Source organism: Bacillus sp. S2(2019) (assembly GCF_005144805.1).
Classification (GTDB): Bacteria; Bacillota; Bacilli; order Bacillales; family Bacillaceae; genus Bacillus; species Bacillus altitudinis.
Genome location: NZ_SWFL01000001.1, coordinates 1 through 461,373, shown reverse-complemented (window position 1 = coordinate 461,373; position 461,373 = coordinate 1). Strand labels below are relative to the sequence as shown.

The window sequence follows — 461,373 nt, the reverse complement described above, 5'->3', positions numbered from 1 at the left end:
GCAGCTGAATACATTTTATAAGCAAAATCAGTTACCAATAAAAGACGTCACCCAAACGCCATTAAACCCTCATCAATTTGTTATTATGAAGGGAAATGAGGGTGGTTCTGCTTTGGGGATGCTTGATCAAAAAGCAGAGCATGTGAAACGGCTTATTTATGACCAAGAACATATTTGGGGAATTCGCCCAAAAAATGTCCAGCAAACGATGGCGCTTGAGTTACTTTTACGCCGCGATATTCCGCTTGTGACACTTATCGGAAAAGCGGGAACAGGAAAGACACTGCTTGCACTTGCTGCTGGATTAATGCAGACAGAGGACCTCGGCATGTTTAAAAAGCTCATCGTGGCCCGCTCTATTGTTCCTGTCGGTAAGGACTTAGGGTATTTGCCAGGCGAAAAAGAAGAGAAGCTCAGACCGTGGATGCAGCCGATCTATGACAACCTAGAATTTTTATTTAACACAAAAAAACCTGGTGAACTCGATGCGATACTAGCGGGCATCGGTTCAATTCAAGTGGAAGCTTTAACGTATATTCGCGGGAGAAGTATCCCTGATCAATTTATCATTATCGATGAGGCGCAAAACTTAACAAAACACGAAGTAAAAACATTATTAACGCGGGTTGGTGAGGGAAGTAAAATTGTGCTGATGGGAGACCCAGAGCAGATTGATCACCCTTATTTAGACAGCTTAAATAATGGGCTCACATATGTCATTGAGCGTTTCAAAGGGCAGCAAATATCTGGACATGTCAAGCTTGTCAAAGGAGAAAGGTCTGGACTTGCACAGCTTGCAGCTGATTTATTATAGTCCAGACCCGCCATCTTATGTAATGATTAACTCTTTGACGCCTTTAATCGGCTGAGTGATGTTGGACTGATCCTCGAAATAAACGTGGATTGGTCCTTCTTCTGTTATAGGTTTTCCATTTTGGCTGAAATGGGCAATGCTATCCATCGCCTTAGAGAGCGGAACAGCAATTGTTTCTGTTTCTGTGACAAATTCACACGTCTCCGCTTGTTCGAGCGGTTCTGCATTTTTTATCATGTCGCCAAGTTTCATCCCGAAGCTGCCTGTGACAAGTCTTTCTTTTTCGTACTTTTTCTCTGTTTTTAATGTGGGTGGAAGTGTTTGACCTTCTCTTATGACCCGCTCTTGATCAAGCTCCTGATCTAGCTGCTGCTCTTCGTTTGCTGCACTTTTCTCAAAAAATGAATCCATTAAAAATTTACGGTCATCAAAAATCCATACACTCGGATCAATGGTGATCTTGTATTGTACGTTCCCCTTGATTTGAATAATGCTCATGTTCAAGACAACCCCTTTCCAACATAAATTATAGAAGTTTTCGCCCGCTTTGTCACTTTCATAAACATGCACCTCCTTGTACAAACTACGATTAGACGAAAAATAGGGAGGATTTTGGGCATGGCATGTCGTGACAATGAAGAGCTTCAGCGATTTGTAGAAGAGGCAAAAAAGGTGGCCAAAAATGGAAAGGTAGCATCCTATATTCCGGCACTCGGTAAAGCGGATCAATCGGATTTATCTGTCGCTGTTTATCATGTGAGTAATACGTGCCACTCAGCAGGAAATGTTGATAAACGATTCACCCTGCAAAGTATTTCAAAAGTATTAGCACTGGCGCTTGTGCTCTCAGAAGAAGGACCGAAAAAAGTGTTTCAATATGTTGGACAAGAACCGACTGGCGACCCGTTTAATTCGATGATTAAACTAGAGACAGCAAGCCCAAATAAGCCGCTTAACCCAATGATTAATGCAGGAGCGCTTGCCGTTACAAGTTTAATCAGAGGGGCAACGCCGCAAGATCAGCTGAACCGGCTGCTTGGTTTTATTAGAGAGCTTGCCAATGACACCACCATTACATATTGCAAAGAAACCGCTGCATCCGAATTTGAAACATCAATGATTAACCGCGCAATGTGCTATTATATGAAGCAATATCATATCATTAAAGGGAATGTAGAAGAGGTGATGGATGTCTATACGAAGCAGTGCGCCGTCATGATGAACAGCCTGGATTTGGCGAAGATCGCGTGTGTTTTTTCATTAGATGGCAGGCATCCAGAGACAGGAAAGCAAATCCTTTCGAAAGATGTCGCTAGAATTTGTAAAACGTTTATGGTCACATGCGGTATGTACAATGCGAGCGGGGAATTTGCGATCAATATCGGAATCCCTGCTAAAAGTGGTGTTTCAGGCGGAATTATGGGGGCGGCGCCATACGACTTTGGGATAGGTATATTCGGGCCTGCTTTGGATGAAAAAGGGAATAGTATTGCGGGTATTAAGCTGCTTGAGCTCATGAGTGAAAAATATGAGATGAGTATCTTTTAATAACGAATGGCTTCTTTTTATTTTTACAGAGCGAACTGTACAAATCTGCTTGCAATTTTGGGCGTTTCGCTTTATGATAAATAGAAGAATTAGGTACTCGCCTGGGGAACGGAGGGATACTTTTGGCGTCAGAAATTTTAGTCGATCATCGGCAAAAAGCACTGGCTTTATTAAAATTGGATGCAGATAAAATTTTAAAATTGATCCAAGTGCAAATGGACAACTTAACGATGCCGCAATGTCCTCTTTATGAAGAGGTTTTAGATACTCAAATGTTCGGATTATCGAGAGAAATTGATTTCGCTGTCCGGCTTGGATTAGTTGATCAACATGAAGGCAAAAAACTACTCGATAAACTTGAGAGAGAACTATCCGCACTTCATGATGCGTTCACAAAAAAATAATGATTGAAAACTCAAACTTCCACAACATAAGTTTGAGTTTTTTTGTCCGCCTTTTTATTTTGATTGATGCCAAACGGACTTGATTGTCTCATGAAAGACGAACAATATAAAGAGGTAAAACGGGATCAAACGGAGAAAATGTAGTAGAATAAGAACAGCTAAGAGAAGAGAATATCAAGCAGTAGAAATAGACGTTAGGAAGAGGATTATATGTTAAAGAGAATGCTAAAATCGTATGACTACTCATTATTGTTCGCCATTATATTAATTAGCGCATTCGGCTTGGTGATGGTGTATAGCTCAAGTATGATTACATCTGTGATCAGATATGATGCTGCGCCAGATAATTTTTTCAAGAAACAGCTTTTATTTATGATTGTCGGGGCGGTCATCTTGATTTTTACAGCCCTCATTCCGTATCAGCTGCTCTTAAATAAAAGATTCCAAATTGTGATGCTTTTGCTATCTGTGTTTTCTCTCATTTATGTGTACTTTGGCGGTCACATTGCAGGGAATGCTAGAAGTTGGATCAAATTTGGGCCTTTTAGTCTTCAGCCAGCGGAATTCGTGAAGATCGTTGTCATCATTTATCTTGCTGCTGTCTATGCAAAGAAGCAGCATTATATTGACCATATTTTAAGAGGGGTTACACCTCCAATTGTGGTTGTCTCCATCCTATGCGGATTTATTATTTTGCAGCCAGACTATGGGACAGCTTTTATCATTGGTATGATTGCCCTTGCGATGATTTTATGCTCAGGGTTTAGCGGTAAAACGCTGGCCAAGCTGCTCGCTTTATTTAGTGCGGTGATGGTTGTTGTGACACCGTTTATTATTCTTTTTTGGGATAAAATTTTCACGCAGAATCGTCTTGGACGTTTTGAGAGTTTCCAAGATCCATTTAAAGACGCAGGCGCTTCTGGGCATCAATTGATTAATTCATATTATGCGATTGGATCAGGCGGCTTTTTTGGGCTTGGTCTTGGAGAGAGTGTACAAAAGTATGGATACCTTCCAGAACCGCATACAGATTTTATCATGGCAATTATCTCGGAAGAGCTTGGTTTTTTCGGTGTATTTTTTGTCCTTGCTCTCCTTGGCTTTATTGTCGTGAAAGGTTTTTACATTGCGAGAAAGTGTGAAGATCCGTTTGGAAGTTTGCTTGCAATAGGAATTTCTTCAATGATTGCCATCCAAACGTGTATTAATTTGGGCGGTGTTTCAGGGCTCATTCCGATCACTGGGGTCACACTTCCGTTTATCAGCTACGGGGGATCCTCTATCATTTTATTAAGTGGATGTATGGGAATATTGCTGAATATCAGCATGTTCACTGAATATAAAGAGCGTTATAAAAAGAAAAAATCAATCAGCAAACCATCGATTCAAAAAAATGGATTGCAGAAAACTTTGAATCTTTAGAAAACAAAAGTGTACAGTTTTCATTTCTTCCTTTATTATAGAGTACATATAAAATTTTAAGGGATATGGAGGAGTGAGAATGTCACAGAGAACAATTCAAAAGGTTCTAGTTGCAAACAGAGGGGAAATCGCTATCAGAGTCTTTAGGGCCTGTACGGAGCTCAACTTACGTACAGTGGCCATTTACTCCAAAGAAGACTCGGGCTCTTATCATCGCTATAAAGCCGATGAAGCATATCTAGTTGGAGAAGGGAAAAAGCCGATTGATGCCTACCTTGATATCGAGGGGATCATCGAAATTGCAAAACGAAATGACGTGGATGCGATTCATCCAGGATACGGATTTTTATCTGAAAACATTCATTTTGCAAGACGATGCGAAGAGGAAGGCATCCAATTCATCGGCCCAACTTCTCAACATTTAGATATGTTTGGAGATAAAGTAAAAGCGAGAGATGAAGCGAAAAAAGCTGGAATTCCAGTCATTCCAGGAAGTGACGGGCCAGTTGATTCGGTCAAAGAAGTCGAAAAATTCGGTGAAGAATACGGTTACCCGTTTATTATTAAAGCTTCACTTGGAGGCGGCGGCCGAGGTATGCGGATTGTCAGATCAAAAGAGGAGCTGAACGAAGCCTATGACCGTGCAAAGTCAGAGGCGAAAGCGGCCTTTGGAAATGACGAAGTATACGTTGAAAAGCTGATTGAAAATCCGAAACATATTGAAGTGCAGGTGATTGGAGACAATCACGGCAATATCATTCATTTATATGAGCGTGACTGCTCTGTTCAAAGGCGTCATCAAAAAGTCATTGAGGTTGCACCAAGTGTGTCCCTGTCAGATCAATTGCGTGAAAACATCTGTGAAGCGGCTGTTCAGCTGGCCCAGAATGTATCATATATCAATGCAGGGACTGTAGAATTCCTAGTGGCAAATGGGGAGTTTTATTTTATTGAAGTCAATCCTAGGGTCCAAGTGGAACACACGATCACAGAAATGATCACAGGTGTCGATATCGTCCAAACCCAAATTCTTGTCGCAAAAGGACACGACCTCCACAGCAAAGAAGTCGGGATACCAAAACAAGAAGATATCTTTACACATGGATTTGCCATTCAATCAAGGGTCACAACAGAAGATCCTTTGAATGACTTCATGCCAGATACAGGAAAAATCATGGCTTACCGTTCAGGCGGTGGTTTTGGAGTACGTCTTGATACAGGAAACAGCTTCCAAGGTGCGGTGATTACACCTTATTACGATTCACTGTTGGTCAAGCTGTCTACTTGGGCACTTACATTCGATCAAGCTGCGGCTAAAATGGTCCGAAATTTACAAGAATTCAGGATTCGTGGCATTAAAACAAATATCCCGTTTCTTGAAAACGTTGCAAAGCACGAGAAGTTTCTAAGAGGGGAATATGATACATCGTTTATTGATTCAACACCAGAGCTATTTAACTTCCCTAAGCAAAAAGACCGCGGAACGAAAATGCTTACTTATATTGGTAACGTTACCATTAATGGGTTCCCTGGTATTTCGGAAAATAAGAAGCCTCATTTTGATAAACCAAATGTGCCGAAACTTGCTGTCCATGAAACGATTCCTTCTGGAACAAAACAATTGTTAGACAAGCATGGACCTGAGGGGCTCGCCAATTGGGTGAAAGAGCAAAGCAGTGTACTTTTAACGGATACAACTTTTAGAGACGCACATCAATCCCTGCTTGCAACACGCTTTAGAACACACGACTTAAAGAAAGTTGCGCAGCCAACAGCAGGTTTATGGCCAGAGTTATTCAGTATGGAAATGTGGGGCGGCGCTACATTTGATGTGGCATATCGTTTCTTGAAAGAAGATCCTTGGGAAAGATTGAAAGAGCTTCGTCAAGAAGTGCCAAACACTTTGTTCCAAATGCTATTAAGATCATCAAACGCTGTCGGATATACAAACTATGCGGATAATGTGATTAAAGCATTTGTAAAGGAATCGGCAGAGGCAGGCATTGACGTCTTCCGTATTTTTGACAGCCTAAACTGGGTCAAAGGCATGACGCTTGCCATTGATTCTGTTCGTGAATCAGGCAAAGTGGCAGAGGCAGCGATTTGTTATACAGGTGATATTCTTGATCCATCACGTCCGAAATATGATTTGAAATATTATGTCTCTCTTGCGAAGGAGCTTGAATCCGCAGGCGCTCATATTTTAGGCATTAAAGATATGGCGGGATTATTAAAACCGCAGGCGGCTTATGAACTTGTATCTGCTCTAAAAGACGAGCTCACGATTCCAATCCATCTTCATACACACGATACGAGTGGAAATGGACTCTTCACCTATGCAAGAGCGATTGATGCAGGTGTTGATATTGTTGATGTTGCAGTCAGCTCTATGGCGGGGCTCACATCACAACCAAGTGCGAGCTCATTATATTATGCTTTAGACGGACATGAAAGAAAGCCCGAAATGAATGTTCAAGCGGTTGAACGTCTTTCTCAATATTGGGATTCCGTCAGAAAATATTACCATGAGTTTGAAAGCGGAATGAATTCACCGCATACAGAAATTTATGAGCATGAAATGCCTGGTGGCCAGTATAGTAACCTGCAACAGCAGGCGAAAGGGGTCGGCCTTGGCGACCGCTGGAATGAAGTAAAAGAAATGTACAGACGTGTAAATGACATGTTTGGTGACATTGTGAAAGTGACACCGTCTTCTAAAGTGGTCGGAGATATGGCACTTTATATGGTGCAAAACGATCTGACAGAAGAGGATGTTTATGAAAAAGGAGCAACACTGGATTTCCCAGATTCGGTTGTTGAATTGTTTAAAGGCTATTTAGGACAGCCTCATGGCGGATTCCCAGAAAAATTGCAAAAGCTGATTTTAAAAGGGGAGGAGCCGCTTACTGTCAGACCAGGTGAGAAACTGAAACCAGTGGACTTTGAAGAAATCAAAAAGCAGTTCAAAGAATCGCATGACTTGACGTTAACAGAACAAGATGCCATTGCATATGCTTTATACCCGAAAGTCTTTTCTGAATTTGTTCAAACAGCAGAAAGCTATGGAGACATCTCTGTTCTTGACACACCAACCTTCTTCTACGGCATGAGACTTGGTGAAGAAATTGAGGTAGAAATTGAAAAAGGGAAAACCCTCATTGTCAAACTCGTGTCAATTGGAGAACCGAATCCGGACGCTACAAGAGTGCTTTACTTTGAGCTGAATGGACAACCGCGTGAAGTGGTCATTAAGGATGAAAGCATCAAATCCTCCGTTCAAGAAAAAATGAAGGCAGATCGCTCAAATCCAAATCACATTGCGGCATCGATGCCAGGCACTGTGATCAAAGTGCTTGTTGAAAAAGGACAGAAAATTTCTCAAGGTGAGCATTTGATGATCAATGAAGCGATGAAAATGGAAACGACGGTACAAGCACCGTTCTCAGCAGTCGTGGATGAAATTCATGTCACGAATGGAGAAGGGATTCAAACTGGAGATCTGTTGATTGTCTTAAAGCCTGAATAATGAGTGAGACACATCCACTGCGATGTGTCTCAGCGTGTAGACAAACCCTTGCATTCTTTGTCAGTCCTGCGTGCTGGTGCTCACGAATGTCAAATTCGCTCCGCTCCAGTACTCGTTCTTTTCCTAGACTTCAAGGGCTTTCTATCACGCTGAAAAGAAAACAAAGGGCTAAAATAAAGAGCATTTTAGCCCTTTGTCAACAATCCAAGACACATCCACTGTGATGTGTCTTTTTTTTTGAGCGCATTAAAATGTGCAGCCGCCCGCTAGAGTGATTACACTATAGAATGAGGTGAAGAAAGAGTGGAAATTGTCGTGATTTGGTTTCGCCGAGATATGCGATTGGATGATCATATCGCCTTATCAAAAGCGATCACATATGCAAAAAAACATCAGTACCGATTATTTGCTTTTTATCATCTAGATCCGTTTTTTACAGAAATGGAACTGGATTTGAACAACGAACATTTCTTTCAAAACTTGGCCAATTTCGTCAAGGAAGCGAGAGAATCTCACATGTATGTTCATCTCATTCATGATGATATTTTGTCCGCTTTTCAAAAGCTCATGAATGCTTATGACATCAATGCGGTCTTTTTTAATGAGGACGAAGTAGGAAATGGTCGAACACGTGATGAGCAAGTGACCCGTTTCTTAGAAGAAAAGGGCATTCATGTGTCAAAGTGGCAAGATACGCATCTGCATGGGGCGAGAGATATTTTAAAAGCGGATGGGTCTCATTATCAAGTGTTTACTCCATACTATCAAGCGTGGCGGAAGCAGGAGAAGCAGTCTGTGATAAAAGTTGACAAATCATTTCTGAGCAGTGAGCACACGATTTGTGATGAGTCACTTTCTGAAAAGGGAGATGAGAAACTAAGGGACATCATCAAGAAATGTACAAGGAAATTCGATCAGATTGGGTCAGACAAAGCGAGAAGCACGCTAGGCGGCTTTATTCAAGAAAGATTGACGCGTTATCACGAGAAACGAGATATTCCGTCTGTTTTTGGGACGAGCAAGCTGTCTCGGTTCTTAAAAACCGGGACCATTTCTATTCGCACAATCTTTCATGCGGTCAATGAGGAAGAACTTTTTGAAGATGAGGGCAAGGAAACATTTATCAAAGAGCTGGCATGGCGTGATTTTTATCATATGATCTTTGCGCATTATCCAGAGATGAAAGAAAAAGAAATCAATGCCTCCTTTCAACATATAAAATGGAATGATGATGAGACACTTTTTGAAGCTTGGTGTAAAGGACAAACAGGCTTCCCGCTCGTTGACGCTGGGATGAGACAGTTAAATGAAGAAGGCTGGATGCATAACCGTTTGAGAATGGTGACGGCTTCATTCCTGACAAAAGATTATCTCATCGATTGGAGAATGGGCGAAGCGTATTTTGCGAGAAAACTTGTCGACTATGATGAGGCTTCGAATATTGGAGGATTTCAGTGGGCAGCCTCTGTCGGAACGGATGCTGTTCCTTACTTCCGTATTTTTAACCCAACGACCCAGTCGAAACGATTTGACCCAAGCGGAGAATATATTAGAAGGTATGTACCAGAACTAAAGCATGTGAATGAAAAATGGATTCATGAACCGAGTAAAATGCCGATAGATGAGCAAATGAAATCGGGATGCATGCTGGGGGATACATATCCTCTGCCTACAGTCGATCATCAAGAAAGACGAAAAAAGGCCATTTCGCTATTCGAAGAAGCGAAACAAACATAAAAGAAATCCCCCTTTTCGGATGAAAGGGGGATTGTATGTTTATCTGAAAGGCTCTCTATTTTCATATTTAAACCGGGCAATGAGTAAGCAGAAGTAGCATAGTACCCCAAACAAACAAGAAATAAAGAATGAATGAGCAAGCGCATAACCGAGTGCGAGATGAGAATAAACAGACATGACACCAGAGATCGCTTGAAGTGTAATCAGAATGGCTGAAATGATCCATCCATAATACAGCTGCTTTTGTTCTTTATAATGTTTAAGGGCATGGAACATCGCAACAAATATCCAAACGAATAAAAGAAGGGCTGCTGCTCGGTGAGACATTTGAACCCATTGATTAAAATACGCTGGAAGTGCGCCGTCTTTTGAACAAAATGGGAAGACAGAGCATGCAAGACTTGATTTTGTATGTCTCACATAGGCGCCCGTATACACCACAATATACGTATATGTGATCAACCCATAAATATGGAACTGCATTCTTTTGCCGATATGAAGCGGCTTCACAAGCTTTGTTTCAGATCTGGTGGCTTCAAACACAAGCAGTGCCAGCAGTAAAACGGAAGCAAAAGAAATCAGTGAAATACCGAAGTGCAGTGCCATGACAAGTGCGTTAGAACCAAACACAACGGCGAGTGCCCCTAACAGCGCTTGAAGCAGTAAGAATATAATGGACATGATGACCAAAAATTTGGTTTCACGGAATACTGGACTGATTTTTTTCCAGCATAAGACCGCCAGTGCCAGTACAAGAATGGTGGAAACTCCTGTTGACATGCGGTGGCTCCATTCGATAATGGAAGCAGGGTTCATTTCTGGAAAGAAACGACCGTGGCAAAGGGGCCACTGTCTGCCGCAGCCAAGACCGGAGCCAGTTTTCGTCACAAGCGCACCGCCAATCAGAACGATCAGCATCACAAATGTTGTGACAACGCTCAATAACCTTAAAGCAAATTTCATCAAATGATTTCACCTTCTCTAAATAACTTCTGATCTAAATGAAAACCTCACATGCTCTCAAGTTTAAGCCAAATGCGTGTTCTGTTGCAATTCATAATGACCAAAGTTCACAAAAAAATGATATGTTAGTTCACAAAGTTTACAGATTTAGAGTGCTTGATCTTTCTTTGACAGTCTGATAGAAATAGAGGAGAGAATATTTCATTTTGCACCGCCTTCTGAAACGCACATCCTAATAAATTCACGAAAAGTTCACAAATAACTTCAAGTTTGTCGTTTATTATTTAATAGGATGTTTTTTTACAGCTCTTTATCTTGTATGATAGAGTTGTAACGATTTTACGTTTTATTCGTTCGTTTGAAGGTTTGGGCAAGGGAGGTTATACACATTGGCAAATTCCAAAACAGCCGCGGAAGCAGCTATTCATGGACAAATAGAAGAAACAACCGCTTTAAAAGATTTTCTTGCTCTTATTAAAATGGGCATCGTCAATTCCAATTTCATTACAACTTTTACTGGAATGTGGCTTGCTTTTTATTTTACAGATATGAGTTTTCTTGGGAATCTTGATATTGTGCTGTTAACAATGATTGGTTCTTCTCTTATTATTGCCGGTTCATGCGCCATTAATAATGCGTTTGACCGTGATATTGATATACTAATGGAAAGAACAAAAACAAGACCGACGGTGACAGGTAAAGTTCAGCCGGGTCAAGCGTATGCATTTGGTATTCTGCTTGTTGTACTTGGACTGATTATGCTTCTGATGACAACTGTTACATCAGCAGTGATTGGATTTATCGGTGTCTTTACTTATGCAGTTCTATACACGATGTGGTCTAAACGTCATTACACCATTAATACAGTCATTGGGAGTGTATCTGGTGCGGTTCCGCCATTAATTGGCTGGACAGCTGTTACAGGCACCATCGACACAACGGCTTGGGTCCTGTTTATGATTATGTTCATCTGGCAAATTCCGCATTTCTTATCACTTGCGATTAAGAAAACGGAAGATTACCGCAAAGCAGGTATTCCAATGCTGCCAGTTGTTTACGGCTTTGAAGTCACAAAACGCCAAATCATCATTTGGACAGCATGTCTTCTCCCGCTTCCATTTTTCTTAGGTGGATTAGGATGGCCGATTGTCGCACTTGGCACATTGCTGAACATTGGATGGCTCGTCATTGGTCTTATGGGCTTTAAAATGAAAGATATCATGAAGTGGTCAACACTCATGTTCGTTTATTCATTAAACTACTTAACGATCTTTTTCGTTGCGATGATTATTATTACACTATTCTAGAGTGAAATACACTTTGATCACATCAAAACAATGGCTATATCTTATAACACAACATTTTCTTACAACTATGAAAGCCGCCTGATATTCAGTTCTATTTAGGCGGCTTTCTGTTTATACATAGATGGTATTTTGAGTAAAAACATCATTTTTTTATGAAAAGAGGAAATGTAAGTGCTTTTATAAGAGGCGGGGGTTATGGATGGGTGAAAGGTGATTTTATAAATAAGAGGTAAAAGCGAAAGGCAAAGGAGATCAAGCAAAAGGGGTTGGGACAAATTATGATAAGAAAATGGCGTGTTTATTCACTGTTTCTCTTACTGACGCTCGTTTTGGCGGGCTGCGGTGAACCATACTTATCAACACTCAAGCCAGTTGGGGAAGTAGCAGATAAACAGTTTTTCCTAACGGTACTGAGTACACTTATTATGGTTCTTGTCGTTATTGTTGTATCGATCATTTTCTTTTACGTCATCATTAAATTCAAACGTTCTAAAGTGGGAGAAGATACGATTCCTAAACAGGTAGAAGGGAACCGTAACCTCGAAATTACGTGGACAGCGATTCCGATACTTCTACTCATTATTCTCGTTGTACCTGTTGTGGCATACACGCTTGAGCTAGGGGATACAAGCGCTATGGATAAGAAAAAACGAGATCCTGAAAAAACACTTGTTGTGAATGTAAGAGCCAGCTTATATTGGTGGGAATTTGAATACCCTGATTATGGGATTGTGACAAGTCAGGAATTGATTGTTCCAACTGATCAAAAGGTTTATTTTAAGCTGAAAGCATCTGATGTGAAACACTCATTCTGGATTCCATCAGCTGGGGGTAAAATTGATACAAATACAGACAACGAGAACAAGTTTTATTTAACATTTGACTCAAAACGAACGAAAGATGCTGGAGAATATTTCTATGGGAAATGTGCAGAGCTTTGTGGTCCATCACATGCTTTAATGGACTTTAAAGTTAAAACGCTTTCTCAAGATGAGTTTTTAGGCTGGACGAAAAAGATGACAGATTATAAAAAGCCTGCATCTACGTCAGATCTAGCCCTTGAGGGTGAAAAACTCTTTAAAGAGAAAAACTGTTTAAGTTGTCACGCGGTAGAGCCTGGAGATGAACGACCAGAGGCGGCAAGGACTGCACCAAACCTTGCAACCTTCGGAGAGCGGACAAAAGTAGCTGGAATTAAAGACATGAACAAAGAAAATGTCAAAGCATGGCTGAAAGATCCAGAGAGCTTTAAACCAGGTAATAAGATGACAGGGACGTACCCTAAACTAAATGATTCAGAAGCAGATGCACTCTACGAGTATTTAAAAGGTCTTAAAATACAGTAAATGCCTTGAGCAGCTTGAAGTTGCGCACATTCAAAAGGGTATACGATCTATGTGAAGTTTTTGTTAAGAGCTCCCGAATAAGTCTCTACATCCAAGAATAAGTCATCTGTCAGATATAGTCTGTTTTTAGAACGTGAAGATAGACATTGATATGAAAAGGGGCAAATGGGAGATAAGAGGGGGATTTCATGGTGAGTACAATAGCTAAAAAGCGGGGGTTTGGCGCTGTCTTATGGGATTACTTAACGACGGTTGACCACAAAAAAATTGCCATACTATATTTAGTGGCAGGGGGATTTTTCTTTTTAATTGGTGGCCTGGAAGCGATGATTATCCGTATTCAGCTAGCCATCCCTGAAAATGATTTTGTGAGTGCAGGGTTTTACAATGAAGTCATGACGATGCATGGAACAACGATGATTTTCCTTGCAGCAATGCCGCTTTTATTTGCATTAATGAACGCGGTTGTACCCATTCAAATTGGTGCACGTGACGTAGCGTTTCCATTTGTGAATTCACTTGGTTTTTGGTTGTTCTTTTTCGGAGGAATTTTCTTAAACCTTGGATGGTTTATGGGCGGAGCACCTGATGCAGGCTGGACTGCCTATGCGTCGCTCACGCTGAATTCAGAAGGGCACGGCATGGATTTCTATATTTTAGGGTTGCAGATAGCGGGTATTGGTACGCTAATTGCCGGAATCAACTTTCTTGCAACGATTATTAATATGAGAGCGCCAGGTATGACGTATATGAGAATGCCGCTCTTTACCTGGACGACGTTTGTGGCATCTGCACTAATTTTATTCGCATTCCCGCCGCTGACAGCAGGACTTGCGATGCTGATGCTTGATCGAATGTTTGATACGAGCTTTTTTAATCCAGAGCTCGGCGGAAATACAATCATCTGGGAGCATTTGTTCTGGATTTTTGGACACCCAGAAGTGTATATCTTGATTTTGCCGGCATTTGGGATTTTCTCTGAGATCATTCCGGTGTTTGCAAGAAAAAGATTGTTTGGTTATTCGTCCATGGTGTTTGCGACTGTATTAATTGGTTTCCTTGGATTCATGGTGTGGGCGCATCACATGTTCACAACAGGACTTGGTCCAATTGCCAATGCGATCTTTGCCGTAGCCACTATGGCGATTGCGGTGCCAACTGGAATTAAAGTGTTTAACTGGTTGCTCACCATATGGGGCGGTAATGTGAAGTTTACAACGCCGATGCTATATTCAGTTGCGTTCATTCCGTCATTCTTACTTGGCGGTGTAACCGGCGTCATGCTTGCAGCAGCAGCAGCGGATTATCAGTTCCATGACACGTACTTTGTTGTGGCGCATTTCCACTATGTCATTATCGGTGGTGTGGTCTTCGGTATTTTAGCTGGTGTGCATTATTGGTGGCCGAAGATGTTTGGGAAAATACTGAATGAGAAGCTTGGGAAAATTGGCTTTGTGCTGTTTTTCGTCGGTTTCCATTTAACGTTCTTTATCCAGCATTTTCTCGGTCTTTGGGGCATGCCGCGCCGAGTCTTTACATTCTTGCCAGGTCAGGGTCTAGACCTTGGGAACTTGGTCAGTACGATTGGGGCACTGTTCATGTTTGTAGCAGTTGTGATCATGCTGATTAATATCATCTGGACGACAGCAAAAGGAGAGCGTGTATCGGGCGATCCTTGGGGAGATGGAAGAACGCTTGAATGGGCAGTATCTTCACCTCCGCCAGAATATAACTTTAAGCAGCTGCCTCTTGTACGGGGACTTGATCCATTATGGATTGAGAAAATGGATGGTAAAAAAGGAATGACAGCATCTGAACCGCTCGATGATATTCACATGCCGAATAATTCCATCTTGCCTATCATTATCTCATTCGGTCTATTTGTGTCAGCGTTTGGTTTTATGTATCGTCAAGAACACAGCTGGGGTCTACCGGTGATCTTCATTGGTCTTGGGATCACGTTTGCGACCATGCTCGTTCGCTCTCTTAAAGATGATCATGGATACCATATTCACAAAGAAGATTTGACGGATGACGATGACAAAGGGGTGAAAGCATAATGGAACCACAAAAAATGACAGCGGAAACCTTTCCGGCTTCTCCTGAGAAAGCCACGTTAGAAGGAAAGAATAAGTTCGTCGGGTTCTGGTTGTTTCTTGGGGGAGAAACGGTCCTGTTTGCATCTTTGTTTGCCACTTATTTGGCGCTGAAAAATTCAAATGCAGGCGGCGCAACAACAACTGAAATGTTTGACCTCACACTTGTCTTTATTGCCACAATGCTTCTGTTAACGAGCAGTTTAACGAGTGTGTATGCTATGTATCATATGAAAAACTTTGCCTTTAAAAAAATGCAGCTTTGGCTAGGTGTAACCGTTCTTTTAGGTGCTGGATTTTTAGGGGTAGAAATTTATGAGTTTTATCATTATGTGCATGCGTATGAATTTACCATTACGAGCTCTGCACTTGGCTCTTCCTTCTATACGCTTGTTGGAACACACGGGGCTCACGTCGCATTTGGACTTTGCTGGATCACCGCTCTGATGATTCGGAATATGAGACGCGGACTCGATTTATACAATGCACCAAAATATTATGTGGCGAGCCTTTATTGGCACTTCATTGATGTTGTGTGGGTCTTCATCTTTACCGTTGTATATTTAATGGGAATGGTGGGATAAGAATGGGAAATAAAAACACAAATCAGTCCAAAGTCGATCTTGTCTATCGGAAAAAGAAAAATGCCGAAGAAATGAAGCATCAGCTCATTTCTTTCGGCTTGATGATTGGTTTAACGTTTGTTGCCTTTTTAACAATCGCCTCTGAAGATGTCGGAAATTGGTTCGCTGTCCCTTTTATTTTACTGCTTGCAGTGATTCAGGTAGCTTTTCAGCTTTATTATTTTATGCACATGAACCAAAAAGGGCATGAAACACCCGCGTTGTTTCTTTACTCAGGTGTGTTTGTCGCGTTTATTACCGTTTTAGCCTTTTTGACCATTATTTGGTGGTAAGCTCGCTTTGCCCTTGAAGGAGGCGCAGCAATGGAAAACTTAGAGATATTTGGATTTCGTGCATTATGGAGTCCTTACTATTTGACATGTATTGTAGTAGCAGCCGCTTTTTATCTGCTTCTCGTGACGAAGGGCAAGCACCGTGCGACGGTGAAAGAGAAAACGCTATTTCTCACGGGGCTTGTGTTGCTTTATGCAGTGAAGGGGAGCCCGATTGATTTAATGGGGCATATTATGTTCAGTGCGCATATGGCGCAAATGGCAGTGCTCTATTTGGTCATCCCGCCGCTTCTTATTACAGGTTTACCTGCGGCGATTTGGGAGCGGATCATTCAAACACGGGGCATTCAGCCGATTTTCCGCTTGTTTTCTAAGCCGTTGATTGCCTTGCTCGGATTTAACGGGTTGTTTTCGCTGTATCATATTCCGCTTGTGTTCGATTTTGTCAAAACAGATCCGTTTTATCACGCATTGATGACGGTTGTCATTTTTATCGCTGCCTTTTTCATGTGGTGGCCGCTTGTCCATAAAGTGCAAAGTCAGCCGCAGATTACGGGCATTTTAAAGCTTGGATATATTATGGCAGATGGGATTTTAATGACACCTGCCTGCGCACTCATTATGTTTAGTGAAGCGCCTATCTATGCCACTTATTCAGATGCCGGCGCATGGATACAAGCACTGCACCTATGCGTACCGAGTGATATGCTTGCTGGTCTTGCGCTTACAGGACCTGACATGTTTCATACATTGCCGCTGCTAGAAGATCAGCAGCTAGGTGCTATTTTGATGAAAATCATTCAAGAGATTGTATACGGATCGATTCTTGCTGTTGTCTTCTTTGACTGGGCGAGAAAAGAAAGAGCGAAAGATGCCGTACCAGATGCGCTCATTCCGAAATATGAATAAATGAAAAGCACAGCCGCAGGGGCTGTGCTTTTTATGCTTCAGCAGTTATCGCTTCTAGTTTTTCTTTTAATTGGTTCAGCGTTTTTTTGCTGGATTGAATAAGAGATTTAGGGAAATCTTCGCCTTCTCCATATTCAACACCATGCGGATAATAGTGTTTTCCAAGTAAAGGTGTCAGCAGCTGGATGTGGGCTTTTTTGGAGCCGACATCTCCCTCAGTGGCGTAGCCAGAGATCCGTAAGTAAAACGTCCCCTCAACCATGTTATACTTCCTGTCGTACGTCACACGCTCATAATCCCATTGATCGGCTCGTACAAATCCTTCACTTTCCATAATGAAATCCAATTTATTTAAGTCAGCTGATACCTTTTCAATCCCCGTACCTTCAAACTTCACCCAAAACCCCTCCTTATAAAAATTCCCTTTACTGACAATCATAGTATGAAAGCGTTAAACTTTCAACTGTGAAAGGTATGTTCTTTTATAAGCTGGTTACAGTAATAAAGAAAATAACGGATGGAGGAATCAACGTGAAAACGAAAAAAATCAAAGATATCATGACGAAAAAAGTAGTGACGTTGCAAAAGGACGACAATGCGTATGAAGCGGCAGTCAAAATGAAAGATGCTGACATTGGTGCCATCCCAGTAGTCGATGGGGATCAGCTTGTTGGTATTGTCACAGACCGCGACCTTGTACTTAGAGGTATTGCTGAGAAAAAGCCGAACTCACAAGAGGTTGGTGCCATCATGACGAAGGAAGTTTTGACAGCTGAAGAAGATGCAACCCTAGAAGAAATTGTCCGGTTGATGTCAGAACATCAGCTCCGCCGTATCCCGGTTGTCAAAAACGGGGCACTAACAGGAATCGTAGCCCTTGGGGATTTATCAGTTGAAGATTTATCAAACGATCGTGCAGGTGATGCTCTGACGGAAATCTCTCAACAAGACCAGGATCATGGCCAAGGATTTCTTCATTAGGAGGGGCATATTTTAAATTCGTGTTAAATAGGCTGTATTGTCGTTGATAAATGGAGCAAGTTTTGTTTAAATGACAGTAGAAGGTACTTTTTGTACCTTGCCAATTTAACGGAGGTGTTTATTTGAAAACTGTGCTGAAAACACTCTTCATCCTCCTGATTATATCTGGAACGTACGTTCTGTTTATTCAATATGGATCTTCACCAGAAAAAGAAAACAGCAATGAGCCGAAGGTGTCTAATGAAGAAACATCTAGCGATAAGCCGATCAACATTCCGAAAAAAGGGCTCATGTCCTTTATGGGGAAGTCTTCAAACGAAGTGCTTAAACAGCTAGGGGAACCAGATCGCATTGATCCTTCCGCATATGATTATGACTGGTGGATATACAATCAATCGAAGAAACACTATATTCAAGTAGGGGTAAAGGACAGTAAAGTGGTGACCTTGTTTGCGACAGGGGATGGGCTGAATGTTGAGCCGTTTAAAATCGGTCAAGCCACAAGTGAAGTATTTAAAAAAACACAAATCGCTCCTTACATTCATGTAGAGGACGAGGGAAATTCATATCGCTTTGAATTCTCAGAAGATGATATGAATACCAGGCCGACGGTGAAAGTGGGAGATGATGTGTATGTCCAGCTCTACATGGATAAGTTTGAAAGCACTCTTTCGAGTATTAGAGCCTTTAACGCAGATACATTTGTCAAACAAAAGCCGTATGAAGTCGTTTATCGAGGTCAATTAATTGAACCTGAGGCGATATCAGGCGAAAAGTGGAAGGATATTGAAGCGTCGAGTCAAAAACAAATTTTTGATATGACCAATATTATCCGCCATAAGTACAAACTACCGACCTTAAAGTGGGACGATGAAACCTCTGAAGTGGCATTCATGCATAGTGAGGACATGAAAGATCATCATTATTTCTCCCATGAATCTAAAAAGTACGGCACGCTGAAAGATCGGTTAGAAAGAGGCGAGGTCGCATTTCAGCTTGCGGGGGAAAACATTGCGTATAATTATGTTGATGGCCCTGCAGCTGTAGAAGGCTGGCTGAATAGCGAAGGTCACCGGAAGGCATTGTTAAATCAAGACTACACGCACCTTGGCGTTGGTGTGAAAGAAAAGTACTATACACAAAACTTCATTAAGAAAACGTCTTAATCCTCTAAACAGCTGCGCACAGATGGCGGCTGTTTTTTTTATGAAAAGGGCTCACCAAAATAGACCCAGATGTATATAGTATAGTAGGCATTTGTATGGGGGGTGAGGATATGACAAATAAGCAAAAGCAAACATCCATTGATGAATTTAAACAGTTCGTCAGACGCCATCCGAAATTAATCCAAGAAGTGCAGACGCAAGAAAAAAGCTGGCAAAGTTTATACGAGAATTGGGTCATGTTTGGTGAGGAAGATGATATGTGGTCTCCTTACCGGCAAACACAAAAGGAAGAAGCAAAAGAAGAAAAAGCCGCTAAGCAAAGTGAACCGGGAAAAGCAGATTTTATGTCTAAAATGGTTTCTGCAGTGAAAAAAATGGACGCTGATCAAATGAATGAACAAATTAATAAAATGAGCCAGTCTATTTCCTCTTTACAAAGCTTACTCGGTCAATTTTCATCAAATGGCTCAAAGAAGGGTTCATCTGGAGGCAGCCAGCACCCATTCTCCTTCAGGAAAGATTAATTGAAAGGGGATGCTTTTGGTGCGGAGAGAAGTACAAGAGTTTGTCATGGCCGAAGAGGATCGAATCAAATTCATCAGGCAGCGCCCACTCTGGTATAGACAGTTAACGCGGCATCCTGAAAATGTCACTTCGTTTGAATTAGATAAAATGAACTTTTACGAAAAAACCATTCCTCATCGTGTGAGCCAGTTGAGCAATAGTGTCCAAATGGCTGAAATGATGATTCAGATGTTCCAAGCAATGCGCAATCAAAATGGAGCCGGGTGAGGCTTTTTTTGAGTTGATTAAGATGTCTATTTCATGAGCATCCTATGAAAGTAGACGAAAGGAGAATCAGAACATGAAATGGATGCTGTCAATATGCGCATTGCTTTTTCTTCTCACCGGATGTCAAAGTCAACATGATCAAGAGCAAGTAACTAGGCAAGAACCAGCAATACCAGTCATGCAGCAGACGCAAAGTGAAATGAAGCAGCAAGGCTTTTTAAAATACAAAGTGCAGGGATCTGTTGTGTATATAGAAAGTACACTTCAAGATTTTCACCTTGAACCTTCACCACTGAAAAAGGATAAGAAGGCGGGGTATTTTACTGTGTATGTAGACGGGAAACGGGCAGGCAATGAGTATACTGCGGCGTTTGTGGTCAAGCACCTTTCAAAAGGAAAGCATAAAATGACCGTTGTGCTAAATTCTCGTCACCCTGAATATAAGCAGAAAAGAGAGACGTGGGATGTATTTGTCACGTAAAAGCATTTTCTGATCCATAGGTTTCGTGGTAAACTATGAATTGGAGGTGCAACATTTATGTATGCGACAATCGAATTCGTGGAGCTCCAAGAGGAAGCAAATCAATTGGCTGCCATGATTCTTCAGTCGGAGGAGGCTGAACATTACCGCAACTGCTTTAAGCGTCTCCAGCAAGACGAAGAAGCCCAACAAATTATTGCCCATTTTACAAAAGTAAAAGAGCAATATGAAGATGTGCAGCGGTTCGGCAAATACCATCCGGACTATAGAACGATCTCAAAAGAAATGCGTGAGGTCAAAAGAAAGCTAGATCTTCACGATACAGTGGTTGATTTCAAAAAAGCAGAAACAGCGATTCAATCCATCTTAGATGAGATTAGTATTGAAATCGGGCAAGCTGTATCAGCATATATTAAAGTTCCAACAGGAAACCCATATTTTGATGGTCTATCATCATGCGGCGGTGGCTGTGGATCAGGAGGCAGCTGTGGCTGTAAAGTATCTTGACGAGACTTGAACGTCTCGTCTTTTACATAATGAACGGAAAGAATTGAAAAGCGGCAGGTGAAAAGATGGATACCAAACGTCAAGGGATGGTCGTTTGGCTGCATTCGTTAAAGCAGTCAAAAGCGCTAAGGAAATTTGGGAATGTTCACTATATTTCAAGGAAAATGAAATATGCAGTGATTTATTGTGATATGAATGATCTTGAGCGCCACATGGCAAAGCTCAGTTCATTGCCATTTGTAAAACGTGTTGAGCCTTCCTATAAACCTTTTATTAAATTAGAGTACGAATCGAAATTGGACAAAGCAAAAGAGTATGATTATAAGGTGGGCTTTTAAAGACACAAAAAAACCCCCGCGGCATCACCCGCGGGGTCCTTCTATTCTTAATGATTCATTAAGGAGAAGGCAAAGGGAGAGGAGAAACCGGAGGAAGAACTTATGGGGAAACGTAAGTCTTCTCCGCGGTTGGCAACAGCACCACATCAGATGCTGTTAACAGTAGTATGACCCTCTCTTTTGTGATCTATACATAGAAAATGAATGGAATTCAGTGCATTGTCCCATGTGGAGTGGATATGGTAAGATAATGTTGAATTTTTTGTCATCAAACAATATTCAATAGATGCAAGCAGAAAAAGTGGTGGAAAAATGAGAGTGATTTCTGGAACAAAAAAAGGCCGCACGCTGAAAGCCGTACCCGGCCAATCAACAAGACCAACAACAGATAAAGTAAAAGAATCCATTTTTAATATGATTGGACCGTATTTTGATGGGGGATGGGCCCTTGATTTATTTGCTGGAAGTGGTGGTTTAGGAATTGAAGCGCTTTCTAGAGGATTCGATCATTGTATATTTGTGGATCGAGATATGAAGGCGATTCAGACGATTAAAGGCAACTTGAATCAATTGTCGCTGATGGATCAAAGTGAAGTGTTTCGAAATGATGCAAACCGTGCACTCGCCGCTGTAGTGAAGCGAGAAGAATCTTTTCAAGCCATCTTCCTTGATCCGCCGTATAAAGATCAAAAGTTGAAAGCACTTCTTGATACGATTGATGAGCATTCCTTATTAGCAGATGATGGCGTCATTGTGTGTGAGCATGATAAAGATGTGACACTGCCAGAGGAAGCAGGACAGCTGCATATCTCAAGGCAGGAAATGTACGGAATGACTGGCATTACGATCTATAGAAAGCGGGGAAATTAAAGCATGGGGAATATAGCCGTTTGTCCGGGTAGCTTCGATCCAGTCACATTGGGCCATTTGGATATTATCAAAAGAGGGGCGAAGATTTTTGATGAAGTATATGTGTGCGTCCTCAATAATTCGTCAAAAAAGCCGTTGTTTACTGTTGAAGAGCGATGTGAACTCATTCGTCAAGCAACAAAGGAGCTACCAAATATCAAAGTGGAATCCTTTCATGGACTGCTCGTTGATTATGCGAAACAAAAAGAGGCGAAAGTCATTTTACGCGGACTTAGAGCGGTGACGGACTTTGAATACGAGATGCAAGGGACATCAATGAACAAAGTGTTGAATGATGACATTGAAACGTTCTTTATGATGACGAATAATCAATACTCCTTCTTAAGTTCAAGCATTGTTAAAGAAGTAGCGAAATATCATGGATCAGTCAAAGAGCTTGTACCGCAAGAGGTCGAAGCTGCGCTGAAAGAGAAATTTAATGGATGAGTGCATTGTGCACTCATCCATTTTTTAATTTCTGATAATAGAGTGCAATATACACGATCAGACTGAACAAGGTGATGAGAGGACCAGCAGATACAAGCTGATTCCATAACACGCTGCTAAACATCACGACTTGCTCGCTTGTTTCAAATGCCCCTGCTGGAAGCGCCATGTCTGCTTTAGAGACATAAAGGGGTTTGAATAACAAAAAGGCAAAGACGGCTGCGTAAATACCGTGAAGCAAACGGGCGAAGAAAAACGGTTTAAAGCGTATATCGGTTGCTGCCAAAATCCCAGCTACCTGAGCTTGAACGGAGAATCCGCTAAATCCTAAAATAAAGCTGACCACAATTGTTTTAGCGAGCAGGGAAACCTCTTGTGACCCTGTGAGCTGACTTCCTAATGTGATTTCAAATAGACCCGCAATCATGGCTAGATCTAATTCCGGCGGAAGGTGCAGCGTTTTCAGTATAGAGCCGATCCCGATAGAGAGAAGATCTGTTACATGAACGACAGCGAGCATTTTACTAAAGACAGAAAATAAAATGATAAAGCCGCCAATCATAAAGAGCGTTTGAACAGATGACATGACAGCGTCACTTAATATTTGGCCAAGTGGTCTTTTTTCTGCGAGTCTTGCCGTATGAAGAGCGCTGAATGCTTCTCGAATTGGAGGCAATAAAAATCCTTTTCGGCTTCTGAGGTGCGCATCATGACGTGCTTTATATCCGCGCATCGTCACCCCAACCGCGAGATTTCCTAAATAATGTGCACAGGCTAACACAATGCCTAAAGCTGGGTGATGAAAAAATCCTACAGCCACTGCTCCAAAAATGAACAAAGGGTTTGAAGAATTGGTAAATGACACAAGGCGTTCTGCTTCAATTCTTGTCAGCTGTCCTTCCTGCCGAAGTCTTGTCGTCAATTTAGCGCCAGAAGGAAAACCAGAGGCCATTCCCATCGCTAATACAAAACCGCCGACACCAGGCACCCGAAAGATAGGCCGCATAAATGGCTCTAATAATACGCCGACAAATCTGACAATCCCGAAACTGATTAATAGCTCGGACAAAATAAAAAAAGGTAGCAGCGATGGAAAAACCACTTCCCACCACATTGCAAGTCCATTTTTCGATGCTTGCAAAGAGGCTTGTGGATGTGTTATCACAGTGGCTGTTAAAAAGATAAAAAAAGCAGCGATGAACAGAGTGTTCCATTTTTTCATGGAGATGTCGCCCCTTGCCGTTATAATCTATTGGCGAGCTCGTGATTAAAGAAAAAGAGATGCTAGCCGAGCCTGTCTTCTATTACTATACGATGAGAAGGGGCATGTTTAGACCTATAGATTCGTATATATGCATAGAAAGAGGAGGGTGGATTCATGAAACGACCGATTATCGGGCTTGCGCTGGGCTCCGGGGGTGCCAGAGGGATGGCGCATATCGGGGTTTTATCTAGTCTTGAGAAACAAGGAATTCAGGTGGATATGATCGCAGGAAGCAGTATTGGTGCTCTTGTGGGGAGCTTTTATGCGGCAGGACAAGACGTAGAAAAAATGAAAAAACTTGCACTTGTCTTCAGAAGAAAGTATTATGCTGACTATACACTGCCAAAAATCGGTCTGTTAAAAGGAAATCGAATTTTGCAGCTGATTCACACGTTTACATATGGGAAGAATATTGAAGAAATGCGCGTGCCTCTTGCGATTGTCGCCTGTGACCTTCAGACAGGGGAGAAGGTTGTGTTCAAAGAAGGGTCTGTCTCACAAGCAGTCAGGGCAAGCATTAGCATTCCGGGTGTGTTTGTTCCGCATGAAATAGGCGGCAGGCAATTGGTGGATGGAGCGGTAGTGGACCGCATTCCTGTCTCTGTTCTCAAAGAAATGGGGGCAGATCTCATTATCGCCTCTGATGTATCAAGGGTGAAAAAAACAGAAAAGGCAACGAGATTATCGGATGTCATTATGCAAAGTTTGGACATCCTTCAAAATGAATTGGTTCGTCACCAAACCATTCATGCAGATCTCATGATTCGGCCGAAGCTCGAGACCTTTAGCTCTAGTGCGTTTACACAGGTTCAAGAAATGATTGAAGCAGGTGAACTCGCCGCCGACCAACTAAAAGGAAAACTGAAAGATGTCATTGATAAATGGGAGTGTTAATCGAATGAAAAAATTAAATATTCGCTGGCTCAGCTTTTTTGCTGTTGTTCTAGTCTTATTTGGCTTAACTTTTGTGAAACTGCCCTATTACGTCACAAAGCCAGGTGATGCCACAGAAATTGCGCCACACATTCAAGTAGACGGAGGATATGGCGAGAAGGGCAGCTTTTCTCTTATGACCATTAAAGTAGGTCCAGCCAATCCATATACGTATTTGCTTGCAAAAATGAACAAGTATGACGAAATCGTTCCAGAAGAAAATATTAAAGCGGACGGAGAGTCTGATGAGGATTATATGAAACGGCAGCTGCAGCTCATGAAAAGTTCTCAAGAAAATGCGATGATTGCCGCTTATACAAAAGCGGGAAAAAAAGTAGATTATACGTTTAATGGGGTATATGCGAGCTATGTGATGAAAGGAATGCCTGCATATGGGAAGATTGAAGTTGGTGATAAGATCAAAAGTGTCGACGGCCATACATACGAGTCAGCAGATAAAATGGTTTCGTATATCAGCAGTAAAAAAGCAGGCACGACTGTCCGTTTTGTACTTGAACGTAATGGCAAAGAAATCACGCAGAACGTGACGTTAAAACCATTTAAAGAAGAGCCAAAACGAGTGGGAATTGGCGTATCACTATTTACAGACCGTCATGTGAAAGTGTCTCCTTCTGTGAAAGTGGATATTGAAAACATCGGCGGTCCATCGGCTGGTTTAATGATGTCACTTGAAATTTACAATCAGCTGACAAAAGAAGATGAAACACATGGCTATGCGATCGCAGGAACTGGAACGATTGATGCAGATGGTACAGTCGGACCGATTGGCGGAATTGATCAAAAGGTTGTTGCAGCAGACAAAGCAGGGAAAGACATCTTCTTTGCACCGAATGATAAAGGTGACCCAAACTCTGACTACAAAAATGCAGTCAAAACAGCAAAAGATATTAAAAGTGATATGAAAATCGTTCCTGTGGATACCATGCAGGACGCACTAAACTATTTAAACAAATTAAAAGAGAAAGCATCATAAAAAAGAGCAGCCTGCAAATCAGGCTGCTTTTTTCTATCAAGATGAAAAGAGTCCGCTCTCTTCATCATATCGAATCGGTGATGTTTTAAACTCTGCTTTCGTTAATTCTGTTTGCATGGGTTCACAGATGGGAAGGCTGAACACCCTTGAAGCGCGAATATCAAGATCAAGGGCGGGATGTGAAAAGGAAGACAGTTTACTCACAAGTGGTACATCCAACTCTTTTTTTACAAGAGACAGGTACTGTTGTCCTTTCCTTGTCATTCCAAGTAAACGAATATAGGGCGCTTTTTTCTCTTCAAGCAGCTCGTGCATCGTCTTTTTCTTCACGTTCATTAATAGATGCGTATTCATCCGCTGTAACCTTGTCCACGTATATCGTTTTGTTTTGACAAGTGATAGATACTCCTCGTAGGAAGACGCATGTGTCATGGCTTTTTGCATGCGGTGTTCAATGCCTTCTTCAATTTCATAGATGCCCTCTAGTTCACTCGTATCCATTGTATGAAAGACATGTTTCAGAAAGCGAAAATAGGCTTCTTGCGTATGTAAAAGACCATATGAAGAATGATAGTCGTGTAATTGCTTTAAAGTAGCGTCCGGGAGGTAGGGCGTGACTGCTTGAAATGAGCTCTGTTCTTTTAAAGCTTTTCGGATACTTGTGGCGCTTGCGATTTTTTGGTTGTCAGGTAGTTCTTCATCATGATAATCAGATGCAATTCTTTGAGACGTAAAAGGCTGCATGTGAGGAGCTCTCTCTAAGATGGCTTTAACATAATGAAAGCCTAAAATGTTATTTGGTTTGGACAAATCCAGTAAGTGTTCAGAATGAATGACTTCTTGAAACGCACCTGCTGCTGCTGCGGGATAACTAAGACCTTCTTTCACCTTTTCTTTTGTGAAAAGGTCAATCTCTGCCTTTTTTTCATACCAAGCGTGTGCTGTGCGCTCAAATGCGTTGATCTCTCCATCCTCACTGCCGAAAAAAAGAGAATGGCATTTTAATGCATCAAGGATGGACACAGCGCCATTGGCGAAGGTTTCTGCCTTTTGTACGGCATATATGTATGGAAGCTCACACACAATGTCTACGCCGTTTTGCAGTGCCATTTTTGTGCGTGCCCATTTTGAGACGATGGCAGGCTCCCCGCGCTGGAGGAAAGAACCGCTCATGACGGCAATGGCAACATCTGAGGAGGTTTGTTTTTTCGCCTGATTCACATGATAGGCATGCCCATAATGAAATGGATTGTACTCGACAACGACTCCCACTGCTTTCAATAGATGTTCCGCCTTTCTTGCTATGGTTAAATGGTCTGTGCTACAGTAGCATAAGGGAAAAATGAAGACCATTTTTTTCAGTTTAGGCATTCCGAGAACTGATGTCAAACAGCCCTTTGACGTCATGAAGGACTGTAAAGAAAAAATATTGACAAATAGCATGATGAAAGCTATAATCATGTTTGTTGCTCTTAGAGGTGATACAATTGAAATGGACAGTTTATCAGTTACATCAAAAAGCTAAAAACAGCTTCGATTTTCATGAGACGGTTGACTTAAATGAACTTACTAGCCTTCATTCAGATATACGTCGTATTTCACCAGTAGAGGTGAAAGGGACTGGAGTGATCGAATCAAAGCAAGTCGCATTTGATTTAACCATCACAGGTGAAATGACATTGCCTTGTTCAAGAACGCTTGTTGATGTAAATTATCCATTTGCGATTTCAACAAAAGAACTATTTGTACTTCATAAGACAGACGATATAGAAGATGAAGACGTATCTGTTGTAGAAGACGATATCATCGACTTAACGCCTATAGTCAAGGAAGAAATTCTTCTTGAAGTGCCCATGCAAATCTTTTGCGACCAAGCTGATGTAAAAGGTGCTGCACCACAGGAAGGGAATGACTGGGCGGTCATTTCGGAAGATGCACATCAAAACCGAATTGATCCTCGTCTGGAAGGCTTGAAGAAGCTCTTAGAAGAAAATAATGAATCTTAACTCTTTAAGGAGGTGGGAATAATGGCTGTACCTTTTAGAAGAACTTCTAAAATGAAAAAAAGATTGCGTCGTACGCATTTCAAACTACAAGTACCTGGTATGGTAGCTTGCCCAGAATGCGGTGAAATGAAAATTTCTCATCGTGTCTGCAAATCTTGCGGAACATACAAAGGCAAAGACGTAAAAAGCAACTAATGCTTGATAAAAAAACGTGAGGGAATCTTCCCTTGCGTTTTTTTATTGATCTATTTTTTAGGTTTCTCTCCTGCAAATAGTCTATCTACTCTAGTAAGCGCATATGATGTGGTATTCAGATTCAGGGGGGATGATGAGTTGACGATTACACGGCAGGACGCATGGACACAAGATGAAGATTTACTTTTAGCAGAAGTTGTCTTAAGGCATATCCGAGATGGAGGTACCCAGCTTTCAGCATTTGAAGAGGTTGGAAAAGCATTGTCAAGAACAGCAGCAGCATGTGGATTCAGGTGGAATTCTTACGTCAGAAAGCAGTACCAGGCAGGCATTGAGCTTGCCAAAAAACAGCGAAAAGAACTGCGTAAAAAAATTGGTATCCATTCTTCGGGTTTACCGCAGCATGCGTTCACCATAGAAGAGAAGGCATCTTCTGATCAGACTGAACTGACGCTTCGAGAAGTAATTCGGTTTCTAGAGCAGCTTGAGAAAGAACCATCTGGTCCAGCTTATTTACGGGAGGAGCTTAAAGATGCACAGCATCAATTAAAATCACTCACCGAAGAAAATGAACAGCTGAAACGTCAATTAAAAATGACAGAAGAAGATTACCGGGCACTTATTGGTATTGTTGAAAGAGTCAAACAGAATATCAGCTTAAAAGATTACGCAAAATAAGAAAACGCCCCTCACAGATGGAAAGAGGGGCGTTTTCTTATTGATTAAAATGATTAAGCGGACTCACCTGTGTTCTTTTGAATATGTGCAGGCTCCCAAATGAGTGGGTTTTCTCCTTTATCGCGTTCCATATCATATTTCACCGCTTCAAAGCCCATTTTATCCCAAAAACCGGCAGATTTGACGCGTGGATTCGTTCGAATTGGAAGGCCAAAAGATTTTGCGAAATCAACAAGTGCTTCGCCGTATCCTTTACGCTGATATCCTGGCAGCACTTCTAGCTTCCACAGCTCTAGATAATCATGATTATGGTCAAAATACGTCGTCGTCGAGCCATCTACTTGATAGAGGCTCATACGTGCCACAAGCTTATCTCCAAAGTAAATCCCATAAAATGGAGAGTTGCTGTCATTTTCAATCATATTACTTTCTAGGTCTTCAAGCATGGAAAGTTCTTGTATGCCATATTCCTTGAATTGTTTAAATTCCTCTAATGTTTTGTAGTTAATCAGAAGACGTTTTACTTGTGTCATGTGATCTTCCCCCTTACACACATAATGTCGACAGTGATGTCATTGAAGGCGTTTTCATCCCATCCGCCTAAAAAAGTTTTTACACTTATTATTATAGTTTTTTAATTAAAAAAATTCAATCATAGCGCGTTATCTGCTTTTTGCATCGTAGCACGAAACTGGTAAAATAGTTGATAACATGAAGTAAACAGAAAAAGGGAAGTGCGGCAATTGAAAATTGGAATCATTGGCGGTGGTGCGATTGGTCTGCTTTGTGCCAGTTATTTATCAGAGCATCATGACATCACCGTCTTTACAAGAAGAAAACAGCAGGCAGAAGAAATTCGAGCATTAGGCATTGAACGAATGGTAAGAGGGGAAACCATTCAATCAGCTGTTGGGGCCGATACGGGAGTCAAAGGAATATTTGATTTGCTGATTGTGACAGTGAAGTATCATCACCTGCAAGATGTTCTAAGTGAATTATCAGGACTGCCTCGTCAGCGGATCTTATTTTTGCAGAACGGAATGGCCCACTTATTCGATTTAAAGAACTGGAAAGCGGCACATCAGTTATATATTGGTGTAGTAGAGCATGGCGCAATGAAGGTGTCTGATCGCGCAGTAAACCATACAGGAATTGGTGTCATCAAGTGGGGAGCATTTCTGCATGAGGAAAAAGGACCTATGAGTAGTGAACTGTTAACGGGCGATTTTCAAATGGTTTATACAGATGAATGGAAGAAAGTACTGGAGGAAAAACTGCTCGTCAATGTGTGTATTAATCCGTTGACGGCTTTATTACATGTGAATAATGGGGAATTGGTATCGAACCCGTCATATGAACATATGATGACATGTGCATTTGAAGAAGCGGTTTCCATTCTAGGATTGCTTGAGAAAGATCGTCTATGGGCTCATGTGCAATCAATTTGTCATCAAACGGCTGCCAATCAATCGTCGATGCTGCAAGATATCGTCAAAGGCCGCCAAACTGAAAGAAAAGCAATCATTGGCTACCTTTTAAAAAAAGCTCAAGGTCAAGGGATGACGCCGCCATTCCTCACTTTCTTGAATAGAAGCTTGGAAGTATTGGAAAAAAAGCAAACAAAATCTTTTGAGTGAGCTCATTTACATGCTATACTTTTTTCGGGAAACTAACTATTTATTGAAGAAAGGAAGTTCTAAACATGCAATTGACTGAACTTTCCATCCGAAGTCAGAATTTATTCATACGTGATTATATAGAAGAAAAAAAAGAGATGACTGCTTTTTTTGATTATGATATACATTCTGAGCACACATGGAAAAAGAGATACGACGATCTCATGGAAAGGAGCTTCCCGCGCGAGGCTTTAGCGGATTATATGAGCGCATATCATGCGAAATTTGATTCGGCTGCGATGCGTGAGAATATTGAGAAGATCCGTGATGAACGGAGCGTCATGGTGGTTGGAGGACAGCAGGCAGGCTTACTGGCAGGTCCGCTTTATACCATACATAAAATCATTTCCATTATTCAGTTTGCCAAAGAAAAAGAATCAGAGCTTGGCGTTCCTGTTATTCCGGTCTTTTGGGTAGCGGGTGAAGATCACGACGTAAACGAAATTAACTTTGTGTACACGTCTGGCGAAAAAGGCCCAGTCAAACAAAAGCTTCCATTACATCATGTGAAAAAAACAGCTGCGAAAAGAACACCTCTCCACCAAGAGAAAACAGAGAGATGGCTTCGTGATGTATTTTCAACCTATGAGGAATCTGCTTACACCAATGACTTGTTTGATCAGCTTCTTCGATGTTTACGCAAATCAGAAACGTTTACTGATTTCTTTGAGTGGATTGTTTGCGATCTATTTGAAGAAGATGGACTGCTGTTATTGAATTCAGGAGACTTCGGCGTGAAGCCACTTGAACGTACGTTATTCAAGCAAATTGTGGAGTCAAGTGATGCGATCGTAGCTCGCTTAAATAACACGCAGGCTGCCATGGAACAAGCAGGGTATCAGCCGATTATTGAAGCTAGTGACCAACAAGCCAACTTGTTTTACGAATATGATGATGAGCGTTTCCTCATTGAAAAAGAGAATGGCCAATTTTCTATATCAGAAGTGGGGCTTACTTGGACAAAAGATGAGCTATTACAGGAAGTCGAGGAGCACCCAGAGCGGTTTAGCAATAATGTGGTGACACGTCCATTGATGCAGGAAACCCTTCTTCCAACGCTTGCTTTTATGGCTGGACACGGTGAAGTGAACTATTGGGGTGAGCTGAAAGGCATCTTCGAGTACTTCGATGTCAAAATGGCACCCGTTCTTCCGAGACTGCACGTCACCATTCTTGAACGTCACATTGATAAGAAGCTGCCGATAAGAGAATTGTCGGTTGAAGAAGTGCTGACAAAAGGCGTGAAAGAAAAGAAGGATGCGCACTTTCAGCAAAGTCTTCCAGACAGCTTCGTTCAATCAGTTCAACATGCCAAACGTGAATTAGCGAATGTTCACGAGGCCATGAGACAAGAAGCGCTAGAGATCGAACCAAGCTTTGAACAGCTATTAGATAAAAATGCCAAATTTATAGAAGACCAGCTTCAATTTGTTTATCAAAAGGTTGCAAAGCGTGTGGAAGAGAAGGAAGGATACATCCTTCGAGATTTTGAACGAATTGAAAATAGTTTAAAACCACTCGAAGCACCACAAGAAAGAATTTGGAATATCATGTACTTTTTAAACAAATATGGTCCAGAATTCTTCAAAACGTTCAAAAATCTGCCATTTTCATTTCAAAACAAGCAACAAATTGTCAAACTTTGAAATAAAGTTTTAATGAACCCTGACTAGTTCAGGGTTTTTTTTTATGTAGAAACAGTGTAAAATAAGTTTTGTGGAGAGAAGTGGTGGATAGTGGAGAGTATGGGTGAGAAAGTGGGGCTCTGATATCATGTTCATGGGTGAATACCAACATACGATTGATACAAAAGGGCGCATGATCATCCCTGCTAAATTTAGAGACGGTCTCGGAGAACAGTTTGTGCTGACGAGAGGGCTTGATCAATGTTTATTTGGCTACCCTATGAGTGAGTGGAAACTAATTGAAGAGAAACTCAAAGCACTGCCGCTAACGAAAAAAGATGCACGTGCGTTTACCCGGTTCTTCTTCTCCGGCGCAGTTGAATGTGATCTGGACAAGCAGGGGCGCATTAACATCGCATCCAACCTACTCCAATATGCAAAACTCGAAAAAGAATGTGTGGTCATCGGCGTTTCAAATCGAATTGAGTTGTGGAGTAAGTCGATCTGGGAACAATATACAGAAGAGCAAGAAGATTCTTTTGCTGAAATTGCTGAAAACATGATTGGATTTGATATATAATAATCCCTTGTGCAGCAAGCTTTCTACACATTCATTTCTATTTGAAAAAGGTGGGACCATATCATCATGTTTCAACATGAGACAGTATTATTAAAAGAAACAGTTGACGGTTTAAACGTCAAAGAAGACGGTACATATGTGGACTGCACGCTAGGCGGCGCAGGTCATAGCTCATATTTACTATCTCAATTATCAGAAAAAGGTACATTGATTGGGTTTGACCAAGACGATGCTGCACTGGATCATGCACGAGAGAAGCTCGCACATGTTAAAGCGAACATTCTTTTCATAAAAAGCAACTTCCGATATTTAAAAGAACGTCTGAATGAACAAGGAATTACAAGCGTAGACGGTGTGATTTTTGATCTTGGGGTTTCATCACCTCAGCTTGACACACCAGAGAGAGGCTTTAGTTATCACCATGATGCACCTCTTGACATGCGAATGGATCAAACCGCTGCTTTGTCGGCAAAACAAGTGGTGAATGAATGGCCATTTGAAGATCTAGTTCGGATTTTCTACAAATATGGGGAAGAAAAATTCAGCAAGCAAATCGCACGCAAAATTGAAGAAGCCAGAAAAAAAGCGCCAATTGAAACAACAGGTGAGCTTGTCGACATTATTAAAGAAGGAATTCCCGCACCTGCAAGACGAAAAGGCGGACATCCAGCGAAAAGAGTATTTCAAGCGATCCGAATTGCCGTAAATGACGAATTGAAAGTATTTGAAGAAGCACTAGAACAAGCAATAGAGTTACTCAATCCGAAGGGGAGAATTTCTGTCATTACATTCCATTCACTTGAAGATCGGATTTGTAAAAGTACATTTAAAGAAATGTCTTCTCTTCCAGAACTTCCGCACGGACTACCAGTGATTCCAGAAGGACTTGAACCAAAACTGAAGCTGATCACGAGAAAACCAATCGTTGCATCAGAACAAGAGCTGGAACATAACAACCGTGCCCGTTCAGCGAAGCTCCGAATTGCAGAAAAAAAGTAAACGACACCATAGATGATGATAAAAAGGAGGTTTCTTATGAGTAATTTGGCTTACCAAAGAGAAGTAAAGCAACATCAAACCGAGCAACAAGGTCAATCGGTTGTGATTAGAAGAAGAGGTTCTATTACACTTGGTGAAAAAATCTTACTTGTCATGTTTGTCATGGCTCTCATGTGCAGCTCGATCCTCATCATTTCGAAAGCCTTTGCTGTTTATCACGCAAATATCGAAGTGCAGAAGCTAGAACAGCAAGTGTCATTAGAATCGAAAAAGATCACCGAACTGCAAAAGGAAAAAGATTTACTAAGTGAACCAGAGAGAATCATTGAAGCCGCTAAAAAAGCGGGCTTAAGCATATCGAAAGATGTTAAGAAGGTCGATTAACATGGCGATGCCTAAAAAGAATAAAATGATGAACAGAGGCGCGGCAATTGCGAGTATTTGCTTCGCCCTGTTTTTCTTTATCATCCTTGCACGTTTTATTTATATTCAGATTACGGGAACCGTTGATGGACAAGTGTTAGCTGCAAAAGCCAATGAACAATATCAATCGAAAAAAACACTTGAAGCCAAAAGAGGGTCCATTTTAGACAGAAACGGAAATGTGATTGCGGAAGATACATCTGTGTATAAGCTGATTGCGATCATGAGCAAGAAAATGACGGTCGATCCAAAGCATCCGATGCATGTCGTTGACAAAGAAAAGACAGCAAAAGAGCTGTCAAAGGTCATTGATATGAGTGAGAGTGAAATTTTAAAGCGTCTGAATACAAAAGATGCATTCCAAGTCGAGTTTGGTAAAGCCGGAAAGGATATTAGTTTTTCAACTAAGGAAAAAATTGAAAAGCTAAAACTTCCTGGGATCGCCTTTGAAAAAGATACAAAGAGGTATTATCCAAACGGCATGTTTGCTTCGAACTTAATCGGTTATGCTAGATTAGATGAAGCAACGAAGGACATGTCAGGCGCAATGGGTCTAGAAAAGGCTCTGAATAAATATTTAAAAGAAAAAGATGGCTATGTAACGTATAACAGCGACAGAAGCGGATGGGCACTTCCGAATAGTAAAGAAGACATCGTTGCCCCGAAAGACGGGAAAAACGTCACACTGACCATCGACCAAAAAATTCAAGCATTTCTTGAAGAAAGTATGACGCAGGTCGCTAAAAAATATAAGCCGAAGAAAATCATTGCGACAGTCGTTGATCCGAAAACTGGAAGAGTTCTTGCAATGGGACAGCGGCCAAGCTTTAATTTAAATGAACTCGACATTACGAATTATAACAACGATGTCATTTCTTACGCATTTGAACCAGGTTCAACGATGAAAATTTTTACACTCGCTGCTGCTATCCAAGAAGGAGTGTACCAAGGCAGTGACAAGTATCAGTCTGGTACTTATAAAGTAGGCGGCGGTCTTGTTAGAGACCATAACAACGGAAATGGCTGGGGAAAAATTGATTTTCATGAAGGTGTTCTACGTTCATCAAACGTAGCTTTTGCGAAATTGGCAAAAGAAAAATTAGGTTTCACACGCTACGAACAATACTTACAAAAATTCCATTTCTATGACAAAACAGGCATAGACTTGCCGAACGAAGCGTCTAGTAAAATTAATTTCAGATACGAATATGACAAAGCATCGACTGCGTATGGTCAGGCGTCCGCGATTACCCCAATTCAGCAAATTGAAGCGGCGACAGCCATTGCCAACGGTGGAACGATGATGAAGCCATATGTAATTGATCATATTACAGACCCGAACACAAACAAAACAATTTTACAGCACGAACCAACCGTGGCAGGAAAACCAATTTCTTCTGATACAGCGAAGCAAGTCCGTGACATTTTAGGTGAGGTCGTTTCCTCAAAAATTGGCACAGGACAGCCATATCAAATCAAAGGTTTTGATGTCGCTGGGAAAACAGGTACAGGACAAATTGGCGGTGCTGGCGGCTACCTTCAAGGGAGAAACGATTACGTCTTTTCATTCATGGGAATGGCACCAAAAGATGATCCGAAGCTACTCGTTTATGTCGCTGTCCAACAGCCTCAGCTATCTGAAACACAAACAGGCTCTGCCCCTGTTTCAGAAATCTTTAACCCTGTGATGAAAAATAGTTTGCTCTATTTAAATATCGCACCAACAAAAACAGACGATAAAAAATCTGGCAAACAGAAAATAAAACAAGAAACAATGCCGTCATTCCTAGATTTAGAAGTGAAACAGGCAGAAACAGAAGCAAAAAACAAAAAGTTATCACCTGTTGTCATTGGTGACGGTCTATCCATTAAACGCCAATGGCCAAATGCGGGCTCTGAATTCTCTGAAAGCCAGAAAGTCTTTTTGAAAACAGCAGGGAAAACCATTAAAATGCCTGATATGACAGGCTGGTCCAGAAGGGAAGTTCTTCAATATGCGTCTATTTCAGGTGTGCATATTGAAACAAATGGACAAGGATATGCTGTCAAACAAAGCGTGAAAAGTGGAGCGGAGATTTCAGATAAAGTCGTCACAGTGACCTTCAAAAGTCCAAATTAACTTGAAAACCTAGCAAATCATTTGCTAGGTTTTTTTCTTTTGCTTGAGCGATGGACGAGATCGTTCTATAAAAAGACGAGCCTGCATATGATGAAAACAAGCCATATGTAAGGAGTGAACCGGGCGTGCGAGTGTCAAGTGTAACAGTGAGAAAACGATTGCTTTTCGTGCTGCTGTTTGGGGTGATCATTTTTTTCATCATAGATACTAGATTAGGATATGTGCAGTTTATTATGGGCGAGAAGCTGACAAGTTTAGCGAAAGATTCATGGAGCCGTAACCTCCCATTTGAACCAGAACGAGGAGATATTTTGGATCGAAATGGAGTGGAGCTTGCGACGAACAAAAGTGCTCCCTCTATTTTAGTCGTGCCGCGGCAGGTGAAAGACCCAGCAGAAACAAGCAAGAAATTAGCAGCAGTACTGAATATGTCTGAGGAGAAAGCGTACAAGCATGTCACCAAGAAAACGTCTATAGAACGAATTTCCCCAGAGGGGAGAAAAGTATCTCATGAAAAAGCAAAAGAAGTCAGAGAGCTTGATTTAGATGGAGTCTATGTAGCAGAGGACAGCATCAGACATTACCCGTTTGGAAGTTTCTTATCTCATGTATTAGGTTTTGCTGGAATTGATAATCAAGGCTTACTTGGGCTAGAAGCGTACTATGATGATGACCTAAAAGGTGAAAAAGGCTCTGTGAAATTTTATTCTGATGCAAAAGGGCAGAAAATGCCAGATGAAGCAGATGATTATACACCGCCTAAAGATGGGCTTGATATGAAATTAACCGTTGATTCAAAAGTACAAACCATCATCGAACGAGAGCTAGACAATGCTCAGGCAAAATATAACCCAGATGGTATGATTGCCATTGCCATGAATCCGAAAAATGGTGAGGTTCTGGGAATGTCGAGCAGACCTGACTTTGATCCGGCTGACTATCAATCAGTTGATTCAAAAGTATTTAACCGAAACTTACCGGTGTGGAGCACATATGAGCCAGGATCGACGTTTAAAATCATTACACTGGCAGCTGCCCTGGAAGAAAATAAAGTAAATTTAAAACGTGATCATTTTTTTGACAGCGGATCTGTGACAGTGGATGGCGCAAGGCTCAGATGCTGGAAAAAGGGAGGACATGGATCACAGTCGTTTCTAGAAGTGGTACAAAACTCTTGTAACCCAGGATTTGTCGAGCTAGGCGACCGTCTTGGAAAAGATAAACTATTTTCTTATATTAAAAATTTCGGCTTTGGTCAAAAGACAGGAATCGACCTTCAAGGAGAAGGTAGAGGAATTTTGTTCCCGCTTGATCGTGTTGGTCCTGTAGAACAGGCAACAACAGCATTTGGTCAAGGTGTATCTGTTACGCCGATTCAACAAGTAGCTGCAGTGGCAGCCGCAGTAAATGGAGGAACGCTTTACACGCCGTATATTGCAAAAGAATGGATCGATCCAATTACAAAAGAGGTAGTGAAAAAGCAATCACCAATTGCCAAGAAGAAAGTCATTTCAGCGGAGACGTCTAAAGAAATCAGGTATGCCCTTGAAAGTGTAGTCGCTCAAGGAACTGGTCGGAATGCATTCGTTGAAGGATATCGGGTGGGCGGAAAAACAGGAACAGCACAGAAAGTAAAAGACGGAAAGTACATGGAAAATAACCACATTGTGTCATTTATCGGGTTTGCACCTGCGGATGATCCAAGCATTGTTGTATATGTAGCAGTAGATAACCCAAAAGGCACGATTCAATTTGGTGGGACAGTAGCAGCACCTATTGTGGGCCATATTATGCGAGACAGTCTGCCTGAAATGGGCGTGAAAAAAAGAAAAGGACAAATTGAAAAGAAGTATCAATGGCTGGACACAAAAACCATTGAGGTACCGAATCTTGTAGGAGGATCTGTTTCTGACCTTGAATCACTCCTGATTAATCTAAAGATTGATGCTTCAGGAACTGGCAGTAAAGTGGTGAAGCAATCGCCTGCTGCCGGCACAAAGGTCAAAGAAGGTTCCACGATCCGATTATACTTAAATGATGAATAATAAAGAATGAACAGAGGGTAGCCGCACTCATTCGGCTGCCTCTTTTTGTTGAAAGAGAAGGGTCGCTTTAAAAAAAGAGCATAAAGTGTGCTTTTTCCAAGAGAAACTTAAGGAATACGCTGGATGTATCCTTTTTTTTACGATAAAATATAGACTGTGTGTTTTTTTCACAAGACATGCACGTGAACGAATTTGAGAGGTTTGATATGAAATGAAATTACAAGAACTCCTTACATACTTTAAAAGTGAAAACAATGAACTGATAAACGAAAATCCGGAGATTACTTCCATTGAAATGGATTCAAGAGAAGTGAAAAAAGGGAGTCTTTTTGTCTGTATAAAAGGCTATACAGTAGATGGACATGATTACGCTGAAAAAGCAGTGAAAAGCGGGGCTGCAGCGATTGTAGCAGAACACCCACTTCACATAACAGATGTACCAGTCATTATTGTAAAACACTCTCAAAGAGCACTTGCAAGAATAGCAGATGCTTTTTACGAACAGCCAACTCATCAACTCAATCTAATTGGTATTACAGGAACGAACGGGAAAACGTCCACAACACACATGATTGAGCAAATCATGAGAAAAGCCGATAAAAAAACAGGTTTAATCGGTACGATGTATATGAAGGTAAACGATGAAATTCTCGAAGTGAAAAACACAACACCTGAGAGTGTCACCCTTCAGAAGACCTTTAAGCAGATGCTTGATCAAGACGTAGATACGGCCATTATGGAAGTATCATCACATGCTTTGCATCTTGGGCGTGTTCATGGATGTGATTATGATATTGCCGTCTTTACAAATCTTACCCAAGATCATTTGGACTACCACAACACAATGGAAGAATATAAACATGCAAAAAGCTTGCTCTTTTCCCAGCTCGGAAGTGCCTTTCAGCACGATAAGCCGAAGCATGCCATTTTAAATGCAGATGATGAAGCGTCTAGTTATTTTGAAAAAGTCACAGCTGCTGAAATTATGACGTATGGCTTAGAGCAAGAAGCAGATGTAATGGCAAAGAACATTCAAATCAAACCAAAGGGAACACAATTTGATTTGATTACCCCAATCGGCACAAAAAACGTGACGGTTGCCCTTATTGGAAAATTCAATGTGTATAACATTCTAGCAGCTGTATCAGTAGGAATTGTATCAGGCTTAACGTTTGAAACGATCGTTAGTGCCATTGAAGAACTTGAGGGAGTCAAAGGAAGATTCGAACTTGTGAATTTTGATCAAGACTTCCCAGTCATCGTTGATTATGCACACACACCTGACAGTTTAGAAAATGTACTGACTACGTGCAGAGAATTAACAGAAGGTAGAATTTTCTGTGTAGTTGGCTGCGGGGGCGACCGTGATAAAACCAAGCGCCCTCAGATGGCCCAAATCGCTGTGAAATATGCAGATGAGCCTGTTTTTACATCAGATAATCCAAGAAGTGAAGATCCATCAGCCATTTTGAAAGACATGGAAAATGGCGTGCCAAACGCCTATTATCACAGCTTTGTGAACCGGAAACAGGCCATCTTTTTTGCCATTGCCAATGCAAAAAAGGGCGATACAGTCTTAATAGCTGGAAAAGGGCATGAGACGTACCAAATCATTGGTGATCAAGTCTATGACTTTGATGATGCCAAGGTGGCAGCGGACGCTATTTTAGATCTAAACAAATCTTAAAAATGATGAAAAGAGTGTAATGAAATGAAGCATTTTGTACAAAAACAACATACGAAAGACACGAATGAATATCATAATAATGAATGCTATTTTCTAATGGAAAACGGCTTTGGAAATTCGGAAGGAGTAAAGAACAATGCTTGAACAGGTGATATTGTTTACAATCATAATGGGATTTTTAATCAGTGTTCTTTTATCCCCGATTTTTATTCCGTTTTTAAGAAGACTTAAATTTGGTCAAAGTATTAGAGAAGAAGGACCTCAGTCTCACCAAAAGAAATCTGGTACCCCAACAATGGGTGGAATTATGATTATCTTTTCTATTACAATTACAACGATCGTGATGATTAACAAATTCTCTGAGATTAGTCCAGAAATGTTTTTATTGTTATTTGTCACCCTTGGCTACGGATTATTAGGATTTTTAGATGATTATATTAAAGTAGCGATGAAGCGAAATCTTGGCTTAACATCGAAACAAAAACTGATCGGGCAAATTGTGATTGCTGTGATTTTCTATGCAGTCTTCCATTATTATGAGTTTGCAACGACTATTCGCATTCCAGGAACAGATGTCAGCTTTGACTTAGGATGGGCATACTTTATCCTCGTCGTTTTCATGCTTGTCGGTGGTTCTAATGCGGTAAACCTTACGGATGGACTTGATGGTTTATTATCTGGAACAGCTGCTATTGCATTCGGAGCTTTTGCTATATTGGCTTGGAATCAATCTCAGTATGATGTTGCGATCTTTTCGGTAGCAGTAGCAGGCGCTGTCCTTGGGTTCCTTGTCTTTAATGCGCATCCTGCAAAAGTATTTATGGGTGATACGGGATCGCTTGCTTTAGGCGGTGCCATAGTGGCCATTGCCATTTTAACGAAACTTGAGATTTTACTCGTCATTATTGGAGGAGTATTTGTTGTTGAAACGTTATCCGTTATCCTTCAAGTCATCTCCTTCAAAACAACTGGAAAAAGAATCTTTAAGATGAGCCCGCTTCACCACCACTATGAGTTAGTTGGCTGGTCTGAGTGGAGAGTAGTTGTCACCTTCTGGACAGCTGGTTTATTGCTTGCTGTTTTAGGAATTTACATCGAGGTGTGGTTATAATTGAATAGGATGCAAATGTTAAAAGACGAACATGTACTAGTACTAGGCCTTGCAAAAAGCGGATATGCGGCAGCCTCAATTCTTCACGAGCACGGAATAAACGTGACGGTCAATGACCAAAAAGCTTTTGAAGAAAACGAGCCTGCTCAGTTACTTTCTGAAAAGGGGATTGATGTCATTTGTGGCAGTCATCCTCTTCGTGTGTTCGACGATAAAGAAATTACGATTTTAATTAAGAACCCTGGAATTCCTTATGAGAATGTGATGGTCCAAGAGGCGCTTCGCCGAAAAATTCCAGTTTGGACTGAAATAGAATTGGCGTATCATTTGACCTCATCTCCTTTTATTGGGATTACCGGATCAAATGGAAAAACGACCACGACTACTTTGATTTATGAAATGTTGAAAAAAGACAGCCAAAAAACATTGGTAGCAGGTAATATCGGAACGGTCGCAAGTGAAGTTGCCGCGCGTGCAGCGGGCGATGAATGGATCGTAACTGAGCTCTCTTCATTTCAGTTAATGGGAACCGTTGAATTCAGACCTAAAATCAGCTTAATATTAAATATTTTTGACGCACATTTAGACTATCATCACACGCGTGAAGAATACGAAAAAGCAAAACAGAAAGTGTATGCACATCAACTGGAAGATGACATAGCTGTGGTTAACCTAGATGATCCATCTGTTGTCAAACTAGCAGAAGATTCGAAAGCGCAAAAAGTGTTTTTCTCAGTTAAAGAGCCGGTAGCACATGGAGCGTTTATTAAAGATGGTGCCATCTACTATATGAATGAACATGTCATTGACCTAAAGGATGTTGTTCTTCCTGGTGAGCATAACCAAGAAAATATTCTAGCAGCTATTTGTGTTGTAAAAAATGCAGGCTGCTCAAACGAAGCGATTGCACAAGTTCTTACTACATTTAGTGGAGTGAAGCATCGTTTGCAATTTGTGGAGACGATTCAAAATAGAAAATTTTATAATGACAGTAAAGCGACCAATATACTGGCAACAAGTAAAGCTTTGTCTGCCTTCAAGCAGCCGACCATTTTACTAGCAGGTGGACTGGATCGTGGCAATGAATTTGATGAATTAAAACCTTTTATGAAGAATGTAAAAGGAATGATTACATTTGGTGAGACTGCGCCTAAGTTTGTGAAGCTTGGTGAAGAGCTGGGAATACATCACGTAAAACATGTCGATAATGTTGAACAAGCAGTACCTGCGGCGTTTAGCATATCTGAAGAAGAAGACGTGATTTTATTGTCTCCGGCTTGTGCAAGTTGGGATCAGCATAAAACATTTGAAGAACGTGGAGACATGTTTGTAAACGCCGTGCATATGCTTAAATAAGGGCTTGTCTCTCATATGACTGACAGCCCAAATGAAATTATGCTTGGGGTGTCGGTCTCTTGACGAATAAGAAAACTTCTCCGGATTTTTTGCTTGTTGTCATTACGTTACTTTTATTGACGATTGGTTTAATTATGGTGTACAGCGCAAGTGCTGTGTGGGCATCGTATAAATTTGATGATTCGTTTTATTTTGCAAAAAGACAGCTTTTGTTTGCCGGAATCGGAGTTATCGCAATGTTTTTCATTATGCGGGTCGATTATTGGACGTGGCGGACTTGGTCAAAGATACTGATTGCAGTGTGTTTTCTCCTCCTCGTGCTTGTCTTGATTCCTGGTATCGGTATGGAGAGAAATGGTTCAAGAAGCTGGATTGGTGTCGGTGCGTTTAGTATTCAGCCCTCTGAATTTATGAAGCTTGCGATGATTGCGTTTCTTGCAAAATTCTTATCTGAAAAACAAAAGAATATCACATCCTTTCGTAAAGGTTTCGCCCCAGCACTAGGCATTGTGTTTTCTGCATTTGCCATCATTATGCTGCAGCCGGACCTAGGTACAGGAACGGTTATGGTTGGAACCTGTATTATTATGATATTTGTTTCAGGTGCGAGAATCGCTCACTTTATCTTTCTCGGTCTTTTAGGGCTTAGCGGATTTGCCGCACTTGTCTTATCAGCACCCTATCGAATAAAACGAATTACATCTTATTTAAATCCTTGGGAGGATCCACTTGGCAGCGGGTTTCAAATTATTCAATCCTTATACGCTGTCGGTCCAGGCGGTCTGTTTGGAATGGGGCTAGGTCAGAGTAGACAAAAATTCTTCTATTTGCCTGAGCCTCAAACAGACTTTATCTTTGCTATATTGTCTGAAGAACTTGGATTTATAGGTGGATCACTCATTTTGCTGCTCTTTAGTGTTCTATTGTGGAGAGGCATTAGAATAGCCCTCGGGGCACCAGATTTATATGGAAGTTTCTTGGCAGTGGGTATCATCTCAATGGTTGCCATTCAAGTAATGATTAATATCGCAGTTGTCACTGGTCTCATCCCTGTGACGGGCATCACACTGCCATTCTTAAGTTATGGCGGTTCATCACTGACATTAATGCTGATGGCAATTGGCGTACTTTTGAATGTAAGCAGGTATGCTAGATATTAATGTGCTGATAGTTCATGAAACCATATAGACTTTTATTTTGCAAAAGTATGAAAAAATGATTTGAAGAGTGAAAATGGCAGTTTCTGTTTCGAAAACATGATGATTGACTCTTCTTTACAGGTTTTGACGGAGCCCTGTTGTTTAAAACAGGGTTTATACTTTGTTCAGAGCAGAAAAAAATTGAGGGGAAATGGTATAATGCGTATAGTTATTAGTGGAGGCGGAACAGGCGGGCATATTTATCCTGCTCTAGCTTTTATTAAAGAAGTGAAAAGACTGCATCCTGATGTGGAATTTTTATATATTGGCACTGAGAATGGGCTTGAAAAGAAAATTGTAGAAAGAGAAAATATCCCTTTTAAATCAATTGAAATTTCAGGTTTTAAAAGAAAGCTTTCCTTTGATAATGTAAAAACAGTGATGAGGTTTCTAAAGGGCGTCCAAAAAAGTAAATCTTATTTAAAAGAATTTAAGCCGGATGCTGTTATTGGAACAGGTGGTTATGTGTGTGGTCCAGTTGTTTATGCTGCGTCTAAGCTAAAAATCCCAACGATCATTCACGAACAAAATAGCCTACCAGGCATCACAAATAAGTTTCTGGCACGGTATGTGAATAAAGTAGCCATCTGTTTTGAAGAAGCAAAGGAACACTTTCCTTCAGAAAAGGTTGTTTTTACGGGAAACCCAAGGGCCTCTGAAGTCGTCTCTATTAAAGAGGGAAAATCTCTTAAAGAGTTCGGACTGGATGAGAAGAAAAAAACGGTTCTCATTTTTGGCGGGAGCAGAGGTGCAGCTCCAATCAATCGAGCAGTGATTGACATGCAAGATGAATTAAAGGCAAAGAACTATCAGCTTTTATATATTACAGGTGAGGTTCATTATGAAAAAGTGCTGAACGAATTAAAAGAAAAAGGTGAAGCACCGAATATGATCACAAAGCCTTTCTTGCATCAAATGCCGGAGTATTTAAAATCAATTGATGTCATTGTTGCAAGAGCGGGAGCCACAACGATTGCTGAAGTGACGGCACTTGGAATTCCGACCATCTTCATTCCAAGTCCATACGTGACCGCAAATCATCAAGAAATTAACGCTAGATCACTTGAAAAACATGATGCTGCGATCGTTTTAAGAGAATCAGAGCTTTCTGGAGATCGCTTGCTTCATGCAATTGATGAAATTGCTGGTAATGACGAGAAACTACATCAAATGAGCCGTTTAACAAAAGAACTCGGAGTACCAGATGCGGCCACACGTTTATATAATGTGTTAAAAGAAATTACGACTTCATGATGAATGATATGAGGTAAGGCGGAGGGTAATATGGAGAACTTGAAGAATAAATTATTAAAAGCGCAAGTTGGTAAAGTACTTGAAAATGAACCGCTTGCAAATCATACGACAATGAAAATAGGCGGACCGGCCGATCTATTAGTCATCCCTAAAGATGTCGATGCTGTCAAAACAATTATGGATCAGGTGAAAAAACATGATACTCAATGGACGGTCATTGGGAGAGGGTCCAATTTACTTGTTCTTGATAAAGGAATTCGCGGGGTCGTTTTAAAGCTGGGTGCTGGGCTTGATCACTTAACTGTCAAGGATGAAGAAATTACAGTTGGCGGAGGCTATTCAGTTGTAAGACTCGCGACGTCTCTTAGTAAGCAGGGGTTGTCAGGATTGGAATTCGCAGCTGGTATTCCAGGATCTATTGGTGGCGCTGTTTATATGAACGCAGGAGCACATGGGTCTGACATCAGCAAGATTCTTGTGAAAGCGAGAGTCTTATTTGAAGATGGAACGATCGAGTGGTTAACTAATGAGCAAATGAACTTTAGCTATCGAACTTCTGTGCTTCAAAAGGAACGCCCTGGAATTGTTCTCGAAGCAGTGTTCAAGCTTAAACAGGACGAACGTGAGAAAATCACAAAGAAAATGCAGCAAAATAAAGATTACCGCAAGGAAACACAACCGTATAATAAACCATGCGCCGGCAGTATTTTCCGAAATCCACTACCTGAATATGCAGGACAGCTTGTAGAAAAGGCGAATTTAAAAGGATATCAGATTGGCGGCGCTAGAATTTCTGATATGCACGGAAACTTTATTGTCAATGCTGGTGGGGCGAAGGCTCAAGATGTGCTCGACTTAATTCAGTACATTCAAAAGAAAATCAAAGATGACTACAATGTAGAGATGCATACAGAAGTAGAAATTATTGGTGAAGCAAATTAAAGGCTACTACTTATGAATGATGGTATCACAGGAAAACAAACGGCATTTTTTCATGCCGTTTGTTTTCTAATCAATATGAGATAAAGAATGATCCAAAGGTGCGGACAAGCAGCTTTGAATGAGGTGAAGAGTATATATGCGGCCTGATCATGAAAATGAAAAGATCGTCAATATAGAAGAGCGAATCCCTAAAATTAAAGAACAAAGGAAGCAGAAAGCGAATCGGAGATTAATCTCTTTTATTTTGCTGTTTTTTATCATGGTTTTAATTATTGTCTATTTGCAAACACCAATCAGTAAAATTTCTTCTTTAACCATTACCGGTAATGAACATGTACCAACAAAACAGCTCGTTAAACTTTCGCAAATTAAAGAAGGCGAGACAGAGTTTTGGAATTTAAATAAAGATATGACAGCAGACCATATAAAGCAAAATAAATTGATTAAAAGTGTCAATATCAAAAAACATTTCCCTAATAAAGTCAGTATTGCTGTCAAAGAGTATGCAAATATTGCGTATCTGCAAAAGGGACATTTTTATTATGAGCTTCTTGAAAACGGGACGGCTTTGCCAGATGAAGTAACGCCAAGTCACGCAGGACCTATTTTTGTCGATTGGGACAATAAAGAGAAATTGAAGCAAACAGTGAGAGCTCTGAATCAACTGCCGGCTTCTATTCAGGAACTAATCTCAGAAGTATATTACGTACCGACTAGCTCCAATCAGTGGCTCGTTAAATTTTATATGAATGATGGAAACACCGTTATTGCATCAATTAAAACATTCGCAGATAAAATGACGACGTACCCTGCCATTGTCAAAGAGCTTTCGTCCTCTGAGAAAGGTACGATTCATATGGAAGTAGCTACGTATTTTGAAGCTTTTAAATCTAAGAAAAAGGAAGATGAACGTTGAGAGGCAAAACCGTCATATTCTCAATTGTAATGCTTGTTCTTGGATTTCTGATTTCTTTTTCATACCAATATACGAAGCAGCATCAAGCAGATGTCAATCGAACCGAACAATGGAAAAAAGAATATTCTTTGAAAAGTCAGCTAACAAAACAAGAAAAGGCGAATCAAAAACTTGAAAAAGAACTTTATCGTCTTCAATCAAAAGTCCAAGAAACAGAGTTTGGTTTGAAAAATGAAAAAGAGCAGTATTTCAATGTTTTGGAAGATGTTGAGAAATACAGAATGTTTACAGGAGAAATAGGTGTAAAAGGGAAAGGGGTAAAAGTATCTCTTGAAGATGCATCTTATATCCCGAGTGGACAAAATGTCAATAATTACATTGTGCATGAGAGCCACATTTTCCATGTGATAAACGAACTATTTATATCAGGGGCATCTGCTGTAGCTATAAACGGACAAAGAATCACACACCAATCATACATACATTGTAACGGTCCAGTCGTCACGGTTGATGGTGTTCAACATCCAGCACCATTTGTCATTTCTGCTATTGGAGATCCAGCTGTTTTAATTCCTGCATTAAACATTGCAGGCGGGGTGGTTGATCAGCTGACAAGTGATCATATTTCCATGACGATTGAAAAGAAGGATATTCGTATGAATCCTCTTCTAAGAAACAAAGATTAAATGTGAAAAGGTGAGTGGTGTTGAGGAAAAAGAAGCCATTACTTAGTTTGACAGTCCTGATGGTCATATTTGGCATCATGGTCTCCATCCAGTTTAACTCTCTACAAAAGCCTAAAGTTCGCGATACTCGAGACGTTTGGGAATTAAGAGAGGATTTATCTGCATCTAAAAGTAAGGAACTGGATTTGTTGAAAGAAATTGATAAATATGATGAAATGCTAAAAAAGTATGGCAACCAAGAAGATCAATCCAAAGAATCACAATTAACAAAAACGTTGAAGGATTTGAAAGAAAAGGCTGGTTTTACAGAGGTAACGGGTGAAGGAGTCGAAATAGAAATTACTCAGCTTTTTTCTAAGGAACTTACCGGAGAAGAAGTCAAAAATATACCACCTGATCTTCTGAAAAAATTAATCAACGAAGCCAATATGTTTGGGGCAAAACATATTTCCATTAATGAACACCGGGTGATTAACACCAGTGTTATTCGAGATATTAATGGTACGACGAAAATGGATGGTTACAGCATAGATGGTGATACAGTCACGATTAAGATGGTCAGCGAGCAGGCCGATAAATTATACAGCCGTTTAAATGTATCAGATATTGGTGATTTGTTTGCTCAGGAAAATTTCAGTTTGAGTATTAGACCGCCGAAGAAAAAAATTCATTTAAAAGCATTTGACGGTACAATTCAATTAAATGAATTGAAGCCTCTTGACGATGTAAAGGAGGGAAAATCTTAATGTGGCTTCCTGTACTTGGTTTAATCATAGGAGTTGCGATCGGTTTCTTAACGAATTTTACGATACCGAATGAGTATTCTAACTATCTTTCCCTCGCTGTACTTGCTGCGCTTGATACATTGATTGGTGGAATCAGAGCACATCTGCAAGGGGCATACGATGAACTAGTGTTTGTATCAGGTTTCTTCTTTAATATTATACTCGCAATAAGTTTAGCTTTTCTGGGCGTCCATCTTGGTGTAGACTTGTATTTAGTCGGAATGTTTGCATTCGGTGTTAGATTGTTTCAAAATATCGCCGTTATTCGAAGAATTCTACTAACAAAATGGACAATTTCTAGAGAAAAAAAGAAAAAAAGTGAGTCATAAAAAAGGATATACATATGATGTAACGAATATTTTCAGTAATCCTAATAAAAAATGTTGATTTTTTAAGTTTTGTTACACACTTGTAAAAACACATTCATTGTATTGTTGTTCAGCAAATAATAGAATAGAAAGTATTGATATGTGAGGAGGTGCCATAGAATGAACAACAATGAAATTTACGTCAGCCTTGACATCGGTACATCCAATATAAAAGTCATCGTCGGAGAAATGGCGGATGATTCGCTTAACATTATAGGTGTTGGAAATGTCCCTTCAGAGGGGTTAAAAAAAGGATCGATTGTTGATATAGATGAAACAGTTCATTCTATTAGACAAGCATTTGAACAGGCTGAGAGAATGGTAGGTTTTCCTTTACAAAAGGCGATAGTCGGAATTAACGGAAACCACATTCATATTCAAAATACGAGCGGCGTGGTCGCAGTGTCTAGTGAAAATAAAGAAATACATGCTGAAGATGTGAGACGTGTCTTGGATGCTGCACAGGTAGTATCTATTCCGCAAGAACATCTCGTAGTAGACGTCATTCCGAGACAATTTATCGTCGACGGAAGAGATGAGATCACAGATCCGAAAAAAATGCTAGGTGTACGGCTAGAAGTGGATGGATCGTTAATCACAGGTTCTAAAACGATTCTACATAACTGGCTCCGATGTGTAGAGCGGGCTGGTATTGAAATTATGGATATTTGCTTGCAGCCACTCGCATCGGGTTCAGCAGCGTTATCGAAAGATGAAAAAAATCTAGGGGTAGCTCTTGTCGATATTGGCGGCGGCTCTACTACGATATCCGTATTTGAAAACGGGCATCTCTATTCTACTCACAGTATCCCATTGGGCGGAGAGAACATTACAAAAGATTTGTCTATAGGACTTAGAACTTCCACTGAAGAAGCTGAACGAATCAAAAAGCAATTTGGGCATGCATTCTATGATGAGGCATCGTCTGAGGAGACATTTGAAGTTTCCGTCATCGGTACGGACCAAAAACAGACGTATACACAACTTGAAGCAGCCAATATCATCGAAGCGCGATTGGAAGAGATTCTGCTTTTTGTGGCAGAGGAATTACGCAATATGGGTGTCCATGATTTGCCTGGCGGATTCGTTCTAACAGGTGGACAGGCAGCTATACCAGGTATCCTTTCTCTGGCACAAACGGTCTTACAAAACAATGTAAGAATCGCAAGTCCTAATTATATTGGGGTCAGGGAACCTCAATATATGACAGGAGTGGGCCTGATCCATTTTGCTTATCGCAATGCAAAGATTCAGGGCAGACAGGTTGGATTCCAAATGCCGGATGAAGCATTTCATGAAGTAGGCGCGTCCATGGAGCCGGTTTCTTCTACACCACAAGTAAAAGAAGCTCAGCCAAGAACGAAAGTGAAACAAAAAGCGCAACAAGAGACAAATAAAAAACCGGGCAAAATGAAAAAACTATTTAATATGTTCTGGGAATAGAACTAGATTTTCGACGGATTAGGAGGATTCAGCATGTTGGAGTTTGAAACAAATATAGACGGCCTAGCATCAATTAAAGTAATCGGTGTAGGTGGCGGCGGAAATAACGCTGTCAACCGAATGATTGAAAATGACGTACAGGGTGTCGATTTTATTGCAGTGAATACAGATGCACAGGCTTTAAACTTATCAAAAGCAGAAACAAAAATGCAAATCGGTGCTAAGCTGACAAGAGGGCTTGGAGCAGGTGCGAATCCTGAAGTCGGTAAAAAAGCTGCTGAAGAAAGCAAAGAACAAATTGAAGAAGTCCTAAAAGGCGCTGACATGGTCTTTGTGACAGCAGGTATGGGCGGTGGAACTGGTACGGGTGCTGCACCTGTCATTGCGAAAATCGCAAAAGATTCTGGAGCCTTGACAGTTGGAGTTGTGACTCGTCCTTTCACATTTGAAGGAAGAAAGCGTCAGCTTCAAGCAGTTGAAGGGATTGCTTCTATGAAAGAAGCAGTTGATACGTTAATCGTGATTCCAAACGATCGCCTGCTTGAAATTGTCGATAAAAACACGCCAATGCTTGAAGCATTCCGTGCAGCAGATAACGTGTTAAGACAAGGTGTTCAAGGGATCTCAGATCTCATTGCAACACCAGGTTTAATTAACCTTGACTTTGCTGACGTGAAAACGATCATGTCTAACAAAGGTTCAGCTCTTATGGGAATTGGTGTCGCAACAGGCGAAAACCGTGCTGCTGAAGCAGCGAAAAAAGCCATTTCTTCACCACTTCTTGAAACAGCGATTGATGGAGCACAAGGTGTTATCATGAATATTACTGGTGGTACGAACCTTAGTCTTTATGAGGTACAAGAAGCAGCGGATATTGTTGCATCAGCCTCTGATGAAGATGTCAACATGATCTTTGGATCTGTCATTAATGATAACTTGAAGGATGAAATTGTGGTCACAGTCATCGCAACCGGTTTTATTGAGCAAGAGCCGGAAGTGACAAAACCTCAAAGAAATCCATTAGGACAAGGATTAAAGCAAAATCAATCCATTCCACAAAAGCGTGAAGTAAAACGTGAGGAACATCAGCAAACATCATCACAACCAAGACAAAATACACAGTCAAGTGATGATACATTGGATATCCCAACGTTCTTACGTAACCGCAACAAACGATAAGCAAGCACGATTCATCCCCTTCCTTTGGAAGGGGTTTTTTTATGTCTGCATGGTGAGAAGATCCTGAGCCTGATTGATATAAAAGTCTTGTTTCCGACGTGTTATTTGGAACTATCGTATGTGTTTTGGTTTGAGCCTTTTAAGTCAAAAGAATCATTTTTAATTCCCTTTACAAAAAACGACAAAATGTTGAACTTTATTTGACTACATTAATGAGAACACCATGAAACTTGTCATGATCAAAAAGAAGGGGGAGGGCCAGGATACACACTGTTTGACCATTTGAGGAGGAGGGATTTTATTGAAAGTGAAGTTTCGCAAAACCGCCGTCTATCGTTTCATGAGTCTTTTGGTGATAGGTACTTTAACGATGACAAGCTTTGGGATGGTTCAAGCAAAATCGACTTCTACCTCATATCAGGAGGAAGCCGTTTCCTCTAAGACAACAAAAGCCAAGATTTCTTCGAGATTAAAGAAGCAGTTTCAAAAGGAAGATAAGGTGACCTTCTTAGTCAAAATGAAGGAACAAACGAATGTACAAAAAGTAGCAAAAGAAGCTGTATCAAAAGCAAAAAAACAAAAATTAACTGCGGCTAAAACGCAGTACACAAAAAGATCAGCCGTTGTATCTGAGCTGAGAGCAACATCTGATGAAACGCAGCAAGCGCTCCTAGCGTATTTACAAAAGGAAAAAAAGAATAAGCAAGTGAAAGATATTCATTCCTACTATATTGTGAATGGTCTAGCTGTGACGGCAACAAAAGAAGTGATGGAAAAGGTTGCTTCTTTTCCAGAAGTAGCTCAAGTGCTGCCGAATGAAACTCGTCAACTTCATCGTCCTGTTGATTTGAAGCATGCTAAGCCAAACAAACAAATCAAAGCAGTAGATGGAATCGAATGGAATATTGCTCAGGTGCATGCACCAGAAGCGTGGGATTTAGGCTATGACGGGACCGGAACCGTTGTGGCAAGTATTGATACAGGTGTCGAATGGGATCATCCTGCGCTAAAAGAAAAATACCGCGGGTTTGATCCTGCTCGTCCGAACGAACCATCTCATGAACTGAATTGGTATGATGCCACGACAGGCTCTGAAGTCCCTTATGATGACTTGGAGCACGGGACCCATGTGACAGGCACAATGGTTGGTTCTGAGCCAGATGGAAAAAATCAAATTGGGGTCGCACCGGGAGCAGAATGGATTGCAGTGAAAGCTTTTTCAGAAGATGGCGGTACAGATGCTGATCTGTTAGATGCCGGTGAGTGGATTTTAGCCCCGAAAGATCAAAACGGAAATCCTCACCCAGAAAAGGCACCCGATGTTGTGAATAATTCGTGGGGCGGTGGGCCGGGTCTTGATGATTGGTATAAAGATGTAGTGAATGCTTGGAGAGCAGCAGACATCTTTCCAGAATTTTCAGCCGGTAATACCGATTTATTCAATCCAGGTGGTGCGGGTTCGATTGCAAATCCTGCTAACTATCAAGAAGCCTTTGCTACAGGCGCAACAGATCATGACAACAAGTTAGGGTCTTTCTCCCTTCAGGGTCCTTCTCCATATGGCGTAATGAAACCAGATATTGCGGCTCCGGGAGTAAACATTCGTTCTTCGATCCCGGGAAAAGGATATGAGGATGGGTGGAATGGTACATCGATGGCAGGTCCGCATGTCTCAGCTGTTGTTCTTCTTCTTCGCCAAGTGCAATCAGACCTTTCTGTTGATGAAATTCAGCAAATTCTCATTGAGACAGCGAAACCACTGACAGATCAGCAATTTCCTGAATCCCCTAACAACGGTTATGGGGCAGGGTTAGTTGATGCAAGAGAGGCGATTACTGCTTTAACCAATGGAATCGGTACGATTGAAGGTCAGGTGACAAAAGAAGGAGAAGATACAGAACCACCTGTTTTTTCACATAAAGGTCCGAATGAAATTTTTGCTGCAACGCCAACCCCATTAACCATCACTGCAGAAGATGGGATAGCAGTGACAAATGTTTCTTTGACTTACCGAGTAGATCAAGGTGAGTGGGAGACGTTGCAAGCCAACCGCACGGATGGAAATCATTTAAAAGGAACCTATACGGTGCAGCTCCCTGAACTTGAGGGGGAAAACGTGACATACCGATGGATTGTGAAAGATTTTGGAGAAAATGAAGCGGCATCAGATTCTTATACACTTCCAATTAAAACATCCATCACCACTGGCTACTCACAAGATTTTGAAGCATGGCCAAGTGGATGGTTCAGTGGTGGAACAAAAGATCCGTGGCAGTGGGGAAAACCGTCCACAGGTCCAAAACAAGCATTTAGCGGGGAACATGTCTACGCCACCAATTTAGACAGTCCTTATGAAAATAAAACGGACGCCAATTTGTCTATGCCGCTCATTGCTGTACCAGATTCAGGTTCTTCCTACCTGCAATATCAATACTGGCATGATCTCGAAGCCAATTATGATTATGTGCATGTCTATGTACAGCCAGAGGGTGAAGACGCCGTTCAAGTGACAGCTTATACGGGGAAAACAAATGCGTGGACAGCAGGCGAAGTTGATTTATCTGCTTATAAAGGTCAAAAAGTGAGAGTCCTGTTTCAGATAAGAACAGATGGCAGTGTCACTAAAGATGGCTTTTATTTAGATGATGTGAAAATCACAGATGAGGCTTTGTCTCAACAAGCCAAGAACCAGCTAGGTGTAATCAAAAAAGAAAAATCCACAAGCCAGAATAAGAAATCAGTTGATCCAAAAAAGGCAAAGCCTGCTAAAGTAAAAAATAAACATGTACACATTCAAAAGCAAAACAGTCATGATGCTCCGTCTATTCAAGCTCTTCCAATGAGAGCGCAAATCAGTGTTCTAGAAAGCGGAAAATCAACTTCCACCGATGAAGCGACAGGGAAATATCAGCTGTCTCAAGGAGCAGGAGAATGGACAGTGAAAGCGGAAGCTTACGGCTTTGAATCACGGTCCCAAAAAGTCAAAGTGGCATCAAAAGAAACAGCAGAAGCGAATTTCTCCTTACAGCCGCTAGAGAAACGAACGATCTCCGGCACGGTCGTCAATGAAACAACTGGTGAAAAGGTGAAGAATGCAACTGTTTATCTTGTGGAGGACGCAAAAATTGAGCCGGTGAAAACAGATGAATCCGGTGAATTTTCTCTAGAGGCATTAAGCGGTGTCTATACAGTCAAAATTTTTGCGAAGGGGTTTAAAGGCCATACGTTTACAGCGGATGTGACGGAAAAGCCACTTGAAAAGTCAGTGAAACTTGAGCCTTTTATCGGTTTTCCGGGGGAGATTGGCTACGATGATGGAACGGCTGAGAATGCACGGGCTTTCTACGATCCTGGCAATGGCTGGGCTGTGAAGTTTTCATTAGAAAAAGGAAAGAAACAAGCACAAGTCACAGGTGGTCTTTTCCGGTTTTGGACATCAGAATGGCCAGCTCCTGGAGGCGATGAATTTGCTGTTGAAGTATATGATGCTTCTGGGAAGGGTGGCGCACCAGGTGAGAAAATCGCAGGACCTTTAAAAGCAAATGCGCTGCGTAATGGTGAATGGACAAAAGTAGATTTAGAAGATCAAGCCATTACAGTGGATGGCGATTTCTATCTTGTTTATATTCAAACGAAAAAGAATACCGAATCTCCGGGACTTGCCACAGATGAAGATGGCCCTAATGCTGAAAGAAGCTGGCAGCTGACGAGCGGTGCTTTCTCTCCTTCTCCGAAAGAAGAGGGGAATTATATGATTCGTGCGCTCGTAAACTATGAAGCAGATGTACCAGAAATCACTTCTCCAAAGAAAGGAACCATAACAAATCAAGGTGAATTGACGATTGAAGGCACAGCTTCTCCGGGTCTCGATGTTGCCATTTATCAGAATGATGAAGAGGTGGCCAACGTCAAATTAGATGAGTCGGGTACTTTCAAAGAAAATGTATCTGTTCCAAGTGGAGAGCATGTCTTCACGGCGGCGACTGTAACGGATAAAGGCTCAACAAAACATTCCAATCCAGTCAAGGTGATCATCGATCAAACAGCACCGACATTGACCATTGATACACCGAAAAATGGCGACAAGTCTAATAGAGAATCACTCACGGTGGAAGGGAAAGTAGCGGATGATTATCTAGATCAAGTCACAGTCAATGGAAAAAAAGCGACTGTAAAGGATGGGGCATATTCTGCAAGGGTGCTGCTTGAGAACGGGAAAAATACAATCAAAGTGACAGCAAAAGATGCGGCTGGAAACAAAACGACTAAAAAGGTCGACATCGATGTACAATATGATGCACCTGTCATTTCTGAATTAACGCCAAAAGACAATATGAATCTATCATCAGGTGAATCGGTTAAGATTTCATTTAAAAGCAGGGAAAAGCTAGATGCCACCTTTGTTCTTCATATGCCGCTGACAAATGCTAGATCAAAACTTCAAAACACAACCGAACTGCCGATTCGTGAAGTAGCACCGGGAACGTATGAAGGGTACTGGACGGCGACATCTATTGCGAAAGCAAAAGGTGCAGTGATTGAAGTCATTGTCAAAGATGATTATGGAAATGTCACAAGACAGAAGGCAGAAGGAACACTCACCATCAATGAGAAAGAATGACAGCGAAAAAGACACGACTCTTCGGAGCGTGTCTTTTTTTGTGCAATTGATAGAGGAGACACTTGTCCAACAAATCATTCCGATGTTCTTTCTGTTTCATACGTCGACAAAAACGATAACAATCCACCAAAAGTTCTCTATCATCCCCTACAAGAATTGACAGACTTCCATCCGATGACTGTTTTATACTGGTACAAACAAGTGCAAGTACTGCTTTTGATTCTTTGTTTCAGATGAAAGGAGCAGAAGGTGGTCATTTATTTAGATGTCATTTGGCTGTTAAACTTTTGTTTTGATCTATTGCTGCTCTTACTCACGGCATTTATTCTCAAACGACAAGTGAAAAAAAGGCGATATATGTTAGGAGCTCTCATTGGATCGAGCATTGTTCTCTTGCTCTTTACGCCATTTGCAATGATTGTGTCGCACCCTTTAGGCAAACTGCTTTTTTCTGTCTTGATCGTGCTTGGAACCTTTGGCTTTCAAAGATTTCGTTCCTTTTTTCAAAATCTGTTTGCTTTTTACTTTGTCACATTTTTGATGGGAGGGGGCATGATCGGGGTTCATTCGTTTTTGCAGACAAATACAGTTATTCAAGATGGACTGCTTATTTCACAAAATGATGGATTTGGTGATCCCATTAGCTGGCTTTTTGTTCTCACTGGCTTTCCGGCCATTTGGCTGTTTTCAAAGAAACGATTAGGAGAGGTTGGTGCGAAAAAAAGACAATATGACGAACAAGTACTTGTGGAGATCCACATTCAAGGAGAAACGATCCGCTTAAATGGTCTGGTCGATTCTGGAAATCAGCTGTATGATCCATTGACGAAAACACCTGTCATGATCGTCCAGCTCGATCAGCTCACATCTATTTTCGGAGAGCCATTTATAGAAAAAATGAAACAGTTTCATCCTGTTGAAGTGATGCAAAAGCTTGATGATTTTCCGCTGCTTGATCGTTTAAGACTCGTTCCATATCGCGCAGTCGGTCATGATCACGGGTTTCTACTATGCTTTAAACCAGATACGGTCGTCCTGTATACAAAAACGCATATGATCCAGCCAGCGAAGTGTTTTGTTGGGATGAGTCTAAGTGGATTATCAGCAGATCAGGAATTTCAATCCATCATTCATCCAGAGATGTTAGACGGAAAAATGATACAAGGGGTGTCGTAGTTTTTTTGTGATGTCTTTTATCTTACGAAGTCAACTGGACATTTAGAAGGGAGAAGAAGATGAAAAAATTAAAATTTAAACTCACTTACTACTGGTATAAACTCCTCATGAAGCTAGGGCTAAAGAGTGATGAAATTTATTATATTGGTGGAAGTGAGGCACTGCCTCCGCCATTATCAAAGGATGAAGAACAAGAATTGCTCGTTAAATTACCTAAAGGTGATCAAACAGCAAGAGCCATTTTGATCGAAAGAAATTTGCGATTGGTCGTTTATATCGCAAGAAAATTTGAAAACACAGGCATTAACATTGAGGATTTGATTAGTATCGGAACGATAGGCCTCATCAAGGCAGTAAATACGTTCAATCCAGAAAAAAAGATCAAACTGGCCACATATGCGTCTAGATGTATTGAAAATGAAATTTTGATGTATTTGCGCCGAAATAATAAAATCCGTTCAGAAGTATCCTTTGATGAACCGCTTAACATCGACTGGGACGGTAATGAACTGCTTTTATCAGATGTACTTGGGACAGATGATGATATTATCACCCGAGATATTGAAGCAAATGTCGATAAAAAATTACTGAAAAAGGCGCTAGAACAATTAAACGATCGTGAAAAACAAATTATGGAACTGAGATTCGGTTTAGTTGGCGGTGAAGAAAAAACCCAAAAAGATGTTGCCGACATGCTTGGTATTTCTCAGTCCTATATTTCAAGGCTCGAAAAAAGAATTATTAAACGATTGCAAAAAGAATTTAATAAGATGGTCTAAAAAAAATTTTTTGAAAGCTTTATCCCTGTACTGTCAAAGGGATCACCATTTTTTCACATCTTTCTCGTCGTAGACCGTGCATATTTTTCCATCCCACGGAGATACTGAACTTTGTACAACAGCTCCTGTAGGGAGGGAAAAAAGTGTCCAGAAATAAAGTGGAAATCTGCGGAGTCGACACCTCCAAACTGCCTGTTCTGAAAAACGACGAGATGAGAAAATTATTCAGACAGCTGCAAGATGAAGGTGATGATACAGCAAGAGAAAAGCTAGTTAATGGCAATTTGCGGTTGGTTTTAAGTGTGATTCAGCGTTTTAACAACAGAGGCGAGTATGTTGATGATCTCTTCCAAGTAGGCTGTATCGGATTAATGAAATCAATTGATAATTTTGATTTAAGCCACAATGTCAGATTTTCAACTTATGCGGTCCCTATGATCATAGGAGAAATCCGTCGATACTTGCGCGATAACAACCCTATCCGGGTGTCTCGTTCACTAAGAGATATTGCCTATAAGGCGCTTCAAGTCCGTGAGAGACTAATTAGTGAGACAAGCAAGGAACCAACGGCAGAAGACATTGCCAAAGTGTTAGAAGTCCCTCATGAGGAAATTGTTTTTGCCCTAGATGCCATTCAAGATCCTGTTTCTTTGTTTGAACCGATTTATAATGACGGAGGAGATCCGATTTATGTGATGGATCAAATTAGTGATGAACGGAACAAAGATACACAATGGGTAGAAGAATTGGCCTTAAAAGAGGGAATGCGCAGATTGAATGATCGAGAAAAAATGATTCTTCGTAAACGCTTTTTCCAAGGCAAAACACAAATGGAAGTGGCAGAAGAAATCGGCATTTCTCAAGCACAAGTATCAAGGCTTGAAAAAGCAGCAATCAAACAAATGAATAAAAATATTTTTTAAAGCCGCCGCTGATGTGCGGCTTTTTTCATTCTTTTTAGAGAACCCATCTCTAGTATTGACTCTGTTATTTTTTTCATTTAATCTGTTTTTAACAAATGTTATTTGAAATATCATTTGTGAGGGAATAGAGAAGCGGAAAGAAGGGTTATTATGACATTCCATGATGAAAGAAGGCTGCTCATTAAGGTTGCGCATATGTACTATGAAGAAGGCGCCACTCAATCTAAAATTGCAGAAGCTGTTGGGGTTAGCCGTTCGCTCATATCGAAATATTTGGCAAAAGCACGTGAAGCAGGAATCGTGGAAATCATTATTCATGATGAAGTAAATCAACAATATGGTTCGTTAGAAAGAAAAATAGAGCGAAAATACGGGCTGCGAGAAGTCGTGTGTGTGGAATCTCTCAGTCAAGAAACAACAAAAAGTCGGATAGGAGCTGCGGCTGCGGGCTTTTTATTAAAAGTCATGAAGGATGGACAAGTCATCGGTTTTTCATCAGGGACAACCTTGCATGAAATGGCGAAAGCGCTTACGTCTGTTCAGCATTTTCCGTCTGTAACATTTGTTCCGCTAGTCGGAGGCGTCGGAAATGAAGATGTTGATATTCATGCCAACTATATTATTGGAAGATGCTCAGAAGCACTCAAATCCAAATGTGAGTTTTTACATGTGCCTGTCATGCTTGATACGAAAGAAGCGAAAGATGTACTCATTAGACAGCCGTCGATCAAAAAAGTCATTGAATTAGGAGAATCATCAAATATCGCAGTCGTAGGAATAGGCGGGGTTCCGCAACATTCAACGATGGTGAAATCCTATATGACAAGTGGTGAGGAAGATATCCTGCAAGCGAAAGATGTCGCGGGTGACATTTGTTATAACTTTATTGATCATAAAGGTGAAGTGTATCCGCATCCGTGGAACGACCGGGTGATGGGGATCAGTCCTCAAAAATTGAAAGAGATCCCGCTTGTGATTGGTGTCGCTGGAGGAGAAGAAAAAATTGAAGCGATCAGGGCAGCGTTAGAAGGTGGATTAATTCATGTGTTAATTACAGATGAACAAACCGGAGATGCCCTATTAAAGTAACTACCTAAGCCGATTAGGTAGTTTTTTTGAGTCTTTAGACTCAAAAAGATTGAAAATTTTATCGATTTTATCTTGACACAAAGTTGACACATCATATAAACTAAGTTCATAACAAATGATAAATAAAATAACAAATGTTACAAGAAACAGATTTTTGTTAATTTTTATAACATTTGTTAAAAGTTTCAGATTATTTTTCTAGCAATCTATTGTGAAGCAAGAAAACCTGAAAGGATGATTTAGATGTCAATTTATCAACAATTGTTAGCACGAGAACGCAGCGGAGATCCAATCAAAGTTGGGATTATCGGGGCAGGCCAAATGGGCTTTGGACTCATTTCACAAATTTCTAAAATTCCAGGTATGATTGTCGCAGGTGTTTGTGATATTCATCTTAGTGCAGCTGAGAAAGCAGCGAATTTTTACAAGCAGCATGCAAAACCACATCAAATGGTCGTCACAAATGATTACAGAGAAGTGATTCAATCAGATTCTGTGGAAGTCGTTGTGGATGCAACAGGTGTTCCAGAGGTCGGAGCAAACATTTCTTTGGAAGCGCTTAATTCAAAAAAACATCTCGTTCTTTTAAATGTAGAAGTCGATATTACGATCGGTTTGGTCATGCATAAATTATTCACGAATGCAGGACTTGTTTACTCTGGATCAGCTGGAGATGAACCAGCAGCAACGCTAGAACTATATGAATTTGCAAAAACAATGGGGCTTGAAGTATTGGTTGCTGGAAAAGGTAAGAACAACCCATTCTTCCCAGAAGCAAACCCAGATACGTGTAAAGCTGAAGCAGATAGTAAACATATGAGTGCCCACATGCTGGCAGCATTCCAAGACGGAACAAAAACGATGGCAGAAATGAACCTATTAAGTAATGCAACAGGACTTTTGCCTGATAAAGTCGGCATGCACGGAGTAGAAGCGAATTTAGAAAATGTAGCAGATAAATTAAATCAAAAACAGCAAGGCGGCGTACTGGATAACTTCGGAGTCGTTGAATATGTAAACGGACTGGCACCAGGTGTCTTTGTCATCGTCAAGAGTGATCTTGAGCCAGTAGATGAAGAACTTCGCTACTTAAAAGTTGGAAAAGGTCCTCACTACACACTGTATCGTCCTTTCCACTTAGCAAGTCTTGAAACACCAGTGACGATCGCAAAAGCAGTCTTACAACACGATTCTTCAATCCATCCAATTGGTGTACCAGTATCAGAAACTGTCGCTGTGGCGAAAAGAGATATTAAAGCAGGAGAAACACTTGATGGTATTGGCGGATACTCCGTAAGAGGTGTACTTGAAACACATCAAGACATGAAAGCGAACGGCCACATCCCAATTGGCTTAATCAGCGGAAAAGTGGTAGCGAAAAAAGATATCAAATTGGGGCAATTCTTATCTCATGATGATGTAGAACTTGATGCAAACACAACGGTCTGGAAGCTGCGTTCATTACAAGATCACTTATTTCAATCATAAGGACGTGAGGCTATGGAAAAATTAGCAATCGTACTTTGTATCATTCTAATTGTGCAGTATGGTTTATCGTTTATTCAAATCAAGTACTACCGCAAAAGCATGGATTCACTGATTGACGACTATAAAGGGAAACAAGGCTATCACTTGTTTTCAGGAATGGAGCGGCGCAAATTTGGTCCTGGAGCCATTGCGCTCATCATTGTCGATGAATCATACATCATTCAAAAGTGTCATGTGCTGGGTGGCGTCTCGATTTTGTCTAAATTTAAGGAACTGCCTTCCTATGAAGGAAAACATGTGGGGGCTGTGCTTGATGAGCATCACATGATGAAACAAACATTGAAAAAGCGCAAAAGGGGACCAGCTGTCATGCAAGCACTTTCCATGGCAGCGGAGCAGGCGCTTGTCTCGATTTCTAAAAAAAATATAACAAATGTGAACTAAGAAAGGGGAGATGAAACATGGAATGGATTCAATGGTTTGGAGAGCACTTTATCGGGATGTTTGAAGCCGGCGGAAAGCAGTTCATGGGTCTTGTTACAGGTATCGTTCCAACGCTTGTTGTGTTACTTACTTTCACTTATGCTGTCATGAAGTTTATTGGAGAAGAGCGAGTGAATAGAGCGATTCAGTTTGCAGCGAAATATACCATTTTGCGCTATACGTTAATGCCGATCTTATCCGTTCTTATTTTGACAAACCCAATGGCTTATACGTTTGGCCGCTTCTTACCTGAAAAACAAAAACCAGCATTCTATGATTCAGCTGTTTCATTTGTTCATCCGGTAACATCACTGTTCCCGTATGCCAACGCAGGAGAGCTGTTTGTCTACTTAGGAATTGCGAACGGGATTAAAGAAGCTGGATACTCTATGTCAGAGCTGGCTGTTCGTTACTTCTTAGTCGGGATCGTTGTCATTTTACTTCGCGGAATCATTACGGAATGGATCACAAAGTACTTAGCAGGAAAAATGAAAGCGAATTCACAATAGGGGAGGGTTAGACATGACAAACCACAAAGTATTTGTTGCAAAAGGTGCTGGCGGATGGGGAAAAGGATTAGAGCTTGAACCAACCGGTAAAAGAAGAAAGGTCGTTTCCATTACAGGAGGAGGCATTCACCCAGTTGCACGTAAAATTGCAGAAATGACAGGGACAGAAGCATGTGATGGCTTTAAAAATTCTATACCAGAAGATGAAATGATGTGTGTTGTCATTGACTGCGGAGGAACAGCGCGAATTGGGCTTTATCCAATGAAACGCATTCCAACTGTCGATGTGCTGGCATCCTCTCCTTCTGGACCGCTTGCAAAACACATTACAGAGGATATCTTCGTATCAGGTGTCACAGAAAAAGATATTTCCTTTGCGGAAGCATCTGATAGTGAAGGAAATGTAGAAGGTCAAGAAAGCAGCGGCCCAATTGACAAAGAGAATTTCAAAGAAACCTATTCAAAATTGAAAGAGGAAAATATCGAACGTCAAGAAAAAGGGAATTTCCTCATGAGATTCTCAAGAGGAATCGGAAAAGTAACCGGCACATTCTATCAAGCTGGTCGTGATTCTGTTGATATGCTCCTTAAAAACATTATTCCATTCATGGCCTTTGTCAGTATGTTAATTGGAATTATCAATTATACAAAAATCGGTGATCTTATTGCCCATTTCCTTTCACCTTTGGCAGGATCTTTATGGGGGCTCTTACTACTCGTTGTTGTCTGTACCTTACCGTTCCTATCGCCTGTCTTAGGACCTGGGGCAGTCATCGCACAAGTCATCGGTGTACTGATTGGTAGTCAAATTGCACTAGGGAACATTCCGCCTCAATTTGCTCTTCCAGCACTGTTTGCGATCAACGGTCAAGTAGGGTGTGACTTTATCCCGGTTGGGCTATCACTTGGTGAAGCGAAGCCGGAAACGGTACAATATGGGGTACCAGCTGTTTTGTATAGCCGTCTCATTACAGGCGTTCTATCTGTTGTGATCGCATACGTTGCCAGCTTCGGTATGTATTAAACGTATTAAAGGAGGAATCGAGATACATGGTAACACAATCTGTCGTAAAAGAAATTGGGATCTTAGTCCCGCAGTTTAAAGAAGATAAGCTGATTGTTTTATTTGGACCAGCAGCGCCGCAGGAATTAAGAGATATGTCTGTCATTCATGAGTTTGAACACTTAGAAGAAGAGCCGCTGAAATTAGGCGGAACGATTCAAGTGGGCGACCAAACGTATACCATTACTGCTTTAGGCAATAAAGCAAATGACAACTTTAAGGAACTCGGCCATATTTCGATCTACTTCCAAGAGCCGTTTGATGATGTATTACCGGGAGCTGTCTTTGCATCCCCGCATACGTTTCCTGATATTAAAGAAGGCGTACGAATTGAAATTTCGTAACCATGGAAAAAGCTGTTCCTTATAGGGAGCAGCTTTTTTGCGTTAGGTTTACTGATTGAAACATTTGCGATATGCTGTAGACGTTATTATTTGTATATTCAGAATTTTTATTCAGGAGGAAAAGATGTGTCGCTTGACTTGAAGGATGTTTCTTTAAAACGAAATGGAAAATGGCTGCTTCGTTCTATTGACTGGCAGGTGAAAAACCAGGAACACTGGGTGCTTTATGGTTTAAATGGTGCTGGGAAAACGGCTTTATTAAATATGCTTTGCTCATATTATTTTCCAACGTCAGGTGAGATGACGGTGTTAGGCCATGTGTTTGGCAAGGAAGCGCTTGGTGAAAAACTAAGGAAGAAAATTGGTCTCATCTCTGCTGGTCTTGAAAAGAAGCTGCACAGAGATGACAATGCATTTGAAATTGTTTTGAGCGGGGCATTTGCTTCCATCGGACTTTATGAAACACCGACAGATGAGATAAGAGAGAAGGCGATTGATTTATTAAAAACATTTGGCTCATTTCAATATGCCAATCGCACGTATGAAACCCTGTCGCAAGGGGAGAAACAAAAAGTGCTCATCGCAAGAGCTTTAATGAATGATCCGAAGCTTCTAATCTTAGATGAACCTGTGACGGGTCTTGATTTTTTAGCAAGAGAACAAGTGCTGGAGACGATCTCATTGATTGCATCAAAACCAGATGCGCCCACATTGCTCTATACGACCCACCATGCAGAAGAGATTCTCCCGATTTTTCAGCACACTTTATTATTAAAAGAAGGTACTGTTTTTCATAAAGGGGAGACAAAGCAGATGATGACAAGTGACTTGCTTTCTTCCTTTTTTGAATGTCCAGTTGAAGTCATGTGGCAAAACGGCCGCCCTCACTTAAGTAAATTGTAGATAAGAGAAACTATTGGTCTGCTTCCCTGCTTTTCCATCATACATATTATAGTAGAAAACGAAAGGCGGGGAAGGACAGATGATCAGTATTTCTGAATTCCAAATCAAAGATGTCGTCGATGTGTCGAGCGGAAAAAAATTAGGTACTATTGGAGACATCGATATCAATGTCACGAGCGGTAAAATACAAGCGATTATCATAGGCGGTACAGGTAAAATGATGGGATTTTTCGGAAAAGAAGAGGAAATGATTGTCCCGTGGCGAAATATAGTAAAAATTGGCGAAGATGTGATACTTGTCCGTTTGTCTTCTTAAAATTCGTATAACTCCTCAATGAATCATTCAATGATCCTTAACATAAGCTCTCCATTCTCAGCAATCAATGTCTTTTTCGGGTAAAAAGATTACGTTTTCATATCAATTTGAAAAAAAACCTGTAGAAAGGGCACATTTGAGTGTAATATTTAATGAATCCCACTAACTGTCTTAGCAGGTCTTGTGGTAAAATAGGAGCGATATAAAGAGAGATGAATGAAAGGTGGGAGGCAGCTTTGATAGACAAATATGACCCCTTTCAGCAGAAATCACCTTATGCAATGCTGATTCATGATTGGACGAACATGACATGTTCTGGAAAAGAGATATTGGCCGGTTTTACGACAAAAAATGGCGGCTTTAGCCTTTCTCCATATCAATCAATGAACACTGGACTCCATGTAGGAGATGATGCTTCTAGTGTCCAAATGAATCGTCAAGTCATTGCAGATGCTACTGCTGTGCCGCTCTCTAATTGGGTGTTTGCTGACCAAACACACGAGGATCGCATCATGAAAGTCACAAAGGAACAAAAGGGAAGAGGAAGTCTTCAGTATGATGAGGCGCTCTCTAGAACAGATGGTTTATACACCTCTGAACCAAACATCATGCTCGCTCTTTGTTTCGCTGACTGTGTTCCGCTTTATTTTCTAGCGCCGCAATCTGGGCTGATTGGAACGGCTCATGCCGGCTGGAAAGGAACCGTCAAACAAATTGGCGCCAACATGGTTCATGCATGGGTTCGCCAAGAAGGCGCTGATGCCGATCATATACAAGTCGTCATTGGACCATCCATTGGCAGCTGCTGCTACATAGTAGATGATGTTGTCATAGATCAAGTGAAACAGCTTCCTTTTTCAACAGAGGATGTGTATTCCGAGATGTCACAAGGACAATACAAAATTGACTTAAAAACATTAAACAAAAACGTATTACTTCATGCAGGATTAAAAGAAGAAAACATACATGTCAGTTCGATGTGCACAAGTTGCAATGAGCAGCATTTCTTCTCACATCGGCGTGATCAAGGGAAAACAGGACGTATGATGTCTTTTGTCGGGTTTAAGGAGGCATAACTGCAATTGAATGTACGAGAGAATCTCAGACAAATAAATGAACAAATCAACGAAGCATGTAAAAGAGCAGGTAGACATCCAGACGATGTATCGGTTGTCGCTGTCACAAAATATGTCTCGATTGAACGAGCATTAGAAGCAAAGGATGCCGGAATTTTGCACTTTGGTGAAAATCGTGACCAAGGGTTACTTGAAAAACAGGCAGCTATAACCGATGAAAACATTAGCTGGCACTTCATCGGCAGTTTACAGACGCGAAAAGTGAAATCTGTCATTCAGACCATTGACTACTTACATTCGCTAGACAGAATGTCCCTTGCGAATGAAATTGAAAAAAGAGCGGATCACACGGTTCGCTGTTTTGTACAGGTGAACACATCACTTGAGGAGTCAAAACACGGCTTACAAAGCGAAGACGTGATTCCATTTGTCAAACAGCTCGCTGATTTCAAACATATTGAAATTGCTGGACTCATGACGATGGCTCCATTTACAGATGATCATACTGTGATACGAAACTGTTTTAAAACATTAAAAAGCCTTCAACAAGAGGTAAAACAACTGAACCAAGTAAATGCACCTTGTCAGCATTTATCGATGGGCATGTCAAACGATTTTGAAATCGCAATTGAAGAAGGTGCGACATTTGTTCGGATTGGCTCTTCACTTGTTGGAAATGAAACAGGAGGTGCGTGACATGAGCATAAAAAATAAGTTTAAAAGCTTCTTCACACTCGATGATGAAGAGTATGAGTACGAATATATTGATGAAGAAAGAGAACCAGCACAAGAAGAAAAAAACACAAAAGATAAAGCGGCATTTCAAGAGCGTCCTCAGGCAGGAAAACAAAATGTCGTCAGCTTGCAAAGCGTGCAAAAATCCTCTAAAGTGGTGTTAAGTGAGCCGCGTGTTTATGCAGAGGCTCAAGAGATTGCAGATCATATTAAAAATCGTCGTGCAGTCGTCGTCAATTTGCAGCGCATTCAGCACGATCAAGCAAAGCGAATCATCGACTTCTTAAGCGGAACGGTTTATGCAATCGGTGGAGACATTCAGCGTATTGGCTCGAATATATTCCTCTGCACTCCTGATAATGTGGATGTATCTGGCACAATATCAGAGCTATTGACAGAGGAAGAACCTCAGAGGTGGTAAATCATAGTTATTCTAAATTTCATTTTTAATATTTTGGGTACGGTATTAACGATTTACTCATTCGCGATCATTATTTACATCTTTATGTCATGGGTGCCATCTGCAAGAGAAACATCGATTGGCCGCTTCTTGACAAACATTTGCGAACCGTATTTAGAACCATTCCGTAAAATTATTCCGCCAATTGGCATGATTGACATCTCGCCGATTGTGGCATTGCTTGTGATTCGTTTCGCATCATCGTATGGACTAACTGGTCTTTATAATATGATTGTACGATTCATGTAAACAGGCTGCCGGGCTTGGCATCTGCCAGGCTCTTTTACATAAAAGGGGAACAAAATGAGCGATATTTATCAACATTTTAGAAAAGACGAACAGCCATTTGTCGACCAAGTATTAGGCTGGAAAAACATCGCACTCGATCAATATCGAATGAAATTAACAGACTTTCTTGATCCGCGTGAGCAGTTCATTACCCAGTCCGTGATTCAGCATTCTGATGAACTGGGTCTCATGTTTTTTGGCGGGTATGAGGAAGCAGAACGGAAAAGGGCTTTGATCTATCCTGACTATTTAGCACCGACCATACAGGATTTTGAACTGACTTATTTTCAGGTGAACTATGCGAAAAAGTTTATTTCTATAGAACACCCCAACCTTCTCGGTTCGCTCATTGGGACAGGCCTGAAGCGTCAAAAATTCGGTGATTTGTTGTTTTCAGAGGACAACGTGCAATTTATTTGTACAAGCGATGTCGCCGATTTTGTCCTGGCTCAGCTGACGCATGTCGGCAGAGCGTCTGTTTCATTAGAGGAAATTAGCAAGGCAGATATACAGCCAGTCATCAGCAAAACCGATATCAAAGAAGATACGATTTCTTCACTGCGGCTTGACGCTGTATGTGCTGCTGTCAGCCGTCAGTCTCGGCAAAAAGCACAGCTTTTGGTCAAAAATGGTCTTGTCAAAGTCAACTGGAAAGTCACTGAAGACCCTTCCTTTACAATTGGTGAAGGTGATCAGCTCTCTGTCAGGGGATTTGGCCGCTTTAGCTTAAAAACAATTGATGGGAAGACAAAAAAAGATAAATTCAAAGTAACATTTGAGCTTCTGACATAACGAATTTGAATCTGGAGGTGGCAAGATTGCCATTAACACCTAATGATATTCATAATAAAACATTCACAAAAAGTTTTCGCGGCTATGACGAAGATGAAGTAAATGAGTTTTTAAGCCAAGTACGTAAAGATTACGAGATCGTACTTCGCAAAAAGAACGAGCTTGAAGACAAAGTCAACGAGCTTGATGAAAGACTAGGCCATTTTGCAACAATTGAAGAAACATTAAACAAATCCATTCTTGTGGCGCAAGAAGCAGCAGAAGACGTGAAGCGTCATTCTGATAAAGAAGCGAAATTGATCATTCGTGAAGCTGAGAAAAATGCAGACCGTATTATCAACGAAGCGTTATCAAAATCAAGAAAGATTGCAATGGAAATCGAAGAGCTCAAGAAACAGTCGAAAGTCTTTAGAACTCGTTTCCAAATGCTCATCGAAGCTCAGCTTGATCTTCTGAAAAATGATGATTGGGATCATTTGCTGGAATATGAAGTTGACGCTGTCTTTGACGAAAAAGAATAAGTGCATCACCTTGACATGACGTGCTCATGTTGCATATAATACCATCATAAATTAACAAGAGATAAACGTTTGAAAGGGACACTCGCAGTTGTCACATGCGTAATAAAGCGAATCAGGGACGGTGGAAGCCTGACATTACGGGACGCTGCAATGAGATCACCCCTTTAGTTCCTTTTCTGAAATGAATGAGTAAGAAAAGGCGTCAGATCACGTTACGATTTTAGAGTGGATAAGCGGCAATTTCAAAGCGCTTGTCTAAAAGGGTGGTACCGCGAGACAAGCCTTCTCGTCCCTTATGGGATGAGAGGGCTTTTTTTATTGTTTTTTAATACGAATTTGCATGTGGAGGAATAGGTATGAACTACAAAGACACCTTATTAATGCCAAAAACAGAATTCCCGATGAGAGGGAACTTGCCGAACAAAGAGCCTGAAATCCAAGAGGAATGGGCAGAAAAAGACATCTATCAAATGGTTTTAGAGCGGACAAAAGGACGCCCAACCTTTATTTTGCATGATGGACCTCCATATGCGAATGGTGACATTCATATGGGGCACGCACTCAATAAAATCCTCAAAGATTTTATTGTCCGTTTTAAATCAATGAATGGATTCCATGCACCGTACGTACCGGGCTGGGATACACATGGCTTACCGATTGAAACAGCCCTTACGAAAAATAAAAAAGTCAAACGCAAAGAAATGTCGACAGCAGAATTCCGTAAACTATGTGAGGAGTATGCTTGGAAACAAATCGAAGGTCAGCGCAATCAGTTTAAGCGTTTGGGCGTAAGAGCAGACTGGGACAATCCATATGTGACATTGAAGCCCGAATACGAAGCGCAGCAAATTCTTGTCTTTGGTGAAATGGCGAAAAGAGGCTATATTTACAAAGGTCTTAAGCCTGTTAACTGGTCTCCATCAAGTGAATCAGCACTTGCTGAAGCAGAAATTGAATACAAGGACAAACGTTCACCATCGATTTACGTATCATTTAAAGTGAAAGATGGCAAAGGCGTACTTGAAAACGGCGAGCAGTTCATCATCTGGACAACAACACCGTGGACACTTCCTGCAAACCTTGGCATTTGTGTACATCCAAACCTAGAGTACAGTGTGCTTCAAGTGGGTGCTGAGCGATATGTCATCGCATCTGAACTAGTTGAACAAGTGGCAAAAACACTTGGCTTTGAAGAGTACGAAGTTGTGAAAACGTTAAAAGGTAAAGAATTAGATAAGGTCGTTGCAGCACATCCAATTTACGATAGAGATTCTCTTGTGATGCTTGGCGATCACGTCACAACAGATGCAGGAACAGGCTGTGTTCACACAGCGCCAGGTCACGGGGAAGATGACTTTATCGTAAGTATGAAGTACGGTCTTGATGTGTTATGTCCAGTAGATGAAAAAGGTGTGATGACAGAAGAAGCACCTGGTTTTGAAGGACTATTCTACGAGGATGCCAATAAAGCCATCACAGAACAGCTTGAAGCAAAAGGCGCATTGAAAAAGCTCGACTTTATAACGCACTCCTATCCGCATGACTGGAGAACGAAAAAACCAACAATTTATCGTGCAACTGCTCAGTGGTTTGCTTCCATTAAAGATTTCAGAGAAGCACTATTAGATAATATTAAAGAAACGAAATGGGTTCCAGCTTGGGGCGAAACGCGCCTGTTCAATATGGTGCGTGACAGAGGTGACTGGTGCATTTCAAGACAGCGTGTATGGGGCGTTCCAATCCCGGTCTTCTATGCTGAAAATGGTGAGCCAATCATCACAGATGAAACGATTCAGCACGTTTCTCAATTATTTAGAGAACATGGCTCGAATATTTGGTTTGAAAAAGAAGCAAAAGAATTATTGCCTGAAGGCTTTACACATCCAGGCAGCCCGAATGGTGAATTTACAAAAGAGCAAGATATCATGGATGTATGGTTTGATTCTGGTTCTTCTCACCAAGCGGTATTAGAAGAACGAGATGACCTTGTTCGTCCGGCAGACCTTTACCTTGAAGGTTCTGATCAATATCGCGGCTGGTTTAACTCATCTTTATCTACAGCAGTTGCTGTCACTGGAAAAGCGCCATATAAAGGTGTTCTCAGCCATGGCTTTACGCTTGATAAAGAAGGACGCAAGATGAGTAAATCATTAGGCAATACGATCGATCCGACGAAAGTGGCGAAGCAGCTTGGTGCGGAGATTCTTAGACTTTGGGTATCTTCTGTCAACTATCAAGCCGATCATCCAGTGTCTGACGACATTTTAAAACAAGTCGCAGAAGTTTATCGTAAAATCCGTAACACGTTCCGCTTCTTGCATGGTAACCTGTTTGACTTTGATCCAGCAGTCAATGCAGTACCAGTCGAAGAGCTTCGCGAAGTGGACCAATATATCTTAATCAAATTAAACAAATTAATTGATAAAGTGAAAAAAGCTTATGATGATTACGAATTTGCGGTTGTCTATCATGCCATCCACAACTTCTGTACGATTGAGCTTAGCTCTTTCTATCTCGATTTTGCAAAAGATGTGGTATACATTGAGCATGCGGATCATCCAGACCGCCGCAGCATGCAAACGGTCTTCTACGAAACATTAATGGCGTTAGTGAAGCTGACAGCACCAATTCTTCCGCATACAGCAGATGAACTATGGAGCCACTTAAGCTTTGTTGAAGAGCCAAGTGTTCAGTTAACAGATATGCCAGAAGGTGTAGCTGTTCCTCAAGCAGAAGCGACAGAAGTGAAGTTTGACCGCTTTATGGAAGTACGTGACGATGTGCTAAAAGCGCTGGAAATTGCGCGTAATGAGAAAGTCATCGGACGTTCACTTGAAGCAAGTGTGACCCTTTATGCAACAGAGGAAGTGAAAAACCTTCTTGCATCCATTAAAGAAGATGTGAAGCAGCTCTTCATCATTTCTGAATTAACAGTAGAAGATGAGAAACATGCAGACGCATCAGCGCCTGAATACACATCAGGACGTATTGTTGTTCAAAAAGCAGAAGGCGAACTGTGCGAACGCTCCCGCATTATTTCAAAAGATGTTGGCGCAAATCCAAAATACCCAACATTGTCGCTCAAAAATGCTGAAATTGTGGAGAAATATTACCAGAATTAACAGCACAATATCACCAACTAGCGCCCCGCATATAGCGGGGCGTTTTTGATATAGAGAAAATGACAGCGTTTAGAACGAAAGGAAAAATCTTATGGCTTTAAAGTGAACAGGCGGGGCAACAATATGATTATCACGACAGGGCAGGAGTTGAAACAGCGACATGAATGGCGATCTAGAGACGATTTACATGGAACTCCTTCAAATGAGAGAAGAACTGCAATCGAAACTGTTTGAATATGCATCATTGCGTTCACCCGCTGAACATGTCACGTTCGATCAAGCAAAAACGACTACGCTTCTTTATCACATCAAAGAAGAACTGCAAGATGTTTCGCTCGCGATTGCAAAAATTGAACAAGGAACTTATGGCATATGTGAGGCGACTGGGCATACAATGCCCATTGAACAAATGAGTATTCTTCCGACTGCTCGTACGACTGACGACTTTTTATATCATAAGCAATACGAGAAAAAAGCATTCACCCCTTATCCTTATGAATCAAATGATTCTCATTTTGAAGCCTTCCACATGTAGGGAGGTTTTTGTCTGTCAACTAAAGTTTCTTTACTCCATCCTGTTTTCTTGATAAAATGCTTAAAGACCAAAGTATGAAGATGGAGGAACGTGTGTGTTCTATTACATAATCGCATTCGTGATAATTTGTTTAGATCAATTAACAAAATGGCTCATTGTCAAACATATGATGCTCGGTGATTCTATTCCTGTGATTGATGGCTTCTTTTACATCACATCCCACCGAAATTCAGGAGCCGCATGGGGGATTCTCCAAGGACAAATGTGGTTTTTCTATGTGATCACACTCGTTGTTATTGCAGGAATTGTTTATTATTTGCAAAAACATGGACAAAAGGACAAGCTACTTGGCGTAGCGCTTGCCTTAATGCTTGGCGGAGCGATTGGAAACTTTATTGACCGTATTTTCCGTCAAGAAGTGGTTGATTTTGCTCATTTCGTATTTGGGGATTATCATTATCCAATCTTTAATATCGCAGATTCCTCTCTATGTGTGGGGGTCATTCTGCTCTTTATTCAAATGCTTTTAGATGGAAAGAAAAATAAGGAGTCAACTACATGAATCAAGTAAACATTGCCGTTTCAGAAGAACAAACGAGTGAACGGCTTGATAAATTTTTAAGCACAACTGAACCAGAATGGTCAAGAACCCAAGTCCAGCAGTGGGTGAAAGATGGGCTCATCGAAGTAAATGGAAAACAAGTGAAGGCCAATTATAAAGTACAAGCTGGAGATCAAATCAAAGTAGAGATTCCAGATCCAGAAGCACTAGATGTAGAAGCGGAATCAATGGATCTTGATATTTATTATGAGGATGAAGATGTACTAGTGGTCAATAAACCAAGAGGAATGGTCGTTCATCCAGCACCAGGACATGTGACAGGTACTCTTGTCAATGGCCTCATGGCTCATTGCAATGATTTGTCAGGCATTAATGGTGTGATGAGACCAGGAATTGTCCACCGGATTGATAAAGATACGTCAGGGCTTTTAATGGTCGCAAAAAATGATATGGCGCATGAATCACTCGTCAATCAGCTGGTGGCGAAAACGGTCACTAGAAAATACACAGCCGTTGTTCATGGCATCATTCAGCATGATACTGGAACGATTGATGCACCAATTGGTCGAGACAAAAAAGATCGCCAAAGCATGACGGTCACAAAAGAAAATGCAAAGCAGGCAGTCACACATTTTGATGTGATGGAGCGCTTTAAAGACTTTACCGTTGTAGAATGCCGCCTTGAAACAGGAAGAACCCACCAAATTCGTGTTCATATGAAATACATTGGCTATCCGCTTGCCGGAGATCCAAAATATGGCCCGAGAAAAACTGTTGATTTCAATGGACAACTGCTGCATGCAGGCGTGTTAGGATTTGATCACCCTAGAACAGGAGAATATATGGAGTTTACAGCTCCAATTCCAGCTGATATGCGGGGCTTTATCGATTCATTAAGAAATAACGATTGACAGGCCGTTCTTTTTTTGAAATAATAAACGAAGAAATTGAGATTCTTTAAGACAGTCCAGAGAGGCTGAGAAGGATAACGGATCAATTTGTGCACGAGTATGCACAAATGAGCGCCCCTCTCTGCCCTTTGCAGAAGGGGCTTTTTATTTGTCAAAAAGAGGTGTAAAAGATGGAACAAAAAGCAGTCATTCTTGATGAACAAGCGATAAGACGAGCGCTTACCCGTATTGCACATGAAATGATTGAGCGCAACAAAGGGATGAAGGATGTCATCCTAGCCGGGATCAAGACAAGAGGTATTCATCTTGCAAAGCGCCTTGCAGAGCGCATCGAGCAAATTGAAGGAAACCCAGTGACTGTGGGTGAACTTGATATTACGCTATACCGTGATGACCTGACAAAAAAGACAGAGAACCAAGACCCGCTTGTTAAGGGTGCAGACATCCCAGCTGACATTAATGACAAAACACTCATTGTCGTTGATGATGTGCTGTTCACAGGTAGAACGGTGAGAGCAGCTATGGATGCGCTTGTGGATGTAGGAAGACCATCTTCCATTCAGCTAGCTGTTCTAGTCGACCGGGGACACCGGGAGCTGCCGATTCGGGCAGATTATATCGGGAAAAACATCCCGACATCAAAAGCAGAGACAGTCATGGTTCAGCTCAATGAAGTAGATCAAAACGACCTTGTCGCTATATATGAAAAATAACCTTTTTAAATGCATTCCAGAGAGTTTGCAAAGAGGGCAATAACAGGGACACCGAGCACACGACTAAAGTGACGTGTACGGTTTTTCTAGGCCTCTTTGCGCATACTCGCAAAGAGGCTTTTTTAATGAAAAAGGACACATCTAGGAGGAAAATCATGAGTCAGCAAAAAGCCAATTTAGGCATTCGAGATATCCCAAAACCGTTCACATGGCTGTCACTCAGCCTGCAGCACTTGTTTGCCATGTTTGGTGCAACCATTCTTGTACCAAAGATCATTGATATGAGCCCAGCCGTTGCGCTCATCTCAAGCGGGGTTGGAACCATTGTGTACTTAATCATCACAAGAGGGCAGATTCCGGCGTATCTTGGATCATCCTTTGCCTTTATCGCCCCTATCTTGAATGTAAAAGCCACCGGCGGTCCTGGAGCCGCAATGGTAGGTGCCTTTATGGCTGGTGTGGCATATGCACTCATCGCATTATTTATCAAATGGCTCGGCACAGGCTGGCTAATGAAGCTTCTGCCGCCTGTCGTTGTAGGACCCGTCATTATGGTCATCGGGCTCGGACTCGCTGGAACAGCTGTTAACATGGCGATGTACGTGGATCCGAATGCAAAGGAGCTTGTTTACAGCCTGAAGCACTTAATGGTTGCAGGCTTCACGCTCGCTGTCACCATTATTAGTATGATCTTCCTAAGAGGATTCCTTAGCTTGATTCCAGTCTTAATCGGCATTATCAGCGGCTACCTCTTTGCCTTAACACAAGGCATTGTGAACTTCCAGCCGGTCATTGCTGCAAAATGGTTTGCTGTACCAGACTTTGTTGTACCATTTGTCGACTATACACCTGCTGTGACTTTAAGCATTCTCACAGTGATGGTGCCGGTTGCCTTTGTGACCATGTCTGAGCACATCGGCCATCAAGTCGTGTTAAGCAAGGTGGTCGGGCAGGATTTTATTAAAAAACCAGGTCTTCACCGCTCCATTTTAGGAGACAGTGCAGCGACGATCTTTGCATCACTCATTGGCGGACCTCCAACAACGACTTATGGAGAAAACATTGGCGTCCTTGCCATCACAAGAGTGTTCAGTATCTTCGTCATCGGCGGAGCAGCGGTGTTTGCGATCTGCTTCGGCTTTGTTGGGAAAATTTCAGCATTAATCAGTACAGTACCGTCCGCGGTTATGGGAGGCGTTTCGTTCCTGCTCTTTGGAATCATAGCTTCAAGCGGACTGCGAATCCTGATTGATCATAAAGTGAATTTTGAAGAAAAGCGCAATCTCATTATCGCATCAGTCATCTTAGTCATTGGTATTGGCGGGGCATTCATTGAGGTGAAACAAATCAATCTGACGCTGTCAGGAATGGCACTCGCTGCTATTACTGGCGTCCTGCTAAACCTGATTCTGCCGCATCAAAAGGCAGAAGATGATGAGTCAAATGAATCGAATACCGAAAACCTTTTAAAAGAAGTCCAGTGAGGCTAACAAGGGTTCTAAACGGAGCAGAACGTGCGAAAGCACCCCTGCTTCTTTTGGAGAACCCTAAGCTGCCGAGGCTTAGGGTTTTTTTGAACCTGAAAGTGATGAAAAACTAGAGGGGGCAGAAAAAATGAATGATTTATCGACAATGAGTAGCTTGTCAAAGGAAGAAATTTTACAGCTGATTGAAGAAGCATGTGCATTGAAAAAAGGGAAACAGGAACATGGTTTAGCAGGTGAATTTGTAGCGAACCTCTTCTTTGAACCAAGTACAAGAACGCGTTTTAGCTTTGAGGTGGCAGAGAAAAAACTTGGAATGAATGTGCTGAACCTAGACGCAGCAAGTACCTCTGTTCAAAAGGGAGAGACCCTTTACGATACAGTGAAAACACTTGAATCCATCGGAGTCAAGGCATGTGTCATCAGAGACAGTACAGACGAATATTACAAAGAGCTGATTGGGAAGGTCGGGATTCCAATCATTAATGCGGGAGATGGCTGCGGTCAGCACCCTACCCAATCATTGCTGGATTTGATGACGATCTTCGAAGAGTTTGGCGGTTTTGAAGGCTTAACCATCTCGATTCATGGTGATATCAAACATAGCAGGGTGGCAAGGTCCAATGCTGAAGTCCTCGCAAGACTAGGAGCGACAGTGCTCTTTTCAGGACCAGCTTCCTTCCAAGATGAACAAAATCCTCATGGAACGTATGTCGAAGTGGACGAAGCCATGAAGCGGTCTGACGTGGTGATGCTGCTGAGAATTCAGCATGAAAGGCACTCAGAAAAGATGGGCAATGAGGGTTACTTATCGACTTATGGATTAACAGTAGACAGGGCAAGCAAAATGAAAGAAAGAGCGATTATTATGCATCCAGCACCAGTAAATAGAGGTGTTGAAATAGATGATTCATTAGTAGAGTCAAAACAGTCAAGGATTTTCAAACAAATGGAAAATGGTGTGTATATCCGAATGGCTGTGTTAAAAAGGGCTTTTCAAAATAGCAGACTACATCAAAAAGGGAGAGATTCTGTCTATGTCATATCTCATTAAAAACGGTTTTATCTTATCAAGCACAGGGGAAAGAGTGCAGCAGGATATTAGGGTAGAAGGAAAAGTGATTCAAGCAATGGGTCACTTAAAAAGAGAAGACGGAGAAGAAGTCATTGATGCAGCAGGGCTATTTGTATCACCAGGTTTGATTGATCTGCATGTGCATTTAAGAGAGCCAGGCGGCGAGAAAAAAGAAACCATTGAAACAGGTTCTAAGGCAGCAGCAAGAGGCGGGTATACGACCATTGCAGCAATGCCGAATACACGACCAGTTCCAGATACAAAAGAACAAATGGAATGGCTGATGAATCGAATCAAAGAGACCTCCTCTGTAAGAGTACTGCCATACGCTTCCATCACGACGAGACAAATTGGCGAAGAGATGACAGACTTTGCAGCGTTAAAAGAAGCGGGCGCATTTGCCTTTACGGATGACGGTGTTGGTATTCAAACCGCAGGCATGATGTACGAAGCAATGAAAAAAGCAGCAAGCCTTGATCAAGCCATAGTGGCGCACTGTGAAGATAACTCACTCATTTATGGAGGATGCGTTCATGAAGGAGACTTTTCAAAAGCAAATGGGTTAAACGGGATACCGTCAATTTGTGAATCGGTGCATATTGCAAGAGATGTCCTCTTAGCAGAAGCAGCGAATTGTCATTATCATGTATGTCATATCAGTACAAAGGAATCCGTCCGAGTGGTACGCGATGCAAAAAAAGCAGGCATTCGTGTGACGGCTGAGGTCTCTCCACATCACCTGCTCTTATGTGATACAGACATCCCAGGTCTTGACACAAACTATAAAATGAATCCGCCGCTCAGAGGAGCAGAAGATCGCGAGGCACTGATCGAGGGGCTTTTAGATGGCACGATTGATTTTATCGCCACAGACCATGCACCGCATACAGAAGAAGAAAAGAACGAAACGATGCAGAGGGCACCTTTTGGGATTGTTGGACTTGAAACAGCGTTCCCGCTTCTGTACACACGTTTTGTGAAAACAGGGGAATGGACATTAAAAGAACTTGTTGATTATATGACCATCAAACCAGCAGAAGCCTTTGCTCTTCCATACGGAAAGCTGGAAGAAGGTCAAATCGCTGATATCACACTGATTGATTTAAACAAAGAAATGGCAATTGACAAAAAAAGCTTCTTATCTAAAGGACAAAATACACCGTTTGACAAATTGACTGTATCAGGATGGCCGGTCATGACACTTGCATCTGGGAAAGTCGTTTATGAAGAGGGGAGACTAGTAAAATGAAGAGACGCTTAGTGCTAGAAAACGGAACAGTATTCGAAGGAACAGGCTTTGGCAGCTTAGAACCGTCAGTCGGAGAAGTCGTCTTTAACACAGGGATGACAGGCTATCAAGAGATTTTGTCTGACCCGTCGTACTGCGGACAAATTGTCACACTCACTTACCCGCTGATCGGCAACTACGGCATTAACCGTGATGATTTTGAATCGATCACACCGTTTGTGAAAGGGCTGATCGTGAAAGAGCTTTGTGAAAAGCCTTCAAACTGGCGCTCTTCATACTCACTTGATGAGTATTTAAAAATGAAAAATATTCCGGGTCTCAGCGGCATTGATACACGCAAGCTCACGCGCATGATTCGAAGTGCAGGTACATTAAGAGGAGCATTTGCAGGACCGGATGAACAAGTAGAAGACGTTGTAAGCCGCCTTCAAACGATGCAGCTGCCAACAGATCAAGTAAGCCAAGTATCTGTGAAAAATGCGTATCCAAGCCCAGGAAGAGGCAAAAGAATTGTGCTTGTCGATTTCGGCATGAAGCACGGCATTTTGCGCGAGCTCAATAAGCGAGATTGTGATGTCATTGTGGTGCCATACAATATCACGGCAGATGAAGTATTACAGTTAAAACCAGATGGCATCATGCTTTCAAACGGACCTGGAGACCCAGTCGATGTACCAGAAGCAGTTGAAATGATTCAGCAGCTGATTGGAAAGGTACCACTCTTTGGTATCTGCCTAGGACACCAGTTATTCGCGCTTGCGTGCGGCGCAAGTACAGAAAAAATGAAATTTGGGCATAGAGGATCCAACCATCCAGTCAAAGAACTAGCAACTGGCAAGGTAACCTTGACGTCTCAAAACCATGGCTACACGGTTAGCGCCATTAATGAAGACGTGCTTGAAGTCACACATATTGCGCTAAATGACAACACCATTGAAGGATTAAAACATAAAGAAGCACCAGCATTCACTGTCCAGTATCACCCAGAAGCATCACCGGGTCCAGAAGATGCGAACTACTTATTTGACGAGTTCATGGACATGATTCATACAACTGAGAAAGAAGGGGAAGAAGTATGCCAAAACGCGTAGATATCAAAAAGATTTTAGTGATCGGTTCAGGTCCAATCATCATCGGTCAGGCAGCGGAGTTTGACTATGCAGGCACACAGGCTTGCTTAGCGCTAAAAGAAGAGGGCTATGAAGTCGTTCTTGTGAACTCTAACCCTGCGACGATCATGACGGATACAGAAATGGCCGATAAGGTATACATCGAACCACTGACACCAGAATTTTTAACACGAATCATTCGAAAAGAACGTCCTGATGCGATTCTGCCAACACTTGGCGGACAAACTGGATTGAACCTTGCTGTTGAATTATCAGATCTTGGTGTACTCGCTGAATGCGGTGTTGAAGTACTAGGCACAAAGCTGTCAGCTATTCAAAAAGCAGAGGACAGAGATTTATTCCGTAATCTAATGAATGAATTAAATGAACCTGTACCAGAAAGTGAAATCATCCATAACCTTGAAGAAGCGATGGCATTCACAGATCAAATCGGTTTCCCGGTCATTGTTAGACCAGCCTATACACTAGGCGGAACAGGCGGCGGAATTTGTACAAATGAACAAGAATTAAAAGAAATCGTCGAGAATGGACTGAAGTTAAGTCCGGTGACACAATGTTTGCTTGAAAAAAGTATCGCAGGTTTTAAAGAAATTGAATATGAGGTTATGCGTGACAGCGGAGATCATGCCATTGTGGTTTGTAACATGGAAAACTTTGATCCTGTCGGCATCCACACAGGTGACAGTATCGTTGTGGCACCAAGTCAAACGCTAAGTGATCGTGAATATCAGCTGCTTCGTAATGTGTCACTCAAGCTGATTCGTGCACTTGGCATTGAAGGCGGATGTAACGTACAGCTGGCGATTGATCCAGACAGCTTCCAATACTATATTATCGAAGTAAACCCGCGCGTGAGCCGTTCTTCTGCTCTTGCGTCTAAAGCAACTGGATATCCAATTGCAAAACTTGCAGCGAAAATCGCAGTCGGCCTAACACTTGATGAAATGATGAACCCAGTCACAGGTAAAACATATGCAGCGTTCGAACCAGCACTCGACTATATCGTTTCAAAAATCCCGCGCTGGCCGTTTGATAAGTTTGAATCTGCCAACAGACGACTTGGAACACAAATGAAAGCAACGGGTGAAGTCATGGCGATTGGCCGCACATTAGAAGAGTCTCTTTTAAAGGCTGTTCGTTCACTTGAAGCGGATGTGCATCACATTGAATTAAAAGACGAAGCGGACATTACAAACGAAGTGCTTGAAAAGCGGATTATCAAAGCAGGAGATGAGCGTCTGTTTTATATCGCTGAGGCGCTAAGAAGAGGCTATACCGTCGAACAGATTCATGAATTCTCGAAAATTGATTATTTCTTCCTTCATAAGCTGGAAGGCATTATCGCATTTGAAAAGACACTAAAAGAAAACAAAGGCAATGTAGACGTTTTAAAAGAAGCGAAAGAAAAAGGTTTCTCAGATATTTATATTAGCCGCGAATGGAATATGAATGAGGCAGATGTCTATAACCTAAGAACAGAAGCAGGCATCGTTCCTGTGTATAAGATGGTGGACACATGTGCGGCAGAATTTGAATCAGAAACACCATATTTCTACAGCACATATGAAGATGAAAATGAATCCGAACGAACAGATAAGAAAAGTGTCATCGTGCTAGGCTCAGGTCCAATCAGAATCGGACAAGGGGTTGAATTCGATTATGCGACCGTTCATTCAGTGTGGGCAATCAAACAAGCAGGCTATGAAGCCATTATTATTAACAACAACCCTGAAACCGTCTCAACAGACTTTAGTATTTCAGATAAGCTCTACTTTGAACCACTCACTGTAGAAGATGTGATGCACATCATCGACCTTGAACAACCAGAAGGTGTCGTCGTTCAGTTTGGCGGACAAACAGCGATTAACTTAGCAGATGAATTATCAAATAGAGGGGTTAAGATACTTGGAACATCGCTTGAAGACCTTGACCGTGCGGAAAACCGTGACAAGTTTGAACAAACATTAGAAACTCTCGGCGTGCCGCAGCCAAAAGGTAAGACAGCAACGTCTGTGCCAGAGGCAGTAGCGATTGCGAATCAAATCGGTTACCCCGTGCTTGTCCGTCCTTCCTATGTATTAGGCGGCCGTGCAATGGAAATTGTGTATCAAGAAGCTGAGCTCCTTCACTACATGGAGAATGCGGTGAAAGTCAATCCGCAGCACCCAGTGCTCATTGACAAGTATTTGACAGGAAAAGAAATTGAAGTAGATGCTGTGTCTGACGGAGAAACGGTTGTCATACCAGGCATTATGGAACACATTGAAAGAGCCGGAGTTCACTCTGGAGACTCCATTGCGGTCTACCCGCCGCAAACTTTGTCTGAGGACATCAAAGCGAAAATCGCAGAATACACGATTAAACTCGCAAAAGGCCTTAACATCATTGGGCTTTTGAACATTCAATTTGTGCTATCAAAAGGTGAAGTGTATGTACTTGAAGTGAATCCGCGTTCAAGCCGGACTGTCCCATTCTTAAGTAAAATTACAGGCATTCCAATGGCGAACTTAGCTACAAAGGTTATTTTAGGAGAAAAACTGAAAAACTATGGCTACCAAGAAGGGCTTCATGTTGAGCAAGAAGGCGTATATGTGAAAGTTCCAGTCTTCTCTTTTGCAAAACTAAGAAGAGTAGATATTACACTAGGGCCTGAAATGAAATCAACAGGTGAAGTCATGGGGAAAGATGTCACAATCGAAAAAGCCCTCTACAAAGGATTGATTGCATCAGGCATTCAAATTCCAAAAGACGGAACGGTTCTCCTGACAGTGGCTGATAAAGATAAAGAAGAAGGACTTGAAATTGCAAGAAGATTCCATTCCATCGGCTATCATATTTTAGCAACAGAAGGAACAGCGAATTACTTAAAACAAGCCTCCATTCCATCAAGTGTTGTCGGCAAAATAGGAGAAGAAGGAAAGAATCTGCTGGATGTCATTCGAAATGGTGAAGCCCAATTTGTCATCAACACCTTAACAAAAGGAAAACAGCCGGCAAGAGACGGCTTTAGAATTAGACGTGAATCTGTTGAAAATGGTGTCGCTTGCTTAACGTCACTAGATACAGCGGAAGCGATTTTAAGAGTGCTAGAGAGCATGACATTTAGAGCAGATGAAATGCCAGAAGTGAAAACGAATGCTGAGGTGACAGTAACGATATGAAAAAAGCATACTTGACGGTCGTCTCAAACCGAGAGATCGCTGATCATATTTACGAAATGACATTAAAGGGTGATCTTGTTGAATCCTTTCAAACAGCTGGACAGTTTCTTCATATAAAGGTCAGTGAATCCATGACACCGCTGCTGAGAAGACCGATCAGTATTGCCAACATTCATGCCGAAAAGCAAGAAGCAACCATCATTTACCGCGCAGAGGGAGAGGGCACAAAGCTCCTTTCCCAAAAGCGGGCGGGAGAGGCAGTCGATGTGTTAGGTCCGCTTGGAAACGGCTATGACCCTTCAGTAGTTCAGGCCGGACAGACCGCATTATTAGTCGGTGGAGGAATCGGTGTGCCTCCGTTATATGAACTGTCTAAGCGGTTAACGGAAAAAGGCGTCATCGTAAAACATGTTCTCGGTTTTCAATCGAAAAAGGATGTATTTTATGAGGAGAAGTTTCAAGCACTCGGAGATACGTTTATCGCAACCGTTGATGGGACATATGGTTCGAAAGGTTTCGTGACAAATGTCATTGAAGAGAATGAGCTGGACTTTGATGTCTTGCTTTCCTGTGGACCGACACCTATGTTAAAAGCACTAAAAGACTCTTATCCCGATAAGCCTGTCTATATTTCAATGGAAGAACGAATGGGCTGCGGAATCGGTGCATGCTTTGCTTGTGTCTGTCATACCGATCAGCACGAGAAACCGTATGTTAAAGTTTGTCTGGATGGACCTGTTTTTAAAGCGGAGGAGGTGGCGCTATCATGCTAAACATCGAATTACCCGGCTTATCTTTAAAAAATCCAATCATTCCTGCATCAGGCTGTTTTGGATTTGGAAAAGAATTCGCATCATTATATGACCTTTCCTTGCTGGGCGGCATCATGATTAAAGCCACGACCCTTGAACCGAGATTTGGCAACCCGACACCGAGGGTAGCTGAGACAGGAGCCGGTATGCTGAATGCGATTGGTCTCCAAAATCCAGGTCTAAAAGGCGTGCTTGAACATGAATTACCTTGGCTTGAGCAGTTCGATACCCCTATTATTGCCAATGTTGCTGGATCACAAGTTGATGATTATGTTGAAGTAGCAAAGCAAATTAGTCAAGCAAGCAATGTTCACGCCCTTGAACTGAATATCTCGTGTCCGAATGTGAAAACAGGCGGAATTGCCTTTGGGACCGATCCAGAAATGGCAGCTACATTGACAAAAGCCGTTAAGGAAGTTTCCTCCGTTCCTGTTTATGTGAAACTGTCACCTAATGTAGCCAATATCGTTGAGATTGCTAAAGCGATTGAATCGGCTGGAGCGGATGGACTCACCATGATCAATACCTTGATTGGGATGCGTTTAGATTTAAAAACAGGCAAACCCATTCTTGCCAATAAAACAGGCGGATTATCAGGTCCTGCTGTAAAACCTGTTGCCATCCGAATGGTGCATGAGGTCAGTCAGGCCGTTTCTATTCCGATTATTGGGATGGGCGGGGTGCAAAGCGCTGAAGATGTACTTGAATTTTTACTAGCTGGCGCAAGTGCGGTAGCTGTTGGGACAGCCAATTTTGTGAACCCATTTATTTGCCCGGAAATCATTGATGAACTGCCGAATGTGTTAGCGGCTTATGGGTATTCATCTGTAGAGGAATGCATCGGAAGGAGCTGGAAACATGAAGCACTTGCCCATCATCGCGCTTGATTTTCCATCAGGACAGGAGGCGCACGCCTTTATAGATCGTTTTGAAGGCGCTCCATTATTCGTAAAGGTCGGCATGGAGCTGTTTTACCAAGAAGGTCCTGCCATTATTGACGCACTGAAAGAAAAAAATTGCCGTATTTTCCTTGATCTGAAGCTTCATGACATTCCAACAACTGTGCAAAAAGCGATGAACAGGCTTGCTGCACTTGGTGTTGATTTGGTGAATGTGCATGCAGCCGGCGGGAAGAGAATGATGCAGGCGGCCGTAGAGGGGCTTGAAAGCGGAACCCCTGCCGGGCAAAATCGCCCGGCTATTATTGCAGTGACCCAGCTGACAAGCACGTCAGAAGATATGATGAAAAAAGAATTACTAATTGACCGCCCATTGCAAGAGGCGGTGCTTCATTATGGACAATTGGCATATGAAAGTGGACTTGATGGTGTGGTGTGCTCTGTTCATGAATCAAAACAGCTTCATGAACAAATCTCTCCTTCCTTTCTCACTGTGACGCCAGGAATTCGCTTACCAAATGATCAAACGGATGACCAAAAGCGTGTGGCGACACCTGCCTTTGCCAAAGAACAGGGTGTTTCGCAGATTGTTGTGGGAAGATCGATCACAAAAGCCACAAACCCAGTGGAAGCTTATCAACAAATTTTGAAAGAGTGGGAGTGACTGCCGGATGAAAACGAAAATCGCGAAGCATTTATTACAAATCAAAGCTGTCTCTTTAAAACCAGACGAACCATTTACATGGGCGAGCGGTATCAAATCACCGATTTACTGTGACAATCGCCTCACCTTGTCTTATCCTGAGGTCAGAGGGGACATTGCGGAAGGTTTAAAAGACTTGATTCTCACTCATTTTGAAGGAGCGGAAGTTGTCGCAGGTACAGCTACAGCTGGCATTCCTCATGCGGCATTAGCAGCTGATCGTCTGAATGTACCGATGTGTTATGTAAGAAGTAAACCAAAAGCACACGGAAAAGGAAATCAAATTGAAGGAGCCGTATCACCTGGACAAAAGGTGGTTGTCGTAGAAGACCTCATCTCAACTGGAGGCAGCGTTCTTGAAGTTGTGGCTGCTCTAGAAGAAGAAGGCTGTGACGTACTCGGAGTTGTTGCGATCTTCACTTATGGACTGCCAAAAGCAGCTGCGGCTTTTCAAGAGAAAAACATTCCCTATGTCACGCTGACAGACTATGACACACTGACAGAAGTGGCACTTGAGCTAAAAGCAATTGAGCCTTCTGCTATGAATAAACTAAAACGTTGGAGACAGGATCCTTCGTCTGAATCTTGGATGGAAGAAACGGTCTAAAAAGCTTGTCTTGTTTTAAAAAAGCTGTGCTGCGCTGCACAGTTTTTTATTTGGTTAAAAATAGTAAAAAAGACTCAAATTTAAATAAAAACTAATCCTATCAATAAAGTCGGGTTGACTTTTGTTTGAATTGTGTTAATATTTAATACAAATTAAAACTCTTATCCAGAGAGGTGGAGGGACTGGCCCGATGAAGCCCGGCAACCTGCGATTTGCAAGGTGCTACTTCCTGCAAAATGATTCTATTTTGAAAGATAAGGAAATCGTGAGCTTCCTCATCTTTCTTTCGGACTGAAAGAAAGTTTTTTTATTTTAACGGTGAGGAGGAAGAGGAGATGGAACTGAAACAAAACCAGGATGAGGACTTAGTGAAGCATATGCAAGAGCTGATTGGGGATATGAAATTCGGTTCAATTACGTTGATCGTTCAGGACGGTCAAGTGATTCAAGTGGAAAAAAATGAAAAAATCAGATTAAAGTAGTGCGGAGAATAGCAATAGAAGCAGTACTCCGGAAGGGGAGAAACAATGTTAACTTATGAAAATTGGCAAGAGCCGTCCATTACATTTCAAGAGGACGATTTGTATAAAGGGGCCCTATCTGTGCTGAAATGGGCGTACGGCCACTATGGTGATCAGCTCGTTTATGCATGCAGTTTTGGCATTGAGGGCATTGTCCTGATCGATCTTATTGCGAAAGTAAAAAAAGATGCAAGAATTGTCTTTTTAGATACAGGTCTGCATTTCAAGGAAACATACGACACCATTGATGCAGTTAGGGAAAGATATCCCGGGTTAGACATCGTGCTGAAAACACCTGAGCTGACGGTGGAAGAGCAGAATGAGCAGCATGGTGATAAATTATGGGAAACGAATCCTCAAAGCTGCTGCCATATGAGAAAGGTCATTCCATTGCAAGAGGCACTATCTGGCTATCCGGCATGGCTGTCTGGTTTAAGAAGAGAGCAGTCGCCTAAACGAGCAGGTACGAACTTCTTAAATAAGGATGAAAAATTCCAATCAGTCAAAGTATGTCCGCTCATTCACTGGACGTGGAAGGACATATGGAGATATGCGTCTAGAGAGGATCTTACTTATAATCCGCTGCATGACCAAGGATATCCAAGCATCGGGTGTGCACCTTGTACACAGCCGGCATTTACTGCTGATGATTTGCGTTCTGGAAGATGGTCAGGGACAGCAAAGACTGAGTGCGGATTACATGAGTAAGGGAGCATAATGTATGGAAATCGCCGCAATTTTATTTAGCTTATTCTTTGCTTTAAATATTGGCGCAAGCGGAGCAGCCGCTTCGATGGGCATCGCATATGGTTCAGGTGCGATCAAAAAGCCAATATACGCGCTCAGCGTTTGTGCAGTTGGAATATTAGCAGGTTCAGTGATTGGCGGCGGCGAGGTCGTCAAAACGATCAGCTCCGGGATTATGCCTGAATCTGTCATCACACTTGAAATTGTGTGTATCATCATTGGCTCGGCCGCATTATCACTTTTCATAGCGAACCTCTTGGCCATTCCTTTATCCACAAGTGAGGTCACAGTAGGAGCTGTGGTCGGTGTGGCAGCCGCATATAAAGTGCTGTATGTGAAATCGATCTTAGTCATTGTCTCTTTTTGGGTGATTATTCCGATTGTTGCCTTTGTTTTTACCTTTGCTGTTGTCAAAATCATCAGATTGTTCCCTAAACGGACATTATCCAAAAAAGGTACATTGATCTTATCTGTTGTTTTGATTATCAGTGGGTTTTTAGAAGCGTTTTCAGCCGGCATGAACAATGTCGCCAATGCGGTCGGCCCGCTTGTCGCATCAGGTGTTTTATCAGTCGGGCAAGGAACCCTTTACGGCGGAATCTTTGTGGCCATTGGGGCGCTGCTTCTAGGAAGAAGGGTACTAGAAACAAACGGAAAGAAAATTACACGCTATCAAACGGGTGAAGGCATTCTATTATCGAGCACCGGTGCAGGACTTGTCATCGTCAGCTCTATATTCGGACTCCCTGTTCCCCTTACTCAAATTACCTCCTCGTCCATTATTGGGCTTGGTATGGCAAAGGGTGGACCGAACATTTTTCATAAACATGTTGTGAAAAAAATGCTGAAGGTATGGGTTGTGTCACCTTTCTTATCACTTAGTCTATCTTATTTGTTGGTAAGCCTTTTCTTAAAAGGAGACTATTACTCTATCTTTATCATGATGAGTGTACTGCTTGCTTCACTAGGTGCACTGAGTCTTATGAAGGCAGTTAAAAATGAGAGCAGCTCGATTCATGAACAGGGCGGCGGGATTTAAATATAAATCCGACTATTAACATCTAATAAATATGAACATTGAGAGGAAGATGAACAAATGAGTTTAACACCACATGGTGGCGTATTAATTAATCGAGTAAATGAAGAATTTGATCTAAGCACAGCTGCGAAAGAAATTGAGCTGGATGCCATCTCTTTTGCAGACCTTGAACTCATCGCAATTGGCGGGTATAGTCCAATTGAAGGGTTTTTAACGAAAGCTGATTATGAAGCAGTTGTCAGCAGTATGCGACTAGCAAGTGGTGTCGTTTGGTCTCTTCCGATTACTTTGCCTGTCACAAAGGAAAAAGCAGCGGAGATCAATCGAGGTGACATTGTTCGTCTATCGTATAATGGAACAGTATACGGGGTCATTGAGGTAGAAGATCAATACACACCTGATAAGGAAAAAGAAGCAGTGAATGTGTATAAAACAGATGACCGCAATCACCCAGGCGTGAAAAAATTATTTGAACGCGGTGATACGTATATTGGTGGTAAAATTACACTGACGAAACGCAGTGAAAAACCTTTCCCGCAATTTACGTATGAGCCAGAAGAAACAAGAAAACATTTTAAAGAAAACGGCTGGAAAACCATTGTTGGTTTCCAAACGAGAAACCCAGTCCATCGTGCGCATGAATACATTCAAAAGACAGCACTGGAAACAGTGGATGGTCTATTTCTAAATCCACTTGTTGGTGAAACAAAATCTGATGATATTCCAGCAGATGTAAGAATGAAAAGCTATCAAGTGTTACTGAACGGTTATTACCCGAAAGACCGCGTCTTTTTAGGTGTTTTTCCTGCTGCCATGCGTTATGCTGGACCAAAGGAAGCGATTTTTCATGCGCTTGTGCGTAAAAATTATGGCTGTACACATTTTATTGTCGGCAGAGATCATGCAGGTGTTGGTGATTATTACGGCACATACGAAGCGCAGGAGCTATTTGAACAATTTACAAGCGAAGAAATTGGGATCACACCATTAAAATTTGAGCACAGCTTTTACTGCAATACATGTGAAGCCATGGCAACACCAAAAACATGCCCACATGATAAAAGCGAACATGTCATTCTTTCAGGTACAAAGGTTAGAACGATGCTGAGAAATGGTGAATTACCACCGAGCACGTTCAGCCGAAAAGAAGTCATTGAAACATTAATCGAAGGATTAAAAACGACGGTATCTTAAAGGAGGGTATGACATGAGCAACGAACATATCGTGTGGCATGATTCATCTATTACTAAAAAAGAATATCAACAGAAAAACAACCATACAAGCGGGATCATTTGGCTGACAGGACTAAGCGGTTCAGGTAAATCGACGATCGCCAACGCAGCGGCTCGAGAGCTGTTTGAACAGGGGTACCAAGTGACAGTTCTTGACGGCGATAACGTACGCCATGGACTCAATAAAGACTTAGGCTTTTCAGATGACGACAGAAAAGAGAACATTCGGCGCATCGGTGAAGTAGCGAAATTATTTGTTGAGCAAGGAACGATTGTTATTACTGCTTTTATTTCACCATTTCAAGAAGACCGCCAAATCGTAAGACAGTTAGTCGAAGACGGAGAATTTCACGAAGTGTTTGTGAAATGTGATCTGAACGTGTGTGAAGAGCGTGATCCAAAGGGATTATATAAAAAAGCACGAAATGGCGAAATTCCATTTTTCACGGGAATCGATTCACCATACGAAGAGCCAGCTGCGCCTGAGCTCGTCCTAGATACAGGTGAATTATCACGCGAGGAGTCAAAACAGCGCCTTGTTGATTATGTAAAGGATAAAACGAAATAATCGCCTGATGGCAGGGGGAGAAAGCAAGATGGGGAAAGTATACATTGTTGGTGCCGGACCGGGTGACCCAGACTTAATTACGCTAAAGGCCCATAAGGCAATACAGCAGGCAGATGTCATTTTATATGATCGTCTTGTCAATCAAGAGATTCTTGCCCATGCCAAACCGGAGGCGGAGTTGATCTATTGCGGCAAACTGCCGAATCATCATACGATGAGACAGGAAGCGATTAATGAAGCGCTTGTTGCTTATGCGAAGGAAGGGAACATAGTCGTTCGTCTAAAAGGCGGAGATCCCTTTGTATTTGGCCGTGGCGGTGAAGAAATCGAATGCTTAGCTGAGCATGGTATTCCATATGAAGTTGTCCCGGGGATTACTTCTGGCATTGCAGCCGCTGCTTATGCAGGCATTCCAGTCACGCACCGAGAATTCAGCTCGAATGTTGCGTTTGTGACAGGGCATTATCAAAAGGATGAACATTTTGAAGAAAAGTGGGAAGCGCTGGCGACGGGGATTGATACCCTTGTCATTTACATGGGCGTCAAAAACGTGGAAAGAGTTCAGCGGCTGCTTTTGAAAAATGGGCGGAATCCTGAAACCCCAGCTGCGTTTATTCACTGGGGAACGACCACGAGGCAAAAGACGACTTGCTGCACGGTGGCGACACTATCTGAAACGGTTAAAAAAGAAGGGATCGAGCACCCAAGTTTAATCGTGGTAGGAGATGTCGTTCACTTTCATCAAAAGTTGAACTGGTTTGAACCAGCACTGATTGAGAAATGAGAACAAAGGTGAAAAGACACGTGTAGACATCGTGTCTTTTCGTCTGAATAAAACTAAGGTCGCAAGGAGGAGTCAAATGAAACAAGCTGTCCTTTATGTTGGGCATGGAAGTAGGGTAAAAGAAGCACAGGATAAAGCCATTTCTTTTATGAAAAGCTGTATGCCGTTAGTGGAAGCAGATATCCAAGAAATTTGTTTTTTAGAGTTGACGGACCCTTCAATCGAAGAAGGGTTTGAGACTTGTGTACAAAAAGGAGCAACCCACATTGCGATCGTCCCGCTCCTCCTGTTAACTGCCATGCATGCCAAATCAGATATTCCAGATGAAATTGTGAAAGTACAAAAACGTTTCCCACAAGTGAAGGTGACATATGGAAGACCTATAGGCGTGAACCAAGAAGTCACGAAAGCGGTTATCGCAAGGATTGAAGAAGCAGGATACAAGGGAGAGCACGCAAAAATTCTCTTAATTGGCCGCGGAAGCTCTGATCCAGATGTAAAGCGGGATGTGTTTGGCATTGCAGATGATGTCCGTAGCATGTTGCCTTGTGCAGAGGTTTTTCCGTGTTTTATTACAGCGTGTGAACCGAATTATCGTGACGTCTTAGCACAGTTAACAGTAGATGACGATACGCCTGTCTATCTCGTGCCTTATCTTTTATTTACCGGCATTTTAATGAAAGAGATTGAGAGTGAAGCGAATCAGGCGAGAGAGCGGCTGCGAGATGTCCGTGTCTGCCGATATATTGGGTTTCATCCCCATGTAAAAGCAGCTTATATTGAACGTGTGCAGGAAACCATCTTAAACAAAGAGGATGCGTTTCGTTTTCAAGGAAAAAGCCATGCTTCCAGTTCATCTTGATCTAACCAATAAACACGTGCTAATTGCCGGCGGTGGAAGGATTGCGGCTAGAAGGACGAGTGCGCTATGCATGGAGCCATGCAGCATAACCATTGTGAGCCCTGACATTTGTGATGAAATGGAGGATCTCATTGAGACATATGAGCTGACTTGGAAGAAAAAGAAAGTTGAGGCGGAAGATGTAAAGGATGCATTTTTAATTGTCGCTGCTACAGACGATCCTTCAGTAAACGAGTGGATGACGCAATCAGCGCTTCCTCATCAGCTCGTCAACTGTGTGAGCCAGTCAGAGCTTGGCAATGTGATTGTGCCAAAAGTTGTGAGGGCAGGAAAAGTGACAATCTCTGTATCTACGAGTGGTGCAAGCCCAGCCCGCACTAAACAGCTGGCTGAGGCCATTGAGACCTTGCTTGAACAAGAGGATGTAGATGCACTCGATGAGCTCTATATAGAAAGAAAAAAACGACAAAGAAAAAGCCGATAAAATCTCATCCAAAGATTTAATCGGCTCTTTTTTATTTTCTCAGCTTTAGGACAACATCCTCGTCAGGCGTCACAAATAATGTTTGCTGCTGATCATACGTGACAAAGCCCGGTTTTGCTCCGTTTGGTTTTTTCACATGCCGGATTTTCGTATAATCGACAGGGACGGAGCTTGATTCTTTTGCCTTCGAGAAGTAGGCAGCAATTTGTGCCGCTTCAAGTAAGGTTTGTTCATCAGGCGCTTTGTGACGAATGACGACATGTGATCCAGGAATATCCTTTGTGTGTAGCCAAATGTCATCACGAGCTGCCGCCTTTGTGGTCAAATATTCGTTTTGCTTGTTGTTTTTTCCAATGAGAATCGGAACACCTTGAGAGGATTCATATGCTTCAAGCTGAATGGCCGATGGTTTTTTCTTTTTGGCATTGCGTTTTTGTTTGGGACGCAAATATTTTCCTTCCACCAGTTCTTCTCTTATTTCCTCTAAATCTTTTGGTGAGGCAGAGGACAGCTGCTGGATCAGCTCGTCAAAATAAACAATTTCTTCATGCGTTCGCTTGATTTGTTCATTTACGGCCTCTACTGCATTTTTTGCCTTTTGGTATTTTGTAAAATACGCTTGCGCATTTTCAGAAGGGGTTTTGTTTGTTTTGAGCGGGATCGTGATCTCTCCGCCATCTTCATCATAATAATTGATAACTGTCGCTTCTTTATCCCCTTTTTTAATCGCATATATATTGGCAGTAAGCAATTCACCATAAAGCTGGTACTTGTGCGCATTTTGAGATTCTTCAAGTGTTCTTGTTAGTTTTTTCAGCTTGTTTTCATTTTTCTTTTTTTCATTCGCAACAAAACGTTCAAGATCAGCCGCCTGCTGTTTGACTCTGTCTCTTTCAGCTTTTCCGAAATAAAAGCGGTCAAGTAGCTCACTAAGAGAATCAAACGTCTTCATGTCACCATCGACGTGCTGAAGTTCTAATAAATAAAAATACTCTTTCCCATCTTTTCTCGTGAGCTGAGGGGTAAAAGAATGCGCCTGAATGAGCTGGAACATCTCGAGCAATGTACTTGGAATCGTTTCCTGATTGGCAAGACCGGCCCTGTGGACAGCTTCCTTAGCAAACAGCGGAGAAACCCCGGAGAATGTATCGACAATTTGATTGGCGATTTTCCCTTCTTGAAAACGTAAATGCTTTAAAATATCTTCCTTTGTCACGTCAAAAGGATTCAGCTTTTGCTGTGCCGGCGGCAGAAGATATTGATGTCCGGGCAGCACCGTTCGATAGCTGTTCACAGATGGAGAAAGATGTTTCAGTCCGTCAATGATCTGCTCCGTTTCGTCCTCCACGAGAATTAAGTTGCTGTGCCTGCCCATAATTTCAATATACAGCTTACGGGTTTGTTCATCGCCAATTTCATTTCGGCTTCGCACGTGCAGCACGATCACCCGATCTAACCCAATTTGTTCAAAACGTTCAATGAACCCACCCTCAAGATGTTTTCTGAGAAGCATACAAAACATTGGCGGTTCGCTCGGATTATCATCATGGTGCTCAGTGAGCTGTACTCTTGCATAGCTCGGGTGAGCGGATAAAAGCAGCTTATGATTCTTCCCCTTTGACCGGATATGAAAAATCAGCTCATGCTTGTATGGCTGATGTATTTTCGAAATTCTTCCGCCAGTTAATGTTTCTTGCAATTCATTAGTCATACCGTATGTAAAAATGCCGTCAAATGACATGTTGGATACACCCTCTTCTTTCACACAAATCTACTGAAAGAACCTTACGTTTTCTCGTTCTTTAGGCAGTCTTATTATTATAGCATGATTTAGGACGAGTCTGAATAAACTGGCTTATAGAACACTGCATAAGAGAGAGAACAAAAGAGGAGTGGACGAGGTCAAATGAATTGGCATGAACTGAACCAAACCGATTTATTAAAAACAATGAATACATCGATAGGTGACGGACTGTCAGAAAAAGATGTGCAAAAGCGGCTTGAAAAGCATGGGCCAAATGAATTGCAGGAAGGGAAAAAGGCGTCGGCATTCGTTATTTTTTTAGCGCAATTTAAAGACTTTATGGTGTTAATCCTGCTTGCGGCAACGATTATTTCTGCCTTTTTAGGTGAATACATTGATGCTGTGGCGATTGTGGCGATTGTGCTGATAAATGGTGTGCTTGGCTTTTATCAGGAACGCCGTGCGGAAAAGTCCCTCCAAGCACTAAAGGAATTATCAACGCCGCATGTCTATGCAAGGAGAAACAATGAATGGGTCAAGATCCCGTCGAAGCACCTCGTGCCGGGAGATATTGTGAAGTTTTCAAGTGGGGATCGAATTGGGGCAGATATCAGATTACTAGAAACAAAGAGTTTGGAAATCGAAGAATCTGCCCTCACTGGAGAGTCCATCCCAGCGGTCAAACATGCGAGTCCGCTCTCGCGAGATCATGTCTCACTTGGAGATTTGACGAACATGGCCTTTATGGGGACGCTTGTCACAAGAGGAAGCGGTGTAGGGGTTGTCATTGGTACAGGGATGAATACGGCGATGGGACAAATTGCCGGTATGCTGGATTCAGCAGGTAATATGGAAACACCGCTGCAAAGACGCCTTGAGCAGCTGGGAAAAATTTTAATTGTGGCTGCATTATTTTTAACTGTGCTTGTGGTTGTTCTTGGTGTGGTGCAAGGTCATGATTTGTATCATATGTTCTTAGCGGGTGTATCTCTCGCTGTTGCTGCGATTCCAGAAGGGCTGCCGGCGATCGTCACTGTCGCACTTTCCCTAGGTGTGCAGCGGATGATTAAACAAAAATCCATTGTCAGAAAGCTGCCGGCTGTGGAAACACTTGGCTGCGCCTCGATTATTTGCTCAGATAAAACAGGCACAATGACACAAAATAAAATGACAGTGACACATGTATGGGCAGAGGGGAAAACGTGGAATATTTCTGGCACTGGGTACGAGCCGTCAGGTGATTTTACCTTAAATGGAGAACTTGTCCATGTAGACAAACATCCAAGCCTGCAAAAGGTGCTATTATACGGAGCACTTTGTAATACATCGACCATTGTTGAAAAAGACGGTGAGATGAGACTTGATGGCGATCCGACAGAAGGAGCACTTCTAACCGCTGCGCGTAAAGCGGGTTTTACAGAGCAATTCATCGAAGCGGGATTTCGTGTGGTGGAGGAATTCCCTTTTGACTCTGAAAGAAAAATGATGTCAGTCGTCGTGGAAACGAATCAGAAGGAGCGGTATGTCATTGCCAAAGGGGCGCCAGATGTGCTGATGAACCGTTCAAGTCATATGATGCACGGCGGACGCACCGCATCATTTTCAAAGGCCCACCGGCAAGAAACAGAAGCTGCCATTCAAGGTTTAGCAAGACAAGCGCTTAGAACCATTGCGATTGCATATAAAAAAGTAAGCCTGACAGAAAAAATCACATCTGTTCAGCAGGCAGAAACTGGCCTCACATTTATCGGTCTAGAGGGCATGATTGATCCACCTCGTCCTGAAGTGAGACGAGCGATTAAAGAATGCCGGGATGCTGGCATTAAAACAGTGATGATTACAGGCGATCACGTAGAAACGGCTAAAGCGATCGCTAAAGATTTAAGTCTCTTACCGAAGCAAGGAAAGGTGCTTGATGGAAAAGCTCTGGATCAGCTAAGCGACAAAGAGCTGGAGCAAACAGCAGAAGATGTGTACGTCTTTGCCCGTGTATCACCTGAGCATAAACTGAGAATTGTGAAGGCCTATCAAAAAAATGGCCATATTGTCGCGATGACAGGTGATGGGGTGAATGATGCGCCAGCGATTAAACAGGCGGATATCGGTATATCCATGGGGATTACCGGAACAGACGTTGCCAAAGAAGCTTCTTCTCTTATTTTGCTTGATGACAACTTTGCGACCATTAAATCCGCTATTAAAGAGGGCCGGAATATTTATGAAAACATTCGCAAATTTGTCCGCTATTTGCTGGCATCGAATGTGGGAGAGATTTTGGTCATGCTGTTTGCGATGCTTCTTGCGCTTCCATTGCCTCTCGTTCCAATTCAAATTTTGTGGGTAAACCTTGTCACAGACGGCTTGCCGGCTATGGCACTTGGATTGGATAAACCAGAAGGCGATGTCATGAAGAGAAAGCCGCGCAACATGAAAGAGGGGATTTTTGCAAGAGGGCTTGGCTGGAAGGTCATATCAAGAGGGTTTCTGATCGGGATTGCCACTTTGTTAGCCTTTATGTTTGTGTATCACCGTGATCCGAACAATCTTCAATATGCGCAGACGGTTGCATTCAGCACACTCGTTTTGGCGCAGCTCATTCATGTGTTTGACTGCCGCAGTGAACGGTCTATTTTTGAACGCAATCCATTCGGGAATATGTACTTGATCGGCGCCGTTGTGTCTTCCCTTCTGCTGATGCTTGTGGTCATTTATTATCCGCCGCTTCAGCCGATTTTCAAAACGGTGGCAGTCGCACCAGTTGATTGGCTTCTGATCATCGGTATGTCTGCATTGCCAACTTTTTTACTGGCGGGGTCACTTTTGACAAGAAAAAAATAATTGGTTATGGTATAATTTTGAGGTAATAGTGTCTGCTATTACCTTTTTCATTTTATTAATATGAAAGAATTGGGTGTTTTCACATGATACGCAGTATGACGGGATTCGGCCAAGCGAGTAAAACGGATGGTGAACTGACAGTGTCAGTTGAGCTAAAATCGGTCAATCACCGTTTTAAAGAGGTTCATGCCCGTTTGCCGAGGCCGCTTTTATATTTCGAAGATACATTAAAAAAAATCATTCTTCGTCACGTGCAGCGCGGTCGAATTGAGCTGTTTGTTACGATTGAAGGCGGTAAACTTGCAAGCCGGTCTTTACAAATTGACTGGCCGCTGCTTGATGAATATATGAAAGCCGCAAAAGACCTTGAGGACCGCTATCATATTTCAGGTATTCAGCATGCACATGACTTACTGAAGCTGGAACAGGCTGTTCAGGTGGAAGAGTCAGTCAGCCGTAATGAGCAGCTGGAGCATTTGCTGATAGACACTTGTGAAGAAGCTGTCAAGGAGCTTTGCTTTATGAGAGAGCAGGAGGGAACATCACTTCAAAAAGACTGTGAACTCAGGCTGTCTGAACTCGAGGCATTTACAGAAGAAATCAAAGTGTTTGCACCAGAGGTTGTGAGTCAGTACAAAGAACGATTGAATCAAAGATTGCAAGAATGGATCGGAGAGGCGCTTGAAGAGAGCAGGCTGATCACAGAGGCGGCCATCTTTGCGGATCGCTGTGACATTACAGAAGAGATTACCAGGCTGAAAAGTCATTTTCAGCAGTTCCAGCAAATTTTGACGCAAGGTGGCGCTGCCGGACGAAAGCTTGACTTTCTTGTACAGGAGCTCAACCGTGAAGTGAACACGATTGGATCAAAAGCAAACCATCACCATTTAACAAAGCTCGTGGTTGAAATGAAAAGCGCTATTGAAAAAATAAAAGAACAAGTGCAAAATATAGAATAGTCATTGTGTATGCTGTTTACAGTGCGTCTCTTTCGGCGAGACTAGAGACGTTTATATTACAGGGGGACGAAAGAAGATGACCATAAAGTTGATCAATATCGGATTTGGAAACATCATTTCAGCGAATCGGATGATTTCGATCGTCAGTCCGGAATCAGCACCGATTAAACGAATGATACAAGACGCAAGAGATCGAGGCATGCTCATTGATGCGACATACGGAAGAAGAACCCGTGCTGTTGTCATTATGGACAGTGACCATGTCATCTTATCTGCCGTTCAGCCTGAGACTGTCGCGCAAAGACTTTCTGTAAAAGAAGAAATCATAGATGAAGGGCAGGGGTAATACGCCATTATGAAAGAAAGAGGACTTTTAATCGTTCTCTCTGGACCTTCGGGAGTTGGAAAAGGAACGGTCAGACAAGCCATTTTCTCCCAGGAAGATACGAAATTTGAATACTCTATTTCTGTGACAACCCGCAAACCGCGTGAAGGTGAGAGAAATGGTGTTGATTATTTCTTTAAAACCAGGGAAGAATTTGAACATATGATTGAAAACAAAAAGCTGTTAGAATGGGCAGAGTATGTTGGGAATTACTACGGCACGCCTGTTGACTATGTAGAACAAACATTGAGCGAAGGAAAAGATGTTTTCCTTGAAATCGAAGTGCAGGGTGCACTTCAAGTAAGAGAAGCATTCCCGGAAGGTCTCTTTATTTTCCTTGCACCGCCAAGTCTTTCAGAACTTCAAAACCGCATTATTACACGCGGGACAGAATCTGAGGATCTCATCCGTAACCGAATGGCTGCTGCAAAAGAAGAAATTGAAATGATGGATGCTTATGACTATGTCGTTGAAAACGACGATGTCGAGCTTGCATGTGAAAGAATTAAAGCGATCGTCCTTGCAGAGCACCTGCGAAGAGACAGAGTCGCACCAAGATATAAAAAAATGCTGGGGGTAGAATAAACCATGTTAGATCCTTCAATTGACTCATTGATGAACAAACTTGACTCAAAATATACACTTGTCACAGTGTCTGCACGCCGTGCACGTGAAATGCAAATCCATCAAGATCAACAAATCGAAAACACAAAATCCTATAAATTTGTAGGGAAAGCTCTTGAAGAAATCGATGCTGGTCTTTTGACATTTGAAAAAGAAGAGCAAGAATAACATCGCTTCTGCTATGCAGATACGATACGTTCAAAAAAGTCAAAACTATGATTGGTTTTGACTTTTTTGAATTGTAGACGAATTTGTGAAAAAGGCCGTTAAGGGGGACAAACAAATGTTACAGTCGAAAAATATTTTACTCGGCGTCAGCGGAGGAATCGCCGTATATAAAGCAGCTGCACTCACTAGTAAACTCGTACAGGCAGGCGCAAACGTAAGAGTGATTATGACAGAATCTGCCCGTGAGTTTGTGTCTCCGCTCACCTTCCAAGCCCTATCTCGGCATGAGGTGTATGTGGATACATTTAAAGAAAATAATCCAAAAGTCATTGCGCATATTGATGTAGCTGACTGGGCCGATCTCATTCTTGTTGCCCCTGCAACAGCACATACCATTGGTAAAATGGCCGCAGGACTTGCTGATGATATGCTCACAACCACCTTGCTTGCTTCAACAGCTCCTGTATGGGTTGCACCGGCTATGAATGTGCACATGTATGACCATCCAGCTGTCAAACGGAACATCCGCACTTTATATGAAGACGGCTACCGGTTTATAGAGCCAAGTGAAGGCTATTTAGCATGTGGCTACATTGGAAAAGGACGCTTAGAGGAGCCTGAAAAAATTGTTGAACACATCCGTGCGTTTTTTGATGAGCCAGCCAGTTTGCCGCTTTCAGGTAAAAAAGTCGTGGTCACAGCTGGCCCTACACGAGAAGTGATCGACCCTGTTCGTTTCCTTTCAAATCGATCTTCTGGGAAAATGGGCTATGCCATTGCAGAAGCTGCCGAGCAAATGGGGGCTGATGTCACGCTCATTTCAGGACCTGTTTCGTTAACTGCGCCTGAGCATGTGAATGTGGTGCGAGTGGAATCGGCTGAGGAGATGTATCAAGCAGCGTTAGATGTATACGAGACAGCAGATATAGTGATTAAATCAGCAGCCGTTGCCGATTATACGCCTGTCACGACGTATTCTCATAAAATGAAAAAACAAGACGGTGAACTAGCGGTTGAATTTAAGCGGACGAAAGATATTTTAAAAGAGCTTGGGAAAAGAAAAGAACATCAGGTGCTAGTCGGCTTTGCAGCTGAGACGCAGGATGTAGAATATTATGCGAAAAAGAAAATCGAATCCAAGCATTTAGATATGATTGTCGCGAACAATGTTGCAGCAGAGGGCGCAGGCTTTGGCACAGATACGAATGTCGCAGCATTGATCAAAGCAGACGGAACAAAAAAAGAGCTGCCAATGATGAGTAAAAAAGACCTTGCCTTTGAAATCTTACAGGAGGCAAAACAGCTGCTGCCAAAAGAGCGTGATCGAGCATGATTGCTGAAGTGATCGTCGATGTCACAACGAAAGCCATTGACAGGCCATTTGACTATCGTGTGCCAGACCGCTTTAAAGGCCTTGTCAAGGCTGGTATGAGGGTAGTGGTTCCTTTTGGCCCAAGGAAGATTCAAGGGTTTGTGACAAAAATCAAAGAAGAAACAGACGTACAGTCAGGAAACATCAAGGACATTGTCGATTTATTTGATTTATCTCCTGTTCTGACAGATGAGCTATTGGAGCTTTCCCACTGGCTGACGGAAAAAACATTGTCCTATCATATTACGGCGCTTCAATCGATGCTCCCAGCAGCGATGAAAGCCAAATATGAAAAAGAAATTCAGGTGTTATCAGCTGAGGAACTTCCGCAGTCATTGAAAGAGCTTTTCGGTCAGCAAGAGAGCATCCTTTACGCTGACATTCCGCCTGAACAGCTGAAGCCTATTCAAAAGCATGTCCAAAAAGGCCATCTAGAAGTCAGATATCACGTCTCACAAAAATCCGGAAAGAAAAAGGTGCGGACACTTCAGATAGCAGTTACGAAAGAAAAACTTGAAGAAAAACAGAAGCAGTTAAAGAAAAATGCGGTGAAACAGAAGGCGCTGCTTACCTTTTTATTTCAAGCGAATGAAACGACGTTTTTAGCAAAAGATTTGCAGCAACAAACAGGTGCTAGTTCTCAAACGATAAAAGCCTTGATTCAAGAAGGTCTGTTAACAGAAAGCTATGAAGAGATTTATCGAGATCCTTATCGGGATAGGGAGTTTACACCGTCTACTCCTCTTGATCTCACAGCAGAGCAAGCAGAAGCGGCAAAACCCATTCATCAAGCAGTGAGCGATGACAAACATGAAACGTTTTTACTGCACGGAGTCACAGGAAGCGGTAAAACCGAAATTTATTTACAGACGATTGATCATGTCCTCCAAAAGGGAAAAGAAGCGATCGTCCTAGTTCCTGAAATTTCATTAACGCCTCAAATGGTCCAGCGTTTTAAAGAGCGCTTCGGGTCCAATGTGGCTGTTCTTCATAGCGGCTTATCGACTGGGGAAAAATACGATGAATGGCGGAAAATCCACCGCAAGGAAGTCAAGCTTGTCGTTGGCGCAAGATCGGCTGTTTTCGCCCCGTTTGAAAATCTAGGAATGATCATTATAGATGAAGAACACGAATCGTCATATAAACAAGAAGAAATGCCTCGGTATCATGCGAAAGATGTGGCCATTGAACGAGCAGGGCGGCACCAATGTCCGGTTGTATTGGGCAGTGCAACGCCTTCACTTGAGTCATATGCGCGTGCGAAAAAGGGTGTGTATACACTGCTGACGCTCAAACGGCGCGTCAATCAGCAGCAGCTGCCGCACGTTTCGTTAATTGATATGAGAGAAGAATTAAGAAACGGCAACCGCTCCATGTTCTCAGAAGAATTAATGCTCAGGTTAAAAGAAGTACTTGAAAGGAAAGAGCAGGCGGTTTTATTTCTCAATAAAAGAGGCTATTCATCCTTTGTGATGTGCCGTGATTGCGGATATGTGGAACAATGTCCACATTGTGAGATTTCTCTTACTTATCACCGCTTTCAAAAACGGCTGAAGTGCCATTACTGCGGTCACGAAGCTCCTGTACCTGCAGAATGCCCAGAATGTCATAGTGAGCATATTCGCTATTTTGGTACAGGCACGCAGCGTGTGGAAGAAGAGCTGACGAAGGTATTGCCAGAAGCAAGGGTCATCCGAATGGATGTAGATACAACCTCTCGGAAAGGCGCGCACGAAAAGCTTCTCACGTCCTTTGGTAATAAAGAAGCGGACATTCTGCTTGGGACGCAAATGATTGCAAAAGGATTAGACTTCCCAGATGTTACACTTGTCGGTGTCCTTAGTGCGGATACGTCTCTTCACATCCCTGATTTTCGTTCAAGTGAAAAAACGTTTCAGCTTCTCACGCAAGTAAGCGGACGGGCGGGACGTCATGAAAAAGCGGGGTCAGTCATTATTCAATCATATACACCTTCGCATTATAGTATTGAATTAACCAAACAGCATGATTATGAAGCCTTTTATGAGCAGGAGATGCTGCACCGTCGTCATCAGTCCTATCCGCCATTTTATTTTTTGGCGATGGTGACTGTATCACATGAAGAAGTGACAAAGGCAGCGCATGTCACAGACAAAATTGTTCAGTTCCTGAAAATGAATTGTGCACCGAATACAAGAATTCTCGGTCCTGCTGCTTCTCCGATCGCTAAGATCAAAGATAGATATCGATATCAATGCGTGATAAAATACAAAAGGGAAAATGAACTGGCAAGTTTATTACGAAAAATACAAGATCATTATCAAAAAGAAATGGAACAAAAACAGTTGATGATATCAATCGATATGAATCCATATATGATGATGTAAAACGGAGGTCTTTTCGTGGCAATCAAACCGATAGTCTTACATCCTGCAGACGTGCTTGAACAACAAACAGAGCTTGTTGATACATTCGATAAAAAACTGAAAAAACTGCTGGATGATATGTATGATACAATGCTTGAACTAGATGGAGTCGGCCTAGCCGCACCACAAATCGGCATCTCAAAAAGAATCGCCGTGGTCGATATCGGAGAAGATTCTGGGAGGATTGACTTGGTAAATCCTGAGATTCTTGATGTGGAAGGGAGCCAGACAGACATTGAAGGCTGCCTGAGCTTTCCATCTTTGTACGGAACGGTTGAAAGACCAAATTATGTGAAGGTGAAAGCCTTTGATAAGAAAGGCAAACCATTTACAATAGAAGCAGAAGGATTTTTAGCAAGAGCTTTATTGCATGAAATTGATCACTTAGACGGCGTATTATTCACGTCGAAGATCATTCAAACGTATACAGAAAAAGAACTTGCGGAAATGGAAGGGTGAAGAAAATGGCACGTATTGTATTTATGGGAACCCCTGATTTCTCAGTACCTGTGCTGCAAACACTTATCACAGAAGGATATGAAGTTGTCGGGGTCGTCACACAGCCAGATCGCCCGAAAGGCAGAAAACGAGTGCTGACACCGCCTCCTGTAAAAGTAGAAGCCTTAAAACACGGCATTCCAGTTTTACAGCCTGAAAAGGTACGTCTTGATGAAGAAATTGATAAAGTGCTGGCGTTAAAGCCAGATTTAATCGTAACAGCAGCATTCGGACAAATCTTGCCAAAAAGATTACTTGATGAACCTGAATTTGGCTGTATCAACGTTCATGCCTCACTGCTGCCAGAACTAAGAGGCGGTGCACCGATCCATTATGCGATCCTGCAAGGCAAAAAGAAAACAGGCGTGACGATCATGTATATGGTAGAAAAGCTTGATGCAGGTGACATGATTAGCAAAGTAGAAGTAGAAATTGATGAATTAGACAACGTCGGAACACTGCATGATAAATTAAGTGTGGCTGGTGCGGCCTTATTAAAAGACACAGTTCCAAATGTGTTAAGCAGGTCTATCTCGCCAATTCCGCAAAATGAAGAGGCAGCAACGTATGCACCAAATATTAAGCGGGAGCAGGAAAGATTAGACTGGACCAAGCCAGGAGAAGAGCTTTACAACCAAGTTCGCGGCTTAAATCCATGGCCAGTTGCCTATACTGAATGGAACGGTGCTAACTTAAAAGTATGGGAAGCGAAAAAAGTTCCGCTTCAAGCACCAGAAGAACCTGGGAAAGTGATTGAGCTTCAAAAAGAAGGACCAGTCGTTGGAACAGGAAATCAGCAAGGCCTTTTATTAACGAGTGTACAGCCCGCTGGAAAGAAAAAAATGAGCGGTGAAGACTTCTTAAGAGGCGCAAATATCGAAATTGGACAGAAATTAGGGTTAATCAATGAAGAAAAGTAATGTGAGAGAAGTAGCGCTGGACGCTTTAATCAAACTCGAACAAAATCAAGCCTACAGTAACTTGCTTTTGCAGTCAGTGATGAAAGAGAAAGAACTCTCCGATCAAGACAAACCGCTATTAACAGAACTTGTATACGGTACACTGCAAAACAAGCTAGCACTTGATTATATGCTCACACCCTTTGTGAAAAAACCGCAAAAAGTGGCTCCATGGGTGATGCAGCTTTTGCGGATGTCTCTTTATCAGATGGTTTATCTTGAAAAAATTCCAGATCGTGCAGCCATCCATGAAGCAGTGGAGCTAACGAAAAAGCGCGGACATAAAGGCATTTCTTCACTAGTCAACGGCGTTCTTCGTTCTGTGCAAAGAGAAGGCGTGCCAGCATTTGATGCGATTAAAGATCCGGTAAAAAGGCTTTCGATAGAGACAAGCCATCCATTGTGGCTCGTACAAGAATGGGTGGAGGCGTACGGTTTTGAAGCAACAGAAAGCATGTGCCGTATTCATTTAGTCCCGCCAAAGCAGACATTGCGTGTCAATCGAATGAAAAAAGACCGCACTGCACTGCAGCAAGAACTCATGGATGCAGGAATTGAAACAGAGCTCGGCGACTTATCTGAGGATGCACTCAAGCTCATGAAAGGATCTATCGTATCCACTCCTTTCTTTCAAGAGGGCTTTGTCACGATCCAAGATGAAAGCTCCATGCTTGTCGCAAGAGCGCTGGACCCTCAGCCGGGAGAAATGGTGCTTGATGCCTGTGCCGCTCCTGGTGGTAAATCAACACATATCGCAGAGCGAATGAACGATGAGGGGAACATTGTGTCTCTTGATTTACATGAGCACAAAGTAAAACTGATTAAACAGGCAGCAAAGCGTCTGAACTTAACGCATATTGAGGCAAAAGCGCTTGATGCAAGAAAAGCATCCGACCATTATGATGATGCTTCGTTTGACCGTATTCTTATTGATGCACCATGTTCAGGTTTTGGCGTCATCAGACGAAAACCAGATATGAAATATACAAAGTCCTCGGAAGACTCAGCAAGACTTGCGACAATTCAGCAATCGATCTTGCATGAAACAGCCCAGCTGCTAAAGCCAGGCGGTACCCTTGTATACAGTACATGTACAATGGATCCAACAGAAAATCAACAAGTGATTCATGCGTTTTTACAAGAACACCAAGACTTCGAACCCGATCTATCTCTTAATGAACGGCTGCCTGAGCAGGTTGCTCCGTTTGTTCAAAACGGAAGTGTACAAATACTTCCTCATTATTTCGGAACAGATGGTTTCTTTATTTGCAGCATGAGAAAGAAGGGATAAAAAATGACAGAACAAAAACAAAAAGTAAGAAAAGAACTGAAAACAGACATGCCGTCGATCTACTCGTTTGAGCTAAATGAAATCAAAGACTGGTTAAAGGAACAAGGCGAAAAGCCTTTCCGTGCAACACAAATTTTTGAGTGGCTTTATGAAAAACGCGTCACGTCCTTTGATGAAATGTCTAACCTTTCAAAGGAATTAAGAGAAAAATTAAAAGATCAATTCGCCATCACGACTTTAAAAACAGTGATCAAACAAACTTCTCAAGATGGAACGATCAAGTTCTTATTTGAATTACACGATGGCTATACCATTGAAACCGTGCTAATGCGCCACGAATACGGCAACTCTGTCTGCGTCACAACACAGGTTGGCTGTCGAATTGGCTGTACATTCTGTGCATCTACACTTGGCGGGTTAAAACGAAACCTTGAAGCAGGAGAAATTGTGGCCCAAGTATTGAAAGTACAACAGGCGCTTGATGAAACAGATGAACGCGTCAGCTCAGTTGTCATCATGGGTATTGGCGAACCGTTTGATAACTTTGATGAAATGCTTGCATTCCTTAAAATCATTAACCATGACAACGGTTTAAATATTGGTGCACGTCATATTACCGTTTCGACGAGCGGGATCATTCCAAAGATTTATCAATTTGCGGATGAGCAAATGCAAATCAACTTTGCTGTCTCCCTGCACGCACCAAATACTGACATTCGAAGCCGCCTCATGCCAATCAATAAGGCATACAAGCTGCCAAAATTAATGGAAGCTATTGAATATTACATTCAAAAAACAGGCAGACGCGTGAGCTTTGAATACGGTCTGTTTGGCGGAGTCAATGATCAAGTCCATCATGCAGAAGAACTTGCTGATTTATTAAAAGGAATCAAATGCCATGTAAACCTCATCCCGGTGAACTATGTACCAGAAAGAGATTACGTGAGAACACCAAGAGAACAAATCTTCCTATTTGAAAAAACGCTGAAAGAACGAGGCGTAAACGTAACGATTAGACGAGAGCAAGGCCATGATATTGATGCTGCTTGCGGTCAGCTAAGAGCGAAGGAGCGTCAGGAAGAGACGAGGTGACGAATGTTGATAAGGGCAGCCTTTCAAACCGATACAGGAAAAGTCCGTCAGCATAATGAAGATGATGCAGGTATTTTTGAAGCAAAAGAAGACACACTTCTAGCTGTTGTAGCAGATGGAATGGGAGGTCATCTTGCTGGTGATGTAGCCAGCAAGATGGCAGTTTCTTCTTTAAAAGAATACTGGCAGGAAACATCTTCAATTCCAAATAAACCAGCCGATCAAGAAAATTGGTTAATCTCAAAAATTAGCGATATTAATGACCAAGTATACGAACATGCGAAAAACAATGAGGAGTGCCAAGGAATGGGGACGACCATCGTTTGTGCGCTCGTTCATTTGCAAACGGTCACAATTGCCCATATTGGTGACAGCCGCTGCTATTTGCTAAGAGAAGGAGCACTGACCCAATTAACAGATGATCACTCACTAGTGAATGAGTTAGTGAAAACAGGAGAGATTTCAAAAGCGGATGCAGAATATCATCCAAGAAAAAATGTGCTGACCAAAGCGTTAGGAACGGATAAACACGTTCAAATTGATGCACGAACTTTTGAAGTGGACCCAGGAGATCAAATTTTGCTTTGCTCAGACGGATTATCGAATAAAGTAGAAGAAGAGCATTTGATTCAGATTTTATCGCAAACAACCGCACCAGATGAAAAAGTAACAGAGTTAGTTCAAACAGCGAATGACAACGGCGGTGAAGATAACATTACAGCAGTACTGTTAGAAATCTCCTCCCAAACAGAGGAGGGTGACAGCAAGTGTTGATCGGAAAAAGGATCAGCGGCCGTTATCAAATTCTTCGCGCAATAGGCGGAGGCGGAATGGCCAACGTTTATTTGGCGGAGGATATGATTTTAGATCGCGAAGTGGCGATTAAAATTTTACGGTTTGACTTTGCAAGCGATGATGATTTTATTAGACGGTTCCGGAGAGAAGCGCAATCAGCAGCCAGCTTAGATCATCCGAATATTGTCAGTATCTACGATGTAGGAGAAGAAGATGACATTTATTATATTGTCATGGAATATGTCGAAGGGATGACGCTGAAAGAATACATACACGCCAATGGACCGCTTCATCCAAAAGAAGCCGTTCGCATTATGGAGCAAGTCGTTGCGGCGATGGAAGAAGCCCATGCGAAACAGCTCGTCCATCGAGACATTAAGCCTCACAATATATTAATAGACAACTTGGGGAATATCAAAGTCACTGATTTTGGCATTGCCATGGCACTTAGCTCAGCGACGATTACCCATACGAATTCTGTTCTTGGCTCCGTGCATTATTTGTCCCCAGAGCAAGCGCGCGGCGGTCTTGCAACGAAAAAGTCAGATATTTATTCACTTGGTATTGTTCTTTATGAGCTGATTTCAGGACGCATGCCATTTGAAGGAGAATCCGCTGTCAGTGTCGCACTGAAGCATTTGCAATCAGAGCCGCCATCTGTGAGAAGGTGGAATCCTTCTGTACCACAAAGCGTGGAGAACATCATCTTAAAGGCGATGGCCAAAGATCCATTCTATAGATACGAAGATGCATCTGAAATGCAAAAAGACTTAAAAACGGCTTTTGACCCTGCAAGACTAAAAGAAAAGCGCTTTGTCATTGAAGAAGATCATGAAGCAACAAAAGCCATTCCCATTATAAAAGATCATCAAGTCGATCAAGACAATGAAAAAACAGCCGTCCACCCGGTTCAAAAACCAAAGAAAAAAGAGAAACAAAAGCCGAAGAAAAAACGGAAAAAATGGCCGTGGATTGTAGCGTCGATCTTATTTGTTTTGACGGCTGCGACCATTTTAGCGATCACGGTATTCCCAGGATTACTCTTTCCAAAGGATGTAGAGGTGACCGATGTTTCTGGCATGACGGTTGAAAAAGCGGAAGACACCTTGAAGAAAGCCGGATTTACCGTCGCTTCTGAACCCATTGATATTGCCGACGAGAAGATTGAAAAAGGGCTGGTTGTCAAAACAGACCCGAAAATCGGAACTAAGGTAAAAGAAGGGACAGAAATTCAGCTTTATCAAAGTACAGGTAAAGAAAAAACCGAATTACCTGATGTAACAGGTGAAAAGGTCGAGAAAGCAAAAGAACGATTAGAGAAAAAAGGGTTTAAACAGGTTGTTGTAGAGGAAGTGAATGATAATGACACAGAATCAGGCATTGTCATGGAACAGAAACCTTCCGCGAATACAGAACTTGTCGCAGCAGATGAAGAAGTCACATTGACCGTCAGTATAGGCCCTGCCGATATTACCTTACGGGATTTAACGACGTATAGTAAACAGGCCGCATCAAATTATCTAGAGGATAATGGACTAAAGCTAGATGAAAAAGAAGCATATTCTGACGATGTGCCGAAAGGTGAGGTCATGAAGCAGGAACCGGGAGCGGGGACAGCTGTTAAACCTGGTGATACGGTTAAAATTACGTTCTCTCTTGGACCAAAAGAGAAACCGGCCAAAACGGTGACTGAAAAGATTGCGATCCCGTATGAACCAGAAACAGAAGGACAAGAAATGAATGTTCAAATATCTATTGATGACGCAGAACATAGCATTTCTGATTTATATGAAAACTTTAAAATCACTGCGCCCACTGAGCGAACGATTAAATTTAAGATAGAACCTGGTCAAAAAGGATACTATCAGGTGACAGTGGATGATAAAGTAGTGAGCTCCAAAACGATTGAATACCCTGATGATGAATAAAGGAGGGACTTTATGCCTGAGGGCAAAATTATTAAAGCATTAAGCGGATTTTATTATGTGCTAGATGAGTCTCTAGAAAGTGGCAAAGTAATTCAGTGTAGAGCGAGAGGGATTTTTCGTAAAAACAAAATAACCCCTCTTGTTGGAGATTATGTCGTCTATCAAGCAGATAACGATAAGGAAGGCTATTTGCTGGAAGTAAAAGAGCGGACAAATGAGCTGATTCGGCCGCCTATTAGCAACGTTGATCAAGCTGTGCTCGTTTTCTCAGCAGCAGAGCCGACCTTTAGTACATCGCTTTTAGACAGATTCCTAGTGCTTGTTGAAGAGAGCCAGATTGAACCGATTATCTGCATCACAAAAATGGACTTGCTGAAAACAGACCAAGAGCGAGAAACGATTCAAGCCTATGCAGAAGACTATCGCCAAATTGGATACGACGTTCATTTAACATCGACGATCGAAGGGGATGGAATTGAAAAGCTGACCCCGTATTTCCATCACAAGATTACTGTTTTTGCAGGTCAATCGGGTGTAGGGAAGTCTTCCCTCTTAAATGCGATGAGTCCTGATTTAGCACTGAAAACAAACGATATTTCCTCCCATCTTGGCAGGGGGAAACATACAACAAGACATGTGGAACTCATTCGAACGGCTGAAGGGCTCATTGCTGATACACCAGGATTTAGCTCACTTGAATTTACAGGCATCGAAGCGGAAGATTTAGGGCTCTATTTCTTAGAAATCAGAGAGAAGAGTGCAGAATGTAAATTTAGAGGCTGTTTGCACGTAAAAGAACCTGGATGTGCGGTAAAAGAGGCAGTAGAACACGATCGCATCAGAGAGTATCGCTATCAGCATTATTTAGAGTTTTTAACTGAAATTAAAGATAGAAAGCCGAGGTACTAAATCATGGTTTATATTGCCCCATCCATTTTATCAGCCGATTTTGCCAATCTTGCGAAAGATATCCGTGATGTGGAACAAGGTGGTGCGGATTATATTCATATTGATGTGATGGACGGTCATTTTGTACCGAATATGACATTTGGACCAAATGTAGTGGAGGCGATCAGGCCGCATACAAAGCTGCCGTTCGATGTTCACTTAATGATTGAGCATCCAGACCAGTATATCCCTGCATTTGCAAAAGCGGGTGCTGATATTATTTCTGTTCATGTCGAGGCGTGTCCACACTTACATCGCACGATTCAGCATATAAAAGAACAAGGTGTCAAAGCAGGGGTCGTTTTAAACCCGCACACACCCGTTTCTCAAATCGCGCATGTATTAGAGGATGTTGACCTCGTCTTATTCATGACGGTGAACCCTGGTTTTGGCGGACAGGCGTTTATTCCTTCTGTTCTCTCAAAGGTAAAAGAAGTAAAGACACTTAGTGAACAAAAGGGCTTAACCGATTTACTCATTGAAATAGATGGCGGTGTCAATGTAGAGACAGCAAAGAGCTGCAAAGAAGCAGGCGCTAATCTACTGGTTGCCGGCTCAGCGGTATATGGGAAAGACGACCGCGCGGCGGCCATTCAGGCCATTCGAGAAGCATAAGAAAAAGAACCAAAGTCATTGTGATCTTTGGTTCTTTTTCAATGGAGAGGAGCGTAATCATGCACATACATATCGTAGCCGGCGGTCCTTTTGCGTACATCCCGCCGCTTGATCATGAAGCATCTGAGGAGGACATTCTCTGGGTCGGCGTAGATCGGGGAACCCTTTTCTTACTAGAGCATGGCATTGTACCTGACAGAGCATTTGGTGATTTTGATAGTGTGACAGAAGAGGAGCTTCATGAACTGAAAAAGAAATTGCCTGCACTCAATCTATTTCAGGCAGAGAAAGATGAAACGGATTTAGAACTTGCGCTGAACTGGTCTTTGCGTCAGAATCCAGCACATATTCAAATTTACGGTATCACAGGCGGAAGAGCAGATCATTTTCTTGGGAATATCCATCTCCTTTATAAAGGCATTCAGCACAAACAGAGCATGACCCTTGTAGACAAACAAAATATCATTCAAATGTTTGGACCTGGTACATACGAAATCAAACAAGACCCGGATAAAAAATATGTGTCGTTTTTGCCCTTCGGTACATCGGTTGAAAAGCTGACATTAAAAGGTTTCAAATATCCTCTGAAAAATTGTCATATTGAGCCTGGTTCCACACTATGTATTAGTAACGAACTCATCCACTCAAATGGTACTTTTTCTTTTCATGAAGGCATATTAATAATGGTAAGAAGCAAAGATTGACCAACCTATCAATGTGGATGGCTGATTAAGCTCAATTGTGCTGCAAGCGGTACTTTTAGGAGGGGGACAAAATGAAATTTTATACAATCAAACTGCCTAGATTTCTTGGCGGCATTGTCCGTGCGATGCTTGGTTCATTTAAGAAAGATTAATGAGTATTCTCCTTTATTTCCACATAAAAACGCCTGCTACAGTTAAATGTAGCAGGCGTTTACTCTTGCTTATACACGCTCAACTTTACCAGATTTCAAAGCTCGAGCTGATACATATACTCTTTTAGGCTTACCGTCCACTAGAATACGAACTTTTTGAAGGTTCGCGCCCCATGTACGTTTTGTAGAGTTCATTGCGTGAGAACGGTTGTTCCCAGCTTTTGTTTTTCTGCCTGTAATAACGCATTTACGTGCCATTTGTTTCCCTCCTAACTGCGAAAACATCATCATATTCTTCATATACGTACTTAGAGATGCCTCAAGATACTTTAATAATTTACCACAGCTTCAAGGGGTTTGCAAGGATTGTTTGCTCCTCTTTCAAGAAAAATACCTTGACATCTTGATAAAAAATCAAGGCTATAGTATAAGTAGGATTGGGTCGGATTGAATGATTTCTTTTAAAAAGAAGGGTCTTATAGTAAAATAGTGATAACTCAGGGCAATTTCTCAAAAAGGGGGAACCAATGTGTCCATTGAACTTAGAACGAAATACGGACAAATTGATATATCAAATGAAGTCATTGCAATGGTGGCAGGAGGCGCTGCGATCGATTGCTATGGTATTGTTGGCATGGCGTCCAAAAATCAAATAAAGGACGGCTTGACGGATATTCTCCGCAAAGAGAACTTCAGCCGGGGTGTTCTTGTGCGTCAAAAAGAAGATCGCATTCATATTGATATGTACATCATCGTCAGCTACGGTACAAAAATATCAGAAGTCGCACATAATGTTCAAACGAAAGTCAAATATACGATTCATCACACGATTGGACTTTCAGTTGACTCAGTCAACATTTATGTACAAGGAGTAAAAGTTACGAACCCGTAGTAAGGAGGAAATATATTGTCTATTAGAAATCTGGGTGGCCGCTCATTTGCAAAAATGATTCTTGCAGGTGCTCACCATCTTTCTCAAAACGCACAAATTGTTGATGCGTTAAATGTTTTTCCAGTGCCAGACGGAGACACGGGGACAAATATGAATTTGTCAATGACTTCAGGGGCAAAAGCAGTTGAAGAAACAAATACCGATCACATTGGTAAGGTCGGGGTGGCTCTGTCGAAAGGGCTGTTAATGGGGGCAAGAGGAAACTCAGGTGTGATCCTGTCTCAGCTCTTCAGAGGTTTCAGCAAAAATATAGAACAAAAAGAAACAATTGACGCAAAAGAATTTGCGCTTGCCTTGCAGGCCGGTGTTGATACAGCATATAAAGCCGTCATGAAACCGATTGAAGGAACCATCTTAACGGTTGCAAAAGACGCAGCAAAGAAAGCGGTTGCTGTTTCAGCAACAGAAGACCAAATCGATCGTGTACTAGAATTAACGATTGAGGAAGCAAGAGCATCACTTGACCGCACGCCAGATCTCCTTCCTGTTTTAAAAGAAGTCGGCGTTGTAGATAGCGGCGGTAAAGGACTTCTTTGTGTATATGAAGGTTTTCTTGCTTCATTAAGAGGAGAAGAGCTTCCCCCTAAAACGGCCTCTTTGCCAACATTAAAAGAATTAGTGAGTGCAGAGCATCATAAAAGTGCACAAAGTCATATGAACACAGAAGATATTGAATTTGGCTACTGTACAGAATTTATGGTGAAATTTGAAGAAGACAAACAGTCCTTTGACGAAAATGCCTTCAGAGAAGAATTAAGCGAATTCGGAGATTCACTTCTTGTGGTATCTGATGATACGCTTGCAAAAGTTCATATTCATGCAGAGCAGCCGGGAGATGTCTTATCATATGCACAGCGCTACGGCAGCTTGATCAATATGAAAATTGAAAACATGAGAGAGCAGCATAGCTCGATCGTCAATGAAGAAAAAGATCACTCGCCTGCTGCACCAAAAGCAACAGCTGCTGAAAAACAGCGCTTTGGAGTAGTGAGTGTCGCAATGGGAGAAGGGATTGCTGACTTGTTTAAAAGTATCGGAGCATCCGTCGTCATTGAAGGCGGGCAGACGATGAATCCGAGCACAGAAGACATTGTCAAAGCAATTGATAGCATTCATGCCGAAACCGTCTTTATCTTACCTAATAATTCTAATATTGTCATGGCAGCTAAACAGGCGGCAACTGTCTCAAGTCGTGAGGTCGTTGTTATTCCGACAAAGACCGTTCCTCAAGGAATGTCGGCACTTCTTTCTCTAAATGAAGCAGCTTCAAATGAAGACAATGAAGCAGCGATGTTAGAAGCGATTGATCATGTGAAAAGCGGCCAAATTACCTTTGCAGTGAGAGATACCCAAATTGATGGGGTCGACATTGCCAAAGGCGACTATATGGGCCTATACAATGGAAAAATCACCTTAACAGCTAAAAATCAATTAGATGCAGCAAAAGAGCTTTTGACCCAAATGGTGACAGAAGATGATGAGATTGTCACAATCATCAAAGGGGAAGATGCATCATCTGATGAGATGGAAGCTTTAGAAGCATATATTGAAGAAACATTTGAAGATGTAGAAGTTGAAGTCCACGATGGAAAACAGCCGCTTTATTCATATATTTTGGCTGTTGAATAAAGAAAGAAGGGCATATGAAGCCCTTCTTCTTCTTTTGCATTTTTTTACTATGTGTTCATCGGTGAAATGAGTTGCGGGAATCGAATGAATCCATTAGTCTAAAGGGAGTAACAAACCAATCTGTGATTGGTGATGAGAGGGGAAGACCTATGAAATTTAGAAGTGTGTTTGATATTATTGGACCCGTCATGATTGGTCCATCAAGTTCGCACACGGCGGGTGCGGCTCGTATTGGAAGAGTGGCTCGCAGCTTGTTCGGAAGGGAACCGAAACGAATTGTTGTGTCGTTTTATGGCTCTTTTAAAGATACGTATAAAGGACACGGGACAGATGTAGCCATTATCGGTGGTGTTCTTGACTTTGATACATTTGATGAACGAATCAAAACAGCGATTGATATTGCAAAAAGCAAAGAAATCGACATTGAGTTTAAAGAAGAAGATGCGGTGCCAGCGCATCCAAATACAGCAAAAGTAGAAATTTCAGATGCGAATGGAAGCCTTGAATTAATCGGGATTTCCATTGGCGGAGGTAAAATAGAAATCACAGAATTAAATGGCTTTGAACTGAGACTCTCAGGGAATCACCCGGCCATTCTTGTGGTTCATAACGACCGCTACGGGACGATTGCAGCAGTTGCCAATGTGTTAGCGAAATTCGCCATCAACATTGGTCATATGGAAGTGGCACGTAAAGAGGTCGGGCAAGAAGCACTCATGACGATTGAAGTGGATCAGAATATTGATCCAGCGGTTTTAACAGAGCTTGAGACGCTGCCAAACATTATTCAAGTCACACAAATTGCAGAGTAACAACAAGGAGGTTATGTATGATGTTTAAAAACGTCAAAGAACTCGTGCAGCTAACAGAAGAACGGAATACCTCCATTTCAGAAATTATGATTACTCAAGAAATGGAAGTGACAGGGAAGTCACGTGAAGACATTTTCTCGCAGATGTACCGCAACCTAGAAGTGATGGAACAGGCCGTTGAAAACGGACTGAAAGGTGTGAAATCATTATCTGGTTTAACAGGCGGGGATGCGGTGAAACTTCAAGCATATATCGCATCAGGCAAAACATTGTCTGGTCATACCATTTTAGATGCCGTGAGTAAGGCAGTGGCAACAAATGAAGTGAATGCAGCAATGGGAACGATCTGTGCAACGCCTACAGCTGGCTCAGCAGGTGTTGTGCCAGGAACGCTCTTTGCGGTGAAAGAAACATTAAAGCCAACAAAGGAACAAATGGTCAGATTCCTATTTACATCTGGTGCATTTGGTTTTGTTGTCGCCAATAACGCAAGTATCTCTGGTGCAGCAGGCGGCTGTCAGGCAGAAGTAGGATCTGCATCAGGTATGGCAGCAGCAGCCATTGTAGAAATGGCAGGCGGTACGCCGCAGCAATCCGCTGAAGCCATGGCCATCACCTTAAAAAATATGCTGGGTCTTGTTTGCGATCCAGTCGCAGGACTTGTGGAAGTGCCATGTGTGAAACGAAACGCAATGGGCGCTTCTAATGCGATGATTGCAGCAGATATGGCACTTGCCGGCATTACAAGCCGCATCCCTTGTGATGAAGTCATTGATGCGATGTACAAAATTGGTCAAACGATGCCAACAGCTCTTCGTGAGACTGCACAAGGCGGACTTGCTGCAACACCGACAGCAAGGGAGCTTGAAAAGAAGATTTTCGGAGGTGTGACCTCATCTCGTGATACAGAAACTGCAAGATAAGATCTCTGCCCTCAAAGGGATTGGAGAAGAAACAGAAAAAACACTAAATGAACTTGGAATCTACACAGTAGCCGATTTACTCGGCTACTTTCCTTATCGATATGACGACTATGAGCTTCGCAACTTAGAAGAAGTCAGACATGACGAACGTGTCACAGTTGAAGGAAAAGTGCACAGTGAGCCCGTTCTCACCTATTATGGAAAAAAACGAAGCAGGCTGACATTCAGGCTGCTTGTCGGTCGTTTTTTGATTACAGCCATATGCTTCAATCGCCCTTATTTAAAACGAAGTCTTGTTTTAGGCGATACGGTATCCGTCACAGGGAAGTGGGATAAAAACCGGCAATCCATTATGGTGCAGGAATTTAAAAAAGGAACACACGAACAAGATGGCAGTATAGAACCTGTTTATTCGGTCAAAGAAAATGTAACCGTGAAGATGATGAGACGATTTGTGAAACAAGCGTTGTCACTCTATGTAGACCATGCAGAAGATCCACTGCCAAAGCAACTTGTAGCTGCTTATAAACTCATGTCTTATCAAGAAGCACTAAAAACCATTCATCTCCCTGAAACGAGAGACTCGCTCAAGCAAGCAAGACGACGCTTCGTGTACGAGGAATTTCTCATCTTTCAGCTGAAGATGCAGGCGATCAGAAAAAAAGAACGAGAAAAAACATCAGGCATCCAGCATCCGTTTTCAAAAGAGGCGGTCTTTGAGTTTGTTCATAGCCTGCCGTTCCCGCTGACAAAAGCACAATCAAGAGTGCTGGATGAAATTATGTCAGATATGGCATCCCCGTACCGGATGAACCGGCTTCTTCAAGGTGATGTTGGATCGGGGAAAACAGCTGTAGCGGCAATTGCCCTTTATGCCGCTCATTTATCCGGCTTTCAAGGTGCGCTGATGGTGCCAACTGAAATTTTGGCAGAACAGCATGCCGATTCACTGTATCAGCTATTTGAAAAATGGGGGCTAAATATTGCTCTTTTGACGAGTTCAGTGAAAGGAAAGCGCCGCAGAGAACTGCTTGAACGTCTGAAAGAGGGAGATATTGATATTTTAGTCGGCACGCATGCCCTTATCCAGGACGAAGTGGAATTTCAGCAGCTTGGTCTTGTTATTACAGATGAACAGCACAGGTTCGGCGTGGAACAGCGGAAAAAACTGCGAAGCAAAGGGCAGGACCCAGATGTTTTGTTTATGACCGCAACGCCGATTCCAAGAACGCTTGCCATCACAGTATTTGGAGAAATGGACGTCTCTGTCATTGATGAGCTGCCAGCCGGCCGAAAGCAGATTGAAACGTATTGGGTGAAGCATGACATGCTTGAACGGATTCTTGCTTTTGTTGATAAAGAGCTGAGAAAAGGCAGACAAGCGTATATTATTTGTCCACTTATAGAAGAATCAGACAAACTGGATGTCCAAAATGCGATTGATGTTCACAGCATGCTGACAGAGGCGTATCGCGGAAAATGGTCGATCGGCTTAATGCATGGGAAACTCGCAAGTGATGAAAAAGATCAAGTGATGAGAGATTTCACTTCCAATGAAGTGCAAATCCTTGTGTCAACGACAGTTGTTGAAGTTGGAGTCAACGTGCCAAATGCGACCATCATGGTCATTTATGATGCGGACCGCTTTGGACTGTCACAGCTTCATCAGTTAAGAGGCCGGGTCGGACGCGGAGAGCATCAATCTTTTTGTATTTTAATGGCGGACCCTAAATCAGAGACCGGTAAAGAGCGCATGCGGATCATGTCTGAAACAACGGATGGCTTTGAACTGTCTGAAAAGGACTTAGAACTAAGAGGCCCTGGCGACTTCTTTGGCAAGAAACAAAGCGGTATGCCTGAATTTAAAGTGGCAGACATGGTTCATGACTATAGAGCGCTTGAAACCGCTAGAAAAGATGCGGCAGAGCTCGTGCAGTCTGAAGCCTTTTGGACAGAACCTGAATACAAAGAACTTAGGCAAACACTCGTAGACAGCGGTGTGCTAGGCGGAGATAAATTGAGCTGATCAAGTGCTGGAGGAATTTTCTTGTCTTTTTGAAACAAGGATTGATTTATCATCTATGAGATTATATACTACTATTAGTACCTAGTCATAAATGTACGGATGGTGTCTGCATATGAAACTAAATAAAAAAGAACGACAAAGGCTTCTCCAGCAAACGATCAGCTCGACTCCGTTCATTACTGATGAAGAATTGGCAAGTAAATTCGGTGTAAGCATTCAAACAGTTCGTCTTGACCGTTTGGAGCTGTCAATCCCTGAATTACGCGAAAGAATTAAGCACGTGGCCGAAAAGACATTAGAGGATGAAGTGAAGTCTCTTCCGCTGGATGAAGTCATTGGAGAAATGATTGATGTAGAGCTTGATGATCAAGCGATTTCCATTTTTGAAGTGAGAAAAGAGCATGTATTCAGCCGTAACCAAATTGCCAGGGGACATCATCTTTTTGCCCAGGCAAATTCGCTGGCAGTAGCCGTCATCGACGATGAACTGGCTTTGACAGCAAAAGCAAATATTAAGTTTACAAGGCAGGTCAAACAAGGCGAAAGAGTCGTCTCAAAAGCCAAAGTTGCCTCACATGATAAAGAAAAAGGCAGAACCGTAGTTGAAGTAAACAGCTATGTAGGTGAGGAAGTTGTCTTCTCAGGCGATTTCGTCATGTATCGCTCAAAACAAAAGTAAAAGGTGGCACATAACATGAGAATTGCAGTCGATGCAATGGGGGGAGATCATGCCCCTAAAGCCATTATTGACGGTGTGAAAAAAAGCTTAGAAGCATTTTCAGATATCGAGATTACACTTGTCGGCGATGAAAGCAAGATCAAATCATACATAACAAATCATGAACGCATCACGATCTTAGATGCAAAAGAAGTCATTGAACCAACGGATGAACCAGTGCGTGCAGTGAGACGTAAAAAGGATTCTTCTATGGTGAAAATGGCGCAGGAAGTTTCAGAAGGAAGAGCAGATGCCTGTATTTCAGCTGGAAATACTGGGGCACTCATGACAGCAGGCCTGTTTATCGTAGGCAGAATTGATGGCATTGACAGACCAGCACTTGCTCCGACGTTGCCAACACTTGATGGTAGCGGGTTCTTATTATTGGATGTCGGTGCAAACGTTGATGCAAAGCCAGAGCATCTTGTGCAATATGCCATGATGGGATCTATTTACGCAGAGCATGTCTTCCCGAAGAGCAATCCACGCGTTGGACTTTTAAATGTCGGGACAGAAGATAAAAAAGGCAACGATTTAACGAAAAAAACCTTTGAATTATTAAAAGCATCAGATTTGAATTTCGTAGGAAATGTAGAATCGCGTGACTTATTAGAAGGTGTAGCTGATGTCGTTGTCACAGATGGTTTCACGGGGAATATCGCCCTTAAAACGATCGAAGGCACAGCCCTTTCTGTTTTTAAGATGCTGAAAGAAACCTTAACATCCAGCTTCACAGCTAAAATAGCAGCAGGTATGATGAAGCCAAAATTAATGCAGATGAAATCTAAAATGGATTACTCCGAATATGGTGGTGCCGCATTATTTGGTTTAAAAGCACCCGTTATTAAAGCGCATGGTTCCTCTGATGAAAATGCGATTTTTCATGCCATTCGTCAGGCGCGCGATATCGTTATAAAAGACGTTTCAGCTATCATTCATCAAGAAGTTCAAAAAGAAGACACGAATGAGTCGTAATGGAGGTAGAGCAGCATGAGTAAAATTGCTTTTTTATTCCCAGGCCAAGGCTCTCAAAAAATTGGCATGGGAAAAGATTTATTTGACCAAGAAGCAGCATCTAAAGCTGTGTTTGAAGAAGCAGATCAGACCCTTGATTTTGATTTATCTTCAATGATTTTTGAAGGAGATGCAAAAGAACTGACGCTGACATATAATGCACAGCCAGCTCTTTTAACGACAAGCATCGCGATCTTAAAGAAATTTGAAGAGAGCGGAATCAAAGCAGATTATGCAGCAGGGCACAGTCTGGGTGAATATACAGCCCTTGTTGCAGCGGGAGCTCTTTCGTTTAAAGATGCCGTTTTCGCAGTGAGAAAGCGCGGCGAATTAATGAATGAAGCCGTTCCAGCAGGAGAAGGCGCAATGGCGGCGATTCTTGGCTTAGACCAAGCAGCGCTTGTAGAAGTGACAAAAGAAGTGACAGAAAGCGGTCATCTTGTAGAACTTGCGAACTTAAACTGTCCGGGCCAAATCGTCATCTCTGGTACAGCAAAAGGTGTGGAACTTGCATCAGAGAAAGCGAAAGAAAAGGGCGCAAAACGTGCAATTCCACTTGAAGTGAGTGGACCTTTCCATTCTGCATTAATGAAACCAGCAGCTGAAAAATTCACAGATGTATTATCTAAATTAGACATTTCTGATGCCGCGACGCCAGTGATTTCAAACGTAACAGCAGACATCGTGACATCACGTAATGAAATTGAAACGAAGCTGATTGAACAATTGTATTCTCCTGTTCGATTTGAAGAAAGTGTAGAACGCCTGATTGACTTAGGTGTGACAACATTTATTGAAATTGGTCCTGGTAAAGTGCTCTCAGGTCTTGTGAAAAAAGTCAATCGCCGCCTGACGACCATTTCCGTATCAGATCAAGAAACAATTGAAGCAGCTATTCAAACACTCAAGGGGGATTCTTGATGCTTACAAATAAAACAGCCGTTGTCACAGGTGCATCTCGCGGTATTGGCCGTTCGATTGCGATCGATTTGGCGAAAAAAGGTGCCAATGTTGTGGTGAACTATTCAGGCAACGAAGCAAAAGCAAATGAAGTCGTCGATGAGATCAAAGCACTTGGCCAGCAGGCTTTTGCTGTCAAAGCGGATGTGTCAAATGCAGAAGATGTACAGGCATTAATGAAACAAACCGTTGATACATTTGGTTCAATCGACATTCTTGTGAATAATGCTGGAATTACAAAGGACAACTTGCTCATGAGAATGAAAGAAAATGAATGGGATGATGTCATTAACATAAACTTAAAAGGTGTCTTCAACTGTACAAAAGCTGTGACACGTCAAATGATGAAACAGCGCAGCGGAAGAATCATCAATGTAGCATCTGTTGTCGGCGTTTGCGGAAACCCTGGACAAGCAAACTACGTTGCAGCAAAAGCTGGTGTGATCGGTTTAACGAAAACAACAGCGAAAGAGCTGGCAAGCCGTCATATTACAGTCAATGCCGTAGCACCAGGCTTTATTTCTACTGATATGACTGACAAGCTTGATGAGAATGTTCAAACAGAAATGCTAAAGCAAATCCCGCTCGCACGCTTTGGTGCGCCTGAAGATATAAGCAACGTTGTTGTCTTTTTAGCTTCAGAAGGAGCAGGTTATATTACAGGCCAAACCATCCAAGTGGATGGCGGAATGGTTATGTCCTAAGAAATATCAAAATTTCGTTACGTTTTCTCTAGTTTTTTAAAAACGAATCAACTATAATACTTTGAGGGGAGGTGAAAGGCAATGGCAGACGTATTAGAGCGTGTATCAAAAATTATTGTAGACCGCCTTGGCGTTGATGAGGCTGACGTGAAAATGGAAGCTTCATTTAAAGAAGATTTAGGCGCTGATTCCCTTGATGTAGTTGAGCTAGTTATGGAACTTGAAGATGAGTTCGATATGGAAATTTCTGACGAAGATGCTGAAAAAATTGCAACAGTCGGTGACGCTGTGAACTACATAAATAGCCAGCAATAAGCGTAACAAAGTCCCGTCTATTTTCATGGCGGGACTTTGAAAATTTATGTTAGTTTCAACATATTCAGCTGATCAATTGTCAGCCTTTTTCAGATGCTAAGGAGCACGGTTTCCTTGCATGTAGAAAGAGAGACTCCATATAATCAGTATCCTTAAAGGCGATGACGCCTACCTGGAGGTTGCTATGCCAAAACACTATAAAGACAAACAGAAACAGAGCAAAAAACTAGAGCAATTCAGAGAATTTCAGCAGCGCATTTCTGTACACTTTAAAAATGAAAAACTACTCTATCAAGCCTTTACACATTCCTCTTATGTGAACGAGCATCGGAAAAAACCTTATGAGGATAATGAAAGACTTGAATTTTTAGGGGACGCTGTTCTAGAGTTGACGATCTCACAGTTCTTATTTGCAAAGTACCCAGCCATGAGCGAGGGAGATTTAACAAAACTGAGAGCGGCGATCGTATGTGAGCCATCACTTGTGTCATTAGCACATGAGCTGTCCTTTGGAGACCTTGTTCTTTTAGGAAAAGGGGAAGAAATGACAGGCGGCAGAAAGCGTCCGGCACTCTTAGCAGACGTATTTGAGGCGTTTATCGGAGCGCTTTATTTAGATCAAGGACTTGAGCCTGTTGAACGATTCCTAGAAGCCTATGTATACCCGAAAATTAATGACGGGGCATTCTCACATGTCATGGACTTTAAAAGCCAGCTTCAAGAATTTGTTCAGCGAGATGGAAAAGGTGTACTTGAATACCGAATCCTGCATGAAAAAGGTCCAGCACATAACCGGGAATTTGAAGCCAATGTATCCCTTAGAGGAGAAGTGCTCGGAATTGGAAATGGCCGTTCAAAAAAAGAAGCGGAACAGCATGCTGCACAGGAAGCACTTGCTAAATTACAGAAACATCATATGAACCAATAAAATCCCCCTCGTGATTCAGGGGGATTTCACTCTGTTTTCCATCATCTTTTTTCAGTTCATATGGTAAGATAATAGTACTTTAAATACATAAGGAGGATCACTCTCATGTTCCTCAAACGTTTAGACGTGATAGGATTCAAATCTTTCGCACAGCGGGTGACTGTAGACTTTGTCAAAGGGGTTACAGCTGTTGTTGGACCAAACGGAAGCGGCAAAAGTAATATTACTGATGCGATCCGCTGGGTACTTGGAGAGCAATCAGCAAAAAGCCTCCGCGGAGGAAAAATGGAAGACATCATTTTTGCAGGAAGTGACTCAAGAAAACGAGTCAACTTAGCAGAAGTGACATTAACGCTCGATAACGAAGATCACTTTTTGCCGATCGATTTTCACGAAGTCAGTGTGACAAGAAGAGTCTATCGTTCTGGAGAAAGTGAATTTCTCATTAACAATCAATCTGTCCGCTTAAAGGATATTATTGATCTTTTCATGGATTCAGGTCTTGGAAAAGAAGCTTTTTCGATCATCAGCCAAGGTAAGGTAGAAGAGATTCTATCGAGTAAAGCTGAAGAAAGACGTAGCATCTTTGAAGAAGCAGCTGGTGTCCTGAAATATAAAACAAGAAAGAAAAAAGCCGAGAATAAACTGTTTGAAACGCAGGACAACTTAAACCGGGTGGAAGATATTCTGCATGAACTAGAAGATCAAGTAGAACCACTAAGAATGCAGGCATCTATCGCAAAAGACTATCTGCAAAAGAAAGAAGAACTTGAAAATGTAGAAATTGCTCTCACCGTCCATGATATTGAAGCACTGCACAAAAAATGGACAACACTTGGTGAAGCTGTCGAGCGGTTCAAACAAGATGAAATGAAGCAGTCCACAGACATTCAAGCGAAGGAAGCCAAAATCGAAGAATCGAGAGACCGTATTCAGGCGCTTGACGATTCGATTCATGACCTCCAAGAAGTCCTCCTTTTCACAAGTGAAGAACTAGAAAAGCTTGAAGGGAAAAAAGAAGTTCTAAAAGAACGGAAAAAAAATGCGGCCGCTAACCAAGGGCAGCTAGAAGACACGCTCGTGCGTTTAACCGAAAAACAGTCGTTGTTAACGGAAAAGATTGAACAGCAGAAAATCACACGTGACAGCCTGCAAACAGAAGTGCAGCAGCTAAAAGATGAAGTGAAAACAAAACAGCATCAGCTGTCTCTTCATAGTGAAGATGTGGAAGGGCAAATTGAACAGCTAAAAAACGATTATTTTGACCTATTAAACGAGCAAGCTTCTATCCGAAACGAACGCACATTACTAGAAGAACAGCAGCGCCAAGCAGCCTTGCAGCTAGAGCGGTTAACGCAAAATAATCAGAAACATATCGAAGAACGGGTATCTGTGAAGGAAAAGAAAACAGAAGCCGAAAAGCAACTTTCAGAACGAGAAGAAGACATTTTGGCTCAGGTGAAACGCTTTAGAGAAGCGGAACAAAAGCTAGAGCAGATGAAACGTCAATACGAGAAAAAAGAAACGGCTCTTTACCAAGCCTATCAATATGTACAGCAGGCAAAATCTAAAAAAGAAATGCTTGAATCCATGCAGGAAGACTTCTCAGGATTTTTCCAAGGAGTGAAAGAGGTTTTAAAGGCAAAGGATCGGTTAGGTGGCATTCACGGGGCGATTGCAGAGCTGATTCAAACAGAGCAGCAACATGAAACAGCGATTGAAATTGCACTTGGCGCAGCCACGCAGCATGTCGTTACTGAAAATGAAGCGGCTGCCAGGCAGGCCATTGGATACTTAAAGCAGCATTCCTTTGGGCGTGCGACCTTCCTGCCGATGAACGTCATCAAAGAACGAACCATTCAGTTCAGAGATATTCAAACAGCTGAGCAGCATGACGCATTTATCGGCGTAGCGAGTCAGCTCGTTTCCTTTGATGAAAAGTATGAAAAAGTCATTCGGAATTTGCTTGGAACAGTCCTAATCGTGAAAGACTTAAAAGGTGCCAATGAGCTAGCGAAAATGCTTGGACATCGTTATCGTATCGTGACCCTTGATGGGGACGTGGTGAACCCAGGCGGTTCAATGACTGGGGGAGGCGTAAAGAAAAAGAACAATTCCCTCCTCTCCAGAAACCGAGAGATTGAAACGTTAACAAAGCAACTCGTTGAAATGGAAGAAAAAACAACGATCCTTGAAAAAGAAACAAAAGAAACGAAGCAATCGATTGCCGAAAGCGAAGTCCAATTAAATGAACTGCGTCAGCGCGGCGAAATGCTTCGAGAAAAGCAGCAAGAGTTAAAAGGGACATTATATGAACTGCAAGTAGCTGAAAAAAATATTAACGCTCATCTAGAGCTCTATGATCAAGAAAAAGAAGAGTTGCAGCAGCGCTCTAGCGAACTTGCGATCAAGGACAAAGAGCAGGCAGCCCTTGAAACATCTATAGGTGAGAAACTGACCTCTCTTGACGAAGAGATCAACACGTTAACAAAACGGAAGCAGACCCAAAGCTCAACGAAAGAAACCATTTCTTCCGAATTAACAGAGCTGAAAATCTCGCTTGCCAAAAAAGAGCAGTCTTTAGCGAATGAACAAGAAAAACTATCGAGCTTAACGGCTGAATTAGAAGAGGCTGAAAAGACGCTGACGGAAACAAAAGAAGATTTGTCCCTCTTAACAAGTGAAATGTCATCCAGCTCAAGCGGCGCCGAACAACTGGAAGAAGCGGCAAAAGAGAAACTGGAACATAAAAACAAAACGACAGCGCTTATCTCAGAGCGACGCAAACAGCGCCTGGCTCTTTCTGAAACATTAGAATTCGCAGAACGTGAACTAAAAGAGCAAAAACGCCTGTATAAACAGCTCACGACAAGCTTAAAAGATGAAGAAATCAAGCTTGGCCGCATGGAAGTTGAACTTGATAACCTCATCGCCTATTTAAACGAAGAGTATGCCCTTTCGTTTGAAGGAGCAAAAGAAATGTATCATCTGACGCTATCGCCGGATGAAGCAAGAAAACGCGTGAAATTGATCAAACTAGCCATTGAAGAGCTTGGAACAGTGAACTTAGGCAGTATTGACGAGTATGAACGTGTGAATGAACGTTTTCTCTTCTTAACTGAACAGCGCAATGATCTGACAGAAGCGAAAAATACGTTATTCCAAGTCATTGAAGAAATGGATCAGGAGATGACGAAACGTTTCTCTGAGACATTCTCTCAAATCCGCGGGCATTTTGAATCTGTTTTCCAAGCATTATTTGGCGGAGGAAGAGCAGACCTTAAGCTCACAGATCCAAACGATTTACTAAACTCAGGCGTCGATATTGTGGCGCAGCCGCCGGGGAAAAAGCTGCAAAATCTAAGCCTGCTTTCAGGCGGAGAAAGAGCATTAACAGCCATCGCTTTATTATTCTCGATCTTAAAAGTGAGACCTGTTCCATTCTGTGTGCTAGATGAGGTAGAAGCAGCGCTTGATGAAGCGAATGTGTTCCGCTTTGCCCAGTATTTAAAGAAATATAGCCAAGAAACACAGTTCATTGTGATTACACACCGAAAAGGAACCATGGAAGAAGCAGATGTTCTGTACGGTGTCACGATGCAGGAGTCAGGTGTCTCAAAACTGGTATCTGTCAAACTAGAGGAAACGAAAGAGCTTGTCCAGTAATTAAAGGAGGTTTTTGAACCAATGAGCTTTTTTAAGAAATTAAAAGAAAAATTTACGCAGCAAACCGATTCAGTATCAGAAAAGTTTAAAGATGGACTTGAAAAAACGAGAAATTCGTTTCAGGGAAAAGTAAATGAACTCATTTCTCGCTATCGTAAAGTGGATGAAGACTTTTTTGAAGAACTAGAAGAAGTGTTAATCGGTGCTGATGTTGGTTTCACGACTGTGATGGAACTGATTGATGAGCTGAAAAAAGAAGTGAAATTAAGAAACATTCAAGACCCAAGTGAAGTACAAGCAGTCATCTCTGAAAAACTCGTGGAGATTTACAATAGCGGTGAGGAACAAATCTCTGAACTGAACATTGAAGACGGCCGTTTAAATATTATTTTATTTGTAGGCGTGAACGGTGTCGGTAAAACCACAACCATTGGTAAGCTGGCAAACAAGCTGAAAAATGAAGGGAAATCCGTCATTTTAGCAGCAGGTGATACGTTCCGTGCGGGGGCGATTGAGCAGCTTGAAGTATGGGGCGAGCGCTCTGGTGTTCCTGTCGTTAAACAAACAGCAGGCTCTGACCCGGCAGCGGTCATCTATGATGCCGTTCAATCAGCTAAAGCCAAAAAAGCAGATGTCCTGATCTGTGATACAGCAGGCAGACTGCAAAATAAAGTCAACTTGATGAAAGAGCTGGAGAAGGTCAAGAGAGTCATTGAACGCGAAGTGCCCGATGCACCGCATGAAGTACTGCTTGCCCTTGATGCGACAACGGGTCAAAATGCGATGGCGCAAGCGAAGGAATTTTCTAAAGCAACAAACGTGACAGGTATCGCTTTAACAAAGCTTGACGGTACTGCAAAAGGCGGGATTGTTCTTGCCATTCGCAATGAGCTCAACATCCCTGTAAAACTTGTCGGATTAGGTGAAAAAGTAGACGATCTGCAAGAGTTCGATGCTGAATCGTATGTGTACGGATTATTCTCAGACATGATTGATCAAGAAGACTAATCAAGATGTCGGCAAAACTGCCGGCATTCAGCGTGTAGACAAACCCTCGCATTCTTTGTCAGTCCTGCGTGCTGGTGCTCACGAATGTGACATTCGCTCCGCGCCAGTACTCGTCCTTCCTAGACTTCAAAGGTTTTCTATCACGCTGAAAAGAAGACAAAGTGCTAAAATCAAGTTCATTTTAGCCCTTTGTCAACAATCTGGGGATGCCGGCAAAATTGCCGGCATTTTTATTTATATATCGCCGCAGGAAGTGACAAGATAAAAACTTGACACATAGATCAGAACCGTGTAAACTTAGTTGTTGTAAAGGGAATGAACTTAACAAAGGGGAGAGAGCCCATGACGCTTGAAAAGACAACGAGAATGAACTACTTGTTTGATTTCTATCAATCGTTGTTGACCGCAAAACAAAAGAGCTACATGTCGCTTTACTACCTAGACGATTTTTCCCTCGGTGAAATTGCGGATGAATATGAAGTATCAAGACAGGCTGTTTATGATAATATTAAACGGACTGAAGCGATGCTTGAACAATATGAAGAAAAGCTGCTCTTGTTTAAGAAATTTAAAGAGCGTAAAGAACTTCTCACAAAAATGAGAGAGCTTGTAGCAGATTCCGCGCAAAAGGAAGAAGCAGAAGCTTTAATTGAATCGCTTGAGAAATTAGATTAGGAGGCGGCACAGTATGGCATTTGAAGGATTAGCCGACCGACTGCAGCAGACGATTTCAAAAATCCGCGGCAAAGGAAAAGTGTCAGAGCAAGATGTAAAAGAAATGATGCGCGAGGTACGCCTTGCCCTTCTTGAAGCTGACGTCAATTTTAAAGTAGTCAAAGACTTTGTGAAAAAAGTAAGCGAGCGGGCAGTTGGACAAGAGGTCATGCAAAGTCTTACCCCAGGACAACAGGTCATTAAAGTTGTAAAAGAAGAACTCACTGAATTAATGGGCGGGGAAGAGAGTAAAATCGCTGTAGCGAAAAAATCTCCAACTGTCATTATGATGGTTGGTCTTCAAGGGGCAGGTAAAACGACCACAACTGGAAAGCTTGCCAACTTACTTCGCAAAAAACATAATCGCAAGCCGATGATGGTGGCCGCTGATATTTACAGACCAGCAGCGATCCAGCAGCTTCAAACGCTTGGGAAACAGCTTGATATGCCCGTATTCTCATTAGGTGATCAAGTTAGTCCTGTCGAAATTGCCAAACAGGCAATTGAAAAAGCGAAAGAAGAACATCACGATTATGTCATTTTAGATACAGCAGGACGTCTTCATATTGATGAAGACTTAATGGATGAACTTCAGAAAGTAAAAGAAGTCGCAAATCCAGAAGAGATTTTCCTCGTTGTTGACTCGATGACTGGTCAAGATGCTGTCAATGTCGCAAAAAGCTTTAATGAACAGCTTGGTTTAACAGGTGTCGTTCTGACAAAACTAGACGGTGATACGCGAGGCGGGGCAGCACTTTCAATTCGTGCAGTCACAAATACGCCGATTAAATTCGCCGCACTAGGTGAAAAGCTTGATGCAATTGAACCATTCCACCCGGAGCGGATGGCATCGAGAATTCTTGGCATGGGAGATGTGCTCACGCTTATTGAAAAAGCACAAGCAAACGTTGACCAAGATAAAGCGAAAGAGCTTGAACAAAAAATGCGGACAATGAGCTTCACGCTCGATGATTTCCTCGAGCAGCTTGGGCAGGTTCGCAACATGGGTCCACTTGATGAACTGATTCAAATGATGCCGGGAGCCGGTAAAATGAAAGGGCTCAAAAACGTCCAAGTAGACGAAAAGCAGCTCAATCACATCGAAGCGATTATTAAATCAATGACGACCGAAGAAAAAGAACAGCCAGAGGTCATCAATGCAAGCCGCAGAAAACGGATTGCAAAAGGAAGCGGAACATCTGTACAGGAAGTCAATCGCCTTTTAAAACAATTTGACGAAATGAAAAAGATGATGAAGCAAATGACCAACATGTCCAAAGGAAAGAAAAAAGGCGGCTTTAAATTACCATTTATGTAATTGGTTATACATGATAAAACCGTTGTTAAGAAAAAACACTTTACAAACCCTTTTATCATTGTTAATATACTATCTTGTTGAAATATTTTCGGAGGTGCTAGTAAAATGGCAGTAAAAATTCGTTTAAAACGTATGGGAGCAAAAAAATCTCCTTTCTATCGTATTGTTGTAGCAGATTCTCGTTCACCACGTGACGGTCGTTTCATCGAAACAGTTGGAACTTACAACCCAGTGGTATCACCAGCTGAGGTGAAAATCAACGAAGAATTAGCGCTTAAATGGCTTCAAAATGGTGCGAAACCATCTGATACAGTTCGTAACCTTTTCTCAAGCCAAGGAATTCTTGAAAAATTTCATAATGCGAAAAACAGCAAATAATGAATGAGCTGTCCTTGGAAGAATTGATTGTGTCCATCGTCGAGCCACTTGTTGATTTCCCTGAAGATATTCACGTATCTTCATTAGAAAAAGATGAGCAGGTCATTTACACACTGTCTGTCAATGCTGAAGATACCGGAAAAGTGATCGGAAAGCAGGGGCGTACAGCTAAAGCGATACGAACAGTCATGTTTGCAGCAAGTGCAGAGTCTTCTAAGAAAGTTCAACTTGAGATTGCTGACTAAAAAGGGAGAGGGCTTAGGACCTCCCCTTTTTTTACACGTTTAAATCTATTTTTCGTTATACTGTAGAGGACAAATGCCTTCGGATAGGGGGACAAAAAGGAAGATGCAGATCATTCAACATGTCACCGTCATGCAAGTATTAACTGAAAGCAGTAAGGACAAACTGTTAATGACTTTTTTGGAGAAAAAAGAAAGACTAGAACGTGAATGCAATCAACTATATTTTCAACTAAAAAAGCATGAAAAAGAACCACATCAGCAAGAAGCCATCCCTCAATTTCAAAAAGCCATTGAAAAAAGACAAGAGAAAATGAGGCAAATTGATTTTCAAGTCGAGCAGCTGCATATCTTGCCTCTTGGCAGTGAAATGAAAGAAACAGAAGTGGATGCGCTGATTGAAGTAAAAATAGGTGATAAATGGGATGACAAAATGCAAGACAATGTCATCGTCGTGAAAGACGGCACCATTGTGGAAATACGTCAGGGGTGATTGAGAACATGGAGCTAGAATGGTTGAATGTCGGAAAGATCGTCAATACACATGGAGTGCGCGGAGAAGTACGTGTTGTGTCAAAGACTGATTTCCCAGAAGAACGCTACAAAAAAGGCAGCGTCCTTTATATTTTCAAACAAAATCAAAAAGAACCGCTAAAAGTGACTGTCGCATCACATAGACAGCACAAACAATTTGATTTACTGACATTTGAAGAAGTTGGCTCGTTAAATGAAGCTGAGCAATTAAAAGAGTCGATTTTAAAAGTAGAAAAAGAACACCTTGGTTCATTAGATGAAGGGGAATTCTATTTCCACGAAATCATCGGCTGTGAAGTATATGATGAAGAGGACAAACTGATTGGTCAAATCAAAGAGGTTTTAACGCCAGGGGCAAATGATGTATGGGTGGTTGGAAGAAAAGGCAAAAAAGATGCCCTCATCCCTTATATTCCATCTGTCGTCAAAACAGTTGATATTTCATCCAAGAAAGTACACATTGAAGTGATGGAAGGACTCATTGACGAATGAAAATTGACTTTTTAACACTGTTTCCTGAAATGTTTGAAGGGGTGCTTCACTCATCGATCTTAAAAAAAGCTCAGGAAAAAGATGCGGTCTCATTTGATGTCGTGAATTTTAGGGAGTATTCCGATCATAAACATAAAACAGTGGATGACTATCCGTATGGCGGCGGTGCTGGCATGGTTCTGAAAGCACAGCCTGTATTTGATGCGGTAGAAGATTTAACGAAAAAAGCAAACAAGAAGCCCCGCATTATTCTTGTCTGTCCTCAAGGAGAAAGATATACACAAAAGAAAGCAGAAGAGCTTGCAAAAGAAGAGCATCTTATGTTCATTTGCGGCCACTATGAAGGCTACGATGAGCGCATCAGGGAGCATCTTGTCACAGATGAAATTTCAATCGGAGATTTCGTTCTCACAGGCGGAGAGCTGCCGGCGATGATGATTGCAGACAGTGTGGTCAGGCTTTTGCCTCATGTGCTTGGAAAAGAAGCGTCTCATATCGAAGATTCATTTAGTACAGGTCTGCTTGAGCATCCGCACTATACAAGACCAGCTGATTATAAAGGATTGAAAGTACCAGATGTGCTTCTCTCTGGAAATCATGCCAAAATTGAAGAGTGGCGGCGTAAAGAATCGTTGAAGCGAACCTATACAAGACGGCCAGATTTGATCGATTCTTGCAAAACATTAACGGATGAAGAAAAAAGATGGCTTTGGCAGCTTCATAATGACTAGATTGTATTGCACAAGGTATACAGGTGTGGTATGATACTACTTGTGACTTGGACGGCTTGCCGATTCAAGTTTGAAAACGATGTTCCGCTGCAATGAAGAAAGAGGACATGAGCATCTGTTGGAAGGAGTTGAAAACGATGCAACAATTGATTGAAGAAATCACAAAAGAACAATTACGCACTGATCTTCCTGCGTTCCGTCCTGGTGACACTTTACGTGTACACGTGAAAGTTGTCGAGGGTACTCGTGAGCGTATCCAGATCTTTGAAGGTGTTGTAATTAAGCGTCGTGGTGGTGGAATCAGCGAAACTTTCACAGTTCGTAAGATCTCTTACGGTGTAGGCGTTGAGCGTACATTCCCTGTACACACACCAAAAATCGCTAAGATCGAAGTTGTACGTCACGGTAAGGTACGTCGTGCGAAACTTTACTACCTACGTGAACTTCGCGGTAAAGCGGCTCGTATCAAAGAAATCAGACGATAATGATATCAAAGGAAAGAGCTTGTTACCTGTAACAGGCTCTTTTTTTGTACAATGTATAGAGAGACAACCGTTAGAAGAGAGAAGGTGCACATATGACAATTCAATGGTTTCCAGGCCATATGGCAAAAGCAAGACGGGAAGTCACAGAAAAATTAAAGCTCATCGACATCGTATTTGAATTAACCGATGCAAGAATTCCGATGTCCTCTAGAAACCCAATGATTGAAGAAATCCTCCAAAACAAACCGAAAATTATGCTTTTGAACAAAGCAGATAAAGCAGATCCTCGTATGACAAAAGAGTGGCAGGCACACTTTGAAGCGCAAGGTGTACGGTCGCTTGCCATTAATTCTGTCGATGGACAAGGGTTAAATCAAATCATTACGACATCAAAAGAAATCTTAAAAGAAAAGTTCGATCGAATGAAAGCAAAAGGTGTTAAGCCGCGTGCCATTCGAGCTTTGATTATCGGAATTCCCAATGTCGGCAAATCAACGCTGATCAATCGGTTGGCAAAGAAAAATATTGCGAAAACAGGAGATCGACCTGGTATTACGACGTCACAGCAATGGGTGAAGGTAGGAAAAGAACTTGAACTGCTCGATACCCCCGGAATTCTCTGGCCGAAATTTGAAGATGAACAAGTAGGTCTTAGGCTGGCCGTCACCGGAGCGATTAAAGACTCAATCATCAACTTGCAGGATGTCGCCGTTTATGCGCTACGCTTTTTAGAAGAGCACTATCCAGAGCGATTAAAAAAACGCTATGATCTAGCAGAAATACCTGAAGATACAGTTGAGCTGTTTGATGCCATTGGCACAAAACGCGGCTGCCTGATGAGTGGAGGGTTCATTAATTACGACAAAACGACCGAAATCATTATTCGGGATATTCGAACGGAAAAATTTGGTCCCCTCACTTTTGAGAAGCCTGAAAGCTAAAAGACACGCAGCTCATGCGGGTCTTTATTTTTTGCGAAAAACTGCCGATATAAAGAAGGAGGCTGCGGAAAAGCCAATGTACACGGTCAAACAAATAAAAGCATTAATAGAACAACATGCTGACGACGAGTCATACATTCGTGAACTATTGAAAGACGATACAAGAAAAAGTGTCCAGAAGCTGATGGACAAATGGAACAAAGACAGAGAAAAGCAGCAAGAACTACATGCAGCATGGAAGCAAATGCTGCAATTTGAAACCAAAGCAAGAGCGCAAGGATACACTTATATTGCAGGCATAGATGAAGCAGGAAGAGGACCACTCGCTGGCCCAGTGGTTGCGGCAGCTGTGATATTAAAAGAAGATACCGTCCTACTCGGTTTAAATGATTCAAAACAGCTATCTGAGAAAAAAAGAATGACCTATTATGAGCTCATTCAAAAGGAAGCCCTCGACATCGGCATCGGCATTGTTGATGCGGCAACGATTGACGAAATCAATATATACGAAGCATCAAGACTGGCGATGGTGAGGGCTGTAAAGCAGCTTACTCACACACCTGATTATCTACTCATAGATGCGATGACGCTCCCGCTTCCTACTCAACAGGAGAATATCATCAAAGGAGATGCTAAAAGCGCATCCATCGCAGCTGGTGCATGTATTGCCAAAGTGACAAGGGACCAAATGATGGAAGAGTATGGACGCCAGTACCCTGAGTATCAATTTGAAAAACATAAAGGGTATGGAACGAAAGAGCACCTTGCTGCCATTCAAACACATGGCGCCACACCTATCCACCGGTTATCATTTGCACCAGTGAAATCTGTTATTTCATAAATATTTTGACACAAGGAGGCTGCCTGTGATGACAAGAGTTGAAGATATACATACTGCACTGAATAGTCGGCTGAATACGGCAGAATCTGTTCCGCTTAACACGGAAGGAAAGGAAAATATTCACCGGCTCATACTTGGCAAAGTACTAAAAATGCTTGGTGATGATACAGCGCTTGTTCAAATAGGCGCTACCAAAATAAAAGCGCAGCTAGCGGCTCAGCTCAAAGCCGATTCTTTCTACTGGTTCCAGTTAGAACAAGAAGGTGGAGACAGTCTGAGTAAATTAAGACCTGTTCAGCAATTTGACCAAGATCCAAAAACATTAAAAGATGCCGCAGCTAAACTACTAGAAGGTCTGTCGCTTAAAAATGGACTTGAACAAATGTTAACAGCTACAGCCTTTTTAAAAGAAAAACCGGTCATCAACGAAGCAGAGTTAAAAACGGCAGTAAAATGGATTGAACAACTTCAAGGCGCGGATATCAAAAAAGGTCTGCAAGCACTTCTTTTTGCTTTAAAGAAAGATTTGCCGATTCAGCAAGGAGTGCTCCAATCAATATTAGCGATGAAATCCCCCTCTGCACTTCATCAGGATGTGACAGCACTGCTAGATCGATTAACACAGCTTCCGAAGCAATCAGAAGCCACACAGGCTCTTACACAGGCCGTTCGTACGGTTGTAAATGCTGAGACAACTGTTCATGCAGAAAAGCTCTTATCGGTGCTTCTAGGAGCAAAAGAAGGTCAAACGAAGCAAGGAGAAAGCTTGCAGCTGGTGCAGCCTCATGTCAATCCGGCTCAGCAAACAAAGCAGAGCCAGCCCGCCGCTATACAAGGGCGACAGGTGGATACAGTGAATCAGAACAGCGTGCAGCAATTATTAAGTCCAAAACAGCTCCCGCTTCAGCAAATAGAACGCATTCTGACAAGCATCACAAAGCAAGGCATAGACGGACAGCGGCAGCTTGATGTAAAACAGCTCACATTACTGGTTCAAGCAGTCCAGCAGGCAGGGCCACAGGCTGACGCAAAGGCAGCCGTGCTTCAAAAGGAATTTCCGTTTCTTTCAAAAACAGAGGCGAACACATTGGCAAAGGTCATTCAGCAGACTGAACCTGCATTAAGCAATAAAACCGATGTACTCGATTTACTGATGACGATGAAAAAAGCGATAGGTGTACGAGATGAAATTGGGATGCTGAAATTACTGGAAAAGGGCAACCAAGATGTCAAAAGCCAAGAGCTTCACCAATTAAAGATGGTTTTAAATGATGCAAGGCAAGCTGATGTTCCCGAGCCCGTAAAAAAAGAAATGGATCAATTATTCCATAGATTAAATGGGCAGTTACTAGTGCATCAGGAAAACCAAACAGTTAGTCAAATGATGGTTTCTTACCCTCTTTTCTCAAAACATAGTGTTCAAGATTTAACCTTTATTCTAAAAGGGCATAAGAAAAAAGATGGCTCTATTGATATTTCTCAGTGCCGTTTAATGTTTTATTTAAACATGGAGAACTTAGAAGAAACGTTAATAGACTGTACGATTCAGCAAAAAGTGATGTCAATTACAGTCGAGACGGCTCACGAACTTCAAGGGACCATTAATCCAATGATTCCAGCTGTTCGAGAGAATTTAAATGCCCTAGGGTATAGTTTGACGGGGATTACAGCGAAAAAGAGAGAAGAGCCAATTGATCCGTCTGACTTTCTAGATGAACACTTTCATAAAATCAGCGAGAAAGGGCTTGACTTACGAGTATGAAAGATTCAAAACCGCTTAGAAGAGCGGTCGCTCTACACTATGATGAAGAAAAACAAAAAGCGCCAAAAGTCGTTGCAACAGGCAGCGGCTATGTGGCTGATCATATTATTGAAGAAGCTCAAAAAGCTGGGGTCCCTATTCAAGAAGACCGTAATTTAGTAGAACTGATGCGCCACTTAACGCTCGATGAGGAAATCCCAGAAGCGTTATACGATACTGTAGCAGAAATATTTTCATTTATCTATCGATTGGATCAAAAAATGAAAAAATAAGTGTTTTGACTGAAAAATTTATATTTTTAATAAAATAAAAGTTTGAATGTTTAGAAGGATTTTACGATTTTACATAGAACCCTAGACATTCTCTTTTTTATTCTTTAAAATGAAAGCGCAGTCTATTTTATAATTTTTGTTTCTACATATGTTGGGAGGATGGGAAATGAATATCCATGAGTACCAAGGAAAAGAAATCCTAAGAAAATATGGGGTTTCAGTTCCAAATGGTAAAGTAGCATTTACACCTGATGAAGCAGTGAAAGCATCAGAAGAGCTTGGAAGCTCTGTATATGTCGTAAAAGCACAGATTCATGCAGGCGGCCGTGGTAAAGCAGGTGGGGTAAAAATTGCAAAAACAAAAGATGAAGTGAAAGGGTTTGCAGAGGAATTGCTCGGCAAGACACTTGTCACACATCAAACAGGGCCTGAAGGGCGCGAAATAAAACGCTTACTTATTGAAGAAGGCTGCGATATTCAAAAAGAGTACTATGTAGGACTCGTTTTGGATAGAGCGACATCAAGAATTGTTTTGATGGCTTCTGAAGAGGGCGGTACTGAAATTGAAGAAGTAGCAGAAAAAACGCCAGAAAAAATCGTGAAAGTGGTCATCGACCCAGCGATTGGTCTCCAAGCCTATCAGGCGAGAGAAGTTGCGTTTAAAATTAATATTCCAACAAAATTAGTTGGTCAAGCTGTTAAGTTTATGACAAGCCTTTACAATGCGTTTATTGAAAAGGATTGTTCAATTGCCGAGATAAATCCTCTTGTTGTAACAGGTGATGGAAAAGTCATGGCACTTGATGCAAAATTAAACTTTGATAGCAATGCCTTATATAGACAAAAAGATATATTAGAATACCGTGACCTTGATGAAGAAGATCCAAAAGAGATTGAAGCATCTAAATATGACCTAAGCTACATTTCTCTAGATGGGAATATTGGCTGCATGGTGAATGGAGCAGGCCTTGCGATGTCTACAATGGATATCATCAAGCATTACGGCGGGGACCCTGCAAACTTCCTTGATGTTGGCGGCGGTGCAACTGCTGAAAAAGTAACGGAAGCATTTAAAATCATCTTATCTGATCAAAATGTCAAAGGGATTTTCGTGAACATTTTTGGCGGCATCATGAAATGTGATGTCATTGCAGAAGGTGTTGTTGAAGCGACGAAACAAGTCGGCTTAACATTACCACTCGTTGTACGTCTTGAAGGAACAAACGTTGAATTAGGGAAGAAAATCCTGAGTGATTCAGGCTTAAATATCACTTCTGCTGAGTCTATGGCTGACGGGGCAGAAAAGATTGTATCTTTAGTCAAGTAGAGCAGAAAGGCAGGGAACCTAAATGAGTGTATTTATTAATAAAAATACGAGAGTAATTGTTCAGGGGATTACCGGTTCAACCGCATTATTCCATACAAAACAAATGATTGAGTATGGAACAAATATCGTTGGCGGTGTCACACCTGGAAAAGGTGGAACTGAAGTAGAGGGAGTTCCTGTATTTAATACTGTATCTGAAGCAGTACAGACAACTGGAGCAAATGCTTCTGTTATCTATGTACCAGCACCATTTGCAGCAGACGCCATTTTAGAGGCTGTTGATGCAGAAGTGGATCTAGTGATTTGTATCACAGAACACATTCCAGTTCTGGATATGGTTAAAGTGAAACGCTATATGGAAGGTAAGAAGACAAGGCTTGTTGGACCGAACTGTCCTGGTGTGATTACACCTGAAGAATGTAAAATTGGCATCATGCCTGGCTACATTCATAAAAAAGGTCATGTTGGTGTTGTGTCTCGTTCTGGAACGCTTACATATGAAGCGGTACATCAGCTTTCAGAGGCTGGTGTTGGTCAATCAACAGCTGTAGGAATTGGCGGAGACCCTGTCAATGGCACGAACTTTATTGATGTATTAAAAGCCTTCAATGAAGATCCTGAAACGCATGCTGTGATCATGATTGGTGAAATCGGTGGTACTGCTGAAGAAGAAGCAGCTGAATGGGTAAAAGCAAATATGACCAAGCCGGTTGTCGGCTTTATTGGCGGTAAAACAGCGCCTCCAGGAAAACGTATGGGACATGCTGGTGCCATTATTTCTGGTGGTAAAGGAACTGCTGATGAAAAAGTAAAAACAATGCGTGAATGTGGAATTGAAGTGGCAGAGACACCATCTGTCATGGGAGAAACCTTAATTAAAGTGTTAAAAGAGAAGAATCTCTTCGAAGCTTGTAAAACGCATTAATGACACAAGAAGACTTGTTCTTTGACAAGTCTTCTTCTTTCTATCTTAAACTGGAGGAATGGTATGTACAACGTGTCCGAAAGAATGATTTTTCACCGCTTAAAAGGCCTCATCTCACCCTCTTTGTTAACAAAATGGTGGAAGGTCGATCCTGAGCTATATATAAATGAAGAAACACATCATTTCAAACAGGATCGATCATTACAAAAGATCGACTTTACCCGCTTACAACAAGCTGAAGAAAATGAATTCCCCATTTTTCAACACATCGTTCAAGCCTATTTAAAGCAAAATATTCACATGATTCCCATCACATCACCTTTATATCCCAGCTCACTAAAACACATTTATGATCCTCCCCCAGTATTATTCCTAAAAGGAAACGTTACCTATTTAAATGAAGAAAAAAGTTTAGGTGTAGTAGGTACACGAGTGCCATCCTCTTATGGAGAAGCGTGCGTGAAGAAAATTGTTGGAGAACTTGTAGAGGAAGATTGGATGATTGTGAGTGGTTTAGCAAAAGGAATTGATGGACTTGCACACAAAGAGTGCATAAGAAAAAAAGGAAAAACGATTGGTGTTGTAGCTGGCGGCTTTCAACATGTATATCCAAAAGAACATGTGCAAATGGCTCAATATATGGGAGAACATCATTTACTGTTGTCAGAGCATCCGCCTTATATCAAACCAGAAAAATGGCATTTTCCAATGAGAAACCGATTAATTAGTGCCCTGACAAGAGGAACCATCGTGGTTCAGTGCAAAGAAAAGAGCGGATCGCTTATTACAGCCTATCAGGCATTAGAGCAAGGAAAAGAAGTGTTTGCTGTTGCAGGATCGATCTTTGATTCTAATTCTATAGGTCCAGCTAGACTGATTCAGCAAGGTGCCAAGCTTGTTCATTCAACGAAGGATATTTTAGAGGAATTCTCCTTGAGCGGTGTTCAATATACTGAACTCCCATAAAAATATCGTTTGACAAAAGACATCGGAATATTTAATAATAGTGAGGATTTAAGTTTACACTTTGTTTTTCGTGTTTATAATGATGTTCATCATAAAGAATTTTTAACGATTGCCTGTTAGATAGGTGCAATTAACATAAATATAAATTTGTGAAATGGATAAAGAGAGAACACCTCTTAAGGGGGATTTTGAGTATGGCTGATTATTTAGTCATCGTTGAGTCGCCAGCAAAGGCGAAAACGATTGAGCGTTATTTAGGAAAAAAGTATAAAGTAAAGGCTTCAATGGGGCACGTAAGGGATTTACCGAAAAGTCAGCTTGGTGTTGACACTGAGCATGACTTCGAACCGAGATATATTACGATTCGAGGAAAAGGTCCAGTCTTAAAAGAATTAAAAACAGCAGCGAAGAAAGCAAAAAAAGTATATCTCGCAGCTGACCCCGACAGAGAGGGAGAAGCGATTGCTTGGCATTTAGCTCACAGCCTTGACCTTGACCTCTCTTCAGATTGCCGCGTTGTCTTTAACGAGATTACAAAAGATGCAATTAAAGATTCCTTTAAGCATCCACGTATGATCAATATGGACTTGGTTGATGCGCAGCAGGCAAGACGGATTTTAGATCGTCTCGTTGGATATAAAATCAGCCCGATTTTATGGAAGAAAGTCAAAAAGGGCTTAAGCGCCGGTCGTGTTCAATCAGTTGCACTCCGCCTGATTATTGACCGCGAGAATGAAATTAATGAATTCAAACCAGAAGAATACTGGACAATTGATGGCACCTTCCTAAAAGGGAAAGAAAGTTTTGAAGCGAGTTTCTTTGGCGTAAATGGCAAAAAACATCCGCTAAAAACAAAAGAAGATGTAAAAGAAATCCTTTCGAAATTAAAAGAAAGCAAATTTTCTGTTGAAAAAGTGACGAAAAAAGAACGTAAACGCAACCCAGCTGTTCCGTTTACAACATCTACCTTACAACAAGAGGCAGCGAGAAAACTAAACTTCCGTGCGAAGAAAACGATGATGATTGCACAGCAATTATATGAAGGAATTGATCTTGGTAAAGAAGGTACAGTAGGTCTCATTACATATATGAGAACGGACTCAACACGTATTTCCAATACGGCAATTGAAGAAGTATCTGCTTTCATTGATCAAACGTACGGCAAGAATTTCTTGAATACAACAAAACGTACTGCCAAAAAGAACGAAAATGCACAGGATGCTCACGAAGCCATCCGTCCGACTTCTACGCTAAGAAAACCAGCAGATGTCAAACATGTGCTAAGTAGAGATCAGCTTCGTCTTTATAAATTGATTTGGGAACGTTTTGTGGCAAGCCAAATGGCACCAGCTGTTCTTGATACAATGAGTGTGGATCTTGAAAATAACGGGCTTACTTTCCGTGCAAATGGAAGTAAGGTGAAATTCCCTGGATTTATGAAAGTATATGTTGAAGGGAAGGACGACCAGTTAGAAGAAAAGGACAAAATGCTTCCTGATCTGCAAGAGGGAGATACCGTTCTTTCAAAAGATATTGAACCAGAGCAGCACTTCACGCAGCCGCCTCCACGTTACACTGAGGCAAGACTTGTCAAAACCCTTGAAGAGCTAGGTATTGGCCGCCCATCTACGTATGCACCAACATTAGATACCATTCAAAAGCGTGGCTACGTGGCACTTGATAACAAACGGTTTATTCCAACAGAGCTTGGAGAGATTGTGCTCAACTTAATTATTGAATTCTTCCCTGAAATCATTAACGTAGAATTTACTGCGAAAATGGAAAAAGAACTTGATAGCGTTGAAGAAGGTACGATTGAATGGGTACGCATTATCGACAGTTTCTATCAAGATTTTGCAAAACGGGTAGAAAAAGCAGAAGCAGAGATGCAGGAAGTTGAGATTGAGCCTGAATACGCCGGAGTTGATTGCGAAGAGTGTGGTCATCCAATGGTGTACAAAATGGGGAGATACGGTAAGTTCATGGCATGCTCTAATTTCCCTGACTGCCGTAACACAAAACCAATTGTCAAAGATATTGGTGTCAAATGCCCGACTTGTCACGAAGGAAATATCGTTGAACGGAAATCTAAGAAGCGCCGCATTTTTTACGGTTGCGATCGTTTTCCAGAGTGTGAATTCGTTTCTTGGGACAAACCAATTGAAAGAAAGTGTCCAAAATGCGAAAATATGCTTGTAGAGAAAAAGCTGAAAAAAGGCATTCAAGTTCAATGTGTGAACTGTGATTATAAAGAGGAACAACAAAAATAGCGGTGAGCAGCCTTGTTCACCTGCTTTTTTATGTCATCAAATAGAACTTACGAAATAGGAGAGTTGTACAATGAGTCAATTTGTAAATGTGATCGGAGCAGGTTTAGCAGGAAGTGAAGCGGCATGGCAAATTGCCAAGCGCGGAATTAAAGTCCATCTGTATGAAATGAGACCTGTCAAACAAACACCAGCTCACCACACAGATAAATTTGCGGAGCTCGTATGCAGTAACTCATTGCGTGCGAATGCTTTAACGAACGCAGTCGGTGTTTTAAAGGAAGAAATGCGTCATTTAGATTCAGCAATCATCGCAGCAGCAGATGAAAGCTCGGTTCCTGCTGGTGGAGCGCTTGCAGTAGATCGTCATGAATTTGCAGCTAACGTCACAGACCGCGTGAAAAATCACCCGAATGTGACGGTCTTTCAAGAAGAAGTGCAAAGCATTCCAGAAGGTCCGACGATTATCGCAACGGGTCCTCTTACATCAGAAGCACTTTCAAAAGAATTAAAATCTTTAACAGGTGAAGAGTATTTATATTTCTACGATGCAGCAGCGCCTATCCTCGAGAAAGACAGCATCGATATGGATAAAGTGTACTTGAAATCACGTTATGATAAAGGGGAAGCGGCTTATTTAAACTGTCCGATGACAGAAGAAGAATTCGATCGTTTTTATGAGGCGCTCATTTCTGCTGAAACTGTGCCGTTAAAAGAGTTCGAAAAAGAAATCTTCTTCGAAGGCTGTATGCCCATTGAAGTCATGGCCAAAAGAGGAAAAAAAACCATGCTCTTTGGCCCGATGAAACCAGTTGGACTTGAAGATCCAAAAACAGGAAAAAGACCTTACGCTGTTGTTCAATTAAGACAGGATGATGCAGCAGGTACTTTATATAATATTGTTGGTTTCCAAACACATCTAAAGTGGGGCGATCAAAAGGAAGTATTCCGTTTGATTCCAGGTCTTGAAGAGGCAGAGATTGTTCGCTATGGTGTGATGCACCGTAATACATTTATTAACTCGCCAAGCCTTCTAAAACCGACGTATCAATTTAAAAATAGAGATGACTTATTCTTTGCCGGACAAATGACTGGTGTTGAAGGATATGTTGAGTCCGCGGCTTCAGGACTAGTGGCTGGAATCAATGCAGCTCGTTTTGTTAAAGGAGAAGAGCTTGTGACACTTCCAGAAGAAACAGCGATTGGCAGTATGGCTTACTACATCACATCAACAAACAAGAAAAGCTTCCAGCCGATGAATGCAAACTTTGGATTGCTGAAAGATCTTGGCGTTCGAATTAAAAACAAACAAGAGCGCTATGCAGAGTACGCTAAACGCGCAATCGAAACTATTCAAACTATTTCGAAATCTCTGTAGTAAAACATTGCACGGAAAGCAAGATATGTGATACCATTTAAAAGCCTTAAAGAGGTGTAAAAATGACAGATAAACAGCGTCTTGTCCACTTATTCATTGAATATTTGCAGATTGAAAAGAACTATTCAGCTTTAACGATCTCAGGTTATACTGAGGCGATTGAAGAGTTTGTCAGATTTATGAACATTCAAGGAATAGACGGTTTTGAAGAGGTATCCTATCAAGATACGAGAATTTATTTAACAGAAGCTTATGAAAAAGGCCTTACAAGAAGAACGATTAGTAAGAAAGTCTCTGCACTTCGCAGCTTTTATAAATTTTTATTAAGAGAACAGCTTGTGAAAGAAAATCCTTTTTTACTCGTTAGCTTACCAAAGCAGGATAAGCGAATTCCTTCATTTTTGTATGAAGAGGAACTAAAAGAGCTATTTACAGTTTCTGATGTAAATACACCGCTTGGTCAAAGAAATCAAGCCATTTTAGAACTACTTTATGCAACAGGTATGAGGGTCAGTGAGTTATGTTCATTAAAAGAATCTGATCTTGATTTATCGATGGATACAGTGCTTGTACATGGGAAAGGCAGCAAACAGCGGTATGTACCTTTCGGATCTTATGCACATGAAGCGCTCTCCACATATTTAGAGGATGGAAGGCAGAAGCTGAAAGTGAAGGGAAAGGATCGTGCTGATTCACATGTGTTTTTGAATCAGCGCGGAGCTCCTCTTACAGATAGAGGCGTTCGATTCATTCTAACTGAATTAATGAAAAAGGCGTCTGGCACATTACATATCCATCCACACATGTTAAGGCACACCTTTGCTACGCATCTTTTAAACGAGGGAGCGGATTTAAGAAGTGTTCAAGAACTTCTCGGTCACTCAAATTTATCATCAACACAGGTGTACACGCATGTATCAAAAGATTCTTTAAGAAAAACGTACATGTCTCATCACCCAAGGGCTTTTAAACGATCCTAAAAGGAGGTTTTTTCATGTCATCATTTCATGCAACCACAATCTTTGCCGTTCAACATAAAGGAAAAAGTGCGATGGCTGGAGACGGTCAAGTCACTTTTGGGCAGGCTGTCGTCATGAAACACACAGCAAAAAAAGTGCGCCGTCTTTTCGGAGGCAAAGTACTCGCAGGTTTTGCTGGTTCAGTTGCAGATGCATTTACACTCTTTGAGAAGTTTGAAACGAAGCTTGAAGAATACGGTGGTAACCTAAAACGAGCAGCTGTAGAACTGGCGAAAGAATGGCGAAGTGACAAGATGCTCAGACAGCTTGAGGCCATGCTGATCGTCATGAATAAAGAAAGCATCCTGCTCGTATCTGGAACAGGAGAGGTCATCGAGCCAGACGATGGCATTTTGGCTATCGGGTCAGGCGGTAACTACGCGCTTAGCGCCGGGAGAGCACTCAAAAAACATGCAGGTGACCATCTCTCAGCTCGAGAGATTGCAAAGGCGGCTCTTGAAACGGCCGGAGAAATCTGTGTCTACACGAACGATCAAATCACTTTAGAAGAGCTTGAATAGAAAGGACATGAGACGTATGGAGAAAAAGCCGTTCACCCCAAGAGAGATAGTTGAAAAGCTTGATCAGTACATTATTGGTCAGCTTGATGCGAAAAAAGCAGTGGCGGTGGCTTTAAGAAACCGTTACAGAAGAAGTCTTTTACATGATAAGCTAAAGGATGAAGTCGTTCCTAAAAACATCTTAATGATTGGTCCGACAGGTGTGGGGAAAACAGAAATTGCCCGCAGAATTGCAAGGATTTCTGGTGCACCTTTCATTAAAGTGGAAGCGACGAAGTTTACTGAAGTTGGATATGTCGGACGTGACGTAGAATCAATGGTCAGAGATTTAGTGGAAACAGCAATCAGACTAGTCAAAGAAGAAAAAATGAAGGATGTTCAAGAAGAAGCGGAAAAACAAGCAAACAAACGGCTTGTTCATCTACTTGTTCCTGGAAAGAAAAAAAGTCAGTCTGTGAAAAATCCTTTTGAGATGCTGTTTGGTGGTTCTGATGCTGATGAAAGTGATCGAGATCACTCAAGTGAAGAAGTAGAGCTTGAGTCGACGAGAAAACGCATTGCGCACCAGCTGGCGATGGGTGAACTTGAAGACCATTACGTCACGATTGAAGTTGAAGAGCAGCAGCCTTCCATGTTTGATATGCTTCAAGGCTCGGGTATGGAGCAAATGGGTATGAACATGCAGGATGCGCTTAGCAATCTCATGCCTAAAAAGAAAAAACGCAGAAAGCTGACCGTCAGAGAAGCGAGAAAAGCGTTAACTGCTGAGGAAGCTTCAAAACTGATTGATATGGATGAAGTCGGTCAGGAAGCCGTGCAAAAAGCAGAGCAGCAAGGAATCATCTTTATCGATGAAATCGATAAAATTGCCAAAAGCGGTGGTACATCGTCTGCAGATGTTTCTCGTGAAGGGGTTCAACGTGATATTTTACCGATTGTAGAAGGTTCCACTGTGATGACGAAGTATGGGGCTGTGAAAACAGATCATGTTCTATTTGTAGCAGCAGGCGCTTTTCATATGGCGAAACCATCGGATTTGATTCCAGAGCTTCAAGGACGCTTCCCAATCCGTGTAGAATTAGATAAATTAAGTATAGAAGACTTTGTGAAAATCTTAACGGAACCAGATAACGCGTTATTAAAGCAATATAAGGCTTTACTTGAAACAGAAGGTATATCTCTTGAATTTTCTGACGATGCTATTCATAAGATTGCCGAAGTGGCTTATCACGTCAATCAGGAGACGGATAACATCGGTGCAAGAAGGCTTCACACCATACTTGAGAAGCTGCTAGAAGAGCTCTCATTTGAGGCGCCTGATATTACAATGGAAACAGTGACCATTACCCCTCAGTATGTAGAAGAGAAGCTAGGAAAGATTGCAAATAACAAAGACTTAAGTCAATTTATACTTTAACAAATGAATAAAGTAATCTAGGAGGATCATTATTATGGCGTTACTACAAAAAACAAGGATTATTAACTCGATGCTGCAAGATGCAGCGGGGAAACCGGTTAATTTTAAAGAAATGGCAGAAACACTGAGAGATGTCATTGATTCAAACATTTTCGTATTAAGCAGAAGAGGGAAGCTTCTTGGCTACTCCATTAACCAGCAGATTGAAAATGCACGTATGAAAAAAATGCTGGAAGATCGTCAGTTCCCTGAAGAATATACAAAAAGCTTATTCAATGTCCCTGAAACATCTTCAAACCTTGACATCAACAGTGAGTACACAGCTTTCCCGATTGAGAACCGTGATTTATTCCAATCAGGTTTGACAACGATTGTACCAATCATCGGAGGCGGAGACCGCTTAGGGACGTTAATCCTTTCTCGTTTGCAGGATACATTCACAGATGATGATTTAATTCTTGCTGAATACGGCGCAACAGTTGTTGGAATGGAGATTCTTCGTGAGAAAGCGGAAGAAATTGAAGAAGAAGCAAGAAGTAAAGCGGTTGTTCAAATGGCGATCAGCTCTCTTTCATACAGTGAACTTGAAGCGATTGAACATATCTTTGAAGAACTTGATGGAAACGAAGGGCTGCTTGTGGCAAGTAAGATTGCTGACCGTGTAGGAATCACTCGTTCAGTGATCGTAAACGCACTTCGTAAATTAGAAAGTGCAGGCGTTATTGAATCTCGTTCTCTTGGAATGAAGGGAACATACATTAAAGTATTAAACAACAAATTTTTAATTGAACTTGAAAATTTAAAATCTCACTAATCAAAAAACCCTTTTCGGCCGAAATAAACGCTGAAAAGGGTTTTTTTGTATAAAAAAAGAGGATTTGTCCGAAAAATGACACTCTTTTTCCCAAGAAACCCCTTACAATTCTGTAGTGCTTTGAATCTAGGTCTTTATACCTATTCGTAAAATAGATATATATTACGAGTTTTTTTTACAATTACATCATAGACTTTAATCCTATTATTTCTTACAATGAACATATGGTTTTACAAATCTCGACATGATTAAATGGAATGAAATACATATGATTGGAGGTATATGGTTTTGGATATATTTTCTGGAACGATAAGCAACCTTGAGAATGCCTTAGGCAGAGCGAATGTTAAGCAAAAAGTCATAAGCAATAATATCGCGAATATAGACACACCGAACTACAAGTCTAAAAAAGTTGCATTCCACGACATGCTAAATGATGCGTCAATCAAATTAGATGCTAAAAAAACATACCAAGGTCACATTGATTTTTCTAAAACAGGGTCTAATTATTCAGTTGTTTCGAGTAACCGTACTTCTTATCAAGAAAACGGAAATAATGTCGATATTGATCAAGAGATGAGTGAACTCGCTAAAAACCAAATTCAGTATAATGCGTTGGTTGAAAGAATGAGCGGAAAGTTCAATTCTCTTAAAACAGTTTTGACAGGAGGTAAGTGATGTCGATTTTTTCAGGCGTTAACGCTTCGGCCTCAGCATTAACAGCACAGAGGCTCAGAATGGACGTTGTATCCTCAAACCTTGCAAATATGGATACAACAAGAGCGAAACAGGTTGATGGCAAGTGGGAGCCTTATAGACGCAAGCTCGTCACATTACAGCCGTCAGGTGAATCATTTTCATCTATATTGAACTCAAGCATGAATTCGAGCGGCAAATTAGGAAACGGCGTCAAAGTAACAAAAATTACTGAAGACGAAACTCCATTCAACCTTCAATATGATCCTACAAATCCCGATGCCAATGAAAATGGATATGTTCAAACACCAAACGTTGATCCATTAAAGGAAATGGTTGATCTCATCAGCAGCTCAAGATCATATGAAGCAAACGTGACTGCGCTGAATGCGAATAAAAGCATGCTGATGAAAGCTTTAGAAATAGGAAAGTAAGGTGAAAAGAATTGGTTAACGCAATATCTCCTTTCCAGCTTCAAACCGCTCAGCAAGCAAGTGAATTGACGAATGCATCGTCTGTGCAGGCGGCTGCACCTAAAAGTCAAACGAATTTCTCTGATGTGCTGAAGAATTCCATTGAGGCATTAAATCAATCACAGCTAAAATCAGACCAGTATACGAATGCTCTCGCACAAGGGAAAGATGTCAATCTCGATGAAGTCATGATTGCTTCACAAAAAGCGAGTGTGACACTCACAGCTGCAACCGAGTTTCGGAATAAAGCAGTCGAAGCGTACCAAGAGATTATGAGAATGCAGATGTAGGAGGTGCTGGTGGACAAAAAATAGACTGAATGGAATGACCGGGGGTTAAGATGAATCGTACTTTAATGCAATTAAGAACAAAAACAGTTGAGTTTTGGCGAAATCGATCAAAATTACAAAAAATACTCATGATTGGCGGCGTAGCTGCCCTAGCAATCATTATTACGGTTGTTAGCATCTTTGCTTCTTCTGAAAAAATGGTTCCGTTGTTTAGAGATTTGTCTGAGGCAGAAGCAGGACAAATCAAACAGGAACTGGATGGCAAAAACGTTAAATCGGAACTTGCAAATAACGGAACGACGATTTTAGTTCCAGAAAAGCAAGCAGACACTTTAAAAGTAACACTTGCATCAGAAGGGCTTCCTAAAACGGGGAATATTGATTACTCCTTCTTTGCGAACAATTCCGGCTTCGGTTTAACAGATAATGAATTTGATGTTCTGAAAGTAGACGCAACTCAGACAGAACTATCCAATCTGATCAACACGATTGATGGGATTAAAGATTCAAAGGTTATGATTAACCTGCCAAAAGATTCCGTTTTTGTTGGAGAAGAGCAAAGTAATGCATCAGCATCAATTGTGCTGCAAGTTCAACCAGGCTACACGCTTACTCAGCAACAAGTAAAAGGCCTTTATCATCTTATTTCAAAAAGTGTGCCGAATTTAAAAACAGAAAACATTGTCATTATGGACCAAGATTCCAACTACTATGACTTAAACAGCAGCTCAGATTCCTATGCAAGTGGAATGGATGAACAGCAGCAGAAAAAAGAGGAGATTGAAAAGAATCTTCAACGAAAAATTCAACAGCTGCTTGGAACGATGATGGGTCAAGAGAAAGTTGCCGTATCGGTCACTACAGACATTGATTTTACTGAAGAAAAAAGAAAAGAAGATCTTGTCGAACCAGTTGATCAAGAAAACATGCAAGGAATTGCTGTCAGCGCTGAAAAGATTGCTGAAACTTATTCAGGTAATGGCGCAGCAGCTGGAGGCACCGCTGGAACAGGTGACGATGATGTCACAAATTATCAAGGTGCCGATGGAACGAATGGAAGCGGAGATTACGAAAAGAGCGAAGATCGTATCAATTATGAAGTCAACCGCATTCATAAAGATATCAAAGAAAGTCCTTATAAAATCAGAGACGTCGGCATTCAGGCACTGGTTGAACCACCTACTGCAAACGATCCGACCTCATTAACTGCTGAAAGGCAGGATGATATTAAAAAAATTCTTTCAACCATCATCAGTACATCGATTGATAAAGAATACACAAACGGTCAAGCGCTCACTCAAGCTGACTTAGATAACAAAATCGTTTTATCTGTATCAAAATTAGACGGTAAACAGCAAACGGCAGCAGAAAACCCTTCAAACAATATTCCGATTTGGGTTTATATTGTTGGCGGTGTGCTACTACTTGCCATTATCGCTCTCATTATCCTTCTCGTACGTAAGCGAAGAAAAGAAGAGGAAGAAGAGTTTGAGTTTGATGAACGTACACCAATTCATGTTCCTGATATCGATACTGAGCCAGAAACAGAAGAAATGGTGAGAAAAAATCAGCTTGAAAAAATGGCAAAAGATAAACCAGAAGACTTTGCTAAATTGCTACGCAGCTGGCTGTCCGAGGATTAGGAGGAATACACATGTCGAGAAAAGATCCAAATCGACTAACAGGCAGACAAAAAGCAGCAATCCTAATGATTTCCTTAGGGCTAGACGTGTCAGCATCTGTATACAAACATCTGTCTGAAGACGAAATAGAAAAATTAACATTAGAAATTTCAAATGTAAGAAGTGTAGATACTGCTAAAAAAGATGAGATCATCGAAGAATTTCACAGCATTGCCATCGCGCAGGACTACATATCACAAGGCGGCCTGATGTACGCAAGACAAGTGCTTGAAAAAGCGCTTGGTGAGGACAAAGCGGACAGCATCTTAAATCGCTTAACATCCTCACTTCAAGTGAAACCATTTGATTTTGCTAGAAAGGCTGACCCAGAGCAAATTTTAAACTTTATCCAGCATGAGCATCCACAAACTATTGCGCTCATTCTTTCCTACCTAGATCCAGTACAGGCTGGACAGATTTTATCTGAGTTAGGCGAGGAAGTACAAACTGAGGTTGCAAGAAGAATTGCTTTAATGGACCGCACATCTCCAGAGATCATCAATGAGGTGGAACGTATTCTTGAACAAAAGCTCTCTTCAACCTTTACGCAAGATTATACCCAAACGGGCGGAGTCGAAGCGGTAGTCGAAGTCCTGAATGGTGTAGACCGTGCAACGGAGAAAACCATTTTAGATACACTAGAAATTCAAGATCCTGAGCTTGCTGATGAAATTAAGAAACGTATGTTTGTCTTTGAAGACATTGTCACTCTTGATAGCAGAGCCATTCAGCGCGTGATTCGAGATGTTGAAAATGACGATTTACTACTTGCACTCAAAGTGGCAAGCGAAGAAGTCAAAGAAATTGTCTTCCGCAACATGTCGCAGCGTATGGTCGAAACGTTCAAAGAAGAAATGGAGTTTATGGGACCTGTCCGGCTTAGAGATGTCGAGGAAGCACAGACTCGTATTGTCAGCATCGTAAGACGACTTGAAGAGGCTGGAGAAATCGTCATAGCTCGAGGTGGAGGAGACGATATCATTGTCTAGGATTATCAAACATGAAACATCTGTTATTCCTGAACAAGGCCGTCAAACCATTCCCTTGCAGCAAGTGGAATTCAAAAGAGAACATCACGAAGAAGAGCTTGTCAACGAAACAGAAGCATCTCAGCTTGTATTAAGTGATGCACAAGATGAAGCAAGCCGTATTTTAGAACAAGCAAATCGTGAGCTGGAACAAACAATGGCTGAAATCAATCAGCGGCGAGCTGATTTTGAAGCAGAAAGAGTACAGCTCATTGAAGAAGCGAAACAAACAGGATATCAAGATGGTTTTCAAAAGGGCGAAGCAGATGCGACTTTACAGTATCAATCGATTCTTGATCAAGCGAATGACATTGTCAGCCTTGCAAAGCAGGACTATGAAGCAAAAATCGAAAGCTCTGCTGAAGAAATTGTCGAACTTGCCTTTGAGCTCGCTAAACGAGTATGGAATGCAGCTGAGGACACAAAAGAACAATTTTTAACGCTAGTGAAGCAGGTCATTTCAGAAGTGAAAGAATATGACGATATTTCCATCTATGTCGACCCTGCACATTACGAACATGTGATGGAATATAAAGATGAATTAAATAGAATCCTTCAAAAGAATACACATCTTGCCATTTACTCGGATGAAAAAGCACCAAAAGGTACTTGTTACGTCGAAACAAGCTTTGGAAAAGTGGAAGCGAGTGTTGATACCCAAATGAATCAGTTAAAAGAAAAGTTATTAGAAGTCATTGATTCAGGTGATCACAAATGAACATAGATGTGCTAAAAGAAACGATTGAAACCGCCGATCCTTATAAACGTTTTGGTAAAGTCAATCGAGTTGTTGGACTGATGATCGAGTCCAAGGGGCCAGAAAGCTCAATCGGTGATGTATGTCTTATTCACAAAAAAGGGAGTAAGAATCATCCGATCAAAGCAGAAGTCGTTGGTTTTAAAGATGAAAACATTCTGCTCATGCCCTATGTAGAAGCCTCTAACATCTCACCAGGCAGTCTTGTTGAAGCAACAGGTGAGTCGTTAAAGGTCAAAGTAGGAACTGGTTTAATCGGGCAGGTTGTTGATGCCTTCGGTGATCCACTGGATGGCAGCATGCTTCCTAAAGGACTTGCACCTGTCTCAACAGAACAATCTCCTCCAAACCCGATGGACAGACCGCCTATTCGTGAAAAAATGGGCGTTGGTGTCAGAGTGATCGACAGCTTGCTCACAGTCGGCACTGGTCAAAGAATTGGCATATTCGCGGGAAGCGGTGTTGGTAAAAGTACCTTGATGGGGATGATTGCCAAGCAGACAGAAGCGGATCTCAATGTCATTGCACTTGTTGGAGAGCGTGGACGTGAAGTTCGCGAGTTTATCGAAAAAGATTTAGGAGCTGAAGGACTGAAGCGTTCGATTGTTGTTGTCGCAACTTCAGATCAGCCCGCACTGACAAGATTAAAAGCAGCCTATACAGCAACAGCTATTGCCGAATATTTCAGAGACAGAGGCAAAAATGTCATGTTTATGATGGATTCTGTCACAAGGGTCGCCATGGCACAGCGGGAAATAGGACTTGCAACAGGCGAACCGCCAACAACAAAAGGATATACGCCTTCAGTGTTCGCTATACTGCCAAAATTGTTAGAACGAACTGGTACAAATCAACTTGGTTCCATCACAGCGTTTTACACAGTGCTTGTTGATGGTGACGATATGAATGAGCCGATCGCTGATACAGTGCGGGGGATTTTAGATGGCCACATAGTACTTGATCGTGCACTGGCCAACAAAGGACAGTTTCCAGCTGTCAATATTCTGAAAAGTATCAGTCGTGTCATGAGTAATATCGCAAGTCATGATCACAAGGAAGCGGCTAACCGGTTCCGCCAGCTTTTATCCACATATCAAAACGCTGAAGACCTCATTAACATTGGAGCATATAAAAAAGGCTCCTCTAAAGATATTGATGAGGCCATGCAAGCTTACCCACAACTGATTTCATTTTTGAAGCAGGACGTTGAAGAGGCTGTATCGATTGAAGACAGCGTGAGGATATTGCTCAGTTTGATGAATAGAGAGGATTGACAAAAACAGTGAGATATCAATACAAATTTCAAAAGCTCTTAGAATTGAAAGAAAGTGAAAAAGACAAATCACTCGCAGCGTATCAACAATCCGTTTCAGCATTTGAGCAAGCCGCTGAAAAACTCTATGAAAATATGAGTAAAAAAGAGCTAATGGAAAAGAGCAAAGAAGAAAAGCTGAGAAGTGGGATGAGTGTTCAAGAAATGCGTCATTATCAGCAATTTGTGACGAACTTAGATAACACCATTCATCATTATCAGCAGCTTGTGATCATGAAACGCCATCAAATGAATGAAAAACAATCTGATTTAACAGAAAAAAATATTGAGTTTAAAAAGTTTGAAAAAATGAAAGAAAAGCAATTTGAAAAGTTCTCCCTTGAACATAAGGCAATTGAAATGAAAGAAATGGATGATATCTCTATCAGCCAATTCATGTTTCAAGGACATTAGGAGTCGAGATGAATGCCTAAGAAGGAAAAAACAAAGGAATCAAGCGGCGGCGGTAAATTTCAATGGATCTTGTTTATTGTCATTATCCCATTGGTTGTGCTTGTGATTGTAACGGGCACAATCCTTTATATGGCAGGTTATGATCTAAAGAAACCGCTCCAAAACATTCCGGGGATTAGCAGCTTGGTTGGATCAGATGACACATCAAAAACGTCATCTTCAAATAACGATCAACGTGATACAGAGTTGAAAGCGTTGAAAAAGACGATTAAAGAACAAGAGAATGAACTTGAAATTGCTCAAAAAGACTTGAAGACAAGTGATGAAGAGATTAAACGATTGAATCAAAAAATCAATTCACTTGAAAAAACATCTGATAAAGAGAACACGTCAGCAAGTGACAGTTCATCAAACAGTACATCATCAAGTAATAACGCATCAGGATCTTCAACTGATTCGTCAGCATCTTCTAATCAGCAATCAAAAGGAAAGGTCGCCAGCATTTATGAAAGCATGGATGCAGGGAAATCTGCCAAAATTCTATCAGAGCTAAGTGATAAAGAAGCTTTGAAGATCCTTGAAGAGCTGAGTAAAAATAAGCTGACGGACATATTAGCAAAACTGACACCTCAGAAGGCAGCAACGTTCACGAAGGAGCTTGCCAAAAAAGAAGAAAGTGAAAATGGAGGTGGACAATAAGTGAAGCTATTGGACATTGGAGCCTTACAGCAATCTTCCCAAGGTCTCTCGGGACTAAAGGGAGAGGGGGCAGTATCTGCTCGCGGCCTGTTTAAACAATTGTTAAATGGCGCAGGTATTCAAAGTGGTCCAGCTATTTCTCAGCCGGCGGAAACCAATCTATCCATGAATGATGCGATGCAAATCATTGAAAAATGGATGCAATCACCTGAAGAAGGAATAGATGGAGATCTTCTTGCTGCACTTCAGGCGCTGCAAGGTCAAAAGCTTGAGGGGGCTGACTTAAAGTCACTTGAAGAGCTATTTCAAAAGATGGAATCGGTAATCTATGGCGATCAGGATGAGAAGCCAGTTGCTGAACATAGTGAACAGCTCATACAAGTCCACTTTTTCTTATATCAAATACTGAATCAACAGCCGGTGAGCTTTGATGCAAAACTTGTACAGGATATTCAAGCAAAAGGTGAAGATTTCATCAAGTTTCTAACGAAAAACGGAGCAGATGAAAAGCTCATTCAACAAGTGAAAGAGCAGTTTTTCTCGCAAGGATCGGCACCTAAGCTAAATAATATGTCGCAAAGCGAGCTGAAACACTTTAATCAGTTAATCGATCATATGATGGCGAATGCGAAAGGGTCAGATAAAGAGTGGAAAATTTCCTTAGGAGAGTTAAAAGAAATGGTTGCTCCAAGGCAAGAATCTTCCTTCTCATCTCCAGCAAAAGGTGCTGCCTCACTTGAATGGCTTATGAAAAAAGAAGTCATCAAAGGTCAAGGCACTGCGGCACCTGCTTCTGAAAAAACAATCACCCATACGCTGCTTCCAGGGCATAAACAGTTTTTCCAACTGCAATCAACTGCTCCTATGCAGCAGACGCAAACAACTGACGAAAAGCCAGGCACGGTTGATCAGCAGATTTTAAATACGTGGAAACAAATGAAGTTCACACCATTTGGCAATTCAAGCGGACGGTTTACCGTACGATTAAATCCAGAAAATCTAGGGTTTATTACCATCCAGCTAACGAAACAAAACGGGATGTATGCGAGTAAAATTACAGCTTCAACGCAAGCAGCAAAAGAGCTGCTCGAGCATCATCTGCCGCAGCTCAAGCAGGCGTTACCGAATATGTCGGTTCAAGTTGACCGTTTCCATATACCGCTTCAGTCAAATGAGCAGCCGTCTTTTGGACAATTTAATGAGGAAGGCAAGCAGCAGCCATCAAAAGGACAAAGTTTCCAGCAGCCTGATGAACAGGAAGCTGAATTCCAAGATGTACTGGATGCGCTTGTTGGATCAGAAGAAGAAGAGGAGGAGATCTAATGGCAACTGTTGATGCGACGAATAGAACAGCCGCACAAGCGGACACTTCTTCAACCGCAGCAAAGAAAACAGATACACTTGGCCGAGATCAGTTCTTGAAAATCTTGCTTACGCAGCTTCAAAACCAAGATCCGACAAACCCGATTGATGACCGTGAGTTTGTCACACAGCTTGCAACATTTTCTTCTTTAGAACAGCAAATGAATATGAACGAATCTATCACCAAAATGAATCAGATCATGTCTACATTTGTTGCACACCAAGATCCATTTACGACATATGTAGGCTGGATTGGTAAAGAAGTAGCAGGCAAACAAGATGATAAAGACATATCTGGCACTGTGAAGTCTGTGAAAAACATAAACAATGAATACTTCCTATATTTAGAAGATGGAACGAAAATCAGCCCTTGGGACGTTACAACTGTTGGAGAAAAATCGTAAGCAAATCGAGGAGGAAAATAAATGTTACGCTCACTTTACTCAGGAATTAGTGGAATGAAAAACTTCCAATCAAAATTAGATGTTGTAGCCAACAACGTAGCCAACGTCAACACACACGGATACAAAAAAAGCCGTATCACGTTTAAAGATATGGTCAGCCAAACCATTGGAAGTTCTGGTGGGCCAACGAACAACTCTGGTTCAATCAACTCAAAGCAAATTGGTTTAGGGTCATCTTTATCTTCAATCGATAAAATCATGTCAGCGGGATCTTCTCAAAATACAAATGAACCTTACGACTTCTATATCAATGGAGATGGTTTTTTCCGTATTGAAGTTCAAGGAGAAGTTCTTTATACAAGAACAGGAAATTTCGACACTGATTCAGAGGGAAGCTTAGTCACCCCTGATGGAAATTATCTACTTGGAATGAATGGACAAAAGATAACGATTCCAGACGGTGTTTCAAGTGTAAGTGTTGGTCCAGATGGAACGATTTCGGTTGTTGAAAACAATGTATCAAGAACCGTTGGTCAAATATCACTCGTATCTTTCCGTAACGCAGGAGGGCTAGACAAAGTTGGTGACAACCTTTACCGCCAAACGTTAAGCTCAGGTGCTCCAAGTAATCCAATCGTACCAGGTGAACAAGGAACGGGCGTCGTCCAAACAGGTAAACTTGAAATGTCAAACGTTGATTTAACAGACGAGTTTACAGAAATGATTATCGCACAGCGTGGATTCCAATCGAATGCAAAGACGATCACAACATCTGATGAAATTCTGCAAGAACTTGTGAATCTGAAACGATAGGAGGTAGGGGGAGCGGTTTATCGCTTCTCTGCTTAATATGATTGAAGTGACAAGATTAAATGGCAAAGGATTTATGCTCAACGCTCTCCATATCGAGCAAATCGAAAGCTTTCCAGATACGACCATTACACTCGCCAATGGAAAGAAATTCGTTGTGAAAGAAGATGAAGAGCAGCTTCAGGAGAAAATCATTTCTTTCTATAGAAAAATCCAAGTCATTTCATTGAATCAAGGAATAGAGGAGTTTGAATGAAGAAGAAATTAGTCGTAGTAATGCTAATCATGATTATTGCTATCGTCGGAATTGGAGCAGGTATTGTCTTTCTGGTGAATGGGTCAGACGAAGCAAAAGCAGAAAAAGAGCCAACAGCAGATGAAGTCGTAAAAGCTTCTGTTGAAATTCCTGAGATTGTGACCAATTTAAAATCTGAAGGAAATGCGGTTAAACTTGTACTAAATATTGAAACAGATTCAGAAAAAGCCAAAGAAGAGCTTGAAAAAAGAAGCTTCCAAGTGAAAGATGCTGTGATCGATATTTTATCAGACACGAATGCAGATGAACTTGATGGCAAAAAAGGCAGAGAACATTTTAAAACACAGGTCAAAAACAAAGTGAATAACTATTTGCAAGATGGCAAGGTGAAAGAAGTTTATATAACCTCCTTTAATCTGCAATAGAGGCGATTAATTGACACGATGGAGGTGAAGAAATGTCAGGAGAAGTGCTTTCCCAGAATGAGATCGACGCATTATTATCCGCCATATCAACAGGCGAAATGGATGCAGAAGAGCTGAAAAAAGAAGAAACGACGAAAAAAGTGAAAGTGTATGACTTTAAACGTGCACTGCGCTTTTCAAAAGACCAGATTCGAAGTTTAACAAGAATTCATGATAACTTCGCTAGACTGCTTACCACACACTTTTCAGCGCAGCTAAGATCATATATTCAAATTTCTGTCAGCTCGGTTGACCAAGTGCCATATGAAGAATTTATTCGTTCGATTCCTAATATGACATTATTAAACTTATTTTACGTCAGTCCGCTTGAAGGAAGAATCATGCTTGAAGTGAACCCAACGATTGGCTATGCCATGATGGATAGGCTGATGGGTGGGATTGGCATTAGTCATAATAAGACAGAATCACTGACAGAAATCGAAACAAAGATTATCTCAAACATGTTTGAGGGAGCTTTGGAAAACTACAGAGAAGCGTGGCAGTCCATAACCGACATCGAGCCAGAAATGGCAGATTTCGAGGTAAATCCCCAGTTTGTTCAAATGGTGTCACCAAACGAAACAGTTGTCGTCATTTCTCTTAATACACAAATTGGTGAGGTAAGCGGGGTTATTAATCTCTGTATTCCTCACGTAGTATTAGAGCCTATTATTCCGAAGCTGTCTGTACACTACTGGATGCAATCGGAACGAAATGAACCGAAAAAAGAAGAAACAAAGGCCATTGAAAAACGGATTATGACGGCGAAAATACCGGTAGTCGCAGAGCTTGGACAATCGGAAATGACGGTGGAAGAGTTTTTGAATTTGGAAATTGGTGATTGTATTGCCTTGGACAAACCAGTAAATGCGCCTCTTACTGTTATGGTCGGAAATAAACCGAAATTCTTGGGACAGGCCGGCCGCGTGAATCGGAAACAGGCGATTCAAATTCTAGATCACGACATAAGAGGTGAAGAAGATGGAGAATAACGGAAGTAAATTATCACAAGATGAAATCGATGCGCTCCTTAAAGGAGGCAGCAATGACGATATAGAGCCTGATACACTCCTTTCTGCAATGGAACAAGATGCCATTGGGGAAATCGGAAATATATCATTTGGAAGCTCTGCAACAGCACTTTCAACCCTATTAAGTCAAAAAGTGGAGATTACAACTCCAACTGTCACAGTGATTCAAAAAAGCAAGCTGAATGAGGAATTTCCTCATCCGTATGTCGCCATTGAAGTGAATTATACGGAAGGCTTCAGCGCTAGTAACCTGCTTGTCATCCAGCAAACCGATGCGGCAGTCATTGCGGATTTAATGATGGGCGGAGATGGAACAAATGCTGACCCGTCGTTAAGTGAAATTCACTTAAGTGCAGTACAAGAAGCGATGAACCAAATGATGGGTTCAGCAGCGACGTCCATGTCAACAGTCTTTAATAAAAAGATTGATATTTCTCCGCCTCGCGTTGAGTTGCTTGATGTGAAAGAAGGAGAAGGCACAGACCGCATTCCAGCTGAAGAGATGCTTGTCAAAGTGTCCTTTAGATTAACGATAGGTGAACTCATAGATTCAAATATTATGCAGCTTTACCCTATTACGTTTGCGAAAGATTTGATTGCAGAATTAACAGACCCAGCGGAAGAAGAGCCGGTTCAAGAAGCACCTCAGAGTGCACCTGAACCACAGCAGGCTGCTCCGCAAGCACAATCTGCTCCTATGCAGCAATCGGCACCGCCGAAAAGACAGGCGAAGCCAAAGCCGGCAGAACCTGTCAATGTGGCGCCAGTTGAATTTGAGGCATTCAGTGAGCCTCAGCATACAACAAGTCAGCTCGGTAATCTTGATATGCTGATGGATATTCCACTTTCCATTACAGTGGAGCTTGGAAGAACGCAGCGCAGTGTGAAAGAAGTACTTGAACTTTCCGCTGGAAGTATCATTGAACTGGACAAACTTGCAGGTGAGCCAGTCGACATTCTGGTCAACAAACGAATCGTCGCCAAAGGAGAAGTTGTTGTCATTGATGAGAACTTTGGTGTACGTGTGACTGACATTTTAAGTCAGTCTGAAAGACTTTCTAATTTAAAATAAACAAACATATAGGGAGAGAATAAGTAAATGGCTACTAAGGTATTAATCGTAGATGATGCAGCATTCATGAGAATGATGATTAAGGATATTCTTGTAAAAAACGGATTTGATGTAGTAGGAGAAGCAGAAAACGGCGCACAAGCTGTTGAAAAATATAAAGAAACATCTCCTGATCTAGTCACAATGGATATCACAATGCCAGAAATGGACGGGATCACAGCATTAAAAGAAATAAAACAAATCGATGCTTCTGCAAAAATCATTATGTGCTCAGCGATGGGACAACAATCAATGGTTATTGATGCCATTCAAGCAGGTGCAAAAGACTTTATCGTGAAGCCATTCCAGGCAGACCGTGTACTTGAAGCAATTAATAAAACGTTAGGCTAAAAAAGGGTGTAAGACTTGTTGAAAAAACGTTTGATATGTATAGCAATGATCAGTTTTATGCTTTTCTTGACAGCGCAGCCAGCCTCACTGTTTGCTGAAACAAAAGATTCTGAAAATGGCACAGTGAATGACTGGCTCAAAGATGAGAAAGAAAGCAAAAAGGATACAGAAAAGAAAACCACTGACAATCAAACGAATCCGGCAGAAGAAGTTCCCTCTTCTTCTGTCTCCATTATGGATTTTGTCAAAATGATTGGTGCCTTACTTTTTGTCATCCTGCTCATTTACGGATTGGTGAGATTTGTTGGAAAGCAAAACCGCTTACTCAAGCCATTTCGCTATGTTGAAAATATTGGCGGAACGACGGTTGGTCAAAATCGTTCAGTTCAGCTGATCAAAGTGGGCAAACGAGTATTAGTTGTCGGCGTAGCAGACTCAATCCAGCTGCTAAAAGAAATCGATGATGAACAAGAATGCGAAGCGATTGTGAAACAATACGAAGAAGCGATGGAAAGTAAGACTGACTTACCGAAAATGATGCAAAAATTAACATCGCAAGTGAAGAAACACGATCAGCCGACCACTTCTTCTTTTTCAGCCAATTTAAAGGCGCAGCTAGCCGAATTGAAAAAGACCCAATCAGAAGTCAGAAAGAAAGGCCCGAAACAAAATGAATGAGTTTATCGATTTATTTAATTCCAGTGGCGCAGGGAATATTAGCACATCTGTCCGTCTTCTTTTATTGTTAACTGTATTTTCAGTTGCACCAGGCATTCTTATTTTAATGACCTGTTTTACACGGATTGTGATTGTTCTTTCTTTCGTCAGAACATCACTTGCAACCAACTCAATGCCGCCAAACCAAGTGCTTGTAGGACTTGCTTTGTTTCTCACATTTTTTATTATGGCACCCACGTTCTCAGAGATTAATAAAGAGGCACTCACGCCGCTTTTAAATGATGATATTACGTTAAATCAGGCCTATGAAAAAGCCGAAGTGCCAATTAAAGAGTTTATGAGTAAACATACGAGACAGAAAGATTTGGCTTTATTTCTTAGTTACGCAAAAATGGATACCCCTGAATCGATTAAAGATATTCCCTTAACGGCGATGGTACCAGCATTTGCAATTTCAGAATTAAAGACGGCATTTCAAATTGGTTTTATGATTTTTATTCCATTTTTAATTATTGACATGGTGGTCGCAAGTGTCCTGATGTCGATGGGGATGATGATGCTTCCGCCAGTTATGATATCGCTCCCTTTCAAAATATTGTTATTTGTATTAGTTGATGGATGGTATTTGATTGTTAAATCTTTGCTGCAAAGCTTTTAGAGTAGGTGCTTAAAACATGAGTTCAGAATTTGTCATTACGATGGCTGAAAGATCAGTGTATGTTGTATTACTTGTCAGCGGGCCGCTTCTAGCGCTCGCACTAATCGTGGGACTAATTGTCAGTGTGTTTCAGGCGACAACCCAAATCCAAGAACAGACGCTTGCGTTCATTCCAAAAATTGTTGCAGTGCTTATTGGACTTGTTGTGTTTGGTCCGTGGATGCTTTCAACAATTGTGTCATTTACAACAGAGCTGTTCTCGAATTTAGATCGATTTGCAGGTTAATCAGAGATGTCAATCATAGAATTATTTCCTGCCTTTCTTCTCGTTTTCATTCGGATCACCGCTTTTTTTGTGACAGTGCCGCTATTAGCGCATCGAACGATACCAGCAGTTCACAGAGTTGGTTTTTCACTGTTTTTGGCTGTCATTAGTTTTAGCACCATTAAAGAACCGCCAGCACTCGATATCGACGGTCTTTACATGATGCTTGCCGTGAAAGAAGCAATGGTCGGACTTCTTCTTGGACTGATTGCATATATCATGGTGTCCGCAGTTCAAATTGCCGGCTCATTCATCGATTTTCAAATGGGCTTTGCGATCGCCAATATTATTGATCCACAAACAGGGGCGCAAACACCGCTGATGGGGCAGTTTTTTTATACGGTGACCTTGCTGCTGATGCTGGCAACAAATGCACATCATTTGCTGCTTGATGGAATCTATTACAGTTTTCAATATATTCAAGTTGATCAGTATGCACTGAACTTCGGTAGTGAATCCTTTGCTTACTTTATTGCAAAGAGTTTCAACCAAATGTTCATCATAGCCTTTCAAATCTCAGCACCTGTTGTGGCTAGTTTGTTTTTAGTCGATTTGGCATTAGGAATTGTGGCACGTACAGTTCCGCAAATGAACGTATTTGTCGTTGGACTTCCCATTAAAATGGGCGTGAGTTTTATTATGATCATCATTTGTATGGGTGTCATCTTCGGGGTCGTCCAAAATACATTTGAAACGATTGTGCTCACCATGAGGAATTTCTTAGCATTGGTCGGTGGTTCGTCATGACGATAAGACTTAGACTCGACTTGCAATTTTTCGCAGGTGAAAAAACAGAAAAAGCAACACCGAAAAAGAGACGGGATTCACGTAAAAAAGGGCAGGTTGCCAAAAGTACCGACGTCAATACAGCCATCTCATTTCTACTAATCTTTTTATCATTCTTTTTTATTGGGCCTTTTATGAAAGAGCGTATTATTGCGCTCATTGAACGTTTTTATTCAACAACCATGCTAATGAAGGTTAGCACATCTAATATTCACCAGTTATTCTTGGAATTGCTTCAAGAGACAGGTCTCCTCCTCATGCCAATTCTTGGTGTTGGGATGCTGGCAGGGATCATCAGTAACTATTTACAAGTTGGGTTTCTCTTTTCAACTGAAGTGATCAAGCCCAAATTAGAAAAGCTTGATCCAATCAAAGGGTTTAAACGAATATACAGTATTCGAGCACTCGTTGAGCTATTAAAATCCATTTTAAAAATTGGTTTTGTTGGTTTTGCGACATTTATCGCTCTATGGATGCACTTTGACGAAATCTTGCGGCTCCCTCTACTCACTGCAGAGGAAACCCTTCATTTCGTGGCAAATATGACCTTGATTATGGGTCTATATGCAGCAGGTGCTCTTCTCATCTTAGCTGGGCTTGACTACATGTATCAGAAATTTGATTATGAAAAAAACTTACGGATGTCTAAACAAGACATCAAAGATGAGTATAAAAAATCAGAGGGTGACCCGCTCATAAAATCAAAAATTAAACAGCGGCAAAGGGAAATGGCCATGAGACGGATGATGCAGGAAGTCCCAAAAGCGGACGTCATCATTACAAACCCGACCCACTACGCAATTGCCCTGAAATATGACGAAGAAAAGATGGACGCACCCTATGTTGTGGCAAAGGGAACGGATATTTTGGCTTTGAAAATTAGAACAATTGCGAAAGAACATGATGTCATGACTGTAGAGAACCGGCCACTCGCCCGCGCCCTCTATGATCAAGTGGATATCGACCAAGCGGTGCCGGAAGAGTATTTTAAGGCGATCGCAGAAATTTTGGCTTACGTATATAAAACGAAACAAAAGATTTTATGAATTTTTGGTTTTAAAAGGAGAGAACAGGCATGTCAGCAAGAGATTTATCTGTTTTATTCAGTGTTATTTTAATCGTGGCGATGCTGGTCATACCGTTTCCGCCCATCCTATTAAGTATTTTAATCATTATTAATATTTCTCTTGCGCTTATCGTGCTTCTCACCACAATGAACATGCAAGAACCACTGCAATTTTCCATTTTTCCGTCTTTGCTTTTGCTCTTAACACTGTTTCGTTTAGGGCTTAACATCTCTACAACCCGTTCTATTTTATCAACTGGAGATGCTGGTAAGGTTGTAGAAACGTTTGGATCATTTGTTGTTGGGGGCAATATACTCGTTGGTCTGGTTGTCTTCCTTATTCTGATCATTATTCAATTTATTGTCATCACCAAAGGGGCGGAGCGTGTATCAGAGGTTGCGGCCAGATTTACACTCGACGCGATGCCAGGTAAACAAATGAGTATTGACGCAGATTTGAATGCAGGAATGCTGACAGAAAGTGAAGCTAGAAACCGCCGTGAAAAAGTAGCAAGAGAAGCAGACTTTTATGGTGCGATGGATGGTGCAAGTAAGTTCGTTAAAGGGGATGCCATCGCAGGTATTATCATCGTTATTATCAATATTATTTTTGGCATCATTATTGGGATGATTCAGCAAGGAATGTCGATTCAAGAATCAGCTTCCCACTTTACTCTTTTAACAGTAGGGGACGGAATTGTGTCGCAAATCCCTGCACTTCTCATCTCAACAGCGACAGGGATTGTTGTCACGAGAGCGGCTTCTAACGGAAACCTTGGTTCAGACATTACGGGTCAGCTCTTTGCCTTCCCTGCCATGCTTTACGTCACAGCAGGCACGATCTTCCTGCTTGGATTGTTTACGCCAATTGGCGTACTTTTGACAGGGCCGATCGCAGGTTTACTTGCACTCGGTGCGTACATGATGTCGAAAAACAAACAGGATCAAGAAGAGATTGAAGAAGTACTGGAAGAACAGGCAGAGGTAGAAGAGATGAAAAGTCCAGAAAGTGTCATTCATCTCCTGCAAATGGATGCCATTGAATTTGAATTTGGCTACGGGTTGATTCCACTTGCAGATGCCAATCAAGGCGGAGACCTGCTAGACCGAATTGTGATGATCAGAAGGCAGCTTGCTCTTGAACTAGGTCTTGTCATTCCAGTTGTCCGTATTCGAGACAACATTGCGCTGAACCCGAATGAATACAGGCTCAAAATAAAAGGGAACGAAGTGGCAAAAGGAGAGCTGCTGCTTGATCATTACTTAGCGATGTCCCCAACGCCTGATGATGATCCGATTGAAGGAATTGAAACAATCGAACCATCCTTTGGTCTGCCGGCAAAATGGATATCAGAAGCAGAAAAAGATCAGGCTGAAATGCTTGGGTATACAGTGGTCGATCCAGCATCTGTTGTGTCTACACACATCACAGAGAAGATTAGACAAAATACCCACGAACTGCTTGGACGCCAAGAAACGAAGCAATTAATCGATCATCTGAAAGAAAGTTATCCAGTTCTAGTAGATGAGGTAACACCGAATCCACTAGCAGTCGGGGATATCCAAAAAGTACTTGCAAAACTTCTGAAAGAAAAGGTCTCCATTCGAAACCTTGTGACCATTTTTGAGACCCTTGCAGACTACGGAAAATTAACGACTGATACAGACTTGCTAACAGAGTATGTTAGACAGGCACTTGCAAGACAGATTACTGCACAGTATGCAAGAGAAAATGAATCACTGAAAGTCGTGACATGCTCAGGCCGAGTCGAAAAGGTGATTGCAGACAGTGTGCAGCAAACGGAGCATGGGAACTACTTATCGTTAGATCCAGAATCCTCTGAAAGTGTGATTCAATCAGTGGCGAGAGAAATTGAACAGCTTTCGCTTCGTCAGGAAACGCCGGTTCTATTATGCTCACCTCCTATAAGAATGTACGTCAAACAGTTGTTAGAAAGATATTTCCCAGATTTACCGGTACTATCTTATAACGAACTAGAAGCAAATGTGGAAGTACAGAGCATCGGAGTGGTGGATATCTAATGAAAATGAAAAAAATCACAGCGAATTCTATGCAGGAGGCAACGATCCAAATCAGGCAGCAGCTTGGGAAGGATGCCGTCATATTAAATTCGAAAACCGTTGTCAAACGAAAGCTGTTCGGTTTAAAGAAACAGCAAATGGTCGAAGTGATTGCAGTGCTGGATCAAGATTTTGAAGAAAGAGCCGGTAAAGGATTACAACCAGCAGCTGCGCCTATCCCGGTGTTACTGAAAAAGGAGCAGATTCAACATCTTACGCAAGAGCTGCCGGCTGCTGCTCAAGCAGTTAAAGCAGCGCCTTCTCATTCTCAGCCTTTAGAATATGCAAGAAACGAGCGACATGCTGGGATCTTGCCGGATTCTCTCATGAAGATTGATCAAAAGCTAAAAGATCAAGGTCTTGATGATGAGATTCGAGATGAATGCTTAAAGGGTCTTTTAACAAAGGGTGCTGTGAAAGAAGATCAGATTGAAAAAGAACTTGAAAAACTGCTCACAGGTATGCTACCAGCTCACACTTCTGATGAGCCGATGATTCGTTCAACATACATTGTGTTGTTTGGTTCAACTGGTGCTGGTAAAACCACAACGATTGCAAAGCTTGCTGCGAAAACAGCCATTCAGCAGCAAAAGAAAATTGCTTTTATCACAACAGATACGTACCGGATTGCAGCGATTGAACAACTAAAAACATATGCTGAACTGCTGAATGCACCTCTTGAAGTTTGTTATTCAAGAGAGGACTTTGTGAAAGCACAGCAGACCTTTAAAGACTATGATCATATTTTCATCGATACAGCAGGCCGTAATTTTAAAGAAGAGGCGTATATTAAAGAGCTGACGGATATCATTCCATTTGATGAAAGCATTCAAAGCTTTCTTGTCATGAGTGCGACGTCGAAGTATCAGGATATGAGAGCTATGGTCAAACGTTTTGAACCTGTTCCAATCGATCAATTTATTTTTACAAAAGTTGATGAAACAGACACGATGGGAACGATCTTTCAAATCATTGCAGAATCTCAAATCGGGCTCGGGTTTTTAACAAATGGCCAAAATGTGCCTGAGGATATTCTTGAGAGTTCCCCCCTTGATTTGACAAGGATGGTCTTACAATGATGAAGCCTGACCAAGCCGAAGGTTTAAGAAAGCTTGTTCAGCAGAATCAACTGATTGTACCGAACTCTCTTCGTGCGAATGGACAGGCGAAAACCATTGCTGTCATGAGCGGTAAAGGCGGAGTAGGTAAATCGAATTTGACGCTGAATATGGCACTGTCTATCGCAAGTACGGGCAAGCAAGTGCTCATCATCGACCTCGACTTTGGCATGGGGAATATTGATATTTTACTAGGGAAAACATCGACCAGCTCTATATTAGACGTGCTTGTTAGGAAAAAAACCTTCCAAGCGGCTATGACAAAAGGAACGGACAATCTGTATTACATTTCTGGCGGAAGCGGGCTTGAACAGCTGTTTTCTTTAGACAAAGATCAATGGTCGTTCTTTTTAGAAGAGATGGAGAAAATATTGAATGACTTTGATTGTATATTCTTTGATATGGGTGCAGGCTTGTCAAAAGATCAACTCCCTTTTGTCTTATCGGCAGGAGAGGTGGTCGTTGTGACAACGCCAGAACCAACATCCATCATGGATGCCTACAGCGCAATTAAGCACTTAGCCATTCATCAGTTTGAACAGTCTGTTCAAATCATTGTCAACCGGTGTAAAACCCCTTCGGAAGGATCTGAAACGTACCGGAAATTAGCAGGAGTGGTGACGTCATTTCTACACCGAAAGCTTGTATTTGCTGGTGCGGTACCTGATGATCCTGCTGTTCCTAAAGCGGTCACTGAACAAATGCCATTTTATATGAAGCAGCCTCATTCAAGGCTAAGTAAAACCATTAAAATGCTGGCTGAAACACTGTATCATCAGCAGATAAGAGAGGCACGGAGAGAGCAGCATACGTTTATAGATAAGTTGTCCTCTTTTTTTAAAAGGAGGAAGGTGGACTCATGATTAGAGTGCTTGTAGTAGATGACTCGGCCTTTATGCGAAAACTCATCAGTGATTTCCTAAGTGCCGAGCAAGAAATTGAAGTCGTCGGAACGGCGCGAAATGGAGAAGATGCCTTAAAACGGATTAAGGAATTGAATCCAGATGTTGTCACACTTGATGTGGAAATGCCTGTTCTAAATGGAACAGAAGCATTAAAACAAATTCTGGCTGAACACGACCTTGCTGTGATTATGGTGTCAAGCCAGACGAAGCAAGGGAAGGAATTAACCATCCATTGCTTAGAACTCGGTGCTTTTGACTTTGTGACAAAGCCTTCAGGAAGTATTTCGCTCGATTTACACAAAGTAAGAGGTCAAATTGTAGAGCGGGTACTTGCGGCAGGCCTGTCTAGAAAACGTACTGAGAAACAAATTTCTCCTAAGCCGTTCATGAAGCCGCCAAGTCCAATTCCAGCGGCCGCTCCCCGCCTGCAAGAAGTAAGAAGCGGCTCATCACTCCGAAAGATTATTTCAATCGGAACTTCTACGGGAGGGCCTAGGGCGCTTCAACGAGTCGTCACGAAGTTGCCAAAAGACATAGAGGCGCCGATTTTGATTGTGCAGCATATGCCGGCAGGATTTACGGCATCGCTGGCTACTAGATTAGATCATTTATCACAAATTACGATCAAAGAAGCTCAAGATGGAGACATCGCTAAAAATGGAGTGGCTTACATAGCTCCTGGTGGATTGAATATGTCACTTCATGAACAAGGGGCAGCTTTAGTGATCAGGCTGTCCCCAGAAGACACTGACAGCCGTCACAAACCTTCTGTTAACTATTTATTTGAATCCATCAGCAACATAAAAGGTTACGAGAAAATCGCTGTCATTATGACAGGAATGGGTAGTGACGGCACAGAAGGTGTCAAAAAAATGGTCGCAAGTGGTCATACAAAAGTCATTGCAGAAAAAGAAGAATCATGTGTTGTTTTCGGAATGCCTAAATCAGTCATTAAAGCAGGCCTTGCACATGAAACAAGGCATGTGGATGACATCGCACATGCAATTATAAGCTCCATGAAAAAAGAGAGGGCGTGAACACGTTGGATGTAAACCAATACTTAGATATCTTTTTAGATGAAAGCAGAGAACACTTACAAACTTGTAATGAAAAACTTCTTGAATTAGAAAAGAACCCAACAGACTTGCAGCTAGTGAATGATATATTCAGAGCCGCTCATACACTGAAAGGCATGAGTGCAACGATGGGCTATGATGATATGGCTCAATTAACACATCATTTAGAAAACATGTTTGATGCCATCAGAAACGAACAAATGATTGTCACTCCTGAATCAATGGATACGATGTTTGAAGCACTCGATCACCTTGAAGCAATGGTTCAATCGATTGCAGAGGGCGGGGATGGAAAACGTGATGTCACGGAGATTAGTAAAAAACTAGATGTGACAGGAAGCCATGCAGAAACAGCATCTGCCGTTGAGACAGCTGAAGCATCATCAGCTGCAAGCGACCTAGATTATAACGAATTTGAACGAACAGTTCTTGATGAAGCAAGAGAACAAGGCTTTAAATGTTATGAGCTGACCGTGACATTAAGTGACGCATGCTTATTAAAAGCCGTTCGTGTCTATATGATTTTTGAAAGACTGAACGAAGCAGGAGAAGTTGTCAAAACGGTTCCGAATGCAGAACTTTTAGAATCAGAAGATTTTGAATCTGAATTCAGCATTTCTTACTTATCGAAACAGCCGATGGAAGAAGTGAAAAAAATCGTGACAGCGATCTCAGAGGTTGAACAAGTGGAGATTTCTGAAGTCTCTGCCTTTGAAGAAGCGGCTCCGGCTGAAACAAAAGCAGCGAAACCTGAGCAGAAAAATGAAGAAGCCACAGTTCCTGCCACTAAAGCGCCAGCAAACGATGCGCCAAAAGCAAATGGCAATAACGGTGCAGCTGCCGGCGGAACGAAAACGATCCGTGTCAACATCGATCGTCTAGATTCACTTATGAACCTGTTTGAAGAGCTTGTCATAGATAGAGGACGTTTAGAACAGATTGCCAAAGAACTTGAAAACAACGAACTCACGGATACAGTGGAAAGAATGTCCCGTATTTCTGGCGACCTGCAATCGATCATCTTGAACATGAGAATGGTGCCTGTAGAAACGGTGTTTAACAGATTCCCTCGTATGATTCGTCAATTGACGAAAGAGCTCAATAAGAAAATTGAACTGATCATTGAAGGTGCTGAGACAGAGCTTGATCGAACAGTGATCGATGAAATTGGCGATCCGCTCTTACACTTACTTAGAAACAGTCTCGATCACGGGATTGAATCACCAGAAGAACGTGTGAAAAAAGGCAAACCAGAAAAAGGAACTGTTCTTTTAAAAGCATATCATAGCGGAAACCATGTCTTCATTGAAGTAGAAGATGATGGCGGCGGGATTAACCGTAAAAAGGTCCTTGAAAAAGCATTAGAGCGCGGAGTTATTACGGAAAGAGAAGCGGAAACACTTGAAGATCACCAAATTGATTCATTGATCTTTGCAGCAGGGTTCTCTACAGCTGATACGATTTCTGATATCTCGGGCCGAGGTGTAGGTCTTGACGTTGTGAAAAACAAGCTGGAATCATTAGGTGGTTCTGTGAGTATTAACTCAACAGAAGGTCAAGGCTCACTGTTCTCAATTCAGCTTCCACTCACATTATCGATCATTTCCGTACTTCTTGTGAAACTAGAGGAAGAAACATTTGCTATTCCGATTTCTTCTATTATAGAAACGGCTGTCATTAAGAAGAGTGACATCCTTCAAACGCATGATCGTGAAGTCATTGATTTCCGCGGATTTATCGTACCGGTTGTGTACTTGAAGAAACAGTTCAACGTACCAAATGCGAATGATTTAGAAGAAGAACTGCACATTATTGTTGTCCGTAAAGGAGACAAGCTAACAGCATTTGTGGTCGATTCGTTTATCGGTCAGCAAGAGGTCGTATTAAAATCACTTGGAGATTACCTACCAAACGTATTTGCGATATCAGGCGCAACAATCTTAGGTGACGGTCAGGTTGCACTCATCGTTGACTGTAATGCACTGATCAAGTAAAAAACAATAGAGGAGCGGTCTGAAATGAGTACAGATATCAAAACTGGCGAAAAGATGATTGTGTTTATCGTAAACAAAAAAGAATACGCCATTTCAGTATCAGAAGTAAAGTCCATTGAAAAATGGCAGCAGCCGACAAGAGTTCCTGGCGTTGCCCCTTATATATGCGGTGTCATTAATCTACGCGGTGTCGTGACACCTGTCATTGACCTTAGAGTGAGACTTGGATCAACTGACAACGAGATTACAGACGAAACAAGAATGATTATTGTACAAGTTGGTGACATTGAAGTCGGCTGGATTGTTGATGAAGCAAATGATGTCATTACTGTCCATCAGGAAGAGGTAGAATCTTCTACTGATTCAGCTGAAAAAGAAGGACTGTCATGGGTGACAGGAATTATTAAGCATGATCAGCGTCTATTCAATATCATTCATGCTGGTGCGGTCCTCGACAAGAGCGTGCAAGATGCACCTGTTCATTAAGGGGGATGTGAAATGAGCATTTTCAATGAAATTAAAGATGAACAGCTAGATATATTAAGTGAGGTTGGGAATATCGGAGCAGGCCATGCAGCGTCTGCTCTTGCCAGCCTATTGAATCGCAAAATTGATATGGCTGTTCCTTTTGTCAAAGTTCTCTCGTTTGAAGATTTAATGGATTTCTTTGGTGGAGCAGACCTTCCAGTTGCCAGTATCTTTTTGCGAATGGAGGGTGATCTTACCGGTTCAATCTTTTTCATTATGCCGTTTGAACAAGCTGAACAATTTGTAAGGGAGCTTGTTCAGGACCCAGCATTTGATATTGATACGATTCATGAACACATGCTAGGAACATCAGCGCTTCATGAGCTAGGAAATATTTTAGCAGGTTCTTATTTATCAGCACTTGCCGATTTAACAAAACTGCAGCTTCACCCAAGTGTTCCAGATGTCACGCTCGATATGTTCGGGGCTGTCATTAGTGAAGGGTTAATGCAGTTTAGTCCTCTCGGCGATCAGGCAATTGTGATTGATACATCGATTTTTGATGATCAAAATAAGCAAGAGCTGAAAGGAAATATGTTTCTATTACCAGACTTTGAATCGTTTGAAAAACTGTTCAAAGCATTAGGTAACCTATAATGAACGTGCAGATTCCGGCAGTTGTAAAGGTTGGTATAGCGGATGTTCAGCTTGTGAAAACACCGGACCGTATTCGGACATCCGGTCTTGGTTCTTGCGTAGGACTTGTCCTTTTTGACCAAGAAAAAAAACTGGCAGGACTTGTCCATGTCATGCTTCCAGACTCCTCTCTTTCAAAAGGAGCGGTAGAGAACTTGGCTAAGTATGCAGATACAGGTGTCAAGCATACAATTGATCTGCTCTTAAAAGAAGGAGCACGCAAACATGCGCTAAAAGCGAAGCTTGCTGGCGGCGCAGAAATGTTTAAATTTAAGTCAACCAATGATCTGATGAGAATTGGACCTAGAAATGTATCAGCTGTGAAAGAACATCTGTCTCTTCATCATATCCCGATCATTAGTGAGGACACGGGCGGGAACAATGGACGCACGATTGAATTCGATCCGCTTACAACAGAACTTGAGATCCGCACTGTGAAACAAGGCATTATGAAGATATAACTAAGGAAGTATAGGGGGAGAAAGATGCAATCCTTAAATTACGAAGATCAGGCGCTATGGGCTAGATGGAAAGAGTGGAAGGACCCAGCTGCTGGAGATGATCTTATGCGCCGCTATATGCCGCTCGTCACATATCATGTTGGAAGAATTTCCATCGGTCTCCCGAAGTCAGTGCACAAAGAAGACTTGATCAGTCTAGGGATGCTCGGTTTATATGATGCCCTTGAAAAATTTGACCCCGGAAGAGATCTGAAGTTTGATACATATGCATCCTTCAGAATTCGTGGGGCCATCATCGACGGTCTTCGTAAAGAGGACTGGCTGCCTCGTACATCAAGAGAAAAAACAAAAAAAGTAGAAGCGGCAATTGAAAAGCTTGAACAGCGATATTTGCGAAATGTGACACCAACAGAGGTTGCTGAAGAACTCGGCATGAGTGAACAAGATGTGGTCACAACGATGAATGAAGGGTTCTTTGCGAATTTGCTCTCGATTGATGAGAAGCTGCATGATCAAGAAGACGGAGAAAACGTTCAAGTCATGATTCGTGACGAAAAGACTGTGACACCTGAAGAAAAAATGCTGAAAGATGAATTAATTGAACAGCTTGCCGAAAAAATGACAGAGCTTTCGGAAAAAGAAAAGCTTGTGATTAGTCTTTTCTATAAAGAGGAATTGACGTTAACGGAAATCGGTCAAGTGCTTAATTTATCGACCTCTCGCATTTCGCAAATTCATTCAAAGGCATTGTTCAAGCTTAAGCATCTGCTTGATAAAGCCATTCAATCTTAAAGAGTTAGTGAGTGAAAAAATATGCTATGGCTGATTAGCTTTATGCTTCATGCTGCACTTATTTATTTTGTGATCATTTTATACACGAGAATGAATTCGCTGAAGGCAACAGAACAAAAGCAGCGAGAGCTTTTAGAAGAAACGGAAAATACCCTGGCTGCATTTTTGATGGAAGTCAAAGAAGAGAATGAAAAACTATCAAAAGCTGCAGCCACTTCCCCTGATTTTTCTGCTGAAGAGCTGAAATCGGATCTTCAGACACCAAAGCAACCACAACCACCAATTGAATCCCAGCAATCGGTAGAAAGTGAAGATCCAGTTCCAGAGCACCTGTCGGCTCTCCTTAGCGAAGTTGAGGTGCAGGAAGAGAAGGTAAACGAACCCGTTTCAAGTCTTGAAACAGAAGCTTCTGTGCCTTCTGAAAGTGAAATAGAAGAAACATTTGAGGATCAAGTAAAGGCCTTATATGATCAAGGGCTATCATTAGAAGAAATAGCGAAAGAATTAAAAACGGGCAAGACAGAAATCGAGCTTTTATTAAAATTTAGCGGAAAGCTGTAAAGGATTCTTGATTGTCAGTCCATCATGTGTTATATTATTTCTTGGTGTTAAATACACACGCTTAATGATTCGTATGAAGGTGCTGCCGTGGCGCAGTTTTATGTGAACATGACTTAAGCGGAGGAAAAAAAACCATTATATTAGGAGGCAACAACATGTCAGTTATTTCTATGAAACAATTGCTAGAAGCTGGTGTTCACTTCGGTCACCAAACACGCCGTTGGAACCCAAAAATGAAGCGTTACATCTTTACAGAGCGTAACGGTATCTACATCATCGATCTTCAAAAAACGGTGAAAAAAGTAGAGGAAGCTTACAACTTCACGAAAAACCTTGCTGCTGACGGAGGAAAAATTCTTTTCGTTGGTACGAAAAAGCAAGCACAAGATTCAGTGAAAGAAGAAGCAATCCGTTCTGGTATGTTCTATGTAAACCAACGCTGGCTTGGTGGAACGTTAACAAACTTTGAAACAATCCAAAAACGTATCAAACGTTTAAAAGATATTGAAAAAATGCAAGAAAACGGTACGTTCGAAGTTCTTCCTAAGAAAGAAGTCGTTCAACTGAAAAAAGAATTAGAACGTCTTGAAAAATTCCTAGGCGGAATCAAAGACATGAAGGGTCTTCCAGATGCACTTTTCATTATCGACCCTCGTAAAGAGCGTATTGCAGTTGCAGAAGCTCGTAAATTGAATATCCCAATTATCGGTATCGTTGACACAAACTGTGATCCAGACGAAATTGATGTTGTGATCCCTGCAAACGATGATGCAATCCGTGCTGTAAAACTTCTAACTGCTAAAATGGCAGATGCGATTCTTGAGTCTAAACAAGGCGAAGAAGAAGCTGTTGTAGAAGAAACGACAGAAACTGAAACAACAACTGCGTAACCTATTCAAAAGGTGATAAGAGGGAACTGCCTTTTATCACCTTTTTTTCACCTAGTAATCCGTGTTTTAACATAGAAGGAGGAAATGTAAAATGGCAATTACTGCTCAATTAGTAAAAGAACTGCGTCAAAAAACTGGTGCAGGTATGATGGACTGTAAAAAAGCGTTAACAGAAACTGATGGTGACATCGATAAAGCAATCGATCTTCTAAGAGAAAAAGGGATCGCAAAAGCTGCGAAAAAAGCAGACCGTATTGCGGCAGAAGGATTAACTCTTATTAAAACTGACGGCAACACTGGCGTTATCCTAGAAGTGAACTCTGAGACTGATTTCGTTGCGAAAAACGAAGGATTCCAAAATCTTCTTAACGAACTTGCTGATCATTTACTTGCTGCGAAACCTGCAACAATTGAAGAAGCACATGCTTCTAAAATGGAAAATGGTTCAACAGTTGAAGAACATATTACTTCTGCAATTGCGAAAATCGGAGAAAAAATTACGCTGCGCCGTTTCTCAGTCATCACAAAAGAAGATAACGCTGCATTCGGTTCTTACTTACACATGGGCGGACGCATCGGTGTATTAGCGGTTCTTAACGGAACAACTGATGAAGAGCTTGCGAGAGACATCGCAATGCACGTTGCTGCTGTAAACCCTAAATACATTTCTCGTGACCAAGTGTCTGAAGAAGAAGCAAACCGTGAGCGTGAAGTATTAACACAACAAGCGCTTCAAGAAGGAAAGCCTGAAAATATCGTTGCTAAAATGGTAGAAGGCCGTCTAAACAAATTCTTCGAAGAAATTTGCTTACTTGACCAAGCATTCGTTAAAAACCCAGATGAAAAAGTGAAACAAGTTGTAGGTGCGAAAAACGCAACTGTTCAAACTTATGTTCGCTATGAAGTGGGCGAAGGTATCGAAAAGCGTCAAGACAACTTTGCTGAAGAAGTTATGAGCCAAGTGAAAAAATAATGTTTGAAAAGCTCTCTGGGGCTTTTTTAGGGAGCACAAGCACTGTGTTCCCTATTTTTTAGAGGATATTGATTTACAAAAGACGGTTTCTTACGCATAATAAGAGACGGTATAGTTTACACTTGGAGGTTATCATGAGCAAACCGAAATATAATCGCATTGTACTGAAGCTAAGTGGAGAAGCACTAGCTGGTGATGCTGGAAATGGAATTAACCCAACTGTCATTCAATCAATTGCAAAGCAAGTAAAAGAAATTGCAGAGCTTGATGTTGAAGTTGCAGTCGTTGTAGGCGGAGGAAACCTTTGGCGTGGTAAGACAGGCAGTGACTTAGGAATGGACCGGGCAACAGCAGACTATATGGGGATGCTTGCAACAGTGATGAATTCATTGGCATTACAAGACAGCCTAGAAACGCTTGGCATTCAGTCTAGAGTACAAACCTCTATTGAAATGAGACAGGTTGCAGAGCCATACATAAGAAGAAAAGCGATCCGTCACCTTGAGAAGAAACGTGTCGTGATTTTTGCTGCAGGTACTGGTAACCCTTATTTCTCTACTGATACAACAGCAGCACTTCGTGCAGCTGAAATTGAAGCAGATGTCATTTTAATGGCGAAAAACAATGTAGACGGTGTCTACAGTGCTGATCCTCGTACAGATGCGGATGCAGTAAAATATGATAAGCTTTCATATCTTGATGTACTAAAAGAAGGGCTTGCTGTAATGGATTCTACTGCGTCCTCATTATGTATGGACAATGACATTCCATTAATTGTCTTCTCTATTATGGAAGAAGGTAATATTAAACGTGCCGTCAATGGCGAATCAATCGGAACGATCGTGAGGGGGAAATAACGTGTCAAAAGAAGTGTTGAACCAAACAAAAGAAAAAATGGAAAAAGCCGTTCAAGCATACGGACGTGAACTAGCAACTGTCCGTGCGGGCAGAGCTAATGCTTCCCTTTTAGACAAAGTAACAGTGGATTACTATGGTGCGCAAACACCACTAAACCAAATTGCGTCAATTACAGTGCCAGAAGCACGTATGCTGATTATCACACCTTACGATAAAACAGCGATCGGTGATATCGAAAAGGCGATCCAAAAGTCTGATCTTGGTATCACACCAACAAGTGACGGAAACGTGATCCGTATTGCGATCCCAGCACTAACAGAAGAAAGACGTAAAGAACTTGTAAAAGTTGTGAGAAAATACTCAGAAGAAGCAAAAGTAGCTGTTCGTAACGTTCGTCGTGATGCAAACGATGAATTGAAAAAGCTAGAGAAAAATGGGGAGATCACTGAAGATGAATTAAGATCATCTACAGAGGATGTTCAAAAATTGACAGATGAATATGTCGCTAAAATTGATGAAGTGACAAAAGATAAAGAAAAAGAAATCATGGAAGTTTAAGAAAAAACTATGTACAATAGATAATAGTGAAAAGACCCTCTTCATGTTTACAGGGGGTTTTTTTGTTAATACTGTTGAGGACTATATTATTAGCGGGAACGCAACCTTTTTGGGTGATGGAGGAATCTCATGCTCAATATACTCAAAAATTGGAAGAATCAGCAAACAGCAGCTTCCAACTTAGAAAGCCTGACAAAAGAAGACATATTAAATGGAGAAATTCCTGAACATATCGCCATTATCATGGATGGGAATGGAAGATGGGCGAAGAAACGTGCGCTTCCACGGGTAGCAGGACATCATGAAGGTATGAAAGTTGTCAAGCGCATGACCAAGCTTGCAAATGAGCTGAATGTCAAAGTGCTGACTTTGTATGCTTTCTCTACAGAAAATTGGAAACGTCCAAAACTAGAAGTAGACTTTTTAATGAAGCTTCCTGAAGAGTTTCTAAACATCTATCTGCCTGAACTCATCGAAGAAAATGTCCGTGTACGTTTAACAGGTGATCCAGACGGCCTCCCGCAGCATACGAAAAAAGCGGTAGAGAACGCAGTGAAGAGTACGGCGAATAATGACGGACTCATTTTAAATTTTGCGCTCAATTATGGAGGACGGACAGAAATTATTTCTGCATGCAGACAAATTTCTGAAAAAGTCAAAGAAGGCAAGCTTCGAGCAGAAGACATCACAGAAGAGATGTTTTCAGCTTATTTAATGACAGAATCTCTTCAAGATCCGGATTTGCTTATTCGTACGAGTGGAGAAATTAGATTAAGCAACTTTATGCTTTGGCAAATTGCATACAGCGAGTTTGTCTTTACGGATGTGCTTTGGCCTGACTTTTCTGATGAGCATCTCATAGGCGCTATCGGAGAGTACCAGCGCCGCGGCCGGAGGTTCGGTGGAATTTAGAGGGTGGTGCAGATGAAACAAAGAATTTTGACGGGTGTTCTGGCAGCTGCAGTGTTTTTACTTGCAGTGATTTATGGACAAATGCCATTTACCCTGCTGATTTATTTAATGGGAAGTGTCGCTCTCTTTGAGCTTCTTAGAATGAAAAAGATTTCGATTTTCAGCTTTCCTGGCATTGTCAGCTTAATATTGCTTTGGCTTTTAATGGGCGGAGAAAATAGCTTCTTCCCAAACGTAGACGCATCAAAAATGCAGATTGCTTTATTTGCAGTCTTAATCCTTTTAACTTATACAGTTCTGAGTAAAAACTCTTTCACATTCGATGAGGTTGCTTTTGTTATATTAGCCACATTATATATTGGCGTTAGTTTCTATTATTTTATTCAAATTAGAGGCTTGTATGGCATGAGTGCGATCTTCTTCGCAGCGGTGATTATTTGGTCCACTGACTCAGGTGCCTATTTTATTGGGAAATCTATGGGGAAACGAAAGCTTTGGCCAGAGATCAGCCCAAACAAAACAGTAGAAGGATTTATCGGCGGAATCGTCACAGCGGTCGTGCTGTCACTTGTGTTCCAGGCGGTTACAGGATTTTTGCCATCATATCTGCTTGTTATGTTTATTACTCTTTTGCTCAGTATTTTTGGACAGCTTGGCGACCTTGTGGAATCTGCTTTAAAGCGTCATTACCATGTGAAGGATTCAGGGACAATACTCCCGGGTCATGGCGGAATTTTGGACAGGTTTGACAGCTTTTTATTCGTTCTGCCGTTTTTATATTTATTGCTGGCCACATTTGCTAGCTAACCTCATAGAAACTAATTGAACGAGAGAAGGAGTGGCAATTTGAAATATATTTCGCTATTAGGCGCAACAGGATCAATTGGAGAACAAACATTAGATGTGATCAGGCAGCATCCAGACAAATTCAAGTTGAAAGCGATGACGTTTGGCAGAAATATAGACAAGGCCATCCCTATCATTGAACAATTTCAGCCTGAATTTGTTGGATGTGTAGACGAAGCGACCTATCGCACGTTAAAAGGTCATTCATTTCAATACGATGTCAAAATGGCTGCGGGTGATGAAGCGAACATCGAAGCAGCGACCTATGATGCAGTGGATGTTGTGGTCAATGCACTGGTAGGAAGTGTCGGACTTGTGCCGACATTAAAAGCCATTGAACAAAAAAAGACGATCGCACTTGCAAATAAGGAAACACTTGTGACAGCTGGTCATATAGTAAAAGAGTACGCCAAAAAGTATGACGTGCCTTTACTTCCTGTCGATAGTGAACACTCCGCTATTTTTCAATCCCTGCAAGGTGAACAAGCTAAAAACATTGAACGCTTAATTGTCACAGCTTCAGGCGGCAGTTTCCGAGATAAAAAACGCACGGAGCTTGAAGGTGTAACGGTTGAAGAAGCGCTGAATCATCCGAACTGGTCCATGGGCGCAAAAATCACGATCGATTCAGCGACCATGATGAATAAGGGACTTGAGGTGATTGAGGCGCATTGGCTGTTTGATATCCCATACGATCAAATTGATGTGCTGTTACATAAAGAGAGCATCATCCATTCCATGGTGGAATTCCATGACAAAAGTGTCATGGCTCAGTTAGGTACACCTGACATGAGGGTTCCGATTCAATACGCGCTCACTTATCCTGATAGAGCGCCATTAAAAGAAGCGAAATCATTAAACCTTTGGGAGATTGGACAATTAAATTTCCAAAAAGCGGATTTTGACAGGTATCGCTGCTTACATTTTGCTTATGAATCAGGTAAAATAGGAGGGACAATGCCTACTGTGCTTAATGCAGCCAATGAAATAGCTGTTGATGCATTTCTAAAAGGCAAAGTAACGTTCCTGCAAATTGAAGAATTGATTGAAAAGGCACTGAACAGACATCATGTGATTTCAACGCCTAGTTTGCAAGATATCCATGAAGTGGACAAAGATACACGAGACTTTGTTCAATCAATCCTCGCATAAGGTGGTATGTTCGTGAATACAGTGATTGCGTTTATTATTATTTTTGGAACGCTCGTTTTTTTCCACGAGCTTGGCCATTTAATTATGGCGCAGCGCGCAGGCATTTTATGCCGCGAGTTCGCAATTGGTTTTGGACCGAAGATTTTTTCCTTTAAACGAAAAGAAACCGTCTATACCATCAGACTTCTGCCAATCGGCGGATTTGTTAAAATGGCTGGAGAAGACCCTGAAGTCATTGAAATTAAACCGGGTCATACAGTGGGGCTCTTATTCAATGAGCAAAATGAAGTAGAAAAAATCATTTTAAATGATAAAGAGAAATATCCTGATGCACTTGTCATTGAAGTTGAACAAATTGATTTAGATCATGCGATGAGAATTTCAGGATATGAGGCTGGAAATGAAGACATCCTTACTGGCTACAATGTAAGCCAAACAAGCTTCTATATTGCAGATGGTGAAGAAATTCAAATTGCACCATACAACCGTCAGTTTGGTTCAAAAACAGTATGGCAGCGCATTAAAGCCATTGCAGCTGGACCGATTATGAACTTTATCTTGGCATATGTGATTCTTGTGGCTTTAGGATTTATTCAAGGTGTAACCGTGGATGATCCTGTACTTGGTAAGCTGACAAAAGACGGCCGGGCAGCGCAAGCTGGGCTTATGCAGGGAGATCATATCGTTTCAATTAACGGGGATAAAATGAATTCTTGGACAGACGTTGTTCAAACGGTTCAAAAGAACCCAGATAAAAAAATGAATGTCGTCATTGATCGAGATGGCAAAGAAAGCACCATTCAAGTTGTACCGGAAGCTGTGAAGGCCGAAGGAAAAACCATTGGCCGTTTTGGTTCTTATCCGCCAACGGAAAATGGCTTTCTCAAAGTCATTTCATCCTCAGGCACTACAGTGATATCTACAGCAGGTCTCATCTTAACGAACTTGCAAAAGATTGTCACAGGACAATTTTCATTAGATATGCTTGCAGGTCCTGTTGGAATATATGACATGACAGGAGAAGTAGCGAAACAAGGTGTGTTAACATTAATGCAGTTTGCTGCGTTTCTTAGTATCAACTTAGGGATCGTGAATTTATTACCGATTCCTGCATTAGACGGAGGAAGATTACTTTTCCTATTCGTTGAAGCCATTCGCGGCAAACCAATTAATCGTGAGAAAGAGGCACTTGTTGTCTTCATTGGTGTTGCGTTCCTCATGCTATTAATGCTAGTAGTGACATGGAATGACATCCAGCGATTATTTTTATAAAAACCATTGTCTCTTGTTTCTCATTATGGGAAACAAGAGTTTTTGTGAGAAGTCCTATTTCTTAAATGAGGTGTAACGACATGAGACAATCCCTGACTTTCATTCCAACTCTTCGAGAGGTGCCGGCAGATGCTGAGGCAAAAAGTCATCAGCTATTAGTAAGAGCTGGATTTATTAGACAAAACACGAGCGGTATCTATCATTATTTGCCGCTAGCACATAAAGTGATTCAGCACATTCAAGCCATTGTTCGCAAGGAAATGGAAAAGGCGGGAGCAGCTGAGCTGTTAATGCCAGTGCTGCAGCAAGCAGAAATGTGGCAAGAGTCAGGAAGATGGTATACATACGGTCCAGAACTCATGCGTATGAAAGATCGCCACGGCCGCGAGTTTGCACTTGGCCCAACACACGAAGAAGTGATCACATCACTCGTACGCAGTGAAGTCAAATCGTATAAAAAGCTTCCTTTGACACTGTATCAAATCCAATCTAAATTCCGTGATGAACAAAGACCTCGCTTTGGGTTATTGCGCGGACGTGAATTTATTATGAAGGACGCCTATTCATTCCACTCTTCACCAGAGAGCCTTGATGACACATACAACAAGATGTTTACAGCTTACTCGAATGTCTTTTCAAAAGTAGGTCTTAACTTTAGACCCGTCATTGCCGATTCTGGGGCAATGGGAGGAAAAGATACACATGAGTTTATGGCACTTTCAGAAGTAGGAGAAGATACAATCGCATACTCTGACACATCTTCCTACGCTGCGAACATTGAAATGGCTGAGGCTGTGTATCACGGAGAAGAAGCAAACCCTGCGGACTTCAAAGAACTCAAGAAAGTACACACGCCGCAGGTGAAGACGATACAAGATGTTGCGGCATTCTTAGAAGTGGCTCCTTCTACATGTATCAAATCTGTCTTGTTTAAAGCGGACGATGCGTATGTACTTGTCCTGACAAGAGGCGATCATGAAGTAAATGATGTGAAAGTGAAAAACTTAGTTGGAGCACAGCTTGTAGAGCTTGCTTCACGTGAGGAAGTACTAGACGTGATCGGAACAGAACCAGGATTTGTTGGACCAGTGAAGCTTGAAGCGGAAGTAACGATTTATGCAGACCACGCTGTCAAAGGAATGACAAATGCAGTTTCAGGTGCAAATGAATCGGATTATCACTATGTCAATGTTAATCCTGCTCGTGATCTGTCAGTGAAGGAATATACAGATCTTCGCTTGATTCAAGAAGGAGACGTTTCTCCAGATGGTGAAGGCACAATCCAGTTCGCAAAAGGAATTGAAGTAGGACAAGTCTTTAAGCTAGGCACACGTTATTCAGAGGCAATGGATGCAACATACCTCGATGAAAATGGACGTGCGCAGCCAATGATCATGGGCTGCTATGGCATCGGAATTTCTAGAACCCTTTCTGCGATTGTTGAACAGCATCATGATGACAAGGGGATTATTTGGCCAGAAACAGTTGCGCCATATGATCTTCATCTACTTGCCTTAAATATGAAAAACGATGCACAAAAGGAACTGGCTGAAACGCTGTATGAGCGTTTACAGGAAGAGGGCTATGAAGTCCTTTTCGATGACCGCCAAGAGCGTGCAGGCGTCAAATTTGCCGACAGTGACTTAATTGGACTGCCAATTCGCATTAGCTGCGGGAAACGTTCAGAAGAAGGTATTGTCGAAGTGAAATTTAGAAAATCAGGTGAATCACACGAAGTATCTGTTGATGAACTGATTTCATTTATACGCCAAGCATAAAAAACGAACAAAAAAATGAAGGTACCTCCTGCAAAAAAGAGGTACCTTTCTGATTTGCAAAAGGAGGGTCCTGTCTTGGATGAACAATTACCGATTACCCGGCGGCAATTTCATATATTACTCAATCAGATTCAAATGACAGATGATGACCTCAGTCGTTACTTTGAAGAAGGCGAGATCGTCAAATTGACGGTGCATAAGGCGGCAAAAACGTGGCATTTCCATTTTAAATTTAAGGCGCTTTTGCCTTACCAAGTATATGCAATGTTTTTAAGCAGGCTGACAAATGCATTTTCTCATATTGCACAAGTTACTTGTACGATTGAAGTCAATGATCCGCACATATCTGAAGAGCTCGTTCAATCGTATTGGTCCCATTGTGTGGAAGAGCTTCAAGGGATTTCTCCCCCAATCATCAGCTTGCTTCAACAGCAAAAACCAGCCCTGTCTGGACATAAGATCATCATCAAAACAAAAAGCGAAACTGAGGCTCTAGCCATCAAGAAGAAATATAGCCCAATGCTTCAGGCTGCATTTAAACAAGTTGGTTTTCCAGAACTTCAATTTGATACAGAAATTTTTGTATCAGATCAAGAGATTCAGAAGTTCAGAGAACAAAAACTTGCTGAAGATCAAGAAAGAGCCATGCAAGCCCTTGTTGAGATGGAGAAGAAGGAAAGTGAGGATCAAGAGGAAGCTCCTTCTGGCCCTCTGATGATTGGCTATCAAATCAAAGACAATGAAGAAATACGTACGCTTGATAGTATTATGGACGAAGAAAGACGAATCACCGTCCAAGGGTACGTGTTTGATGCAGAAACGCGCGAACTAAAAAGCGGCAGAACCCTTTGTATCTTTAAAATTACCGATTATACGAATAGTATTTTGATCAAAATGTTTGCGAGAGAAAAAGAAGATGCCCAGCTCATGAAATCCTTGAAAAAAGGGATGTGGGTCAAAGCAAGAGGCAGCATTCAAAACGATACGTTTGTGAGAGATCTTGTCATGATCGCAAATGACGTCAATGAAATGAAACCTCAGCTGAAAGAAGATACTGCACCAGAGGGAGAAAAGCGTGTTGAGCTTCATTTGCATTCGCCAATGAGCCAGATGGATGCTGTCACTGGCATCGGTAAACTTGTTGAACAAGCAAAAAAATGGGGGCATGAGGCCATTGCCCTGACAGATCACGCCGTTGTACAATCCTTTCCAGATGCGTATGCAGCAAGTAAAAAGCATGGCATCAAAATGATGTACGGGGTGGAAATCAATTTAGTCGACGACGGGGTACCGATTGCGTATAATCCAGAGCACCGCTTGTTAGAAGATGCGACGTTTGTCGTATTTGATGTTGAGACAACAGGACTCTCTGCTGTGTATGATACGATCATTGAGCTTGCAGCCGTGAAAATCAAAGGCGGGGAAATCATTGACCGCTTTGAGGCATTTGCAAATCCTCATCATCCGTTATCAGCAACAACCATTGAACTAACCGGTATCACGGACGACATGGTGAGAGATGCACCAGATGTGGTCGATGTGGTTCGGGATTTCAAAGAGTGGATTGGACAAGATATCCTTGTTGCTCACAATGCGAGCTTTGATATGGGCTTTTTAAATGCAGCATATAAGCGACTGTTAAAAACAGATAAAGCGTCAAACCCTGTCATCGATACACTAGAACTCGGCCGATTCCTTTATCCAGAATTTAAAAATCACCGGCTGAACACGCTGTGTAAAAAGTTCGATATTGAACTCACGCAGCATCACCGGGCGATTTATGATGCAGAAGCAACTGGTTACCTCATGCTGAAGATGCTAAAAGATGCGGCTGAAAAAGAGATTGCTTACCACGATCAATTAAATGAAAACATGGGGCAGTCCAATGCGTATCAGCGCTCACGTCCTTACCATGCAACCGTGATTGCACAAAATGAGACGGGTCTAAAGAATTTATTTAAGCTTGTTTCACTTTCTCATATTCATTATTTCTACCGCGTGCCGCGTATCCCTCGCTCACAGCTTGAGAAATATCGAGAAGGTTTAATTGTTGGGTCTGCTTGTGATAAGGGTGAAGTGTTTGAAGGGATGATGCAGAAGTCACCTGATGAGGTAGAAGACATTGCCGCATTTTACGACTATTTAGAAGTTCATCCGCCAGAAGTGTATCAGCATTTACTCCAGCTGGAGCTTGTTCGGGATGAACGTGCATTAAAAGAGATCATCACAAACATTGTAAAACTTGGTGAAAAACTGAATAAACCAGTCGTGGCGACTGGAAATGTGCACTACCTGCATCCAGAAGACAAAATTTATCGCAAAATCTTAATTTCATCACAAGGCGGGGCGAATCCGCTTAATCGTCATGAACTGCCAAAAGTTCATTTTAGAACAACTGATGAAATGCTAGAAGCCTTCTCTTTCCTTGGAGACGAAAAGGCGAAAGAGATTGTCGTGACGAATACGCAAAAAGTATCTGAGATGGTCGAAAGTATTAAACCAATCAAAGACGATCTTTATACACCAAAAATCGAAGGTGCAGATGAAGAAATTCGGGAAATGAGCTATAACATGGCTCGCAGCATCTACGGTGACGATTTACCGAAAATTGTAGAAGACCGGATTGAGAAAGAATTAAAGAGTATTATTGGTCACGGTTTCGCTGTTATTTATTTAATTTCTCATAAGCTTGTTAAGAAATCACTTGATGATGGATATCTAGTTGGTTCAAGGGGGTCAGTTGGTTCATCTCTCGTTGCGACATTAACAGAGATTACAGAAGTGAACCCGCTTGCGCCGCACTATGTATGTCCAAGTTGCAAGCACTCCGAGTTCTTTAATGATGGATCGGTTGGCTCAGGATTTGACCTTCCTGATAAAGACTGTCCTGAATGCGGGACGCCGTATAAAAAAGACGGACACGATATTCCGTTTGAAACGTTCTTAGGTTTTAAAGGAGATAAAGTGCCCGATATCGACTTAAACTTCTCAGGAGAATATCAGCCGATTGCCCATAACTATACGAAAGAGCTGTTTGGTGAAGAGTATGTATACCGCGCAGGTACAATCGGTACCGTTGCAGAAAAAACGGCATATGGTTATGTAAAAGGCTACGCAGGAGATCATAACCTTCATATGAGAGGTGCTGAAATTGACCGGCTTGTACAGGGCTGTACGGGGGTCAAACGGACAACGGGCCAACATCCAGGCGGTATTATCGTCGTGCCGGATTATATGGACATTTACGATTTCTCACCAATTCAATATCCAGCAGATGCGACAGGTTCTGATTGGAAAACGACACATTTTGATTTCCATTCAATCCATGATAACTTGCTGAAACTAGATATTCTTGGACACGATGATCCAACGGTCATTCGGATGCTTCAGGACTTGAGCGGAATTGATCCAAAAACGATTCCGACAGATGATCCTGAGGTCATGAAAATCTTCCAAGGAACGGAACCTCTCGGTGTCACAGAAGAACAAATTGGATGTAAAACGGGAACACTTGGGATCCCAGAGTTTGGCACAAGGTTTGTTCGTCAGATGCTTGAGGATACAAAACCGACCACCTTCTCGGAACTTGTTCAGATCTCTGGTCTATCTCACGGTACAGATGTATGGCTCGGCAACGCCCAAGAGCTGATTCATAATAAAACGTGTGAACTAAGCGAAGTGATTGGCTGTCGTGATGATATTATGGTCTATCTGATTTATCAAGGTTTAGAGCCGTCACTTGCCTTTAAAATCATGGAATCTGTTCGTAAAGGGAAGGGACTTCCTCCTGAATGGGAAGAAGAAATGAAGAATAATAACGTACCGAACTGGTACATTGATTCTTGTAAAAAGATTAAATACATGTTCCCTAAAGCCCACGCGGCTGCTTATGTATTAATGGCCGTTCGAATTGCTTATTTCAAGGTGCACCATGCACTTCTGTACTATGCGGCTTATTTTACCGTTCGTGCTGATGATTTTGATATCGAAACGATGACAAAAGGATCGAATGCGATTCGAGCGGTCATGGACGATATTAACTCAAAAGGTCTTGATGCATCACCGAAAGAGAAGAACCTATTAACTGTACTAGAGCTTGCACTTGAAATGTGTGAAAGAGGCTATCACTTTAAAAAAGTAGACCTATACCGATCAAGTGCCACTGAGTTTATCATTGATGGAGACGGGCTAATCCCGCCATTCAACTCCATCCCTGGACTCGGAACAAACGTTGCGTTAAATATTGTACGCGCACGCCAAGATGGTGAATTCCTTTCAAAAGAAGATTTACAAAAACGAGGAAAAGTGTCTAAGACCATCCTTGAGTATTTGGATCGTCAAGGCTGCTTAGAAGCACTTCCTGATCAAAACCAGCTTTCTTTGTTCTAATGTGAAAAATGAAGAGCGCCCTTAAAGGGCGTTCTTTTTATATATACAATAAAATTATTATGTAAACTAAAATATTTTAACTGGAATTATTTTCTTGTTGGTTCATATATCTTGATTTAACGTCGTGTTTTGAGAGAAGAGATTGTATGTCATTCTTTCTACCCAAATAGAGCAAAAAAGAGAATTTAGCCGTCTGAAATGTTCTCATACGACATATGATCATTTTGGGTACAGTCACATGAAGAATCAGGAGAAAACCCTCGGTGAGCGTCAAGCTGATGGCTGTTTACTATGCACATTTTTGAAACACGCTTGATTCTTTTCAACACTGTACAAAACACGTACGGAATGACAAGGAGGTGGTCATTTTTTGTTCAATGTTTCACGTTTAAGAAAAAAGAAGGGGTGAGAAGTAGGTACATGTCAGATTACAACTATGTAGAGGTGCTTCAAAAATCCATTTTGTTTTACGAAGCCCAGCGTTCCGGAAAGCTTCCTGAAAGCAATCGTCTTAACTGGCGAGGGGATTCTGGACTAGAGGATGGGAAAGATGTTGGTCATGATTTAACAGGCGGCTGGTACGATGCTGGTGATCATGTGAAGTTCGGGCTTCCGATGGCTTACTCTGCAGCCGTGCTTGCATGGACAGTCTATGAGTACCGAGAAGCTTACGAAGAGGCAGAGCTGCTTGATGATATGTTAGATCAAATCAAGTGGGCAACCGATTATTTTTTGAAAGCCCATACAGGTCCAAATGAATTTTGGGCACAAGTAGGCGATGGGAACGCGGATCATGGCTGGTGGGGTCCAGCAGAAGTGATGCCGATGAACCGGCCGGCATTTAAAATTGATGAACATTGTCCAGGAACAGAAGTAGCCGCCCAAACCGCAGCCGCTTTAGCAGCAGGTTCAATTATTTTTAAAGAAACAGACGCGCCTTATGCAGCAAAGCTTCTCACCCATGCAAAGCAGCTTTATGCATTTGCTGACCAATATCGCGGTGAGTATACAGATTGTGTCACCAATGCTCAGCCGTTTTATAATTCCTGGAGCGGCTATATTGATGAGCTCATTTGGGGTGGAATATGGCTGTACTTGGCGACAAATGACCAGACCTATTTAAACAAAGCACTAAAAGCAGTAGAAGAATGGCCGAAGGATTGGGACTATACGTTTACGATGTCGTGGGACAATACCTTTTTTGCTTCGCAAATTTTACTTGCGAGAATCACAAAGGAGAAAAGGTTTATCGAATCGACAGAGCGTAACCTCGATTACTGGTCGACGGGTTTTGTTCAAAATGGAAAAGTAGAAAGAATCACTTATACGCCTGGCGGACTAGCGTGGTTAGATCAATGGGGTTCACTTCGTTATACAGCAAATGCTGCATTTTTAGCGTTTGTGTACGCAGATTGGGTCTCTGATCAAGAAAAAAAGAATCGATACCAAACGTTTGCGATCAGGCAAACACACTATATGTTAGGGGATAATCCGCAAAATAGAAGCTATGTCGTTGGGTTTGGCAAAAATCCGCCAATGCATCCACACCATCGAACTGCACATGGCTCATGGTCTAATCAGCTGACAACTCCTTCTTCTCATCGGCACACGCTTTATGGAGCGCTTGTTGGGGGGCCTAATGCACAGGATCAGTATACCGATGACATCTCTGACTATGTATCCAACGAGGTAGCAACAGACTATAATGCCGCCTTTACTGGAAATGTAGCCAAAATGGTGCAGCTGTTTGGTCAGGGGCAGTCAAAGCTGCCGAATTTTCCGCCTAAAGAAAAAGTGGAAGATGAGTTTTTTGTAGAGGCAGCTGTCATGAGTAACGATACAACATCTACTCAGATCAAAGCCATTCTATACAATCGATCAGGCTGGCCGGCAAGAAGTAGTCAATCACTTTCTTTTAGATATTATGTCAATCTAAGCGAGATATTTGCGAAGGGATTCACTGATAAAGATATTCAAGTGACAGCTGTCTACAATGAAGGCGCTTCCTTATCTCCGTTAACGGTGTATGACGCATCATCCCATATCTATTTTACAGAAATCGATTTTACTGGCGTAGCTATTTTTCCAGGAGGCGAATCGCTTCATAAGAAAGAAATACAGTTCCGGTTATCTGCGCCAAATGGTTCGAATATATGGGATGCCTCAAATGATTATTCCTTTCAAGGATTAACATCCAATATGCAGAAAACAGCGAGAATTCCTGTTTTTGATCAAGGTATTTTAGCATTTGGTACGCTTCCGAATAAATAAATATAAAGGGTGAGGACATGACAAATAAAGAACGGTTTTTAGCGCTTTATCATCAAATGAAAAACGATGCGAATGGATATTTTTCAAAAGAAGGCATTCCGTATCATTCCGTTGAGACACTCATTTGTGAGGCACCTGATTACGGGCATATGACCACTTCAGAAGCTTACAGCTATTGGTTATGGCTTGAAGCATTGTATGGTCACTACACAGGCGATTGGAGCAAACTAGAAGCGGCTTGGGATAATATGGAGAAGTTTATCATTCCAGTAAACGAAGATGGACATGACGAACAGCCGCATATGAGTTCTTACAATCCATCTAGCCCAGCCACATACGCTTCAGAGAAACCATATCCAGATCAATATCCGAGCCAGTTGACGGGTGCTCGCCCTGCTGGTCAAGATCCGATTGATCATGAACTGAGGTCAACTTACGGAACGAATGAAACGTATTTAATGCACTGGCTACTTGATGTAGACAACTGGTATGAATATGGGAATTTGCTCAACCCATCACATACAGCCGCATATGTAAACACATTCCAGCGGGGTCCGCAAGAATCCGTATGGGAGGCCATCCCTCATCCATCACAAGATGATAAAACGGCCGGAAAGCCCAATGAAGGTTTCATGAGCTTGTTCACAAAAGAAAATCAAGCGCCCGCCGCCCAGTGGCGCTACACAAATGCGACGGATGCTGATGCGCGTGCAATACAGGCGATGTATTGGGCAAAGGAACTTGGCTATAATGGGTCAGTCTATCTTGATAAAGCGAAAAAGATGGGTGATTTCCTTCGTTACGGAATGTACGATAAATATTTTCAAACAATTGGAAGCGGCAAGCAAGGTAATCCGTATCCTGGAAATGGAAAAAGTGCATGTCATCACTTAATGGCGTGGTACACCTCTTGGGGCGGGGGACTTGGAGAATATGCGAATTGGTCATGGCGTATCGGAGCGAGCCATTGTCATCAAGGGTATCAAAACCCAGTCGCTGCCTACGCTTTATCCTCAGATAAGGGAGGCTTAAAGCCATCGTCACCAACTGGTGCAAGTGATTGGGAAAAGACGTTAAAGAGACAGCTTGAATTTTACGTCTGGCTTCAATCAAAAGAGGGAGCGATTGCAGGAGGTGCTACCAACAGCTGGAATGGAGACTATAGCGCTTATCCAGCAGGAAGAAGCACATTTTATGATATGGCTTATGAAGATGCGCCTGTTTACCATGATCCTCCGTCCAATAATTGGTTTGGAATGCAAGCATGGCCGATTGAGCGTGTAGCAGAGCTTTATTATATCTTTGCAAAAGATGGCGACAAAACATCTGAAAATTTCCAAATGGCCAAATCTGTCATCACAAAATGGGTCAACTATTCACTAGATTATATTTTTATTGGCACTCGTCCAGTGTCGGATCAAGATGGATATTTTTTAGATGGTCAGGGTCAAAGAATTCTAGGGGGGGCAAATGTTGCTGTTGCTACGACGAGTGCACCTGGAGAGTTTTGGATTCCTGGGAATATAGAGTGGAGCGGTCAACCTGACACTTGGAGCGGATTCCAATCTGCAACAGGTAATCCCAATTTAACGGCAGTTACAAAAGATCCTACTCAAGATACTGGTGTACTGGGCAGTCTCATCAAAGCGCTCACATTCTTTGCTGCTGCAACACAGAAAGAGACAGGAAACTATACAGCACTTGGCATAAGAGCAAAAGAGACAGCGGCACAGCTCCTTGAGGTTGCTTGGAATTACAATGATGGTGTAGGGATTGTGACAGAGGAAGACAGAGAAGACTACCACCGTTTCTTTAAAAAAGAAGTGTACTTCCCAAATGGCTGGAACGGAACATTTGGTCAAGGAAATCAGATCCCTGGTTCCAGCACCATTCCTTCTGACCCGCAGCGAGGAGGTAACGGAGTGTATACGAGCTTTGCAGATCTTCGTCCGAAAATCAAGCAAGAACCAGCTTGGTCAGCCCTGGAGAGTAAATATCAATCATCTTTTAATGAAGCAACAGGCAAATGGGAAAACGGAGCGCCAAGTTTCACCTATCACCGTTTCTGGTCGCAAGTTGATATGGCTACAGCTTATGCAGAATACCATCGTCTCATAAACGAATAGAACGTAGTACAGCTGCCGGCTTTTTTAGTCGGCGGTCTTCTCATAAGATAAATGAAGTGAAAGCAAAGGTGATGTCATTATGGTTAAAAAGAAAGAATTTATGAATCATTCATCGAATGACGGATCACAGGAACAAGAAAATCAAAGCTGGAGAAAAGAAGCAAATGATCGAATCTTACAACATAGACAAAGAGAGCTTGTCATAAACGTCATCAATAAGGAAAAAAAGCCAGTTGCCGGAGTAGAGGTGGAAATAAAACAAATCAGACATGAATTTGCATTTGGTTCAGCAATGAATGACCAAGTACTATTCAATCAAAGGTATGCTGATTTTTTTGTTCAACATTTTAATTGGGCTGTGTTTGAAAATGAGGCAAAATGGTATGCAAATGAGCCTGAACGAGGGAAAATAACCTACGAAAAAGCAGATGCCATGCTGAATTTTGCCAATAGACACCAAATTCCAGTGAGGGGGCACGCCTTATTTTGGGAGGTAGAGGATGCCAATCCAAACTGGCTGAAATCATTACCGAATCATGAAGTATATGAAGCTATGAAAAGGCGGCTTGAGCATGCAGGCAATCATTTCAAAGGGAAATTCCGTCATTGGGATGTAAACAACGAAATGATGCATGGTTCATTTTTTAAAGACCGGTTTGGGAAACAGATTTGGAAATGGATGTATGAAGAAACGAAAAAAATTGATCCTCAAGCCTTGCTGTTTGTCAATGATTATAATGTAATCTCATACGGCGAACATCACGCATATAAAGCACATATCAATGAACTTCGTCAGTTGGGGGCACCAGTTGAGGCCATTGGAGTTCAAGGTCACTTTGAAGATCGAGTGGATCCAGTCGTTGTAAAACAAAGACTAGATGTGCTTGCTGAGCTTGGTCTACCGATATGGGTGACAGAGTATGACTCTGTTCATCCGGATGCCAATAGACGAGCGGATAACTTAGAAGCTTTATATCGGATTGCCTTTAGTCATCCAGCCGTAAAAGGTGTGCTGATGTGGGGATTTTGGGCGGGTGCTCATTGGAGAGGTGAGCACGCAGCCATCGTGAATCATGATTGGTCGTTAAATGAAGCAGGCAGGCGTTATGAAAAGCTTCTACAGGAGTGGACGACACAAAGAGTGGAAAAAACAGATGCGAATGGCCAAGTGACATGTTCAGCGTTTCACGGGACGTATGAGGTTCGAATTGGTGAAGAAAGTAAAATGTTGCAGCAGCAGACGATTGAACTTGACTCAACCAAACATACACCTCTTCAACTAGATATCATCGTACCAGTAGAATAAGAGATTGTGAGGAGAATGGAATGAAAAAATGGGTTCAACGGGTGGCTTGTTTTATGCTGCTGATCACTTTATGGGCGGGTTGGTTCACTCTGACCGTAAAGGCCTCCTCCTATGTGCAAACATCTGGTACACATTTTGTATTGAACAACCACCCATTTTACTTTGCTGGCACAAATAATTATTATTTCCATTACAAATCAAAAAAGATGGTAGATGCTGTTTTTGACGATATGAAGGCAATGGATTTAAAGGTTATTCGTATTTGGGGATTTCACGATGGCACCCCTCAAGAAAATTCAGTCTTACAATCTCGTCCAGGTGTTTATGAAGAATCCGGTTTTCAAAAACTAGACTATGCGATTCATAAAGCAGGGCAGGAAGGAATCAAGCTGGTCATCCCGCTCGTGAACAATTGGGATGACTTTGGCGGGATGAATCAATATGTGAAGTGGTTTCAGGCAGGATCACATGATCACTTTTATACAGATCCTCGGATTAAAACAGCTTACAAAAACTATGTGCGCTATGTATTAGAGAGAACCAATACGTACTCAGGTGTTCAATATAAAGATGATCCTGCTATTATAACATGGGAGCTCGCCAATGAGCCGCGCGCTCAGTCAGACCCTTCGGGAGATATACTAGTAAACTGGGCAGATGAAATGAGTGCATGGATCAAATCAATTGACTCGAATCACCTTGTTGCAGTAGGAGACGAAGGGTTCTTTCGCATGACAGGTCATGATGATTGGTTTTACAGTGGAGGAGAAGGTGTTGATTGGGATCGTTTGACTGCTCTCCCTCATATTGATTATGGAACCTATCATTTATACCCGGATCACTGGAATCAGTCTGCTGCATGGGGAGTGAAATGGATCAAAGATCATATCACCCGAGGAAACGCAATCGGAAAACCTGTTGTATTAGAAGAGTTTGGCTATCAAAATCAAACAGCCCGTCCTGATGTATATGATAGCTGGCTGAAGACAATTGAACAGCTCGGAGGCGCAGGTAGCCAATTTTGGATTTTAACAAGCATTCAAGACGATGATTCCCTCTACCCGGATTATGACGGTTTTCGAGTTTTAAAGGAGAGCCGGGAGGCAGAAATCATTCGTGAACACGCCAAAAGAATGAATGAAAAGAACTGATGAAGAATGCCTGTTTATAAGGAACTTCATTTGCATAAAAAAATTGGATATGGTATAGTTTTTATGGAAATGCTAACGATTACCGAGACAAGAGTGGGGAAACCCGCTCTTTTGTATTGAACAGGCAATTTTTGTCTCGACATTATTCATCCGTTTTCTGCTCCCCCTGCTCACAATAAAGCAGGGTTTTTATGCAGAATGATTGATAAGAGCGTTTATCGAAAGCACAAGGAGGAAGAGAATGAGCAAAAAAGTAGTGGATATCGTAAGCGACATGGTGCAGCCAATTTTAGATGGCTTACAGCTTGAACTCGTTGATGTTGAATTTGTCAAAGAGGGTCAAAACTGGTTCCTTCGCGTATTTATTGACTCTGACAAAGGCGTCGATATCGAGGAGTGTGCCAAAGTGAGCGAAGCCTTGAGCGAAAAGCTTGATGAGGCAGATCCAATTAGCCAAAACTACTTTCTTGAAGTGTCCTCTCCTGGAGCGGAGCGCCCATTAAAGAAAAAAGCTGATTTTGAAAAAGCACTTGGAAAAAATGTTTTCATGAAAACATACGAACCAATTGATGGTGAAAAGGCATTTGAAGGTGAGCTTACAAGCTTTGATGGTGAGATTGCAACAGTGACAGTGAAGATCAAGACAAGAAAGAAAGAGATCAATATTCCATACGAAAAAATTGCTAACGCAAGATTAGCAGTTTCGTTCAATTAACCTTTTCATTGATATAAGGGGGAACCATAAAAATGAGTAGTGAGTTGTTAGATGCCCTGACTGTTCTTGAGAAAGAGAAGGGCATTAGTAAAGAAATTATTATTGAAGCGATAGAAGCTGCACTCATTTCTGCATACAAGCGTAATTTTAATCAAGCACAAAATGTGCGTGTTGATTTAAACCGTGAAACGGGAACGATTCGCGTATTCGCAAGAAAAGATGTTGTAGATGAAGTGTATGATTCTCGCCTTGAAATCTCTGTAGATGATGCAGCAAATATCAACCCGAATTACATGGTTGGTGACGTGGTTGAAATTGAAGTCACACCAAAAGATTTCGGACGCATTGCAGCTCAGACAGCGAAACAAGTCGTGACGCAGCGAGTGAGAGAAGCAGAGCGAGGTGTGATTTACACTGAGTTTATCGATCGTGAGGAAGACATCATGACGGGAATCGTTCAGCGAATTGACAGTAAATTCATTTACGTGTCACTTGGCAAAATCGAAGCCCTTCTTCCGGTCAACGAACAAATGCCAAATGAGGACTACAAACCACATGACCGCATTAAAGTGTTCATTACGAAAGTAGAAAAAACAACAAAAGGACCACAAATTTATGTATCAAGAACACACCCAGGTCTTTTAAAGCGTTTATTTGAAATCGAAGTGCCAGAAATTTATGATGGTACTGTAGAGCTTAAATCTGTCGCTAGAGAAGCAGGGGACCGTTCTAAAATATCTGTTCGTACAGATGATCCTGATGTTGATCCAGTTGGTTCTTGTGTTGGACCTAAAGGTCAGCGTGTACAAGCAATTGTCAATGAGCTGAAAGGCGAAAAAATTGACATTGTTCATTGGTCGAATGACCCGGTTGAATTTGTTGCCAATGCGTTAAGTCCATCAAAAGTTCTTGATGTCATTGTAAATGAAGAAGATAAGGCGACAACTGTCATTGTCCCTGATTATCAGCTGTCATTAGCCATTGGTAAAAGAGGTCAAAATGCGCGTCTTGCAGCGAAATTAACGAGCTGGAAGATTGACATTAAAAGCGAAACAGATGCAAGAGAACTCGGTATTTTCCCAAGAACTGAAGACTCTGAATCTCTTTTCTTAGAGGCTGAACCAGTAGCTGAGGAATCTGACGAATAAGAGGTGATATAAAAGGTGAAAAGCCGAAAAAAAATCCCGCTTAGAAAATGCGTCGTGACGGGAGAAATGAAACCAAAGAAAGAACTGATTCGCGTTGTTCGTTCAAAAGAAGGTGAAGTGTCTGTTGACGCAACCGGAAAAATGAACGGGCGCGGCGCTTACCTTTCTCTCGATAAAGAAACCATTCTTGCGGCGAAGAACAAACGTAGTTTACAGCAGCAATTTCAGACACAGATTGACGAACACATTTTTGAAGAATTACTAGAACTAGCTGAAAAGGTGAAAAAACCTAATGACTGAATCTGAATGGTATCCTTTGCTTGGTCTAGCAAATCGAGCTCGTAAAGTCGTGTCAGGAGAAGATCTGGTGATCAAAGAAATTAGACATGCGCGTGCTAAGCTGGTTCTTCTTGCAGCAGATGCCTCATCCAACACAGAGAAAAAGGTATCTGACAAATGCAAATTTTACAATGTTCCGGTTAGAAAAGTTGAAGACCGTTCCGTTCTCGGACGTTCTATAGGGAAGGAAGCTCGCGTAGTTGTCGCTGTCACTGACCAAGGCTTCGCTAAGAAGCTCATAAGCTTGCTCGATTAATTTATTTGGGGGTGAACGAATGGCTAAAGTGAGAGTATATGAATACGCAAAAGCCATAGATGTTTCAAGTAAAGATATTATAGCAGCGCTTAAGGATATGAACGTGGAAGTGAACAACCACATGGCGACGCTTGAAGACGACACTGTGAAAAAGCTAGACGCTATCTATAAAAAAGCCAAAGCAAAAGAGACAGCTAACGAGAAACCCGCAGAACAAAAAAAACAATCATCTAACAAAAACAATGATAGAAAGAAGAATGACGTGCAGAATAATCAATTTAATAAAAACAAAAAAAACAACAACCAAAACAAAAACAAAAATAAACGCGGCGGCAACAACAAGGCGCAGCATCAGCAAGCAAGACCTGTGAAGCCGAAAAAAGAGCTTCCTGAAAAAATTGAATTTACAAATTCAATGACAGTCGGCCAGCTTGCTGACGAGCTTGGCAAAGAAACTGCTGAAATCATCAAAAAACTGATGATGCTTGGTGTTATGGCTACGATCAACCAAGAGCTCGACAAAGATACAGTCGAATTAATTGCTTCTGAATATGGTGTTCCAGTAGAAGAAGTCATCATTTTAGAAGAAACTGAACTTGAAAAGTATGAAGTTGAAGATAAAGAAGAAGATATGCAAGTACGCCCTCCAGTCGTAACGATCATGGGACACGTTGACCACGGGAAAACAACGCTTCTTGACAGCATTCGTAAAACGAAAGTTGTTGAAGGCGAAGCGGGTGGAATTACGCAGCATATTGGTGCATACCAAATTGAAGAAAACGGTAAGAAAATCACGTTCCTTGATACACCAGGACACGCAGCTTTCACCACGATGCGAGCACGCGGTGCTGAAGTAACAGATACGACGATCTTGGTCGTTGCAGCAGATGACGGTGTCATGCCGCAAACGATTGAAGCGATCAACCACGCAAAAGCGGCAGAGGTGCCAATCATTGTGGCTGTCAATAAAATTGACAAACCAACAGCGAACCCTGACCGCGTGATGCAGGAATTAACTGAGCATGGTCTTGTACCTGAGGCTTGGGGCGGCGAAACCATTTTCGTTCCTTTATCTGCAAAAACAGGTGAAGGCATTGACGAATTGATCGAGATGATCCTTCTTGTCAGCGAAGTAGCAGAACTAAAAGCCAACCCAAATCGTGCGGCAAAAGGAACTGTGATCGAGGCTGAGCTTGATAAAGGAAGAGGTTCTGTTGCAACCCTTCTCGTTCAAACTGGTACACTTCAAGTAGGTGACCCAATCGTTGTCGGAAATACATTTGGCCGTGTACGTGCAATGGTCAATGACATCGGACGCCGCGTGAAAACAGCAGGACCATCTACACCTGTTGAAATCACTGGTTTAAATGATGTACCGCATGCAGGGGATCAGTTCCTCGTATTCAAAGATGAAAAAACAGCTCGTCAAGTCGGTGAGGCGCGTGCGTCTAAACAACTTGATGAACAGCGTTCAGACAAAGCGAAATTATCTCTTGATGACCTATTTGAGCAAATCAAACAAGGTGATGTGAAAGATATCAACTTAATCGTAAAAGCAGACGTACAAGGTTCTGCTGAAGCACTGACGGCAGCTCTTCAAAAAATTGAAGTAGAAGGCGTCAAAGTGAAAATCATCCATACGGGTGTTGGAGCGATTACAGAATCTGATATCATTTTAGCAAGTGCTTCTAATGCGATTGTGATCGGATTTAACGTACGTCCTGATGGCAATGCGAAGAGCACAGCTGAAACAGAAAACGTAGATATCCGCTTACACCGCATCATCTACAAAGTCATCGATGAAATTGAAGCTGCGATGAAAGGGATGCTTGACCCTGAATATGAAGAAAAAGTCATCGGTCAAGTTGAAGTTCGTCAAACGTTCAAAGTATCAAAAATCGGTACAATTGCTGGTGGCTATGTCACTGAAGGTACCATTACTAGAGACAGTGGTATCCGCTTAATTCGTGATGGCGTCGTCATCTTTGAAGGTGAAGTCGACGTATTAAAACGATTCAAAGACGATGTGAAAGAAGTTTCACAAGGCTATGAATGTGGTATTACCATTAAGAAATACAATGATATCCGTGAAGGTGATGTCATGGAATCATTCGTTATGCAAGAAATCGAAAGAAAATGATCGGTTATACCGAGTGTGAGTGTATGATCTATGATGCATCCTCACTGAAGGAAAAACGTGCGGTTCTGCAGCGTATCATGACAAGAACGCGCCATAAATTCAATGTGACCATTGCTGAAATGGACTATCAGGATACATGGCAGCGTACTTCGATCGGAATCGCCGTCATTTCCTCCTCCCGGGTTCAAGTGGAAAAGGAACTTCAGCGTGTGTTAAGCTTTATTGATTCTTTTCCTGAAATTGAACGAACGATCACGAAAACTGAGTGGTTTTAACTAGAGGTGATAAGATCATGAGTATGAGAGCAACCCGTGTGGGTGAGCAAATGAAAAAAGAATTAGGCGACATCCTTGGCAGAAAGCTAAAAGATCCAAGAATCGGCTTTTTGACTGTAACGGATGTTGAAGTATCCGGTGATTTGCAAATTGCTAAAGTCTATATTTCTGTTCTTGGCGACGAGAAGAAAAGAGAGGAAACCTTAAAAGGCCTTGCAAAGGCGAAAGGGTATATCCGCTCTGAAATTGGCAATCGAATCAGACTTCGCAAAACACCAGAGCTTCACTTTGAATTCGATGAGTCTGTAGACTACGGTAACCGAATTGAAAGCCTGATTGCTGAACTAAACACAAAAGATCACGAATAAGACGTTGAAATAAGGATAGGCGATGATCGTCTGTCCTTTTTCATCGTTTATGAAAGGAGAGAACGCAGGTGCAAAACGGTGTTCTTTTATTACATAAAGAAAGAGGCATGACCTCTCACGACTGTGTGTTTAAAGTGAGAAAGATTTTACACACAAAAAAAGTGGGACATACAGGGACACTCGATCCAGAGGTTTCAGGTGTTCTGCCTATTTGTATTGGACGAGCGACAAAAATTGTGGAGTACTTAACAGATAAATCGAAAACGTATGATGCGGAAATCACCATTGGATTTTCTACAACGACAGAAGACCAAACAGGTGAAGTAGTAGAAGAAAAAAAGGTGCCGGTACCGATGTCAGAAGATGACATTGATGCTGCGTTGAAACAATTTGAGGGAACCATTGAACAGATCCCTCCGATGTTTTCTGCTGTGAAAATTGGCGGAAAAAAGCTCTATGAATATGCAAGGCAAGGCATTGAAATTGAACGTCCAAGCCGTGAAATTACCATTCATCGCATCGAGCGGACAACACCTGTCACATTTGAAAATGGTAAAGTATCATTTAGATTCACCGTACTGTGTTCAAAAGGCACATATGTGAGAACGTTAGCCGTCGATATCGGAAAAAAACTTGGGTTTCCAGCCCACATGTCTCACCTCATTCGCATAGGATCTGGTGACTTTACGTTAGATGAATGTATCACTCTTGATGAGTTGCGGGAGATCAGCGAGAAAGGAACGGTTGAGGAACATCTTGTGCCGATCGAGCGTGCGCTCAATCATTTGCCGAAATGGGAGATAAATGATACATTAGCAAGTAAAGTGGAAAACGGTGCAGTCCTACCTATGCCTGATGAATTTGCTCATTTTGCAGAGGAAGATCGTGTCGCTGTCTTTGCTCCTTCAGGCCGTTGTATGGCGATTTATATGAAGCACCCGACCAAACAGAACCTGATGAAGCCGGCGAAGATTTTATCACAGGACAAGCAATCTTAAAGAAAAGGTGACCATCTCGTGAAGACTATACATATTTCACACCCACATACATTGAATCAAAAGGATCAAGTCCCGTCTGTGATGGCTTTAGGGTATTTTGACGGTGTTCACCTCGGACACCAAAAAGTGATTGATGCAGCGAAAAACATTGCGGAAAAAGAGGGTTTAGCTCTAGCTGTCATGACTTTTCATCCGCATCCATCACATGTTCTGCAAAAAGCACGTGAACCCAAAGACTTAATCACACCGCTTGAGGATAAGATTGATTTTATCGAACAATTAGGTGCTGACTACTTATACATTGTGCAATTCAGCGGAAGCTTTGCAGCACTGTCTCCTCAAGAGTTTGTCGATCAGTATTTGGACGAACTGAATGTGAAGCATGCAGTCGCTGGTTTCGATTTTACATTCGGCCGGTTTGGCGCAGGCACAATGGAAACGTTTGACGAATACGGGAAAGGGCGGATTGCTGCGACCATTGTACCTAAGCTTTCCAACCAAGACCGGAAAGTCAGCTCAACCCTTATACGTTCCGCATTGAAAAATGGAGACGTTGAATATGTGAGTGAGCTTTTAGGCAAACCGTATCAGCTTCGAGGCATTGTGATTCATGGAGATAAACGAGGACGCACGATTGGCTTTCCAACCGCCAATGTTGGTTTATCTGCTGAATACATCATCCCGCCAACAGGCGTATATGCAGTGAGAGCGGAAGTGAAAGGCAAGGTGTATGACGGTGTTTGTAACGTTGGCTACAAACCAACATTTTATGAAAAACGTCCTGATCAGCCTGCGATTGAAGTGAACCTTTTTGATTTTAACGAAGAAATTTATGGTGAACCGATTAAATTACAGTGGTACAAACGGATTCGCAGTGAACAAAAATTTAACGGTATCCAAGAATTAACGGCTCAAATTAGTCAAGATAAAGAAGAAGCGATTCAGTTTTTTCAAAATTATCTTCATTAAACAAAAAAATCGCAGAAAAACCGCTCTATCATTTGCAAAATCGGCATATTTTTAGTATGATAATTCCTGTAGCTTTAAAACCACTTACTTGGCAGGCCGACTTCACCGACGGTTGCGAGGTAGATGGGGCTAACATGATTTGGAGGTGAAACAGGATGGCTATTACTCAAGAGCGTAAAACTCAATTAATTAATGAGTTCAAAACACACGAATCTGATACTGGATCTCCAGAAGTTCAGATCGCTGTCCTAACAGAATCAATTAACAACTTGAACGAGCATTTACGTACTCATAAGAAAGATCACCACTCACGTCGCGGTCTTTTGAAAATGGTAGGTAGACGTCGTAATCTTCTTACGTATCTACGTAATAAAGACGTAACTCGTTACCGTGAGTTAATTAACAAACTAGGCTTACGTCGATAATCGTAAAAAGCGGGAGGATTCCCGCTTTTTTATCGTATAATCACTAATATTTTATGGTTAAAATGTTGAAAGAATGGCAAAAACCCTTCTACATACAGCTTTCACATTGATATGTGAAAATCATTTTGTTCATAATAAGAAATAACCTAAAAACTTTACGACAAGAGAGGAGTTTATCTCAGAATGGGACAAGAGAAACAAGTCTTCACCATAGACTGGGCTGGACGTCAACTGACAGTTGAAACTGGCCAGCTTGCAAAGCAAGCAAACGGAGCGGTTCTCGTACGCTACGGAGATACGGCTGTGCTTAGCTCAGCAACAGCTTCTAAAGAACCAAAACCACTTGATTTTTTCCCGCTCACTGTAAACTACGAAGAAAGATTATATGCAGTTGGTAAAATTCCTGGTGGTTTCATTAAAAGAGAAGGCCGCCCAAGTGAAAAAGCAATCCTTGCGAGCCGCTTAATTGACAGACCGATCCGTCCACTATTTGCAGACGGATTTAGAAATGAAGTACAAGTCATTAGTATTGTCATGAGTGTGGATCAAGATTGTTCATCTGAAATGGCTGCAATGTTTGGCTCATCTTTAGCTTTATGTGTGTCTGACATTCCATTTGAGGGACCAATCGCTGGCGTGACAGTAGGACGAGTAGATGGAAAGCTCATCATCAACCCAAATGTTGAGCAGCTTGAACAAAGCGATATCAACCTTGTTGTAGCTGGAACAAAAGATGCAATCAACATGGTAGAGGCTGGTGCTGATGAAGTACCAGAAGAAACGATGCTTGAAGCCATCATGTATGGCCATCAAGAGATCAAACGCTTAATCGAATTCCAAGAAGAAATTGTGAAAGCTGTCGGTAAAGAAAAAATCGATATTCCTTTATATGAAGTCGATCAAGCATTAGCAGAGGAAGTAAAACAACTTGCTGAAGCGGATTTACTGAAAGCGATTCAAGTACATGAGAAGCATGCTCGTGAAGATGCCATCAGTGCTGTGAAAAAAGCTGTCGTTCAAAAATTTGAAGAAGAAGAGCGTGACGAAGCAACGATTAAACAAGCGAAGGATGTCTTAAATAAGCTTGTGAAAAACGAAGTTCGCCGCCTTATTACTGAAGAGAAAGTACGTCCAGATGGACGCGGCGTCGATCAAATCCGTCCACTTTCTTCAGAAGTAGGACTTCTTCCAAGAACGCACGGTTCAGGATTGTTTACAAGAGGCCAAACACAGGCACTCAGTATTTGTACATTAGGTGCACTTGGTGATGTACAGATTCTTGATGGTCTTGGTGTTGAAGAGTCTAAGCGATTCATGCACCATTATAACTTCCCGCAATTCAGTGTTGGTGAGACCGGCCCAATGCGTGGTCCAGGCCGTCGTGAGATTGGACATGGTGCGCTAGGCGAACGTGCATTAGAGCCAGTCATTCCATCTGAAAAAGATTTCCCTTATACGGTTCGTCTTGTGTCTGAGGTGTTAGAATCAAACGGTTCTACTTCACAAGCAAGTATTTGTGCGAGCACACTTGCGATGATGGATGCAGGTGTTCCAATTAAAGCACCAGTTGCAGGGATTGCAATGGGACTTGTTAAATCTGGTGAATACTACACAGTGCTGACAGACATTCAAGGAATGGAAGATGCACTTGGAGATATGGACTTTAAAGTAGCAGGTACATCTAAAGGTGTAACAGCGCTTCAAATGGACATTAAAATCGATGGTCTATCAAAAGACATTTTAGAAGAAGCACTTCAACAAGCGAAAAAAGGAAGAATGGAAATTTTAGATAGCATGCTGTCAACGATTCCAGCTTCTAGAGGAGAATTGTCACGTTATGCACCAAAAATCTTAACGATGACAATCAATCCAGATAAAATTCGCGATGTCATTGGACCAAGCGGTAAACAAATCAATAAAATCATTGAAGATACCGGTGTGAAAATTGATATTGAACAAGACGGTACAATCTTTATCTCTTCTACTGAAGAAGACATGAACCAAAAAGCGAAGAAAATCATTGAAGATCTTGTCAGAGAAGTTGAAGTTGGCCAACTTTACCTAGGTAAAGTAAAACGAATTGAAAAATTCGGTGCCTTCCTTGAAATCTTCAGCGGCAAAGATGGACTTGTTCATATTTCTGAGCTTGCACTTGAACGTGTTGGGAAAGTAGAAGATGTCGTGAAGATTGGTGACGAGCTACTCGTCAAAGTCACTGAGATCGATAAACAAGGCCGTGTGAACCTTTCTCGTAAAGCTGTTTTACGTGAAGAAAAGGAAAAAGAAGAAAAGCAGTCTTAATGAGAACAAATAAAATGTGTTAGAAGCCAGGTATCCGTGCCAGGCTTCTTTCTTTTCTTGCGCGTAACAATAGTTCTAGCTTGTTTCTCCCCATCATAATTTGTGGTAAAGGGGAGGGACAACCATTGAAAAAAATGATACCATTCTTTGTGTTTGTATTTTTACTGCTCGTGTCATATCAAACGATGAAGCAGCCGGCTGCTGTTACATATATGAATTCAATGAAAGAGCACGCCGAGGTAGCATCTGTTTCAAAAGATATTCTGTATCAAGAGATCGAATCGAAGTCTTCTGACTATGAAGAGAAGCCGCAAAATGCTAAGATTGATAAAGTGTGGAAAAAGATGCCTGGTTTAAATGGACAGACAGTCGATATCGATGCTTCTTACGAAAAAATGAAAAAACAGGGCTCTTTCGATGAAAAGCTGCTTGTTTTTAAAGAAACAAAACCATCTGTCCATTTACATGAACTTGGTGCTGAACCTATCTTCAAGGGACATCCGGACAAAAAGATGAATGCATTCCTGATCAATGTAGCTTGGGGCGACGAGCATTTAACAAAGATGTTGAATACACTAGAAAAGCATCAAGTGAAGGCAACCTTTTTCTTAGAAGGCAAATGGGTGAAAAACAGTCCAGACCTTGCTAAAAAAATCGTGGCAGATGGTCATGAAATTGGAAATCATTCATACAATCACCCGGATATGCGCACACTGACAAGAGAACGAGCATTAGAGCAGATGATAAAAACAAATCGCCAAATTGAAGAATCCCTTGGGAAAAAACCGATATGGTTTGCGCCTCCAAGTGGCAGCTTTAAAGAAGAAACAGTAAAGCTTGCGAAACAAGAAGGAATGGAAACCATTATGTGGACAGTAGACACGATCGACTGGCAAAAACCATCACCAGCTGTATTACAAAAAAGAGTGCTTGGGAAAATTCACAATGGGGCGATGATATTAATGCATCCAACAGACGCAACAGCGAGAAGTCTTGACGCACTTATCATTCAAATCAAAGAAAGAGGATATGAATTAGGAACGGTTTCTGACCTCCTAAGTGAAAAAAGACATCCGTGATGCGATCTGTTTGTTGAATAGGAGGAGCAAAACTTGGTCAAAACGTATACATGCCAAAACGGAGTAAGAATTGTACTTGAAAACAATCCCACTGTAAGGTCTGTCGCAATTGGCGTCTGGATTGGAACAGGTTCTAGACATGAGACACCAGAAGTAAATGGGATCTCACACTTTTTAGAGCATATGTTCTTTAAAGGAACAAAGACGAGATCTGCACGTGATATCGCAGAATCCTTTGACCGCATTGGTGGTCAAGTGAATGCCTTTACGTCAAAAGAATATACTTGCTATTATGCAAAGGTACTTGATTCACATGCTGGGTATGCCCTCGATGTGTTGAGTGACATGTTTTTCAACTCTGCTTTTGACGAAGAAGAGCTGAAGAAAGAAAAAAATGTGGTCTATGAAGAAATTAAAATGTATGAAGATACTCCTGATGACATCGTTCATGATTTGTTAAGCAAAGCCATTTACGGTGATCATTCATTAGGTTATCCGATTTTAGGGACAGAGGAAACACTCTCTACTTTTAACGGTGATTCCCTTCGAAAATATATGGACGAATTCTATACGCCGGATCGCGTCGTCATCTCTGTTGCAGGGAACGTCGATGACACCTTCATTCGTGAGGTCGAAACATTATTTGGCTCGTATGAAGGAAAGGGGAAAAAGCAGCCTGTCGAAGCCCCGCAATTCCACTATGACAAACTGACACGCAAAAAGGAAACAGAACAGGCGCATCTTTGCATGGGCTTTAACGGACTTCCTGCTGGAGATCAGGGCATCTATGACTTAATCGTCTTAAATAATGTTCTAGGCGGTAGCATGAGCAGCCGGTTGTTCCAAGACGTAAGAGAAGATAAAGGACTTGCGTATTCTGTATTCAGCTATCATAGTTCATTTGCAGATAATGGAATGCTGACGATCTATGGTGGAACTGGAGCGAAGCAGCTGAACCTGCTATCTGAAACCATCTTACAAACATTAGACGTCTTAAAACGTGAGGGAATTATGCAGAAAGAACTTGAAAACTCTAAGGAGCAAATGAAAGGCAACCTCATGCTCAGCCTTGAAAGCACAAACAGCAAGATGAGCCGAAATGGTAAAAATGAATTACTCCTTGGCAAACATCGTACGCTTGATGAAATTATTGATGAAATCAATCGCGTCTCATTAGACGGCGTGAACAATTTATCGAAAAGAATCTTTACAGAAGATTATGCGCTCTCGCTTATTAGTCCGACAGGTGATGTACCTTCTGCTTAATCAAAAAAAGGCATGTCTTTTAAAAGAGATGCCTTTTTTTCATGTCTAAAGATTAATCAGCTAACTTGTTTTGCAGCTGATGAACAATTTTATTGATTGTCGAAAAGTGCTCTGTCAATAATTCCTCATCTGCAAATTGAATATCAAAAACCTCTTCTAATTCCAAAATGAGTGAAACTGCTTTTATTGAATCGAGACCGTGATTTGTTAACTCTTCATCTGCACCAATAGAAATCTTGCTATCATCGTCCAAAGAACGCAGGACCAAATCTTTTACTTGACTTGATAGTGAAAGGGCATCCGTCGTTTCATTCATCTGCAACGCTCCTCTTTACAAATTTTCTATTCTTTACATAAATTAACTATATTAGAATGGAAAAACATTGTAAAGCAGTTTCGAGATAAATAGGAATTGTTGATCATTCTCTTCAAATGAAAAATTTGGTAGAGTGAGAAGAAAAGAGACTGGGAAGGATGGATCAATCCATGAATAAAACAGACCTTATGCAGCACATTCCCTTATTAAAAAAAGCGATCTCCATAGACCAGATTGATAAAGGCTATTCTCGAGATGAAAAATGGGTCGTGACGATGTCATCAGATGAAAAGTATGTCCTTCGATTCACTGATCAAGACCAATATGACAAAATAAAGACGCAATTTGAGCTCCTTTCCCAATTAAGACGTCACGGTGTTCAGTGTGCTGATCCAGTGAAAATGGGTGTTCTAGATGAAACACAGCAAGTGTACTATATTTTATCGTTTGTAGAAGGTCAAGAAGCAAAAGAAATCATGAGTCAGTTAACAGAAGAACAGCAGTATGCGATCGGGGTAAGTGCAGGACAGGATTTACGAAACATGCATACATATCCAGCGCCATCACATATAGAACCTTGGGAAGAGCGTGTTGTGAAAAAGCATCATCGATATTTAACTGCTTATCGGGAAAGCGGTATCTCCATAGAAGGGGATGAAAAAGTTGCGCAGTTTATCGCACAGCACATCGATAAGGTGAAGGGAAGGCCTAACCAATTTCAGCACGATGACTTTCATTTAGGGAATATTATTATAAAGAATGATAAATATGCAGGCGTTATTGATTTTAATAATTTTGATTGGGGAGACCCTATTCATGATTTTTATAAAGTAGCTCTTTTCAGTAGAGAAACAAGTGAAGCCTTTGCGGCTGGTCAAATAAATGGGTATTTTGATGGTGAAATACCAGCTGATTTTTGGCAGCTTTACTCTGTATATGTCGCAATGAGCATCTTTTCATCGATTATGTGGGTCATTAAATTTGATCCAGGTCAAATGGATGAGATGATCGAAAGACTAGAAAATGTATTAAAAGATCATGATTATTTTCGTCAAATAGAACCTCATTGGTATACGCGTATCACTAGATAACAGTGAAATATAGGACGATTAGGCGGTGATGGAAGTCACTGCCTTTTCTGTTATAATGATACAAATTACACATTGTCATGAGTAGAAACATTTTATATAATCCATACAAGGATCGAAAAAGTTGTAAAAAAATTCCGTTTTTTGTTGAAAAAGAGCAAAAGGCTGGTGATGGATTGAAACAAATCGACAAAGATTCAAAGCAGTTATGGCGTGTATATTTATGGACACTCTCATTTTTAAAGCCTTATACAGGTAAAGTGATTCTAGTCATTATGAGTGGATTCGTTATTACCTTGAGCGAACTCATTATACCTAAATTTATTCAATATTTTATTGAAACGATTTTGCCAGCAAAAGACTTTTCTAAAATGAATGGATTATTGTTAGGCCTGACTGGCTTGATAGCACTTGGTATTATACTGACAGCTGCACGAAATTTATGGCAAAGAAAATTAATCGAACAAGCCTCAAGAGATTCACAATTTGCTGCCTTCCAGCAAATCCGTCAACTCGGTTTCTCATACTACGAACAACATTCTGTTAGTGAAACACTCTCCTTTGTTAACACACAAACACGAGCTGTACAAGAAATTTACAGACGCTACTTCCCACAATTTATCAATCAGACACTATTTATCGCCATCTCACTATACTTTATGATACAAATTTCTATCTTACTCACTCTCATCATTATTCCAAGTTTTATTCTCTACTATATCTTTGGCCCTTGGCTTGAAAAAAAGGCAACGATCTACGGAAGACAAAGTGCAGAAGGTTTTCGCACGTTGCAAACAAAATTATACGAAAGTCTTGCTTCAATGGAAGAGCTTAGAATTTTAGGTTATATGAAATGGGACATGGAGCGGATTCAAAAGCTGCATGAACAGGTCCGCCAAGATCATGAAAAAAATGTTTTTTTCGCTTACTTACGAGGAAGCAACCGCAGGCTCACTTATTATATTGGCGCTCTAGCTACATTTGCTCTCGGCATCTACCTTGTAAATAATGGCCAGCTGACGACAGGCGGTTTTGTGGCATATATACTATATTATTTTTCAGCAATGCATATGCTTACTTCTATTGTCACACTTCTAACAGAACAACGAATCTTAACCTTTCAAATTGAACCTTTATATCATTTTATGAAAAAAACACCCGATATTAGAGAGCCTCGTCAGCCTATGCTGCTTGATCAAGTCGAAGGCGATATCGTGTTTCATGACGTTGATTTTCATTATCCCAATCATCCTCCTTTATTAAAGGGGATGAATCTACATATTCGGCGTGGTGAAAAAGTGGCGCTTGTCGGTACGAGCGGTGGAGGGAAAACATCGCTTCTTAAATTAATTGGACGCTTTTATGATCCCTCATCTGGGATGATCACACTTGATGGAGTTGATTTGCGCTGTTTACCTACTAGTCAAATAAGAGGTGCGATGGGGTTTGTTTTTCAAGAAACGTTTTTATTTAATATGAGTGTAAAGGACAATATTCGGTTTGGAGATACAAGTCTTTCAGATCAAGAGATTATTGAAGCCGCTAAAAAAGCTGATTGCGACTCATTTATAAGAGAACTAGAAAACGGATACGACACCATACTTGGGGAAAGAGGATTAAAACTATCTGGTGGTCAAAAGCAAAAGATCGCCATTGCCCGGCTATTTGCTAAAAATCCAAGTGTTGCATTACTCGATGAAGCAACAGCATCTCTTGACAGTGTCAGCGAGCAAAAAGTCCAGCAGGCATTACATCAAACTTTTAAGGAATCTACTGTCATTGCAGTCGCACATCGTTTATCTACTGTAAGACATTTTGACAGAATTATTTTGATAGAAGACGGTCGTATGTTAGAAACTGGACATTTTAATGAATTGATGAGAAAAAAGGGACATTTTTATCAATTGGCGTCTGACCGCTCAGAAAAGGAGGCAGGTGTAACATGAGGAAAAATTGGCTGTTTCTTTTGATCACAAAGCAAAAATGGATGCTCATCCTCGCTCTTTTACTCGTTTTGATTGAAGCAGCAGCTAATTTAGCCATGATCGGGCTGCAAAAGTGGCTCATTGACGATGTCCTTTTGAATAGCGGCAATCAACATTTCCCCCATATCTTGATGCTGTTTGCCATCATTTTTCTTGTCTACGTTGTCATGTTTGTCGCCAGTCCATATGTGATGCACAAAAACTACCTTACCATCCACCATTCATTACAAAAAAAGATGTTAGATCAGCTTCAGCAAGTATCGATGAGATCATATAAAATTCATCCAGTTAGTTATTATCTACACAAGCTTAACCAAGATGTAAAGACAGTTGCTGTCACAGCTGCTTTACATATACCGAAGATTGTACAAACCATTTTTATGGCCGTTGTTTTATCGATCATTTTACTATCTGTGAGTCCTGTATTATTTCTCTTGCTTCTTTTTGCAAGTACGTGTTATTTCATTGTCGGTAAAAAAATGGCGAAAACGGCAACAAACATCGCAAAAGAAGTGCAAGAGAGAAAGTCAGATCTATTCGTGCATGTCGAAGAAGGAATTTCTTCTACAAGAGAAGTGGTTGCATTTGATCGACGTAAATGGGAAATCGGTTTGTATGAAAAGCTATTTAACAAGATGATGGATCATGTCATAAAAGAAGGTAAGTTTCAAAATAAGCTTCTATTTTTAACAGAACCATTGAAATGGTTTGGAATACTATCTGTGCTTGTGTTTGGCACATATCAAGTAGCAGCAGGAAACATGTCAATCGGCTTGTTTGTCGTCATTTACCAATATGCTTCTCAATTAATGAAAAGTTATCAGGAGTTATTCCAGTATGTATTTGAATTTTTCCAGCAGCGTGCATCTGTTCATCGAATTGCAGACGTACTGCAAATAGAAAACGAAGAAAAAGGAACGAAGCGAATACATTCTGTGGAAGATGTGGTGTTTGAAGATGTTTGTTTTTCTTATGAACAAACATCTAAAGGGGCTTTAAACGACTTGAATCTTCATATTCAAAAAGGAAAAAAAGTGGCCATTGTTGGAGCGAGCGGCAGCGGGAAATCGACTATCTCAAAGCTGGCACTTGGACTTTATCAACCGGATAGTGGAAACGTTTTAGTAAATGGCGTTGAACGATCAGAGATAGAGCCCTCTCATTTCTTAAAACGAGTAGCCGTTGTCCCGCAAGAACCCTATTTCTTCCCAGACACCATACGCCTCAACCTCATCATGGGGTTAACTGATATTACTGAAGAACAACTTGAACAGGTTTGTGAGATTGCACAAATTCTTCCCTTCATTAAAGGACTTGAAAAAGGATTTGATACAGTCATTGGAGAGAGGGGAATCTCCTTGTCAGGGGGGCAACGACAGCGTTTAGCTATCGCTAGAGCGCTTTTAAAACAGGCTGATTTTCTGATATTAGATGAGGCGACATCGGCCCTTGACCGGCAGACAGAAAGGCAGGTTCAAAAAGGGATAGACGAGGCAAAAGGGGGAAGCACTTTGCTGGTGATTGCACATAGATTATCGACCATACAAAATGCAGATATGATCTATGTACTTGAAGACGGTGCTGTTCAAAGCTGCGGTACTCATGAGGAGCTGATGGAAGCCTCCTCGCATTACCGCTCTTTATTTATGGCGCAGGTCATCACAGCGTCTTAGTCAGTTTGGTGTTGACCAAAGTAAAGAGTCGATCTAAGGTGCGGAAGTGGTCAGGGTGTAATTCTTCGTCTTCAAACGCAATATGAAAGGTGTCCTCTAATGAAATAACAAAAGAGACAATTTGGACAGAATTTAATCCTAAAGCTTTTAAACTATCATCAAGGCCTGGCTGCTCAGTGAGCGACAACTTATTCATCACAAGTTGGACAATTTTTTCTTCAACTTCTGTTCGTGTCAGTTCATTCATGTCGTGGCTCCTTTCTAAAAGATTAATATGTGTTATATTTTGGTGGATGAAGGAGAAAATTGCAATTGTTTTTATCAATCTATCATAAGGGGTGGCATTCATTGTCATATGTAAGCTATCAAAAAAATAATGTTCATGTGGTATTAGGGGCAGATGAATCAGTTCAGAATTTAGTCATCAGTAAAGTACATCCCTATGTTGAGTGCAGCAAAATAACAGACAGACCTGAAGGAGACGTTTGGACGATTTTAACCAGCAAATATGCACAAGACATTCAAACAGAAGTGCCACTTGAAGAAGTCTTTTATCAAACCAAGATGGAACCTCGTTGCCGCTACCTGTATCACGGAGAGAAGAAAGTCGTTGTGATAGATGAACCAAAAGATGTCAGATGGACAGCTCAACACGCACTGCGATTAATAAGAGTACTGCTTCGCCTTTTGTGTTATCAGGATGGACTTGTCTATTTGCATGGCGGCATGATGGAGATGAATCAAAAAGGGATTGCACTAGTAGGCGGATCAAGAGCGGGCAAAACATCCACCATTTTATCCTTGTTATCCTTAACCGATGCAACGTACATCACAAACGATGATATAGGGATTTCATATACGAACAACGAGTACAAAGGAACTGGTTGGCCGAGATCTATGAGTATTCGGAAAGATTCTTTTGAAGCCATTGAAAAGTTTGATACACCATATAGGCTTCAAACATCGAGTCACCCATTTAATGAAGATGATAAGAACTATCATTTCGTCTATCCGGAGGAATTAGAAAAATGGTTTTCACGTGAAGTCAAAACAATGGGGAAAATTGACGTCATGGTGTTTCCGGAGTTTTTACCTCATGGGCAAACGGGCGCCACACTTTCGAAAATCAGTCCACATGAAGCAGGGGAACGTCTAAAGGAGCACACAGTCATCAATCCTGGAAGACATAATGAGTTCCTCTTACCATATTTCACATTACCGACACCCGAAGAGCTAGAACCATTTCTTAAACATCTAGCGGAAAAGATCCCTTGTTATTCATTAAAACAGGCATTTACTTCTTTAGAGAAAGGAACCTTTCTCATTCAAGAGCTTCTTGAACAATCTGATATTGTCGTATAAGACGTTTTGGAGGTGAGTCATGGTTGAACAGGAGTATAAATATTTGTTGTCACAAACAGATTTTCAACATATCTACACCATGTTAAGTCAAAATCATCAACCCACTTATTTAATGAACTTCAATTACTATTATGACACCTCAGATTTTTTATTAAAACGATATGGCTATACCGTACGGATCCGTCAAACCAGCGGCAAACGAACACTTGAGATCAAATGTCCCAGTCAAACGTCTGGTTATAAAAGAGTAAGAGAAGAAAAGTCATTTCCTATTGAGGATCTACCGCAAAAACTAGATGTACAGAACTTCATAACGTCTTTACCTTTTACAATGACTGAACAGCCAGAGTTGTTAGGACTATTGGTTACTGAACGAACTACCTTTTATATCGAGACAGGCATCAAAGTGGATCTGGATCAAAGCAGCTATCTTGGCATCACAGATCATGAATTAGAAATTGAATATGACAGTGAAAAAGCATATGAGGCAGATCAATGGTTTCATAGACTAACAGATGATTTGGACATACCAGTCAATCGAAAAGGGAAACGCTCTCGATTTATCACTCGATTTAAATCACTATACGGGAAGGAGTAATCCACATGCGGGCTGTTTTGGATCAATCCACTCTCTCAAATGAAGAGAGGCTACTATTACTTGGCTCACGTATTCAATTAAATGAAAAAGAAGAAGAGTTGATGAGAGATGTATTAAAAGACGGCATCGATGTACCTCAATTGATTGGACTTGCATCAAGACATAAGGTACTTCAACTGATGACGCCTCATTTGATTCGCCTTGATGATGAAAAAAAAATCACGACAACCTACAAATTTTTACTTCATTATCATTATATCGGGAATCGTCAAAAAAATATGGAGAGATTCAAGGAATTAAAGCGTCTTTTACAAACATTTCGAAAAGCAAAGCTGAAAGCAGTCCCTCTTAAAGGAGCCATTTTAACGCCTCTTGTTTACAAAGATTATGGACTCCGAATGATGTCAGACATTGATTTCTTAATTCATCCAGATGATCGAAAAAGAGCTTCTTCATTGCTCAAGGAGGAAGGGTTTATCATCGGTAAATATGACTGGGCAACCGATCAAGAAATACCGATTTCCCGAGAAGAAGAAATGATGTGGAGAATGAATGCCGGGAATCTTTATTCACATATTAAACGAAGCGGAGAAGACTTTTTGAAGGTTCACCGTGTTGATTTCTCATACGATGTTGAGCTGAAAAAAAACTACGACGCTACAAATGCCTTGCTAGATGCTGCTATAGAAAAGTCATTTTTGCAAACGGATACTTATATGCTTGAACCTTTAGATTTTCTCATTCATCTTGCTTTCCATTTATACAAGGAAGCAACAAATGTACAGTATGTCTATTTACATGCAGATCTCAATTTGATTAAGTTTTGCGATGTAAGGGAGTACGTCAAGTTTGCTGAAGAGCAAAACCAACTTGATTGGCATGCTTTGCAAGCAAGAGCGAAGGAATTAGGGGCCGAGAAAGCACTTTTTTACACGTTTACGTTTGTAGATTTATTGTATCAAACGAACTATATCGATCAATTGCAGCAGTTAGACATGAGTGACCAATCGTTCTTAGAAGCCTATGGAGAAAATGATTTCGGTTCTTCGAAAATGTGGAAGAAATCTTTTGTTGAGCGTTTTTTCAGCTTGGATAATCGTGATGAGCTTGAAGAGGAGCCTGTCGTACAGCTGTTCCCTGAAAGGCAGTAGCAAAATGAAGAGGAGGATTCTATATGGAGATAAAAGCGCTTTTTGACAAGCCAAAGAACGATTTTCCTTATGAAAAATCATTTGTGTTTGCAGGTATTCATTTTAACATTTTATCCACCGAATCGCTGGCAATTGAAGATATCGAACATTATATCCCGAAAGAACCAGACAGTGTGGGGGATATGCCTTCACAGATTGATATACGGTTCATCATTGATCCTGAGCTTGAACAGTCCGTTCGCAATGCGTGCTTTCAAAAGGGTGAAACGATTACAGCAAAAAGGAAGTTTACTTACAAACGATTGAAATTAGACGATCAAGTATTGTTTGCCTCGCATGAAGGTGACGAGCCGCACAGTGTGGCGGTCTATAAAGGGCGTTATGCTGTAATTGGAAAAAACAATAATGAATCTGCGATACGCTGTCCATTGCGAATCGTTCGAGAAATTGCCCTTAGAACATTAGAAAACCAAGGTGGATGCTTTACGCATGCAGCGGCTGTTTCTTTTGAAGATGGCCAAAAAGGAGCGCTCATTATTGGCGATAAAGGTGCCGGGAAGTCAACCACTATGTGGCAGTTTTTGCATCATGGAGGAGCAGGTTTCATCACAAACGATCGTTCCATTTCAGTGCTTGAAGATCAGGAACTTACTGTGTATGGATGGCCGATGTGCTTGGCGCTTGGAGTAGGAACCGTCCAAGCCACAACAAATATACAGGAACTGAAAAACAAAAAATTCAGCCGGTCTCAAGATAAAAGAATATGGGATGAAACCATATCAACAGAGGAAGAGGCAAAAGAAAAATGGGCGAGCGGCTGTAAGTTTGAAATTACACCAAAAGAAGCTGCTGACATGACAGGAACAACGATTCGGAGCTCTACGAAGGTAAATATGGTGATTTTCCCTTCACTCAAAATAGGATCAGGTGAAATCAGGCTTGTACCAGTAAAAAAAGATGATCAGAGAGCAAAAGATATCATGGTCGCCAATATAAGAGAACCAGAAGATCCTGACTATTTAAAAGGCTGGCTCGGCCTTCGACACGTGTCAGATACCTTTCTTGAACAAAAGGCATCTGAGCTGATCCATCATTTATTCAATATGCCATGTTTTTATTTAGAGGGTGATCCAAGGTATTTGCAGGACGCGATTCCAGATCTATTAAACAAAAAAGTGAGTTCCATTTAAAGAGACGATTGTCTAAACATTCGTTTGAGCCGGTCTTCACGCTTTTTTATCTGTTCGTGATCTGCTGGCAGCAAGATTTGAAAGAGCATGTCGGCAATCGGCCGAGCGAGCCTTTCGTCAGAGTTTAAGAGAATACAAACACCTAATTTACGCTTTGGAATGAAGCCAATATAGGAGGTGAAGCCTTTAATTTCTCCGCTATGTTCAGCTAAGGTGAATCCGTTAAAAGGTCTCAAAAACCATGAAAGACCAACACCTCTAGTGAAATCTTCTTCAACCATAACGGGGCTTTGCATTTCTTTTAGCGAATGCTGATGAAGCAGACGGTTTCCGTCGTATTGAGCTTGAATGAATCGAATCAAATCATCTGCTGTAGAGAATAGTCCGCTTGAACCGTCCTCCCAAGATGGTGTTTCAGCACTTGGATAGGATATGCCGGAAAGACCAGAGGAAGAAAGGGTATACCCTTTGGCTGTCGATGCAGTTTCAATAAATCCAGTTTGCTGCAAATCGAGCGGTTCTAGTATGTGGGTATGCACTAATTCTCTAAATGGCTGTTGGCTCACTTTTTCTAGTACTTTACTTAAGATTGAATAGCCAAGACTGGAATAATTGATGATAGACCAAGGCGGTGTAAAAATAGTCAGGACTTCCATGCACTGAGCTAATGTCATATCTCGCAGATGAGTTGCTTTATCGAGTGTTTTAGGCAGGCCTGAGATATGAGAGGCAATCATTCGGAAAGTGAGTGGAATTGGTTCAGACATGTGACTTTTTATGAAAGAAAGTAAAGGTTCGTAAGTATGAAGAGGCTCATCGAGTTGAATTAATCCTTCCTCTCGCATTTTCATCATGACCATTGCAGTAAAAGGCTTAGTCACAGAACCAATTCGAAAGGTTGTGTCTTTTGTAACAGGGGTGCCGCTTTCAATATCAGCGAGGCCCTCATGCCACGACCAAATGTGCTTATCTTCATGAGAAATACAAATAGAGCAGCCAGGGATTTGATGTTGATTCAATAACTTCTTCATGTCAGTGGTTGTATCTTGCAAGCGTTGTAGGATCGATTCATTGATCAAAATAGACACCTCTTTCATACAGAATATATATATATTACCAAATGTTTCGTGTTGTTTTAAGGTAAAGGATCAATATTTTTATATTTTAAAAGAGAGCGGGCGATTGATAATGAAAACAATTCAAAAAACCATTCTTGATATTTTAAAAGGCGATGGCCAGGATATCGAACAAATTCCATATGAGCTTGTAGAACGTAAAGGAGTAGGGCATCCAGATACGATGTGTGACGCCATCGCAGAAAGAGCTTCTCAATACTATTCTCAATATTGCATGGAACATTTCGGCAGAGTAGCACACCACTGGTTTGACAAAGTCATGCTTCTTGGCGGAGATGCTGATGTAACGTACGGAAAAGGAACAATGGTCAAACCTTATCAAGTTGTGTTTGCTGGAAAAGGGGCATACGCATACGGTGATGAGCCGATTCCTCTTAAAAAGATTCTTTTCGATGCAGCCAAAGATGTGTTATCAGAGGTGACGACCGGATTTGATGCTAACGAACATCTCGTCATTGACTGCCGGATTGTTGATCATCAAGGGGCTGGCCGTAAAAATTCAAGATATCGTCCGATGGTTGAAACAGACATGATCGAGATTGGTGATCCAAAGCTTGTTTCAAATGACTGTAATTTACTGCATGCTCATGCCCCGTTAAGCCGTCTTGAGAAGCTAGTTCTCTATACAGAGCGTTATGTGAATGGACCAGAATTTAAAAAGGTGAACCCAGATACCGGCTGGGATGTGAAAATATTTGGAAGCAGACGTCATGAAGATTTCAAACTCATAGTAAACATGCCTTTTCTAGCAAAAGATATTCATAGTCTTGAGGAATATTTTGCCCGTAAAAAAGAATGTCAGGATCAAATCGCACGCTATATTCATGAAACGTTAGGACTTACCCCTGATCTTATGCTGAACGCAACAGATCGCAATGGTCGCCCGTACTTAACAGCACTTGGTTCTGTAGCAGATACAGGCGATGTAGGTGTTGTTGGAAGAGGAAATCGATTAAATGGATTGATCACCCCAATGCGGTCTATGAGTATTGAAGCGCCGGCTGGTAAAAACCCGCTTGATCATACAGGGAAATTGTATGGAGTGCTCGCACAACGATTGGCAGATCAAATTTTTGAGACCATTCAAAAGCCAACAGAAGTGCATATCTTTACTTCAAAAGAAGCACCGCTCCACAACCCTGATGAAATTGCCGTCCGTATTGAACAGTGGGATGGAAATGAAGTGGATAGAAAGAGAATTGAAGACATTGTCATGAATGCGGTTCATTCGATGGGCGATGTGACAAAAGATTTAATTTTTAAAGGCGTGACAATGTGGTAATAAGGATGAAAGAAAAAGTCATTGATGCCGTTCATGCTTGTATTCATACAAAAGAACCCATGGCAGTGACCATTCATCCATATGAAATTGAAAAACACCAACAATTGAATCAACATCATCTTCTATTGATGCTAAAGCCTGAATTAACCAGTATTCACAAAGGTGTACAGCTTGATCGAATACTAGATGAACTTCTCCTACGCTTAGATAATCATGATATAGAAATAGGAGCCGTGCGCGTTATATCATCCTTATATTTGAAAGAAAAGAAAATAATAGAAAAACAATATGGGATGCTGAACAAAATCTCTAAAAACGGTCTGAGTGAATTGTCAGATACGGGAAAAAAGATGCTGTTCTTTAAATATCCAGAGTTTAAACAGAAGGAACATTTCATATATGGAGGCCATCAATTTTTACAAAAGTACGAAGAGCTTACGTCATATGGTTTAGAGCTTCTGACACGGAACATGAAGGTGGACAAGCTAGGTGCGGGCACATACGCCATAAAGGCCGAGGTGGATGGAGAACAGATGCTTCTGCTCAATTCATTCCACCCTTGTCAAATTGAGTGGTTCACTGCACCTGCAAAGTCTATTATCGTCATGGAATGTTTTTCAAAGAAGCCTATGAGGATGTTAAGAGAAGATTTTATCGGTGCAACGGACCCTAAAGAGGCAAAAGCAGGTTCTTTTAAACACATGCTGCTGTCGGAGCAAAAGCGGTTTGGTTTAACGAACGTGTGTACTCGATTTAATGGCATTCACCTGTCACCAGGACCTGTAGAAGCAATGGCGGGAATGATTCACTATTTTCATACACCTGAAACAAGGCTGACTCCCGCACATACACTTTTTGGCCAGTTGTTAAAGAAAAATGGCTTTTCGGATGAATCACTAGATCTGTTATGTGAAGATGTGTCCATTCATTCAAGCGAAGTGCCAGTTTTTGAATTAACTGAAAACCTCAATTGGGATGAATCATTAAATCTGTTAACAAAAGTGAGAAACGACATTCAAAAGCATGAACGTGTTCTGTAACAGGGGGGAACCACTTGAATAATGAAGGAGCTAGCCAGCGAATATGGATTGTTGGTCCACCTGGATCTGGAAAAACGACCCTTGCCCATCACTTGAAACAGGAATTCATGTTACCTCACTATGAGCTCGATGCCCTATTTTGGCAAGCGAACTGGAAAAAAACAGATCGGAAGTTGTTTATCGATAACGTCCATGAAGTTGTTAAACAAAAGAAATGGGTGATTGATGGTCAATATTCATCTGTTCACCATATCTTGACTGAATATGCTGATACGATCATATGGCTTGATGTGAAGAGAAGGAAGACATTCCCCCGTCTCATGAAAAGGACGTTCAAGCGGCTCATGACAAGGGAAAAACTTTGGAATGGAAATAAGGAGCGACTAGGTAATGCGCTCCAATTTTTCTCATATGCCTTTCATGTGTATCCAGAGGTGCTCCATCAAAACGAGAAGCTTTTTCATAAATTAAAAAAAGAATCACGTGTGAAATGCCTGCGCATAGACAAGCAGGAAGCAGCAGATCTGGTACTTAGGAAAATCAAAAACCTTGAGAAAAAGGGGTGAGGACATGTTGAAATCTGATGATGCTGATAATGTCCTGAAATATTGGTTTTCGGAACAGCCAATCCGCTTAACACCTTTAAACGGAAGAAGCCCTAATGAAGGCTGGCTTGTAGAGGATGCTAAAAACCGCTTTGTCTTAAAAAAATGTGCGAGAAATCATGATGCAAAGTGGCTTCAATATTTAGAAGATTTAACAGATGCTTTGCTTGATCATGGTTTCCCGATTCAACCAATGATAGAGGCTGAGAACGGTCGTAAAACCATTTTATTCAAAGAACATTTTTGGCAGTTGCGGCCCTATTTTGAAGGAAGGCCATATGAAATGGGAAACCGTTCAGATGAACAAGAAGCCATTCGGGTATTAAGACAACTTCATTCATTAAAGAACTTACCGAAAGGGCCTGTGAACCCAAACTGTGAATTGAAAAACTGGATAACTTCACCGGACGAAACACTGGATAAGACGGCAAGTGTATTAAAGAAAGTCGTTTCTTCTAAAAAGGCTGCTTCTTTGCTTAAAGTGTATGAACAGGAGCTGATGAATGTACTCACGCTGCTAAATCCCAGTCTGTATGAGGCATTACCTCATGCTGTCACACATGGTGATTTTCATTCTGGCAACCTGCTCATCCGTCATAAGAAGCTCGCCATGGTTCTTGATTTCGATACAGCAGGTTATAGACCCCGAGTCTATGATGCAGCCATATCTGCTTTTTTGTTAACGAGAATCAAGCGGGGAACATTTCAACTAGACATTGTGAAAACGATTCAATTTTTAAAAGCATATGCCAATGACTTATCTGAAAACGAGTGGCGTTCTATATCTGGTTTTATTAGACTTTTATATATTCCGACAGGGCGGTATTTAACCCTTCTGCATACTTACACACCTCACTTATTGAACTGGTATATTGATTGGTCCTTGGAAGCGCTAGAATCTGCATCAAGCCAGCTGAAAGAAGAGTGGTATCTCCAAAAGGAGATGAGGATATGAAGGTTGCTGTTGTCACTGGTGGAAATAGAGGCATTGGTAAAGAAGTGTGCAGACAGCTTGCGCAAGATGGCATGCTTGTCATTTTAACAGCACGGCAGATTGAAAATGCTGAATTAGCTGCTTCTGATATAAATGAGCAGGTTGTGCCATACCAGCTAGATGTGACAAACGAAGAATCGGTTGAACGTTTGTCTGCATTTATGAAGGATTCGTACGGGAGAGTGGATGTGCTGATTAATAATGCGGGAGTCTTTCTTGACAACATAATGGATGACACCTTTCCATCTTTTTTAGATCTTCCTGTATCGACACTAGAAGAAACGATGAATGTCAATGTGTATGGCGCAGCTAGAATGACCAAGGCGGTTTTCCCTTACATGAAAGAGGCTGGATATGGACGAATCGTCAATGTATCTAGCGGCATGGGAAGGCTCTCCGCCATCTCCGCTTCAAACGATGTTAGGCGTGACGGAAAAAGCGGTCCTTACTACAGGATGTCAAAAGCGGCTTTGCACGTTCTGACAAAAGTCACGGCTTTAGAGGGGGCGCCATTTTCTATTCTTGCGAATGCGGTGTGTCCTGGCTGGGTACAAACGGACATGGGGACATCAGAGGCTGTTAAAACTGTACAGGAAGGTGCATCAGGAATCGTATGGGCGGCACAGCTTCCCCGAGATGGACCAACAGGAGAGCTACTAAGAGACGGTAAAAGACTTCAGTGGTAAGAGGAGGCAGCTACATGCGAGGAATGAAAGAAAAGACAGTGATTGTGACAGGCGGTGCGCAGGGGATTGGATATGCGGTCGCAGAACGAGCAGCACAAGAAGGTGCGCAAGTCGTCATTGCTGATCACCATGTAGATTACGGACTAGCAGCAGAAAAACAGCTCAAAGAAAACGGATATGATGTGTTGTTTATAGAAGCTGATATTGCTGATGAGGCAGCCATTGTCTTAATGGTAGAAAGAACAGTCGATCATTTTGGGAAAATTGACATGCTTGTGAATTGTGCAGCCGTTTTTATCATGCGTGGCCTTGAAGCTACTGTTGAAGAATGGCGGCGCATCATGGACTTAAATATTATGGGGCAAGCCTTATGTGTCAAACACACGTCACCTTACATGGAGAAAATAGGAAAAGGGTCCGTTGTAAATATTGCATCCATTTCAGGTCATATTGCCCAGCCGAAATATTTAACATACAACGCGACAAAAGCAGCTGTTGTGAATATGACGCGATGCATGGCAATGGATTTGGCGGATGCAGGTATTCGTGTGAATGCAGTGAATCCCGGTACGGTGTGGAACAAAAATAACGAACGATTTCACTTGGAAGAACTTGGGTTGACAAGAGATCAAGCAAATCAGCACCCTGATATTGGAGGGATGCACATGTTAAAACGAACAGCTGATCCAGAAGAGATCGCATCTGCTGTCATCTTTCTTCTCTCTGATGAAGCGAGTTTTATCACAGGAGAAAATTTAATGGTTGACGGCGGCTATACTGCCATGTAGAGGAGTAAACATTTTGATGAAATTTGATCTGCACACACATCATCAGCGCTGTGGTCATGCGGAGGGAAACATCAGAGAATATATCGATGAGGCTGTCAAATTAGGCCTAGAATGTATCGGAATATCGGATCACTCCCCGTTTTTTGGTGAAGAGGCTGATCATTTTAAACCATGGGTAGCGATGGCGAAGAGTGAATTTCAATCATATGTAGAGGAAGTCCTGCAATTGAAAAAGGAATATGAGGGGAAAATTCACGTGCTATTAGGTGTTGAATCTGACTATTTTCCAGAACACGAAGCCCTCTACCAAGACGTGTATCGACATTATCCATTTGATTATATCATTGGCTCGGTTCATGTCAGTAATGGATACGATCTATTCAACCGGAAACGCTGGGAACGAATCACAGAGAAACAAGCAATCATTGAAAAAGAGACGTATTACCAGTTGATTAAGATGTCTGCTGAGAGTCAAATGTTCGACATTTTAGGTCATATTGACGCCTTAAAAGGTTTTTATCCAGAAATTGCTCATCTCAAAACAGAAGCTGTCGATGATGCGCTAAAAGTCATTGCGGAGAGTGGTTCTGTGATTGAAGTGAATACCTCTGGCAAAACAAAAGACTGCGGCGGCTGGTATCCATCAATGGATCTATTAGAGCGAGCCAAATTTTATGGTGTGGATGTCACGTTTGGCTCAGATGCTCATCAGCCCGCCCGCGTGGCAGATGATTGGCTGAAAGTGAAACAAACGCTGAAGGAATTAGGTTACAAGGAATGGTGTATTTTTCAATCTCGTCAAAAGCGAAAATTGGCTCTATAAATTCATAAAAAAGGGGTTATGAACATGACAAAAGTTCGTGTAGCAATTGCAGGAGTAGGATCATGTGCGTCAAGTATCGTTCAATTTGTTGAGTTGGCTAAGGAAAAAAAGGATACGCTCTCTGGTGTTATGCATGACGTCATTGGAGGCTATCAGTTATCTGATGTCGAATTTGTTGCCGCTTTTGAAGTAGATCAAAATAAAGTCGGAAAAGACTTATCAGAGGCCATTTTTACTAAACCAACGGCTGCAGTGAAACATATTGATGTTCCGTTTTTCCAAGTAACCGTCGAAGCAGGTCCTTTATGTGATGGACTTGAAGGAGATTTGTCCAACTGCATTCAACCACATGAACATTCACTGAATATGAAAACACATGATGTGACGCAAAGGTTAAAAGATGTTCAGGCAGATGTACTCGTCTGCTTCTTACCAACAGGTTCGTTTGAAGCAGTTCGTGTGTACGCAGAGGCCTGTGCACACGCTCAAACAGCCTTTATTAATGCGACACCTGAACCGGTGGCAAATGATCCTGAGTTTGTCAAAATGTTTGAAGAGTCGGAGACCCCGCTCCTTGGAGACGATTTAAGAAGTCACTTAGGTGCAACCACACTGCATACAGCCTTAATTGAACTTTTAAAATCCCGCGGGATTGATATCACCAATACGTACCAACTAAATGTTGGAGGCAATACGGACTTTTTAAACCTAGCCAACCCTATGAGATCAACGAGTAAGCAAAAATCGAAGAGAAAAGCATTGTTCGCTTCAGGTATTGATGCCAGTGAAGTGGCAGCAGGTCCAAATGGTTATGTCAGCTACCTAGGGGATCATAAGGTCTGCTTCCTGCGATTAGAAGGGAATTCGGTTTTAGATTCTGACATTTCACTTGAAATTCGTTTACAAGTAGAAGATAGTCCGAATTCAGCTGGTGTCATTGCGAATGCGATGCGTGTTGCAAAAGCAGCTAAAGATATGAATCATAGCGGTGTCATACATGACGTCTGCCCATTCTTATTTAAGAGTCCACCAGTTGGACAAGTCGATTCAGAATCATTACGTCTGTTCAATGAATATGTGGCAAATGCTGAGCTGAAAAAGGTATAACCAGTGGAAGCGGGACTCAATCTTCGCAAGATAAAATTTGCCGCTTTTGACTTGGATGGAACATTAATTGATGACAGAGGCGAGCTTATTGGTGATGTCCATGGCGCAGTGAACATGCTGCGCCAAAGAGGCATTATTCCCATTATTGTGACAGGAAGAACCTATGATTCTTTCTTCTCTCTGGATTTAGATCGATCTCTACTCGCCTTATTTCATCATGATGTTTTGCTGAATGATGGGAATGTCATTTGTCATCATGAAAAGAAAACATTTGAGGTGAAGCAGTATGTAGATGCAGCTTTATGCCAACAGATCATCACATCACTTGATGGAAAAGCTGAATTTGTCATGGAATCTCATGGAAAGCATATGGCATCAAGTAAAAGCGCTAAGTTGAAATACTGCATGCTATACACCTTTCCACGAGAAAAAATAGAGGTTGGTCACAAGAAAGAATTTAGCTTTGACCATGTAACTAAACTATTTATTTTACCAAAAGAAAAAGTGGATCTTGCTCATCAATTAAAAAATTGTCATTGCGACGTAGCAGATGCCCAGTTTTTAAATGCTCAAGTCATATCTCCAAAAGGGATTTGTAAGGCAGACATGCTTGAGCACCATTTATTCGATTGTTTTGGAGAAAGAGATTTAGATCGTGTGATTGCCTTTGGAAATGGTCATAATGACAGGCTGATGCTGAAGAAGGCCAAGTGGGGGCTAGCCGTTCAAGATAGTCATCCGTCGGCGATTGAGTTAAGTGATGTTCATTTACAGGAGCCTATTTCTGATTATCTATATAAAGTTTTACAATCATTTGAAACGACGCACGTTATCAATGAAAAGGGAGGTATTTAGTTGAGGACCCTTCAACTGCCTTTACCAGAAGCATTAGAAGATACAATGATATCGGATTTTATGGAAAGAGTTTCATTTCTATCTGCTCATATTGTGCACGTGGCTCTTAACGAAGAGGAATCTATGATTGAAGTAACCGTAGATAAAATGGGAGACAAAGAGGCAATATCAACTGCGTTTTCGAATCTATCGTCAAATATCGCACAGCTGCGGAGATTTCGTGAAAAAGAAATAAAATCAAATATTCATTTATCTAGTGATCCTGTTCATTCGAAACTAAGCGAGGAAGATCAGAAAAGAACCTTCTATGATGAAGTTGAATTGGAACTTTCAAACTACTTTGATCAATTATTTTTAAATATAGGGATTTCACTTGGAGCAAAAGTAAGGCGATATCCTTCGACGATCAGTAAAGATTTAATGGAAAAATGTAAGTATCATACGAATTTTCCGCAAAATATTTATTCTGTTTTTGAGATCCCTCATGATTATCAAATCATTGATGATATTCGAGAAAAGCATCATGGTTTTCAGCCTGAACACTTCCAGCAGGCAGGCCGTTTTTTACAGCCGTGTATTTGTTATCACTGCTATGAGGAATGGGAAGGGAAGACGTATACAGACAATCAAATGATGACAGCAACGGGGCAATGTTTTAGACATGAAATCTCTTGGAAAGTGGACCCTCTCAGGAAAATAGAATTTAGTATGCGTGAAATTGTCTTTATTGGTCATCAAGAATTTATCAATGAAACGAGAAAAACACTCCTTGAAAACACATGGGAATGCTTTCATCAACTTGGTCTAAGTGGAAAGGTCACGACCGCAAATGACCCTTTTTTCTTTTATGATGATATGGATAAAGCGAATTATCAATTAATGGCTAATAGCAAATATGAATTAGTCGCTGTGACAGAAAAGAAAGACGTTTCAATCGCTTCTTTTAACGACTGTGGAGAGATGCTTTGTGAAAGGTTCCATATTAGCGGAGGAGATGGTCTGCCGCTTTATTCAGGTTGTGCGGCATTTGGGATCGATCGTTGGGTTCAAGTGTTTTTACAAACATACGGTCGAAATCGAAAGGATTGGCCGAAAGACATGCGTCATTTAAAGGAGGAGCGCTATGCTGCAAAGTAATCTGACTCAAGAAGAACATACAGCTCTCATCTTATCCAATCCTTTTTTAAAAGCCAGTCAAATTGAAGAGATGCAGGAGCTTTTGTATAAGCAGCAAGACTGGAATGTCATTCTCGGAATGCTGCATGTTCACCGGACAGCAGGAATTGCGTGGAAGAATATTAAACGTTATGCCATTCATTTAAGAAAAGAGTTTAAAGCGACCTATTTTTTAAAGTCATTAGAGATTATGTATAAGGGTCAATTAGAAACGGCTCGAGACAATATCAAGTTCAATGATCAGTTATTTCAAGCACTTGATCAAAAAGGAATTGAGTATGCCATTGTAAAAGGAAGTGTGATTGGCCAGTGGGCCTACGGTGATGTTGGGCTTCGCTTATTTGGAGACAACGATCTCTTTATCTCACAAGATCAGCTGCAAGAAACTGGACGCGTATTAAACGAATTAGGTTATATTCAAGGTTCTTGGAACTATGAAACGGAGACAGTCACACCTGCCAAACGCAAAGACATCCTTTACCTCATCATGAACTCACATCAAACCTACACCTATATGAAACCTACACCAGATTGCCGCTTTATTGATTGTCATAAAATTGATGTTCAGTTTTCAGTTGATCTCATGACAGGGAACCGAACGGATTCAATCGTCAAAGAAATGCTGTCTAGACGAATTCAAACGTCTGTTGATCAGCACGATGTATGGTCTTTAAAAGAAGAGGATATGCTTCTTTTCCTATGTATTCATTTTTATAAAGAAGCGATTTATTTAAATGAAGTGGAGTCAATGAAAGACTTACTGCTTTATAAACTGCTAGATATATATGGCATGTTTATGAAGGAAGACCTACTCGATGTGGATTTGTTTGTCCGGCAGACGAAAGCGTATGGCTTTGAAAAGATGGTCTATTTTGCTTTTCATTATGTGAATGAGGTCTTTCCTCAAACGATTCCTGAACTTGTCATGGATGCACTTCAGCCTGAATCGCTTACTTATTTATCCGAAGTGCTGGATGCAAATGATGTCGTTCATACTTGGAATCAACCAATTCGCAAACGATTCTTTCATATTAATCGATCTTTAGATATTAAAAAGCATTCTGTGCATAAGGAGTAGTGTCATGAAAGATCCGGCATCGCTATTTGATTTTAAGGGAAGAAATGACGTGATTTGGTATGGGAATATGAATCAAGAACAGAGCTGGGATCAAACAAGAGCTTTACCAGTCATGACAGACCATGTTCAAAATGAACTGGTTCTTCAGCAAGAACAACAACTGCTTTTGATTGCATCTAAAGAGCATCATGTCATCTTGCATCATCAGCCTGATAAAGCTTTTTTAGCCTATTTGGAAAATCAAGGTGTTCAGCTTCCGCATATGACTCAACTAGACCATGCATTTACATTAAATGGACTTATTGTACCGTATCTTTTAGATGAATCCCTTGAAAAAGAAGCATTGATTGAAAAAAGAACGATATACGGCTCAAATGCTACGCTCGTAAAGCGGTTCAATCATAAGATTTCTACTAGAAGATGGGCAGAAGAACATCTGTTTAACGTCACGTGCGGCGCTATCTGTCATCATGCTGACGAATTAAAACAGACGTATGAAGAATTAAAGGCGAAGAATTTCTCAAAAATGGTTCTGAAAATACCTTATGGATCATCTGGGAAGGGGCTGCGTATTTTAAAAAATGACCGAGAATTTATGCAGCTGCTGACCTTTATTGAAAGAAGGAATATCGAAACGGATTTGCTCTTAGAGGGATGGCATCCGATTAAACGGTCCTTAAATGCCCAATTGCTCATTCAAGAGGAGGGGTCACACTTACTCTCCATTACAGAGCAGAAAATTAATGAGGACGGCATTTACTTAGGCACGGATTTTGCGCCTGTGTATGAATTGGACAAAAAACGTGAATACGAAGCAAGCATGCATCGAATCATAGAGCTTCTTTATGATGAAGGGTATCGTGGTGTGGTTGGTGTCGATTCAATTATTGATGAAAATGAACAGCTCATACCGATCATCGAAATAAATGCCCGGTTCACACAGGTCACTTATTTACTCCCACTGATTTGTCGTTTTTTTTCAACTTACGAATATATCGAAAGCCGCTTTAAAAGATTCTCATGCAGCGCTGACCTGCCATTTGAAGATGTCTTAACGGAGGTAACAGAAGCACTCAATCCGGGAGAAGATGGCGGGTTCTTTATTTATACTTTTGGTAAGACGAGATCTGATGATACGTGGCACTATCGATTGTTTATCTTGTTTTACCATATGAAGAAGGACAAGCAGATTCATATGCTGACAATGTTTGATGAGATGGAATTTTCATCAGAAAGGAGGAGGAGATGTGCTGGAAAATGACTTTACGCTCTTAGAGAAAGCAAATCGTTATGGGACGCCGATGTATGTATACGATGGAGATGCATTGAAAGAGCACTATGAGCACATTACATCATGGCTCCATCAAACAGCTGAGGTGTTCTTTTCATTTAAGGCCAATGGAAACGTCTCGATTGCATCATTGTTACGGTCTTTTGGAGCTGGTATAGAAGTGGCTTCTGAAGGAGAGCTTTTCATGGCGATAAAAGCAGGTTATTCACCGCAGCATATCATTTTTTCTGGACCGGGTAAGCAGAAGGAAGAGATTGATACCGCTGTTCAGCATGAGATCTATTGTATTATCGCCGAATCTAAGGAAGAACTTACCTACATCGCTGAGTCTGCAAAACGTCAACACAAGCAGGCATCAGTAGGCATTCGGATCAATCCAGATTCAATTGAGTCACGAGCCAAAATAAAAATGGGCGGAGTTCCAAGTCCGTTTGGAATAGATGAATCTAAACTGAATGATGTATTTGATCTGTTTCAGAAGTATGATCATTCGCTGCTATTTAAAGGGATCCATATGTATCTGGGAACTCAAGTTCTTGATGAAACATCGCTTTTATCTTCGTTTGAATACACACTTAACACAGCTGTTCGAATCAAGAATGAATATGGACGAACATGCCAGATGGTTGATTTAGGTGGCGGTTTTGGCATTCCGTATTTTCAGCATGAAACCCCGCTTCATGCTGAAAGGCTATTTCAACACGTAGCGGATTTGATTAGATCATATGAAACAGAGCTTGAATTTCCGAGGTTTATTATAGAAATGGGAAGATTTCTTTTAGCAGAATGTGGTGTTTATTTAACAACCATACAATATGTAAAAGAATCAAAAGGGCAGCCGTTTTTAATAGCAGATGGCGGGATGCATCATCATCAAGCGATGACGTTTAGAGGCAGACTGCTCCGCAATAATTACCCTATGCGGCTCATTAAACATTCCAGCAACACCGCAGCCGTAGTGAAACAATCAATTGTTGGTCCACTTTGTACACCAGAAGACTTAATTGGCAGGCAGGTGGAGCTTCCGCAAGGGGAAGTAGGGGATCTTCTTTGTATTGAGAAATCTGGTGCATATGGACTGAGCTACAGCCCTACCTTATTTTTAGGTCATTCTTCTCCGCTTGAGATACTGTTGTTTGAGGGGAACGATTATGTTGTGCGAGATAGAGGGACACCGGAAGATCTGTTATTGAAACAAAATAGATCATTCTTTAGACAAAGGAGGGGTGAAGATGAAACTGACAGAGCTTCGACAAGAAACGATTGATCGTCTCATTCACCAATTTTCAGAAAGAGCAGGGCAGCTGGATGCCGAATCTCTGTTCCCACATCAGAATCTAGACGAGCTGATTGATTGTGGGTTGCATGTCGCCAATATGCCGAAACAACACGGAGGTCTTGGATATGGATTTGAAGAAACGATCACCTTGTTGTCACACATATCTAAAGGGTGTGCGTCAACAGGCCTCATTATGGCAATGCATTACTATTCGCTCGGCGCATTTTCTGAAGTGCTGACAAGTGAGCAGCAGGCTTCGGTATTTGACGATATTCGGCATTCAGGAGAGTTCATCGCCTCTGTCAGCGACCCGAATGTGATTTTTATTTATCAACGAAAGCAAATGGAGGGAATTCCAACCATCACCGCTGAAAAAACAGATGGCGGATATCTTGTGAGTGGAACTAAGTTTACTGTGACAGGTGCACCGCGCATTAAATATTTGCCAATCTATTGTGAGTATGCCCCGTCGTCATGCACATCTCAATATGGAATGACGGCGCTTTTAATGACATTACCGAGTGAAGGTGCTGCGGTGGAGGAATCGTGGAATTATTCGGGAATGAGAGCATCGATGAGTCATCACATTCATTTTGATCAAGTGTTTATACCCGATCATCAGCTCATCGGGCGTGAAGGCTACGCAATAGAAGATACTGAACATTTAATCTATTGGTTTCGTTTAGCTGTTACCGCTGTTTATTACGGGATTGCAAAGGCAGCATATGAACATGCCCTCGGTATGGCATATAAAAGGAATGATCGAATTTCTAAGAAGAAATCAGCCTTTTTACCAGGTCAACAATTTCGTATTGCAGATATGAAAATGAAATTAGATGTTGCACATTCTCAGCTCATGGCCTGTGCCCAGCAAGCAGATCGAGAAAAGAAACAAACTCATTACTCGAGTGAGTTGTATACGAAGACGCTGATTACTAAACACTTTGTGACGCAGGCGGCAGAAGAAATTGTGGAGCTGGCTTCTCAGGTCGAGGGTTTTTCTTCATTACAGCAAAGATCTTTGCTCGAGCGCTTAAGCCGAGATGTGAAAGCGGCAAAATTTCATCCACCTTCAGAAGATGTATTAAAAGAAGTGATTGCGAAAAAAGAGCTGGGCATTATCCCGTTAAAAAATCGCTGGGTATGATGGCGTAAAAAAGGAGGAGACATATGTGGCTACTGCAGCACCTATTTACCGAAACAATTATTTAAACTGTTCTCAATTAACGATTGCAGCCATGCTTCTTAGACAAGGAATTCAAATCGACAGGATTTGGAGGCAAGCTGGTCTTGTTTATAGATCTCAAGACCAAGGGTTTGTTTTGATCGGTTCCTTTAAACATTTTCGTGAAGATATTCTGCATCATAATGGCATTCATTTAGAAGAAATTTTTTACACCGAAGAGGAATTAGACCTCTATATGAATCGAGTATTTAAACAGCATCCTGAGAGAGGCACTGTGTCTGTTTCTTTAGATATATTTGAATTACCGTACTGTCCATTTTTTGAAAGAGAACATGGATATCATACATTGGAAGTACTTGAGGTGAATGATGATCATGTAGTGATCAGTGACCATGCTTATTCTTATCATGGCACATTGAGTAAAGATCATTTGATGAAAGCCGCACGCTCTGTCTACGAACATACGCCTCGAACCGAAAATCGTTATAAATGGATCAAACAGGTTGATCTTGAGAAAGAACCGGATGTAATGAAAGTTTTAAAAGAGCATGTTGCCATATTAGAAGGTGCACCGCCACATTTTGAATTGCCTGGAGCTATCACAGGCCTTGACGCAATTTCAGTCATTCAAAGAGATTATATAGATAGTATCAAAGGTGATGAAAATGGTAATTTATTAGACAATGTTTATTTTGAAGGACTAAAGGATGTCGCCAACTCCAGAAAACATATGGTGACATTTTTATCATCATATGAAAATGAGCATTTACAACCCCTTATTCAAGCATTTGAAGATGCTTATCAAAGCTGGACAGTGCTTGCTAATTTTACAGCTAGAGTCGGCCTCAGCAAAAATCCTCGCAGTATGATTGAAAGGACGTCGAATCGGTTTCAAAAAACATTAGAAGTGGAGACAAGCCTTCTCACGCAACTAAAAGAGGTGATTCAAAATGAAAACCTATCAACCCCTCACTCTTCATGATTATGTCAATAACAGAGGCATCACATATCAAAATGAATATGAAAAAGGCCAATTAACCATTGGTGGGGCTTCTTTGCCGGCTGAGTTGGTCATGAACGTGAAGGACTCTTTGGTCGAAGGCATTCCTTTTCAGTTCATTTATCAAGATCAAGGAGACAATATTGAATTAGAGGGTCAGTCTATTCAACTTCAGGCAGTTGAAGCAGAAGCGCTCCATGTCGTTGGCTGTTCATCTAATGGTAATCTCTACGAAAAGATGACATTATTACGAGAGGGGACCGTTGTCTTGGAGTCTCGTCTTTCATTAACCGATGTGATTGAACGTGAACCTGCATTTGATGATCGATTGGCTTATGCATTTGATTATATTCATACGGTAGCCGGCATCAATCATCATTTGACATCAAACCTATGGATTGATTCGCTTTCCTTCTCGCAAAAAATCGTTTTTGATGAAATCCGCTTTCAAGATAATCCATTTATGCATATTTTCGCAATGACGACTCAGCAGTCAGATCATTGATGGAAGGGAGCCATGTCTATGTGCGGCATTGCAGGTTATTGTCATTTTAACAAAGCACCACTTGATCCACACATCTTACTGAAGATGAAAAACGCACTTAGTGTGCGTGGACCTGATGATAGTGGTGTATATCAAGACGACTCAGTTGGTTTGGTTCATACACGGCTTTCCATTATCGATATTCAATCTGGGCCGCAGCCAATAACAAATGAAGATGAGTCTATTTGTGTGATTTTAAATGGCGAGATTTATAATTTCCAAGAACTAAGAGAGGACTTATGGAATAAAGGTCATACGTTTCGTACGCTGACAGATACAGAAGTACTTGTTCATGGCTATGAAGAATACGGTATTTCTTTTACTGAGCAATTAAATGGAATGTTTGCAGCTGCGATTTGGGATCAAAAGAAGAAAGAATTCTATTTATTTAGAGACCGGTCTGGGATTAAACCGCTTTATGTTTCAGAATGTAGAGGAGGGCTTATTTTCGGATCGGAAATGAAGGCTCTTCTTCAGCATCCAGATATACAAATTGCCATTCAGCCTGAAGCTGTCCTTAGTTATTTATCCTTCCGTTATGCGATCGGCGAGCAAACTTTCTTTCAAGGAATTCAAACATTACCCCCAGGTGTCATCTTGAAAATAGACGAAACAGGAATGACAAAAGAGGCCTATTGGCAATATCCTTTCCCATCTGATGGAATTGACAGGGGAGAACGTTATTATCAAAAGGGATTGTTTGAATTACTTCAAGATAGTGTGCAAAAACAAATGATGTCTGATGTACCTGTAGGAGCTTTTTTGAGTGGAGGAGTGGATTCGACTTCGATTGTCGCTTTGATGTCCAAATATGCGAACGAGAATATTCACTGTTTTTCGACCAGCTTTGAAGAGGAAGGTTTTTCTGAAGAAAGCTATGCCAAGCTCGCAGCAGAACAATACAACGTCAAGCTTCACTCACATCGAATGAGTGAAGAAGAATACTTTCAATTATTGCCAGAAGTTGTGAAACGAAGAGATCATCCTCTTTCCATTCCTCATGAAGTCGCTTTTTACCATATGTCAAGTGAAGCAAAAAAGCATGTAACGGTTGTTTTGTGTGGTGAAGGAGCGGACGAATTGTTTGCAGGGTATGGACGTGTATTTAGGAGTCCTTCAGATTGGCGTAAAATTTTATGGCTTCAAAAAAACCGAAAGCTGTCATCCATCCTTTCAAAGGTATTATTTGAACCGTCCTTTCAGCAGCAGGTGCATCAATTTATCCATCTTGATGGGGAAATGGAACATTATAAAAAAAGATATGCTTGGTTTACTGATAGCGAAAAAGAGCAGCTCTTAGGTCAGCACGCTCATTCAATTGATTCTGCTGATTTGCACATGAATCAGTTGATCGCCCATTGCTTTCAAGAGATGGAAGGGGCGTCGTATGAAAACAAACTGCTCTATTTATTTCAACAAATCCATTTACCCAACTTGTTAGACCGGCTTGATATGATGACGATGTCACACGGACTAGAAGCACGTGTACCGTTTCTTGATCATCGCATCATCCAATTTGTCAACGATATGCCTTTCAAGTACAAACTTCCTTATAAAGGGCTACCTAGCAAAGTGCAAGCATTTTTCCAATCGAGCCTTAAAACAAGTGAGGTCCAAGATATTCCGAAATATATGTTGAAAAAGACAATGGAGCAAACGGTGGATAAGCGTATATTATATAGAAGAAAAATGGGTTTTCCTGTTCCGGTGTATCATTGGATGAACAAAAGAATGGGAGAAATCGAAGAGAAACTTCTTGATCAACAAAGCTTTGCAACACAATTATTTCAAAAGGAGCCGCTAGAACAATTTTTGCGAAATCATTCGAATCAGAAGAACAAAAATGGAGCGGACCAAAAAGTGTGGATGCTTTACAACTTGGAATTATGGCATGATCACTATATCAAAGGGGCGCGTCTTCCGCTCCAAACTAGTCATTAAGAGGCCCGGTCTATTCCCCTTGCCTGCTGCATATATGATATGGAAGGGGAGTGATGCGATTTTGAGGCTGAGTGAGCTGTCAGGAAAAGAGATCGTCGATATTAAAAGAGCGGAGCGGCTTGGCGTGCTTGGACAAACCGACCTTGAAATAAATGAACAGGACGGTCAAATTACAGCACTCATCATACCTTCCGTCAAATGGTTTGGCTTTCGAAAACAAGGAAATGACATCCGCGTTCCGTGGAATCACATTCAAAAAATAGGATCAGATATGATCATTCTCGATGTGCCTGAAGAACTTCAGCCGCACGGGGAAAAAGAGCACCCATCATAAAAGGGTGCTCTTTTTCTTTTCTCTCCCCGATTTGTTCACAGGCTGAATCCTCTCCTCATATGCTGAAAGGGAGATTCGGAAAATATTACAGACTTTTTTAAATAAAGAAGGTGAACGGTCAGTATGTTGAGCGGTTTAACGGTTGCGGTGATCGGGGGAGATGCTAGGCAGCTTGAAATCATTCGCAAGCTGTCACAGCAGCATGCCAAAGTGTTTTTGGTCGGATTTGATCAGCTGGATCATGGATTTATTGGTGCTGAAAAGCTGAAAATGTCAGAGCTTCCATTTGAGCAGGTAGACAGTATGATCCTTCCGGTATCAGGTGCTACAGACGAAGGGGTCGTTGCCACCGTTTTTTCAAATGAGAAGGTCGTGCTAGAAGCTAAATATTTAGAAAGAACCCCTGCACATTGTACCTTGTACTCAGGTATTTCTAATATGTACTTAGACAATATGGCAAAGCAGGTGAACCGGAAGCTTGTGAAGCTGTTTGAGCGAGATGATATTGCCATATATAATTCTATTCCAACAGTTGAAGGGATTATCATGATGGCTATTCAGCAAACGGACTATACGATTCATGGGTCACATGTCGCTGTTCTCGGGCTTGGTCGAACAGGGCTCACCATTGCCCGCACATTTCGGGCGCTAGGTGCGGAAGTGAAAGTTGGTGCTGCAGATACAGCCCATTTAGCGCGAGCCTTTGAGATGGGACTTGATCCATTTTCAATGGACCGTTTAAAAGATGAAGTAACGGATGTCGACATCATCATCAATACGATTCCAAGCTTAGTATTAGATTCATCTGTCATCGTTAGCATGACACCAAAGACACTCATTTTGGATATCGCCTCCCGCCCAGGTGGAACAGACTTTGACTTTGCACAAAAGCATGGAGTGAAGGCACTTCTTGCACCAGGACTTCCAGGGATTGTGGCACCAAAGACAGCCGGACAGATCATTGCAAAAGTGCTTTCTGGGCTCTTATGTGAACTTGCGGAGGAAAAAAGGGGGATGGAATCATGACAACACTAAAAGGGAAAAGAATCGGCTTTGGTTTAACAGGTTCTCACTGCACGTACGAAGCTGTTTTTCCGCAAATCGAATCACTCGTGAAAGAAGGGGCAGAAGTGCGTCCTGTCGTGTCGTATACGGTGCAAAATACGAATACGAGATTCGGAGAAGGAGCGGACTGGATTGAGCGGATTGAGAAGCTGACAGGATTTCAAGCGATTGACTCAATCGTCAAAGCAGAGCCACTCGGACCAAAACTTCCACTTGATTGTATGGTCATTGCGCCTTTAACAGGCAATTCAATGGCGAAATTTGCAAATGCACTGACAGACAGTCCAGTCTTAATGGCTGCTAAGGCGACCATTCGTAATCACCGCCCTGTCGTTTTAGGCATTTCCACCAATGATGCATTAGGTTTAAATGGTACAAATCTCATGAGACTCATGTCGACAAAGAACATTTTCTTTATTCCATTCGGCCAAGATGATCCATTCAAAAAACCGACTTCCATGGTAGCGCATATGGATCTACTGACGAAAACGGTAGAAGAGGCGCTCGAGCATAGACAAATTCAGCCCATTTTAATTGGAGCAAACGAATAATAGATTCACTAGAAAATCATGAAAGATTCAAAAAAGGTACTTCAAGCCTTGCTTTTCTATGGTAAAATAAAATGTAAAAAGTCATAGGATGGCCATCCGAAAGAAAAGAATCATGGATGGGTCGGAAGGAGTTTTACTGATGGGAAGAGGATTGCATGTAGCTGTAGTTGGAGCGACTGGAGCTGTCGGTCAACAAATGTTAAAAACACTAGCTGACAGAGATTTTGAAATGGATACACTTACCCTACTATCCTCAAAACGTTCTGCTGGAACAAAAGTGACATTCAGAGGTCAAGAGTATACCGTTCAAGAAGCAACACCTGAAAGCTTTGAAGGGGTCAATATTGCACTATTCAGTGCGGGAGGAAATGTTTCCAAAGCGCTAGCTCCTGAAGCAGTCAAACGAGGTGCAATTGTTGTCGATAATACAAGTGCTTTTCGTATGGACGAAAATACCCCTCTTGTCGTACCAGAGGTAAACGAAAAAGATTTGCATGACCATCAAGGGATCATTGCAAACCCTAACTGTTCAACGATTCAAATGGTGGCGGCGCTAGAACCGCTTCGTCAAGCGTATGGCATGAAAAAAGTCATTGTGTCTACTTACCAAGCAGTATCAGGTGCAGGACATGAAGCCATAGACGAACTGTACAGCCAGTCGCAAGCCATTTTAAATAAAGAAGATGTGAAACCAGAAGTCATGCCTTATCAAATTGCCTTTAATGCGATTCCGCAAATTGATAAATTCCAAGATAATGGCTATACATTTGAAGAAATGAAAATGATCAATGAAACGAAAAAAATCATGCATTTGCCAGAGCTAGAAGTAGCGGCAACATGTGTGAGACTGCCAATTGAAACGGGTCATTCAGAATCGGTTTACGTTGAACTTAAATCAAATGACGCAACGGTTGATGACATCAAGTCTATCCTAAAAGATGCACCAGGCATCACATTACAAGATGATCCGTCTCAGCAAATTTATCCAATGCCTGCAGATGCTGTTGGTAAAAACGACGTATTTGTCGGCCGCATTCGGAAGGATTTGGATCGTCCAAATGGCTTCCATATGTGGATTGTATCTGATAACCTGCTAAAAGGCGCTGCATGGAACTCCGTTCAAATTGCAGAAAGCTTACGAGCATTAAAATTAGTTTAACATTCAATGGATGATGAGGACGAATAGAAGAGAGTTAGGCATCTTTCGCCTGCTCTCTTCTGTTACGTCAGAATGAACTTGGAGTGAAAACAGTGAAAATAATTGTCCAAAAATTTGGCGGTACATCTGTCAAAGATGATCAAGGGAGAAAAAGGGCACTTGCACATATCTTATCTGCAAAAGAGAAAGGCTATAAATCGGTCGTTGTCGTGTCTGCGATGGGACGAAAAGGCGATCCTTATGCGACAGATACACTTCTTGGTCTGCTTTACGGCAGTGCGCAGCATATGACAAACCGAGAAAAAGATTTACTCGTGTCTTGCGGAGAAAATATTTCAGCTGTTGTTTTTTCAAGTATGCTGAATGAAAACGGGCTAAAGGCTGTAGCGATGACTGGATCACAGGCAGGCTTTGTGACAGATAAAGAACATACAAATGCGAAAATTATTGACATGAAGTGTGAACGTCTTGAGGCGGCACTTTCAGAGCATGATGTGGTTGTCGTTGCTGGATTCCAAGGCGCTGCAAAAAATGGAGACGTGACAACAATCGGACGAGGCGGCAGTGATACGTCAGCTGCTGCGTTAGGCGCTGCATTGCAGGCAGATTTCATCGATATTTTTACAGATGTAGAAGGTGTCATGACAGCAGATCCCCGTATTGTAGAAAATGCAAAACCACTGAGAGTCGTGACATACACAGAAATTTGTAACCTCGCATACCAAGGGGCAAAAGTCATTCACCCGAGAGCTGTTGAAATTGCCATGCAAGCAAAAGTACCAATGAGGGTCCGTTCAACATACTCTGATGATGAGGGCACACTCGTGACATCACACTACTCAGATAAAATGAGTCATGATGTGTACGACCGCCTGATTACGGGTATTGCACATGTCAATGATGTCACACAAATCAAAGTCCCAGCTAAAGAGGGACAGTACAGCGTACAAACAGAAGTCTTTAAAGCAATGGCAAATGCCCAAATCAGTGTCGATTTCTTCAACATTACACCGAGCGAAATCGTCTATACGGTGACAGGTGCAATGACTGAAAAAGCAACGGCGATCCTAAAAGATCTAGGCTATACGCCGATTGTCACGACAAACTGTGCAAAGGTATCAGCTGTTGGAGCAGGCATTATGGGTGTACCAGGTGTCACATCTAAAATCGTATCTGCACTATCTGAGCAAAATATTCCGATCCTACAGTCCGCTGACAGTCATACGACGATTTGGGTGTTAGTGAACGAAGAAAACATGAGAGCGGCTGTCAATGCCCTTCATGAAGTGTTTGAACTTTCAAGATAAATGTGATTGAATCATGATGAGGTGAAAAAAATGAATTTCGGAAATATCGCAACAGCTATGATTACACCTTTTGATAAAAAGGGCAACATTGATTTCCAAAAGCTATCAATTCTCATTGATTACTTGTTAAAAAACGGCAGTGACTCTTTAGTCGTTGCAGGAACAACAGGCGAATCGCCAACTTTATCGACTGAAGAAAAAGTCGCTCTTTTTCAGCAATCGGTGAAATTAGCAAATGGTCGTTGTAAAATCATTGCAGGAACAGGCAGTAATAACACAAATGCGTCTATTAAACTAACGAAAAAAGCAGAAGAAGCGGGCGTTGATGCAGTGATGCTTGTCGTACCTTACTACAACAAGCCATCACAGGAAGGCATGTATGCACACTTTAAAGCAATTGCCGAGTCTACATCTCTTCCTGTCATGCTTTACAATGTACCAGGAAGAACGGTTGCTTCATTAGCACCAGAAACAACGATTAAGCTTGCGCAAATACCGAACATTGTCGCAATCAAAGAAGCAAGCGGTGATCTAGATGCCATGACAAAAATCATTGCAGAGACACCAGAAGATTTTGACGTTTACTCTGGTGACGATAGCCTAACGCTTCCTGCGGTTGCGGTTGGTGCAAGAGGAGTCGTCTCTGTTGCTTCTCATATTGTAGGTCTTGATATGCAGCAAATGCTAAAAAGCTACGCTTCAGGACAAACAGCGAATGCGGCATTGATTCATCAAAAGCTGGTGCCGATCATGAACCAGCTGTTCTCAGCGCCAAATCCAACGCCTGTCAAAACAGCTCTTCAGCTGAAAGGATTAGATGTCGGATCTGTTCGACTCCCGCTTTTACCTTTATCAGAAGAAGAGAGACTGAATTTAAGCAGCGTATTAAACAGCTGATCAAAACAAAAAAATTCGTAAGCGGTCATTCTCAGATGTCCCTGAGTATGACCGTTTTTTATACATAAACACTTTCTTAAAATGTGACTTCATCTTGTTTTCTAAAATTAGATTCAGTTATAATAGCATTAAGCGATGATGGACGGGCTTGAGACTAGGAGGATAAGAATTTTGAAAAAGAAAAATACAGAGAACGTAAGAATTATTGCACTGGGAGGCGTTGGAGAAATCGGGAAAAACTTATATGTCATTGAGATTGATTCCGACATATATGTTGTAGATGCAGGACTCATGCATCCAGAAAACGAAATGCTAGGCATTGACGTGGTCATTCCTGATATCTCTTATTTAACAGAACGAGCTGATCGGGTGAAAGCAATTTTTCTTACCCACGGACATGATGAAGCAATCGGAGGCGTATTCCATTGCTTAAGCAAATTGTCTGTACCAGTTTACGGCACGAAGCTGACCCTTGCGTTACTTCGAGAAAAGTTAAAGCAATACGGCTTCAATCAAAAAGCTGATTTGCGAGAGGTTCATGCAAAGTCAGTCATTACATTTGAAACAACAAAGGTGTCATTCTTTAGAACGAATCACAGTATTCCTGATTCAGTCGGAATCAGCTTCAAAACATCTCTTGGTTCAATCGTATGCACAGGTGATTTTAAATTTGATCAAACCCCAGCGCTTAACCAAGCCTGTGACATCGGAGAGATTGCGAAAATTGGAAACAATGGCGTTTTAGCACTTCTTTCAGACAGTGCAAATGCTGAAAAACCAGGCTATACACCTTCTGAGGCGCTCGTCCAAGACGAAATCTCAAATGCGATGTACAATGCTGAAAACCGTGTGATTGTCGCTGTATCTTCATCAAATATTAACCGTGTACAGCAAATCATTAATGCCACAAACCAAAATGGCCGTAAGCTTGCAGTAGCAGGGAAAAATATGATGACAACTCTTCAGCTTGCGATCAAACTTGGTTATGTGACAGCAGACGAAGAATTATTTGTTCCAGTCCAAGAAGTGAAAAAAATGGCGAAAAACAGTGTGGTCATTCTCACAGCAGGAAGCCACGGTGAGCCTCTCGCTGCTTTAACAAAAATGGCGAAACAAAATCACAAACAGCTTCATATTGAAAAAGATGACACGGTTGTGATTGCGTCTACACCTCTTCCAGGACAAGAACTCACCTATTCAAAAACGGTGGATTTCCTTACAAGAAGCGGAGCACAAGTGATTTTTGCTCAAAAACGTGTGCATGTATCTGGACATGGCTGTCAAGAAGAGTTAAAGCTCATGCTGAACTTACTGAAGCCAAAGTATTTAATTCCAGTAAACGGCGAATATCGCATGCAAAAAGCACATTCTCGTATTGCTGAAGAAGTGGGCATGAAACGAAGCGACATTTTCTTAATTGATAAAGGGGATGTTGTGGAATTTAGAGGTCAAAACGTCAAAATCGGTGAAAAAGTACATCAAGGGAACATTTTGATCGATGGTCTTGGTGTTGGTGACATCGGGAATATTGTCTTACGTGATAGACGCCTATTGTCTCAAGATGGCATCTTAATTGTGGTCATTACGCTCGATAAACAAAAGAAACAATTAATTTCTGGACCTGAGATCATCACAAGAGGATTTGTTTATGTAAGAGAATCCGAAGAGCTGATTGTGAAAGCAACAGAAATGGTCAAAGGGATTGTGAAAGAGCAAACGGAAAACTCAATTGTTGAATGGTCAACACTGAAGCAATCCATGCGCGATGTACTAAATCAATTCCTATATGAAAAAACAAAACGTAAGCCAATGATCATTCCAATTATTATGGAAGTGTGATGAGAAAAGCCCAAAGAGCACAAGCTCTTTGGGGTTTTTTAATGTGACATGATGAATGCGGATGGAATGTGACGATCTTGTTCATAATAGGAGGAGAGTTTTTAGGAAAGGATGGAGACAAATGGACGAACAGAATGAACAGCAGCCTGAGCGAAAACCAGAAGAAAAAGATAGCATTATGAGCAAAATACAACAGCTTGGTGAAACAGCCGTCCCACAGTTGTCACAAGATACAAACATACATTGCCTGACTATTATTGGACAAATTGAAGGGCACATGCAGCTGCCGCCACAAAATAAAACAACCAAATACGAACATGTCATTCCACAAATCGTAGCAGTTGAACAAAACCCAAAAATTGAAGGACTTCTGATCATTTTAAATACAGTGGGCGGCGATGTAGAAGCAGGACTAGCTATTGCGGAAATGCTCGCTTCTTTATCCAAACCGACTGTATCCATTGTGCTTGGCGGCGGCCACTCTATTGGGGTCCCAATCGCCGTATCGTGTGATTATTCATACATTGCCGAAACAGCAACGATGACCATTCACCCTGTACGCTTAACCGGTCTAGTCATTGGTGTTCCGCAAACCTTTGAATACTTAGATAAAATGCAGGAAAGAGTCATTAATTTTGTCACGAGTCACTCAAACATTACAGAAGAGAAATTTAAAGAGCTTATGTTCTCTAAAGGCAATCTAACAAGAGACATCGGGACAAATGTCGTTGGCCATGAGGCGGCTGAATACGGACTGATGCATGAAGTCGGCGGCGTTGGACAAGCGATTAAAAAGCTGAACGAGCTTATTGGAGAACGGGCTGCACAAAACGAGGGGCTGATCCAATGATTTTATATACAACTATGCCTTATGAAGCCATTTACGCTGAGGAACAAGGAGAACGCAAACTCCAGCAGGTAAACATCCAGGGCGTGCCAGTGATGGTTGAAATGAAAGAAGATGAAGCGGAAATCGTTCAAGTAATGAGTACGAATCCAATGGACTTTTTGAATCAGGAGCTTGCACCAGGTAAGCGATTGAAGTTACATTTAGGCACCAATCAAACCGACTCATATGAATGATTCTATGCTATAATAAAGGGAAAACTTACAACAAGATGCAGCCAAAACCAGGCTGCTTTCTTTCTGATCTTTTCGTAGGTTATATTTTCTTTTGTAGTAAGGTGATGAGTATGGCGAAAAAGAGAAAACGTAAAACAAGAAAAAAACAAAATAAACAGCTAAAACTGAAATATGAACTAAATGGGTTAGTCTGTATTGCCATAGCGATCATTGCCATTTTACAGCTAGGTGTAGTTGGACAAACCTTTGTACATCTATTCCGATTCTTTGCAGGTGAATGGTTTATTCTCTGCCTTATCGGATTATTTCTTTTTGGTGTGACGATCTTTTGGAAAAAACAAATTCCTGATTTACTGACAAGAAGAAAAGCAGGTTTATACTGCATCATTGCGAGTATCTTGCTTTTGTCCCATGTGAAGCTTTTTCAGCATCTTTCAGCTGCAGGCGTGATAGGTTCTCAAAGTGTAATCAGAAATACGTTTGAGTTATTCTTAATGGATATGAAAGGTGAGACAGGCTCGCCCGATTTAGGAGGCGGTATGATCGGTGCTGTATTATTTGCGGCCTCCTATTTCTTGTTTGCACAAGCAGGGTCGCAAATCATGGCCATTGTGCTAATGCTGATCGGCATTGTGCTGATCACAAACCGGTCACTGCAAGAAATGGTCAAAAAAGTGACGCTGCCTGTATCACAATTTTTGGTGAAGCAGTGGAAAGCATTTATTGAAGATATGAAAGGCATAAGGCAGGCGAAAAAGAATGCACCTGCGCAGAAAACAAGTGAAAAGAAAAAACGTTCACGGTTGCAAGAAGAGACCGAAGAAGATCATGATCATATCTTGATCGAGGAAGGAGAGCAAGCTTCTGACAATCGTCAGCCGATTATCTCAAGTTTTGCTGATCGAGATGACATGCTCACACCGCAAGTTCAAAAAGATCAGCCGGTCAATGAGCCAGATCCTCTTCAAGAAACTGTACAAGGCACTCCGTCTCATGATACAGGGGATGAACCGAAAGAAGCTCCGCCTATGACGTTTACGGAGCTTGAAAACAAGGATTATGAGCTGCCATCGCTTGATATTTTAGCTGAGCCGCAGCATTCAGGTCAGCAAACAGATAAGAAGAATATTTATGAAAATGCAAGAAAGCTTGAAAAGACCTTCCAAAGCTTTGGTGTAAAAGCAAAAGTGACACAAGTTCATTTAGGGCCGGCCGTCACAAAATATGAAGTATACCCTGATGTCGGCGTGAAGGTAAGTAAGATCGTCAACTTGAGTGATGATCTAGCCCTTGCATTAGCAGCAAAAGACATTCGAATTGAAGCGCCGATTCCTGGCAAATCCGCCATCGGAATTGAAGTTCCCAACGCAGAAATTGCGATGGTTTCTTTAAAAGAGGTTTTAGAATCGAAACAAAATGACCGCCCAAATGCCAAGCTACTCATCGGACTCGGCCGAAATATTTCTGGTGAAGCTGTGCTGGCTGAAATGAACAAAATGCCGCATTTACTTGTGGCTGGTTCGACAGGAAGCGGAAAGAGTGTATGTATCAATGGTATTATCACAAGCATTCTCATGAGAGCAAAACCTCATGAAGTAAAAATGATGATGATTGACCCGAAAATGGTTGAATTAAATGTTTATAACGGCATCCCGCATCTGTTGGCTCCAGTTGTGACAGATCCTAAGAAAGCCTCACAGGCACTTAAAAAAGTGGTTAGTGAAATGGAGCGCCGTTATGAATTGTTTTCTCATACGGGTACAAGAAATATTGAAGGGTACAATGATTACATTAAACGAATGAATCAATCAGCAGAAGCGAAGCAGCCAGAACTCCCTTATATTGTCGTCATTGTAGACGAGCTTGCTGATTTAATGATGGTTGCTTCCTCTGATGTAGAAGATTCCATTACAAGGCTTTCTCAAATGGCACGTGCTGCGGGGATTCATTTAATTATTGCTACACAAAGGCCTTCTGTTGATGTCATTACAGGTGTCATTAAAGCAAATATCCCTTCCCGCATTGCATTTAGCGTATCGTCACAAACCGATTCAAGGACCATTCTTGATATGGGAGGCGCAGAAAAATTGCTGGGCAGAGGGGATATGTTGTTCTTACCTGTCGGTGCGAACAAACCAGTTCGTGTACAAGGCGCCTTTTTATCAGATGAAGAAGTGGAACATGTGGTTGATCATGTCATCACGCAGCAAAAAGCACAATATCAAGAAGAAATGATCCCAAGTGAAGAAACGCAAGATCAGCTTGGGGCTGTGGACGACGACTTATATGATGAAGCAGTTGAACTGATCATTGGCATGCAGACGGCCTCTGTTTCTATGCTGCAAAGGAGGTTCCGCATCGGTTATACCCGTGCTGCGCGTCTTATTGACGCAATGGAAGAGCGCGGGGTTGTCGGACCATATGAAGGCAGTAAACCGAGAGAAGTCCTCCTCTCAAAAGAACAACATGACGAGCTCTCTTCATAATTCGAAGAGAGCTTTCCTAACATGAAGTTAACGATATATTGATTATGTTAACTGGAAGTCAGACTATTTATTTATTTGCAAAAACATGATATAGTTATGTTCATCTTATCTCGGAATAGAGATTTCTCATCTTATCATTTGCATTGATTAGACGGAGGGAAAACATGTCGACCAAAACAGACAATCGCCATTTATATTTGAAAGTGATTGACCGTATTAAAGAAGATATTCAAACAGGTGTATATGCCGAAAAAGAAAAGCTCCCTTCTGAGTTTGAGCTCTCAAAGCTTTTAGGCGTGAGCAGAGCGACCCTTCGTGAAGCCCTTCGTATATTAGAAGAAGAGAAGTATTTAATTAGAAGGCATGGTGTGGGGACTTTCGTCAACTCAAGACCGCTTTTTTCTACTGGTATTGAACAGCTGACTAGTGTCACAAAAATGATTGAACAGGTCAATATGACGCCAGGTACCATCTTTTTGTCCTCACAAGAAGGGGAGCCGACAGAGAATGATGTCATTCGTTTTCAGTGTGATGAATCCGAGAAGGTTTTTTCAATGGAACGCGTTCGAACAGCAGATGGACAGCCAGTCGTCTATTGTTTAGATAAAATTCCGGTCAAACATCTTCCCGCTTCTTTTACTCATGAGGAAGAATCGCTTTTTGAGCTGTTTGGCAGAGAACCGCACAGCGGAATTAAATATGCAGTGGCAGACATCGAACCGATTGGTTATCACGATCAGGTTTCACCGATACTAGAATGTGACCCAGAAACAGCGTTACTCTTACTGAAACAAATGCACTATGATCAAGATGATCAGCCGGTCTTATACTCGCTCAATTATTTTCGAGCGGATAAATTCAGCTTCCATGTCATACGTAAACGATTTTAACAAAGCAGTCGCTTCCATAGGCGGTTGCTTTTTGTTTGCCCATACATAAAACCCGTGAAACATGCCACACTAATACGTAACAGTATATAGAATTGGGTGAATGATGTTGGGCGAGAAAACAGTCAGTAAAAAGAATATTATTGCATTATCATCAGTGCCTCTAATCATGACACTTGGGAACTCGATGCTAATACCCGTATTACCAGAGATCGAAAAGAAACTCTCAATCACTTCCTTTCAAGTGTCACTCATTATTACGGTATACTCCGTTGTGGCGATTTTGTGTATTCCGATTGCCGGTTATTTATCTGACCGAATTGGGCGAAAAAAGGTGCTTTTGCCGTGTCTTTTAATCGCAGGACTTGGAGGAGCTGTGGCAGCTGTTGCCTCAACCATCATGAAAGAACCCTACATGTGGATTTTATTTGGCAGGGTCCTTCAAGGAGTTGGCTCAGCCGGGGCAGCACCTGTCGTTATGCCGTTTATTGGCGACTTGTTTCATGATGATGAAGAGGTAAGTGCGGGACTTGGAGCCATTGAAACTTCTAATACAGCTGGAAAGGTACTAAGTCCTATTATTGGGGCACTTCTCGCTTCTTGGTTTTGGTTTGTACCGTTTTGGTTCATTCCATTCTTTTCAATCATCAGCTTTGTGATGGTACTGTTTATGGTTGAATCCGCAAAGAAAGAGGAAGATCCGCCTACATTTAAAGAGTTTTTAAAATCAACAAAGACGATTTTTAAGCATGAAGGACGCTGGCTTTATGCCATTTTTGCTATTGGTGGTTTTATTATGTTTCTTCTTTTTGGCGTGCTCTTTTATTTGTCAGATAACCTAGAAGCAGCGTATCAAATAACGGGTGTCAAAAAAGGCTTGCTGCTAAGCATCCCGCTCCTTTTCTTATCAATCAGCTCGTACATTGCGGGGAAAACAATCGGAAAAGAAAAGGGGAAGATGAGGATATTTCTCATCGTTGGTATGGCTCTTTTATCACTTTCGTATATATTTTTATGGTGGAATCACAGTTTTTACGTGTTGTTTATCTGCTTAAGTATAGGGGGCGTAGGAATCGGCATTGTGCTTCCAGCACTTGATGCGTTGATAACAGAAGGGATTGAAAAAGAGCAGTGCGGAACCATTACGTCATTTTATAGCAGTATGCGGTTTATCGGTGTTGCTTTAGGACCTCCAATTTACGCATTTCTTATGGATAAAGGAGACTCCATCGTTTTTATTCTATCGACCATATGTAGTCTCATTTCATTATTTTTGGTCCTCTTTTTCATCCAGCCAGATGAAAAGGATGAAAGTGAACAATTGAAAACGGTTTAAACATAGAAAAAAGACGGTATTTTGCCATCTTTTTTCTTTTTTATAAATTGACATGTAAAATTTTGATAGTTAAACTAATGTATAGTAATATCTTTTAAATTATCCCAAATAGGAGGTGTTCAAAAACATTCATTTTCTGTCTTTGTTTTAAGGCGGAAATTGAGCTCGTGGCTGATGATGGATATGCGTTTCTTCAACACGAAAGGACAATTGAATAGGTCATCCTGCCATTAGCACGTTGAAGGAGACGAATTCAGCACTTCAGACACGCTCAAAAACAGCAAATTGATTGATGAACTAGAAGGAGCTTGAAGCAGCTATGTTGCAAATAATTAAAGCAAGATGGATTGTATTAATGGTGTGGATGATAACAGCTGTGATTCTGTTTATTACTGCGCCCAATTTAGAGGAATTAACAAGAGAAAAAGGGCAGTTAAAGGTTCCAGAGGGGACACCAACAGCTGAGGCACTTCACTTATTGGATAAGCTTTCAGATCATAATGGGAAAAAAGATACTGGTGTGATTGTATTCTCCGAACAACATTTGTTCCCTGCCAAAGAGCAGGAATTAAAAAAGGCTTTAGCTGCACTCATGACACATGCCCCAGAACTCCACATTGACGGAATTACTTCGTATTTTCATGTAGAACGTGACATTCAAAAACAACTTTTATCAAAGGATAAAAGTACACTTCTTGTTCCATTCAAATTCGACCACTACGAAACAAAAGCTGTGAAGGTTAAAGAACGAATTGAGGAAGTTTTAAAGCCCTACAACGTCTCATATGAAATGACAGGTCAAAAATTTGTGGACTCAGATGTCATTAAAAGCTCTCAACAAGGTCTGAAGAAAACTGAACTTATTACGATGATTTTTATTTTCTTTATTTTAATAATTGTATTCAGATCGATACTGGCACCTGTTGTTCCGCTTATTACGATTGGCATTTCTTATGCTGTCAGCCGGTGTATTGTGGCTTTTCTCGTAGAATATACACCATTTCCTCTGTCTAATTTCACTCAGATTTTTATGGTAGCTATTATGTTCGGTATAGGAACGGATTATTGTATATTACTTTTAAGCCGTTTTAAAGAGGAGATTGGTCAGGGGCGTGATGTCAAAGAATCAATTATCATCACGTATCAATGTGCAGGGAAAACGGTCTTTTTCAGCGGCTTAGCTGTGTTAGTCGGCTTCTCAAGTATTGGTTTCGCAAAATTCCAATTGTACCAATCAGCCGTCAGCGTTGCCGTAGGCGTTGGCATTCTGCTCATTGCACTTGTCACAATCGTTCCCTTTTTTATGTCGGTTTTCGGAAAATCCCTTTTTTGGCCGTCTAAAAGAGAAAACATTCGTCATCCACAAAGTAAGATTTGGGAATGGGCTGGGCGCTTTTCATTTAAAAGACCGCTCATCAGCTTAGGGGTAGTTGCACTCATCACTGTTCCTCCAATTCTGATGTATGACGGCACTCTTTCTTATAATAGTTTAAATGAGATTGGGACAAAGTATGAGTCAGTGTCTGCATTTAATACGATATCTGAGCAATTTGGCTTTGGTGAAGCGCTGCCGCTGAATGTGCTTGTCGAAAGTGACAATGAGCTCGATAATCAAGAAAAGATCGTCATGATTGAAAAACTGACCCGTAAGTTAAGTGACATTGAGGAAGTAAAAGCGGTTCGCAGTGTCACTCGCCCAGTTGGAGACGGGTTAAGTCAGCTCTACGTTACCTCTCAAGCGAAAGAGCTGGGAGGAGAGCTTGGGAAAGGTCATGAGGGCATCGGGAAAATTACAGATGGCTTGACCGAAACAAACTTAGCACTTCTCAAACAAAAACCAAAAATTGAAGAATCCGCTAAAGGGATTGATCAATTGATTGATGGGACAAAAGCCATCAAAGGCGGGATCGGAGAAGTGAGGAAATCACTCATTTCTTTAGAGGATGGGGTGAGGCGCAGTAAAGAGGGCGTAGGAACCATTCGCACTGAAATCAAACAAGCGAAAAAAGAATTAGAGCAAGAATACCGCAGAAGTGAAACCATGATTCAAGACCTTGAACGAGTCGTAAGCACACTGGAAGGTCACGCAACATCAAATGAGCAACTGATGACAACGATTAAGAAAGTGAAACAATCCTATGAAAACGTATCATTTGAAGGACTTGAAAACCGGCTTCCAGAAATCAAAGATATGAATGAATATAAAGAAATCAAAAAAGTATTCAAAGACACAAAAGGAATGCTCGATCAAGCTGGAGAGCAAATGAGCGTCTATGAAGAGGAAGCATCTGCCTTTAAACAAAAGATCAAGAAAGCAGATCAAGTCATTCAAACGTTCTCAAGCAAGCAAAAAGAAATCAAACAACAAGTAAAGGCGCTGATGACAGGTCTAGATCAAATTTATGATGGTCTTGATGAAACGAATAAAGGACAAAAACAGCTCATCAAAGAAATGCCTAAAATTGAAAATGGTGCAGATCAACTGACTGATGGCCAAAAAGCCGTGAAAAAAGGGTTTAACCAGCTATCATCTAAACTCTCACTATTAACAGATGGATTAGATGAAAGTATTTCCGGACTTGAGCAAGTAAAAAGCGGCTTTACCGAGGCGGACAGCTACTTAAAACAGCTTCAGGAAGCACCAGATGAAGAAGTAACGGGCTGGTTTATACCAGAAGAAGTACTGAAACGCCATGAATTTAAGAAAATATTTAATACGTATATGTCCCCAGATCGTAAATTAACAACCTTTGAAGTGATTTTAAATGTAAATCCATACAGCAATGAAGCAATGAAAGGTGTAGCAAAAATTGAAGAAACCCTTGATCAATATTTACCTGTAAGTGGTTTGAAAAACGCCAACTACGGTGTATCTGGTATCTCCAGTTTAAATGTTGACTTAAAAGAAACGTCAGACGGTGACTTTATTAGAACGGTTATTTTCATGTTAATTGGTATCTTTATTATTTTAGTTATATTATTAAGGTCAATCGTCATGCCGATATACTTAACACTGTCACTCATATTAACGTATTTTACATCCATTGGCTTAACAGAATGGATTTTCAAAACATTCTTTGGCTACGATGGTGTCAGCTGGGCTGTTCCATTTTTCAGCTTTGTGATCCTTGTGACCCTCGGCATTGATTATTCGATCTTCCTCATGGATCGTTTTAATGAATGGAAGGGAGAGCATGTTCAAGCATCCATGATATCAGCGATGAGAAATATGGGGTCGGTCATTATTTCAGCAGTTGCTATTTTAGCGGGTACTTTTGCTGCGATGCTGCCCTCGGGTGTATTATCATTAGTTGAAATTGCAACGGTCGTACTCATTGGACTTTTATTATATGCTTTTGTTGTTCTACCACTCTTTATCCCGGTCATGGTTCGCATCTTTGGAAAATGGAATTGGTGGCCGTTTAGAATGAAATAACAACCTGCGTCTCTGCTTTTAGCAGAGGCGTTTTTATTTCCTATCCTTTCCTCTGATTGATATAATGACTATTAAATGGCTGTTTCACGTATATATCAGCTATGTTCTAATACATAATAAATAGGATGAACAAAGGAGGTTTCTCATGACGTACTTACAAGAGAAGACATTTGATACACCTGGTCTTCATACTCATATTGTCAAAACAGAAAAATTTAAAACCGTGACGATCCTTTTTAAAATGCTTGCGCCTTTATCCAAAGATGACGTCACCATGCGTTCTCTTTTCCCGCATGTGCTTTTAAGAGGAACAGAAAAAATGCCGAAAACGGGAGAGCTTCGTGCTTATTTCGACGAGCTCTATGGGGCGACCGTTTCCGCAGACATGGCGAAAAAAGGTGAAAATCACATCATTACCTTTCGTCTAGAAATGGCGAATGAAAAATATTTAAAGGATCAAACCCCTTTACTAGAAAAAGGGATTGCCTTACTTTCTGAACTATTATTCCACCCGTACGTGGAAAACGGGGTATTTCATGAATTGTACGTTGAGCAAGAAAAACGAACATTGAAACAGCGCATTCAAGCCGTTTATGATGACAAAATGCGCTATTCAAACTTAAGACTTGTGCAGGAAATGTGTAAAGGTGAGCCATATGCACTGCACGTCAATGGTGAAATGGAAGACGTCGAAGCGATTACGTCAGAAGCGCTCTTTAAAGCATACGAGCATGCACTTCAGTCCAACCAGCTGGATCTCTATGTTGTGGGAGACGTTGATGAACAAGACATTAATCGAATGGTCTCGCAATACTTTAAAACAAGTGAAAGAGAGCCGGTCAAACAAAATACCGAATCATCAAGATCACAAATAGAGCCAAAAGAAGTCATTGATGAAGAGGACGTAAAACAAGGAAAGCTAAACATTGGCTTTCGCACACATACAACGATAGCGGATGAAGATTATCCGGCGCTGCATTTGTTTAATGGCATATTCGGCGGCTTCTCGCATTCAAAGCTATTTATCAATGTGCGGGAAAAAGCAAGTCTTGCGTACTATGCTGTCTCTAGACTTGAGAGCTTTAAAGGTTTGATGATGGTCATGTCAGGAATTGAAGTCGGCAACTATCAGCAGGCAGTAGACATCATCAAAGAACAATTTGATGCCATGCAAAAAGGCGATTTTTCTGATGAAGCAATTGAACAGACAAAGGCTGTCGTCAAAAACCAGTTGCTCGAAACCATTGATACGTCTTATGGAACAGCGGAATACTTATATCAGCATGCCGTCGTGCCAACAGGGGAGAGCCTCGATTCCTTTTTAGATGCGTTAGACAGAGTGACAAAAGAGGACATCATCAAAGTGGGTCAAAAAATCGAATGGGATACGACCTATTTTCTTAAAGGAACGGAGGGTGCTTCATGACAGTGAAAACAATTCAATTCGATCAGCTGCAAGAGACGGTGTATCACGAAAAAATGGACAGCGGACTTGACGTCTATGTGCTGCCAAAACAAGGGTTTAACAAAACATATGCAACCTTCACAACAAAATATGGCTCTGTTGACAATGAATTTGTGCCGCTTGGCAAAGAAGACATGATCCGAGTGCCTGATGGAATTGCCCATTTCTTAGAGCATAAGCTGTTTGAAAAAGAAGATGGTGATGTGTTTCATACATTTAGTAAACAGGGAGCAGCCGCAAACGCATTTACGACGTTTACGAGAACGGCATACTTATTTTCAAGCACGGCCAATGTCGAACAGAATCTTGAAACACTCATTGATTTTGTGCAAGAGCCTTATTTTACTGAAAAAACGGTCGAAAAAGAAAAAGGCATCATTGGTCAAGAAATCAACATGTATGATGACAATCCAGATTGGCGTTTATTCTTTGGTCTGATCGAAAACCTCTATCAAGAGCACCCAGTGAGAATTGATATTGCTGGAACCGTTGAAAGCATTGCGCCAATTACGAAAGACCATTTATATGAATGCTATGAAACGTTCTATCACCCAAGCAATATGCTTCTTTTTGTAGTGGGTCCTGTTGATCCGGCGCAAATTTTAGACCAAGTAAGAGCGAATCAGGCAAAAAAACCATTTACCGATCAGCCGGATATTCAGCGGAAAGAGATCAATGAACCTGATCGTGTATACCGAAAAGAATACGAACTGAAAATGAATGTACAAGGTTCTAAATGTATGTTTGGTTTGAAAACGAAAAACCCGCATAAAAAAGGAAAACAGCTCCTCAAACATGAGCTTGGCATGAATCTTATTTTAGAGACATTGTTTGGTAAAAGTTCTCTGCAATATGAGCGTATGTATGAAAAAGGCTTGATTGATGAGACATTCAGTTACGATTATACGGAAGAAGGCGGTTTTGGCTTCACTTCAGTTGGCGGAGACACAAATGACCCTGATCAACTCGCAGATGAATTAAAAGAAACGCTTCTTCAAGCAAAAAGCCTGATCACAGAAGAAAAGATTGAACTTGCTCGCAAGAAAAAAATTGGCAGCTTTTTAAAAGCGATGAACTCCCCGGAGTACATCGCCAATCAATTCACTCGATACGCATTCTTAGAAATGAGCTTATTTGATGTCGTGCCAGTACTGGAGCAAATCCAATTAACAGATATTCAGGAAATCTTAGACGAAGAAATTGATGAAGAAAGAATGTCAGTTTTCAAAGTCGTGCCGAAAGCAAAATAAATGAAAAAAAGACAAACTCAACGTATAAGAGTTTGTCTTTTTTGTGTCCAGCTAAAGAAAGCGCTTTATATGCGGAGATATTGATTGACAATTGTTTTGGGTATTAGTTAAACTCTTTAATAGTTAAACAATCAAACTAAAGGAGCAGCATATGGTACAAAATAAAATTGCCCAGCTCATCCAGAGATATGCGGACGTCTATCTCATGATGGAGAAAAAAGTATCGAGTATGATCACGGAAAAGCTCGATAAAGAACTGACACTTGATCAATATTACTCGCTTCGATACATCAATTTACACCCGGGATGTACATCAACAGACCTTGCCATCGAATGTAATGTCAATAAAAGTGCTGTGACATCCATGACCAATCGTCTTTTTAATAAAGATTATATTTATCGAGAGCATGATCAAGCTGATCGAAGAAATGTTCATCTCTATGTGACGCCCGAAGGAAAAGACGTGGTCAGCCGAATGGAAAAGCAGCTTCAGGATCTTGTTCGGTCATATTTAGAAAAGTTTGATGAAAAAGAAATCGAATCATTTATTCAAACATATGAAAAGATTTATCAGATTATCATCGAAGAGGAGGCACAACATAGTAATGAGAGCAATCATAAAGGGTAGATGGCTGATCACGATCCTTTGGGTCGTACTAGCGGCTGTATTATTAATCACCGCTCCTAATATGGCACAATTAACAAAAGAAAAAGGGCAGATTTCTGTTCCAGATGGTTATCCTTCTTCCTACGCCGATCAATTATTAAAGAACATGTCTGAAAATGGGGATACGGAAAAATCGATCGTCATTGTCTTTCAAGGAAAGGATATCGTTAAAGAAAGAGAAGCCTCTTTAAAGAAAGCGATGGAGATTTTAGAAAAGGATCAAGATCTCCATGTGGAAGACATCACTTCTTATTTTGATGCAAACAAAGATATTAAAAAACAGATGCTCTCTAAAGATCAAACAACACTTCTTGTTCCAGTTACATACGACTCGAACAAAATCAAAGCATCCGATTTTAAAGAAAGAGTCAATGAAAAGCTTAAGAGCCTGAACCTGAAATTTGAAATGACAGGGCAGCCGCTAATCGACGATGATGTCATCACAAGCTCACAAGAAGGTCTGAAAAAAACAGAATTCATTACAATTGGGTTTATTTTAATTGTTCTTGTGCTTGTCTTTAGATCCGCAGTGGCACCGTTCGTTCCTTTAGTGGCCGTGGCGCTTTCCTATTTGGTCAGCCAATCCATTGTGGCTTACCTAGTAAAGTATGTTGATTTTCCGCTTTCTACCTTTACCCAAATTTTTATGGTCGCCATCATGTTTGGGATTGGAACCGACTACTGCATCCTGTTGCTAAGCCGGTTTAAAGAAGAACTATCTCACGGAAAAGATAAGATTGAGGCGATTATTACAACATATAAGACGGCAGGTAAAACCGTTTTATTCAGCGGAATTGCTGTCCTCATTGGTTTTACGTGTATCGGATTAGCCGAATTCCAACTGTATAAATCAGCTGTCGCCGTGGCGGTTGGTGTTGCCGTGTTAATTGTGGCATTGCTCACTGTCGTTCCATTCTTTATGGCGGTTTTAGGAAAAGTGTTATTTTGGCCGATCAAAGGCGATATTGCTCACCCGCAATCGAAAATGTGGGAAACAGCCGGTCGTTTTTCATTTATGAAACCACTTCTCAGCTTGCTAATCGTTGCAATTATTACCCTTCCAGCGATTCTTATGTATAAAGGAACACTTTCATATAACAACCTAGACGAAATCGGCAATAAATACGAATCCGTCAATGCATTTAATACGATCTCTGACAAATTTGGACCAGGTGAAGCCCTTCCAGCAACCGTTGTCGTGAAATCATCCGATCTTTTAGACAATAACGAAGGTCTGATTGCTGTTGAAAAACTAAGCCGCGCTATTGAACAAACAGATGGCGTGAGTAAAGTAAGAAGTGCGACACGCCCTGTTGGAAAAGGACTGAATGATCTGTACGTGAAATCTCAAGCCAAAGAGCTAAATAGCGGGCTTGATAAAAGTAACGAAGGGTTGAAAAAGATCCAAGATGCTCTTACAACCATGAGTAAATCCATCGAGGATCAAACACCACAAATTAAAGCATCAGGAAAAGGCATTAACAAATTGATTTCTGGAACCGAATCCGTAAAATCAGGTATTCAAAACGTCGAAAAAACGATGAGAGAACTGCAAACCTATATCGATCAAAACAAAAAAGGCGTTTCTGAAATTAAAGAAAGAATAAAGGGTGCGAAAAAGGAATTAACAGATCAAGTCGCACAAGTGAATCAGCAAGTGGCACTGTATAAAAGCATTTCCAAAGAATTAAAAGCAGCATTGGCACAAGTCGATACGTCATCCTCTGCCGCAGCGGATGTGAAAGCTTTGATCAGTCAAGCGAATAAACAGTTCAGTACACTTGAGCAGCAAATTCCGCAAGTGAAAGAAAATCAATCATATCAAGCCATCAAAGCTTCATATAAGGAACTTTCTACTACCTTGCAAGAAGGAGCCAAACAGGCTGACAGCTATGCAAAACAAGCAAAAGAAGCAAAAAAACAGCTTGAAGCAGCAGATGCTTTTATCGCAAAAGCTTCAGAGCAGCAAAAAGTGTTTACAAATCAAATTGATGAGCTGATTGCTGGCTTAGAAGCCATTGAAAACGGGCTAGATCAAACGTCTAAAGGCCAAGGGCAGTTAGCTGATGGTATGCCTAAACTTGCAAATGGAGCCGGCGACATCATTAATGGTCAAAAACAAATGAAAGAAAAAATTGGCGGCTTTGGTGACAATCTGACCAAGCTGACAGATGGTCTAAACAAAAGTGTCGACGGCCTTGAGAAAATTTCAAACGGCTTAATGGGTGCAGGAGACTACTTAGATGAACTGAAAAACGCGCCAGATCAAGACATGGCCGGTTGGTTTATTCCAAAAGATGTCCTAAAAAATAAAGCATTCAAGCAAGTGTTCGATTCCTATATGTCGGATGACCGCAAAATGACAAAGATTGACGTCATTTTAGAAGACAATCCATATGGAAACGACGCCATGAAAACAATTAAACAAGTAGAAGCTTCGGTCAAACGTGCACTTCCTGAAACAAACCTAAAAGATGTTTCATTTGGCGTATCTGGTGTTTCAAGTATGAACGCTGATTTAAAACAGCTGTCAGACCAAGACTTCAATAAGACGGTTCTTTACATGATGATCGGTATTTTCTTAATACTAGTGATTCTCTTCCGCTCGCTCGTGATGCCGCTTTACTTAGTTGGATCGCTGATTTTAACGTACTTTACCGCCATTGGTATAACTGAATTTATTTTCACCCATTTCTTCGGATATCCGGGCATCAACTGGGCTGTTCCATTCTTTGGCTTTGTCATCTTAATGGCGCTTGGAGTCGATTATTCAATTTTCTTAATGGAACGTTTCAATGAATACAAAACAAAAGACATCCAGTTTGCCATGACTGAATCAATGAAAAATATGGGATCTGTTATTATGTCTGCTGCCGTCATTTTGGCAGGAACATTTGCAGCGATGCTACCTTCAGGTGTATTGTCACTCTTACAAATTGCAACACTTGTTCTAACTGGACTTTTATTGTATGCACTCGTTGTGCTACCATTGTTCGTACCTGTGATGGTCAAATTGTTCGGTTCAGCCAATTGGTTCCCATTTAAACGAAAAGAATAAGGATTCCATAAAGAAAGTAGGAACAAAGTATGAGTCGTTGGGCGCTGATTACTGGTGCCAGTGGCGGAATTGGGCAGGCGGCAGCCAAAAAGCTTGCCCAAGAAGGCTGCCATCTGATGCTCCATTATCATCAAAATGAACAAGCGGCTAGTCGTCTTTCCGCTGATCTCAAAGAAACATATCAAGTAGAAACGCACGTCGTTCAAGCTGATTTAGCGAAAACAGGCGGAGCAGCGGAGCTTGTCAGCCGCCTGCCGCTTGATCCAGATATTCTTGTTTTAAATAGCGGAAAGAGTCATGTTGGTTTAGTGACAGATACTGAAAAAGAAGTTCTAGCCAGCATGGTGCAGCTTCATGTGACAAGTCCATATGAGCTTACCCAATCTATTTTGCCTGCCATGATTCAAAAAAAGTCAGGTCATATTATTGCAGTTAGCTCAATATGGGGGGAAACCGGTGCCTCGTGTGAAGTACTGTACAGTATGGTCAAGGGTGCTCAAAATGCCTTCATTAAAGGGCTTGCCAAAGAGCTTGCCCCAAGTGGAATTAGAGCAAATGCAGTCTCACCAGGTGCGGTTCAGACTGATATGATGAAAAGCTTCACACAAGAAGACCTTGCGATGATGGAAGAGGAGATTCCACTCGGCCGTCTTGCTGCACCTGAAGAGATAGCCGATGCCATTTGGTTTCTTGCCTCCAAGCAGTCAAGTTATATCACAGGTCAAATTTTATCTGTCAATGGCGGCTGGTACTGTTAAAAAACGTGTATAATTCGTCTCTCCATGACAAAAGCTATGGCTGTAATTCATCTTTTCGAATGGAGGAATCGACATGTCTGTACTTGAGAGCTGGGACCATTGGAAAAACTTTTTAGGTGACCGTTTAAATCATGCACAGGATAAAGGTTTATCAGATGATACCATCAATAACCTTGCGTATGAAATTGGCGGATACCTGGCTAATGAAGTTGAAGCAAAGAATGAGCAAGAAAGAGTACTTTCTGACCTTTGGAGCGTTGCATCAGAAGATGAGCAGCGTGCCATTGCAAACATGATGGTCAAGCTAGTTGAAAATAATAGCTCGCACTAAACAAAAAGAGAGGTCGTTTGTGCCTCTCTTTTTATTTTAAACGTTTAGCAACATTGTGCTTTCTAAAAATGTGAAAATGCTTTATGATAAAGGAAGGTAAAAATTTGCCACAATGAAGGGGGTAATATCATTTGGCAAAGCTCGAATGGTATTTTGAATATGAGATACAGGTGAACCGTCCCGGACTTTTAGGAGACATTTCTTCTTTAATGGGGATGCTTTCAATTAATATTGTGACAATTAATGGTGTTGATGTATCAAGACGCGGTATGCTTCTTCGATGTGACCACACAGATCAAATTAAGCGGCTTGAATCAATTTTAAATACAATGGAAACGATAAAAGTAACGAAACTAAGACAGCCAAAGCTTCGTGACCGTTTAGCTGTTCGTCATGGAAGATACATTCAGCGTGATGCGGATGACAAAAAGACGTTCCGTTTTGAAAGGGACGAGCTTGGTCTTCTTGTTGATTTTATGGCTGAATTATTTAAAAAAGAAGGACATAAATTGATTGGAATTCGCGGAATGCCGCGGGTTGGAAAAACAGAATCAATTGTTGCTTCAAGTGTATGTGCCAGTAAGAGATGGCTGTTTGTATCGTCGACTCTTTTGAAACAGACCATTCGCAGTCAGCTGATTGCAGATGAATACAGCCCAGATAACGTCTTTATTATTGATGGGATTGTGTCGACAAGAAGAGGTTCTGAAAAGCACTTACAGCTTTTAAGAGAAATTATGAGACTGCCTGCTACAAAGGTGGTAGAGCATCCAGATATCTTTATTCAAAATTCGGAATATACAATGGATGATTTCGACTACATCATTGAATTGCGTAATAGTGCAGACGAAGAAATTACATACGAGCACGCTGAAGAACCACAAGTGTTTGATCATTCTGGTTTTTCTGGCTTCGATTTTTAATATGGTAATGGTAGGTGTTTGTTTTGACTGAATTGGGAAAACGGCTCGTTGAGGCCAGAGAGGAAAAAGGGATGTCGCTGGAGGATCTGATGGCGGCTACCAAAATCCAAAAGCGCTATTTGCTAGCAATAGAACAAGGAAACTATGATATCATTCCAGGTAAATTTTACGTCAGAGCGTTTATTAAACAATATGCCGAAGCCGTTGGACTGAATCCTGAACAATTGTTCGAAGAGTTTCGTAAAGATGTACCAAGTACGTATAACGATGAAGTGTCTGATAAATTATCAAATATTAAACCGCAAAGAGAGCTGCCAAAGCCTGCCTCAAAGGTACTGGAGCTGCTTCCGACGATTTTAATCATTGGAGGGATCCTTGTGGTGATCGCTATCATTTATGTGATCGTTCAAGCGGTTAATCATGATAGCGGACAGAAAAATAATCAGGTGGCTCCTCAGCAATCAGAATCAAAATACGAAGTGTCTGAGGATTCATCGCTGGCAAAGGATCAAAAGAAAAAGGAAAAAGCTTCGTCAGATGATCAAGAAAAATCATCTGAAAAAGACGATTCCTCAAAGGATTCATCTAAAGACGATGAAGATGTTTCTTTGAAGGCAACGAATACAGAGGGTTCTACGACAACGTATGAAGTATCAGGTGCAGAAGAGATGGAGCTAACCATTTCTGCCTCACAAGCTTCATGGCTTCGTGTGAGAGACGAATCTGGAAAAGTGCTGAAGATGGGTGAATTGAAAGATGGCGAATCGTTTAAAACAGACTTGACTGATCTTTCCCAAGTCGATATCCGCTTAGGAAATGCATCGGGAATCGATATTAAAGTCAATGACGAAACGCTGAAGTACGAATTAGACCCTAAAAACACCATGACACAAAACATTGTGATTGTGAATAAAGGAAAGGAAAAGTCATCTTAAGCAAGTAGATGACTTTTCTTTTGTTCCTACTATTATATACATAAAAAAATGCTTTATTGGAGGATTGGAATTCATGTTTAACTTACCGAATAAAATTACTCTTTCTAGGATCGCCTTGATTCCTGTGTTTATGTTGATTATGCTTGCTCCATTAGATTGGGGTGTTGCGCGCTTTGGTGACGTCAGTATCGAAGTCACTCACCTTGTTGGAGCGATCCTGTTTATTGTCGCTTCGACAACCGACTGGATTGATGGTTACTATGCACGTAAGCTCAATTTAGTCACAAACTTTGGTAAATTTTTAGATCCGCTTGCAGATAAATTGCTTGTTTCAGCGGCTTTAATTATACTTGTTCAATACAACCTCACACCGGCATGGATGGCAATTGTGATCATTAGCCGTGAATTTGCTGTAACAGGCCTAAGGCTTGTCTTAGCTGGAGGCGGTGAAGTGGTCGCAGCCAATATGCTTGGAAAAGTGAAGACGTGGGCGCAAATCATTGCGATTTCGGCACTTCTTTTGCATAACCTGCCGTTTGAACTTGTATCATTCCCATTTGGTGATCTTGCCATGTGGGTAGCGGTGTTCTTCACTGTTGTCTCAGGCTGGGATTACTTTGCGAAAAACTGGGAAGCCTTAAAGAATTCTAACTAAAAAGGACGTGTACGCTTTGAAGTCAGAGAGAAAAGCAGAAATTATTGCAGTCGGTTCCGAACTTTTGCTAGGGCAAATTACGAATACGAATGCACAATTCATCAGCAAACAACTAGCTGAAATTGGTGTGAATGTTTATTACCACACAGCAGTTGGTGACAATCCAGAGCGTTTAAAAAGGGCCATTCAAGTGGCACAGGAAAGATCGAATTTTATTATCTTCTCAGGTGGTCTTGGACCAACGAAAGATGATTTAACAAAAGAAACCATTGCAAATACGCTCGATAAAGAGCTTGTGCTAAATGAAGAAGCATTTGAGTCTATTCAAGAGTACTTCCGTAAAATCGGACGTGATATGTCGCCGAACAACCGTAAACAGGCGCTCGTTCTAGAGGGATCTGATGTGCTCGTAAACCGTTTCGGAATGGCACCTGGTATGTTTATACAAGAGGGAGATACGTTTTACATTCTGCTCCCTGGACCGCCAAGTGAATTGCACCCGATGTTTGAAAACGAAGCGAAGCCGCTTATTTCTGAAAAACTTGGCCTAAAGGAAAAAATCGTGTCTGTTGTCTTGCGTTTCTTTGGCATCGGTGAATCTCAACTGGAAACAGATCTTGAAGATTTAATTGATGCACAGACCAATCCAACGATTGCACCGCTTGCAGCTGACGGGGAAGTGACGCTAAGGCTGACAGCCAAGCATGAGGATGAAAAAGAAACAGAGCGTCTGTTAAAAGAAACAGAAGCACAAATTTTAGAACGGGTCGGCGAGTACTTCTACGGATATGGTGATACATCTCTTGCCTTTGAAGCTTCAAAGGCCTTGCATGAACACGGGAAAACAGTAGCAGCGGCTGAAAGCCTGACTGGTGGTATGTTTTCAGAGTGGCTGACAGATCACGAAGGGGCATCATCCATTTTAAACGGTAGTGTGGTTTGTTACACAAATCAAGTCAAGCAGCAAGTGCTGGGCTGCCGTGAAGAAACATTGTCTTCTCATGGTGCTGTCAGCAAAGAGTGTGCGTTAGAGCTCGCAGAAGGCGTTAGAAAACTGACGGGAAGCGATATCGGTATTAGCTTTACAGGTGTGGCAGGTCCTGAACCACATGAAGGACAGCCGGTTGGAAAAGTATTTATCGGGCTATCGACAAAAGATCAGACAGACGTGTTTGAATGGATGTTTACTGGCAGTCGATCAGGCATTCGCAAGCGTGCTGTGAAATATGGTTTGCACCACCTTCTCAAATTATTAAAAGAAAGTTAATTTTGGTTTTTATGAGGTTTACTCCTTTATAAAAGAGCGTTTTTTCTAATAGAAACAGCTCTTTTCTTAAATAATCTGCCAAGAAAAAATCGAATATGTGTTCGTTTTTTTCTTGGCAAATGACGTAAAACAAGGTATAGTATAGATAGTGGAATTGATAAAGGAGGAAACAATAGAATGAGTGATCGTCAAGCAGCCTTAGATATGGCTCTTAAACAAATAGAAAAACAGTTTGGTAAAGGCTCTATTATGAAACTAGGAGAGCAAACAGATACACGTATTTCAACAGTACCTAGTGGTTCGTTAGCACTTGATACTGCGCTTGGAATAGGTGGATACCCTCGCGGCCGTATTATTGAAGTATATGGTCCAGAGAGTTCTGGTAAAACGACAGTAGCGCTTCATGCGATTGCTGAGGTTCAGCAGCAGGGAGGACAAGCTGCATTTATCGATGCGGAGCATGCGCTAGATCCAGTTTACGCTCAAAAATTAGGTGTCAACATTGATGAGTTATTGCTTTCTCAGCCGGATACAGGAGAACAAGCACTTGAAATTGCAGAAGCACTTGTTCGTAGTGGTGCAGTTGATATTGTTGTCATTGACTCAGTAGCTGCTCTTGTACCAAAAGCAGAGATCGAAGGAGACATGGGAGATTCACACGTTGGTCTTCAAGCACGTTTGATGTCTCAAGCACTTCGTAAACTATCTGGTGCTATCAACAAATCAAAAACAATTGCGATCTTTATTAACCAAATTCGTGAAAAAGTAGGGGTTATGTTTGGTAATCCTGAAACAACGCCTGGTGGACGTGCACTTAAGTTCTATTCATCTGTTCGTTTAGAAGTACGCCGTGCTGAACAGTTGAAACAAGGGAACGACATTATGGGGAACAAAACGAGAATTAAAGTTGTGAAAAACAAAGTGGCACCGCCATTCCGTATTGCCGAAGTAGACATTATGTACGGTGAAGGTATCTCGAAAGAGGGAGAAATCATCGACCTTGGAAGCGAACTAGATATCGTACAAAAGAGCGGGGCTTGGTATTCTTATCAAGAGGAACGTCTTGGACAAGGACGTGAAAATGCGAAGCAATTCCTAAAAGAGAATAAAGACATTCTTCTTATGATTCAAGAGCAGATCAGGGAGCACTACGGTTTGGATACAAACGGAGTGAAATCAACTGACGAAGAAGGACAAGAAGAATTGGAATTGAATGACTAAAAAGACGCTGAAAAGCGTCTTTTTTTTACAATTACATAACAGCTAGCGGTTCAAAAGTTCTGTCTTTGCTTGAAATAACGACTTACGCCTTAGTCTGACTAGCTTGACAAGTATTTCCGACACAATTACAATGGGAATGTATCACTTGTTTTTCTTAACATGATTGATAACTAATTTAAACTTGACAAGGGCAGTGAGGATCTCATTCCCTGTGAAGGCCCTGTATGTTGAGACACAAAACAATGTACATGCCGACACTTTATTTGTAAAACCAAGTTCATAGCAAGAGGAGGTGAAAATATGTCGCCTACGATGTTTACGATCATCTCCATTTTGCTGAGCCTAATCTGTTTAGTTGTTGGCTACTTTGTTCGTAAAACCATTGCAGAAGCAAAAATATCCGGCGCAAGAAACATGGCCGAACAAATTGTTGAGGATGCAAAGCGTGATGCGGAAGCATTGAAGAAAGAAGCACTCTTAGAAGCGAAAGATGAAATTCATTCGTTTCGTGTAGAGGCGGAGCAAGAAGTTCGTGAAAGACGTAATGAGCTTCAAAGACAAGAAAACCGTTTACTTCAAAAAGAGGAAAACCTTGATCGCAAGGACGAATCTTTAGATAAACGGGAGTCCCTGTTGGAGAAGAGAGATCATTCTCTGAATGAACGACAACAACATATTGAAGAGATGGAAAGCAAAGTGGATGATATGATTCGTTTGCAGAAAGCTGAGTTGGAGCGTATTTCTAGTCTAACTCGAGATGAAGCGAAACAAATCATTCTGGATCAAGTTGAAAATGAGCTTTCCCACGACATTGCAGTCATGACGAAAGAATCTGAAAACCGGGCGAAAGAAGAGGCTGATAAAAAAGCGAAAAACATTCTTTCACTTGCGTTACAGCGTTGCGCAGCTGATCATGTAGCTGAAACAACGGTATCTGTAGTCAATCTTCCAAATGATGAGATGAAAGGTCGTATTATCGGACGTGAAGGACGAAATATCCGTACGTTAGAAACGTTAACAGGTATTGACCTGATCATTGATGATACACCTGAAGCTGTCATCTTATCGGGCTTTGATCCGATAAGACGTGAAACAGCGAGGATAGCTCTGGACAAGCTAGTCCAGGATGGACGTATTCATCCTGCACGAATTGAAGAAATGGTGGAAAAATCACGCCGTGAAGTCGATGATTATATCCGCGAGATGGGTGAGCAAACGACATTTGAAGTCGGAGTTCACGGTTTGCATCCGGATCTCATCAAAATTCTCGGTCGCTTAAAATTCCGTACAAGTTATGGACAAAATGTCCTGAAGCATTCAATTGAGGTTGCACATCTTGCAGGTCTCATGGCTTCAGAGCTTGGAGAAGATGCAAAGCTTGCAAAACGAGCAGGTCTTCTGCATGACATTGGAAAAGCCATTGATCATGAAGTAGAAGGAAGCCACGTGGAAATTGGCGTTGAGCTTGCGACGAAATATAAAGAGCATCCTGTTGTCATCAACAGTATTGCATCTCACCATGGTGACCAAGAACCGACATCTATTATCGCTGTTCTTGTTGCGGCAGCCGATGCATTATCTGCAGCACGCCCTGGTGCAAGAAGTGAGACGCTTGAAAATTACATTCGGAGACTTGAGAAATTAGAAGACATCTCTGAATCTTATGAAGGTGTTGAAAAATCGTTTGCGATACAAGCTGGACGTGAAGTGCGTATTATGGTGAAGCCAGATTCAATTAATGATCTTGAAGCTCACCGTCTAGCAAGGGATATTCGTAAGCGGATTGAGGACGAGCTCGATTACCCTGGTCACATTAAAGTGACAGTTATTCGAGAAACTCGCGCAGTAGAGTATGCAAAATAGAGCGGTGCGCTTAGCGCCGCTTTATTTTTTTGTGTAAATATGCAACACTGATAAGAAGATCATTTTATAAGAGAAAGGGTTCAAAACGTATGAAAATATTATTTGTTGGAGATATCGTTGGTTCACCTGGCAGAGATACACTGAAAGAATACTTGCCAAAGCTAAAGAAAAAATATCAGCCACACTTTACGATTGTCAATGGAGAAAATGCGGCTCATGGGAAAGGACTTACTGAAAAAATCTATCACGAGCTGCTTCAAGCTGGGGCTGATGTGCTCACAATGGGGAACCATACATGGGATAAAAGAGACATTTTCGATTTCATCGATGATGCACCCCATATTGTTCGTCCGGCAAACTTCCCGCAAGGTACACCAGGGAAAGGGCTCACTTTTATTAAAAAACAAGGTAAAGAACTTGCTGTCATCAACTTGCAAGGCCGCACATTTTTACCTCCGATTGACTGCCCATTTCAAAAAGTAGATGAGCTCATAGCAGAAGCTTCAAAACGTACACCGTTTATTTTTATTGATTTTCATGGTGAAGCCACAAGTGAAAAGCAAGCAATGGGTTGGTATACAGATGGCCGTGCATCATGTGTCGTTGGAACACATACACATGTTCAAACAGCAGATAACCGCGTCTTGCCAAAAGGAACTGCTTATATTTCGGATGTTGGCATGACTGGTCCTTATGACGGTATTTTAGGTGTTGATCGGGAAACGATTATTAAACGATTTAAAACGAGCCTCCCTGTCCGTTTTGAAATTGCAGAAGGCCGCACGACGTTAAGTGCAGTGATCGTAGAAATTGACGAATCGTCGAAAAAAGCTGTCAAAATTGATCGAATTTTGATAAATGATGACCATATTTTCTTTGAATAAATATTCACATATTTATTTCAGAAAAATATTAATCAGAAAGAAGGAATATGCGCCCTCTATCGTGAATATAGTAAAAATGGTAGGTAGCCTGCTATTTTTGAAAAACATTTTGGGGATGGATTTTCAAAAAAATAGCAACATCTAACAAAGATTGTTCTAATGAACACTCACTTATCCATTGTAAATTTAAGGGGGAGCAAAAATGGAAATTTTAAAAGTTTCAGCAAAGTCAAATCCAAATTCAGTAGCAGGAGCATTAGCCGGCGTTTTACGTGAACGCGGTGCAGCGGAAATACAGGCTATCGGCGCTGGAGCACTGAATCAGGCGGTCAAGGCTGTCGCCATTGCAAGGGGATTTGTTGCGCCTAGCGGAGTGGATTTGATATGCATTCCAGCCTTTACTGACATTCTTATCGATGGAGAAGAAAGAACAGCAATCAAACTGATTGTTGAACCACGATAATTCTAATTTTATTATTTTCAACCTGCTTACATCATGTAAGCAGGTTGTTTTTGTTTACCGCTATACATTTCTCATATAACATATTTCTTTCACAAAATAGATAGAAAATGACATATTAGAGCTTGCATTTTTTCACCATGATGATAAATTAAGATTAAGTTGAAAATACTTCATCAAAAATAAATATTTAAGTAGGTGAAATAATGATTGAAGCTTTTTTAAAAAGGGGAAAGCTTGTTTTTATTTTATTTTTTATCGTTCTCATTGCTGGAGGTTATTTGTTTACACAGCTTCCTAAACGAGAACTGCCAGAGTTTCAAGCGAATATTGTAACCATTTCGACTGTTTTCCCTGGTGCAGATGCAAAACAGGTAGAAAGTGATGTCACCAATAAGCTTGAGTCGGCCATTTCTGATATCAATGGTGTAGAGAAGACAAGCTCTGTTTCTGCTATTGGTTTCTCAAATATTGTGCTTGAAATTGATGATCAAGCCGATTTTCAAAAGGTGGCAAGTCAAATCAAGAGTGAAACCTCAAATGCCGCCTCTTCTTTTCCAGATGGTGTGATGGAGCCAGATGTAAAGGATGAGTTTGGCCATGTGCCAGTTGGTTCTTATATGATTGTAGCAAGTAACTCATCTGATTTAGCAAAAAGTCAGGAATCGCTGCGTGCGTTAAAAGAAAAAGTGGAGGACATCAAAGGTGTTGATGGAGTTATCATCAAAGGATTCAATGACAAACAAGCCATATTGAACTTGGATTCAAGTAAACTGGAGGATAACGGGTTAAACGTGACCGATGTCACAAATGCCATCAATCAAGAATTTGACACATCCCCTCTAGGTGACGTTCAGGCAGATGGAGAAAAGGTCAAGCTGTCCATTGATGCCTATGATCGTTTAGATCAAATCAAAAAGATTGAGATCTTCTCAAAAACGAGCCGCAAGCCTGTTACAATCGGTCAGCTTGGTCGTTTAAAAGAAGTAGAAAAAGAGAAAAGTGATATCGTTTCATATAACGGAAAGCCAGCCTATTCATTTACAGTCAATATCAAGCCGGGACTGGATATTCCTAAAATGTATGACAAAGTCAGTGCGGTCATTGAAAAAGAGAAAGAGCTGCCAAATGGTGTGGATTGGATAGACTACTATTCACAAAAAAGTGAAGTAGATGCCATTTTTAACGATTTAATCAAAGAAGCGATCGTGGCCGTCATCGCCGTCATTGTCGTCACCACACTTGGTCTAACCATTGGTGGTGCGTTTATCGTTTCACTTGCGATTCCGCTATCCATAACGATCGGAACCATCCCGCTGCCGTTTTTACAAGTGGACCTTAATCAAATTTCAATTATTGGCTTTATCATTGCCCTAGGGATACTTGTAGATGACGCCATTGTCGTCAACGATAATATTTTAAGGCAGATGAAAAAATACGAAAGTCCGCTTAAAGGAACAATTGCAGGTGTAAAAGAAGTGGCTGGATCCATTTTAACGTCAACACTGGCAGTTGTCTTTGCCTTCTTGCCGCTTGTTTTCCTTTCTGGTGCGAACGGTTCATTTATTCGAGCGTTACCGTCTGTTCTAGTCACAACTGTACTTGCGTCAATGGTTATTTCATTGACACTTGTGCCAGTGTATCAATATACAGCAAACCGAAAAAGAAAGAACAAGAAGATTCAAAAGGAACCGGGCTTTTTAGGCAAACCATTAAAAAGATTAGCTGATTTTTATGCAGATCGAGTACTGACAAACATCGTGAAGCGGCCACTTCTCATTGGATTAAGTGGTTTGCTCGTTGCCACACTTGCCTTTTTGCTTATTTTCGCCACACCATTTGAGTTTTTCCCTGCGGCGAATAAGAAAGAAGTTGTTGTCACTGTGACACTTCCAAGTGAAACAACCTTAGATAAAACAAATGACACATTAGAGAAAATAGAACAAGAGATCAAACAGCAAAAAGGCATTGAAGAGACGGCCATTTTTGCAGGCGGCGGTGTGCCGAACTTGTTTAATGAAAGCATTTCAAACGCAAGTGATCATACTGGTCAGATTGTTGTCAGAGTAGACAATGAGCAGATGACAAGCAAAGCATTGATCGATCGTATGACAGAGCCATTGCGAAAGAAATTTAAAGATGCTGATATCTTTATGAAAACCATTGTTCAAGGTCCGCCAACGGGAGCGCCTGTGACCGTAACCATTGCAGGAGAACAATTTTCAAAGCTCGTGGATGTGAAAGAGAAGCTCACAAAAGAAATGAAAGAAAGCGGAGCAAGTCTGATCACAGACGATGTCAATCAACCGGTGAAAACCATCTCATTTGAATTAAATCGTGACCGAATGGCAGAGGATGGGCTCACTGCTCAGTTTGTCAGCAGACAGCTTGGCCTTGTCACAGAAGGAATTCCTTTAGGCACTTTTAAACAAGGAACAGATGATATCGACCTCGTAGTGAAACAAGACATGAGCACACATCAAAACGGACTGAAGCTAAAAGACATCAAGGTGCCTGTGAGTGCAAATGAGGGTGGCATGCCTCAACTTGAGCCGCTTAGCCGATACGTAAAAGAAAAAGAAACAGAGCAATTTGAAAGCATTCCGCATGAAAACGGGATGCCGACGATCACGTTAAAGGCATATCCTGGTACATCAGATACGTTTAAAGACGATATGACAGAAGTCGCAAATGAAGTTGGGAAAAGCGATGCAGCGAAGAATTTGACCATTTCTCAGGGCGGAGAAAATGAAGATCAAACCCAATTCTTTATTGAAATTAGTCTCTTATTTGGGGTAGTTTTGCTGCTCATTTATGTGACCATCGCTTTCCAGTTCAATTCACTCATGCTTCCGCTTTTAGTTCTTGGAACGGTTTACTTAGCGATATCCGGCGCCATTATTGGACTATTTGTCACTCAAACGCCGTTTAGCTTTATGGCCACAATGGGGATTGTCTCATTGGCAGGTATTGTTGTCCGAAATGCGGTCGTTTTGTTTGAATTTATTGAACAGCGGCGCAAGCAAGGTCTTGATCAACAGGCAGCTGTGATTGAAGCGGGGAGAGCAAGGATTAGACCTATTTTGCTGACAGCATTTACAGCACTTGTCGCTCTTATGCCCGTTGCTTTAAGTAATGACCCACTCTTTAAGCCGCTAGCGATCTGCATCGTATCAGGTGTCTTTTTCTCAACGATTCTGACACTACTGATTGTGCCGGCTTTATATGTAGCCGTTTCAAAAAAACGCTGACAACTTAAAAGTAAATCTCCGAATAAAAGGAGATTTGCTTTTTTTTAGAAAAATATCTAAAAAAATATGTGGAGTGTTCATTTGTCTTCTCCTGAAAGACATCGGTATTTACGTCTAAAATAAGACATGATAAGATCGGATTGGGAGAAGTTTTTTAACAAAGGGGTTGTACGTCATGTGTGGAACGATGAAAGCGATTGTTAAAAAAGAAAGCGCTTACGGAGCGGCGATGATGGAAATGCCGATTCCAGAAATAAGGGATCATGAAGTGCTCATCCAGGTAAAGGCTACATCAATATGCGGAACGGATGTGCATATTTATAATTGGGATGATTGGGCGAAGGGGAGAGTCAAAGCACCGTACATTTTTGGTCATGAATTCACAGGGGAAGTTGTCAAAACGGGGAACCAAGTCTCACGAGCAAAAGTAGGGGACTTTGTATCGGCTGAGACGCATATTGTCTGTAATCAGTGTTACATGTGTTTAACGGGTCAGCAGCATTTGTGCAGCGAAACGAAAATTTTAGGGGTCGACATTGATGGCTGTTTTGCTGAATATGTCAAAGTACCAGAACAAAATGTGTGGCATAATCCAGCTCAAATGCCAGTGGAACTTGCATCTATTCAAGAACCGCTTGGAAATGCTGTTCATACAGTTCTGCATACACCTGTTTCAGGAAAGTCAGTGGCGGTTTTTGGCTGTGGGCCCATTGGTTTAATGGCGATTGCGGTTGCAAAAGCCTCCGGGGCTGTCCAAGTGTTCGCTGTTGATAAAAATGAATACAGACTGGATCTTGCCCGTAAAATGGGTGCAGATCATATCGTGGATATCGGAAAAGATGATCCTGTTGCCATGATCAAGCAGCTCACGCGGATGGAAGGGGCAGACGTGATGTGTGAGATGTCAGGACATCCCGTTGCGATTAATCAAGCACTCGAAGCTTGTGCAAATGGAGGGAAAGTGAATATACTAAGTTTGCCAGAGCGGCCGGTAACCATTGACATTACGAATCAAATTGTTTTTAGGGGATTAACCGTGCAAGGGATCACGGGGAGAAAAATGTTTGAGACGTGGCGTCAAGTATCTGAACTTTTAAGAACGAATACCATTGATGTAAAGCCGGTTGTCACCCATACGCTGCCATTTGAAGATTTTGAAAAGGGATTTGAACTTATGAGAAATGGTACGTGCGGGAAGGTCGTACTGATCATGCCATCATATCAAAGGGGGACGAAATGATGAAAGAATTTACGTATTTACAAGATGAATTGGACACAATGAAGCAGCAAGGCACCCATCAAACACTGAAAGAAATCGATTCCAAACAATCATCCACGGTGACACTAAATGAACAATCCGTCATACAACTCTCTTCAAATAACTACTTAGGTCTCACCTCACATCCAAGGCTGATGAAAGCGGCAAAAGAGGCGATTGATGAATTCGGTGCTGGAACAGGATCTGTACGAACCATTGCTGGAACGATGACAATGCATGAACGGCTTGAAAAAAAGCTCGCAGCTTTTAAAAAGACAGAGGCAGCCCTCGTATTCCAATCAGGCTTTACGACCAACCAAGGGGTCTTATCCAGTATTCTCACAAAAGATGATATTGTCATTTCAGATGAGCTGAACCATGCCTCAATCATCGATGGGATTCGCTTAACAAAGGCAGATAAAAAAGTATATGCTCATTCTAATATGGGAGAGCTTGAGAAAATTTTAAAGAAATCGATGAATTACCGCGTCCGTCTTATCGTGACAGATGGTGTGTTCTCAATGGATGGAGATATTGCACCGCTTCCTGAGATTGTAAGACTTGCAGAAACATATGATGCTTTTGTGATGGTAGACGATGCCCATGCGTCTGGAGTACTTGGTGAAAATGGCCGCGGAACAGTGAATCATTTTCAACTTGACGGCAGAGTGCATATTCAGGTTGGCACACTTAGTAAGGCAGTTGGTGTGCTAGGCGGTTACGTCGCTGGTTCTGCCGTTTTAATCGACTATTTAAAGCATAAAGCAAGACCGTTTTTATTCAGCACCTCACATCCGCCGGCTGTCACAAGAGCCTGTGAAGAAGCCATTGAAGTGCTGTTAGACGAACCGGAGCGCATTGAAACACTTTGGGAGAACGCGGCCTATTTTAAAGAAAAAGTCATCGGTCTTGGATTTGAGGTGGCACCAACAGAAACGCCTATTATTCCAATGATGATTGGAGACGAGGCACTCACTTTCCGGTTTTCAAAAGCATTAATCGAGCGCGGCGTTTTCGCTCAAGGCATTGCTTTTCCAACTGTAGCGAAAGGAAAAGCGAGAATTAGAGCCATCATCACAGCAGAGCACACAAAAGAAGAGCTTGACCGTGCACTGACAATCATCGAAGAAGAAGCAAAAAAACTGAATATACTTGATTGAGAGAGCTGAGGCTCTCTTTTCTTTTGCGCTAATCTTTCCATATTTCATCAAATCTACCGTTTGTTATGTATAATGTATGTAAAAAGATCTATTGAGGTAAGTGGTGAGGCAAATGTTATTTAATAAAGAAGATTTTCATGAACAATTTTTAGATTATAAGAACAAAGGGAGAATAGATAAAAATCACCCTTTTCACAACATGTTTAATAAAGATATCCCAAACAACATTCGTTATGAATTAGAAAAACGCCATATGAGGAATTTGGCTAGGATCGATATTAAAGCATCTACAGGAAATGGAAAAGTTGCAGAATGTTTTTGGATTGCACTTTTAGACAAGAGATTAACCTCAAATCCTAATTCTCAAAAAACAACGACACAAAAAGGGATATTTATTGTTATTTTATTCGCTGAGAATGGGGAAGATTTTTATTTAACAATTGAAACTGGAACTGAAAATTTATCTCTATCTGAAATTAGGGAAGAGGCAGCCATTTGGAGGGAAAGGCTACAGCCTGAATTAAAGCATCATAAAAGACTAGAGGGCTTTCATATAGGTGATTTTCATTTGGGTAAATCGTTAAGACCTAAAAAATATGTAGCAAGCTCATTGATCTTTAAAAAGTATAATATTGATCATTTTGACCATCACCAATTAATACAAGATATCAATTCTTTAAATGAGTTTTTTTATGATTTTGTTTACGAAGTATATTTGGATCAGGACCTTATTCCAAAAGTGGAACATCAGAACAAATTTAAAAGAAAAAGAATCATTCATAGAGATGTTTATAAACAATTAAGAGAAGAAAGATCAAAGCAAAACGAAGAGACGGGTAGAATAGCAGAGCAATTTGTTTATCATAAGGAAGTAGAGCAATTAAAAGCAGTGGGAAGTGAACAATTAGCGGAAGCTGTCGTTTGGGTAGCTGAAACAGAAGATGGTCACGGATTTGATATCAAATCTTATTACCCCGATGGAAAAGAGAAGCTTATAGAAGTAAAAGGATCTAAACTGACTCACCATGACTTTCCATTCTTCTTATCTGAACAAGAAAGAATGGTAGCAGAAGAAGAAAAAGAATCATATGTAATTACTTTAGTTGAGAGTGTCGGTACACAGCAGATGAAGATTGTCAAAGAAATACAAAATCCTTTAGGAAAAGACGATCTTCATCTGAAGCCTACTCAATATTCATGTAAAATTCGTGTGGATTGAAAAGTGTGGACACATATGAATTTATTTTCAATTCACGACAAAATAGTCTATACTGTAGGGTGGAGCTTGGTTTGAAAGGAGTACAAATTCATGAATGAAGAGCAGAGAAAAGCGAGCGGACAAGTAAGTTCATCGGACAAAAAATCCGAAAAGGACTACAGCCAATATTTTGAAGCTGTGTACATTCCGCCTTCCTTAAAAGATGCAAAAAAACGGGGTAAAGAAGAAGTCGAATACAATCAATTTCAAATTGACGAGCGGTTTCAAGGGTTAGGGAACGGCCGCAAGTTTTATATTCGCACATATGGCTGTCAAATGAATGAGCATGACACAGAAGTGATGGCTGGTATTTTTATGGCGCTTGGTTATGAACCAACAAATTCGACTGAAGATGCGAATGTCATCTTATTAAACACTTGTGCCATTCGTGAGAATGCAGAAAACAAAGTGTTTGGAGAGCTTGGTCATTTAAAAGCATTAAAGCGTGAAAAGCCAGATTTAATCTTAGGCGTCTGCGGATGCATGTCGCAAGAAGAATCGGTCGTTAACCGTATTTTAAAGAAACACCCATTTGTTGACTTGATTTTCGGTACCCACAACATTCACCGCCTGCCAGAGCTATTATCTGATTGCTACCTTTCAAAAGAAATGGTCATTGAGGTTTGGTCTAAAGAAGGCGATGTGATTGAAAATCTTCCGAGAGCCCGCCAAGGAAAAATTAAGGGATGGGTGAATATTATGTACGGCTGTGATAAATTCTGTACATACTGTATCGTCCCTTACACGCGCGGTAAGGAAAGAAGCCGCCGTCCGGATGAAATTATTCAAGAGGTCAGACGCTTAGCAGCAGAAGGATATAAAGAAATTACCCTTCTTGGTCAAAACGTGAATGCGTATGGAAAAGATTTTGAAGACATGGAATATGGTCTTGGTCACCTAATGGATGAGCTGCGTAAAATCGATATTCCACGTATCCGTTTTACAACAAGCCACCCGCGTGACTTTGATGATCACTTAATTGAAGTGCTTGCCAAAGGCGGAAACCTTCTCGATCATATTCATTTGCCGGTTCAATCAGGAAGTTCTTCTGTGCTGAAACTCATGGCAAGAAAATACGACCGTGAACGTTACCTTGACCTAGTGCGCAAAATCAAAGAGGCAATGCCAAATGCTTCATTAACAACGGACATTATCGTTGGGTTCCCAAATGAAACAGATGAGCAGTTTGAAGAGACGCTTTCCCTTTATCGTGAGGTTGAGTTTGATGCGGCTTATACGTTCATTTACTCTCCAAGAGAAGGAACACCAGCAGCCAATATGAAAGACAACGTGCCAATGCGTGTAAAAAAAGAACGTCTGCAGCGCCTGAATGCACTCGTAAATGAAATTTCTGCGAAGAAAATGAAGGAATATGAAGGGCAGACTGTCGAAGTATTAGTAGAGGGTGAAAGTAAAAACAACCCTGAGATCCTAGCCGGATATACAAGTAAAAGCAAGCTTGTGAATTTTAAAGCACCAAAAGAAGCGATTGGCAACATCGTCAAAGTGAAAATCACACAAGCCAAAACTTGGTCTCTTGACGGAGAAATGGTTGGAGAAGCTATCGAGGTGAATTAAAATGACGCTTTATTCAAAGAAAGAGATTGTCGAGCGCGCAAGAGAGCTCGCGAAAATGATTTCTGAAACAGAAGAAGTTGATTTCTTCAAAAAAGCAGAAGCGCAAATCAATGAAAATACAAAAATTGCAGCGATCATTAATCAAATTAAGGCGCTTCAAAAGCAAGCTGTGAATTTAAAGCATTATGGCAAACATGAAGCCTTAAAACAAGTGGAAGAAAAAATTGATGCCCTGCAAGAAGAACTGGATGAGATCCCAGTGATTCAAGAATTCAAAGAATCACAAACAGAGGTTAATTCCCTGCTTCAGCTTGTAGCGCACACGATTTCTAATCAAGTAACGGATGAAATCATTCTTTCAACCGGCGGTGACCTTTTATTAGGAGAAACCGGTTCAAAAGTGAAAAACTCATCCCCAAGTTGCTCCATTAAATGAGAAAACCCCGCAGATGCGGGGTTTTTTGTTTTCTGATGTAAGAATTGCATACCTTCTTTCTCCTTCAGCTTCCATCAACCCCAATCTCTCACTCTCCAACTTTTCCAATTTTCAAGGCAAGTTTATGGGCGACCATGCATACACTGAAACAGAAATGAATTTAATTGAACATGAGACTCAAAATCGTGACACACTAGACGAATGCCCAGCATAAGATAAAACGATCAAGAACAAGGAGGCATGCCGGAATGTCTGAATACAGAGAAATTATTACAAAAGCGGTGGTTGCAAAAGGGAGGAAATTTACCCAAAGCACACACACCATTTCTCCATCGCAAAAACCAACCAGCATCCTAGGCGGTTGGATCATTAATCATAAGTATGATGCTGAAAAGGTCGGTAAAACAGTTGAGATTGAAGGTACATTTGATATTAACGTGTGGTATTCTTACGCAGACAACACGAAAACCGAAGTGGTCACAGAACGTGTAAAATATGTAGATATCATCAAACTGAGATATAAAGATAAAAACTTCCTTGATGATGAGCACGAAGTGATTGCGAAAGTCTTACAGCAGCCCAATTGCTTAGAAGTCACCATTTCTCCAAATGGCAATAAAATTGTCGTTCAAGCAGAGCGTGAATTCATTGCTGAAGTAGTAGGGGAAACCAAAATTGTTGTAGAAGTCAATTCAAGCTGGAAAGAAAAAGATGATCACGAATGGGAAGAAGAAGTGGATGAGGAATTAGAAGATATTCATCCAGAATTCCTCGCGGGTGATCCAGAAGAGTAATTGATGACTAGGGCGCATATCCCCCTAGTTTTTTTGTGCCTTGATCTAGGGAAAAAAGGTGAATTTTTATGCTATAATGAAAGATGGTATGAATTCGAAAGTAATATAGTGAGGGATTAGAAATATGGCAAGTTATACGCCCATGATACAGCAATATTTAAAGATCAAGGCAGATTACCAAGATGCCTTTTTATTTTTTCGCTTAGGCGATTTTTATGAAATGTTTTTTGATGATGCAAAAGAAGCAGCACAAGAATTAGAAATTACGTTAACAAGCAGGGATGGCGGGACGATTCCAATGTGTGGTGTTCCTTATCATTCTGCGTCTGCATACATAGAACAACTGATAGAAAAAGGCTATAAAGTCGCCATTTGTGAGCAGGTGGAAGACCCTAAAACGGCAAAAGGTGTGGTCAAAAGAGAGGTCGTTCAACTGATTACACCAGGTACGGTCATGGACGGCAAAGGACTGAATGAAAACGAAAATAACTTTATCGCGTCTGTTTCCAGCTTTCAAAATGGCTACGGTCTTGCGCTTTCCGATTTATCAACAGGTGAAAACATGGCGGCTTTCATTGAACGGTTAGATGAAGTTGTGTCTGAAATTTATTCTGTCGGTGCAAAAGAGATTGTGGTATCAAAGCAGCTCGATGAAGAAACGGTGAAAACCCTGAAGGAACGCTGCCAAGCGACCATCTCATACGAAGATAGCGCTGAATTAATAGATGAAGCTGAACGACTCGTTGCTCATCTTGACGAACATCTGAAAATAGCATTTTTAAAACTCTATGCATACTTAAGAAGAACGCAAAAAAGGAGTCTTGATCATCTTCAGCAAGTTCAAGTGTTTCAGCTTGAACAAACGATGAAAATTGATCTTTACTCAAAAAGAAACCTTGAATTAACAGAAACCATCCGTTCAAAAAGCAAGAAGGGTTCTTTATTATGGCTCTTAGATGAAACAAAAACGGCAATGGGCGGAAGATTGCTGAAGCAATGGATCGATCGTCCGCTCATCCGCCTTTCACAAATCAAAGAACGCCAGGAAATGGTGCAAATTCTGATGGAACATTTCTTTGAGCGAGAGGATCTGCGAGAACGTTTAAAGAAAGTGTATGATCTTGAACGTCTAGCAGGCCGTGTGGCATTTGGAAATGTGAATGCTCGTGATCTTATTCAATTGAAAGAATCTCTCAAGCAAGTGCCGGCTATTAAAGAGCTTGTCCATTCTCTCCCGGAGGAAATGGCGAAATCTAGAGCAAATGACATTGACCCATGCGGTGATTTACTTAATTTATTAGAAGATGCTCTTTATGAGAATCCGCCGATGACGTTAAAAGAAGGCAATTTGATTAAAGATGGCTACAATGCAAAATTAGATGAATATCGTGATGCGAGCCGAAACGGGAAAGATTGGATCGCTCGTCTTGAACAGCAAGAAAGAGAATATACAGGCATTCGATCGTTGAAAGTCGGCTTTAATAAAGTGTTTGGCTACTATATCGAAGTGACCCGTGCAAATACGCATTTATTAGAAGAAGGCCGTTATGAAAGAAAACAAACCCTTGCCAATGCAGAGCGGTATATTACACCTGAATTGAAAGAAAAAGAAGCCCTTATTCTTGAGGCGGAATCAAATATTAGTGAATTGGAATATGAACTATTTTCTGCGCTTCGGGAACAAGTAAAAGCGTATATTCCTAGATTACAGTTGCTTGCAAAACAAATGAGTGAGCTTGATGCGCTGCAATGCTTTGCCACTGTGAGTGAAAAACGGCGTTATGTTCGCCCTGAATTTTCATCAGATGAAGTGGAAGTCATTGATGGTCGTCATCCTGTTGTTGAAAAAGTGATGGATCATCAAGAGTATGTGCCGAATGACTGCCAAATGGGCAAAGGGAGACAAACCTTGCTCATTACTGGTCCGAATATGTCAGGGAAAAGCACATATATGAGACAAATGGCATTGATCTCGATTCTTGCGCAAATCGGCTGTTTTGTGCCAGCATCAAAGGCAACCCTTCCGATTTTTGATCAAATCTTTACACGCATTGGGGCGGCAGATGATTTGATTTCTGGTCAAAGTACTTTTATGGTAGAGATGCTCGAAGCAAAAAATGCGATGGTACATGCGACAAAGAACAGCTTGATTTTATTTGATGAAATTGGACGCGGGACAAGCACTTATGATGGAATGGCTCTTGCACAGGCAATCATTGAATTTGTGCATGATCATATTGGTGCCAAAACCCTTTTCTCCACTCATTATCATGAACTGACGGTACTGGAATCCCAATTAAGCGAACTGAAAAATGTCCACGTGCGAGCTGAAGAGCATGAAGGAACAGTTGTTTTCTTACATCAAATCAAAGAAGGTGCAGCGGATAAAAGCTACGGCATCCATGTAGCGCAGCTTGCTGAACTGCCTGATGCGATCATTGATCGAGCCCAGACCATCTTAACGGAGCTTGAGAGCGGATCACATGAAGTGATTCCGCGCGTCTCTAAAGCCCCGAAAAAAGAAATGGCTGAGGAAAAACAGCAGCTTTCTTTCTTTGAAGTGGAAGAAAAACCGCAAACAAAACCTGTGCTGAAAAACAAAGATCAAGCAGTGATCGAAGAATTGAAGTCATTTAATTTAATGGATATGACACCGCTTGAAGCGATGACAAAGCTATATGAATTGCAAAAGAAATTATAATGTAAGGTGAGGTGAGCAAGAAATGGCAAAGATTATTCAGTTATCCGATGACCTATCAAATAAAATTGCAGCTGGTGAAGTGGTCGAACGCCCGGCTTCTGTTGTGAAGGAGCTCGTGGAAAATGCGATCGATGCTAGTAGTACTGTCATTGAAATCGATGTAGAAGAAGCAGGACTTTCTTCTATTAGAATTATTGATAATGGGGTGGGAATCGATGCTGAAGATTGTAAGCTCGCCTTTCAGCGTCATGCGACGAGTAAAATCAAAGATGAAAATGATCTGTTTCGTGTCAGGACGCTCGGTTTCAGGGGGGAGGCGCTGCCAAGTATTGCCTCCGTCTCTCACTTAGAAATGAAGACAAGTACCGGTGAAGGTGCTGGAACACACTTAGCTCTCCAAGGCGGGAAGATCATTTCGGAGAAAAAAACCACTGGCCGTCGCGGCACGGAAATTGTAGTCACCAATTTATTTTATAATACGCCAGCCCGTCTAAAATACATGAAAACGGTTCATACGGAGCTTGGCAACATTTCTGATGTTGTGAACCGAATTGCACTTGCTCATCCAGAAGTGTCGATTCGTTTGCGACATCAAGGAAAAGTGCTGCTTCAAACAAATGGAAACGGAGATGTGCGGCATGTGCTTGCGGCCATTTATGGAACGGCAGTGGCCAAAAAAATGCTGCCACTACATGTACAATCACTTGATTTTGAAGTGAAAGGCTATATTTCCTTACCAGAAGTGACAAGGGCATCACGTAATTATATGTCTTCTGTTGTCAACGGTAGATATGTCAAGCATTTCCCGCTGGTGAAAGCCATTCATGAAGGATACCATACACTGCTCCCGATCGGACGCCATCCAATTACATTTATTGAGATGAAGATGGACCCCATTTTAGTCGATGTGAACGTACATCCTTCTAAACTTGAAGTCAGACTAAGTAAAGAGCAAGAACTTCATGAGTTGATCAAACAAGGGATTAAGGACGTCTTTCAAAAGCAACAGCTCATTCCAAGTGCTTCAGTGCCAAAAAAAGCACCAATGCCAGCAGTGAAAAATGAGCAACAGTCCTTATCTTTTGATTCTAAACAAACAATGAAAAGCCGAATGGAAACACCTGTTTCCTATGAGCCGGACTCACTCGCATCGGCTGTATACGAGACTAGTCAGAACGACACATACGGGGTGCGTGAACCGGAAAGTACGGAAGCGCCTTTACCAGCATCGTCTGAAGAAACGTTTGACCATGTATATGTAGAGGAATCTGCAGCTTCGCATGAACAACATGACGAAGTGATACTGGAAGAGAGTGCAGCCCAGCATCAGGCTGAAAGTGAACGTGTCCCTGTGATGTATCCGATTGGACAAATGCATGGAACGTATATTTTGGCCCAAAATGAACGCGGTCTTTATATCATCGATCAGCACGCTGCCCAAGAGCGAATCAAGTATGAGTACTTTCGTGAAAAGGTAGGAGACATTGAACAGGAAGTGCAAGAAATGCTTGTTCCATTAACCTTTCACTACTCAAAAAACGATATGTTGATTATTGAAGAGCATATCGATATTTTAGCAAAAGTAGGGGTCTTCTTAGAGCCATTCGGATCAGGCAGTTATATCGTTCGATCGCATCCGCAGTGGTTTCCTAAAGGGGAAGAGGCTGAACTCATCGAAGAAATCATTCAGCAAGTACTTGATGAAAAGCGTGTGGATATCAAGAAACTGAGAGAAGAAGCGGCGATCATGATGAGCTGTAAAGGCTCGATTAAAGCAAATCGTCATTTGCGTCACGATGAAATCAAAGCCTTATTAGATGAACTTCGCCAAACACAAGACCCATTTACATGTCCGCATGGCCGGCCGATTATGATTCATCATTCCACTTATGAAATGGAGAAGATGTTTAAACGTGTGATGTAGCAGGATTTTAGCTGGTGGGTGAATCGGTTTGCCCACCAATTAATTTTTCAATCCGATAGTTTGGTTCCTGTTTTTGTGATGTGAAGATAAACATCCGCTGTCATGTTGTAAGGATAACCCCTTTCCTTAAATGGATAGGGGTTTTTGTTATTTGGTTATACGATTAGGTGAAGCGTGATATGATTGTAAAAAAAAGGGAATGTGATGACATTAAAAAAAGCGTCAATATAGGTTACTTTCTTTTGCTTTTATCTTTTTTTGTCGTATATTTTTTGCTTCCAGTCGATCAACTATTTACCGCAATGATGATTCTAACCTTACTATTTGGCGTATATCAATTTGTGATTTTTAAAAAACTAAAAGAGCAAAAATAACAATAAAAAACGCCATATATAGGTTTGCCAACTAATGATGACAGACCATCATGAGATATGGTGTAACAATTATATAAAATGCAGTAAGCACAGCGAAGAGATATGATAAATGAGAAAAAGCGCTCTAAGAGCGCTTTTTCGTTTAGCATCCGCAAGGATTTGGCGGTGTGACGACAACTGGTCGTTTATTAATATCAATCGTATCCTCTGCATAAAATGTGGAACCAATGCTGATCGCACGATTTTCTGCGCGGAACGTATATGTACCTGCAGCAGGAAGTACTTTATGAGAAAGTTGTAATGTATATTGGGAACTTCCGAATAAATCGAAACGAGCTGGAATGCGAACAGTTTTTCCATTGTTCAAAATGTAACTGTCTTTTAAAGCTTTTCCGTTGATAATATCTTTTGTTGTGGCTTGAAAACCTGCTGGTAAAGTAAATTCAACTGCACCAATACTAAGAACAGAATTTGGACGGTAAGTCAGGTCAATGTCAGAAAAAGACCATTCTTGTTTACTTGCTCCTGTGATTTTTGCATAAAGTGCAGCTGGTCGTGCATTTGTTGAAGCTTTGCCTTCCTCTGTTTTAGCCCCTTCAGCTGATGCGGCTAGCGGTACTGAGAGTGCCATGACCAATGTCAGCATCCCCATCATAATGATTGTCCATGTTTTCTTCATTTCTTCCTTCCCCCTTGGTTGATTATAGGTAAATAATAGATGATTACATCCATTATTTACCTATAAGATTACCATATTCCTATATGTCATTAAATGGTATTTTATACCCTTATTTTGCTTGTTTTTTAGTAATAACGGGGTAGGAATGCATTTGGTTGGTTCATTCCGTAAGCATTTCCTGTCATATGATGATTTGCCGGCATCATCATTTGCATATCATGATAGCCGTATGGCTGGTGGGGAGCCATACCATAACCGCCGTAGTGACCGAAGTGATGGTGATCGTTCATCTGTACATTTGAATAGGGATCATACTGCTTCGTAAAAGGAGAATAGGCTGAATGATGATGCGGGTGGTGTCCGCTATAAGCATCTTTTTTACCGGTATGATAATGATTTGGCATATTCATAGGGTCATGCATGTTTGGTGCGATCATATGCTCATGATTGGCTGTATACACATTTTCAAACGTGTGATAGGGATTTCCTTGATGGTAATGGTTGGTTTGGTTATTCATATTGTTCATTTTGTATCTCATCCTTTTTTTCAGGTTGCCATATCTTATGAACTGCACCTGTTTCATGAGCCTATCCATATGAAAGAAAAGAACGACATGTAACAAAAAAACCGGCTTTTCAGCCGGGAAAACAAAAAGCAGGTGTAGCGTCAAACACTAAAATGAGAAGCTATGTCTTTTTCTGCGACGCTTCTTACATCTGCTGCAGACACTTTTAGGAAAATAATGGGGATCGTAGCTTCTTGAAGTATCCCAAAAATCGCTCTCAAACCAATCATCTTTTTTATGATAAAACTTCTTTTTTTCACACGGATCCATATGGTGATGATCGTCATGCTTTTTATAGCATTTTGAGTGGGAATGTTTGCTCTTGCATTTGCACATTGTCATCCCTCCTAAATGTGACTCAATGCTAGTATATGCAAGAAAGGTGTACGAGGACTGGATGGTGGCGCTCCTTTTGTAAAAAAAGGCTAATTCTTTAAAAACTCAAATAAAAAGAATTGACTAGTGCTAAATTAACATGATAAAATATAAATTTTTATCCTCTGCTGAAATGTGTTATAATGATATTGTGAATACTTTCGGAGGTGGCGGATTTGTTTCAAATAGGTGATAAAATTGTTTATCCAATGCATGGAGCCGGTGTGATTGAAGGAATGGAAGAAAAAGAGATTTTAGGTAAGACGCAGGAATATTTTCTGATTCAAATGCCGAATATGCAGATGATGGTCCCAAAAGGCAGAATCAATCAACTAGGTATACGTCCGGTAGCTGATCAAGCTACGCTGAAAGTTGTGATGAACAATTTTGCAGAAGAAACAAACGACGACACGCTTACTTGGAAGCAAAGATATGATGAAAATCTGAAAAAGCTAAAAACAGGTTCGATTGAAGATGGCGCAGACGTTGTCAAAGATCTGATGAGACGTAATCAGAAAAAAGCCTTAAATTCTAGTGAAAAGAAGATGCTTGAAGATGCACGGGGCATGTTAGTGAGCGAAATTTCACTTGCACAAGGCATGTCGCAAGATGAAGTGCTGACAGCATTAGAGAATGAATTAAGAGTTTAATGCTGGATATACAGAGACTGGCTGTAAACAGAAGGAGATATTCCTTTTGTTTACAGCTTTTTTATTTGAAAAAAGATGAAAATTCCCAATTTTGTAGGTGTTTTTGACTAAAACTAAAATGAGGTCATAGGATTTAGTTTTTACTTGCACATGAACCGTTTGAAAGAAGCCGAAAATACCTAGGGCAACATAAAAAAACAGGTAAGTTCTCCTGATTCATGAAAAGGAGCCGGACATTCTTTGAATTCTTTTAGCGATTGATAGTAAAATAATGCGATAAGATGACATCGAAGAGAATGAAAAGGAGCGGTGAAATGAAAAGACTACTCATAAGTGGATTCATCTTTCTCATCCTGTGTGCTCTTTTAATGGTGAAATGCAGCCATTCTATCCAAGAAAATAAAGAGCAAAAACAACATCATGAAGAAGTAGAAAAGTATAAGAAAGAGCGAAAAAAAGGGGATCAATATGAAAGTTTTAAACAGCTTATACGGCATGAAAGAGACGGCTATGAGATAGAGTTTCATGAAAAAGGGGGAAGTGACTTACTTGTCTTTTCTCCTCATGGCGGCGAAATTGAACCAGGAACAAGTGAAATTGTAGAAGCATTTGAAAAGAAGTACTCTACGTATTTATTTGAAGGGACAAAACAAGACAACAATCGTGACTTGCATATCACTAGTACAAAATTCGATGAACCGATTTTGGTTCAAATGATTAAAACATATCCCTTTTCTATATCTATCCACGGCTATAAAAGTGATAGAAGACATACACTTGTGGGCGGGACAAACGAAAAAATGCAAGAAGCGGTTGTGCGAGAACTAAAAGACCGGGGCTTCTCCGCAGAGCTCGTGCAAAAAGGCGAGCGCCTCTCCGGAACGGATCCAAACAACATTAATAATCAAAATGCAAGTGGAGAAAGTGTCCAGTTAGAAATTAGTACGGCGCAGAGAAAAGCCTTTTTTGACAACTTTGATACAAGAAAAGGAAAGAAAAAAGCATTCAGTCGCTATGTCAGTGGTTTAAAAGAAGTGCTTAGAGAATTCGACCCTTCTTCGTAGAAAAAAGGTTTTGATGGGCAAAAGTACTCTCTTTAAACTTGGTAAAAAAGATAGAAATGTGCAAAATCAACATAAAATATGAAATAAATGACAATTTGCCTTAAAATCATAAATTATGTAAAATAATAGTTATCAGTTTGATATGATAGAATGGGGCTGAAGTGGATGGCACACAAAATACCATCTTCCGAAGTAGGTGTAAAAATCAATCAATGGTACACACATATTTGCAAATTTGAAGTTGATCAGGCAAACGATATGAAGCGCCTTGTTGAAGAAGACATTCATGAGATGGAAGAAGATCAAGATTTATTACTCTATTATTCCCTCATGGATTTTCGCCATCAAATGATGCTTCAGCACTTAACGCCAGTCCATGCAGGGAATGAATCGCTTCAAGCGGTCTCTTTTCCAAAAGAAATTGAAGAGGCAGAAGATGAGATGACGGGTTTATTGGGCTATTACTTTCATTTTTTCCATGGAATGTATGCATTTACCCAGCACCGGTATATCGAAGCCATTTCCTATTATAAGCATGCGGAACATCAGCTGATCTTAGTGACAGATGAGATCGAAAAAGCGGAATTTTATTATAAAATTGCTGAAGTATACTATCATATGAAACAAACCTATTTTTCTATGCATTATGCGAAAAAAGCGAGAGACATCTATAAGAAACATCAGCTTTATGGAAAAAGAAGCATTCAATGCGATTTTGTGATGGCAGGTAATTGGATTGATGTAAGTCAGCATCAAAAAGCGCTCCCTTATTTAGAAAAAGCTTTAAAAGTGTGTGAAGCAATGGAAAGAAAAGAATGCACATCTTATTTTAAGGCGATGGCCCTCAATAACTTAGGAACTTGTCATTATAGTATGGGAACCTACCATACAGCGACGGTCTTCTTTGAACAAGCCATTTCACTTTATCAAAAAGATCAAGCTGCAACGATGATCAAATCATTGTTTTCACTGGCTCTTACTTGTTTTAAACTCGAAGATATGGAGCGAGCGAGTGAGGCTATAAAGGAAGGCATGAATCAGGCATCTATATTGGGAGATGAAATTTATCAATTGAAATTCCAATTTTTACAGGCACTCTATATAGAAACAGACAGCTCTGAACAATTGAGATCAGCCCTTTTGGGACTACGAAACAAAAAAATGTTTGCTGATTTAGAGGAATTGGCACTTGATGCGGCTAATTATTATAAGGAACGCGACATGTACAAGGAATCTTCCACTTTTTTTGAAATTGTGATCGAAGCGCGTACGCACATTCAAAAAGGAGATGAGATGTATGAGAACGAAGCATAACATGTCAGCTGCTCAAGTAGAAGAAAGACTTCACACATAAAAACAGACAAAACAACACCCTTTACGAAAAACGTAAAGGGCTTTTTTATTTATTCTTGGATGGCTTTTTCTGCGTCGATGGCACCTGCTCCGTAAATCATTGGGTCCTCTCCAGACCACTTGCTTGTATTTTCTTTTAATAAGGCTTTGACTTCATCAGGTGTTAAATCTGGTGAATGCTCTAATAATAGTGCGCAGATACCGGCACAAATGGGTGTCGCCATCGAAGTGCCAGATAACGTCGTATAATCATCATCGACTCTACTTGATTTATCTAGTTTATCTAGGAATGATCTTGGTGATCTAAGAGAGACGATATTGACTCCTGGTGCGAGGAGGTCGGGCTTTGTTTCACCGTAGACCGTTGGACCTCTGCTCGAAAATGGTGCCACGACATCGTCACTTGATTCTGGCGTATTTCGATCATCATAGGCTCCGACCGTAATGACTTTTTGACTCACGGCAGGGCTTGCGATTGTTTGACTGTTAGGACCGGAGTTCCCAGCAGCAACGCATACAACAATCCCTTGATCCCAAGCTGCATTGACAGCGCGCACCATCGGATCGTCTTGTTCGTCATCATAACGCTGCGCATCGCCGCCAAGTGACATACTGATAATGTGAATTGGGTCGTCAGGATGGTCTTCGTTGAACTGTATGCACCATTCAACACCTTCTATAATAGTAGAAAGTGATCCAGCGCCTTGTTTATTTAACACTTTTACCCCAATGATATTGGCTTTTGGAGCGGGTCCTTTGTATAAGCCGTCTGAGGCAGCTCCGTCTCCAGCCACATCCCCAGCGCAATGCGTTCCATGACCGTTATCATCATAAGGTTTCGTTTTTTGTTTGACTAAATCTACAAAGTCGCGAATTCTTCCATCTAAGTCCTGATGTGGGTATACGCCTGTGTCAACGACCGCAACCGTAATGCCTTCACCGGTTAAGGTTGTGCCATTTCGAACGACTTCATCCGCATGACTTGATTGAGTCGCCACATCCAGCAGTGCATGTACCTGTCTGTCTAAATATATTTTGCGAATATGCTCCCCATTTGCTAAGAGTTCCTCTAAAGCCGCAGGGGTAAGATCAGCTGCGCAGCAGTTAATATGTGAAAAATGTTTTTTGATGTTTGTTTTTCTGCTTTTTTTCATTAGCTGCTTTGTGCTTTGAATACCTGCTTCGACTGCATCTTCTTTAAATTCAATGATGACCCGAAGCTTCTTGCTCTTCTTTAACCTTCCTTCAAAAAAACGATGAAGAAAACAAGGCGTCCACTTAAAAGGCTTATAGAGGTGAAGGACGGTCTCTCTTAAAGGCTGATCCAATTTACTAGCATGTGTTCTGACCATTTGTACCATGGAAAATCCAAACATGTGATGCCCTCCATTCTAGCTATCCATTCTCGTACACTCTTACGTTATGAACATGACAGCATCTTTGTTCGGATTCTTGTCCCTTCTTTTGTTCATATTGGCGGCTGACTCATTCCCTTTAAAAAGAAAAGCGCTTACATTTTGTAAAATAATAGAAAAAGGTGGAAATCATATCGAAACTGCCGATGATAGGTGGGAGAGTTCTTCTTAGAGAACCAGTAAAACAGAGGATTTTGCAGAAAAAAGGGGGTTCTAGACAGGGTCAATGCTCATACAAATGTGATTCATTCCAGATGAAAAAAATCAAATTCTCATAAAAAAAAGACGAATTAAAGAAAACAGACTGGGTAGGACTAGGTCATTTTAAACATAACTTCATTTGTTTGTCATACTATTCTAACTCTGTTTTCAATCAGGAGAGGCGTTTCTGTGTATATAAATGCAATTATCTTATTTTTGAGGAATCTCATGATCTAGAGTGTTATGATCAAATTTGAAGAGAAAATGTGGAAAAAATGAAAAGAAATGATGATTCAATATTAATCATAGAAACGGCTTAGAAATCTGTTAAAGGAGAACGGGAATGAAGAAGTTTTTTGCTTTGCTTCTCCTGCTTGTCATCGGATGGGGCGTCTATTATACCATGCAAGCACAGGAACATGATGAGCCAGTGTCATCAGGTGGAGAAGACGAAAGCGGTTCAAATGATATGTATCGCAATTTTAAAGAACTGGAAGAGAATGAATCAACAGATCATTATCAAATTACATCCAATCCAGTGCCTGGCAGCCGTCTTCTAGTGATGTCGCCTCATGGCGGGAGAATCGAAGGCGGCGTTAGTGAGATTGTCCATTTTTTTGATAACGATTTTTCTACGTACTTATTTGAAGGTTTTAGAGAAAATGCATCAGAACTTCATATTACAAGTACAAACTTCGATGAACCAATCGGAGTCGCACAGGCAAAAGCACATGATTATGTATTAGCTGTTCATGGATATAAAGGGGAGCCGGGAATTGACCACACCCTTGTTGGCGGAACAGACTATGACCGTGCTGAAAAAATTGTGAACTCATTAGAGCGCAACGGTTTTTCTGCTGAACTTGCAGTTGCACACGCAACCCTAAGCGGAACGAGCAATCATAATATTAATAATCTTACAAAAACAGGGCAAAGTGTACAGCTTGAGATTAGTAGAAGTCAACGGGAAGCGTTATTTGACAGTTTCGATTTTCGGTATCGATCGAGTACAAAAAACGAGACGTTCTACCGGTATGTCAGGGCGATTCGCACGGTGCTGGATGAAGAATATACGTAAGGATGGTGCACATCTTAAGACAGCAAGGTGAATTCTTGTTACACTATAAAAAGTGATAACAAAAGGAGAGACAGATATGGCGCGTCATCATTTTCATCTTCAGGCAAGCTGGCCTGGTCTGCGTAACGATGTGGGGACAATCGAATGTGCACAGTTAAAGACGGAGATTTCCATTCCAAAAGAAATGGATGGACCGGGTATCGGAACAAATCCAGATGAGATGCTCCTAGGTGCAGCAGCCACATGTTATATCATTACACTTGCAGCCATGATGGAGCGGAGTCAATTAGAGAAAGAGGATCTATCGATGAGCTCTGAGGCAGTTGTCGATGTGACAAACGGTGTGTTTACATATGAGAAAATCATTCACCGTCCTGTCATCATTCTCAAAGAGTCTGCTACAGCACAGGACATAGAACGAGCTCGTAAGCTGGCACATAAAGCGGAAAGCTCATGTATGATCTCTAGAGCTGTGCAAGGGAATGTCCATATTTCCTTAGAAGAAACCATCAAAGCTGGTGATTAAGATAAAAAAGTCATTTTCTCTTGATTAATGGAGAAAATGACTTTTTTTATGACGTCCATTCGGTTTGATCGAAGGGTTCTTTCTTTTGTTTTTTGGATTGATTTAAGACAATGACGCCGCATATGACAAGTGCAAGACCAATGAATCCTTTCATATGAATGGTTTCGTTAAATAGCACGAGGCCCACTAGAGCAGTAAGTGCTGTACCGACCCCAGACCAAGTGGCATATGCAGATGATAGCTCAATTGTTTTGAGTGCCAAACTGAGAAAGGTAAAGGCGCATCCAAATCCGATCAGGACCCCCATACTCGGCAGCACCTGTGTAAAACCTTGCGAAAGCTTCAGCATCGTACTGCCAAACACCTCTGTCAAAATGGCTCCTGTTAAATAAAGCATTCCTTTCATATCACTTCACATCCTTTAAGACATATTTAATAGTACGACCCCTGAAACAAGCATTGCCATTCCAATAAGTGCTTGACGGTTCAAGGTTTCTTTGAAAAAGAGCACGCCAAAAAAAGCCGTGAGGACGGTACCTACCCCAGACCATGTGGCGTAAGACATGCTAAGTGGAATGATATTTAGGGTCAATGACAGCATGTAAAAAGCAAGTGTATAGCCAGCGACAACGACAGCGCTAGGTTTAAAGCGTGTGAAACCATTTGATAGTTTCAGCATCGCTGCCCCAATCGCTTCTGAAAAAATGGCGATAGCCAAAAAAAGATATCCGAGGATCATCATCATCCCTCCTCTAAAATGTGTAAAATCCGATGAAGTAAAAGGGTTTTTTCCTCTCGATTCAATGGTTCAAGCTGAAACATTTCTGAAAACCATATGCCATCACAGGCAAGACGGATCAATTGGCTAAGTGCAGGGTCATTGATTTCCTCGGCTGCTTTTTCTTTAAATTCCGCATAAAAATGACGCCAAGGATTTAATAACGCTTCATCAAATGACATGGTTGCCAGCATACTTGTACATAGCTGTGTGGTGTTTTGTCTATCAAGATCATTTAATGTGGCCAATATATAGGCACGTACATAGGGCGCCTTTTCGTTTTTGTATGTTTCCTGATACGTGTCAAGCTGCTGACGAAAAGAGGCAACCGCATGCTCATTCATTTGCTGGATCAGGTCTTCCTTGCTTGAAAAATGATACAGTAGCCCAGCTTTGGTCATATTTGCATGTTCTGCCACCTGCTGAAGGGTGAGCTGACTCAATCCTTCTTTTAGAATGGTGTGAGCTGCTGCCTCAAAAATTTGTTCTTTTTTCGTTTTAGACATAAAAAAAACACCTACTTTACTGAACGGTCGGTAAAGTAAATGTTAACCTATGAAAAACAAACGTGTCAATCGATTCATTTTATAAGAGGATGTTTTCACTAAATCGTCATATTTAATAATAAGGGTATGGTCCATATGGCGGTGGATAAGGATAACCATAGCCATATCCTGGAGCAAGAAGCGACCCAGCTAGAAGCCCTCCAGCAAAACCACCTAAAAATGGCGGTCCAAAAAATCCAGGTCTCCCATAGCCAAAACCAGGGCGCCCAAAACCAAACCCAGGTCTTCCAAAACCAAATCCAAAAGGTCTTCTCATCTCATCTTGAACAAACGGTGCGTCAAAATAATTCATAAAAAAAGACTCCTTTCACATAAAATCACTGTAACTGACATCAGTGTATTCGAGTGGCCCACTTGTGTTTGGGTGAATGCCTAAAATAAGGAGGAATGTAAAAAATGGGCCTGTATCCGTCTGATTGGGCTAAATGTCCACCTCATGCTCATGCTTATAAAGCGCGAACGGATGTAACCGAAGAACATTATCATTTAATAGAAGGTATTTCTCAGCCTGTGAATGGAAGCAGTACCGACAGACATACTCATTATTACCGGGGGATCACGTCATTTGAAAGAGGGCATTTCCATAGATATTATGGCGTCACTGGACCTGCTATCCCAAGAGTGGACGGGACGCACTATCATGAAATTGAGGAAGTCACGTTTTCTGCCTATACCGATTCTGTCCCGATTCCATACGGGGGAGTCGTTTACAGTCCAGATGAAGAAAGGCCAACGCATAAGCACCGTTTAAAAGGGAAGACATATGAAGTGGTCGGGAATGAACCACTTGGGTGGTGACGGGAGGATATAGGAGAGAAAGAGAAGTTATGCTATACTGTAGGCAGTTTGTAAAAGAGAGTGATGTTATGAAAAAACAACCAGTGATTGTATTAGTAGGTCCGACGGCTGTCGGAAAAACAAAGCTGAGCATTGATATAGCGAAAGCATTTAATGGAGAAATTATCAGCGGGGATTCCATGCAGATCTATAAAGGGATGGATATTGGCACAGCGAAAATCACCCCTGAAGAAATGAATGGCGTACCGCACCATTTAATCGATATTAAACAACCGGATGAATCGTTTTCTACAGCTGAATTTCAGCAGCTTGTCCGCTTAAAAATCAAAGAGATTGCTGCGAGAGGGAAAACGCCCATGATTGTTGGTGGAACTGGGCTATATATTCAGTCTGTTTTATATGATTACACGTTTACTGATGAGAAAAGTGATCCTGCTTTTAGAGAAGAGATGACGCTGTTTAAGCAGCAGCATGGACCGATCAAGCTGTATGAAAAGCTAAAAGAAGCCGATCCTGACGCTGCAAAAGCGATTCATCCGAATAACGTCCGCCGCGTGATCAGGGCGCTTGAAATCATCCATACAACAGGTCAGAAAATGTCTGATATGCAAAACGGGCATCAAGAAGTTCCTCTGTATGACACTGCCTTCATTGGGCTGAAAATGGACCGAGAGCTTTTGTACGAGCGCATTCATCAAAGAATTGATATGATGTTAGATGAAGGCTTAATTGAAGAAGTGAGCGCACTTTATCAATCTGGTTTGAAAGATTGTCAGTCTGTTCAAGCGATTGGTTATAAAGAGTTGTATGCCTATTTTCAAGGCAACTGCTCACTTGATGAAGCCATCCAGCAATTAAAACAAAATTCCCGCAGATATGCGAAGCGTCAGTTTACGTGGTTCCGTAATAAAATGGATGTCACCTGGTTTGATATGACACCACCTTGCCACTTTTCGGACAAAAAAGAGGAAATTTTCGCATATATAGCAGGAAAGCTTGGACTTAAAGCGAAACTGTAGTTATCAGAATCAAGGAGGACGAAACATGAAACCGATTAATATTCAGGACCAATTTTTGAATCAGATCCGCAAAGACAATACATTTGTCACAGTATTTTTACTGAATGGCTTTCAGCTTCGCGGTCAAGTAAAGGGATTTGACAATTTCACGGTGCTGCTTGAGACAGAAGGGAAGCAGCAGCTTATTTATAAACATGCGATTTCAACATTTGCACCTCAAAAAAATGTAAATCTTGAATTAGAATAAACACCCGTTTTCACCAATAGCCCCATGCAGCTGCGAATAAACCGGCCGAAACCCGCTACGTTTTTTGTCAGTGCAGAGGGGCTATTTTGCATGCCATGAAACTTTTCTGTCCAAGTTGCGTATAAATCCTTATTGGACATTTAAAAGGTGAGGGGATTTATATGGAAAATGCAGAGCTTGAATTGAGAAGGATTCGAGTGATCCTTCTTTTGATTGGAATCGTTGTCTTATTTGGATCATGCGCCATCTCGAACATCGAAACGAGACAAGAAAGTTGGCATAACCATTCTGGTGAGCATGATGGGAGCCATGTTGATGGTCTTTTACCATCATCTGTTGCGCTAAAAAATAATCACATTGCTGTTGTAAAAGATGATGAAGTACATGTATACCGGTTTGATGAAAAAGAAGGAGAGCTGACGCTCATTACGACAAAATACATAGATGAATGGGATGAAGATGATGGTGATAGTGAAGACTTTGATGAAGAGTAAGCACGTAAATTTACAAATGAATGTGAAGTCGCTACACTATAAACATGCATCAGACATCTAGACAGAAAAGGATGAGTTCATGACACACAAAATTAAAATTAATCATTGGGAACAAACTTGTGAAGATGACTCCTGTTTCGAATATGGAACAAGTGTTTCTGTAAACGGGAAAGAGTTAGTAAGAGAAGCCTCGATCGTCTCTGCGCTTGAAGCGGTGCTGAAAGAATTAGGTGTTGAAGTGGAAATAACAGAAGTGTCAGAAGATTTACAGTGCGATGCCTACAAAAAATAAAACAAAAAGTCTAGTCTACTAAGCGATTTTTTTTCGTGTTATGATAGATTTCGGTTTCAGTTGAATAGGGAGTAGGGCAGTCTATTTTTAGAACCTGCTCTGCTCTATTTATTTGAACGTACGAGTTCGGCTATGAATGTTCGGCCGGGTTGGTTGATTTTTTTCGTTTCGAGCATCTATATATTGTGTTTTGAAAAAACATAGTATACTATATATAGTGAATAACGAAATGATCAACAATACTAAAAACTAGGTCGTGATGGAATTGATTCAAATCGTATTTGATTCAAAAACAGGAAATGTTCAACGCTTTTTGGACAAGACCCCTTTTACAGACAAACGAAAATTGACTGGAGAAGAGTTTTTGGATACGCCGTTTATTCTCGTCACCTTTACGACAGGATTTGGACAAGTCCCTGGTACCACTCAGTCATTTTTAGAGAAAAATGCGCACCTTCTACTAGGTGTAGCGGTGAGTGGGAACAAAGTGTGGGGAGATAACTTTGCCAAAAGCGCCGATACGATTTCTAAACAATATCAAGTTCCTATTTTGCACACCTTTGAACTAAGCGGAACAAAAAGGGATGTTGAATTGTTTACACAGGAGGTAGAAAGAATTGTCACAAAATCAGGTTCCAAAGTGGATACAATTAAATAACGAGATTATGATTCAAAAAGAAGGAAAGTTTCAGTTCGACAAGGACAAAGAAGCTGTACATAGTTATTTCGTAGATTATATTAATCAAAACACGGTCTTCTTTCATAATCTAGAAGAGAAGATTGATTACTTAATAGAAAACGACTACTATGAGGAAGAATTTTTAAGACAATACAGCATGTCAGATATTAAAGAAGTATTTGAAGCTGCATATGCCAAGAAATTTAGATTCCCATCATTTATGAGTGCGTTTAAGTTTTACAATGACTATGCACTGAAAACAAATGACAAAAAGAAAATCCTTGAACGCTATGAAGACCGCATTTCAGTTGTGGCTCTTTTCTTTGCGGGTGGAGACAAAAAGAAAGCACTTGAGTTTGTGGAACTGATGATCAACCAAGAGTATCAGCCAAGTACACCAACATTCTTAAACGCAGGCCGTAAAAGACGTGGTGAGCTGGTGAGCTGCTTCTTGCTTGAAGTGAATGACTCATTAAACGATATCTCAAGAGCCATTGATATTTCCATGCAGTTGTCTAAATTAGGCGGCGGCGTCAGCTTGAACCTTTCAAAGCTTCGTGCGAAAGGTGAAGCGATCAAAGATGTAGAAAATGCGACCAAAGGTGTCGTAGGCGTCATGAAACTTCTTGATAATGCATTCCGATATGCAGATCAAATGGGACAAAGACAAGGTTCAGGCAGTGCGTACTTGAATATTTTCCACAGAGATATTAATGATTTCTTAGATACGAAAAAAATCTCTGCGGATGAAGATGTTCGTGTGAAAACACTTTCGATCGGCGTCGTCATCCCAGATAAATTTATCGAGCTTGCTAGAGAAGATAAAACAGCTTACACATTCTATCCTCATACAGTTTATAAAGCTTATGGACAGCATCTTGATGAGATGGATATGGAAGAAATGTATGACGAGCTTGTAGAAAACCCGAAAGTCAAAAAAGAAAAAGTCAATCCGAGAAAACTTCTTGAAAAATTAGCTGTTCTGCGCTCAGAATCAGGCTATCCATATATCATGTTCCAAGATAATGTGAATAGAGAGCACGCACTGAACCATATTTCACGTGTGAAATTCTCAAACCTTTGCTCAGAAGTACTTCAAGCTTCAGAAGTCTCTTCTTACACGGACTATGATCAAGATGATGAGATCGGACTTGATATTTCTTGTAACCTTGGTTCTTTAAATATCATGAACGTGATGAAAAACAAATCCATTGAAAAAACAGTCAAGCTTGCAACGGACTCACTCACACTTGTGTCTGAAACAACAGATATCCGCAATGCACCAGCTGTTAGAAAAGCGAACAAAGCGATGAAGTCAATTGGACTTGGTGCGATGAACCTTCATGGGTATTTAGCTCAAAACCAAATCGCTTATGAAAGTGAAGAAGCAAGAGATTTTGCTAATACGTTCTTTATGATGGTGAACTATTACTCCATTAAGCGTTCAAGTGAGCTTGCAAAAGAAAAAGGGGAAACATTCCACCGTTATGAGGGCTCTGGTTATGCAACAGGTGAGTACTTCAATAAATACGTAGAAAATGATTTCACTCCAAAAACAGAAAAAGCAGCTGCGCTATTTGAAGGCATGCACATTCCAACAAAAGAAGATTGGGCAGCACTCAAAGACTTTGTAGCGGAAAATGGCATGTACCATAGCTATCGATTATGTATTGCACCAACAGGTTCTATTTCGTATGTTCAATCGGCAACAGCGTCTGTGATGCCAATTATGGAACGTATTGAAGAAAGAACATACGGAAACAGCAAAACGTATTATCCAATGCCAGGACTTTCAGCACAAAACTGGTTCTTCTATAAAGAAGCATACGATATGGACATGTTTAAAGTGGTCGATATGATCGCAACCATTCAGCAGCACGTCGATCAAGGAATCAGCTTTACATTATTCCTAAAAGATACGATGACAACGCGTGACTTAAACCGCATCGATCTTTATGCACACCATAAAGGCATTAAGACACTTTATTATGCAAGAACGAAGGATACAGGGCAGGAAGGCTGTCTTTCTTGTGTTGTTTGATTAAAGGAGAGTTTAACGTGACAAAAATTTATGATGCAGCCAACTGGTCAAAACACGAAGACGATTTTACACAAATGTTTTACAACCAAAACGTCAAGCAATTCTGGCTTCCAGAAGAGATTTCCTTAAACGGGGACCTTTTAACATGGAAATATTTAGGTGAAGAAGAGCGAGATACGTACATGAAGGTACTGGCTGGACTGACGTTACTTGATACAGAACAAGGAAATACAGGAATGCCGATAGTGGCTGAACATGTGGACGGTCATCAACGTAAAGCCGTGTTAAACTTTATGGCCATGATGGAAAATGCCGTGCATGCAAAATCATACTCAAATATCTTCATGACACTTGCACCGACTGAAACGATTAGTGAAGTATTTGAATGGGTCAAGAAAAATAAATTCTTGCAAAAGAAAGCAGATATGATTGTAGGTCTGTACCGTTCCATTCAAAAGGATGACCCGATTTCCTTATTTAAAGCAATGGTTGCTTCAGTGTATTTAGAAAGCTTCCTATTCTATAGCGGCTTTTACTACCCGCTATATTTCTACGGTCAAGGAAAGCTCATGCAAAGTGGTGAAATCATTAACTTGATTTTGCGCGATGAAGCGATTCACGGTGTGTATGTTGGATTGTTAGCACAAGAAATATACAACAAACAAACACCTGACGTGCAAAAAGAGCTTTATGATTTCTCTATCGATCTGCTTAATGAGCTTTATGAAAATGAACTTCATTACACTGAGGATATTTATGACCAAGTCAATTTATCGCATGATGTGAAAAAGTTCATTCGTTACAATGCCAATAAAGCGTTAATGAACCTTGGATTTGCCCCTTACTTTGAAGAAGAAGAGATCAACCCAATTGTATTGAACGGACTCAATACAAAAACAAAGTCACATGACTTCTTCTCAATGAAAGGGAACGGCTACAAAAAGGCAACAGTTGAGCCGTTAAAAGATGACGACTTCTTCTTTGGAGATGAATCATAATTAAAACGCAAAAGTCAAAACGCATCACTCGTTTTGGCTTTTTGCCATTTCTAACAATGTGTTACATACTGGAGGTTACCGAACATGGGAAAAATGGACGAAATGATTTTAGTTGCACCGCGCGCACGCGTGTTCCAAAACGAAACACTTGCGTTTAATGGTGTGAATAGTGAAGAGAAAACAATCAGCACCATAATGAAAGAAATCGAAGAGCACTTCGAGCAGATGCGAAGAGGCGATGCAGAAGAAAATCCTGACTTCAAACAGCCGATACCTTATGTCGTGATTAAGCGTGAGGACGAAGTGTATGTATATGAAAGACTTCAAGGCGGGGGAGAGACGCGCTTACATCATAAGTTATCTCTTGGCTTTGGGGGTCATATGAATTTCATTGAAGGAAAAAAATTTGCTGAGATTCTAAAAGAAAATACCGATCGTGAACTTGACGAGGAACTTTCGATTCAAGAAGAAGACAAACTTGAGATGAAAACCCTTGGACTCATTAATGACGATGACAACAGTGTCGGCCGTGTGCACATCGGACTGTTATCAGCCCTTGAATTATCACCAGGTGCTCATGTAGAAGTAAAAGAAACAGATCAAATCTCAGGAAAATGGATGAAAGTAACAGATTTGAAAAAGCCTGAGTACTTCGATCGTCTTGAAACATGGTCTCAATTTGTCGTGAACATTTTAGCATAATTGGATAGACAACAAACCGGCTCTAAAGGTGACTTGAGCCGGTTTGTTTTTTAGATTATTGAAAAACGAATGCGTCGTGACCGGCCTGCTTTAATCGAGCGACGAGGTCATCTGCATTTTGCTTTGAACGGAAAGCACCAGCTTGGACTCGGTACATGCCGCTATCCAGTACGACCAGCGCTTCAAATCCTTTGGATCTGAGTGTAGCTGCTAGTTCATCCGCATTGGCTTTGACCTTGAAAGCCCCTGCTTGCACTTTATATAGGTTACTTGCTTTTTTTTTCAATTGAAGGGCTTTTTCTAATCCAGTGGCATGAGCACGAGCGATCCCTTGAAGGAAAGTAGCGTTACGGAGCTTATTTGCATCAGCTATCGTATCGATGAAACCGTTTTCAGTTAAAATGGCAGACATAGAAGTTTCCCGAAGAACGTGGAAGTTCGCTGTTTTCTTGCCACGGTCGGCAAAATCAACGGAGCGGACAATCTCATCATGAAGAGCATTGCGATACGTGGTGGTTGGTGCTGAAACGCCAGGATACACATAACTTTCAAAACCTGTGCCTCCGCCAGCATTAATATGAATAGACACGAAATAGTCAGCTCCCCAACTGTTTGCCGCATTCGTACGCTGGGATAACGTGACGGATTGGTCAATTGAACGACTTAAGCGGACGGAAACCCCATCATATTCACTAATCAACATATCTCTCAGAAAAAGCGCAATTTGCAGTGTGATATTTTTCTCCAAAAGTCCATTAGCAGCAGCTCCAGAATCTGTTCCTCCGTGGCCAGGATCAATAAAAATTTTCACCATCTATTCATCACCTCGTCTTTATTTTATGAGGAAATAGAAAAATTGCCTGTACAAAATGCGGAAATCATCGAGACTCTTTTCTGCACAATTTGTGATGAAAAAGCGCCATTTTTCTAAGAAAAAACAAATTGTTGGTTTGTCCGCCCGAAATGGATGAATACAATGGAAATAGCACATCATTTCCTGGGAAACCGCACAATCCCCTACAATAACCGGTATCTCGGGTCATTTTGACAGTAAACCGATGCTAGTGCGGGCGATTGTCACGATTACAGCTCCACCCGAATAGATTAAAGAGAGAAGAGCGAGAGGTGAATACGTTGGAGCGAGCTGTCACATATAAAAATAACGGCCAAATCAACATTATACTTAATGGACAGAAGCAAGTATTGGTTGATGCAGATTCAGAGGCAGAATACCTAGAGGCCTTGCAAAAAAATGAGGCCAAACACAGCATCTTACGAGAAATAGAACGAGAAATGAACAGCCTTGTCGGGATGGATGAAATGAAACGAAACATAAAAGAAATTTATGCTTGGATTTTTGTGAATCAAAAAAGACAAGAACAGGGATTAAAGGTAGGAAAGCAAGCGCTTCATATGATGTTTAAAGGAAATCCCGGCACAGGGAAAACAACGGTTGCACGGCTTGTCGGGAAGCTTTTCTTTGAAATGAATGTTCTTTCAAAGGGGCACTTAATTGAAGCAGAACGAGGAGATCTGGTTGGAGAGTACATTGGACATACAGCTCAAAAAACAAGAGATTTGATTAAAAAATCACTAGGCGGCATTTTGTTCATCGATGAAGCCTATTCTCTTGCCCGCGGAGGAGAGAAGGATTTCGGGAAAGAAGCCATTGATACCCTTGTAAAACATATGGAGGATAAGCAGCATGAATTCATCCTCATCTTAGCTGGATACTCCAAGGAAATGGATCATTTTCTTTCTCTAAATCCTGGTCTGCAATCGAGATTTCCGATCAATATCAACTTCCCAGATTATACGGTCGATCAGCTGATGGATATTGCAAAACGAATGATGGCCGATCGGGAATATGTCTTTACCCAAGAGGCAGAATGGAAACTGCGAGACTATTTAATGCACATCAAGAGCACAACGAGTCCTGCCAAATTCAGCAACGGCCGTTTTGTGCGAAACACCATTGAAAAAGCGATCCGAACTCAGGCGATGAGGCTGCTTCTTGTGGATCATTATGATAAAAAAGATTTACTTACGATTAAAAGCCATGATCTGCAAATGAAAGAGGATACGCCTTCTTGAAATGGCGTATCCTTTTTGTAAAGAGACAAGAAATTAAACCTTCCGAATGGTGGTATACGTGTGATGTGTTTGGTATGATGGTACTACTGAAACTTAAGTACAGAAAGGAAACAACTGACGTTGAATGAACATGAAATGATCGAAAAAGCGATCCTTGTCGGCTGTCAACTGCCGCATATAACGGATGAACGCTTTCAATATTCTATGGAAGAATTAGCTTCCTTAACCAAAACAGCTGGCGGTGAAGCTGTCAGCATCATGACACAAAAAAGAAATAGACAGGACAGCGCGACTTACATCGGAAAAGGGAAAGTGGAAGAGCTTGAAGTGCTTTGCGACGAGTTAGACTGTGACGTTATTATTTTTAACGACGAGCTTTCGCCTAGCCAGTTAAAAGCTTTGGCGACTGCCTTAGATGTGAAAATCATTGACCGTACGCAATTGATTCTAGACATCTTTGCCAAAAGAGCCCGTACAAGAGAGGGGAAGCTGCAAATAGAGCTTGCCCAGCTTCAGTATGCCTTGCCGAGACTGAGTGGACAAGGGATCAGCCTTTCAAGACAAGGCGGCGGAATTGGCGCAAGAGGTCCAGGTGAAACAAAACTTGAAACAGACAGACGTCATATTCGAAACCGCATACACGAAATTCACGGACAACTGTCTGCAGTCAAAGAACACCGCACGAGATACCGGGAACGACGGAAGAAAAATGGCGTATTCCAAATCGCTATTGTCGGGTACACAAATGCCGGGAAATCTACATTGTTTAACCAGTTAACAGAAGCGGATAGCCATGAAGAAGATTTGCTGTTTGCTACACTTGACCCAATGACGCGTAAAATGACACTTGAATCTGGCTACAGTGTGCTGATTTCCGATACAGTTGGTTTTATTCAAGACCTTCCAACCACACTGATTGCAGCATTTCGTTCCACTCTTGAAGAAGTAAAAGAAGCAGACTATTTGCTTCATGTGATTGATTCTTCGAATGAGGATTATGAAGGGCACGAACGAACGGTTCATAAGCTTTTAGAAGAATTAGAAGCTGACCGTATTCCGATGCTGACTGTCTATAACAAAAAAGACCAAATTCGGCCGGATTTTATCCCTTCCTCAAAGCAGCGCCACATTTTAATCAGTGCTAGGCGCGAGGAAGATGTGAAGCGGTTAAAAGCGGATATCATGGCTGAACTGAAAAAAGATTTTTTAAAGCCATATCATGTAAGGATTCCGGCATATGAAGGGAAACTCATATCTGCCTTAAAGTCAGAAACCTTGGTGGAATCATTGGAATTTCAAAAGGAAGCAGAGCTTTATGACATCACTGGATTTAGTGGTGAAGAGCAAACCATATTAGGACAAATCAAGAAGTATATGTTGTAGGAAAGGAATTAAATCACGATGTTTCACACTTTAAAACATGGCACCATTTTAGAAAAAATAGCAGCAGAAGCAGAACAAGACATTTCACAAATACATCAGCAAATTGATCGAAAGAGCGAACAAAATGAGTGGCGGGTTCTTGAAAGCTACCGGAAACATAAAGTCAGTGACTCTCATTTTAACCCGACAACTGGTTATGGCTACGATGATATGGGAAGAGACACGTTAGAAAAGATCTATGCGGATGTATTTGGAGGGGAAAGCGGTCTTGTACGCCCGCAGATCATTTCTGGAACACATGCCATTTCCATCGCCTTATTCGGTGTGCTAAGACCTGGTGATGAATTGATCTACATGACGGGGAAACCTTACGATACCCTAGAAGAGATTGTCGGGATTCGCGGCAAAGAAGGGACAGGCTCATTAAAAGATTTTCAGATCGATTACAAAGCCATTGATTTGCGTCAAGATGGATCTGTCGATTTCGACAAAGTCAAAGAATCTATTTCCCCAAAAACAAAAGTCATCGGGATTCAGCGTTCTAAAGGGTATGCTTCAAGACCATCCTTTACAATAGAAGAAATTGAACAAATGATTTCATTTGTGAAAGACATCAATGAGGACATCATAGTGTTTGTTGACAACTGTTATGGTGAATTTACTGAATTACAAGAGCCGTGTCATGTGGGTGCAGATCTTATGGCAGGTTCTCTCATTAAAAACCCAGGCGGCGGCCTTGCCAAAACGGGCGGCTACATCGTCGGAAAAGAAAAATGGGTAGAAGCTTGCTCTTATCGAATGACATCTCCAGGCATCGGCAGTGAAGCGGGTGCATCGCTGTATGCGCTCCAGGAAATGTATCAAGGATTTTTCTTAGCACCGCATGTTGTTGCACAAAGTTTAAAAGGCGCCGTGTTTACAGCGCGTTTTCTTGAAAAACTCGGGTTCCAAACAAACCCGTCGTGGAATGCGAAAAGAACCGACTTGATTCAATCTGTAGAATTTGGAGACCCTAAAAAAATGATTGCATTTTGTCAGGCCATTCAATATGCATCACCGATTAACAGTCATGTCACACCGCATGCGAGCTATATGCCGGGATACGAGGACGATGTGATTATGGCAGCGGGCACATTTGTCCAAGGAGCCAGCATTGAATTATCAGCCGATGGTCCGGTCAGACCGCCGTACACAGCCTATGTTCAGGGCGGTCTCACGTATGCCCATGTGAAAAATGCCATTTGCAGTGCTGTAGATGCCTTACTAGAGCAAGGTTTTATTGAAGTGCCTGCTCGATAAAAAAATCCATGTTAATATTCCTAACATTTCGTTGACACATAATATAACATGACATATAATAAATTTAAGCAAAGAGGAGGAGACAGTTGAGATGAGTGATAACATTCGCCGCTCAATGCCTTTATTCCCAATTGGGATTGTCATGCAGCTAACAGAATTATCTGCAAGACAAATTCGCTATTATGAGGAAAATGGTTTAGTATTTCCAGCTAGAAGTGATGGGAATCGCCGATTATTTTCTTTCCATGATGTTGATAAATTACTAGAAATCAAAAACCTCATCGAACAAGGTGTAAACATGGCAGGAATCAAAAAACTTTTTGCCAAAGCTGAGGCAGAAAATCCATCGTCTGAAACAAAGACAGAGGAGAAAACCACAGCGAAGCACAACTTGACAGATGATGAACTCAGGAAGCTACTGAAGAAGGAACTCATTCAGGCTGGACGTTTCCAACAAGGAACGACCTTTAGGCAGGGGGATATGTCAAGGTTCTTCCGTTAACCAATTAGCAAAAGCATTGCTATACACATTTTACCTTTTGTAGGGGAGGAGTTTTACGAAATGGCAAAGTACACAAGAGAAGATATCGTAAAATTAGTAAATGAGGAAAACGTAAAGTACATCCGTCTGCAATTTACAGACATTCTCGGAACAATTAAAAATGTTGAGATTCCTGTGAGCCAGTTAGAAAAAGCTCTCGATAACAAATGTATGTTTGATGGTTCATCTATTGAAGGGTTTGTACGTATCGAAGAATCAGATATGTACCTATATCCAGATCTAAACACGTTTGTTATTTTCCCTTGGACAGCAGAAAAAGGTAAAGTTGCACGCTTTATTTGTGACATTTATAAGCCAGACGGAACACCATTTGATGGAGACCCTCGTAACAACTTAAAGCGTATCTTAAAGGAAATGGAAGAACTAGGATTTAGTGATTTCAACCTTGGACCTGAGCCAGAATTCTTCTTATTTAAATTAGACGAAAAAGGCGAGCCAACGCTCGAACTAAACGATAAAGGTGGATACTTTGACCTTGCACCAACAGATCTAGGCGAAAACTGCCGCCGTGATATCGTGCTTGAGCTTGAAGAAATGGGCTTTGAAATTGAAGCGTCTCACCACGAAGTAGCACCTGGACAGCATGAAATTGACTTCAAATATGCAGGCGCTATCCGCTCTTGTGATGACATTCAAACGTTCAAACTCGTTGTGAAAACAATTGCGAGAAAGCACGGACTTCATGCAACATTCATGCCAAAACCATTGTTCGGTGTAAACGGATCTGGTATGCACTGTAACCTATCATTATTCAAAAATGGCAAAAACGCATTCTTTGATGAAAAAGCAGATTTACAATTAAGTGAGACAGCTAGACACTTTATCGCAGGTATCGTGAAGCACGCAACAAGCTTCACAGCGGTCACAAACCCAACGGTGAACTCTTACAAACGTCTTGTTCCTGGCTATGAAGCACCTTGCTACGTAGCATGGAGTGCACAAAATCGCAGCCCATTGATTCGTATTCCAGCATCACGCGGCATCAGCACACGTGTAGAAGTACGCAGTGTAGACCCATCTGCAAACCCATACCTTGCACTAAGTGTATTACTTGCAGCAGGTCTAGACGGAATCAAAAACAAACTAGACGCACCAGCGCCAATCGACAGAAACATCTATGTCATGGACAAAGAAGAGCGCCTTGAAAACGGCATCGCTGACTTACCTGCAACACTTGCAGAAGCACTTGAGCTGCTCAAGTCAAACGAAGTCATGATCAACGCACTAGGCGATCACTTATTCGAGCACTTCATCGAATCAAAAGAAATCGAATGGGATATGTTCCGCACCCAAGTACACCCATGGGAACGCGATCAGTATATGTCTCAGTATTAATCAAGAAACCCCTTGGAGCCATTAGCTTCAGGGGGTTTTTATTTTAATTAGTATATTTTTATAATCGAAAGAGCCACTTCTTATGCAGAAGTGGCTATATGTTATTTACTACTAGAATAACTCAAGATGGCATTTATAATTAAAGTAATCACAGATGCAATCAGTAAAGATATACTGATTGCACCCAATCCTAAACCTTCCCAACTTCCTACGAAAAAACTTATTAATAATAAGATAATACTTATGATGATGAGAATCGATGGTATTCCATACTGTAAAGGAGCATTCTTTCTTTTAAAGATAACAGAAACAACAAGTATAACGATCGTAAGGATAACTGTTAGCAGCCAAAATGATGACATTTATTGACCTTCCTTCTTTTAAAAATATATGAAATTATTTTATTTCCTCATCCATTACTTTCTTATACTTTTCAAATTCAGAATCTTTCATTTCTCCGTTCATTTGTAATAGAAAATTCCCTTTTGAATGGGTGTGAGAGAAGAACATAGATCCAGCATTGCCTAACTCATCATAATAGGATTTCGCCTGCTGTAAATCAGTTTCATTTCCAAATTTAAAAATCCTTCCACCAGCATTTTCACCTAAGGAAGGAATAAGAATTCTTTTTCCTTCTTCTCTTATATTTCCAAACTCTTTTTGTTTAAGATCAGATGGTTTTTCTGCTTCAAGCCCAGCACTTTTAAAAGCTTCAATAATATTGGCTGTCGTGAGCTGTTTTTCATTTGATGCTGCGCTACTGCAGGCTGTTAGCATCATTAAACAAATAAAAATGAATATAGATAATTTCTTCATATTGGATCCTCCTGATTTTTAGGTGCAAAGGAAATTTTACATGAAGTACCTTCTTTTTACTATCGTTTCGACAAAAATAGACAACGTGAATGACTAAGTAACTAATATTCTTCTTTTATTTTGCCTAAATTGTTAAATATACTCAGCAAGATGGTATACTTATGTGCATATTTTACTAGGAGGCATTCATCTTGAAATCATTTTGGGAAATAGACGAGGAAGGTTACTATACGTTAAAAAAGGTCAACGAAGCAGAAATAGCTAAGGCTGAAAAGAAACTTGGTATCACTTTGCCAGATACATATAAAAAGCTCATATTAGAACAGAATGGTGGTTATACCATTCATAATGCTTTTCCAACCACTCACTCTAATTCATGGGCCGAGGATCATATTCAATTTAATCACCTGCTGGGAATTGCTGAAGATGAAGGAATTATGGATAGTGCCTATTTGATAAAAGAGTGGGAGCTGCCAGAAGGGCTTGTCTTAATTAACGGGGATGGTCACACTTGGGTAGCGATGGATTATCGAAAAACGAAAGAGAATCCTGCCATTCATTATTTTGATGTTGAGATGGAAGAAGACTTTAAGTTAGCTGATTCCTTTGATGAATTCATTGAGGGGCTTTATACAGCTGAGTATACTGTTGATGAGGAAGCAGCAGCGGCTGAATATGAACTTTCTGAAGATCATTTAAGTAAAGAAGAACTCGAAGCTATATTTGAATTGGACGTGCTTGATGAAGGTAATCTGTATAAAATTCAATATTACCCGATGGTTGATTTGAACGAAAATGAATGGTTTTTTAAAAAGATGCAATATCACATTGAAAAAACAAAAGATGAAGATGATCTTTATCAAGTAGCTGATACGATTATTAACATTCTCTTATTGAATCCAAATATGCCAATTAATAATAATATTAAAGAGCTGGTGCAACAAATATCCGATTTCTTACAAAGTAATGAAGATCCACTTGTAGTAAATGTAGGCGAACTTATTCTTAGTCAGTTCGAGAGTATTATTTAAGGTGAATTTTAAGAAAAAGAGGTTAAGCAATGAGAGCACCGTATCAAGTATTGATATTTCCTTATATAGAAACTGAAAATTCCATTCTATATGCTATTTTTCATCGAAGCGATTATGGTTATTGGCAAGGAATAGCTGGTGGTGGGGAAGATGGTGAGGCTCCTATTGAAGCAGCAAAACGGGAAGCGTTTGAAGAGGCTGGTATTATAAGAGAATGTCCATATATAACACTCGATTCTGTGTCTTCACTACCCGTAGAGGATGTAGTTGGTGAATTTCTTTGGGGAAAAGATGTTTATGTGATAAAAGAATTTTCTTTTGGCGTTAAAGTTTCTACAAAAAATATTAAATTATCTAAAGAACACGTTGATTATAAATGGGTGTGTTTTGAGGAAGCGGTAACTCTTTTAAAATGGGATAGTAACAAAACAGCTTTGTGGGAACTAAATAAAAGGCTATCAAAATAATTGAAATGTTGTTAACAAAGCCAATAGTAGAACGAGAATTAAACGGAAGAAACTTTGCTACACCTCTAAAGCAAAGCTCTTTTGCTTCTTCAATCAATTCAGGTTCCTCCTTACATAGTGAAATATGAAGTATCCTATCAAGTTCTTCTTTAGGCGCATTCCCAATAAAACATTTAAATAACCCTGTGTTCATCTAAGTCCTTCTTTTTATTTAAGTAAATCAAAAATCTACACTTTACTTTATTTTATTTTTGAAAAACTTCTAAATAGCGAATGAGAACAAAAGTTTGATTAACGGTTTGGATTTCATGTATTTTGCGGGATACCGAAAACTTTTAAAATAAGCACCTTGTCTTTACATATGTTGTAAATGTCATGTTAAAATTATACAAAGGAAATGATAGCAAGGGGGTAATGGAATGTCGAATTTGATTGCTTCTGTAGATGTAGCAAACACTCTCAACAAATGGTATTTACATATTAAAAAGAGGGAAGTTTCACAAGCAGTAGAGTTGAGGGATGAGATTCAAGATATGTTAGACGAAATGGAAGAAAATCAAGATGTTTTACTCTATTTCAATATTCTTGATTACAGGTTTAAGGTACTGATGGAAGATTTAGTGGGGCAACCAACAATAACAGAAAGTGAAAGAGTCAAAACAGATGACATGCTAAGGTTTTACTTTTATCTTTTTAAAGGTATGTATGAGAGTGCAAAGAATAACTATTCAGAAGCTCTAGTCCTATTCAGAGTAGCTGAGAGACAACTGGACAAGGTACATGATGAAATTGAAAAGGCCGAATTCCATTATAAAATTGGTACACTCTACTATTTCAATAAGGTCACGCTCCTTTCTCACCATCATCTACAAACAGCAAAGGACATCTACAAGGGTCATGAAGGCTACAGCATACAGACCATAAACTGTAATATGTTGTTGGCACTGAATTTGATTGATGATGGTAGACTAGACAAAGCTGAAAAAATGCTTTTGGATTGTGTTGAGAGACTAATTGAAAAGAATGATAAGAGATTGTTAGCGTTAGCTTATTATGATCTAGGATTTCTAAAAATTCAGGATGACCACCATATAGAAGCAATTGAATATTTCAACAAAGCAATTTCCGCAGATGATCTAAAACAGTCAGCTCCCGTTTCATACTTACAATGTGCGTATGAATTTGCAAGATCAAGCTATAAATCAAATCAGTTGGATCAGGCAATAAGTTGGGTTGCTGAGGGGAAAGCCTTTTCTAAAGAACAGCAGAACACAAACTTTATTTTGAAATTCAATATCCTTGAGAAATGTTATACAACACCACAGGAAAGCTCTGAGGATATTAAGAAAGAACTAGGACTTTTGGAAGAAAGAAAAGCATATGTTGATATAGAGGCTTTAGCTCCTGATGTTGCCTCCATTTATAAGAAGTTAAATCTTTATGAAGAAAGTAACTATTTCTTGGAATTGGCTTTAAAATCTTGTACGCTTATAGGAAAGGAGGTCATATGATCATGAAAAAAGTAATGATGATGATTACTACTGCTTTGCTATTAGGTACAATTCTTGGAATGCCTGTTGTACAACAAACTCAGTCAGATGTTAAAGATGAGATAGTGTTACTTTCCTCAAGAGGTGCAGGATCATAAAAGGGATAGGGTTTTAATTCATCACTGCGAAGTATAATTGTTTAAAAAATGATAAAGTGGATTAAAGTGTCAGGCTCCTTATGGTATAAAAGAATATGCCATAATGGAGTCTTTTTTATATTAGATGCTCCATTTACTTTGATGGCAGCGTATAGAGATACTAAAAAACAAATGAATTTATTAAGCTTTTTGAAGAGGAAACTTTTAATGTCAGTTAGAGAAAATATGGGTATTACCCAATTTCACTGTATATATTTATGTGAGAGCTGTATAAAGTATGGGATTCTGAAAAGCTGAAAAAATGTATGAAGAATTTCAAGATGTTTTTATGAAGAAAGAGAAGAAAACAATTTGAGGTAAAAACAAATATAGTACATACTTTCAATTTTGTTACTTAAATCCTAAATATGGAACTGACTGTAGAATGTTGAAACTGATTGTTTTATAATTTCACGGTAACATAACTTTCTCTGGATTGTAATTAAAAGTATAAAACGTAAGTGAAAGTATATCGGAGGATTTGGATGATAAAAAAAGAAGTTTTTCAAATAATTTTGTTTACAGTCCTTTTAGCAATTTTTCTTTATCAAGGTGTACAAAGAGATTTTCCTTTTGAATATCTGATTACCTTAGTTGTGTGCTATGTTGCTGTAATAGTTTATAGAATTATAAAAGTAATGAAATATAAAAAGGAGCAAAGTACAGTTAAGTAGTTTGAGCTATTTTTGTTTGCGGTGTCCGCAATCACTATTGGGATCAGACGTTTGAGGTCATGGCTCTTTGGCATGTTGACATTTAACTTCGGAGGTGCTTTTATATGTCTATTCAAGTGAACGATGATGATGTTTTAGAGATGTGTAATATATATGCTCAAGAAACTCATCACAGAGAAGCATTGATTTTAGGAAACAGAAAGGGTCTATTGGAATTAAAAAATGCGATAGATCAGGCTTTAAAAAACGGTAGTGCTGTTGCAAATTTATACCCATCTGATTTTGAAGGGTATGAAACTTGTATTGCTCTAGTGGATGATGAAAAGCAGTTTGAGAAATTAATTACTCCTTATGTAGAGGAATATACACAAGATGATGATGCGATTGATCCAATTGATATTATTAAAGACTACGATTCCAAAAAAGAAAAACTCTTATAATAGGGTTTTTCTTTTATTATTTAGTGGAGTATAGTTTCACCTTTTTTAGCTTTGTGTTTACTTGGTATTGATGCTCTAAGAGCATGGGGTATATGGATTGGTAGTCTTGTATAATATAGTTCAAATAGAGTTTAATATTTAATAATTGTTCTTCCTAAATGTTGGCCATTTTTAATGGCTTCAATTGTTTCAGGTAACGTATCGAGAGTAATCTCATTGACTAGAGTCGTTTGGGCGATATTCCATTCGTTTGCTATCTCGTTCCAAATGACTTTGCGTTTATTGATTGGTACATTTACAGAATCGATCCCTAGAAGGTTGATCCCTCTTAAAATAAAAGGTAACACAGTTGTTGTTAATTTAATTCCACCTGCATTCCCGCACATGCTCATGCTTCCACCATAAGAAATTTGAGGGATTATGACAGAAGCCACATCTCCTCCTACGGTATCTAAGACGAAGTCATATTTTTGCTTGTTTAATGGTTTTTTGAGCTCTCCTAACTCGTTTGCAAAAATGACATCAGTTGCTCCTAAAGATTTTGCAATGTCAACTTGATGATCTTTACGCACTAAAGCATGAATATTTTTGTACCCAATTTTAGATAATAATTGTATCGCGATGCTACCAACTCCACCAGTTGAACCTGTAACGAGTATATGAGGTTGATTTTTTGTATTCATTCCATTTTCCTGTAAAGCCATGATCGAAAGAGCGGCTGTAAAGCCTGCTGTTCCAAAAGTCATTGCTTCTTTTAAAGTCAAGTTATTTGGCAAAGGAACAATCCAATCCGCAGGTACTCTAGCATATTCTGAAAAACCTCCAGTGTGGCTCATGCCCATAGCGAAACCTGTGACAATCACTTGTTGACCTTCTACGAAACGATGATCTGTTGTATGAACGATCGTTCCACTTAAATCAATTCCGGGAATCATCGGATAGTTACGAATAACACCTCCATTTTTTTGAACAGCCAGCATATCTTTATAATTGATTGAAGAATATGCAACTTTAATTAATACTTCTCCTTCAGATAAATCATTCACACTTACATTTTGAAGATCATAACTAACTTGATCATTTTTTTCTGTCACTAGAATCGCTTTAAATGAATCCACTATTTATCTTCCTCTCTAAAAATATGTTATGACAAAACATTTCTGGTGCAAAAGTATTTCAATTAAAAAACTACCATGATATTATAGGTGAAGTCAATGTGGGGGAGATAAAATGGAATTATCAGAGTGCATAAATTTTTTACTAAGTGTTAGTCAAAATAAAGTGTTTAAGTACTTTAGTAAGCTTTTAGAGGAATATGATTTGACACCCGCTCAATATGGTGTGTTGAACTGTTTGTGGAGAGAGGGCCAGCTATCTCCCAAACAAATTGGAGAACTTGTGTATTTAGAAGCCTCAACAGTTTCTGGAATTTTAGATAAAATGCAAAAAGCTGACTTAATTGAACGCACAATAGATCCAAAAAATCGAAGAAATATTTTAGTAGAGGCGACTCAAAAATCTTTAGCCATTAGAGAAAAAGTTGAAGCAGCAACAATTGAGCTGAACAATACAGCGCTCCAAAACTTGTCAAATGATGATAAGGTTGTGCTAAAAAAAGCATTGTATACAATTATCAATAACTTTAAATGATGTATTTTTATAAACAAATTTCATATCAAATCCATCACTATCACAAGACTCCTTTACAGGAGTTTTTTTCGGTATCTTTTCGGTCCATTGTAAATTCCTGCATGTAATATAAGGGAGTAATTGATGGAGAAAGTTCTTTCTTCACATATAGGTATGAAAATAAATAAATGAATGGTAAACAGAATATTACAGGGTGGCATTACAAGCCCAAGTGATTTGAGATGCAAAATATTAATAATTGTCTTAATGATTGCTATCATAATTTGATGAAGTTGTGATGGAGTTTGAACGTGAAAGTAATCTATGTGAGTACTGCCTACCAAGTGTAGACTATAAGAGCAACTTTGCTAAATCATTTTTGAAAGGTCTTAAAAAATATGATATCGTTGAGAAAAAATTGTTGGGGGATGTATATGAAAAGCACATTATACATGTTGTTAGGAGCCATCATTTTAACATATTTTACTTTGATTTTACCTTTTTCAAAAATATACAACAGTGGACTGTTTGAAGTATTGTCTTTTTGGTTAATTCTAATCTTTGTATTTTCTTATAATAAAAACCATACTTGAGATATTTACGGTTTTTTCTTTATATGGTAGTGTGTGGGCGGAGGTGTTTGGGATGAAAATCAGGTTCATACTCATTTTACTAGCTTTCGTATTCTCATTGACAATGTTTGGGGGTATTTCAAGTGCAAAAAGTAAGGAAACTAAAGATAATACAAGCCAAGAACATTCAGTCAAACTTGAAGTTGTCAAGTCTACTACATATTATAATTCACTAGATGGAGAAAGAATTGAATATAATTCTGAGAATGAAAAGCGGATTGCAAAAACAAAATTAGAGGACATAAAGAAGTATAAAAAGCTCACAGGAAAAAGTATTTCATACGAAGATGTAGGGTTGAAAGATAATGGTGATTTAGGAGAATCTGATAAAATACATACCTTATCATCTTTACCGCCAACCGATCCGGCAACAAATAGCAAACTGCTTGTTTCTCAACAAGTTTTTTATAAAGGTACATCTGGAACTAATTATAAATATCAATATCATTCTTATGCCGAATGGTTTAAAAAGCCTGTTAACCATAAGAAAGATGCGTTTGCAGTAGCTTGGGATACATCTGCAGTCCCTTTATCAGGTACTTTTGAGGGGTATTGGCAGCAACAAAAGGCCGTTGCTGACGGTAAAGGTGGCCTCACACATGTAACAGAAGATAAACAACTATCAGCTGATACAGACTCATACAAAAATTATGGTCATGGAGTTATTCTTTCACCTGGCTATGGAGATACTCAATTTATAACGATGGATAGAGATGTACTCGTTCCAAAGTCTAAAAAAGGAGATCCTGCAAATATTATCACAAAATATCATCACACTTATGCAACAATAAATGGTATTTCCATTAGTGTTGGCCCAGCTTCAATAAGTTTTAGCGATAGTTGGGGAGATGATTTAGTTACAGAATATAGCTTTGTATATGGAGATAGATAAGAGAAGAGTGAAGCCCTTCTCTTTATTAGCATTCCTTATTAATTCCTATTAATAACAGCATCTCATTCAATGAGTATGTTCAAATCCTTCAAAATTGGTTAAAAAACGATAAAGTGGATTAAAGTGTCAGGCTCCTTATGGTATTCTAGTAAAAGAATATGCCATAAAAGGAGTCTTTTTTATATGAAAATATTAGATGCTCCATCTTTACTATCAGCTGTAGAACAGAGATCAAAGGCCTATCATGAGCTTCAAGAAGAAATGAAACTTGTGAAAAAAGCATTAAAAAGTGTGTCGGGCTTAGGTGATGAATTTACTGGAAAAGGTGCAGACAATATCAAATCTTTTTATGAGGATCTTGCGCTGTACACAGACACATATCTTGATTTTATCGATATGCAGAAAGCTTTTTTAGATGGGGTGAAAGGAAAGCTTGATGATGAATCATTAGGCGGGAGTACTTTTATTGATGAGCACTTTTTAGACACTCAATTGAAACAAGGGATTCAGAACAATAAAGATATGGTCAAAGAACAAAAAGAGGCACTTTCCACTATTTTTGACGATATCAGTGATTTAATTGAATTACATACTTTTTCAAGTAAAGAGGTCAATGAACATTTAGACGATGCGAACAAAAAAAGAAAAGAGACCATTGAAGTTTTACATCAAATAGACAATGATTTAAAAACGGAATACGCAAAGTCAGAAGCGGTTGAGAACCACCTCAACACTTTTTATGCAAAGATGATGGCTGCTACTGGAAAAGGAAAAAATGCTCAGCCAATGTATTATGATGCAAAAGCATTTCATGAGACAGACGTGTACAAGAACCATGATCAGATTGATGCTCAAGTGAAAGCCTATTTAAAGGTGAAAAAAGAAGAAAAAGAAAAAAGAAGAATCAAAGAACTGAAAGAAAAGCTCAATGATCCTTCGTGTCTATCAGAAGCGAAATACTTTGAGATTGTAGATGAGATCGGTTATGAGAATCTCACATATGATCAAAAAATGTATTACAGTCAGCTTCTCCACATCAAAGCACAGGAAGAAGCATCGGAGGTGTTCATTGATAGTGTAAAAGGTGCTGCAGTTGGTCTATATGATGTGGCAAAAGATACAGTGACCGGAATCTATGATCTTGTCACTGACCCTGGTGGGGCTGTGGAATCAGTTGTAACGGCTGTTTCACATCCAATTGAAACATCGAAAGCGATTGGAAAATCGATTTCAGACTCATTCCAAAAAGAAGTCATAAATGGTGACGCGTATTCACGGTCACACTGGTTCGCCTATGCGACTGGTTCTCTTGCAGAAATTGTCTTTGGTTCTAAAGGGGCAGGAGCCATCACAAAAACAGGGACAACAGCTGCCAAAACAACAATGAAGAAAGGCCTTGAACAAGGAGCAAAATCAATCGGTAACGTCACCATTCCGAATCTATTGCCATACTCACCAAAGTTTCAAATGGCTGGTGGCCCGAAGCTGCCGTATAACGTGTTTGATGGAGAAAATCTCAAAAATAAACTTCTCTCCATGGCAAAGCGTCTAGACAACAACTCAGGATACGGAATCTCTAAGACAGGCAGACGCTTACCGGCACCAAAATCACCACCGACTGTTGTCAGTTACGGAGATCATTATGTGAGATGGAAACGTAAAAAAGTGCTAAAACCTAATGTTGTCTATTCAACCAAACAAGGTTACACCTACACAACCGATCACTACGGACGTATTGTCAAAGTCGAAGCAAGTGATTTAAAATACGGAGAGGTCAAAAGAAATCAATATGCTCAATCCAATTCAGGTAAGCCGGATCGATTGCTGGATGATGATGGTGGGCATTTAATTGCGACTATTTTCAAAGGTTCTGGTGATATTGATAATCTGGTGCCGATGAATTCGCAGATTAATCGTAGTGGCGGGAAATGGTATGAGATGGAACAGAAATGGAGAAAAGCATTAGCATCTGATCCACCAAAGCGTGTAGAAGTTATAATTGAGCCGAAATATTTAAATGATTCAATTAGACCCTCTGAGTTTGGTGTGTTTTATAGCATAGAAGGAAAAGAAAAGTATCTAATTATTGAAAATAAAATCGGAGGGTGAATAATATGGAAAACATAACAATAGATTCTATCTATCAAAAAATAGCTGAACTTATTCATGATAACATTCCAGTTGAATGGGAAAAAATACGAATGTATACGGAAGTGGTCAAACACGAAGCAGAAATAACTTTTTACTTTAGAAAAAAGGGTGATAAGGAGTTTATTTACGGGCACAATATACCTAAATTATTTAATATCAGTAGATCAATATATATGGATTTTTTAGTTGAATTAACACGATTATTTAGACAGTTAAAAACATTTTATAAAAAAAATAATTATGGTTCATGGACTAATCTCACGCTTGAGATGGAGCATTCAGGTAAATTCTCGATTGAATATGGGTATGAAGATATTTTCTCATTAGGTATTGATGGTGATCAAAGAATAGCCGTTTGGGAATACGAAACGTTCGGATTTCTACCTGAAGATGAGGAAGATAAAGAAGCTGTGCTAGATTATTTGAAAAATAAAGAAGAAAATAGAAAATAGCAAATGACCCTCCAAATGAATGAAGGAGGGTTTTTGTAATATTTGTTTTCATCGGAATTTCTCATTTCATCTATTTAAACCGATAAACAGTCACTTCACACTCACCAAGGACCTCTTCCATCATCTCTCGAACAATCGTCCAATCGCCGCCTGCCAAGCCGCAGCCGATCCCATAAGGAATGGCGATAGAATGAAGGGGGTTCTTTTCATTTGGATTTGTCACTGTCTGTTTTAGATGTTCAAAGCAGCTGCGTAATGCGTCGTCATCTGTTTGTTTTGTTTTTCTTCCGTATCCAACTTGGGCGAATAAGTTGGCAATGGTTTTTCCGTCGCTCGTTGTGATGAACTGGACGGAGCTTAATAAATCATCTCCTTGTTCTGCACATAACCGTTTATAGTCTTTATACACATTTGGGTATTTGCTTTTGATTTGCTTTGCTAATCCTGCTCCCATGACACCCTTACAATTCACTTGGTGACAGATGATGTCTTCTTCTGCGTCTAAGATATTGCCTTCTACCGTTTTAATCATTTTAAGTCATCCCTTTTCAATAAAATGCAAACTTATGTTCTATTATATCAGTTTTGATGACATTATGTTTAAAAAAATGGATACGTTCATACGACCAAATTGGCAAAAAAAGTCCATGACATCTAAAATAGTGAAAGATAAAGAAAAAGTAGTAAGGAGAGTCTTATGGATAAAATAGAAACAAATCGTTTAATTCTTAGACCATTTCGTGATGAAGATGCACCCGGAATGCTTGCATACTTGTCTCAACCAAGAGTAAATTGTTTTCTGGATGATCAAATCTCTACATTAGAAGAAGCGGTCGCTAAGGTGCAAAAAAGAAAAGCAGATCACTCTTATATGGCGGTTTGTTTAAAAGAAAGTCAGTTGATTATCGGTGAACTGTTTCATTTAAAAGATGAGCCGGATACGTATTCGATTGGCTGGAATTTTCATGCGTCATATGAAGGAAAGGGATATGCCCGTGAAAGTGCTGAAGCGCTCTTGTCATATCTATTTGTCAATAAAGGAGCAAGACGCTTATATGCATATGTAGAGGATGACAATGATCGATCTCAAACATTATGTGAGCGTTTAGGCATGAGGAAGGAAGGCCTCTTTCTTGAGTTTGTTTCATTTACTACAAATGAAGATGGCACACCTAAATATGAAAATACCTATCAATATGCTTTGCTGAAAAAAGAATGGGAGCAGTATCATTCTAAATAGTGCATGGTTTCTTGGTATTGGGATGACAACGAAGTGACAAAATGTGAAATGATCTCATTGTTTTTTTCGCTCGTTACCGGAGCAGAAGAATGGATGATGATATCTGCTGGGTTGACCTTTATTTTGGCAAAGGTGCTAGGGAAAGTAGCTGGGATCTTTTATTCCAATCAGCAGCCCTTTGCAGAATTGAATCAAGTTAATCTTTTAATCGAAAAGAACGACTGTTTTCCTAGAGATCACGCACCTTTTTTATTTTTTCTATTTGTATGGTCTTTTGGCTTTCCGCAAGGGCGTTAATGTACTTCTGTCGTGCTTTGAATGGGTGGAGCAGAAATGGGCAGGAGAGAGAACCAAATAGAATGTAAATCCCACGAAAAAACACCCCAATCTGTTATGACATCAGATCGGGGTGTTTATTACTTTCGCCAAAATGTAGTACAATCTGCTTTGTCTTCAATGTTAAATTCGATGATTTTTTTTAGCAGAGGATAGTCAATCGGTAAGCTTTCTTTCATCCGAAACATCTTTTTTCCATGGTCATAACCAGCTTGTACAATATCTGCTGAAAAGTGATCAATCCCTTTTCCTTCTGGTGCGACAGAAATGTGGTGTTTTGCGACGCTAAATCCGATAATAAATGTGCCATGATCTGTGAACATGGGCTGATTCCAAGCAATTCTTGGCTCTAATTGAGGGAATGTGTCTGAAATCCATTGTAAGATGTCTTGCATGCGCTGTTTCAGCTCTGGATGACCGATGTTGCTTACATATTCTTCAAAAACCTGCATTGTTTTCATCCTCCATATTCATCAAGCCTCAGACGGGATTCGAACCCGCACTCCTTTCGTAAGCATAGGCTAGGGGGCAACACGCTTCCCTACGGAATTTCACCGACAGGAGTTTCACCTGTCTCAGCTCATTTTCTTTTCGGTGCTTCTGAAACCCTTGCCTTGCGACCCGCTAGCTACAATTGTTTTACGGCGCTCTTCCCTTCTAGAGCTACTGAGGCACGGAAGTTCTTGTTCATATTATATAGAGAAACTTGAAAAATGAAAAGCTATGCTCATCATCTAATCCAATCGCACAAAATAGTCAAAGGCACATATGATAAAAGACCATATAGTTATGTATACAGCATGGAATTGGGCTGATTGAAAGTGACAAACCTGTTGATGAGTAAACTAAAAGAGATAAACAATCAAACAAAATTAGAAGGCTTTACTCACAAACGTTCGATGAGTTCTCCCTTTTTGCTCACCATGGAAGATGGGGAACCTTTTTACTCATGGGTGTTTTTTGAAAGAAGTGTGTTTAAGACTTGCTATTTTTCTTTGAGTTCTATCAATGAAAAGCAGAATTGTGTGGTGTTGGAACTTCTTGTACCGTGTTGCAATAGATCAACATGCTGTCAAAAAGTTTTGTATCGATCCAGTTCGAAAATTCTTGTAGATCTTTCTTTTTTATGTGGAATCATTGAAGTAGAGCTTCCTGTATATGATGCGCTTATTTTAAAAAACATAGAATCTCACCACATCTTTCTTTGTTTTTCCACAACGCCCAGTTCGGTGGAAGTATGGCGGAATGGAACAAAATTTCTCAATACGGCAACTGTTGTGTTGCATCATCAAGATCATCAGGATGTACCAGTCGCAATTAGGATTCACACTGGTACATTTTGTTATGATCTTCTTGTCCAAAAAGGAGAAAGTCGTGCGATTACTGTGAAAGATGTGAAATTTATCTTGAAATCTCCATCAACTGAAAATGTGCAAGCACGATTAGACATGCAAATCAACATGGTGCAAAGAAGAAAAATAAAGCTTTGAAGCTGTGATAATCGCACAATCATCCAATATCAATGGATCATAGTCTATCAAGACTAGGTTGAAGGAGGGTTAAAATGGCTATTTTAGGCGGATGTAGTAATGAACAAGCGGGCTTTGTAAATGATGCAGTATGCTTCACACTTGATTTAGCAGCAGCAGCTGATGCAGTTGTCGTCTGGACAGATGGAACACCTTATGTCATAAACGGAACCATCATGGTGGAAAACAATGGGATTGTGGCTGTAGCACCTACTGTGGCTTTAGAGGTAAACGGTACAGCTGTTCCTGATTTCACGGTACCTCCAGGAGAGAGTCGATCCATTACGCTCAGTGATCTGAACTCGATTGGGATTTTAGCTACTGGTGGAACCTCGACTGGAAGTATTGTCGTTTCGTTTTCTCTCAATTATCAGTATTAGTGTGTATGTCTTGAAAATTCCACAGTTTGAAAGTAGTGTGAGACATGTGCGCCCAACTTAATATGTGTGGAGGAATAACTGGTCCGACTGGAGCCACGGGTTCAACAGGAGTAACTGGTCCAACGGGAGCCACGGGTTCAACCGGAGTAACTGGCCCAACGGGAGCCACAGGTTCAACAGGAGTAACCGGTCCAACGGGAGCCACGGGTTCAACAGGAATAACTGGTCCAACCGGAGCCACGGGTTCAACCGGAGTAACTGGCCCAACGGGAGCCACGGGTTCAACAGGAATAACTGGTCCAACGGGAGCCACGGGTTCAACCGGAGTCACGGGTCCAACGGGAGTAACCGGCCCAACGGGAGCCACGGGTTCAACGGGAGTAACTGGCCCAACGGGAGCCACGGGTTCAACCGGAGTCACGGGTCCAACGGGAGCCACGGGTTCAACCGGAGTCACGGGTCCAACGGGAGCCACGGGTTCAACAGGAATAACTGGTCCAACGGGAGCCACGGGCTCAACGGGAGTAACTGGCCCAACGGGAGCCACGGGTTCAACAGGAATAACCGGTCCAACGGGAGCCACGGGCTCAACGGGATCGACGGGTTTAACGGGAGCCACGGGCTCAACGGGATCGACGGGTCCAACGGGAGTAACCGGCTCAACGGGAGTAACTGGCCCAACGGGAGCCACGGGTTCAACAGGAATAACCGGCCCGACTGGAGCCACGGGTTCAACCGGTGCAACGGGCACAACTGGTGCCACAGGTCCAACCGGAGCCACAGGTGCCACAGGTCCAACCGGTACTAGTTTAACAACTAATTCGATGTACGCATCCAATACGTCGGGAAGTACGGTGCTGGTTGTTTTGGGCGGAACGGCAGTGACGCTGCCTAATAACCAAAGTTTAGATGGATTTACCGTAAGTGGTGGTAATACGGTGTTTACTGTACCTGTTTCAGGGCGATATTTTATCACGTATCAAGTAAATACAAGCGCTGCACTTCTGGCAGGAACAAGGGTGATTAACAACGGAACACCCATAGCAGGGTCTATTTTAACACCTGCTTTATCTACATCTACCTACAATGTATCTCTCATTACAACACTTGCAGCAGGGAATCAAATTTCTCTTCAAATATTCGGTTTAGTCGCAACCGTAGTATTACTTGGCGGGGGATCTGTTGGAGCGGCATTAACCATTATCAGATTGGAATAAATCCAAAAAGCCCAATAAGGGCTTTTTTTTCAATTCAACCGTGTCCTTTAATAGAAAAAAGACGGAATTTTTAGTGTATGCATCATTGACTAGGAGAAAGAAACGCAATAACAAAGGAATCGGTTATTGAAGATTCAAGTGATTCATATTAAAATGATGTCAAATGGACGAATTAGCAATTGCTAATAGAAGTTCCATATTTAGTGAAATCATGTGGTGTAGCTGAAGGTGATTGGGGGTGTAGAATGAGCAAAGTTCCTGTGGCGGAATTGGCATCACTATTAAATGACTGGAACATGGAAATCAAAAAAGATCATGCAGATGAGGCAGAACGGCTATTTGCTAAAGCGAAACAAGCAGTAGAGGAAATTGATGATGCTGACATCCTCATGTATTATTCTCTTCTTGAGAAAAGGCATCATATTCTGATGTACAATTTAAGAGGGCAAAAAGGCAATGTTTCAACGAAAAGTAAAGAAGGCCATTATGGGAAAAAAGATGATGATTTATCTAATCGCCTTGCTTACTATTTTGATTTTTATGAGGGTGTGTATGAACAGCATCAGGGGAATTATGAGGTTGCATTACAGATGTATCAAAGTGCGGAAAAGCTCTTAGATAAAATTCCAAGTGAAATCGAACGCGCTGATTTCGATTTTAAGGTCGCGTGGCTTTACTATCGCCTGAGTCATATCATGCTTTCATTAAGTTATATTCGCAGGGCTCTACACGTCTATAAACGTCACAAGCACTATGAAAGAAGAACTGCACTTTCATATTCTCTTATTGCAGCCAACCTTACAGAGATTGGCAGGTACGAAGAAGCGCTTGAGAATTATCGTTTAGCGGAAGAGGTGTTGACGAGCGAACAGGATGATTTTATGCTGGCTCAGCACCACCATAATGTGGCCATTTTATATTCATTTTGGAATAAACCGAAAGAATCCATACGACATCTTGAAAAAGCATTGTCTCATCAAGAGTATTATGATTCAGATTTCTTTTTCCATTCTACGTATCTGATCAGCCGGGAACTCTGTGTGATTGGTGAAAAGCAGCGCGCAAGCCAGTATATAGAGGCTGCATATGCACGAATAAAAGATGCTTCTCATGAAGTGTTTCAGCTCAAAATAGGCATCGTACATGATCTTTACTTAACGAATGTGCCACAAAGATTTCAGCAAATTAATGAGAAATTAAGAAAGTTAGAAGAAAAGAATGAATATCATGAAGTGAAAGAGCTTTCTCACTTTGCTGCAAAGTATTGTGAAAAGCAAGCACTTTATGAGCAGTCTGTTTTTTACTTGAATAAAAGTTTAGAAGCGGATTTACATATGAAAAGAATGGGGTTGATATAAGATGAAAACAGGATTAAAAGTATTATTCGTTGTGGGTTTAGCGGTCGCTGCGGCTGTTTTAACTGAAAATGTAGCGGGTTCTTTCGAAGTAGCAGAAAAAATCATTGGTGGTTAATCACCCAATCATATCTCGCCCTTGTTGATGATCATCAGCAAGGGTTTTTTATATGGGTGAAAATAGGCTCTTCTTATTAAACGCTGCAAGAACGTTTAATAAGAAGAATTCGCAACAAAGGGGGTGTGCAAATTTGTTACCTGCTCCATTATTCTAAATAAACATAGGGCAGAGCAACAAGTTAAAAAGGTCACCTTTCTTTGCTTAATTTAATTTTTTGCAGGACTTTTCATTCAAATTTTATGAAATTGGTCTATTGTACATAGAAATTGTTACAAAAGAGGGAACACCGCTCCATTTGTCACGCATATGATGAGATGAAGTGTAAGTTGAAGGCAGGTGATTGTATGGATCCACGGGTGTATGGAGGCTTTCATGGCGGCGGTTTTAGCGGTGGAGCAGTGGGACCTCATATTGGCTTTGGCGGGTATTATGTGAGCCCTGGCGTGTTCTCGGGCTTAGGAGGTTACCCTGGATATGGAGGGTTCGGGACGTTTTCTGGATATTCTCCATATGGCTCCACATTCATTATGGGGCGTCCTCCTGGTTTTTATGTAAGAAGTTATTAATGTTTCATCAAAGTGGTTGAAATAGCCATCTAAGATTGGCTATTTCAATTGGTGAAAGTGCTTAAATGTAGCTGTGATTACAATAACCCCTAGGATGCAAATAGGCAGCCAAATGATGATAAACGGATCGTACGCATCTGTGTATGCTGCTAAAGCAGCACCTAGGCAGTAAAAGACAATAGATCCAATTCGCAGAAAGCTCACATGCTGAATAGGGGCTTTTCTTTTTTCCCGATTTGATAAGCGCTGCGCCAAATCTTCAAATAAGTTAGCAAGTGTACTCGTTAAAACTGTTGTAGAAATGCCAGCGACATTTAATTTACGTGCGGCCGCCGTTTGCATGCCCATCGCCATACTTAAAAGAATAATCAGCATAAAATAAGCACCTTGCGTATAAGGAAAAATGGTCATAAGAGCAAATAGAAGCAAGATGATGACTTCTATGATAAAGATGCGTGTAACGGCTTTTGGCCAAAATGTTTTTTCTTGTTTTCCACCTATGACAACAGCTAGTAAAACACCTAGAACAAATCCGCTAAGTGCCGTGATGGAATGAAGAGCGGTTAACTGCAATGAACTGCCTGCTGCAATGCCAAGCAGTACAATATTTCCCGTCATATTTGCTGTAAACACATGCCCAAGGCTTAAATAGCCAATAACATCCACTATTCCTGCGGTAAGACATAAGAACATCAGTGCAATGTTTCGTATTGAGTGTGCGGTCAAAATAGTCATCCCTTTCTTCCTCTCTAATGAATAAGTGTAACGCTTAATGACCGCGTGTGTCCATTTTATGAGCTGGTAATATGTCCTGCAGCTGATATAAAACTTGTCGAAAAGAATCATCATTCACATGGTGCCTCATTTGACGGAATGGATCGCCTTTTTCCTTTAGACGTTTCATAACAGCCGGCATCGTAAATAAAGAAGGATGACATTCTTCGCTATTTAATTCTTCCCATTCAATCGGTGTTGCAACAAGTCCAAGCTCGTTTCCTCTCGGGGAATACGGGGCGATGATTGTTTTTCCAGCATCATGTTGAAGGTAGTCTAAATATAAACGGTTGCCGCGGTTTTTCTTTAGACGCTCTAGCGTAAACAGCTCGGGTGCTTGTTCGCATAAAAATTGGCAGATGAACGCAGTGAATTGTCTAGTTTGTTCATATGTGAAGGCATTTTTCTTCAATGGGATATAAACTTGCAGCCCTTTCCCACCACTTGTTTTAATAAATGCGGTGAGAAAGAGTCCATCTAAAATGGCCTTGATTCGTTTGGCTGCTTCTATTGCTAGGTGAAACTCTTTAACAGAAGGCGGATCTAAATCAAATACAATTTCTACAGGCCGATCTGTATCTCTCGTTTCAAAAGGAATATGAAATTCCATCGCCAGCTGGTTACCAAGCCAAAGCAACGTGTCAGGATCATTACAGATTGTGTAAGAAATATCGTTCGCTTGATCTGTCTCAACAAAATCAGGCGCATAATCGGGCGTTGCCTTTTGATAAAAAGATTCTCCACCAGTGCCATGAGGAAAGCGTATTAACGTAAGACGTCTTTCACGTAAAAAGGGTAATAAATAGGGAGCGGCTTGCCTCAAATAAAGTAAGTAATCTGCCTTTGTGATATGAAGGGCAGGTACAACCGGTTTCTCTGGGTGGGTGACGTCAATCATAGCTGGGAGCGGATAAAGCTGTTTGAGCATGTGTTGAAAGGTACACGTTGCTGGATCTGCATCGAATAAAAACGAAAAGAACCGGGGCTCACGTAAGGCTGATCCATCAAAAGAAATACAGGCGATCTTTGCGACAATGGATGGTGGGATTTCATAATGTGATGCTCCAGTCATTTGACCTTTGGTTAGAAATAAGGTGCGCAGGGTTTGTTCTTCTTCTTTAGAAAAACCATGCTTAAATTGGACAACCTCTAAGAGATTCGTTTCTTGATAAAGACATCCTTGAAAATAGCCATTGTCTTTATCAAAACGAGTCACGATGACAGATACAAACCGCCAATTTTTGATTTTGAGCCATTCTTTCGAGCGGGTATGCTCCTGCCATTTACTCATCTTCTTTTTAGCAACTAATCCTTCCGCTAAATAGGTCAGCATGATTTTTTTCATGTCATCAGAGCTGCTATCGGTTTGGATGATTTGAAGAAGAGAGGGGTGATTCAGCTGAACGGAGGGAGGAAGATTTGCTGCTTGGAACACCTCATGCAGCTCAGCTTTTCTTACAATCAGCGGTAAATCAACGAGGGATTTCCCTTTGCATCTCAATAGATCAAATGCAATCAAATGGCATGGAAACCGCTTAGCCTGGCGTTGAATGGTTTCTGTGTTTTTCAGGCGGCCTCTTTGCTGAACTTTAGTAAAGTCGCTTTCTTGTTCACTCAGTAAAAAGACCAATTCTCCATCTAGGGTCAGCGGTAAAAAAGGTGCAAGCTGCTTTGTTAGTTGCTGGCACTGATCAATGACTTCAGGAAATTGTTCATTTAATCGCTTTCCGGCTCTGCTCTCTAAATGGATGGCGTCTTTTTCCCATATAAGAATGGCCCTAAAGCCGTCATATTTTAATTCATACAGCCAGTCTGCTCCAACAGGAATATCATGTGCAGACGTTAAACGCATCGGTTTCATTGTGTTTTCACTTCCTTACATCATGTGTTCTTATGGTGGGATGAAATTTTCATAAACATACATAACTCTGATGAAAACATTACATAGTAAGAAGAAAAGAACGGAGGCGTTACGATGCATACAGTATGGAAGGGCGGCATTAGCTTCGGACTGGTCAATATTCCAGTCAAGCTGTTTACCGCTACAGAAAACAAAGATATTAAATTAAGACAGCTTCATAAAGAATGCCATACGCCGATTAACTACAAAAAGGTTTGTGCTAACTGCGGCGAGGAGGTAGCGCCAGAGCAAATTGTAAAAGCGTACGAGTATGCCAAAAATAAATTCATTGAATTGGATGAGGAAGAACTCGAAAGGCTGAGAAAAGAAAATGAAGAAAAAGCCGTCGAAATTATTGATTTTGTGAAGATAGAAGAAATCGACCCCATCTATTATGAAAGAAGTTATTTTCTATCTCCAGATACCGGCGGAGCAAAGGCTTATTCATTATTAAGAAAAGCGTTGCAAGAATCAGGGAAAATCGGTGTAGCCAAGATCATGATTCGCTCAAAGGAGCAATTAGCGATTGTTAGGTGCTACGAACATATTTTACTAATGGAAACCATTCATTTCCCTGACGAAATTAGGCAAGTATCAGACGTCCCGAATATCCCGCAAGAGGAAAACATCGTGAAGAAAGAGTTAGACACAGCGCTCCTTTTAATTGAGCAGCTGACCACCACATTCGATCCAGCCGCATATCGGGATGAATACAGAGAGCAGCTGATGAATGTCATTGGAGACAAAATCTCTGGAGAACATACCGTTCAGCCAGAAACGACAGGTAAAAAAGAGGCTTCATCCAATGTCACCGATTTAATGGCCGCTTTGCAGGCTTCTATCGATCGATCAAAACCGGCAAAAACGAAAAAAGCAGCACCTAAGAAAAGAAAAGCACCCGCTAAAAAAGAAAAGAATGCATAAAGAAAAGACCGCTCGCCAAAGGGCGGTCTTATTTTGGCTTCACCACATCCTGAATCGTCCCGTCTGTTCGGTGGATGACAACTGCTGTTCCTTTTTTAGATGAAATCTCTTTCGCGCGGTCGATGGCTTCCTGTTTCGTTTCTTTTACCTCACTTGCACGCTTCGCTTTTTCAGTTTGAACCGCCCAGCCTTCATCATGTTTCACGACATGCTGCGCATGATCCATGAGCTCAGGTCGTGCAGAGCTGCTTTTCTTAGAAGGAGTCACAGAACCATGAGAGTGAAAGTCCTCCATTTCTTTTTCCGTCGCATTCTTTTTCCACTCTTTCGCTTGATTGATCGCAATTGGAATCGCTCTACCTTCTTCATAGCCTTCCTGCACCATTTTGTTGGAAATCTCAAGTGCTTTTTTTCGAATGACTTTGTCTAGTGATTGGAATGAAGCTGGATAATCTTCCATTGTCCAAGGCATATTGAACGCTCCTTTCTTTTATTTGAACACCTTCCCCCATATGCAATGGATCAAACATTTAACCATCTCAATCCAATGGCTTGGTTGAAATACATCGTTTTGCTGAGGAAGAATGTTTTCAATTCCTGCACAATAGAAGATAGTAAAGGAGTGATTGAAATGATGATGAAAGGCTTGTATGAAGCACATTTACCTGTGAGTGATTTGAAGGCATCCATTTCTTTTTATGAAAAATTGGAATTAACACTTGCTCATGAAAATGAACGAGTGGCTTTTCTATGGATTGAGAAAGGAAAGAGCTGGCTTGGCTTATGGAAGGCTGATATATCCACTATTCCATATCATCCAGCCACTCGACATGTTGCGTTCCAAATAGAAACATCCAGCATTGAGCAGATCAAAGAATGGCTGATAGAAAAAGGGATCAGCATACATCCGATGTTTGGCTTTTCGGAAGAGCAACAGCCTTTAGTACTTGATAATCCGCCACAATTTCATGCCGCGATTTACTTTCTTGACCCAGATGGCAATTTGCTTGAATGCATTGCACCGCTTGAAATCGATGCAGGAGAACATCATGAGATGATGACATTTGAAGATTGGGAAAGAAAGAAACATCCGTTTATTGATTGACAAAACCGCTTATTGTAACTATATTGATTACAACGGTGGTGAAGGAATGTGAAACAAATTAGCAGCAGATATACCATTGCTGTTCATATCTTGTCTTTTATTGCGGGTGTTTCAAAAGAGTGCACAGGGGATTTTATTGCAGAAAGTGTTAATTCAAATCCAGTCATTATCAGAAAAATGATGGCTATGCTCAAAAAGGCGGATCTCATTGAGATTCGCCGAGGAGTTGGCGGTGCTTCTTTAAAAAGGCCGGCAGAGGACATTACTCTACTAGATGTGTACCGGGCTGTGGATGTAAGCGAAGATGAAGAGTTATTTAACTTTCATCAACCAGTCATTGCATGTCCAATTGGTCAAGCCATGGATACGAGACTGCGGCAAGAACTTAAAGAAGCACAGTCCGCACTTGAGCATCACCTTAAACAAGTGACAATTAAGCAATTATTAATCGAGGCGGAGTAGAAAAAGCTCATACATAGAGCTTTTTTTACCCCTTCGTTGTAACCATTTCGATTATAACGAATGATCTGATGCAAGAAACCAGCTGCTTCATACATGAAACATCACCGTTGAACGAAAAATGAGGAGGTCAAATCAATGACATTATTAGTGACAGGTGCAACAGGACAACTTGGATCGCTCGTCGTCAAACATTTGCTCGCAAAAGTACCAGCTGAACAATTGGCGGTCAGTGTTCGAGATCCGCAAAAAGCAGTTCATCTAAAGGAAGCTGGGGTGGATGTGCGCAAGGGAGACTTCACACAGCCGGATACACTTCAATCAGCGTTTCAAGGGATTGATCGCCTTTTGATCATTTCGTCTGGGGATGGAGACCGCGTGAAGCAGCATATCAATGCCATCCAAGCAGCGAAAGCAGCAAATGTGTCATTTATTGCTTATACAAGTGTTGTCAATGCAAGAGAAAGTCAGCTTAACCTAGCACATGACCATGCAAAAACAGAAGAAGCAATTTTGGCCTCTGGCATACCTCATGTTTTTCTAAGAAACAATTGGTATGTGGAAAATGAAAAAGATACGATTCTGGCATCAGTGAACGGAGCGCCGTTTATCAGCCCAATTGGTGAAGGTAAAGTCGGCTGGGCAACAAGAAATGACTATGCAGAAGCAGCAGCAAATGCGTTAACACTGCCGGCACATGATCAGGAAATCTATGAATTGTCAGGACCGCTTCGCACACACACTGAACTTGCACAAATGGTTAGCAAAGTGAGCGGGAAAGAAATCAAAGTAGAGCACATGGATGTAGATACATTTGGAGAATTTTTAGCGTCAAATGGTGTACCGAAAGAAGCTGTTCCATTTGTCAAAGCGATGCAAAGCGGAATTCGCGATGGGGCATTGGCAGTCGAAAGCCATGATTTCGAAAAACTATTAGGCCGTTCTTTAACATCTATTGAAGATAGAATACGAGAAATGATGTCAAACTAAACATGTAAAAACGCCCTGTAAAAAGGGCGTTTTTTCTATCCTCATTGAGCCATTCTTTTGAAATATAGGTGTAATGTCCATTTTGTCGTACATATTCTTGTATTTAGATGTTAGAATTTTATGAGATGATTCCAGCAAATGAATGACGCTTACTTTATTATGAAATACATTATTCAAGATATTCATTTTGTTTTAATCCTATTAAACAGCAGGATGTGATGACATGTTACGCAAAGCCTTCCTCTCTTATCTCACTGCCAGTATAATCACAATCATCGTCATTATGATTGAACTCGGTTTTCGTTCAGCCGTTGTTTCACCATTTGTTTTACTTGATTCGAACAAAGAAAGCAATCCAAAAGTATTCGTCGCTCATTCGCTATATCAGGGTGACGTTTTATTAACCTATCAAGACGGCTCTTTCAATGGCACATCAGAAGCATCCCTTCAATTAAGTGGAAAGTACATAAATCTCACACAGATCCCATCTGCGAATGGAATCAGTATGATTGAAACAGAAAAAATAATGAATGATAAGGCATTGGTTTTTCTAAGAAAAGGTTTTGTACCTATCCATGATGATACGATCATGATGGAACAAGTAACGCAAAATCCCTTCTTTTCTACATACAATCTAACGAATCTAACAGAAACAACTAAGATCAGCACAAACTTTAAGTATAGCACCACATTTGTTACATTCATGACTTTAATGGGAATTCTTTTGCCCGCTTTGTTATTTTTCCTATTTAACCTTCATGAATCGATGAAAAACCTATTCACATTATTCATTCCCTTTGTTCTAGCCATTTTTCTTCCCTTGGGATTAAATTATTATTTTTTAATGGGATACGTGCTATCAGTTACAGGATCTTATGTGTTGAGTATGATTCTCTCTATACTTGTACCTATTTTCCTGTCAGTCTTATTGACAGCTTATTCATTTGAGTATGTGACAAAAGATTCTTCTGATGTATTAGGAGAAAATGAAGACACTTTAGGAAATTCATTCTTCCTGAACGTTAGGGAGCAAGTCGTTTTATTTGGTGCTATCACATTATCCTTGATATATTTCGGCTCTTATTTAGTCATGCCTTTGGCGTTTCAAGCGAAGGTTATGGATCATCTTATTCTATTTTGTGCTTGGTATTTCGCCCTAGTCATCTTATTTATTATGGGTTACTCATTCATTCAAAAAATGATAAATAAGTATGAAGTCTTATGGACGGACGAATTCATAAATATTTGCAAAGATATTGAGCATCAAACGAACCAAAAGGTAAAAATATGGGTAAAAAAAGACTCACAACATGATGTGAATGCCTGGATATATTCATTTCAACTTCCATTTAGAAGAAAAGTCAATCTATATGTGACGGAAGGGTTATTAGATAAGTTTGATACAGAGGAAATTCGTGCGATCTTATTCCACGAAATGGGACATGTAAAATTAAAACATGCGCATTTCACCATTTACCTCACTGTGATTGTCACTTTACTTATGGGAATCAGTATGTATTATGCCAGACAGGTGATGCTTGCCAATGGTTGGTGGCAATATATTTTGTTGTTCCCAGTAGGGGTATTAATCATAATATTTATGACGGAGTGGTTGCCAAAGAAAATGAGTCGGTTATTTGAGATTCAGGCGGATCGCTTTGCTGTTCACCATCTTGAGAATCAAACTCTATATCTCAATACTTTGATAAAATTAAGTCATTTGATTGAAGAAGATGGAGATGACGGAAGAAAATCTGAATGGCGTGAAAGTCATCCTTCTTTTGAAAAACGAATTCATCACATAAAGAAAATCATGAAGTGAAGGCGGTTTGTGTGAAAGACGACACTTCCTTCGGTAGTATGAAGAAATAAAAACATGAATGTTCTCAAACGCCCTGTAAAAAGGGCGTTTTTTCATGTATCACACAAGCATGATGTCCAAATTTTAGACAAATCCGTTCGTTGAAATTTCAGAAATTTGGGATTAAAATGAAATGAAGGTCCATTATTCAGTCATCAGATGACCGGACATAAATCAAGGTGCAGCAAAAGAAAGGAAGTTCGCCGATGAGAGTCAGTTTATTTGTCACCTGTATCATTGACACGATGCAGCCACATGTAGGAAAGGCGACTGTTGAGGTGTTAGAGCGGCTTGGTGTTGAAGTGGAATTCCCTGAAGAACAAGTGTGCTGCGGGCAGCCCGCCTTTAACAGCGGCTATACAAAAGAAACAATCAAAGCGGCCAAAAATATGATGAAAGCCTTTGAATCAGCTGAATATGTCGTCACACCATCAGGTTCTTGTAAGGCCATGTTTTTAGAATATCCGCACCTTTTTAAAGAAGACCGAGCGTGGTTCGCCCGTGCTCAGGCACTTGCTGCGAAAACATATGAATTAACGGAATTTATTGTTGATATATTACATGTAACAGATGTAGGAGCGAGTTTGAAAGGAAAAGCCACCTATCATACCTCCTGCCATATGACGAGACTGCTTAGAATTAAGGAAGCGCCTTTCACACTGTTGTCAAATGTCAAAGATTTGGTGATGGAACCATTGCCTCGCGCTGAAAATTGCTGCGGATTTGGAGGAACTTTTTCAATCAAAATGACACCCATTTCTGAGCAGATGGTCGATGAAAAAGTACAAAGCATAGAGGAGACAGGCGCTGAATATATCATCGGTGCTGACTGTGGATGTCTGCTGAATATCGGGGGAAGGCTGAATCGTCTTCATAAGCCAGTTAAAGTGATGCATATCGCAGAAGTGTTGAATAGCCGCTGAAGCTAAGAGGGGGAACGGCACATGAGTATGAAAATTGGAGAGAAGGCTTTTAAAGAGCGGATCGGCGAAGGATTAGAAGACGCTGTGATGAGAGGAGCTGTTTCCTCTGCACAGGAGCGTCTGTATAAAAGACGGATGACTGCAAGTGAAGTGCTTGGAAACTGGGAAAAGTGGCGTGAACTTGGAGAGGACATCAGGCAGCATACACTTGCCCACCTTGATGACTACTTATATCAATTAAGTGAGAGCGTGAGTAGACGTGGAGGTCATGTGTTTTTTGCAAAAACAAAGGAAGAGGCATCGGCGTACATCCAAGATGTCGCACAAAAAAAAGCAGCAAAAAAGATCGTGAAATCAAAATCAATGGTCACAGAAGAAATTGAAATGAATCAAGCGCTAGAAGAGATTGGCTGCGAGGTAGTTGAAAGCGATCTTGGAGAATATATTCTTCAAGTTGATGACCATGAACCACCTTCACATATCGTGGCACCAGCCCTTCATATGACGAAAGAACAAATACGGGAAGTTTTTCACGAAAAGCTTGGATATGATATGTCAGAGACTCCTGAAGAAATGACCAAATTTGTAAGAGCTTTGTTACGAGAAAAATTTCTTGAAGCAGACATTGGTGTGACGGGCTGTAACTTTGCTGTGGCTGACACAGGATCGATTTGTCTTGTGACGAATGAAGGGAATGCGGATCTTGTCACGTCCATTCCAAAGACACATATCGCAGTCATGGGGATGGAGCGGCTTGTACCAACGATGGAGGAGCTCGATGTCCTTGTCGGTCTATTGTGCAGAAGCGCAGTAGGTCAAAAGTTAACAAGCTATATCTCTGTCGTGGGGCCAAAAGGAGAAGAAGAAGTTGATGGGCCAGAAGAGTTTCATTTGGTCATTGTGGATAACGGACGGTCAAATATATTAGGGACGGAATTTCAGCCAGTTTTGCAATGTATTCGGTGTGCAGCCTGTATCAATGTGTGCCCCGTTTATCGGCATGTTGGCGGTCATTCGTACGGATCAATTTACCCGGGTCCGATTGGTGCTGTTCTTTCGCCGCTACTTGGAGGATATGACGACTACCAAGAGCTTCCTTTCGCCTCAAGTTTGTGCGCAGCCTGTACAGATGCTTGTCCAGTGAAAATTCCACTTCACGAATTATTAATCAAACATCGACAAGTCATCGTTGAAAAAGAGGGGAGAGCGCCTAAAGCGGAAATGATGGCAATGAAAATGTTCGGAATGGGCGCATCCACTCCTAGAATGTATCGATTTGGCACAAAAGCAGCCCCTGTGCTCTTGAAACGTATGACTTCAAACGGACAGATTTCAAAAGGTGCGGGTCCTTTAAAGAATTGGACAGAAATTCGTGACCTCCCAGCGCCAAGCAAAGAAAGGTTTCGGGATTGGTTTAAAAAGAAACAAAAGGAGGAGCGGCAATGAAAGGATCCATTTCTCATCGAGAACCATTTTTAGCACATATCCAGCAACAATTAGGCAAAAGCTCCTCCAAGCCTGCATCTATTCGGCGTCCGGTTTGGAAGCATCGAGTCAATTGGGAAACAAATGAAGGTCTGTCGAAAGAAGAATTGGTAGAGCAATTGAAGGTGCAATGTCAGCAAATTCATACGAAAGTGGTAGAAACAACGCCAAAAGAAGCACCCTCAACGTTACGATTATTGATGAAAGAGTATGGAGAAGGTCCTGTGATGACTTCGAGCGATAGACGTTTTGCACAATATGAATGTCATCCTATGTTTCAAGCCTTGCGGAAAGAAGGAATCTCAGTCACTAGCTGGAATGCAGATACATCAAGAGAAGAAAATATAAGGCAGGCAGAACAAGCGAAATATGCAGTGGTATTCAGTGATTACACACTTGCAGAATCCGGAACGGTTGTTCTTTCCTCCCATCAAGGTCAAGGGAGATCACTTCATTTTTTACCGATGATGTATATGGTATGTATTGAAAAAAGCACAATTGTCCCGCGGATGATTCATGCTGTTTCAGCTCTTCATCGCCTAGTAGAAGAAGGAGAGCAGACGAAAGGCGCCATTCATTTTATATCAGGTCCAAGTAATTCTGCCGATATTGAAATGAATTTAGTGGTTGGTGTTCATGGGCCGGTGCGGGCTGTGTATGTATTAATAGATGATGAATAAGGGCTTTCGTGAAGAAAGCTTCAGCGTGTAGGCAAACCCTCGCATTCGGTGTCAGTCCTGCGCTTCGGTGCTCACGAATGTTAAATTCGCTCCGCGCCGATGCTCGTCCTTCCTAGGGCTGCAAAGGTTTTCTATCACGCTGAAAAGAAGACAAAGGGCTAAAATAAAGTTCATTTTAGCCCTTTGTCAACAATCTGGGGCTTTCGTGGAGAAAGCTTTTTTTATGTAAACATTCTAAAAATTCATCTTGCCTCTAGGCGAATAGTCATAGTAAGATGACGTCATACAAGATGAGAAGCTCATCTACTGCTGATGTAAAGGAAGCTGCTAATGGAAATGAAGACAAATGCTCCAAAGAAGTCGATTGCGGTGCCGCTTGTGATCTCCATCATTGCGATTTCGTTTTCGGCCATTATTGTGAAGTGGTCAAGTGCGCCTGCTGCTATTTTAAGTATGTATCGAATGATATTTGCGGCGGTTTTGATGCTTCCGTTTATTCTGCCGCGTCAAAAAGAGTTTGTCTCGTTAAAGCGGAGAGACTGGTTTTTCTTATGTATGTCAGGTTTCTTTTTAGGGCTCCATTTTGTTTTGTGGTTCGGCTCATTGAAGCTCACCACAGTGGCGAGCTCTACAATCATCATTGCACTTCAGCCGATGGTGTCATTATTAGGCGGATTTCTCATTTTTCGTGAACGAACAACGAAGTCAGCCATTTTCACAATGTGTGCGGCGATTGTTGGTGCGCTCATGATCGGATGGGGGGATATCGGACATAGCCAAGACGCCATTATAGGAGACATTTTATCCTTTTTCAGTGTAATCGCTGTTGTTTGTTATTTATTAATCGGTCAACAAGCTGTGAGAAAGATATCTCATTGGATTTATAGTTTTTGTGTATTTGGTTTTGCCGGCCTTTTTTTAATTTTATTTAACCTTATACAGCAAACGCCTTTTGTAGGCTATTCGGGTAAAGAATGGGGGATTTTTTTACTGCTCGCCATTATCCCTACCATGTCCCATGTCATTAACAACTGGCTGTTAACCTATGTGAATGCGACAACTATTTCAATGAGTATTCTAGGCGAACCTGTTGGGGCAACGATACTCGCTGTTTTACTGCTTGGAGAGAAAGTCACGCTGATGCAAATGTTCGGTGGTCTTCTTGTCCTTTTAGGTGTCTTTTTCTTTTTGATGCAGCAGCGACAAGGAATCGTGATGAAAACAAAAAAATCCGGTTAACTCCCGGATTTTTTTACTCTTTTAAATGATTTTTTTCAATTACTTTGTTTAATCTAGCCTCGACTTTCTTCAATTCCACTTGTTTTCTTCGTATCATTCGAATCGCGATGACAACGATGGTCACGATCAATGCAATAAATAGAAGAGAAAATACTTGAATACGATATCCCCAATGTTGAATGCAGTATTCGCTTCATTAGGCATGTGTAACCCTCCTTATATCTATATATTGCCATAAAAAATAAAAGATTGAGATTTATCCATAATTTATCTATAATAGGTAAAATATCACTCATTAAAGGAGAACCATTATGAGAACTTTAGTCCTTTTACGAGGTCTCCCAGGTGCAGGTAAATCAACTTGGATCAAAGAACAAGGCTTAGAACCATATACATTATCAGCGGATCAGATCCGTCTGTTAACCCAGCCTCCGCAGTTATCAGTCAATGGGAAGCCGGAAATTTCAAGCAAACATGATCATAAAGTCTGGTCTTTATTATTTGAACTCCTCACAGCCCGAATGGAACGAGGAGACTTTACTGTCATTGATGCAACACATGTCACAAGTAAGTCCATTTCGCAGTATAAATCATTAGCTACTTCATATCGCTATAGAGTGTATGTTGTCGATTTTACGCAAGTGCCTCTTGAAACATCCCTGCTGCAAAATCGCGGTCGAGAGCCGCACAAAGTAGTGAAGGAATCTGTGTTATATCAAATGAATGAACGGTTAAAGACAGAGAAGGTGCCTTCATGGGTAACCGTTTTGATGCCTGAGGAATATCCAGCTATTATGACTTATCAGCCCAGATCTTTTGATCAGTATGAGGCCATTCATGTCTTCGGTGATATTCACGGCTGTTACACAGCTCTAAATACTTATTTGCAAGGAGACTTGAAAGAAAACGAGCTTTATATCTTTGCAGGTGATTTGCTTGATAGAGGAATAGAAAACAAGGAAGTGTTAGAATGGATGCTGGCACATAGAGAATGCCGCAATGTGATCGTCATTGAAGGAAATCATGATCAGCATCTTTACAAATATGCACATGAAGAAAAAGTGAGAAGTAATATGTTTAACCGTCATACTGCGCCTGAAATTGCGGAAGCAGGTTTTGACCTAAAAGAATTAAGGAAGTTTGTCAGAACATTTCATCAGCTCACCTATTTTACGTATCATGGTCAGACATTTCTTGTCACCCATGGTGGGCTTGCTCATTTGCCAGAAGAGCTTCTGCATGTCTCAACGCAGCAGCTTATTCACGGAGTAGGTGAATATTCAGATGACATTGACCACTTATTTGTGCAAAACACTTCTGGATTAGATATCATTCAAATTCATGGTCATCGCAATTTATATAGACTGCCTATCCAAGCGGCGGATAGATCTTATAATCTCGAAGGTCAGGTTGAATTTGGCGGACAGCTGCGTGTGTTAAAAATCACAGCAGGCGGGATTGAGACACATGAAATTGACAATCCTGTCTACAGAGCTTCTGAAAACAAGCAACCGGTCTTTGTTCAGCCCAATGTGACGCTGGATGATTTTTTAGCCCATTTAGATCAGCATGAATATGTACAGGAATTAAAGCTGCCACACGATATTTCATCTTTTAATTTCACCAAAAAAGCATTTAGTGAAAGACAATGGGATGAAATAAATGTCAAAGCAAGAGGGTTGTTTATCAATATGACTTCAAAGCAGATTGTGTCTAGAAGTTATAATAAGTTCTTTAATATTGATGAACGTCCTGAAACCAGAATGCAGCATTTAGTGAATCATCTTCAATTTCCTGTGACGGTCTTTGATAAAGCAAATGGATACTTAGGCACGGTTGGGTTTAACGACATAAAAGATGAGCTGGTGTTTACGTCCAAATCGTATACGTCACATGTGAAGCAAAATCAGCATGCTGCTTGGGTCGAAGAGCTATTTTATGCGACCTTTGACGATGTGCAGGTCGATTACATCAAATCATACGTACGCGACAACCATGTATCCCTTGTATTTGAAGTCATTTTGCCAGGGAAAGATCCGCATATTATCACATATGATCATGATCAACTCATTTTACTTGATATCGTGAAGCGTCAGCTGAGCTATGAAAAAGAACCATTTGCTGAAGTGAAAAGGCTCAGTGAACAGCTTGGCATGCGGTGCAAACAGCAAGTGGCAGTGTTTCATGATTGGACCTCTTTCTATAAATGGTATCAATCTGTATCACATGATGACACAATCAAAGAAGAAGGCTATGTCATTGAGGATAATAGCGGCTTTATGACCAAGTTAAAGCTTCCTTATTATCAATTTTGGAAGCAAATGCGATCCATTAAACAGCGTGTTGCAGATAAGCGCTCCACCCAAAAATATATGCAGGCTTTGCAAACAGCAGAGCAAGCAAGATTTTATACATGGCTACTCGAGCAAGATCCAGTAAACGTGAGAAACAGCTCAATCATTGAGCTGCGTTCACAATTTGAGCAAACGGAAGCGGGCCATTTGAATAATGACGGAATAAATGCATAGTCTAACAAAGAGTCTTTTCTAGAGAAAAGGCTTTTTTTCATGAAATCGAAAGGTGGAAGCTGAAATGCCAGATCATATTGAAGTCATACTTCGAACCATATTTGCTTTTGCTATTTTATTCGGCGGTGCCCGTCTTCTTGGAAAGCAAACCATTGCACAAATGAATATTTTTGATTTCATTGCGGCGATCAGTCTAGGTTCAATTGCGGCGAACTTGGCGTTTAATACTACGCTTCCGCTTCATCACACAACCATTTCTTTTGTGACACTTGTGATCATTATTTATGTGATTTCTTTACTTGCTTTAAGAAGCCGGAAGGTGAGAGGTTTTATGGCCGGTAAACCAACGCTTGTGATTCAAAATGGCAAAATCCTTGAAGAGAATATGAAAGGAATGAGGTATACACTTGATTATTTAAATCAACAGCTCAGAGAAAAGAATGTGTTTGACATTAGTGAAGTTGAATTTGCAATGATTGAAACAGATGGGCATATGTCGGTGAAAAAATACCCTTCATTTGATTATGTCACGCGAAAAGATCTTAACCTATGGATGCAGGCAGAGCGTTACATGCCCATTGAAGTCATTATGGACGGAAAGCTCATTTTGAAAAACCTTCATGAAAACCAATTAACGGAGCAGTGGATATATGAAGAAATTCAAAAAAGGCAGCTGTCTTTAAAAGACATTGTTTATGCGGTTCGTTCAAGTAATGGCAGTTTATATATTGATACATATGACGATCACATCCATTCTCCAATTGACCAAGAATGAACATATAGTTCAGACGACACCCGCGCGTCACAGAACTGCCAATATTTATAAGTCGTTTGGATGTCATCTATCTAGGTATCATTTCTCAATTATTATTATTTTCAGAAAATGTAGTGACGGAGAAAAATAAGTATGTTTAAGTATAAATAGAAGAATTTAAAATATTAATATAATATACACCAAGCGGAATGAATATTCATTCCTGATAAAACGAAAGGAGAGGATGAAATGCCCGCAGCAACTACTGATAAACAGGAGCAGATTATGAAGGCTTCTCTGGACTTATTTATTGAACGGGGTTTTGACGGTACAACGATGCCGATGATTTCGAAAAGAGCCAATGTTGGAGCAGGAACCATTTATCGTTATTTTGATAGTAAAGAGGCTCTTGTGAACATTTTATACCAGCGAAGCCTGACTGCATTTATCGACAAGGTGAATACAAACAGTCCAGACCCTAAAGCAAGCATTAGGGCTTATTTCAAACATGTCTTTTATTGCTTAGTGCTCTTTACAAAAGAGAATCCAAGTGGTCTGTACTTCTTAGAAATTGACAAACGCTCACACTATTTAGATGAGACAAGTAAAGAGAAGATGCAGCAGCTATTAAATGAGCTATTTCATATTTTTGAAGAAGGCAAAAAGGATGGAATTCATCCAAATCTTTCAGGGAGAACGATTTTATCCATTGTATTTGGAGCGTTCGTTCAGCTTCATAAACAGATTCTAGCAGAGGAAATTGAACCAACGATTGAATTTTTAGAAGATATTGAGCAATGCTTATGGCGTGCCATTAGCGTTGCATCATAAAGAAATAAAGGGAGTGGGCACATGCAACAAACATCAATCATTCCAAAACCAAAAACATACGGACCTTTAAAAAATATTCCTCATATCAAAAAAGGAGAGCTTTCTCAAACCTTTTGGCGGCTGGCAGATGAATTAGGGCCGATCTTTCAGTTTGAATTTTCAAAAGCAACAAGTATTTTTGTTTCCAGCCATGAACTTGCTAAAGAAGTATTTGATGAGAGGCGTTTTGATAAATTCATTGGAAGCAGTCTCAATAAAGTGAGAACATTTTCAGGGGATGGGTTATTCACAAGTTGGACAGAAGAGCCGAATTGGAGAAAGGCTCATCACATCTTGATGCCGGCGTTTAGCCAGCAGGCCATGAAGGGCTATCATGAGATGATGCTCGATATTGCCACACAGCTTGTACAAAAATGGCAAAGAACGGGCCGTGATGAAGAAATTGAAGTAGCAGAAGATATGACAAAGCTCACTTTAGATACGATCGGGCTATGCGGTTTTGATTTTCGATTTAACAGCTTTTATAAAGAAAATCAACATCCATTTATTGAAAGCATGCTGAATGGTTTAAATGAAGCGATGGATCAAGCAAGCAGATTGCCGGTCGCAGATAAATTAATGATCAAAAGAAGAAAAGAATTTGAACAAGATGTTGATTTTATGAAGCAATTAGTAGATGACATTATTCAAGAACGGAAAAAACAAGATAAAACGGGCAATGATTTACTATCTCTCATGCTACATGCAAAGGATCCTGAAACAGGTGAACGCCTGTCGGATGAAAATATCCGTTATCAAATCATTACCTTCTTAATAGCAGGTCATGAAACAACAAGTGGATTGTTGTCATTTGCGATTTATTTTTTACTAAAGAATCCAGACAAATTAAAAAAAGCCGTACAAGAAGCAGACAACGTGCTACAAGGCGGACTGCCGACATTTAAGCAGGTTCAAAAACTAAGTTATACGCGTATGGTCTTAAATGAAGCACTTCGCCTCTGGCCAACGGCGCCTACGTTCTCTCTTTATGCGAAAGAGGATACAGTCATTGGAGGAAAATATCCGATCCAAAAAAACCAAAGTGTCAATGTGCTGCTTCCTAAATTACATCGGGATCAAGCGGTTTGGGGGGAGGATGCAGAAGAATTCAAGCCTGAACGTTTTATGCATCCTGAAAAGATTCCACAGCATGCCTATAAACCGTTCGGAAATGGCCAGCGTGCATGTATTGGGATGCAATTTGCCCTTCATGAAGCCACGATGGTTCTGGCGATGGTTCTGCACAACCTTGAACTGATTGACCATACGTCGTATGAACTGGATTTAAAAGAATCTCTGACCATTAAGCCGAATGATTTTAAAATCAAAGTGCGGCCAAGAAAGCAGCAATTCTTTATGGCGCCTCCGAAAGAAGAACCAACAAAAAGCACGGCATCTGCTGAAGCAAAAATAGCGAGTCATGGAACACCGCTATTGGTCTTGTACGGATCAAATCTGGGCACAGCAAAGCAGATGGCAAACGAATTTGCTGAAGACGGGAAAGCAAAAGGGTTTGACGTGACAACGGCACCGCTTGATGATTATACTCGAAAGTTACCAGAGTCAGGCGCAGTTTTAATTGTAACGGCTTCATACAACGGTCATCCGCCTGACCATGCGAAACAGTTTGTGGATTGGGTGACGCAAGATGAGGAGCAGGATCTATCAAACGTGACATTTGCAGTCTTTGGGTGCGGAGATCGAAATTGGGCGAGCACATATCAGCGTATTCCTCGTCTGATTGATGAAGCACTTGAAAGAAAAGGGGCGAAGCGTGTAACGGATATTGGTGAAGGCGATGCGGGCGGTGATATGGATGAAGATAAAGAAACATTCCAGAAGACAGTCTTCGATGAGCTTGCAAAAGAATTCAATTTAACCTTGCAGGAGAAACGCCAAGAAAAGCCAAACCTATCCATTGCATATACGAATGAGCTAGTGGAACGTCCTGTAGCTAAAACATACGGTGCCTTTTCAGCTGTTGTATTGAAAAATCAAGAATTACAATCTGAAAAAAGTACCCGCCAAACAAGGCATATCGAACTTCAATTACCTGAAGGCAAGCACTATAAAGAAGGAGATCATATCGGAATCGTGCCAAAAAATAGTGCAACACTCGTTCAGCGAGTGACCGATCGTTTTAAGTTGGATCCCAAGCAGCACATGATACTCTCTTCGGAAAAAGAAGCAAGTCATTTACCATTAAATCAGCCAATTCAAATCGGAGAATTGTTGGCGTCACATGTAGAGTTGCAAGAGCCTGTGACACGTACTCAGCTAAGAGATCTTGCAAAATATACGGTATGCCCCCCTCATCGTATTGAACTTGAACAAATGGCGGGAGAAATTTATCAAGAAGCTGTATTAAAGAAGCGTGTGACCATGCTTGATTTACTAGAACAATACGAAGCATGTGAACTGCCATTTGATCATTTCTTAGCCCTATTACCAGGATTGAAGCCTCGTTATTACTCGATCTCCAGTTCGCCAAAGGTGGATGAAAAGAGGCTTAGTATCACAGTAGCTGTTGTGAAAGGAAAATCATGGAGCGGACGCGGTGAATATGCAGGCGTCGCATCAAACTATTTATGCGGACTGCAAGAAGGAGATGAAGTGGCCTGCTTCCTCCATGAAGCTCAAGCAGGATTCGAATTGCCGCCTTCTCCTGAAATACCAATGATCATGATTGGACCAGGAACAGGTATCGCCCCGTTTAGAGGGTTCATTCAGGCAAGGGAAGCATGGCAAAATGAAGGGAAGTCGTTAGGTGAAGCCCATCTTTATTTTGGCTGCCGCCACCCGCATGAAGATGATCTGTATTATGACGAAATGCAGCTTGCAGAAGAAAAAGGAGCCGTCACCATCCACCGTGCTTACTCTCGCTACGAGGAGCAAAAAGTGTATGTCCAGCACTTCATTAAAAATGATGGAGCCAAGCTCATTAAATTGCTCGACAAAGGCGCCTACCTGTATATTTGCGGGGATGGAAAGGTCATGGCACCAGATGTCGAGGCAACACTTATTGAACTGTATCAGACTGAGAAACAGTGTGCGAAAGAAACAGCTGAACAATGGCTGACTTCTCTAGCCAATGACAACAGATATGTAAAAGATGTATGGAGCTGATCACGCTGAAAAGAAGACAAAGGGCTAAAATAAAGTTCATTTTAGCCCTTTGTCAACAATCTGAAACCGCCAAATTGGCGGTTTTTCTTTTTTCATAGAGAGATCGCTAGAATAAATATTTGGAAGATACGAAACACCTAATTTACAAATGAAATATTTTGTAAAAAATAAGAATATTCTCTCATTTACTCCAATATGAAACAATCGTATCATTTTTGATATAGGACATAAAGGAGGAATATGATGAAAAAGGTGAAAAAATTAATCCCTTCTCTACTCGTTTTTGGTGCTTTAAGTGTGCCTAGTTTTGCCCATGCAGCATCTGATTCAGTACTTACGTCTGATTATGACATGGTGACTTCTGACGGAAAGGTGATTTCTTCAGCTGACTTCCACAACGATATGAAAACCCCCTCATCCTTTGACAAAGTGGATGATCTCTCTTCTACTATTGGCGAAAAAGTAAAACCACTCACAAAATATTTAAAAGACTTTCAAACAAAAGTAGTCATTGGAGACGATGGTAGAACAAAAGTGACGAATACAAGAGTAGCACCCTATAATTCTATTGCCTATATTACATTTGGTGGATCTAGCTGCACAGGAACACTCATTGCTCCAAACAAAATATTGACAAACGGACACTGCGTCTACAATACAGCCACAAGAAGCTATAGTGCAAAAGGGTCTGTCTACCCAGGCATGAATGACAGCACGGCCGTGAACGGCTCAGCAAACATGACCGAATTCTATGTACCAAGCGGATATATCAACACGGGGGCGAGTCAATATGATTTTGCCGTCATTAAAACAGATACGAACATTGGAAATACGGTCGGCTATCGCTCTATTCGTCAAGTGACAAATCTAACAGGTACAACGATTAAAATTTCTGGATATCCAGGTGATAAAATGAGGTCGACTGGCAAAGTGTCACAATGGGAAATGTCAGGTCCAGTCACGAGAGAAGATACGAATCTCGCATACTATACGATCGATACATTTAGCGGAAACTCTGGCTCTGCGATGCTAGATCAGAACCAACAAATCGTCGGGGTCCATAATGCGGGTTATTCAAACGGAACGATCAACGGCGGACCAAAAGCGACTGCTGCTTTTGTTGAATTTATCAACTATGCGAAGGCGCAATAAAAAATAGGGCATTCAGCTTGTTTCCTTTACAGGGGACAGGCTTTTTTTATCGTCAATTGCAGAAAAGTTTCTTTTTTTGTTCATCACTATTTCATATTTAAAAGCTATGCTGAATGAAATAAATGAAAAAGAAAGAAGAGATATGAGTGAAAAATAAAAAAATAGATATGATATTGTTGTTGATTTTATTGATTGCAGCTTTTCTCTACACTTATCAAATTTGGCAGAATGACAGTGCCAATCAATATTATTTAGCTGCAGTCAAAAGTATGTCCAAAAGCTTCCATCACTTTTTTTATGCCTCATTTGATGCAGCTGGATTCGTATCAATTGATAAACCACCCGTCGTTTTATGGATTCAAACCATCAGTGCACTTATTTTTGGCTTTCATACATGGAGTGTTATATTGCCGCAGGCACTTGCTGGAGTGGGGTCTGTTCTTCTTCTTTATCTCATGATAAAACCAGCTTTCGGTCAAGGTGCTGCAAGGGTGTCAGCGGCCGTTATGGCTCTCACACCAATTGCCGCAGCTGTGAGCAGAACGAACAATATCGACAGTATGCTCGTCTTCACATTACTTGCGGGTACGTATTTCTTGATGCGTGCTGTAAAAAGAGGGAAGTTGCGCTGGCTTCTTATTGCCTTCGCTTTGGTAGCGGTAGGATTTAATATGAAGATGCTGCAAGCTTTTATGGTCGTTCCGGCATTTATTTTCTACTATTTCATTGCTGCTCGCGTACCGTTAAAAAAGAAAATTTTCTCTCTCTTATGCTCGATCGTCGTATTAGTCTGCTTATCTCTATCGTGGGCAGTTGCTGTAGATATGACAGCTGAAAGTGAGCGCCCTTATGTGGGAAGCAGCCAAACAAATTCAGTGTTAGAACTTGCCTTTGGTTATAACGGCACGGAACGGCTGCTTGGTCAGACGACAGGGAAATCCTTTGGAGACATGAACCAGCAAGCAGGTATGGTGATGCCAGACAATTCTGGATTAGGCGATTCGTCAGAGGATCAGTCAAACAGAAATCAGCCGCCTCCATCCCAAAATCAAATGATGCCACCTCAACATGGTCCAGATGGTGGTTCTCCGCCTGGAAGTGCTGTAGGTCAACAAAGTATGAATATGTATGGCACGGGGAATCCCGGCGTATTTCGTTTATTTCAATCTGCATTGTCAGGTCAAATCAGCTGGATGCTGCCGTTTGCTTTGTTTGGGCTTTTAGGGATGATCATCAGTTGGTGGAAGGAGAGAAAAGCTCAATTAAATGAATGGAAACAAACGATGTTTTGGACAGCATGGCTGATTCCTGCTGCCGGATTCTTTAGTATTGCGGGTTTCTTTCACCATTACTATCTCATTATGCTTGCCCCGCCTATTGCAGCACTATGCGGCATAGGAGCTAAGAAGATGGGAGAGTTATTTAAGGCAAACAAAGGAGTATCTGCGTATTTGCTTCCAGCAGCAATCGCTGTTACAGCCATCTTCCAAGGGTATATTTTGAGTAACTATACGACTCAAATCAGTAGTATTTGGATGTATGCCATTGCGATTGCGGGAACAAGTATCGCTATCCTATTGCTGATGTACAGAGAAAAACAATTGATCATGAAACGACTGCTCATCACTGCTTTGACAACGCTGTTACTGTTTCCAGGTTTTTGGTCCGCCACCCCAATCATATATGGTGGAAATGCTGTTCTTCCAGAAGCAGGTGTACAGCTGGCTAGTTCACGAGGAGGGAACATGTTTACATCTAGTGTCGATCAAGGCTTACTCACTTATTTAAAGGCGCATCAAACAGGTGAAACGTATTTATTTGCAACGCTTACGACTGTTACCGCAGCGCCATATATCATTGATGAAGATGAGAATGTCATGGCATTAGGTGGTTTTAATGGGACAGATCCTATTTTGACTGTCAACAAATTAAAAGCACTTATTCAACAAGGAAAGGTGAAATACTTTTTATTACCAGACAATCAGTCATCAGCTAACAGCAAATTGGTTAGCTGGATTAAATCACATGGTACAGTCATCTCATCTGAAGAATATAAACGATCCTCATCAGCTGAAGAGGGGATGCCGTCCGAGATGTCTTCACAAAACGAAACATTATATAGAGTAGATGAAATATCTTAATTAGAACAAGGCGAATGATGAAGAGATCATTCGTTTTTTCTTATGGATCAGTATCTAGGAAGATTCAGCTCATGTTTTTCACATGTCATCACTCAGCCACTCATACATTAAAAATGACTCATTTCCTTCAAGTCAACATCATTTCATCAAAAGTATGAGGAGGTCACGAGCTTTTGAAGATGAGAAAAGGCTGGATCGCTGCTGTCGTTCTTTGTTTTGTCATTTGGATGGGTGCGTTATTAGGTGGTTTTGGAGAGGATCGTTCCGCAAAAGGGGCAGATCGTTATGATCATGTGATTCAATTTCCTAAGGAACGGTATCCTGAAACAGGCAGTCATATTCAAGAAGCTATTCGAAAAGGGCACTCAGATGTGTGTACCATTGACCGAAATGGGGCAGATGCCCGCAGACAAGAATCATTAAAAGGAATTCCCACAAAACCTGGTTTTGACCGGGATGAATGGCCGATGGCAGTGTGTCTTGAAGGAGGAAAGGGGGCGAGCGTTCAATATGTCAGTCCATCAGATAATAGAGGCGCTGGTTCATGGGTCGGGCATCAAATCAGCGGGTATCCTGACGGGAAACGAATTTTATTTATTGTCAAATAAACATAGACAAGAGGCTCCTTGAGGGGGCTTTTTTTGTTCAACAGGAGCGTATTCGAGCTAGCAGGTACAAAAGATTCAGTGGTACAATCAATCCATCAGGTACAAAGACTGACAAGTAGAAAATGTGAAGGGACATATGCTTATGGAAAAGAACCGTGCATTATACGATTTTTTCATGCAACATGCAGAGAAACTGACTGAAACATGGTTTGAATCAATTGAGGATGATGATCCAGAATCCATTTATCGTTCAACAGATTCCAGCATCATAGCAGAGCTAAAACGGCAAAATCAAGATTATTATCAGCATTTTATCCGCGCACTTATTGAAGACAAGACGTATTTACATACGAAATTTAAAAAATGGTCTGAAGACTTAGCAAGTGATCCGAAGCACTTGAACACGCCATTAGATTACGTCGTGAGAGAGTATATGTCCAATCAAAGAGTGGTTCTTCATTACTTAAAAGAGTTTATAAAACAGCATCAAGGTGATATTGACATTGACCGAATATTTTATTGGTATGATTTGATATCTGAGGCATTTAACATTTCAATTCATGTCTTTATTCAGCAATATGTGAAAAATACCACCAAAAAACTCGTTGCACAAAGAGACATGATTTATGAGCTGAGTTCCCCAGTCATTGTGTTAAAAAGTCATGTTGCCTTATTGCCTTTAGTTGGAGATATTGACACTGCGCGAGCAAAGATTATCTTAGAAAATACATTAAAACAGTGTTCGCAAAAAGGTGTTCAACATTTATGTATTGATTTATCGGGTGTCGTCATCATTGATACGATGGTAGCACATCAAATCTTTGATCTTGTCACGTCACTTCGGTTAATCGGGGTTGATACGACCATTTCAGGTATTAGACCAGAAATTGCTCAAACGGCTGTACAGCTTGGACTTCCTTTTAATGAATTTCAAACGGCTTCATCACTTGCTCACGCTTTAGATCGTATGACTGAATTTTCACCAATATAAAAAACCAGGCCGCTTACTAGGCCTGGTTTTTTATTTAGATCACAGCGTCAATTTTTGTTACTTTCCACTCGTTTTGTACTTTCTCGAAAGTGACAGTACGTTTTACTTTGCGTCCATCAAGTGTTGGTACTGTGAATTCGTATGTGCGGATTGTATTTTTCTTAGAGACGAGTTTAGGTGTTGCCTTATCCCAATTAAGCATATTGTCTCCGTCACCAACTGGCACAGCCATTTTTCCTTTATGAACGATGAACTGATAGTCTTTTAAACCGTGAGTAATGGCATCTTTTGTGAACACTTGAGATAGATAGCTGTTTAGTTTTTTCTTTGTATCAAATGTGTTAGACAGGTAGTTGTAAGTCATGTCTTTATAAGTAAATGATTTTAATTTGTAATCTGAATGCTCTTTAATGTTGTAGCCTGACATAGCACTCCAAAAGTGTTCTCTTGCATCAAGGGCAATATGTAACGCTTCTTTATTTGTCAAAGCGGCTGATTTTTTGGAAGCGGCCAGTGTTGTTGTTTGTAATGAGATCATAAGCATAATAGCGGTTAATAAAACAAATAATTTTTTCAAGGCGATTGCCTCCTTTTCTCAATGAAAACTTCTTATGTTACAAATGTTACAATAGTTACAGAGATATTACAAGTATTAAATCTAAATGTTTTTTATTTCTTTTCTTTCTATCTATATAACGTTTGAGGGAGACAAAAAGTTTTCATTTTTTTATTTTTTTCTTCCTCATTAGTATTTAACCGTTCTAAAGAAGAATAAAACGTCTTTTGGAAAGATTTCTATTTGTCTCCTCAACACTCTTTTTTTATGTATGACATATACTGTCGTGATGAATGTCTAAGAAAGTGGTGTTTAGTATGTATAATCCATATGAAGGTACGTGGAATGGGTACTTGTACGATCGGCAGGTACAAAGCATGCCGGCGTTTCCTATTTCTCAAGTTGGAGGATTTCCCGGATTGCCATTCGGAGGGACTGGGCAAGGGCAAGGTGCAGGAGGACAATCGGTCCCGCCAGCCCCGCCGCAGCATATCATCTCGCAATATCAACAAGCAGTCTCTCAGCCTCAAAGTATGCAGCCGTTCATTGCAGGGCAGAGTGTAGGCGGAAGCCAGCAAACGGTTCAATTTGCAGCTGGATGTAATAGAAGGTGGACCATTGTGTTCCTTAGAAACGGTCAAGTATTTCTCATGTATGTTCTTTCCTCGCAGCCTTTTGGCCGTACAACGGGTTTCATATGGCCGAACTTTACATTTGGCTCGTTCCCAAGCTCTAGTATTCTTGCATATTCTTGTTCATAAAAGAAAAAGCCGGCTCTCATCAAACGTTGATGAAATACCGGCTTTTTTTAATGAATATTTCTAAATACGCCAATCACTTTACCTAGTATACTCACATTCTGTAAAATAATCGGTTCCATTGATGGATTCTCGGGCTGTAATCTAAAGTGTGTATCTTCCTTATAAAAACGTTTCACTGTTGCTTCATCTTCTTCTGTCATAGCCACCACAATATCTCCATTGTTGGCAGTGCTTTGCTGACGCACAATGACGTAGTCTTTGTCCAAAATACCTGCATCGATCATACTTTCTCCCATAATTTCAAGCATAAATACTTGTTCATCTGGCGCTGCAAAAGTTTCTGGAAGTGGGAAATATTCTTCTACATTCTCAACAGCCGTGATAGGCAAGCCTGCTGTGACTTTTCCGATGACTGGAACATTCATTACAGCGCTCTTTGGAATATTCATTTCCTCTTCATCTAGTACTTCGATCGCTCTAGGTTTCGTTGGGTCTCTTCTAATTAAACCTTTCGTTTCTAGTCTAGCTAAATGTCCATGGACAGTTGAACTTGATGCTAGACCGACAGCTTCGCCAATTTCACGAACGGATGGGGGATAACCCTTGCTTTTTACTTCTTCTTTTATGAATTTCAGGATATCGAGTTGTCTTTTTGATAGCTTCGTCATCTTTTGCACCTCAAAACGTCAATTTTAAAGAAATTATAGCATGTTTTTCCTAACAGTACAAACATAGGTTCGAAAAAAACGTTTGACAGAAACGTTTGTTCGTATTTATAATGAGTGTCAGAAACAACGAACACACATTCTGTTAGGAGAGATGACATTATGAGGTTAAAGGAATCTATTATTTTTATTGGGCTATTCTCATTCATCGTTGGCATATTTCTCTCACTTATTGCAGTCACTAGCCATAATGATCCAAATCAATATGTTAAAATAGAGGTTCAATCAGGTGATACTCTTTGGGGATTAGCTGATCAAGTAAACGACAGTAAATCAATCGATAAAAATGCTTTTATTGACTGGGTAACTGAACACAATGATCTCGCTTCAACTGACATCCAGCCGGGAGATATCCTTGTCATTCCAGTTAAAAAAGAGCATCCAGTCGTATATCAACTTGCAACAGTACAGTAGAAAGGTCGATTGAAGACATGAATGCAATCATTTATGCGAGAGTAAGTACTGCCAAAGAAGAGCAAGAAACCTCGCTTAAAAGACAAGAAGAAGAACTGCTTGCTTTAGCTGCAGCGCACAAGATGAATGTAGTCAAAGTGATTAAAGAAAAAGCGAGTGGATACGACCTTGATCGTGACGGTGTTTTTGACATGCTGGCTACGCTGAAAGAGGAAGAAATCGATGCTGTTCTCATTCAAGATGAGACACGCCTTGGAAGAGGGCAGGCGAAAATCGCTCTTCTTCATTGTCTGTTTAAAGAGAAAGTCAAGGTGTACAGCGTATTTCATAGAGGAGAGCTTGAGCTTTCAGAAGCAGACGAAATGGTCATTGAAATTGTAGGCGTTGTAGAAGAGTATCAGCGGAAAATTCATAATTTAAAAATTAAGCGTGGGATGAAAAAAGCTGTTGAGCGAGGGTATCAACCCGAACTGAATTTAAAACACCAAGAACAGGCGCATGGCCGCGAACGTATTGAAGTACCGATTTCTGAAATTGTTCGATTAAGAAAAAATAACATGACATTCGCTGAAATTGCAGTGACATTGCAGGCACTTGGTTTTGACATTTCAAAAGCAACCGTCCATAGAAGGTACCAAGAATATGAAAAAGGGCTTGCGACTTAAAGCGTGATTTGTTGTAAAAATGACTGATATTTAGTAGTATGTAGAGAAAATGTTTTAAAGGAGTTTGTCATGATTTCTAAAGAACAGCTTGCAAGAATCAATGAGCTTTCAAAAAAGTCGAAAGAGGCCGGTTTGTCGGACGCTGAGAAAACAGAACAGAAGCAATTAAGAGAGGAATATTTAAAGGCTTTTCGTTCTTCTATGAAAAATACACTCAAAACCGTGAAAATCGTCGATCCAGAAGGAAACGATGTCACACCAGAAAAATTAAAAAGAGAAAGAGACCAGAATCTTCACTAAAGGTCATCATTTCTTGATTTTTGAAAAGATGGGAGGAATATTCTCATCTTTTTTCATATTTGTATAAGTTTTTAGGTGATCGATAAACTAAATGTGACAAAATCCTTCTTTTTCGGCGTGAAATAGTTGTGAAAAAAGGACAGTAGATTTATGATAATGGTGTACACAAGATACGGAAGGGGATTTATATGGAAACGATTGAATTGAAATCTATTGCAACAATACGTACTCTCTCCATAGACGCAATTGAAAAAGCGAATTCCGGTCACCCTGGAATGCCGATGGGCGCTGCACCAATGGCGTACGCTTTATGGACGAATCACTTAAACGTAAGTCCGCAAAATCCAAATTGGTTTAACAGAGACCGTTTTGTGTTATCTGCGGGACATGGCTCTATGCTTTTATATAGCATGCTTCATTTAAGCGGATACAATCTGAGCATCGAAGATTTAAAACAATTCCGCCAATGGGGAAGCAAAACACCTGGACATCCTGAGTTTGGACATACAGAGGGCGTAGATGCGACAACAGGTCCTTTAGGACAAGGAATTGCGATGGCTGTAGGAATGGCACTTGCAGAAAGACATCTTGCAGAAACGTATAACAAAGACAACTTTAATGTTGTGGATCACTATACATACAGCATTTGCGGAGATGGAGACTTAATGGAGGGCATTTCCTCTGAAGCTGCTTCACTTGCTGGTCATTTAGGCTTAGGCCGTTTAATTGTTCTTTATGATTCAAACGACATTTCTTTAGATGGCGACCTCGATCGTTCTTTCTCTGAAAATGTGAAGAATCGTTTTGAAGCGATGAATTGGGAAGTTCTTTATGTAAAAGACGGCAATAACATTGAAGAAGTGACGGCTGCCATTGAAAAAGCCAAACAAAGTACAGACAAACCTACACTTATTGAAGTGAAGACGACAATCGGTTTCGGATCTCCAAACCGTGCGGGAACGTCTGGGGTGCACGGTGCACCGCTTGGCAGTGAGGAAGCGAAGCTAACGAAGGAAGCTTATTCTTGGACGTTTGAAGAAGATTTCCATGTACCTTCTGAAGTGTACGATCATTTCAAAACAGCTGTTAAAGACGCTGGACAGAAAAAAGAAGCAGCGTGGAATGAACTGTTTGAGCAATATGAAAAAGAATATCCAGAACTAGCAGCTCAGCTGAAGCTTGCGATTGAAGGAAAACTTCCTGAGAATTGGGATCAAGAGGTTCCTGTTTATGAAGCAGGTTCAAGCCTTGCCTCTCGTGCTTCTTCTGGAGAAGTATTAAATGGCATTGCAAAACAAGTACCATTCTTTATTGGTGGGTCTGCTGACCTTGCTGGATCAAATAAAACAACAATCAAAGATACAAATGACTTTGGCAGAGAGAATTATGCTGGCAGAAACATTTGGTTTGGTGTGAGAGAATTCGCAATGGGTGCAGCATTAAACGGTATGGCACTTCACGGTGGACTTCGTGTATTCGGCGGAACATTCTTTGTTTTCTCAGACTACTTAAGACCTGCCATTCGTCTTGCTGCATTAATGGGACTTCCTGTCACTTATGTATTTACGCATGACAGCATTGCGGTTGGGGAAGATGGACCAACGCATGAGCCAGTTGAACAGCTCGCTTCATTACGTGCGATGCCTAACCTTTCTGTTATTCGTCCAGCTGATGGAAACGAAACAGCTGCAGCATGGAAAATTGCTGTATCTTCAACGAATAAACCGACAGCGCTTGTTCTTACTCGTCAAAACCTTCCAACGATTGATCAAGCACCAGAGAAGGCGTATGAAGGAGTAGAAAAAGGTGGATATGTCGTCGTTGAAGCAGCTGATGCACAGCCAGAAGCTCTTCTACTTGCTTCAGGATCTGAAGTAGGTTTAGCCATTGAAGCGCAAAAAGCACTTGAAAAAGAAGGCATTCGCGTTTCTGTCGTAAGCTTACCTGCATGGGATCGCTTTGATGAGCAGTCAGATGAATACAAAGAGTCCGTTCTTCCTAAAGCAGTGAGAGCACGTGTTGCAATCGAAATGGGTGCTTCACTTGGCTGGGAACGTTACACTGGCCTTGATGGCGATGTGATTGCGATTGATAAATTTGGCGCTTCTGCACCAGGCGAAACCATTATTGAAAAATACGGTTTCACTGTCAGCAACGTGGTGAGCCGCGTAAAAGCAAAGCTGAATAAATAATCAGTCTCCAAGCATCATGCTTTTTTGCAGTCGGTTTGCAGAGCTTTTCACTATGCTCTGCAAACTTTTTTCTTTTTTCTTGTTTTTTTGACAAAACTAGTTTCTTCTTGCTTCATATATAGACAATTCTTTCTTTCACATTTTTGTATAATACAAGCAATAAGCGAGATTGACGAAATGTGAAAGGAAGGGATAGACATGGAACGCCATTATTATATTTATTGGATTGAGGATGAGTTTGCTCATCATTATTTTGGTAGAGAATCTATCTTGTTTCATTTGTTTGAATCGTTACACTGGACGAACCGCAGTGATGACGAATTAGTCATGCTTGTTAAGCAAGTAGATTATGTAACGAAACGAATCCCTGCTTTTCATATGCACCAGCGTTTAATGAACAATTTAACCAACATTCACTATACACAAATAGGCTCAATATACAGTGCATCGCTGCCAGATGGAAAAGGCACAGCCGCATTCATTATAAAAGACCGTTACATTCAAATGTCTGCCACAGGCAGTTATGAGGCAGAAGCGGTGTTTTTTGAAGTACTCAGAAAAATTAGTCCTTGTTTCCTGGCTATGGACTTTGGATCAAAGAAGCACGGGTGGCTCAATCCGGTAAAAGTGAGGAATTTTGTTTAAAAAAATAAAATTGAACGTGAAATGTTGTATAATAGCCTTTTGTTTAGTACACTTTATACGAGACAACATGAAGGAGGAAGAATTATGGATTTATGGGTTGTCATCCTTGTAGGCGTTGTTGCACTGCTTGCAGGAGTTGCACTCGGATTCTTTATTGCTCGTAAGTATATGATGAGCTACTTGAAAAAGAATCCACCAATTAATGAACAAATGCTTCGAATGATGATGATGCAAATGGGCATGAAACCGTCCCAAAAGAAAATCAATCAAATGATGAAAGCCATGAACAACCAAGCGAAATAATACGTACGTTATTATGATCATAGATGGAACATGGTCCCTAAAGATTGGACAAGCGATGTCCTTTCTTTATTGAAGTCACCTTCATCAGACGCATAAAACCACTGTACTTGCATGAATAAAGCAGGGAAAGTGGTTTTTATTTTGCCGTGAACCGTTCGTTAAAGACAAAACAAAAAACCACTGTGAGCAGAGGTTTTCGTTTCTTTTATTGTCACACATATCAACTTTTCTAAAATCGTGCGGCATTTGTTTCTATCTTGAGATATCATTAGTTGGCTGAGTTTGAGTGTAAGTGTCGTTGATATTGTAAGAGGAGATGATCTAGCTGCTGGCTATGTTCGATGGTCACTGTTGATGTCATCCCATTATGCAAGACAACTTTCATCAGCTCTTCTCTTTTTTCTTCAATTTGAGTTAATAATGATGTTTTTACCAAAGTCATGTTCCTTTCATGCAAATCTTGATAAAAAGAATCGATTCTATTATATCCATTTTAAGGTTTATTTTCAAATTTAAAGGGTTTGGTATCTTGATGTCAAATTAAATTATATAAGGTTTTAAGAGATTAGACCATCTTTATTGAGATGATGTAAAAAAAATGAAATGAATTTGTCATCTCTTATTGTATATTGTAAGAAGGGGGTGTTCTTTTGTCAGATTTGAATTACTTTTTAGCGTTTGGAGCAGGGTTTCTATCTTTTATCTCACCGTGCTGTCTGCCACTTTATCCAGCCTTTTTATCCTATATTACGGGCGTTAGTATAGATGAAGTGAAATCTGAGAAGGTGATGCTGAGAAGAAGAAGTCTTCTTCATACATTATTCTTTTTAATTGGGTTCTCTCTCATTTTTATTGCCATTGGATTTGGGACATCGTTTGTTGGGAAGTTTTTCATTGAATATCAAGATGCGATTCGTCAAATTGGTGCCATTCTCATTATTTTCTTTGGCTTTATGATTCTTGGTGTATTTCAGCCTTCTTTTTTAATGGGAGAAAAGAGGTTGCAGTTTAAAAATCGTCCAGCCGGTTTTTTTGGATCGATTCTCATCGGAATGGGTTTTGCTGCTGGTTGGACACCATGTACCGGCCCGATTTTATCAGCCGTCATCACACTTGCCAGCAACAAGCCAGAGTCCGCTGTGACCTATATGATTGCGTATGTATTAGGTTTTGCTATCCCGTTTTTTGTTCTTTCCTTTTTCATCACAAAAATGGCTTGGATCAGAAAGCGTCAGCAGCTCATCATGAAAACTGGCGGGATTATTATGATCGTAGTAGGGATCTTGCTGTTCTTTGATCTTCTGACATGGATCATTATTATGTTCTCATCATTATTTGGAGGATTTACGGGTTTTTGAAATCGTTTTCTACAGTCGCGGCGAATGGTTTTTTTTCGTCAATTGGAGTATATTATACATAGACTGACCTTAAAGAATAAAGGAATGATTTGATATGATGATCATAATTTCTTCTATAGTGGCGGTATGTATGGCGGTAGCCGTCATGTTTATTCGCATTAAATCATCTGCAAAACCTGCAACCGCGAAAAAAATTATATTACCTCCTATCTTTATGAGCACTGGTGCACTGATGTTTTTTGTGCCAATGTTTCAAGTAACTGGAGCTGAATTTTTAGAGGCGATTACTGTAGGGATGTTTTTCTCTATCTTTTTAATTAAAACATCGAAATTTGAAATTAGAGGCAATGAAATCTATTTGAAACGTTCAAAAGCATTTGTGTTTATTCTCATTGGCCTTCTTGTCCTTCGTATCGGAATGAAGACGATTTTAAGCTCTTCCATTGATTATGGTGCGCTCAGCGGGATGTTTTGGATTCTAGCCTTTGGCATGATTGTCCCATGGCGGGTTGCGATGTATTTGTCGTTTAGAAAGATGTCTAAACAATTAGATCTGCAGCAGGCCCAAATAAATTAAACCTCCTTTTTAAAAAGGAGGTTATTTTAATAAAGATTCATATGGTGAATGGTCGATCTTTTTTTCTTGAAGGCGCTTTAGTAGAAATTTATGATCCCGCTTCGGTGTAGCGATAATATAGCCGCGAATGATTAAGTCTAAATTAATGCTGGCCGCTTGTTCTTTTAGTGCCAGTTCGCCAATTTTACCGGCGATTTTTTCTTTGGCGACATCTCTAAACAACTCTGGAACCGGTAATACTAGCTCATTTAATAGCTGTTTGTCTTCATCGCGCCATAGGTGCAGGCTCTTTTGAATATATTCATCCTGCCAATCAAGCTCTGATTTCCCGTCTTCTTTCGGCAATCGTTTTAAAAACTTGCGAAACATAAAAAAGCCACCGATTGCTAGTAATCCAATCATCACTGTACCCCAAAATAAAATGAACCACAAAAACCAGCCGCTTAACATGTTCTCACTCCCTATATCCCTTCTCTCTATTCTATTTTACATGAAGGGAAGGTAGAAGAAAATAACAAAAATGTATGTGTTTTTTTCTATAAACGCCTTTTTTGATCAAGAGGCGCCCATTTACTAGAATGACCCAAACCATTTAGTAGAAAAGGAATACATTATTGTATAGCGACTCTACTATTTGGCCATGGTGGTTCGCACAAGGTATTGACTTGAAACGAACGGAAGAGAGCCCGCCTGTATACAGGCGGGCTCTTAATGTTTGAAGTGTGGCATTTGAAAGGAAAATGCTCCGTCTTGACGATGGGCTTCCTTTTTGATTTTGATTGATATGATTCTGTTTTCGTAATCTGTATCAATGTCTTTGTCATTCAAATAAAAAGGGAGCATGACACTTTTTTCAATCGGCTGTTCTCTTTCATCAATCAAATAAGCGAGGATGAGCTCACATCCGGAAAAGGTCAGTTTTAAATCAGTGATCGATAGGGTGGAGAGGTCGATCTCAATAATATAATCACGGCTCGTTTCGTAAAGATCTATTGGGAGCTGTTCGTCATACCATGCAAAAGGATCGTCCATTAATACACTCAGCCAATCATCTATTTCAAGAAAATCAGAGGAATTCATTTGCTTTTCATTCTCCATAAACACTCCTCCATCACATCTCATAATAAATCATATGATGAAAGCTGAAATGTGTGAAAGACCTAAAACATCCCGTTTGGTCACGGGCTTAAGAGAAAATGTTTACATATCATGATGTGAATTGTGCTTTTGTCTTGTATGGTTACGGTTTTTCACTTTTTTACTGCCTGATAGTGGCTCAGGCTGCCCGCCTTGATGCTCTTTAGGAGAGTTTTGACGTATGTCTTTCCCTGTGTTTTTATTCGTCATCATTTCTCACTCCTTTCTTATTGGTTTTTTTTACGCTTTTTATTGTTTTGCTTTTGTTCTTCTGTCAAAACGAGCTGATCATTTTCTATATAGCCTGCACCATTTCCTTGGCTTTTGGCTGCGTTCATGCCGTCAATGACATGATTTGCTTTTCTTTTTGTCATGTTCTATCACCTCAGCATTAGTATGAACCCGTGCTGCTCAGTTTATGAGGAGTAATCATTTCCTTGTGATAAGCTAAACTTATTGAATTTAATAAAAGCATTGTTATTTACTTATGTATGAATTTGTTTTAAGATGAAATTGTGAGAAAATTGTGGTGAAATACGACGATTTTTCTGAGAATTGAAATTGATCTTGATCATCAAAAGGGGGATTTTGGACATGTCGAAACAGCAGCAAGTCGCTAAACAAGACGCTTTTCAATCTAGAAAAACGTTTTCGACAAATGGGAAAACGTATCACTATTATTCGTTAGAAGCACTCGAGAAACAAGGAATCGGAAATGTTTCTAAATTGCCTTATTCCATTAAGGTACTGTTAGAATCAGTGCTTCGCCAAGTAGACGGTAGAGTGATCAAGAAGGAACACGTTGAGAACTTGGCAAAATGGGGAACTGCCGAGGTAAAAGAAATTGATGTTCCATTTAAACCTTCTCGTGTTATTTTACAAGACTTCACGGGTGTGCCAGCTGTCGTTGACCTTGCTTCTTTAAGAAAAGCAATGGCAGATGTGGGCGGAGACCCAGATAAAATCAACCCTGAAATTCCAGTTGACCTGGTCATTGACCACTCTGTACAAGTCGATAAAGCTGGAACTGAAGATGCATTAAACATTAACATGGATTTAGAATTCGAACGTAACGCAGAGCGTTATAACTTCCTTAGCTGGGCAAAGAAAGCGTTTAACAATTATCAAGCTGTTCCGCCTGCAACAGGGATCGTTCACCAAGTGAACTTAGAGTATCTTGCAAGTGTTGTTCATGCAATCGAAGAAGATGGCGAGATCATCACTTACCCAGATACATTAGTTGGTACTGACTCACATACAACAATGATTAACGGTATCGGTGTACTTGGATGGGGCGTTGGCGGTATCGAAGCAGAAGCTGGTATGCTTGGTCAGCCTTCATACTTCCCAGTACCAGAAGTTATTGGTGCTAAATTAGTTGGAGAGCTTCCAAACGGAACAACTGCAACTGACCTTGCATTAAAAGTGACACAAGTTCTTCGTGAAAAAGGCGTAGTGAACAAGTTCGTCGAGTTCTTCGGACCTGGTGTTGCACAATTGCCGTTAGCAGATCGTGCAACAATTGCGAACATGGCGCCAGAATACGGTGCAACTTGCGGATTCTTCCCAGTAGATGAAGAAGCGCTAGCTTACCTTCGCCTTACTGGACGTGATGAAGAGCAAATTAATATCGTTGAAGAATATTCTCGCGCAAATGGCTTATTCTATACGCCAGATGCAGAAGAGCCAATTTTTACTGATGTTGTGGAAATTGATCTTTCTCAAATTGAGTCAAACTTATCTGGTCCTAAACGTCCACAAGATTTGATTCCACTTTCTCAAATGAAAGAGACGTTCCATAAACACATCGAAAGCCCAGCTGGTAACCAAGGTTTTGGCTTAGAAAAATCAGAGCTAGACAAACAAATCGAATTTGATCTAGCAAATGGTGAAAAAGCTGTGATGAAGACAGGTGCGATTGCGATTGCAGCGATTACGAGCTGTACGAATACATCGAACCCATACGTCTTAATCGGAGCAGGTCTTGTTGCGAAAAAAGCAAGTGAGCTCGGTATGAAGGTGCCAAATTACGTGAAAACGTCACTAGCGCCAGGTTCTAAGGTTGTAACAGGATACCTCGTGAACTCAGGACTTCTTCCATACTTAAGAGACCTCGGATTTAACATCGTTGGGTATGGCTGTACAACATGTATCGGAAACTCAGGACCGCTGGAAAAAGAAATTGAAGATGCTGTCTCTGAAAATGATCTGCTGATCACTTCTGTTTTATCAGGTAACCGTAACTTCGAAGGTCGTATCCACCCGCTTGTAAAAGGAAACTACCTTGCATCTCCACCATTAGTTGTGGCTTATGCACTTGCTGGTACGGTGAATATTGATTTAACAAAAGATCCGATCGGTGTCGATAAAAATGGCGAGAACGTTTATTTCAATGACATTTGGCCATCAATGGATGAAATCAACAGCGTCGTGAAAAGCACTGTCACACCTGAGCTATTCCGTTCAGAGTATGAAACTGTTTTTGACAACAATGACCGCTGGAATGAAATTAAAACAACGGATGATGCATTGTATAAATGGGATGAAAATTCCACATACATTGATAACCCGCCATTTTTTGAAAACTTATCAGTTGAACCTGGTAAAGTTGAACCACTTAAAGGATTGCGCGTAGTGGCGAAGTTCGGTGACTCTGTCACAACAGACCATATTTCTCCTGCTGGAGCAATTGGTAAAGACACGCCTGCAGGTAAATACTTGCAAGAAAGAGGCGTTTCGCCAAGAGACTTTAACTCATATGGATCACGTCGTGGTAACCACCATGTAATGATGAGAGGTACTTTTGCAAACATCCGCATTAAGAACCAAATCGCACCAGGAACAGAAGGCGGGTATACAACGTACTGGCCAACTGGTGAAGTGACATCCATTTATGATGCATGCATGCGTTATAAAGAAGATGGAACTGGTCTTGCGATCTTAGCAGGCAAAGACTACGGAATGGGTTCTTCACGTGACTGGGCTGCAAAAGGAACAAATCTTCTTGGAATTAAATTCGTTCTTGCGGAAAGCTTTGAGCGTATCCACAGAAGTAACCTTGTCTTCATGGGCGTACTTCCTTTACAGTTTAAAGACGGTGAAAGTGCAGAAACTTATGGACTAACAGGAACAGAAACATTCGAAGTAGATGTTGATGAAACAGTTCGTCCGCGTGATCTTGTCACTGTAAAAGCAATTGATACAGATGGCAACGAGAAAACATTTGAAGTAATTGTTCGCTTTGACAGTGAAGTCGAAATTGACTACTACCGTCATGGTGGTATCCTTCAAATGGTACTGCGTGAGAAATTGGCAAGCAACTAATAAAGCAAAGAAGAGAAGGCGATTAGACAGCTTTCTCTTCTTTTTTAACATAGTGGAGGATCAATCATGTGGAAAAAAGGAATGGCAAGCGCTGTTTTACTTGTGTTGATTGGTTTACTTGCATGGAATGTATTCGGACCAAAAGAACCCGCCATCGGTCTTGAAACAGGGGACAAAGCCCCTGATTTTGAGCTCAAAACCCTTGATGGCAAAACGGCATCTTTATCTGATTATCGAGGGAAAAAAGTACTTCTCAATTTTTGGGCGACATGGTGTAAGCCTTGCCGAACAGAAATGCCAGATCTAGATGCAATTAGAAGTGAAAATGACCAAGTTGAGGTACTAGCGGTGAATTTGACGAACACTGAAAAGAGTGTGGATCACGTCGCATCTTTTATTGATGAACTTAAGGTCAGTTTTCCTGTTTTATTAGATCAAAAAGGTATTCAAGCGAGATATCAGGTACTTTCATATCCGACGACATACATACTAGATGAAAAAGGGCGTATCCTGTCTGTAAAGCATCAAATGCTCACAAAAAAAGAAATTGAAAAAGAGCTGGATCTATAATGATTCAGCTCTTTTTTGCTTATTTTCTAAATGTTTTGGCGAAAATGGTATGAACAGAGTGGAGGTGGTGATAGAAATGAGACGAAGAAAGCGCCGTACTTTTGAAGAACTTGTGCTTGAAAATAAAAAAGAATTATTAAGCAATGAGGAATTTTTAAACCAGCTTGAAGAAAAGTTGGAAGAGCGATTTAGACAGAAATAAGTTATGATTTGACCTTTTTCGTTCATCCTAAAGAAGAGGGAGGGATGAATGATGGGTAGAGAGCATGATAAACAAGCGCAGTTTACACCAGACCATTTAGGGACAAAACCTGTAGCATACAAACGAAATAAAGGCAAAAAGATGCATAATAAATCGAATGAACAGCCTGATGTGATACAGACGAAGGGCGAATAATAGGAGGGAAGCATGATGAATGACAAGTCATATCAATCCAATCCAGATGATCGTTCTGATAATGTTGAGAAGCTGCAGGATATGATCGAAAACACACTTGAAAATATTGATGAATCTGAAGCAGCAATGGGTCTTTCAACAGAGGAAGAAAAGCAGATGATCAAGCAAAAAAATGAAAACCGTAGAACAAGTATTGACGCAATGCGTTCTGAAATAAAGGACGAGGAAGCAGCAAGAAAGAGCGGTTACACTGAATAAACCAGGGATTCCTGGTTTATTTTATTGCCTCTTTTTAGAAGAACCAATTGGAATGTGGTAAAATGTCAGAGACGTTAGGTTTTGATAGGAGAGCGATGAAAACGTGTATGTATCTAAAAAAGAAATAGAAGTCCGTTATGCAGAAACAGATCAAATGGGCATTGTGTATCATGCCAACTATTTAATTTGGATGGAAGTCGGCAGAACAGCGTTAATTAAAGAATTAGGCTTTTCCTATGCCCAGTTAGAGGCAGACGGTGTCCTTGCACCTGTTGTCGATCTTCAGGTTCAATATAAGAAACCACTACTGTACGGTGAAACGGCTACAGTTCACACATGGATAGAAGAATATAACGGCGTGAAAACAGTGTATGGCTATGAAATACAAAAACCTGATGGACAAACGGCTATTACAGGGACCACCTCACATATTTGTGTGGACAAAGAAACCTTTAGACCGATTCAATTTAGAAAAGCTTTCCCTGCATGGCACAGCGTTTACGAACAGTCCAAGAAGCAGGTTTGATTCATGGCATTTGGAATTAAAAGAAAGGATCTACATGCTTGGAAATCAGCTGTTCGGGAAGGGAATGTGGCCTTTTTGACACACTATTGGCTTGATGACCGTTTTCCGCATGCGAATACTGTCACAAAGGCAGCCTGTCAGGATATGGAGCAATTAATCGCTTGGGGACAAAAGCATGGATTAAAGAAAGAATGGATCCATGTTCGCGAAGGTTTTCCTCATTTTGATCTCATTGGTGATTCGCAAAAACGGATTTTGCAAAAAGAGCGGTCATTAGGAAACATTCAGGAGTATGGACTTTATATTGAGTGATAAACAAAAAAGATACCCGAGGGATGAGGTATCTTTTTTGTTTATTCATAATGAAATTCTGGTTCTTTCACGGACTCGTTATAATCAATATGCAGATCATGGTTGTCAAAATACCAAATATCACTTTCTTCCACAAAGAAAGTAATGCCTTCTACTTCAGCGGTTGCGCCGGCATTTTGAGGTTCATCTTTTGCGACGCCGAGAGAAAAGCCTTTTTGTACATTACTGCACCCGCCATATCTGACAAAAAAGCGAACATGATCACCTTTTTCTAAATCCAGTTCATTCTTGTACCAATTGAGTGCATCATCTTTTATCGTTAATTTCAATGTGATCGCCCCTTTTTGAAGTCATGCTGTTTTTAAATGCAGGATGCAAAAACAGCTTTTCTTTACTTTTACCACATATTTAAATTGATGAAACGGCTAAAGCCATTTGATTTTCGGTTCAGTTTTGTTGAGAATTCGTTTGAGGTTGGCGATGTGTCTGAAGATCACAAAGCCAGCAAGAACAGCAACAACAATAATTAAAAATAGATCTTGGGTGAATATGCTGTAAATGAATGTGTAGATCCCAGTCAGCATAGATGATAATGAAACATATTTACTAATGTATAAAAATAAGAAAAAAGCAGCGATCATCGTGATAAATAAGAACGGGGCATAAAATAACAGCACGCCGCCTGATGTAGCGACCGCTTTTCCCCCTTTAAATTTTGCAAAGACAGGAAAGCTGTGACCGATAACAGCAGCCACTCCTGCTAATAAGGGATGAATGTCCAGTTGCATGAAAAACGGTAAAGCCGAAGCAAGAGTCCCCTTTAAAATATCAGCAGTGATAACGATGGACCCTGCTTTCACACCTAGTGTACGGAATGCATTCGTCGCACCTAGGTTCCCGCTGCCATGTTCACGGATATCGATTCCCTTTGCAGCTTTCCCGACAATGAGACCTGATGGAATACTGCCGAGAAGATAAGCCAAAATAAACATCAAAGCAATTAACATCTGCATAACTCCTTTATATTCTCCCTCTTGTCTTACATTTTAACATGATCTTATGAAAAACATGGCGATCTTTTTTTGAAAAAAACGATGGCCGATGAATTCAGCTTTGTTTTTAACAAGAAATTCGCTAAAATAGAAGAAAAGGAGTGTCTGGATGAATCATCCTTCAAAACAAGAAATTGGGCGTATATTAAAAAGCAGTAAGCGAATTGCAGTTGTAGGTTTGTCAGATCAGCCGCACCGAACGTCTTATATGGTTTCAAAAGCCATGCAAGATGCCGGTTATGACATCATTCCTGTCAATCCAACGATTGATGAAGCACTTGGGGTAAAAGCGGTCGACTCTTTAAAAGACATAGAAGGGTCTGTTGATATCGTCAATGTCTTTAGACGTTCTGAGTTTTTGCCTGAGGTGGCGAAAGAATTTCTTGAAATAGACGCACCTGTTTTTTGGGCGCAGCAAGGCGTATATCATGAAGAGGCAAAAAGGCTGATTGAGGAAAATGGCAAGGTCGCCATCATGGATTTATGTATCAAAGTGGCTCATGCGATGACAAAAACTCATTAAATCGTCAAAAATCCTTGGTTTTTCAAGGATTTTTGCTTTTTTGTTGCAGAAATATATTTGCGATTCTAGAAGAAAGCGATAAAATAAGGCGACAGGGACCTATCGGTGACCTTGCATATCGAGAAAAAGAGCGATAAGATAAATATAGAACATTTGTTCTGTTTTGCTAAAACCATCATATGATTGCATTTGGCTTATGAAACAGTCTTGTTTATAATGGACTTCTAGTTCTGATTGCAAAATGTAGAACATGATTCATAACCGTGCAAAAGAGCATGTATCGCTGAATCACACATGCATGGTGATGATGCAGCTTATTAAAGTGGACAGTAATGAGCAGCATGATCATCATTAAAATCTAGAGAGATCATTGATGATTAGCCGGTTATGTTTGTTAGTGAAAGGGGATTAAGCATTTGGTTAAAAAGCAGCAAGTAGATTATAACGATGATTCTATTCAGGTGCTAGAGGGGCTTGAAGCGGTCCGTAAACGTCCAGGGATGTATATTGGATCGACGGATTCCCGCGGTCTTCATCACCTTGTCTATGAGATTGTAGACAACTCTGTCGATGAAGTGCTCGCTGGCCATGGAGATCATATCATTGTCAAAATACATAAAGATAACAGCATTTCCGTCCAAGATAAAGGGCGCGGAATGCCTACTGGTATGCATAAGCTTGGAAAACCGACACCTGAGATCATTTTAACTGTCCTGCACGCAGGCGGAAAATTTGGGCAAGGTGGTTATAAAACAAGTGGTGGACTTCACGGAGTTGGGGCATCCGTTGTGAACGCACTTTCAGAGTGGCTCACCGTGACGATAGAACGCGATGGATTTATTTATCACCAGCGCTTTGAACATGGCGGAAAGCCAGTCACATCACTTGAAAAAATCGGGAAAACGAAAAAGACCGGTACACTGATTCATTTTAAGCCAGATCCAACGATGTTCAGTGTCACCACCTATAATTTTGATACATTATCAGAGCGTTTAAGAGAATCAGCCTTTTTATTAAAAGGGCTAAAAATAGAGCTGATTGATGAGCGCCATGACGTGCAGGAAACCTTTTATTATGAGACAGGTATTGAAGCGTTCGTTGCTTATTTAAACGAGGAAAAGGATGTACTTAGTGAAGTCGTTTCGTTTGAAGGGGAACATCAGTCCATTGAAGTCGATTTTGCCTTTCAATTTAACGACGGCTATTCAGAAAATATTCTGTCGTTCGTCAATAACGTAAGAACCAAAGATGGCGGTACGCATGAGTCTGGTGCAAAAACGGCCATGACGAGAGCCTTTAATGAATATGCACGCAAAGTGACCCTTTTAAAAGAAAAAGATAAAAATTTAGAAGGTACGGATATTCGTGAAGGCCTGTCAGCTGTTATTTCTGTCAGAATTCCTGAAGAACTTCTTCAATTTGAAGGACAAACAAAAGGAAAGCTTGGAACGAGTGAGGCAAGGTCAGCTGTTGATGCCGTAATTTCTGAAAAATTGGCTTATTTCCTTGAAGAAAACCGCGAAACGGCAACACTGCTTGTCAAAAAAGCGATTAAAGCGCAGCAGGCAAGAGAAGCGGCTAGAAAAGCAAGAGAAGAAGCAAGGAGCGGCAAGAAACGGAAAAAGTCTGAAGCGACACTAAGCGGAAAATTAACACCTGCTCAATCTAGAAACCCGGCAAGAAATGAACTGTATCTAGTAGAGGGCGACTCAGCGGGTGGATCAGCCAAGCAAGGACGTGATCGAAAATTCCAAGCGGTGCTGCCGCTTCGAGGGAAGGTCATTAATACAGAGAAAGCAAAGCTTGCGGATATTTTCAAAAACGAAGAAATCAATACCATTATCCATGCCATTGGCGGCGGGGTTGGTGTCGATTTTAATGTAGAAGACATCAATTATGACAAAATTGTCATCATGACAGATGCTGATACAGATGGCGCGCATATTCAGGTTCTATTGCTTACATTCTTCTACCGCTATATGAAGCCGCTGATTGAGCATGGCAAAGTATTCATTGCCCTTCCGCCTTTATATAAAGTTAGCAAAGGCTCAGGGAAGAAAGAAGTCATTGAATATGCTTGGTCTGATGAAGAAATGGATGACGTACTAAAGAAAGTTGGAAAAGGATATACGATTCAGCGCTATAAAGGTTTAGGTGAAATGAATGCCGACCAGCTATGGGAAACGACAATGAATCCAGAGTCGAGAACGCTTGTCAGGGTGAAGATCGATGATGCTGCACGGGTGGAACGCCGCGTCACGACACTGATGGGTGACAAAGTAGAACCACGCCGTAAATGGATTGAAAAGAATGTCGCCTTTGGACTTGATGAGGAAAGCAACATTCTTGAAAATGAAAACTTGTCGCTAGCTGAGGAGGTTTAAACATGGCACAACAAGAACGATTTCATGATTTACCGTTAGAAGAAGTGATTGGGGACCGTTTTGGTCGCTATAGTAAATATATTATCCAAGATCGTGCACTTCCAGATGCACGTGATGGATTAAAGCCTGTACAACGAAGAATTTTATATGCGATGTATGCAGAAGGAAATACACAAGATAAAAACTTCCGTAAAGCTGCCAAAACAGTCGGTAACGTCATTGGTAACTATCATCCTCATGGTGATTCTTCTGTTTATGAAGCAATGGTGAGAATGAGCCAGGAATGGAAAGTGCGAAATGTGCTGATTGAGATGCATGGAAATAACGGGAGTATCGACGGAGATCCTCCTGCTGCCATGCGTTATACGGAAGCAAGGCTTTCTGCAATTGCTTCAGAGCTTTTAAAGGACCTCGACAAGGAGACAGTCGAATTTGTCGCGAACTTTGATGATACAAGCAAAGAGCCTGTTGTCTTACCAGCGATGTTTCCAAATCTTCTTGTGAACGGGTCAACAGGGATTTCAGCCGGTTATGCGACTGATATTCCGCCGCACCACCTAGGAGAAGTGATTGATGGCGTGATTAAGCGAATTGAACAGCCGCATTGTACGGTTGAAGATTTAATGACAGTCATCAAAGGGCCAGATTTCCCAACAGGCGGGATCATTCAAGGTGTGGATGGTATTAAGAAGGCATATGAAACAGGAAAAGGAAAGATTATGATTCGCGGAAAAGCGGAGATTGAAACCATCCGTGGTGGACGCCAGCAAATCGTGATCACAGAAATTCCTTATGAAGTGAATAAGGCCAATCTTGTCAAAAAGATGGACGAGTTCCGCATTGAAAGAAAAGTAGAAGGAATTTCTGAAGTTCGGGATGAGACGGATCGTACCGGCCTTCGGATTGTTGTAGAGCTGAAAAAAGAAGCGGATGCGAATGGTGTCTTGAATTTCTTATATAAAAATTCTGATCTGCAAATCCCATATAACTTTAATATGGTCGCGATACATAACAGAAGACCGACTTTAATGACGCTTACAACTGTACTAGACGCTTACATTACTCATCAAAAAGAAGTGGTGACGAACCGCTCAGCATACGAGCTTCGAAAAGCAAAAGAACGTCATCATATTGTAGATGGGTTAATTAAAGCTCTTTCCATTTTAGATGAAGTCATTGCGACGATCCGTTCGTCTAATGATAAGCGTGATGCGAAAAACAATTTGATGGAGAAATATGATTTTACAGAAGCACAATCAGAAGCGATTGTTTCTCTCCAGTTATATCGTTTAACAAATACAGATATCACTCAACTAAGAGACGAAGCAAGAGAGCTTGACGTGCGAATTGCAGAACTTGAAGACATTTTAGCGAATGAGAAAAAGCTGTTTAAAGTCATTACGAACAACTTGAAGAAGTTGAAAAAGACGTATGCTGATGAAAGACGATCTGTCATTGAGGAAAAAATTGAAGAAATTAAGATTAACCTTGAAGTGATGATCGCATCAGAGGACGTGTACGTCACAGTCACAAAAGATGGATACATCAAACGGACAAGCCAGCGTTCATATGCTGCATCAAACGGTAAGGACTTCGGTATGAAGGATACAGACCGACTGATTCACCAGTTTGAAATGAATACAACAGATGTTCTTCTGCTATTTACGAATAAAGGGAGCTACATTTACTGTCCAGTTCATCAGTTGCCAGATATACGCTGGAAAGACATGGGGCAGCACATTACGAATATTATTTCGATTGATCGGGATGAATCCATTCAAAAAGCGATCCCAATTAAAGAATTCGATGAATCATCGTATCTCTTGTTCTTTACAAAAGGCGGTATGGTGAAGAAAACAGAGCTTCTCCAATATAAAGCGCAGCGTTATTCAAAACCGCTTGTCGCCTTGAATTTAAAAGGTGATGATGAACTTGTAGATGTTCATGTTACAACAGGTCAGCAAGAATTGTTTATTGCAACGAAAAATGGTTATGGATTATGGTTTGATGAAGAAGAAGTGAGTGTGGTCGGTCCGAGAGCGGCTGGTGTGAAAGGCATCAATTTGAAGGACGGAGACGAGGTGGTCTCTGGACAAATCATTGATCCGAAGAACAATGTGCTTGTTCTCACGACACAAAGAGGTGCTGTGAAGCGGATGAACCTCTCTGAATTTGATAAGACATCAAGAGCAAAACGTGGAGTGATCATGCTAAGAGAATTAAAGAAAAACCCTCACAGAATTGTTGCTGTGATTGCTGCTTCACTGCACGATACACTTGAGATTGATACGGAAAAGGGTGCCACGATCCCGCTCGATATTTCCACACTAAGGGCAAATGATCGTTATAGCAATGGATCGTTTATTTTAGATGAGGAAGAGCAGGGAGAAGTAACTCAAGTTCTTTTATCACCTGCTGCATCTGACCAAGATGACAATAAATAAGCAAAACGAAAACCCCCTGCGTAAGGCAGGGGGTTTTTTATGATGAGGTCAATTTAACTCTCGTGATTGCCAAACATGCTTGTGATGGCATGCACTACTTCAATTCCTTGGTAAACGAAAAGAGAAAGTGAAGTGACAGAGAACAGACCTAGAATGAATACTCTTAAGAAAAATAACATCGTGTAAAACCTCCCAATTTTTGTTTGATTTAAATGGTTGGGTTAACACGATCTACTCGGAAATTCGAAGACTGGTAGAACACTGCAAGTAAATGCTTCTTTTTCCGGTCAAATCGATCAGTATAAGTGATGCGTGCAAATCCAGCTGCCATACTGCCAATGACTAGCAGTGCTGTAAATGCCGCAAATACTGCGTTCACATGTTTTTGTTTCTTTTCATCGCCTGCTGTCTGAACGATTTTCATTTCATGTGATTCTTGATCAGCAACCACCTTTGCATGATGGTATACCTGAACGGAATGAGGCATTGAGAACAAATGAAAACTTGCAAGTGCTATGAATAAGACTGCTAATTTTAACAGCATATTTTTTTTCATTTTTCTCACCCCTTCCTGTTTATTTTCATGATCTTACCACGTTTTCAGTTATTTGAAAAGTCTTATTTTTTTACTTTCCCTCTTTAAAAAAGCGCTAAACATCAAGACATCTATAGGACTGTTTCACTTCATGAAAGGTTTCAATTTTATTTATTAAATTTAAAAAAAGTACCGAGATCAAAGATCCGGCACTTTTTAAAAAGAATGTATTGATGTCGGTTTTGCAACAGCTTTTGTAAAGATTCCTGCAATACAAATGGCAAACAGAACAAAAATAAACGCATGAAGCAGTCCGACTTGATTGGCGAGCAGTCCTAAAACAGGGGGCCCTGATAGAGAGGCTGTATACCCAGATAAAGTGACGATACTGACACGCTTGACAGCATAGCGGCTATCATCACCAGCTGCTGAAATGGTCAGCGGGAAGCCTAAGGATGCGCCAAGTCCCCATAAAAAGATAGATATCATACACACGACGAGTGAAATCTTTAAAATCACCAAGAATAGTCCGGCGGCAGCAGATAAGATCGCGATTCTTAACAATAGCACCCTACCAAAGCGATCAATGAAACGTCCGCTTACCAGTCTGCCACTAATCATCCCGCACAAAAATAATGCATAGATGACCGTACTCATTGAATGAGAAACCTGATAGCCATCAACCATTGCTAGTGGAATCCAATCATTTGCAGAACCTTCTACAAATGCGAGACATAAGGCAATCATCGCTAATGAGATCGTTCGTTTGTTCAGCCATGATGTTTGAGAAGCCTCAACTGATTCTGTCTGCGTCTCATCCTGATCTTTTCCTGTCCCGTGCGGAATAAACCGTGTACAAATCAGGATACTGAGAAAGAAAAGGAGTGCAATGGTGAGAAGGTGAATGAGGACAGACACACCTAAATAAATAAAGAGAATTCCGGCACCTGCACCAATTAACGTTCCAATACTGAAAGAAGCATGCAAAATCGGCAGGATCGTTCTCTTGATCTGATACTCAATCTCCGTTCCTTCTAAGTTCATGGCTACATTGCACATGCCTGATCCTGAACCAAAAAGAAAAAGGCCAGCAGTGACAATTAGCGTAGAAGAGAGGGCGGCGCCGATTGCAAGGGTTGAGAATCCAATAAACATCAAAAAAGCGCTGACCACAATCGCCACTCGGCCGCCTTTTTTGCGAACGAATACATTGGAAAGAATCAGCCCGACAATGGAACCTACAGATAGGCCGAGTAAAATGAGTCCCATTGTGCCTGTATCTGCTTGCAACAAATCTCTCACTTCTGGTGTTCTTGAAAACCAAGTGGAGATGGAGATCCCAGACATCGTAAAAATAACAATAATCGCTTTATACCACTTTAATTTCATCTAATCCCTCATATCTATGTAGTCATACAGAACAAATCTACTCGATTATAAAGGAGACTTCTTGATTCGTAAATAACATGAGGGAGGATCATCATGAAGAAAATATTCCAACTTCATCATTCTTTGATAGAATAAAGACAAAAGGGGCGATACATATGTCATATCGAATAGGTATTTTAAAGGGAGACGGGATTGGACCGGAAATTGTTAATTCTAGTATGCGTATTTTAAAGGCAGCGCTGTCACAGTTCAATGAACCATTTGTGGAATTTGTAGAGTGTCCTATCGGTGCTGAAGCCATTCATTCTCATCAAGATCCAGTGCCAGCTTCTACGATAGCCGCCTTGAAAAAATGCCATGGCTGGATATTAGGACCTCATGATTCAGCTTCATATCCTGATCAATTGAAAGAAAGAAGAAATCCAAGTGGAGAACTGCGTCATACATTTGATTTATTTGCAAATATTCGTCCATCGCAATCGCTACCAGGTGTGAAAAGCGTTGCCAGTGGCGTCGACCTTGTCATTTTTCGAGAAAATACAGAAGGCTTTTATCCAGACCGGAATATGTATCAGGGGACAGGAGAGTGGATGATTACACCAGATGTCGCCATATCTACAGGTGTGTTTACAAAAAAAGCAATTACCCGTATTGCCCACGCGGCCTTTCAACGTGCAGTGGAGAGGAGGGGGAAAGTCACCATTGTTCATAAAGCGAACGTGATCAAATTAGGATCTGGCTTGTTTTTACGAACATGTCAAGAGGTAGCGAAAGCATATCCGCAAGTGGAGGTTGAGGATATTCATATTGATGCGATGGCTGCTCATTTAGTGAGATGTGCAGGTGATTTTGATGTGATTGTGACAGAAAATATGTTTGGCGACATATTATCTGATCTTGCAGGGGAACTAGTCGGCAGTTTAGGAATGGCACCCTCATTAAATTGTAACGAAAATCAAGCGATGGCACAGGCGGCACATGGTTCAGCACCGGATATTGCTGGTCAAAATATCGCCAATCCAATGGGCATGATTCTTTCTACAGTGATGCTTTGTAACTGGCTACATGTGAAATATCAAGATGAAAGATTAAAACAGACAGCCAGTCTGATCGAACATACTCTTGGTGAGACCTTAAAAAAGAAATTGAAAACAAAGGATTTAGGAGGAAATGAGACGACGACACAATTCACCGAGGCATTCATTCAAACGATGAATGAAGTTTCAATAAAAGGGAGATGAACATGAAAACAGAAAAAGAAAAGATGATCAAGGGAGAATACTATCATCCAAATGACCACACATTGATGGCAGATCGAGCAAAAGCGCGACAATTGACATTTGCCTATCAGCAAACAAATGAGCCATCACAGAGAAAGGCCATTTTAAAGGAGCTTTTAGGCGCTTGCGGAGAAGATGTGGTGTTTGAAGGCAGAATACAATGTGATTATGGATACAATATCGAGGTTGGTGAGCATTTTTTTGCGAATTTTGATGCTGTGTTATTAGATGTTTGCAAGATTACAATTGGAGATCATTGTTTGTTAGGTCCGAATGTACATATATATACAGCTGGACATCCGTTAAATCCAGAAGAACGTCAAACAGGTATTGAATTCGGCAAACCAGTCACAATTGGACATCATGTATGGATTGGCGGTGGTGCCATTATCAATCCAGGTGTGACAATCGGAGATCATGCTGTCATTGCATCAGGATCCGTTGTGACAAAAGATGTTCCGTCAAATGTGATTGTTGGCGGGAATCCTGCAAAAATCTTAAAACATTTAGAGGAATGAAAATCTGACAAATCAACCGTTGGATTTTCATTTTTTATTTTATCTCAATAAGATAAGTATACTTAATAATGAGACAAAGAAAATTCAATTATTGTTTAACTTCCTAGAATATATATTATGTAAACTAGATATTAATTAATGCAAAAAGAGAATCTTTGACTTGATCCTCTTTATTATTAGATTTTATATTCAATCGACTCAAACGCAGCACTACTTTCCAGTCTCAGCAAACTGTTTCAATCGATCTCCAATTTCATCTCTTACCCTTTGGAAAAATGACCACTTCTCTTCTTCTGTTCCTTCTGCTTTTGCTGGATCATCAAAGCCCCAATGGACACGCTCGACATGAGGAGGAGTCATCGGGCATTTATCAGCTGCGTCCCCGCATAGTGTTACGACTAAGTCAGCGTGATGCAATATTTTCGGATCAATCAGGTCAGACGTTTGATGAGAAATATCAATCGCTATTTCTTTCATTGCTTTTACAGCATTCGGATTTAATCCATGAGCTTCAATACCAGCGCTATAGACCTTCCACTCATCTCCAAGATATTTTTTAGCCCAACCTTCAGCCATTTGACTGCGGCAAGAATTACCGGTACATAAAAAGTATATTGTTTTCTTTGACATGTTGATCGTCTCCTTTAATGTATAATCATTAGCCAGAAATACAATGCTAAAAGTGTGATGAATAGTGTTGGTACAGTTAAAATGACCCCTATTTTGAAATATGTCCCCCAGGAAATCTTCACACCTTTTTGAGAAAGGACGTGGAGCCATAGTAGTGTTGCTAAGGAGCCAATGGGCGTAATTTTTGGTCCTAAATCAGAACCAATGACATTAGCGTATATTAACGCTTCTCTCATCATTCCTTGTGTATCGGTGCCGGATATGGCTAATGCATCGATCATGACCGTCGGCATATTATTCATGACAGATGAAAGAATCGCTGCGATAAATCCCATACCAAGAGTCCCTGCCAATAAACCTTGATCTGCTACAGTTTGAATCACGCTTGAAAGAGTATCAGTAAGCCCTGCATTTCGCATGCCATAGACAACAACGTACATACCTATGGAAAAGAAAACGATCGCCCAGGGAGCTTCTTTTAAAACGCTTTTTGTTTGAACAGCAGGGCTTTTTTGTGCAATGACCAAGAATAAAATGGCAATCACACCAGCTATGACCGATACAGGTATAGATAAAAATTCGCTTGCAAAATAACCAATCAATAAAAAAGCTAATATATACCAAGATAATCTAAACATCTTTGGATCTTTTATTGCTTCACTTGGGTGTTTTAACTCATTCATATCATAGCGTTTAGGTATACTCTTTCTAAAGAAAAGGTACAGTACAGTGATACTCGCAAGCAATGAAAAAAGGTTTGGAACAACCATTCTGGATGCATATTCAATAAACGTAATGTTAAAATAGTCGGCTGTTACAATGTTTACTAAATTACTTACAACAAGGGGCAGCGAAGTTGTATCTGCAATAAACCCACTCGCGATAATAAAAGGGAATACTATTTTTTCATTGAAGTTTAATGCTCTGACCATGGCTAAAACAATGGGTGTCAAAATAAGTGCTGCACCATCGTTTGCAAATAGAGCAGCGACGATTGCACCAAGGATGGTCACATACACAAACATACGTAGCCCACTGCCTTTTGCAGCCTTTGCCATATGCAATGCTGCCCATTCAAAAAAGCCGATTCGATCAAGTATGAGTGAAATGACGATAATAGCGACAAAAGCTAAAGTCGCATTCCAAACAATGCCTGTCACGGTGATCACATCGTCAATATTCACAACACCTACGATTAATGCTAAAATAGCTCCTCCACAAGCGGACCACCCTATGGATAAATTTTTTGGCTGCCAAATAACCAATACCAAAGTGAACAAAAATATGATTAATGATAAAACGGCAAAACTCAAACCCATCCCTCCTTACGAACAAGACATGTTTGTTGCGTTCTGTTGTATTCTTTTTAAAAGGTCATCTTCTTTATCAATTTGATTTAAGATGATCCGAATCGTCTCAAATTCTGGAGACAGTGTATTGATTGAATAATAACGCCACTGCCCTTTTCTGTTCTCATTGACAAATCCAGCTTTTTTTAATTTTCGTAAATGCTGACTAATAGCTGGTTGACTCATTTCGAACATATCTACCAGTTCACACACACAATATTCTTTCTCCAAAAACAATTTCATCATGATCAGTCTTGTTTGATCACTGAGTGTTTTTAAACAATTCGACATATGTGTCACACCAATTGAAACATCTGCAGTCACAATGATTCCCCCTCTTTTCAACTCCTTCAATAGTATATAACTGAAAACTTATATAATCAATTGATTATATGAATTCAAACAAAAATTGATTCGTGTGAAAATGATTGATTTAAATACCGACTTCTCTTCTTCAAATGAAACCACATAGTTATTTAAATAGCCCAGTTCTCTATATTGGCAAAAAAGGTGTTGATAAAAACAAAAGACAGAGGTCTTGTGCCTTTTATCATTCGAGTGAAATTAAATAATCAAGAAGAAAAAACTTACGAGGCAAAGACGGTTATACATGCCACTGGTACGTGGAAAAACCCTAACCCAATAAATGCTGAAGGGATTATGACAGAAAATGAAAAAAGAGTTGCTAATCGAATGGCATTCCTGATATTTTAAATCGCGATCTGACTCGGTATCAGAATTGCATTGGGTAGCATTGGGCATTCTGCTGTTAACACTTTGCTAGAGCTGCCAAAACTAAAAGAGACATCAAAAAGCACAGAAATGATATGGATTTTAAGAAAGCAGGATATTAGTGAGGTATTAAGAGGAGAAAACAATGATCAATTGCCTGCAAGAGGTCAATTAGATGGAAAGGCCCCTTCTTGGTGTCCTATGATCAGAAGGTGAAAGAGGGTCCACAAATTAAGATACAGTTATTGTTTCAACTAATTAAAGGACCCTTGTTCTTGTCTTGGTACAAATTAGATAGGTCATAAAGGTTTTTGGGGTAATTCCATTATTTGAATCTCCATCCCCCATGAAGTTGTGATATAGAAAAATCCAAGAGAGCTCAGCTCTCTGACTTTAACATCAGACTGTTCTGCAAAATATTTTAAAGCCTCTTCTATATCGGTAACTGTAATAGCTAGATGGGCTACACCGATATCACTGGGTTTTAGGTGAACATTCTGTTGATCTGGCGTCGACCATTGAACCAGTTCGATCTTTCTACCGCCATATTGCAAAAATGCCGCCCCTTCTACAACTGAATGTTCGTGAACCCCAAAGTACCTTTTTAAACTATCGTCCTCAAACTGCATCCGTTTTGGCCGGAACAAGACTTCAAAACCCAAAATATGAGTGAAGAATTCAACTGCTACTTCGATATCGGGTACTACAAATCCTGAATGCTCGATTGTATCTTGAAAAATTGTATTTTTCATATCGCTAAACCCCTTTGATTTTTGGAAGTAAATGTTTCATTATAAAGTGGTATTTAAAGTAGCTATATCAATCTTTTGTGATTTCTATATCTTTTTTGAATATCCATTAAAATTTACATGTTCCATCTGAACAATATTCATCGAGCGACGACTCTAATTTATGCTCTTCAACCTTACGATTCCCGTACTCTTCTTTCCATACCTGTTGTAATGTTTCTAAAAACACTTCGCTAGGTTGTGCTCCTGAGATGACATACTTATCATTCACAACGTAAAAGGGCACGCCCTGAATCCCAATTTTAGATCCCTCGGCTCTATCAGCTGCGATATTCTCGCTATATTGATCATTTGATAAAACATCCAAAGCTTCGTTGCCATCAAGACCTATTTCACTTGTAAGTTGAGCAAGTGTTGCGTGATCACCGATATCTAGTGAATCTGTGAAATGAGCTTTCAAAATACGTTCCATAAACTCCCGAATCTTCCCTTTCTCTTTTGCATAATAAGAAAGACGAAGTGCATCATATGAATTCGTAGGAATCATTGTATCAAATTGATAATCTAACCCAACCTCTTTTGCTTTCTGTTTCAATTGATTGTTCAGTACTTTTGCTTTTTCATTTGGGACACCATGCTTAGAGGATAATACTTGATGGATATCCATTCCTGTATTTTTTTTCGCATATGGATCTAATTGAAAATGTCGAAATAAGACTTCGACCTCTTCTTTATGTTCAAACTGTTCTAACCCTATTTCAAATTGACGTTTGCCAATATAACAAAACGGGCAAACAAAATCAGACCAAATTTCTACTTTCATCCTATGTTCCCCCTTTATGATTTTAATGAATGTATTTTGTCTATTCTTCTTTATTACGCTTTTGAACGTGCGAGGTGGGATGATGTTAATTAAAATCTTTTTAACTAATCCCACCAATGCTCTTTTTTAAAACGTTCGTGCTACCGTTTTTGCTTTTTCAATTGTTGAAGTAACAATTTCTTCTTCTTTAGTTGGATCATAGTCAATACCTTCAACAAAAATCGTTGGTTCCACTTCAATTCCAACAAACTTCAGCGCACCTCTTACGTAAGAATCGGAATGTTCCATTCCAATTGCCTGCGAATAAAATCCTCCCATACCATGAATATGGATTGCTTTTTTCCCTTTCATCAATCCTTCTGGACCTTCTGATGTATATTTAAACGTTTTTCCAGCACTCATGATTGTATCAAAATAGGCTTTTAATAAAGGTTGGATTCCTAAATTCCACATTGAAGACTGAATGATATATTTATCTGCTTCCATAAATTGCTTTGTGAATGCATTCACTGCTTCTATTTTTTGTGATTCAACATCTGTTAGCACTTCCCCACTTCTTAACTTCTTTTGTCCAGTTAAAAAATCAGCATCGATTAATGGCACATTTGCATAATAGACATCTACTTCTATTATTTCATCCGTTGGATTTACTTTCTTATATTCAGTGATAAATGCTCTAGCAACTTGCGTACTTCTTGATTGTTCCTCACTTTGAGGTGTTCCTTTAACAAATAATACTTTTGACATGATCATGTCCCCTTTATGATTTTGATTTTGAATACTTATAAAAAGAATGCACACGCAATATTTTGGTATGACCCTAAATGATTCCTATAATTTCTGCTGAATCAACAACCTCATACAAAAAGCTGATTTAATGATTATAGACAATGGGCATTTTTCCGATTAATTGGTGTTGCCTAGCAGCGTCATACATGAGTTTAGCGACATTTTCCCTAGATACGGACATTTTAGCTGGCTGATCGCCGAATGAATAACCGTAAGATTGCCCGTTGTATTTGATATTAGGATTAATGATTCGAACGACTGTCCAATCCAGGTTCGATTCTTTAATCAGTTCTCCTATCTTCTTCATTTCGGCATAACCATTTGGCATGAGAAGTTTAGGCAATATTCTTGGCAATATCGTCGATAAGCTTTTCTTATCGTCTTCAGATTGCAAGGCTGGCGTCGCGAGTGTAATCAACCTTTTTTTGGTGAACTTCTTCATCGCTTTGACAATTCGGTTATGTCCGTCGGCGATCGGTGTACCTTTTTGTTTTCGAGACAAATCAATGCCGGGACCTAAGGTGCTTATCACGACATCAGCTTCTGAAACTGCCGTTTCAATAGCTGAAGTGTTCGTTAGTTCACCCGTTACAATGCGTAAATTCGAATGCTTTTGCTTGATTTTCTCAGGGTTTCTAACATATACCGTAACGATATCTCCGTTTTCTAATGCAAATTGTGTTAAAAGTTGACCGATTGCACCAGTTGCACCAAAAATAGTGATGTTCATGGTCGTCTATCTCCTTTTGTTATTCAGAATGATCACAATGATTTCCTTGATCAAAAATCTTTCGTAATAACATGTGTTATTTAAGCAACGCGCGTTGTATAATTGATGATAAGATGAAAAAGAATAATAAACAATAACCAAAATAGCCAATATGTAGTTTACGCAACACTTCTAATGTATTGTCGTTTTTAGACAAGATGATGAACCCTAAAAGGAGAAGAAAAAATAATTATGCCAAAAAAAGATCCGAGAATACTTCGTACAAGACAATTGATTGTAGACTCTTTTCTTTCGTTAGCTAGTGAAAAAGATTTCAACCATATAACGGTACGTGATATCACAGAAAAGGCTACTATTAACCGGGCTACATTTTATGCGCACTTTGACGATAAATTTGATTTATTACATTCTACAATCACCAATACATTTACAGACAAATTGAAAAAAAGACTCAATGATCACGATGGATTCAATGAAAAAGTCATTGCAAATATTTTTCTAGCCATGTGTGATCACCATAAAGAGATAAGCGACCTATGTCCCAAAGGTTATCATTCTTTAGGAACTATTATCGAAAGTAAAATTAAAGAGGAGTTACAGAAACTAATAGCTGATCTTATGCTAAAAGGAACTAAAAACATCATCGAATTAGAGGATAAACAAATGGTAGCAACCCTATCTACTATGCTAAGTTGGGGGATATACGGAGCTGCATACACATGGAATAAGGATGGAAGACTTATTTCATCAGAAGAGCTAGTGACTAAGACCCTGCCTATCTTTAAAAATGGCATGAGTCAGTATTATCTTTAATGAAAATGATGTTAACAATCTGCTTGAGCCGGCAGTGCTATAAAAAATATTAAAAAAACACAGAAATGGTATGGGTTTAAATAATGGTGTATTTGGAGGAGTGCAAGAGGTCAATTAGGCAGGCACGATTTGTTGTTGCTTAAATGACAAAACTTCTACGACCTTCTCAATAAATTAAATCGGTCGTAGAAGATGGCCCTTATTTGTTGTACTGTAAATCAAATAATCTGGGATATTTCTTTTAAAAATTGCTTTCTCTTTTCATCTGTTGTTAAGTTCACTCTAGAAAAATGAATCCATTTCGTGGATTCATTTTTCAATCCCAAATCAGCTAGCGTTCTGTTAATAAAAACGCTTTGAATAGCATTTCCAGCTTCAGATTCAATATAATCCTTATCTGTTGTAGATGTTGAGATCACGGTTGTTTTTTTTATATTTGTCAATAAACCTTTCAAAGTACCAGTGTTTTGATCTTCAATGAATGCGAAACCGCTTAACATCACTTTATCAATAAATCCTTTTAACATAGCAGGTAGATCCCACCACCAGACTGGGAAAATAAATACCAATTCTGTTGACTGTTTTAATTTTTCTTGATAATCCTTCACTAATGAATAAGGCGTTTCTCCTTTATGAAAATGCTTTAATTCTTCAGCTGTAAACACAGGATTAAATCCATCTTTATATAAATCGATTACTTGAAACGGTTCTCTCTTTGTTTCTAATTTTTCTGTTATGGAAGTCAAAATGGCATGATTATAGCTTCCATCCCAAGGATGTGCATAGACAATCGTTTTCATTATTCATTCACCCTTTTTCTGAGTTTTGCATCATTTTTTGATGTACATTGATTTTATTGTATGCTATAACATACTACAAGTACGGTAATCAAAGTGCGATACTAACCCAAAGGAGAGTATAAAATGAATGAGGAGTCCTTCCAGACGAAAGCTGAGCTAAAAGATACTGGTTTTGGGTATACTTTGTCATTAATTGGTGGGAAATATAAAATGCCAGTTCTGTATGCTTTATATTCAAACGATGGTCCTGTTCGCTATAATCAGCTGAAACGTAAGCTCGGAACGATTTCTTTTAAAACATTAACCAATACACTAAAAGAGCTTGAGGCGGATCACTTAATTCATCGTAAAGAATATCCCCAAGTGCCTCCAAAAGTAGAATATAGTTTATCTGAAAAGGGTTTATCACTGATGCCTGTATTAGATGAGATATGCTATTGGGGAGAGGAACAAATGAAAAATAATTAGGTAGAGTGGAAAGAAAGCTACTACAGTTTAAACATGCTTTCTAAAGTAGCTTTCTTCTCATCTTATATCAATCCGATTGGCTCATTTTGTTGATGCGCTAACTCCATTTCTTCTGCCAGATAGAGAGCGTTCTTCTTATCTATATCATATCAGGCCAATTGTGGATCAGTTGACGTAATCTAACTGCAACAGTCTTACAAACATCTGGCATTAAGTAACTATCAGAATCCGAAAGATCCAGCAAAGGAATGATGTCATCTGTAAAGTTTTCAAAGGGGTATGTCCCCGCCAAATCCCTCCATTTCATTTAAATTCATTTCGCAAATATTACTCCTGATTGAACCTATAATAGGACAACGAGGCACGCAACGCTCTATTCTACCAGAGTCCTAAGGTTATTTTGATTTAATCCCTGCCCCACAAAGAGGTATGATAATGGTTTCTTCTGATTCCTTTTGATATTTCATGTAACCCGCAAAATTGATGGCAGATGTCACTTCGACATAAAATCCTTTCTCACTCAGTTTAGAGCGTGCATGTATAATTTCTTCTTCTTCAATATCAATAAACGTACCATTCGTCTTGTATACAGCTTCTAAAATTTGTTTAGAACGCGCTGGGGCAGCAATAGCGATCCCTTCTGCTACAGTCCCTTTATTTGTGACAGGTGATGCTGATTCTTCTTCATTTTGATAGGCTTTCACAAGGGGTGCGCAGTTTTTCGCTTGGACAGCAACAATTTTCGGTATTTTATGAATGAGACCATTTTCAAATAACTCTTTAAAGCCATAATACGCACCGAGCAGCAGAGTGCCGTTTCCAACCGGAATGATTAAAGCATCCGGTGCTCCTTTTAGTTGCTCAAAGATTTCATAGGCGTATGTTTTTGTACCTTCGAAAAAATAAGGGTTATAGACATGGCTTGCATAAAAAACGTTTTCCTCGTCTACTGCCTTTTGGGCCGCAGCTGCAATGTCCTCTCGTGTACCATGAATTTCTTTAATCGTTGCTCCGTGGGCTTTTATTTGAGCGACTTTTTTAGGTGACGTTTGATCACTTAGATAGATGTCACAGGCAATACCACAACGCGCCGCATACGCAGCAATTGCCGTTCCTGCATTCCCGCTGCTATCAGCAATGACTTTTGTTACCCCTAATTCCTTAGCTTTTGTCATTAACACAGCTGCTCCACGGTCTTTAAATGATAGTGTCGGCATCATATAATCAACTTTTACATAAGTGTTTGGCTCATTAGGATCTAGAACGATTAAAGGAGATTGGCCCTCCCCCATTGTCACAGTTTCCCACGTCTTAGAATCTTTTTGAAATGGCATGGTTTCAACATAACGCCATAATGAATTTGGATAGTGATCCCAAGCTGTGACGTCTATTTTCGGGGTATCTTTCACTAGATTGAATACTCCACCACAATCACATTTCCATAGAGTTGGTGTCATCTCATATTTTTTCCCGCAATGGTTACAACTTAATTGATTCATTCTTCATCTGCCCCTTTGAATATTTTTTTATACAAAATATAATTTTTTATATAGGGTGGTCAAAAAAATATTCTAAATATATGCAATGGCATCCATTTCAATTTTGAAACCAAAATGTAATTCATTCGTTGGTACAATCGTACGAGCTGGTTTATGTTCACCGAAAAATTCGGTATAAACCGCATCTACTTTGTCCCATAATTCAATATCTGAAATGTATAATGTCATGCGCAAAATCTTTTCTTTTTGACTTCCAGCAGCCTCTACAATCATCTCTACATTCTTAAGCGCTTGTAATGTCTCTTTTTCAATGGGGCCGAACTCTTTTTCTGTCGTTTCAGGATTGATGGCAAATTGTCCCGACACATAGACCGTGTTTTGATGAATGGTTGCGAATGCATAGTGTCCGTTTGATTTTAGATTTCCTACCTCGAGTACGCTTTCCATTTTGACACTCCTTACCTCGATTTATTTTTGATTTCATCCAAATAGCTATAGACGGTTACTTTGGAAATGCCTAACATAGATGCGACCTTCTCAACAGATCCTTTCATTAAAAAAATGCCCTTTTCATCCATGAATTTGATTAGTTCAATTTTTTCATGACGTTTCATAACTGGATGAACACTGTTTTGAATGATTTGTTGAATCAATTGATCGACGATTTCTTCCACATTTTCAAGATCATCATTTGATGTTGTTTCTTTTTCTTGAGCTTCCACTTGTGTAGAAAGAAAAGTATCCATAAATTGCTGCATTTGATTCAGTGCTTCAACATCAAAATTGATACAGAAAGCACCGATCACTTTTTGCTTTGAATCACGTATTAATGAAGTCGAAGAACGAATCGTACGCTTATCTTCTGTTACAAATGTATAACCAGCCAAATAATCTTCTTTAAAATCTTCTGATTGTAATACAGTCTTGACTAGATGATCAAATGATTGGCCGATTTCTCTTCCTGTCACATGGTTATTTACTGTAAACATGACAGATGCTTGAGGATTCGTTAAATCATGAATCACCACTTCACAATTTGGTCCAAACATTTTTGCAGTAGATTTTGCTAAAGGAATATAACTCTCTAATAACTTTTTAATAAGTTCCATGCCTAAGCACCTCATTTTTTTATTCCACTAGATTATATAATTTTTTATATATAAAAACAATATATAGATTTATTTATATATTGTAATGCTCACAAGATCACAAATACGAAAATCACCATATAAAAAAAGCAGCCATTGACTGCTTTTTGCTTATGCTCCTTTCTAATTGTCTTCCTGCTGGATTCCATACAAAATGACGTCAATTCCCCATCGGAACCGTTCCATTGATACGGTATCACCTGCAAACATTTCTTCTTTTACACGATGAATGAAAGGAAACTGCGTTTTGTCTGCTTGAAGAAATGCTTTTTTTGTGTCTGAAATCTGTGAAGAGCCTTGTTTCTTCCAAGAGACCTTTTCGTATGCTACAGAAGATACGTATAACAGCAATAGGTCTACTCCCCATGCTGCAGATGTAGATTTGATCCCGCCTTCATGCAATGCAGCGAGAATATGTTCGGTCAACTGAAGAAAGTTCGTTCCTTGTGGAATGGTGGAAAGAGAAATTTCAGCGAGACCCGGTTTTTCGAATAGCAGTAGGAAATAAGTATGCAATAGGTCGAATAACTGTTCTTTCCATGTGATATCCTTTGAATCTGGATAAACCATTTGTCCGAGACCATAATCCAATACGTAAGCACTGAGTTCTTGAACATTGTTCACGTAGACATACAAGGATGCAGGTCCCGTATCGAGTGCTTTAGCCACCTTACGCATACTCATGCCCTCTATCCCATGCTCCTTAAGAAGCTCATAGGCCGTTTTCACAATAAGCTCACGGCTTAAGGGTTCTTTAGCCGGCCGAGACCGGCGACTGATCATACGACGATTTGAATTGTTCATACTCTCTTTATAACATGTCAAAGTAAAATAGTAAATTGAGCATCAATCATCATCCTTTTGAAAAGAATTCATCATATTTGCAAGCTTGACCGCAGCGTCTTTTGAAAAACACAGTTTTAAACTATTCTCCGATTCATGCGCTTTTTCCGATGAATATTCATACATCATGTCTTCATATTCTTCAATCGCCTTTTCAATATGATGAGGATGTCGGACAATAGCAAGTGCTAGCTCCCTTGCATCAAACATCGCCATGTTCACACCCTCGCCTGCGAATGGCGACATGACGTGAGCTGCATCACCGATAAGCGTTACTCCTTTATGACGATTCCATTTAAAACCGGTAGGAAGCGTATAGATCCGCCTTGGAATGATGGCATCTTCTGCATAACGAATATAGTTTTTCAGCTGATCATCCCAATCACTAAATAACGCTAATAATTGTTCTTTTGCTTCTTTCGCTTGATGAAACGGTATACCACAAGTCTCGATCCAATTGCGTTCTACCATGAAGCTTGCGTACACTTTGATTCGGCCATCTCCGTTTAACTGCCCAATCAGTCCTTTGTGGTCTGCCAAAGCAAACATCTTACCTCGTTTATTAAATTCAGCTAAATCAGGGTGGTTCTCCTCTACGCTTATGACATTCAGTTCTAGCATCGTGAGCCCAGAGTATTCAATCTCAATATCTGTTAACAGAGGACGCACACGAGAAAAAGCACCATCAGCCCCAATCAAAAGGTCAACTGTTTCGACAACCCCGTTTTCAAAATGAAGCTCGGTCATACCACTTTCTAATGAAACGCATCTTTCTAGTTTATATCCATATTTGATGGTTTCAGCGTCAATTTGTTCTAATAGTAGTTCACATAACACACCACGATCAATTTCCGGGCGAGTACCTATTTGATCTGATTCCGTTTCTTCATCTAAATAAATTCTTCCTGATTTATCAAGTAATCGGAAATCTTCCCCTTCATAGCGAGCATTCTTTTGAAATTTCTCATAAACTCCTGCTTCTTTTAAGGCTTTTTGACCTGTTTCTTCGTGAATATCCAGTGAGCCCCCTCGTTCAAGGCTCTTGTCATGCATCTCCCGTTCATAGATGGTTGTTTGTATACCGTAATTTTGCAAAATTAAGGCGAGTGTTAGTCCCCCAGGTCCTCCTCCAATGATAGCGATTTGCTTTTGATTCTTAGATAATGACGTCATCTTCTGCATCTCCTCATCCCTTTGTGGAAAGCGTTTTAAATTACATTTCATTTATATTATAACGAACACCGTTCGTGAAGAACAGTGTTCGTTTAAAATTGTTTGTTGTACGATTGTGTTTTCATGAAAAAAACAATCTCCTACCATCATATGATACACTCCATTTAGGACGGTTAAAGGTTGTCGAATCATAACAATGATACTTAGATCAGTAGGTCTCCATTGTTCTCACTCTAAGTGTAAGAGGTGTTTCTATGAATAAATTATTGGCCATGTTGATATTAGGATTAAGCTTTAGTGGTGCCGCACTTATTCTTTCTATCCCTTTGTTATTCAAAGTCAAACCAGAGCAAACTGAGCTGGTGTTTGCTGCTGGATCAGCGGGCGCTTTCGCAGTATTTGCTGTCTCATGCCTAGTGCTTCGAAAGCAATTCAATCGCTAAAAAACCTAAACAAAATCTACCGTCATGAACAGTGGAGATTTGTTTAGGTTTTTGTGGCTTTTTAATATGAATTTAAAGAATGTGGTATAAGCTGACACCGATACTGAGAGCGAATAAAACAAGTGCAGGGATTGCTTTTTTAAAGGGATCTTTGGCCAATACGATCAAAGTAAATGCAGCTGCCAGCATCGTACCTCCTAACAATAAGCCTGATAATAATGCTAATGTTGGGATCCATATGCCGGCTAGCATTCCAGCAGCGCCTATTAACTCAAGAGCCCCCGTTAAAATATTGAAAAATGCGGGTAAACCAAATCGTTTGAACTCTTCTGCCATTTTTCCAGATATGATTTTCGTTCCTGTGAGGAAAAAGAAAACGGCCAATACAATTTGTAGAATAAGAATGAAAATAGTGATCACATCTTTCTAAGTTATTTGACCAGAAAGGGTCGCTTAATGGACACCGGTTTCTGGGGCCATCTTGATAAAATCTCACTTCCCACTTCCACATTGAATGGATGGAATTTATATGTCATAGCATATATCATACAAAAATAGAGGTTGTTTCTACCTTATAGATTTATCAAGATGGATAGTCTGAATAGAATAATTTGTTTAAAAGTAATTTTAATTGTTCAATCTCTTCATCACTTAATTGATTTGTCACAGTTCGATGTGCATCCATGACGACAGGAAGAATCGCCTTTTTGATCTCGTCCCCTTTTTCTGTTAAAAATAGGTGATGCGAGCGCCGGTCTTGTTCATTATAGATTTTTTTGACAAGCCCTTTTCGTTCCATTGACTGGATCATTCTTACGACAGTGGTTTGATTTTTATCAATGCCTTCTGCCAATTCTTTTTGAGTCGCACCTTTTTCACGGCTAAGAATACTGATAATACTCCACTGCTCTGGTGTAACACCGTATGGCTTTAACCTATTCGTAAAATAATTCGTCATTTTCACATCAGTGCGATGAACGAGATAACCTATTAAATCATGTAACTTCATGCAAACACCCTCTAATCATTTTATATGCTATAGCATTTATATTAGTGGAGCGGTTAAACATTGTCAAATTGTCTACATGTTATGCTTAAAATCAATTCCTGACATGATATACGGCAATGCTGATTTAATGAATTCTTCTGAAGATATGTGCGAACTATTTTTTCTCCACTCAACAGAAGCTCCGTGAATTCCCCAGCTTAAAAAAACAGCCGTGACCTTCAACACTTGCTTTTCGACATTTGTATATTTATTCACTAACAACTGATAAAAAATAATTTCAAGCTGTTCTCGAACAATTGGAGCAAGTTCAGTTTCATATTCTACTTGGCAGCGGTTATGAAGAGATTGTTGGAAACTGGCTAGCGCTTTAAAAATATTCATCATTGTATCTTCATCTAGTTTACTATTGTTAAAATTGATACTTTCTAAATTAATTGACAATACTTCTGAGAGTGTTTTATCTAATAAATCGTATTTATCCTCAAAATGATAATAAAACGTGGCTCGGTTAATCAGGGCTTCTGCTGTCACATCTTTCACCGTAATATCCTTAAATTCCTTTTTCGATGAAAGCTTCATGAAAGACTCCATGATTAATTTGCGCGTTCTTAATACACGCGGATCTGTCTTTGGCTGCGTCATCTTCTTCCCCCCTTCTTTTTAAACACATGCTTGAATCTGTCGGATAAACAACAAATTGAAGAAATTATTGGTGTTGATCTCACTCATTCTGTCTTAAGATTCAATTGTAAAGCAAATGATGACTTGATTCAAACAACTGATCAGGACACATTTTTTCCTGAAAAATTAAGGAGGAAACAACTTGAAAAATAATGACATGTTTTGTGATTTAGAAACTGGTGTATGCGGTGTAGGTGAAGAAGATATCCAGGTCATTGACTTTCACCAACCTAAAAAAAACATTACGCTCTACTATGTAACAGATCCAATTTGTTCTCATTGCTGGGCAATTGAACCTGTCCTGCGCCGATTTAAAGAGCAATACGGACATTACTTTCATTTCCAGACTGTGTTAGGTGGACTGCTAGAGAAATGGCATGACGGTCCAATTGATCCTGCGAACGGAATTTATAAGCCTGCTGATGTTGCAGGTCACTGGAGAGAAGTCGGAGAACATTCTCGCATGCCAATTGATGGGTCCTTAATGATTGACAATCCTGTTCAATCCTCCTATCCGTCCTCTCGTGTGTTCAAAGTGATTCAAAAACATCACGGTGATGAACAAGCTTATACGTTTTTACGCCGTGCAAGAGAAGCGCTATTTGCATTCAATCAAAATATATCGGATATTGCAGTTTTGATTGATATCGTCAACAACCTTGGATTGAACGGAGATGAGATTTTACATGAAACGGAGCTCCCTAGCGGACAAGACTTATTAAATCAAGATTTTGCTCTTGTTCGAGACCTCGGTGCAAGAGGTTTTCCGACCATCATCTTCGTCAATGAAGAAAATAAAGGAGTTAAAATCACGGGTGGTCGACCATTAGACGTCTATATTGATGGTTTAAAGCAAGCTTTAAACACAGAAGAGCTTCAACCGAAAAAGCTACCCGTGGTTTCTGCCTTACTCGAAAAAGAAAAATGTCTATTCTCTAAAGAGATTGAAGTGATGTACGATGTTGATCAATCGGATGTGCGATCTTTTATGGAGAAAGAACTTTCACAAGAATCGTTCCAAATGAAAGAAGTTCTAGGAGAACAGTATTTCACAACTTCAATATAAGGAGAATAACGATGGCTTACGTATTACAAGTAGATTTTAAGATGAATGGCCCTTTCGGAGATGAATTGGCAAAAGAGTTTTCTGATTTAGCGAGAAGTATTAATGAAGAGGATGGGTTCATATGGAAGATATGGACGGAGAGTCCTGAGAAAAATGAGGCTGGCGGAATTTATTTATTTGAAACAAAAGAAGAAGCTCAAACATATCTCGATATGCATTCTAAAAGAATCACTAGCTTTGGCATAACAGACATCAATGCGAAAATCTTTAATATAAACGCTGAGCTGACTCATATCACAAAAGGTCCATTAAAAACGCATTAAGATTAACACACGAAAAAAGAGCGGTTGTTGACTGCTCTTTTTTCTTATGAATGAAGTAAGATATTCAACTTTAAACCGATTCATTAAAAGGTTAGGATCAGCAGTTTCCCCTCTCCAGAGTTTAGTTTGTGAAGATGATCGGCTACGTACCTTACATCTTCTGCCTGTCGTTTACTCAAAATCCATCTGGATTCCTATGTAGCTACCGATTGGTTCTGGAAATGTGTCAAACCTTTTCGTTCTTTTATGCTCCTTTCATCATGAAAATGAATATCGGTTCTTTGCTGGCTGAGTATCGTATTGTGATATAATCTTGAGTCAAAGACAAGAGCTGATGGAAAATGAACTTGCTGAATGAACATCATGATGGTGAAAAATTTCTGAAGAAATGATAGGGTGATAGCGATGAGAAGACTTGAGTCTGGTATATCAGTAGACAACGAAGCATTTTCTGATGTGACCAGGTATGAAAACGAAACAATCAGCAGAACGACAATCATCAACTCAAATGTTCGTTTTCCTATTTTTTGGAGCTGTCACTTGGATCATCTTGTATTTGATACGTGTGATCTGACGAATGCGAGATTTTTTGCCGGTAGTACGATTGATCATTGTACTTTTAGTCATTCAGACTTGCGCTCTGTGGGCATTGGCAAAAACGAAGCTGTCTTCACCAATTGCGAATTTTCTTCCTGCGATATGAGGGGAATGACATTGGAGAATGCTACGTTTATCGATTGTACTTTCTCTAATTGTAGATTCAATGACCGTGTTTTACAGGCAGCGAACATCGTCAATTGTACCTTTGCTGGTAAGCTAATAGATATAACGTTTGAGGGAAATGGCAAACAAAAGCTGATCGCCAATTTTGAAAACTGCACCCTTGATGGTGTTCGTTTTTTAGGCTGTGACCTAGCGGTATGTATTCCGCCAGCATCCAAAAACCATTTATATGTTGAACATGTATCTGCACGTGTGAAAAAGGCCTTAGAGAAGATAGATGATGATCCTACTCTGTCTGATCATGATCGGAAAATACTAGTGCGGAGTCTGCGGAAGCTTGAACAAATGGAACAGTATATTTTTAACACGAAATATATGGAGAACATACATGGGGCCGCTTTTGTTGAACGCTTTTTCAGTCATCTTGGATGTAGCAAGGATCACATGTAACGTTTGCTACATCTCTTTTCCTACTTTATCTTTATGTCGTACATCAGCTTCTAGTATATTTGAGCGGAATGAGTTCTTCGATTTTCACCTTGACCAGCTCCCCATCCATATCAAGGATGACAAAACATGTTGGTCCAAAGTCTGAAATGAGCTCTCGGCAGATGCCACAAGGGCTGACTACTCTAATTCTTCTATCTTTTTCATCTGAATAAGGGTGTCTCACTGCAACAATTGTATCAAAATCTTTGTATCCATTCGATAAAGCGCTGCCAATCGCAATGGCTTCTGCACAAACAGTTACCCGTCCGATATAGGCTTCTATATGGACAGCTGATATGATTTCTCCTGTTTTCATCCGGATAGCTGCTCCTACATGATGCTTGTCATCTTCATAAAGACTGATTATCTTCTTTTTTGCTTCGTCTATTAATTCGATATCTTCTTGTGATAGATCAAACGTTTTCATCGCGTTTCCCCTTTCGCCTCACTGCTCGTATGTATTATATCAAACATGAGGTGATGAACTGAACTTCACTCTCCTTTACTAACCAGCTAAAAGACCGTTTAATCTGTAGTGAATGGCCATTTTGAATGTATTTCATATTCAATTGAAAAAGGCTGCTTTCAAGTAAGCAACCTTTTCCCTTATTTACATCAGAACATTTACCCTTTCTAGGTGTGAACTGAATCCCTATCGATTGATCACTTGAATGATTTTCTTCAGAGCATCTGCCGCTTCTGGAATTGGCATGACAACAAACACATGCAGCATTTCAGGATAAACAAAGGTTTTGATGTCCATTCCTTGTGCTGTTAATTTTTCATCAAGCTTGATGGCATCTGGATATAACATATCATGTGTTCCGATAAAATGAGTGATCTTCGCTAGTCCTTTGAAGTCGCCGTATATGGGACTGATCAATGGATCTGTGAGACTTTGATCAGCTGCCCACAATTTAGTGATGACTTCCATTCCTTCATGACCTAGAATCGGGTCCTTTTTTGCATATTCAAAAATGAGAGGGTTGCTCATACTCATATCAACACACGCAGATAGTAACACGATATCCTTTGGCTGCGGCAGATCTTCCTTCTTTAAAAGGTGCGCAAGACCAAGTGAGATGTTTCCGCCAGCTGAATCTCCCATGATCGTCAATTGATTGGCACTTCCGGCAGTTTTCAGAAGGTCTTTATATAGGTTAAGCATTTTCGGATACGTATCCTGGTTGCTATAATGAGGTACTTTTGGGTAAATAGGAGCGACTACTTTCGCACCTAGTGATTGCGCCATTTTATCCATGAACCACCAATGGACATTCAAAGGCTGATTTGTCCACGCGCCACCATGTAGATAGAGAATGACTTTTTGATTTTGTGATGCTTGTTCATTCAATGTGAAAACTTGCATGCCTTCGAAAGTCTGCTCTTGTACCTCACTGATTAAATTCACATCATCACCAATGGCATAAGGCTGCGTATTTTCAATTCCTTTTTGCTCAAGAAATTTTTTTGTCTGTTCGATACTAGAAAAACTCTCTTTATTACTTTGCGAAGCGAATAATGTTTCAAATTGAATACTTTCTTTAGAACGTTCACCATGATACATTTCTACGCTCATTTTTTCTCTCCTTCACTCAATAGGTTTATTGATCATCCTGCTTCGGAACACGAAATGATTCCAGGTAGACTTGTACTTTTTTCTCAGGGGTTTTTAATAAGTTAGATAAAAGGTCTTGAATGAGACGAAGGCTTTTAATTTTCTTTTCAATTTCTTCATGTTTAAGATGGACAATTTGTCTTAGGGTATCAAGGTCTATGTCTTGACTTAGCATGTCCATAATTTCAGCTATTTCCTTTAATGAATAACCGAGCGTTTTCGCATCTTTGATCAATTGAATTTTCACAACATAGTCGTCTGTATAGAATCTGTAACCGTTTGAACGTCGTCTTGGAGCAGGTAATATGTTGTGCTCTTCATAGTAACGAATTGCGGCAGGACTTACTCCTGTTTTTTTGGCAAGTTCTCCTCTAGTCATCAACTCCATCGTTACTCCTTTTTTATTATTTTGTTTTACTATATGTACATTATAAAGGTTGAACTATACTTCAAGGTCAAGGTGAAACATTTTTCGGCCAACTTTTGTTATCAAATGATTGTAGCAAAGAGATCTCTAGTGCTTGCTATGACATAATTGAGGTTACTTTTTGGGTAAACAAAAAAACACCATCGCACCCGGCCAAATAAGGCGGATGCAATGGTGTCATCATCATTCCATCTGGATTATGATAAATCTTCCCCATTTGTTTCAATCACTTTTTTGTACCAGTAGAAGGAATCTTTTTTGTAACGATTTAATGTCCCATTCCCTCTGTCGTCTTGATCTACATAGATCAAACCATAGCGCTTACTCATTTGAGATGTTCCGCAGCTAATTAAGTCAATACAACCCCATGGTGTATACCCCATTAAGTCGACACCTTCTTTGACTGCTTCTTTCATCTGTTCAATATGCTGTTTTAAATAATCAATTCGATAATCGTCGTGAATTTCTTTGTCTGGTGTCAATGTATCTCTTGCGCCAAGTCCGTTTTCACAAACAAATAAAGGTTTTTGGTATCTGTCATACAGTTTAATTAATGAAATGCGCAGACCCATTGGATCAATTGGCCAATCCCATTGTGATAACTCCAAATGCTCATTTTTGATCGGACTATCAAATGTACCCGCTAGCTCGGCTGCATCTTCTCGGGCTTCTGCTACGTGGGACATATAGTAGCTGATCGCCACAAAATCAACGATGCCCTCTTTCAAAATTTGCTCATCCTGCTCTTCGATATCAAGTTTGATGTCGTTGTCAGCAAAATATTTCACCATGTATGTTGGATATTCACCTCTAGCTTGAACATCCGGATAGAACATATTCAATTGGTTCGATTTTACCGCTTGCAGCTGGTCCTCTGGTTTCGTTGTTTTTGCATAGGCTTCAATTTGGTTTATCATACAGCCAATTTGGACATTTGGAATGATTTCTTTTGCAGCCTTCACTGTGAGAGCGCTGGCGATAAATTGGTGATGTGATGCTTGATACGCAGCCTGTAATTTATGGTCTACTAGGTCCTCTAAAATTCCAGCACCGGTGTAAAGGCTGTTGAGGTTCATATTCATTTCATTGAATGTAATCCAATACTTCACTTTATTTTTATATCTTTCTAAAATGGCACGGGCATATTTTTCAAACAACGGGACAAGCTCTCTACTCATCCAGCCATTATATTTCTCTGTTAAAGTAATCGGCATTTCATAGTGAGACATCGTGACTAACGGTTCAATTCCATATTTCGCACACTCATCAAATACGTTATCGTAAAAAGCCAATCCTTCTTCGTTCGGCTTGTCTTCTAAACCAGTTGGAAAGATTCTTGCCCATGAAATAGACAAGCGAAACACTTTAAAGCCCATCTCTGCAAATAGTGCAATATCCTCTTCATATCGATGGTAAAAATCGATTCCGCGTCTTTTCGGGAAATCAAATTCATCGGGTTGTTCCTTGTATCTTGTTAATTCAGCTGAACTCACATCGAAAGTAAAGTTGTTCACTTTTCCTTTTTCATAAGGATCTTTATATGCAGCAAAGTCTGATGTCGACAGGCCCTTGCCACCTTCTAAGTATGCGCCCTCTATTTGATTGGCAGCAGTTGCGCCACCCCATAAAAAATCATCTGAAAATCCTTTTTTTACATTCTTCATTTCAATCATCCCTTCTCTTTATATTAGTGAATAAGCATTAAGAGCTTATTTTGACCTGCGGTGACATGAGTGTCACCTGTATGAATCACATCAAGGTATTGCGTTGAATTTGTGACGATTATAGGTGTCACTACATCTAAATGGTTTGATTGAATGCCTTCTATATCAAACGATAATAAATGATCCCCCGTCTTTATCTTATCGCCCTCTTTTACCAGTACATCAAAGAATTGGCCGTTTAGGCTGACCGTATCAATCCCCACGTGGATCAATAATTCAATCCCATCATCTGAAACGAGTCCGATGGCATGTTTAGTAGGTGTAACAGTCACTACTTTTCCTGAGAACGGTGCTTGTACCACCCCCTTATCAGGCAAAATTGCGACTCCCTTCCCCATCATTTCACTTGAGAACACGGAATCATTCACTTCAGATAAAGGAATGACCTTTCCACTCATAGGTGCTTGAACTTCATAAGGGTTTGTTTGCTTAGACATTTGTTGATTCTCTGTACTCTCAGTGTGATTTGGCTTTTCTGCAGCTTGCTCATTAAAAGCCGTGACAGACTCCTGAAATCCAAGGAGAATGGTGATGAGAAGTGACACGATGAAGCTAAGGGCGATTCCAATCAGAGCCAGCTGGAAATTATTTGTCCCTTTCATAATGTAAGTTGGCAGTGAAGTAATGCCTGGGATCGAAAAGGCTGTCGTTTTAACTGAAAATAAACCGTAAAAACATCCACCGACTGCGCCGCCAATTAATGAAGCATAAAAAGGTTTTTTTAGTCTAAGTGTGACTCCATAAATGGCTGGTTCTGTGATCCCGAAGAAACTAGGAAGCAATGTTGAAAGTGCTAAAGACCTTGTTTCTACCCGCTTGGTGCGGATGATGACACCTAACACAGCGCCTGCTTGTGCCATATTCGCAATGAAATTCATCGGAAGCAGCATGATATCGTAACCCACTTTTTCAAAGCTGGCTAACGTGCTTGGGAAGAATGCGTAATGCATTCCAGTTAACACAATGAGTGGCATAAGGCCCCCCATTAATAAACCGGCAATCGGACCAGCGAAATTGAACAAAGAAGTGAAAAAGATTTCTAAATATTGCCCAGAAACGTTCCCAATAGGAGCGATAAAAGCCAGTGTAAGAGGAGCCGTGATCATCAGGCTCAGTACCGGTGTAAATACGATACTTAAAGATTTTGGGATCGCTTTTGTTATCCACTTATCGACAAAACTTAGTAATAGCACACCTAAAATAATTGGTAATACAGAAGATGTGTAATTATTTAGTGGAATACTTAACCCTAAAAAATTTAATGGATCTGCTCCTTTTGCTGCACCTTCGATCATCGTTGGATATAGTAAAATCCCTGCTAATGCGAGCGCAAGAGATTCTCGCGTTTTAAATTTCTTCGCTGCCGAATAAGCAATGAGGAAAGGTAAAAAGTAAAAGACAGCATTTGAAAAAATTTGAAGTACTTGATAGGTAGAACTTGTCTCCGTCAGCCAGCCTAAGCTAACGAACAGTGCCATGCTCCCTTTGATCAATCCACTACCAACAATCGCTGGCAAAATAGGTGTGAAAATCCCGCTGATCACATCGAATACGACTTCAATTGGGTTCATCTTTGACGTGTTTTTAACAGGAGCAGAATCATTGCTACTATGACCGGCCAGATGATCGATTTCCTCATAAACCTCTGCTACCTTTGCTCCAATAATGACTTGGAACTGTCCACTTTGGAATTGAGCACCTAAAACACCATCTAATGTTTTCAGCTCATCTACTTTTACCTGACTTTCATCGTTGAGATTAAATCTTAGCCGTGTGATACAATGCCAACTTTGAGATATATTTTCGGTTCCACCAATTAATTTTACAATTTTTCCAGCCAATTCTTTGTTTTCCATGCTTTCACCCCTTCATTTTCACAAAAAAAACCTAAACAAAATCCACCATAGAAAAGATCATTCTTTCTCATGGAGATTTGTTTAGGTTAATGCTTTTTCATAACACGCCTAAAAGAAATCATTTATTTTTTTGGTGTTCCTTTGTGATTCGCTCAATATGGATGACTAAAAAAACAAGTTCGTCTTCTGTCACATTCCAATTGAATTCTCGTTTTAACATTTCTTTGATGATCAATCCGCAGGCATAACTCTTCATATAACGATCCTGTATTAATTCTTTTAACGAGTCATCCATCTGCTGCGGTGGTTGATTGGTTTCCTGCCTGACAATAAAATATCTCAAGTGGGTAATAAACCTCGAATAATTAATGGATGATTTATCCAATATCAACTCGAAAATATTTTGAATGATTTTGACGATTTCTTTCGTCAGGTGAGTCATCTTAATGGTGTCTCCCATAGACTGACCATCTATTTGAGCGTTTACAAAATGCAGGGCAATGAGTGAAGCTTCAGTATCTTCAAAAGAAATGCCCATCATCTTTTGAATAATTGTCAGTGCTTTTTTCCCGACTTGATATTCTTGAAAATAGAGATGTGGAATTTCCCACACAATGGGGTTTTCATACGCCATTTTTTCTTCGTGCCTTTGAATAGCGAAGGTGAGATGATCGGATAGCGAAAAGAGCGCGCTGGAACCTAACTTCTTATTCAACATCTCTTCGCCTACGCGAATGATTTTTTCAGTTAATAAAAGGATATCAGTTGGGATAGCGGCAAGTTGAGATTCTAATGGAGACGTCTGATCAGAATAAAATGTCTTACTGACAGCGCTCTCATCAAGTGTATCACCTTTCTTCTTTTTAAAACCTATTCCTGTTCCAAACACAACGACTTCATTTTGAGCCTCTGTTAGAGCTAATACGATATTATTATTTAAAACTTTAACGACGGTGAACATCCTCATCCCACCTTACCTAAAATGCTAAAAAAGCATAAAAAAACACCAAAATCTCAGCAAACAACGTACAAATGTACAATCTGTTTACCTGACTTGGTGGTGCCTGATCATATCAGTAACACTCCTGCATCGGTTACGACTTTATTTTAAATAGAGGAATGACCAAAGTCAACTATTTTTTTCTGAAAAAATAGATTGAAATACCCAGAATCATTTTATCTTTCCTTGTCTTTTTAAAGTTTAACATATTTAAGGTTGCTGTAAGGTTCGGATTAATACGAGTTAAGGTTGAGGTTGTACAATGGGTTTGTAAGGAATTGAGGGATGAGTCAAATGGTCCCCTCTTCTAAATCAATCATAGAGGTGAAAAGCTTTGAGAGAAAATAAAATTTTGTCTTCATTATGTTACTTCAGTATCTTTTTTGCACCATTTCTATTTCCGATTATCGTTTATTTCTTAGGAAAAGACGAAGTGAAATACCATGCGAAAAAATCACTATGGACACATATTATTCCTTATTTGATTTTCGGTCTTGGGATTGCCGGTTCAGGTTTACTTGGCATGAACGATATCAGTCATGCTGGTCCGTTCTTAATTGCAACATATGCTGTGACATTCCTTGTGGCGATCTACTTCTTCATTTGGAACATTGTGAAAGGCATAAAAGTGTTTTCAGAATAAGAGTTAGAAAAAACGGTTCTGTGATTGAGCAGAACCGTTTTTTTGTATGTCCGTTTAAGCGGGTAATTGGATATCAATCGTTGTTCCTTCTCCTATCATACTTTGTATTGTCATATCTCCCCCATGTTTTTGGATGATATCTTTTGCAATCGCCATTCCAAGGCCTGAGCCTGCATGTGTCCCTCCAGTATTCGTCCCTCTATAGTAGCGATCAAACACTTTTTCTAGCTCTGCCTCTTCAATTCCTTTGCCGTTGTCTTGAATGGTGATGTGGGTATGTTCTTTTTGTTCAAGCTGTACAATGATTTTCACATCAGCATCATTGTGAACAAGGGCATTTAAAATGAGATTGGTGACCGCTCTTCGTATGAGGATCGTATCAATATTCAGCATGAGCTTGTCTACATTCGTTTGTAGCTCAATGGTCTGATCTGCATATCTCGAATCGTTGAGGATATCAATTAACGTTTCACGCAGCAATGGCACAATGTTCACAAGCTCTTTATGCAACATCACGTCGTTATTTTTCAGCCTTGTTGTTAAATTGAGATCCTCCATCACATCTTTGATGTACAGTGATTTATTCTCAATGATGTTAGCGTAATGTCTGATATCTTGTTCTGAAAGAGGATAATTTGGATCTTTCATGATTTCTGCATAGCCTTGAATAGAGGATAATGGTGTTTTAATATCATGAGAAATATGACTGATCCACTCTTCCCGCATTTGCTCTAATTTGTCTTTTTCTTTTTGGCTTGAAGCGAGCTGCTCTGATAAGTGATTGACATTATAGAACACATCTTTATATATCCCCTTCGTTGGCAGCTTCGTCGTATAATCTCCGTTTGCGAGCCTCTGGATGCCGTAAATGGCACGGCCGAGCGGTTTGATGAGTTGCCGGCTGAATAAGTATCCAATGAATAAGGCAATGATGGCATCAATCGATAATAAAATCATCGTCCCGATATTGAATTGCGATATTAATTCTTTCGTATCAAAAGAAAATAAATATTTTCCGATGGAAGGGTCCTTAAATCCGATGAAGTAGCTGTATTCCTTACCCTTTCCATTTTTCCCGCCAGCATAGATCGTCGACATCAATTGCTTATCTTTATATTTATGTAAGTTTACAATTTCTATAGGTGTGTATTTGCTTTTTAAGCCTTTAGGTGCTAGTGCATGATAGACGTCTTGTCCATTTTCGTCTAATATTTGAATCCACGCATTTTGTTGTTTTAAAGCTTGCTGTCCTTCTTTACTCACAGTGATATCTTGATTAGACAAGGTGATGTATTGTTCAAATGTTCTTGTGAAGGTTTCCGGTGTATTTTCTTCGTTTTGCTGACTGCTTGCTTGTAGTACAAGCCATATCATGAATCCAAATAAGTTAATAAAGACCGTGATAATGGTCACGATAATAACAGAGACCATGTATCTGCCTGTTAATCGCCATTTCATCTTTACGCATCCTTTACAACAAATTTATAGCCAAGTCCTTTGACCGTCACGAGAAATTCTGGTGTAGATGGGGAATGTTCTATTTTTTCCCGCAGTCTTCGTATATGAACCATTACCGTATTATCAGAACCGAAGAAATCCTCTCCCCAAACCGTTTGATAAAGCGTTTCTTTACTGATGACGCGATTCGGATGCTGCAAGAAATAAGTCATCAACATAAGTTCTTTCGGTGTGAGTTCAATTGCCGCTCCGTTTTTCGTCAGTTCGGCTTGCTGCTCGTTTAACTCAAATGGTCCTTTTTTGATCACGGGCTCCGCTTGAGAAGGCTGTAAGTAGGATGACCGTCTTAGCTGGGCTTTTACCCGGTAGGCGACTTCTTTTGGACTGAACGGTTTTGTAATGTAATCATCGCCGCCAATGGCAAGTCCTACAATTTTGTCTGATTCCTCTCCCTTTGCTGATAAAAAGATAATCGGAACATGTGAGACATCTCTGATTTGTTTGCAAATATCGTAGCCTTCTCCGTCTGGCAACATAATATCCAGTATGACGAGATCTGGTTGTTCTTGATGAAATTGCGTGAGCCCATCACGGGCAGTTGAAGCTGTTAACACCTGGTCAATGCCTTCTCTTGTTAATACGGTATGGATTAATTCTAAAATTTCTTTTTCGTCATCTATAATCAATACTTTGCTTTGAACCTTTGGCATAATGATCACTCTCCTGAAGTCATTGTTATTATTATACCCAAAGTGTTGACGTCGTGAAAAATCAACTTTCTATTTACACAGAAAAAAGCCAATTTTCTTTTTTAATGAGAAAATTGGCTTTTCGTGTTTCTCTATCTCTAGCGTTTGACCACAAATGTTGTCACACTTTGAGCCGGAAGATGAGCCCAAAATTGATTGCCCGAAATCGTGATATCTGTACCAGGCTGAAGGTTGCTGCTGCCGCTCGTCACCCATCTAGACGCCTGAGAAACAGAGCCATTTTGCACGACGAAGTGTTGATTGACCCCTGCATTGTTTTTATTAATCGCCACAATGACGACCTGATTGTTTCCTTTATAGGCTGAGACGAAAACATTCGATTCAGGGCTTTTCGTTGCATCAATTCTGACGTACCCTGGACGCACAAATTTGGAGAAATGCGCCATGTTGTATCCACGTTTGCTAATCATTCCATCTTCCTTCATAGGACCGTATGATCTCCTAATGTACCACCACACATACGCCTGAAAGTCCCCTTCCACCATTGAATGGTGAATATGCTCTGATACCCCTAATGCCTCAGGCCAGCGGTCCGCTGAATTGTTATCACTATTCGGGTAGTAGACCTCTGTCATCCATAGCTCTTTTCCCCCTCCTTTTTGTTTGAAAAGAGGATACGGAAGCTGACTGATTTGGGTCCCGTATAGATGAGCGCCGAGAATGTCCATATTTCTAAGCGCCTGCGGATCGTTTAAGATAGGATCTGAGATATTCTTAAGGTATTGAAAGGATTCTGGTGCAATCACACGTGCATTAATGGAGCCGGCATTTTCTCTCATGAAACGCAGGATTTCCTGAGGCGTCCACCATGTCCATTCGTGTGCATAATCGGGCTCGTTTTGAACAGAAATCGCATAAAGATTGACTCCGTTGTTCTTCATGTAAGTGACAAAATCATTCAGATGCTGAGCATATGCTGCGTATTGATTGTATTTAAGCCGCTTGGCAGGTGATCCATTCCGGTTAAATGTTTCAACCATACTGCTTGGAGGATTCCAAGGGGAAGCGATGACTAAAGCGCCATGCTCGATCGCTCGTTTGGCCGTCGCGACTTCTCTGCTCCAATTGTTTCTGTTTTCGTCTACATATATTCTAAGAATGGAAAACCCTAACTGATTTTGTCCATTGCCAAAGGCGGTTTCCCTTTGTGGCGCTGTCAAATCACCAATCCAAGCTGGGTGGTTCATTCCGCCAAAACCACGAATCACTTGTCTTTCTGCGTTGAGGTTAATGTTTGCGTCACTGGCTGCTGATACCTCAGCTGCTCCGGGTCCAATGAACATGACAGACAGCATGGTGAAACACACCAATAAAGCAAGCATTGGTTTTTTTATACATGACATCAAATTCCCCACTCCTCTATCAAACATTTAAGCACCTTTATTCTCTACCTTTGAGTAAACTGCCAAGAATCAAATTGGAATAGATTTCCCCCGCCTGTTCCGATAAAGACAAAAAATACGTTGTGCACACCGGATGCGCCGTTAATCGCTGTTTCTATTTCCCGCCAGTTTTGTGTTCCACCGGTGGAAGGAACATCAAGTGTACCGACCAGTCTGCCGTTTGCGCTGCCAAGGCGTACTTCTATTTTCCCGCCTACTGTCGATGCGACATTGGCTTTAAATGTTCTAGCGCCATTTGAACCAAAGTCTACATTCCCTAAAGCCACCCAATCGCCGTTTTGAATGTTGGTGACATGCTGGTTATTCACTGGTCCTCCTGGTGCTGACGAGGCTTCGGTCAAAATGCGTCCATTCCAAGCGAATGTTTCAGCTTCAACACGTTGATATGGATTCAGATTAGATAGCTGTTTCACTCCTTCATAATTGGCTGCTACTTCTCGAAGGGAGCCATCTGCATTATGCACAAGCTTATTAATATGTGGAGAGCGGTAACCCTTGCCGGCCCCGTATAAAGCAGAGCTAACGGTTTGCGTATGATACACCACATACCACTCATTTTTAAATTTGAACACCGCATGATGGTTGTTACCGCCGCCACCAAAAAAAGCACCCGGATTTTTTAGAAAGTGTCCTTTATACGTGAAGGGTCCCATCGGACTTGAGCTCGTCATATAGCCGATTTCACCAGGTGGTTTATCAGCAGGATGAGAGCCGCCAAAGTTGATGCAATAGGAATAGTAATAGGTTCCGTTATACTTATGCATCCCCGAATCTTCAAACATAAAAGGAGCATCAATGGTGGATGCGCTACTGGCCACACTTGTCATATCAGCACCTAGCTTCAGAACTCTTGCTGTTTTAGGATTTGCCCATTGTCCCTGCGTTGGATTGGAACCGCCTGGAACGCCTCCGCCGGCATATAGATAGCCAGTACCGTCATCATCTACAAATACGGCCGGATCAAAAAGCCACACAACCCCGGACATGCCAGGTGTACTTGGCGTAACGAGCGCTTTTCCAATTGGATCAGTCCATGGGCCAATCGGGCTGTCTGCTGTAAGGACTCCAATCCCTCCGCCGCTGTTAGCGAAATAAAGGAAAAATTTATCCTTTCCATTGATCTTCTTTACCGCCGCTGATGGGGCCCATGATGCGCCTGCCCATTTGGCAATGCCTCTGCCGCCATTTGCCCCATTTGCCCCCGCTACTGGAATCGCTCCGTGATCGGTCCAGTTGACCATATCCGCCGAAGAGATGACGAATACTCTATTCAGATTCGCAAATGAATTGTCCTTAATCGTTCCGTTGCTTTGATATTCATAGTCATCACTCGACATATAAAGGTACACTCTTCCGTTATAGGTAAGCGCAAACGGGTCTGCTCCTAAGTGATGGTCAATGAGCGGGTTTGCATTTCCTACTTGCTTGGCAATTGGTGTGCTTGCCGCATGCGCTTCATATACTGGCAAACAACTCAGTACTAAAGTGAAAATCAATAAACAAACGCTGCACTTCATCCTAGTCCTCATCGTGTCATTTCCTCCTGTTTTCATCTTCCTGATATTGGGGTTTAGGCCCAATTTCAAATTATGTTGATGTTTCGTGATGAAGAATGAATACAAAGAATGATTTCTCTCTGCGAATCCCTGTAAAGAGTACAATGAAAACCCTTACTTTTTAACTAGAAGACAACAAAAAAATGCAGTCTCCATGATGGAGCTGCATTCTTCCTCAATGTTCAATAAATGTAGACTACATATAACGAGCGGTCACCATTTTCTTTCTCGTGTAAAACTCTACTCCGTCTGTTCCATTGGCGTGCAAGTCTCCGTAGAAGGAATCTTTCCAGCCAGAAAATGGGAAGAAAGCCATTGGAGCAGGAACACCAATGTTAATGCCTAACATGCCGGCTTCGATGTTTTCACGAAATTCTCTTATGCTTGAAGCGCTGTCTGTGTATAGGCAGGCACCGTTTGCGAATTTTGATTGATTGGACAGGTCGATTGCTTCTGCGAGTGATGAGACACGGACAATGGATAAGACTGGGGCAAAAATCTCGTCCTGCCAGATTTTCATTTGATTTGTGACATGATCAAAGATCGTTGGTCCGACAAAATACCCTTCTCCATTTATTTCTTTATCTTGTCTGCCATCACGAATCAGGCTTGCGCCTTCTTCAATTCCTGATTGGATATATTGAAGAGTTCGTTTTTTATGCTCTTTCCGAATGACTGGTCCGAGAAAGACATCTTCATTTATTCCGTTTCCGATGACAAGCTGGTTGGATTCATCGACCAATTGTTGAATCAAGTCGTCTGCCACGTCTTCTTCCACTGCGACAACAGCTGCTGCCATGCAGCGTTCACCTGCTGATCCAAAAGCAGCGCCAATGATCTGTTTTGTTGCCGATTCTAAATCAGCATCTTTCAAGACGATGGAGTGATTTTTTGCACCGGCAAGTGCTTGTACACGTTTACCATGTGCTGTCCCTTTTTTATAGACGTATTCTGCGACTGGCTGAGAGCCGACAAACGAAATGGCTTTTACCTTTTCATGTTCAAGCAGACCGTTTACTACATCGTGAGCGCCGTTGACAATGTTAAGCACACCTTTTGGAAGTCCTGCTTCTTCAAATAGTTCTGCTAACCGTGCAGCAAGGATTGGCGTCCGTTCTGAAGGTTTTAAGACAAATGTATTTCCGCAGGCAATGGCAAGCGGGAACATCCAGCATGGGACCATCATCGGAAAGTTAAACGGAGTAATGCCGCCGATGACGCCAATTGGGTAGCGGTACATGCCAGACTCTAGACCAGTCGCAATATCAGGCAGTTGTTTCCCCATCATTAAGGTTGGTGCACCAGCGGCAAATTCCACACATTCAATTCCTCGCTGCACCTCTCCTTTTGCTTCTGTTACACTTTTTCCGTTTTCCAGCGTGACGAGTTCAGCTAACTCATCCCATTTCTCAACGAGTAACTGTTGGTATTTAAATAATATACGTGCGCGCCGGGGAACAGCTGTTTTAGACCAAGTGGTAAACGCTTCTTGTGCTGCTTGGACTGCATGTTCTACATCCGTTTTTGTAGAAAGCGGTACTTCTGCGATGACTTTGCCAGTAGCTGGATTATAAACAGCTTCCGTTTGGTTCGTTTCGGCGTCCACCCATTGTCCATCAATATAATTTTTCAACGTTTGTACATCTGTTTTGGTCATGTTCCCTCTCTCCTCTTTGTTTGGATTGTGATGCAATCGTGTGTTGATTTATCGTCATTGTCTCATCTAAGGGGGCTTCATCTGTATACACTCTTTGTCAAATGAAACCACAGTTTTGCTTTACGTTCTGATAAAACATGTGAAGTCTATATACCTTTCAGCTTCTTTGGTTCCGCAGATCTGTCCCCCTTTTAGGTCGTTTTGTCTGTGTGTCATGTGGCATGATCATGTTAATTAATTGATGATATGTTTTTGGTTAACTGTTGGTTAACTTTAGAAAAATCATAATATTAAAAACGCTTTCAGTCAATGATCAGTTTGTTGATCTAAAAAAACCTGATGCCAGGTGCATCAGGCTAAGACCGTTTATTTTAGTTATTTAGAAGAAATTGCGTATTGACTCGGCTCTGTATAAGCCGGGAGCATCTCCCCGTGTGCTTCGATTAATTCATTACATAGTTTGATGGTGTCATCAATTGATAATTCAGCACTTGTATGCGGGTCTAATAATGCCGCTTGGTAAATGTGTTCTTTTTTGCCGCTGATTGCAGCTTCAATCGTCATGAGCTGTGAGCTGATATTGGTCCGGTTGAGTCCAGCCAATTGTTCAGGTATCTCTCCGATATAACATGGCATGATACCGCTCCGGTCTGCAACACATGGCACTTCGACACAAGCTTTTTCAGGAAGGTTGTGAATGAGTCCTCCTGTGTTCAGTACATTTCCACCAAATTTAAAGGGAACGTTCGTTTCAATCGCTTCAATGATACGTGAACCATATTCTTTAGAGCGCGTATGCGTGATTTGTGTGTTTCCCACAAGGTCATGTTTCATCGTATTCCAATTGTTGATTTGTTCCTCGCAGCGTCTTGGGTATTCATCGAGCGGAATGTTAAACTGTCCAATCAGTTCTGGATAACGAGATTTGATAAAATACGGATGATATTCTGCATTGTGCTCTGAGGATTCGGTGACATAGTAGCCGAATTTATCCATTAGTTCAAAACGAACCATATCAGGATGCCGCGTTTTTTGTTTTTCTTTAGCTCTTGCTTTGATTTCTGGATACAAGTCTTGACCGTCTCGTTTCACTTCTAATAACCATGCCATGTGATTAATGCCGGCAATTTTTTCTTCAATGCCTTCATGGTCCATTTCAAGTGATTGAAATAAATCTTTCGTACACACCTGTACGCTATGGCAAAGACCAACCGTTTGAACCCGAGTATAACGCAGCATAGCGCCAGTCAATGTGGCCATTGGATTCGTGTAATTTAATAATAAGGCGTGTGGACATACTTCTTCCATATCCTTTGCGAAGTCGAGCATCACGGGAATGGTTCGAAGTGAACGGAAAATACCGCCGATGCCAACCGTATCCGCAATCGTTTGTCTTAATCCATATTTTTTTGGAATCTCAAAATCAATAACAGTGCTTGGCTGATAGCCTCCTACCTGGATGGCATTGATGACATATTTCGCATTCTTTAAGGCTTCTTTCCGGTTGTGATACGACTGAATGGTCACATGTGCACCGTAGTTCTCTTTTAAGTGACGTAGCATCGTTTCTGATTCTTTCAGCCGGTTGTGGTCGATATCATATAACGCAAATTCAAAGCCGGCAAGTGCGGGAACGAACAGACAATCTCCTAATATATTTTTAGCAAACACGGTACTTCCTGCACCGATAAATGTAATTTTAGACATAGACGACACTCCTTTTTACATCAAGGTTGGATTACCCTTTAACAGAGCCTTGAGACAGCCCTGCGATAAAGTATTTTTGCAAAAGTAAAAACATCGTGACCATTGGCAGCATCGCAATAAGAGCAGCGGCGCCAACGAGCTGGAGTTGGTGTTGATTTTGACCAAAGAAATTGGATAAGGCGACTGTAAGTGTATGCATCTCTTTATCTTGCAAGAAGAAGATGGCAAATTGATAGTCGTTCCAAATATACACACAGGCAATGATTAAAACAGAAGCGGTAATCGGCTTCAGCAGCGGAAAAACGACGGTGAAAAAGACTCTGAGTGTTCCCGCGCCATCAATACGAGCGGCTTCTTCAAGCTCCTTTGGAATCGTCGACCGGATAAAACCGGCATATAGAAAAATCGTCAGTGGCAAAAAAGCAGCAACATTGTTTAAAATAGCGATTTGATAAGTATTCATCATGCCAATTTGTACAACCATTTTGTATAAAGGGACAAGGGCTGTGAGCGGCGGTATGACCATAATGGAAATGAATAAGAGATACACCGCTTGATTCAGCTTTGTTCCTCTTCTTGCAAGCGGATAGGCGGCAAGTGATCCAAAGATGATGAGTAGGGCAGCCGAGCTGAACGTAATGATCACTGTATTCAAAAAGGACTGGCCAAGCTGAGCATCTGTCCATGCCATCAGAAAGTTTTCAAAATGAAGCGTTGATGGGAACAACCATTTTGAGCTAAAATCTCCTATCCCCTTTAGAGAGGTCGTGACTAAAATATAAAATGTAATCAGGTGCAGCAATGTGATCAAAAGGGCGAGTAAGGAGTACCATCTTTTCTTTCGTTTATAGGCGTTATCCATCACACCTCGGTCTCCTTTCGTTTGAAATAAATGAGCGCTGCGACACTAACGACAAGGATGATGACAGCCATGAAGACACCTTGCGTCGCTGCATAGCCTGCATCCTGCCGTTTGAAATACAGATCGTACATAAAAGTCGACATCGATTGCGAGGAATCTCCGGGTCCTCCGCCAGTGAGGGCGACAATGACATCAAATAATTTAAGTCCACCGATCACATTGAGCACAACATTGATGGTGATAGATGGCATTAAAAGCGGTAATGTGATTCGCCAAAATTGCTGAAGACCTGAAGCTCCGTCGAGTTGTGCTGCTTCATAATAATCTTTAGGTATGCTTTGGAGTCCTGCTAAATAAATGATCATGGCAATCCCGACGAATTGATACGTATTCACAAACACAATGATCCAAGTGTTTAGCTGCGGATTACCAAGTGCGTTCATTGGATCAAATCCAAAAAAGGTAACAACGTCGTTTAAAGCACCACCTTGGTACGCAAAGACAAAATACCAAATATAGCCCATAGCAATCGGGCTGATCATGACGGGTAAATAGATCACCGTTCTTGTGATGGCTCTCATCTTTAAACTTTGATTTAATAAGAGTGCATATCCAAGACCAATCATATTTTGTAAGATGGTGCTCCCGATGCCGTAAAGAAGGGTATTTTTCACAACAAGCCATGTAGTTGGATCTTGCAGCAATCGTTTGTATTGATCCAGTCCGATCCACTCATACTGTTGTGAGAAACCGTTCCAATTTGTAAAAGAGAGCTGAATCCCGTTAAAAAAGGGATAAATGATAAAAGCACTGACAACGAGAACAGCAGGCAGATACATCCACCAAAGTGAAGAATTTTGGCTATTTTTCATCTTCTGTTTTGGAAAAGAGGTAAATGTCGCCGCCTGTTTTTCTTTTGTGATGTCACTCATTCGCTTCACTCCTGTTTCAGCATGAGCCTGCTATTGTTTTTTCAGACGCTTATATTCCTCTTCCATTTTCTTCGATAGTTGTTCTGGTGTGATGGAGCCTGCTAATAATTCTTGACCGGTCGTTGCCATGACAGCCCACATGCCGCTCGATAAGTATTTTCGATCAAAATAGGGTTCAATCTTAATATCTTCATATTGCTCGTAAAATGTAGAGTAATAGTTTTTGGCTTTGACTTCTTTTAAAGCCGTTTCAGAGGAAGTGCCCTCTGCGATTTTCTTTGCGTTTTCAGGCTTTGCTAAAAAGTCAATGAATTGTTTTGCTTCTTTTAGATGCTTTGAGTCTTTCCATGCCGCGACAGTAAAGCGTTCCCCGCCAATCCAGCTTTGCTCATCTCCTTCATGAATAGCTGGTACGGGCATGGTGCCTACTTTGATCGATTGATTGAGTTCAGTCGCCTCAGGTCCTAAAGATCCTCCCACAAAGGTGAAAGCGATTTTGTTTTGTGCCATCAGCTCAGGTGCTTGGGATAGTTTCGCAGTGAGTACATCTTTGTTTAAAAGGTCTTGATCTTTCAGCTCCTTCATAAACTGTGCAAGCGGTGTATAGTGAGACCAATCAAATGATCCATTTTCAAGGTCTTTTCCGTATTGATGTTTTTGATCGGTAATGAGTAAAGGCGTTGCCAGCTCATCAAAGACTTGGGCAATATTTGAATTATCGCCTCCTGGGATCCAGAGCGGCACAACGTCTCCTTTACTTTTTTCTTTGACAGTTTGTAAAGCACTTTTCAGTTCATTCAGTGTTTTAGGAACTTTTATGCCATATTCTTTTAGTAGATTGGCATTAAAACTAAGTCCGTCTTTTGCTTGATTCAGCGGATAAGCATAGACTTTGCCATCTTTGTCTTTTAAAATTTGATCGAGTGAAGGATCGAGTTGTTTTACCCAGTCCATCTCCTTTAGATCAGCCACGTATTCGCTATATCGCAGCTTGGCCCAGCCGTGTGTATCAAATAGGTCTGGCATATCGTTTGCCCCCATTTTGACGCGTATCATATCTTCATAGCTGTTGCCAGGGAAGTTGGCATCAATTCGGATGTTTTGATGTTCTTTTTCAAAATCACGGATCACTTCTTCAAATGCCTTTCTCTCCCCGCTGTTACTCATTGTGGAGAATAGAGTCAAGGTCACTTTCCCGTTTGCTTCAGACGCACCGTTATTGCCGCAAGCAGACAAGATCATCGACAAAACTAGAGCTACACACAGCATCAGAATTTTTTTACTCATCGTTTCCTCCTTTTGATTACTGAAAATTCAGACGATTATCGGTAGAATTCATGCAGTTGCGGAAACAAAAGAAGTCCATTATACTGGAATTCTATTCTTTTCAAAGAGATAAGAGAGCAATTGGGTGAACTGCGTTGTTTTCAGCATGATCTGGCCATCATGCTCAGCAGCTCCCTTCCTGCTTTTTTGTCTCTTTTTTGTTTGCTGAAATGCTCGTTCACCCCCTTTCATGGATTGGGCATGTGCTGCCTCTTTGCATGAGCTTTGTTGGCACGACGACTTTTAGGGGAAGCTTTCTTCCTTCTATCCGCTCAAGCAAAAGCTTTAGACCTACTTCCCCCATTTGTTCTGTATATACTTTAACCGTTGTGAGCGGCGGGCTTGAAAAGGAAGCGGCTTCGATATCATTAAACCCCACGATTGAGACATCTTGAGGTACACGAAGACCGGCTTCATGTAGCGCACGCATAGCGCCTATTGCCATAGAATCACTTCCGATAAAAAAGGCTTCTGGAAGCTTTCCTTTCTGAATGGCTTTTTGCATAAGTGAGTAGCCTTCTTGCATCGAATATTCGCCTATGTGGATGTCATTCATATGAAGAGTTCCCGCTTCTTGCATTCTTTTGATAAAAGTTGTTTGTCTTTCATCCTCAATCACAGCATTTCCTTCGAAATAATGCTCCCTCTCTTTCCCGCCAATATATCCTAGATGTGTATAGCCGAGAGATTGCAGATGACGAATGGCACGATCTGCCGCTCTGACAAAATCCACATGTACACAATCATACAAATCTTCATCCGCATAATGATTGATAAAAACGATATGTTCCATTCGGTTTGTCATCTTTTCAACCGTATCAGGGCTGATTCGTCCAATGACAATCAAACCGTCAATATCCTTTAGTATCGCCCCTTTATCCATGTTTCTTAGGCGAAAGGTATGGAGAGTGGACAGACCTCGTTTGGCATATTCTTTTTCAATTCCTTTTCGAATCGATGAAAAAAAAGGATCATTTAATTCTTCGTCAATGGATTGGGCGACAACGACACCGATGACTGGGGATGCGGGTGGGCTTTTTACTTCTGCTTGATCGGCTTTTCTTGCTCTGACGGGGGTATAGTTTAATTTCTTGGCTATGTCGAGGATGTTTTGTCTTGTTGCGTGTGAAACGGCAAGCGTTTGGTCGCCATTTAACACACGGGATACAGTAGAGACGGATACTTTTGCATCATGAGCAATATCTTTGAGTGTAGTCATAGGTAAACTCCTCATCATTTTTGACTAAATGTTTACTAAAGATATTTGAAGAATAACACATAAATAAAGCGCTTTCAATTATAAATTTGTGCTTTTATGAAGTTTTTGAGTATGTTTTGATAAGTAGATAGTTTGTTTAGTAAAATTGCGTAAAAAAGAGGATGGGCTTCATCCTCCTTTTTACTAAGGTGATTTCATTGTGGCTGTTTCTTTTGCGAACAATTGCTTCATTATTTCCCATGCTTTATCTAATTCTTCGTGAAGTCCAAATAAACCTGAGGTGCCGATGATGTAAATTTCATTTCCTGCCTCAGCAAGCAACCGGAACGTGCTTTCATTACAAGAGCCGTCTACCTCAATTGAAAATGAGTATCCCCCCTTCTCTTTGATTTCTTTCACCTCTTTCATTTTCGGAAGCATTTCTTTGATAAAAGGCTGACCCGCAAACCCTGGATCAATTGTCATGATCGTCACCCGGTCTATTAAATGAATAAAAGCATCTAATGCTGCAACTGGTGTAGCTGGATTGAGAACAAAGCCGACCTCACACTTTCTTTCGTGGATATGCCGAATGATTCGAAAAACGTCTTTTTGCACCACTTCTGGATGTAAACAAATCATCGTTGCGCCTGCATCAATACATGCATCAATTAAAAATTCCTGAGGCTGTTCGGCCATTAGATGAACATCAATCGGAACATCTGTCAGTTTCCGAAGTTGTTCAATGAAAAAGGGTGATAAGGTCATATTTTTTACATAATGACCATCCATGACGTCGACATGATAACGGTCTGCCCTTGTGTTCAGAAGCTGAATTTGTTCACGGAAGTGCGTTAAATCCATGCACATCAATGAAGGTGAGAAAATAGCTGTCATCCTGAAATGCCTCCTTTTTAAAGATGAAATAAAAATTTGATCAATCCAATCAATATTCCGATGATACCGAAGTCTGTATCTCCAAATGTTGTCCCTTCAAAGCCAAGAGTGCCTAACACAGGAAGTAAACAAGCTGGTAAAAATGAAAGGAGTATTCCATTTACAAAGGAACCGGCGACTGCACCTCTCACTCCCCCCGTTGCATTGCCATATACGCCCGCTGTCGCACCGCAGAAAAAGTGTGGCACAAGTCCAGGAACAATGACAGTTAAACCAAACAAAGGAAGAAGGAAAATAGACACGATGCCTCCTGCAAAACTGCATAAAAAACCGATGATCACTGCATTTGGAGCAAATGGGAAAACAGTTGGTGCATCAAGTGCCGGCTTTGCCCCTTTGACGAAACGATCGGCAATCCCTTTGAAAGCAGGCACAATTTCCCCGATTGCCATCCGTACACCTGCTAAAATAATGTACACCCCAGCAGCAAAGGTAATGGCCTGAATGAGAATGAAGACAGCAAAGTTCGTACCACCACTAATGTTTTCTATGAATGAAATTCCCGCAAACGGTGCAATCGCAAAGAAAAGCAAAGCCATCGTAATGGAGATAGCCACCGATGTATCTCTTAGAAAACCGAGTGATTTAGGCACTTGAATGGTTTCCGTTGATTTCTCTGGGCGCCCGACCCATTTGCCGATCATTCCCGCTGTAAAATAGCCGAACGTACTGAAATGACCGAGCGCCAGATCATCATTTCCAGTGACTTTCCTTGTAAACGGCTGAAGGATTGCGGGAGCAATGACCATTGCTGCACCTAATACGATTGAACCAGTGGTGATCAGCAGCGTTCCTTGCATGCCAGCTGTTGACAGAACGACTGCAAGCATAGCCGCCATATATAGCGTATGATGACCAGTTAAAAAGACGTATTTAAAGGGTGTGAATTTTGCCAAAAGCAAATTAACCACCATACCAAAAATCATAATGAGCGCTGTCTGTGTACCGAATTCCTTTTGGGCAATGGCCGCCATGGCATCAGTATTTGGGACAACCCCTTGAATGTGAAAGGCTGCTTCAAACATTTTCCTGAAAACCCCAAGTGAATCAGATACGACTGTGGCGCCCGCTCCTAATATTAAAAAACCCATTGTTGTTTTTAAGGTGCCTGATACAGTATCGGCAGCTGACTTTTTCTGCAAAAGTAAACCAGCGAGTGCAAACAAACCGATGAGAATTGCGGGTGTGCCCAATATATCGTTCATGATCAGTTCTATCATGATGTGAATCCCCCTTTTTCCGTCGATTATATGTGTTTACGAAGGACGTCTTTAATGGCTTCCTGGTCTAACAAGTTATTTAATCCAGCGACCTTTCTTTTGCCGTCATCCAGCTGATCGATAATGTCTGTTGCGCCGATATAGAGGTCTGCTTGTTCATTTTTGCTTGTACTGAGATCGGTGTGATCCACTTCCGCTAAAAGTCCTAATTCTTCTAATGCTTTTTTGACATTCATTTCAACAATAAAGCTGCTTCCTAAACCGTTTCCGCATACAACTAAAATTTTTTTCATCCTCTTTTTCCTCCTTTATACTTGTGAAAATCGATTGATTAATTGTTGAATGGCTGCTAATTCCTCTGCTTCAATCAATTGTCTCACCCGTTTTTCTTCACTTAACAGCATCGTCAGCTGTTTGAGTGCTTTCAGGTGGGTCATACTGTCAATGGCAGCTAATACAATGATGAGCCGAACTTGCTTTTTTCCATCCTTTGAAAAGGAAACGGGCTGATGACATGACATAAGTGACATGCTTAATTTGTTCACGCCATCTTCTGGTCTGGCATGCGGAATCGCCACTTGTGGCGCAATCACAATATAAGGGCCATTTTGATGAACAGACTGGATCATCGCTTTCACATAACTTTCCTGAATCGCTTGTTGATCAAGCAAAGGCTGCGCTGCTTTTGTAATGGCCTCCTGCCATGTGTCTGCTGTTTGCTGGAGCTGAATGGTTTCTTCTGTTAATAAATCGTTTAACACTGGTTTCCACCCTTTCTGGTGTGATACATATGTCGGATGAAGCAGCTCCTTCAGGTCATGAAGCAATGCTTTTTCATTTTGAACGATGGTATGCTGCTGAATGATATTGAATAAAGCATTCACATGGTGCTCATCAAGCTTAGGTTCTGAGCCTTCTCCATATTGAAGCAATGTTTTTTTCTCATAAGCAGTGAGAATCGGGTGCACGAGATGAACAGGTTTTCCTTTAAACGATATAGGTGTCGTTGACACAACAAAGTCGGCATCAATGGATGTTAATTCTTCATATGAACGTTTTGATAACAGTCCGCGTATGTCGATGTAGCCGATTAATTCAAGAAGCTGCGTTTTCAGCATGTGACTGGTGCCAATTCCTTCTCCGCAGACAATGTAAACAGAACGTTTCGCAATCGATGAAATCCCTTCTCTTCTCATCCAGCCGCCAAAATGCATCGCCACATAGGCAATTTCATGATCGCTCATCTTTGAACAGGCTTCCTTCTCTAAATGGCAAGCAACCTTTTGCGTGATGTCAAACACCTCTGGCTGTGCATGTTTCATGGAATCTGTTAATTCATTGATGATCTCAATGTGATAGATGAGCCTATAATAGGCCGGAATTAAATGCATGGTTAAGTTTTGTTCCAAGACTTCTACTTCCTGGAAGGAAATACACGCATAACGCTGAAAGTCCATGATCATTTGTCTCGCAATGGTTCGAATGAGATGTTCTTCTGGTTTTTGACTTGTTGGAAGTTTTTGTTTTTTGGCACTGAGCCATAAGGTGCTAAGAAAATAGATTTCATCATCATGAACCAAAAGACTGGTTTCTTTTTGAATTTGCGCCATGAAACGAATAGCAGCCAAGCATTCATCTGTTTCCTGCAGTGTCCGTTTTTCTTCTGTTGAAATGTGTACAGCACGTCCTAGCTTCATCCGTTTAAAGTAGAAAAAGAGATCCATAGACAGCTGATCCAGCATGTCATCTGCAAATTCAAGCTTCAGATCTTGTTCGGATTGTTGAAGGAGATCATGTATTCTCTTATATGAGATAGGACCCTTTAACCAAACCGATGGAAACGTTTTTTCATTTTTTATCATGGTGCGAATGAAATGAATATAAGGTTTCAGCGCTAATCGAATTGTTCTTTCTTCTCCTGAAATTAAATAGCCGCTAGCCGCCTGATAGTGAAGTGCAAGCTGCTGTTTTGAAAGTGCTTCTTTTAGCTGTTTCATATCCTCGAGCAATGTATTTCGGCTCACCTTTGTTATCTTCATAAAATCATCAATTCTTAGGCAATGCTCGCTACATGCAATGGATAAAAGCAAGATGGCCCTTCGTTCCTTTACACATGGTTCATAATCTTGACCAATAAGCATGGTGTCAGCTTTTTGAATAATGACTTCTTTTTCATGAGGATTTAAATAATAGCCAAGTTGGCCTTTTCGCTGCACACCACTAAGTTGATGAGTTTCCAGCCAGCTGTTCATTCGTTTGATTTCAGCATAAACGGTTCGAGTCGAGACATTCATTCGATTCTGTAAATCTTCTATTGATAAATAAGATGTAGTATGAAGCAGCATAGATAGCAAAGTAGTACCCCTTTTGGTTAAGTACAGTTGGAATTCCTCCTTTCTTTCCCTTTGGTTATAAGTCTAATCAACTCACCTGCATCAAAGAAGCCCAAATGTCTTCAGCACGTGCTTTGCAGCGATTGTGTGCTCTTTTCATAAGAAAAACACACTGATTGAGTGTGCTTTCAGACTTGTATACAAAGAGTTCTTTGTCTTCTTTTACGTGTTTGAGGACGAATAAACGCAAAAAACCTAGAATGGTATAAAGCCAGTCAAGGTTTTTTCACTTCTTATTCATCTTTTATTTTTCCTATATGTGACGCTTAAAATTATTTTTTGTTTAAACTAAATCCGAAATCCAAATCGTTTTCAAATGAAATACAAATACTCCAATCACCTTCTAATGATATAAAGTAGTGGTGCTGTGGGATATCTAAAAAATAGACTAGTAACTCTTCTAGATGTTTTAATTCAAACTGGTACCCAAACTCTGTAAGGTTATCCCCTATGTAAATTACTTGTAAGTTATTATCTAAATATTTTTCTTTTAATTCAGTTATAAAGAGAAGAGCATCAGAAAGTAACGATTCATGATTTGAGCTCTTACTATAATGTTTATTGGTTTGTAACCAATCTATTTTTGAACCAGCAAAATCAAATTCTTGTTCTATTAAATCTAAATAAATTTTTGGTTTTTTATGTACTTTGACATATTTAAGAAGGTCTTTTAATTCCAAATCCTTTATTAGATCTTCATCATAAGAATTCAATAAAATTACCCCCCCTTTGTGTTTTTTTAAGTCTTTCTTGTCAAAATCCATAGGAATCGCTGTTTTGTCATTTTGTTGCAATCAATTCAGTGTACAATGCCATTGTAGCTTGCTGATCCGTCTCTGACAAATTCATCTTTTTTTGACCGAGTTATATTAAATTTTCTGCCATACCAAAACTTCATTCTTCTGTGTTCAATCCCAATAATAAATATAGTGCTGAGTTGAAGAATCGCTTGTCATCCCCATTTTTTCATACAATTGTTGTGCTTTTATATTAGAAGTCGCTGTTTCTAAACAGATAAATCGGGCTCCTTTATCGTTTGCAAATGAAAATGCTTTTTTCATCAATTCCTTACCTACTCCCTTTTGACGAAAATCGTTTATAACAAACAAATCATTTAAAATGAACGCATCTTTCATCGCAACAGATGAAAATGTGGGATACAGTTGTACAAATCCTACATATTGTTCACCTTGCTTTGCAACAAACAAAATAGACTCTTGTTTACGGTATCGTTCCACTAGAAAATGATAAGCACCTTCTACATTAGAAGTCTGTTTATAAAATTGGCGATATTGATCAAATAGAACCGAAACTTGTTTTAAATCATTTTCATTAGCTCTTACTATATCCACTCTTCTATCCCCTTTTCATATCAATTAGTAGTATAATAATCGATATTCTGACATGTAAAAATGTACAGATTTATACTTTATTAAATGTCAGAAGGGAGGAATGAAGAAATGAAACATTATATTTTCCCTTTCAGTGCCAATCAACCAAAATATAAACAAATTTATGAGCAATTTAAAAAATTAATCGAGGAGGGAAAGTTAAAAACAGGAGAAAATCTTCCTTCCATTCGTTCACTAGCCAATGACCTAGGTGTTAGTCGCCACACTACACTACAAGCATATGATCAATTATTAGCTGAAGGATATATTCAAGCCAATGAGCGTAAAAGCTATAGTGTCAATAAATTTGAACCGATATTTCTTCAAACCTCTATTTCAGAAGTACCTAGAAATGAACCAATACAATTGATCGATTTCATTGATTTCAAAGCAAGTACTGTTGATGAGGAACAATTCCCTTTAAAAGTTTGGCGGCAAATTTCCAACAAAGTGCTGCAGCAATCCATTAGCTTTCAATATGGAGATCCTTTTGGAGAACCGGGGTTTAAACAAGAACTGGCTGATTATTTATTTCAAGCGAGAGGTATGATCATTAACCCCAAAAATATTATCGTTGGAAGTAATACACAGCAACTACTGTTGTATTTGGGATTTCTATTAAAAGAAAGTTTTTCTAGTATGATTGTTGAAAACCCTGGTTATAGCGGTGTACGGGAGGTCTTTCATTTACATGGATTTGAAATGGAGAGTATTCCTGCATTAAAACAGGGTGTATTATTGAACCCACTTGTACATAAAAAGGGGAAATTATTGTATATCACACCTTCACATCAATATCCTACTGGTACTGCACTATCGATTCAACAAAGAATTGAATTGATTCAATGGGTACGATCAAATAACGGTTTCTTATTAGAGGACGATTACGATGGAGAATTTCGATATGGACAAAAACCATTTCCTGCTTTAGCATCTTTAGATGCTGCACATGTCATTTATTTTGGTACGTTTTCAAAAGCATTTCTACCAGCTATACGATTAGCATATATGGTTTTACCTGATTCATTAATCAATATCTATATGAGTAAATTTGAACATTTCGAACATAATGCTTCTTTATTGCACCAACTGACCATGACTGAATTTATGAAAAGTGGGGAATGGACAAAGCATATTAAGCGTATGCGCAATACTTATAAAAGGAAAATGAACTTATTGGTTCAACAAGTTCACCATCTATTTGGAGAGCAGATTGAGATCATTGGTGACAATGCAGGGTTATATATCATGTTACGTATACACACGCCCTATTCCGAAAAAGAATTAATTGAAAAAGCTCTTCAACAGCATGTTAAAGTGTATCCTACAAGTCATTTATTTATCGAAAATCCACCTGTACAACCGCACATACTGCTCGGTTTCGCAAACCTTACTCTTGAACAAATCGAAAGAGGTATTTGTTTATTAAAAGAAGCATGGAAATAAAATTGATGGTTCATTGGAGGTTTTTTTGTAACTTAGATGGATAAACTCATCTAACGCTTCCTCTGGCGAATCAATATCCTGATGAAATGTCCCACCTAAAAAATCTGCTAACTTCTTTAAATAACTGGAGCTATCATTCATTGAATCACCTCTGCAATGTATTATATCTTTTCTACTATTGAAAAAAGTTAAATAAATGAAAGGGTATAACATATTTTATATGACGAATATGCTATACCCTTTCTTCTTAAACTAACGCACCTGTTAGCATAACAAAAAAATGATTATTTTATTTTTTTTAGCATTTTAAAATTAGCCAACTTAACCCCCTTTTTTTCCACAGTTTGTGAACAAACAATTTTGTAACCTAGATGTTCAAAAAATGGCTTAGCTGTAATACTTGCTTCGGTATCAATTTCTAAAAGATTTAGTTTCTTTGCCTCAGATTCGAGCATATCAACTAAAGCTGTGGCTATACCTTGTCCTTGATAATCTTTATGAACGAATAGTCTATCTAAGTACCCGGTATGCGTTAAATCGCTAAAACCAACAACTTTATCATTCACTTTAGCAACAAATGTTATATTTTGACTCAATGATTCCTTCCAAGAATTCATTTTAGATTCTTTTTCATCTCTTGGTGCCCAAGCATCCAATTGTACTTGGGAATAATCTTTTGAATTTACGGAATGAACTGTTTCATAAAACAATGAAATAATCTCTTTTGTATCAGTTTCCTTAAACTTTATAATCTCCACTTTCTGTATACCTCCCCTTGTTTGGATAAGCATCCTATATTGTTATTCTCAATGAGAACTTCTTGCACCCTCATAACACATTCTCTCATAAAAGATATTACCGCTTCGTCTAAAGACCTCACAGTGTCCTTTCTTACGATTTAGACTTAAGCAATTGCAGCTCTTGATCCATGATTTCAGCTGCTTCTGAAATAAATTGAATGATTAAATCCAATTCTTCTGGCTTGTATTCATTTGTGAGTTTTTTGGTGGATGCCGATAAAGATAGAAAGAGTTGTTTCACCTGTGATTTCCCCGCTGTTAATGGAACAATGATGACCCTTCGCTTGTCTTTTGGGTCCTTCTCCCTTTTGACGTAGCCTGCTTTTTCTAACCGGTCAATGAGAGCGGTGACCGCACCTGAGCTAAGACCGGTTTTTTCACTTAATTCACCTGCTGTGAGTGGTCCAAGTTCGTTTAACAAATCTGCTGATTTGAGATCTGTTGGGAAAAGGCCGAGCGATTGAGCGGCTGCTTGGTGGAATAGGACTGTTCGTGTAGCAAGGCGTCTCATCGTATGAATGATCAGGTCCGCTTGATCTTCTGCCTCGTTCTTTATTGACAACTTGTTCTCCTCCCTTTAAAATCAATTTATCTTGATCATCAAGATAAATGTTCTCTTACTTTATGGTTAAGTTGATCATAGCAAAAATAATGAGAGAACGTAAGCAGGAGGTAAATGAAATGAATCACGTGGATAAAGGCAAGGCATCCACTCGCTTTGTTGTCGTCGGTTTGCTGTTAGGGATTTTTATGGCAGCGATGGACAACACCATTGTCGCAACAGCAATGGGAAGCATCGTCGCCGATTTGGGCAGTTTTGATAAATTTGCTTGGGTGACTGCTTCTTATATGGTGGCAGTGATGGCCGGTATGCCGATTTATGGAAAGCTTTCAGATATGTATGGTCGAAAGCGTTTTTTTCTGTTTGGACTTATTTTCTTTTTAATTGGATCTGCGCTGTGCGGCATCGCACAAACAATGGATCAGCTCATTATTTACCGTGCGATTCAAGGACTTGGAGGCGGTGCTCTTCTTCCAATCGCTTTCACGATTATCTTTGATATCTTCCCGCCAGAAAAGCGCGGGAAAATGTCCGGTATGTTTGGTGCAGTTTTTGGTCTATCCAGTGTATTAGGCCCGCTGTTAGGAGCAATTATTACGGATTCGATCGGCTGGCATTGGGTGTTTTATATTAACGTACCAATCGGTATTGTCAGTGTGTTCTTGATCGCCAAATTTTATCAAGAATCGCTCGAGCATCGTAAGCAGAAAATTGACTGGTCAGGTGCCATTACACTTGTCGTTGCGGTTGTCAGTTTAATGTTCGCTCTTGAGCTTGGCGGCAAATCGTATGCATGGGATTCTGTTCAAATCTTGACACTATTTGCTGTGTTTGTTGTCTTTGGCACCATCTTCTTCATTGTTGAACGGAAGGCAGAAGAACCGATTATTTCATTTTGGATGTTTAAAAATCGTCTGTTTGCGACATCTCAAATTTTGGCGTTTTTATATGGCGGGACGTTTATTATTCTAGCTGTCTTTATTCCTATCTTCGTCCAGGCAGTGTACGGTGAATCTGCAACAAGTGCCGGGTTCATTTTAACACCGATGATGATTGGGTCCGTGATTGGCAGTATGATTGGCGGAACGATGCAGACGAAAGTACCTTTTAGACGATTAATGACCATCTCTGTGATTTCATTTTTTGCTGGGATGCTGCTGCTTGCCAATATGTCGCCTGATACAGCAAGATTGTGGCTTACGCTCTTTATGATGATTTCAGGTTTTGGCGTTGGATTTAGCTTCTCCCTTCTGCCATCTGCTTCAATGAATGATCTCTCTCCGCGCTACCGCGGCAGTGCTAATTCTACCAATTCGTTCATGAGATCACTTGGGATGACTTTAGGCGTGACGATTTTTGGAACGATTCAAACCAATGTCCTGACAAATCGTTTGGCAGATGCTTTTAGCGGAATGAAAGGAGCTTCTTCTCAAGTTGGTGATCCACAAGCCATTTTCCAAGAGGGGGCACGCTCACAAATTCCGCCTGATATTTTAAATAAAGTGATTGATGCGATGTCACAAAGTATTACGTATGTATTTATGATTGCTTTATTCCCGATTGCACTTGCGGCGATTACGGTCGTATTTATGGGAAATGCACGAGTACGTACATCAAATGAAATGAAAGAAAGCGAATAATGTGAAAAAAGCAGAGCGATGCGGCTCTGCTTTTTTTCATCTTATTGATATAAAAGTTGGGCTTTTCCTTCACTGCCAACGATCTTTATTTTAGATGTGACCATGTCTTTGGCTGCTTGTTTTGCTTTTTGTAAATACATACGCGGATCTAAGCTTTCAGGTTCGTTTGAGAAATGATCACGAATCGCTTCAGAGTATGCATTTTTCAGTTCAGTGGACACATTGACCTTTGCCATACCGAGTGCGACACATCTTTTGACATCCTCATCTGGTACAGCTGAACCACCATGAAGGACAAGCGGCACATCGACAAGCGCTGCAATTTGTTCAATGCGGTCAAAGTCGATATCCGGCACCCCTTTATAGATGCCGTGGGCCGTGCCGATCGCAGGTGCTAAAGTAGGTACACTAGTTTCTTCTACAAATTGACGGCATTCTGATGGAATGGCTTTTTGAGCATCCTTTTCATCCACGACAATATCATCTTCTACCCCGCCTACCTTGCCTAACTCGGCTTCTACATTCACACCTACTTTTAAGGCAAGGTCCACCACTTCTTTTGTGCGGCGTACATTTTCTTCATATGAATGCATGGAAGCATCGATCATCACGGATGTATATCCCGCTCGTATACAAGTAAGAATCACATCAAAATCAGTGCAATGATCGAGATGAAGGCCGATTGGTATTTGGTATTGATCAGCTGCCGCCTTTACTGTATCTGCAATGGCTTTTGCGCCAAGCGATTGGACCGTGCCAACCGTTGTTTGCAAAATGACAGGTGATTTTAATTCAGCTGCCGTTTCGAGTACCCAGTAAATACTATCAAAGGAATGTACATTGAATGCGACAATTCCGTATTTTTCTTTTTTTGCTGCTTCAAGCATAGGTGTTGTGGAAAGTAAAGGCATGGTCAAACATCCTCTCTCGTCAAAATAACTGTTTTTAAGACAGCGAGCATTTCTTCATTTGTTCTTGTTTCGAGCAGTTTTTGTCGTTTCGTTTCATCCATTAATCCGCGTGAAAGAGCAGAAAGTGCTTGTAAGTGAGTGGTTCCTGCTTCACTTTTTGGAATGAGTAAGGATAAGAAGAAAAAGCAAGGCTTTCCATCAAAAGCGTCCCATTCGATTCCGGTTTCTGTACGGACGATGACGAGTGCCGGTACTTGAATGGCGTCTGACTGTGTATGCGGAATGGCAAATCCATCTTGAAAGCCGGTTGTACTCAGAGCTTCTCTTTCAGCTAGTCCTTTTTTGACAGCCTCAGGAGATGTACAAATCCCTGCTTTAGAGGCAATGTCAGCTATGGCTGCGAAAACGCCAGCCTGTGAAGAAGCTGTTTCATGTAGATTCATATAAATATGTTCCATCATTTCTCTTCCTCCCTATTAAACTGCGGGTTTGTCTATTTTCTTGCGGTAAAGTCCGTATAGAATCGCACCTACAAGTGATCCGATGAGTATGGATAGTACCCACTGGAATGCGCCTGTGACGACTGGAAGGACAAGGAATCCGCCATGCGGAGCTGGAACCTGTACGCCAAACAGATACGTCAATATAGCAGAGATGGCGGAACCAAACATGATAATTGGCAGGACAACGACTGGGTTTTTGGCCGCAAATGGAATGGCTCCTTCGGTAATATGAGTCGCTCCGAGAATATAGTTGATCATCCCAGCATTTCGTTCTTGTGGTGTAAAATGTTTTCGGAAAATCGTTGTGGCAATCGCAATGATAAGCGGTGGTGTGATACATGCTGCTGACACCCCTGCCATGAAGTAAAGGTTACCTTCTGCGAGTAAAGCCGTTCCTGTGACATAGGCTGCTTTGTTAAAAGGTCCTCCCATATCAAATCCACACATGGCTCCAACAATTAAACCTAAAAGCAATGGATTGGTGGATTGAACTGATGAGAGAAAATCCATTAATGAATGATTTAGCCCTGTGATTGGAACTAATAGCGGGGTCATGACAGCCCCAATTAAGAAAATACCGATAACAGGATAGAGGAAAATTGATTTTAATCCGTCAAGTGATGCTGGTAATTTTTGAAGCAGGAATTGAAGCAATAAAATGATATATCCAGCTGCAAAACCTGCGATAATTCCGCCTAAGAAACCAGCCCCTCCATCATTTGCAAGCAGACCCCCTATAAATCCAACGACCATCCCAGGGCGTCTTGCAATCGAATCAGCGATAAATGCTGCTAAAATTGGCACCATTAAGCTAAAGCCAAGTCCACCAATATTTTTCAAATAGGCAGCAAACGGATGATACGTTTCATGCTGAGGATCAGCTGAGTAAATACCGAATAGAAAAGATAAAGCGATTAAGACACCGCCCCCAACAACAAATGGAAGCATGTGTGATACACCGTTCATTAAATGCTTATAGATGGTGTGTATCCACTTATTCGCTGACTTTTGTTGAGCGGATGAAGACGTAGATGGTTTTTCTGTTCCAGAAGCTCTTCCTTTCACTTGATGAACGGGTGCTTCTCCATTGATAATGCCTTGAATCAGTTCGTTTGGTGTGCGAATACCCTTTGCTACAGGTACTTCAATGAGTGGTTTGCCGTGAAAACGATCTGTATTCACATCTTTGTCAGCAGCGACAATGACACCATCGGCCTCCAAAATGTCTTGATCCGTTAAAGCGTTTTCAATTCCTACTTGACCATGCGTTTCAACTTTGATGTCGACCCCTAATTGCTCAGCTGCGATTTTTAATGCCTCAGCTGCCATAAATGTGTGCGCAATGCCTGTTGGACAGCCAGTGGCAGCGACAATTTTCTTGCGGCTCATGTGAACTCCCCCTTATATGTTCTGAATGTGTATTTGCTCAATTAATGAATCAATGTCATGTAAATCACTTAACCCTTTTGAAAAGGCGGTAGATGCCCCTGTTGCAATGCCGTAGCGTAAGCATTCTTCATGTGGTTGTCCTTCCAGCTGTTTACTTAGGAATGCAGCGAGCATGGCATCACCAGAACAAGCCGTGTTTACGACCGTTCCTATTGGTGCATTTCCTTTTAATACGGCTTCATTTGTAAGGAATAGTGCACCTTCTCCTCCTCGGGAAATGAGTACTTGCTCTGCACCCATCTCGATCAGCTTTCGTCCTGATTCAACGAGTTCTGTTTCTGATAAACGGTGGGTTTTTCCAAAAAATGCGGCAATCTCTTCTTCATTTGGTTTTAGTAAATATGGTTTGTATTGAAGTGTTTCTAAAGCTGCTTTAGAGCTTGTGTCTAAAATAAATTTCACGTTGTTTTGATGACAAATAGCGGCTATCTCTGAGAAAATGCTGGCAGGGACGCCTTTAGGTAGACTACCTGACATAATGAAGATGCTGCCTTTTGGAATGGTCGAGATTTTTTGGCGAAAGGCATCAAGCGCTTTTGCCTCTATAGCGGGTCCTTGATTCACAAGCTTGTATTCTTCCGTTGTGTTAATAAATACATTAATGCGTGTAATCCCATCAACTGGGATAAAATCGGTTTGAATGGAGAGATCTTTTAACGATTGTTCAATATATGAACCTGAAAACCCAGCAATAAATCCTAATGCAGTGCTGGTGAAGCCATATTTCTTTAGCATAATGGACACATTAACACCTTTTCCGTTCGGCTGATAATCCTCATCTTCCGTGCGGTTGACTGTATCTGCCCGCATTTCTTTTAATGCAATATATAGGTCAATAGCAGGATTTAAGGTGCAGGTATAAATCAATTGGTTTCACCTTCTTTCTTTTCTCTAAAGAAAGTATCTCATACGATTCAGTGAAAATGTTTTCAGATTGTGTAAAGGTTTTCACGGTAAAAAGCCTCCCATCATAAAGTGTGGGAGGCTTTTTGAGTGTTTATTTCATCCGAATCACATAGGCGTCTAGTAAAATGCGGGCAATGACATGAAGCGACAGGCGGGACCTGACTTCATAATCTGGGAAGAATGATTGTTCCCCTTTATATCCGACGAGTGTCATATCTGATATTTTACTTAATGTAGAATCAATTCTCGTTGTGACCGTAATGGTCGTGACCTGTTTCATACTGAGGTTTTGGCAGGCTTCTACTAGTTCAGACGTTTCTCCATTTAATGAAACAAAGATGGCAAGTTCGTTTTTATCAATGTCACGCGATTTGAGCCGAATGATATTCGGGTCGTCATGAACTTCACATGTTTTCCCGATGAGCTGCAATTTGATGGTCATCTCTTTGGCGATCATCTCTGAAAAGCCTCTGCCAAAAATATAAATTTTGTCCGCATCGTGGATTTTTTGAACTGCATCCTCAATTTGCCCAATACTTTGCAGTTGAATCGTCTTTAAGACCTCTTCTTCATTTTTTCGAATGGCTAGTTTGATGTCTTCGTCAATATTTTTTAGTTGATCACTATCATCTGTCATTTTCTTTTCTTGTTTCAATCGATATTTAAAGGATGTATAGCCGTTGTATCCGATTTTCTTCATCAGTCTGACAATGGTCGCCGTCGACACGTTGGCTCTTTCACTTAATGTGACGATGGATAAGGTGGAGATATCCTCTAAATGCTGGTGAATATAATGCAGTAAATAACGTTCTGTTTCACTTAACGTTTGATACACATCACTTGGTATATTAAATAATGGTTCATTCAATGCGATTCCCCCTTACTCATTTCATACTATAATTAAATGCCCTATGAAAACAAGATGATTCTTTTATCCTGTATTTTTTATTATAAAGCTGGATGAGTGAAATTTTGTTTTTAACATAAGCTAAGAAAAAGAACGGTTTGTGTGAAAGGAGTTGATCACTGTGCTTCAATTCTTGTTTTTTCTGATCTTTTTATATGTGGTGTATGTATTTTTGACCGCATTTGTCTTGTTTTATTTACCGTTTCAAAAAACATGTAAAGAACATTGCATCTATAAAGCTTCTTCCATCTCAGGAGACGACCAAGGCATAAATCAAGTCATGCTGCTTGATGACGGGTTTGAATCAGGTCAAGTGAGAGTTCAAATGATTCGAGAGGCTAAAAAGAACATTCGTTTGAGTTATTATTCCATTCAAAAAGGAAAAACCGCCGAATGGGTGCTTGGTGCTTTAATTGAAGCGGCTGATCGAGGAGTAAAAGTTCAGCTGTTGTTAGATGGCATTTGCCATAGCCTGCGTGGACCGCTGAAGCATTTGCGTTATGCTGTGGCGAATCACCCGAATATGGCCATTCGTTTTTATGAGCCTTTTCGTTTGTTCAAGCCATGGACGTGGCATAACCGCCTTCACGATAAGCTTCTTTTGGCAGATGGCAGGGTCGCTGTCATGGGCGGCAAAAATATTGGTGATAAATACTTTGCAGATCAGCCGCCGAAAGACTTTGCGTATGACCGAGATGTGCTGCTGTACAACGCCAAAAAAGGAAAAGTATTAGATGAAATGGAGCAGTATTTCGTTTATTTGTGGAATCATGATTTTACGAAAAGAACAAAAGATGTATTTTCCAAGGCAAAAGCGAAAAAAGGAAAAAAGCTAAGAAAACAGCTACTTCGATCTTATCAGGAAGCCATTCGTACAAAAGAACCCTTTGTCACGTCCACATATGATTGGGCAAAAGACGCCATTCGTGCAAAGCAGATTGCATTTTTCACAAATCCAGTGGAACGCTTAAATAAACGTCCGCTCGTCTTGAAAAAGTTAAACGATCTCGCACAGCGGTCAAAGCGTTCGGTTCTGATCCAGACGCCTTATGTCATACCGACACGGCCAATGAAAGACGGACTCACGCCATTACCAAGTGATATTCAAACGACGGTCGTGACAAATTCTCTTACAGCGACACCAAACCCTTTAGCATTTGCAGGATATTTAAGCACGAAAAAGGAACTCATGAAAACGGGTGTTCATTTGTATGAATATCAAGGGCCGTATTCAATTCACGCGAAATCAATGGTCATTGATGATAACTTAAGTATTATTGGAACATATAATCTAGATGCAAGATCCAGCTTTTTAAATACTGAATCGATTTTGGTGATTGATAGTGCACCATTTGCGTTATCTCTTACGGAAGCAATCGAACGAAAAATCGCTTATAGTGTTCTCGTAGCGAAAGATCGAACAGAATATAAAGCAAGCGACTATGGACAGAAAAAAAAGCCTTTCATGAAAAGGCTCCTTTTAACTGGTTTATCTACCATAACGGTTTTATGGCGGCGGTTGATTTAAATAAAAGGGCAGCTACTTTTGTGGCAGCCCTTTTTCTTTTGACTGCTCCTCTTCTACTGGTTCAAGCTTGGTTAACTTAAATACGAGGATTCCAGCCACAATGACAAGTACACCTAATAATTTTGTAAAAGAAAATGTTACTTTTTCTAACCCAAGCCAGCCAAGCGAATCAAATAGAAGCGCACAACCTAGCTGGGAGGTGAGAACAATCGAGATTCCATAAGTGGGACCTAGACGTTTGATGCTCTGAACAAGACAGATGACAACGCCTACCCCGATGGCTCCGCTTAACCAGTACCAGGCTTCCATATGCCTTAATTGAAACATGCCGGTTCCTTCTAACAAAAGACCCATCAAAAGTGAAGCGATAAAGCCCATTCCTAGAACAAGTGTCGTTGTTGACCAAGAGCCTGTCTGCTCATTTACTTTACTATTAAAAATGGTTTGTAAGCTGACAAGTGCCCCAGCAGTGACAGCTAATATTATTCCTATGATCATATATAAGTCCCTTCGTTTCTTCTATTCATAAATGTTGTGTTCTGCTATTTCTAAAAGCCCTTTTTGATCACAAATCGTAATCTTTCCTCTTCGCCTTTCAATCAGCCCTTTTTTTTGGAACTGCTGAATGACCCGATTAATATGGCGGTAGCTTGTTCCAATTAAGCTCGCTGCATCCGTGAGGCGAAGCGTGCGTGTGTGCGCATCATCATCCCCTGTTAAAACAGACAATAAATAGCTTGCAAGCCTGACCTCTACGGGATATAAAAGGTGAAAGCTTAAATCATTTGATTTAGTATAAAATTTGTTTGTGATGCCCTTAAGCAAAAAGGCTAAAACTCGAGGATCGTCCTTTGCATGCCGCATGAGGGCTTGATGAGAAATCCTGAGCATATGTACTTCTGTAACGGCTTCAACTGTATTGACCATATCTGTCTGCTGAACGTATTCAATATCTCCAATCGCTTCAAGAGGGTTTTTAAAGCAAAGGATAAATGTTTTTCCTTCCTTTGTGGTGGTGAAAATCTTTAATTTTCCTTTCACCAGCAAGTACATATACTCCCTTTTATCTCCTTTTGAACAAATCAGCTCACCTTGCTGATAACGCCACAAGCTCACATGTGAGATGAGTTTTTGATGAAAGACATTCTGTAACTGATGCATCTTCATATAAGAGGAAAAAAGAGATTCATCATGCAGCTCCTCCATCTGATGCCCTCCTTTATAGTTTTAAGATGATGACGCCTGCAATCATTAAAAAGATGCCTGCATAATGGGGCCATTTCATTTTTTTCTTCTGAACACCAAACCATCCTTTTGCATCGATGGCAAAGGTAAACGCAAGCTGTGCGATAAGTAAAGCAGCGATGGTGAGTGTCACACCAACGATTTGAATGGCAGTGACCTCATTAAAGATAATAATGGCTGCAAATGCACCTCCAATTAAGTAAAGAGGCTGCACTTTTTTGTATTCCTTAAAGTGGCCATCCCGTACGATGAGTAAAATGACGAGAGAGATGATAAACCCTGTCAGCTGCGTGATCGTTGCCGCCTGCCACGTCCCGATATCTTGACTAATTCTGGCGTTGGCTACGCCTTGCAGTGTAATACAAGCGCCTCCTAATAATGCGAAAATAACACCTTTCATTCGTTCAAAAGCTCCTTCTTTTTTCAGTCTAGTTCCATTAAATGATAGATGCCCTCATGTTGAAAAGGACATATGTCCCACTTTGCGTATTATATCAGAAACTTTTTCTCATGCAGTTTCTCTGTTTTAGATTTTTCACAGTGGGTACAGTTTTATATCAGCTGAAAACAGAATATTGGATTGAATCACACATAAAAAGGAGACATGTCAGAATGAGAAATCAAGAGAAACACTTTATTAATGGAGAATGGGTCGCATCAACAGGAAACGAAACAACAGAGGTCATCAACCCTGCGACAGAGGAAGTCATTGGCACCATTAGTTTAGGAACGAAAGAAGATTTAGATAAGGCAGTCAAAGCAGCCCGAGCCGCCTTCCCTTCTTTCTCAAAAACATCTCGAAATGAACGAGTAGAAATGCTGGAAAACATTGTGCGCGGGTACGAAAAACGCAAGGATGAACTTGTAGAAGTGATGACAAAAGAGCTTGGTGCACCGCTGAAAGTGTCCGAAGAAGTTCATTACAAAATGGGTTATGAACATTTTTCTAAAGCAGCGGAAGCACTAAAATCTTATACATTTACCGAAGACCGCGGTGGACATACGATTATAAAAGAAGCGATTGGTGTCAGTGGATTAATTACACCGTGGAACTTCCCGACGAATCAGACATCTCTTAAAATTGCGGGTGCCATTGCGGCAGGTTCACCAGTTGTCTTAAAGCCAGCGGAAATTACCCCTTTTGCTGCGATGATTCTTGCAGAAATTATTGATGAAGCAGGTGTACCGAAAGGAGTCTTCAACTTAGTAAACGGAACGGGTGACGTGATTGGTGACGGCATTAGCTCACACCCTGATATTGACTTCGTTTCATTTACAGGATCAGGTGCCGTCGGCTCTAAAATTATGGAAAACGCAGCAGACAATGTGAAGAAAGTAGCACTTGAGCTTGGCGGAAAATCCCCTCTTATCGTCTTAGACGATGCAGATGTGGACGAAGCAGCAGAAACAGCCATTCATCATATTGCGATGAATACAGGTCAAGTGTGTTCTGCAGCTACACGTGTGCTGATTCCAGAATCAATGAAAGACAAGTTTGAAAAAGCGCTGCTGAACGCCCTGCCGAAGTTTACAGTTGGTGATCCGAGAGAAGATCACGCTACTGGCCCGCTTGTTTCTCAAAAGCAATGGGATACGGTGCAATCTTATATTGAAAAAGGAATCGAAGAAGGTGCTACCCTTCTTGCTGGGGGAACCGGAAAGCCAGACGGAATCGATAAAGGATATTTCGCCAAGCATACCATTTTCACCAATGTGAAAAATGATATGACCATTGCGCAAGAAGAAATCTTTGGGCCAGTCATGAGTGTGATCACGTATCAAGACCTCGATCATGCCCTTGAGATCGCCAACAATACAGTGTATGGTCTTGCCGGGTATGTTGTTGGTCAAGATGAAAAAACATTAAAATATGTCGCTGAACATATTCGTGCTGGTCAAATCACCATTAACAATGCAGAAACAGATTACTTTGCCCCATTTGGAGGCTTTAAGCAATCAGGTATCGGAAGAGAATGGGGAGACTTCGGTATCGAGGAATATTTAGAAGTGAAAGCTGTGATGGGACTTCCAACGGCGTAAGTCAGGCGAAAAAGAGGAAAACGGTGCTCCGTTTTCCTTTTTTTGTGCCCTCTCCCCTATTCATCCGTGTTTTGTCATTAGAAATCTTAATCATGACAATCAATATTATATATTTTACTTAATGGCAAACTTTCGGTAAAGTTCAAATTAAACCTATATATATAATTCCTATCGAATTAATCTATGTTTATATTCCTTGTGAGGTGGATATTGTTGCAACTTCATGTATTGAACAGTCCGTTTAGCCAGGAGCAGGCAGAGTTACTCAATCAGCTGCTTCCGACTTTAACAGATCAGCAAAAAATTTGGCTTACTGGTTATTTATCAGCACAGGCAACCCTTGCCGGCTCAGAAGTTGTCGCTCCGGCGCCTTCTGCCGCAGCAGCTGTACAGCCTGTGAGCAAAGATGTGACCGTGCTTTATGGGTCGCAAACAGGCAATTCCGAAGGGTTAGCAAAAAAGACAGCCCAGCATCTTGAAGAGAAAGGCTTTCAAGTGACGCTCTCTTCTATGTCCGATTTTAAACCGAATAATCTGAAAAAAATAAACAATTTACTGGTCATTGTCAGCACACATGGCGAAGGAGATCCGCCGGATAATGCCCTTTCGTTCCATGAATATGTTCACGGCAGACGTGCGCCAAAGCTCGATCATTTAAGCTTTTCTGTCCTTTCATTAGGTGACAGCTCATACGAATTCTTTTGTCAGACAGGAAAAGAATTTGATGAACGATTCGAAGAGCTTGGCGGTACACGCCTGTTTGACCGAGTGGATTGTGACCTTGATTATGATGAGCCGTTTTCAGAATGGCTTCAAGGTGTTGCCTCTTCTTTGAGTGAAGGTGAAGCTGTATCACTGCCGCAAGAATCAGCGGGAGCCAACAATCAAGCCGTTTCTGAATATTCAAGAACGAATCCTTATTATGCTGAAGTTCTTGAAAATATCAACTTAAATGGGCGTGGATCTAATAAAGAAACACGTCACTTAGAGCTTTCTCTTGAAGGATCGGGCCTCGTGTATGAGCCAGGTGACAGCCTTGGCATTTACCCGACAAATGATCCTGCACTTGTCGATGAACTGATTCAAACATGCGGATGGAATGCAGAAGAAGCCGTCACCGTTCATAAAAACGGAGACACTCTTCCTTTAAAAGAAGCACTCACCTCGCATTTTGAGATCACGGTTTTATCAAAACCACTTCTTCAAAAGATCGCTGCACTGACAAAAAGTGAATCCTTGCATGCCCTTTTAGAAGAAGGAAACGAAGAAAAACTGAAAGAATATATCGCAGGCCGGGACCTAGTAGATGCGGCTCGTGATTTCGGTCCTTTTGAAGGAACCGCCGCAGAATTCACGTCCATTTTAAGAAAAATCCCTGCACGCCTTTATTCCATTGCAAGCAGTCTCAAAGCAAATGACGAAGAGGTTCATTTGACGATAGGGGCTGTCAGATATGATGCGCACGGCAGAGAACGCCAAGGTGTCTGCTCGATTTTATGTGCAGAGCGCCTGCAGCCAGGTGATACGTTACCTGTTTATATTCAGCACAACCAAAACTTTAAGCTTCCTCAAGATCCAGATGCACCGATCATTATGGTAGGACCAGGCACAGGCATCGCCCCTTTCCGTTCATTTATGCAGGAGCGTGAGGAAATGGGTGCAAACGGAAAGTCATGGTTATTCTTCGGTGATCAGCATTTTTTGACGGATTTCTTATACCAAACGGAATGGCAAAAGTGGTTAAAAGATGGCGTCTTAACGAAAATGGACGTGGCTTTTTCAAGAGATACTGAGGAAAAAGTATATGTCCAGCACCAAATGAAGAAACAAAGCAAAGAATTATTTGAATGGCTTGAGCAAGGTGCTTACGTGTATATTTGCGGAGATGAAAAGCATATGGCGCATGATGTCCACAATACCCTTCTGTCCATCATTCAAGGAGAAGGTGCGATGAGCAAAGAAAAAGCAGAAAGCTATCTTGCCAACTTACAGCAACAAAAACGCTATCAGCGTGACGTTTATTGATTTGATGCTTGAAAGAAAGGAGCTTTTACTTACATGGTGAAGACAGCATTAACAGCGCCGGATGGACCTCCGAGCGACGTAGAGGAAATCAAAGAAAAAAGTGATTATTTACGGGGTACGTTAAAAGAAGTGATGCTTGATCCGATTTCAGCGGGAATTCCGGATGATGACAACCGTCTGATGAAGCATCACGGCAGCTACTTACAAGATGATCGTGATCTGAGAAATGAACGACAAAAACAAAAGCTTGAGCCTGCCTATCAATTTATGCTGCGTGTCCGTCTGCCTGGCGGAATCGCCACATCTAAGCAGTGGCTTGTGATGGATGAGCTTGCTCACAAATACGGAAACGGTACGTTAAAGCTGACTACTCGTGAAACCTTTCAGCTTCACGGTATTTTAAAATGGAACATGAAAAAGACCATTCAAGACATTCATTCTACTATGCTTGATACAATTGCTGCTTGCGGCGACGTGAACCGGAATGTCATGTGTACTTCAAACCCCTATCAATCAGAAGTGCACCATGATGTATACGAGCTGGCGAAAAAATTAAGTGATGACCTGCTCCCGCAAACAAGAGCTTATCACGAAATTTGGCTTGATGAGGAAAAGGTTGCGGCAACGCCAGATAAGGAAGTTGAACCGATGTATGGTCCGCTTTATTTGCCAAGGAAATTCAAAATTGGCGTGGCCGTCCCTCCTGCTAATGACATTGATGTCTTTTCGCAGGATCTAGGCTTTATTGCCATTATCGAAAACGATCAACTGGTCGGCTTTAATGTCGCAATTGGCGGCGGAATGGGTATGACGCATGGTGATACAGCGACTTATCCGCAGCTTGCAAAGGTCATCGGTTTTTGTACACCTGAACAAGTCGTAGAAATTGCCAAACAAGTCATCACCATTCAACGTGACTACGGAAACCGTTCCGTGCGAAAAAATGCCCGCTTTAAATATACGGTGGACCGCCTTGGTCTTGAGAATGTAAAAGAAGAACTTGAGCGCCGTCTTGGGTTTACTCTTTTAGAGGCAAAAGATTATCACTTTGATCATAACGGTGACCGTTATGGCTGGGTAAAAGGCATTAATGGCAGATGGCATTATACGATGTTTGTAGAAGGCGGACGCATCACAGATTATAATGATTATCCGCTGATGACAGGCATCCGCGAAATCGCCAAAGTTCATACAGGTGACTTCCGTCTAACCGCCAATCAGAATTTAATCATTGGGAATGTGACAACTCATAAAAAGAAACAAATCGAACAGCTCATTCAGAAGTTTGGTTTATCAGACGGCCAGCAGCATTCCGCCCTGCGCCGCAGCTCAATGGCTTGTGTGTCTTTGCCAACATGCGGTTTAGCGATGGCTGAAGCAGAGCGCTACCTTCCACGATTGATTGATAAAATCGAAGACATCGTTGAAGAAAACGGATTAAGTGATAAAGAAATCACCATTCGAATGACTGGTTGTCCAAATGGTTGTGCTCGTCATGCGCTTGGAGAGATTGGATTTATCGGAAAATCACCTGGTAAGTATAATATGTATCTTGGTGCCGCATTTGATGGCAGCAGATTAAGTAAATTATACCGTGAAAATGTGGGTGAGGAAGACATTCTAAAAGAACTTGGCTCTATTCTCCCCCGCTACGCAAAAGAACGAGAAGAACATGAACATTTCGGCGATTTTGTCATTCGTGCAGGGATTGTGAAAGAGACAACAGATGGAACGAATTTTCATGTGCAATAAAAAGAGACAGGAACCATCCTGTCTTTTTTATTTTTTCTGTTTCTTATTCAAGTATTCGGTCAGACTCTTATATACATCTGGATTGTCTAATGAAGATAGATCGGGTGAAGGCTGATCTTCATACGCCCCTTTAAGTAAACGTCGTACGATTTTTCCATTCCTTGTTTTCGGCAAAGCTGAAATGAGATGAACTTCTTTTGGTGTGAGCGCTTTTCCGGCATGTGAACCAACATGGGCTGAAAGCTCTTGGATAAGGGCAGCTTCTTCAAAAGCATGCGGACTGGTCACGATGAAACAGACGAGCGCCTCCCCTTTCACCTCATCCTTTACCCCGATCACAGCGGCTTCATGCACGGCAGGATGCCAGGTAAGGATGGATTCAATTTCAGCTGGCCCGATGCGTTTCCCTGCTGTATTAATGACATCATCCGATCTGCCGGTGATGTGGAATTCTCCGTCCTCTGTTTGCATGACCCAATCTCCGTGTGTCCATACACCATCAAATCGTTTGAAATACGTATCTTCATAACGCTCCGGTTCGTTCCAAAAACCACATGTCATGCCGACCCATGGCTTTTTCACCACAAGCTCCCCTACTTCATTCATCACGCTTTGCCCAGCTTCATTGTATACATCTGCCGCCATTCCTAAGATCGCCGCATTAAAGAGAATCGGTTTGATGGGACGAAGCAACGTACTGCCTACAATGCCACCAGAAACCTCGGTTCCTCCTGAATAATTTAAGATTGGAATGTTCTTTTGACCAATGGTGTGAAATAACCATTGCCACGGAGCTTCATTCCATGGTTCCCCTGTAGAAATAATGGCTTTGACATGCGATAGTTCGACCCCATCAATCGTTTGCTGCATCGCAGAACGAACAAATGTAGGGGAAAGTCCAAAATGAGTGACTTTCTTCTCGTGGATGAATGACCAGAGCTGCTGCTCATCTGGATAATCGGGAGCGCCGTCATATAAAACGATGGCAGCTCCATTGATCAAGCCGCCAAAGACGAGGAATGGCCCCATCATCCAGCCCATATCAGTCAGCCAAAACAGCCGGTCTCCTTTTGCCACATCCATACATAGCCCGGCATCAAAAGCTGCCTTTATCGGAAAGCCTGCGTGTGTATGAACGGCTCCCTTTGGTGTGCCGGTTGTGCCTGACGTATACAAGATCATCAGCGGGTCTTCATTTGTGACATAGGTCGCGCCGGTGATCGGCTGTTCTTTTAACAAATCATTCAGCAGGACATCGTCCTGATATCCGGTATGAGAGGAAGTGTGCACAATCACTTTTTGCACAGTTGTGGTTTTATTGATGGCATCCGCCACACATTCCCGCATGTTGATCGTTTTCCCTCGCCGCATCATTTCATTCGCTGTGACGACAATGGATGCGCCTGACGCACGAATGCGTACAGCGAGTGGCTCGCTTCCATAGCCTGAGAAGACTGGGCTGAAAATCACACCAATCTTTGCAAAGGCAAGCATGACGGCGACCGTTTCTGGAAGCATTGGCATATAGATGATGGCTACATCCCCTTTTTGAAGTCCTTCTTTCAAAAAGCCAGCTGCAAGACGGCTCACTTTCTCTTGAAGTTCGAGAAATGACCATTTCTTTTCTTCACCGGCTTCATTGCTCCAAATGATGGCGGGCCGATGCTTCGTCTCTTCTTTTTCTGCCCATTTGTCCACAGCCGTTTCGGTGATGTTAAGTGTGCCGCCCTGATACCATTTCGGCCACATCAATGAGTGGTGACCTAATGCCGCTTCATATGGTTTTTTCCACTGAATTCCAACCGCCTTTTCCGCTTCTCTCCAAAACCAGTCTGTGCGTGCAATACTGGCTTGATAGAATGAGTCATACGTAGAAAAACCAAGAGATTTCATCCACTGATGCAAACGTGTTTTTTGGCTCTGCTTTTCTTCCGGTATCCATTCTGGTTTCAGGTTGATCATGAGGACTGCCCCCTTTAGACCGGATAGACCGGATGTTTTCGTTTCGTAAATGTCATGTCTTTCGATGAATAGGCTAGTAATCTATGACAAAGTTCCGTTCTTAGACGGTCAAATGGGATGACGCCATCGACAATCATTTCAGAGGCAAGCTCATAGATATTCATATCTTCCTGGTATTCCTTCCGCTTCTCTTGTATAAATGAAGCCCTCTCTTCGGGCGGGAGTTCTGCAATTTTATTTGCATAGACGGCATTTACAGCGGCTTCTGGACCCATCACAGCGATTTGCGCCGATGGAAGAGCGAGACAGCAGTCTGGCTCAAAAGCAGGGCCTGCCATTGCATATAATCCTGCTCCGTATGCTTTACGGACGATGACGGATATTTTCGGAACGGTCGCCTCTGACATAGCGGAGATCATTTTTGCCCCATGACGAATAATGCCGGCTTGTTCCACTTTTGTTCCAATCATAAATCCTGGTATGTCCGCGAGAAAGAGCAGCGGGATATGAAAGGCATCACAGAGCTGAATAAACTTGGCGGCTTTATCAGCTGAGTCGTGGAATAATACGCCGCCTTTGACCCTTGGCTGATTGGCAATGAGACCGACAGGCTGACCGTTCATTCTGCCAAAGCCGGTGATTAACTCTGCGGCAAACAGTTTTTTGATTTCAAAAAATGACCCTTCATCAATCAGTAAATCGATGAGTTGATACATATCAAATGGGGTATTCTGGCCTTTAGGAATTAAGTCTTGGATGGTGATGTTAGATGGTTTAGGTGCTTTTGCTGCTGTCATTTTTGGTTTTTCCATATAGTTGGCAGGCATATAGGTTAAATAATCACGTGCAATTTGAATGGCCTCTTCCTCTGTTTCGGCTAATATATCTCCGCATCCAGAAATGCTACAATGCATTTTCGCACCGCCCATTTCCTCAAGTGATACTTTTTCACCGATCACCATTTCAGCCATTCGCGGCGAGCCTAAATACATAGAGGCATTTCCTTCGACCATGACGACAATGTCACAAAAAGCAGGGATATACGCACCACCGGCTGCAGATGGACCGAAGAGTAAACAAATTTGAGGAATGCGCCCAGACAGCTTGACTTGGTTATAAAAAATGCGCCCTGCTCCTCTTCTGCCTGGGAACATTGCGATCTGATCGGTGATTCTTGCACCCGCTGAATCGACTAGATACAGCATCGGACAATTGAGCTTCTCGGCCGTTTCTTGAATTCGAATGATTTTTTCTACTGTTTTGACGCCCCACGATCCTGCTTTAACCGTAGAGTCGTTTGCCATGACACAAACAGTCTGCCCATTCATACGACCGGTTCCTGTGACGACACCATCTGCTGGTAAATGTTCATCTTTGCACTCTGCAAACATGGCATCTTCAATGAAAGAATCCTCATCTAATAACAAATGGAGGCGATCACGGACAAATAATTTTCCTTTTTCTTTGTTTTTTTCATGGTAGCGTTCTGCCCCGCCCTTTTCAATTCGTTGTTTTTTTAATTCATATTCTTCGATCATAAACATTCCCCTTTCTTGCTATTTCCCTCTGTAATAAGGCGTTCGTTTTTCTTGAAAAGCCTTGAGACCTTCTAGTCGATCTTCTGTATGAATAAGCCGCAGATAAGCTTCGTATTCTTTCGTCAGCCCTGTTTGTAAATCGTGATCAAGGCTGGATTGAATGGCTTGTTTTGCTTCTTTTAAAGCGATCGGTCCATTTTTGGTGATTTGTTTTGCGAGTGTGATGGCATCATTCATCAGTGAATCGGCTGTAGAGATACGTTCAATCAGCCCAATTTGAACGGCTTCTTCTGCTCGTAAAGAAGTGCCTGTGAAGATCATTTCTTTCGCTTTCCCGGGTCCGATCAGGCGCGAAAGTCTTTGTGTGCCCCCTGCTCCCGGCAGGATAGCTAGTCCTGTTTCCGGCAGGCCGAGCGCTGCACCCGCTCTTGCGATGCGGAGATCACAGGCGAGCGCGAGCTCAAGACCTCCGCCAAGTGCGTGTCCGTTTATCACGGCAATGACAGGAACAGGCAAAGATTCAATGTCTGTAAAGGTTTGCTGAATGGTCAGAACGGCTTCTTTGGCTTCTTGTTCTGTCATCAATCGCCGTTCTTTTAAGTCTGCTCCTGCGCAAAAAACTTTAGCGCCAGCTCCTGTCATGAGCAAACAGCGGATGTTTGCATCATGTTTGATTTCTTGAATCGTTTGGTTGATTTCCTCTAGCATAGCAGCTGATAGAGCATTGGCTTGTGCTGGTCTGTTTAAGGTCATGATGCCAATGTGATCATCTTGTATTGAAAAATGGACCAATGATGTCATGTGATTCACCCTTTATCAAGTAGTGTGAGACTGAAAAGCGCGTAAACAGTGACTTGGCAGGGTTCGATCCACTTTTGCTTCAATCCATTCAGCCGCTTTAATCAAGCGAGGGAGGTCGACATTTGTTTCGATCCCGAGTTTGTGAAGCATGTGCACCACGTCTTCTGTCGCCACGTTTCCGCTAGAGCCAGGTGCATAAGGACAGCCGCCAAGCCCCCCACTAGAGGCATCAAATATGGTGATGCCGGCTTTTAATGCTGTATAAATATTGGCAAGCCCCATTCCTTTCGTATCATGAAAATGAAGCGCGATTTTATCAGCAGGAAAGCGTTCAAGTAAAAGGTCTAACCGTCTTTCTACTTGTAGCGGATGGGCTTCCCCAATGGTATCCCCGAGTGATATTTCATCAATGCCGAAGGAGAGCAGCTGTTCCGTTAATCGCAACACTTGGTCCATCGGCACTTGTTTTTCATAAGGACATCCAAACACGGTTGAAATATAGGCCCGCGTTTGCCGTCCTTCTGCTTTTAAATCGGCTGTCATTTGTTTGATCACAGGCAGTGTTTCCTGTATAGATCGATTCATATTCTTTTTGTTATGTGTCTCACTCGCTGAGATAAACATAGCCCCTACCTCAAGGTTTGCTTCAAAAAAATGAGCTAATCCTTTTTCATTTGGGATAAGTGCGGCATAGGTGATATTATCTTTTTTGTTTAATGATTGGGCTAATTCTTTGGCGTCTTTTAAGGCTGGAACCCATTTCGGATGAACAAATGAGGTGACTTCAATATAAGGAAGATGGGCTTCTTCGAGTAAATGGATCCATGTTCGCTTCTCCATTGTGTCCAGCCAAACGGATTCATTTTGCAGGCCATCGCGCGGGCCGACCTCTCTAATGAGCACGTTTTTTGGTAATGCCATGCGGCTTTCCCCCTATTCTGTCAGCTCCAAAAGTACCTCTCCCTCGTCAACAAAGTCACCCTCCGCCTTATACACTTTACTGATCACACCTGCTTCTTCTGCAACAATGGGAATCTCCATTTTCATCGATTCTAAGATGGCGACTTCCTGTCCTTTTTGCACATCATCACCCTGTTTCACAAGAAGCTTCCATAAGTTTCCGGCCATTTGTATCGTGACAGTTTTCATGAACGGTTTTCCTCCCTTTTTTTCATCAGAAAATCGGTTGTGATGCTGCCATGTAAAAAGGCAGTTGATTCGGCCATTTCCTTTAAAAGCGGTACATTGGTTTTGATCCCTTCTATTTCATATGCTTGTAATGCTGCTTTTAATCGTTCTATGGCGAGTTTTCGAGTATCACCGTACACAATCATTTTCGCAATCATTGGATCGTAAAATGGGGTAATGACACTTCCGCTCGTTACGCTTGACTCATGACGGATATATGGGGCATCAGGTGTAGAAAGCCGAGTGATCGTGCCTGGCGAAGGGTAAAATGTCACAGGGTCTTCAGCGTATATTCTAACTTCAATCGCGTGCCCAATTTGATGAATATCCTCTTGGCTAAAAGACAGGGGCTCTAATGCGGCAATTTTTAGCTGCTCCTCGACAAGGTCAATCCCGGTAATTTCTTCAGTGACAGGATGTTCTACTTGCAATCTCGTATTCATTTCTAAGAAATAAAATTGCTGGTTTTGATCGACTAAACATTCAATCGTGCCCGCATTTTCATACCCAATCGCTTTGGCAGCTTTGACGGCCATCTGTCCCATTTGCTGTCTCACCGTTTCTTCAAGACAGACGGCTGGTGCCTCTTCAACAATTTTCTGATGTCTTCTTTGGAGTGAACAATCTCTTTCAAATAAGTGAACGCCGTGACCGAACGAATCAAAAAGAACTTGAATTTCGATGTGCCGTGCGTGTTCAATCACCTTTTCCATGTATAAAGTACCGTCTTGAAAGAAACTTTGTGCTCTTTTTTGATTTCCTTCAAACGCTCGATGCAGTTCTTCGTCGTTGCGGACGAGCTGCATACCAATCCCGCCGCCACCACTAGATGCTTTTAGCATAATGGGATAGCCGAGTGTCTGTGCTTTATGAACACCTTCGTCTGCATCATGGAGTGGGGCTGAAACACCAGGAACGATTGGAATGCCCGCTTGTTCCATCGTTTTTCTCGCTTCAATTTTATTTCCCATCTGCTGAATGACTTGTGCAGATGGTCCAATAAAGGCAATGCCTTCGCTCCGGCAGCGCTCAGCAAATGCCGCATTTTCTGATAAAAGACCATACCCCGGGTGGATAGCATCAGCATTTGTTTGTTTGGCAACCTTAATGATCGCTTCTATGTTTAAATAGCTTTCAGAAACTTTAGCGCCGCCGATATAATAGGCGCTGTCTGCTTCTTGCACATGAAGTGCATGCTGATCAGCCTCTGAATAAACGGCAACGGTTTTGATTCCGAGCCGTTTACATGTCCGAATCACTCTACGGGCAATTTCGCCTCGATTGGCGATCAATACTTGTTCAAACATCGCTGCCTTCACTCCTTTATTAGATCAAGCGCCTGCTTTTTCAAGCGGAATTTCTGAATTTTGCCTGAGGCGGTCATTGGGTACTCATCTGTAATGAAAAAGTATTTCGGGATTTTGTAGCGTGCCATTTGCGACTGACAATAGCTCGTTAATGTCTCAATTGAGACCGACTTCCCTTGTTTCAGCCGAATGAATGCGGCTGCTTCCTCGCCGTATGTCTCATCAGGAATACCAACAACCTGTGCGTCAAGAATGGCAGGGTGAGTGTATAGGACATCCTCAATCTCTTTTGGGTACACATTCTCTCCGCCTCTGATGATCATATCTTTGAGCCGGCCTGTGATCTTCACATAACCGTCATGATCCATCTCAGCTAAATCCCCTGTATGAAGCCATCCGTCCTCATCAATGACTTCATTTGTTGCTTCTTCGTTTTTATAATAGCCCTTCATGACATGATAGCCTCTTGTACAAAGCTCCCCTTGCTGTCCTCTTGGCACTTCTTCTGATGTTCCTGGTAAAGCAATTTTGACTTCAATTTGAGGAAGCGCACGTCCGACCGTTTGAACTCGTCTTTCAAACGAATCATCGGTTCTTGTTTGGGTAATGACCGGTGAACTTTCGGTCTGACCATAGGCAATCGTGAGCTCTCTCAGTCCCATTTTTTCAATGACTGCTTTCATGACATGGGATGGGCAGAGTGAACCGGCCATAATGCCCGTTCGTAATGTGGACAGGTCATAAGAGTGGAAATTTGGATGATCGAGCTCTGCGATGAACATGGTTGGTACACCGTGAAGAACGGTGCATTTTTCTTTTTCTACTGTTTGAAGGACTCGTTCTGGATGGAATGATTCAAGTGGAATGATCGTTCCCCCTTTTGTGAGACAAGCAAGTACACCAAGAACAGAGCCGAAGCAATGAAAGAACGGCACTGGGATACACATACGGTCCTGCTCTGTTAATTTCATACAATCTGCGATCTGACTCGCATTACAGACGATGTTTGTGTGGCTGAGCATGACGCCCTTTGGATAGCCGGTTGTGCCTGAAGTGTACTGCATATTAATAACGTCATCAGGCGTGAGCTCATTCATTCGCTTCTCCCATTCAAACTCTTCGGTTCTTTTGGCTGCCACTTGAAGACGATCCCAGCTGAGCATGCCGTTTGGTAGATGCTGACCGATATAGATACATCTTTTTAAATAAGGAAATTGTGTGGAAGTGATCTCCTCTTGATGAGCGGTTTGAAGTTCTGGAATCAGCTCTTCAAGCATGTTGACATAGGACGTTTCTTTAAAGCCGTCTACAATAAACAACATTTTGCTGTCAGAGTGCTTGAGTAAATAGGCGAGTTCCTGTGATTGAAAATTGGTATTCACAGTGACAAGAACAGCACCAATGGAGGCGCAGGCAAATTGAAGAATGAGCCATTCAGGTATATTTGGTGCCATAATGGCGATGTGATCTCCCTTTTGAACCCCTAATGCCATGAGACCTTTACCTGTTTCCTTGACCTCTCGATAAAACGCTTCGTACGAATAACGTAAAGAACGTTCTGGGTAAACAATGGCTTCATGTGCTGGATGCTGTTCTTTTTTTTCTCTTAATAGGGAGCCAATCGTTTGCGGGTGAATCGACATCATTGCTTTCCTCCCTCATGTGTAGTAAGCGTTTTCATTAAGGTATTACGCTAACAACTGTCTTGCGATCACGAGCCGCTGAATTTCAGAGGTTCCTTCTCCGATTTCCATGAGCTTGGCATCTCTCACAAGCCGTTCAACACCGCATTCTTTCATATAGCCTGTTCCGCCATGAATTTGGACAGCATCAAGACTTGCTTTTGTAGCCATTTCTGAAGCAAACAGTTTGGCATAGGCCGCTTCTTTTGTAAATGGTTTGCCTTGATCTTTCAGCCAAGCGGCTTTCCAGACCATTTGTCTTGCAAGCTCTATTTGCATCGCCATATCCGCCAGCTTAAACTGAATGGCCTGGAAGGATGAGAGCGTCTTTCCAAATTGCTTTCTTTCTTTTGCATAGGAAAGTGAAGCATCAAGTGCAGCTTGTGCAATTCCGACAGATAAGGCTGCAATGGAAATTCGTCCGCCGTCCAATGTATATAAAAATTGCTTGAATCCTTTCGATTTGTCTCCCAATATATGATGCGCTGGTACACGCACTTCGTCTAAAATGATTTCAGCCGTATCTGAACCGCGAACCCCCATTTTGTCATATGGATTTGTAATTGAAAGTCCCTTTTGCCCTTTCTCCACAATAAAGGCGGAGATGATCGGACGTCCGTTTTCATCATGATCTGTCACAGCGGTGACAATAATCGTTCTGGCATAATTGGCATTTGTGATCCAGCACTTTTCCCCACTGATGACATATTCTTGTCCGTCTTTAATGGCTTTTGTTTTTGTTCCTTTTGCATCTGATCCGGCGTTTGGTTCTGTTAATCCGAAGGAGCCAAGCGCTGTTCCAGAGGCTAATGGAACAAGATGGTCCATCTTTTGCTCCTCCGTCCCGAAGTAATAAAGTGGACTTGCGCCTAAGGAAACCGCTGCGGCATAACTTAAACCTGTACTCGCACACTGTTTTCCAATTTCTTCTACTGCCAGTGCATATGAGATCGTATCTCCTCCAGAACCTCCATATTTCTCTGGAAAGGGTATACCCATAAAACCGAGCTCCCCCATTTTTTGAAATGTTTTTACGGGAAATGCTGCCTGTTCATCAACAGTTTGAGCGTGTGGTGCAATTTCTGTTTTTGCAAATTCTTTGACCATCTGACGGATCATTTGCTGCTCTTTCGTTAATTCAAAATCCATTTTGCTTCCCCCTTTGGCGCTTTTCTATCATATTTATTATTGAAATAGCTGCTTCATGCCAAGCTTGATTGAATTCAGAAAATTAAAATAAAAATAGTAGAAAAATAGAGAAAGCAAAAAAAGCATAAATGGAGGCAAGCCCTCATTTATGCTGTCTTTGTTATTTTACTGTTTTTGTAGAAGGTTTGCTTTCATGATGAAGGCGATTGAGTGCCGTCACTTTATAGGTATAGCTCTTCTTTTGATTGGCTAAAATGTCTTTCGTTTGAGTGAAGGAACCAGTTTCTTTTCTGACCGTTTGCACAAATTCGTATGTCCCTTTATTCGACAATCGATAGACTGCATAATAGGATGCACTAGAGTGCGGATCATTTTGTATCTGTAAAACTGCACCATCCTCTGTCTTTTTCACAGATTGGATGATTGGTTTTTTTGGCGCTTTTTGATGAAGCCATGGCATCTCTGGTATGAGAGCCGGTTTGCTATAGGTTTCTTCTATTAATCGTTTCTTTACATTCAAGGGATTTCGATTGATATCTTTCAGACTAAAATGCATGCTTCCTTGTACGAGCTGTGACTGTCTGTTCAGCTCGATCTGGCGAAAATACTCCTCGGGATCAGACCAAGCAGGATCACTGTTTTGATTGATTTTATACGTCGCTTGACCAATGTACAAATGAACAGGTTGCCCCTTCACTTCATTTGACCACCATTTCGTCAGCACATCATAGGCAGCGGGCTGAAAGCCGATACTCCAATAAATTTGCGGGGTGATATAATCAATATGGTGCTGCTGTATCCACTCTCTTGTATCAGCATACAAATCATCATAATTGGTCATCCCTGCTGTTGTGTTTGAACCGGTTGGGTCATCTTTTATGTTGCGCCATACACCAAATGGGCTAATGCCGAATTTCACATACGGCTTTTCTTTCTTAATGGTGTCATTGATCTGCTTCACTAGCTCGTTCACATTATCTCTTCGCCAATCTTCTATATGTGTGAATTTCTGCCCGTAAGTTTCATACGTTTCTTGATCTGGAAATGGCACACCAGCGATTTTATTCGGGTAAAAATAATCATCCATATGCACCGCATCAATATCGTAGTTTTTCACCACTTCCTCTATCCCGTCAACAATGAAGTCCTGAGCATCAGGAATGCCTGGATTAAAGTACAGCTGATTTCCGTAGGCGATGGTCCAATCAGGGTGTGCTCTTGCAGGATGATCGGCTGATAACCGGTTGAGATCGGTATGATTCATGGTGATTCGATAAGGGTTAAACCAAGCATGAAATTCAAGGCCGCGTTTATGTGCTTCTTCTATCATAAATTCAAGCGGGTCATATCCAGGGTCTTTCCCTTGTATACCAGTCAAATATTCAGACCATGGCCCGAATTTCGACGGATAAAAGGCATCTGCTGTTGGTTTAATTTGCATGATGACGGTGTTCATATTCATCGCTTTGATGTCGTCTAACAGTTGAATGAACTCTTGTTTCTGCTCATCTGCGGGCAGTCCTTTCTTTGAAGGCCAATCTAAGTTATAAACCGATGCGACCCACACTGCACGCATCTCTCTTGTGCTCTCAAGCTTCCCTTTTGGCATCGAACGAGCTAGACTGCTAGACGGAATCAATAAGAAGACACCCATGAAAACTAGTGTCAGAACCGTCATACTGATCTTTTTCAGCATGGTTTGCATCACCTCATATTAAGTTTATTCTGCGTTTTGTGATGGAATGCCAGCAGATGGTGTAAGCAAGATGTTTTTCATTTTAAGCAGCTGAGCTTGCGGGACGTCGCAGGCTTCTAGTAAATACCGCTCTGCACTTCCGTATGTATCCATCATCTCATTCAGTACATCTTCAAGATAATCTTGCTGCACACCAAGCAGGGGCTGAATTTGTTCTTTTGACACCCGATATAAACTCATCATGCGAACAAATCGTTCTTGTCTTTTCACTAGCATTTTCACGCCTTCATTGGAACGCATGTATTCACTTAAAACGGTATGCACCGGCACACCCGTTGCTAATTGAATAAGAGAAGATAAAAAGCCTGTACGGTCCTTTCCGCTTGTACAGTGAAGCATAAGCGGATAATTTTTTTCATCGGACAGTAATGTAAACAATTGCTGAATCTCTTTTTTTCGCTCATAGAGCATGCTTTGATATACATCTTTCATGATCGGTGTAAAGGATAGAGATTTTCCTTCTGCTATCAGCATACGAAACATGGTCCATTTGCTAGGCATCATGCTGTCAGGCTGCATAGGGATATGAACAATTTTGTCATGTTCCATGATCTTTGGCGGGTGTGATTTTCGTTCTGAGCTTGTACGCAGGTCACAAATCGTTTGAATTCCAAGTGTTGAGAACGTCAATATGTCTTGCTTCGTGAGACGTGATAAATCGGCAGATCGATAAATCATTCCTTGTTTGATGACCATCTGATCCGTTGTTTGGAGTCCCCCTACTTCTCTAAAATTTGCAAGCTTTGAAAATTGTATGTTGTGTTGATTCATAGAAGTGAAAATCCTTTCTATCCTCTTTTCTCTATCATACGCTTTTATGAAAAGTGAGAAAAGATAAGAGAAAAAGATCATTCGATTCTCCCATGTTGATCAGTGACATCTTTTACGTGGAATTATTGTTATAATAGAATCAGCATATTCGTATTGATTGGAGATTGTAGCATGATAAAAACAAAACGTATTCAGCAAATAAAAGAGTATGTATTTGACCGGGAATCTGCCTCTCTTGATGAGCTTGTGACGCATTTTGGCGTCTCAAAAAACACCATACGCCGAGATGTACAAGCATTGGTAGAATCCGGCGTGCTAAAGAAAGTGTACGGCGGCGTCGCTGTGAATCACTCAACATTGGTGGTGTATCAGGAGCGAAAGACTCGTCAGCTGAGTAAAAAACAATTGATCGGACAGGCAGCCGCTGCTTTTGTTGAACATGGTGATATGATTTTTGTTGATTCTGGTACAACGACACTGGAGATGCTTCCCTATTTGAAGGAGAAACGGATTACCGTTGTGACAAATAACGTGGATTTCATTACACAGGCTATGCCTTATGAACACCTCACCATCTTTTCAACCGGGGGTATGCTAGAGCGAAAAACAAATTCTTTCGTTGGTTATCAAAGTGTTGAGCGTCTCAAAGCATACAATGTCAATAAAGCATTTATTGCATCAACTGGTTTATCCATTGATCATGGCGTCACGAATTCCTCCCCGCTTGAGACAGATATTAAAAAAACGCTCGTTGAAAAAAACGCCAAAACCTTTTTATTAGTCGATGATAGTAAGTTTGACCATTATGCCTTGACCACGTTTTGTGACTTAAAAGACATAGACATCGTCGTGACGAATGAACAACCAAATGAAGATTACCTTCAATATGGAAAAGAGCATGATGTGAAATTTGTCACGCCTTAGTCCAGAGCGAAAAAGCCAAGCGCCAATGTTTTGGCTTTTTTCTTATGCGCAAAAGAGTGAACCGGCGAAGTGTTGGTTACATTATGATTGTATATTAAACACATATTTGGAGGTTGACCTGATGCCGTTGTTACGATTTGACGTGATAGAAGGCCGTTCAAAAGAGGAATTAAAAAAACTGCTGGACACTTGCCATGAAGCAATGGTTGATGCCTTTGGGGTACCTGAACGAGATCGCTATCAAATTGTTCATCAGCACCGCCCTGAAGAGATGATGATTGAGGACACTGGGCTTGGTTATCCGAGAACAAAGGATCTGGTTGTCATTAGTGTTGTCAGTAAACAGCGGACGAAAGAGCAAAAGGAACAGCTTTATGCACAAATCGCAGAACGTATAGAAAAAGAATGCGGGGTTGCCAAGACGGATGTGATGATCTCCATCGTGGAAAATGGAGACGCCGATTGGAGCTTCGGGATGGGTGAGGCTCAATTCATAAGAGGATTGCTCTAAAAAACGGCTCAGGAATGTGAGCCGTTTTTTGATTCATTCATTTTCAAGCTGCATGAGCAAGTTGAATAAATAGCGGTACACTGCTGAGATCACACCAATCAAAGGTGTATCTTCTTTGATGTCCTCTAGTTCAAGAAGCGGAATGTTGACATCAAATAACCCGTCTTGCCCATTAAATTGAAGCTGAGCACCATTTAATGTTGAGAGCATCTCTTTTAGTAATCCAGTATCTTTTTTAGGACGCTTCAATCCGAATAACACGGTATACGTCTGAAATACTTCATCCCATTCTATGGCAAGTCCGTCGGCTCTCACCACATCAAACCACTTCGACTCGATATAAATGAATTCTTTTTGTTGTTTTTTTACGTATGTAAGAGGTGTATTTAAAAAGGAAGCATTTTCTGTTTGAATCATTTCCTCCGATTCCTTGTCTACACGTTCTATATAAACATCAGCAAAGCGTGCTTCTTCTGTCATTTTTGCCCCTTCTAGCGGCCAATTTTGACTTGCGGCTTTGTTATATTCAAAGTCGGTGAGCGCCTGCCCTTCTTTCAATAAATCTTGTAAGCGATTTTGCAGTGACATGACTGTATCTCCTTTCATCTACTTCATATGCGTTTTTTATTTTAGCATAACACATGAAAAGAAAGATATGCCTGAGCATATGATGGTATGATAGTGGAAAAAGAAACATCTCGGAGGGGACCGTTTTGCTCACAATGACACTGGCAGAAAAAATCGTAGATGAGGTCAAAAAGGTACTGACGGAAGAAATCATCATCACACAAACAAACGGTACCATTATTGCTGCAACAGATCCAGCACGCATTGGTCAATTTCATGAAGGAGCATATGTCACATCCTTAGAAGGGCAGAAACGAATTCTCACAAAGGATGATGTGCTGCAGATGAAAGGCGTCAAAGCCGGTATCAATCTGCCTATTTATTTTAAACAAGAAGTCATTGGGGTCATTGGAATGACAGGTGATCCTAGGCATGTCTCCCCTTTTGGCGACATTTTACGTAAAATGACGGAGCTGCTCATTCAAGAACATGAATTTTTTCAAGAAACGGAAACAGATGAACGGCAGCTTGAAGCCTTTGTGTTCGACTGGCTTCATCTGCCAGAGACAGCGGTTGATATGACCGAGAAAGCGCAGCGGCTTGGCCTTGATGTCAACAAGCAGCGTGTCGCTATTCTCATTGATTGTCAAGACGAATCGTTTATGAAGCAGGATCAATACAAACTGATGAAGGACAAACTGCAACTCACCAATCAGGAGATCATTGTGCGCTGGGGGCATGCACGTTTTTTGCTCATGCTACAAGCCACACCAGATGGTCGTGATACATGGCACAAGCGCTTGTTCCATATTCATGCTGCGCTCACAGCGCTGTCACCATCGAGGATTTTAATGGGGGCAGGAAAACCAGCAGCTTCTCATGTCATGAAGCAGTCCTTTCATCAAGCGTTTCGCGCTTTAAAATTGGCGCATGCTGAAACACCCATTGTGTTTGATGAAGATTTGACGCTTGAACTTTTTATGGAGGAAATCAGTCAGGAAACAAAAGATGCGTTTCTTGATCGAACGATTGCGTCCCTTTTCCCCTATCCAGAACTAATGAAAACTTTGCGGGTACTCATCGCTTCGGATTACTCATTGAAACATACAGCGGAAGCTATGCATGTCCATATTAATACACTTCATTACCGATTAAAACGAATCCAGGATTTAACGACACTTGATCCAAAGCGTATGCAAGATGCGATGCTTTTTTATTTGGCCTTGCTGCTTTTAGATCATGATACAAAAAATACGATAAAACAGCCTGATATTTTGTAGAATCGTCTATAGTCATGTGACGGTTCTTTTTTTATACTGGTAGAAACGAGTTGTTAAATGAGCGGGAGTGATTGTATATGCTAGATTCAGAATTTTCAAATCAATTAAAAGAGATTGTCGGTGCGCCCAATGTCCAAGACAGCAAGGCGGATCGTCTTGCCTACTCTTATGATGCGACACCAAATTTTCAACAGATGCCAGATGCGATCGTGCGGCCTCACACGGCTGAAGAAGTGCAGCAAATTGTGAAACTGTGCGCCTCATACAAGGTGCCGATCGTCCCAAGAGGCTCAGGGACGAATCTTTGCGCAGGAACATGCCCTACTCAGGGCGGATTGGTAATTCTCTTTACTAGAATGAATCAATTATTAGAAATAGACGAAGAAAATTTAACCGCAACGGTGCAGCCTGGTTTAATTACGCAGGAATTGATTCATCAAGTAGAGGAAAAAGGTCTTTTCTACCCGCCAGACCCAAGCTCTATGAAAATTTCCACATTAGGCGGCAATATTAACGAAAATTCAGGGGGACTGCGGGGATTAAAGTATGGAGTGACAAGGGATTATGTCCTTGGGCTTGAAGTGGTTTTGCCAAACGGTGACATCATCAAAACAGGCGGAAAGCTTGCAAAAGATGTCGCTGGATATGATATGACTCGATTGTTCGTTGGTTCAGAAGGAACACTCGGGATTGTCACAGAAGCGGTGCTAAAGCTCCTACCGCTCCCAGAAACGAAACAAACAATGCTTTGTTTATACGAAAGCCTTGAAGAAGCTGCGACTTCTGTATCGGCCATCATTGCTGAGCGTATCATTCCTGCTACATTAGAATTTATGGATCAGCCGACCCTTGAAGTCGTTGAAGATTTTGCGAACATCGGCCTGCCTACTGACGTTCAAGCTGTGTTATTAATTGAACAGGACGGCAACCCTGAAGCTGTTTCTCGTGATATCCAAAAAATCGCAGAAGTCTGTGAGCAACACGGGGCTACAAGCGTCAAGATTGCACATTCAGAAGAAGAGGCAAGTGCTCTCTTAACAGCGAGACGCTCTGCTTTATCTGCCCTCGCTCGATTAAGTCCTACAACGATTTTAGAAGATGCTACCGTTCCCCGGTCTGAAATTGCCAATATGGTTCGTGCAATTGAAGACATTGCACGAAAGTATAAGGTGAACATTTGTACGTTTGGTCATGCAGGTGATGGCAACTTACACCCCACTTGTGCGACAGATGCAAGAAATGAAGAAGAAATGAAACGGGTAGAAGCTGCCTTTCAGGCCATTTTTGAAAAAGCCGTTGCACTTGGCGGCACGATTACAGGCGAACATGGCGTGGGTCTTATGAAAGCGCCCTATTTGGAGCTGAAGGTCAAAAAAGAAGGAATCGCTGCCATGAAGGCGATTAAACAGGCACTTGACCCTGCACATATCATGAACCCAGATAAAGTGTTTGGAAAAGCCTCAAGAAAGCGAGTGGTGGTCTCATGAGTTCTTCTTCTAAGCAAAAAGAGATCCAGCAGCAGTTTCAGGAGCAAATGGATGAAAAGGAGCTGCTTAATTGCATGCGCTGCGGATTCTGCCTCCCTTCCTGCCCTACTTATATTGAATCTGGACAACAAGAAACGCACTCCCCTCGGGGCCGAATTGCGTTAATGAAAGCTGTAAGAGATGGCGTCATTGAGCCAGATGAAGATGTTGAACATTCCCTTAATCTTTGTCTTGGCTGCCGTGCATGTGAACCAGTCTGCCCTTCTGGCGTCAAGTATGGACAGCTGCTAGAAGATGCAAGAGACATTATTCAACAACATAAAAAACAATCGTTTCCCGTCAAATTGATGAGACGTGTTGTGTTTAAAGGTCTCTTTCCGTCACAAAGTCGTATGCGACAAGCTGCTAGTTTTCTTCGATTTTATCAAACATCTGGTCTGCAAACAGCCGCCAGAAAGACGCGCATACTGAAGGTGCTTCCCTCCCATTTACAGTTGATGGAACAGGCACTTCCAAAGGTGCCGCCTCAAAAGAAAAAGAAAAAACGTTTGAATGAATATAAAGCCATTGGTCAGGCAAAAAAACGGGTGGCGTTTTTTACTGGCTGTTTAATGGATACAGTTTTCTCAAACACAAACAAAGCGACCATTCATCTCTTACAGCTGGCAGGCTGCGATGTGATCGTTCCTCCTATACAAACGTGCTGCGGCGCGCTACATGGTCATAGCGGAGAAAAAGACCAAGCAAAACAGTTAGCCAAGCGGAATATTGAAGCATTCGAGGAAACAGATGCCGATGCGATTGTCATGAACGCGGGCGGCTGCGGCGCCTTTTTAAGTGATTACGGTCATTTGCTTCAGGATGACCCAGATTTTCAAAAACGAAGTAAAGCCTTCTCACAGAAAATAACCGATATTTCAAGCATCCTTGTAGAGCTGGAATTTCACCGCCACTTGCCACTGGCTTTGCCAGCGCAAGTGATCACCTATCAAGACTCCTGTCATTTACGAAATGGGATGAATGTACAACAGGCGCCGAGGGTGCTCATGAAAGCCATTCAAGGGGTAACGTTTAAAGAAATGAAAGATGCTGGCCGCTGCTGCGGATCTGCAGGAATCTACAATATCTTGCAGCCAGACATGTCGATGCAAATTTTAGATCATAAAATGACTGAAGCGAACAACACAGCTGCAGCTGCCATTGTGACGTCGAATCCAGGCTGTCAACTACAAATGGCAGCAGGCGTCAAAAAGGCAGGACATATGCCTAGCATGAGAGCGATTCATCTGGCTGACTTTTTATTAGAAGCCGTTCAATATGGAAAAAAAGCGTCCAGTTCATGAAGCTGAACGCTTTTTTTATGCATATCTTCAGAAGATCGGTTGGATAATAGAGGCAAATCGCGGAAGGAGATGGTTCAAGTGCTGAAGAAAAACAAATCAAAACAGAAAGACCCGAATTCAGTATTTGAAGCATTATCGCGCTCTTCTGATTTTATCAATGAATTATCAAGTTCCGGAGGTTTTCTTTACAGAATTTCTTTTTTTCGATCTTTAATTAATGGCAATCTCCTTCATGAACAAATCTTGCCTTTTATTCAACAATTGCATCTAACACCCACCCTTGAAGAGTTGAAAGAACACATCCCAATTGAACAAGCTGTGATTACGAAGGACCTTCAAAAAGTGGAAGAAGCTCTTCATCGAGGCAGTATTGCTGTTCGGATTGAGACAGATTGGGGCAAAGTCCTCCTTTTGCCGATTGAAGAAAAGAAAGGCAGACAAGTGAGCCAACCTGAGATTGAATTCGGGATTATCAGTGCGCAGGAAGCCTTTGTGGAAGGGCTGGATACAAACTTAAACTTGCTGAGACGTAGGCTGCCCACTCCTGACCTTAAAGTAGTTGAACACACAGTTGGTACCCTTTCTCAAACGAAAGTAGCCGTTGTATACATAGAGGATATCGCCAACCCGCAGAACATTGAAACCGTTCTTCAGCGGATTCAAGATGTTGACTATGACCAAATTCTAGATTCTAATTATCTTGCGCAAATGCTTTATGATGTGTCCAATACAATCTTTCCATTGTTTTTAAATACAGAACGGCCAGACAGGGTTTCCTCAGGTTTAACGGAAGGAAAAATAGCCATTATGGTTGACGGTTCGCCTCATACCCTGCTTGCACCTACAATTTTACTCGAGTATTTTTCTACAATGGAAGACTATAACATGTCTTGGATCGCAGCATCCTCCTTTCGGCTGTTACGCATTTTTGCTGTGATTTTTTCTATTTTTGCAACTCCTTTGTATGTAGCTGTTTTAACGTTTCACTATGAACTGATTCCTAAGGACTTATTAGAAACGATTGTCGCATCACGCTATCTCGTTCCCTTTCCGCCTATTATTGAAGCATTATTTTTAGAGATATCGATTGAGCTGCTTAGGGAAGCCGGGTCTCGCCTTCCTGCAAAAGTCGGACAGACGCTCGGGATTGTTGGAGGTATTGTGATCGGACAGGCTGCGGTTGCAGCGGGATTAACAAGTAATATCCTGCTCATTATAGTCGCATTATCAGCTCTTGCCTCTTTTGTCACCCCTATTTATAAAATGGGGACAACCATTCGTCTCTTACGTTTCCCATTCCTTTTTGCTGCACAAGTGTGGGGAGCGCTAGGGATTTCGCTAATGGGGGCTTTTCTTCTTACACATTTAATGAAATTAACGTCTATAGGACAACCTTACTTAGAGCCAATCTTTCCACTTCGATTGGCCGATTTAAAGGGTAGTTTGATTCGTCCCCAGCTCCGCTTTTTGAAAAAACGTCCAGAAAATTTACGGCCGCAAAATGAAACGATACACCGCCAAAAGCCAAAGCAAGGCCGTAAGGGGAAAAATGATTTTTATGAATAAGGAAGTGAAGGCATGAGCTCTTCTTCTGTGAAAGAAAAATTTCAAGTATCCCCTTTTTTTGTGTTTTTTCTGATCAATGCCAATCAAGTAGGTGTTGGTATTTTAAATTTCCAGACGAATCTTGTCCGGACGATTAATAATGATGGGTGGATCGCCATTTTAATTGCTGGTGCAAGCGTCAATTTGATGATCTTCCTCATTTACTTTTTGTTTAAAAAAGCACCTTCTGACGAATTTAGTGACATTACGCAATCTGTGTTTGGTAAATGGCTCGGACAATTCATCAACATTCTCTACATTTTGTATTTTTCTTCATTGTCTTTGATTGTGCTTGTTCATTATATGGATGTAATCCATGTTTGGCTGTTTAAAGAAATTCCTGGTCTTTTATTTGCATCAGTGCTGCTCATCCTCGTCTATTACATTCACACAGGCGGATTTAGAACAATCGCCGGTTGGGCATTCTTTAGCATTGTCCTAACGTACTGGATGACCTTTATCTGTTTTTATGTCATGAAATATAGTCACATCCGGTTTATGTTCCCAATGTTTGATCATTCATTTTCACAACTCATGATGGGGGTCAAAGATGCCTCTTTATCCATGTTTGGTTTTGGAACATTGCTTGTCTATTATCCCTTTATTAAAAAGGCACAAACGTCGCAAAAATTTGCACATATGGGAGTGTTGCTAACTACATGCCTGAATTTGCTTGTATTTCTCGTCTCTATTGCGTACTACTCAAGTGCTCAGCTCAAACTAACGAAATGGCCAACATTGACATTAACCAGCATTGTCAAACTTCCGTTTATCCAGCGCTTTGAATTTATTGAAGTGTCGCTATGGCTTTTGCTTATCGTTCCAAATATCGCCATTCCATTATGGGCAGCCAGCAGAATGGCAAAACAAGTGTTTCACACGAGCCAGCGCACCACGTTAATAGTTCTCAGCCTTCTCATTCTCGTCATGTTTTCATTTTTTATTAGAGCTACCTCATTTGAGACATTTAATAAATGGGTGGAATATAGCGGATACATCCTCGTCTATGGATTGATTGGATGTATGATCATTGGGCTGCTGCTGAAAAAAAGGTGGGTGAAAAAACGAACATGAAACATTATATTCTGGTGTGTCTCATGTTATTGAGCCTTTTCTTAACGAGCTGTGCACAGCCTCGTCTCTTAGATGAATTAAGTATCTCGCAGGCGGCGGGATTTGACTTATTGGAAGATGGAGAAATGAAGGGCTTCTTTGTTTTCCCTGTTTTTAAAAGCGAAGAACAAGGAAGTTATCAAATTGTAAGTGCTAAGTCAAATACCATTAGTAATATTCAGTTTCTTGTGTCGGAAAAATCGCCTTTCCCCGTTGTCATGGGACAAGTACTCGTGATTTTAATAAGTGAAAAGCTGGCGAAAGAAGTGGGTATGATTGATTTGATGAATTACATTTATCGTGATCCGATCATTGGGTCCCGTCAAGTATTTGCCATAGTAGGCGGAGAAGTTGAAGATTTGTTGTATACAAAGATGAATCAAACCAACTTAAATATCGGTGTATATCTTTCAGATTTACTGGCTCAAAACATGCGAAACGGCAATCAACCTGTGACCAATCAGCATATTTTTATGAATCAGATGATGGCAAAAGGCGTTGATGCTTATCTCCCTTACATTAAAAATACAAGCAACTCTATTAAAGTGTCAGGTGTCGCTCTTTTTGATCAAGAAAAAATGGTTGGGCATATTCCAGGGGAAGATACGTTTACGTTTAAAGCGATGATTGAAACTCATAAAAATGGGATTTATGAGTTTCGATTTAATGACACAAAGAAAACCCATGTTGTCATTGAAAATATCAAATCACATGTGTCTTATCACATTAAACCAACTGAAAACCTTTCAAAAAAGCCTCATATCACCATTGATATCAAGCTGAAAGGTGAGTTAAAAGAATTTATGAAATCAAAAAAAATCGATACGCCTTCTATCTTGCAGCATGTTGAAAAAGAAGTGGAGGAGCGTGTGGCCCAGCAAGGAAAAGACCTTGTTCAATCCTTTAAAAAGCAAAAAATTGATCCACTCGGACTTGGTTTGAGGTATCGCTCTAAAGATAAAGCCATGACACCAGAAAAATGGCAAAAACTCTACCCTGATACAGATGTTCAAGTGAATTGTCATATGAACATTGTCCAAACGGGTGTCAGCCAATAAAAAAGACTGTATGAAAAGGTTCTCCCTTCTCGTACAGTCTTTTTTAATCTTCATCTTTTACGTCCGGGTCCTCAGGGATTGGTTCATTTAAGATGTCTTGAATGAGCTCTTTATATTGTTCTAGCTGTTTCATATGGGTTTGAAACTGCCCTTGATAAATGAGATACGATTTCCCGTCAAATACGTAACGAACCTTTTTTTGCTGGATTAATTTTTCAACATATGCTTCTGATACTTCTAAGTATTCAGCTGTTTCTCCAATTGTTAAATACATGCATGTGCACCACCGTTCGTTTCATCTTACAAATTATATCACGAGCTGGTGAAAAAACAGATATCGCTTGTTCATGTTTTTTTCATCTTTTCTTCACTGATTCGTCAACTCGCTTTTGTACAGTATTCATACACCCACTCAAACACTAGGAGGTGATGATCCTTCGCATGACAAAGAAAAATATTCGGACCTATGCCGCATTTTTAACTGTAGGCGCTAGCAATACGATGATTGACTTTCTGTTCTTCTTTTTTTTAACTGCTTGCTTTGTCCCCTCTTTTCTTGCACAGTGCCTGTCCTATACCGCAGGAATGCTGAACAGTTATGTTTGGAATCGAAAATGGACGTTCCAAGTGAAAAAGAAAGCGGACAAGTGGGAATGGATCAAGTGGGCCACAGTCAACGGCGCAGCGTGCCTTCTCACCTATGTTGTCTTATATGTCATGCAGCAAGCAGGTTTCTCATTATTCATTAGTAAAGCGATTGGTACCCTTCTTGGCATGATGATCACTTTTACTGGAAGCCGCCTATGGGTGTTTCCATCAGAAAATAAACCATCAGAAATGGAGCGATGATTCAATGAATATCAAAAAAGCCGTTATACCAGCAGCTGGATTAGGCACACGTTTTTTACCCGCAACGAAAGCACAGCCAAAGGAAATGCTGCCGATTATCGACAAACCCGCCATTCAATACATAGTTGAGGAGGCTGTTCAATCAGGCATTGAAGATATACTAATTATCACAGGAAGAAATAAAAAATCGATTGAAGACCACTTTGACCGTTCGATTGAGCTAGAACACACGTTGCTTGAAAAAGGAAAAAATGAACAGCTGGCTGAAATCAAACATATTGCGGATATGGCCAATATTCATTATATTCGTCAAAAGGAGCCCTTAGGTCTTGGACATGCGGTATTATGTGCACGTCATTTTACTGGCAATGATCCTTTTGCGGTCCTTTTAGGTGATGATGTCATGGTGTCAGAAAGACCTGCACTTTCTCAGCTCATGGAAGTCTTTGAAGACAAACAAAGAGAGGTCATTGGCGTCCAGCAAGTGGATCGTCTAGATGTCAGTAAGTATGGTATGATAAGACCAGCTAGAGTAGACGGTCAAGTGTTTGAAGTCACAGACTTAGTGGAAAAGCCAGCTATTCATGAAGCTCCTTCCGATTTTGCCGTGATGGGCAGGTATTTGTTAACACCATCGATTTTTCCTATTCTACAAGGAATCGAGAGAGGTGCTGGGAACGAAATCCAGCTGACAGATGCGCTGAAAATCATTGCACATGAATCACCCATTTATGCAAAACAATTAGATGGGATGAGATTTGACGTTGGTGATAAGCTGGGCTCATTTAAGGCAGCGGCTGAAATTGGATTGATGCGTCATGATATGCGGACAGCCATGCTAGCATATATGCAAAGCATACTCATGAGAGAAGCAAAACAAGCATAGGCTCTTATAAGGATGCTTGAAGAAAATTCGTATTTAAAGGCAGAGTGAAATGAATGGGAACCTTGTTTAATGAAATTTTAACCTGGCTGACAAGCCTTGGTTACGCAGGTGTTGCACTTGGACTGATGATTGAAATTATCCCGAGTGAAATTGTACTTGCCTACGGCGGATATATGGTGTCAACAGGCAGCATAGGATTTGTTGGAGCCGTCATCGCTGGGGTGATTGGAGGAACACTTGCCCAGTGCTTTATTTACTGGATCGGCCTTTACGGCGGAAGACCTTTTTTAACAAAGTATGGGAAGTATTTATTCATCCATGAGCATCATATTGCCACGGCAGAACGCTGGTTTGACCGATATGGAACTGGTGTCGTATTTACAGCTCGATTTATACCAGTCGTGCGCCACGCGATCTCAATTCCAGCTGGTATTGCAAAGATGCCATTTCTGAAATTTGTTCTTTTGACCGGATTAGCCGCCATCCCTTGGTCCATCCTATTTATTTATCTTGGAATGCAGCTTGGGACAAAATGGGACCACATTCAAAGTGTCGCTCACACGTATACAACACCAATTATGGTCATTGCCATCGTTCTCATCGTACTGTATTTCGTTTTGAAAAAAATTCGCACAAATCGAAAACGGACAATCTAACGAAAACGCCTTTCACTCGTCATGTGAAAGGCGTTTTTTCTATGCGTGCGTCGATTGTTTTTTCATATATTGAGATAATTCCATAATCATTGCACCCATTCTTTCAAGTGAAGGGGCTAGAATTCGGCTTATCCCCTCTTCTTTTAATGCTTCAGCTGTGACTTTTCCAACAGCTACAGCTAATACATGCTGCTCGAATAGAAGTTGCAGTTCTTCTTTTTTGCCCCATTCTTCTGCTAGTTTGAAAAAGGCATGAACCTGAACAGCGGTTGTAAAACAAACGGCATGGACCTTCCCTTCTTTCATTTCTTGAAGCAAAGTGTCCGCCGCCTCTGGTTCAGGGGGCGTGTGCTGATATGGCATGAGCTGCAAAACGTCTGCTCCCTTGTGATGTAAAAAATCAATGAGAGCTGGTGCATTTTCGCCGTGAAGCTGCACCATGACCCGTTTACCTTGAAGTTCTTTGTCTTCTAACTTTGAAATGAGGTCACGAACGGTTCCATCTTCATCAGAAACATCTGGCTGAATGCCGTGTTTTTTTAGAGCCGCAAACGTTTTGTATCCTCTTGAAGCGATATGGGCACTTGATAAAATGTTCATAAAAGCTTCTCCAAGCTGCAGCTCTAGTGCACTTTCAATTAATGTGTCTGTGCCGATACCCGTTGTTAAAATGACCCAGTCAGCTCCCTTCTTTACAAAGGTTTCTATGCCTGGCTTCAATTCCTCTTTGGCTAAAAATACAGTGCCCTGAAGAGAACGAATAACAGCTTGTCCTCCTTGCTTTTCAACAAGTGTACGCATTTCTTCTGTTTTTCTTGTTCCGCATATGGCAATGGTCTTTCCAGCTAAGCCTTTACTCATTCTCATCCCTCTTTTTCTATCACATGTATGATGTATTGTATTAAATATAGATTTATTTGGAAGACGTTGCAAGTGTCTACTAAAAAAGAGCTTGACGTTTCTATCGAATTCGAGTATCTTTTGTAAGTGCAAATTGTAGGAGGTCATTATGGAAAAACAGAATGTTCAAGCAATTCGATTATCAATCGCAGACCCAACACCACTTGGTTTGTTTGGTTTAGCAATGGTGACGCTTGTTGCGTCTTCACAAAAACTAGGAATCACAGATGGCACATCCCTTATTTTACCTTGGGCTATCTTCCTTGGAGGAATCGCGCAGCTGATTGCGTCCATACAAGATTCAAAGCATCATAATATTTTTGGAGCCACTGCCTTCGGCGCATTCGGTCTTTTTTGGATGGGCGTTGGAACCACTTGGCTCATTCAAGCGGGCGTTTTTGGGAAAACGCTTGCGGGAGCTGCGGACCCAAAACAACTAGGTTTTGCTTTTATTGGTTATTTGATTTTCAGCTTATTTATGACGATCGGTGCAATGGAAACACATAAAGTATTGTTTTTGATTTTCGTCTTTATTGATTTCTTATTCATTGGCCTGTCCCTAAGCTCGTTTGGTGTGATGTACGATGTGACTCATACGATGGCTGGTATTGCAGAATTGATTATTTCTCTTCTTTCATTTTATGGTTCTGCAGCTGTTGTGCTGAATACACATTTTGGTCGTACAGTACTGCCAGTTGGACAACCATTTCGCGTGTTTACTAAAGCATAAATAAAAAAGAACTGCTCTTGGCAGTTCTTTTTTTATTCTTATTTTTCTTGTTCCTCCTGAAATATCTCTGCAATGATTTCATAAGAACGCATTCTTTCTTGATGGTCAAACATATCAGAATTAATCATGACTTCATCTGCTTGAGTCGCCTCAATAAAGGCTTCTAACTCTTTTTTCACCTTTTGTTTATCCCCGATCATCGTCGAACTTAATTGTTCGTCCACCATCGCCTTCTCATATGGACTCCATAGCCCATCCATACTTTCAACAGGGGCTTTGAGTTTTCCTGGTGTATTGCGAATGAGGCTCAAGAAGCGCTGATAATGAGACGTCGCCAAATATTCAGCCCGCTCTGTTTGATCAGCAGCAAAAACCGTCACACCAACCATCGCATAAGGTTCTTTTAACACATCTGAAGGTTGAAATGACTGTCTGTATAATTCTAAAGCAGGAATGGTATTTTTAGGGGAGAAATGTGCCGCAAAGGCAAATGGCAGTCCCAGTTCTCCTGCAAGCCTTGCACTAAAACCACTTGAACCAAGAAGCCAAATTGGTATATCCAATCCTTCTCCCGGAACGGCTCTTACATGTTTTTTGACCTGACCAGTCGGTTTGAAATATTGCCGAAGTTCTTCAAGCTGCTCAGGGAAATCCTCCCCATTATGAAGATTACGTCTAAGTGCCCTTGCCGTTAACTGATCTGTTCCTGGTGCCCTGCCAAGACCTAAATCAATTCTCCCTGGATACAAAGTCTCCAGTGTTCCAAATTGTTCTGCAATAACGAGTGAAGAATGGTTTGGAAGCATAATCCCCCCAGAACCAACCCGGATCTTTTCAGTCCCTCCGGCAATATATCCAATTAAGACGGATGTTGCTGAACTCGCAACCCCTTCCATATTATGATGCTCCGCAAGCCAATATCGATGGTAGCCCCACTTCTCAGCTTTTTTTGCTAAATCCATACTATGTTCAAATGACTCTTTGATTGTGCCACCTTCTGTTACAGAGGATAAATTTAACACGGAATATGCTGCACGTTGTAAAACTGATTGACTCATACATGATGCCCCATTTCTTTCAAAAATCATACTAGTTTCATTCTTTCAACACCATAACATAAAACGATTTAACTTTTAAATGATTTGATTCGATGATTTTCGAAATGATGAATTTTCTAGGTTTTACTTCCGATTTAAAAATTCGTACATAGAATGAAATATCAATTTTAGGAGATGGGCAATTTGTACAATCAATTCGATCACAAATGTCCCTTTTGCGGTAGATATCATGAGCAGCCTCATTACAAAAGATCACGTCATGATCGTCCTCAAAGAAGAGACTGTCCTTTTATTAAACAAGAACATTCAAAACAAAACAGACCTCAAGGGGATCCGTCTTGTGCAAAAGGAGAAAAACAATCAAAAATAATTCAAAGGGTTGGACGAAGAGGCCCAGCAGGTCCGGTTGGGCCTACCGGACCAACCGGACCTGCTGGCGGATTAACCGGTGTCCTCCCTTTTAACCCCTCACAATCACAAGATTACGAGGCTGGTCAAGTTGTCACGTATAATGGCAGTACTTATATTGCTAAGGTAGATGCTCCCTCAGGAATACCTGGACTTTCCCCCGACTATACCCTTTTGGCGGCTTCTGGGAAAACTGGCCCAACTGGCCCTACAGGGGTAGGATTAAGTGGTATTGAAACATATGATCCAGAAAGAGCATCAATGTATTCAGTCGGTCAAGTGGTCACTTATGAAGGTGGTACGTATATTGTGAACTCTGCTCCACCTTTAGGTACGCCAGATACGTCCCCGGATTATACGCTTTTGGCAGCATCTGGTGCTCCAGGTTCTACTGGAGTAACGGGCAGCACTGGAGCTACAGGAATTACTGGTTCAACCGGACCTACTGGGGCAACGGGAATCACAGGTGCAACTGGATCTACTGGTGCTACAGGTATCACAGGTTCAACCGGACCTACTGGCGCCACGGGTATCACAGGTGCAACCGGTCCGACTGGGGTCACTGGTAGCACAGGTTCAACTGGAGCTACTGGGGCCACGGGTATCACAGGTTCAACCGGAGCTACTGGTGCCACTGGAATCACGGGTGCAACTGGATCTACTGGTGCCACGGGTATCACAGGTTCAACCGGTCCGACTGGTGCTACAGGAATTACAGGTTCAACCGGAGCTACTGGTGCTACAGGTATCACAGGTTCAACCGGAGCTACTGGTGCCACGGGTATCACAGGTTCAACCGGACCTACTGGTGCTACAGGTATCACAGGTTCAACCGGACCTACTGGTGCTACAGGTATCACAGGTACTACCGGAGCTACTGGTGCTACAGGTATCACAGGTTCAACCGGTCCGACTGGGGTCACTGGTAGCACAGGTTCAACTGGAGCTACTGGTGCCACGGGTATCACAGGTTCAACCGGTCCGACTGGGGCCACGGGTATCACAGGTTCAACCGGTCCGACTGGGGCAACTGGTGCTACAGGAATTACAGGTTCAACCGGATCTACTGGGGCCACTGGTATCACGGGTGCAACTGGAGCTACTGGTGCTACAGGAATTACAGGTTCAACTGGAGCTACTGGGGCCACGGGTATCACAGGTTCAACCGGACCTACTGGTGCTACAGGTATCACAGGTTCAACCGGACCTACTGGTGCTACAGGTATCACAGGTTCAACCGGACCTACTGGGGCAACGGGTATCACAGGTTCAACCGGAGCTACTGGTGCCACTGGAATCACGGGTGCAACTGGAGCTACTGGTGCCACGGGTATCACAGGTTCAACCGGACCTACTGGGGCAACGGGCAGCACTGGACCAA

Annotated in this window: 456 protein-coding genes, 3 pseudogenes, 1 riboswitch and 1 other annotated feature (1 of these 461 only partly in view); of the genes and pseudogenes, 357 read left to right on the top strand and 102 right to left on the bottom strand. The window is 41.0% G+C overall.

Annotation, left to right across the window (positions count from 1 at the left end):
* Positions 1-814, top strand: partial view of a PhoH family protein gene (locus FBF75_RS02300; protein ID WP_025207279.1) — the 3' portion only. 509 nt of this gene lie to the left of the window's left edge; only the last 814 of its 1,323 coding nucleotides appear in the window; its start codon lies off the left edge, out of view; its stop codon occupies positions 812-814.
* Positions 815-829: 15 nt separating this feature from the next.
* Here the strand turns inward: FBF75_RS02300 and FBF75_RS02295 are convergent, their stop codons facing one another.
* A complete protein-coding gene (locus FBF75_RS02295; RefSeq protein WP_008345056.1) occupies positions 830-1,312 on the bottom strand; it encodes a hypothetical protein in 483 nt (160 codons plus the stop codon).
* Between the two features lie 120 nt (positions 1,313-1,432).
* Between FBF75_RS02295 and glsA the strand changes: the two genes are divergently transcribed.
* The 5 genes from glsA to FBF75_RS02270 all read left to right on the top strand — a co-directional run bounded on the left by glsA (position 1,433) and on the right by FBF75_RS02270 (position 9,451).
* Positions 1,433-2,362, top strand: a complete 930-nt coding sequence (gene glsA / locus FBF75_RS02290) for a glutaminase A (RefSeq protein WP_035392166.1) — start codon at positions 1,433-1,435, stop codon at positions 2,360-2,362.
* 122 nt (positions 2,363-2,484) lie between these two features.
* Positions 2,485-2,766, top strand: coding sequence for an Fpa/YlaN family protein (locus FBF75_RS02285; protein ID WP_003212509.1), 282 nt, complete (start codon positions 2,485-2,487; stop codon positions 2,764-2,766).
* Between the two features lie 210 nt (positions 2,767-2,976).
* A complete protein-coding gene (gene ftsW / locus FBF75_RS02280) occupies positions 2,977-4,188 on the top strand; it encodes a putative lipid II flippase FtsW (protein ID WP_008345051.1) in 1,212 nt (403 codons plus the stop codon).
* Between the two features lie 79 nt (positions 4,189-4,267).
* Positions 4,268-7,714 (top strand): pyruvate carboxylase, encoded by a 3,447-nt coding sequence (pyc, locus tag FBF75_RS02275; RefSeq protein ID WP_025207282.1) that lies wholly within the window; start codon positions 4,268-4,270, stop codon positions 7,712-7,714.
* A 303-nt stretch (positions 7,715-8,017) separates the two neighbouring features.
* Positions 8,018-9,451 carry a cryptochrome/photolyase family protein gene (locus tag FBF75_RS02270; protein WP_046527240.1) on the top strand — a complete coding sequence of 478 codons (1,434 nt, stop codon included), beginning with the start codon at positions 8,018-8,020 and terminating at the stop codon, positions 9,449-9,451.
* Positions 9,452-9,490: 39 nt separating this feature from the next.
* Here the strand turns inward: FBF75_RS02270 and FBF75_RS02265 are convergent, their stop codons facing one another.
* Complete coding sequence (locus FBF75_RS02265) at positions 9,491-10,414, bottom strand: COX15/CtaA family protein (protein WP_025207284.1); 924 nt, start codon at positions 10,412-10,414, stop codon at positions 9,491-9,493.
* Positions 10,415-10,803: 389 nt separating this feature from the next.
* On the opposite strand from FBF75_RS02265, the gene cyoE reads away from it, so the two are divergent.
* The 6 genes from cyoE (at position 10,804) to ctaG (ending at position 16,988) form a co-directional block, all read left to right on the top strand.
* On the top strand, positions 10,804-11,721 hold the full coding sequence (gene cyoE / locus FBF75_RS02260; protein ID WP_007499825.1) for a heme o synthase: 918 nt from the start codon (positions 10,804-10,806) through the stop codon (positions 11,719-11,721).
* A gap of 278 nt (positions 11,722-11,999) precedes the next feature.
* The gene (gene coxB / locus FBF75_RS02255) at positions 12,000-13,067 is read left to right on the top strand and encodes a cytochrome c oxidase subunit II (RefSeq protein ID WP_039168612.1); all 1,068 of its coding nucleotides are present in this window, start codon (positions 12,000-12,002) and stop codon (positions 13,065-13,067) included.
* A 188-nt stretch (positions 13,068-13,255) separates the two neighbouring features.
* On the top strand, positions 13,256-15,127 hold the full coding sequence (ctaD, locus tag FBF75_RS02250) for a cytochrome c oxidase subunit I (RefSeq protein WP_007499823.1): 1,872 nt from the start codon (positions 13,256-13,258) through the stop codon (positions 15,125-15,127).
* Positions 15,127-15,747, top strand: a complete 621-nt coding sequence (gene ctaE / locus FBF75_RS02245; RefSeq protein ID WP_007499822.1) for a cytochrome c oxidase subunit III — start codon at positions 15,127-15,129, stop codon at positions 15,745-15,747. Before ctaD ends, ctaE begins: the two co-directional genes overlap by 1 nt.
* A 2-nt stretch (positions 15,748-15,749) precedes the next feature.
* Positions 15,750-16,079, top strand: a complete 330-nt coding sequence (gene ctaF / locus FBF75_RS02240) for a cytochrome c oxidase subunit IVB (RefSeq protein WP_003211520.1) — start codon at positions 15,750-15,752, stop codon at positions 16,077-16,079.
* A 30-nt stretch (positions 16,080-16,109) separates the two neighbouring features.
* Positions 16,110-16,988: a cytochrome c oxidase assembly factor CtaG gene (ctaG, locus tag FBF75_RS02235; protein WP_008345036.1), complete on the top strand. Its 879-nt coding sequence runs from the start codon at positions 16,110-16,112 to the stop codon at positions 16,986-16,988.
* 31 nt (positions 16,989-17,019) lie between these two features.
* Here the strand turns inward: ctaG and FBF75_RS02230 are convergent, their stop codons facing one another.
* Positions 17,020-17,385, bottom strand: a complete 366-nt coding sequence (locus tag FBF75_RS02230) for a YugN family protein (RefSeq protein ID WP_008345035.1) — start codon at positions 17,383-17,385, stop codon at positions 17,020-17,022.
* 161 nt (positions 17,386-17,546) lie between these two features.
* On the opposite strand from FBF75_RS02230, the gene FBF75_RS02225 reads away from it, so the two are divergent.
* From FBF75_RS02225 to coaD, 9 genes are all read left to right on the top strand, one after another.
* Positions 17,547-17,969 carry a CBS domain-containing protein gene (locus tag FBF75_RS02225; RefSeq protein ID WP_034646433.1) on the top strand — a complete coding sequence of 141 codons (423 nt, stop codon included), beginning with the start codon at positions 17,547-17,549 and terminating at the stop codon, positions 17,967-17,969.
* A 122-nt stretch (positions 17,970-18,091) separates the two neighbouring features.
* Positions 18,092-19,135: a CAP domain-containing protein gene (locus tag FBF75_RS02220; protein ID WP_008345031.1), complete on the top strand. Its 1,044-nt coding sequence runs from the start codon at positions 18,092-18,094 to the stop codon at positions 19,133-19,135.
* Between the two features lie 110 nt (positions 19,136-19,245).
* Positions 19,246-19,659 (top strand): YlbD family protein, encoded by a 414-nt coding sequence (locus FBF75_RS02215; protein ID WP_017367184.1) that lies wholly within the window; start codon positions 19,246-19,248, stop codon positions 19,657-19,659.
* 19 nt (positions 19,660-19,678) lie between these two features.
* On the top strand, positions 19,679-19,927 hold the full coding sequence (locus tag FBF75_RS02210) for a YlbE-like family protein (RefSeq protein ID WP_017359376.1): 249 nt from the start codon (positions 19,679-19,681) through the stop codon (positions 19,925-19,927).
* Positions 19,928-20,000: 73 nt separating this feature from the next.
* Positions 20,001-20,408, top strand: a complete 408-nt coding sequence (locus tag FBF75_RS02205) for a hypothetical protein (protein WP_035392159.1) — start codon at positions 20,001-20,003, stop codon at positions 20,406-20,408.
* Positions 20,409-20,465: 57 nt separating this feature from the next.
* Positions 20,466-20,915: a regulatory iron-sulfur-containing complex subunit RicF gene (gene ricF / locus FBF75_RS02200; RefSeq protein ID WP_017359375.1), complete on the top strand. Its 450-nt coding sequence runs from the start codon at positions 20,466-20,468 to the stop codon at positions 20,913-20,915.
* Between the two features lie 65 nt (positions 20,916-20,980).
* Complete coding sequence (locus FBF75_RS02195) at positions 20,981-21,253, top strand: YlbG family protein (RefSeq protein ID WP_008345023.1); 273 nt, start codon at positions 20,981-20,983, stop codon at positions 21,251-21,253.
* A 312-nt stretch (positions 21,254-21,565) separates the two neighbouring features.
* Entirely contained in the window at positions 21,566-22,123 is a 558-nt protein-coding gene (rsmD, locus tag FBF75_RS02190; RefSeq protein ID WP_007499805.1) for a 16S rRNA (guanine(966)-N(2))-methyltransferase RsmD, read from the top strand.
* A 3-nt stretch (positions 22,124-22,126) separates the two neighbouring features.
* The gene (coaD, locus tag FBF75_RS02185; RefSeq protein ID WP_007499803.1) at positions 22,127-22,609 is read left to right on the top strand and encodes a pantetheine-phosphate adenylyltransferase; all 483 of its coding nucleotides are present in this window, start codon (positions 22,127-22,129) and stop codon (positions 22,607-22,609) included.
* 13 nt (positions 22,610-22,622) lie between these two features.
* Here coaD and ylbJ read toward each other — a convergent pair whose 3' ends face one another.
* Positions 22,623-23,831: a sporulation integral membrane protein YlbJ gene (ylbJ, locus tag FBF75_RS02180; protein ID WP_048001591.1), complete on the bottom strand. Its 1,209-nt coding sequence runs from the start codon at positions 23,829-23,831 to the stop codon at positions 22,623-22,625.
* Positions 23,832-23,987: 156 nt separating this feature from the next.
* On the opposite strand from ylbJ, the gene FBF75_RS02175 reads away from it, so the two are divergent.
* A complete protein-coding gene (locus FBF75_RS02175) occupies positions 23,988-24,767 on the top strand; it encodes a patatin-like phospholipase family protein (protein ID WP_017367186.1) in 780 nt (259 codons plus the stop codon).
* Between the two features lie 4 nt (positions 24,768-24,771).
* Positions 24,772-25,800: a SepM family pheromone-processing serine protease gene (locus FBF75_RS02170; protein WP_017359372.1), complete on the top strand. Its 1,029-nt coding sequence runs from the start codon at positions 24,772-24,774 to the stop codon at positions 25,798-25,800.
* A 36-nt stretch (positions 25,801-25,836) separates the two neighbouring features.
* Here the strand turns inward: FBF75_RS02170 and FBF75_RS02165 are convergent, their stop codons facing one another.
* Complete coding sequence (locus FBF75_RS02165; RefSeq protein WP_025207289.1) at positions 25,837-27,081, bottom strand: nucleotidyltransferase; 1,245 nt, start codon at positions 27,079-27,081, stop codon at positions 25,837-25,839.
* Between the two features lie 206 nt (positions 27,082-27,287).
* Here FBF75_RS02165 and FBF75_RS02160 point away from each other — a divergent pair, with 206 nt between their 5' ends.
* From FBF75_RS02160 to gerR, 3 genes are all read left to right on the top strand, one after another.
* Positions 27,288-27,806 carry a YceD family protein gene (locus tag FBF75_RS02160; protein ID WP_008345010.1) on the top strand — a complete coding sequence of 173 codons (519 nt, stop codon included), beginning with the start codon at positions 27,288-27,290 and terminating at the stop codon, positions 27,804-27,806.
* 21 nt (positions 27,807-27,827) lie between these two features.
* Complete coding sequence (gene rpmF, locus FBF75_RS02155; RefSeq protein WP_008354700.1) at positions 27,828-28,001, top strand: 50S ribosomal protein L32; 174 nt, start codon at positions 27,828-27,830, stop codon at positions 27,999-28,001.
* Positions 28,002-28,139: 138 nt separating this feature from the next.
* Complete coding sequence (gene gerR, locus FBF75_RS02150) at positions 28,140-28,679, top strand: sporulation-specific transcriptional regulator GerR (RefSeq protein ID WP_017359370.1); 540 nt, start codon at positions 28,140-28,142, stop codon at positions 28,677-28,679.
* A 53-nt stretch (positions 28,680-28,732) separates the two neighbouring features.
* On the opposite strand, the gene FBF75_RS02145 is transcribed toward gerR, so the two are convergent.
* Positions 28,733-29,212, bottom strand: a complete 480-nt coding sequence (locus FBF75_RS02145) for an N-acetyltransferase (protein ID WP_007499784.1) — start codon at positions 29,210-29,212, stop codon at positions 28,733-28,735.
* Between the two features lie 210 nt (positions 29,213-29,422).
* Here FBF75_RS02145 and FBF75_RS02140 point away from each other — a divergent pair, with 210 nt between their 5' ends.
* From FBF75_RS02140 to FBF75_RS01845, 59 genes are all read left to right on the top strand, one after another.
* On the top strand, positions 29,423-30,316 hold the full coding sequence (locus FBF75_RS02140) for a 2-dehydropantoate 2-reductase (protein WP_136944399.1): 894 nt from the start codon (positions 29,423-29,425) through the stop codon (positions 30,314-30,316).
* Between the two features lie 65 nt (positions 30,317-30,381).
* Complete coding sequence (gene bshC / locus FBF75_RS02135; RefSeq protein ID WP_136944398.1) at positions 30,382-32,001, top strand: bacillithiol biosynthesis cysteine-adding enzyme BshC; 1,620 nt, start codon at positions 30,382-30,384, stop codon at positions 31,999-32,001.
* Positions 32,002-32,128: 127 nt separating this feature from the next.
* Positions 32,129-32,560, top strand: a complete 432-nt coding sequence (gene mraZ, locus FBF75_RS02130; protein ID WP_003211163.1) for a division/cell wall cluster transcriptional repressor MraZ — start codon at positions 32,129-32,131, stop codon at positions 32,558-32,560.
* Between the two features lie 66 nt (positions 32,561-32,626).
* Positions 32,627-33,559 (top strand): 16S rRNA (cytosine(1402)-N(4))-methyltransferase RsmH, encoded by a 933-nt coding sequence (gene rsmH, locus FBF75_RS02125; protein WP_035392149.1) that lies wholly within the window; start codon positions 32,627-32,629, stop codon positions 33,557-33,559.
* A 36-nt stretch (positions 33,560-33,595) separates the two neighbouring features.
* Positions 33,596-33,943 (top strand): cell division protein FtsL, encoded by a 348-nt coding sequence (gene ftsL, locus FBF75_RS02120; RefSeq protein ID WP_008344998.1) that lies wholly within the window; start codon positions 33,596-33,598, stop codon positions 33,941-33,943.
* Between the two features lie 7 nt (positions 33,944-33,950).
* Positions 33,951-36,101, top strand: a complete 2,151-nt coding sequence (locus FBF75_RS02115; RefSeq protein ID WP_024720306.1) for a penicillin-binding protein — start codon at positions 33,951-33,953, stop codon at positions 36,099-36,101.
* Between the two features lie 125 nt (positions 36,102-36,226).
* Entirely contained in the window at positions 36,227-38,146 is a 1,920-nt protein-coding gene (locus FBF75_RS02105) for a stage V sporulation protein D (RefSeq protein WP_017359366.1), read from the top strand.
* Positions 38,147-38,357: 211 nt separating this feature from the next.
* On the top strand, positions 38,358-39,833 hold the full coding sequence (locus FBF75_RS02100; protein ID WP_007499773.1) for a UDP-N-acetylmuramoyl-L-alanyl-D-glutamate--2,6-diaminopimelate ligase: 1,476 nt from the start codon (positions 38,358-38,360) through the stop codon (positions 39,831-39,833).
* 136 nt (positions 39,834-39,969) lie between these two features.
* Positions 39,970-40,944 carry a phospho-N-acetylmuramoyl-pentapeptide-transferase gene (gene mraY, locus FBF75_RS02095; RefSeq protein ID WP_007499771.1) on the top strand — a complete coding sequence of 325 codons (975 nt, stop codon included), beginning with the start codon at positions 39,970-39,972 and terminating at the stop codon, positions 40,942-40,944.
* Between the two features lie 9 nt (positions 40,945-40,953).
* Positions 40,954-42,300: a UDP-N-acetylmuramoyl-L-alanine--D-glutamate ligase gene (murD, locus tag FBF75_RS02090; RefSeq protein ID WP_370648319.1), complete on the top strand. Its 1,347-nt coding sequence runs from the start codon at positions 40,954-40,956 to the stop codon at positions 42,298-42,300.
* 59 nt (positions 42,301-42,359) lie between these two features.
* Positions 42,360-43,460, top strand: a complete 1,101-nt coding sequence (spoVE, locus tag FBF75_RS02085; protein WP_007499768.1) for a stage V sporulation protein E — start codon at positions 42,360-42,362, stop codon at positions 43,458-43,460.
* A 198-nt stretch (positions 43,461-43,658) separates the two neighbouring features.
* Positions 43,659-44,753 carry an undecaprenyldiphospho-muramoylpentapeptide beta-N-acetylglucosaminyltransferase gene (murG, locus tag FBF75_RS02080; protein WP_024720309.1) on the top strand — a complete coding sequence of 365 codons (1,095 nt, stop codon included), beginning with the start codon at positions 43,659-43,661 and terminating at the stop codon, positions 44,751-44,753.
* A gap of 30 nt (positions 44,754-44,783) precedes the next feature.
* Positions 44,784-45,695 (top strand): UDP-N-acetylmuramate dehydrogenase, encoded by a 912-nt coding sequence (gene murB, locus FBF75_RS02075; RefSeq protein WP_136944397.1) that lies wholly within the window; start codon positions 44,784-44,786, stop codon positions 45,693-45,695.
* Positions 45,696-45,831: 136 nt separating this feature from the next.
* Entirely contained in the window at positions 45,832-46,611 is a 780-nt protein-coding gene (locus FBF75_RS02070) for a cell division protein FtsQ/DivIB (RefSeq protein ID WP_035392138.1), read from the top strand.
* Positions 46,608-47,297 (top strand): DUF881 domain-containing protein, encoded by a 690-nt coding sequence (locus FBF75_RS02065; protein WP_035392136.1) that lies wholly within the window; start codon positions 46,608-46,610, stop codon positions 47,295-47,297. The genes FBF75_RS02070 and FBF75_RS02065 overlap by 4 nt, the downstream gene beginning before the upstream one ends.
* Before the next feature lie 20 nt (positions 47,298-47,317).
* Entirely contained in the window at positions 47,318-48,043 is a 726-nt protein-coding gene (locus FBF75_RS02060; protein ID WP_046343486.1) for a DUF881 domain-containing protein, read from the top strand.
* Entirely contained in the window at positions 48,043-48,411 is a 369-nt protein-coding gene (locus FBF75_RS02055; RefSeq protein WP_003210988.1) for a small basic family protein, read from the top strand. Before FBF75_RS02060 ends, FBF75_RS02055 begins: the two co-directional genes overlap by 1 nt.
* 159 nt (positions 48,412-48,570) lie before the next feature.
* The gene (gene ftsA / locus FBF75_RS02050; RefSeq protein WP_136944396.1) at positions 48,571-49,893 is read left to right on the top strand and encodes a cell division protein FtsA; all 1,323 of its coding nucleotides are present in this window, start codon (positions 48,571-48,573) and stop codon (positions 49,891-49,893) included.
* 33 nt (positions 49,894-49,926) lie between these two features.
* Positions 49,927-51,072 carry a cell division protein FtsZ gene (gene ftsZ / locus FBF75_RS02045; RefSeq protein WP_007499752.1) on the top strand — a complete coding sequence of 382 codons (1,146 nt, stop codon included), beginning with the start codon at positions 49,927-49,929 and terminating at the stop codon, positions 51,070-51,072.
* A gap of 301 nt (positions 51,073-51,373) precedes the next feature.
* The gene (locus FBF75_RS02040) at positions 51,374-55,693 is read left to right on the top strand and encodes a S8 family peptidase (RefSeq protein ID WP_136944395.1); all 4,320 of its coding nucleotides are present in this window, start codon (positions 51,374-51,376) and stop codon (positions 55,691-55,693) included.
* 249 nt (positions 55,694-55,942) lie between these two features.
* On the top strand, positions 55,943-56,869 hold the full coding sequence (gene spoIIGA / locus FBF75_RS02035) for a sigma-E processing peptidase SpoIIGA (RefSeq protein WP_048002851.1): 927 nt from the start codon (positions 55,943-55,945) through the stop codon (positions 56,867-56,869).
* A 59-nt stretch (positions 56,870-56,928) separates the two neighbouring features.
* Entirely contained in the window at positions 56,929-57,648 is a 720-nt protein-coding gene (gene sigE / locus FBF75_RS02030) for an RNA polymerase sporulation sigma factor SigE (protein WP_007499746.1), read from the top strand.
* A 143-nt stretch (positions 57,649-57,791) separates the two neighbouring features.
* Entirely contained in the window at positions 57,792-58,571 is a 780-nt protein-coding gene (sigG, locus tag FBF75_RS02025; RefSeq protein WP_003211879.1) for an RNA polymerase sporulation sigma factor SigG, read from the top strand.
* A 150-nt stretch (positions 58,572-58,721) separates the two neighbouring features.
* On the top strand, positions 58,722-59,660 hold the full coding sequence (locus tag FBF75_RS02020) for a sugar-binding transcriptional regulator (RefSeq protein WP_007499742.1): 939 nt from the start codon (positions 58,722-58,724) through the stop codon (positions 59,658-59,660).
* Between the two features lie 243 nt (positions 59,661-59,903).
* Positions 59,904-61,148 (top strand): NAD(P)H-dependent oxidoreductase, encoded by a 1,245-nt coding sequence (locus tag FBF75_RS02015; RefSeq protein ID WP_025207299.1) that lies wholly within the window; start codon positions 59,904-59,906, stop codon positions 61,146-61,148.
* 12 nt (positions 61,149-61,160) lie between these two features.
* Positions 61,161-61,592, top strand: coding sequence for a transcriptional regulator GutM (locus FBF75_RS02010; RefSeq protein WP_008354650.1), 432 nt, complete (start codon positions 61,161-61,163; stop codon positions 61,590-61,592).
* A 17-nt stretch (positions 61,593-61,609) separates the two neighbouring features.
* Entirely contained in the window at positions 61,610-62,140 is a 531-nt protein-coding gene (gene srlA / locus FBF75_RS02005) for a PTS glucitol/sorbitol transporter subunit IIC (protein ID WP_003210918.1), read from the top strand.
* Positions 62,141-62,153: 13 nt separating this feature from the next.
* Positions 62,154-63,164 carry a PTS glucitol/sorbitol transporter subunit IIB gene (srlE, locus tag FBF75_RS02000; RefSeq protein WP_024720315.1) on the top strand — a complete coding sequence of 337 codons (1,011 nt, stop codon included), beginning with the start codon at positions 62,154-62,156 and terminating at the stop codon, positions 63,162-63,164.
* Positions 63,165-63,190: 26 nt separating this feature from the next.
* Complete coding sequence (locus tag FBF75_RS01995; RefSeq protein ID WP_007499733.1) at positions 63,191-63,547, top strand: PTS glucitol/sorbitol transporter subunit IIA; 357 nt, start codon at positions 63,191-63,193, stop codon at positions 63,545-63,547.
* 126 nt (positions 63,548-63,673) lie between these two features.
* On the top strand, positions 63,674-64,450 hold the full coding sequence (locus tag FBF75_RS01990; protein WP_019743283.1) for an ABC transporter ATP-binding protein: 777 nt from the start codon (positions 63,674-63,676) through the stop codon (positions 64,448-64,450).
* Positions 64,451-64,529: 79 nt separating this feature from the next.
* The gene (locus FBF75_RS01985) at positions 64,530-64,766 is read left to right on the top strand and encodes a YlmC/YmxH family sporulation protein (RefSeq protein ID WP_008344958.1); all 237 of its coding nucleotides are present in this window, start codon (positions 64,530-64,532) and stop codon (positions 64,764-64,766) included.
* A gap of 212 nt (positions 64,767-64,978) precedes the next feature.
* Positions 64,979-65,842, top strand: a complete 864-nt coding sequence (pgeF, locus tag FBF75_RS01980; protein ID WP_136944394.1) for a peptidoglycan editing factor PgeF — start codon at positions 64,979-64,981, stop codon at positions 65,840-65,842.
* Positions 65,843-65,848: 6 nt separating this feature from the next.
* Positions 65,849-66,538 carry a YggS family pyridoxal phosphate-dependent enzyme gene (locus FBF75_RS01975; RefSeq protein ID WP_026050091.1) on the top strand — a complete coding sequence of 230 codons (690 nt, stop codon included), beginning with the start codon at positions 65,849-65,851 and terminating at the stop codon, positions 66,536-66,538.
* A 1-nt stretch (position 66,539) separates the two neighbouring features.
* Positions 66,540-66,998, top strand: a complete 459-nt coding sequence (sepF, locus tag FBF75_RS01970; RefSeq protein WP_017359354.1) for a cell division protein SepF — start codon at positions 66,540-66,542, stop codon at positions 66,996-66,998.
* Between the two features lie 9 nt (positions 66,999-67,007).
* Positions 67,008-67,286 carry a YggT family protein gene (locus tag FBF75_RS01965; protein WP_373422526.1) on the top strand — a complete coding sequence of 93 codons (279 nt, stop codon included), beginning with the start codon at positions 67,008-67,010 and terminating at the stop codon, positions 67,284-67,286.
* A 54-nt stretch (positions 67,287-67,340) separates the two neighbouring features.
* Positions 67,341-68,117, top strand: coding sequence for a YlmH family RNA-binding protein (locus tag FBF75_RS01960; protein WP_136944393.1), 777 nt, complete (start codon positions 67,341-67,343; stop codon positions 68,115-68,117).
* Between the two features lie 26 nt (positions 68,118-68,143).
* A complete protein-coding gene (locus tag FBF75_RS01955; RefSeq protein WP_008344947.1) occupies positions 68,144-68,638 on the top strand; it encodes a DivIVA domain-containing protein in 495 nt (164 codons plus the stop codon).
* Positions 68,639-68,697: 59 nt separating this feature from the next.
* Positions 68,698-68,935 (top strand) — a binding site (T-box leader).
* A gap of 59 nt (positions 68,936-68,994) precedes the next feature.
* Positions 68,995-71,760 carry an isoleucine--tRNA ligase gene (ileS, locus tag FBF75_RS01950; protein ID WP_008344945.1) on the top strand — a complete coding sequence of 922 codons (2,766 nt, stop codon included), beginning with the start codon at positions 68,995-68,997 and terminating at the stop codon, positions 71,758-71,760.
* A gap of 160 nt (positions 71,761-71,920) precedes the next feature.
* On the top strand, positions 71,921-72,295 hold the full coding sequence (locus tag FBF75_RS01945) for a TraR/DksA family transcriptional regulator (protein ID WP_008344944.1): 375 nt from the start codon (positions 71,921-71,923) through the stop codon (positions 72,293-72,295).
* A 94-nt stretch (positions 72,296-72,389) separates the two neighbouring features.
* Complete coding sequence (gene lspA, locus FBF75_RS01940) at positions 72,390-72,857, top strand: signal peptidase II (RefSeq protein WP_008344942.1); 468 nt, start codon at positions 72,390-72,392, stop codon at positions 72,855-72,857.
* Positions 72,854-73,768 carry an RluA family pseudouridine synthase gene (locus tag FBF75_RS01935; RefSeq protein ID WP_007499719.1) on the top strand — a complete coding sequence of 305 codons (915 nt, stop codon included), beginning with the start codon at positions 72,854-72,856 and terminating at the stop codon, positions 73,766-73,768. The genes lspA and FBF75_RS01935 overlap by 4 nt, the downstream gene beginning before the upstream one ends.
* A gap of 170 nt (positions 73,769-73,938) precedes the next feature.
* A complete protein-coding gene (gene pyrR / locus FBF75_RS01930; protein WP_007499718.1) occupies positions 73,939-74,481 on the top strand; it encodes a bifunctional pyr operon transcriptional regulator/uracil phosphoribosyltransferase PyrR in 543 nt (180 codons plus the stop codon).
* Positions 74,482-74,636: 155 nt separating this feature from the next.
* On the top strand, positions 74,637-75,965 hold the full coding sequence (locus tag FBF75_RS01925; protein WP_017359351.1) for a solute carrier family 23 protein: 1,329 nt from the start codon (positions 74,637-74,639) through the stop codon (positions 75,963-75,965).
* Positions 75,966-76,095: 130 nt separating this feature from the next.
* Complete coding sequence (locus FBF75_RS01920; RefSeq protein WP_017367206.1) at positions 76,096-77,019, top strand: aspartate carbamoyltransferase catalytic subunit; 924 nt, start codon at positions 76,096-76,098, stop codon at positions 77,017-77,019.
* A complete protein-coding gene (locus FBF75_RS01915; RefSeq protein ID WP_136944392.1) occupies positions 77,003-78,289 on the top strand; it encodes a dihydroorotase in 1,287 nt (428 codons plus the stop codon). The genes FBF75_RS01920 and FBF75_RS01915 overlap by 17 nt, the downstream gene beginning before the upstream one ends.
* Positions 78,286-79,380 carry a carbamoyl phosphate synthase small subunit gene (locus FBF75_RS01910; protein ID WP_019743288.1) on the top strand — a complete coding sequence of 365 codons (1,095 nt, stop codon included), beginning with the start codon at positions 78,286-78,288 and terminating at the stop codon, positions 79,378-79,380. Before FBF75_RS01915 ends, FBF75_RS01910 begins: the two co-directional genes overlap by 4 nt.
* Positions 79,365-82,580, top strand: coding sequence for a carbamoyl-phosphate synthase (glutamine-hydrolyzing) large subunit (gene carB, locus FBF75_RS01905; RefSeq protein ID WP_007499710.1), 3,216 nt, complete (start codon positions 79,365-79,367; stop codon positions 82,578-82,580). Before FBF75_RS01910 ends, carB begins: the two co-directional genes overlap by 16 nt.
* Positions 82,577-83,353, top strand: coding sequence for a dihydroorotate dehydrogenase electron transfer subunit (locus FBF75_RS01900; protein ID WP_052320398.1), 777 nt, complete (start codon positions 82,577-82,579; stop codon positions 83,351-83,353). Before carB ends, FBF75_RS01900 begins: the two co-directional genes overlap by 4 nt.
* The gene (locus FBF75_RS01895; protein WP_017359348.1) at positions 83,347-84,279 is read left to right on the top strand and encodes a dihydroorotate dehydrogenase; all 933 of its coding nucleotides are present in this window, start codon (positions 83,347-83,349) and stop codon (positions 84,277-84,279) included. The genes FBF75_RS01900 and FBF75_RS01895 overlap by 7 nt, the downstream gene beginning before the upstream one ends.
* Positions 84,251-84,955, top strand: a complete 705-nt coding sequence (pyrF, locus tag FBF75_RS01890; RefSeq protein WP_129548274.1) for an orotidine-5'-phosphate decarboxylase — start codon at positions 84,251-84,253, stop codon at positions 84,953-84,955. The genes FBF75_RS01895 and pyrF overlap by 29 nt, the downstream gene beginning before the upstream one ends.
* A 7-nt stretch (positions 84,956-84,962) precedes the next feature.
* Positions 84,963-85,601, top strand: coding sequence for an orotate phosphoribosyltransferase (gene pyrE / locus FBF75_RS01885; RefSeq protein ID WP_017359346.1), 639 nt, complete (start codon positions 84,963-84,965; stop codon positions 85,599-85,601).
* Positions 85,602-85,759: 158 nt separating this feature from the next.
* Positions 85,760-85,862, top strand: a riboswitch (SAM riboswitch).
* Positions 85,863-85,936: 74 nt separating this feature from the next.
* Positions 85,937-86,083 carry a YezD family protein gene (locus tag FBF75_RS01880; RefSeq protein ID WP_008344920.1) on the top strand — a complete coding sequence of 49 codons (147 nt, stop codon included), beginning with the start codon at positions 85,937-85,939 and terminating at the stop codon, positions 86,081-86,083.
* A gap of 45 nt (positions 86,084-86,128) precedes the next feature.
* Complete coding sequence (locus FBF75_RS01875) at positions 86,129-86,830, top strand: phosphoadenylyl-sulfate reductase (protein WP_007499702.1); 702 nt, start codon at positions 86,129-86,131, stop codon at positions 86,828-86,830.
* 13 nt (positions 86,831-86,843) lie between these two features.
* Positions 86,844-87,908: an inorganic phosphate transporter gene (locus tag FBF75_RS01870; protein ID WP_008344915.1), complete on the top strand. Its 1,065-nt coding sequence runs from the start codon at positions 86,844-86,846 to the stop codon at positions 87,906-87,908.
* 57 nt (positions 87,909-87,965) lie between these two features.
* Positions 87,966-89,102: a sulfate adenylyltransferase gene (sat, locus tag FBF75_RS01865; RefSeq protein ID WP_024720328.1), complete on the top strand. Its 1,137-nt coding sequence runs from the start codon at positions 87,966-87,968 to the stop codon at positions 89,100-89,102.
* Between the two features lie 13 nt (positions 89,103-89,115).
* Positions 89,116-89,709, top strand: coding sequence for an adenylyl-sulfate kinase (gene cysC, locus FBF75_RS01860; RefSeq protein WP_008344911.1), 594 nt, complete (start codon positions 89,116-89,118; stop codon positions 89,707-89,709).
* 28 nt (positions 89,710-89,737) lie between these two features.
* Positions 89,738-90,493: a uroporphyrinogen-III C-methyltransferase gene (gene cobA / locus FBF75_RS01855; protein WP_136944391.1), complete on the top strand. Its 756-nt coding sequence runs from the start codon at positions 89,738-89,740 to the stop codon at positions 90,491-90,493.
* 76 nt (positions 90,494-90,569) lie between these two features.
* Positions 90,570-91,355: a sirohydrochlorin chelatase gene (locus FBF75_RS01850; RefSeq protein ID WP_046527257.1), complete on the top strand. Its 786-nt coding sequence runs from the start codon at positions 90,570-90,572 to the stop codon at positions 91,353-91,355.
* Positions 91,336-91,839, top strand: a complete 504-nt coding sequence (locus tag FBF75_RS01845; protein ID WP_065460314.1) for an NAD(P)-dependent oxidoreductase — start codon at positions 91,336-91,338, stop codon at positions 91,837-91,839. Before FBF75_RS01850 ends, FBF75_RS01845 begins: the two co-directional genes overlap by 20 nt.
* 31 nt (positions 91,840-91,870) lie before the next feature.
* On the opposite strand, the gene FBF75_RS01840 is transcribed toward FBF75_RS01845, so the two are convergent.
* On the bottom strand, positions 91,871-93,580 hold the full coding sequence (locus FBF75_RS01840; protein WP_056704713.1) for an Rqc2 family fibronectin-binding protein: 1,710 nt from the start codon (positions 93,578-93,580) through the stop codon (positions 91,871-91,873).
* Between the two features lie 165 nt (positions 93,581-93,745).
* Here FBF75_RS01840 and FBF75_RS01835 point away from each other — a divergent pair, with 165 nt between their 5' ends.
* The 17 genes from FBF75_RS01835 to spoVM all read left to right on the top strand — a co-directional run bounded on the left by FBF75_RS01835 (position 93,746) and on the right by spoVM (position 111,316).
* Positions 93,746-96,421, top strand: coding sequence for a calcium-translocating P-type ATPase, SERCA-type (locus FBF75_RS01835; RefSeq protein ID WP_136944390.1), 2,676 nt, complete (start codon positions 93,746-93,748; stop codon positions 96,419-96,421).
* 83 nt (positions 96,422-96,504) lie between these two features.
* Positions 96,505-97,380 carry a YicC/YloC family endoribonuclease gene (locus FBF75_RS01830; RefSeq protein WP_017359340.1) on the top strand — a complete coding sequence of 292 codons (876 nt, stop codon included), beginning with the start codon at positions 96,505-96,507 and terminating at the stop codon, positions 97,378-97,380.
* Positions 97,381-97,456: 76 nt separating this feature from the next.
* Entirely contained in the window at positions 97,457-97,726 is a 270-nt protein-coding gene (remA, locus tag FBF75_RS01825) for an extracellular matrix/biofilm regulator RemA (RefSeq protein ID WP_008344898.1), read from the top strand.
* Between the two features lie 9 nt (positions 97,727-97,735).
* Positions 97,736-98,350 carry a guanylate kinase gene (gmk, locus tag FBF75_RS01820; protein ID WP_007499680.1) on the top strand — a complete coding sequence of 205 codons (615 nt, stop codon included), beginning with the start codon at positions 97,736-97,738 and terminating at the stop codon, positions 98,348-98,350.
* A 3-nt stretch (positions 98,351-98,353) separates the two neighbouring features.
* On the top strand, positions 98,354-98,557 hold the full coding sequence (gene rpoZ / locus FBF75_RS01815) for a DNA-directed RNA polymerase subunit omega (RefSeq protein ID WP_008344896.1): 204 nt from the start codon (positions 98,354-98,356) through the stop codon (positions 98,555-98,557).
* A 115-nt stretch (positions 98,558-98,672) separates the two neighbouring features.
* Positions 98,673-99,890, top strand: coding sequence for a bifunctional phosphopantothenoylcysteine decarboxylase/phosphopantothenate--cysteine ligase CoaBC (gene coaBC / locus FBF75_RS01810; RefSeq protein ID WP_065460316.1), 1,218 nt, complete (start codon positions 98,673-98,675; stop codon positions 99,888-99,890).
* Positions 99,887-102,295 carry a primosomal protein N' gene (priA, locus tag FBF75_RS01805; RefSeq protein ID WP_008344893.1) on the top strand — a complete coding sequence of 803 codons (2,409 nt, stop codon included), beginning with the start codon at positions 99,887-99,889 and terminating at the stop codon, positions 102,293-102,295. The genes coaBC and priA overlap by 4 nt, the downstream gene beginning before the upstream one ends.
* A 15-nt stretch (positions 102,296-102,310) precedes the next feature.
* Positions 102,311-102,793 carry a peptide deformylase gene (gene def / locus FBF75_RS01800; protein WP_008344891.1) on the top strand — a complete coding sequence of 161 codons (483 nt, stop codon included), beginning with the start codon at positions 102,311-102,313 and terminating at the stop codon, positions 102,791-102,793.
* A 5-nt stretch (positions 102,794-102,798) separates the two neighbouring features.
* Positions 102,799-103,752, top strand: coding sequence for a methionyl-tRNA formyltransferase (gene fmt / locus FBF75_RS01795; protein WP_017359336.1), 954 nt, complete (start codon positions 102,799-102,801; stop codon positions 103,750-103,752).
* Positions 103,739-105,082 carry a 16S rRNA (cytosine(967)-C(5))-methyltransferase RsmB gene (rsmB, locus tag FBF75_RS01790; RefSeq protein WP_065460318.1) on the top strand — a complete coding sequence of 448 codons (1,344 nt, stop codon included), beginning with the start codon at positions 103,739-103,741 and terminating at the stop codon, positions 105,080-105,082. The genes fmt and rsmB overlap by 14 nt, the downstream gene beginning before the upstream one ends.
* A 3-nt stretch (positions 105,083-105,085) precedes the next feature.
* Complete coding sequence (rlmN, locus tag FBF75_RS01785; protein WP_007499669.1) at positions 105,086-106,174, top strand: dual-specificity RNA methyltransferase RlmN; 1,089 nt, start codon at positions 105,086-105,088, stop codon at positions 106,172-106,174.
* A gap of 3 nt (positions 106,175-106,177) precedes the next feature.
* Positions 106,178-106,948 (top strand): Stp1/IreP family PP2C-type Ser/Thr phosphatase, encoded by a 771-nt coding sequence (locus FBF75_RS01780; RefSeq protein WP_034647887.1) that lies wholly within the window; start codon positions 106,178-106,180, stop codon positions 106,946-106,948.
* On the top strand, positions 106,942-108,897 hold the full coding sequence (pknB, locus tag FBF75_RS01775) for a Stk1 family PASTA domain-containing Ser/Thr kinase (protein WP_065460320.1): 1,956 nt from the start codon (positions 106,942-106,944) through the stop codon (positions 108,895-108,897). Before FBF75_RS01780 ends, pknB begins: the two co-directional genes overlap by 7 nt.
* A 12-nt stretch (positions 108,898-108,909) precedes the next feature.
* Positions 108,910-109,806 (top strand): ribosome small subunit-dependent GTPase A, encoded by an 897-nt coding sequence (gene rsgA / locus FBF75_RS01770; protein ID WP_136944389.1) that lies wholly within the window; start codon positions 108,910-108,912, stop codon positions 109,804-109,806.
* Positions 109,807-109,809: 3 nt separating this feature from the next.
* Positions 109,810-110,460, top strand: coding sequence for a ribulose-phosphate 3-epimerase (gene rpe, locus FBF75_RS01765; protein WP_136944388.1), 651 nt, complete (start codon positions 109,810-109,812; stop codon positions 110,458-110,460).
* A gap of 59 nt (positions 110,461-110,519) precedes the next feature.
* Positions 110,520-111,164, top strand: a complete 645-nt coding sequence (locus FBF75_RS01760; RefSeq protein WP_017367227.1) for a thiamine diphosphokinase — start codon at positions 110,520-110,522, stop codon at positions 111,162-111,164.
* 71 nt (positions 111,165-111,235) lie between these two features.
* Complete coding sequence (gene spoVM / locus FBF75_RS01755; RefSeq protein WP_008354550.1) at positions 111,236-111,316, top strand: stage V sporulation protein SpoVM; 81 nt, start codon at positions 111,236-111,238, stop codon at positions 111,314-111,316.
* A 69-nt stretch (positions 111,317-111,385) separates the two neighbouring features.
* On the opposite strand, the gene rpmB is transcribed toward spoVM, so the two are convergent.
* Positions 111,386-111,574, bottom strand: a complete 189-nt coding sequence (rpmB, locus tag FBF75_RS01750; RefSeq protein WP_003212514.1) for a 50S ribosomal protein L28 — start codon at positions 111,572-111,574, stop codon at positions 111,386-111,388.
* A gap of 271 nt (positions 111,575-111,845) precedes the next feature.
* On the opposite strand from rpmB, the gene FBF75_RS01745 reads away from it, so the two are divergent.
* The 94 genes from FBF75_RS01745 to FBF75_RS01275 all read left to right on the top strand — a co-directional run bounded on the left by FBF75_RS01745 (position 111,846) and on the right by FBF75_RS01275 (position 205,882).
* The gene (locus tag FBF75_RS01745; protein ID WP_008344871.1) at positions 111,846-112,208 is read left to right on the top strand and encodes an Asp23/Gls24 family envelope stress response protein; all 363 of its coding nucleotides are present in this window, start codon (positions 111,846-111,848) and stop codon (positions 112,206-112,208) included.
* 15 nt (positions 112,209-112,223) lie between these two features.
* Positions 112,224-113,897 carry a DAK2 domain-containing protein gene (locus FBF75_RS01740; protein ID WP_116306847.1) on the top strand — a complete coding sequence of 558 codons (1,674 nt, stop codon included), beginning with the start codon at positions 112,224-112,226 and terminating at the stop codon, positions 113,895-113,897.
* 149 nt (positions 113,898-114,046) lie between these two features.
* Entirely contained in the window at positions 114,047-114,709 is a 663-nt protein-coding gene (gene sdaAB / locus FBF75_RS01735) for an L-serine ammonia-lyase, iron-sulfur-dependent subunit beta (RefSeq protein WP_008344864.1), read from the top strand.
* Positions 114,710-114,729: 20 nt separating this feature from the next.
* The gene (gene sdaAA / locus FBF75_RS01730) at positions 114,730-115,632 is read left to right on the top strand and encodes an L-serine ammonia-lyase, iron-sulfur-dependent, subunit alpha (RefSeq protein WP_008354543.1); all 903 of its coding nucleotides are present in this window, start codon (positions 114,730-114,732) and stop codon (positions 115,630-115,632) included.
* Positions 115,610-117,658: an ATP-dependent DNA helicase RecG gene (gene recG, locus FBF75_RS01725; protein ID WP_072367275.1), complete on the top strand. Its 2,049-nt coding sequence runs from the start codon at positions 115,610-115,612 to the stop codon at positions 117,656-117,658. Before sdaAA ends, recG begins: the two co-directional genes overlap by 23 nt.
* Before the next feature lie 112 nt (positions 117,659-117,770).
* Positions 117,771-118,337: a transcription factor FapR gene (fapR, locus tag FBF75_RS01720; RefSeq protein WP_008344859.1), complete on the top strand. Its 567-nt coding sequence runs from the start codon at positions 117,771-117,773 to the stop codon at positions 118,335-118,337.
* 15 nt (positions 118,338-118,352) lie between these two features.
* A complete protein-coding gene (gene plsX, locus FBF75_RS01715; RefSeq protein WP_098680344.1) occupies positions 118,353-119,351 on the top strand; it encodes a phosphate acyltransferase PlsX in 999 nt (332 codons plus the stop codon).
* A 15-nt stretch (positions 119,352-119,366) separates the two neighbouring features.
* The gene (gene fabD, locus FBF75_RS01710; RefSeq protein WP_136944387.1) at positions 119,367-120,311 is read left to right on the top strand and encodes an ACP S-malonyltransferase; all 945 of its coding nucleotides are present in this window, start codon (positions 119,367-119,369) and stop codon (positions 120,309-120,311) included.
* Positions 120,311-121,054 carry a 3-oxoacyl-[acyl-carrier-protein] reductase gene (fabG, locus tag FBF75_RS01705; RefSeq protein WP_039166716.1) on the top strand — a complete coding sequence of 248 codons (744 nt, stop codon included), beginning with the start codon at positions 120,311-120,313 and terminating at the stop codon, positions 121,052-121,054. The genes fabD and fabG overlap by 1 nt, the downstream gene beginning before the upstream one ends.
* Positions 121,055-121,135: 81 nt before the next feature.
* Entirely contained in the window at positions 121,136-121,369 is a 234-nt protein-coding gene (gene acpP / locus FBF75_RS01700; protein WP_003212028.1) for an acyl carrier protein, read from the top strand.
* Between the two features lie 184 nt (positions 121,370-121,553).
* Complete coding sequence (gene rnc, locus FBF75_RS01695) at positions 121,554-122,297, top strand: ribonuclease III (RefSeq protein ID WP_017367233.1); 744 nt, start codon at positions 121,554-121,556, stop codon at positions 122,295-122,297.
* Positions 122,298-122,402: 105 nt separating this feature from the next.
* Positions 122,403-125,963 (top strand): chromosome segregation protein SMC, encoded by a 3,561-nt coding sequence (gene smc, locus FBF75_RS01690; protein ID WP_136944386.1) that lies wholly within the window; start codon positions 122,403-122,405, stop codon positions 125,961-125,963.
* Positions 125,964-125,984: 21 nt separating this feature from the next.
* The gene (gene ftsY, locus FBF75_RS01685) at positions 125,985-126,971 is read left to right on the top strand and encodes a signal recognition particle-docking protein FtsY (protein WP_017359097.1); all 987 of its coding nucleotides are present in this window, start codon (positions 125,985-125,987) and stop codon (positions 126,969-126,971) included.
* The gene (locus tag FBF75_RS01680) at positions 126,955-127,236 is read left to right on the top strand and encodes a hypothetical protein (RefSeq protein ID WP_240692307.1); all 282 of its coding nucleotides are present in this window, start codon (positions 126,955-126,957) and stop codon (positions 127,234-127,236) included. Before ftsY ends, FBF75_RS01680 begins: the two co-directional genes overlap by 17 nt.
* A 77-nt stretch (positions 127,237-127,313) precedes the next feature.
* Complete coding sequence (locus FBF75_RS01675) at positions 127,314-127,646, top strand: putative DNA-binding protein (protein WP_008344844.1); 333 nt, start codon at positions 127,314-127,316, stop codon at positions 127,644-127,646.
* A 13-nt stretch (positions 127,647-127,659) separates the two neighbouring features.
* The gene (gene ffh / locus FBF75_RS01670) at positions 127,660-129,003 is read left to right on the top strand and encodes a signal recognition particle protein (RefSeq protein ID WP_008344842.1); all 1,344 of its coding nucleotides are present in this window, start codon (positions 127,660-127,662) and stop codon (positions 129,001-129,003) included.
* A gap of 105 nt (positions 129,004-129,108) precedes the next feature.
* Positions 129,109-129,381, top strand: a complete 273-nt coding sequence (gene rpsP / locus FBF75_RS01665) for a 30S ribosomal protein S16 (protein ID WP_008344841.1) — start codon at positions 129,109-129,111, stop codon at positions 129,379-129,381.
* Complete coding sequence (locus tag FBF75_RS01660; protein WP_012009937.1) at positions 129,381-129,626, top strand: KH domain-containing protein; 246 nt, start codon at positions 129,381-129,383, stop codon at positions 129,624-129,626. The genes rpsP and FBF75_RS01660 overlap by 1 nt, the downstream gene beginning before the upstream one ends.
* A gap of 103 nt (positions 129,627-129,729) precedes the next feature.
* Positions 129,730-130,116, top strand: a complete 387-nt coding sequence (locus FBF75_RS01655) for a YlqD family protein (RefSeq protein WP_136944385.1) — start codon at positions 129,730-129,732, stop codon at positions 130,114-130,116.
* 8 nt (positions 130,117-130,124) lie between these two features.
* Complete coding sequence (gene rimM / locus FBF75_RS01650) at positions 130,125-130,649, top strand: ribosome maturation factor RimM (protein WP_008344836.1); 525 nt, start codon at positions 130,125-130,127, stop codon at positions 130,647-130,649.
* Positions 130,646-131,380, top strand: coding sequence for a tRNA (guanosine(37)-N1)-methyltransferase TrmD (gene trmD, locus FBF75_RS01645; protein WP_007499635.1), 735 nt, complete (start codon positions 130,646-130,648; stop codon positions 131,378-131,380). Before rimM ends, trmD begins: the two co-directional genes overlap by 4 nt.
* Positions 131,381-131,517: 137 nt before the next feature.
* Positions 131,518-131,865 carry a 50S ribosomal protein L19 gene (gene rplS / locus FBF75_RS01640; RefSeq protein WP_008344834.1) on the top strand — a complete coding sequence of 116 codons (348 nt, stop codon included), beginning with the start codon at positions 131,518-131,520 and terminating at the stop codon, positions 131,863-131,865.
* 92 nt (positions 131,866-131,957) lie between these two features.
* Positions 131,958-132,806: a ribosome biogenesis GTPase YlqF gene (ylqF, locus tag FBF75_RS01635; RefSeq protein WP_007499632.1), complete on the top strand. Its 849-nt coding sequence runs from the start codon at positions 131,958-131,960 to the stop codon at positions 132,804-132,806.
* 76 nt (positions 132,807-132,882) lie between these two features.
* On the top strand, positions 132,883-133,647 hold the full coding sequence (locus FBF75_RS01630; RefSeq protein WP_046343529.1) for a ribonuclease HII: 765 nt from the start codon (positions 132,883-132,885) through the stop codon (positions 133,645-133,647).
* 28 nt (positions 133,648-133,675) lie between these two features.
* Positions 133,676-135,409 (top strand): hypothetical protein, encoded by a 1,734-nt coding sequence (locus FBF75_RS01625; protein ID WP_025207327.1) that lies wholly within the window; start codon positions 133,676-133,678, stop codon positions 135,407-135,409.
* Positions 135,406-135,681 (top strand): FlhB-like flagellar biosynthesis protein, encoded by a 276-nt coding sequence (locus tag FBF75_RS01620; protein WP_008344827.1) that lies wholly within the window; start codon positions 135,406-135,408, stop codon positions 135,679-135,681. The genes FBF75_RS01625 and FBF75_RS01620 overlap by 4 nt, the downstream gene beginning before the upstream one ends.
* Before the next feature lie 166 nt (positions 135,682-135,847).
* Positions 135,848-137,008 carry an ADP-forming succinate--CoA ligase subunit beta gene (gene sucC, locus FBF75_RS01615; protein ID WP_008344824.1) on the top strand — a complete coding sequence of 387 codons (1,161 nt, stop codon included), beginning with the start codon at positions 135,848-135,850 and terminating at the stop codon, positions 137,006-137,008.
* 22 nt (positions 137,009-137,030) lie between these two features.
* Complete coding sequence (gene sucD / locus FBF75_RS01610; protein WP_007499624.1) at positions 137,031-137,933, top strand: succinate--CoA ligase subunit alpha; 903 nt, start codon at positions 137,031-137,033, stop codon at positions 137,931-137,933.
* Positions 137,934-137,996: 63 nt separating this feature from the next.
* Complete coding sequence (dprA, locus tag FBF75_RS01605; protein ID WP_041090524.1) at positions 137,997-138,899, top strand: DNA-processing protein DprA; 903 nt, start codon at positions 137,997-137,999, stop codon at positions 138,897-138,899.
* Between the two features lie 194 nt (positions 138,900-139,093).
* Positions 139,094-141,169 (top strand): type I DNA topoisomerase, encoded by a 2,076-nt coding sequence (gene topA, locus FBF75_RS01600; protein WP_136944384.1) that lies wholly within the window; start codon positions 139,094-139,096, stop codon positions 141,167-141,169.
* Positions 141,170-141,239: 70 nt separating this feature from the next.
* On the top strand, positions 141,240-142,544 hold the full coding sequence (gene trmFO / locus FBF75_RS01595; protein WP_007499618.1) for an FADH(2)-oxidizing methylenetetrahydrofolate--tRNA-(uracil(54)-C(5))-methyltransferase TrmFO: 1,305 nt from the start codon (positions 141,240-141,242) through the stop codon (positions 142,542-142,544).
* A gap of 62 nt (positions 142,545-142,606) precedes the next feature.
* Positions 142,607-143,524 (top strand): tyrosine recombinase XerC, encoded by a 918-nt coding sequence (gene xerC, locus FBF75_RS01590; protein WP_007499616.1) that lies wholly within the window; start codon positions 142,607-142,609, stop codon positions 143,522-143,524.
* Positions 143,525-143,538: 14 nt separating this feature from the next.
* Positions 143,539-144,084, top strand: a complete 546-nt coding sequence (gene hslV / locus FBF75_RS01585; protein ID WP_007499614.1) for an ATP-dependent protease subunit HslV — start codon at positions 143,539-143,541, stop codon at positions 144,082-144,084.
* A gap of 16 nt (positions 144,085-144,100) precedes the next feature.
* Complete coding sequence (hslU, locus tag FBF75_RS01580) at positions 144,101-145,501, top strand: HslU--HslV peptidase ATPase subunit (protein ID WP_017367242.1); 1,401 nt, start codon at positions 144,101-144,103, stop codon at positions 145,499-145,501.
* Between the two features lie 34 nt (positions 145,502-145,535).
* Positions 145,536-146,315 (top strand): GTP-sensing pleiotropic transcriptional regulator CodY, encoded by a 780-nt coding sequence (gene codY / locus FBF75_RS01575; RefSeq protein WP_007499612.1) that lies wholly within the window; start codon positions 145,536-145,538, stop codon positions 146,313-146,315.
* Between the two features lie 288 nt (positions 146,316-146,603).
* Positions 146,604-146,993 (top strand): flagellar basal body rod protein FlgB, encoded by a 390-nt coding sequence (flgB, locus tag FBF75_RS01570; RefSeq protein ID WP_017359092.1) that lies wholly within the window; start codon positions 146,604-146,606, stop codon positions 146,991-146,993.
* Complete coding sequence (gene flgC, locus FBF75_RS01565) at positions 146,993-147,445, top strand: flagellar basal body rod protein FlgC (protein ID WP_007499610.1); 453 nt, start codon at positions 146,993-146,995, stop codon at positions 147,443-147,445. The genes flgB and flgC overlap by 1 nt, the downstream gene beginning before the upstream one ends.
* 11 nt (positions 147,446-147,456) lie before the next feature.
* Entirely contained in the window at positions 147,457-147,774 is a 318-nt protein-coding gene (gene fliE, locus FBF75_RS01560) for a flagellar hook-basal body complex protein FliE (RefSeq protein WP_007499609.1), read from the top strand.
* A gap of 50 nt (positions 147,775-147,824) precedes the next feature.
* Positions 147,825-149,417 (top strand): flagellar basal-body MS-ring/collar protein FliF, encoded by a 1,593-nt coding sequence (gene fliF / locus FBF75_RS01555; protein WP_081114479.1) that lies wholly within the window; start codon positions 147,825-147,827, stop codon positions 149,415-149,417.
* Positions 149,418-149,428: 11 nt separating this feature from the next.
* A complete protein-coding gene (gene fliG / locus FBF75_RS01550; RefSeq protein ID WP_008344808.1) occupies positions 149,429-150,445 on the top strand; it encodes a flagellar motor switch protein FliG in 1,017 nt (338 codons plus the stop codon).
* Complete coding sequence (gene fliH / locus FBF75_RS01545; protein ID WP_017359090.1) at positions 150,438-151,202, top strand: flagellar assembly protein FliH; 765 nt, start codon at positions 150,438-150,440, stop codon at positions 151,200-151,202. The genes fliG and fliH overlap by 8 nt, the downstream gene beginning before the upstream one ends.
* Entirely contained in the window at positions 151,199-152,515 is a 1,317-nt protein-coding gene (fliI, locus tag FBF75_RS01540) for a flagellar protein export ATPase FliI (protein WP_008344803.1), read from the top strand. Before fliH ends, fliI begins: the two co-directional genes overlap by 4 nt.
* An 8-nt stretch (positions 152,516-152,523) precedes the next feature.
* Positions 152,524-152,967, top strand: a complete 444-nt coding sequence (gene fliJ / locus FBF75_RS01535; protein WP_024720352.1) for a flagellar export protein FliJ — start codon at positions 152,524-152,526, stop codon at positions 152,965-152,967.
* A 12-nt stretch (positions 152,968-152,979) separates the two neighbouring features.
* Positions 152,980-153,666 (top strand): MotE family protein, encoded by a 687-nt coding sequence (locus FBF75_RS01530; RefSeq protein WP_007499599.1) that lies wholly within the window; start codon positions 152,980-152,982, stop codon positions 153,664-153,666.
* Positions 153,667-154,989, top strand: a complete 1,323-nt coding sequence (locus FBF75_RS01525; protein ID WP_081114480.1) for a flagellar hook-length control protein FliK — start codon at positions 153,667-153,669, stop codon at positions 154,987-154,989. It begins immediately after the preceding gene.
* A complete protein-coding gene (flgD, locus tag FBF75_RS01520; protein WP_060781056.1) occupies positions 154,989-155,432 on the top strand; it encodes a flagellar hook assembly protein FlgD in 444 nt (147 codons plus the stop codon). The genes FBF75_RS01525 and flgD overlap by 1 nt, the downstream gene beginning before the upstream one ends.
* Before the next feature lie 21 nt (positions 155,433-155,453).
* A complete protein-coding gene (gene flgG, locus FBF75_RS01515) occupies positions 155,454-156,245 on the top strand; it encodes a flagellar basal body rod protein FlgG (RefSeq protein ID WP_017359086.1) in 792 nt (263 codons plus the stop codon).
* A 37-nt stretch (positions 156,246-156,282) separates the two neighbouring features.
* Positions 156,283-156,498, top strand: a complete 216-nt coding sequence (gene swrD / locus FBF75_RS01510) for a swarming motility protein SwrD (RefSeq protein ID WP_008344794.1) — start codon at positions 156,283-156,285, stop codon at positions 156,496-156,498.
* Positions 156,495-156,923, top strand: a complete 429-nt coding sequence (gene fliL / locus FBF75_RS01505) for a flagellar basal body-associated protein FliL (RefSeq protein ID WP_007499592.1) — start codon at positions 156,495-156,497, stop codon at positions 156,921-156,923. Before swrD ends, fliL begins: the two co-directional genes overlap by 4 nt.
* Positions 156,924-156,955: 32 nt before the next feature.
* A complete protein-coding gene (gene fliM / locus FBF75_RS01500; protein WP_007499590.1) occupies positions 156,956-157,954 on the top strand; it encodes a flagellar motor switch protein FliM in 999 nt (332 codons plus the stop codon).
* Complete coding sequence (gene fliY, locus FBF75_RS01495) at positions 157,944-159,065, top strand: flagellar motor switch phosphatase FliY (RefSeq protein ID WP_007499588.1); 1,122 nt, start codon at positions 157,944-157,946, stop codon at positions 159,063-159,065. The genes fliM and fliY overlap by 11 nt, the downstream gene beginning before the upstream one ends.
* Before the next feature lie 27 nt (positions 159,066-159,092).
* Complete coding sequence (locus tag FBF75_RS01490) at positions 159,093-159,455, top strand: response regulator (RefSeq protein ID WP_007499584.1); 363 nt, start codon at positions 159,093-159,095, stop codon at positions 159,453-159,455.
* An 18-nt stretch (positions 159,456-159,473) separates the two neighbouring features.
* On the top strand, positions 159,474-160,133 hold the full coding sequence (gene fliZ / locus FBF75_RS01485) for a flagella biosynthesis regulatory protein FliZ (protein ID WP_017367249.1): 660 nt from the start codon (positions 159,474-159,476) through the stop codon (positions 160,131-160,133).
* A complete protein-coding gene (gene fliP, locus FBF75_RS01480; RefSeq protein ID WP_007499580.1) occupies positions 160,126-160,791 on the top strand; it encodes a flagellar type III secretion system pore protein FliP in 666 nt (221 codons plus the stop codon). The genes fliZ and fliP overlap by 8 nt, the downstream gene beginning before the upstream one ends.
* 16 nt (positions 160,792-160,807) lie before the next feature.
* On the top strand, positions 160,808-161,077 hold the full coding sequence (gene fliQ, locus FBF75_RS01475) for a flagellar biosynthesis protein FliQ (protein WP_003211206.1): 270 nt from the start codon (positions 160,808-160,810) through the stop codon (positions 161,075-161,077).
* A gap of 6 nt (positions 161,078-161,083) precedes the next feature.
* Positions 161,084-161,863 carry a flagellar biosynthetic protein FliR gene (gene fliR, locus FBF75_RS01470; RefSeq protein WP_007499578.1) on the top strand — a complete coding sequence of 260 codons (780 nt, stop codon included), beginning with the start codon at positions 161,084-161,086 and terminating at the stop codon, positions 161,861-161,863.
* Between the two features lie 2 nt (positions 161,864-161,865).
* The gene (gene flhB / locus FBF75_RS01465) at positions 161,866-162,948 is read left to right on the top strand and encodes a flagellar biosynthesis protein FlhB (RefSeq protein WP_136944498.1); all 1,083 of its coding nucleotides are present in this window, start codon (positions 161,866-161,868) and stop codon (positions 162,946-162,948) included.
* Between the two features lie 29 nt (positions 162,949-162,977).
* A complete protein-coding gene (gene flhA, locus FBF75_RS01460; RefSeq protein ID WP_008344782.1) occupies positions 162,978-165,011 on the top strand; it encodes a flagellar biosynthesis protein FlhA in 2,034 nt (677 codons plus the stop codon).
* Positions 165,011-166,129, top strand: coding sequence for a flagellar biosynthesis GTPase FlhF (gene flhF, locus FBF75_RS01455; protein ID WP_129548282.1), 1,119 nt, complete (start codon positions 165,011-165,013; stop codon positions 166,127-166,129). Before flhA ends, flhF begins: the two co-directional genes overlap by 1 nt.
* Positions 166,126-167,031: a MinD/ParA family protein gene (locus FBF75_RS01450; protein WP_129548283.1), complete on the top strand. Its 906-nt coding sequence runs from the start codon at positions 166,126-166,128 to the stop codon at positions 167,029-167,031. Before flhF ends, FBF75_RS01450 begins: the two co-directional genes overlap by 4 nt.
* Positions 167,028-168,110, top strand: a complete 1,083-nt coding sequence (locus tag FBF75_RS01445) for a protein-glutamate methylesterase/protein-glutamine glutaminase (protein WP_007499570.1) — start codon at positions 167,028-167,030, stop codon at positions 168,108-168,110. The genes FBF75_RS01450 and FBF75_RS01445 overlap by 4 nt, the downstream gene beginning before the upstream one ends.
* A gap of 5 nt (positions 168,111-168,115) precedes the next feature.
* Positions 168,116-170,143 (top strand): chemotaxis protein CheA, encoded by a 2,028-nt coding sequence (locus FBF75_RS01440; RefSeq protein WP_052320408.1) that lies wholly within the window; start codon positions 168,116-168,118, stop codon positions 170,141-170,143.
* Between the two features lie 24 nt (positions 170,144-170,167).
* On the top strand, positions 170,168-170,629 hold the full coding sequence (locus FBF75_RS01435) for a chemotaxis protein CheW (RefSeq protein ID WP_008344771.1): 462 nt from the start codon (positions 170,168-170,170) through the stop codon (positions 170,627-170,629).
* 12 nt (positions 170,630-170,641) lie between these two features.
* Positions 170,642-171,268: a chemotaxis protein CheC gene (locus tag FBF75_RS01430; protein WP_017367253.1), complete on the top strand. Its 627-nt coding sequence runs from the start codon at positions 170,642-170,644 to the stop codon at positions 171,266-171,268.
* A complete protein-coding gene (locus FBF75_RS01425) occupies positions 171,268-171,768 on the top strand; it encodes a chemotaxis protein CheD (protein WP_007499566.1) in 501 nt (166 codons plus the stop codon). Before FBF75_RS01430 ends, FBF75_RS01425 begins: the two co-directional genes overlap by 1 nt.
* A 24-nt stretch (positions 171,769-171,792) precedes the next feature.
* On the top strand, positions 171,793-172,560 hold the full coding sequence (locus tag FBF75_RS01420) for a FliA/WhiG family RNA polymerase sigma factor (protein ID WP_007499565.1): 768 nt from the start codon (positions 171,793-171,795) through the stop codon (positions 172,558-172,560).
* A 21-nt stretch (positions 172,561-172,581) separates the two neighbouring features.
* Positions 172,582-173,121, top strand: a complete 540-nt coding sequence (locus tag FBF75_RS01415; RefSeq protein ID WP_017367254.1) for a hypothetical protein — start codon at positions 172,582-172,584, stop codon at positions 173,119-173,121.
* Positions 173,122-173,276: 155 nt separating this feature from the next.
* Positions 173,277-174,011 (top strand): 30S ribosomal protein S2, encoded by a 735-nt coding sequence (gene rpsB, locus FBF75_RS01410; protein WP_007499561.1) that lies wholly within the window; start codon positions 173,277-173,279, stop codon positions 174,009-174,011.
* A 91-nt stretch (positions 174,012-174,102) separates the two neighbouring features.
* Complete coding sequence (tsf, locus tag FBF75_RS01405) at positions 174,103-174,984, top strand: translation elongation factor Ts (RefSeq protein ID WP_007499558.1); 882 nt, start codon at positions 174,103-174,105, stop codon at positions 174,982-174,984.
* Positions 174,985-175,118: 134 nt separating this feature from the next.
* Entirely contained in the window at positions 175,119-175,841 is a 723-nt protein-coding gene (gene pyrH / locus FBF75_RS01400) for a UMP kinase (RefSeq protein ID WP_008344767.1), read from the top strand.
* A gap of 1 nt (position 175,842) precedes the next feature.
* Entirely contained in the window at positions 175,843-176,400 is a 558-nt protein-coding gene (frr, locus tag FBF75_RS01395; RefSeq protein WP_008344764.1) for a ribosome recycling factor, read from the top strand.
* A 129-nt stretch (positions 176,401-176,529) separates the two neighbouring features.
* On the top strand, positions 176,530-177,312 hold the full coding sequence (locus FBF75_RS01390; RefSeq protein ID WP_007499552.1) for an isoprenyl transferase: 783 nt from the start codon (positions 176,530-176,532) through the stop codon (positions 177,310-177,312).
* 12 nt (positions 177,313-177,324) lie between these two features.
* Positions 177,325-178,119 (top strand): phosphatidate cytidylyltransferase, encoded by a 795-nt coding sequence (locus tag FBF75_RS01385; RefSeq protein WP_007499550.1) that lies wholly within the window; start codon positions 177,325-177,327, stop codon positions 178,117-178,119.
* A gap of 39 nt (positions 178,120-178,158) precedes the next feature.
* The gene (gene dxr / locus FBF75_RS01380; RefSeq protein WP_017359078.1) at positions 178,159-179,310 is read left to right on the top strand and encodes a 1-deoxy-D-xylulose-5-phosphate reductoisomerase; all 1,152 of its coding nucleotides are present in this window, start codon (positions 178,159-178,161) and stop codon (positions 179,308-179,310) included.
* A 6-nt stretch (positions 179,311-179,316) separates the two neighbouring features.
* Complete coding sequence (gene rseP, locus FBF75_RS01375) at positions 179,317-180,582, top strand: RIP metalloprotease RseP (RefSeq protein ID WP_007499546.1); 1,266 nt, start codon at positions 179,317-179,319, stop codon at positions 180,580-180,582.
* Positions 180,583-180,662: 80 nt separating this feature from the next.
* A complete protein-coding gene (locus tag FBF75_RS01370) occupies positions 180,663-182,360 on the top strand; it encodes a proline--tRNA ligase (protein ID WP_136944383.1) in 1,698 nt (565 codons plus the stop codon).
* 75 nt (positions 182,361-182,435) lie between these two features.
* Positions 182,436-186,749, top strand: a complete 4,314-nt coding sequence (locus FBF75_RS01365) for a PolC-type DNA polymerase III (RefSeq protein WP_017367257.1) — start codon at positions 182,436-182,438, stop codon at positions 186,747-186,749.
* A 420-nt stretch (positions 186,750-187,169) separates the two neighbouring features.
* Positions 187,170-189,020: a glycoside hydrolase family 9 protein gene (locus FBF75_RS01360; RefSeq protein ID WP_041090501.1), complete on the top strand. Its 1,851-nt coding sequence runs from the start codon at positions 187,170-187,172 to the stop codon at positions 189,018-189,020.
* 17 nt (positions 189,021-189,037) lie between these two features.
* Positions 189,038-191,146, top strand: coding sequence for a glycoside hydrolase family 48 protein (locus FBF75_RS01355; protein WP_060832331.1), 2,109 nt, complete (start codon positions 189,038-189,040; stop codon positions 191,144-191,146).
* Positions 191,147-191,225: 79 nt separating this feature from the next.
* Positions 191,226-192,452, top strand: coding sequence for an endo-1,4-beta-xylanase (locus tag FBF75_RS01350; RefSeq protein WP_060832332.1), 1,227 nt, complete (start codon positions 191,226-191,228; stop codon positions 192,450-192,452).
* 20 nt (positions 192,453-192,472) lie between these two features.
* Positions 192,473-193,603, top strand: a complete 1,131-nt coding sequence (locus tag FBF75_RS01345) for a glycoside hydrolase 5 family protein (protein ID WP_060832333.1) — start codon at positions 192,473-192,475, stop codon at positions 193,601-193,603.
* Positions 193,604-193,844: 241 nt separating this feature from the next.
* Complete coding sequence (gene rimP, locus FBF75_RS01335) at positions 193,845-194,318, top strand: ribosome maturation factor RimP (RefSeq protein ID WP_008344744.1); 474 nt, start codon at positions 193,845-193,847, stop codon at positions 194,316-194,318.
* Between the two features lie 32 nt (positions 194,319-194,350).
* Positions 194,351-195,466: a transcription termination factor NusA gene (gene nusA / locus FBF75_RS01330; protein WP_007499530.1), complete on the top strand. Its 1,116-nt coding sequence runs from the start codon at positions 194,351-194,353 to the stop codon at positions 195,464-195,466.
* A 15-nt stretch (positions 195,467-195,481) separates the two neighbouring features.
* Complete coding sequence (rnpM, locus tag FBF75_RS01325; RefSeq protein ID WP_008344742.1) at positions 195,482-195,766, top strand: RNase P modulator RnpM; 285 nt, start codon at positions 195,482-195,484, stop codon at positions 195,764-195,766.
* The gene (locus FBF75_RS01320; protein WP_007499528.1) at positions 195,759-196,061 is read left to right on the top strand and encodes a YlxQ family RNA-binding protein; all 303 of its coding nucleotides are present in this window, start codon (positions 195,759-195,761) and stop codon (positions 196,059-196,061) included. Before rnpM ends, FBF75_RS01320 begins: the two co-directional genes overlap by 8 nt.
* Before the next feature lie 19 nt (positions 196,062-196,080).
* A complete protein-coding gene (infB, locus tag FBF75_RS01315; protein WP_007499526.1) occupies positions 196,081-198,201 on the top strand; it encodes a translation initiation factor IF-2 in 2,121 nt (706 codons plus the stop codon).
* On the top strand, positions 198,198-198,476 hold the full coding sequence (locus FBF75_RS01310; RefSeq protein ID WP_017359071.1) for a DUF503 domain-containing protein: 279 nt from the start codon (positions 198,198-198,200) through the stop codon (positions 198,474-198,476). Before infB ends, FBF75_RS01310 begins: the two co-directional genes overlap by 4 nt.
* A 17-nt stretch (positions 198,477-198,493) precedes the next feature.
* Positions 198,494-198,844 carry a 30S ribosome-binding factor RbfA gene (rbfA, locus tag FBF75_RS01305; RefSeq protein ID WP_007499525.1) on the top strand — a complete coding sequence of 117 codons (351 nt, stop codon included), beginning with the start codon at positions 198,494-198,496 and terminating at the stop codon, positions 198,842-198,844.
* A 68-nt stretch (positions 198,845-198,912) separates the two neighbouring features.
* Positions 198,913-199,842 carry a tRNA pseudouridine(55) synthase TruB gene (gene truB, locus FBF75_RS01300; RefSeq protein ID WP_008344736.1) on the top strand — a complete coding sequence of 310 codons (930 nt, stop codon included), beginning with the start codon at positions 198,913-198,915 and terminating at the stop codon, positions 199,840-199,842.
* An 18-nt stretch (positions 199,843-199,860) separates the two neighbouring features.
* The gene (gene ribF, locus FBF75_RS01295) at positions 199,861-200,811 is read left to right on the top strand and encodes a bifunctional riboflavin kinase/FAD synthetase (protein ID WP_136944382.1); all 951 of its coding nucleotides are present in this window, start codon (positions 199,861-199,863) and stop codon (positions 200,809-200,811) included.
* Positions 200,812-200,966: 155 nt separating this feature from the next.
* Positions 200,967-201,236: a 30S ribosomal protein S15 gene (gene rpsO, locus FBF75_RS01290; RefSeq protein ID WP_008354438.1), complete on the top strand. Its 270-nt coding sequence runs from the start codon at positions 200,967-200,969 to the stop codon at positions 201,234-201,236.
* Between the two features lie 183 nt (positions 201,237-201,419).
* Positions 201,420-203,537 (top strand): polyribonucleotide nucleotidyltransferase, encoded by a 2,118-nt coding sequence (gene pnp / locus FBF75_RS01285; protein ID WP_007499522.1) that lies wholly within the window; start codon positions 201,420-201,422, stop codon positions 203,535-203,537.
* A 134-nt stretch (positions 203,538-203,671) separates the two neighbouring features.
* Positions 203,672-204,616, top strand: coding sequence for a polysaccharide deacetylase family protein (locus tag FBF75_RS01280; RefSeq protein ID WP_240692311.1), 945 nt, complete (start codon positions 203,672-203,674; stop codon positions 204,614-204,616).
* Positions 204,617-204,649: 33 nt separating this feature from the next.
* On the top strand, positions 204,650-205,882 hold the full coding sequence (locus FBF75_RS01275; protein WP_136944380.1) for a M16 family metallopeptidase: 1,233 nt from the start codon (positions 204,650-204,652) through the stop codon (positions 205,880-205,882).
* Between the two features lie 52 nt (positions 205,883-205,934).
* Here the strand turns inward: FBF75_RS01275 and FBF75_RS01270 are convergent, their stop codons facing one another.
* On the bottom strand, positions 205,935-206,198 hold the full coding sequence (locus tag FBF75_RS01270) for an acyl carrier protein (RefSeq protein ID WP_052463354.1): 264 nt from the start codon (positions 206,196-206,198) through the stop codon (positions 205,935-205,937).
* Between the two features lie 170 nt (positions 206,199-206,368).
* Between FBF75_RS01270 and FBF75_RS01265 the strand changes: the two genes are divergently transcribed.
* The 3 genes from FBF75_RS01265 to FBF75_RS01255 all read left to right on the top strand — a co-directional run bounded on the left by FBF75_RS01265 (position 206,369) and on the right by FBF75_RS01255 (position 210,944).
* Positions 206,369-207,289 (top strand): aminoglycoside phosphotransferase family protein, encoded by a 921-nt coding sequence (locus FBF75_RS01265; protein WP_240692306.1) that lies wholly within the window; start codon positions 206,369-206,371, stop codon positions 207,287-207,289.
* Between the two features lie 173 nt (positions 207,290-207,462).
* Positions 207,463-209,232 carry an ABC transporter ATP-binding protein gene (locus FBF75_RS01260; RefSeq protein WP_167403849.1) on the top strand — a complete coding sequence of 590 codons (1,770 nt, stop codon included), beginning with the start codon at positions 207,463-207,465 and terminating at the stop codon, positions 209,230-209,232.
* Entirely contained in the window at positions 209,229-210,944 is a 1,716-nt protein-coding gene (locus FBF75_RS01255; RefSeq protein ID WP_136944378.1) for an ABC transporter ATP-binding protein, read from the top strand. Before FBF75_RS01260 ends, FBF75_RS01255 begins: the two co-directional genes overlap by 4 nt.
* Here FBF75_RS01255 and FBF75_RS01250 read toward each other — a convergent pair.
* Positions 210,931-211,191 (bottom strand): acyl carrier protein, encoded by a 261-nt coding sequence (locus tag FBF75_RS01250; RefSeq protein ID WP_041090484.1) that lies wholly within the window; start codon positions 211,189-211,191, stop codon positions 210,931-210,933. The two genes, FBF75_RS01255 and FBF75_RS01250, sit on opposite strands and share 14 nt — an antisense overlap.
* A gap of 101 nt (positions 211,192-211,292) precedes the next feature.
* Between FBF75_RS01250 and FBF75_RS01245 the strand changes: the two genes are divergently transcribed.
* From FBF75_RS01245 to FBF75_RS01230, 4 genes are read left to right on the top strand one after another with little or no spacing between them, the layout of a single operon-like run.
* A complete protein-coding gene (locus tag FBF75_RS01245; RefSeq protein ID WP_136944377.1) occupies positions 211,293-212,306 on the top strand; it encodes a hypothetical protein in 1,014 nt (337 codons plus the stop codon).
* Positions 212,307-212,325: 19 nt separating this feature from the next.
* Entirely contained in the window at positions 212,326-212,904 is a 579-nt protein-coding gene (locus FBF75_RS01240) for a CYTH domain-containing protein (protein ID WP_136944376.1), read from the top strand.
* A gap of 5 nt (positions 212,905-212,909) precedes the next feature.
* Positions 212,910-214,055, top strand: coding sequence for a nucleotidyltransferase domain-containing protein (locus FBF75_RS01235; RefSeq protein WP_136944375.1), 1,146 nt, complete (start codon positions 212,910-212,912; stop codon positions 214,053-214,055).
* A 23-nt stretch (positions 214,056-214,078) separates the two neighbouring features.
* Entirely contained in the window at positions 214,079-215,245 is a 1,167-nt protein-coding gene (locus FBF75_RS01230; RefSeq protein WP_136944374.1) for a phosphoenolpyruvate carboxykinase (ATP), read from the top strand.
* On the opposite strand, the gene FBF75_RS01225 is transcribed toward FBF75_RS01230, so the two are convergent.
* A complete protein-coding gene (locus tag FBF75_RS01225) occupies positions 215,242-216,324 on the bottom strand; it encodes a serine hydrolase domain-containing protein (RefSeq protein WP_167403850.1) in 1,083 nt (360 codons plus the stop codon). The genes FBF75_RS01230 and FBF75_RS01225 overlap by 4 nt on opposite strands.
* 109 nt (positions 216,325-216,433) lie before the next feature.
* Between FBF75_RS01225 and FBF75_RS01220 the strand changes: the two genes are divergently transcribed.
* From FBF75_RS01220 to FBF75_RS00955, 54 genes are all read left to right on the top strand, one after another.
* Positions 216,434-217,663, top strand: coding sequence for a methionine adenosyltransferase (locus FBF75_RS01220; protein WP_136944372.1), 1,230 nt, complete (start codon positions 216,434-216,436; stop codon positions 217,661-217,663).
* Between the two features lie 5 nt (positions 217,664-217,668).
* The gene (locus FBF75_RS01215; protein WP_136944371.1) at positions 217,669-218,703 is read left to right on the top strand and encodes a hypothetical protein; all 1,035 of its coding nucleotides are present in this window, start codon (positions 217,669-217,671) and stop codon (positions 218,701-218,703) included.
* Between the two features lie 14 nt (positions 218,704-218,717).
* Positions 218,718-219,269, top strand: coding sequence for a P-loop NTPase family protein (locus FBF75_RS01210; RefSeq protein WP_052472184.1), 552 nt, complete (start codon positions 218,718-218,720; stop codon positions 219,267-219,269).
* 4 nt (positions 219,270-219,273) lie between these two features.
* Positions 219,274-220,263 carry a phosphotransferase enzyme family protein gene (locus tag FBF75_RS01205; protein ID WP_136944370.1) on the top strand — a complete coding sequence of 330 codons (990 nt, stop codon included), beginning with the start codon at positions 219,274-219,276 and terminating at the stop codon, positions 220,261-220,263.
* Positions 220,260-220,988, top strand: a complete 729-nt coding sequence (locus FBF75_RS01200) for an SDR family NAD(P)-dependent oxidoreductase (protein ID WP_136944369.1) — start codon at positions 220,260-220,262, stop codon at positions 220,986-220,988. Before FBF75_RS01205 ends, FBF75_RS01200 begins: the two co-directional genes overlap by 4 nt.
* 14 nt (positions 220,989-221,002) lie before the next feature.
* Positions 221,003-221,776 carry an SDR family NAD(P)-dependent oxidoreductase gene (locus FBF75_RS01195; protein WP_136944368.1) on the top strand — a complete coding sequence of 258 codons (774 nt, stop codon included), beginning with the start codon at positions 221,003-221,005 and terminating at the stop codon, positions 221,774-221,776.
* A 16-nt stretch (positions 221,777-221,792) separates the two neighbouring features.
* Positions 221,793-222,599, top strand: coding sequence for a histidinol-phosphatase (locus tag FBF75_RS01190; RefSeq protein WP_136944367.1), 807 nt, complete (start codon positions 221,793-221,795; stop codon positions 222,597-222,599).
* A gap of 24 nt (positions 222,600-222,623) precedes the next feature.
* Positions 222,624-223,706, top strand: coding sequence for an inositol-3-phosphate synthase (locus FBF75_RS01185; RefSeq protein WP_234922839.1), 1,083 nt, complete (start codon positions 222,624-222,626; stop codon positions 223,704-223,706).
* Positions 223,707-223,709: 3 nt separating this feature from the next.
* Positions 223,710-224,561 carry an HAD hydrolase family protein gene (locus tag FBF75_RS01180; RefSeq protein ID WP_136944365.1) on the top strand — a complete coding sequence of 284 codons (852 nt, stop codon included), beginning with the start codon at positions 223,710-223,712 and terminating at the stop codon, positions 224,559-224,561.
* Complete coding sequence (locus FBF75_RS01175; RefSeq protein WP_136944364.1) at positions 224,562-225,698, top strand: aminoacyl--tRNA ligase-related protein; 1,137 nt, start codon at positions 224,562-224,564, stop codon at positions 225,696-225,698.
* Positions 225,685-226,815, top strand: coding sequence for a nucleotidyltransferase family protein (locus FBF75_RS01170; RefSeq protein ID WP_136944363.1), 1,131 nt, complete (start codon positions 225,685-225,687; stop codon positions 226,813-226,815). The genes FBF75_RS01175 and FBF75_RS01170 overlap by 14 nt, the downstream gene beginning before the upstream one ends.
* 4 nt (positions 226,816-226,819) lie before the next feature.
* Positions 226,820-228,076: an ATP-grasp domain-containing protein gene (locus FBF75_RS01165; RefSeq protein WP_136944362.1), complete on the top strand. Its 1,257-nt coding sequence runs from the start codon at positions 226,820-226,822 to the stop codon at positions 228,074-228,076.
* Positions 228,063-229,373 (top strand): type III PLP-dependent enzyme, encoded by a 1,311-nt coding sequence (locus tag FBF75_RS01160; RefSeq protein ID WP_167403851.1) that lies wholly within the window; start codon positions 228,063-228,065, stop codon positions 229,371-229,373. Before FBF75_RS01165 ends, FBF75_RS01160 begins: the two co-directional genes overlap by 14 nt.
* Positions 229,339-230,532 (top strand): acyl-CoA dehydrogenase family protein, encoded by a 1,194-nt coding sequence (locus tag FBF75_RS01155; protein ID WP_136944360.1) that lies wholly within the window; start codon positions 229,339-229,341, stop codon positions 230,530-230,532. The genes FBF75_RS01160 and FBF75_RS01155 overlap by 35 nt, the downstream gene beginning before the upstream one ends.
* 25 nt (positions 230,533-230,557) lie before the next feature.
* On the top strand, positions 230,558-231,553 hold the full coding sequence (locus FBF75_RS01150) for a hypothetical protein (RefSeq protein ID WP_058337322.1): 996 nt from the start codon (positions 230,558-230,560) through the stop codon (positions 231,551-231,553).
* Positions 231,522-232,076 (top strand): hypothetical protein, encoded by a 555-nt coding sequence (locus tag FBF75_RS01145; protein WP_136944359.1) that lies wholly within the window; start codon positions 231,522-231,524, stop codon positions 232,074-232,076. Before FBF75_RS01150 ends, FBF75_RS01145 begins: the two co-directional genes overlap by 32 nt.
* Before the next feature lie 18 nt (positions 232,077-232,094).
* The gene (asnB, locus tag FBF75_RS01140; protein ID WP_167403852.1) at positions 232,095-234,056 is read left to right on the top strand and encodes an asparagine synthase (glutamine-hydrolyzing); all 1,962 of its coding nucleotides are present in this window, start codon (positions 232,095-232,097) and stop codon (positions 234,054-234,056) included.
* Between the two features lie 61 nt (positions 234,057-234,117).
* Positions 234,118-234,390, top strand: coding sequence for a YlmC/YmxH family sporulation protein (locus tag FBF75_RS01135; protein WP_008344726.1), 273 nt, complete (start codon positions 234,118-234,120; stop codon positions 234,388-234,390).
* A 123-nt stretch (positions 234,391-234,513) separates the two neighbouring features.
* On the top strand, positions 234,514-235,416 hold the full coding sequence (gene dpaA, locus FBF75_RS01130; protein ID WP_017359065.1) for a dipicolinic acid synthetase subunit A: 903 nt from the start codon (positions 234,514-234,516) through the stop codon (positions 235,414-235,416).
* Complete coding sequence (gene dpaB / locus FBF75_RS01125; RefSeq protein WP_008344723.1) at positions 235,413-236,006, top strand: dipicolinate synthase subunit B; 594 nt, start codon at positions 235,413-235,415, stop codon at positions 236,004-236,006. The genes dpaA and dpaB overlap by 4 nt, the downstream gene beginning before the upstream one ends.
* A 139-nt stretch (positions 236,007-236,145) precedes the next feature.
* Positions 236,146-237,165 carry an aspartate-semialdehyde dehydrogenase gene (asd, locus tag FBF75_RS01120; protein ID WP_008344721.1) on the top strand — a complete coding sequence of 340 codons (1,020 nt, stop codon included), beginning with the start codon at positions 236,146-236,148 and terminating at the stop codon, positions 237,163-237,165.
* A 92-nt stretch (positions 237,166-237,257) separates the two neighbouring features.
* On the top strand, positions 237,258-238,472 hold the full coding sequence (gene dapG, locus FBF75_RS01115; protein ID WP_025207348.1) for an aspartate kinase: 1,215 nt from the start codon (positions 237,258-237,260) through the stop codon (positions 238,470-238,472).
* Between the two features lie 30 nt (positions 238,473-238,502).
* Positions 238,503-239,369 (top strand): 4-hydroxy-tetrahydrodipicolinate synthase, encoded by an 867-nt coding sequence (gene dapA, locus FBF75_RS01110; RefSeq protein WP_025207349.1) that lies wholly within the window; start codon positions 238,503-238,505, stop codon positions 239,367-239,369.
* Between the two features lie 171 nt (positions 239,370-239,540).
* Positions 239,541-241,208 carry a ribonuclease J2 gene (gene rnjB, locus FBF75_RS01105; RefSeq protein WP_008344715.1) on the top strand — a complete coding sequence of 556 codons (1,668 nt, stop codon included), beginning with the start codon at positions 239,541-239,543 and terminating at the stop codon, positions 241,206-241,208.
* Between the two features lie 121 nt (positions 241,209-241,329).
* The gene (locus tag FBF75_RS01100) at positions 241,330-242,058 is read left to right on the top strand and encodes a ClpP family protease (RefSeq protein WP_008344713.1); all 729 of its coding nucleotides are present in this window, start codon (positions 241,330-241,332) and stop codon (positions 242,056-242,058) included.
* On the top strand, positions 242,055-242,291 hold the full coding sequence (locus tag FBF75_RS01095; RefSeq protein WP_048002209.1) for a YlzJ-like family protein: 237 nt from the start codon (positions 242,055-242,057) through the stop codon (positions 242,289-242,291). The genes FBF75_RS01100 and FBF75_RS01095 overlap by 4 nt, the downstream gene beginning before the upstream one ends.
* 110 nt (positions 242,292-242,401) lie before the next feature.
* On the top strand, positions 242,402-244,777 hold the full coding sequence (locus FBF75_RS01090; RefSeq protein WP_136944357.1) for an FtsK/SpoIIIE family DNA translocase: 2,376 nt from the start codon (positions 242,402-242,404) through the stop codon (positions 244,775-244,777).
* 164 nt (positions 244,778-244,941) lie between these two features.
* The gene (locus tag FBF75_RS01085; RefSeq protein ID WP_008344706.1) at positions 244,942-245,667 is read left to right on the top strand and encodes a GntR family transcriptional regulator; all 726 of its coding nucleotides are present in this window, start codon (positions 244,942-244,944) and stop codon (positions 245,665-245,667) included.
* 103 nt (positions 245,668-245,770) lie between these two features.
* The gene (bcbE, locus tag FBF75_RS01080; RefSeq protein WP_225310403.1) at positions 245,771-247,000 is read left to right on the top strand and encodes a bacillibactin exporter BcbE; all 1,230 of its coding nucleotides are present in this window, start codon (positions 245,771-245,773) and stop codon (positions 246,998-247,000) included.
* 319 nt (positions 247,001-247,319) lie between these two features.
* Positions 247,320-250,436: an MMPL family transporter gene (locus FBF75_RS01075; protein ID WP_048003278.1), complete on the top strand. Its 3,117-nt coding sequence runs from the start codon at positions 247,320-247,322 to the stop codon at positions 250,434-250,436.
* Positions 250,437-250,581: 145 nt separating this feature from the next.
* Positions 250,582-251,862 carry an EF-P 5-aminopentanol modification-associated protein YfmF gene (gene yfmF / locus FBF75_RS01070; protein WP_008344702.1) on the top strand — a complete coding sequence of 427 codons (1,281 nt, stop codon included), beginning with the start codon at positions 250,582-250,584 and terminating at the stop codon, positions 251,860-251,862.
* The gene (yfmH, locus tag FBF75_RS01065; protein WP_017359055.1) at positions 251,859-253,151 is read left to right on the top strand and encodes an EF-P 5-aminopentanol modification-associated protein YfmH; all 1,293 of its coding nucleotides are present in this window, start codon (positions 251,859-251,861) and stop codon (positions 253,149-253,151) included. The genes yfmF and yfmH overlap by 4 nt, the downstream gene beginning before the upstream one ends.
* 151 nt (positions 253,152-253,302) lie before the next feature.
* The gene (locus FBF75_RS01060; protein ID WP_007499493.1) at positions 253,303-253,779 is read left to right on the top strand and encodes a MarR family winged helix-turn-helix transcriptional regulator; all 477 of its coding nucleotides are present in this window, start codon (positions 253,303-253,305) and stop codon (positions 253,777-253,779) included.
* A complete protein-coding gene (locus tag FBF75_RS01055; protein ID WP_136944356.1) occupies positions 253,757-256,876 on the top strand; it encodes an MMPL family transporter in 3,120 nt (1,039 codons plus the stop codon). The genes FBF75_RS01060 and FBF75_RS01055 overlap by 23 nt, the downstream gene beginning before the upstream one ends.
* Before the next feature lie 29 nt (positions 256,877-256,905).
* A complete protein-coding gene (gene ymfI / locus FBF75_RS01050; protein WP_019744181.1) occupies positions 256,906-257,634 on the top strand; it encodes an elongation factor P 5-aminopentanone reductase in 729 nt (242 codons plus the stop codon).
* Positions 257,635-257,707: 73 nt separating this feature from the next.
* Positions 257,708-257,965 carry a DUF3243 domain-containing protein gene (locus FBF75_RS01045; protein ID WP_008344693.1) on the top strand — a complete coding sequence of 86 codons (258 nt, stop codon included), beginning with the start codon at positions 257,708-257,710 and terminating at the stop codon, positions 257,963-257,965.
* A 131-nt stretch (positions 257,966-258,096) separates the two neighbouring features.
* A complete protein-coding gene (locus FBF75_RS01040; RefSeq protein WP_003211480.1) occupies positions 258,097-258,888 on the top strand; it encodes a DUF3388 domain-containing protein in 792 nt (263 codons plus the stop codon).
* Between the two features lie 23 nt (positions 258,889-258,911).
* On the top strand, positions 258,912-259,823 hold the full coding sequence (locus FBF75_RS01035; RefSeq protein WP_048003274.1) for a helix-turn-helix domain-containing protein: 912 nt from the start codon (positions 258,912-258,914) through the stop codon (positions 259,821-259,823).
* Between the two features lie 73 nt (positions 259,824-259,896).
* The gene (gene pgsA, locus FBF75_RS01030) at positions 259,897-260,478 is read left to right on the top strand and encodes a CDP-diacylglycerol--glycerol-3-phosphate 3-phosphatidyltransferase (RefSeq protein WP_008344688.1); all 582 of its coding nucleotides are present in this window, start codon (positions 259,897-259,899) and stop codon (positions 260,476-260,478) included.
* 16 nt (positions 260,479-260,494) lie between these two features.
* On the top strand, positions 260,495-261,745 hold the full coding sequence (locus tag FBF75_RS01025) for a competence/damage-inducible protein A (protein WP_136944355.1): 1,251 nt from the start codon (positions 260,495-260,497) through the stop codon (positions 261,743-261,745).
* A gap of 177 nt (positions 261,746-261,922) precedes the next feature.
* Positions 261,923-262,966, top strand: a complete 1,044-nt coding sequence (recA, locus tag FBF75_RS01020; RefSeq protein ID WP_007499478.1) for a recombinase RecA — start codon at positions 261,923-261,925, stop codon at positions 262,964-262,966.
* 300 nt (positions 262,967-263,266) lie between these two features.
* The gene (rny, locus tag FBF75_RS01015; RefSeq protein ID WP_003211958.1) at positions 263,267-264,829 is read left to right on the top strand and encodes a ribonuclease Y; all 1,563 of its coding nucleotides are present in this window, start codon (positions 263,267-263,269) and stop codon (positions 264,827-264,829) included.
* An 89-nt stretch (positions 264,830-264,918) separates the two neighbouring features.
* The gene (locus FBF75_RS01010; RefSeq protein ID WP_008344680.1) at positions 264,919-265,713 is read left to right on the top strand and encodes a TIGR00282 family metallophosphoesterase; all 795 of its coding nucleotides are present in this window, start codon (positions 264,919-264,921) and stop codon (positions 265,711-265,713) included.
* Positions 265,714-265,915: 202 nt separating this feature from the next.
* Positions 265,916-266,176: a stage V sporulation protein SpoVS gene (gene spoVS / locus FBF75_RS01005; RefSeq protein ID WP_003211281.1), complete on the top strand. Its 261-nt coding sequence runs from the start codon at positions 265,916-265,918 to the stop codon at positions 266,174-266,176.
* A 203-nt stretch (positions 266,177-266,379) separates the two neighbouring features.
* Entirely contained in the window at positions 266,380-269,424 is a 3,045-nt protein-coding gene (locus FBF75_RS01000; RefSeq protein WP_136944354.1) for an efflux RND transporter permease subunit, read from the top strand.
* A gap of 175 nt (positions 269,425-269,599) precedes the next feature.
* The gene (tdh, locus tag FBF75_RS00995; protein WP_057079520.1) at positions 269,600-270,664 is read left to right on the top strand and encodes an L-threonine 3-dehydrogenase; all 1,065 of its coding nucleotides are present in this window, start codon (positions 269,600-269,602) and stop codon (positions 270,662-270,664) included.
* The gene (locus FBF75_RS00990) at positions 270,661-271,842 is read left to right on the top strand and encodes a glycine C-acetyltransferase (protein ID WP_136944353.1); all 1,182 of its coding nucleotides are present in this window, start codon (positions 270,661-270,663) and stop codon (positions 271,840-271,842) included. Before tdh ends, FBF75_RS00990 begins: the two co-directional genes overlap by 4 nt.
* A gap of 112 nt (positions 271,843-271,954) precedes the next feature.
* Complete coding sequence (locus tag FBF75_RS00985) at positions 271,955-273,061, top strand: MrcB family domain-containing protein (RefSeq protein ID WP_136944352.1); 1,107 nt, start codon at positions 271,955-271,957, stop codon at positions 273,059-273,061.
* A gap of 90 nt (positions 273,062-273,151) precedes the next feature.
* Positions 273,152-274,678: a tRNA (N6-isopentenyl adenosine(37)-C2)-methylthiotransferase MiaB gene (gene miaB, locus FBF75_RS00980; protein WP_050827278.1), complete on the top strand. Its 1,527-nt coding sequence runs from the start codon at positions 273,152-273,154 to the stop codon at positions 274,676-274,678.
* A gap of 1 nt (position 274,679) precedes the next feature.
* Positions 274,680-275,114 (top strand): regulatory iron-sulfur-containing complex subunit RicA, encoded by a 435-nt coding sequence (gene ricA / locus FBF75_RS00975; protein ID WP_008344661.1) that lies wholly within the window; start codon positions 274,680-274,682, stop codon positions 275,112-275,114.
* A gap of 248 nt (positions 275,115-275,362) precedes the next feature.
* Positions 275,363-275,908 carry an outer spore coat protein CotE gene (gene cotE, locus FBF75_RS00970; protein WP_007499466.1) on the top strand — a complete coding sequence of 182 codons (546 nt, stop codon included), beginning with the start codon at positions 275,363-275,365 and terminating at the stop codon, positions 275,906-275,908.
* Between the two features lie 124 nt (positions 275,909-276,032).
* Positions 276,033-278,609 (top strand): DNA mismatch repair protein MutS, encoded by a 2,577-nt coding sequence (gene mutS / locus FBF75_RS00965; RefSeq protein ID WP_136944351.1) that lies wholly within the window; start codon positions 276,033-276,035, stop codon positions 278,607-278,609.
* A 22-nt stretch (positions 278,610-278,631) separates the two neighbouring features.
* Positions 278,632-280,533 carry a DNA mismatch repair endonuclease MutL gene (mutL, locus tag FBF75_RS00960; RefSeq protein ID WP_017367278.1) on the top strand — a complete coding sequence of 634 codons (1,902 nt, stop codon included), beginning with the start codon at positions 278,632-278,634 and terminating at the stop codon, positions 280,531-280,533.
* A gap of 179 nt (positions 280,534-280,712) precedes the next feature.
* On the top strand, positions 280,713-280,907 hold the full coding sequence (locus tag FBF75_RS00955) for a hypothetical protein (protein ID WP_046526671.1): 195 nt from the start codon (positions 280,713-280,715) through the stop codon (positions 280,905-280,907).
* 142 nt (positions 280,908-281,049) lie between these two features.
* Here FBF75_RS00955 and bslA read toward each other — a convergent pair whose 3' ends face one another.
* A complete protein-coding gene (gene bslA / locus FBF75_RS00950) occupies positions 281,050-281,586 on the bottom strand; it encodes a biofilm surface layer hydrophobin BslA (protein ID WP_017359045.1) in 537 nt (178 codons plus the stop codon).
* A 125-nt stretch (positions 281,587-281,711) separates the two neighbouring features.
* The gene (locus FBF75_RS00945; RefSeq protein ID WP_169476032.1) at positions 281,712-282,113 is read right to left on the bottom strand and encodes a hypothetical protein; all 402 of its coding nucleotides are present in this window, start codon (positions 282,111-282,113) and stop codon (positions 281,712-281,714) included.
* A 590-nt stretch (positions 282,114-282,703) separates the two neighbouring features.
* Between FBF75_RS00945 and FBF75_RS00935 the strand changes: the two genes are divergently transcribed.
* From FBF75_RS00935 to FBF75_RS00925, 3 genes are all read left to right on the top strand, one after another.
* Positions 282,704-283,177 (top strand): CarD family transcriptional regulator, encoded by a 474-nt coding sequence (locus tag FBF75_RS00935; protein WP_007499456.1) that lies wholly within the window; start codon positions 282,704-282,706, stop codon positions 283,175-283,177.
* A 314-nt stretch (positions 283,178-283,491) separates the two neighbouring features.
* Complete coding sequence (locus FBF75_RS00930; RefSeq protein ID WP_008344021.1) at positions 283,492-284,241, top strand: poly-gamma-glutamate hydrolase family protein; 750 nt, start codon at positions 283,492-283,494, stop codon at positions 284,239-284,241.
* 165 nt (positions 284,242-284,406) lie between these two features.
* On the top strand, positions 284,407-285,555 hold the full coding sequence (locus FBF75_RS00925; RefSeq protein WP_039166583.1) for a Rap family tetratricopeptide repeat protein: 1,149 nt from the start codon (positions 284,407-284,409) through the stop codon (positions 285,553-285,555).
* Between the two features lie 89 nt (positions 285,556-285,644).
* Here the strand turns inward: FBF75_RS00925 and FBF75_RS00920 are convergent, their stop codons facing one another.
* Positions 285,645-286,970 (bottom strand): S8 family peptidase, encoded by a 1,326-nt coding sequence (locus FBF75_RS00920; RefSeq protein ID WP_052320352.1) that lies wholly within the window; start codon positions 286,968-286,970, stop codon positions 285,645-285,647.
* A gap of 583 nt (positions 286,971-287,553) precedes the next feature.
* On the opposite strand from FBF75_RS00920, the gene FBF75_RS00915 reads away from it, so the two are divergent.
* Both FBF75_RS00915 and FBF75_RS00910 read left to right on the top strand, forming a co-directional pair.
* Positions 287,554-288,288 carry a poly-gamma-glutamate hydrolase family protein gene (locus tag FBF75_RS00915; protein WP_017359039.1) on the top strand — a complete coding sequence of 245 codons (735 nt, stop codon included), beginning with the start codon at positions 287,554-287,556 and terminating at the stop codon, positions 288,286-288,288.
* A 76-nt stretch (positions 288,289-288,364) separates the two neighbouring features.
* Entirely contained in the window at positions 288,365-288,814 is a 450-nt protein-coding gene (locus tag FBF75_RS00910) for an OsmC family protein (RefSeq protein ID WP_052320353.1), read from the top strand.
* A gap of 46 nt (positions 288,815-288,860) precedes the next feature.
* On the opposite strand, the gene erbB is transcribed toward FBF75_RS00910, so the two are convergent.
* From erbB to FBF75_RS00890, 4 genes are all read right to left on the bottom strand, one after another.
* A complete protein-coding gene (gene erbB / locus FBF75_RS00905) occupies positions 288,861-289,220 on the bottom strand; it encodes an SMR family multidrug efflux transporter EbrB (protein WP_017359037.1) in 360 nt (119 codons plus the stop codon).
* Positions 289,221-289,235: 15 nt separating this feature from the next.
* On the bottom strand, positions 289,236-289,553 hold the full coding sequence (gene erbA / locus FBF75_RS00900) for an SMR family multidrug efflux transporter EbrA (RefSeq protein WP_017367286.1): 318 nt from the start codon (positions 289,551-289,553) through the stop codon (positions 289,236-289,238).
* Positions 289,554-289,555: 2 nt separating this feature from the next.
* The gene (locus FBF75_RS00895; RefSeq protein ID WP_008344015.1) at positions 289,556-290,098 is read right to left on the bottom strand and encodes a TetR/AcrR family transcriptional regulator; all 543 of its coding nucleotides are present in this window, start codon (positions 290,096-290,098) and stop codon (positions 289,556-289,558) included.
* A 112-nt stretch (positions 290,099-290,210) separates the two neighbouring features.
* Positions 290,211-290,450 (bottom strand): hypothetical protein, encoded by a 240-nt coding sequence (locus FBF75_RS00890; RefSeq protein ID WP_035700839.1) that lies wholly within the window; start codon positions 290,448-290,450, stop codon positions 290,211-290,213.
* Between the two features lie 104 nt (positions 290,451-290,554).
* On the opposite strand from FBF75_RS00890, the gene FBF75_RS00885 reads away from it, so the two are divergent.
* From FBF75_RS00885 to FBF75_RS00845, 9 genes are all read left to right on the top strand, one after another.
* A complete protein-coding gene (locus FBF75_RS00885) occupies positions 290,555-290,956 on the top strand; it encodes a YmaF family protein (RefSeq protein ID WP_007499437.1) in 402 nt (133 codons plus the stop codon).
* A gap of 68 nt (positions 290,957-291,024) precedes the next feature.
* The gene (gene miaA / locus FBF75_RS00880) at positions 291,025-291,975 is read left to right on the top strand and encodes a tRNA (adenosine(37)-N6)-dimethylallyltransferase MiaA (RefSeq protein WP_017359035.1); all 951 of its coding nucleotides are present in this window, start codon (positions 291,025-291,027) and stop codon (positions 291,973-291,975) included.
* 25 nt (positions 291,976-292,000) lie between these two features.
* On the top strand, positions 292,001-292,222 hold the full coding sequence (hfq, locus tag FBF75_RS00875; protein WP_003211269.1) for an RNA chaperone Hfq: 222 nt from the start codon (positions 292,001-292,003) through the stop codon (positions 292,220-292,222).
* 161 nt (positions 292,223-292,383) lie between these two features.
* On the top strand, positions 292,384-292,716 hold the full coding sequence (locus tag FBF75_RS00870; RefSeq protein WP_025207367.1) for a YmzC family protein: 333 nt from the start codon (positions 292,384-292,386) through the stop codon (positions 292,714-292,716).
* 79 nt (positions 292,717-292,795) lie between these two features.
* A complete protein-coding gene (locus tag FBF75_RS00865; protein ID WP_003212415.1) occupies positions 292,796-293,008 on the top strand; it encodes a hypothetical protein in 213 nt (70 codons plus the stop codon).
* Positions 293,009-293,273: 265 nt separating this feature from the next.
* Entirely contained in the window at positions 293,274-293,666 is a 393-nt protein-coding gene (gene nrdI, locus FBF75_RS00860; RefSeq protein WP_017359034.1) for a class Ib ribonucleoside-diphosphate reductase assembly flavoprotein NrdI, read from the top strand.
* On the top strand, positions 293,626-295,728 hold the full coding sequence (gene nrdE, locus FBF75_RS00855; protein ID WP_017359033.1) for a class 1b ribonucleoside-diphosphate reductase subunit alpha: 2,103 nt from the start codon (positions 293,626-293,628) through the stop codon (positions 295,726-295,728). The genes nrdI and nrdE overlap by 41 nt, the downstream gene beginning before the upstream one ends.
* A gap of 17 nt (positions 295,729-295,745) precedes the next feature.
* Complete coding sequence (gene nrdF / locus FBF75_RS00850) at positions 295,746-296,726, top strand: class 1b ribonucleoside-diphosphate reductase subunit beta (protein ID WP_008344010.1); 981 nt, start codon at positions 295,746-295,748, stop codon at positions 296,724-296,726.
* 84 nt (positions 296,727-296,810) lie between these two features.
* Complete coding sequence (locus FBF75_RS00845; protein WP_007499431.1) at positions 296,811-297,428, top strand: hypothetical protein; 618 nt, start codon at positions 296,811-296,813, stop codon at positions 297,426-297,428.
* Between the two features lie 55 nt (positions 297,429-297,483).
* Here the strand turns inward: FBF75_RS00845 and FBF75_RS00840 are convergent, their stop codons facing one another.
* Positions 297,484-298,242 (bottom strand): N-acetylmuramoyl-L-alanine amidase, encoded by a 759-nt coding sequence (locus FBF75_RS00840; RefSeq protein ID WP_060832344.1) that lies wholly within the window; start codon positions 298,240-298,242, stop codon positions 297,484-297,486.
* Positions 298,243-298,562: 320 nt separating this feature from the next.
* Between FBF75_RS00840 and spoVK the strand changes: the two genes are divergently transcribed.
* From spoVK to glnA, 5 genes are all read left to right on the top strand, one after another.
* On the top strand, positions 298,563-299,522 hold the full coding sequence (gene spoVK / locus FBF75_RS00835) for a stage V sporulation protein K (protein WP_008344008.1): 960 nt from the start codon (positions 298,563-298,565) through the stop codon (positions 299,520-299,522).
* A 120-nt stretch (positions 299,523-299,642) separates the two neighbouring features.
* Positions 299,643-300,905 (top strand): GTPase HflX, encoded by a 1,263-nt coding sequence (hflX, locus tag FBF75_RS00830; RefSeq protein ID WP_017359031.1) that lies wholly within the window; start codon positions 299,643-299,645, stop codon positions 300,903-300,905.
* 18 nt (positions 300,906-300,923) lie between these two features.
* The gene (locus tag FBF75_RS00825) at positions 300,924-302,204 is read left to right on the top strand and encodes a methionine gamma-lyase family protein (protein WP_060832345.1); all 1,281 of its coding nucleotides are present in this window, start codon (positions 300,924-300,926) and stop codon (positions 302,202-302,204) included.
* A 91-nt stretch (positions 302,205-302,295) separates the two neighbouring features.
* Positions 302,296-302,706, top strand: a complete 411-nt coding sequence (locus FBF75_RS00820; protein ID WP_007499423.1) for a MerR family transcriptional regulator — start codon at positions 302,296-302,298, stop codon at positions 302,704-302,706.
* A 60-nt stretch (positions 302,707-302,766) separates the two neighbouring features.
* Positions 302,767-304,101, top strand: coding sequence for a type I glutamate--ammonia ligase (glnA, locus tag FBF75_RS00815; RefSeq protein WP_007499421.1), 1,335 nt, complete (start codon positions 302,767-302,769; stop codon positions 304,099-304,101).
* Between the two features lie 101 nt (positions 304,102-304,202).
* Here the strand turns inward: glnA and FBF75_RS00810 are convergent, their stop codons facing one another.
* Both FBF75_RS00810 and FBF75_RS00805 read right to left on the bottom strand, forming a co-directional pair.
* Complete coding sequence (locus FBF75_RS00810; RefSeq protein WP_076821685.1) at positions 304,203-304,463, bottom strand: YesK family protein; 261 nt, start codon at positions 304,461-304,463, stop codon at positions 304,203-304,205.
* A 34-nt stretch (positions 304,464-304,497) separates the two neighbouring features.
* On the bottom strand, positions 304,498-304,917 hold the full coding sequence (locus FBF75_RS00805; RefSeq protein WP_008343966.1) for a hypothetical protein: 420 nt from the start codon (positions 304,915-304,917) through the stop codon (positions 304,498-304,500).
* A 191-nt stretch (positions 304,918-305,108) separates the two neighbouring features.
* Here FBF75_RS00805 and FBF75_RS00800 point away from each other — a divergent pair, with 191 nt between their 5' ends.
* The 6 genes from FBF75_RS00800 (at position 305,109) to FBF75_RS00780 (ending at position 309,216) form a co-directional block, all read left to right on the top strand.
* Entirely contained in the window at positions 305,109-305,948 is an 840-nt protein-coding gene (locus FBF75_RS00800) for an SMI1/KNR4 family protein (protein WP_017359024.1), read from the top strand.
* A gap of 29 nt (positions 305,949-305,977) precedes the next feature.
* Positions 305,978-306,415, top strand: a complete 438-nt coding sequence (locus FBF75_RS00795) for an NUDIX hydrolase (RefSeq protein WP_017359023.1) — start codon at positions 305,978-305,980, stop codon at positions 306,413-306,415.
* A gap of 419 nt (positions 306,416-306,834) precedes the next feature.
* Complete coding sequence (locus FBF75_RS00790; protein ID WP_017359022.1) at positions 306,835-307,926, top strand: Rap family tetratricopeptide repeat protein; 1,092 nt, start codon at positions 306,835-306,837, stop codon at positions 307,924-307,926.
* Between the two features lie 2 nt (positions 307,927-307,928).
* Positions 307,929-308,063 (top strand): hypothetical protein, encoded by a 135-nt coding sequence (locus FBF75_RS19900; protein WP_255201816.1) that lies wholly within the window; start codon positions 307,929-307,931, stop codon positions 308,061-308,063.
* Positions 308,064-308,587: 524 nt separating this feature from the next.
* Positions 308,588-308,776: a hypothetical protein gene (locus FBF75_RS00785; protein WP_017357918.1), complete on the top strand. Its 189-nt coding sequence runs from the start codon at positions 308,588-308,590 to the stop codon at positions 308,774-308,776.
* A 104-nt stretch (positions 308,777-308,880) separates the two neighbouring features.
* Positions 308,881-309,216 (top strand): hypothetical protein, encoded by a 336-nt coding sequence (locus FBF75_RS00780; protein WP_136944350.1) that lies wholly within the window; start codon positions 308,881-308,883, stop codon positions 309,214-309,216.
* A 131-nt stretch (positions 309,217-309,347) separates the two neighbouring features.
* Here the strand turns inward: FBF75_RS00780 and FBF75_RS00775 are convergent, their stop codons facing one another.
* The gene (locus FBF75_RS00775; RefSeq protein ID WP_136944349.1) at positions 309,348-310,334 is read right to left on the bottom strand and encodes a YhdH/YhfP family quinone oxidoreductase; all 987 of its coding nucleotides are present in this window, start codon (positions 310,332-310,334) and stop codon (positions 309,348-309,350) included.
* A gap of 112 nt (positions 310,335-310,446) precedes the next feature.
* On the opposite strand from FBF75_RS00775, the gene FBF75_RS00770 reads away from it, so the two are divergent.
* The 4 genes from FBF75_RS00770 to FBF75_RS00755 all read left to right on the top strand — a co-directional run bounded on the left by FBF75_RS00770 (position 310,447) and on the right by FBF75_RS00755 (position 314,972).
* Entirely contained in the window at positions 310,447-310,866 is a 420-nt protein-coding gene (locus FBF75_RS00770) for a MarR family winged helix-turn-helix transcriptional regulator (protein WP_136944348.1), read from the top strand.
* Positions 310,867-311,490: 624 nt separating this feature from the next.
* Positions 311,491-312,369 carry a hypothetical protein gene (locus FBF75_RS00765; RefSeq protein ID WP_136944347.1) on the top strand — a complete coding sequence of 293 codons (879 nt, stop codon included), beginning with the start codon at positions 311,491-311,493 and terminating at the stop codon, positions 312,367-312,369.
* A 183-nt stretch (positions 312,370-312,552) separates the two neighbouring features.
* Positions 312,553-314,478 (top strand): T7SS effector LXG polymorphic toxin, encoded by a 1,926-nt coding sequence (locus tag FBF75_RS00760; RefSeq protein WP_136944346.1) that lies wholly within the window; start codon positions 312,553-312,555, stop codon positions 314,476-314,478.
* 5 nt (positions 314,479-314,483) lie between these two features.
* Positions 314,484-314,972, top strand: a complete 489-nt coding sequence (locus FBF75_RS00755; RefSeq protein WP_136944345.1) for an immunity protein YezG family protein — start codon at positions 314,484-314,486, stop codon at positions 314,970-314,972.
* Between the two features lie 70 nt (positions 314,973-315,042).
* Here the strand turns inward: FBF75_RS00755 and FBF75_RS00750 are convergent, their stop codons facing one another.
* Positions 315,043-315,504 (bottom strand): macro domain-containing protein, encoded by a 462-nt coding sequence (locus FBF75_RS00750; RefSeq protein WP_025207379.1) that lies wholly within the window; start codon positions 315,502-315,504, stop codon positions 315,043-315,045.
* A 165-nt stretch (positions 315,505-315,669) separates the two neighbouring features.
* Here FBF75_RS00750 and FBF75_RS00745 point away from each other — a divergent pair, with 165 nt between their 5' ends.
* A complete protein-coding gene (locus FBF75_RS00745; RefSeq protein ID WP_025207380.1) occupies positions 315,670-316,212 on the top strand; it encodes a GNAT family N-acetyltransferase in 543 nt (180 codons plus the stop codon).
* A 33-nt stretch (positions 316,213-316,245) separates the two neighbouring features.
* Positions 316,246-316,509 carry a phosphatase PAP2 family protein gene (locus FBF75_RS00740; protein ID WP_240692305.1) on the top strand — a complete coding sequence of 88 codons (264 nt, stop codon included), beginning with the start codon at positions 316,246-316,248 and terminating at the stop codon, positions 316,507-316,509.
* A 119-nt stretch (positions 316,510-316,628) separates the two neighbouring features.
* On the opposite strand, the gene FBF75_RS00735 is transcribed toward FBF75_RS00740, so the two are convergent.
* Positions 316,629-317,000 carry an iron chaperone gene (locus FBF75_RS00735; RefSeq protein WP_017357912.1) on the bottom strand — a complete coding sequence of 124 codons (372 nt, stop codon included), beginning with the start codon at positions 316,998-317,000 and terminating at the stop codon, positions 316,629-316,631.
* A 384-nt stretch (positions 317,001-317,384) separates the two neighbouring features.
* On the opposite strand from FBF75_RS00735, the gene FBF75_RS00730 reads away from it, so the two are divergent.
* The 5 genes from FBF75_RS00730 to FBF75_RS00710 all read left to right on the top strand — a co-directional run bounded on the left by FBF75_RS00730 (position 317,385) and on the right by FBF75_RS00710 (position 321,716).
* Complete coding sequence (locus FBF75_RS00730; protein WP_024720419.1) at positions 317,385-318,038, top strand: CotZ-related putative spore coat protein; 654 nt, start codon at positions 317,385-317,387, stop codon at positions 318,036-318,038.
* A 74-nt stretch (positions 318,039-318,112) separates the two neighbouring features.
* On the top strand, positions 318,113-318,457 hold the full coding sequence (locus FBF75_RS00725; protein WP_008343952.1) for a DUF3992 domain-containing protein: 345 nt from the start codon (positions 318,113-318,115) through the stop codon (positions 318,455-318,457).
* A 44-nt stretch (positions 318,458-318,501) separates the two neighbouring features.
* Positions 318,502-319,674, top strand: a complete 1,173-nt coding sequence (locus FBF75_RS00720) for a BclA C-terminal domain-containing protein (protein WP_205826474.1) — start codon at positions 318,502-318,504, stop codon at positions 319,672-319,674.
* A 245-nt stretch (positions 319,675-319,919) separates the two neighbouring features.
* Positions 319,920-321,032 (top strand): response regulator aspartate phosphatase, encoded by a 1,113-nt coding sequence (locus FBF75_RS00715; protein ID WP_041092242.1) that lies wholly within the window; start codon positions 319,920-319,922, stop codon positions 321,030-321,032.
* Between the two features lie 462 nt (positions 321,033-321,494).
* Positions 321,495-321,716, top strand: coding sequence for a hypothetical protein (locus FBF75_RS00710; RefSeq protein ID WP_008343948.1), 222 nt, complete (start codon positions 321,495-321,497; stop codon positions 321,714-321,716).
* A gap of 39 nt (positions 321,717-321,755) precedes the next feature.
* Here FBF75_RS00710 and FBF75_RS00705 read toward each other — a convergent pair whose 3' ends face one another.
* Entirely contained in the window at positions 321,756-322,451 is a 696-nt protein-coding gene (locus tag FBF75_RS00705) for a YoaK family protein (RefSeq protein WP_035700895.1), read from the bottom strand.
* 34 nt (positions 322,452-322,485) lie between these two features.
* Positions 322,486-324,351 (bottom strand): DNA ligase D, encoded by a 1,866-nt coding sequence (locus tag FBF75_RS00700; protein WP_136944344.1) that lies wholly within the window; start codon positions 324,349-324,351, stop codon positions 322,486-322,488.
* A 114-nt stretch (positions 324,352-324,465) separates the two neighbouring features.
* Here FBF75_RS00700 and ku point away from each other — a divergent pair, with 114 nt between their 5' ends.
* Positions 324,466-325,314: a non-homologous end joining protein Ku gene (gene ku / locus FBF75_RS00695; RefSeq protein ID WP_008343945.1), complete on the top strand. Its 849-nt coding sequence runs from the start codon at positions 324,466-324,468 to the stop codon at positions 325,312-325,314.
* 28 nt (positions 325,315-325,342) lie between these two features.
* On the opposite strand, the gene FBF75_RS00690 is transcribed toward ku, so the two are convergent.
* Positions 325,343-325,786 (bottom strand): DUF2188 domain-containing protein, encoded by a 444-nt coding sequence (locus FBF75_RS00690; protein WP_060832353.1) that lies wholly within the window; start codon positions 325,784-325,786, stop codon positions 325,343-325,345.
* A 159-nt stretch (positions 325,787-325,945) separates the two neighbouring features.
* Between FBF75_RS00690 and FBF75_RS00685 the strand changes: the two genes are divergently transcribed.
* From FBF75_RS00685 to FBF75_RS00605, 16 genes are all read left to right on the top strand, one after another.
* Positions 325,946-326,419 (top strand): VOC family protein, encoded by a 474-nt coding sequence (locus FBF75_RS00685; RefSeq protein ID WP_051626170.1) that lies wholly within the window; start codon positions 325,946-325,948, stop codon positions 326,417-326,419.
* A gap of 48 nt (positions 326,420-326,467) precedes the next feature.
* Positions 326,468-326,881 (top strand): Rrf2 family transcriptional regulator, encoded by a 414-nt coding sequence (locus tag FBF75_RS00680; protein ID WP_035700902.1) that lies wholly within the window; start codon positions 326,468-326,470, stop codon positions 326,879-326,881.
* 135 nt (positions 326,882-327,016) lie between these two features.
* A complete protein-coding gene (locus FBF75_RS00675; RefSeq protein ID WP_136944343.1) occupies positions 327,017-327,868 on the top strand; it encodes an SDR family oxidoreductase in 852 nt (283 codons plus the stop codon).
* 223 nt (positions 327,869-328,091) lie between these two features.
* Positions 328,092-329,690, top strand: coding sequence for a M48 family metalloprotease (locus tag FBF75_RS00670; protein WP_136944342.1), 1,599 nt, complete (start codon positions 328,092-328,094; stop codon positions 329,688-329,690).
* 245 nt (positions 329,691-329,935) lie between these two features.
* A complete protein-coding gene (locus tag FBF75_RS00665) occupies positions 329,936-330,652 on the top strand; it encodes a (Fe-S)-binding protein (RefSeq protein WP_035700904.1) in 717 nt (238 codons plus the stop codon).
* A gap of 21 nt (positions 330,653-330,673) precedes the next feature.
* Positions 330,674-332,098, top strand: coding sequence for a LutB/LldF family L-lactate oxidation iron-sulfur protein (locus tag FBF75_RS00660; RefSeq protein WP_136944341.1), 1,425 nt, complete (start codon positions 330,674-330,676; stop codon positions 332,096-332,098).
* The gene (locus FBF75_RS00655) at positions 332,095-332,817 is read left to right on the top strand and encodes a LutC/YkgG family protein (RefSeq protein WP_017367317.1); all 723 of its coding nucleotides are present in this window, start codon (positions 332,095-332,097) and stop codon (positions 332,815-332,817) included. Before FBF75_RS00660 ends, FBF75_RS00655 begins: the two co-directional genes overlap by 4 nt.
* Positions 332,818-333,147: 330 nt before the next feature.
* Positions 333,148-334,056, top strand: a complete 909-nt coding sequence (locus tag FBF75_RS00650) for a DMT family transporter (RefSeq protein WP_060781073.1) — start codon at positions 333,148-333,150, stop codon at positions 334,054-334,056.
* 311 nt (positions 334,057-334,367) lie between these two features.
* A complete protein-coding gene (locus tag FBF75_RS00640; protein ID WP_136944340.1) occupies positions 334,368-336,584 on the top strand; it encodes an RNA ligase in 2,217 nt (738 codons plus the stop codon).
* 64 nt (positions 336,585-336,648) lie between these two features.
* On the top strand, positions 336,649-337,359 hold the full coding sequence (locus FBF75_RS00635; RefSeq protein ID WP_017359590.1) for a DUF421 domain-containing protein: 711 nt from the start codon (positions 336,649-336,651) through the stop codon (positions 337,357-337,359).
* Between the two features lie 228 nt (positions 337,360-337,587).
* A complete protein-coding gene (locus FBF75_RS00630) occupies positions 337,588-338,169 on the top strand; it encodes a TetR/AcrR family transcriptional regulator (protein WP_007499369.1) in 582 nt (193 codons plus the stop codon).
* Positions 338,170-338,190: 21 nt separating this feature from the next.
* Positions 338,191-341,334 carry a bifunctional cytochrome P450/NADPH--P450 reductase gene (locus FBF75_RS00625; RefSeq protein WP_136944339.1) on the top strand — a complete coding sequence of 1,048 codons (3,144 nt, stop codon included), beginning with the start codon at positions 338,191-338,193 and terminating at the stop codon, positions 341,332-341,334.
* Between the two features lie 243 nt (positions 341,335-341,577).
* On the top strand, positions 341,578-342,486 hold the full coding sequence (locus FBF75_RS00620) for a trypsin-like serine peptidase (protein WP_008343827.1): 909 nt from the start codon (positions 341,578-341,580) through the stop codon (positions 342,484-342,486).
* A gap of 146 nt (positions 342,487-342,632) precedes the next feature.
* Positions 342,633-344,627, top strand: a complete 1,995-nt coding sequence (locus tag FBF75_RS00615; protein ID WP_136944338.1) for a glycosyltransferase family 39 protein — start codon at positions 342,633-342,635, stop codon at positions 344,625-344,627.
* A gap of 227 nt (positions 344,628-344,854) precedes the next feature.
* The gene (locus FBF75_RS00610) at positions 344,855-345,235 is read left to right on the top strand and encodes a NucA/NucB deoxyribonuclease domain-containing protein (RefSeq protein ID WP_224559893.1); all 381 of its coding nucleotides are present in this window, start codon (positions 344,855-344,857) and stop codon (positions 345,233-345,235) included.
* Between the two features lie 142 nt (positions 345,236-345,377).
* Positions 345,378-346,226, top strand: coding sequence for an STAS domain-containing protein (locus FBF75_RS00605; RefSeq protein WP_136944337.1), 849 nt, complete (start codon positions 345,378-345,380; stop codon positions 346,224-346,226).
* A gap of 34 nt (positions 346,227-346,260) precedes the next feature.
* Here FBF75_RS00605 and FBF75_RS00600 read toward each other — a convergent pair whose 3' ends face one another.
* Entirely contained in the window at positions 346,261-346,803 is a 543-nt protein-coding gene (locus FBF75_RS00600) for an IseA DL-endopeptidase inhibitor family protein (protein ID WP_098680462.1), read from the bottom strand.
* A 296-nt stretch (positions 346,804-347,099) separates the two neighbouring features.
* On the opposite strand from FBF75_RS00600, the gene FBF75_RS00595 reads away from it, so the two are divergent.
* Positions 347,100-347,543, top strand: coding sequence for a hypothetical protein (locus tag FBF75_RS00595; RefSeq protein ID WP_098680461.1), 444 nt, complete (start codon positions 347,100-347,102; stop codon positions 347,541-347,543).
* 47 nt (positions 347,544-347,590) lie between these two features.
* Here the strand turns inward: FBF75_RS00595 and lexA are convergent, their stop codons facing one another.
* Positions 347,591-348,211: a transcriptional repressor LexA gene (gene lexA / locus FBF75_RS00590; protein WP_007499350.1), complete on the bottom strand. Its 621-nt coding sequence runs from the start codon at positions 348,209-348,211 to the stop codon at positions 347,591-347,593.
* Between the two features lie 159 nt (positions 348,212-348,370).
* On the opposite strand from lexA, the gene yneA reads away from it, so the two are divergent.
* The 6 genes from yneA to FBF75_RS00560 all read left to right on the top strand — a co-directional run bounded on the left by yneA (position 348,371) and on the right by FBF75_RS00560 (position 352,787).
* Positions 348,371-348,682, top strand: a complete 312-nt coding sequence (gene yneA / locus FBF75_RS00585) for a cell division suppressor protein YneA (protein WP_007499348.1) — start codon at positions 348,371-348,373, stop codon at positions 348,680-348,682.
* A gap of 17 nt (positions 348,683-348,699) precedes the next feature.
* A complete protein-coding gene (locus tag FBF75_RS00580) occupies positions 348,700-349,347 on the top strand; it encodes a YneB family resolvase-like protein (RefSeq protein WP_136944336.1) in 648 nt (215 codons plus the stop codon).
* A 69-nt stretch (positions 349,348-349,416) separates the two neighbouring features.
* Positions 349,417-349,647, top strand: coding sequence for a DUF896 domain-containing protein (locus FBF75_RS00575; protein WP_008343816.1), 231 nt, complete (start codon positions 349,417-349,419; stop codon positions 349,645-349,647).
* A 188-nt stretch (positions 349,648-349,835) separates the two neighbouring features.
* The gene (gene tkt / locus FBF75_RS00570; RefSeq protein ID WP_136944335.1) at positions 349,836-351,839 is read left to right on the top strand and encodes a transketolase; all 2,004 of its coding nucleotides are present in this window, start codon (positions 349,836-349,838) and stop codon (positions 351,837-351,839) included.
* Positions 351,840-352,037: 198 nt separating this feature from the next.
* A complete protein-coding gene (sirA, locus tag FBF75_RS00565; RefSeq protein ID WP_007499339.1) occupies positions 352,038-352,484 on the top strand; it encodes a sporulation inhibitor of replication protein SirA in 447 nt (148 codons plus the stop codon).
* An 84-nt stretch (positions 352,485-352,568) separates the two neighbouring features.
* Positions 352,569-352,787, top strand: coding sequence for a YneF family protein (locus FBF75_RS00560; RefSeq protein ID WP_003212379.1), 219 nt, complete (start codon positions 352,569-352,571; stop codon positions 352,785-352,787).
* Positions 352,788-353,055: 268 nt separating this feature from the next.
* Here the strand turns inward: FBF75_RS00560 and FBF75_RS00555 are convergent, their stop codons facing one another.
* Complete coding sequence (locus FBF75_RS00555; RefSeq protein WP_369810454.1) at positions 353,056-353,229, bottom strand: aspartyl-phosphate phosphatase Spo0E family protein; 174 nt, start codon at positions 353,227-353,229, stop codon at positions 353,056-353,058.
* Between the two features lie 208 nt (positions 353,230-353,437).
* Here FBF75_RS00555 and FBF75_RS00550 point away from each other — a divergent pair, with 208 nt between their 5' ends.
* The gene (locus FBF75_RS00550; protein WP_008343813.1) at positions 353,438-354,145 is read left to right on the top strand and encodes a cytochrome c biogenesis CcdA family protein; all 708 of its coding nucleotides are present in this window, start codon (positions 353,438-353,440) and stop codon (positions 354,143-354,145) included.
* 94 nt (positions 354,146-354,239) lie between these two features.
* Positions 354,240-354,722: a CcdC family protein gene (locus FBF75_RS00545; RefSeq protein WP_007499337.1), complete on the top strand. Its 483-nt coding sequence runs from the start codon at positions 354,240-354,242 to the stop codon at positions 354,720-354,722.
* 21 nt (positions 354,723-354,743) lie between these two features.
* On the opposite strand, the gene FBF75_RS00540 is transcribed toward FBF75_RS00545, so the two are convergent.
* The 4 genes from FBF75_RS00540 to sspO form a co-directional block, all read right to left on the bottom strand.
* Positions 354,744-355,172 carry a DUF2621 domain-containing protein gene (locus tag FBF75_RS00540; RefSeq protein WP_007499335.1) on the bottom strand — a complete coding sequence of 143 codons (429 nt, stop codon included), beginning with the start codon at positions 355,170-355,172 and terminating at the stop codon, positions 354,744-354,746.
* A 258-nt stretch (positions 355,173-355,430) separates the two neighbouring features.
* Positions 355,431-355,820: an Hsp20/alpha crystallin family protein gene (locus FBF75_RS00535; protein ID WP_136944334.1), complete on the bottom strand. Its 390-nt coding sequence runs from the start codon at positions 355,818-355,820 to the stop codon at positions 355,431-355,433.
* Between the two features lie 102 nt (positions 355,821-355,922).
* Entirely contained in the window at positions 355,923-356,069 is a 147-nt protein-coding gene (locus FBF75_RS00530; RefSeq protein WP_003211331.1) for a small acid-soluble spore protein P, read from the bottom strand.
* 17 nt (positions 356,070-356,086) lie between these two features.
* Complete coding sequence (sspO, locus tag FBF75_RS00525) at positions 356,087-356,233, bottom strand: small acid-soluble spore protein O (protein WP_017359581.1); 147 nt, start codon at positions 356,231-356,233, stop codon at positions 356,087-356,089.
* A 220-nt stretch (positions 356,234-356,453) separates the two neighbouring features.
* Between sspO and acnA the strand changes: the two genes are divergently transcribed.
* From acnA to FBF75_RS00490, 7 genes are all read left to right on the top strand, one after another.
* A complete protein-coding gene (gene acnA, locus FBF75_RS00520) occupies positions 356,454-359,183 on the top strand; it encodes an aconitate hydratase AcnA (RefSeq protein ID WP_008343808.1) in 2,730 nt (909 codons plus the stop codon).
* A gap of 66 nt (positions 359,184-359,249) precedes the next feature.
* Positions 359,250-359,753, top strand: coding sequence for a TlpA family protein disulfide reductase (locus FBF75_RS00515; RefSeq protein WP_008343807.1), 504 nt, complete (start codon positions 359,250-359,252; stop codon positions 359,751-359,753).
* A gap of 76 nt (positions 359,754-359,829) precedes the next feature.
* Entirely contained in the window at positions 359,830-359,955 is a 126-nt protein-coding gene (locus FBF75_RS00510; RefSeq protein WP_003211002.1) for an FbpB family small basic protein, read from the top strand.
* Positions 359,956-360,006: 51 nt separating this feature from the next.
* Positions 360,007-360,150 (top strand): acid-soluble spore protein N, encoded by a 144-nt coding sequence (locus FBF75_RS00505; RefSeq protein ID WP_008357830.1) that lies wholly within the window; start codon positions 360,007-360,009, stop codon positions 360,148-360,150.
* Positions 360,151-360,165: 15 nt separating this feature from the next.
* On the top strand, positions 360,166-360,408 hold the full coding sequence (tlp, locus tag FBF75_RS00500; RefSeq protein WP_017359579.1) for a small acid-soluble spore protein Tlp: 243 nt from the start codon (positions 360,166-360,168) through the stop codon (positions 360,406-360,408).
* Between the two features lie 103 nt (positions 360,409-360,511).
* Positions 360,512-360,934: an acyl-CoA thioesterase gene (locus FBF75_RS00495; protein WP_008343800.1), complete on the top strand. Its 423-nt coding sequence runs from the start codon at positions 360,512-360,514 to the stop codon at positions 360,932-360,934.
* A gap of 3 nt (positions 360,935-360,937) precedes the next feature.
* On the top strand, positions 360,938-361,246 hold the full coding sequence (locus FBF75_RS00490) for a hypothetical protein (protein ID WP_017359578.1): 309 nt from the start codon (positions 360,938-360,940) through the stop codon (positions 361,244-361,246).
* A 41-nt stretch (positions 361,247-361,287) separates the two neighbouring features.
* Here the strand turns inward: FBF75_RS00490 and FBF75_RS00485 are convergent, their stop codons facing one another.
* Both FBF75_RS00485 and plsY read right to left on the bottom strand, forming a co-directional pair.
* Positions 361,288-361,575: a HesB/YadR/YfhF family protein gene (locus tag FBF75_RS00485; protein WP_008343795.1), complete on the bottom strand. Its 288-nt coding sequence runs from the start codon at positions 361,573-361,575 to the stop codon at positions 361,288-361,290.
* Positions 361,576-361,671: 96 nt separating this feature from the next.
* Positions 361,672-362,253 (bottom strand): glycerol-3-phosphate 1-O-acyltransferase PlsY, encoded by a 582-nt coding sequence (gene plsY / locus FBF75_RS00480; protein ID WP_008343794.1) that lies wholly within the window; start codon positions 362,251-362,253, stop codon positions 361,672-361,674.
* Between the two features lie 154 nt (positions 362,254-362,407).
* On the opposite strand from plsY, the gene FBF75_RS00475 reads away from it, so the two are divergent.
* The 3 genes from FBF75_RS00475 (at position 362,408) to parC (ending at position 367,649) form a co-directional block, all read left to right on the top strand.
* Positions 362,408-362,821, top strand: a complete 414-nt coding sequence (locus FBF75_RS00475) for a CoA-binding protein (protein WP_072367211.1) — start codon at positions 362,408-362,410, stop codon at positions 362,819-362,821.
* Positions 362,822-363,237: 416 nt separating this feature from the next.
* Positions 363,238-365,205 carry a DNA topoisomerase IV subunit B gene (gene parE / locus FBF75_RS00470; protein ID WP_007499323.1) on the top strand — a complete coding sequence of 656 codons (1,968 nt, stop codon included), beginning with the start codon at positions 363,238-363,240 and terminating at the stop codon, positions 365,203-365,205.
* A 2-nt stretch (positions 365,206-365,207) separates the two neighbouring features.
* Complete coding sequence (gene parC, locus FBF75_RS00465) at positions 365,208-367,649, top strand: DNA topoisomerase IV subunit A (RefSeq protein ID WP_116306913.1); 2,442 nt, start codon at positions 365,208-365,210, stop codon at positions 367,647-367,649.
* 53 nt (positions 367,650-367,702) lie between these two features.
* Here the strand turns inward: parC and FBF75_RS19895 are convergent, their stop codons facing one another.
* From FBF75_RS19895 to FBF75_RS00455, 3 genes are all read right to left on the bottom strand, one after another.
* Positions 367,703-367,828, bottom strand: a complete 126-nt coding sequence (locus FBF75_RS19895) for a hypothetical protein (protein WP_008343787.1) — start codon at positions 367,826-367,828, stop codon at positions 367,703-367,705.
* 29 nt (positions 367,829-367,857) lie between these two features.
* The gene (locus FBF75_RS00460) at positions 367,858-368,205 is read right to left on the bottom strand and encodes a hypothetical protein (protein ID WP_116306915.1); all 348 of its coding nucleotides are present in this window, start codon (positions 368,203-368,205) and stop codon (positions 367,858-367,860) included.
* 195 nt (positions 368,206-368,400) lie between these two features.
* Positions 368,401-369,573, bottom strand: coding sequence for an MFS transporter (locus tag FBF75_RS00455; RefSeq protein WP_116306917.1), 1,173 nt, complete (start codon positions 369,571-369,573; stop codon positions 368,401-368,403).
* A gap of 77 nt (positions 369,574-369,650) precedes the next feature.
* Here FBF75_RS00455 and FBF75_RS00450 point away from each other — a divergent pair, with 77 nt between their 5' ends.
* Entirely contained in the window at positions 369,651-370,814 is a 1,164-nt protein-coding gene (locus FBF75_RS00450; protein WP_116306919.1) for an isocitrate/isopropylmalate dehydrogenase family protein, read from the top strand.
* Between the two features lie 2 nt (positions 370,815-370,816).
* Positions 370,817-371,371, top strand: a complete 555-nt coding sequence (locus tag FBF75_RS00445) for a sugar O-acetyltransferase (protein ID WP_048001478.1) — start codon at positions 370,817-370,819, stop codon at positions 371,369-371,371.
* Between the two features lie 210 nt (positions 371,372-371,581).
* On the opposite strand, the gene arsC is transcribed toward FBF75_RS00445, so the two are convergent.
* The 7 genes from arsC to FBF75_RS00410 form a co-directional block, all read right to left on the bottom strand.
* Entirely contained in the window at positions 371,582-372,001 is a 420-nt protein-coding gene (gene arsC, locus FBF75_RS00440; RefSeq protein ID WP_098680458.1) for an arsenate reductase (thioredoxin), read from the bottom strand.
* Positions 372,002-372,015: 14 nt separating this feature from the next.
* Positions 372,016-373,320, bottom strand: a complete 1,305-nt coding sequence (locus FBF75_RS00435) for an arsenic transporter (protein ID WP_413227444.1) — start codon at positions 373,318-373,320, stop codon at positions 372,016-372,018.
* 6 nt (positions 373,321-373,326) lie between these two features.
* On the bottom strand, positions 373,327-373,641 hold the full coding sequence (locus tag FBF75_RS00430; protein WP_167403857.1) for an ArsR/SmtB family transcription factor: 315 nt from the start codon (positions 373,639-373,641) through the stop codon (positions 373,327-373,329).
* A 740-nt stretch (positions 373,642-374,381) separates the two neighbouring features.
* Positions 374,382-374,834, bottom strand: a complete 453-nt coding sequence (locus FBF75_RS00425) for a VOC family protein (protein WP_136944331.1) — start codon at positions 374,832-374,834, stop codon at positions 374,382-374,384.
* 106 nt (positions 374,835-374,940) lie between these two features.
* The gene (locus FBF75_RS00420; protein WP_025207411.1) at positions 374,941-375,654 is read right to left on the bottom strand and encodes a DsbA family oxidoreductase; all 714 of its coding nucleotides are present in this window, start codon (positions 375,652-375,654) and stop codon (positions 374,941-374,943) included.
* Between the two features lie 126 nt (positions 375,655-375,780).
* Positions 375,781-376,401, bottom strand: a complete 621-nt coding sequence (locus tag FBF75_RS00415; protein ID WP_025207412.1) for an FMN-dependent NADH-azoreductase — start codon at positions 376,399-376,401, stop codon at positions 375,781-375,783.
* A 127-nt stretch (positions 376,402-376,528) separates the two neighbouring features.
* A complete protein-coding gene (locus tag FBF75_RS00410) occupies positions 376,529-377,173 on the bottom strand; it encodes an NAD(P)-dependent oxidoreductase (RefSeq protein ID WP_007499309.1) in 645 nt (214 codons plus the stop codon).
* A 231-nt stretch (positions 377,174-377,404) separates the two neighbouring features.
* Here FBF75_RS00410 and FBF75_RS00405 point away from each other — a divergent pair, with 231 nt between their 5' ends.
* Positions 377,405-377,986, top strand: coding sequence for a TetR/AcrR family transcriptional regulator (locus FBF75_RS00405; protein ID WP_017367339.1), 582 nt, complete (start codon positions 377,405-377,407; stop codon positions 377,984-377,986).
* A gap of 218 nt (positions 377,987-378,204) precedes the next feature.
* Here the strand turns inward: FBF75_RS00405 and FBF75_RS00400 are convergent, their stop codons facing one another.
* Positions 378,205-378,786, bottom strand: coding sequence for an NAD(P)H-dependent oxidoreductase (locus FBF75_RS00400; RefSeq protein WP_017359568.1), 582 nt, complete (start codon positions 378,784-378,786; stop codon positions 378,205-378,207).
* A 123-nt stretch (positions 378,787-378,909) separates the two neighbouring features.
* Here FBF75_RS00400 and FBF75_RS00395 point away from each other — a divergent pair, with 123 nt between their 5' ends.
* Positions 378,910-379,254, top strand: a complete 345-nt coding sequence (locus FBF75_RS00395; protein ID WP_017359567.1) for a winged helix-turn-helix transcriptional regulator — start codon at positions 378,910-378,912, stop codon at positions 379,252-379,254.
* Between the two features lie 395 nt (positions 379,255-379,649).
* Here FBF75_RS00395 and FBF75_RS00390 read toward each other — a convergent pair whose 3' ends face one another.
* From FBF75_RS00390 to FBF75_RS00370, 5 genes are all read right to left on the bottom strand, one after another.
* Positions 379,650-380,753, bottom strand: a complete 1,104-nt coding sequence (locus tag FBF75_RS00390; protein WP_136944330.1) for a threonine synthase — start codon at positions 380,751-380,753, stop codon at positions 379,650-379,652.
* Positions 380,754-380,825: 72 nt separating this feature from the next.
* Positions 380,826-381,200, bottom strand: a complete 375-nt coding sequence (locus tag FBF75_RS00385; protein WP_007499298.1) for a RidA family protein — start codon at positions 381,198-381,200, stop codon at positions 380,826-380,828.
* An 11-nt stretch (positions 381,201-381,211) separates the two neighbouring features.
* Positions 381,212-381,862, bottom strand: a complete 651-nt coding sequence (locus FBF75_RS00380; RefSeq protein WP_136944329.1) for a helix-turn-helix transcriptional regulator — start codon at positions 381,860-381,862, stop codon at positions 381,212-381,214.
* Positions 381,863-382,024: 162 nt separating this feature from the next.
* Positions 382,025-382,705 carry a TetR/AcrR family transcriptional regulator gene (locus FBF75_RS00375; protein WP_377863208.1) on the bottom strand — a complete coding sequence of 227 codons (681 nt, stop codon included), beginning with the start codon at positions 382,703-382,705 and terminating at the stop codon, positions 382,025-382,027.
* A gap of 42 nt (positions 382,706-382,747) precedes the next feature.
* Positions 382,748-383,917 carry an FAD-dependent oxidoreductase gene (locus FBF75_RS00370; RefSeq protein WP_136944328.1) on the bottom strand — a complete coding sequence of 390 codons (1,170 nt, stop codon included), beginning with the start codon at positions 383,915-383,917 and terminating at the stop codon, positions 382,748-382,750.
* A gap of 254 nt (positions 383,918-384,171) precedes the next feature.
* On the opposite strand from FBF75_RS00370, the gene FBF75_RS00365 reads away from it, so the two are divergent.
* Positions 384,172-384,360, top strand: a complete 189-nt coding sequence (locus FBF75_RS00365; RefSeq protein ID WP_136944327.1) for a hypothetical protein — start codon at positions 384,172-384,174, stop codon at positions 384,358-384,360.
* A gap of 72 nt (positions 384,361-384,432) precedes the next feature.
* Here FBF75_RS00365 and FBF75_RS00360 read toward each other — a convergent pair whose 3' ends face one another.
* The 3 genes from FBF75_RS00360 to FBF75_RS00350 all read right to left on the bottom strand — a co-directional run bounded on the left by FBF75_RS00360 (position 384,433) and on the right by FBF75_RS00350 (position 386,011).
* On the bottom strand, positions 384,433-384,780 hold the full coding sequence (locus tag FBF75_RS00360; protein ID WP_076821624.1) for a DoxX family protein: 348 nt from the start codon (positions 384,778-384,780) through the stop codon (positions 384,433-384,435).
* Positions 384,781-384,943: 163 nt separating this feature from the next.
* The gene (locus tag FBF75_RS00355; protein WP_061407997.1) at positions 384,944-385,369 is read right to left on the bottom strand and encodes a MarR family winged helix-turn-helix transcriptional regulator; all 426 of its coding nucleotides are present in this window, start codon (positions 385,367-385,369) and stop codon (positions 384,944-384,946) included.
* A gap of 72 nt (positions 385,370-385,441) precedes the next feature.
* Positions 385,442-386,011 carry a TetR/AcrR family transcriptional regulator gene (locus FBF75_RS00350; RefSeq protein ID WP_076821622.1) on the bottom strand — a complete coding sequence of 190 codons (570 nt, stop codon included), beginning with the start codon at positions 386,009-386,011 and terminating at the stop codon, positions 385,442-385,444.
* 181 nt (positions 386,012-386,192) lie between these two features.
* Between FBF75_RS00350 and FBF75_RS00345 the strand changes: the two genes are divergently transcribed.
* The 3 genes from FBF75_RS00345 to FBF75_RS00335 all read left to right on the top strand — a co-directional run bounded on the left by FBF75_RS00345 (position 386,193) and on the right by FBF75_RS00335 (position 388,612).
* On the top strand, positions 386,193-387,116 hold the full coding sequence (locus FBF75_RS00345; protein WP_116306925.1) for a DsbA family protein: 924 nt from the start codon (positions 386,193-386,195) through the stop codon (positions 387,114-387,116).
* Between the two features lie 11 nt (positions 387,117-387,127).
* A complete protein-coding gene (locus FBF75_RS00340) occupies positions 387,128-387,439 on the top strand; it encodes a monooxygenase (protein ID WP_076821617.1) in 312 nt (103 codons plus the stop codon).
* Positions 387,440-387,844: 405 nt separating this feature from the next.
* A complete protein-coding gene (locus FBF75_RS00335; protein WP_076821615.1) occupies positions 387,845-388,612 on the top strand; it encodes a pentapeptide repeat-containing protein in 768 nt (255 codons plus the stop codon).
* Between the two features lie 43 nt (positions 388,613-388,655).
* On the opposite strand, the gene FBF75_RS00330 is transcribed toward FBF75_RS00335, so the two are convergent.
* From FBF75_RS00330 to FBF75_RS00305, 6 genes are all read right to left on the bottom strand, one after another.
* Positions 388,656-389,078, bottom strand: coding sequence for a cytidine deaminase (locus FBF75_RS00330; protein WP_017367347.1), 423 nt, complete (start codon positions 389,076-389,078; stop codon positions 388,656-388,658).
* 225 nt (positions 389,079-389,303) lie between these two features.
* On the bottom strand, positions 389,304-390,230 hold the full coding sequence (locus tag FBF75_RS00325; protein ID WP_079920340.1) for an alpha/beta hydrolase fold domain-containing protein: 927 nt from the start codon (positions 390,228-390,230) through the stop codon (positions 389,304-389,306).
* Between the two features lie 25 nt (positions 390,231-390,255).
* Positions 390,256-390,657: a MerR family transcriptional regulator gene (locus FBF75_RS00320; protein WP_017367349.1), complete on the bottom strand. Its 402-nt coding sequence runs from the start codon at positions 390,655-390,657 to the stop codon at positions 390,256-390,258.
* 236 nt (positions 390,658-390,893) lie between these two features.
* A complete protein-coding gene (locus FBF75_RS00315; RefSeq protein ID WP_167403853.1) occupies positions 390,894-392,360 on the bottom strand; it encodes a glycoside hydrolase family 1 protein in 1,467 nt (488 codons plus the stop codon).
* A 23-nt stretch (positions 392,361-392,383) separates the two neighbouring features.
* Positions 392,384-394,276 (bottom strand): beta-glucoside-specific PTS transporter subunit IIABC, encoded by a 1,893-nt coding sequence (locus FBF75_RS00310; protein ID WP_136944325.1) that lies wholly within the window; start codon positions 394,274-394,276, stop codon positions 392,384-392,386.
* 118 nt (positions 394,277-394,394) lie between these two features.
* On the bottom strand, positions 394,395-395,237 hold the full coding sequence (locus FBF75_RS00305; protein WP_108611251.1) for a PRD domain-containing protein: 843 nt from the start codon (positions 395,235-395,237) through the stop codon (positions 394,395-394,397).
* A 373-nt stretch (positions 395,238-395,610) separates the two neighbouring features.
* Here FBF75_RS00305 and FBF75_RS00300 point away from each other — a divergent pair, with 373 nt between their 5' ends.
* Positions 395,611-395,919, top strand: coding sequence for a magnetosome magnetite crystal formation protein family (locus FBF75_RS00300; RefSeq protein WP_007499277.1), 309 nt, complete (start codon positions 395,611-395,613; stop codon positions 395,917-395,919).
* A gap of 54 nt (positions 395,920-395,973) precedes the next feature.
* Here FBF75_RS00300 and FBF75_RS00295 read toward each other — a convergent pair whose 3' ends face one another.
* The 16 genes from FBF75_RS00295 to FBF75_RS00220 form a co-directional block, all read right to left on the bottom strand.
* Positions 395,974-397,377 carry a sensor histidine kinase gene (locus FBF75_RS00295; RefSeq protein WP_025207425.1) on the bottom strand — a complete coding sequence of 468 codons (1,404 nt, stop codon included), beginning with the start codon at positions 397,375-397,377 and terminating at the stop codon, positions 395,974-395,976.
* 2 nt (positions 397,378-397,379) lie between these two features.
* Positions 397,380-398,087: a response regulator transcription factor gene (locus tag FBF75_RS00290; protein WP_008343743.1), complete on the bottom strand. Its 708-nt coding sequence runs from the start codon at positions 398,085-398,087 to the stop codon at positions 397,380-397,382.
* A 137-nt stretch (positions 398,088-398,224) separates the two neighbouring features.
* Positions 398,225-399,493: a glucuronoarabinoxylan endo-1,4-beta-xylanase XynC gene (xynC, locus tag FBF75_RS00285; protein ID WP_080934040.1), complete on the bottom strand. Its 1,269-nt coding sequence runs from the start codon at positions 399,491-399,493 to the stop codon at positions 398,225-398,227.
* A 41-nt stretch (positions 399,494-399,534) separates the two neighbouring features.
* A complete protein-coding gene (locus tag FBF75_RS00280) occupies positions 399,535-401,079 on the bottom strand; it encodes a glycoside hydrolase family 43 protein (protein ID WP_052320586.1) in 1,545 nt (514 codons plus the stop codon).
* A 223-nt stretch (positions 401,080-401,302) separates the two neighbouring features.
* Positions 401,303-402,763 carry a CoA-acylating methylmalonate-semialdehyde dehydrogenase gene (locus tag FBF75_RS00275; RefSeq protein WP_136944324.1) on the bottom strand — a complete coding sequence of 487 codons (1,461 nt, stop codon included), beginning with the start codon at positions 402,761-402,763 and terminating at the stop codon, positions 401,303-401,305.
* Positions 402,764-403,138: 375 nt separating this feature from the next.
* Positions 403,139-404,470: an alpha-glucosidase/alpha-galactosidase gene (gene melA, locus FBF75_RS00270; RefSeq protein WP_007499268.1), complete on the bottom strand. Its 1,332-nt coding sequence runs from the start codon at positions 404,468-404,470 to the stop codon at positions 403,139-403,141.
* A gap of 31 nt (positions 404,471-404,501) precedes the next feature.
* Positions 404,502-405,332, bottom strand: a complete 831-nt coding sequence (locus FBF75_RS00265; RefSeq protein WP_136944323.1) for a carbohydrate ABC transporter permease — start codon at positions 405,330-405,332, stop codon at positions 404,502-404,504.
* Entirely contained in the window at positions 405,332-406,264 is a 933-nt protein-coding gene (locus FBF75_RS00260) for a carbohydrate ABC transporter permease (protein WP_025207432.1), read from the bottom strand. Before FBF75_RS00260 ends, FBF75_RS00265 begins: the two co-directional genes overlap by 1 nt.
* 30 nt (positions 406,265-406,294) lie before the next feature.
* The gene (locus tag FBF75_RS00255) at positions 406,295-407,551 is read right to left on the bottom strand and encodes an ABC transporter substrate-binding protein (protein ID WP_136944322.1); all 1,257 of its coding nucleotides are present in this window, start codon (positions 407,549-407,551) and stop codon (positions 406,295-406,297) included.
* 217 nt (positions 407,552-407,768) lie between these two features.
* On the bottom strand, positions 407,769-408,809 hold the full coding sequence (locus FBF75_RS00250) for a LacI family DNA-binding transcriptional regulator (RefSeq protein ID WP_008343725.1): 1,041 nt from the start codon (positions 408,807-408,809) through the stop codon (positions 407,769-407,771).
* 183 nt (positions 408,810-408,992) lie between these two features.
* On the bottom strand, positions 408,993-409,685 hold the full coding sequence (gene alsE / locus FBF75_RS00245) for a D-allulose 6-phosphate 3-epimerase (protein WP_008343724.1): 693 nt from the start codon (positions 409,683-409,685) through the stop codon (positions 408,993-408,995).
* Between the two features lie 17 nt (positions 409,686-409,702).
* Complete coding sequence (locus FBF75_RS00240; protein ID WP_025207436.1) at positions 409,703-410,965, bottom strand: PTS ascorbate transporter subunit IIC; 1,263 nt, start codon at positions 410,963-410,965, stop codon at positions 409,703-409,705.
* Between the two features lie 26 nt (positions 410,966-410,991).
* Entirely contained in the window at positions 410,992-411,258 is a 267-nt protein-coding gene (locus FBF75_RS00235) for a PTS sugar transporter subunit IIB (RefSeq protein ID WP_008343722.1), read from the bottom strand.
* A 15-nt stretch (positions 411,259-411,273) separates the two neighbouring features.
* Entirely contained in the window at positions 411,274-413,346 is a 2,073-nt protein-coding gene (locus tag FBF75_RS00230) for a BglG family transcription antiterminator (protein ID WP_136944321.1), read from the bottom strand.
* Between the two features lie 284 nt (positions 413,347-413,630).
* Positions 413,631-414,071 (bottom strand): hypothetical protein, encoded by a 441-nt coding sequence (locus FBF75_RS00225; protein WP_039963523.1) that lies wholly within the window; start codon positions 414,069-414,071, stop codon positions 413,631-413,633.
* Between the two features lie 195 nt (positions 414,072-414,266).
* The gene (locus FBF75_RS00220; RefSeq protein WP_048001463.1) at positions 414,267-414,710 is read right to left on the bottom strand and encodes a GNAT family N-acetyltransferase; all 444 of its coding nucleotides are present in this window, start codon (positions 414,708-414,710) and stop codon (positions 414,267-414,269) included.
* 108 nt (positions 414,711-414,818) lie between these two features.
* Between FBF75_RS00220 and pdxR the strand changes: the two genes are divergently transcribed.
* A complete protein-coding gene (pdxR, locus tag FBF75_RS00215; protein WP_136944320.1) occupies positions 414,819-416,195 on the top strand; it encodes a MocR-like pyridoxine biosynthesis transcription factor PdxR in 1,377 nt (458 codons plus the stop codon).
* 39 nt (positions 416,196-416,234) lie between these two features.
* On the opposite strand, the pseudogene FBF75_RS19995 reads toward pdxR, so the two are convergent.
* The 3 genes and pseudogenes from FBF75_RS19995 to FBF75_RS00205 form a co-directional block, all read right to left on the bottom strand.
* A pseudogene (locus tag FBF75_RS19995) lies at positions 416,235-416,336 on the bottom strand (contact-dependent growth inhibition system immunity protein); the annotation flags it as partial.
* Between the two features lie 143 nt (positions 416,337-416,479).
* On the bottom strand, positions 416,480-416,953 hold the full coding sequence (locus FBF75_RS00210) for a GNAT family N-acetyltransferase (RefSeq protein ID WP_136944319.1): 474 nt from the start codon (positions 416,951-416,953) through the stop codon (positions 416,480-416,482).
* A gap of 133 nt (positions 416,954-417,086) precedes the next feature.
* Positions 417,087-417,506 carry a MarR family winged helix-turn-helix transcriptional regulator gene (locus tag FBF75_RS00205; protein ID WP_046344981.1) on the bottom strand — a complete coding sequence of 140 codons (420 nt, stop codon included), beginning with the start codon at positions 417,504-417,506 and terminating at the stop codon, positions 417,087-417,089.
* Positions 417,507-417,676: 170 nt separating this feature from the next.
* On the opposite strand from FBF75_RS00205, the pseudogene FBF75_RS00200 reads away from it, so the two are divergent.
* Positions 417,677-419,195, top strand: a pseudogene (locus FBF75_RS00200) (MDR family MFS transporter); the annotation flags it as partial.
* Between the two features lie 43 nt (positions 419,196-419,238).
* Here FBF75_RS00200 and FBF75_RS00195 read toward each other — a convergent pair.
* The 5 genes from FBF75_RS00195 to FBF75_RS00175 form a co-directional block, all read right to left on the bottom strand.
* A complete protein-coding gene (locus FBF75_RS00195; protein WP_025207447.1) occupies positions 419,239-420,108 on the bottom strand; it encodes a class II fructose-bisphosphate aldolase in 870 nt (289 codons plus the stop codon).
* Between the two features lie 2 nt (positions 420,109-420,110).
* A complete protein-coding gene (locus FBF75_RS00190) occupies positions 420,111-420,569 on the bottom strand; it encodes a PTS sugar transporter subunit IIA (protein WP_046527646.1) in 459 nt (152 codons plus the stop codon).
* 15 nt (positions 420,570-420,584) lie between these two features.
* The gene (locus tag FBF75_RS00185) at positions 420,585-422,000 is read right to left on the bottom strand and encodes a PTS fructose transporter subunit IIC (protein ID WP_136944318.1); all 1,416 of its coding nucleotides are present in this window, start codon (positions 421,998-422,000) and stop codon (positions 420,585-420,587) included.
* Between the two features lie 12 nt (positions 422,001-422,012).
* A complete protein-coding gene (gene pfkB, locus FBF75_RS00180) occupies positions 422,013-422,927 on the bottom strand; it encodes a 1-phosphofructokinase (protein ID WP_136944317.1) in 915 nt (304 codons plus the stop codon).
* Positions 422,928-423,057: 130 nt separating this feature from the next.
* On the bottom strand, positions 423,058-423,834 hold the full coding sequence (locus FBF75_RS00175; protein WP_007499235.1) for a MurR/RpiR family transcriptional regulator: 777 nt from the start codon (positions 423,832-423,834) through the stop codon (positions 423,058-423,060).
* A 160-nt stretch (positions 423,835-423,994) separates the two neighbouring features.
* On the opposite strand from FBF75_RS00175, the gene FBF75_RS00170 reads away from it, so the two are divergent.
* Positions 423,995-425,401: a phospholipase D-like domain-containing protein gene (locus tag FBF75_RS00170; protein ID WP_136944316.1), complete on the top strand. Its 1,407-nt coding sequence runs from the start codon at positions 423,995-423,997 to the stop codon at positions 425,399-425,401.
* A 12-nt stretch (positions 425,402-425,413) separates the two neighbouring features.
* Here FBF75_RS00170 and FBF75_RS00165 read toward each other — a convergent pair whose 3' ends face one another.
* Genes FBF75_RS00165 through FBF75_RS00155 form a run of 3 tightly spaced genes read right to left on the bottom strand, consistent with a single transcriptional unit; the run spans position 425,414 to position 427,046 of the window.
* A complete protein-coding gene (locus tag FBF75_RS00165) occupies positions 425,414-425,899 on the bottom strand; it encodes a DMT family transporter (protein ID WP_136944315.1) in 486 nt (161 codons plus the stop codon).
* A gap of 21 nt (positions 425,900-425,920) precedes the next feature.
* Positions 425,921-426,607, bottom strand: coding sequence for a Crp/Fnr family transcriptional regulator (locus FBF75_RS00160; protein ID WP_136944314.1), 687 nt, complete (start codon positions 426,605-426,607; stop codon positions 425,921-425,923).
* Between the two features lie 13 nt (positions 426,608-426,620).
* Positions 426,621-427,046 carry a DMT family transporter gene (locus FBF75_RS00155; RefSeq protein ID WP_136944313.1) on the bottom strand — a complete coding sequence of 142 codons (426 nt, stop codon included), beginning with the start codon at positions 427,044-427,046 and terminating at the stop codon, positions 426,621-426,623.
* A 212-nt stretch (positions 427,047-427,258) separates the two neighbouring features.
* Here FBF75_RS00155 and FBF75_RS00150 point away from each other — a divergent pair, with 212 nt between their 5' ends.
* The 3 genes from FBF75_RS00150 to cysI all read left to right on the top strand — a co-directional run bounded on the left by FBF75_RS00150 (position 427,259) and on the right by cysI (position 432,463).
* Positions 427,259-428,686 (top strand): aldehyde dehydrogenase family protein, encoded by a 1,428-nt coding sequence (locus tag FBF75_RS00150; RefSeq protein ID WP_136944312.1) that lies wholly within the window; start codon positions 427,259-427,261, stop codon positions 428,684-428,686.
* 213 nt (positions 428,687-428,899) lie between these two features.
* Positions 428,900-430,711 (top strand): assimilatory sulfite reductase (NADPH) flavoprotein subunit, encoded by a 1,812-nt coding sequence (locus tag FBF75_RS00145; protein ID WP_136944311.1) that lies wholly within the window; start codon positions 428,900-428,902, stop codon positions 430,709-430,711.
* A 33-nt stretch (positions 430,712-430,744) separates the two neighbouring features.
* Complete coding sequence (gene cysI, locus FBF75_RS00140) at positions 430,745-432,463, top strand: assimilatory sulfite reductase (NADPH) hemoprotein subunit (protein WP_017359524.1); 1,719 nt, start codon at positions 430,745-430,747, stop codon at positions 432,461-432,463.
* Positions 432,464-432,490: 27 nt separating this feature from the next.
* On the opposite strand, the gene FBF75_RS00135 is transcribed toward cysI, so the two are convergent.
* From FBF75_RS00135 to FBF75_RS00090, 10 genes are all read right to left on the bottom strand, one after another.
* A complete protein-coding gene (locus tag FBF75_RS00135) occupies positions 432,491-434,425 on the bottom strand; it encodes an AMP-binding protein (RefSeq protein ID WP_136944310.1) in 1,935 nt (644 codons plus the stop codon).
* A gap of 14 nt (positions 434,426-434,439) precedes the next feature.
* On the bottom strand, positions 434,440-435,963 hold the full coding sequence (locus tag FBF75_RS00130; RefSeq protein WP_136944309.1) for an acyl-CoA carboxylase subunit beta: 1,524 nt from the start codon (positions 435,961-435,963) through the stop codon (positions 434,440-434,442).
* A gap of 18 nt (positions 435,964-435,981) precedes the next feature.
* Complete coding sequence (locus FBF75_RS00125) at positions 435,982-436,764, bottom strand: enoyl-CoA hydratase (protein WP_136944308.1); 783 nt, start codon at positions 436,762-436,764, stop codon at positions 435,982-435,984.
* A 15-nt stretch (positions 436,765-436,779) separates the two neighbouring features.
* Positions 436,780-437,685, bottom strand: a complete 906-nt coding sequence (locus FBF75_RS00120; RefSeq protein WP_136944307.1) for a hydroxymethylglutaryl-CoA lyase — start codon at positions 437,683-437,685, stop codon at positions 436,780-436,782.
* A 12-nt stretch (positions 437,686-437,697) separates the two neighbouring features.
* Positions 437,698-437,913, bottom strand: coding sequence for an acetyl-CoA carboxylase biotin carboxyl carrier protein subunit (locus FBF75_RS00115; RefSeq protein ID WP_008346646.1), 216 nt, complete (start codon positions 437,911-437,913; stop codon positions 437,698-437,700).
* Positions 437,910-439,259 carry an acetyl-CoA carboxylase biotin carboxylase subunit gene (locus FBF75_RS00110; RefSeq protein WP_136944306.1) on the bottom strand — a complete coding sequence of 450 codons (1,350 nt, stop codon included), beginning with the start codon at positions 439,257-439,259 and terminating at the stop codon, positions 437,910-437,912. The genes FBF75_RS00115 and FBF75_RS00110 overlap by 4 nt, the downstream gene beginning before the upstream one ends.
* Before the next feature lie 8 nt (positions 439,260-439,267).
* Entirely contained in the window at positions 439,268-440,905 is a 1,638-nt protein-coding gene (locus FBF75_RS00105; RefSeq protein WP_056703160.1) for an AMP-binding protein, read from the bottom strand.
* 42 nt (positions 440,906-440,947) lie between these two features.
* Complete coding sequence (locus tag FBF75_RS00100; protein ID WP_007499209.1) at positions 440,948-442,090, bottom strand: acyl-CoA dehydrogenase family protein; 1,143 nt, start codon at positions 442,088-442,090, stop codon at positions 440,948-440,950.
* Between the two features lie 160 nt (positions 442,091-442,250).
* Positions 442,251-443,786 (bottom strand): glycoside hydrolase family 10-like protein, encoded by a 1,536-nt coding sequence (locus FBF75_RS00095; protein WP_136944305.1) that lies wholly within the window; start codon positions 443,784-443,786, stop codon positions 442,251-442,253.
* A gap of 24 nt (positions 443,787-443,810) precedes the next feature.
* Positions 443,811-444,698, bottom strand: a complete 888-nt coding sequence (locus FBF75_RS00090) for a tyrosine-protein phosphatase (protein WP_136944304.1) — start codon at positions 444,696-444,698, stop codon at positions 443,811-443,813.
* A gap of 90 nt (positions 444,699-444,788) precedes the next feature.
* Here FBF75_RS00090 and FBF75_RS00085 point away from each other — a divergent pair, with 90 nt between their 5' ends.
* Positions 444,789-445,541, top strand: coding sequence for a DeoR/GlpR family DNA-binding transcription regulator (locus tag FBF75_RS00085; protein ID WP_017359514.1), 753 nt, complete (start codon positions 444,789-444,791; stop codon positions 445,539-445,541).
* A gap of 121 nt (positions 445,542-445,662) precedes the next feature.
* Entirely contained in the window at positions 445,663-446,052 is a 390-nt protein-coding gene (locus FBF75_RS00080; protein ID WP_136944303.1) for a tautomerase family protein, read from the top strand.
* Positions 446,053-446,085: 33 nt separating this feature from the next.
* Here the strand turns inward: FBF75_RS00080 and FBF75_RS00075 are convergent, their stop codons facing one another.
* Positions 446,086-446,640 (bottom strand): hypothetical protein, encoded by a 555-nt coding sequence (locus FBF75_RS00075; RefSeq protein ID WP_046527663.1) that lies wholly within the window; start codon positions 446,638-446,640, stop codon positions 446,086-446,088.
* A 125-nt stretch (positions 446,641-446,765) separates the two neighbouring features.
* Between FBF75_RS00075 and FBF75_RS00070 the strand changes: the two genes are divergently transcribed.
* The 6 genes from FBF75_RS00070 to FBF75_RS00045 all read left to right on the top strand — a co-directional run bounded on the left by FBF75_RS00070 (position 446,766) and on the right by FBF75_RS00045 (position 454,505).
* Positions 446,766-447,899, top strand: coding sequence for a CdaR family transcriptional regulator (locus tag FBF75_RS00070; RefSeq protein ID WP_019743949.1), 1,134 nt, complete (start codon positions 446,766-446,768; stop codon positions 447,897-447,899).
* Positions 447,900-447,976: 77 nt separating this feature from the next.
* The gene (gene glcD, locus FBF75_RS00065; protein WP_019743948.1) at positions 447,977-449,386 is read left to right on the top strand and encodes a glycolate oxidase subunit GlcD; all 1,410 of its coding nucleotides are present in this window, start codon (positions 447,977-447,979) and stop codon (positions 449,384-449,386) included.
* A complete protein-coding gene (locus FBF75_RS00060) occupies positions 449,383-450,729 on the top strand; it encodes a (Fe-S)-binding protein (RefSeq protein WP_019743947.1) in 1,347 nt (448 codons plus the stop codon). The genes glcD and FBF75_RS00060 overlap by 4 nt, the downstream gene beginning before the upstream one ends.
* Before the next feature lie 78 nt (positions 450,730-450,807).
* The gene (locus tag FBF75_RS00055) at positions 450,808-452,295 is read left to right on the top strand and encodes a spore germination protein (protein WP_136944302.1); all 1,488 of its coding nucleotides are present in this window, start codon (positions 450,808-450,810) and stop codon (positions 452,293-452,295) included.
* Positions 452,296-452,307: 12 nt separating this feature from the next.
* Positions 452,308-453,408, top strand: a complete 1,101-nt coding sequence (locus FBF75_RS00050; protein ID WP_017367399.1) for a GerAB/ArcD/ProY family transporter — start codon at positions 452,308-452,310, stop codon at positions 453,406-453,408.
* The gene (locus FBF75_RS00045) at positions 453,405-454,505 is read left to right on the top strand and encodes a Ger(x)C family spore germination protein (RefSeq protein WP_223255623.1); all 1,101 of its coding nucleotides are present in this window, start codon (positions 453,405-453,407) and stop codon (positions 454,503-454,505) included. The genes FBF75_RS00050 and FBF75_RS00045 overlap by 4 nt, the downstream gene beginning before the upstream one ends.
* A gap of 43 nt (positions 454,506-454,548) precedes the next feature.
* On the opposite strand, the gene FBF75_RS00040 is transcribed toward FBF75_RS00045, so the two are convergent.
* Complete coding sequence (locus FBF75_RS00040; RefSeq protein WP_136944301.1) at positions 454,549-454,779, bottom strand: excisionase family DNA-binding protein; 231 nt, start codon at positions 454,777-454,779, stop codon at positions 454,549-454,551.
* Between the two features lie 167 nt (positions 454,780-454,946).
* Between FBF75_RS00040 and FBF75_RS00035 the strand changes: the two genes are divergently transcribed.
* Genes FBF75_RS00035 through uptA form a run of 3 tightly spaced genes read left to right on the top strand, consistent with a single transcriptional unit; the run spans position 454,947 to position 456,896 of the window.
* Positions 454,947-455,354 (top strand): GtrA family protein, encoded by a 408-nt coding sequence (locus FBF75_RS00035; RefSeq protein ID WP_025207470.1) that lies wholly within the window; start codon positions 454,947-454,949, stop codon positions 455,352-455,354.
* Positions 455,355-455,358: 4 nt separating this feature from the next.
* Entirely contained in the window at positions 455,359-456,240 is an 882-nt protein-coding gene (galU, locus tag FBF75_RS00030; RefSeq protein WP_017367402.1) for a UTP--glucose-1-phosphate uridylyltransferase GalU, read from the top strand.
* A gap of 53 nt (positions 456,241-456,293) precedes the next feature.
* Complete coding sequence (uptA, locus tag FBF75_RS00025; protein ID WP_007499192.1) at positions 456,294-456,896, top strand: undecaprenyl phosphate transporter UptA; 603 nt, start codon at positions 456,294-456,296, stop codon at positions 456,894-456,896.
* A gap of 39 nt (positions 456,897-456,935) precedes the next feature.
* Here the strand turns inward: uptA and FBF75_RS00020 are convergent, their stop codons facing one another.
* Complete coding sequence (locus tag FBF75_RS00020) at positions 456,936-457,757, bottom strand: uroporphyrinogen-III synthase (RefSeq protein ID WP_136944300.1); 822 nt, start codon at positions 457,755-457,757, stop codon at positions 456,936-456,938.
* 148 nt (positions 457,758-457,905) lie between these two features.
* Here FBF75_RS00020 and FBF75_RS00015 point away from each other — a divergent pair, with 148 nt between their 5' ends.
* Positions 457,906-458,526: an acetate uptake transporter gene (locus FBF75_RS00015; protein WP_007499188.1), complete on the top strand. Its 621-nt coding sequence runs from the start codon at positions 457,906-457,908 to the stop codon at positions 458,524-458,526.
* 38 nt (positions 458,527-458,564) lie between these two features.
* Here FBF75_RS00015 and FBF75_RS00010 read toward each other — a convergent pair whose 3' ends face one another.
* Positions 458,565-459,584 (bottom strand): LLM class flavin-dependent oxidoreductase, encoded by a 1,020-nt coding sequence (locus FBF75_RS00010; protein WP_008346608.1) that lies wholly within the window; start codon positions 459,582-459,584, stop codon positions 458,565-458,567.
* Positions 459,585-459,767: 183 nt separating this feature from the next.
* Here FBF75_RS00010 and FBF75_RS00005 point away from each other — a divergent pair.
* A pseudogene (locus FBF75_RS00005) lies at positions 459,768-461,373 on the top strand (hypothetical protein); the annotation flags it as partial.

What these genes read in the sequence shown, in the direction of transcription:
- FBF75_RS02295 (WP_008345056.1), bottom strand. Translation starts at nt 1,312, where the DNA reads ATGAGCATTATTCAAATCAAGGGGAACGTACAATACAAGATCACCATT.
- glsA (WP_035392166.1), top strand. Translation starts at nt 1,433, where the DNA reads ATGGCATGTCGTGACAATGAAGAGCTTCAGCGATTTGTAGAAGAGGCA.
- ftsW (WP_008345051.1), top strand. Translation starts at nt 2,977, where the DNA reads ATGTTAAAGAGAATGCTAAAATCGTATGACTACTCATTATTGTTCGCC.
- pyc (WP_025207282.1), top strand. Translation starts at nt 4,268, where the DNA reads ATGTCACAGAGAACAATTCAAAAGGTTCTAGTTGCAAACAGAGGGGAA.
- FBF75_RS02265 (WP_025207284.1), bottom strand. Translation starts at nt 10,414, where the DNA reads ATGAAATTTGCTTTAAGGTTATTGAGCGTTGTCACAACATTTGTGATG.
- coxB (WP_039168612.1), top strand. Translation starts at nt 12,000, where the DNA reads ATGATAAGAAAATGGCGTGTTTATTCACTGTTTCTCTTACTGACGCTC.
- ctaD (WP_007499823.1), top strand. Translation starts at nt 13,256, where the DNA reads ATGGTGAGTACAATAGCTAAAAAGCGGGGGTTTGGCGCTGTCTTATGG.
- ctaE (WP_007499822.1), top strand. Translation starts at nt 15,127, where the DNA reads ATGGAACCACAAAAAATGACAGCGGAAACCTTTCCGGCTTCTCCTGAG.
- ctaF (WP_003211520.1), top strand. Translation starts at nt 15,750, where the DNA reads ATGGGAAATAAAAACACAAATCAGTCCAAAGTCGATCTTGTCTATCGG.
- ctaG (WP_008345036.1), top strand. Translation starts at nt 16,110, where the DNA reads ATGGAAAACTTAGAGATATTTGGATTTCGTGCATTATGGAGTCCTTAC.
- FBF75_RS02225 (WP_034646433.1), top strand. Translation starts at nt 17,547, where the DNA reads ATGACGAAAAAAGTAGTGACGTTGCAAAAGGACGACAATGCGTATGAA.
- FBF75_RS02215 (WP_017367184.1), top strand. Translation starts at nt 19,246, where the DNA reads ATGACAAATAAGCAAAAGCAAACATCCATTGATGAATTTAAACAGTTC.
- FBF75_RS02205 (WP_035392159.1), top strand. Translation starts at nt 20,001, where the DNA reads ATGAAATGGATGCTGTCAATATGCGCATTGCTTTTTCTTCTCACCGGA.
- ricF (WP_017359375.1), top strand. Translation starts at nt 20,466, where the DNA reads ATGTATGCGACAATCGAATTCGTGGAGCTCCAAGAGGAAGCAAATCAA.
- FBF75_RS02195 (WP_008345023.1), top strand. Translation starts at nt 20,981, where the DNA reads ATGGATACCAAACGTCAAGGGATGGTCGTTTGGCTGCATTCGTTAAAG.
- rsmD (WP_007499805.1), top strand. Translation starts at nt 21,566, where the DNA reads ATGAGAGTGATTTCTGGAACAAAAAAAGGCCGCACGCTGAAAGCCGTA.
- coaD (WP_007499803.1), top strand. Translation starts at nt 22,127, where the DNA reads ATGGGGAATATAGCCGTTTGTCCGGGTAGCTTCGATCCAGTCACATTG.
- ylbJ (WP_048001591.1), bottom strand. Translation starts at nt 23,831, where the DNA reads ATGAAAAAATGGAACACTCTGTTCATCGCTGCTTTTTTTATCTTTTTA.
- FBF75_RS02175 (WP_017367186.1), top strand. Translation starts at nt 23,988, where the DNA reads ATGAAACGACCGATTATCGGGCTTGCGCTGGGCTCCGGGGGTGCCAGA.
- FBF75_RS02170 (WP_017359372.1), top strand. Translation starts at nt 24,772, where the DNA reads ATGAAAAAATTAAATATTCGCTGGCTCAGCTTTTTTGCTGTTGTTCTA.
- rpmF (WP_008354700.1), top strand. Translation starts at nt 27,828, where the DNA reads ATGGCTGTACCTTTTAGAAGAACTTCTAAAATGAAAAAAAGATTGCGT.
- FBF75_RS02145 (WP_007499784.1), bottom strand. Translation starts at nt 29,212, where the DNA reads ATGACACAAGTAAAACGTCTTCTGATTAACTACAAAACATTAGAGGAA.
- bshC (WP_136944398.1), top strand. Translation starts at nt 30,382, where the DNA reads ATGCAATTGACTGAACTTTCCATCCGAAGTCAGAATTTATTCATACGT.
- mraZ (WP_003211163.1), top strand. Translation starts at nt 32,129, where the DNA reads ATGTTCATGGGTGAATACCAACATACGATTGATACAAAAGGGCGCATG.
- rsmH (WP_035392149.1), top strand. Translation starts at nt 32,627, where the DNA reads ATGTTTCAACATGAGACAGTATTATTAAAAGAAACAGTTGACGGTTTA.
- ftsL (WP_008344998.1), top strand. Translation starts at nt 33,596, where the DNA reads ATGAGTAATTTGGCTTACCAAAGAGAAGTAAAGCAACATCAAACCGAG.
- FBF75_RS02115 (WP_024720306.1), top strand. Translation starts at nt 33,951, where the DNA reads ATGCCTAAAAAGAATAAAATGATGAACAGAGGCGCGGCAATTGCGAGT.
- FBF75_RS02100 (WP_007499773.1), top strand. Translation starts at nt 38,358, where the DNA reads ATGAAATTACAAGAACTCCTTACATACTTTAAAAGTGAAAACAATGAA.
- mraY (WP_007499771.1), top strand. Translation starts at nt 39,970, where the DNA reads ATGCTTGAACAGGTGATATTGTTTACAATCATAATGGGATTTTTAATC.
- murD (WP_370648319.1), top strand. Translation starts at nt 40,954, where the DNA reads ATGCAAATGTTAAAAGACGAACATGTACTAGTACTAGGCCTTGCAAAA.
- murG (WP_024720309.1), top strand. Translation starts at nt 43,659, where the DNA reads ATGCGTATAGTTATTAGTGGAGGCGGAACAGGCGGGCATATTTATCCT.
- murB (WP_136944397.1), top strand. Translation starts at nt 44,784, where the DNA reads ATGGAGAACTTGAAGAATAAATTATTAAAAGCGCAAGTTGGTAAAGTA.
- FBF75_RS02070 (WP_035392138.1), top strand. Translation starts at nt 45,832, where the DNA reads ATGCGGCCTGATCATGAAAATGAAAAGATCGTCAATATAGAAGAGCGA.
- FBF75_RS02055 (WP_003210988.1), top strand. Translation starts at nt 48,043, where the DNA reads ATGTGGCTTCCTGTACTTGGTTTAATCATAGGAGTTGCGATCGGTTTC.
- ftsA (WP_136944396.1), top strand. Translation starts at nt 48,571, where the DNA reads ATGAACAACAATGAAATTTACGTCAGCCTTGACATCGGTACATCCAAT.
- ftsZ (WP_007499752.1), top strand. Translation starts at nt 49,927, where the DNA reads ATGTTGGAGTTTGAAACAAATATAGACGGCCTAGCATCAATTAAAGTA.
- sigE (WP_007499746.1), top strand. Translation starts at nt 56,929, where the DNA reads ATGAAAAAATTAAAATTTAAACTCACTTACTACTGGTATAAACTCCTC.
- FBF75_RS02020 (WP_007499742.1), top strand. Translation starts at nt 58,722, where the DNA reads ATGACATTCCATGATGAAAGAAGGCTGCTCATTAAGGTTGCGCATATG.
- FBF75_RS02015 (WP_025207299.1), top strand. Translation starts at nt 59,904, where the DNA reads ATGTCAATTTATCAACAATTGTTAGCACGAGAACGCAGCGGAGATCCA.
- FBF75_RS02010 (WP_008354650.1), top strand. Translation starts at nt 61,161, where the DNA reads ATGGAAAAATTAGCAATCGTACTTTGTATCATTCTAATTGTGCAGTAT.
- srlA (WP_003210918.1), top strand. Translation starts at nt 61,610, where the DNA reads ATGGAATGGATTCAATGGTTTGGAGAGCACTTTATCGGGATGTTTGAA.
- srlE (WP_024720315.1), top strand. Translation starts at nt 62,154, where the DNA reads ATGACAAACCACAAAGTATTTGTTGCAAAAGGTGCTGGCGGATGGGGA.
- FBF75_RS01995 (WP_007499733.1), top strand. Translation starts at nt 63,191, where the DNA reads ATGGTAACACAATCTGTCGTAAAAGAAATTGGGATCTTAGTCCCGCAG.
- FBF75_RS01985 (WP_008344958.1), top strand. Translation starts at nt 64,530, where the DNA reads ATGATCAGTATTTCTGAATTCCAAATCAAAGATGTCGTCGATGTGTCG.
- pgeF (WP_136944394.1), top strand. Translation starts at nt 64,979, where the DNA reads ATGAATGAAAGGTGGGAGGCAGCTTTGATAGACAAATATGACCCCTTT.
- sepF (WP_017359354.1), top strand. Translation starts at nt 66,540, where the DNA reads ATGAGCATAAAAAATAAGTTTAAAAGCTTCTTCACACTCGATGATGAA.
- FBF75_RS01960 (WP_136944393.1), top strand. Translation starts at nt 67,341, where the DNA reads ATGAGCGATATTTATCAACATTTTAGAAAAGACGAACAGCCATTTGTC.
- ileS (WP_008344945.1), top strand. Translation starts at nt 68,995, where the DNA reads ATGAACTACAAAGACACCTTATTAATGCCAAAAACAGAATTCCCGATG.
- FBF75_RS01945 (WP_008344944.1), top strand. Translation starts at nt 71,921, where the DNA reads ATGAATGGCGATCTAGAGACGATTTACATGGAACTCCTTCAAATGAGA.
- FBF75_RS01935 (WP_007499719.1), top strand. Translation starts at nt 72,854, where the DNA reads ATGAATCAAGTAAACATTGCCGTTTCAGAAGAACAAACGAGTGAACGG.
- pyrR (WP_007499718.1), top strand. Translation starts at nt 73,939, where the DNA reads ATGGAACAAAAAGCAGTCATTCTTGATGAACAAGCGATAAGACGAGCG.
- FBF75_RS01925 (WP_017359351.1), top strand. Translation starts at nt 74,637, where the DNA reads ATGAGTCAGCAAAAAGCCAATTTAGGCATTCGAGATATCCCAAAACCG.
- FBF75_RS01920 (WP_017367206.1), top strand. Translation starts at nt 76,096, where the DNA reads ATGAATGATTTATCGACAATGAGTAGCTTGTCAAAGGAAGAAATTTTA.
- FBF75_RS01915 (WP_136944392.1), top strand. Translation starts at nt 77,003, where the DNA reads ATGTCATATCTCATTAAAAACGGTTTTATCTTATCAAGCACAGGGGAA.
- FBF75_RS01910 (WP_019743288.1), top strand. Translation starts at nt 78,286, where the DNA reads ATGAAGAGACGCTTAGTGCTAGAAAACGGAACAGTATTCGAAGGAACA.
- carB (WP_007499710.1), top strand. Translation starts at nt 79,365, where the DNA reads ATGCCAAAACGCGTAGATATCAAAAAGATTTTAGTGATCGGTTCAGGT.
- FBF75_RS01900 (WP_052320398.1), top strand. Translation starts at nt 82,577, where the DNA reads ATGAAAAAAGCATACTTGACGGTCGTCTCAAACCGAGAGATCGCTGAT.
- FBF75_RS01895 (WP_017359348.1), top strand. Translation starts at nt 83,347, where the DNA reads ATGCTAAACATCGAATTACCCGGCTTATCTTTAAAAAATCCAATCATT.
- pyrF (WP_129548274.1), top strand. Translation starts at nt 84,251, where the DNA reads ATGAAGCACTTGCCCATCATCGCGCTTGATTTTCCATCAGGACAGGAG.
- pyrE (WP_017359346.1), top strand. Translation starts at nt 84,963, where the DNA reads ATGAAAACGAAAATCGCGAAGCATTTATTACAAATCAAAGCTGTCTCT.
- FBF75_RS01880 (WP_008344920.1), top strand. Translation starts at nt 85,937, where the DNA reads ATGGAACTGAAACAAAACCAGGATGAGGACTTAGTGAAGCATATGCAA.
- FBF75_RS01875 (WP_007499702.1), top strand. Translation starts at nt 86,129, where the DNA reads ATGTTAACTTATGAAAATTGGCAAGAGCCGTCCATTACATTTCAAGAG.
- FBF75_RS01870 (WP_008344915.1), top strand. Translation starts at nt 86,844, where the DNA reads ATGGAAATCGCCGCAATTTTATTTAGCTTATTCTTTGCTTTAAATATT.
- sat (WP_024720328.1), top strand. Translation starts at nt 87,966, where the DNA reads ATGAGTTTAACACCACATGGTGGCGTATTAATTAATCGAGTAAATGAA.
- cysC (WP_008344911.1), top strand. Translation starts at nt 89,116, where the DNA reads ATGAGCAACGAACATATCGTGTGGCATGATTCATCTATTACTAAAAAA.
- cobA (WP_136944391.1), top strand. Translation starts at nt 89,738, where the DNA reads ATGGGGAAAGTATACATTGTTGGTGCCGGACCGGGTGACCCAGACTTA.
- FBF75_RS01850 (WP_046527257.1), top strand. Translation starts at nt 90,570, where the DNA reads ATGAAACAAGCTGTCCTTTATGTTGGGCATGGAAGTAGGGTAAAAGAA.
- FBF75_RS01845 (WP_065460314.1), top strand. Translation starts at nt 91,336, where the DNA reads ATGCTTCCAGTTCATCTTGATCTAACCAATAAACACGTGCTAATTGCC.
- FBF75_RS01840 (WP_056704713.1), bottom strand. Translation starts at nt 93,580, where the DNA reads ATGTCATTTGACGGCATTTTTACATACGGTATGACTAATGAATTGCAA.
- FBF75_RS01835 (WP_136944390.1), top strand. Translation starts at nt 93,746, where the DNA reads ATGAATTGGCATGAACTGAACCAAACCGATTTATTAAAAACAATGAAT.
- FBF75_RS01830 (WP_017359340.1), top strand. Translation starts at nt 96,505, where the DNA reads ATGATACGCAGTATGACGGGATTCGGCCAAGCGAGTAAAACGGATGGT.
- remA (WP_008344898.1), top strand. Translation starts at nt 97,457, where the DNA reads ATGACCATAAAGTTGATCAATATCGGATTTGGAAACATCATTTCAGCG.
- gmk (WP_007499680.1), top strand. Translation starts at nt 97,736, where the DNA reads ATGAAAGAAAGAGGACTTTTAATCGTTCTCTCTGGACCTTCGGGAGTT.
- rpoZ (WP_008344896.1), top strand. Translation starts at nt 98,354, where the DNA reads ATGTTAGATCCTTCAATTGACTCATTGATGAACAAACTTGACTCAAAA.
- coaBC (WP_065460316.1), top strand. Translation starts at nt 98,673, where the DNA reads ATGTTACAGTCGAAAAATATTTTACTCGGCGTCAGCGGAGGAATCGCC.
- priA (WP_008344893.1), top strand. Translation starts at nt 99,887, where the DNA reads ATGATTGCTGAAGTGATCGTCGATGTCACAACGAAAGCCATTGACAGG.
- fmt (WP_017359336.1), top strand. Translation starts at nt 102,799, where the DNA reads ATGGCACGTATTGTATTTATGGGAACCCCTGATTTCTCAGTACCTGTG.
- rsmB (WP_065460318.1), top strand. Translation starts at nt 103,739, where the DNA reads ATGAAGAAAAGTAATGTGAGAGAAGTAGCGCTGGACGCTTTAATCAAA.
- rlmN (WP_007499669.1), top strand. Translation starts at nt 105,086, where the DNA reads ATGACAGAACAAAAACAAAAAGTAAGAAAAGAACTGAAAACAGACATG.
- FBF75_RS01780 (WP_034647887.1), top strand. Translation starts at nt 106,178, where the DNA reads ATGTTGATAAGGGCAGCCTTTCAAACCGATACAGGAAAAGTCCGTCAG.
- rsgA (WP_136944389.1), top strand. Translation starts at nt 108,910, where the DNA reads ATGCCTGAGGGCAAAATTATTAAAGCATTAAGCGGATTTTATTATGTG.
- rpe (WP_136944388.1), top strand. Translation starts at nt 109,810, where the DNA reads ATGGTTTATATTGCCCCATCCATTTTATCAGCCGATTTTGCCAATCTT.
- FBF75_RS01760 (WP_017367227.1), top strand. Translation starts at nt 110,520, where the DNA reads ATGCACATACATATCGTAGCCGGCGGTCCTTTTGCGTACATCCCGCCG.
- spoVM (WP_008354550.1), top strand. Translation starts at nt 111,236, where the DNA reads ATGAAATTTTATACAATCAAACTGCCTAGATTTCTTGGCGGCATTGTC.
- rpmB (WP_003212514.1), bottom strand. Translation starts at nt 111,574, where the DNA reads ATGGCACGTAAATGCGTTATTACAGGCAGAAAAACAAAAGCTGGGAAC.
- sdaAB (WP_008344864.1), top strand. Translation starts at nt 114,047, where the DNA reads ATGAAATTTAGAAGTGTGTTTGATATTATTGGACCCGTCATGATTGGT.
- sdaAA (WP_008354543.1), top strand. Translation starts at nt 114,730, where the DNA reads ATGTTTAAAAACGTCAAAGAACTCGTGCAGCTAACAGAAGAACGGAAT.
- fapR (WP_008344859.1), top strand. Translation starts at nt 117,771, where the DNA reads ATGAAACTAAATAAAAAAGAACGACAAAGGCTTCTCCAGCAAACGATC.
- plsX (WP_098680344.1), top strand. Translation starts at nt 118,353, where the DNA reads ATGAGAATTGCAGTCGATGCAATGGGGGGAGATCATGCCCCTAAAGCC.
- fabD (WP_136944387.1), top strand. Translation starts at nt 119,367, where the DNA reads ATGAGTAAAATTGCTTTTTTATTCCCAGGCCAAGGCTCTCAAAAAATT.
- fabG (WP_039166716.1), top strand. Translation starts at nt 120,311, where the DNA reads ATGCTTACAAATAAAACAGCCGTTGTCACAGGTGCATCTCGCGGTATT.
- acpP (WP_003212028.1), top strand. Translation starts at nt 121,136, where the DNA reads ATGGCAGACGTATTAGAGCGTGTATCAAAAATTATTGTAGACCGCCTT.
- rnc (WP_017367233.1), top strand. Translation starts at nt 121,554, where the DNA reads ATGCCAAAACACTATAAAGACAAACAGAAACAGAGCAAAAAACTAGAG.
- smc (WP_136944386.1), top strand. Translation starts at nt 122,403, where the DNA reads ATGTTCCTCAAACGTTTAGACGTGATAGGATTCAAATCTTTCGCACAG.
- ftsY (WP_017359097.1), top strand. Translation starts at nt 125,985, where the DNA reads ATGAGCTTTTTTAAGAAATTAAAAGAAAAATTTACGCAGCAAACCGAT.
- FBF75_RS01675 (WP_008344844.1), top strand. Translation starts at nt 127,314, where the DNA reads ATGACGCTTGAAAAGACAACGAGAATGAACTACTTGTTTGATTTCTAT.
- ffh (WP_008344842.1), top strand. Translation starts at nt 127,660, where the DNA reads ATGGCATTTGAAGGATTAGCCGACCGACTGCAGCAGACGATTTCAAAA.
- rpsP (WP_008344841.1), top strand. Translation starts at nt 129,109, where the DNA reads ATGGCAGTAAAAATTCGTTTAAAACGTATGGGAGCAAAAAAATCTCCT.
- FBF75_RS01660 (WP_012009937.1), top strand. Translation starts at nt 129,381, where the DNA reads ATGAATGAGCTGTCCTTGGAAGAATTGATTGTGTCCATCGTCGAGCCA.
- FBF75_RS01655 (WP_136944385.1), top strand. Translation starts at nt 129,730, where the DNA reads ATGCAGATCATTCAACATGTCACCGTCATGCAAGTATTAACTGAAAGC.
- rimM (WP_008344836.1), top strand. Translation starts at nt 130,125, where the DNA reads ATGGAGCTAGAATGGTTGAATGTCGGAAAGATCGTCAATACACATGGA.
- trmD (WP_007499635.1), top strand. Translation starts at nt 130,646, where the DNA reads ATGAAAATTGACTTTTTAACACTGTTTCCTGAAATGTTTGAAGGGGTG.
- rplS (WP_008344834.1), top strand. Translation starts at nt 131,518, where the DNA reads ATGCAACAATTGATTGAAGAAATCACAAAAGAACAATTACGCACTGAT.
- ylqF (WP_007499632.1), top strand. Translation starts at nt 131,958, where the DNA reads ATGACAATTCAATGGTTTCCAGGCCATATGGCAAAAGCAAGACGGGAA.
- FBF75_RS01630 (WP_046343529.1), top strand. Translation starts at nt 132,883, where the DNA reads ATGTACACGGTCAAACAAATAAAAGCATTAATAGAACAACATGCTGAC.
- FBF75_RS01625 (WP_025207327.1), top strand. Translation starts at nt 133,676, where the DNA reads ATGACAAGAGTTGAAGATATACATACTGCACTGAATAGTCGGCTGAAT.
- FBF75_RS01620 (WP_008344827.1), top strand. Translation starts at nt 135,406, where the DNA reads ATGAAAGATTCAAAACCGCTTAGAAGAGCGGTCGCTCTACACTATGAT.
- sucC (WP_008344824.1), top strand. Translation starts at nt 135,848, where the DNA reads ATGAATATCCATGAGTACCAAGGAAAAGAAATCCTAAGAAAATATGGG.
- sucD (WP_007499624.1), top strand. Translation starts at nt 137,031, where the DNA reads ATGAGTGTATTTATTAATAAAAATACGAGAGTAATTGTTCAGGGGATT.
- dprA (WP_041090524.1), top strand. Translation starts at nt 137,997, where the DNA reads ATGTACAACGTGTCCGAAAGAATGATTTTTCACCGCTTAAAAGGCCTC.
- topA (WP_136944384.1), top strand. Translation starts at nt 139,094, where the DNA reads ATGGCTGATTATTTAGTCATCGTTGAGTCGCCAGCAAAGGCGAAAACG.
- trmFO (WP_007499618.1), top strand. Translation starts at nt 141,240, where the DNA reads ATGAGTCAATTTGTAAATGTGATCGGAGCAGGTTTAGCAGGAAGTGAA.
- xerC (WP_007499616.1), top strand. Translation starts at nt 142,607, where the DNA reads ATGACAGATAAACAGCGTCTTGTCCACTTATTCATTGAATATTTGCAG.
- hslV (WP_007499614.1), top strand. Translation starts at nt 143,539, where the DNA reads ATGTCATCATTTCATGCAACCACAATCTTTGCCGTTCAACATAAAGGA.
- hslU (WP_017367242.1), top strand. Translation starts at nt 144,101, where the DNA reads ATGGAGAAAAAGCCGTTCACCCCAAGAGAGATAGTTGAAAAGCTTGAT.
- codY (WP_007499612.1), top strand. Translation starts at nt 145,536, where the DNA reads ATGGCGTTACTACAAAAAACAAGGATTATTAACTCGATGCTGCAAGAT.
- flgC (WP_007499610.1), top strand. Translation starts at nt 146,993, where the DNA reads ATGTCGATTTTTTCAGGCGTTAACGCTTCGGCCTCAGCATTAACAGCA.
- fliF (WP_081114479.1), top strand. Translation starts at nt 147,825, where the DNA reads ATGAATCGTACTTTAATGCAATTAAGAACAAAAACAGTTGAGTTTTGG.
- fliG (WP_008344808.1), top strand. Translation starts at nt 149,429, where the DNA reads ATGTCGAGAAAAGATCCAAATCGACTAACAGGCAGACAAAAAGCAGCA.
- fliI (WP_008344803.1), top strand. Translation starts at nt 151,199, where the DNA reads ATGAACATAGATGTGCTAAAAGAAACGATTGAAACCGCCGATCCTTAT.
- FBF75_RS01530 (WP_007499599.1), top strand. Translation starts at nt 152,980, where the DNA reads ATGCCTAAGAAGGAAAAAACAAAGGAATCAAGCGGCGGCGGTAAATTT.
- flgD (WP_060781056.1), top strand. Translation starts at nt 154,989, where the DNA reads ATGGCAACTGTTGATGCGACGAATAGAACAGCCGCACAAGCGGACACT.
- flgG (WP_017359086.1), top strand. Translation starts at nt 155,454, where the DNA reads ATGTTACGCTCACTTTACTCAGGAATTAGTGGAATGAAAAACTTCCAA.
- swrD (WP_008344794.1), top strand. Translation starts at nt 156,283, where the DNA reads ATGATTGAAGTGACAAGATTAAATGGCAAAGGATTTATGCTCAACGCT.
- fliL (WP_007499592.1), top strand. Translation starts at nt 156,495, where the DNA reads ATGAAGAAGAAATTAGTCGTAGTAATGCTAATCATGATTATTGCTATC.
- fliM (WP_007499590.1), top strand. Translation starts at nt 156,956, where the DNA reads ATGTCAGGAGAAGTGCTTTCCCAGAATGAGATCGACGCATTATTATCC.
- fliY (WP_007499588.1), top strand. Translation starts at nt 157,944, where the DNA reads ATGGAGAATAACGGAAGTAAATTATCACAAGATGAAATCGATGCGCTC.
- FBF75_RS01490 (WP_007499584.1), top strand. Translation starts at nt 159,093, where the DNA reads ATGGCTACTAAGGTATTAATCGTAGATGATGCAGCATTCATGAGAATG.
- fliP (WP_007499580.1), top strand. Translation starts at nt 160,126, where the DNA reads ATGAATGAGTTTATCGATTTATTTAATTCCAGTGGCGCAGGGAATATT.
- fliQ (WP_003211206.1), top strand. Translation starts at nt 160,808, where the DNA reads ATGAGTTCAGAATTTGTCATTACGATGGCTGAAAGATCAGTGTATGTT.
- fliR (WP_007499578.1), top strand. Translation starts at nt 161,084, where the DNA reads ATGTCAATCATAGAATTATTTCCTGCCTTTCTTCTCGTTTTCATTCGG.
- flhA (WP_008344782.1), top strand. Translation starts at nt 162,978, where the DNA reads ATGTCAGCAAGAGATTTATCTGTTTTATTCAGTGTTATTTTAATCGTG.
- flhF (WP_129548282.1), top strand. Translation starts at nt 165,011, where the DNA reads ATGAAAATGAAAAAAATCACAGCGAATTCTATGCAGGAGGCAACGATC.
- FBF75_RS01450 (WP_129548283.1), top strand. Translation starts at nt 166,126, where the DNA reads ATGATGAAGCCTGACCAAGCCGAAGGTTTAAGAAAGCTTGTTCAGCAG.
- FBF75_RS01445 (WP_007499570.1), top strand. Translation starts at nt 167,028, where the DNA reads ATGATTAGAGTGCTTGTAGTAGATGACTCGGCCTTTATGCGAAAACTC.
- FBF75_RS01435 (WP_008344771.1), top strand. Translation starts at nt 170,168, where the DNA reads ATGAGTACAGATATCAAAACTGGCGAAAAGATGATTGTGTTTATCGTA.
- FBF75_RS01430 (WP_017367253.1), top strand. Translation starts at nt 170,642, where the DNA reads ATGAGCATTTTCAATGAAATTAAAGATGAACAGCTAGATATATTAAGT.
- FBF75_RS01425 (WP_007499566.1), top strand. Translation starts at nt 171,268, where the DNA reads ATGAACGTGCAGATTCCGGCAGTTGTAAAGGTTGGTATAGCGGATGTT.
- FBF75_RS01420 (WP_007499565.1), top strand. Translation starts at nt 171,793, where the DNA reads ATGCAATCCTTAAATTACGAAGATCAGGCGCTATGGGCTAGATGGAAA.
- FBF75_RS01415 (WP_017367254.1), top strand. Translation starts at nt 172,582, where the DNA reads ATGCTATGGCTGATTAGCTTTATGCTTCATGCTGCACTTATTTATTTT.
- rpsB (WP_007499561.1), top strand. Translation starts at nt 173,277, where the DNA reads ATGTCAGTTATTTCTATGAAACAATTGCTAGAAGCTGGTGTTCACTTC.
- tsf (WP_007499558.1), top strand. Translation starts at nt 174,103, where the DNA reads ATGGCAATTACTGCTCAATTAGTAAAAGAACTGCGTCAAAAAACTGGT.
- pyrH (WP_008344767.1), top strand. Translation starts at nt 175,119, where the DNA reads ATGAGCAAACCGAAATATAATCGCATTGTACTGAAGCTAAGTGGAGAA.
- FBF75_RS01390 (WP_007499552.1), top strand. Translation starts at nt 176,530, where the DNA reads ATGCTCAATATACTCAAAAATTGGAAGAATCAGCAAACAGCAGCTTCC.
- FBF75_RS01385 (WP_007499550.1), top strand. Translation starts at nt 177,325, where the DNA reads ATGAAACAAAGAATTTTGACGGGTGTTCTGGCAGCTGCAGTGTTTTTA.
- rseP (WP_007499546.1), top strand. Translation starts at nt 179,317, where the DNA reads ATGTTCGTGAATACAGTGATTGCGTTTATTATTATTTTTGGAACGCTC.
- FBF75_RS01370 (WP_136944383.1), top strand. Translation starts at nt 180,663, where the DNA reads ATGAGACAATCCCTGACTTTCATTCCAACTCTTCGAGAGGTGCCGGCA.
- FBF75_RS01360 (WP_041090501.1), top strand. Translation starts at nt 187,170, where the DNA reads ATGTCAGATTACAACTATGTAGAGGTGCTTCAAAAATCCATTTTGTTT.
- FBF75_RS01355 (WP_060832331.1), top strand. Translation starts at nt 189,038, where the DNA reads ATGACAAATAAAGAACGGTTTTTAGCGCTTTATCATCAAATGAAAAAC.
- FBF75_RS01350 (WP_060832332.1), top strand. Translation starts at nt 191,226, where the DNA reads ATGGTTAAAAAGAAAGAATTTATGAATCATTCATCGAATGACGGATCA.
- FBF75_RS01345 (WP_060832333.1), top strand. Translation starts at nt 192,473, where the DNA reads ATGAAAAAATGGGTTCAACGGGTGGCTTGTTTTATGCTGCTGATCACT.
- rimP (WP_008344744.1), top strand. Translation starts at nt 193,845, where the DNA reads ATGAGCAAAAAAGTAGTGGATATCGTAAGCGACATGGTGCAGCCAATT.
- nusA (WP_007499530.1), top strand. Translation starts at nt 194,351, where the DNA reads ATGAGTAGTGAGTTGTTAGATGCCCTGACTGTTCTTGAGAAAGAGAAG.
- FBF75_RS01320 (WP_007499528.1), top strand. Translation starts at nt 195,759, where the DNA reads ATGACTGAATCTGAATGGTATCCTTTGCTTGGTCTAGCAAATCGAGCT.
- infB (WP_007499526.1), top strand. Translation starts at nt 196,081, where the DNA reads ATGGCTAAAGTGAGAGTATATGAATACGCAAAAGCCATAGATGTTTCA.
- FBF75_RS01310 (WP_017359071.1), top strand. Translation starts at nt 198,198, where the DNA reads ATGATCGGTTATACCGAGTGTGAGTGTATGATCTATGATGCATCCTCA.
- rbfA (WP_007499525.1), top strand. Translation starts at nt 198,494, where the DNA reads ATGAGTATGAGAGCAACCCGTGTGGGTGAGCAAATGAAAAAAGAATTA.
- rpsO (WP_008354438.1), top strand. Translation starts at nt 200,967, where the DNA reads ATGGCTATTACTCAAGAGCGTAAAACTCAATTAATTAATGAGTTCAAA.
- pnp (WP_007499522.1), top strand. Translation starts at nt 201,420, where the DNA reads ATGGGACAAGAGAAACAAGTCTTCACCATAGACTGGGCTGGACGTCAA.
- FBF75_RS01280 (WP_240692311.1), top strand. Translation starts at nt 203,672, where the DNA reads ATGATACCATTCTTTGTGTTTGTATTTTTACTGCTCGTGTCATATCAA.
- FBF75_RS01270 (WP_052463354.1), bottom strand. Translation starts at nt 206,198, where the DNA reads ATGAATGAAACGACGGATGCCCTTTCACTATCAAGTCAAGTAAAAGAT.
- FBF75_RS01265 (WP_240692306.1), top strand. Translation starts at nt 206,369, where the DNA reads ATGAATAAAACAGACCTTATGCAGCACATTCCCTTATTAAAAAAAGCG.
- FBF75_RS01255 (WP_136944378.1), top strand. Translation starts at nt 209,229, where the DNA reads ATGAGGAAAAATTGGCTGTTTCTTTTGATCACAAAGCAAAAATGGATG.
- FBF75_RS01250 (WP_041090484.1), bottom strand. Translation starts at nt 211,191, where the DNA reads ATGAATGAACTGACACGAACAGAAGTTGAAGAAAAAATTGTCCAACTT.
- FBF75_RS01240 (WP_136944376.1), top strand. Translation starts at nt 212,326, where the DNA reads ATGGTTGAACAGGAGTATAAATATTTGTTGTCACAAACAGATTTTCAA.
- FBF75_RS01235 (WP_136944375.1), top strand. Translation starts at nt 212,910, where the DNA reads ATGCGGGCTGTTTTGGATCAATCCACTCTCTCAAATGAAGAGAGGCTA.
- FBF75_RS01230 (WP_136944374.1), top strand. Translation starts at nt 214,079, where the DNA reads ATGGAGATAAAAGCGCTTTTTGACAAGCCAAAGAACGATTTTCCTTAT.
- FBF75_RS01220 (WP_136944372.1), top strand. Translation starts at nt 216,434, where the DNA reads ATGAAAACAATTCAAAAAACCATTCTTGATATTTTAAAAGGCGATGGC.
- FBF75_RS01215 (WP_136944371.1), top strand. Translation starts at nt 217,669, where the DNA reads ATGAAAGAAAAAGTCATTGATGCCGTTCATGCTTGTATTCATACAAAA.
- FBF75_RS01205 (WP_136944370.1), top strand. Translation starts at nt 219,274, where the DNA reads ATGTTGAAATCTGATGATGCTGATAATGTCCTGAAATATTGGTTTTCG.
- FBF75_RS01200 (WP_136944369.1), top strand. Translation starts at nt 220,260, where the DNA reads ATGAAGGTTGCTGTTGTCACTGGTGGAAATAGAGGCATTGGTAAAGAA.
- FBF75_RS01195 (WP_136944368.1), top strand. Translation starts at nt 221,003, where the DNA reads ATGCGAGGAATGAAAGAAAAGACAGTGATTGTGACAGGCGGTGCGCAG.
- FBF75_RS01190 (WP_136944367.1), top strand. Translation starts at nt 221,793, where the DNA reads ATGAAATTTGATCTGCACACACATCATCAGCGCTGTGGTCATGCGGAG.
- FBF75_RS01185 (WP_234922839.1), top strand. Translation starts at nt 222,624, where the DNA reads ATGACAAAAGTTCGTGTAGCAATTGCAGGAGTAGGATCATGTGCGTCA.
- FBF75_RS01170 (WP_136944363.1), top strand. Translation starts at nt 225,685, where the DNA reads ATGCTGCAAAGTAATCTGACTCAAGAAGAACATACAGCTCTCATCTTA.
- FBF75_RS01165 (WP_136944362.1), top strand. Translation starts at nt 226,820, where the DNA reads ATGAAAGATCCGGCATCGCTATTTGATTTTAAGGGAAGAAATGACGTG.
- FBF75_RS01155 (WP_136944360.1), top strand. Translation starts at nt 229,339, where the DNA reads ATGAAACTGACAGAGCTTCGACAAGAAACGATTGATCGTCTCATTCAC.
- FBF75_RS01145 (WP_136944359.1), top strand. Translation starts at nt 231,522, where the DNA reads ATGAAAACCTATCAACCCCTCACTCTTCATGATTATGTCAATAACAGA.
- asnB (WP_167403852.1), top strand. Translation starts at nt 232,095, where the DNA reads ATGTGCGGCATTGCAGGTTATTGTCATTTTAACAAAGCACCACTTGAT.
- dpaA (WP_017359065.1), top strand. Translation starts at nt 234,514, where the DNA reads ATGTTGAGCGGTTTAACGGTTGCGGTGATCGGGGGAGATGCTAGGCAG.
- dpaB (WP_008344723.1), top strand. Translation starts at nt 235,413, where the DNA reads ATGACAACACTAAAAGGGAAAAGAATCGGCTTTGGTTTAACAGGTTCT.
- asd (WP_008344721.1), top strand. Translation starts at nt 236,146, where the DNA reads ATGGGAAGAGGATTGCATGTAGCTGTAGTTGGAGCGACTGGAGCTGTC.
- dapA (WP_025207349.1), top strand. Translation starts at nt 238,503, where the DNA reads ATGAATTTCGGAAATATCGCAACAGCTATGATTACACCTTTTGATAAA.
- FBF75_RS01100 (WP_008344713.1), top strand. Translation starts at nt 241,330, where the DNA reads ATGGACGAACAGAATGAACAGCAGCCTGAGCGAAAACCAGAAGAAAAA.
- FBF75_RS01095 (WP_048002209.1), top strand. Translation starts at nt 242,055, where the DNA reads ATGATTTTATATACAACTATGCCTTATGAAGCCATTTACGCTGAGGAA.
- FBF75_RS01090 (WP_136944357.1), top strand. Translation starts at nt 242,402, where the DNA reads ATGGCGAAAAAGAGAAAACGTAAAACAAGAAAAAAACAAAATAAACAG.
- FBF75_RS01085 (WP_008344706.1), top strand. Translation starts at nt 244,942, where the DNA reads ATGTCGACCAAAACAGACAATCGCCATTTATATTTGAAAGTGATTGAC.
- bcbE (WP_225310403.1), top strand. Translation starts at nt 245,771, where the DNA reads ATGTTGGGCGAGAAAACAGTCAGTAAAAAGAATATTATTGCATTATCA.
- FBF75_RS01075 (WP_048003278.1), top strand. Translation starts at nt 247,320, where the DNA reads ATGTTGCAAATAATTAAAGCAAGATGGATTGTATTAATGGTGTGGATG.
- yfmF (WP_008344702.1), top strand. Translation starts at nt 250,582, where the DNA reads ATGACGTACTTACAAGAGAAGACATTTGATACACCTGGTCTTCATACT.
- yfmH (WP_017359055.1), top strand. Translation starts at nt 251,859, where the DNA reads ATGACAGTGAAAACAATTCAATTCGATCAGCTGCAAGAGACGGTGTAT.
- FBF75_RS01060 (WP_007499493.1), top strand. Translation starts at nt 253,303, where the DNA reads ATGGTACAAAATAAAATTGCCCAGCTCATCCAGAGATATGCGGACGTC.
- FBF75_RS01055 (WP_136944356.1), top strand. Translation starts at nt 253,757, where the DNA reads ATGAGAGCAATCATAAAGGGTAGATGGCTGATCACGATCCTTTGGGTC.
- ymfI (WP_019744181.1), top strand. Translation starts at nt 256,906, where the DNA reads ATGAGTCGTTGGGCGCTGATTACTGGTGCCAGTGGCGGAATTGGGCAG.
- FBF75_RS01045 (WP_008344693.1), top strand. Translation starts at nt 257,708, where the DNA reads ATGTCTGTACTTGAGAGCTGGGACCATTGGAAAAACTTTTTAGGTGAC.
- pgsA (WP_008344688.1), top strand. Translation starts at nt 259,897, where the DNA reads ATGTTTAACTTACCGAATAAAATTACTCTTTCTAGGATCGCCTTGATT.
- recA (WP_007499478.1), top strand. Translation starts at nt 261,923, where the DNA reads ATGAGTGATCGTCAAGCAGCCTTAGATATGGCTCTTAAACAAATAGAA.
- rny (WP_003211958.1), top strand. Translation starts at nt 263,267, where the DNA reads ATGTCGCCTACGATGTTTACGATCATCTCCATTTTGCTGAGCCTAATC.
- FBF75_RS01010 (WP_008344680.1), top strand. Translation starts at nt 264,919, where the DNA reads ATGAAAATATTATTTGTTGGAGATATCGTTGGTTCACCTGGCAGAGAT.
- spoVS (WP_003211281.1), top strand. Translation starts at nt 265,916, where the DNA reads ATGGAAATTTTAAAAGTTTCAGCAAAGTCAAATCCAAATTCAGTAGCA.
- FBF75_RS01000 (WP_136944354.1), top strand. Translation starts at nt 266,380, where the DNA reads ATGATTGAAGCTTTTTTAAAAAGGGGAAAGCTTGTTTTTATTTTATTT.
- tdh (WP_057079520.1), top strand. Translation starts at nt 269,600, where the DNA reads ATGTGTGGAACGATGAAAGCGATTGTTAAAAAAGAAAGCGCTTACGGA.
- FBF75_RS00990 (WP_136944353.1), top strand. Translation starts at nt 270,661, where the DNA reads ATGATGAAAGAATTTACGTATTTACAAGATGAATTGGACACAATGAAG.
- FBF75_RS00985 (WP_136944352.1), top strand. Translation starts at nt 271,955, where the DNA reads ATGTTATTTAATAAAGAAGATTTTCATGAACAATTTTTAGATTATAAG.
- miaB (WP_050827278.1), top strand. Translation starts at nt 273,152, where the DNA reads ATGAATGAAGAGCAGAGAAAAGCGAGCGGACAAGTAAGTTCATCGGAC.
- ricA (WP_008344661.1), top strand. Translation starts at nt 274,680, where the DNA reads ATGACGCTTTATTCAAAGAAAGAGATTGTCGAGCGCGCAAGAGAGCTC.
- cotE (WP_007499466.1), top strand. Translation starts at nt 275,363, where the DNA reads ATGTCTGAATACAGAGAAATTATTACAAAAGCGGTGGTTGCAAAAGGG.
- mutS (WP_136944351.1), top strand. Translation starts at nt 276,033, where the DNA reads ATGGCAAGTTATACGCCCATGATACAGCAATATTTAAAGATCAAGGCA.
- mutL (WP_017367278.1), top strand. Translation starts at nt 278,632, where the DNA reads ATGGCAAAGATTATTCAGTTATCCGATGACCTATCAAATAAAATTGCA.
- FBF75_RS00955 (WP_046526671.1), top strand. Translation starts at nt 280,713, where the DNA reads ATGATTGTAAAAAAAAGGGAATGTGATGACATTAAAAAAAGCGTCAAT.
- bslA (WP_017359045.1), bottom strand. Translation starts at nt 281,586, where the DNA reads ATGAAGAAAACATGGACAATCATTATGATGGGGATGCTGACATTGGTC.
- FBF75_RS00945 (WP_169476032.1), bottom strand. Translation starts at nt 282,113, where the DNA reads ATGAACAATATGAATAACCAAACCAACCATTACCATCAAGGAAATCCC.
- FBF75_RS00930 (WP_008344021.1), top strand. Translation starts at nt 283,492, where the DNA reads ATGAAAAGACTACTCATAAGTGGATTCATCTTTCTCATCCTGTGTGCT.
- FBF75_RS00925 (WP_039166583.1), top strand. Translation starts at nt 284,407, where the DNA reads ATGGCACACAAAATACCATCTTCCGAAGTAGGTGTAAAAATCAATCAA.
- FBF75_RS00920 (WP_052320352.1), bottom strand. Translation starts at nt 286,970, where the DNA reads ATGTTTGGATTTTCCATGGTACAAATGGTCAGAACACATGCTAGTAAA.
- FBF75_RS00915 (WP_017359039.1), top strand. Translation starts at nt 287,554, where the DNA reads ATGAAGAAGTTTTTTGCTTTGCTTCTCCTGCTTGTCATCGGATGGGGC.
- FBF75_RS00910 (WP_052320353.1), top strand. Translation starts at nt 288,365, where the DNA reads ATGGCGCGTCATCATTTTCATCTTCAGGCAAGCTGGCCTGGTCTGCGT.
- erbB (WP_017359037.1), bottom strand. Translation starts at nt 289,220, where the DNA reads ATGAAAGGAATGCTTTATTTAACAGGAGCCATTTTGACAGAGGTGTTT.
- erbA (WP_017367286.1), bottom strand. Translation starts at nt 289,553, where the DNA reads ATGATCCTCGGATATCTTTTTTTGGCTATCGCCATTTTTTCAGAAGCG.
- FBF75_RS00895 (WP_008344015.1), bottom strand. Translation starts at nt 290,098, where the DNA reads ATGTCTAAAACGAAAAAAGAACAAATTTTTGAGGCAGCAGCTCACACC.
- FBF75_RS00890 (WP_035700839.1), bottom strand. Translation starts at nt 290,450, where the DNA reads ATGAATTATTTTGACGCACCGTTTGTTCAAGATGAGATGAGAAGACCT.
- FBF75_RS00885 (WP_007499437.1), top strand. Translation starts at nt 290,555, where the DNA reads ATGGGCCTGTATCCGTCTGATTGGGCTAAATGTCCACCTCATGCTCAT.
- miaA (WP_017359035.1), top strand. Translation starts at nt 291,025, where the DNA reads ATGAAAAAACAACCAGTGATTGTATTAGTAGGTCCGACGGCTGTCGGA.
- hfq (WP_003211269.1), top strand. Translation starts at nt 292,001, where the DNA reads ATGAAACCGATTAATATTCAGGACCAATTTTTGAATCAGATCCGCAAA.
- FBF75_RS00870 (WP_025207367.1), top strand. Translation starts at nt 292,384, where the DNA reads ATGGAAAATGCAGAGCTTGAATTGAGAAGGATTCGAGTGATCCTTCTT.
- FBF75_RS00865 (WP_003212415.1), top strand. Translation starts at nt 292,796, where the DNA reads ATGACACACAAAATTAAAATTAATCATTGGGAACAAACTTGTGAAGAT.
- FBF75_RS00845 (WP_007499431.1), top strand. Translation starts at nt 296,811, where the DNA reads ATGGGAAAAATGGACGAAATGATTTTAGTTGCACCGCGCGCACGCGTG.
- FBF75_RS00840 (WP_060832344.1), bottom strand. Translation starts at nt 298,242, where the DNA reads ATGGTGAAAATTTTTATTGATCCTGGCCACGGAGGAACAGATTCTGGA.
- FBF75_RS00825 (WP_060832345.1), top strand. Translation starts at nt 300,924, where the DNA reads ATGTTTCACACTTTAAAACATGGCACCATTTTAGAAAAAATAGCAGCA.
- FBF75_RS00820 (WP_007499423.1), top strand. Translation starts at nt 302,296, where the DNA reads ATGAGTGATAACATTCGCCGCTCAATGCCTTTATTCCCAATTGGGATT.
- glnA (WP_007499421.1), top strand. Translation starts at nt 302,767, where the DNA reads ATGGCAAAGTACACAAGAGAAGATATCGTAAAATTAGTAAATGAGGAA.
- FBF75_RS00810 (WP_076821685.1), bottom strand. Translation starts at nt 304,463, where the DNA reads ATGTCATCATTTTGGCTGCTAACAGTTATCCTTACGATCGTTATACTT.
- FBF75_RS00805 (WP_008343966.1), bottom strand. Translation starts at nt 304,917, where the DNA reads ATGAAGAAATTATCTATATTCATTTTTATTTGTTTAATGATGCTAACA.
- FBF75_RS00795 (WP_017359023.1), top strand. Translation starts at nt 305,978, where the DNA reads ATGAGAGCACCGTATCAAGTATTGATATTTCCTTATATAGAAACTGAA.
- FBF75_RS00790 (WP_017359022.1), top strand. Translation starts at nt 306,835, where the DNA reads ATGTCGAATTTGATTGCTTCTGTAGATGTAGCAAACACTCTCAACAAA.
- FBF75_RS19900 (WP_255201816.1), top strand. Translation starts at nt 307,929, where the DNA reads ATGAAAAAAGTAATGATGATGATTACTACTGCTTTGCTATTAGGTACA.
- FBF75_RS00785 (WP_017357918.1), top strand. Translation starts at nt 308,588, where the DNA reads ATGATAAAAAAAGAAGTTTTTCAAATAATTTTGTTTACAGTCCTTTTA.
- FBF75_RS00780 (WP_136944350.1), top strand. Translation starts at nt 308,881, where the DNA reads ATGTCTATTCAAGTGAACGATGATGATGTTTTAGAGATGTGTAATATA.
- FBF75_RS00770 (WP_136944348.1), top strand. Translation starts at nt 310,447, where the DNA reads ATGGAATTATCAGAGTGCATAAATTTTTTACTAAGTGTTAGTCAAAAT.
- FBF75_RS00765 (WP_136944347.1), top strand. Translation starts at nt 311,491, where the DNA reads ATGAAAATCAGGTTCATACTCATTTTACTAGCTTTCGTATTCTCATTG.
- FBF75_RS00760 (WP_136944346.1), top strand. Translation starts at nt 312,553, where the DNA reads ATGAAAATATTAGATGCTCCATCTTTACTATCAGCTGTAGAACAGAGA.
- FBF75_RS00755 (WP_136944345.1), top strand. Translation starts at nt 314,484, where the DNA reads ATGGAAAACATAACAATAGATTCTATCTATCAAAAAATAGCTGAACTT.
- FBF75_RS00750 (WP_025207379.1), bottom strand. Translation starts at nt 315,504, where the DNA reads ATGATTAAAACGGTAGAAGGCAATATCTTAGACGCAGAAGAAGACATC.
- FBF75_RS00745 (WP_025207380.1), top strand. Translation starts at nt 315,670, where the DNA reads ATGGATAAAATAGAAACAAATCGTTTAATTCTTAGACCATTTCGTGAT.
- FBF75_RS00735 (WP_017357912.1), bottom strand. Translation starts at nt 317,000, where the DNA reads ATGCAGGTTTTTGAAGAATATGTAAGCAACATCGGTCATCCAGAGCTG.
- FBF75_RS00730 (WP_024720419.1), top strand. Translation starts at nt 317,385, where the DNA reads ATGAGTAAACTAAAAGAGATAAACAATCAAACAAAATTAGAAGGCTTT.
- FBF75_RS00725 (WP_008343952.1), top strand. Translation starts at nt 318,113, where the DNA reads ATGGCTATTTTAGGCGGATGTAGTAATGAACAAGCGGGCTTTGTAAAT.
- FBF75_RS00720 (WP_205826474.1), top strand. Translation starts at nt 318,502, where the DNA reads ATGTGCGCCCAACTTAATATGTGTGGAGGAATAACTGGTCCGACTGGA.
- FBF75_RS00715 (WP_041092242.1), top strand. Translation starts at nt 319,920, where the DNA reads ATGAGCAAAGTTCCTGTGGCGGAATTGGCATCACTATTAAATGACTGG.
- FBF75_RS00710 (WP_008343948.1), top strand. Translation starts at nt 321,495, where the DNA reads ATGGATCCACGGGTGTATGGAGGCTTTCATGGCGGCGGTTTTAGCGGT.
- FBF75_RS00705 (WP_035700895.1), bottom strand. Translation starts at nt 322,451, where the DNA reads ATGACTATTTTGACCGCACACTCAATACGAAACATTGCACTGATGTTC.
- FBF75_RS00700 (WP_136944344.1), bottom strand. Translation starts at nt 324,351, where the DNA reads ATGAAACCGATGCGTTTAACGTCTGCACATGATATTCCTGTTGGAGCA.
- ku (WP_008343945.1), top strand. Translation starts at nt 324,466, where the DNA reads ATGCATACAGTATGGAAGGGCGGCATTAGCTTCGGACTGGTCAATATT.
- FBF75_RS00690 (WP_060832353.1), bottom strand. Translation starts at nt 325,786, where the DNA reads ATGCCTTGGACAATGGAAGATTATCCAGCTTCATTCCAATCACTAGAC.
- FBF75_RS00685 (WP_051626170.1), top strand. Translation starts at nt 325,946, where the DNA reads ATGATGATGAAAGGCTTGTATGAAGCACATTTACCTGTGAGTGATTTG.
- FBF75_RS00675 (WP_136944343.1), top strand. Translation starts at nt 327,017, where the DNA reads ATGACATTATTAGTGACAGGTGCAACAGGACAACTTGGATCGCTCGTC.
- FBF75_RS00670 (WP_136944342.1), top strand. Translation starts at nt 328,092, where the DNA reads ATGTTACGCAAAGCCTTCCTCTCTTATCTCACTGCCAGTATAATCACA.
- FBF75_RS00665 (WP_035700904.1), top strand. Translation starts at nt 329,936, where the DNA reads ATGAGAGTCAGTTTATTTGTCACCTGTATCATTGACACGATGCAGCCA.
- FBF75_RS00660 (WP_136944341.1), top strand. Translation starts at nt 330,674, where the DNA reads ATGAGTATGAAAATTGGAGAGAAGGCTTTTAAAGAGCGGATCGGCGAA.
- FBF75_RS00655 (WP_017367317.1), top strand. Translation starts at nt 332,095, where the DNA reads ATGAAAGGATCCATTTCTCATCGAGAACCATTTTTAGCACATATCCAG.
- FBF75_RS00650 (WP_060781073.1), top strand. Translation starts at nt 333,148, where the DNA reads ATGGAAATGAAGACAAATGCTCCAAAGAAGTCGATTGCGGTGCCGCTT.
- FBF75_RS00640 (WP_136944340.1), top strand. Translation starts at nt 334,368, where the DNA reads ATGAGAACTTTAGTCCTTTTACGAGGTCTCCCAGGTGCAGGTAAATCA.
- FBF75_RS00635 (WP_017359590.1), top strand. Translation starts at nt 336,649, where the DNA reads ATGCCAGATCATATTGAAGTCATACTTCGAACCATATTTGCTTTTGCT.
- FBF75_RS00630 (WP_007499369.1), top strand. Translation starts at nt 337,588, where the DNA reads ATGCCCGCAGCAACTACTGATAAACAGGAGCAGATTATGAAGGCTTCT.
- FBF75_RS00625 (WP_136944339.1), top strand. Translation starts at nt 338,191, where the DNA reads ATGCAACAAACATCAATCATTCCAAAACCAAAAACATACGGACCTTTA.
- FBF75_RS00620 (WP_008343827.1), top strand. Translation starts at nt 341,578, where the DNA reads ATGAAAAAGGTGAAAAAATTAATCCCTTCTCTACTCGTTTTTGGTGCT.
- FBF75_RS00610 (WP_224559893.1), top strand. Translation starts at nt 344,855, where the DNA reads ATGGGTGCGTTATTAGGTGGTTTTGGAGAGGATCGTTCCGCAAAAGGG.
- FBF75_RS00605 (WP_136944337.1), top strand. Translation starts at nt 345,378, where the DNA reads ATGGAAAAGAACCGTGCATTATACGATTTTTTCATGCAACATGCAGAG.
- FBF75_RS00595 (WP_098680461.1), top strand. Translation starts at nt 347,100, where the DNA reads ATGTATAATCCATATGAAGGTACGTGGAATGGGTACTTGTACGATCGG.
- lexA (WP_007499350.1), bottom strand. Translation starts at nt 348,211, where the DNA reads ATGACGAAGCTATCAAAAAGACAACTCGATATCCTGAAATTCATAAAA.
- yneA (WP_007499348.1), top strand. Translation starts at nt 348,371, where the DNA reads ATGAGGTTAAAGGAATCTATTATTTTTATTGGGCTATTCTCATTCATC.
- FBF75_RS00580 (WP_136944336.1), top strand. Translation starts at nt 348,700, where the DNA reads ATGAATGCAATCATTTATGCGAGAGTAAGTACTGCCAAAGAAGAGCAA.
- FBF75_RS00575 (WP_008343816.1), top strand. Translation starts at nt 349,417, where the DNA reads ATGATTTCTAAAGAACAGCTTGCAAGAATCAATGAGCTTTCAAAAAAG.
- tkt (WP_136944335.1), top strand. Translation starts at nt 349,836, where the DNA reads ATGGAAACGATTGAATTGAAATCTATTGCAACAATACGTACTCTCTCC.
- sirA (WP_007499339.1), top strand. Translation starts at nt 352,038, where the DNA reads ATGGAACGCCATTATTATATTTATTGGATTGAGGATGAGTTTGCTCAT.
- FBF75_RS00560 (WP_003212379.1), top strand. Translation starts at nt 352,569, where the DNA reads ATGGATTTATGGGTTGTCATCCTTGTAGGCGTTGTTGCACTGCTTGCA.
- FBF75_RS00555 (WP_369810454.1), bottom strand. Translation starts at nt 353,229, where the DNA reads ATGACTTTGGTAAAAACATCATTATTAACTCAAATTGAAGAAAAAAGA.
- FBF75_RS00545 (WP_007499337.1), top strand. Translation starts at nt 354,240, where the DNA reads ATGATGATCATAATTTCTTCTATAGTGGCGGTATGTATGGCGGTAGCC.
- FBF75_RS00540 (WP_007499335.1), bottom strand. Translation starts at nt 355,172, where the DNA reads ATGTTAAGCGGCTGGTTTTTGTGGTTCATTTTATTTTGGGGTACAGTG.
- FBF75_RS00535 (WP_136944334.1), bottom strand. Translation starts at nt 355,820, where the DNA reads ATGGAGAATGAAAAGCAAATGAATTCCTCTGATTTTCTTGAAATAGAT.
- FBF75_RS00530 (WP_003211331.1), bottom strand. Translation starts at nt 356,069, where the DNA reads ATGACGAATAAAAACACAGGGAAAGACATACGTCAAAACTCTCCTAAA.
- sspO (WP_017359581.1), bottom strand. Translation starts at nt 356,233, where the DNA reads ATGACAAAAAGAAAAGCAAATCATGTCATTGACGGCATGAACGCAGCC.
- acnA (WP_008343808.1), top strand. Translation starts at nt 356,454, where the DNA reads ATGTCGAAACAGCAGCAAGTCGCTAAACAAGACGCTTTTCAATCTAGA.
- FBF75_RS00515 (WP_008343807.1), top strand. Translation starts at nt 359,250, where the DNA reads ATGTGGAAAAAAGGAATGGCAAGCGCTGTTTTACTTGTGTTGATTGGT.
- FBF75_RS00510 (WP_003211002.1), top strand. Translation starts at nt 359,830, where the DNA reads ATGAGACGAAGAAAGCGCCGTACTTTTGAAGAACTTGTGCTTGAAAAT.
- FBF75_RS00505 (WP_008357830.1), top strand. Translation starts at nt 360,007, where the DNA reads ATGGGTAGAGAGCATGATAAACAAGCGCAGTTTACACCAGACCATTTA.
- tlp (WP_017359579.1), top strand. Translation starts at nt 360,166, where the DNA reads ATGAATGACAAGTCATATCAATCCAATCCAGATGATCGTTCTGATAAT.
- FBF75_RS00490 (WP_017359578.1), top strand. Translation starts at nt 360,938, where the DNA reads ATGGCATTTGGAATTAAAAGAAAGGATCTACATGCTTGGAAATCAGCT.
- plsY (WP_008343794.1), bottom strand. Translation starts at nt 362,253, where the DNA reads ATGTTAATTGCTTTGATGTTTATTTTGGCTTATCTTCTCGGCAGTATT.
- FBF75_RS00475 (WP_072367211.1), top strand. Translation starts at nt 362,408, where the DNA reads ATGAATCATCCTTCAAAACAAGAAATTGGGCGTATATTAAAAAGCAGT.
- parC (WP_116306913.1), top strand. Translation starts at nt 365,208, where the DNA reads ATGGCACAACAAGAACGATTTCATGATTTACCGTTAGAAGAAGTGATT.
- FBF75_RS19895 (WP_008343787.1), bottom strand. Translation starts at nt 367,828, where the DNA reads ATGTTATTTTTCTTAAGAGTATTCATTCTAGGTCTGTTCTCTGTCACT.
- FBF75_RS00460 (WP_116306915.1), bottom strand. Translation starts at nt 368,205, where the DNA reads ATGAAAAAAAATATGCTGTTAAAATTAGCAGTCTTATTCATAGCACTT.
- FBF75_RS00455 (WP_116306917.1), bottom strand. Translation starts at nt 369,573, where the DNA reads ATGAAATTAAAGTGGTATAAAGCGATTATTGTTATTTTTACGATGTCT.
- FBF75_RS00450 (WP_116306919.1), top strand. Translation starts at nt 369,651, where the DNA reads ATGAGGGAGGATCATCATGAAGAAAATATTCCAACTTCATCATTCTTT.
- FBF75_RS00445 (WP_048001478.1), top strand. Translation starts at nt 370,817, where the DNA reads ATGAAAACAGAAAAAGAAAAGATGATCAAGGGAGAATACTATCATCCA.
- arsC (WP_098680458.1), bottom strand. Translation starts at nt 372,001, where the DNA reads ATGTCAAAGAAAACAATATACTTTTTATGTACCGGTAATTCTTGCCGC.
- FBF75_RS00435 (WP_413227444.1), bottom strand. Translation starts at nt 373,320, where the DNA reads ATGGGTTTGAGTTTTGCCGTTTTATCATTAATCATATTTTTGTTCACT.
- FBF75_RS00430 (WP_167403857.1), bottom strand. Translation starts at nt 373,641, where the DNA reads ATGTCGAATTGTTTAAAAACACTCAGTGATCAAACAAGACTGATCATG.
- FBF75_RS00425 (WP_136944331.1), bottom strand. Translation starts at nt 374,834, where the DNA reads ATGAAAAATACAATTTTTCAAGATACAATCGAGCATTCAGGATTTGTA.
- FBF75_RS00420 (WP_025207411.1), bottom strand. Translation starts at nt 375,654, where the DNA reads ATGAAAGTAGAAATTTGGTCTGATTTTGTTTGCCCGTTTTGTTATATT.
- FBF75_RS00415 (WP_025207412.1), bottom strand. Translation starts at nt 376,401, where the DNA reads ATGTCAAAAGTATTATTTGTTAAAGGAACACCTCAAAGTGAGGAACAA.
- FBF75_RS00410 (WP_007499309.1), bottom strand. Translation starts at nt 377,173, where the DNA reads ATGAACATCACTATTTTTGGTGCAACTGGTGCAATCGGTCAACTTTTA.
- FBF75_RS00405 (WP_017367339.1), top strand. Translation starts at nt 377,405, where the DNA reads ATGCCAAAAAAAGATCCGAGAATACTTCGTACAAGACAATTGATTGTA.
- FBF75_RS00400 (WP_017359568.1), bottom strand. Translation starts at nt 378,786, where the DNA reads ATGAAAACGATTGTCTATGCACATCCTTGGGATGGAAGCTATAATCAT.
- FBF75_RS00395 (WP_017359567.1), top strand. Translation starts at nt 378,910, where the DNA reads ATGAATGAGGAGTCCTTCCAGACGAAAGCTGAGCTAAAAGATACTGGT.
- FBF75_RS00390 (WP_136944330.1), bottom strand. Translation starts at nt 380,753, where the DNA reads ATGAATCAATTAAGTTGTAACCATTGCGGGAAAAAATATGAGATGACA.
- FBF75_RS00385 (WP_007499298.1), bottom strand. Translation starts at nt 381,200, where the DNA reads ATGGAAAGCGTACTCGAGGTAGGAAATCTAAAATCAAACGGACACTAT.
- FBF75_RS00380 (WP_136944329.1), bottom strand. Translation starts at nt 381,862, where the DNA reads ATGGAACTTATTAAAAAGTTATTAGAGAGTTATATTCCTTTAGCAAAA.
- FBF75_RS00375 (WP_377863208.1), bottom strand. Translation starts at nt 382,705, where the DNA reads ATGAACAATTCAAATCGTCGTATGATCAGTCGCCGGTCTCGGCCGGCT.
- FBF75_RS00370 (WP_136944328.1), bottom strand. Translation starts at nt 383,917, where the DNA reads ATGACGTCATTATCTAAGAATCAAAAGCAAATCGCTATCATTGGAGGA.
- FBF75_RS00365 (WP_136944327.1), top strand. Translation starts at nt 384,172, where the DNA reads ATGAATAAATTATTGGCCATGTTGATATTAGGATTAAGCTTTAGTGGT.
- FBF75_RS00355 (WP_061407997.1), bottom strand. Translation starts at nt 385,369, where the DNA reads ATGAAGTTACATGATTTAATAGGTTATCTCGTTCATCGCACTGATGTG.
- FBF75_RS00350 (WP_076821622.1), bottom strand. Translation starts at nt 386,011, where the DNA reads ATGACGCAGCCAAAGACAGATCCGCGTGTATTAAGAACGCGCAAATTA.
- FBF75_RS00340 (WP_076821617.1), top strand. Translation starts at nt 387,128, where the DNA reads ATGGCTTACGTATTACAAGTAGATTTTAAGATGAATGGCCCTTTCGGA.
- FBF75_RS00335 (WP_076821615.1), top strand. Translation starts at nt 387,845, where the DNA reads ATGAGAAGACTTGAGTCTGGTATATCAGTAGACAACGAAGCATTTTCT.
- FBF75_RS00330 (WP_017367347.1), bottom strand. Translation starts at nt 389,078, where the DNA reads ATGAAAACGTTTGATCTATCACAAGAAGATATCGAATTAATAGACGAA.
- FBF75_RS00325 (WP_079920340.1), bottom strand. Translation starts at nt 390,230, where the DNA reads ATGAGCGTAGAAATGTATCATGGTGAACGTTCTAAAGAAAGTATTCAA.
- FBF75_RS00320 (WP_017367349.1), bottom strand. Translation starts at nt 390,657, where the DNA reads ATGGAGTTGATGACTAGAGGAGAACTTGCCAAAAAAACAGGAGTAAGT.
- FBF75_RS00315 (WP_167403853.1), bottom strand. Translation starts at nt 392,360, where the DNA reads ATGAAGAATGTAAAAAAAGGATTTTCAGATGATTTTTTATGGGGTGGC.
- FBF75_RS00310 (WP_136944325.1), bottom strand. Translation starts at nt 394,276, where the DNA reads ATGGAAAACAAAGAATTGGCTGGAAAAATTGTAAAATTAATTGGTGGA.
- FBF75_RS00305 (WP_108611251.1), bottom strand. Translation starts at nt 395,237, where the DNA reads ATGTTCACCGTCGTTAAAGTTTTAAATAATAATATCGTATTAGCTCTA.
- FBF75_RS00295 (WP_025207425.1), bottom strand. Translation starts at nt 397,377, where the DNA reads ATGAAATGGCGATTAACAGGCAGATACATGGTCTCTGTTATTATCGTG.
- FBF75_RS00290 (WP_008343743.1), bottom strand. Translation starts at nt 398,087, where the DNA reads ATGCCAAAGGTTCAAAGCAAAGTATTGATTATAGATGACGAAAAAGAA.
- FBF75_RS00280 (WP_052320586.1), bottom strand. Translation starts at nt 401,079, where the DNA reads ATGAGGACTAGGATGAAGTGCAGCGTTTGTTTATTGATTTTCACTTTA.
- FBF75_RS00275 (WP_136944324.1), bottom strand. Translation starts at nt 402,763, where the DNA reads ATGACCAAAACAGATGTACAAACGTTGAAAAATTATATTGATGGACAA.
- melA (WP_007499268.1), bottom strand. Translation starts at nt 404,470, where the DNA reads ATGTCTAAAATTACATTTATCGGTGCAGGAAGTACCGTGTTTGCTAAA.
- FBF75_RS00265 (WP_136944323.1), bottom strand. Translation starts at nt 405,332, where the DNA reads ATGGATAACGCCTATAAACGAAAGAAAAGATGGTACTCCTTACTCGCC.
- FBF75_RS00260 (WP_025207432.1), bottom strand. Translation starts at nt 406,264, where the DNA reads ATGAGTGACATCACAAAAGAAAAACAGGCGGCGACATTTACCTCTTTT.
- FBF75_RS00255 (WP_136944322.1), bottom strand. Translation starts at nt 407,551, where the DNA reads ATGAGTAAAAAAATTCTGATGCTGTGTGTAGCTCTAGTTTTGTCGATG.
- FBF75_RS00250 (WP_008343725.1), bottom strand. Translation starts at nt 408,809, where the DNA reads ATGACTACACTCAAAGATATTGCTCATGATGCAAAAGTATCCGTCTCT.
- alsE (WP_008343724.1), bottom strand. Translation starts at nt 409,685, where the DNA reads ATGACAGCTATTTTCTCACCTTCATTGATGTGCATGGATTTAACGCAC.
- FBF75_RS00240 (WP_025207436.1), bottom strand. Translation starts at nt 410,965, where the DNA reads ATGATAGAACTGATCATGAACGATATATTGGGCACACCCGCAATTCTC.
- FBF75_RS00235 (WP_008343722.1), bottom strand. Translation starts at nt 411,258, where the DNA reads ATGAAAAAAATTTTAGTTGTATGCGGAAACGGTTTAGGAAGCAGCTTT.
- pdxR (WP_136944320.1), top strand. Translation starts at nt 414,819, where the DNA reads ATGAAACATTATATTTTCCCTTTCAGTGCCAATCAACCAAAATATAAA.
- FBF75_RS00205 (WP_046344981.1), bottom strand. Translation starts at nt 417,506, where the DNA reads ATGAGACGCCTTGCTACACGAACAGTCCTATTCCACCAAGCAGCCGCT.
- FBF75_RS00195 (WP_025207447.1), bottom strand. Translation starts at nt 420,108, where the DNA reads ATGCCTTTACTTTCCACAACACCTATGCTTGAAGCAGCAAAAAAAGAA.
- FBF75_RS00190 (WP_046527646.1), bottom strand. Translation starts at nt 420,569, where the DNA reads ATGATGGAACATATTTATATGAATCTACATGAAACAGCTTCTTCACAG.
- FBF75_RS00185 (WP_136944318.1), bottom strand. Translation starts at nt 422,000, where the DNA reads ATGAGCCGCAAGAAAATTGTCGCTGCCACTGGCTGTCCAACAGGCATT.
- FBF75_RS00165 (WP_136944315.1), bottom strand. Translation starts at nt 425,899, where the DNA reads ATGATCATAGGAATAATATTAGCTGTCACTGCTGGGGCACTTGTCAGC.
- FBF75_RS00160 (WP_136944314.1), bottom strand. Translation starts at nt 426,607, where the DNA reads ATGGAGGAGCTGCATGATGAATCTCTTTTTTCCTCTTATATGAAGATG.
- FBF75_RS00155 (WP_136944313.1), bottom strand. Translation starts at nt 427,046, where the DNA reads ATGAAAGGTGTTATTTTCGCATTATTAGGAGGCGCTTGTATTACACTG.
- FBF75_RS00150 (WP_136944312.1), top strand. Translation starts at nt 427,259, where the DNA reads ATGAGAAATCAAGAGAAACACTTTATTAATGGAGAATGGGTCGCATCA.
- cysI (WP_017359524.1), top strand. Translation starts at nt 430,745, where the DNA reads ATGGTGAAGACAGCATTAACAGCGCCGGATGGACCTCCGAGCGACGTA.
- FBF75_RS00135 (WP_136944310.1), bottom strand. Translation starts at nt 434,425, where the DNA reads ATGATCAACCTGAAACCAGAATGGATACCGGAAGAAAAGCAGAGCCAA.
- FBF75_RS00130 (WP_136944309.1), bottom strand. Translation starts at nt 435,963, where the DNA reads ATGATCGAAGAATATGAATTAAAAAAACAACGAATTGAAAAGGGCGGG.
- FBF75_RS00125 (WP_136944308.1), bottom strand. Translation starts at nt 436,764, where the DNA reads ATGACATCATTGGTCCATTTTTCAATACAAGATGATCACATTGGCATC.
- FBF75_RS00120 (WP_136944307.1), bottom strand. Translation starts at nt 437,685, where the DNA reads ATGGCATTACCAAAAAACGTGCTCATTAGAGAGGTCGGCCCGCGCGAT.
- FBF75_RS00115 (WP_008346646.1), bottom strand. Translation starts at nt 437,913, where the DNA reads ATGAAAACTGTCACGATACAAATGGCCGGAAACTTATGGAAGCTTCTT.
- FBF75_RS00110 (WP_136944306.1), bottom strand. Translation starts at nt 439,259, where the DNA reads ATGTTTGAACAAGTATTGATCGCCAATCGAGGCGAAATTGCCCGTAGA.
- FBF75_RS00105 (WP_056703160.1), bottom strand. Translation starts at nt 440,905, where the DNA reads ATGATGTCGATTCACCCGCAAACGATTGGCTCCCTATTAAGAGAAAAA.
- FBF75_RS00100 (WP_007499209.1), bottom strand. Translation starts at nt 442,090, where the DNA reads ATGGATTTTGAATTAACGAAAGAGCAGCAAATGATCCGTCAGATGGTC.
- FBF75_RS00095 (WP_136944305.1), bottom strand. Translation starts at nt 443,786, where the DNA reads ATGCTGAAAAAGATCAGTATGACGGTTCTGACACTAGTTTTCATGGGT.
- FBF75_RS00090 (WP_136944304.1), bottom strand. Translation starts at nt 444,698, where the DNA reads ATGATCTTTTTCTCTTATCTTTTCTCACTTTTCATAAAAGCGTATGAT.
- FBF75_RS00085 (WP_017359514.1), top strand. Translation starts at nt 444,789, where the DNA reads ATGATAAAAACAAAACGTATTCAGCAAATAAAAGAGTATGTATTTGAC.
- FBF75_RS00080 (WP_136944303.1), top strand. Translation starts at nt 445,663, where the DNA reads ATGCCGTTGTTACGATTTGACGTGATAGAAGGCCGTTCAAAAGAGGAA.
- FBF75_RS00075 (WP_046527663.1), bottom strand. Translation starts at nt 446,640, where the DNA reads ATGTCACTGCAAAATCGCTTACAAGATTTATTGAAAGAAGGGCAGGCG.
- glcD (WP_019743948.1), top strand. Translation starts at nt 447,977, where the DNA reads ATGCTAGATTCAGAATTTTCAAATCAATTAAAAGAGATTGTCGGTGCG.
- FBF75_RS00060 (WP_019743947.1), top strand. Translation starts at nt 449,383, where the DNA reads ATGAGTTCTTCTTCTAAGCAAAAAGAGATCCAGCAGCAGTTTCAGGAG.
- FBF75_RS00050 (WP_017367399.1), top strand. Translation starts at nt 452,308, where the DNA reads ATGAGCTCTTCTTCTGTGAAAGAAAAATTTCAAGTATCCCCTTTTTTT.
- FBF75_RS00045 (WP_223255623.1), top strand. Translation starts at nt 453,405, where the DNA reads ATGAAACATTATATTCTGGTGTGTCTCATGTTATTGAGCCTTTTCTTA.
- FBF75_RS00040 (WP_136944301.1), bottom strand. Translation starts at nt 454,779, where the DNA reads ATGTATTTAACAATTGGAGAAACAGCTGAATACTTAGAAGTATCAGAA.
- FBF75_RS00035 (WP_025207470.1), top strand. Translation starts at nt 454,947, where the DNA reads ATGACAAAGAAAAATATTCGGACCTATGCCGCATTTTTAACTGTAGGC.
- galU (WP_017367402.1), top strand. Translation starts at nt 455,359, where the DNA reads ATGAATATCAAAAAAGCCGTTATACCAGCAGCTGGATTAGGCACACGT.
- uptA (WP_007499192.1), top strand. Translation starts at nt 456,294, where the DNA reads ATGGGAACCTTGTTTAATGAAATTTTAACCTGGCTGACAAGCCTTGGT.
- FBF75_RS00020 (WP_136944300.1), bottom strand. Translation starts at nt 457,757, where the DNA reads ATGAGTAAAGGCTTAGCTGGAAAGACCATTGCCATATGCGGAACAAGA.
- FBF75_RS00015 (WP_007499188.1), top strand. Translation starts at nt 457,906, where the DNA reads ATGGAAAAACAGAATGTTCAAGCAATTCGATTATCAATCGCAGACCCA.
- FBF75_RS00010 (WP_008346608.1), bottom strand. Translation starts at nt 459,584, where the DNA reads ATGAGTCAATCAGTTTTACAACGTGCAGCATATTCCGTGTTAAATTTA.